At 57.4% G+C, this 457,658-nt stretch carries 452 protein-coding genes, 4 tRNA genes, 2 pseudogenes and 1 riboswitch (2 of these 459 only partly in view); of the genes and pseudogenes, 186 read left to right on the top strand and 272 right to left on the bottom strand.

Going from position 1 to position 457,658, the window contains the following annotated elements; all coding sequences use genetic code 11:
- The 9 genes from RMR21_RS04010 to RMR21_RS03970 form a co-directional block, all read right to left on the bottom strand.
- On the bottom strand, positions 1-777 hold the 5' portion of the coding sequence (locus tag RMR21_RS04010; RefSeq protein ID WP_498669428.1) for an ATP-binding protein. Its footprint begins 624 nt before the window's first position; the window shows 777 of its 1,401 coding nt (coding positions 1-777); it begins with the start codon at positions 775-777; the stop codon falls past the left edge of the window.
- Positions 767-1,438, bottom strand: coding sequence for a response regulator transcription factor (locus tag RMR21_RS04005; protein WP_174152779.1), 672 nt, complete (start codon positions 1,436-1,438; stop codon positions 767-769). The genes RMR21_RS04010 and RMR21_RS04005 overlap by 11 nt, the downstream gene beginning before the upstream one ends.
- 90 nt (positions 1,439-1,528) lie before the next feature.
- Positions 1,529-1,798 carry a hypothetical protein gene (locus tag RMR21_RS04000; protein ID WP_498669426.1) on the bottom strand — a complete coding sequence of 90 codons (270 nt, stop codon included), beginning with the start codon at positions 1,796-1,798 and terminating at the stop codon, positions 1,529-1,531.
- 203 nt (positions 1,799-2,001) lie between these two features.
- Complete coding sequence (locus RMR21_RS03995) at positions 2,002-2,208, bottom strand: hypothetical protein (protein WP_498669425.1); 207 nt, start codon at positions 2,206-2,208, stop codon at positions 2,002-2,004.
- Between the two features lie 41 nt (positions 2,209-2,249).
- Positions 2,250-6,047: a baseplate multidomain protein megatron gene (locus RMR21_RS03990; protein WP_498669424.1), complete on the bottom strand. Its 3,798-nt coding sequence runs from the start codon at positions 6,045-6,047 to the stop codon at positions 2,250-2,252.
- A 3-nt stretch (positions 6,048-6,050) separates the two neighbouring features.
- On the bottom strand, positions 6,051-6,485 hold the full coding sequence (locus tag RMR21_RS03985; RefSeq protein WP_498669423.1) for a C40 family peptidase: 435 nt from the start codon (positions 6,483-6,485) through the stop codon (positions 6,051-6,053).
- Positions 6,482-7,366 carry a phage/gene transfer agent baseplate hub protein gene (locus RMR21_RS03980; protein ID WP_498669422.1) on the bottom strand — a complete coding sequence of 295 codons (885 nt, stop codon included), beginning with the start codon at positions 7,364-7,366 and terminating at the stop codon, positions 6,482-6,484. Before RMR21_RS03980 ends, RMR21_RS03985 begins: the two co-directional genes overlap by 4 nt.
- Positions 7,363-7,995 carry a phage distal tail protein, Rcc01695 family gene (locus RMR21_RS03975; RefSeq protein ID WP_498669421.1) on the bottom strand — a complete coding sequence of 211 codons (633 nt, stop codon included), beginning with the start codon at positions 7,993-7,995 and terminating at the stop codon, positions 7,363-7,365. Before RMR21_RS03975 ends, RMR21_RS03980 begins: the two co-directional genes overlap by 4 nt.
- Positions 7,996-8,239: 244 nt before the next feature.
- Complete coding sequence (locus RMR21_RS03970; protein ID WP_498669420.1) at positions 8,240-8,818, bottom strand: phage tail tape measure protein; 579 nt, start codon at positions 8,816-8,818, stop codon at positions 8,240-8,242.
- A gap of 101 nt (positions 8,819-8,919) precedes the next feature.
- On the opposite strand from RMR21_RS03970, the gene RMR21_RS03965 reads away from it, so the two are divergent.
- Positions 8,920-9,147, top strand: a complete 228-nt coding sequence (locus RMR21_RS03965) for a DUF4160 domain-containing protein (protein WP_498669419.1) — start codon at positions 8,920-8,922, stop codon at positions 9,145-9,147.
- On the top strand, positions 9,140-9,556 hold the full coding sequence (locus tag RMR21_RS03960) for a DUF2442 domain-containing protein (protein WP_498669418.1): 417 nt from the start codon (positions 9,140-9,142) through the stop codon (positions 9,554-9,556). The genes RMR21_RS03965 and RMR21_RS03960 overlap by 8 nt, the downstream gene beginning before the upstream one ends.
- Here RMR21_RS03960 and RMR21_RS03955 read toward each other — a convergent pair whose 3' ends face one another.
- The 14 genes from RMR21_RS03955 to RMR21_RS03890 form a co-directional block, all read right to left on the bottom strand.
- Positions 9,557-9,775 carry a rcc01693 family protein gene (locus RMR21_RS03955; RefSeq protein ID WP_498669417.1) on the bottom strand — a complete coding sequence of 73 codons (219 nt, stop codon included), beginning with the start codon at positions 9,773-9,775 and terminating at the stop codon, positions 9,557-9,559. It lies immediately after the preceding gene.
- Positions 9,775-10,137: a gene transfer agent family protein gene (locus tag RMR21_RS03950; protein ID WP_498669416.1), complete on the bottom strand. Its 363-nt coding sequence runs from the start codon at positions 10,135-10,137 to the stop codon at positions 9,775-9,777. The genes RMR21_RS03955 and RMR21_RS03950 overlap by 1 nt, the downstream gene beginning before the upstream one ends.
- A complete protein-coding gene (locus tag RMR21_RS03945) occupies positions 10,137-10,544 on the bottom strand; it encodes a phage major tail protein, TP901-1 family (protein ID WP_498669415.1) in 408 nt (135 codons plus the stop codon). Before RMR21_RS03945 ends, RMR21_RS03950 begins: the two co-directional genes overlap by 1 nt.
- Before the next feature lie 22 nt (positions 10,545-10,566).
- Positions 10,567-10,968: a DUF3168 domain-containing protein gene (locus RMR21_RS03940; protein ID WP_498669414.1), complete on the bottom strand. Its 402-nt coding sequence runs from the start codon at positions 10,966-10,968 to the stop codon at positions 10,567-10,569.
- A complete protein-coding gene (locus RMR21_RS03935) occupies positions 10,965-11,300 on the bottom strand; it encodes a phage head closure protein (protein WP_498669413.1) in 336 nt (111 codons plus the stop codon). Before RMR21_RS03935 ends, RMR21_RS03940 begins: the two co-directional genes overlap by 4 nt.
- Before the next feature lie 3 nt (positions 11,301-11,303).
- Complete coding sequence (locus RMR21_RS03930) at positions 11,304-11,873, bottom strand: head-tail connector protein (protein ID WP_498669412.1); 570 nt, start codon at positions 11,871-11,873, stop codon at positions 11,304-11,306.
- Positions 11,874-12,202: 329 nt separating this feature from the next.
- Entirely contained in the window at positions 12,203-13,417 is a 1,215-nt protein-coding gene (locus tag RMR21_RS03925; RefSeq protein WP_498669411.1) for a phage major capsid protein, read from the bottom strand.
- A 48-nt stretch (positions 13,418-13,465) separates the two neighbouring features.
- Positions 13,466-14,038, bottom strand: coding sequence for an HK97 family phage prohead protease (locus RMR21_RS03920; protein WP_498669410.1), 573 nt, complete (start codon positions 14,036-14,038; stop codon positions 13,466-13,468).
- Positions 14,039-14,082: 44 nt separating this feature from the next.
- Positions 14,083-14,403, bottom strand: coding sequence for a DUF6107 family protein (locus RMR21_RS03915; protein ID WP_498669409.1), 321 nt, complete (start codon positions 14,401-14,403; stop codon positions 14,083-14,085).
- Between the two features lie 411 nt (positions 14,404-14,814).
- Positions 14,815-15,978, bottom strand: a complete 1,164-nt coding sequence (locus RMR21_RS03910) for a phage portal protein (RefSeq protein WP_498669408.1) — start codon at positions 15,976-15,978, stop codon at positions 14,815-14,817.
- A gap of 72 nt (positions 15,979-16,050) precedes the next feature.
- Positions 16,051-16,359 (bottom strand): Dabb family protein, encoded by a 309-nt coding sequence (locus tag RMR21_RS03905; protein WP_498670066.1) that lies wholly within the window; start codon positions 16,357-16,359, stop codon positions 16,051-16,053.
- Between the two features lie 40 nt (positions 16,360-16,399).
- Positions 16,400-17,038, bottom strand: a complete 639-nt coding sequence (locus RMR21_RS03900; protein ID WP_498670065.1) for a hypothetical protein — start codon at positions 17,036-17,038, stop codon at positions 16,400-16,402.
- A gap of 470 nt (positions 17,039-17,508) precedes the next feature.
- Positions 17,509-18,768 carry a DNA-packaging protein gene (locus tag RMR21_RS03895; protein WP_498670064.1) on the bottom strand — a complete coding sequence of 420 codons (1,260 nt, stop codon included), beginning with the start codon at positions 18,766-18,768 and terminating at the stop codon, positions 17,509-17,511.
- 73 nt (positions 18,769-18,841) lie between these two features.
- Positions 18,842-19,360, bottom strand: a complete 519-nt coding sequence (locus RMR21_RS03890) for a hypothetical protein (RefSeq protein ID WP_498669407.1) — start codon at positions 19,358-19,360, stop codon at positions 18,842-18,844.
- A gap of 262 nt (positions 19,361-19,622) precedes the next feature.
- Between RMR21_RS03890 and RMR21_RS03885 the strand changes: the two genes are divergently transcribed.
- From RMR21_RS03885 to RMR21_RS03875, 3 genes are all read left to right on the top strand, one after another.
- Positions 19,623-21,260, top strand: coding sequence for an alpha/beta hydrolase (locus tag RMR21_RS03885; RefSeq protein WP_498670063.1), 1,638 nt, complete (start codon positions 19,623-19,625; stop codon positions 21,258-21,260).
- 61 nt (positions 21,261-21,321) lie between these two features.
- A complete protein-coding gene (locus RMR21_RS03880; protein ID WP_498669406.1) occupies positions 21,322-21,630 on the top strand; it encodes a type II toxin-antitoxin system MqsR family toxin in 309 nt (102 codons plus the stop codon).
- Entirely contained in the window at positions 21,627-22,028 is a 402-nt protein-coding gene (locus RMR21_RS03875) for a type II toxin-antitoxin system MqsA family antitoxin (protein ID WP_498669405.1), read from the top strand. The genes RMR21_RS03880 and RMR21_RS03875 overlap by 4 nt, the downstream gene beginning before the upstream one ends.
- 13 nt (positions 22,029-22,041) lie before the next feature.
- Here RMR21_RS03875 and RMR21_RS03870 read toward each other — a convergent pair whose 3' ends face one another.
- Positions 22,042-22,473, bottom strand: coding sequence for an Lrp/AsnC family transcriptional regulator (locus tag RMR21_RS03870; protein ID WP_498669404.1), 432 nt, complete (start codon positions 22,471-22,473; stop codon positions 22,042-22,044).
- Positions 22,474-22,595: 122 nt separating this feature from the next.
- Here RMR21_RS03870 and RMR21_RS03865 point away from each other — a divergent pair, with 122 nt between their 5' ends.
- On the top strand, positions 22,596-23,696 hold the full coding sequence (locus RMR21_RS03865) for a saccharopine dehydrogenase family protein (RefSeq protein WP_498669403.1): 1,101 nt from the start codon (positions 22,596-22,598) through the stop codon (positions 23,694-23,696).
- A 237-nt stretch (positions 23,697-23,933) separates the two neighbouring features.
- On the opposite strand, the gene RMR21_RS03860 is transcribed toward RMR21_RS03865, so the two are convergent.
- The 3 genes from RMR21_RS03860 to RMR21_RS03850 form a co-directional block, all read right to left on the bottom strand.
- Positions 23,934-25,394: a protein adenylyltransferase SelO gene (locus RMR21_RS03860; protein ID WP_498670062.1), complete on the bottom strand. Its 1,461-nt coding sequence runs from the start codon at positions 25,392-25,394 to the stop codon at positions 23,934-23,936.
- Between the two features lie 75 nt (positions 25,395-25,469).
- Positions 25,470-26,072, bottom strand: coding sequence for a YcxB family protein (locus tag RMR21_RS03855; RefSeq protein ID WP_498669402.1), 603 nt, complete (start codon positions 26,070-26,072; stop codon positions 25,470-25,472).
- Between the two features lie 2 nt (positions 26,073-26,074).
- On the bottom strand, positions 26,075-26,554 hold the full coding sequence (locus tag RMR21_RS03850; protein ID WP_498669401.1) for a hypothetical protein: 480 nt from the start codon (positions 26,552-26,554) through the stop codon (positions 26,075-26,077).
- 193 nt (positions 26,555-26,747) lie between these two features.
- Between RMR21_RS03850 and RMR21_RS03845 the strand changes: the two genes are divergently transcribed.
- The gene (locus RMR21_RS03845; RefSeq protein ID WP_498669400.1) at positions 26,748-28,463 is read left to right on the top strand and encodes a GH32 C-terminal domain-containing protein; all 1,716 of its coding nucleotides are present in this window, start codon (positions 26,748-26,750) and stop codon (positions 28,461-28,463) included.
- A gap of 91 nt (positions 28,464-28,554) precedes the next feature.
- Here the strand turns inward: RMR21_RS03845 and RMR21_RS03840 are convergent, their stop codons facing one another.
- Entirely contained in the window at positions 28,555-29,955 is a 1,401-nt protein-coding gene (locus RMR21_RS03840) for an MFS transporter (RefSeq protein ID WP_498670061.1), read from the bottom strand.
- 164 nt (positions 29,956-30,119) lie between these two features.
- Here RMR21_RS03840 and RMR21_RS03835 point away from each other — a divergent pair, with 164 nt between their 5' ends.
- Positions 30,120-30,368 (top strand): hypothetical protein, encoded by a 249-nt coding sequence (locus tag RMR21_RS03835; protein ID WP_498669399.1) that lies wholly within the window; start codon positions 30,120-30,122, stop codon positions 30,366-30,368.
- Between the two features lie 3 nt (positions 30,369-30,371).
- Here RMR21_RS03835 and RMR21_RS03830 read toward each other — a convergent pair whose 3' ends face one another.
- From RMR21_RS03830 to RMR21_RS03810, 5 genes are all read right to left on the bottom strand, one after another.
- Complete coding sequence (locus tag RMR21_RS03830) at positions 30,372-30,755, bottom strand: type II toxin-antitoxin system RelE/ParE family toxin (RefSeq protein WP_498669398.1); 384 nt, start codon at positions 30,753-30,755, stop codon at positions 30,372-30,374.
- The gene (locus tag RMR21_RS03825; RefSeq protein ID WP_498669397.1) at positions 30,745-31,014 is read right to left on the bottom strand and encodes a ribbon-helix-helix domain-containing protein; all 270 of its coding nucleotides are present in this window, start codon (positions 31,012-31,014) and stop codon (positions 30,745-30,747) included. Before RMR21_RS03825 ends, RMR21_RS03830 begins: the two co-directional genes overlap by 11 nt.
- A gap of 66 nt (positions 31,015-31,080) precedes the next feature.
- Complete coding sequence (locus RMR21_RS03820; RefSeq protein ID WP_498669396.1) at positions 31,081-31,281, bottom strand: heavy-metal-associated domain-containing protein; 201 nt, start codon at positions 31,279-31,281, stop codon at positions 31,081-31,083.
- 48 nt (positions 31,282-31,329) lie between these two features.
- Positions 31,330-31,719, bottom strand: coding sequence for a Cu(I)-responsive transcriptional regulator (cueR, locus tag RMR21_RS03815; protein WP_498669395.1), 390 nt, complete (start codon positions 31,717-31,719; stop codon positions 31,330-31,332).
- The gene (locus RMR21_RS03810) at positions 31,716-34,196 is read right to left on the bottom strand and encodes a heavy metal translocating P-type ATPase (protein ID WP_498669394.1); all 2,481 of its coding nucleotides are present in this window, start codon (positions 34,194-34,196) and stop codon (positions 31,716-31,718) included. Before RMR21_RS03810 ends, cueR begins: the two co-directional genes overlap by 4 nt.
- A 129-nt stretch (positions 34,197-34,325) precedes the next feature.
- Between RMR21_RS03810 and RMR21_RS03805 the strand changes: the two genes are divergently transcribed.
- Positions 34,326-34,601, top strand: a complete 276-nt coding sequence (locus tag RMR21_RS03805; RefSeq protein ID WP_498669393.1) for a type II toxin-antitoxin system RelB/DinJ family antitoxin — start codon at positions 34,326-34,328, stop codon at positions 34,599-34,601.
- Positions 34,602-34,666: 65 nt separating this feature from the next.
- Complete coding sequence (locus RMR21_RS03800) at positions 34,667-34,918, top strand: type II toxin-antitoxin system YafQ family toxin (protein WP_498669392.1); 252 nt, start codon at positions 34,667-34,669, stop codon at positions 34,916-34,918.
- A 3-nt stretch (positions 34,919-34,921) separates the two neighbouring features.
- On the opposite strand, the gene RMR21_RS03795 is transcribed toward RMR21_RS03800, so the two are convergent.
- Complete coding sequence (locus RMR21_RS03795) at positions 34,922-35,737, bottom strand: penicillin-binding transpeptidase domain-containing protein (protein WP_498669391.1); 816 nt, start codon at positions 35,735-35,737, stop codon at positions 34,922-34,924.
- A 114-nt stretch (positions 35,738-35,851) separates the two neighbouring features.
- The gene (locus RMR21_RS03790) at positions 35,852-36,328 is read right to left on the bottom strand and encodes a YcgN family cysteine cluster protein (RefSeq protein WP_498669390.1); all 477 of its coding nucleotides are present in this window, start codon (positions 36,326-36,328) and stop codon (positions 35,852-35,854) included.
- Between the two features lie 184 nt (positions 36,329-36,512).
- On the opposite strand from RMR21_RS03790, the gene RMR21_RS03785 reads away from it, so the two are divergent.
- The 3 genes from RMR21_RS03785 (at position 36,513) to RMR21_RS03775 (ending at position 40,058) form a co-directional block, all read left to right on the top strand.
- Positions 36,513-38,690, top strand: a complete 2,178-nt coding sequence (locus RMR21_RS03785; protein WP_498669389.1) for a transglycosylase domain-containing protein — start codon at positions 36,513-36,515, stop codon at positions 38,688-38,690.
- 157 nt (positions 38,691-38,847) lie between these two features.
- A complete protein-coding gene (locus tag RMR21_RS03780; RefSeq protein ID WP_498669388.1) occupies positions 38,848-39,717 on the top strand; it encodes an RNase A-like domain-containing protein in 870 nt (289 codons plus the stop codon).
- A gap of 83 nt (positions 39,718-39,800) precedes the next feature.
- A complete protein-coding gene (locus tag RMR21_RS03775; protein ID WP_498669387.1) occupies positions 39,801-40,058 on the top strand; it encodes a hypothetical protein in 258 nt (85 codons plus the stop codon).
- A 244-nt stretch (positions 40,059-40,302) separates the two neighbouring features.
- Here RMR21_RS03775 and RMR21_RS03770 read toward each other — a convergent pair whose 3' ends face one another.
- Both RMR21_RS03770 and RMR21_RS03765 read right to left on the bottom strand, forming a co-directional pair.
- A complete protein-coding gene (locus RMR21_RS03770; RefSeq protein ID WP_498669386.1) occupies positions 40,303-40,788 on the bottom strand; it encodes an SMI1/KNR4 family protein in 486 nt (161 codons plus the stop codon).
- 41 nt (positions 40,789-40,829) lie between these two features.
- Positions 40,830-41,126, bottom strand: a complete 297-nt coding sequence (locus tag RMR21_RS03765) for a hypothetical protein (protein ID WP_498669385.1) — start codon at positions 41,124-41,126, stop codon at positions 40,830-40,832.
- Between the two features lie 204 nt (positions 41,127-41,330).
- Between RMR21_RS03765 and RMR21_RS03760 the strand changes: the two genes are divergently transcribed.
- The 4 genes from RMR21_RS03760 (at position 41,331) to RMR21_RS03745 (ending at position 44,505) form a co-directional block, all read left to right on the top strand.
- A complete protein-coding gene (locus RMR21_RS03760; RefSeq protein WP_498669384.1) occupies positions 41,331-41,762 on the top strand; it encodes a DUF2231 domain-containing protein in 432 nt (143 codons plus the stop codon).
- The gene (locus tag RMR21_RS03755; protein ID WP_498669383.1) at positions 41,762-43,171 is read left to right on the top strand and encodes a PQQ-dependent sugar dehydrogenase; all 1,410 of its coding nucleotides are present in this window, start codon (positions 41,762-41,764) and stop codon (positions 43,169-43,171) included. The genes RMR21_RS03760 and RMR21_RS03755 overlap by 1 nt, the downstream gene beginning before the upstream one ends.
- A gap of 205 nt (positions 43,172-43,376) precedes the next feature.
- Positions 43,377-43,964, top strand: coding sequence for a DUF1214 domain-containing protein (locus RMR21_RS03750; RefSeq protein WP_498669382.1), 588 nt, complete (start codon positions 43,377-43,379; stop codon positions 43,962-43,964).
- Positions 43,957-44,505, top strand: a complete 549-nt coding sequence (locus RMR21_RS03745; RefSeq protein WP_498669381.1) for a DUF1254 domain-containing protein — start codon at positions 43,957-43,959, stop codon at positions 44,503-44,505. The genes RMR21_RS03750 and RMR21_RS03745 overlap by 8 nt, the downstream gene beginning before the upstream one ends.
- A gap of 32 nt (positions 44,506-44,537) precedes the next feature.
- Here RMR21_RS03745 and RMR21_RS03740 read toward each other — a convergent pair whose 3' ends face one another.
- Complete coding sequence (locus tag RMR21_RS03740; RefSeq protein WP_498669379.1) at positions 44,538-44,735, bottom strand: hypothetical protein; 198 nt, start codon at positions 44,733-44,735, stop codon at positions 44,538-44,540.
- A gap of 770 nt (positions 44,736-45,505) precedes the next feature.
- Between RMR21_RS03740 and RMR21_RS03735 the strand changes: the two genes are divergently transcribed.
- Positions 45,506-46,417: a DUF2336 domain-containing protein gene (locus RMR21_RS03735; RefSeq protein WP_498669378.1), complete on the top strand. Its 912-nt coding sequence runs from the start codon at positions 45,506-45,508 to the stop codon at positions 46,415-46,417.
- A 40-nt stretch (positions 46,418-46,457) separates the two neighbouring features.
- On the opposite strand, the gene RMR21_RS03730 is transcribed toward RMR21_RS03735, so the two are convergent.
- The 3 genes from RMR21_RS03730 to RMR21_RS03720 are packed head-to-tail and all read right to left on the bottom strand — an operon-like array spanning position 46,458 to position 49,314.
- The gene (locus RMR21_RS03730) at positions 46,458-46,796 is read right to left on the bottom strand and encodes a DUF1491 family protein (RefSeq protein WP_498669377.1); all 339 of its coding nucleotides are present in this window, start codon (positions 46,794-46,796) and stop codon (positions 46,458-46,460) included.
- A 12-nt stretch (positions 46,797-46,808) separates the two neighbouring features.
- A complete protein-coding gene (locus RMR21_RS03725) occupies positions 46,809-47,759 on the bottom strand; it encodes a peptidoglycan-binding domain-containing protein (RefSeq protein ID WP_498669376.1) in 951 nt (316 codons plus the stop codon).
- Positions 47,731-49,314: a sensor histidine kinase gene (locus RMR21_RS03720; protein ID WP_498670060.1), complete on the bottom strand. Its 1,584-nt coding sequence runs from the start codon at positions 49,312-49,314 to the stop codon at positions 47,731-47,733. Before RMR21_RS03720 ends, RMR21_RS03725 begins: the two co-directional genes overlap by 29 nt.
- 438 nt (positions 49,315-49,752) lie before the next feature.
- On the opposite strand from RMR21_RS03720, the gene RMR21_RS03715 reads away from it, so the two are divergent.
- Both RMR21_RS03715 and RMR21_RS03710 read left to right on the top strand, forming a co-directional pair.
- A complete protein-coding gene (locus RMR21_RS03715; protein WP_498669375.1) occupies positions 49,753-50,190 on the top strand; it encodes a DUF5330 domain-containing protein in 438 nt (145 codons plus the stop codon).
- Between the two features lie 202 nt (positions 50,191-50,392).
- A complete protein-coding gene (locus tag RMR21_RS03710; protein ID WP_498669374.1) occupies positions 50,393-50,809 on the top strand; it encodes a SufE family protein in 417 nt (138 codons plus the stop codon).
- Here RMR21_RS03710 and RMR21_RS03705 read toward each other — a convergent pair.
- The 10 genes from RMR21_RS03705 to RMR21_RS03660 form a co-directional block, all read right to left on the bottom strand.
- On the bottom strand, positions 50,806-51,633 hold the full coding sequence (locus RMR21_RS03705) for a DUF6456 domain-containing protein (protein WP_498669371.1): 828 nt from the start codon (positions 51,631-51,633) through the stop codon (positions 50,806-50,808). The two genes, RMR21_RS03710 and RMR21_RS03705, sit on opposite strands and share 4 nt — an antisense overlap.
- Complete coding sequence (locus RMR21_RS03700) at positions 51,626-52,042, bottom strand: helix-turn-helix domain-containing protein (protein ID WP_498669370.1); 417 nt, start codon at positions 52,040-52,042, stop codon at positions 51,626-51,628. Before RMR21_RS03700 ends, RMR21_RS03705 begins: the two co-directional genes overlap by 8 nt.
- 214 nt (positions 52,043-52,256) lie before the next feature.
- Entirely contained in the window at positions 52,257-52,685 is a 429-nt protein-coding gene (locus RMR21_RS03695) for a Ros/MucR family transcriptional regulator (RefSeq protein ID WP_174152412.1), read from the bottom strand.
- A gap of 411 nt (positions 52,686-53,096) precedes the next feature.
- Positions 53,097-53,438, bottom strand: a complete 342-nt coding sequence (gene mnhG, locus RMR21_RS03690; protein WP_498669369.1) for a monovalent cation/H(+) antiporter subunit G — start codon at positions 53,436-53,438, stop codon at positions 53,097-53,099.
- Entirely contained in the window at positions 53,435-53,824 is a 390-nt protein-coding gene (locus RMR21_RS03685; RefSeq protein WP_498669368.1) for a cation:proton antiporter, read from the bottom strand. Before RMR21_RS03685 ends, mnhG (RMR21_RS03690) begins: the two co-directional genes overlap by 4 nt.
- The gene (locus RMR21_RS03680) at positions 53,821-54,300 is read right to left on the bottom strand and encodes a Na+/H+ antiporter subunit E (RefSeq protein WP_498669367.1); all 480 of its coding nucleotides are present in this window, start codon (positions 54,298-54,300) and stop codon (positions 53,821-53,823) included. The genes RMR21_RS03685 and RMR21_RS03680 overlap by 4 nt, the downstream gene beginning before the upstream one ends.
- Positions 54,297-55,859, bottom strand: a complete 1,563-nt coding sequence (locus RMR21_RS03675) for a Na+/H+ antiporter subunit D (protein ID WP_498669366.1) — start codon at positions 55,857-55,859, stop codon at positions 54,297-54,299. The genes RMR21_RS03680 and RMR21_RS03675 overlap by 4 nt, the downstream gene beginning before the upstream one ends.
- 18 nt (positions 55,860-55,877) lie before the next feature.
- Positions 55,878-56,255 (bottom strand): Na+/H+ antiporter subunit C, encoded by a 378-nt coding sequence (locus RMR21_RS03670; protein ID WP_498669365.1) that lies wholly within the window; start codon positions 56,253-56,255, stop codon positions 55,878-55,880.
- The gene (locus tag RMR21_RS03665) at positions 56,255-56,674 is read right to left on the bottom strand and encodes a Na(+)/H(+) antiporter subunit B (protein ID WP_498669364.1); all 420 of its coding nucleotides are present in this window, start codon (positions 56,672-56,674) and stop codon (positions 56,255-56,257) included. Before RMR21_RS03665 ends, RMR21_RS03670 begins: the two co-directional genes overlap by 1 nt.
- The gene (locus RMR21_RS03660) at positions 56,671-59,022 is read right to left on the bottom strand and encodes a putative monovalent cation/H+ antiporter subunit A (protein WP_498669363.1); all 2,352 of its coding nucleotides are present in this window, start codon (positions 59,020-59,022) and stop codon (positions 56,671-56,673) included. Before RMR21_RS03660 ends, RMR21_RS03665 begins: the two co-directional genes overlap by 4 nt.
- A 189-nt stretch (positions 59,023-59,211) precedes the next feature.
- Here RMR21_RS03660 and msrB point away from each other — a divergent pair, with 189 nt between their 5' ends.
- Positions 59,212-59,622: a peptide-methionine (R)-S-oxide reductase MsrB gene (gene msrB / locus RMR21_RS03655; protein ID WP_498669362.1), complete on the top strand. Its 411-nt coding sequence runs from the start codon at positions 59,212-59,214 to the stop codon at positions 59,620-59,622.
- A 121-nt stretch (positions 59,623-59,743) separates the two neighbouring features.
- Here msrB and RMR21_RS03650 read toward each other — a convergent pair whose 3' ends face one another.
- Positions 59,744-60,247 carry a GNAT family N-acetyltransferase gene (locus tag RMR21_RS03650; protein ID WP_498669361.1) on the bottom strand — a complete coding sequence of 168 codons (504 nt, stop codon included), beginning with the start codon at positions 60,245-60,247 and terminating at the stop codon, positions 59,744-59,746.
- A 70-nt stretch (positions 60,248-60,317) separates the two neighbouring features.
- Complete coding sequence (gene trhA / locus RMR21_RS03645; RefSeq protein ID WP_498669360.1) at positions 60,318-60,986, bottom strand: PAQR family membrane homeostasis protein TrhA; 669 nt, start codon at positions 60,984-60,986, stop codon at positions 60,318-60,320.
- A gap of 286 nt (positions 60,987-61,272) precedes the next feature.
- Here trhA and RMR21_RS03640 point away from each other — a divergent pair, with 286 nt between their 5' ends.
- The 3 genes from RMR21_RS03640 to RMR21_RS03630 all read left to right on the top strand — a co-directional run bounded on the left by RMR21_RS03640 (position 61,273) and on the right by RMR21_RS03630 (position 64,789).
- Entirely contained in the window at positions 61,273-62,532 is a 1,260-nt protein-coding gene (locus tag RMR21_RS03640; protein WP_498669359.1) for a glycosyltransferase, read from the top strand.
- 149 nt (positions 62,533-62,681) lie between these two features.
- Entirely contained in the window at positions 62,682-63,542 is an 861-nt protein-coding gene (locus RMR21_RS03635) for a VOC family protein (protein WP_498669358.1), read from the top strand.
- A gap of 80 nt (positions 63,543-63,622) precedes the next feature.
- Complete coding sequence (locus RMR21_RS03630; RefSeq protein WP_498669357.1) at positions 63,623-64,789, top strand: AI-2E family transporter; 1,167 nt, start codon at positions 63,623-63,625, stop codon at positions 64,787-64,789.
- Here the strand turns inward: RMR21_RS03630 and RMR21_RS03625 are convergent, their stop codons facing one another.
- The 3 genes from RMR21_RS03625 to RMR21_RS03615 form a co-directional block, all read right to left on the bottom strand.
- Positions 64,790-65,515 (bottom strand): polysaccharide deacetylase family protein, encoded by a 726-nt coding sequence (locus RMR21_RS03625; protein ID WP_498669356.1) that lies wholly within the window; start codon positions 65,513-65,515, stop codon positions 64,790-64,792.
- A gap of 57 nt (positions 65,516-65,572) precedes the next feature.
- The gene (locus RMR21_RS03620; RefSeq protein ID WP_498669355.1) at positions 65,573-66,493 is read right to left on the bottom strand and encodes a dihydrodipicolinate synthase family protein; all 921 of its coding nucleotides are present in this window, start codon (positions 66,491-66,493) and stop codon (positions 65,573-65,575) included.
- A gap of 156 nt (positions 66,494-66,649) precedes the next feature.
- Positions 66,650-67,051 (bottom strand): DUF930 domain-containing protein, encoded by a 402-nt coding sequence (locus RMR21_RS03615; RefSeq protein WP_498669354.1) that lies wholly within the window; start codon positions 67,049-67,051, stop codon positions 66,650-66,652.
- 238 nt (positions 67,052-67,289) lie between these two features.
- Between RMR21_RS03615 and RMR21_RS03610 the strand changes: the two genes are divergently transcribed.
- From RMR21_RS03610 to RMR21_RS03590, 5 genes are all read left to right on the top strand, one after another.
- Positions 67,290-69,389: a S9 family peptidase gene (locus RMR21_RS03610; RefSeq protein WP_498669352.1), complete on the top strand. Its 2,100-nt coding sequence runs from the start codon at positions 67,290-67,292 to the stop codon at positions 69,387-69,389.
- A 793-nt stretch (positions 69,390-70,182) separates the two neighbouring features.
- Entirely contained in the window at positions 70,183-71,193 is a 1,011-nt protein-coding gene (locus RMR21_RS03605) for an ABC transporter substrate-binding protein (RefSeq protein WP_498669350.1), read from the top strand.
- Between the two features lie 259 nt (positions 71,194-71,452).
- A complete protein-coding gene (locus RMR21_RS03600; protein WP_498669349.1) occupies positions 71,453-72,361 on the top strand; it encodes an ABC transporter permease in 909 nt (302 codons plus the stop codon).
- Positions 72,354-73,460, top strand: coding sequence for a quaternary amine ABC transporter ATP-binding protein (locus RMR21_RS03595; RefSeq protein WP_498669348.1), 1,107 nt, complete (start codon positions 72,354-72,356; stop codon positions 73,458-73,460). The genes RMR21_RS03600 and RMR21_RS03595 overlap by 8 nt, the downstream gene beginning before the upstream one ends.
- A 218-nt stretch (positions 73,461-73,678) precedes the next feature.
- Complete coding sequence (locus RMR21_RS03590) at positions 73,679-73,960, top strand: hypothetical protein (protein ID WP_498669347.1); 282 nt, start codon at positions 73,679-73,681, stop codon at positions 73,958-73,960.
- 125 nt (positions 73,961-74,085) lie between these two features.
- On the opposite strand, the gene dmeF is transcribed toward RMR21_RS03590, so the two are convergent.
- Entirely contained in the window at positions 74,086-75,090 is a 1,005-nt protein-coding gene (gene dmeF, locus RMR21_RS03585; protein ID WP_498669346.1) for a CDF family Co(II)/Ni(II) efflux transporter DmeF, read from the bottom strand.
- A gap of 9 nt (positions 75,091-75,099) precedes the next feature.
- Positions 75,100-75,372, bottom strand: a complete 273-nt coding sequence (gene dmeR / locus RMR21_RS03580; RefSeq protein ID WP_498669345.1) for a Ni(II)/Co(II)-sensing transcriptional repressor DmeR — start codon at positions 75,370-75,372, stop codon at positions 75,100-75,102.
- A gap of 134 nt (positions 75,373-75,506) precedes the next feature.
- On the opposite strand from dmeR, the gene RMR21_RS03575 reads away from it, so the two are divergent.
- The gene (locus tag RMR21_RS03575; RefSeq protein ID WP_498669344.1) at positions 75,507-75,920 is read left to right on the top strand and encodes a MerR family transcriptional regulator; all 414 of its coding nucleotides are present in this window, start codon (positions 75,507-75,509) and stop codon (positions 75,918-75,920) included.
- Positions 75,921-76,057: 137 nt separating this feature from the next.
- Here the strand turns inward: RMR21_RS03575 and RMR21_RS03570 are convergent, their stop codons facing one another.
- Positions 76,058-76,453, bottom strand: a complete 396-nt coding sequence (locus RMR21_RS03570; RefSeq protein WP_498669343.1) for an Imm8 family immunity protein — start codon at positions 76,451-76,453, stop codon at positions 76,058-76,060.
- 124 nt (positions 76,454-76,577) lie between these two features.
- On the opposite strand from RMR21_RS03570, the gene RMR21_RS03565 reads away from it, so the two are divergent.
- The 3 genes from RMR21_RS03565 (at position 76,578) to RMR21_RS03555 (ending at position 78,526) form a co-directional block, all read left to right on the top strand.
- Positions 76,578-76,973, top strand: coding sequence for a DUF6331 family protein (locus RMR21_RS03565; protein ID WP_498669342.1), 396 nt, complete (start codon positions 76,578-76,580; stop codon positions 76,971-76,973).
- 364 nt (positions 76,974-77,337) lie between these two features.
- Entirely contained in the window at positions 77,338-77,826 is a 489-nt protein-coding gene (locus tag RMR21_RS03560; RefSeq protein WP_498669341.1) for a GNAT family N-acetyltransferase, read from the top strand.
- 409 nt (positions 77,827-78,235) lie between these two features.
- Positions 78,236-78,526 (top strand): hypothetical protein, encoded by a 291-nt coding sequence (locus RMR21_RS03555; protein ID WP_498669340.1) that lies wholly within the window; start codon positions 78,236-78,238, stop codon positions 78,524-78,526.
- A gap of 255 nt (positions 78,527-78,781) precedes the next feature.
- Here the strand turns inward: RMR21_RS03555 and RMR21_RS03550 are convergent, their stop codons facing one another.
- From RMR21_RS03550 to RMR21_RS03525, 6 genes are all read right to left on the bottom strand, one after another.
- The gene (locus tag RMR21_RS03550) at positions 78,782-79,099 is read right to left on the bottom strand and encodes a hypothetical protein (RefSeq protein ID WP_498669339.1); all 318 of its coding nucleotides are present in this window, start codon (positions 79,097-79,099) and stop codon (positions 78,782-78,784) included.
- 1 nt (position 79,100) lies between these two features.
- Positions 79,101-79,814: a CbtA family protein gene (locus RMR21_RS03545; RefSeq protein ID WP_498669338.1), complete on the bottom strand. Its 714-nt coding sequence runs from the start codon at positions 79,812-79,814 to the stop codon at positions 79,101-79,103.
- A 13-nt stretch (positions 79,815-79,827) separates the two neighbouring features.
- Positions 79,828-80,010, bottom strand: a complete 183-nt coding sequence (locus RMR21_RS03540) for a CbtB domain-containing protein (RefSeq protein ID WP_498669337.1) — start codon at positions 80,008-80,010, stop codon at positions 79,828-79,830.
- Between the two features lie 151 nt (positions 80,011-80,161).
- A riboswitch (cobalamin riboswitch) is annotated at positions 80,162-80,419 on the bottom strand.
- Between the two features lie 29 nt (positions 80,420-80,448).
- On the bottom strand, positions 80,449-81,366 hold the full coding sequence (locus RMR21_RS03535; RefSeq protein WP_498669336.1) for a cytochrome c: 918 nt from the start codon (positions 81,364-81,366) through the stop codon (positions 80,449-80,451).
- A gap of 68 nt (positions 81,367-81,434) precedes the next feature.
- A complete protein-coding gene (locus tag RMR21_RS03530) occupies positions 81,435-81,866 on the bottom strand; it encodes a c-type cytochrome (RefSeq protein ID WP_498670238.1) in 432 nt (143 codons plus the stop codon).
- A 177-nt stretch (positions 81,867-82,043) separates the two neighbouring features.
- Entirely contained in the window at positions 82,044-82,679 is a 636-nt protein-coding gene (locus tag RMR21_RS03525; protein ID WP_498669335.1) for a LysE family translocator, read from the bottom strand.
- A gap of 130 nt (positions 82,680-82,809) precedes the next feature.
- Here RMR21_RS03525 and RMR21_RS03520 point away from each other — a divergent pair, with 130 nt between their 5' ends.
- A complete protein-coding gene (locus RMR21_RS03520; RefSeq protein ID WP_498669334.1) occupies positions 82,810-83,508 on the top strand; it encodes a helix-turn-helix transcriptional regulator in 699 nt (232 codons plus the stop codon).
- Here the strand turns inward: RMR21_RS03520 and RMR21_RS03515 are convergent.
- The gene (locus RMR21_RS03515) at positions 83,500-84,345 is read right to left on the bottom strand and encodes a metallophosphoesterase (RefSeq protein WP_498670237.1); all 846 of its coding nucleotides are present in this window, start codon (positions 84,343-84,345) and stop codon (positions 83,500-83,502) included. The genes RMR21_RS03520 and RMR21_RS03515 overlap by 9 nt on opposite strands.
- Before the next feature lie 95 nt (positions 84,346-84,440).
- On the bottom strand, positions 84,441-85,043 hold the full coding sequence (locus tag RMR21_RS03510; protein WP_498669333.1) for a superoxide dismutase: 603 nt from the start codon (positions 85,041-85,043) through the stop codon (positions 84,441-84,443).
- Positions 85,044-85,262: 219 nt separating this feature from the next.
- On the opposite strand from RMR21_RS03510, the gene RMR21_RS03505 reads away from it, so the two are divergent.
- The gene (locus tag RMR21_RS03505) at positions 85,263-85,595 is read left to right on the top strand and encodes a hypothetical protein (protein WP_498669332.1); all 333 of its coding nucleotides are present in this window, start codon (positions 85,263-85,265) and stop codon (positions 85,593-85,595) included.
- A gap of 10 nt (positions 85,596-85,605) precedes the next feature.
- Here RMR21_RS03505 and RMR21_RS03500 read toward each other — a convergent pair whose 3' ends face one another.
- Complete coding sequence (locus tag RMR21_RS03500) at positions 85,606-86,148, bottom strand: GNAT family N-acetyltransferase (RefSeq protein ID WP_498669331.1); 543 nt, start codon at positions 86,146-86,148, stop codon at positions 85,606-85,608.
- A 70-nt stretch (positions 86,149-86,218) separates the two neighbouring features.
- Positions 86,219-86,827 carry a LysE/ArgO family amino acid transporter gene (locus RMR21_RS03495; RefSeq protein WP_498669330.1) on the bottom strand — a complete coding sequence of 203 codons (609 nt, stop codon included), beginning with the start codon at positions 86,825-86,827 and terminating at the stop codon, positions 86,219-86,221.
- 90 nt (positions 86,828-86,917) lie between these two features.
- Here RMR21_RS03495 and RMR21_RS03490 point away from each other — a divergent pair, with 90 nt between their 5' ends.
- Positions 86,918-87,820, top strand: a complete 903-nt coding sequence (locus RMR21_RS03490; protein ID WP_498669329.1) for a LysR family transcriptional regulator ArgP — start codon at positions 86,918-86,920, stop codon at positions 87,818-87,820.
- A 40-nt stretch (positions 87,821-87,860) separates the two neighbouring features.
- Here the strand turns inward: RMR21_RS03490 and RMR21_RS03485 are convergent, their stop codons facing one another.
- Positions 87,861-88,748, bottom strand: a complete 888-nt coding sequence (locus tag RMR21_RS03485) for a branched-chain amino acid aminotransferase (RefSeq protein WP_498669328.1) — start codon at positions 88,746-88,748, stop codon at positions 87,861-87,863.
- Positions 88,749-88,980: 232 nt separating this feature from the next.
- Between RMR21_RS03485 and tam the strand changes: the two genes are divergently transcribed.
- The 4 genes from tam to RMR21_RS03465 all read left to right on the top strand — a co-directional run bounded on the left by tam (position 88,981) and on the right by RMR21_RS03465 (position 93,347).
- A complete protein-coding gene (gene tam, locus RMR21_RS03480; protein WP_498669327.1) occupies positions 88,981-89,751 on the top strand; it encodes a trans-aconitate 2-methyltransferase in 771 nt (256 codons plus the stop codon).
- 231 nt (positions 89,752-89,982) lie between these two features.
- The gene (locus tag RMR21_RS03475; RefSeq protein ID WP_498670236.1) at positions 89,983-91,221 is read left to right on the top strand and encodes a pilus assembly protein TadG-related protein; all 1,239 of its coding nucleotides are present in this window, start codon (positions 89,983-89,985) and stop codon (positions 91,219-91,221) included.
- A gap of 239 nt (positions 91,222-91,460) precedes the next feature.
- Positions 91,461-92,288 carry an aldo/keto reductase gene (locus RMR21_RS03470; protein WP_498669326.1) on the top strand — a complete coding sequence of 276 codons (828 nt, stop codon included), beginning with the start codon at positions 91,461-91,463 and terminating at the stop codon, positions 92,286-92,288.
- Positions 92,289-92,498: 210 nt separating this feature from the next.
- The gene (locus tag RMR21_RS03465) at positions 92,499-93,347 is read left to right on the top strand and encodes an SMI1/KNR4 family protein (protein ID WP_498669325.1); all 849 of its coding nucleotides are present in this window, start codon (positions 92,499-92,501) and stop codon (positions 93,345-93,347) included.
- Between the two features lie 39 nt (positions 93,348-93,386).
- Here the strand turns inward: RMR21_RS03465 and RMR21_RS03460 are convergent, their stop codons facing one another.
- A complete protein-coding gene (locus tag RMR21_RS03460; protein WP_498669323.1) occupies positions 93,387-94,145 on the bottom strand; it encodes an SDR family oxidoreductase in 759 nt (252 codons plus the stop codon).
- A 103-nt stretch (positions 94,146-94,248) separates the two neighbouring features.
- On the opposite strand from RMR21_RS03460, the gene RMR21_RS03455 reads away from it, so the two are divergent.
- The gene (locus RMR21_RS03455) at positions 94,249-94,677 is read left to right on the top strand and encodes a winged helix-turn-helix transcriptional regulator (RefSeq protein ID WP_498669322.1); all 429 of its coding nucleotides are present in this window, start codon (positions 94,249-94,251) and stop codon (positions 94,675-94,677) included.
- On the opposite strand, the gene RMR21_RS03450 is transcribed toward RMR21_RS03455, so the two are convergent.
- Positions 94,678-95,070, bottom strand: a complete 393-nt coding sequence (locus RMR21_RS03450) for a hypothetical protein (RefSeq protein ID WP_498669321.1) — start codon at positions 95,068-95,070, stop codon at positions 94,678-94,680. It lies immediately after the preceding gene.
- Between the two features lie 217 nt (positions 95,071-95,287).
- Between RMR21_RS03450 and RMR21_RS03445 the strand changes: the two genes are divergently transcribed.
- Entirely contained in the window at positions 95,288-96,853 is a 1,566-nt protein-coding gene (locus RMR21_RS03445; RefSeq protein WP_498670235.1) for a helicase HerA-like C-terminal domain-containing protein, read from the top strand.
- 66 nt (positions 96,854-96,919) lie between these two features.
- Here RMR21_RS03445 and RMR21_RS03440 read toward each other — a convergent pair whose 3' ends face one another.
- Together RMR21_RS03440 and RMR21_RS03435 are read right to left on the bottom strand one after the other, a co-directional pair.
- On the bottom strand, positions 96,920-97,228 hold the full coding sequence (locus RMR21_RS03440) for an Atu4866 domain-containing protein (protein WP_498670234.1): 309 nt from the start codon (positions 97,226-97,228) through the stop codon (positions 96,920-96,922).
- 43 nt (positions 97,229-97,271) lie between these two features.
- Positions 97,272-98,003 carry an SDR family oxidoreductase gene (locus tag RMR21_RS03435; protein ID WP_498669320.1) on the bottom strand — a complete coding sequence of 244 codons (732 nt, stop codon included), beginning with the start codon at positions 98,001-98,003 and terminating at the stop codon, positions 97,272-97,274.
- A gap of 127 nt (positions 98,004-98,130) precedes the next feature.
- Here RMR21_RS03435 and RMR21_RS03430 point away from each other — a divergent pair, with 127 nt between their 5' ends.
- Positions 98,131-99,027: a LysR family transcriptional regulator gene (locus tag RMR21_RS03430; protein ID WP_498669319.1), complete on the top strand. Its 897-nt coding sequence runs from the start codon at positions 98,131-98,133 to the stop codon at positions 99,025-99,027.
- Positions 99,028-99,031: 4 nt separating this feature from the next.
- Here the strand turns inward: RMR21_RS03430 and RMR21_RS03425 are convergent, their stop codons facing one another.
- Genes RMR21_RS03425 through RMR21_RS03415 form a run of 3 tightly spaced genes read right to left on the bottom strand, consistent with a single transcriptional unit; the run spans position 99,032 to position 101,063 of the window.
- Positions 99,032-99,811, bottom strand: a complete 780-nt coding sequence (locus RMR21_RS03425; RefSeq protein ID WP_498669318.1) for a VOC family protein — start codon at positions 99,809-99,811, stop codon at positions 99,032-99,034.
- Positions 99,804-100,313: a DUF1579 domain-containing protein gene (locus RMR21_RS03420; RefSeq protein WP_498669317.1), complete on the bottom strand. Its 510-nt coding sequence runs from the start codon at positions 100,311-100,313 to the stop codon at positions 99,804-99,806. The genes RMR21_RS03425 and RMR21_RS03420 overlap by 8 nt, the downstream gene beginning before the upstream one ends.
- Before the next feature lie 21 nt (positions 100,314-100,334).
- Positions 100,335-101,063 (bottom strand): DUF899 domain-containing protein, encoded by a 729-nt coding sequence (locus RMR21_RS03415; protein ID WP_498669316.1) that lies wholly within the window; start codon positions 101,061-101,063, stop codon positions 100,335-100,337.
- 125 nt (positions 101,064-101,188) lie between these two features.
- Here RMR21_RS03415 and RMR21_RS03410 point away from each other — a divergent pair, with 125 nt between their 5' ends.
- Entirely contained in the window at positions 101,189-101,632 is a 444-nt protein-coding gene (locus RMR21_RS03410; protein WP_498669315.1) for a MarR family winged helix-turn-helix transcriptional regulator, read from the top strand.
- On the opposite strand, the gene RMR21_RS03405 is transcribed toward RMR21_RS03410, so the two are convergent.
- The 3 genes from RMR21_RS03405 to RMR21_RS03395 form a co-directional block, all read right to left on the bottom strand.
- Entirely contained in the window at positions 101,629-102,393 is a 765-nt protein-coding gene (locus tag RMR21_RS03405) for an RES family NAD+ phosphorylase (RefSeq protein ID WP_498669314.1), read from the bottom strand. The genes RMR21_RS03410 and RMR21_RS03405 overlap by 4 nt on opposite strands.
- Positions 102,353-102,736: an antitoxin Xre-like helix-turn-helix domain-containing protein gene (locus tag RMR21_RS03400; RefSeq protein WP_498669313.1), complete on the bottom strand. Its 384-nt coding sequence runs from the start codon at positions 102,734-102,736 to the stop codon at positions 102,353-102,355. The genes RMR21_RS03405 and RMR21_RS03400 overlap by 41 nt, the downstream gene beginning before the upstream one ends.
- A 105-nt stretch (positions 102,737-102,841) precedes the next feature.
- The gene (locus tag RMR21_RS03395; protein ID WP_498669312.1) at positions 102,842-103,264 is read right to left on the bottom strand and encodes an organic hydroperoxide resistance protein; all 423 of its coding nucleotides are present in this window, start codon (positions 103,262-103,264) and stop codon (positions 102,842-102,844) included.
- A gap of 196 nt (positions 103,265-103,460) precedes the next feature.
- Here RMR21_RS03395 and RMR21_RS03390 point away from each other — a divergent pair, with 196 nt between their 5' ends.
- Positions 103,461-103,907: a MarR family winged helix-turn-helix transcriptional regulator gene (locus tag RMR21_RS03390; protein WP_498669311.1), complete on the top strand. Its 447-nt coding sequence runs from the start codon at positions 103,461-103,463 to the stop codon at positions 103,905-103,907.
- Positions 103,908-103,947: 40 nt separating this feature from the next.
- Here the strand turns inward: RMR21_RS03390 and RMR21_RS03385 are convergent, their stop codons facing one another.
- The 7 genes from RMR21_RS03385 to RMR21_RS03355 all read right to left on the bottom strand — a co-directional run bounded on the left by RMR21_RS03385 (position 103,948) and on the right by RMR21_RS03355 (position 111,634).
- A complete protein-coding gene (locus RMR21_RS03385) occupies positions 103,948-104,286 on the bottom strand; it encodes an NINE protein (RefSeq protein ID WP_498669310.1) in 339 nt (112 codons plus the stop codon).
- A gap of 144 nt (positions 104,287-104,430) precedes the next feature.
- Positions 104,431-105,168: a L,D-transpeptidase gene (locus tag RMR21_RS03380; RefSeq protein WP_498669309.1), complete on the bottom strand. Its 738-nt coding sequence runs from the start codon at positions 105,166-105,168 to the stop codon at positions 104,431-104,433.
- Between the two features lie 193 nt (positions 105,169-105,361).
- Complete coding sequence (locus tag RMR21_RS03375; protein WP_498669308.1) at positions 105,362-106,252, bottom strand: L,D-transpeptidase; 891 nt, start codon at positions 106,250-106,252, stop codon at positions 105,362-105,364.
- An 88-nt stretch (positions 106,253-106,340) separates the two neighbouring features.
- Positions 106,341-107,288, bottom strand: coding sequence for an alpha/beta hydrolase family protein (locus tag RMR21_RS03370; protein WP_498669307.1), 948 nt, complete (start codon positions 107,286-107,288; stop codon positions 106,341-106,343).
- A 95-nt stretch (positions 107,289-107,383) separates the two neighbouring features.
- A complete protein-coding gene (locus tag RMR21_RS03365) occupies positions 107,384-109,006 on the bottom strand; it encodes a cisplatin damage response ATP-dependent DNA ligase (RefSeq protein ID WP_498669306.1) in 1,623 nt (540 codons plus the stop codon).
- Positions 109,007-109,011: 5 nt separating this feature from the next.
- A complete protein-coding gene (locus tag RMR21_RS03360; protein ID WP_498669305.1) occupies positions 109,012-110,022 on the bottom strand; it encodes a ligase-associated DNA damage response exonuclease in 1,011 nt (336 codons plus the stop codon).
- Positions 110,023-110,107: 85 nt separating this feature from the next.
- Positions 110,108-111,634, bottom strand: a complete 1,527-nt coding sequence (locus RMR21_RS03355; RefSeq protein ID WP_498669304.1) for an MDR family MFS transporter — start codon at positions 111,632-111,634, stop codon at positions 110,108-110,110.
- Between the two features lie 109 nt (positions 111,635-111,743).
- Between RMR21_RS03355 and RMR21_RS03350 the strand changes: the two genes are divergently transcribed.
- Positions 111,744-112,280 carry a MarR family winged helix-turn-helix transcriptional regulator gene (locus tag RMR21_RS03350; RefSeq protein WP_498669303.1) on the top strand — a complete coding sequence of 179 codons (537 nt, stop codon included), beginning with the start codon at positions 111,744-111,746 and terminating at the stop codon, positions 112,278-112,280.
- 14 nt (positions 112,281-112,294) lie between these two features.
- On the opposite strand, the gene RMR21_RS03345 is transcribed toward RMR21_RS03350, so the two are convergent.
- Positions 112,295-113,716: a sensor domain-containing protein gene (locus tag RMR21_RS03345; protein ID WP_498669302.1), complete on the bottom strand. Its 1,422-nt coding sequence runs from the start codon at positions 113,714-113,716 to the stop codon at positions 112,295-112,297.
- A 385-nt stretch (positions 113,717-114,101) separates the two neighbouring features.
- Between RMR21_RS03345 and RMR21_RS03340 the strand changes: the two genes are divergently transcribed.
- Positions 114,102-114,761 (top strand): glutathione S-transferase family protein, encoded by a 660-nt coding sequence (locus RMR21_RS03340; protein ID WP_498669300.1) that lies wholly within the window; start codon positions 114,102-114,104, stop codon positions 114,759-114,761.
- 6 nt (positions 114,762-114,767) lie between these two features.
- On the opposite strand, the gene RMR21_RS03335 is transcribed toward RMR21_RS03340, so the two are convergent.
- Positions 114,768-115,769 (bottom strand): asparaginase, encoded by a 1,002-nt coding sequence (locus RMR21_RS03335; protein ID WP_498669299.1) that lies wholly within the window; start codon positions 115,767-115,769, stop codon positions 114,768-114,770.
- Positions 115,770-115,842: 73 nt separating this feature from the next.
- On the opposite strand from RMR21_RS03335, the gene RMR21_RS03330 reads away from it, so the two are divergent.
- Positions 115,843-116,598, top strand: coding sequence for a DUF3750 domain-containing protein (locus tag RMR21_RS03330; RefSeq protein WP_498669298.1), 756 nt, complete (start codon positions 115,843-115,845; stop codon positions 116,596-116,598).
- On the opposite strand, the gene RMR21_RS03325 is transcribed toward RMR21_RS03330, so the two are convergent.
- Positions 116,583-117,938, bottom strand: coding sequence for a chloride channel protein (locus RMR21_RS03325; protein WP_498669297.1), 1,356 nt, complete (start codon positions 117,936-117,938; stop codon positions 116,583-116,585). The genes RMR21_RS03330 and RMR21_RS03325 overlap by 16 nt on opposite strands.
- A gap of 131 nt (positions 117,939-118,069) precedes the next feature.
- On the opposite strand from RMR21_RS03325, the gene RMR21_RS03320 reads away from it, so the two are divergent.
- On the top strand, positions 118,070-118,351 hold the full coding sequence (locus tag RMR21_RS03320; protein ID WP_498669296.1) for a YlcI/YnfO family protein: 282 nt from the start codon (positions 118,070-118,072) through the stop codon (positions 118,349-118,351).
- On the top strand, positions 118,348-118,647 hold the full coding sequence (locus RMR21_RS03315; RefSeq protein WP_498669295.1) for a type II toxin-antitoxin system RelE/ParE family toxin: 300 nt from the start codon (positions 118,348-118,350) through the stop codon (positions 118,645-118,647). The genes RMR21_RS03320 and RMR21_RS03315 overlap by 4 nt, the downstream gene beginning before the upstream one ends.
- Before the next feature lie 3 nt (positions 118,648-118,650).
- On the opposite strand, the gene betA is transcribed toward RMR21_RS03315, so the two are convergent.
- From betA to betI, 3 genes are read right to left on the bottom strand one after another with little or no spacing between them, the layout of a single operon-like run.
- Entirely contained in the window at positions 118,651-120,303 is a 1,653-nt protein-coding gene (gene betA, locus RMR21_RS03310; RefSeq protein ID WP_498669294.1) for a choline dehydrogenase, read from the bottom strand.
- 58 nt (positions 120,304-120,361) lie between these two features.
- A complete protein-coding gene (gene betB, locus RMR21_RS03305) occupies positions 120,362-121,825 on the bottom strand; it encodes a betaine-aldehyde dehydrogenase (RefSeq protein WP_498670233.1) in 1,464 nt (487 codons plus the stop codon).
- 16 nt (positions 121,826-121,841) lie between these two features.
- Complete coding sequence (betI, locus tag RMR21_RS03300) at positions 121,842-122,468, bottom strand: transcriptional regulator BetI (RefSeq protein ID WP_498669292.1); 627 nt, start codon at positions 122,466-122,468, stop codon at positions 121,842-121,844.
- 452 nt (positions 122,469-122,920) lie between these two features.
- On the opposite strand from betI, the gene RMR21_RS03295 reads away from it, so the two are divergent.
- From RMR21_RS03295 to RMR21_RS03275, 5 genes are all read left to right on the top strand, one after another.
- The gene (locus RMR21_RS03295) at positions 122,921-123,151 is read left to right on the top strand and encodes a ribbon-helix-helix domain-containing protein (RefSeq protein ID WP_498669291.1); all 231 of its coding nucleotides are present in this window, start codon (positions 122,921-122,923) and stop codon (positions 123,149-123,151) included.
- Positions 123,152-123,319: 168 nt separating this feature from the next.
- The gene (locus RMR21_RS03290; RefSeq protein ID WP_498669289.1) at positions 123,320-125,122 is read left to right on the top strand and encodes a GGDEF domain-containing protein; all 1,803 of its coding nucleotides are present in this window, start codon (positions 123,320-123,322) and stop codon (positions 125,120-125,122) included.
- An 89-nt stretch (positions 125,123-125,211) separates the two neighbouring features.
- Positions 125,212-126,210, top strand: coding sequence for an NAD(P)H-quinone oxidoreductase (locus tag RMR21_RS03285; RefSeq protein ID WP_498669288.1), 999 nt, complete (start codon positions 125,212-125,214; stop codon positions 126,208-126,210).
- 78 nt (positions 126,211-126,288) lie between these two features.
- Complete coding sequence (locus tag RMR21_RS03280) at positions 126,289-126,543, top strand: hypothetical protein (RefSeq protein ID WP_498669287.1); 255 nt, start codon at positions 126,289-126,291, stop codon at positions 126,541-126,543.
- Positions 126,540-126,965 (top strand): hypothetical protein, encoded by a 426-nt coding sequence (locus RMR21_RS03275; protein WP_498669286.1) that lies wholly within the window; start codon positions 126,540-126,542, stop codon positions 126,963-126,965. The genes RMR21_RS03280 and RMR21_RS03275 overlap by 4 nt, the downstream gene beginning before the upstream one ends.
- Before the next feature lie 340 nt (positions 126,966-127,305).
- Here RMR21_RS03275 and RMR21_RS03270 read toward each other — a convergent pair whose 3' ends face one another.
- The 4 genes from RMR21_RS03270 to RMR21_RS03255 all read right to left on the bottom strand — a co-directional run bounded on the left by RMR21_RS03270 (position 127,306) and on the right by RMR21_RS03255 (position 131,237).
- The gene (locus RMR21_RS03270; protein WP_498669285.1) at positions 127,306-128,343 is read right to left on the bottom strand and encodes a sulfate/molybdate ABC transporter ATP-binding protein; all 1,038 of its coding nucleotides are present in this window, start codon (positions 128,341-128,343) and stop codon (positions 127,306-127,308) included.
- Between the two features lie 11 nt (positions 128,344-128,354).
- Positions 128,355-129,227 (bottom strand): sulfate ABC transporter permease subunit CysW, encoded by an 873-nt coding sequence (cysW, locus tag RMR21_RS03265; RefSeq protein ID WP_498669284.1) that lies wholly within the window; start codon positions 129,225-129,227, stop codon positions 128,355-128,357.
- Entirely contained in the window at positions 129,220-130,077 is an 858-nt protein-coding gene (gene cysT, locus RMR21_RS03260) for a sulfate ABC transporter permease subunit CysT (protein ID WP_498669283.1), read from the bottom strand. Before cysT ends, cysW begins: the two co-directional genes overlap by 8 nt.
- A 134-nt stretch (positions 130,078-130,211) precedes the next feature.
- Complete coding sequence (locus RMR21_RS03255) at positions 130,212-131,237, bottom strand: sulfate ABC transporter substrate-binding protein (RefSeq protein ID WP_498669282.1); 1,026 nt, start codon at positions 131,235-131,237, stop codon at positions 130,212-130,214.
- A gap of 520 nt (positions 131,238-131,757) precedes the next feature.
- Here RMR21_RS03255 and RMR21_RS03250 point away from each other — a divergent pair.
- The 7 genes from RMR21_RS03250 to mqo all read left to right on the top strand — a co-directional run bounded on the left by RMR21_RS03250 (position 131,758) and on the right by mqo (position 140,189).
- A complete protein-coding gene (locus RMR21_RS03250) occupies positions 131,758-132,528 on the top strand; it encodes a phosphoadenylyl-sulfate reductase (protein WP_498669281.1) in 771 nt (256 codons plus the stop codon).
- A gap of 29 nt (positions 132,529-132,557) precedes the next feature.
- Positions 132,558-133,511, top strand: a complete 954-nt coding sequence (cysD, locus tag RMR21_RS03245; protein WP_498669280.1) for a sulfate adenylyltransferase subunit CysD — start codon at positions 132,558-132,560, stop codon at positions 133,509-133,511.
- Positions 133,511-134,986: a sulfate adenylyltransferase subunit CysN gene (gene cysN / locus RMR21_RS03240; protein ID WP_498669279.1), complete on the top strand. Its 1,476-nt coding sequence runs from the start codon at positions 133,511-133,513 to the stop codon at positions 134,984-134,986. The genes cysD and cysN overlap by 1 nt, the downstream gene beginning before the upstream one ends.
- A 223-nt stretch (positions 134,987-135,209) precedes the next feature.
- Positions 135,210-136,721 (top strand): CDP-glycerol glycerophosphotransferase family protein, encoded by a 1,512-nt coding sequence (locus RMR21_RS03235; protein WP_498669278.1) that lies wholly within the window; start codon positions 135,210-135,212, stop codon positions 136,719-136,721.
- Positions 136,722-136,793: 72 nt separating this feature from the next.
- Positions 136,794-137,189: an FAD synthase family protein gene (locus tag RMR21_RS03230; RefSeq protein WP_498669276.1), complete on the top strand. Its 396-nt coding sequence runs from the start codon at positions 136,794-136,796 to the stop codon at positions 137,187-137,189.
- 451 nt (positions 137,190-137,640) lie between these two features.
- Positions 137,641-138,051 (top strand): cupredoxin domain-containing protein, encoded by a 411-nt coding sequence (locus RMR21_RS03225; protein WP_498669275.1) that lies wholly within the window; start codon positions 137,641-137,643, stop codon positions 138,049-138,051.
- A 527-nt stretch (positions 138,052-138,578) separates the two neighbouring features.
- Entirely contained in the window at positions 138,579-140,189 is a 1,611-nt protein-coding gene (gene mqo, locus RMR21_RS03220) for a malate dehydrogenase (quinone) (protein WP_498670232.1), read from the top strand.
- Between the two features lie 47 nt (positions 140,190-140,236).
- Here the strand turns inward: mqo and RMR21_RS03215 are convergent, their stop codons facing one another.
- Positions 140,237-142,642 (bottom strand): PAS domain S-box protein, encoded by a 2,406-nt coding sequence (locus tag RMR21_RS03215; RefSeq protein WP_498669274.1) that lies wholly within the window; start codon positions 142,640-142,642, stop codon positions 140,237-140,239.
- A 463-nt stretch (positions 142,643-143,105) separates the two neighbouring features.
- Between RMR21_RS03215 and RMR21_RS03210 the strand changes: the two genes are divergently transcribed.
- The gene (locus RMR21_RS03210) at positions 143,106-145,049 is read left to right on the top strand and encodes an AI-2E family transporter (protein WP_498669273.1); all 1,944 of its coding nucleotides are present in this window, start codon (positions 143,106-143,108) and stop codon (positions 145,047-145,049) included.
- Here the strand turns inward: RMR21_RS03210 and RMR21_RS03205 are convergent.
- Positions 145,046-145,723 carry a DUF2161 domain-containing phosphodiesterase gene (locus RMR21_RS03205; protein WP_498669272.1) on the bottom strand — a complete coding sequence of 226 codons (678 nt, stop codon included), beginning with the start codon at positions 145,721-145,723 and terminating at the stop codon, positions 145,046-145,048. The two genes, RMR21_RS03210 and RMR21_RS03205, sit on opposite strands and share 4 nt — an antisense overlap.
- A gap of 58 nt (positions 145,724-145,781) precedes the next feature.
- Positions 145,782-145,855 (bottom strand) — tRNA-Gln (locus tag RMR21_RS03200).
- 171 nt (positions 145,856-146,026) lie between these two features.
- Between RMR21_RS03200 and RMR21_RS03195 the strand changes: the two genes are divergently transcribed.
- From RMR21_RS03195 to RMR21_RS03185, 3 genes are read left to right on the top strand one after another with little or no spacing between them, the layout of a single operon-like run.
- Positions 146,027-146,323, top strand: a complete 297-nt coding sequence (locus RMR21_RS03195) for a cupin domain-containing protein (protein WP_498669271.1) — start codon at positions 146,027-146,029, stop codon at positions 146,321-146,323.
- A gap of 16 nt (positions 146,324-146,339) precedes the next feature.
- Positions 146,340-147,248: an MBL fold metallo-hydrolase gene (locus RMR21_RS03190; RefSeq protein ID WP_498670231.1), complete on the top strand. Its 909-nt coding sequence runs from the start codon at positions 146,340-146,342 to the stop codon at positions 147,246-147,248.
- 10 nt (positions 147,249-147,258) lie between these two features.
- Positions 147,259-147,705, top strand: a complete 447-nt coding sequence (locus RMR21_RS03185) for a thiol-disulfide oxidoreductase DCC family protein (RefSeq protein ID WP_498669270.1) — start codon at positions 147,259-147,261, stop codon at positions 147,703-147,705.
- A gap of 6 nt (positions 147,706-147,711) precedes the next feature.
- Here the strand turns inward: RMR21_RS03185 and RMR21_RS03180 are convergent, their stop codons facing one another.
- Positions 147,712-148,632, bottom strand: coding sequence for a DUF1499 domain-containing protein (locus RMR21_RS03180; protein WP_498669269.1), 921 nt, complete (start codon positions 148,630-148,632; stop codon positions 147,712-147,714).
- A gap of 311 nt (positions 148,633-148,943) precedes the next feature.
- Here RMR21_RS03180 and RMR21_RS03175 point away from each other — a divergent pair, with 311 nt between their 5' ends.
- Complete coding sequence (locus RMR21_RS03175) at positions 148,944-149,213, top strand: hypothetical protein (protein WP_498669268.1); 270 nt, start codon at positions 148,944-148,946, stop codon at positions 149,211-149,213.
- Here RMR21_RS03175 and ppdK read toward each other — a convergent pair.
- The 5 genes from ppdK to RMR21_RS03150 form a co-directional block, all read right to left on the bottom strand.
- Positions 149,210-151,936, bottom strand: coding sequence for a pyruvate, phosphate dikinase (gene ppdK / locus RMR21_RS03170; RefSeq protein WP_498669267.1), 2,727 nt, complete (start codon positions 151,934-151,936; stop codon positions 149,210-149,212). The two genes, RMR21_RS03175 and ppdK, sit on opposite strands and share 4 nt — an antisense overlap.
- Before the next feature lie 200 nt (positions 151,937-152,136).
- Positions 152,137-154,047 carry a HAMP domain-containing methyl-accepting chemotaxis protein gene (locus RMR21_RS03165; protein WP_498670230.1) on the bottom strand — a complete coding sequence of 637 codons (1,911 nt, stop codon included), beginning with the start codon at positions 154,045-154,047 and terminating at the stop codon, positions 152,137-152,139.
- A 353-nt stretch (positions 154,048-154,400) separates the two neighbouring features.
- Positions 154,401-157,865: a chromosome segregation SMC family protein gene (locus RMR21_RS03160; RefSeq protein ID WP_498669266.1), complete on the bottom strand. Its 3,465-nt coding sequence runs from the start codon at positions 157,863-157,865 to the stop codon at positions 154,401-154,403.
- Positions 157,866-157,937: 72 nt separating this feature from the next.
- Positions 157,938-158,618 carry a DsbA family protein gene (locus RMR21_RS03155; RefSeq protein WP_498669265.1) on the bottom strand — a complete coding sequence of 227 codons (681 nt, stop codon included), beginning with the start codon at positions 158,616-158,618 and terminating at the stop codon, positions 157,938-157,940.
- 136 nt (positions 158,619-158,754) lie between these two features.
- Positions 158,755-159,264, bottom strand: a complete 510-nt coding sequence (locus RMR21_RS03150; protein WP_498669264.1) for a DUF721 domain-containing protein — start codon at positions 159,262-159,264, stop codon at positions 158,755-158,757.
- A gap of 98 nt (positions 159,265-159,362) precedes the next feature.
- Between RMR21_RS03150 and mutY the strand changes: the two genes are divergently transcribed.
- Complete coding sequence (gene mutY, locus RMR21_RS03145) at positions 159,363-160,463, top strand: A/G-specific adenine glycosylase (protein ID WP_498669263.1); 1,101 nt, start codon at positions 159,363-159,365, stop codon at positions 160,461-160,463.
- On the top strand, positions 160,463-161,074 hold the full coding sequence (locus tag RMR21_RS03140; RefSeq protein ID WP_498669262.1) for an HAD family hydrolase: 612 nt from the start codon (positions 160,463-160,465) through the stop codon (positions 161,072-161,074). The genes mutY and RMR21_RS03140 overlap by 1 nt, the downstream gene beginning before the upstream one ends.
- Positions 161,075-161,480: 406 nt before the next feature.
- Here the strand turns inward: RMR21_RS03140 and RMR21_RS03135 are convergent, their stop codons facing one another.
- Positions 161,481-162,626, bottom strand: coding sequence for a site-specific DNA-methyltransferase (locus RMR21_RS03135; protein ID WP_498669261.1), 1,146 nt, complete (start codon positions 162,624-162,626; stop codon positions 161,481-161,483).
- 157 nt (positions 162,627-162,783) lie between these two features.
- Positions 162,784-163,245, bottom strand: a complete 462-nt coding sequence (locus RMR21_RS03130; RefSeq protein ID WP_498669260.1) for a DUF5680 domain-containing protein — start codon at positions 163,243-163,245, stop codon at positions 162,784-162,786.
- Positions 163,246-163,438: 193 nt separating this feature from the next.
- Here RMR21_RS03130 and RMR21_RS03125 point away from each other — a divergent pair, with 193 nt between their 5' ends.
- Entirely contained in the window at positions 163,439-164,521 is a 1,083-nt protein-coding gene (locus RMR21_RS03125) for a hypothetical protein (protein ID WP_498669259.1), read from the top strand.
- Here RMR21_RS03125 and RMR21_RS03120 read toward each other — a convergent pair.
- The 3 genes from RMR21_RS03120 to RMR21_RS03110 form a co-directional block, all read right to left on the bottom strand.
- Positions 164,511-164,957, bottom strand: coding sequence for a DUF1284 domain-containing protein (locus RMR21_RS03120; RefSeq protein WP_498669258.1), 447 nt, complete (start codon positions 164,955-164,957; stop codon positions 164,511-164,513). The two genes, RMR21_RS03125 and RMR21_RS03120, sit on opposite strands and share 11 nt — an antisense overlap.
- Positions 164,954-165,532, bottom strand: a complete 579-nt coding sequence (locus tag RMR21_RS03115) for a biotin transporter BioY (protein ID WP_498669257.1) — start codon at positions 165,530-165,532, stop codon at positions 164,954-164,956. The genes RMR21_RS03120 and RMR21_RS03115 overlap by 4 nt, the downstream gene beginning before the upstream one ends.
- 178 nt (positions 165,533-165,710) lie before the next feature.
- Positions 165,711-166,376 (bottom strand): GntR family transcriptional regulator, encoded by a 666-nt coding sequence (locus tag RMR21_RS03110; RefSeq protein ID WP_498669256.1) that lies wholly within the window; start codon positions 166,374-166,376, stop codon positions 165,711-165,713.
- Positions 166,377-166,553: 177 nt separating this feature from the next.
- On the opposite strand from RMR21_RS03110, the gene RMR21_RS03105 reads away from it, so the two are divergent.
- The 3 genes and pseudogenes from RMR21_RS03105 to RMR21_RS03095 all read left to right on the top strand — a co-directional run bounded on the left by RMR21_RS03105 (position 166,554) and on the right by RMR21_RS03095 (position 167,885).
- Positions 166,554-167,243 (top strand): HAD family hydrolase, encoded by a 690-nt coding sequence (locus tag RMR21_RS03105; protein ID WP_498669255.1) that lies wholly within the window; start codon positions 166,554-166,556, stop codon positions 167,241-167,243.
- A gap of 70 nt (positions 167,244-167,313) precedes the next feature.
- Positions 167,314-167,595 (top strand): annotated as a pseudogene (locus RMR21_RS03100) (BrnT family toxin).
- Entirely contained in the window at positions 167,574-167,885 is a 312-nt protein-coding gene (locus RMR21_RS03095; RefSeq protein ID WP_498669254.1) for a BrnA antitoxin family protein, read from the top strand. Before RMR21_RS03100 ends, RMR21_RS03095 begins: the two are co-directional and overlap by 22 nt.
- Positions 167,886-167,908: 23 nt before the next feature.
- On the opposite strand, the gene RMR21_RS03090 is transcribed toward RMR21_RS03095, so the two are convergent.
- Positions 167,909-168,463 (bottom strand): PilZ domain-containing protein, encoded by a 555-nt coding sequence (locus RMR21_RS03090; protein ID WP_498670229.1) that lies wholly within the window; start codon positions 168,461-168,463, stop codon positions 167,909-167,911.
- A gap of 230 nt (positions 168,464-168,693) precedes the next feature.
- On the opposite strand from RMR21_RS03090, the gene thrC reads away from it, so the two are divergent.
- The 4 genes from thrC to RMR21_RS03070 all read left to right on the top strand — a co-directional run bounded on the left by thrC (position 168,694) and on the right by RMR21_RS03070 (position 174,961).
- On the top strand, positions 168,694-170,094 hold the full coding sequence (gene thrC / locus RMR21_RS03085; protein ID WP_498669253.1) for a threonine synthase: 1,401 nt from the start codon (positions 168,694-168,696) through the stop codon (positions 170,092-170,094).
- Positions 170,095-170,110: 16 nt separating this feature from the next.
- Positions 170,111-171,406, top strand: coding sequence for a M16 family metallopeptidase (locus tag RMR21_RS03080; protein WP_498669252.1), 1,296 nt, complete (start codon positions 170,111-170,113; stop codon positions 171,404-171,406).
- A 47-nt stretch (positions 171,407-171,453) separates the two neighbouring features.
- Positions 171,454-172,044: a GNAT family N-acetyltransferase gene (locus RMR21_RS03075; RefSeq protein WP_498669251.1), complete on the top strand. Its 591-nt coding sequence runs from the start codon at positions 171,454-171,456 to the stop codon at positions 172,042-172,044.
- A 73-nt stretch (positions 172,045-172,117) separates the two neighbouring features.
- Positions 172,118-174,961 (top strand): EAL domain-containing protein, encoded by a 2,844-nt coding sequence (locus RMR21_RS03070; RefSeq protein ID WP_498670228.1) that lies wholly within the window; start codon positions 172,118-172,120, stop codon positions 174,959-174,961.
- On the opposite strand, the gene RMR21_RS03065 is transcribed toward RMR21_RS03070, so the two are convergent.
- From RMR21_RS03065 to RMR21_RS03055, 3 genes are all read right to left on the bottom strand, one after another.
- The gene (locus RMR21_RS03065) at positions 174,940-176,085 is read right to left on the bottom strand and encodes a zinc-binding metallopeptidase family protein (protein WP_498669250.1); all 1,146 of its coding nucleotides are present in this window, start codon (positions 176,083-176,085) and stop codon (positions 174,940-174,942) included. The genes RMR21_RS03070 and RMR21_RS03065 overlap by 22 nt on opposite strands.
- 159 nt (positions 176,086-176,244) lie before the next feature.
- Positions 176,245-176,436 carry a CsbD family protein gene (locus RMR21_RS03060; protein ID WP_498669249.1) on the bottom strand — a complete coding sequence of 64 codons (192 nt, stop codon included), beginning with the start codon at positions 176,434-176,436 and terminating at the stop codon, positions 176,245-176,247.
- 95 nt (positions 176,437-176,531) lie between these two features.
- Entirely contained in the window at positions 176,532-177,137 is a 606-nt protein-coding gene (locus RMR21_RS03055; protein WP_174152279.1) for a YqgE/AlgH family protein, read from the bottom strand.
- 160 nt (positions 177,138-177,297) lie between these two features.
- Here RMR21_RS03055 and RMR21_RS03050 point away from each other — a divergent pair, with 160 nt between their 5' ends.
- From RMR21_RS03050 to RMR21_RS03030, 5 genes are all read left to right on the top strand, one after another.
- The gene (locus RMR21_RS03050) at positions 177,298-178,146 is read left to right on the top strand and encodes a protein-disulfide reductase DsbD domain-containing protein (RefSeq protein WP_498669248.1); all 849 of its coding nucleotides are present in this window, start codon (positions 177,298-177,300) and stop codon (positions 178,144-178,146) included.
- Between the two features lie 78 nt (positions 178,147-178,224).
- Positions 178,225-178,710, top strand: coding sequence for a peroxiredoxin (locus RMR21_RS03045; protein ID WP_498669247.1), 486 nt, complete (start codon positions 178,225-178,227; stop codon positions 178,708-178,710).
- A 327-nt stretch (positions 178,711-179,037) separates the two neighbouring features.
- A complete protein-coding gene (locus tag RMR21_RS03040; protein ID WP_498669246.1) occupies positions 179,038-179,781 on the top strand; it encodes a metal ABC transporter ATP-binding protein in 744 nt (247 codons plus the stop codon).
- A complete protein-coding gene (locus RMR21_RS03035; RefSeq protein WP_498669245.1) occupies positions 179,778-180,650 on the top strand; it encodes a metal ABC transporter permease in 873 nt (290 codons plus the stop codon). The genes RMR21_RS03040 and RMR21_RS03035 overlap by 4 nt, the downstream gene beginning before the upstream one ends.
- 19 nt (positions 180,651-180,669) lie before the next feature.
- Positions 180,670-181,569 carry a metal ABC transporter solute-binding protein, Zn/Mn family gene (locus RMR21_RS03030; RefSeq protein WP_498669244.1) on the top strand — a complete coding sequence of 300 codons (900 nt, stop codon included), beginning with the start codon at positions 180,670-180,672 and terminating at the stop codon, positions 181,567-181,569.
- 65 nt (positions 181,570-181,634) lie between these two features.
- Here RMR21_RS03030 and RMR21_RS03025 read toward each other — a convergent pair whose 3' ends face one another.
- The 12 genes from RMR21_RS03025 to coxB form a co-directional block, all read right to left on the bottom strand.
- Positions 181,635-181,943 (bottom strand): Dabb family protein, encoded by a 309-nt coding sequence (locus tag RMR21_RS03025; protein ID WP_498669243.1) that lies wholly within the window; start codon positions 181,941-181,943, stop codon positions 181,635-181,637.
- Between the two features lie 120 nt (positions 181,944-182,063).
- Positions 182,064-182,504, bottom strand: coding sequence for a ribonuclease HI (gene rnhA / locus RMR21_RS03020; protein ID WP_498669242.1), 441 nt, complete (start codon positions 182,502-182,504; stop codon positions 182,064-182,066).
- Positions 182,501-183,469, bottom strand: a complete 969-nt coding sequence (locus RMR21_RS03015; protein WP_498669241.1) for a homoserine kinase — start codon at positions 183,467-183,469, stop codon at positions 182,501-182,503. Before RMR21_RS03015 ends, rnhA begins: the two co-directional genes overlap by 4 nt.
- A gap of 38 nt (positions 183,470-183,507) precedes the next feature.
- Complete coding sequence (gene ispH, locus RMR21_RS03010) at positions 183,508-184,554, bottom strand: 4-hydroxy-3-methylbut-2-enyl diphosphate reductase (protein ID WP_498669240.1); 1,047 nt, start codon at positions 184,552-184,554, stop codon at positions 183,508-183,510.
- A gap of 26 nt (positions 184,555-184,580) precedes the next feature.
- A complete protein-coding gene (locus RMR21_RS03005) occupies positions 184,581-185,357 on the bottom strand; it encodes an SURF1 family protein (protein ID WP_498669239.1) in 777 nt (258 codons plus the stop codon).
- Positions 185,326-185,712, bottom strand: a complete 387-nt coding sequence (locus RMR21_RS03000) for a DUF983 domain-containing protein (RefSeq protein WP_498669238.1) — start codon at positions 185,710-185,712, stop codon at positions 185,326-185,328. The genes RMR21_RS03005 and RMR21_RS03000 overlap by 32 nt, the downstream gene beginning before the upstream one ends.
- A gap of 85 nt (positions 185,713-185,797) precedes the next feature.
- Complete coding sequence (locus RMR21_RS02995) at positions 185,798-186,673, bottom strand: cytochrome c oxidase subunit 3 (protein ID WP_498669237.1); 876 nt, start codon at positions 186,671-186,673, stop codon at positions 185,798-185,800.
- A 105-nt stretch (positions 186,674-186,778) separates the two neighbouring features.
- Positions 186,779-187,381, bottom strand: coding sequence for a cytochrome c oxidase assembly protein (locus tag RMR21_RS02990; protein WP_498669235.1), 603 nt, complete (start codon positions 187,379-187,381; stop codon positions 186,779-186,781).
- Positions 187,382-187,409: 28 nt separating this feature from the next.
- Positions 187,410-187,541, bottom strand: coding sequence for a cytochrome c oxidase system small membrane protein (locus tag RMR21_RS02985; RefSeq protein WP_498669234.1), 132 nt, complete (start codon positions 187,539-187,541; stop codon positions 187,410-187,412).
- Positions 187,541-188,494, bottom strand: coding sequence for a heme o synthase (locus tag RMR21_RS02980; RefSeq protein WP_498670227.1), 954 nt, complete (start codon positions 188,492-188,494; stop codon positions 187,541-187,543). Before RMR21_RS02980 ends, RMR21_RS02985 begins: the two co-directional genes overlap by 1 nt.
- Positions 188,495-188,612: 118 nt before the next feature.
- Complete coding sequence (gene ctaD, locus RMR21_RS02975) at positions 188,613-190,307, bottom strand: cytochrome c oxidase subunit I (RefSeq protein ID WP_498669233.1); 1,695 nt, start codon at positions 190,305-190,307, stop codon at positions 188,613-188,615.
- A 17-nt stretch (positions 190,308-190,324) separates the two neighbouring features.
- Positions 190,325-191,221 (bottom strand): cytochrome c oxidase subunit II, encoded by an 897-nt coding sequence (coxB, locus tag RMR21_RS02970; RefSeq protein ID WP_498669232.1) that lies wholly within the window; start codon positions 191,219-191,221, stop codon positions 190,325-190,327.
- Positions 191,222-191,547: 326 nt separating this feature from the next.
- Between coxB and RMR21_RS02965 the strand changes: the two genes are divergently transcribed.
- The 5 genes from RMR21_RS02965 to RMR21_RS02945 all read left to right on the top strand — a co-directional run bounded on the left by RMR21_RS02965 (position 191,548) and on the right by RMR21_RS02945 (position 195,248).
- Positions 191,548-192,096, top strand: coding sequence for an invasion associated locus B family protein (locus RMR21_RS02965; protein WP_498669231.1), 549 nt, complete (start codon positions 191,548-191,550; stop codon positions 192,094-192,096).
- Positions 192,097-192,161: 65 nt separating this feature from the next.
- Positions 192,162-193,577, top strand: coding sequence for a metalloprotease TldD (gene tldD / locus RMR21_RS02960; RefSeq protein WP_498669230.1), 1,416 nt, complete (start codon positions 192,162-192,164; stop codon positions 193,575-193,577).
- 12 nt (positions 193,578-193,589) lie between these two features.
- Entirely contained in the window at positions 193,590-194,102 is a 513-nt protein-coding gene (locus RMR21_RS02955) for a GrpB family protein (protein WP_498669229.1), read from the top strand.
- 38 nt (positions 194,103-194,140) lie between these two features.
- A complete protein-coding gene (locus tag RMR21_RS02950) occupies positions 194,141-194,578 on the top strand; it encodes a bleomycin resistance protein (protein ID WP_498669228.1) in 438 nt (145 codons plus the stop codon).
- A gap of 4 nt (positions 194,579-194,582) precedes the next feature.
- Complete coding sequence (locus RMR21_RS02945) at positions 194,583-195,248, top strand: HAD family hydrolase (protein WP_498669227.1); 666 nt, start codon at positions 194,583-194,585, stop codon at positions 195,246-195,248.
- 7 nt (positions 195,249-195,255) lie between these two features.
- Here RMR21_RS02945 and RMR21_RS02940 read toward each other — a convergent pair whose 3' ends face one another.
- Complete coding sequence (locus tag RMR21_RS02940; protein ID WP_498669226.1) at positions 195,256-195,561, bottom strand: pyrophosphohydrolase domain-containing protein; 306 nt, start codon at positions 195,559-195,561, stop codon at positions 195,256-195,258.
- 96 nt (positions 195,562-195,657) lie between these two features.
- Positions 195,658-196,278, bottom strand: coding sequence for a pyridoxamine 5'-phosphate oxidase (gene pdxH, locus RMR21_RS02935; RefSeq protein ID WP_498669225.1), 621 nt, complete (start codon positions 196,276-196,278; stop codon positions 195,658-195,660).
- A gap of 147 nt (positions 196,279-196,425) precedes the next feature.
- Between pdxH and RMR21_RS02930 the strand changes: the two genes are divergently transcribed.
- From RMR21_RS02930 to RMR21_RS02915, 4 genes are all read left to right on the top strand, one after another.
- Positions 196,426-196,785, top strand: coding sequence for an RT0821/Lpp0805 family surface protein (locus RMR21_RS02930; protein WP_498669224.1), 360 nt, complete (start codon positions 196,426-196,428; stop codon positions 196,783-196,785).
- 218 nt (positions 196,786-197,003) lie between these two features.
- Positions 197,004-198,101 (top strand): DnaJ domain-containing protein, encoded by a 1,098-nt coding sequence (locus RMR21_RS02925; RefSeq protein ID WP_498669223.1) that lies wholly within the window; start codon positions 197,004-197,006, stop codon positions 198,099-198,101.
- A gap of 224 nt (positions 198,102-198,325) precedes the next feature.
- Entirely contained in the window at positions 198,326-199,144 is an 819-nt protein-coding gene (gene fabI / locus RMR21_RS02920; RefSeq protein WP_174152256.1) for an enoyl-ACP reductase FabI, read from the top strand.
- Between the two features lie 115 nt (positions 199,145-199,259).
- Complete coding sequence (locus tag RMR21_RS02915; RefSeq protein WP_498669222.1) at positions 199,260-199,868, top strand: histidine phosphatase family protein; 609 nt, start codon at positions 199,260-199,262, stop codon at positions 199,866-199,868.
- A gap of 6 nt (positions 199,869-199,874) precedes the next feature.
- On the opposite strand, the gene RMR21_RS02910 is transcribed toward RMR21_RS02915, so the two are convergent.
- A complete protein-coding gene (locus RMR21_RS02910) occupies positions 199,875-200,135 on the bottom strand; it encodes a DUF1344 domain-containing protein (RefSeq protein WP_174152315.1) in 261 nt (86 codons plus the stop codon).
- A 296-nt stretch (positions 200,136-200,431) separates the two neighbouring features.
- Between RMR21_RS02910 and RMR21_RS02905 the strand changes: the two genes are divergently transcribed.
- From RMR21_RS02905 to ribB, 3 genes are all read left to right on the top strand, one after another.
- Positions 200,432-203,554: a bifunctional diguanylate cyclase/phosphodiesterase gene (locus RMR21_RS02905; protein WP_498669221.1), complete on the top strand. Its 3,123-nt coding sequence runs from the start codon at positions 200,432-200,434 to the stop codon at positions 203,552-203,554.
- A gap of 143 nt (positions 203,555-203,697) precedes the next feature.
- Positions 203,698-204,795 carry a chorismate synthase gene (gene aroC, locus RMR21_RS02900; RefSeq protein WP_498669220.1) on the top strand — a complete coding sequence of 366 codons (1,098 nt, stop codon included), beginning with the start codon at positions 203,698-203,700 and terminating at the stop codon, positions 204,793-204,795.
- A gap of 9 nt (positions 204,796-204,804) precedes the next feature.
- Positions 204,805-205,905 (top strand): 3,4-dihydroxy-2-butanone-4-phosphate synthase, encoded by a 1,101-nt coding sequence (ribB, locus tag RMR21_RS02895; protein WP_498669219.1) that lies wholly within the window; start codon positions 204,805-204,807, stop codon positions 205,903-205,905.
- Positions 205,906-205,977: 72 nt separating this feature from the next.
- Here the strand turns inward: ribB and RMR21_RS02890 are convergent, their stop codons facing one another.
- Positions 205,978-207,168 (bottom strand): winged helix-turn-helix domain-containing protein, encoded by a 1,191-nt coding sequence (locus RMR21_RS02890; RefSeq protein ID WP_498669218.1) that lies wholly within the window; start codon positions 207,166-207,168, stop codon positions 205,978-205,980.
- A gap of 112 nt (positions 207,169-207,280) precedes the next feature.
- On the opposite strand from RMR21_RS02890, the gene RMR21_RS02885 reads away from it, so the two are divergent.
- From RMR21_RS02885 to dxs, 7 genes are all read left to right on the top strand, one after another.
- The gene (locus tag RMR21_RS02885; protein ID WP_498669217.1) at positions 207,281-207,961 is read left to right on the top strand and encodes an energy-coupling factor ABC transporter ATP-binding protein; all 681 of its coding nucleotides are present in this window, start codon (positions 207,281-207,283) and stop codon (positions 207,959-207,961) included.
- Positions 207,958-208,590 (top strand): CbiQ family ECF transporter T component, encoded by a 633-nt coding sequence (locus RMR21_RS02880; RefSeq protein WP_498669216.1) that lies wholly within the window; start codon positions 207,958-207,960, stop codon positions 208,588-208,590. The genes RMR21_RS02885 and RMR21_RS02880 overlap by 4 nt, the downstream gene beginning before the upstream one ends.
- Positions 208,587-209,150, top strand: a complete 564-nt coding sequence (locus tag RMR21_RS02875; protein WP_498669215.1) for a biotin transporter BioY — start codon at positions 208,587-208,589, stop codon at positions 209,148-209,150. Before RMR21_RS02880 ends, RMR21_RS02875 begins: the two co-directional genes overlap by 4 nt.
- A 31-nt stretch (positions 209,151-209,181) precedes the next feature.
- Positions 209,182-210,117 carry a histone deacetylase family protein gene (locus RMR21_RS02870; RefSeq protein ID WP_498669214.1) on the top strand — a complete coding sequence of 312 codons (936 nt, stop codon included), beginning with the start codon at positions 209,182-209,184 and terminating at the stop codon, positions 210,115-210,117.
- A 2-nt stretch (positions 210,118-210,119) separates the two neighbouring features.
- Entirely contained in the window at positions 210,120-210,374 is a 255-nt protein-coding gene (locus tag RMR21_RS02865; protein ID WP_498669213.1) for an exodeoxyribonuclease VII small subunit, read from the top strand.
- A 114-nt stretch (positions 210,375-210,488) separates the two neighbouring features.
- Positions 210,489-211,412, top strand: coding sequence for a pirin family protein (locus tag RMR21_RS02860; RefSeq protein WP_498669212.1), 924 nt, complete (start codon positions 210,489-210,491; stop codon positions 211,410-211,412).
- A 92-nt stretch (positions 211,413-211,504) separates the two neighbouring features.
- The gene (dxs, locus tag RMR21_RS02855; RefSeq protein ID WP_498670225.1) at positions 211,505-213,424 is read left to right on the top strand and encodes a 1-deoxy-D-xylulose-5-phosphate synthase; all 1,920 of its coding nucleotides are present in this window, start codon (positions 211,505-211,507) and stop codon (positions 213,422-213,424) included.
- An 81-nt stretch (positions 213,425-213,505) separates the two neighbouring features.
- Here the strand turns inward: dxs and RMR21_RS02850 are convergent, their stop codons facing one another.
- Positions 213,506-215,530, bottom strand: a complete 2,025-nt coding sequence (locus RMR21_RS02850; protein ID WP_498669211.1) for a methyl-accepting chemotaxis protein — start codon at positions 215,528-215,530, stop codon at positions 213,506-213,508.
- A gap of 272 nt (positions 215,531-215,802) precedes the next feature.
- On the opposite strand from RMR21_RS02850, the gene RMR21_RS02845 reads away from it, so the two are divergent.
- Both RMR21_RS02845 and RMR21_RS02840 read left to right on the top strand, forming a co-directional pair.
- Positions 215,803-216,555 carry a TlyA family RNA methyltransferase gene (locus RMR21_RS02845; RefSeq protein ID WP_183894273.1) on the top strand — a complete coding sequence of 251 codons (753 nt, stop codon included), beginning with the start codon at positions 215,803-215,805 and terminating at the stop codon, positions 216,553-216,555.
- The gene (locus RMR21_RS02840) at positions 216,552-217,802 is read left to right on the top strand and encodes a class I SAM-dependent RNA methyltransferase (RefSeq protein WP_498669210.1); all 1,251 of its coding nucleotides are present in this window, start codon (positions 216,552-216,554) and stop codon (positions 217,800-217,802) included. The genes RMR21_RS02845 and RMR21_RS02840 overlap by 4 nt, the downstream gene beginning before the upstream one ends.
- A gap of 3 nt (positions 217,803-217,805) precedes the next feature.
- Here the strand turns inward: RMR21_RS02840 and RMR21_RS02835 are convergent, their stop codons facing one another.
- The 3 genes from RMR21_RS02835 to RMR21_RS02825 form a co-directional block, all read right to left on the bottom strand.
- Entirely contained in the window at positions 217,806-218,129 is a 324-nt protein-coding gene (locus tag RMR21_RS02835; protein ID WP_498669209.1) for a hypothetical protein, read from the bottom strand.
- 95 nt (positions 218,130-218,224) lie between these two features.
- Complete coding sequence (locus RMR21_RS02830; protein ID WP_498669208.1) at positions 218,225-218,983, bottom strand: crotonase/enoyl-CoA hydratase family protein; 759 nt, start codon at positions 218,981-218,983, stop codon at positions 218,225-218,227.
- A 9-nt stretch (positions 218,984-218,992) separates the two neighbouring features.
- On the bottom strand, positions 218,993-220,777 hold the full coding sequence (locus RMR21_RS02825) for an acyl-CoA dehydrogenase family protein (RefSeq protein WP_498669207.1): 1,785 nt from the start codon (positions 220,775-220,777) through the stop codon (positions 218,993-218,995).
- A 252-nt stretch (positions 220,778-221,029) separates the two neighbouring features.
- Here RMR21_RS02825 and RMR21_RS02820 point away from each other — a divergent pair, with 252 nt between their 5' ends.
- On the top strand, positions 221,030-222,025 hold the full coding sequence (locus RMR21_RS02820; RefSeq protein WP_498669206.1) for a transporter: 996 nt from the start codon (positions 221,030-221,032) through the stop codon (positions 222,023-222,025).
- A gap of 59 nt (positions 222,026-222,084) precedes the next feature.
- Here RMR21_RS02820 and RMR21_RS02815 read toward each other — a convergent pair whose 3' ends face one another.
- From RMR21_RS02815 to RMR21_RS02800, 4 genes are all read right to left on the bottom strand, one after another.
- The gene (locus RMR21_RS02815) at positions 222,085-222,579 is read right to left on the bottom strand and encodes a BA14K family protein (RefSeq protein ID WP_498669205.1); all 495 of its coding nucleotides are present in this window, start codon (positions 222,577-222,579) and stop codon (positions 222,085-222,087) included.
- A 225-nt stretch (positions 222,580-222,804) separates the two neighbouring features.
- Positions 222,805-223,293: a BA14K family protein gene (locus RMR21_RS02810; RefSeq protein WP_498669204.1), complete on the bottom strand. Its 489-nt coding sequence runs from the start codon at positions 223,291-223,293 to the stop codon at positions 222,805-222,807.
- A 107-nt stretch (positions 223,294-223,400) separates the two neighbouring features.
- Positions 223,401-224,474, bottom strand: a complete 1,074-nt coding sequence (locus RMR21_RS02805; protein ID WP_498670224.1) for an FAD-binding oxidoreductase — start codon at positions 224,472-224,474, stop codon at positions 223,401-223,403.
- 11 nt (positions 224,475-224,485) lie between these two features.
- Positions 224,486-225,730, bottom strand: a complete 1,245-nt coding sequence (locus RMR21_RS02800; RefSeq protein WP_498669203.1) for an aromatic ring-hydroxylating oxygenase subunit alpha — start codon at positions 225,728-225,730, stop codon at positions 224,486-224,488.
- A 327-nt stretch (positions 225,731-226,057) separates the two neighbouring features.
- Between RMR21_RS02800 and RMR21_RS02795 the strand changes: the two genes are divergently transcribed.
- The 4 genes from RMR21_RS02795 (at position 226,058) to RMR21_RS02780 (ending at position 230,198) form a co-directional block, all read left to right on the top strand.
- Positions 226,058-226,666: a DUF6656 family protein gene (locus tag RMR21_RS02795; protein WP_498669202.1), complete on the top strand. Its 609-nt coding sequence runs from the start codon at positions 226,058-226,060 to the stop codon at positions 226,664-226,666.
- 102 nt (positions 226,667-226,768) lie between these two features.
- Complete coding sequence (locus RMR21_RS02790; protein ID WP_498669201.1) at positions 226,769-227,746, top strand: L-threonylcarbamoyladenylate synthase; 978 nt, start codon at positions 226,769-226,771, stop codon at positions 227,744-227,746.
- A gap of 11 nt (positions 227,747-227,757) precedes the next feature.
- Positions 227,758-229,188 carry an FAD-binding oxidoreductase gene (locus RMR21_RS02785; RefSeq protein WP_498669200.1) on the top strand — a complete coding sequence of 477 codons (1,431 nt, stop codon included), beginning with the start codon at positions 227,758-227,760 and terminating at the stop codon, positions 229,186-229,188.
- Between the two features lie 443 nt (positions 229,189-229,631).
- Positions 229,632-230,198, top strand: a complete 567-nt coding sequence (locus RMR21_RS02780) for a DUF6101 family protein (protein ID WP_498669199.1) — start codon at positions 229,632-229,634, stop codon at positions 230,196-230,198.
- A 65-nt stretch (positions 230,199-230,263) separates the two neighbouring features.
- On the opposite strand, the gene ubiA is transcribed toward RMR21_RS02780, so the two are convergent.
- The 3 genes from ubiA to RMR21_RS02765 all read right to left on the bottom strand — a co-directional run bounded on the left by ubiA (position 230,264) and on the right by RMR21_RS02765 (position 235,009).
- Positions 230,264-231,217 carry a 4-hydroxybenzoate octaprenyltransferase gene (gene ubiA, locus RMR21_RS02775; RefSeq protein WP_498669198.1) on the bottom strand — a complete coding sequence of 318 codons (954 nt, stop codon included), beginning with the start codon at positions 231,215-231,217 and terminating at the stop codon, positions 230,264-230,266.
- Positions 231,218-231,285: 68 nt separating this feature from the next.
- Complete coding sequence (locus tag RMR21_RS02770; protein ID WP_498669197.1) at positions 231,286-232,542, bottom strand: cyclopropane fatty acid synthase; 1,257 nt, start codon at positions 232,540-232,542, stop codon at positions 231,286-231,288.
- 154 nt (positions 232,543-232,696) lie between these two features.
- Positions 232,697-235,009 (bottom strand): Tex family protein, encoded by a 2,313-nt coding sequence (locus tag RMR21_RS02765; RefSeq protein ID WP_498669196.1) that lies wholly within the window; start codon positions 235,007-235,009, stop codon positions 232,697-232,699.
- Between the two features lie 171 nt (positions 235,010-235,180).
- Here RMR21_RS02765 and purD point away from each other — a divergent pair, with 171 nt between their 5' ends.
- The 3 genes from purD (at position 235,181) to RMR21_RS02750 (ending at position 239,116) form a co-directional block, all read left to right on the top strand.
- Positions 235,181-236,455, top strand: a complete 1,275-nt coding sequence (purD, locus tag RMR21_RS02760; protein ID WP_498669195.1) for a phosphoribosylamine--glycine ligase — start codon at positions 235,181-235,183, stop codon at positions 236,453-236,455.
- A 114-nt stretch (positions 236,456-236,569) separates the two neighbouring features.
- Positions 236,570-237,037: a plant virulence effector HPE1-like domain-containing protein gene (locus RMR21_RS02755; RefSeq protein ID WP_498669194.1), complete on the top strand. Its 468-nt coding sequence runs from the start codon at positions 236,570-236,572 to the stop codon at positions 237,035-237,037.
- Between the two features lie 249 nt (positions 237,038-237,286).
- Positions 237,287-239,116, top strand: coding sequence for a methyl-accepting chemotaxis protein (locus RMR21_RS02750; RefSeq protein ID WP_498669193.1), 1,830 nt, complete (start codon positions 237,287-237,289; stop codon positions 239,114-239,116).
- 58 nt (positions 239,117-239,174) lie between these two features.
- Here RMR21_RS02750 and RMR21_RS02745 read toward each other — a convergent pair whose 3' ends face one another.
- Together RMR21_RS02745 and glyS are read right to left on the bottom strand one after the other, a co-directional pair.
- The gene (locus RMR21_RS02745) at positions 239,175-239,678 is read right to left on the bottom strand and encodes a 2-thiouracil desulfurase family protein (RefSeq protein ID WP_498669192.1); all 504 of its coding nucleotides are present in this window, start codon (positions 239,676-239,678) and stop codon (positions 239,175-239,177) included.
- Positions 239,679-239,900: 222 nt separating this feature from the next.
- Positions 239,901-242,231 (bottom strand): glycine--tRNA ligase subunit beta, encoded by a 2,331-nt coding sequence (gene glyS, locus RMR21_RS02740; protein WP_498669190.1) that lies wholly within the window; start codon positions 242,229-242,231, stop codon positions 239,901-239,903.
- Between the two features lie 270 nt (positions 242,232-242,501).
- Between glyS and RMR21_RS02735 the strand changes: the two genes are divergently transcribed.
- From RMR21_RS02735 to RMR21_RS02725, 3 genes are all read left to right on the top strand, one after another.
- The gene (locus RMR21_RS02735; protein ID WP_111840739.1) at positions 242,502-243,458 is read left to right on the top strand and encodes a glycine--tRNA ligase subunit alpha; all 957 of its coding nucleotides are present in this window, start codon (positions 242,502-242,504) and stop codon (positions 243,456-243,458) included.
- A gap of 84 nt (positions 243,459-243,542) precedes the next feature.
- Positions 243,543-244,094: a LemA family protein gene (locus RMR21_RS02730; RefSeq protein ID WP_498669188.1), complete on the top strand. Its 552-nt coding sequence runs from the start codon at positions 243,543-243,545 to the stop codon at positions 244,092-244,094.
- A 42-nt stretch (positions 244,095-244,136) separates the two neighbouring features.
- Positions 244,137-245,399, top strand: a complete 1,263-nt coding sequence (locus tag RMR21_RS02725; protein WP_498669187.1) for a 3-phosphoshikimate 1-carboxyvinyltransferase — start codon at positions 244,137-244,139, stop codon at positions 245,397-245,399.
- Here RMR21_RS02725 and tilS read toward each other — a convergent pair.
- Positions 245,375-245,494, bottom strand: a complete 120-nt coding sequence (gene tilS, locus RMR21_RS02720) for a tRNA lysidine(34) synthetase TilS (protein WP_498670223.1) — start codon at positions 245,492-245,494, stop codon at positions 245,375-245,377. The genes RMR21_RS02725 and tilS overlap by 25 nt on opposite strands.
- On the opposite strand from tilS, the gene RMR21_RS02715 reads away from it, so the two are divergent.
- Positions 245,467-247,338, top strand: a complete 1,872-nt coding sequence (locus tag RMR21_RS02715) for a DUF2207 domain-containing protein (RefSeq protein ID WP_498670222.1) — start codon at positions 245,467-245,469, stop codon at positions 247,336-247,338. The genes tilS and RMR21_RS02715 overlap by 28 nt on opposite strands.
- A gap of 18 nt (positions 247,339-247,356) precedes the next feature.
- On the opposite strand, the gene RMR21_RS02710 is transcribed toward RMR21_RS02715, so the two are convergent.
- The 4 genes from RMR21_RS02710 to RMR21_RS02695 all read right to left on the bottom strand — a co-directional run bounded on the left by RMR21_RS02710 (position 247,357) and on the right by RMR21_RS02695 (position 249,623).
- Positions 247,357-247,551: an NfeD family protein gene (locus RMR21_RS02710; RefSeq protein WP_498669186.1), complete on the bottom strand. Its 195-nt coding sequence runs from the start codon at positions 247,549-247,551 to the stop codon at positions 247,357-247,359.
- Positions 247,552-247,565: 14 nt separating this feature from the next.
- Entirely contained in the window at positions 247,566-248,423 is an 858-nt protein-coding gene (locus RMR21_RS02705) for a S49 family peptidase (protein WP_498669185.1), read from the bottom strand.
- 159 nt (positions 248,424-248,582) lie between these two features.
- A complete protein-coding gene (locus RMR21_RS02700) occupies positions 248,583-249,386 on the bottom strand; it encodes a tRNA1(Val) (adenine(37)-N6)-methyltransferase (protein ID WP_498669184.1) in 804 nt (267 codons plus the stop codon).
- 6 nt (positions 249,387-249,392) lie between these two features.
- The gene (locus tag RMR21_RS02695; protein ID WP_498669182.1) at positions 249,393-249,623 is read right to left on the bottom strand and encodes a putative signal transducing protein; all 231 of its coding nucleotides are present in this window, start codon (positions 249,621-249,623) and stop codon (positions 249,393-249,395) included.
- 116 nt (positions 249,624-249,739) lie between these two features.
- On the opposite strand from RMR21_RS02695, the gene RMR21_RS02690 reads away from it, so the two are divergent.
- The 4 genes from RMR21_RS02690 to moaB all read left to right on the top strand — a co-directional run bounded on the left by RMR21_RS02690 (position 249,740) and on the right by moaB (position 254,298).
- On the top strand, positions 249,740-250,756 hold the full coding sequence (locus RMR21_RS02690; RefSeq protein ID WP_498670221.1) for a polyprenyl synthetase family protein: 1,017 nt from the start codon (positions 249,740-249,742) through the stop codon (positions 250,754-250,756).
- Positions 250,757-251,026: 270 nt separating this feature from the next.
- Positions 251,027-252,865, top strand: coding sequence for a tetratricopeptide repeat protein (locus RMR21_RS02685; RefSeq protein WP_498669181.1), 1,839 nt, complete (start codon positions 251,027-251,029; stop codon positions 252,863-252,865).
- A 6-nt stretch (positions 252,866-252,871) separates the two neighbouring features.
- A complete protein-coding gene (locus RMR21_RS02680) occupies positions 252,872-253,762 on the top strand; it encodes a 4-(cytidine 5'-diphospho)-2-C-methyl-D-erythritol kinase (RefSeq protein ID WP_498669180.1) in 891 nt (296 codons plus the stop codon).
- Entirely contained in the window at positions 253,759-254,298 is a 540-nt protein-coding gene (gene moaB, locus RMR21_RS02675) for a molybdenum cofactor biosynthesis protein B (protein WP_498669179.1), read from the top strand. Before RMR21_RS02680 ends, moaB begins: the two co-directional genes overlap by 4 nt.
- A gap of 6 nt (positions 254,299-254,304) precedes the next feature.
- On the opposite strand, the gene RMR21_RS02670 is transcribed toward moaB, so the two are convergent.
- Positions 254,305-254,823 (bottom strand): glycosyl transferase, encoded by a 519-nt coding sequence (locus RMR21_RS02670; protein ID WP_498669178.1) that lies wholly within the window; start codon positions 254,821-254,823, stop codon positions 254,305-254,307.
- Between the two features lie 202 nt (positions 254,824-255,025).
- Here RMR21_RS02670 and RMR21_RS02665 point away from each other — a divergent pair, with 202 nt between their 5' ends.
- A complete protein-coding gene (locus RMR21_RS02665) occupies positions 255,026-256,183 on the top strand; it encodes a PA0069 family radical SAM protein (RefSeq protein WP_498669177.1) in 1,158 nt (385 codons plus the stop codon).
- Between the two features lie 311 nt (positions 256,184-256,494).
- Entirely contained in the window at positions 256,495-257,148 is a 654-nt protein-coding gene (rnhB, locus tag RMR21_RS02660) for a ribonuclease HII (RefSeq protein WP_498669176.1), read from the top strand.
- A gap of 10 nt (positions 257,149-257,158) precedes the next feature.
- On the opposite strand, the gene RMR21_RS02655 is transcribed toward rnhB, so the two are convergent.
- From RMR21_RS02655 to RMR21_RS02595, 13 genes are all read right to left on the bottom strand, one after another.
- Positions 257,159-258,991 carry a HAMP domain-containing methyl-accepting chemotaxis protein gene (locus RMR21_RS02655; RefSeq protein ID WP_498669175.1) on the bottom strand — a complete coding sequence of 611 codons (1,833 nt, stop codon included), beginning with the start codon at positions 258,989-258,991 and terminating at the stop codon, positions 257,159-257,161.
- A gap of 403 nt (positions 258,992-259,394) precedes the next feature.
- Positions 259,395-259,880, bottom strand: coding sequence for a F0F1 ATP synthase subunit B (locus RMR21_RS02650; protein ID WP_498669174.1), 486 nt, complete (start codon positions 259,878-259,880; stop codon positions 259,395-259,397).
- 1 nt (position 259,881) lies between these two features.
- A complete protein-coding gene (locus RMR21_RS02645; RefSeq protein WP_498669173.1) occupies positions 259,882-260,520 on the bottom strand; it encodes a F0F1 ATP synthase subunit B in 639 nt (212 codons plus the stop codon).
- Between the two features lie 77 nt (positions 260,521-260,597).
- Positions 260,598-260,825: a F0F1 ATP synthase subunit C gene (locus RMR21_RS02640; RefSeq protein ID WP_027673924.1), complete on the bottom strand. Its 228-nt coding sequence runs from the start codon at positions 260,823-260,825 to the stop codon at positions 260,598-260,600.
- 71 nt (positions 260,826-260,896) lie between these two features.
- Positions 260,897-261,646 carry a F0F1 ATP synthase subunit A gene (locus tag RMR21_RS02635; RefSeq protein ID WP_111840962.1) on the bottom strand — a complete coding sequence of 250 codons (750 nt, stop codon included), beginning with the start codon at positions 261,644-261,646 and terminating at the stop codon, positions 260,897-260,899.
- A gap of 63 nt (positions 261,647-261,709) precedes the next feature.
- Positions 261,710-262,075, bottom strand: coding sequence for an AtpZ/AtpI family protein (locus RMR21_RS02630; RefSeq protein ID WP_498669172.1), 366 nt, complete (start codon positions 262,073-262,075; stop codon positions 261,710-261,712).
- 271 nt (positions 262,076-262,346) lie between these two features.
- Positions 262,347-263,516, bottom strand: coding sequence for a cell wall hydrolase (locus RMR21_RS02625; RefSeq protein WP_498669171.1), 1,170 nt, complete (start codon positions 263,514-263,516; stop codon positions 262,347-262,349).
- Between the two features lie 179 nt (positions 263,517-263,695).
- Positions 263,696-265,612: a potassium transporter Kup gene (locus RMR21_RS02620; RefSeq protein WP_498669170.1), complete on the bottom strand. Its 1,917-nt coding sequence runs from the start codon at positions 265,610-265,612 to the stop codon at positions 263,696-263,698.
- Positions 265,613-265,627: 15 nt separating this feature from the next.
- Positions 265,628-266,605 carry a magnesium transporter CorA family protein gene (locus tag RMR21_RS02615; RefSeq protein WP_498669169.1) on the bottom strand — a complete coding sequence of 326 codons (978 nt, stop codon included), beginning with the start codon at positions 266,603-266,605 and terminating at the stop codon, positions 265,628-265,630.
- Between the two features lie 395 nt (positions 266,606-267,000).
- On the bottom strand, positions 267,001-268,122 hold the full coding sequence (gene apbC, locus RMR21_RS02610; protein WP_498669168.1) for an iron-sulfur cluster carrier protein ApbC: 1,122 nt from the start codon (positions 268,120-268,122) through the stop codon (positions 267,001-267,003).
- Between the two features lie 87 nt (positions 268,123-268,209).
- Positions 268,210-269,433, bottom strand: a complete 1,224-nt coding sequence (locus RMR21_RS02605) for a CmpA/NrtA family ABC transporter substrate-binding protein (protein WP_498669167.1) — start codon at positions 269,431-269,433, stop codon at positions 268,210-268,212.
- A 77-nt stretch (positions 269,434-269,510) separates the two neighbouring features.
- Positions 269,511-270,251, bottom strand: a complete 741-nt coding sequence (locus RMR21_RS02600) for a helix-turn-helix transcriptional regulator (protein ID WP_498670220.1) — start codon at positions 270,249-270,251, stop codon at positions 269,511-269,513.
- Between the two features lie 156 nt (positions 270,252-270,407).
- On the bottom strand, positions 270,408-271,208 hold the full coding sequence (locus RMR21_RS02595) for an IclR family transcriptional regulator (protein WP_498669166.1): 801 nt from the start codon (positions 271,206-271,208) through the stop codon (positions 270,408-270,410).
- A 115-nt stretch (positions 271,209-271,323) separates the two neighbouring features.
- On the opposite strand from RMR21_RS02595, the gene RMR21_RS02590 reads away from it, so the two are divergent.
- Genes RMR21_RS02590 through RMR21_RS02575 form a run of 4 tightly spaced genes read left to right on the top strand, consistent with a single transcriptional unit; the run spans position 271,324 to position 274,548 of the window.
- Entirely contained in the window at positions 271,324-272,097 is a 774-nt protein-coding gene (locus RMR21_RS02590) for an SDR family NAD(P)-dependent oxidoreductase (protein ID WP_498669165.1), read from the top strand.
- Positions 272,097-273,014 (top strand): 2-dehydro-3-deoxygalactonokinase, encoded by a 918-nt coding sequence (locus RMR21_RS02585; RefSeq protein WP_498669164.1) that lies wholly within the window; start codon positions 272,097-272,099, stop codon positions 273,012-273,014. Before RMR21_RS02590 ends, RMR21_RS02585 begins: the two co-directional genes overlap by 1 nt.
- A 14-nt stretch (positions 273,015-273,028) precedes the next feature.
- Complete coding sequence (locus RMR21_RS02580; RefSeq protein ID WP_498669162.1) at positions 273,029-273,658, top strand: 2-dehydro-3-deoxy-6-phosphogalactonate aldolase; 630 nt, start codon at positions 273,029-273,031, stop codon at positions 273,656-273,658.
- Between the two features lie 2 nt (positions 273,659-273,660).
- On the top strand, positions 273,661-274,548 hold the full coding sequence (locus RMR21_RS02575) for an SMP-30/gluconolactonase/LRE family protein (RefSeq protein WP_498669161.1): 888 nt from the start codon (positions 273,661-273,663) through the stop codon (positions 274,546-274,548).
- 18 nt (positions 274,549-274,566) lie between these two features.
- On the opposite strand, the gene RMR21_RS02570 is transcribed toward RMR21_RS02575, so the two are convergent.
- Both RMR21_RS02570 and RMR21_RS02565 read right to left on the bottom strand, forming a co-directional pair.
- On the bottom strand, positions 274,567-275,928 hold the full coding sequence (locus RMR21_RS02570; protein ID WP_498669160.1) for a putative bifunctional diguanylate cyclase/phosphodiesterase: 1,362 nt from the start codon (positions 275,926-275,928) through the stop codon (positions 274,567-274,569).
- 139 nt (positions 275,929-276,067) lie between these two features.
- Positions 276,068-277,732, bottom strand: a complete 1,665-nt coding sequence (locus tag RMR21_RS02565) for a response regulator (protein ID WP_498669159.1) — start codon at positions 277,730-277,732, stop codon at positions 276,068-276,070.
- A gap of 339 nt (positions 277,733-278,071) precedes the next feature.
- Here RMR21_RS02565 and mutL point away from each other — a divergent pair, with 339 nt between their 5' ends.
- The 3 genes from mutL (at position 278,072) to RMR21_RS02550 (ending at position 280,828) form a co-directional block, all read left to right on the top strand.
- On the top strand, positions 278,072-279,889 hold the full coding sequence (gene mutL / locus RMR21_RS02560; protein ID WP_498670219.1) for a DNA mismatch repair endonuclease MutL: 1,818 nt from the start codon (positions 278,072-278,074) through the stop codon (positions 279,887-279,889).
- Between the two features lie 75 nt (positions 279,890-279,964).
- On the top strand, positions 279,965-280,201 hold the full coding sequence (locus RMR21_RS02555; protein WP_498669158.1) for a DUF2093 domain-containing protein: 237 nt from the start codon (positions 279,965-279,967) through the stop codon (positions 280,199-280,201).
- A 129-nt stretch (positions 280,202-280,330) separates the two neighbouring features.
- Positions 280,331-280,828 carry a YciE/YciF ferroxidase family protein gene (locus tag RMR21_RS02550; RefSeq protein ID WP_498669156.1) on the top strand — a complete coding sequence of 166 codons (498 nt, stop codon included), beginning with the start codon at positions 280,331-280,333 and terminating at the stop codon, positions 280,826-280,828.
- A gap of 91 nt (positions 280,829-280,919) precedes the next feature.
- Here RMR21_RS02550 and RMR21_RS02545 read toward each other — a convergent pair whose 3' ends face one another.
- From RMR21_RS02545 to RMR21_RS02500, 10 genes are all read right to left on the bottom strand, one after another.
- A complete protein-coding gene (locus RMR21_RS02545; RefSeq protein ID WP_498669155.1) occupies positions 280,920-281,255 on the bottom strand; it encodes a hypothetical protein in 336 nt (111 codons plus the stop codon).
- A gap of 116 nt (positions 281,256-281,371) precedes the next feature.
- Positions 281,372-282,403, bottom strand: coding sequence for a tetraacyldisaccharide 4'-kinase (lpxK, locus tag RMR21_RS02540; RefSeq protein WP_498669154.1), 1,032 nt, complete (start codon positions 282,401-282,403; stop codon positions 281,372-281,374).
- A gap of 153 nt (positions 282,404-282,556) precedes the next feature.
- On the bottom strand, positions 282,557-283,297 hold the full coding sequence (locus RMR21_RS02535) for an HAD family hydrolase (protein WP_498669153.1): 741 nt from the start codon (positions 283,295-283,297) through the stop codon (positions 282,557-282,559).
- 2 nt (positions 283,298-283,299) lie between these two features.
- Positions 283,300-284,616 carry a lipid IV(A) 3-deoxy-D-manno-octulosonic acid transferase gene (gene waaA, locus RMR21_RS02530; protein ID WP_498669152.1) on the bottom strand — a complete coding sequence of 439 codons (1,317 nt, stop codon included), beginning with the start codon at positions 284,614-284,616 and terminating at the stop codon, positions 283,300-283,302.
- Between the two features lie 308 nt (positions 284,617-284,924).
- Entirely contained in the window at positions 284,925-285,161 is a 237-nt protein-coding gene (locus RMR21_RS02525) for a DUF4170 domain-containing protein (protein ID WP_045229720.1), read from the bottom strand.
- Positions 285,162-285,230: 69 nt separating this feature from the next.
- Entirely contained in the window at positions 285,231-286,034 is an 804-nt protein-coding gene (locus RMR21_RS02520; RefSeq protein WP_498669151.1) for a 3'(2'),5'-bisphosphate nucleotidase CysQ, read from the bottom strand.
- Between the two features lie 98 nt (positions 286,035-286,132).
- Positions 286,133-287,479 carry a TldD/PmbA family protein gene (locus tag RMR21_RS02515; RefSeq protein WP_498669150.1) on the bottom strand — a complete coding sequence of 449 codons (1,347 nt, stop codon included), beginning with the start codon at positions 287,477-287,479 and terminating at the stop codon, positions 286,133-286,135.
- 90 nt (positions 287,480-287,569) lie between these two features.
- Positions 287,570-288,400, bottom strand: coding sequence for a patatin-like phospholipase family protein (locus RMR21_RS02510; protein WP_498670218.1), 831 nt, complete (start codon positions 288,398-288,400; stop codon positions 287,570-287,572).
- Between the two features lie 194 nt (positions 288,401-288,594).
- Complete coding sequence (gene rsmD / locus RMR21_RS02505) at positions 288,595-289,164, bottom strand: 16S rRNA (guanine(966)-N(2))-methyltransferase RsmD (RefSeq protein WP_498669149.1); 570 nt, start codon at positions 289,162-289,164, stop codon at positions 288,595-288,597.
- Entirely contained in the window at positions 289,145-291,136 is a 1,992-nt protein-coding gene (locus RMR21_RS02500; RefSeq protein WP_498669148.1) for a pseudouridine synthase, read from the bottom strand. The genes rsmD and RMR21_RS02500 overlap by 20 nt, the downstream gene beginning before the upstream one ends.
- A gap of 72 nt (positions 291,137-291,208) precedes the next feature.
- Here RMR21_RS02500 and RMR21_RS02495 point away from each other — a divergent pair, with 72 nt between their 5' ends.
- A complete protein-coding gene (locus RMR21_RS02495; protein ID WP_498669147.1) occupies positions 291,209-291,667 on the top strand; it encodes a nucleoside deaminase in 459 nt (152 codons plus the stop codon).
- 7 nt (positions 291,668-291,674) lie between these two features.
- Here the strand turns inward: RMR21_RS02495 and RMR21_RS02490 are convergent, their stop codons facing one another.
- The 6 genes from RMR21_RS02490 to chrA all read right to left on the bottom strand — a co-directional run bounded on the left by RMR21_RS02490 (position 291,675) and on the right by chrA (position 299,785).
- Positions 291,675-292,154, bottom strand: coding sequence for a GNAT family N-acetyltransferase (locus RMR21_RS02490; protein ID WP_498669146.1), 480 nt, complete (start codon positions 292,152-292,154; stop codon positions 291,675-291,677).
- 96 nt (positions 292,155-292,250) lie between these two features.
- Positions 292,251-292,877: a hypothetical protein gene (locus RMR21_RS02485; protein WP_498670217.1), complete on the bottom strand. Its 627-nt coding sequence runs from the start codon at positions 292,875-292,877 to the stop codon at positions 292,251-292,253.
- A gap of 227 nt (positions 292,878-293,104) precedes the next feature.
- On the bottom strand, positions 293,105-296,065 hold the full coding sequence (gene ileS, locus RMR21_RS02480; protein ID WP_498669144.1) for an isoleucine--tRNA ligase: 2,961 nt from the start codon (positions 296,063-296,065) through the stop codon (positions 293,105-293,107).
- A gap of 253 nt (positions 296,066-296,318) precedes the next feature.
- A complete protein-coding gene (locus RMR21_RS02475) occupies positions 296,319-297,299 on the bottom strand; it encodes a bifunctional riboflavin kinase/FAD synthetase (protein WP_498669142.1) in 981 nt (326 codons plus the stop codon).
- A 28-nt stretch (positions 297,300-297,327) separates the two neighbouring features.
- Positions 297,328-298,176: a TIGR01459 family HAD-type hydrolase gene (locus RMR21_RS02470; protein ID WP_498669141.1), complete on the bottom strand. Its 849-nt coding sequence runs from the start codon at positions 298,174-298,176 to the stop codon at positions 297,328-297,330.
- Positions 298,177-298,453: 277 nt separating this feature from the next.
- The gene (gene chrA / locus RMR21_RS02465; protein WP_498669140.1) at positions 298,454-299,785 is read right to left on the bottom strand and encodes a chromate efflux transporter; all 1,332 of its coding nucleotides are present in this window, start codon (positions 299,783-299,785) and stop codon (positions 298,454-298,456) included.
- Positions 299,786-299,954: 169 nt separating this feature from the next.
- Between chrA and groES the strand changes: the two genes are divergently transcribed.
- The 4 genes from groES to RMR21_RS02445 all read left to right on the top strand — a co-directional run bounded on the left by groES (position 299,955) and on the right by RMR21_RS02445 (position 303,403).
- Positions 299,955-300,251, top strand: coding sequence for a co-chaperone GroES (groES, locus tag RMR21_RS02460; RefSeq protein ID WP_045229730.1), 297 nt, complete (start codon positions 299,955-299,957; stop codon positions 300,249-300,251).
- A gap of 64 nt (positions 300,252-300,315) precedes the next feature.
- Complete coding sequence (gene groL / locus RMR21_RS02455) at positions 300,316-301,950, top strand: chaperonin GroEL (protein WP_498669139.1); 1,635 nt, start codon at positions 300,316-300,318, stop codon at positions 301,948-301,950.
- A 129-nt stretch (positions 301,951-302,079) separates the two neighbouring features.
- On the top strand, positions 302,080-302,823 hold the full coding sequence (locus tag RMR21_RS02450) for a hypothetical protein (RefSeq protein WP_498669138.1): 744 nt from the start codon (positions 302,080-302,082) through the stop codon (positions 302,821-302,823).
- A 133-nt stretch (positions 302,824-302,956) separates the two neighbouring features.
- Entirely contained in the window at positions 302,957-303,403 is a 447-nt protein-coding gene (locus RMR21_RS02445; protein WP_498669137.1) for a DoxX family protein, read from the top strand.
- A gap of 78 nt (positions 303,404-303,481) precedes the next feature.
- Here RMR21_RS02445 and hisG read toward each other — a convergent pair whose 3' ends face one another.
- The 4 genes from hisG to hisS are packed head-to-tail and all read right to left on the bottom strand — an operon-like array spanning position 303,482 to position 307,279.
- Positions 303,482-304,177 (bottom strand): ATP phosphoribosyltransferase, encoded by a 696-nt coding sequence (hisG, locus tag RMR21_RS02440; protein WP_498669136.1) that lies wholly within the window; start codon positions 304,175-304,177, stop codon positions 303,482-303,484.
- Positions 304,174-305,295: an ATP phosphoribosyltransferase regulatory subunit gene (locus RMR21_RS02435; RefSeq protein ID WP_498669135.1), complete on the bottom strand. Its 1,122-nt coding sequence runs from the start codon at positions 305,293-305,295 to the stop codon at positions 304,174-304,176. Before RMR21_RS02435 ends, hisG begins: the two co-directional genes overlap by 4 nt.
- Positions 305,296-305,301: 6 nt before the next feature.
- Positions 305,302-305,679 (bottom strand): VOC family protein, encoded by a 378-nt coding sequence (locus RMR21_RS02430; protein ID WP_498669134.1) that lies wholly within the window; start codon positions 305,677-305,679, stop codon positions 305,302-305,304.
- Positions 305,680-305,683: 4 nt separating this feature from the next.
- Positions 305,684-307,279, bottom strand: coding sequence for a histidine--tRNA ligase (hisS, locus tag RMR21_RS02425; RefSeq protein ID WP_498669133.1), 1,596 nt, complete (start codon positions 307,277-307,279; stop codon positions 305,684-305,686).
- A gap of 156 nt (positions 307,280-307,435) precedes the next feature.
- Here hisS and relB point away from each other — a divergent pair, with 156 nt between their 5' ends.
- Genes relB through copM form a run of 4 tightly spaced genes read left to right on the top strand, consistent with a single transcriptional unit; the run spans position 307,436 to position 309,105 of the window.
- Positions 307,436-307,663, top strand: coding sequence for a type II toxin-antitoxin system RelB family antitoxin (gene relB / locus RMR21_RS02420; RefSeq protein ID WP_498669132.1), 228 nt, complete (start codon positions 307,436-307,438; stop codon positions 307,661-307,663).
- Complete coding sequence (locus RMR21_RS02415) at positions 307,647-307,916, top strand: type II toxin-antitoxin system RelE family toxin (protein ID WP_498669131.1); 270 nt, start codon at positions 307,647-307,649, stop codon at positions 307,914-307,916. Before relB ends, RMR21_RS02415 begins: the two co-directional genes overlap by 17 nt.
- Before the next feature lie 3 nt (positions 307,917-307,919).
- A complete protein-coding gene (locus RMR21_RS02410) occupies positions 307,920-308,684 on the top strand; it encodes a hypothetical protein (protein ID WP_498669130.1) in 765 nt (254 codons plus the stop codon).
- 46 nt (positions 308,685-308,730) lie between these two features.
- On the top strand, positions 308,731-309,105 hold the full coding sequence (copM, locus tag RMR21_RS02405) for a CopM family metallochaperone (RefSeq protein WP_498669129.1): 375 nt from the start codon (positions 308,731-308,733) through the stop codon (positions 309,103-309,105).
- Between the two features lie 22 nt (positions 309,106-309,127).
- Here the strand turns inward: copM and RMR21_RS02400 are convergent, their stop codons facing one another.
- Positions 309,128-309,571 carry a hypothetical protein gene (locus RMR21_RS02400; protein WP_498669128.1) on the bottom strand — a complete coding sequence of 148 codons (444 nt, stop codon included), beginning with the start codon at positions 309,569-309,571 and terminating at the stop codon, positions 309,128-309,130.
- A complete protein-coding gene (locus RMR21_RS02395) occupies positions 309,568-310,197 on the bottom strand; it encodes a DNA-3-methyladenine glycosylase I (protein ID WP_498670216.1) in 630 nt (209 codons plus the stop codon). The genes RMR21_RS02400 and RMR21_RS02395 overlap by 4 nt, the downstream gene beginning before the upstream one ends.
- 188 nt (positions 310,198-310,385) lie before the next feature.
- Here RMR21_RS02395 and RMR21_RS02390 point away from each other — a divergent pair, with 188 nt between their 5' ends.
- Positions 310,386-311,108 (top strand): L,D-transpeptidase, encoded by a 723-nt coding sequence (locus RMR21_RS02390; RefSeq protein ID WP_498669127.1) that lies wholly within the window; start codon positions 310,386-310,388, stop codon positions 311,106-311,108.
- A 181-nt stretch (positions 311,109-311,289) separates the two neighbouring features.
- Here the strand turns inward: RMR21_RS02390 and glcF are convergent, their stop codons facing one another.
- The 3 genes from glcF to RMR21_RS02375 are packed head-to-tail and all read right to left on the bottom strand — an operon-like array spanning position 311,290 to position 315,241.
- Positions 311,290-312,597, bottom strand: coding sequence for a glycolate oxidase subunit GlcF (gene glcF / locus RMR21_RS02385; protein WP_498669126.1), 1,308 nt, complete (start codon positions 312,595-312,597; stop codon positions 311,290-311,292).
- Positions 312,598-312,599: 2 nt separating this feature from the next.
- The gene (locus tag RMR21_RS02380) at positions 312,600-313,796 is read right to left on the bottom strand and encodes an FAD-binding protein (protein ID WP_498670215.1); all 1,197 of its coding nucleotides are present in this window, start codon (positions 313,794-313,796) and stop codon (positions 312,600-312,602) included.
- Between the two features lie 5 nt (positions 313,797-313,801).
- A complete protein-coding gene (locus RMR21_RS02375) occupies positions 313,802-315,241 on the bottom strand; it encodes an FAD-binding oxidoreductase (protein WP_498669125.1) in 1,440 nt (479 codons plus the stop codon).
- 222 nt (positions 315,242-315,463) lie between these two features.
- Between RMR21_RS02375 and RMR21_RS02370 the strand changes: the two genes are divergently transcribed.
- The 6 genes from RMR21_RS02370 (at position 315,464) to RMR21_RS02345 (ending at position 322,093) form a co-directional block, all read left to right on the top strand.
- A complete protein-coding gene (locus RMR21_RS02370) occupies positions 315,464-316,801 on the top strand; it encodes a glycosyltransferase family 4 protein (RefSeq protein ID WP_498669124.1) in 1,338 nt (445 codons plus the stop codon).
- Positions 316,798-317,538, top strand: coding sequence for an HAD-IIB family hydrolase (locus RMR21_RS02365; protein WP_498669123.1), 741 nt, complete (start codon positions 316,798-316,800; stop codon positions 317,536-317,538). Before RMR21_RS02370 ends, RMR21_RS02365 begins: the two co-directional genes overlap by 4 nt.
- 202 nt (positions 317,539-317,740) lie before the next feature.
- Complete coding sequence (locus RMR21_RS02360; protein ID WP_498669122.1) at positions 317,741-318,250, top strand: NUDIX hydrolase; 510 nt, start codon at positions 317,741-317,743, stop codon at positions 318,248-318,250.
- Between the two features lie 58 nt (positions 318,251-318,308).
- Positions 318,309-319,808, top strand: a complete 1,500-nt coding sequence (locus RMR21_RS02355; protein WP_498669121.1) for an inorganic phosphate transporter — start codon at positions 318,309-318,311, stop codon at positions 319,806-319,808.
- A gap of 36 nt (positions 319,809-319,844) precedes the next feature.
- Positions 319,845-320,582 carry a 16S rRNA (uracil(1498)-N(3))-methyltransferase gene (locus RMR21_RS02350; RefSeq protein ID WP_498669120.1) on the top strand — a complete coding sequence of 246 codons (738 nt, stop codon included), beginning with the start codon at positions 319,845-319,847 and terminating at the stop codon, positions 320,580-320,582.
- A 137-nt stretch (positions 320,583-320,719) separates the two neighbouring features.
- Positions 320,720-322,093, top strand: a complete 1,374-nt coding sequence (locus tag RMR21_RS02345; RefSeq protein WP_498669119.1) for a glutamate--cysteine ligase — start codon at positions 320,720-320,722, stop codon at positions 322,091-322,093.
- 135 nt (positions 322,094-322,228) lie between these two features.
- On the opposite strand, the gene RMR21_RS02340 is transcribed toward RMR21_RS02345, so the two are convergent.
- The gene (locus tag RMR21_RS02340; protein ID WP_498669118.1) at positions 322,229-322,510 is read right to left on the bottom strand and encodes a DUF1127 domain-containing protein; all 282 of its coding nucleotides are present in this window, start codon (positions 322,508-322,510) and stop codon (positions 322,229-322,231) included.
- A gap of 190 nt (positions 322,511-322,700) precedes the next feature.
- On the opposite strand from RMR21_RS02340, the gene RMR21_RS02335 reads away from it, so the two are divergent.
- Entirely contained in the window at positions 322,701-323,651 is a 951-nt protein-coding gene (locus tag RMR21_RS02335; RefSeq protein ID WP_498669117.1) for a LysR substrate-binding domain-containing protein, read from the top strand.
- Positions 323,652-323,655: 4 nt separating this feature from the next.
- Here the strand turns inward: RMR21_RS02335 and RMR21_RS02330 are convergent, their stop codons facing one another.
- The 4 genes from RMR21_RS02330 to RMR21_RS02315 form a co-directional block, all read right to left on the bottom strand.
- Positions 323,656-324,534, bottom strand: a complete 879-nt coding sequence (locus RMR21_RS02330) for a dienelactone hydrolase family protein (protein ID WP_498669116.1) — start codon at positions 324,532-324,534, stop codon at positions 323,656-323,658.
- A 113-nt stretch (positions 324,535-324,647) separates the two neighbouring features.
- The gene (locus RMR21_RS02325) at positions 324,648-325,049 is read right to left on the bottom strand and encodes an MAPEG family protein (protein ID WP_498670214.1); all 402 of its coding nucleotides are present in this window, start codon (positions 325,047-325,049) and stop codon (positions 324,648-324,650) included.
- 108 nt (positions 325,050-325,157) lie between these two features.
- A complete protein-coding gene (gene guaB, locus RMR21_RS02320; protein ID WP_498669115.1) occupies positions 325,158-326,663 on the bottom strand; it encodes an IMP dehydrogenase in 1,506 nt (501 codons plus the stop codon).
- A gap of 175 nt (positions 326,664-326,838) precedes the next feature.
- Entirely contained in the window at positions 326,839-327,840 is a 1,002-nt protein-coding gene (locus RMR21_RS02315; protein WP_498669114.1) for an MBL fold metallo-hydrolase, read from the bottom strand.
- Positions 327,841-328,035: 195 nt separating this feature from the next.
- On the opposite strand from RMR21_RS02315, the gene RMR21_RS02310 reads away from it, so the two are divergent.
- Complete coding sequence (locus RMR21_RS02310; RefSeq protein ID WP_498669113.1) at positions 328,036-329,433, top strand: MDR family MFS transporter; 1,398 nt, start codon at positions 328,036-328,038, stop codon at positions 329,431-329,433.
- 28 nt (positions 329,434-329,461) lie between these two features.
- Here RMR21_RS02310 and RMR21_RS02305 read toward each other — a convergent pair whose 3' ends face one another.
- The 3 genes from RMR21_RS02305 to RMR21_RS02295 all read right to left on the bottom strand — a co-directional run bounded on the left by RMR21_RS02305 (position 329,462) and on the right by RMR21_RS02295 (position 331,991).
- Positions 329,462-330,187, bottom strand: a complete 726-nt coding sequence (locus tag RMR21_RS02305) for an RlmE family RNA methyltransferase (protein ID WP_498669112.1) — start codon at positions 330,185-330,187, stop codon at positions 329,462-329,464.
- A 1-nt stretch (position 330,188) separates the two neighbouring features.
- Positions 330,189-331,730: a Ppx/GppA phosphatase family protein gene (locus RMR21_RS02300; RefSeq protein ID WP_498669111.1), complete on the bottom strand. Its 1,542-nt coding sequence runs from the start codon at positions 331,728-331,730 to the stop codon at positions 330,189-330,191.
- Positions 331,731-331,914: 184 nt separating this feature from the next.
- Positions 331,915-331,991, bottom strand: a tRNA-His gene (locus RMR21_RS02295).
- 397 nt (positions 331,992-332,388) lie between these two features.
- Here RMR21_RS02295 and RMR21_RS02290 point away from each other — a divergent pair.
- The 4 genes from RMR21_RS02290 to RMR21_RS02275 all read left to right on the top strand — a co-directional run bounded on the left by RMR21_RS02290 (position 332,389) and on the right by RMR21_RS02275 (position 339,721).
- Positions 332,389-336,006, top strand: a complete 3,618-nt coding sequence (locus tag RMR21_RS02290; RefSeq protein WP_498669109.1) for an ATP-binding protein — start codon at positions 332,389-332,391, stop codon at positions 336,004-336,006.
- 144 nt (positions 336,007-336,150) lie between these two features.
- Positions 336,151-337,791, top strand: a complete 1,641-nt coding sequence (locus RMR21_RS02285) for an ABC transporter permease (RefSeq protein WP_498669108.1) — start codon at positions 336,151-336,153, stop codon at positions 337,789-337,791.
- 120 nt (positions 337,792-337,911) lie between these two features.
- A complete protein-coding gene (locus RMR21_RS02280; RefSeq protein WP_498669107.1) occupies positions 337,912-339,009 on the top strand; it encodes a GSCFA domain-containing protein in 1,098 nt (365 codons plus the stop codon).
- Complete coding sequence (locus RMR21_RS02275) at positions 339,002-339,721, top strand: hypothetical protein (protein WP_498669106.1); 720 nt, start codon at positions 339,002-339,004, stop codon at positions 339,719-339,721. The genes RMR21_RS02280 and RMR21_RS02275 overlap by 8 nt, the downstream gene beginning before the upstream one ends.
- A 214-nt stretch (positions 339,722-339,935) precedes the next feature.
- Here RMR21_RS02275 and RMR21_RS02270 read toward each other — a convergent pair whose 3' ends face one another.
- The 5 genes from RMR21_RS02270 to RMR21_RS02250 form a co-directional block, all read right to left on the bottom strand.
- Positions 339,936-340,748, bottom strand: a complete 813-nt coding sequence (locus tag RMR21_RS02270; protein WP_498669105.1) for an ABC transporter permease — start codon at positions 340,746-340,748, stop codon at positions 339,936-339,938.
- 4 nt (positions 340,749-340,752) lie between these two features.
- Entirely contained in the window at positions 340,753-341,661 is a 909-nt protein-coding gene (locus RMR21_RS02265; protein WP_498669104.1) for an ABC transporter permease subunit, read from the bottom strand.
- A 13-nt stretch (positions 341,662-341,674) separates the two neighbouring features.
- Positions 341,675-342,832 (bottom strand): ABC transporter ATP-binding protein, encoded by a 1,158-nt coding sequence (locus tag RMR21_RS02260; RefSeq protein ID WP_498669103.1) that lies wholly within the window; start codon positions 342,830-342,832, stop codon positions 341,675-341,677.
- Positions 342,833-342,910: 78 nt separating this feature from the next.
- The gene (locus tag RMR21_RS02255) at positions 342,911-344,008 is read right to left on the bottom strand and encodes a polyamine ABC transporter substrate-binding protein (RefSeq protein WP_498669102.1); all 1,098 of its coding nucleotides are present in this window, start codon (positions 344,006-344,008) and stop codon (positions 342,911-342,913) included.
- Between the two features lie 133 nt (positions 344,009-344,141).
- Positions 344,142-345,557 carry a helix-turn-helix domain-containing protein gene (locus tag RMR21_RS02250; RefSeq protein WP_498669101.1) on the bottom strand — a complete coding sequence of 472 codons (1,416 nt, stop codon included), beginning with the start codon at positions 345,555-345,557 and terminating at the stop codon, positions 344,142-344,144.
- A 243-nt stretch (positions 345,558-345,800) separates the two neighbouring features.
- Here RMR21_RS02250 and aceA point away from each other — a divergent pair, with 243 nt between their 5' ends.
- Positions 345,801-347,090: an isocitrate lyase gene (gene aceA / locus RMR21_RS02245; RefSeq protein WP_498669100.1), complete on the top strand. Its 1,290-nt coding sequence runs from the start codon at positions 345,801-345,803 to the stop codon at positions 347,088-347,090.
- A 36-nt stretch (positions 347,091-347,126) separates the two neighbouring features.
- Positions 347,127-347,372, top strand: a complete 246-nt coding sequence (locus tag RMR21_RS02240; protein ID WP_498669099.1) for an SMc00767 family acetate metabolism repressor — start codon at positions 347,127-347,129, stop codon at positions 347,370-347,372.
- Between the two features lie 7 nt (positions 347,373-347,379).
- Here the strand turns inward: RMR21_RS02240 and RMR21_RS02235 are convergent, their stop codons facing one another.
- The 3 genes from RMR21_RS02235 to RMR21_RS02225 all read right to left on the bottom strand — a co-directional run bounded on the left by RMR21_RS02235 (position 347,380) and on the right by RMR21_RS02225 (position 349,962).
- A complete protein-coding gene (locus RMR21_RS02235) occupies positions 347,380-348,252 on the bottom strand; it encodes a LysR family transcriptional regulator (protein ID WP_498669098.1) in 873 nt (290 codons plus the stop codon).
- A 251-nt stretch (positions 348,253-348,503) separates the two neighbouring features.
- Complete coding sequence (locus RMR21_RS02230; RefSeq protein WP_498669097.1) at positions 348,504-348,635, bottom strand: hypothetical protein; 132 nt, start codon at positions 348,633-348,635, stop codon at positions 348,504-348,506.
- 142 nt (positions 348,636-348,777) lie between these two features.
- Entirely contained in the window at positions 348,778-349,962 is a 1,185-nt protein-coding gene (locus RMR21_RS02225) for a BaiN/RdsA family NAD(P)/FAD-dependent oxidoreductase (protein WP_498669096.1), read from the bottom strand.
- A 128-nt stretch (positions 349,963-350,090) separates the two neighbouring features.
- Here RMR21_RS02225 and RMR21_RS02220 point away from each other — a divergent pair, with 128 nt between their 5' ends.
- The 6 genes from RMR21_RS02220 to RMR21_RS02195 all read left to right on the top strand — a co-directional run bounded on the left by RMR21_RS02220 (position 350,091) and on the right by RMR21_RS02195 (position 357,447).
- Positions 350,091-351,527, top strand: coding sequence for a glutamine synthetase family protein (locus RMR21_RS02220; RefSeq protein ID WP_498669095.1), 1,437 nt, complete (start codon positions 350,091-350,093; stop codon positions 351,525-351,527).
- A 10-nt stretch (positions 351,528-351,537) separates the two neighbouring features.
- Positions 351,538-352,824, top strand: a complete 1,287-nt coding sequence (locus tag RMR21_RS02215) for an NAD(P)/FAD-dependent oxidoreductase (RefSeq protein WP_498669093.1) — start codon at positions 351,538-351,540, stop codon at positions 352,822-352,824.
- 154 nt (positions 352,825-352,978) lie between these two features.
- Positions 352,979-354,454: a glucose-6-phosphate dehydrogenase gene (gene zwf / locus RMR21_RS02210; protein WP_498669092.1), complete on the top strand. Its 1,476-nt coding sequence runs from the start codon at positions 352,979-352,981 to the stop codon at positions 354,452-354,454.
- 12 nt (positions 354,455-354,466) lie between these two features.
- Positions 354,467-355,165 (top strand): 6-phosphogluconolactonase, encoded by a 699-nt coding sequence (pgl, locus tag RMR21_RS02205; protein ID WP_498669091.1) that lies wholly within the window; start codon positions 354,467-354,469, stop codon positions 355,163-355,165.
- Between the two features lie 87 nt (positions 355,166-355,252).
- Entirely contained in the window at positions 355,253-357,073 is a 1,821-nt protein-coding gene (edd, locus tag RMR21_RS02200; protein WP_498669090.1) for a phosphogluconate dehydratase, read from the top strand.
- A gap of 8 nt (positions 357,074-357,081) precedes the next feature.
- Positions 357,082-357,447, top strand: coding sequence for a nuclear transport factor 2 family protein (locus tag RMR21_RS02195; RefSeq protein WP_498669089.1), 366 nt, complete (start codon positions 357,082-357,084; stop codon positions 357,445-357,447).
- A gap of 22 nt (positions 357,448-357,469) precedes the next feature.
- On the opposite strand, the gene RMR21_RS02190 is transcribed toward RMR21_RS02195, so the two are convergent.
- From RMR21_RS02190 to RMR21_RS02165, 6 genes are all read right to left on the bottom strand, one after another.
- Positions 357,470-357,826 (bottom strand): hypothetical protein, encoded by a 357-nt coding sequence (locus RMR21_RS02190; protein ID WP_498670213.1) that lies wholly within the window; start codon positions 357,824-357,826, stop codon positions 357,470-357,472.
- Positions 357,827-358,125: 299 nt separating this feature from the next.
- Positions 358,126-359,214, bottom strand: coding sequence for an ABC transporter ATP-binding protein (locus tag RMR21_RS02185; RefSeq protein WP_498669088.1), 1,089 nt, complete (start codon positions 359,212-359,214; stop codon positions 358,126-358,128).
- A gap of 22 nt (positions 359,215-359,236) precedes the next feature.
- Positions 359,237-360,913: a beta-galactosidase BglA gene (gene bglA, locus RMR21_RS02180; RefSeq protein ID WP_498669087.1), complete on the bottom strand. Its 1,677-nt coding sequence runs from the start codon at positions 360,911-360,913 to the stop codon at positions 359,237-359,239.
- Between the two features lie 6 nt (positions 360,914-360,919).
- On the bottom strand, positions 360,920-362,080 hold the full coding sequence (locus tag RMR21_RS02175; RefSeq protein WP_498669086.1) for a carbohydrate ABC transporter permease: 1,161 nt from the start codon (positions 362,078-362,080) through the stop codon (positions 360,920-360,922).
- Between the two features lies 1 nt (position 362,081).
- Entirely contained in the window at positions 362,082-363,095 is a 1,014-nt protein-coding gene (locus RMR21_RS02170) for a carbohydrate ABC transporter permease (RefSeq protein ID WP_498669085.1), read from the bottom strand.
- Positions 363,096-363,208: 113 nt separating this feature from the next.
- Positions 363,209-364,570, bottom strand: coding sequence for an ABC transporter substrate-binding protein (locus RMR21_RS02165; protein ID WP_498669084.1), 1,362 nt, complete (start codon positions 364,568-364,570; stop codon positions 363,209-363,211).
- Between the two features lie 285 nt (positions 364,571-364,855).
- Here RMR21_RS02165 and RMR21_RS02160 point away from each other — a divergent pair, with 285 nt between their 5' ends.
- Positions 364,856-365,878, top strand: a complete 1,023-nt coding sequence (locus tag RMR21_RS02160) for a substrate-binding domain-containing protein (RefSeq protein ID WP_498669083.1) — start codon at positions 364,856-364,858, stop codon at positions 365,876-365,878.
- Between the two features lie 6 nt (positions 365,879-365,884).
- Here RMR21_RS02160 and folD read toward each other — a convergent pair whose 3' ends face one another.
- A complete protein-coding gene (gene folD, locus RMR21_RS02155; protein ID WP_498669082.1) occupies positions 365,885-366,784 on the bottom strand; it encodes a bifunctional methylenetetrahydrofolate dehydrogenase/methenyltetrahydrofolate cyclohydrolase FolD in 900 nt (299 codons plus the stop codon).
- 82 nt (positions 366,785-366,866) lie between these two features.
- Positions 366,867-368,669: a GumC domain-containing protein gene (locus tag RMR21_RS02150; RefSeq protein ID WP_498669081.1), complete on the bottom strand. Its 1,803-nt coding sequence runs from the start codon at positions 368,667-368,669 to the stop codon at positions 366,867-366,869.
- 253 nt (positions 368,670-368,922) lie between these two features.
- Between RMR21_RS02150 and flgB the strand changes: the two genes are divergently transcribed.
- From flgB to fliP, 10 genes and pseudogenes are all read left to right on the top strand, one after another.
- Entirely contained in the window at positions 368,923-369,312 is a 390-nt protein-coding gene (flgB, locus tag RMR21_RS02145) for a flagellar basal body rod protein FlgB (protein ID WP_498669080.1), read from the top strand.
- A gap of 1 nt (position 369,313) precedes the next feature.
- Entirely contained in the window at positions 369,314-369,730 is a 417-nt protein-coding gene (flgC, locus tag RMR21_RS02140) for a flagellar basal body rod protein FlgC (RefSeq protein ID WP_498669079.1), read from the top strand.
- Positions 369,730-370,077 (top strand): flagellar hook-basal body complex protein FliE, encoded by a 348-nt coding sequence (gene fliE / locus RMR21_RS02135; RefSeq protein WP_498669078.1) that lies wholly within the window; start codon positions 369,730-369,732, stop codon positions 370,075-370,077. The genes flgC and fliE overlap by 1 nt, the downstream gene beginning before the upstream one ends.
- A 17-nt stretch (positions 370,078-370,094) precedes the next feature.
- On the top strand, positions 370,095-370,883 hold the full coding sequence (gene flgG / locus RMR21_RS02130) for a flagellar basal-body rod protein FlgG (RefSeq protein WP_498669077.1): 789 nt from the start codon (positions 370,095-370,097) through the stop codon (positions 370,881-370,883).
- Between the two features lie 16 nt (positions 370,884-370,899).
- The gene (gene flgA, locus RMR21_RS02125) at positions 370,900-371,388 is read left to right on the top strand and encodes a flagellar basal body P-ring formation chaperone FlgA (protein WP_498669075.1); all 489 of its coding nucleotides are present in this window, start codon (positions 370,900-370,902) and stop codon (positions 371,386-371,388) included.
- A gap of 83 nt (positions 371,389-371,471) precedes the next feature.
- Positions 371,472-372,509, top strand: a pseudogene (locus tag RMR21_RS02120) (flagellar basal body P-ring protein FlgI); the annotation flags it as partial.
- On the top strand, positions 372,506-373,036 hold the full coding sequence (locus tag RMR21_RS02115) for a MotE family protein (protein ID WP_498669074.1): 531 nt from the start codon (positions 372,506-372,508) through the stop codon (positions 373,034-373,036). The pseudogene RMR21_RS02120 and the gene RMR21_RS02115, both read left to right, overlap by 4 nt.
- Positions 373,033-373,758: a flagellar basal body L-ring protein FlgH gene (gene flgH, locus RMR21_RS02110; RefSeq protein WP_498669073.1), complete on the top strand. Its 726-nt coding sequence runs from the start codon at positions 373,033-373,035 to the stop codon at positions 373,756-373,758. Before RMR21_RS02115 ends, flgH begins: the two co-directional genes overlap by 4 nt.
- 71 nt (positions 373,759-373,829) lie before the next feature.
- Entirely contained in the window at positions 373,830-374,351 is a 522-nt protein-coding gene (locus tag RMR21_RS02105; protein WP_498669072.1) for a flagellar basal body-associated FliL family protein, read from the top strand.
- A complete protein-coding gene (gene fliP, locus RMR21_RS02100) occupies positions 374,348-375,085 on the top strand; it encodes a flagellar type III secretion system pore protein FliP (protein WP_174152111.1) in 738 nt (245 codons plus the stop codon). Before RMR21_RS02105 ends, fliP begins: the two co-directional genes overlap by 4 nt.
- A gap of 126 nt (positions 375,086-375,211) precedes the next feature.
- Here the strand turns inward: fliP and RMR21_RS02095 are convergent, their stop codons facing one another.
- The 6 genes from RMR21_RS02095 to flhA are packed head-to-tail and all read right to left on the bottom strand — an operon-like array spanning position 375,212 to position 379,984.
- Entirely contained in the window at positions 375,212-375,751 is a 540-nt protein-coding gene (locus RMR21_RS02095; RefSeq protein WP_498669071.1) for a hypothetical protein, read from the bottom strand.
- A complete protein-coding gene (locus RMR21_RS02090; RefSeq protein ID WP_045229795.1) occupies positions 375,748-376,113 on the bottom strand; it encodes a hypothetical protein in 366 nt (121 codons plus the stop codon). Before RMR21_RS02090 ends, RMR21_RS02095 begins: the two co-directional genes overlap by 4 nt.
- Positions 376,114-376,132: 19 nt before the next feature.
- A complete protein-coding gene (locus RMR21_RS02085) occupies positions 376,133-376,687 on the bottom strand; it encodes a rod-binding protein (RefSeq protein WP_498669070.1) in 555 nt (184 codons plus the stop codon).
- A gap of 40 nt (positions 376,688-376,727) precedes the next feature.
- On the bottom strand, positions 376,728-377,138 hold the full coding sequence (locus RMR21_RS02080) for a hypothetical protein (RefSeq protein WP_498669069.1): 411 nt from the start codon (positions 377,136-377,138) through the stop codon (positions 376,728-376,730).
- A gap of 6 nt (positions 377,139-377,144) precedes the next feature.
- Entirely contained in the window at positions 377,145-377,897 is a 753-nt protein-coding gene (gene fliR / locus RMR21_RS02075; protein WP_498669067.1) for a flagellar biosynthetic protein FliR, read from the bottom strand.
- Positions 377,894-379,984: a flagellar biosynthesis protein FlhA gene (gene flhA, locus RMR21_RS02070; RefSeq protein ID WP_498669065.1), complete on the bottom strand. Its 2,091-nt coding sequence runs from the start codon at positions 379,982-379,984 to the stop codon at positions 377,894-377,896. The genes fliR and flhA overlap by 4 nt, the downstream gene beginning before the upstream one ends.
- A 290-nt stretch (positions 379,985-380,274) precedes the next feature.
- On the opposite strand from flhA, the gene RMR21_RS02065 reads away from it, so the two are divergent.
- Complete coding sequence (locus RMR21_RS02065) at positions 380,275-382,455, top strand: DUF1217 domain-containing protein (protein ID WP_498669064.1); 2,181 nt, start codon at positions 380,275-380,277, stop codon at positions 382,453-382,455.
- Positions 382,456-382,545: 90 nt separating this feature from the next.
- Here the strand turns inward: RMR21_RS02065 and yacG are convergent, their stop codons facing one another.
- The 9 genes from yacG to RMR21_RS02020 form a co-directional block, all read right to left on the bottom strand.
- Positions 382,546-382,776 (bottom strand): DNA gyrase inhibitor YacG, encoded by a 231-nt coding sequence (yacG, locus tag RMR21_RS02060; RefSeq protein ID WP_498669063.1) that lies wholly within the window; start codon positions 382,774-382,776, stop codon positions 382,546-382,548.
- A gap of 5 nt (positions 382,777-382,781) precedes the next feature.
- Positions 382,782-383,405, bottom strand: a complete 624-nt coding sequence (locus RMR21_RS02055) for a Maf-like protein (RefSeq protein ID WP_498669062.1) — start codon at positions 383,403-383,405, stop codon at positions 382,782-382,784.
- A 30-nt stretch (positions 383,406-383,435) separates the two neighbouring features.
- Complete coding sequence (gene infA, locus RMR21_RS02050) at positions 383,436-383,654, bottom strand: translation initiation factor IF-1 (protein ID WP_067648657.1); 219 nt, start codon at positions 383,652-383,654, stop codon at positions 383,436-383,438.
- 105 nt (positions 383,655-383,759) lie between these two features.
- Positions 383,760-384,182 carry an arsenate-mycothiol transferase ArsC gene (locus RMR21_RS02045; RefSeq protein WP_498670212.1) on the bottom strand — a complete coding sequence of 141 codons (423 nt, stop codon included), beginning with the start codon at positions 384,180-384,182 and terminating at the stop codon, positions 383,760-383,762.
- Positions 384,183-384,241: 59 nt separating this feature from the next.
- Entirely contained in the window at positions 384,242-384,715 is a 474-nt protein-coding gene (locus RMR21_RS02040; RefSeq protein ID WP_498669061.1) for a UPF0262 family protein, read from the bottom strand.
- Positions 384,716-384,718: 3 nt separating this feature from the next.
- Complete coding sequence (gene hisD / locus RMR21_RS02035; RefSeq protein WP_498669060.1) at positions 384,719-386,017, bottom strand: histidinol dehydrogenase; 1,299 nt, start codon at positions 386,015-386,017, stop codon at positions 384,719-384,721.
- A 138-nt stretch (positions 386,018-386,155) separates the two neighbouring features.
- Positions 386,156-386,593 (bottom strand): DUF2948 family protein, encoded by a 438-nt coding sequence (locus tag RMR21_RS02030; RefSeq protein ID WP_498669059.1) that lies wholly within the window; start codon positions 386,591-386,593, stop codon positions 386,156-386,158.
- A 110-nt stretch (positions 386,594-386,703) separates the two neighbouring features.
- Positions 386,704-387,996, bottom strand: coding sequence for a UDP-N-acetylglucosamine 1-carboxyvinyltransferase (murA, locus tag RMR21_RS02025; RefSeq protein WP_498669058.1), 1,293 nt, complete (start codon positions 387,994-387,996; stop codon positions 386,704-386,706).
- Between the two features lie 183 nt (positions 387,997-388,179).
- The gene (locus RMR21_RS02020) at positions 388,180-388,404 is read right to left on the bottom strand and encodes a hypothetical protein (RefSeq protein ID WP_498669057.1); all 225 of its coding nucleotides are present in this window, start codon (positions 388,402-388,404) and stop codon (positions 388,180-388,182) included.
- Between the two features lie 152 nt (positions 388,405-388,556).
- On the opposite strand from RMR21_RS02020, the gene RMR21_RS02015 reads away from it, so the two are divergent.
- A tRNA-Thr gene (locus RMR21_RS02015) sits at positions 388,557-388,631 on the top strand.
- A 106-nt stretch (positions 388,632-388,737) separates the two neighbouring features.
- On the opposite strand, the gene fliQ is transcribed toward RMR21_RS02015, so the two are convergent.
- The 17 genes from fliQ to RMR21_RS01930 all read right to left on the bottom strand — a co-directional run bounded on the left by fliQ (position 388,738) and on the right by RMR21_RS01930 (position 405,097).
- The gene (gene fliQ, locus RMR21_RS02010) at positions 388,738-389,004 is read right to left on the bottom strand and encodes a flagellar biosynthesis protein FliQ (RefSeq protein ID WP_174152097.1); all 267 of its coding nucleotides are present in this window, start codon (positions 389,002-389,004) and stop codon (positions 388,738-388,740) included.
- Between the two features lie 107 nt (positions 389,005-389,111).
- Positions 389,112-389,537: a flagellar hook assembly protein FlgD gene (flgD, locus tag RMR21_RS02005; protein WP_498669056.1), complete on the bottom strand. Its 426-nt coding sequence runs from the start codon at positions 389,535-389,537 to the stop codon at positions 389,112-389,114.
- Positions 389,531-389,977: a flagellar biosynthesis repressor FlbT gene (gene flbT, locus RMR21_RS02000; protein WP_498669055.1), complete on the bottom strand. Its 447-nt coding sequence runs from the start codon at positions 389,975-389,977 to the stop codon at positions 389,531-389,533. The genes flgD and flbT overlap by 7 nt, the downstream gene beginning before the upstream one ends.
- Entirely contained in the window at positions 389,974-390,321 is a 348-nt protein-coding gene (gene flaF, locus RMR21_RS01995; protein ID WP_174152094.1) for a flagellar biosynthesis regulator FlaF, read from the bottom strand. Before flaF ends, flbT begins: the two co-directional genes overlap by 4 nt.
- Before the next feature lie 54 nt (positions 390,322-390,375).
- Positions 390,376-391,389: a flagellar hook-associated family protein gene (locus tag RMR21_RS01990; protein ID WP_498669054.1), complete on the bottom strand. Its 1,014-nt coding sequence runs from the start codon at positions 391,387-391,389 to the stop codon at positions 390,376-390,378.
- A gap of 1 nt (position 391,390) precedes the next feature.
- Complete coding sequence (flgK, locus tag RMR21_RS01985) at positions 391,391-392,839, bottom strand: flagellar hook-associated protein FlgK (RefSeq protein WP_498669053.1); 1,449 nt, start codon at positions 392,837-392,839, stop codon at positions 391,391-391,393.
- Between the two features lie 18 nt (positions 392,840-392,857).
- Entirely contained in the window at positions 392,858-394,123 is a 1,266-nt protein-coding gene (locus tag RMR21_RS01980) for a flagellar hook protein FlgE (RefSeq protein ID WP_498669052.1), read from the bottom strand.
- Positions 394,124-394,387: 264 nt separating this feature from the next.
- Positions 394,388-395,059 (bottom strand): transcriptional activator Rem, encoded by a 672-nt coding sequence (rem, locus tag RMR21_RS01975; RefSeq protein WP_498669051.1) that lies wholly within the window; start codon positions 395,057-395,059, stop codon positions 394,388-394,390.
- Between the two features lie 278 nt (positions 395,060-395,337).
- A complete protein-coding gene (locus RMR21_RS01970) occupies positions 395,338-395,919 on the bottom strand; it encodes a transglycosylase SLT domain-containing protein (RefSeq protein WP_498669050.1) in 582 nt (193 codons plus the stop codon).
- Positions 395,849-397,303 carry a flagellar hook-length control protein FliK gene (gene fliK, locus RMR21_RS01965; protein ID WP_498669049.1) on the bottom strand — a complete coding sequence of 485 codons (1,455 nt, stop codon included), beginning with the start codon at positions 397,301-397,303 and terminating at the stop codon, positions 395,849-395,851. The genes RMR21_RS01970 and fliK overlap by 71 nt, the downstream gene beginning before the upstream one ends.
- A 1-nt stretch (position 397,304) precedes the next feature.
- Positions 397,305-398,525 carry a chemotaxis protein gene (locus RMR21_RS01960; protein ID WP_498669048.1) on the bottom strand — a complete coding sequence of 407 codons (1,221 nt, stop codon included), beginning with the start codon at positions 398,523-398,525 and terminating at the stop codon, positions 397,305-397,307.
- Between the two features lie 8 nt (positions 398,526-398,533).
- A complete protein-coding gene (locus RMR21_RS01955) occupies positions 398,534-399,808 on the bottom strand; it encodes a MotB family protein (protein ID WP_498669047.1) in 1,275 nt (424 codons plus the stop codon).
- Positions 399,801-400,445 carry a hypothetical protein gene (locus RMR21_RS01950; RefSeq protein ID WP_498669046.1) on the bottom strand — a complete coding sequence of 215 codons (645 nt, stop codon included), beginning with the start codon at positions 400,443-400,445 and terminating at the stop codon, positions 399,801-399,803. Before RMR21_RS01950 ends, RMR21_RS01955 begins: the two co-directional genes overlap by 8 nt.
- Before the next feature lie 190 nt (positions 400,446-400,635).
- Positions 400,636-401,601 carry a flagellin N-terminal helical domain-containing protein gene (locus tag RMR21_RS01945; RefSeq protein ID WP_498669045.1) on the bottom strand — a complete coding sequence of 322 codons (966 nt, stop codon included), beginning with the start codon at positions 401,599-401,601 and terminating at the stop codon, positions 400,636-400,638.
- Between the two features lie 269 nt (positions 401,602-401,870).
- Positions 401,871-402,749 carry a flagellin N-terminal helical domain-containing protein gene (locus RMR21_RS01940; RefSeq protein ID WP_498669044.1) on the bottom strand — a complete coding sequence of 293 codons (879 nt, stop codon included), beginning with the start codon at positions 402,747-402,749 and terminating at the stop codon, positions 401,871-401,873.
- 318 nt (positions 402,750-403,067) lie between these two features.
- Positions 403,068-403,946, bottom strand: a complete 879-nt coding sequence (locus tag RMR21_RS01935) for a flagellin N-terminal helical domain-containing protein (protein WP_498669043.1) — start codon at positions 403,944-403,946, stop codon at positions 403,068-403,070.
- 272 nt (positions 403,947-404,218) lie between these two features.
- Positions 404,219-405,097 (bottom strand): flagellin N-terminal helical domain-containing protein, encoded by an 879-nt coding sequence (locus tag RMR21_RS01930; protein WP_498669041.1) that lies wholly within the window; start codon positions 405,095-405,097, stop codon positions 404,219-404,221.
- 38 nt (positions 405,098-405,135) lie between these two features.
- Here RMR21_RS01930 and RMR21_RS01925 point away from each other — a divergent pair, with 38 nt between their 5' ends.
- Complete coding sequence (locus RMR21_RS01925) at positions 405,136-405,300, top strand: hypothetical protein (protein ID WP_498669040.1); 165 nt, start codon at positions 405,136-405,138, stop codon at positions 405,298-405,300.
- 179 nt (positions 405,301-405,479) lie between these two features.
- Positions 405,480-407,402, top strand: coding sequence for an O-linked N-acetylglucosamine transferase, SPINDLY family protein (locus RMR21_RS01920; RefSeq protein ID WP_498669039.1), 1,923 nt, complete (start codon positions 405,480-405,482; stop codon positions 407,400-407,402).
- Between the two features lie 63 nt (positions 407,403-407,465).
- Here RMR21_RS01920 and visR read toward each other — a convergent pair whose 3' ends face one another.
- The 15 genes from visR to RMR21_RS01845 form a co-directional block, all read right to left on the bottom strand.
- Positions 407,466-408,212 (bottom strand): transcriptional regulator VisR, encoded by a 747-nt coding sequence (gene visR / locus RMR21_RS01915; RefSeq protein ID WP_498669038.1) that lies wholly within the window; start codon positions 408,210-408,212, stop codon positions 407,466-407,468.
- An 11-nt stretch (positions 408,213-408,223) separates the two neighbouring features.
- Positions 408,224-408,955 carry a transcriptional regulator VisN gene (gene visN / locus RMR21_RS01910; RefSeq protein ID WP_498669037.1) on the bottom strand — a complete coding sequence of 244 codons (732 nt, stop codon included), beginning with the start codon at positions 408,953-408,955 and terminating at the stop codon, positions 408,224-408,226.
- A 359-nt stretch (positions 408,956-409,314) separates the two neighbouring features.
- Entirely contained in the window at positions 409,315-411,006 is a 1,692-nt protein-coding gene (gene fliF / locus RMR21_RS01905; RefSeq protein ID WP_498669036.1) for a flagellar basal-body MS-ring/collar protein FliF, read from the bottom strand.
- A gap of 119 nt (positions 411,007-411,125) precedes the next feature.
- Positions 411,126-418,289: a hypothetical protein gene (locus RMR21_RS01900; RefSeq protein ID WP_498669035.1), complete on the bottom strand. Its 7,164-nt coding sequence runs from the start codon at positions 418,287-418,289 to the stop codon at positions 411,126-411,128.
- Between the two features lie 233 nt (positions 418,290-418,522).
- A complete protein-coding gene (gene glf, locus RMR21_RS01895; protein WP_498669034.1) occupies positions 418,523-419,680 on the bottom strand; it encodes a UDP-galactopyranose mutase in 1,158 nt (385 codons plus the stop codon).
- A 110-nt stretch (positions 419,681-419,790) separates the two neighbouring features.
- Positions 419,791-421,842 carry an O-linked N-acetylglucosamine transferase, SPINDLY family protein gene (locus tag RMR21_RS01890; RefSeq protein ID WP_498669033.1) on the bottom strand — a complete coding sequence of 684 codons (2,052 nt, stop codon included), beginning with the start codon at positions 421,840-421,842 and terminating at the stop codon, positions 419,791-419,793.
- Between the two features lie 215 nt (positions 421,843-422,057).
- On the bottom strand, positions 422,058-422,441 hold the full coding sequence (gene cheT / locus RMR21_RS01885; RefSeq protein WP_498669032.1) for a chemotaxis protein CheT: 384 nt from the start codon (positions 422,439-422,441) through the stop codon (positions 422,058-422,060).
- Positions 422,442-422,547: 106 nt separating this feature from the next.
- Positions 422,548-423,093 (bottom strand): chemoreceptor glutamine deamidase CheD, encoded by a 546-nt coding sequence (gene cheD / locus RMR21_RS01880; RefSeq protein ID WP_045229829.1) that lies wholly within the window; start codon positions 423,091-423,093, stop codon positions 422,548-422,550.
- Complete coding sequence (gene cheY2, locus RMR21_RS01875) at positions 423,090-423,479, bottom strand: chemotaxis response regulator CheY2 (RefSeq protein WP_042618009.1); 390 nt, start codon at positions 423,477-423,479, stop codon at positions 423,090-423,092. Before cheY2 ends, cheD begins: the two co-directional genes overlap by 4 nt.
- Positions 423,479-424,534, bottom strand: coding sequence for a protein-glutamate O-methylesterase CheB (cheB, locus tag RMR21_RS01870; protein WP_498669031.1), 1,056 nt, complete (start codon positions 424,532-424,534; stop codon positions 423,479-423,481). The genes cheY2 and cheB overlap by 1 nt, the downstream gene beginning before the upstream one ends.
- Positions 424,531-425,439, bottom strand: coding sequence for a protein-glutamate O-methyltransferase CheR (cheR, locus tag RMR21_RS01865; RefSeq protein ID WP_498669030.1), 909 nt, complete (start codon positions 425,437-425,439; stop codon positions 424,531-424,533). Before cheR ends, cheB begins: the two co-directional genes overlap by 4 nt.
- A 12-nt stretch (positions 425,440-425,451) precedes the next feature.
- Complete coding sequence (locus tag RMR21_RS01860) at positions 425,452-427,698, bottom strand: chemotaxis protein CheA (protein WP_498669029.1); 2,247 nt, start codon at positions 427,696-427,698, stop codon at positions 425,452-425,454.
- Positions 427,699-427,714: 16 nt separating this feature from the next.
- A complete protein-coding gene (gene cheY1, locus RMR21_RS01855) occupies positions 427,715-428,080 on the bottom strand; it encodes a chemotaxis response regulator CheY1 (protein WP_113493831.1) in 366 nt (121 codons plus the stop codon).
- On the bottom strand, positions 428,077-428,376 hold the full coding sequence (locus tag RMR21_RS01850) for an STAS domain-containing protein (protein ID WP_498669028.1): 300 nt from the start codon (positions 428,374-428,376) through the stop codon (positions 428,077-428,079). Before RMR21_RS01850 ends, cheY1 begins: the two co-directional genes overlap by 4 nt.
- Entirely contained in the window at positions 428,376-429,971 is a 1,596-nt protein-coding gene (locus tag RMR21_RS01845; protein ID WP_498669026.1) for a methyl-accepting chemotaxis protein, read from the bottom strand. Before RMR21_RS01845 ends, RMR21_RS01850 begins: the two co-directional genes overlap by 1 nt.
- A 991-nt stretch (positions 429,972-430,962) precedes the next feature.
- Here RMR21_RS01845 and RMR21_RS01840 point away from each other — a divergent pair.
- From RMR21_RS01840 to RMR21_RS01810, 7 genes are all read left to right on the top strand, one after another.
- Complete coding sequence (locus tag RMR21_RS01840) at positions 430,963-433,881, top strand: monovalent cation/H+ antiporter subunit A (protein ID WP_498669025.1); 2,919 nt, start codon at positions 430,963-430,965, stop codon at positions 433,879-433,881.
- Entirely contained in the window at positions 433,881-434,216 is a 336-nt protein-coding gene (locus RMR21_RS01835; protein ID WP_174152066.1) for a Na+/H+ antiporter subunit C, read from the top strand. Before RMR21_RS01840 ends, RMR21_RS01835 begins: the two co-directional genes overlap by 1 nt.
- Complete coding sequence (locus RMR21_RS01830) at positions 434,213-435,859, top strand: monovalent cation/H+ antiporter subunit D (protein ID WP_498669024.1); 1,647 nt, start codon at positions 434,213-434,215, stop codon at positions 435,857-435,859. Before RMR21_RS01835 ends, RMR21_RS01830 begins: the two co-directional genes overlap by 4 nt.
- Positions 435,856-436,344 carry a Na+/H+ antiporter subunit E gene (locus RMR21_RS01825; protein WP_498669023.1) on the top strand — a complete coding sequence of 163 codons (489 nt, stop codon included), beginning with the start codon at positions 435,856-435,858 and terminating at the stop codon, positions 436,342-436,344. Before RMR21_RS01830 ends, RMR21_RS01825 begins: the two co-directional genes overlap by 4 nt.
- On the top strand, positions 436,341-436,622 hold the full coding sequence (locus RMR21_RS01820) for a K+/H+ antiporter subunit F (protein WP_498669022.1): 282 nt from the start codon (positions 436,341-436,343) through the stop codon (positions 436,620-436,622). Before RMR21_RS01825 ends, RMR21_RS01820 begins: the two co-directional genes overlap by 4 nt.
- On the top strand, positions 436,619-436,963 hold the full coding sequence (gene mnhG / locus RMR21_RS01815; RefSeq protein ID WP_174152062.1) for a monovalent cation/H(+) antiporter subunit G: 345 nt from the start codon (positions 436,619-436,621) through the stop codon (positions 436,961-436,963). Before RMR21_RS01820 ends, mnhG (RMR21_RS01815) begins: the two co-directional genes overlap by 4 nt.
- A 253-nt stretch (positions 436,964-437,216) precedes the next feature.
- The gene (locus RMR21_RS01810; RefSeq protein ID WP_498669021.1) at positions 437,217-439,061 is read left to right on the top strand and encodes a methyl-accepting chemotaxis protein; all 1,845 of its coding nucleotides are present in this window, start codon (positions 437,217-437,219) and stop codon (positions 439,059-439,061) included.
- Between the two features lie 62 nt (positions 439,062-439,123).
- Here RMR21_RS01810 and RMR21_RS01805 read toward each other — a convergent pair whose 3' ends face one another.
- The gene (locus RMR21_RS01805; protein WP_498669020.1) at positions 439,124-442,633 is read right to left on the bottom strand and encodes a PAS domain-containing hybrid sensor histidine kinase/response regulator; all 3,510 of its coding nucleotides are present in this window, start codon (positions 442,631-442,633) and stop codon (positions 439,124-439,126) included.
- A 209-nt stretch (positions 442,634-442,842) separates the two neighbouring features.
- Here RMR21_RS01805 and mscL point away from each other — a divergent pair, with 209 nt between their 5' ends.
- Both mscL and RMR21_RS01795 read left to right on the top strand, forming a co-directional pair.
- Positions 442,843-443,286, top strand: coding sequence for a large conductance mechanosensitive channel protein MscL (mscL, locus tag RMR21_RS01800; protein ID WP_498669019.1), 444 nt, complete (start codon positions 442,843-442,845; stop codon positions 443,284-443,286).
- A 94-nt stretch (positions 443,287-443,380) separates the two neighbouring features.
- Positions 443,381-444,544: a pyridoxal phosphate-dependent aminotransferase gene (locus RMR21_RS01795; RefSeq protein WP_498669018.1), complete on the top strand. Its 1,164-nt coding sequence runs from the start codon at positions 443,381-443,383 to the stop codon at positions 444,542-444,544.
- Between the two features lie 93 nt (positions 444,545-444,637).
- On the opposite strand, the gene RMR21_RS01790 is transcribed toward RMR21_RS01795, so the two are convergent.
- The 6 genes from RMR21_RS01790 to motA form a co-directional block, all read right to left on the bottom strand.
- Positions 444,638-445,087 (bottom strand): BspJ family T4SS effector nucleomodulin, encoded by a 450-nt coding sequence (locus RMR21_RS01790; RefSeq protein ID WP_498669017.1) that lies wholly within the window; start codon positions 445,085-445,087, stop codon positions 444,638-444,640.
- A gap of 5 nt (positions 445,088-445,092) precedes the next feature.
- Positions 445,093-446,175: a flagellar biosynthesis protein FlhB gene (gene flhB / locus RMR21_RS01785; RefSeq protein WP_498669016.1), complete on the bottom strand. Its 1,083-nt coding sequence runs from the start codon at positions 446,173-446,175 to the stop codon at positions 445,093-445,095.
- A 124-nt stretch (positions 446,176-446,299) separates the two neighbouring features.
- Positions 446,300-447,343, bottom strand: a complete 1,044-nt coding sequence (gene fliG, locus RMR21_RS01780; protein ID WP_498669015.1) for a flagellar motor switch protein FliG — start codon at positions 447,341-447,343, stop codon at positions 446,300-446,302.
- A gap of 27 nt (positions 447,344-447,370) precedes the next feature.
- On the bottom strand, positions 447,371-447,910 hold the full coding sequence (gene fliN, locus RMR21_RS01775; RefSeq protein WP_498669014.1) for a flagellar motor switch protein FliN: 540 nt from the start codon (positions 447,908-447,910) through the stop codon (positions 447,371-447,373).
- 67 nt (positions 447,911-447,977) lie between these two features.
- On the bottom strand, positions 447,978-448,937 hold the full coding sequence (locus tag RMR21_RS01770; protein ID WP_498669013.1) for a FliM/FliN family flagellar motor switch protein: 960 nt from the start codon (positions 448,935-448,937) through the stop codon (positions 447,978-447,980).
- Positions 448,934-449,806, bottom strand: coding sequence for a flagellar motor stator protein MotA (gene motA / locus RMR21_RS01765; protein WP_045229929.1), 873 nt, complete (start codon positions 449,804-449,806; stop codon positions 448,934-448,936). The genes RMR21_RS01770 and motA overlap by 4 nt, the downstream gene beginning before the upstream one ends.
- A 241-nt stretch (positions 449,807-450,047) precedes the next feature.
- Here motA and flgF point away from each other — a divergent pair, with 241 nt between their 5' ends.
- The 3 genes from flgF (at position 450,048) to RMR21_RS01750 (ending at position 452,801) form a co-directional block, all read left to right on the top strand.
- On the top strand, positions 450,048-450,782 hold the full coding sequence (flgF, locus tag RMR21_RS01760; RefSeq protein WP_498669012.1) for a flagellar basal-body rod protein FlgF: 735 nt from the start codon (positions 450,048-450,050) through the stop codon (positions 450,780-450,782).
- Positions 450,783-450,900: 118 nt separating this feature from the next.
- Positions 450,901-452,238: a flagellar protein export ATPase FliI gene (gene fliI, locus RMR21_RS01755; RefSeq protein ID WP_498670211.1), complete on the top strand. Its 1,338-nt coding sequence runs from the start codon at positions 450,901-450,903 to the stop codon at positions 452,236-452,238.
- Positions 452,239-452,240: 2 nt separating this feature from the next.
- On the top strand, positions 452,241-452,801 hold the full coding sequence (locus RMR21_RS01750) for a flagellar protein (protein WP_498669011.1): 561 nt from the start codon (positions 452,241-452,243) through the stop codon (positions 452,799-452,801).
- A 138-nt stretch (positions 452,802-452,939) separates the two neighbouring features.
- Here the strand turns inward: RMR21_RS01750 and RMR21_RS01745 are convergent.
- Positions 452,940-453,015, bottom strand: a tRNA-Phe gene (locus tag RMR21_RS01745).
- Between the two features lie 297 nt (positions 453,016-453,312).
- Here RMR21_RS01745 and RMR21_RS01740 point away from each other — a divergent pair.
- Positions 453,313-454,086, top strand: a complete 774-nt coding sequence (locus RMR21_RS01740; RefSeq protein WP_498669010.1) for a transporter substrate-binding domain-containing protein — start codon at positions 453,313-453,315, stop codon at positions 454,084-454,086.
- A gap of 56 nt (positions 454,087-454,142) precedes the next feature.
- On the opposite strand, the gene RMR21_RS01735 is transcribed toward RMR21_RS01740, so the two are convergent.
- From RMR21_RS01735 to RMR21_RS01725, 3 genes are all read right to left on the bottom strand, one after another.
- The gene (locus tag RMR21_RS01735; protein WP_498669009.1) at positions 454,143-454,541 is read right to left on the bottom strand and encodes a hypothetical protein; all 399 of its coding nucleotides are present in this window, start codon (positions 454,539-454,541) and stop codon (positions 454,143-454,145) included.
- A gap of 222 nt (positions 454,542-454,763) precedes the next feature.
- Positions 454,764-455,255: a histidine kinase gene (locus tag RMR21_RS01730; protein ID WP_498669008.1), complete on the bottom strand. Its 492-nt coding sequence runs from the start codon at positions 455,253-455,255 to the stop codon at positions 454,764-454,766.
- Between the two features lie 286 nt (positions 455,256-455,541).
- Positions 455,542-457,658: the 3' portion of an FAD-dependent oxidoreductase gene (locus RMR21_RS01725; RefSeq protein WP_498669007.1), read on the bottom strand. It continues 100 nt past the right edge of the window; 2,117 of the gene's 2,217 nt are visible here — the last part of the coding sequence; the start codon falls outside the window, past its right edge — the gene reads right to left on this strand; it ends in the stop codon at positions 455,542-455,544.

Below are 457,658 nucleotides of genomic sequence, written 5' to 3'. Positions count from 1 at the left end.
TGTTTTCAGCGAGTGCGCCAGATTGCCAACCTGCATGCGCGCCCGCTCCACAAGACGCCGGTTGCTTTCGATCAGCGCATTCACTTCTGTCGCCAGAGGCTGGATTTCACGCGGGAATTCCCCCTCCAGACGCTCCGCCTCGCCACCACGGATCTTGCCCAGCGCAACACGTGCCCTGTCCAGCGGTCGTAAACTGTAGAGAATGGCAAGGCCGTTGACGACCAGACTGCCAACACCGAAAACGGCAAGCGCCAGATAGAGGCTGTTGGAAAAGTCGCTGACATCGTCTTCCACGACGTTCAGGTTGCCTGTCACACGAAAGCGCGCTGCCCGTCCTTCGCCGTCCAGAACCACCTCCGTTTCAGCCACCTGCACACGGTTTCCGGCCTCATCCGTGATCACGTAATAGCGCTCGTAGCGATTGTCGAAGGGTACATCGAGAATGCCTGGAACCGACAGCGTCGAAACGCCAAGCGAAGACGAGACGAGCGGGGCTGTCTGGAAATTGCCCAACGGCTCCACCACCCAGTACCAGCCGGTATCAGGCTGCGAAAATCGCAGGTCGCCCAGCTGCGGGCTGCCGGCAAGCGTATTTTCGTTGGAAACGGTAATGGAATTGATGACGTTGTAGAGTTGGGCGCGCAGCAAGTCGGTAAAGCTGCGCTCCACGCCCTGCCGGTAGAGCGTGGAGATCACCACTGCGATTACCACCAGTGCCAGGGCAGACCAAGCCGAGGCCAGCAGCAGAACGCGGGCGGTGAGTGAGTTACTTCGCATCTGCAGGCGCTTGCATCCGGTAGCCAAGACCACGGATGGTCTCGATCAGATCGACACCCAGTTTTTTGCGCAGACGTCCGACGAAAACTTCGATCGTGTTGGAATCACGGTCGAAATCCTGATCGTACATATGCTCGACCAGCTCCGTGCGCGACACCACCTCACCCATGTGGTGCATGAGATAGGATAGCAGCCGGAATTCGTGGGAGGTCAGTTTCAGTGTCACGCCATTGACGGTTGCCTTGGAGGATTTGGTGTCGAGCCGCACCGGGCCGCAGGTAATCTCGGATGACGCATGTCCGGCGGCGCGGCGGATCAGCGCGCGCACACGCGCCAGAATTTCTTCCACATGGAAAGGCTTTGTCACATAGTCGTCGGCACCGGCATCGATACCCGCAACCTTGTCGCTCCAGCGGTCACGCGCGGTCAGGATCAGGACCGGCATGGACTTGCCGCTTGCGCGCCATTTCTCGACAACGGTAATGCCATCCATCTGCGGCAGGCCGATATCGAGCACGATCGCGTCATAGGGCTCGGTATCACCAAGATAATGTCCCTCTTCGCCATCGAAGGCCTGATCGACGACATAACCCGCTTCTTTCAGCGCGTCGGTCAGCTGTCGATTGAGGTTGGTATCGTCCTCGACCACGAGAATGCGCATTATCAGTCCCTTTTCATTCCACACGTCACTTCTGCAGTGTGACGGTCATTCAAATCATGTCTACATCAGAAATTTAGGGATTGCGACGGTCTACATCGGGACGCGCATCGTCACCTTGCGAGGGCGCTCGCCATTGCCCTGCACCAGCACGGTCACGACACAATTCTGGCCGTCATTGGAAGGGTAAACCGAAAGAAGCTGGCCGCCGGTTTCGCGCACCACCCGCGATACGGCCGAGCTGCAGTCGCTTGCAACCTGATGTACGCGTGCCGCCGATGGCGCACCCTGGACATCAGCCTGCGGCGCAGGAAAGCCGGAAAGCCCGGCTGCAAGCGTCGCGATGATGAGAGGTGATGCCATTGCAAAAAACTTCCAAAGAAAACTGGGATGCACGGGAAACGAATTCCTGGCCAAATATGTATCGCAAAGCGTCTGAATGGCAAATGAATGTGGAGTGTGGTGGATTTGCGTGATGTGAGCCACGACGCGCGTGGCTCACATCTGTCCTTCATGACGAAGAGGGCGGGGGCAGCCACGCGCGCTAACCCTTAAAACGTACAATCCTACTGAATCGCACGCGTCGCAGCCAACCGCCCATAGAGCGCAATCAAACCGCCCACACCACCCGCCACCGTCATCAGCCCTTCGGCTAGATCGTTTTCGAACCCCGCCGGCAGGTTCAGGCCAATCACATGCAGCAGTGGTGCCGCCACCGCAACCAAAGCGCCCCAGACGGTTTTGGATTGGTACCAGGCTTTTGTCTCGGTCATACTCTACCCTTTCTCGGTTGACGTTATCGTGATTAAGAAATTCAAAGGCTCAAACTCGCGCTGGCGGCAATGCCCAGTGGCACCGCACGGCCAAGCTGGCGCACCGTGATCGAAAGCGTGGTCTGCGCCGCGCCGAAATCCGCCATCTCATCGTTGACGGCATAGAGGCAGCTGGCGGCGGCGACCTCCATCGTGCGGCGAACCGCACCGTTGGCAAGCACCTCGATACGGTATCGTTCGGACACTTCATCGAGTGGAATATCGGCGGCGTCCCAGCCATCGGCCTCAACCCGCCCGCGCCGTACCCATGTCAACAGCACGCCGTCTGCCCCGCGCTTACCTCGCAAATGCACCGGTGCCAGCGGCGTTTCGGCCCGCATTCCGCCTGCAAAAGTAAATGGCCCGACACTCGCGATTTGCGCGCCTGCCGCCTCGATGATCCAGTTCAGTCGCAGGCCCCTCTCGTCCCCGCGCAGGCCCATCGCAACGACACCCGCATCCAGAATGACGACCTCAGCTCCGTTAACTGCGCCTGATGCCATCGCGTCCTCCGTCCCGACAAGGCCGCGCAGGAGCCGGGTCAAACGCCACCGCTTTGCAGCGATCTCTTCCGCCTTTGCAAAAGCGGCAACCTCCCACGCACCATTGGCACAACGAATGGCAATACGGTTGGCGCCGTTCAGAACGGCAAGGTCGGAGACTGACGCCAGATCGCCATAGGGCAACGTCATCTCGATCGCGTCCGCACTGTTGAACCGCCCGATGACACCCCTTGGCACAGGACCCACCAGCGAACCGATTTTCGCGGGTTGGTCCAACATGGCCCTCGTCTCGTAACCTTCGGGCCCCGCAGACGCAGACAGCACCATTCGCCGCCAAGGCTTGGCAAAGGCCGCAACCCGCGCAAACGCCTGGGCATCGCCAGTTTCGTATCGCGGCATATCCATCAGGACGATATCCGGATCGAACCCGCTCGAAGCGTTACCACCGCCATCGCGCGGCGCCTCGACTGCGCCAGACACCGTGCTGACGGCGATTGAAAACTCCCGCGCCTCGACGCGCCTGACATCGCCATCCTCGATCCGGCTCACCAGAAAGCGACCGGTCGGCCCACCAGCCAACTCCACGCAGTCACCGGCATCGAGGGCGATCTCGCTGGGTCCAATCGAAAAGCTCACCGTGCGGCGCGCCAACCGGTTGTCACGCAGCAACGCTTCCACAGCATTCTGCGCCGTTTCCTGCGCAACGACGGCACCGATATCATACCGCAGCACCCGGTTTCCGGCATTGTCGATGCGGCGGGACCGTACGCTCGCCTGTTCGTAATCCAGCGTCGGATTGAACGCCGTCAGCACTGCTTCGGCTGCAAAATCACTTTCATGCCCACGCGCCTCCGACCAGAGTGCTGTGTCCTCGATATCCGCATAGGCGGAAATCACCCTCGTCTTGGTCGCAGCACGCCCGCGTGAAACGAACCGAAGCTTCGCCCCATCCTCGATCGCATCAACCTGAAACGCGTCCAGCAGCGGCTCGAGCAGACTGCGCGCCGCCGTCACATCGCCCTGCGCATAACCGGCCACATCGCCGGTCACGGCAGAAACGTCGAAATCCGCAAAACCGTGATCGCTCAACACTGCGGCGATGAGATCGGCCAGCGTGGTCGCCCCCAGCCTACCATTCAGCCAATGTCCGGTGCGCCAATTGCTGCCATCGTTCCAAATCGTGGTGTCCTGCGGAAAGGCAGGATACGGTCGCGCATCCCATGTCCAGACGAAAATCCTTGCGGGATCGACCATATCCTGAAGGGCAGAACCGCCTGTCCAATGGTCATGATGCGCCTCCAGAAACCGCCTCTGCTGGCTGTCTGAGCGCATACGGCTAGAAAAATAGGGGTAGGCGCTCTCTGCTGATTTTGGATCGATGAAGGTGTTGGGCCGGTTGGCGCCCTTGTCGATCGCCGGGCAGCCAAGTTCGGTAAACCACAACGGCTTCATGCCCGGAACCCACGCGGTCGGTGCTGTCTTTTCCACCCCGCCCACCCGGTCATAATGCCGGTTGCGCCACCAGCCGACCAGATCCTTATTGCGATAGACCCAGGGCTTGCCCTTCAATCCATCGGAAATGGTGCTGCGCTTGCGGCTCGTCCGGTCAGCGTCACTGGCATAGTACCAAGAAAATCCCTCGCCGCCTTCGATAGCACGGCCAAATCCCGCCGCATCATCGGCGCCGTCAAACCCATCCGGGTTCCCGGTCTGCACATCCTCGTCGCGCCAGTCTGACAGCGGCATATAGTTGTCGATACCGACCGCATCGATCGAAGAGCTTGCCCACAGTGCATCGAGATTGAAGAACACATCGCCTGAGCCGTCTGTCGGATGATATCCGAAATATTCGCTCCAGTCGGCTGCATAGGTCAGCTTCGTCGAAGCTCCCACAACGGCGCGCACATCCGCCGCCAACCGCACCAGTTCTTCCACAAAAGGAAAGGCATTTGCCTGATCGCAAACCCGCGTCAGCCCGCGCAGTTCCGAACCGATCAGGAAAGCGTCCACGCCGCCCGCCTGTTTCGCCAGCGCCGCGTAATGCAGCACCATGCGGCGATATCCATCCGCACGATTGCAGAATGTCGAGATTTGAGCCCGTCCCGCCGCCGTGCCGTCCACGCTTCCAGGCTGCCCCGCCGCCGGATGACAGGTAATCTTGCCGCGCCAGCCATAGGCATCCTGCTGCCTGTTGCCATAGGGGTCCGGCAACCCATTGTCGGCTGGCACGTCCATCATCACGAACGGATAGAGACACACCTTCAACCCACGCGCCTTCAGGTCTGCAATCGCCTGCAACACGCTTGCATCGCTCGGTGTCCCGCCATAGGCCGGACCGCCATCGCGCTGGCTCACAGGCCACGCCTGCCCGCGGTTGACGCCTGCGACAGACCATCGGATGCTCTCACGGTTGCGGGACGCCACCTCCACACCCGGCAAAACGCGGCATTCCCCGGCGCGCATATCGGTCCCGAACCACGTCACCACCAGCGCGACGCTTGTCAGATTGGGGCATAGCGCCTGCAGTTCGTCGAGGGAGGCCTGCCAGTCCGTTGCGGCCGTCAGTGTGTGGCGGTTCATCACCCGGCTTTCGCCCGCGCCCGTCCGCTCGGAGACGGCAACCGTCGCATAGCCATGCTCTGTCGCGCCCGGTATCACCGTCACGGCACGGATCTGGTTTTCCAGCTTGCCGATCGGTCTCACCACTTCGAACTGCAGCAACGGAATGCGATTGCCGAAGCTGTCGAGCGGCAACCGCTCGAACACGACGTAGGACAGGCCGCGATACGCTGGCGCATTGCCCGCCCCTTGTTTTGCTTCGATCAACGGGTCGGGACGCTGCGTGTCGCTTCCAGAGTAGAACCGCATCTCGATGCCGGTCAGGTCCAACTCCTGTCCGTCCGCCCATACACGCCTGACCATCGCGGTTTCGCCTTCGCACAGGCCAACCGCTAGGTTTGCAAAATAGCTGTAGGTTTCGACGGTGGTCGTGCCACTGCTGTTGCTTTTTCCACCCCGCCTTTCCCGCGTCATGTTTTCCTCAAAACGCGTTGCCCAGATCAACGTACCTCCGATGCGCACCGTGCCGTAAGCCCGTGCGATCGCAACCCCTTCGTCTGCCCCGGGAATACGAGCCGTGGAGAGCCGCGCACCCGTTACCGTTCGCGATGATGACAGCAGGGCGCTATCCACCGCGCTACCCGCCAATGCCCCGGCCGCCCTGCCGATGATCGTGCCAACCGGCCCGAAAATACTGCCAAGGGCAGCGCCTGCCGCCTGTAAAACAAGGGTTGCCATCACTCACCTCTGCGGAAATCGGAATATGCCAGCGATACGTTTTCTCCACGAAGGCACCAGGGCCGAGCGCAGCACGGAGGCCCCTTCATAGGCGTGAATGAAGTGGTCGGCATCGGCCAGAATGCCCACATGCTTGGCCGCGAAATCCGGGCGCCAGCGAAACAGCAGCATGTCGCCCGGCAGCGCGTTTGCCATGCTGGCAACCGGGAGAAAATGCCGCAACGCGGCGGCCAACAACCGGTCCTCGCCACCTCGCTCGGCCCAGTCGCGCGCGTAAGGCGGCGGCAATTCCGGCTCATCTCCGTAAAGCTCGCGCCAGAGGCCGCGCACCAGCCCCAGACAATCGCAACCAATACCTTTCAGGCAGGCCTGATGCCGGTACGGCGTGCCGATCCAGCTATCGGCCATCACCAGAACCCGTTCACCGATGTCGCTCATGAAAACAGTGCTCCACCATCGTGCTGGGTGCGGCTCGTCACATAGGAATAGGCGAAATCCGCTCCCGGCATATGCGGAAAGCCACGAAAATTCAGGTGGTTGGCGAATTTCGCCTTGCAGGTTGCAAAGCTCTTGTCGCATCCCGCCACCACGGTGAATGTGTCACCCGCCTGTGCTGACGCCTCCAGCGGTAGCCAGAAACTGAAGCTTGCGACGGCGTCCCGCAGCGTATGGTCATCGAGGTCGAAACTGCGGCCTGCATTCGGGCCGCTTGAAAACGCCAGCTTACCCTGCCTGAAAAACCCTTCTGCAAAACCCGCCAGCCCCGACACCGAAATCCGTCCGGTACCATCGACGGAAATCACCGTGCCCGCAGCCTGAAACGCCGCGACATTGGCTCCACATCTGGCATCACCAAGCGCCGCATCACATCGCCTGCCATAGACGCGACCCTGCGGCTGGCTCAGCCTGTGGGCGAAACTGCGCAACTCCGCCTTGAAGGCGCCGCCTGCCCGCGTTACCTCGCCGATCTCGCGCACCTTCAGCAACACATGCTGCTGCGGCACCTGCCAGTTAACGCGGTAGAGCTCCACGCGCGCGCCGTCATAGCGACCCGCCGCCAGATCAACTTCGCTCACCGCCTCGCTGGAAAACCCGCCCGCGACCTCACCGCTGCTGGCCGCCAAGCCTGTCTCGCTGTCGTTTTCGCCAGCCTGAAAACCGCTTGCGGCCACATAGGTCACTCCATCAAACGTCAGTGCCTCGTCATGTTCGGTAAACCCCAACACAGCGCCGTCGCGAAGGCTGACCTTCCAGCAATGGCACGTCGTCGTCGCCTCGCCCTCCAGATGTGCTGCAAAATCCTCTGGAACTGTCTTCACGGCAAAATCTCCACCAGTGGAATGGAAGGAATGCGCCCGGCCTCGAAGGTTGCAAGGCTCACATCAATGCGATCGATATCAAACCGCACAGGCACATCGAACTCGAAACCCGCCCTGACAGCCGCACCCGCCGCAGGCACGTGGCCTGCCGCAAAGGTCACGATGCCGGTCGCGTGGTCGGTGCTGAAACTCGTCGTCGCAATACCGTTCACCGAAACCACCACGGAGCCCTCAACCGGTTTGGCAATGGTCCGTGTCCAGCCCCCGCCCGCATCGGCATAGGTCTTCACCAAAGGAAACGCCGCCGTCACCCCGTCGCCGGTCCCAATCCGCTGATCCATCGCGCTCGGCACTGTCAGCGGTGGGCAGGACCGGAAATCCACAGGGTCACGAAACCGGAACCCATGAAGTTGCCCGCCCCGCGCTTCGAAAAACGCCAGCACGGCGTAGAGGTCACCCACAGAGCGAACACCGGACCCCGCATCATAAGCCCGCCGTGAATTGCGCCACCTTTGGTTCCGGTTTTCTCGCCCATTGGACAGGTTGACGATATCCGTCCGCCGCACCGGCCCGCCACTGGTTCCCAGTGCCAGCCGCAACGGAAACCGCACCTCATGAAATGCCGTCATGATTTTGATTTTCCTGGATTAAAATGAGATTTTACTCAAGCGCGGCAGCGGGCTTGGCTCACCTCCCTCTGTCCTGCCGGACATCTCCCCCTAAAGGAGGGAGATCGGCTGGGAGCAAACGCCCGCTTTACCAGCAGCGTTCAAGATGGGCGGAAGCTAACCACGAATCGATCTCCCCACCTGTGGGGGAGATGTCCGGCAGGACAGAGGGGGGGTAAGCCACAAACTCAACGCTAAATGACTCTCACAGCCCCCGCTGCCCGCGTCCGACGCTCCGCGCCAGCATTGCGGCAATCTGCCCTTCGCTACGCCGAAAACTCGCCGCATCGCTCGCCGTCACGTTGAACACGATCTGCGTGCCGCTACCCCCACCGGCGGACGCCACGCCCAGCGAACCATCCGCCCCACGCTTCAAGGGCAAAATCGCCTCGCTGCCCGCCTCACCCATCAGCCCCATATCGCCACCCATCGGAAAAAACGTCGGGCTGGACACCACGCCACCCTCGGCAAACGGCGTCACCCGCCCCGGCACGCCGCCATTGGCAAACGCGAAAAGCGATCCCGCACCAGAGGCAAGATTGCTGACGGCGGAGGACAGCATATTCTCCAGCGGCTTCAATCCGGCAGACAGCGCAATATTGGACAGCCGCAGGCCCAGCCCCTGCAAGACGCTGTCCAGCCCCTTGCCGCCGACGGTTGCCGCCTGCAGGGCAGATGTCAGCGCCGAGCCAAACCGCTGCGACCGCCGCTTCAGATCGTCCATCACGGACGCCAAAGCCTCCGCCTCTTCGCGGTTACCCGCAAAATCCGTCTCATCCGCCATCGGCCTTGCCTTTCTGATTCAAGTTTGGAAGGTAGGGGATTGGAATGACGCAACAATTGCCACACAACTTGAAAAACCCAACTTGTTAGGTTAAATAGTGAATGGTTACTGTCCTTCGTCAGCACGGAATGCGTTTCGTCATCTATACCGCAGATCACGAGCCGCCCGACGTACATGTCTACGGTGAAGGCGAAAGCCGTATCGATATCGTCAATCTTGCAGTCATAACGCAGGGTGCCATGTCAGACCGGGATGTGCGGCGTGCAGTGGCTGTCATTGAAGAAAACCAGCGACTTTTTCTCGATATCTGGAGGCAATATCATGGTTGAAATCAGCGATCAGGAACTGGCACAGGCCAAAAAACGCTGGGCAGACGAACGCGCCGAACGCCCTGTGCCAAACGCTGTCCGGTTTGATCAGGCGTCGGAACGGGTCATCGTGGATTTCACCAATGGCGCATCCTTCATTTTTCCAGTCCGGTCCGTCGAAGGCTTGGAACTGGCAACATCCACGCAGCTTGCCGAAGTACAGCTTTTGGGCGAAACCGGCCTGCACTGGGAAAGCCTCGATGTGGATTACACGATCACTGGCCTGATGAGCGGCATATTCGGCAGCAGCGCCTTTATGGAATCGCAACGCCGTGGTGGCCAGAGCCGCTCAGTCGCAAAAGCCGCCGCCAGCCGCGCCAATGGCGCAAAGGGCGGACGTCCGAAGAAGGCCGCCAAGCCTTCGCCGTGACTAATTATCCGGAAACCGCCGCATCAACCCCTCCATACCAACCCGGTCCAGTCCGCCATCTTTGGCCCGCATCCCACCGGTCATGGCAAAAAACTCCACCGGGGTCAGCGCCCAGAACACATCAGGAGAAAGCCGCAGAAGGCTCAGGCCCGCATGGATCACCTGCCCCCAGGGAAAGGGCTGTGTCTCACGCGGTTTATCTGCACCCGCTGCGGCCATCAGGGGGATGGCGTGGCCTGTCCCTCTGCGCCGGTGCCCGCAAAGGTCGCGGTCAAAAGGTCGCCCACGATGGTCGCATAACCCGCAACACCACCTTCGATGCTCATCCCCGCCACATCGTCGTCGGACAGCACGTTGCCCGCGCCGCGTAGGCCAGAGCCGATGACGCGGATCATATCCGCAGATTTCATCCGGCCACTCGCGAACCGTGCTGCTAGGTCGGTCAGATCATCGGCTGCAAAGGCGGTTTCCAGTTCCGCCAGCGCCCCCAGCGTCAGGCACAGAATGCGCCTTTCGCCATCCAGCACCGCTTCCACCTCGCCCCGCCTACGGTTGGCGCGTCCAAAATTCGCCGCTCCCATCACAACGCTCCAAAGGTAATGGCACCGGCCGATTCCAGCGCGATCTCGAACTGAACCTCGCCGTCGTGCCGCCCGGAATATTCCAGCGCCGTCACCTGAAACGGCCCCGTCACCGTGCCGAAATCAGGGATAACAATCTGCCAGCCAGGAATGCTGCCCGCAAAAAACTGCCCGCGCACCAGCGCATCGCTCTGCTGGTCCTTGAATATGCCCGATGCCGTCAACCCTGCCCTCTGAATGCCTGCCCCCGCCAACAATTCCCGCCAGCGCCCGGCACTTTCCGCGTCTGTCACGTCAACGCTTTCGGCGTTGAATGCCAACCGCTTCGTGCGCAGCCCGGCAACGGTCACGAACGCCCCACCATTATCGATTTTCAGCAGCAGGTCTTTCCCCTTCTGCGTCACCATGGTTTTTCCTTTCGAATTGAGGTTACTCCGTCACCGCCCGAAACCGAATCTCCGTCAAAAACTGCTTCGACTTCGCTTGCCGCACCGAGCGGCTGTTGCGAAAGAACAGACTGACCAACGCAATTTCCCCGCCCAGCAAAAGCGGCGCGTCGTCAAGCAGGGCCAGAATGCGCACGGCGATGTCCTGCGCCAGTTTTCGCCCGCCCTCTTCGCTCCAGACTTCGATGGTCAGAAAATGCTCTTCACCGCGCTCGGAGCCTGTTGAATAATCGCGGCTTTCGATTTCGCCAAAGGCCACGCAGGGCAAAACCGCCCTCGGCAACAATCGGTCGATAATGCCGCTACGCCCCACCATCCCCACCAGCTCGGCATCGCGGACAAGCTGCGCATGCACGGCCTGCAACAGCGCATTGCCTGCCCTCATCGGCTTTCCTCCTCGCAGCGGCAGACGATGAAGCGGCCCGTTTCATCCGGGTCAATAACGGATCTTACCGCAAACACCCGTGCCCCTTTTCGAAACCGCATGCCCGCCTGGATATCATCGCGAAATCCGGCCCAGATCCGATGCGTGATCGCCACACCATCGGCGGAGGCCCGTTCGTAAGCGCCCTGCGAAACCGGCTCGATGGCCGCCCATAGAGACCGCAGAACCACCCACCCCGCCGTTACGCCGCCCTGCCCGTCGGGCAGATCGTCAGGCGTTTCAAGCTCCAGCCGCGCGGTCAGTTGGCCGGGGTCGAGAAAGGTCAGGTTCATCACTCAAAGCCCCAGTCTGCAGAATGGTGCGATTAGCCGCTCATATCCGCGCGGCACACCGGCGGGTTGGTCAGCAGGCGAAACCGCGCCGCGAAACGCATACATATGCGCAATGTGAACCAGCATCGCCCGCTTCAGCGTGTCCGGAACATCTGCACCGCTCTCTCCGAAACCAGCGGAAAAATCGATTTCGATGCCGTTCAGCGGCTGCCCCGGCGCAGGCGGCTGGCGTACCCACAACCGTGCGGGACGGCCCTCGACATCCAACAGTTTTTCGATTCCGGTCACATCGGAAGGGTCACCCGCATCATCGAAAACCAGAATCTTTTCGATGGCTTGCACGGGGCCTTTCGCAATCAGAATCACGCTGTTGAGGGGCCAGTCGTCGAGGTAAAGCCGAAAGCTCTGGCGCATCAGGCAAAGCCCGATCTGGCGCTCCAGATAGTCGCGCGCGGTGGCGATCAATGATGTCAGTAGCGCATCCTCATCGTCGCCATCCATCCGCAAATGCGCCTTCACATCGGCAAGCGTCAGCGCCTCCGCCTGTGGCGGAGTGAGTTGTGCATAGGTCATGGTCTCTCCGGGGGATTTGGGTGTCAGCTTCGTTGCAGCAGTACTGTCATCGCGTGTGGCACACCCCCCTCTGTCCTGCCGGACATCTCCCCCACAGGTGGGGAGATCGGCAAGACGCAAGCGCGCCACTCTCTCAGCAGCCTTCAAGAGGGGGCTGACGTCTCAACGAGTCGATCTCCCTCCTTGTGGGGGAGATGTCCGGCAGGACAGAGGGGGGGAAGCCACAAGCGATGACGTTTACGTTCGTCCTCCACCATGCCGGGCTAGCCCCGGCATGGCGAAAGCGCTAAAACCACTCAGCTCACCGCAAACTTCACCAGCTTCACCGCCTAGAAGTTCTGCACCCCGCCACCCACGCGCTTGGTGGTATAAAACAGCACATAGGGCTTGGCGGAATAGGGGTCGCGCAGAATGCGGATGCCGGTGCGGTCCACCACCAGATAACCGGCGCGGAAATCCCCGAACGCGATGGACGTGCTGTTTGCTGCCACATCCGGCATGTCCTCGGCCTCGGCCACCGGAAAGCCCATCAACAGTGCCGCCTGACCAGCGGAAGCTGGCGGTTGCCATATGTAGTTGCCTGTGGTGTCCTTGAAGCGACGCAGCGTGGATTGGGTCTTGCGGTTCATCAGGAAGGCGCCATTCTGACGATGCCCGGCTTTCAGCGAATAGACCGTGTCGATCAGCGTGTCCAGCGGCCCGGCAGAGGCAAAACCACCCGCCACACCCGTCGCCAGATAGCCGATCCTGCCCCAGCTCCAATCGCCGTTGGCCACCGTGTCATAGGCCAAAAGGCCCTTCGGCTTGTTCACGCCATCGCCGGAAATGAAGGCCGTCCCCTCCTGCTCGGCAAAAGCCACATCCACTTCAGAGGCAATCCATGCCTCGATATCGACAGCGGAATCATCCAGCAGCCCCTGCGTCGCCGCCGGCATTGCGTACAGTTCCATCGTCGGAAACGTCATCTCCGAAAGTTGCGGCGTGTTGGTCTGCGGCCGCGCCGCCGTTTCGGAAACCCAGCCGGTCACCATGCCGCTCGGCGCAAACGGCTTTTTCAGCACCGCACCGGAAACCTGCCGCACCGTTGCCAGCGCACGCATGGGCGAAACCACCGCCATGCGCCGGCCGATATCGCTGTCCGTTTCGTTGGGCAGCAAGTAGCCGCCATCCGCACCGCTACTTCCGGAAAACGCCTTGGCCTCCAGATCGCGCAGCGCGCCCTCGTCACCCCGGCGAATATAGGCCTCGAAGGCTGCCTTGTGCTCTTCGGTTTCTGCAGATGCCGCACCACGACGCCCCAGCGCAGGACGCGCCTTTTTCAGCGAAAGCTCATCCATCACCTTTTTGTTGTCGTCCAGCGCCTTGTCGATCCGGTCGAGCTTTTCACGGGTCAGGACATCGGACCCCATCTTTCGCTCGATATCACCGAGACGCTCGTCATTCGTTTCACGAAACGCCTCGAAGGCTTCCATGAAATCGTCGAACGCCGCCGTCATCGTGTCCGGCACGGCCTTGATCTGCGGTGCCACGGATTGTTCTGTCATCTTGTCTTCCTCTGTTGATATTTGTGTGGGAGGGGAGAAAGCGGCGTCTCACCGCCGGAAGCTACGATCCGCCAGGCTCTTCGCCATCAGGCGCATGGCACGCACCAACTCGGTCTCCCGGTCGCGAAAGAACCTGGAATGTTTGACGTTGGAAACGCGGGCCGATGGCAGCATGGGAAAGGTCACGACGGAGATTTCCCAGAGATCGGCCTCCAGAATGCGGCGAATGCCACCGCGCGCAGCCTTGCCCGCCCGCACCGTCTGGAAGCCGATGGAAAGCCCGTCCAGCGCACCCGTCTTCATCAGCGAATGCACCTCTTTCGCCCGCGCCACGCCAGGCGCCAGCACACCCTCCACGAACAGGCCGCGCTCATCCTCGCGAATGGTGCGCCATGCGCCGATCGGCTGGGCGGGGTCGTGCTGGTACAGCATGCGAATGCCAGCGGCTCCACGCTCCTCGATGGAGCGACTGAAAGCCCCCGGCTCGATCACGTCGCGCCCCAGATCCACCTCGCCGAACACGCTGGCATAGCCGGAAAACGTGCCGTCAAAGGCAATGTCGCGCAGTTCCAGATTGGCAAATTTGCGCGTGGCGGGCCGTGGCCCGCGATAAGCGTGCATGAAATTCTCCTGCGATTTTGAGGAATTTGCGCTGACGGATCAGCTCAGAGCTTGGGCCGCGCCGAATAGCGCTCGGCAATCCGCACCATCACGCCCAGCCCCCACCATGCGCAAAGGCTGGCAGCAGCAGAACCGGTCAGCATGATCTCCTGGCTCGAAAGCGCAGCGGAGATACCCAACCTTTGGGCGATCCACAGCCCCACCGGCCCGCCAAAGATCACGCCGCAGGCAAGCCCGGTCAAAAACCGGCTGGCCGCCTCACGGTGGGTCTGCGGCAGCAGATAGATCAAGGACACTCCGGCACCCGCCACGGCCCCGGTCAAGCGGGCAGCCCAGATGCTGCCCTCGTTGGCAAATTCAGACATGGGTAACCATTCCGGGTTAGAGTAGGCAAAGTTGCGCAGCGGATGCCTTGCACCCGCAGTAGAATTTTTTGCAGTTTTCTCGAGTCATCGGAGCAGCTTGCGGGCAAACCTTCGCAGATCGATTCCGGTTGTTGAGACAGTGGTTCAACGGTGGAACCTCGCGCGATCGGGACAAATTCGATAGCGTTGTGTTCTTGGCAGCCCCCTCTGTCCTGCCGGACATCTCCCCCTCAAGGGGGGAGATCAAATCGCGGTTATCTCTCGGTTACATTGAGCGTTTAAAAGAGATTAATGAGTGCGCGCCCAGCCAATCTCCCCACCTGAGGGGGAGATGCCCGGCAGGGCAGAGGGGGGTAAAACCACACCCGCTGCCGTTTAATATGAAGCGACACTCCCGTGAGCCCCCCTCCCTCAATACCCCACAGCCTCCCGCTTCTCCTCATCGCTCAGAAACGCCGCCGCCCCCACCCGCGCCCACAGCGCATCCCGCTCGCTGGACAAGCCCGCAATCCTGTCAAGGTCCGGCTCCAGCCGCAACGCACCGTCGAACAGCGGTGCCAGCCAACTGGAGAGGCTCGCAGCCGTGCGGTTGATCAAAGGCAACACCGTCAGCCTGTAAAACGCCCGGTTGGCCTCCTGATAATTCGCATAGGTGTTGTCGCCGGGAATACCCAGCAGCATCGGCGGCACGCCGAGTGCCAGCGCAATGTCCCGCGCCGCACCATTCTTGGCCTCCATGAAATCCATGTCTTTGGGCGAGAGCCCCATGCTCTTCCAGTCCAGTCCGCCCTCCAGCAGCAGTGGGCGACCCGCATTGACAGCGCCTGCGTAACCCTCCTCCAGCTCCCGTTTCAGCCGCTCATACTGGTCGGTGGAGAGATTGCCGCCTTCTTTCGGTGGATAGACCAGCGCGCCGGAGGGACGGGCGGAGTTTTCCAGCAGCCGCTTGTTCCATATACTGGCGGCATTGTGCAGATCCAGCGCCGCACCCGCCGCCGCCAGTGGCGAAAACCCAGAGTGGTCATCTAGCGGGTTGAACAGCTTCAGATGCAGCAACCCCAGCCGATCACGATCCGCCGCAATCCGCCGCGCGGCGCGACCCTCGGCGCGGTAATCGAAGGCGGCTGGCCAACCATCGGCCCCTTCGATGATGCTGACGCGGTCCGGTCGCAGCAAATGCAGCTCGCGCAGGCGCTGCCCCACCATCAGCGGCTCGATATAGGCATTGCCGGACAGCAGCAGATGACCATAGAGCGCCTCGAAGAAATCCGGCCCGCTCATCTGCCCGTTGGGACGCGAAAGCAACCGCAACAAAGCATGCTCGCCAATCTCGTCGTCACCTTCATACAACAGCCAGCTGACGGACGCTGCAGCCTCCGCCACCATTCTGGCGGCCCGGTGCGCCACAGGGTTCTTCATGAACCCTTCGCGTGACAGCGCGCCATACCCCCGGCCAGACCAATGCGCCCGTCCCGCCTCACCAGAGAGCACCAGAAACCCGCCCGCCGCCTTTTCTTCGCGCACAACCGCACGCTCCACCGGGCGCCGCCACGGCAAAGAACCAAAAAATCGCATGGATATTTCCTTTGAAAGAAAACAAAAAAGCCACCCGTGGGGGTGGCTCAGATGGTGGGGCCAAAAGCTGACTTATCGTATCGGCACCTTCACCGCCCTGTCGCTGTCGAAATCAGCCGCCACACGCGTGTCGCGCAACGGCTTCACCGTATCGGTCGAAAGCGCATAGGCTGGGTCGGCCTTGTAGGCAGCAAGCGCCGCTTCGTTTTCGAATTCGCCGTAGACGATGAAGTCCACCGCATTGCCCCATTGGTCTTTCTTCACGTTCTCACCGATTTCCAGTTTCAGCGCGTGGGAAATGCCGGTCAGGCCGGAAAGCCCCGTGCGCACGGCCTCGCGGTTGGCTTCAGGCACAGTGAAGAAAACGATGTGGCGGATCATGGAAGCACCTGTCATGCAAAATCTCGGGTGGAAATCGCTATCATCCCACCGCTGGCTGTTCAATCAGGCTCGCCGTCAACGCCGCGTGAAACGTCTGGCCGTAACCGGCGATCAGCGCCGCGCGATCCGTGCCGTTGACGATGCCTCTGGCACCTTCCCAGTCGGCGCGCCGGGCATCGAAATATTGCGACAACCGCCTGCCGGTAAAGCTGCCGCGCAACATTCCCTCGACCAGAATGGTCGCGGAGACCTGCGGCTCCATCGCCCGCTCGGGCCGCTCCACGAGGTCGATGCCGGTCACAGCAGACATCGCCTCATAATTTCGCCTATGTGTCAGTTGAACCAGCCCGCGCCCCAGCCAGCTTTTTCCCTCGGCATCGCGCCGCCAATAGGGCGTGCGCACCTGGCCCAGTTGCCCAGCGGCATAGGCCCGGTCGAGAATGCGGATGGCGGCATCGTCGCTGGCAGCCAGCGTCTCGCGCACCGGCTGCATCGTCGCTGCAGTTTCGTGAAAGGCGGTTGCCAGCATGTAGGCCAAGTGACGAGCATCGCCATCGGGTGCTCTGTCGGCGAAGACATCGACGATCAGTTCGGTGCCCCGCACCTGCCCTGCGGTCAATCTCCCGGAAAAAGGAGCCGTGCGAATCATCGCAAAGAAACGCTGGATATCCAACACCATCATCGCCTGTCTCCATCATCGGTCATTAAACCTGAGGTTTTGATTTTTAAATTGCCACACCTAAATCGATTTAAAAAAATCCTAATCGATTTTATTTCTTGCGAACCGTTTTAAGGAAAAAATTTACCTTGAATTGGGGAACCTCTGGCCGCCTACTCTGTTTGACCCCGCGCAATGAACAGCGCCAACCCGCCAAGGAGGAATGCCATGAACGCGACGATCCCCCAGACGACCTATGACCGTCTCGAAAACGAATGGCGTCAGATGCGCGAAGTCAGCGCGCAGACAAAACCTTCGCAGGCTCCCAAGAAGTAATTTGGTCAGGGGCGTCAATCGCCCCGGCACTGGAATTTGAAACCGCTCGTGATAGGCCGTTATCGGCCTTCGCGGGCGCTCCGCGTTTTCGCAAATGCAGGCTTGAAGCGTGTCACGGGTTACCCCTCCCCCAAGGGGAAAGATTGTCGAAGCCCTCACATCCCTCGCACGCGTGGCTCGGCCATCGTGTCCATCGCCAGGGCCGTCAGCGCCCAGACCAGCGCATCCAGCCGGTCGGGTGACTTTTTCGAGGATAGACCGTCCGGGCCGAAATCGGTCATCTGGTCCTCCAGTTTTTCAAACCGGCCTGTATGGCGCACCCGGCCCTGCTCGTAGAGTGCCGCAACCGGTTCGGCGCGGGTAAACTTGCCCCGGCTGGCCCTCACCATGGTCACGGGCAGGTTGGCGTCGATGCTTTTCAGCATGGCACTCACCATCTCGCCGCCCTGGTTGACTTCCGCCACCACCCGGTCGGCCTCGAAACGATGATGCGCGGCCACCACGGCGCGTGCCCAGCCTGCCGGTGTCGCGCCCTCGGCGGAACAATCCGCCAGAACCCAGAACCGACCATCGATACCGATACCCGCCACCACGATGCCGCAGCAGGATCCTTCGCCACTTCCCGCTGGCGGGTCCACCGCCACCACGATCCGTGCCAGAGAATCCGGCCTGTCATCGAAAATCGCTTCGATATCCGCCCGCTTCCATAGCGCATCGTCGCGCTGGGCAATCAACTCGCCGTCCAGTTCCTGCCGCCCCAGCCGCGTCCCGCCATAGCGTTTCATCATGGCATCGATGAAACCGGGCGAAAGATTGGCCGCATTGTCATGGGTGCGCATCCGAACGACATGACTGCCTGGATCGGCCATCAGCGTCTTCAACAGCGGTATCGGCCTCGGCGTCGTGGTTATCAGTTGCTGCGGCCGGTCACCCAGTCGCAGGCCGAATTGCAGCATGTCCCAGGTTTCCTGCGCATACCGCCATTTCGCCAGCTCATCGGCCCAGGCAAAATGAAACTGCGGTCCACGCAGGCTTTCCGGGTCTTCGGAAGAGAAGATTTGCGCCATCGCCCCGTTCGGCCATATCAGCCTGCGACGAGACGCTTCGAAATCCGGCCTCTTTCGTCGGGCGATCCTGCAGATACCGGAAACGCCGTCGATCATCACCTCGCGGGCATCCCCCAGCGTTTCCGCCACCAGTGCAATCCGCAGATCGGAATGGTCGCCGGAGGACGCGATGCGATGCACCCATTCGGCCCCGGCCCGGGTTTTGCCGGAGCCGCGACCGCCAATCAGCAACCAGTTGCGCCAGTCACCGTCGGGCGGCTGCTGCACGAGGCTACCCACCATCCGCCAGTCGTATTTCAGCCGAAACACATGGTTACGCTGATGTCGTTCGGCCAGCAGAGTGTCCATACGCAACCGCATTTCCTCTCTGCGCACAGCGGGATCACCAGCGATGTACCCGCTCAGAACGGCCTTGGCCGCTTCATTTTGCGCTTTCAGCCGTTTGCTCGTTCGCAGGAACACCGGCTGCGACAAGCTTCGCCCGCACTTTTTGCTCGACGAGCTCATCAATCCGCCTTTGGAAAAAGGCGACCGCCTCTTCATAGTCCTGATTTTCCGCATCGCTTTCGGCGGCAACCTCTCGGTCGCGCGCCAATTGCCGTTGCAGCGTGTCGATCTTTTCCAGCGTGCGAACGATCAGCGACATCGCATCCGTCGCAGCCTTCACATCGGCCCGCGCCAATTTGGCCAGAGCCTCGTCAGCCGCACCATCCAGCGCAGGCCCCGCCCCTTCGCGCAATTCGCGAAAGAGCAGAAACTGCTCCCGCATCTCCGTCGTCATCTCATTCAGCAGCCGCCACAAGCCATCCGGCCCGTCAATGGTACCGGATGCGTCGTCAGGCGACTGAGATTTGGTTTCGAGCGTTGCGGTCAACGCATACACAGGTTTTTGTGGCCACTCGCGGTAGAGCGAGAGGTCGTCGTTGATTGTCGATGTCATCTGTTTTGCTTCCCCGGCTTCGGGGCAGTAGGGTGCGGCGGGCTATCTCTCCCGCAGGAAGAGAGGTAAACCGCCACCACCCACACGTCTCCGACTGTACCTAAACACTACCAAACGACCGTCACGCCGTCAAGGACTATTTTCCTATTTCACTGAAATTTATTCCGCAACTTTTCTTCCATACACCGCCGCGCCATATTACAGTGTCCCCGCCAACAACCGTGAAGGAAGCAAAATCTTGAGATGGATCAGTCGCTTGGTCATGCCGCTTTCCAGCACGGGCATCGTCGTCGGCACGGTGTTGCTGTGCGCGTCGCTGACGCCATCGCTGCTTCCCCGCACCTATGTCATGCAGGGGGTTCTGTGCGGCTTTTCCTTTGCCATCGGGTATCTCATCGGCGTTTTTCTGAAGGATGTCGCCATCTATCTCGGCCTGCCGCAGCCCTCGCGGCATGATAAGCGCGGTGTTCTCTTTGTCGTCTCGCTGGCGGCCGTCGTCGCCGCCGTGGGGTTTCTCTGGCAGGCGGCAACCTGGCAGAATTCCATTCGCGTGTTGATGGAGCTCGACCCGCTGGATAGTGCCCATCGGTTCAAAACTGGTGCCATCGCCATCGCCGTCTCTGCGCTTCTCATCGGTTTCGGACGGTTGTTCCAGATCGTGCGACGGCTGTTTTCCCTGCGCAGCCGCCGGTTTCTGCCGCGCCCGCTGGCCAATGTCGTCGGCATCGCAGCCGCCGCCGTCATCGCCGTTTTCTTGCTCAACGGGTTGATCGTGGATGTCGGTCTGCGGCTCATGGATAGTTCGCTCAAACAGGTGGACAGCCTCATCGAACCGGATGTGCCGCGCCCGTCCGATCCCATGAAAACCGGCAGCGACGCCTCGCTCATGTCGTGGGAATCGCTGGGTCGCCGCGGCCGTGAATTCGTCGCAACGGGTCCCCACAACACCGAGATTTCCGCCTTCACGGGCCGCCCGTCGATGGAGCCGATCCGCGTTTATGCCGGGTTGAACTCCGGCCAGACACCGGCAGAGCGCGCCAAGCTGGCATTGGAAGAACTGAAGCGCACCGGCGGCTTCGAGCGTGCGACGATGCTGGTCGTCGTCCCCACCGGTACCGGCTGGATCGATCCCGAAGCCATTGATACGCTTGAATATTTGCACAATGGTGATGTTGCCACAGTTGCCGTGCAATATTCCTACCTCTCAAGCTGGATTGCCTTGATGACGGAGCCGGATTACGGCGTGGAAACCGCCCGCGCGCTGTTTGAAACCATCTACGGCTACTGGACGACGCTGCCCAAGGAGACCCGCCCCAAACTCTACCTGCACGGCCTCAGCCTGGGTGCGCTCAACAGCCAGAAATCCTCGGATCTCTACGATGTGCTGGCCGATCCATTCCAGGGTGCGTTGTGGAGCGGCCCTCCCTTTTCCAGCCCCACATGGCGCATGGCCACATCAGGTCGCAACGAGGGCTCACCCTATTGGCTGCCGACCTTCCGGGATTCCTCCGTTATCCGCTTCGCCGACCAGTACACCAATGCCCACATGCCGGATAAGCCATGGGGGCCGATGCGCATCGTCTATCTGCAATATGCCAGCGACCCCGTAACCTTCTTCGAAGCCGCCTCCCTCTATCGCCGTCCGCAGTGGATGGCGCAGCCACGCGGCCGCGATATCTCCACATCCTTCCACTGGTTCCCGGTCGTCACCTCACTGCAACTGTTGCTGGACGTCGCCGCCGCCACCACCGCGCCCATGGGCTACGGCCATGTGTACGCGCCTGAACATTACATCGACGCCTGGCTGGAAGTCACCCAACCGCAAGGCTGGACACCGGAGGACATCCAGCGGCTGAAGATGGTCTTCAAGGCGAAACGAGGAAGTACGGACCCGGCGTGACGAGCTCGTCGTCTCGCAAAGTTCCGCCTTGCGCAATTACCCTTTAAGGGTAGTGTGAACCATGGAAAAACGGGTCGCCCACTACAATCTTCGAACCATCATCGCCACCGTGAAACGCCAGCGCGCCGCGGTCTTCACAAAGACCGCAATCGATGGTGGACGACGCGTGGACCTGACCGTCGCGGAAATGGTCGATGTCATTTGCAAGCTCGATGCCAAATGCCTCTTCAAATCCATGACAACCCACAGCGACACGGCCGTCTGGCAGGATATCTACCACGCCGATACACCCGGCGGCATGGCGCACATCAAGCTCACGCTTCGTGCAGATGGAGCATTGGTCATACAATTCAAGGAGTTACAGCCATGACTGAACTTTGCATGCGCTGCGATTCCGGCGCCATAATGGAGGTTTTTACCAGCGAAACCCACCGCATCGAACATCGCGAAATCGTCGCCAATGTGGAAGGACTCTCCGGCGTACGGTGTCCCACATGCGGCGAAATCGAATATGATGCACCAAGTGCCGAACGCTACGCCGCAGCCAGTGATGCATTGGCGCTGGAAGCGCGCCGCGCCACGGCAGACGAATTGCGCCGTATCCGCAAGAAACTGAAGATCAATCAGGCCGAGGCATCAAGACTGACCGGCGGTGGCCACAACGCCTTTTCGCGTTACGAAACCGGTAAGGTCGCCCCCACGCCCGCCGTCATCAACCTCTTCCGCCTGCTGGACAGGCACCCGGAAGACGTCAAAGAATTAAAGTAGGCATAAGGCCCTCTCACCGCGAAATCCGCGTCGACAAGATCACCGAAGACAATGTCCGCTCCACCCCGTCCAGCCCACCGATCCCGTCTATCAACCGGTCGAGATCGGCAATCGAAGGGGCCGTGAGAATGGCGATCAGATCGAAGCTGCCGCTGACGGAGTGCAGCGTTGTCACCTCCTTGATGGCTGCCAGTGCCGCCGTTACGCCTGCCAGCACCTTGGGTGCGATGGTAATCAGCACATGCGCCCGCACCAGCCCGGAAAGGTAGGCGTCTGACAGTTTGATGCCGTAACCTGAAATCACCCCGTCCGCCTCCAGTCGCTCGATTCGCGCCTGCACGGTGGTGCGGGAAAGGCCAAGCTTGCGCGCCAGTTCCGCCACCGGCATCCGGGCATTGTCTGCCAGCAAGGAGAGCAGCGCACGGTCCTTTTCACTGATAGGCATTCTGCATAATCCTATTGTCGATATGCATAATTTTAAACGTCTTTCCGCGCAATGTGAAGCTACGAATCGTCTCTCAAATGCGGCATTCTGTTACCTCAATTGCATTTCTCATGGGGGACATCATGAAACACATCGTCATCATCGGCGCAGGCAATATCGGTTCGGCCATCGCATGGATGCTGGCTGTGACTGGCGATTATCGCGTCACCGTCGCAGACCGGTCCGCAGACCAGCTTGCCAATGTTCCCACCCATGAACGGGTCGATACGGAAATCGTCGATATCACTGATCGCCTCGGCCTGCAGGCGCTGTTAAAGGACAAGTTCGCGGTCCTTTCCGCCGCCCCGTTCCATCTTACCGCAGGCATTGCAGAGGCCGCAGTCGCCGTCGGCACCCACTATCTCGACCTCACCGAAGACGTCGAATCCACCCGCAAGGTCAAGAAACTCGCCGAAACATCCGAGAGCGCCCTCATTCCGCAATGCGGCCTTGCGCCCGGCTTCATCTCGATCGTCGCCGCCGATCTCGCCTCGCGGTTTGACAAGCTGGACAGCGTGCGCATGCGCGTCGGCGCTTTGCCGCAATATCCTTCCAACGCCTTGAATTATAACCTCACCTGGAGCACGGACGGCCTGATCAACGAATATATCGAGCCGTGCGAAGCCATCGTCGAGGGACGCCTCACCGCCGTTCCTGCGCTGGAAGAACGTGAAGAATTTTCGCTGGATGGTATGACCTATGAGGCCTTCAACACCTCCGGCGGCCTCGGCACCCTGGCCGCCACGCTGGAAGGCAAGGTGCGCACCATGAACTACCGCACCATCCGCTACCCCGGTCACGCCGCCATCATGAAGGCGCTGCTCAACGATCTCAACCTGCGCAACCGTCGCGATGTGTTAAAAGACCTGTTCGAAAACGCCCTGCCCGCCACCATGCAGGATGTCGTCATCGTTTTCGTCACCGTCTGCGGCACGAAAAACGGTCGTTTCATGCAGGAGACCTACGCTCACAAAGTCTACGCCGGCCCTATCTCAGGCCGCATGATGAGCGCCATCCAGATCACCACCGCCGCCGGTATCACCACGGTTCTGGATCTTCTGAAAGACGGCAAGCTGCCGCAGAAAGGCTTTGTGAAACAGGAAGATATCGCGCTGGCAGATTTTCTGGCCAACCGATTCGGACAGTATTACGCGCCGCGTGAGGGCTTGGCGAAGGTGGGGTAGTGCCTACGTCCACAGGTTAGCCATAGCGTGCGCGGCTCACCCCCTCTGCCTTGCCAGGCATCTCCCCTCAAGGGGGGAGATCAGCTAGACGCTCTAACGCTGCTCAATCTCAACGTAAAGGAAGATCGAGAGAAAGGCGCGAGTCTATCTCCCCACCTGATGGGGAGATGTCCGGCAGGACAGAGGGGGGTAAGCCACACCCACCGCGCTCGCTGTTCCATCGCTAACCACTACCACTCACGTCCCGCAGAACGTCCGAAACACCCGTTCATGCCCCATCGGGGCCTGCATATAAACCGCAAATTCCGGCACTTCCTCATAAGGCCGCGCCGTCGCCTTCAGCATCGCATGAAACGGCTCGAAATCGCCATCCTCGACAGCCGCTGCAATCACCTCTTCGATGCGGTGGTTGCGCGGAATGACGGCTGGGTTCACCGCCCGCATCGCCGTAGCGCGGTCGCTTTCCGTCGCGCTTTCCTTCCACGCACGCTGACGCCAGCGAGCCAGCCATTCGTCCGCGCCTGCCAGATCGGTGAACATGCCGCGAAACGCTTCCGCACTGCCATCCGCCGCATCGCAAAGCCTGCGGAACGTCAAGGTGAAATCCACCTCGTTACGCTGCATCAGCGCCAGCAGATCCTGCACCAGTTGCTCGTCCGCATCGTCCTGCGTGCTCAGACCCAGCTTCCTGCGCATGCCGGAAAGCCAGCGCTTGGGAAACGCCGCAGCAAATTCTGCCAGCACGCCATTGGCCAACTCCACTGCCGTGTCAGCATCCTCATCCAGCAGCGGCAATAGGCATTCGGCCAGCCGCGCAATGTTCCACTGGGCGATGCCGGGCTGGCTGTTATAGGCGTATCGACCCTGCGCATCGATGGACGAGAACACCTTGTTAGGATTATATTCATCCAGAAAGGCGCAGGGCCCGAAATCGATCGTCTCGCCAGAGATCGCAACATTATCGGTATTCATCACACCGTGGATGAAACCCACCATCATCCAGCGACAAACCAACTCGCGCTGACGCTCCGCAATCGCTTGCAGCAAGGCAAAATAAGGACTCTCTGCTTGCTTGGCGCCGGGATAATGCCGCTCGATCACGTAATCCGCCAGCGTCCTGATCGCCTCGTTGTCCTCGCGTGCCGCGAAATACTGGAACGTACCCACCCTGATATGGCTGGCCGCCACCCGCGTCACCACGCCACCGGGCAGACCCGTTTCCCGCTGCACCCGCTCGCCGGTCGCGACAGCCGCAAGCGCGCGGGTGGCGGGAATACCGAGCGCAAACATGGCTTCGGACATGATATATTCGCGCAGGACCGGACCCAGCGCCGCCCGCCCGTCACCCCGGCGCGAGAACTGCGTCGGCCCGGCACCCTTCAGCTGGATATCCCGCCGTTTTCCATTGATATCAATTACTTCACCAAGAAGAATGGCACGCCCATCCCCCAGCTTCGGCACGAAGTTGCCGAACTGATGCCCCGCATAGGCCATCGCCAACGGCTCCGCTCCCTGCGGCACGGCATTGCCTGAAAACACCGCCGCCAACCGCGGATCATCTATGCCGTCGAGATCAAGCCCAAGCTCTTGCGCCAATGGCTTGTTGAACGCGATCAACTGCGGCGCACTGACAGGCGTCGGCAAAGCCGCCGCCGTAAAATGCTCCGGCAGACGCGCATAGGAATTATCAAAATGGATCACGGGTTTTCTCCCTGTTTCAGGGCTTATATGGGCTGGCTTAGCCTAACATTCCAGCCGCCAACCCCGATGCCATCATTTCGCATCGCCACTCTTTAGATCGATAATGCGCAGTCCTTCGTGCCTGACAAACGGCGCGGACGGTTTGAGGCTCGCGCCAATAAGGCGTAATCCCTCGGCATAATCGGCAGCGGATGCGAAGCCCCGGCGCGGCAAGATTAAAGCCTCGCGTTTGGACAAGGCCAGAAACAGATGCGTCTTGGTCTCGATCGCCTTCACGATACCACCCCAGGAAATGGCGCTGTTGATGTCTGCAGAACGAGCCGTAACGCCATCGTGAGAGAGCGTCACAACGATTTCCTGATTGGCCGCGGCCCTTGTTTTGAAAACCGTTGCCGCCATCAAAGCAGCAAGATGACTGCTGAAAACAGTCAATAAAAGCGGGAGAAACCAGAAGGGCCAGTAACGGAAATAGATTTCGGCATACCACGGCGGCACACCTTCTTTGCCCGGCCACAACCACGCCATGACGAAGAGATTTCCAGCGATGATCACTAACAAGGCGAGTTTCAAGGCAGTCTGCCAGAAGGGTCTGCGGATCAGTGCTCGCGTGACCGCAATGAAGTCAGACCGCGTACAAATATAGCGTATCTCCAGAACTCTCTCTTTGGGGTCCACGGTTAAATCTCCTCTTTGCCCAGAGCTTGCCATTGCCCGTGAACGATGCGGCTTGCATAGGGCGGTGCGGTCTCTCCGCCGCTGACGTAGATATAGAGAAATAGCTCCGTCACCCTTTCGAAGAAAGTCTTCGGCATCATGAGTTTTGGCTCTCCGTCTTTAATTTCCGTCTCCCCCCTATCCGCTTCAATCAAGAGATTGATCGCCGCCTGGGCTTGTCTTCCAGGCACAAAAACACCGGCGCCGCCGATGGCGCTTGTGTAGTGTTGCAAATTATTGATGAGGTGAACCGACGTCGCAACAACAACGATGCCGTAAGCTTGGAGATAAGAAGACGTCACTGCAAAATCGGAAGCGGTGAAAACGGTCGCCACGCGAATGATACGGTCTTCAAATTCGCCCATGAGCCAACCCTTGTTGATACCAGCCGTAGCGAAAATCAAATTGAAGAAAATGGCCGTGAAGTCAATAAATACAACCAAGGGTCAACGTCGAAAAGTGCTTGAAGGATAGACTGCGGAGATAACGATATGCATCGCAATCTTTGAAAATGTCTCTTGCACTGTTTGCCCTTGCGGCACACGGGTCCTTCCTCATGGAGTAGTAGCGCGATGAACTTTAACCTGCCACTTTCGTTCCTATGCTGTGTAGCCACAGAGACGAAAGGATAGTGGAATGAATGACATCGCATTGCCCGTAGAGATCGAAAGCGCCGTTCGCACCATACAAACCGATCTTCCGGTCAACGCCACGATCCATGTCTGGCTGAAGGCGAAAAAAGCAGATGAGCCGGGGGCGGTGTCCTTTTCGAACCACAACGGCAAATTTGCCGAAGTTTCCTCGACAAACGTCGATGAATATAATTTCCGCATCTACCAGGTGTTCGGCGGCGGGCGGGTCGAACTCAGCTACGATACGGTGACCACTGCGGTCTCCGTTATTTACTGGTTCATCGCCTCCGATGTGCTGGAAACCGGCATCACCGTTGTTCACACGAAGCCTGACAATGCCGCACCCGATCTGCCGGATAGCTACCACTTCCGCCCGCCCTTCGGCTGGATGAACGACCCCAACGGCTTTGGCCGTTTCGAAGGCCGTCCGCATCTGTTTTATCAGCATTACTCCCACGGGCTGCGCTGGAACACCATGCATTGGGGCCACGCGGTGTCCTCCGATTATCTGCGCTGGCGGCATTTGCCGATCTTCCTGTTCCCGTCCGAAGATTTGACGACGCGGCCCGACAAGCGCGGCGGTGCCTATTCCGGCTCTACCATTCCGCTGGTGGAAGGCACGGGCATCCGCGTGTTCTTTACCGAGCAGGTGCAGGACCGCGTGCCGGAACAGCAGATCCAGCTCACCGCCACCTCGTCGGATCTCATCATGGCCGGTCAGGCGGACGTCATTCTCGGCCATCGCCCGGATGGTCAGGGGCTGACGACCGATTTTCGCGACCCTTACGTTTTCCGTGGGCCGGATGGCCTGTGGAAGATGTTGTTGGGCAGCCAGAGCGATGGCGGCGGCGTTATTCTTCTCTATGAAACGCAGGACCCGACAGCCGCATCCGGCTGGACATATGTGGGCAAGTTGTGGGTGGAGACGCGCTACAAGACGACGGCGGTGGAGTGCCCCTGCCTGCTGCCACTGGATGGTCCTGCCAATGCCCGCTCCACCCGCTGGGTGCTGGTCTACGGCCTCATGCATTCGGAAGATGCAGCAACCGGTCGCAAGAACCTTGCCATGGCCGATGTCGGCTGGTTCGACGGCAAGACCTTCGTCAAGGAGTTCGGACAGGAGTTGGATTTCGGCACGGATAACTATGCCTTCCAGGCGTTTCTGGATGGCGATACCATCGTTGGTATCGGCTGGCTGGCCAACTGGGCGGATGCGACGCCGGAAATCGATTTCCCCACCGCCATGACCTTGCCACGCCGCATGATCTTTTCCACCGGTGCGTTGCTGACGCCACCCATCGGTGCCGCGGAAAGCCTGCGCCATCGCATTTTGGACCGGACCCGTCTTGCCGCAGGCGAAGCAGTGGAGTTTCCCAACGGTGCGGTCGAAATCCTGTTCGAGCTGGAAAAACCCGGCCTTCCGTTCGAGCTTGAACTGGCACACCCCACCGTTAAACTCGGCGTAGTCTGCGACGAAACCGGCCTTTGGATACGTTATGAAGACGGGCGCGACGGTCCGTCACCGCGCTACATTTCGGAAGGCGCGCGGCCGTTCCGCCTGCGCATCTTCATCGATTACGGCTCAATCGAAGTCTTCGCCGACCATGGCCGCTATGTCGGCACGAAACGTATCGACAGCTTCGAGCCGGTGCGCTCCGCACAGTTGAAAAGCACCCATGGCGCGGTATCCCACGCTACGACGTGGATGCTTAAACAGTAAGAGCCTAGGAACATTCGTGCGCTCCCCTGTAGTCTTTTGGACAATACCGAGGCAGCGGGCGGGACATGGCAGCATGACCGCGAGCACCCCGTCACAACGGGGAAGGCGCGGCGCGCTTGGTTACACGGCGGCCGAACCATATGGCAGCAATCGATACGACGGCTGCCGTTCCATAGATCGCAGATAGCGAGGGCGATAAGTCGCCGCGCTCAAGAGCGGGTACGAGCGCGGTGGCGGCAGCGATTGTCCCGCTCGCCCCTGCGCCAGCCGCAGCGCCCAAAGTGGCGACTGTCGGCAGCAACGCACCCGTCATTTTCCGTTCGTGCTCGGGGGCCGCTTCCATGGCGTTCTGGTTGATACCGGCCCATGACATGCCAAAGGTTGCACCAATGAGCGCTTGGCCTGCCAGCATTTCCAGCCAGCTTCCCATCAAAAGTCCATGGCCCAACAGAAGACATCCGGGCGCCATCAGCCACGGCCCGTAATGCAGGCTCGCATCCCGCAGCCGTGCAGAACGCAGACTGCCGACGATGACAGCGACGGTGCTCCACGACAAAGGCATGGCCACGACGATAAAGCCTGCAAATGTCGGCTCATATCCCCACCGCTCGACGGACACCAGCGCCAGATAGACGCTGGTCAGCGCCTGCGCGTAGGACATCAAGAACAGCATCCAGAAACCGTTTCCTACCACAGTGCCCGGTCGAAACGCATCTTTCGGGAACAATCCAGCTTCCGGTCGTATGCCTGTTATCAGCGACATCAGCAGCAACACCAGACCCAGCACGAGGCTTGCCATGCGCATGCCCAGCCCCTCGAACGCAGCGGGCGCGGAAAAGGCGAGCGCTCCCGTCAGGCAGAGAACGAGCGGCCACGTGACCTTGCGCGATGATGGACCAGGCTTTTCCGGTGAGACGGACATCCACGTATAGATGACCAGCAGCAGGACCAACGGTACGGGCAACAGATAGGTCACGCGCCATGACAGGTGTTCGGTGGCAAACCCGCCCAGAAGCGGGCCTGCGACAGAGGCCGCCGCCCACACGCCCGCCTCCACCGCAAAAACCTTCGGCAGCAGATCGGAGCGGAAGCCTGCCGGGATGAGGCTGTAGCACACGGCAACAATCAGGCCATCGGCGATACCCTGCAATCCGCGTCCCAGGATCATCAGCGGGAAATTGCCGGCACCTGCGCAGATCAGCATGCCGACGGAGAAAAACAACGCCGATACGACGAGCGCGGCCCGTGCGCCAATCCGCTCACGCAGAAGAATGGCCGTCACACCACCTGCCACCGAACCGACGAAATAGATGCTGTAGGCCCAGCTGTAGATCAGCGCGCCGCCGATATCCGCGACTGCAACCGGCAGGGCCGCGACGATGGCAAACTGGTTGAACGCATGCAGCCCTATGCCTGCGGAAATCGCCATCAGCAGCGCCAGGTTTTTCCCCCGCAACAGCTCTACCCAGCTGTTTTTCTCCACCACATTCATCACTGCCGTCTCCATCCTGTTTTGAGGGTCGGCCCGACAGATACGACCTCAACCAAGGTTGAGGTCAAGGGCCGCTGGAGGTTTTGTTTTGGTGGATGACCGGAACCCCGCGCTTGCCCGCCCGTTTACCTCCAGATCAAAACAAAGCACCCAGGGAGGCCCTCATGGACCCGCGAACACCACTGACAGAAAACGAAGACGCACTCGATCAGGACATCGTGGATCTCGAGGTAGATCATCTCCCCGAGGGCGGTGAACTCTCACAGCAGATCGAACAGGAACTGCGCGAAGAGGAAGCGGAAACCGACGACGATCCCTATCAGGAAAGCGACGAGGCATTGCCAGACGACTATGAGGAAAAGGTCCTGGACCGCAATCCATCGCTTGAGGGTGGAGCCTTCGACGAGGTTTGAACGTCAAAGGGTGATCCTTCGATCACCCTTTTGATTTTGCCCATGTCCCAGAAGACGTTTTAACATATGCCTCTGGTGGTCTTGAGCACCAAAAAATACGGCAAGGAGTCTGACTTGCCGGGCATCTTCAAAAACTTTGAAATAAAATATGGCCTGATGTTTTGTGACACTTCTCAGCGCCGGCAGAATATGCGGCATCAACGTGCCCTGGAAGGGTGCGCTAGCCAGCGCCTCTATATCATTCTCGATCGACTTTAGTCTGGAATCGGCTCGCTTGAAGGCCTCGACAAATTCTTCCCGAAAGACCAGATAGGATTGCACGAGATGATCGAAGATCATTTCCAGATCGCGTTCGACATCTTTCGAGCGAAGGATTTCATAGACCATATTCAGTCTTTTTCGCTGCAATCATCGCCGCAGTGCGCCTCTTTCCCTCTTCGTTTGAGACAAACACACCTTTGCTGCGCTCATCCAGCAATGTTTTGAGAGCCCCCACTTCGGCTTCATGCAACTCGGTTTCCTGACGCAGGAGTTCGATCCCATGTTGGACAACAGCGCTCAGACTCGAAAACCGTCCGTCTTCGACCAGTTTTCGGGCAAAGCTATCCTGTTGATCGGAAATAGAAACCGATGCTTTGACTGACATGACTCATCTCCAGCGGGATCGACTAATACTACTCAGTAGCATATTCGCACATTCTTTTCCAACCCTTCACTCGGCTCTTTCAGGGTTATACCCAGCCTCGCGCATCGCCGCCTCTGCCGTTGCGGCATCTCCGGCAACCGTGACGCTTTTCCGGGACAGGTCGATATCGACGTCCGCACCCGGCAGAACCTCTGCCAGCGCGCCGCGAATGGTTTTCTCGCAGTGGCCGCACGTCATGTCGGATACGGTGAAGGTCGTGGCTTCCATGGTGAATTCCTCAATTTTTGCTATGATTGCCCTTCGCCTGACGAAAGCTTATACCCCCGCCAGATCGTCCAGAATCGGGCAATCCGGCCGGTGGTCTCCGCCGCAACAATGGGCAAGATGCGAGAGCGTTTTGACCATGCTTTTCATCTCGGCAATCTTGCGCTCCAGATCGGCGATGTGAGCAGTGGCGATATCCTTGACCGCAGAACTTTCGCGGGTCTTGTCCTGCCACAGTTTCAGCAGCGTTTCCGTTTCTTCCAGCGAAAAACCCAGCGTTCTGGACCGCTTGATGAAACGCAGATTGTGCACGTCCTGCTCCGCGTAAACCCGGTAATTGTTGCCCGTGCGGGCGGCGGGCGTGATGAGGCCGATCTGCTCGTAATAGCGGATCATCTTGGCCGATATGCCTGAAGCTTCCGAAGCCTGACCGATGTTCATGATGCCACCTTTACTGTTTTAAGCCGCAATGCATTGCCGAGCACAAACACGGAGGAGAGCGCCATGGCCCCGGCCCCGACCATGGGCGATAGCATGATGCCGAAGGCCGGATAAAGCGCGCCTGCGGCCACAGGTATCAGCGCCGCATTGTATCCGAAGGCCCAGAACAGATTCTGGCGGATGTTGCGCATGGTGGCGCGGCTCATCTCGATGGCGTGAACCACGCCCATGAGATCACCACCCACCAGCACCACATCGGCGCTTTCAATGGCGACATCCGTGCCGGTGCCGATAGCGATGCCGATATCGGCCTCAGCCAGCGCAGGCGCGTCGTTGATGCCATCTCCCACGAAGGCCAGCACCTTGCCGCCTTGGCGCAAATCATGGATCGTCTGCACCTTGCCTTCCGGCAAAACCTCGGCCACCACCTTTTCGATGCCGACCTGATGGGCGATGGCCCTGGCTGTGCGGACATTGTCGCCCGTCACCATAGCCACCTCGATGCCCATTCGTTTCAAGGCTTTGATGGCATCGATACTGGATGGTTTCAACGGATCGGCCACCGCGATGATAGCCGCCAGTTGACCATCGACGGCCGCATAAAGCGGGGTTTTGCCTTCATCGCCAAGCCTTGCCGCGCTCTTTGCGAAGGATTGAACGGAGATGCCAAGCTTTGCCATGAACCTGTCAGCACCGACCTCGACTTTGCGGCCCTCGACCATGGCGGAGATGCCGTAGCCGGTGATGCTTTCGAAGGCCCATACTGTTGGAAGTTCAATCGACGCAGCCCGTACAATGGCCTCCGCAATCGGATGCTCCGACATGCTTTCAACCGTCGCAACAAGTCTCAACACCTCACGTCGCTCGAACCCGTCCGCCACCAGAAAATCCGTCAGTTCAGGCTTGCCCTTGGTCACCGTGCCGGTCTTGTCCACCACCACGATTTGCGCAGAACGCAGGGCTTGCAACGCCGCGCCCTTGCGGAACAGCACACCGAGTTCAGCTGCTCTTCCCGTGCCGACCATGATCGAAGTCGGTGTTGCCAGACCCATGGCACAGGGGCAGGCGATGATGAGGACGGCAACGGCATTGATCAGCGCGAAGGTATAGGCGGGTTCCGGCCCGAAGATCGCCCAGACGATAAAGGTCAGCACGGCAACTGCGATGACCACCGGCACGAACAGCGCGGTGACGCGATCCACCAGAAGCTGGATCGGCAGCTTGGCGCCCTGGGCCTGCTCCACCAGCCGAATAATCTGAGCCAGCATCGTGTCTGCGCCGACCTTGGTGGCCCGGAATTTCAGCGCGCCGTTCTTGTTGATGGTGCCACCTGTGACAGGGCTAGCCACCACCTTTTCCACCGGTACCGGCTCGCCTGATATCATCGATTCATCGACATAGGAAGCGCCCTCGACAACCTCGCCATCCACCGGAAAACGCTCCCCGGGGCGGATGACGATCATATCGCCCACCACCACTTCGTCCGTCGCGATATCCAGTGTCTGGCCGTCGCGCTCCACCCGCGCCGTCTTGGCCTGAAGGCCTGCCAGCTTGCGGATCGCATCGCCGGTTTTGCCGCTTGCGCGGGCTTCCAGAAGCCGTCCGATCAAAATCAGCGTCACGATAACGGTTGCCGCTTCGTAATACACATGCCGGGCATTGGCCGGCAGCAGGCCGGGCGCGAAGGTGGTGACGAGCGAATAGAGGTAGGCAGTACTTACCCCCAGCGCGACCAGCGAATTCATCTCTGGCGCACCATGGGCAAGTGCGGGAAAACCCGATTTCAAAAACCGCCATCCCGGCCCGAAAATCACCACCGTCGCCATCGCAAAATAGACGTAATAGAGGATCTGCTGCTCGATGACGCCCATCAGCCAGTGGTGCATCGGCGTATAGAGATGCCCGCCCATTTCCAGTAGGAACAACGGCACTGTGAGAATGGCCGCGATGGTGACATCGCGCCTCAGCTTCGTCTCGTCACTCGCATGATGCCTATGACCTTGCACCTGCACTTCGTGATCATGCGCAGCGCCAGCCGGAGTTTTTAACGTAAAACCAGCCAGTCTTGCGGTTTCGATCAGCATTTCGCGCTGACGTCCGCCGCCGACGGTCTCGATGGTCACGACGCCGCTTTGCGGGTTCACCTCTGCGCTGACTGTCGTGGCGATGGCCTCCAGAACGGTCTTCAACCGCTCAGCATCAACAGCCCCCTTCAGCCTCTGGACCGTCAATTCGATCGTCTGTGGGGCAACCTCGTATCCGATCTTCTTGACCGCAGCGACCAACGTCTTTGCCGAAAAGCCCACGGTCGGCTCAACGGTCAGCTTCTTCGTTGCGAAATTCACCGAACTCGTCGCCACCCCCGGCACCTTACCCGCCGCTATCTCCACGCGCCGCACACAGGACGCACAGGTCATACCATCGACAAATACGGAAATCGGCTCTGGCGCGGTCAAAGTCTTGATGGTCTCGTTCATGGGATTTCCCCTTTCGAGACTGCATGTAATGCTTCCCATCATGGGAAGGTCAAGGGCTCACAGCAGCATTTGTCACGAGTTGAAATCGATGCTCATTTGGGCTACACTGTCGTAAACAGGAGTATGATCATGACAGCGAATGCTTATGTCAGGGCTCGCATCGACCAAGACTTGAAGGACGATGCAACCGCCGTGCTGGACAGCCTTGGGCTGACCGTCTCGGACGTGATGCGCATGATGTTGACCCGCATAGCCAGAGAAAAGGCACTCCCCATAGAGTTGACACGTCCCAACGCAGAAACGATAGCCGCCATCGAAGAAGCGCGAAAAATTTCGGATGAAAATCGCGTCCGCTTCAAATCACGGGAAGAACTCTTCAAAGCACTGGATAGCGATAAGCCGTGAAAGGCCCAAAAGCTGTATCAAAGCGAACGACTCTGCCGCGTCGCTGCGATTTTACGAAGCAGTTTATGAAAGACTGGAAACGGCTGAATGATTCCGGCCGTTACGACATGGTGAAGCTCAAGGAGGTCATGCTTCTCCTCATCGCCAACGATGCTTCACTACCGGCACAGTTCCGTGATCATGAATTGACCGGGGAGTGGCGCGATCATCGGGAATGTCACATCGGCGGAGACTTTCTGCTGATCTACAGGCTCGACGAGACCGATGATCTTGTCGTCTTCACACGCGCTGGAACGCATTCCGACCTGTTCAGATAACCCTCACCTACGCACGGAAACCCGCGCAATATCCCGCAGAAACTCCTCCCGCACCACCTCCCCCATGGGGCGCTCAGACGCTTTGTCGTTGACCCGCAGGCGGGCGAAGACAATGTGCTGGCCTTCGCGTTCGGCCCAGCCAACGAACCAGCCGAAGGGGCGCGTCGGGTCGGGTTTGCCGTCATCGCCCTTCAGGTTGCCCACACCCGCCGTGCCGTGCACGCTCCACGCCTCCGCCGCATCGAAAACGGGCATGATGGCACGGGTCTTGGTTTGCGCATCGCGTGCAAAGGGCAGATTGTTGGACATCAGACGGCGCAGAAAACCCACCTGCTCGACGGGTGAAATCTGCAAAGCGTTGGCAAGCCAATCGCTCATGCCCTTCGGCGTCGTTCCCGGGGCGGTTGCCGAACTGGTATTGCCGAAACCCAGCCGCTTCACATAGCTGGAGAATTTTTCAGGTCCCAGGCGATTGGCGATGTCGACACCATACCAGCGCACATCGTTCTTTTGCCATCCGCTAGGATCGACCCTCCGTCGATCCGGCGGAGTGCTGTCCATGCCCTCTTGCCAGTCCCACACCGGGTTGAATTCGTCCAACAACAGGCCGGAATCATAACCGATCAGCGCCAACGGAGTATTGAACGTCGCGCCCGGCGATGCACGCTTGTCGCAAGCGCCCTGCTGAGTAATGACAGCGCCGGTTTCCACCGATGTCACGAAGGTGCATTCGAAAGGCTGCTCGGCCCGGGCAAGAATGGGACACAGGCCCACAACGGCGAAACTGACGGCTGAAAGGACGGCGAACCGGGGCAGCATGCATTTTCCTTGTATGTCCGGCCATTGTCACGGCCAGCAATCAACGGAGAGATAAGGTGGTGTCGGGTCTTAAAAGACAGTTGGGGCAGGAATAGGACGGGCGCGCCGCGCACTCTACCGACGCTGCGCCTTCGGCTGCTCGCCGACCGTCAGCGGCCAGTCCACCACGTAGTTTTCAAAGTCATCCACCTCGACCTGCTTTTCGTTGATGGTGCGCCCGCGCGCAGAAATACCAGCCATATGCACGGTCTCGGCATCACCGGAGACGAGGTGGTGCCACCAGTAGAGGTCCTCGCCATCGCGCACCAGCGCATAGGCGCAGGTCGGTGGCAGCCAGCCGATTTCGTTGACGAGCTTCAGATTGAGCTGAATGCAATCCGGCACGGTATCGAACCGGTTGGGGTAATCCGAGCACTGACAGCTGTCGCCATCCAGCAACTGGCAGGCAACGGAGGTAAACACCACCTCGCCCGTGTCCCAGTCTTCCAGCTTGTTGAGACAGCACAGACCGCAGCCATCGCACAGGCTTTCCCATTCGGTGTTACTCATTTGCGCCAGTGATTTCGTTTTCCAGAATGGCGCGTCACTCATCGTTAACATTTCCGTTCCATTTTGCATCAGAGGGCGGCAACATGGCCCGGCCCGTCTGTGGTGTCGCAATCTGCCGGATTATCCGTTAATCCTTAAATCCGGCGGAGTCATGATGTGGGAATGACCCGCACAAGGTTGCTGCGTCAAGCAGACGCTGGAAATATCGAACAGGAATTCGTTTTACGTGCAGGAAGATAACAACAAGAAACAGGCGCGCCGTAAACGCCATATTCTGCTGCGCATCGATTCATGGATCGATTCCGGCCTGTGGACCTCTGCATCGCGCATTTTCGACTTCTGGGAAGACGTGACCATCGCATCGCGCAAACTGCATGTGCGCGGCTGGAAGAAATTTCTGATCAACATTGCCGACGACGCCCTGACGGTGGGCACCGCCGGCACGGTACTGATGCTGGCACTGGCGCTTCCCGCCTTCGAGGAGACCAAGAAGGACTGGCGCTATCGCGGTGATTTCGCCGTCACGTTTCTGGATCGTTACGGCAACACCATCGGCCATCGCGGCATTATTCACGAAGATTCCGTGCCGATCGACCAGATGCCGGATCATTTCATCAAGGCGGTGCTGGCGACGGAAGACCGACGTTTCTTCGAGCATTTCGGCATCGATTTCATCGGCCTTGCCCGCGCCATGAGCGAAAACGCACGCGCAGGCGGCGTTGTACAGGGCGGCTCCACGCTGACACAGCAACTGGCCAAGAACCTGTTTCTGACCAATGAGCGGTCGCTGGAACGCAAGGTCAAGGAAGCCTTTCTGGCACTGTGGCTGGAAGCCAACATGTCCAAGAAGGAAATCTTGAGCCTCTATCTCGACCGCGCCTATATGGGCGGCGGCACCTTCGGGGCGGCAGCGGCGGCGCAATTTTATTTCGGCAAGAACCTGACAGATGTGACGCTGGCGGAATCCGCCATTCTCGCCGGTCTGTTCAAGGCACCGGCGAAATACGCGCCGCATGTCAATCTTCCCGCAGCGCGTGCACGCGCCAACACCGTGCTGTCAAACCTTGTGCAGGGCGGGTTGATGACCGAGGGACAGGTCGTCGGCGCACGCCGCAACCCGGCCACCGTGATCGACCGCGAAGACGTCAAGGCACCGGACTATTTTCTCGACTGGGCCTTTGACGAGGTGCAGAAACTGGCCAAGGAAGGCAAGATCAAGGACCACACCGTCGTCGTTCGCACCACCATCGACACCGGCCTTCAGCAGGCGGCTGAACAGGCGATGGAAGGCAGCCTTCGCGAATTTGGCGAAGGCTACCGGGTCAAGCAGGGCGCGATGGTGATGATCGAAAATGGCGGCGGCATTCGCGCCATGGTCGGCGGGCGCGATTATGGCGAAAGCCAGTTCAACCGCGCAACCGCGGCGCTGCGCCAGCCGGGTTCTTCCTTCAAGGTCTATACCTATTCCGCTGCCATGGAGAAGGGTTACAAGCCGGAAACGCTGATTTCCGACGCACCCGTGACATGGCGCGGCTGGTCGCCGCAGAACTATGGCCGCTCCTATGCGGGGAAGGTGACGTTGCAGACCGCTCTCGCCAAATCCTATAACACCGTACCGGTGCGCCTTGCCAAGGATGTGCTGGGCACGCAGATCATTGTCGATACGGCGAAAGCCATGGGCGTGGCGACGCCGCTTCGCAGCGACAAGACCATTCCGCTCGGCACCTCCGAAGTCACCGTGCTGGACCAGGCCACGGGTTACGCCGTCTTCCCGGCAGACGGCATGCAGTCTCGTCGCCACGGCATCGCGCAGGTGCTGGATTACGAAGGCAAGGTTCTCTACGATTTCGACCGTGACGAGCCCCCTGCTAAGCGCGTTCTAACGGAAGAGGCCAATTCCAAGATGAACCGCATGCTGGTGACCATTCCCGTCGAGGGCACGGCAAAGCGTGGCGCACTGGATAACGGCATCGTCTCCGGCGGCAAGACCGGAACCTCACAATCCTACCGCGACGCCTGGTATGTGGGCTTTACCGGTAATTACACGACCGCGGTGTGGTTCGGAAACGACGACTTCACCTCCATGAACAACATGACCGGCGGCGCGCTGCCCGCCATGACGTTTAAGCGGTTGATGGACTATGCCCACCAGGGCATGGAACTGCGCGCCATCCCAGGCATTCAGAACCCGCTGCCGAATGGTACGCACCCCAAACCCGCCAACGGCGCAGCAATCGCCTCGGCAGACGCCAACGCCATGCCAGCCCTCACCCGCCCCCGCTCGCTTTCCGCCGAAGCCACCCGCGTCATCCGCTCCATCGGCAAGAAGCTGAAAGAAGCGTCGGCACCATCGTTGACGGTGCAGAAGGTGGCGGATGTCGGGAGTGATGGGGTGAAGCGGTAGTCGAAACCCGTCTTGTGGAATTCAGAGTTGGCGATGCGCACCCCTGCGCTGGGGTTGGCAATCACTGCCCGCCTTCGAAAAGCCATATATATTTCAAAAATTATCCATTCTTGGTTGTGCGCCGATAACGTAACGTGTCGTCACGGGAATGTAGTCAATGGCTTTAGAAGATCAGAGTGCATACGCTTCCGAAGAAGGCGTGGTCATCGCCCTCTCGGCCGTCCAACTTGCTGCAGTGCTGGAAGGCGAGACTGTCGAGCAGAGCGGTACGGTTGGAAATCGCGTAATTGGCGCGTTGCGGCTTCTAGGATGCGCCGCAGAAGGTGTTACCGCTGGGGCATTGCTGGTTACTCCAGAACCGACGACACTGACGAAGATCGGTGGTGGAGCACTGGCGCTTCACGCTGCCGACCAGTGCACGACCGGTGGGCGCCAACTCTGGACGGGGCGTGACGAACGGTCCATCACGGAAAGAACCACGTCCAAACTGGCCAGAAGTCTGGGCGCAAGTCCGGCAACCGCAGACAACCTTGGCATGGCCATGGATTTTGTAGTGCCGATTGGCGGCGCCATGATGGCAGGTGCGGTGCGAGCCGCCGCCATCCGTTCCGGCCGCATCTCACTGATGCAGCACGAGGCGCAGGCGGGCAGTCGTTTAGGAGGACATACGATTGCCAGGCACGTCGGCAAAGACGAGGCGTTTCTGCGGCAACGGATCGCGGACACGGCTGCTGGGCGCAGACCACCGGCGGCGATCTCATCTTTCAGCAATCTTCGCGTGGCAGAAGACCAAATCTCTCGAGCCCTTCGCGTCAATCAAGCGCGGATTGCACAATGGTCGAAATCTGCTGCCCCGGGAACAACGATCAGACCGCCCCTCGATTTCGAGGCCGGGCAAATTATCGGACATGGCGTCGTCAGGTCGTCGGGAGACCTGATGCAAATGACGAGAATGCGTGTACTTCTGAAAAAAGAGACCTACAACGGAATGACCCATTACATTCTAACCGCCTTCCCCATTCCCTGACCATAAAGCAAATGACGATAAGCAAAGAAGATTTTCCCGCTCTTTCCGGCCTTATCACTGGCTGTCTCCATCAAGACATGGACATGGAATACGACACGGTACCGCAAGCGCTCGCAGGATATGCCCGCTTTACCGAAGCTGATGAAAAACAAAAGCTGTTTGATGACATGAAGACCTTCCTCGAACGATATCACAACGATCTCGAAGGCGAGTTTTCCAGACGGTATTGGTTTGATTTTACACCCGACATTATAGGCCAGACCGTGCCGGAATTTTTTGACATGCTCAGAACGATCTTGAATGATCCAGAGAGTTACGTGCGTTTCGAACCAAGCAATTAATTCCGAAAATCTGCGCGCGTTCTGGCAGACCGCGGTCGCAATGCTGAGCTCACCCAAACGATTTGCTGCGGCTCGCCTTTCGCCGCTGATCCTGCCTGCATTTGGCCTCGCAGCTCTCTAAGCAAGATTACGTCTATGAGCATAATCGCATGAGATGCCAATTGCCACAAACATTCTCATGGATTGAAAACTCATCGTCGTGTGATAGCAAAGGAGTTGCATTGTCGTTCTGGCAGGAAGACCTTCAGTCATCCTCTACGCTGAGATCAGCGACGAATTGGGTGAAGCTTGCAGAATACTGCTTAATGAGGCCATATTCCTCCGCTTCTTCAAGGGGCTCCGGTTCTCCCTCGTAAGCGACCATTTCGTGGTCCAGCATGAAGATTTGACCAAATCTTTCCTTCGTCAGGGACAACATGATGGAGTTTCCACCACTGTCATTGCCTATGCAAAGAAGGCCTGCTGGCAGAGGATAAGCACTGGGCTTGGCGAATTCCGCCTCGACTTCCCTCAGAGAGTTCATATGCCGCAGGAGCAAGTCGCGTTCTTTCGCGTCGAGATAGGATACTGGCGGTTCGAAGATCAAGCCGCCACCGGACATGCCGAGGAACGAGCGATAGTCCTCAGGCAATTTCGTGCGCAGTTTCTCCTCAAACGCCAGCAGTTTCTCCTCCGTCGCTCTCTCATCGCCCTTGTTTTCGATGACTGCGGCAAACTCGGCAGGTGTCATGATTTTTTCCTTCCTATTCTACGGCTTGGGCATCTGCGGTTCTAAACCGGGGGACCCGCCCGCTGCGCTATGGCCCCGAGGATGCCCATCAGCGCCAGTGTGAATGCGATGTAGTTCAGTTTGGTGGCGGAGAAGGATTTCAGTTTTTCTCGGCCGCGAATGGCGCGGATTGCATAGTAGATGATAACATGCGCGATGAAGAAAAATGCGAGCGGGCCGAAAGCGATCTCGCCCAATGCTTCGCCCCAGTTTCCAACGCCAGCCATTTGCGCGGCATGGGATGCATTGAGCACAGCTGAAACGGTCAGCAGCAGAACGATACATATGGTCAGATGCATGAAATATCTCTCCAAATCTAGGAAACATCAACTCAAGGGTGTCTTAATTGTCGCATAATTGGATGGTCGCCGTCACCTTTGTCACAATCCCGCTGCAACCAAATCACCGCACCAACCGTTCAGCCTCGTACAAAAACGTCCTCGCGACCAAAGCACCTCTGTGAGGAACAGGACGTCCATATCGACACAGGTTGGAGACAGTTTATGAGCGATGTGACTGGCAGAGAGGCCTCTGCTTATCCCTTTCAATCTCTTTTCGTGCCGTTTCCGTTCGTCTGTTTCTCAATGGTGCTGGGGACTGACATCGCCTATTGGCAGACCGCCAATTTGTTGTGGCTGAATTTCTCGGCTTGGTTGCTGTTTGGCGGGCTGGTGTTCGGTGGGCTGGCTTTGCTGGCCGGGTTTATCGATCTGTTCCGGGTGCGCACGCGGCCGATGCGGCCTTCCCTGTTTTCGATCGTGCTTTTTATCGGCATGCTGGTACTGGCACTGCTGAACAGTCTCGTGCATGCCGGTGACGGCTGGACGGCGGTGGTACCTTACGGGCTGCTGATCTCGACCATTACATTCGTCGTGGCGCTGACGACCGTGGCTGCGTCTTCCCGCAAATATGCACGACTGGCCTGGAGAGTATGATGATCGCGCGCCGCCTCATTCACACGGCTGCCCTGATGGGCAGTGTCGCCGTTCTCCTGTCCGCCTGCAACGAGCAAGACCGGAACTTCGATCTGTCTCAACAGATTGGAGCAGATCCGGTCCTTCCGGTACCATCGACCAACCTTCTGCCTGACCTCAAGGTGGCAGAAGTCGTCGGTTGGAAGGACGGCGAGACGCCGACGGTGCCGGAGGGTCTGAAAGTGACCCTTTACCAGAAGGACCTCGCCAACCCACGTACCGTGCACACGCTGCCGAATGGCGACGTACTGGTCGTACAGTCCCGAGGACCGAAAGGACAATCCCCGTCGCGTCCCAAGGATATCATCCGTGGCTGGATCATGGCCATTTCCCATGGCGACACGCGTCCGCAGAAGGAAAGCAATCTCATCACGTTGCTGCGCGATACCAACCGCGACGGTACCGTTGATGAACGCCATGATCTGCTGACGAAGCTGGATTCGCCCTTCGGCGTCGCCTTTGCCGACAATACGCTCTACGTCGCCACCGCGAGCGACATCCTCGCCTATCCCTACCAGCTTGGGCAGAACGAAATCACCGCCGAACCGAAGCTGCTGACGCCGCTTCCCGGCGGGCCAATCAACCACCACTGGACAAAGGATCTGGCACTGAGCCCGGACGGCAAGTTCCTGTATGCCTCCGTCGGCTCCAATTCCAACATCGTTGAAAATGGCCTGGAGGCGGAAAAGAACCGCGCGGCGATCTTGCAGGTCGACCGGCAGACAGGTGCGTTCAAGCTATTTGCATCCGGCCTTCGCAATCCCAACGGCCTTGCCTTCAACCCCGAGAGCAAGGAGCTGTGGGCCGTCATCAACGAACGCGACGAGCTGGGACCGAACCTCGTTCCCGACTATATGACATCGGTCAAGGAAAACGGGTTCTACGGCTGGCCGTGGAGCTATTATGGCAACCATGTGGATGCCCGTGTCTACCCGCCCCGCCCTGATATCGTCGCGACCGCCATCAAGCCGGACTACGCACTTTCAAGTCATGTGGCGGCACTCGGCCTCACCTTCACGCTCAACTCCGCCATGCCTGCGGCCTATGCAAACGGCGCCTTTATCGGCGAGCATGGCAGCTGGAACCGCAACGCCTTCAACGGCTACCGGGTGACCTATGTGCCGTTTGAGAACGGCAAGCCATCGGGCAAGACGCAGGACGTCGTGACCGGCTTCATTCAGGGAGACAACGCCAGAGGCCGTCCCGTCGGCGTCGGCATCGATGGCACCGGTGCTTTGCTGGTGGCGGATGATGCGGGCAATTCGGTCTGGCGTGTGGCGGCAGCCGATGGTTCGGTGACACCCGCCCCGATTGCCACCGACGATGTATCAGGCGGCAGTGCGCAAGCGATGGCAACACCTGCCAACTAAGATGCGGCAATGGCCAGCTCAAACGTCGCTGGCCATTGCCTTTTACTTCAGTTCAGGCGGAATTTTTTAAAAAACACGTGAATGTGCCAACGTCCATCGCGCATCACCAACATCCTCAAGAGAAAAGCAGAACTGCTTCCTTCTCCCCATTTCCCCAAACCGGAATCAGTGCTAACCCTCAGCTGTTCCAAAACGGGAAAACAGCGTGTTCCGAGTTCCATTTCTTGTTGCAATCTCGCTTCTGGTCGCCTTCGGGGGCGGAATTTTATCCACACTTGCGGCGCTGGAAGCCACAGACGGTTTCGGCTCCATCAAGATCGGAGCGTGGGATGCCTTTCCCGAAGCGCAGACGATCGAGGCCGATCCTTACGCCAAGTCGCATAGGTCCGATGCGGGCAAGCTGCTGTACGGAACCGCCGAAGGTCTGAGCTTTACCGCCGCCACTGATAGCGATGGCCAGCGCCTGACCGGTCAGTGCCGGTATCGTTTGACCGGCAACGTGCCCCCTTCCCGCTTCTGGACGCTCTATGCAGCCGACCAGCAGGGCAATCTTCTGGATGACGGTTCAGGTCGGCCTTTCGCCCTCAATTCCCGCACGCTTCTGCATGGGCCGGATGGCGGCATGGACATCAGCGTGGCCGCCAGCGCCCAGACCTACAATTGGCTTTCGGTGCCCCAGGGCAGCAATTTCAAGCTGGTTCTGACGTTGCTCGATACGCCGGTGGCGGGCAGCACCGGGCTCATCGACATCAAGATGCCGGATATCCGCAAGGCAGGATGCGGCAATGCTTAAGGTTATCTTCGCTGTTTTCGTCGGGCTTGTGGGTGCAGCCGTCCTGCACTTGATCATTTTGCTGTCGACACCGCATTTTTCCAACCGCGATGCCTATACACGTGCGGTTGCCGAAGGGGCGTCCAATCTGTTTCATCTGCTGGATGACAGCCGTGAGAAGACGGAGCTTGGCAGCGGCGATCCCTTCATGCGGGTGGCCGTCTGCACCTTCGACATCACGGACAAACCCATGCGTCTTGAGGCGTTCGGGGCTGTGCCCTTCTGGTCTGTGGCTATTTTCGATAGCGCGTCCAATGAAATCTTCAGCATGAATGATCGCACGTCTGCCGATGGCGAGCTGGATATTCTGGTCGCCAATCAGGTGCAGCTGGCCGCCATTCGCAAGTCACAGCCTGCAGCTCTGTCGCAGTCCATTCTGGTGGAAGCAGCCCAGAGCAAGGGCTATGCGGTGCTGCGCACCATGGTGCCGCAGCAAAGCTTCGTGGAAGAGGCGACGCGGTTTCTGAGCGAGGCAAAGTGCGCCGCAGCGCCCTGGCAGTAGACCGCCTTCACGCTGCACGATCTTTGAGAAGCCTATCGGGCATCCTTGATGGCGACAACCTTGCGTTTGCGCGGTTTCTTCTGCGCATCCATCTTGATGTCGATGATGGGGCGCTCATAGCGCACGCCGGTAAAGAACAGAAGTTGCGCAGGTCCGCCTGCGGTGCTCTCCGGTAGCGGCGGTCGGCTCAGTCGGCGCGTGGCCGCATAAAACGAGATAATGTCTGCCATAATCTTCTCCCTTCAGGGGCATGACGATTGATTTTGATTAGAGTGCGCGGATCTTGCGAACGCGCGGGAATGCCATCACCACAAACATTGTGCATATCCAGTCCACAGACTGGCATGGGAGACGTATGCGTGAGAACGGGGCTTATGCCTGCCGCCTCACCTGCCAGATATCGCACCCTATGGAATGCGCCGAATCTCTGGCCGCTTCAGGCATTAAAAACACGCAAAGATTAACCGATCGTTAATCCTAATATTCTCAGGCCGGCACAGAATTCATTACAATTTGATCTGTTGCATAAACCATTCATTGAGACTGCGTTCACAGTCCTGTGAACACAGTTCTCGATCTGTCCTTAAAAGCATTTGAAAAAATTGACGAATTTCAAGCCTTCAGGAAATTACGGGTTAATTTTCCACCATGCCGTGTTTGACGCATGTCGTTGGCGTCATGTCTAACGCGCTGAGCCGCCATGATGTCGGTCAGGGGCTCGTCGTTCCATGTCACACACAGCGGCGACGAGTTCCCGCTAGCGCGTCTCAACGCGATATCCCGGCATTGCCTTGTTTCTCATTTCAAAAACAAATTCTTAAAATTCGTTGTGAATAAGCCCAAAAAACCGCTTTGCCCGCTGGCTGGTTAACAGGGCGTCAACACGTTTGATCTAATTTGATCATAGTGTTTTGTTTTGCGTCTGTTGGGTATTGCGTTGACCGACCGGTTTCGAGAATTAGAAAGGCCAAGGGCCGAGAGGAAGAAAGACGTGGTGCTGATGGCCACTGTATCGAGTTTTGAAGGTCTTTCTCATCCATCCAGGTCAGAACTCCGCCAGTTTGCGGAACTGTTTCTGCCGCTGTTTTCCGCCTCCACACCGGAGGCGAAGCGGGAGGCGATTGCGGCCCTGTCTCAAAACCCGAACGTGCCGTCGGCCGTCGCCTTCTTCATCGCCAGCCAGCCGATTGCGCTATCTGCGCCATTCCTTGTCTCGTCCAAATGTCTGGACGACGATACGCTGATTACCATTGCCCGCACGCAAGGCGGCGCCCATGCGCGCACCATCGTGCGTCGCGACGACCTATCCCCTACCGTCATCGACGCGCTGGTCGGCCTTCGGCATTCGCGCCCGCCAGTTCGCGCTGGCGTGGATGATGCGGAGATGGCAACACCGGACCTGTCTCTGTTCACCCAAAAGACGATTGCCGACCGCGAAGAGGATTTGCGCCGCCAGTTGCGCACCATGGCACGACAGCTCAGCCGTCCGCTCGGTGACAATCTGGGACGTCGCCGCCTGACCGATGTGCAGGAAGCCCTGCTTATTCGCTTCGCCCGCGCCCGCGATGCCCGCCAGTTCTCCCGTGCCCTGTCAGACTCGCTCGCAGCCAGCCACTGGTTGTCAGAACGGCTGATCCTCGATATTTCCGGCCAGCAATTGGCAACAACGATGGTCGGCCTCGGCATGGAATTCGTCGATGCAGCCTTTGTGCTGGAAAGCTTCTACCCGCACCTGAAGGTTCGCGATGGCGATATGACGCGCGCGGAAGTGATGATTGACAGCCTCGATGCCGCCCAGTGCGAAGACCGCATCGAACGCTGGCGTCGTGCGGATAGTTATGCGGCCGAACCCAACAGGGAGAGCGTGGACATGCACGACGATGCACGCGAGCGGCTGGTGGTGAAACGGTAGTGTTCAAAGGCTGACGGAAGTTCGAACGGGACAGCCCTGATCAGACAATCTCCAGCAGCCCCTCCACACTCTCGGTCTCCAGTTCCAGAACCCAGAGATCGCTGTCGAAACGGCGTTCCTTCTCCAGCAATGCCTCGACGTCCTGTGCCTCGGCGCCCGATAATCGTTGTTCGAAGCGGCGTTGCGACCCTGCCTCTTCGTCATCGGAAAAGCTTTGGGGTGCGGGAGCGTAGAGGTTTTCCAGACCGCTGCGAAGACGCTGGCGGATGAAGATGGCCCCGGCGGCGTCTGCCCCCTTGCGTTCCACGGCCGCAAAATCCCCTGCCGAAAAGACACGGCGAATGAGGGCGGAAACGAACATCTCGGATTTAAGGCGCATGCTCACTCGATATCACAGCGCGCCGATGGATTTCAGCTTTTTCAGCACCGCCTCGCTGGGCTCCCCGGTTTCGGGCAGACGGTAGTGCTTTTCAAAGTTCCTGATAGCCGTGCGGGTCTGTTCGCCCGGAAGGCCATCCACCTTCACATCCGCATAGGCGATGTTGACCAGGCCCTGCTGGATTTTCGCCACCAGATCCTTTTGCGCGGGCTTGGGCGTATTGACTGAGGTCAGCGATACGGACTGCGGCTTTGGCTGTTGAGACTCGGCGTTGCGAATGGCGGCGGCGACCGGATCGATGGCAACGCCGCCGGAATTCGGCTCTGCCGGGCGATCCTTCGGCAGGGCCTTGGGAATGGCGGCAACGGTGGTTGCGCTGTCGATCTTCATGGCCGAGAGAACACGGCTCGTGGGTTCGCCCGTCGGCTCCATGCCGACGGTTTCCTCGAAGAAGAGAATGGCCGCTGTCGTGCGTGGACCCGGCATACCGTCTGCCGGGCCTTCATACAGGCCGCGGCGGGCAAGTTCGCGCTGGATTTCGGCCACGAGTTCCGATGGCTGGTGCGGGGTGGCTTGCGGCTCCGACTGTGTGATGACCGATGCCACGTCGGCAGGTTGGGTGGCCGGAGCGGATGGCGCCTGCGGCGCATCGCCCGGTCGCTCTATGCGGAATGTTGTGACATTGCCGTTTTCGCCAAGTCCCGAGGCGACGCGGTAACCGGGGATGCCATTGGGATTTTCCTCATCGCGCGTCCGCAGGAAGGGCGATGGATGATTACCCGGTTGGTACCACAGCGCATTCGCGGCCACAAAGCCGAACACCACCAGAAAGGCGGCGCTGCCGCCCACCAGTCTGGGATGCCGCAGGATTTGTTGCCCCACGGCGAGTGCTGCCACAGAAACGAAACCGGGCTCTTTGCGAGCCGGTGTTTTCCTAGGCGATTTTCGCTTTGGCGCGGCCATCCGCAACGTCCTCCTTCATCATCTTGCTCGTGCCCGCAACCTGTGGCTTGAGACGTGGCGGAAACTCCACCGGACCACTGGTATCGTCACGGTCCGAACCTTCGACGTAGCCCGAGCCATCGGCTGGCAGAAGGATCGTGACCACGGTGCCTTCACCGGCACGGCTGGAAATCGCAAAGCTGCCACCGTGCAGCTCCACCAGCCCCTTGACCAAAGCCAGACCCAGACCCGTCCCCTCATAGCGGCGGGTAAATTCATTCTGCACCTGCATGAAGGGCTGACCCAGAAACTCGATCTTGTCGGCAGCGATGCCGATGCCCGTATCGCTGACGGTGAGCTTCAAGGTGCGGCCTTCCAGCGATGCATCCATGGAGACCACACCACCCGATTCGGTAAACTTGATGGCATTGTTCGCGAGATTGATCAGAACCTGCTGGATGGCGCGTTGGTCGGCGACCACCTCACCGATGTCGCGCTGGACACGACTGGTCAGCGTCAGGCCCTTCTGCTTGGCCTGAAGACCCAGCATGCCTTCACACGTGGCGATGGCGTCGGTAATGCGGAATGGCTCCATGATGAGCTCGTAGCGACCCGCCTCCAGCTTGCTCATATCCAGCATGGTGTTGACCACCGACAGGAGGTGCGCGCCGGACTGACGGATCAGCGACACATATTCGCGCTGACGATCATTTTCCAGCTTGCCGAAATATTCGCCAGCCAGAATATCGGAAAAACCAAGCACGGCATTGAGCGGCGTGCGCAGTTCGTGGCTGACAGCAGCCAGAAACCGCGACTTGGCGTCGTTGGCCTGTTCGGCCTCGGTCGCCTTGCGCACCACTTCCTTGCGCAGAATTTCCTTTTCGGTGATATCGCGCATCTGACCGACAACGCCGATCAGCCTGCCATTGCGATCCCGCTCCGCGGTCATGTCGATGCGGGCGTAAAGAAACTGGCTCTGGCGAACGCCAATGGCATTTTCGAAGCGCAGATCGGCAACCGCGTTCTCCTGACCCTGGCGCAGCGTATCGAAAGCCTGCATCAGCCCGATGCGATCCGACACATGCACCAGTTCGGCGAAGACATGGCCGGTGCAGTTCTGGAAATGGGCCGGAAATTGCCTGAGATCGCGACCCGAGACACCTTTGACGATGGCGTGCTCATCGAAGAACACCATCAGGCCGGGCATATGTGTGGTCGACACCATGTTCTTGCCTGCGGGTGCGACAACGACCTCTTTCATCTGCGGCCTGCGAAGCGCAAGCACGCATGCGGCGGCGGCAAGGAAGATGGCGACGACTGTCGCCACGCCCAGAGGCAGCGCGACGGAAACAGGGACGGCAAAGCAGAAAACCAGCGGGACGACGAAGAGCGCGGCAAGGCCCGAGGCCACCAGCCTGCGCAAGGCATGCACCGTCGCGCCCCGCACGCTTGCATCTTCTTCCATGCGCGAAAGCCACATGCCGGTGGCATGATCGATCAACGCAATCGCTTTTTCCGTTATGTTACGCAATACCTGAACACCGAATTCCAAATGGGCGAAAGAGCCCTTAACCATGGCTGACAATAGAGGGGCGCGGCTTAAGGAAAGGCTAAAAGGGACCCCTTCTCCCCCGCTTAAAGCCCTGGGGAATCCCATTTCGGCGCATTTGCGCAAGACTTTGCGTTTCATGGTTAATGGCAGGTAAGCGAAGGATTTCGTTATATTTTTCGAATTATGTTAATCTTTGTGGCACGCACTCGGCACCCGATCCCCTGTATTTGTTGGCGCCCGCCGCAATTATGCTTAACATGAGACGTTAAAACTTGAACGAAATGCGCGATGTCGTTCAGCGACGGAACAAATAGCTACAATTTGAATTAAATCCCGACGTTTTTCGCAAATGGCTGTTGGTCTGTTGGGGATAGGGTGTTTGCAAGCCCGAAACGAAGCAAACGGAACAGGGCAAATACGGATGACCCGAAAAGGGCGGCGTTTTAACAGGGTAGTTTCGCTATGTGGTTTTTGATCAAGTCGTCGATCTTCTTTTCGCTGGTTCTGGTGGCGCTGTCCTATTTTGGCGGTTCCAACGACAGCACTTCGCAGACCTCGCAAATGAATGTCGCCGGCGCCGTATCGGCTGCCAGCGAAGCCTACCGCTATGTCAGCGCCATCTGCATCGAAAAGCCCGACGTCTGCGTCAAGGGCGCTGAAACATTCCACGTCCTGGGTGAAAGAGCCCGCGAAGGCGCAAAGGTTGCCTATCAGCTGATCGACGCCCAGCTTGCCGACAACGAGCCTGCAACCAAAATTGCCGACGCCGCACCCGTCAAACCCGCAGTGACCATGCCTGCCGAGACAATCAACGTGGCCCAGCAAAGCGACGACATCAAAACCGGCACCATCAAATCGCAGCCTTACGTGCCCCTGCCCCAGCGCCGCCCGGCACCTTGAGCCGCAACGACAGCATCACACATTCGCGATACATCACTATCGCAAACCCGCTTGCGGCCCATCTTTGGGCCGCCTGACTGCCCGACTTGCCAAGCCCTGCGCGAATTTGCTTCGTCGCAGGGCTTTTTTTCGTGCCGATAGCGGTTCAATTCGACCGAGGTTTCACCTATATGCTGGCTTAGACACAATGGATGACGGATCAATGGCTTCTCTCGACAAGATCATGGACGACTTTGAGTTCCTCGACGATTGGGAGGATCGCTACCGCTATGTGATCGAACTCGGCAAGGCACTGCCCGATCTGGCAGACGAGAAGAAGACAGCCGACAACAAGGTGCAAGGCTGCGCCAGCCAGGTCTGGCTCGTCAGCCACAGCGATGGTGCGGCCGATCCGGTGTTGACCTTCGAAGGCGATTCCGACGCACACATCGTGCGCGGCCTGGTCGCCATCGTCATGGCCGTCTATTCCGGCAAAAAAGCATCGGATATCGCCAAGCTCGACGCCATAGACGTCTTTGGCAAGATCGGTCTTGTCGAACACCTCTCCTCCCAGCGCGCCAACGGCCTACGCTCGATGATCAACCGCATCCGTGCCGAGGCGCAGGTGCTGGCGGCTTAATCGCAAACAACCGGTCGATATCCATCTGCACCCCAGTGGTGACTGTCCCGTTTGCGAGCGGATGGCTGGGGTGGGGCGTAGTGGCGGGACAGGGCGAGCAAGGCTGTTCGCAGCATGAGTTTGGCCGAACGGACCGGCCATTGGCGTTCGCGCTCCACCAGTTCCAGGCCCTTTTCGAAACAGCAGACATCGATGGCGACGCCGGAGAGTTCCGGGCCCATGGCGTCTGCGGCTTTTGAGACGCGCAGGCGCGCGGCCATGGCCGTGTCGCTGAGATCCTGTGCGCCGTTGGTTTGTCCTTTGACGCGCTTTGCCAGACGCGGCTCCCATGATGCGGTGATGCGCGGGCTCAAATGGCCGCGATGGAAATCTCTCGCCAGCCTTTCGCCTGCGTCGAGCGCCTCTGCGGCAAAGAAGGCCTGTCCGTCACGGTCCTTCAGACGCGCCAGCGCCATGAGGGGTGCGGACAATTCGTTTCGTCGCACGCTCTGCCGGGCGCCATCAACCTCCACCGAGACGACTTCCGACTGGCGATGCTGCTCTTGAAAAATCTCGTCGCGTTCCTTGACCATGGCGCGCTTGAGATAGGCGCTGGCGGTGCTTTCGCAGGTGAGGTTTCCGTCCTGCCAGCGCAACAACCCCATCGAAACGGCCTTGTCGAGCGCAGAACCTGCAATCATCAAAGGCTGCGGCGCAGTGTCGATGGCAATATCGAAGACACCGTTGACGTCAGTCACGCGGGCGGTGCTGCGACCGATGAATTTCAGCAGCCGGACAATAGCTTGATCCGGTTTGTTCTGCGCTTTACTCGCTTTCTCAGTCATGGGCATCTGCCTCCAACAGGGCGACGAGGGATTTACACCTCTCCTCAACAGCCGTCACGAATGCGTCGAAGCCGGGATCGTCGCGGCGATCTTCCACATGCTGGCATGTGAGGCCGACTGTGGAGCGATCGCGCCCGAAGCACACAGCTACTTCCGGCAGCGGCAGGGAGAGAACGACATGGCAGACATAGATCGATATTTGCCGGATATGCGACATGGCATGCCTGCGGTCCCGCCGAACAGTGTCGCGTTCGACAATCTCGGCAAACATATTGCAGGTGATCTGGCGCACCTGTTGGCAGGCCTGACGTTGTGCTGCGGTTACGCTTGGCAATGGCAGGTTTTGCATAATGGTCGGGCGATAAGGGCCTGAAGGCTCGGGCCGATGGGGCAATGCTGTCAGTGACATGATGCAACTCCTCACAAAATAGGAATTAATTCATACATCATGAAAAACAAGCTTACAATCGTGGAAATAAACGCTGTGCCATAAGCGTTTGAAATCAATCGCAACTATTTCAGCTCACATAGAAAAAGGACTATTTTCTTATGTCTTGCTGCGCTCCACGCACAAAAAAGCCGGCCACTCGGACCGGCTTTTCATATTTTCTAAATTGCAGGTATCAACGTGCGGACTTGCGACGCTGGCCAAGGCCCATTTCCTTGGCGAGGCGCGAACGCGCTTCTGCATAGGCCGGAGCCACCATCGGGTAATCCATCGGCAAGTCCCACTTTTCGCGGTATTCTTCCGGGGTGATGCTATGATGAGTCGTCAAATGCCGCTTGAGCGACTTGAACGAACCGCCACATTCCAGGCAGATGATCTGATCATCCTGAACCGATTTGCGCACAGACACCGCAGGCTTCTGCTTTTCGACGTTGACCGCGGCCACGACCGGGGTCGAGGTGCCACTGAGGGCTGTATGTACGTCTGAAATGAGGCCTGGAAGCTCCGTGACCGGAACGACGTGGTGGCTAACATAGGCAGCAACGATATCTGCCGTCAGTTCGACAAGCAAATCCTGAGCGCCGCCATATGTAGTTTCCGTCATCTATATCTCTCCTATTCGTGTCTTCAAAGGCAAAGGCTCATCGGCCTTTCGCCCTTCAAGTGAAGTTAACCCCGGACGGTCGATTTGCGTTCGAAGGGAGCCTCCTGGCAAGCTTTCCAAGCCGGACAAGACTTCTTTCAGCAACTGCAAAAATCGAAATAAATATCCGGATATTCTCCAGCGGAGATAGTTTAGCCATCAATAAAATGTCTAACCGGACTAACGATATCGCAGGACGCAAATCAACATCATCTACTTTACCTACCGTGGATAACACCAAACCAAAAAAAGTCCAATTATTATTTTGGACTATTTCAGAAGAAATCGCACTTGTTTCATCTACTAGAAATCATAGATGATAAAGTTAAAATATGCTCAAAACTCGAATACGACAATAGTCTAGCAAACAGATCAACTCAACTTAAGGTCTGCTTTACGCTGATCTATTACGGTTGTAGAAGACAGTCGATAACCAACCTGATGCGCAGCTTTGGCAAGCAAATGTGCGGATACTGGGGCAGTCAGAACAACAAAGAGAAACCCGGCGAGGCAGCGGGCAAAAACAGCAACCTCCAGTGAATTGATGCCAACGCCAAGAAGAAGAAGTCCAGAGCCGACAGTACCGGCCTTGGAGGCAGCATGCATGCGAGTATAGAGGTCTGGAAGACGGTTGATACCGATGGCCGCGATGAGGGAAAACGTTGCTCCGCACAGCAAAAGCAGACTGACGAGGGTGGCGAGGAACCAGCTCATTTTTTTGCTCCTTTCACGTTTTTCCGCTTGGGTTTTCTGGGCGTACCTGAAGATGATGCGGGCAACACATCCGTTCCATCCAGGATCTGTTTCGCCCTTTGGCCCTCTTCCGGTCGGCGCGACAGAATGAAACGCGCGAATGCAACCGTTGCAAGAAAGCCGACAAGACACAGGGCGATGGCGATATCAACATAAAGGTCGAAGCCAGTGCGAATGGCGATGACCGCGATAAAGCCGATGGCGATACCGACCAGCGTATCCAGCGCGATGATTCTGTCCGGCAGGGTCGGCCCCACCACCACCCGGTAGACCGCCAGAAGAAAGGCCAAGGACAGAATGATGGAAGCACCAAGGGTGGAGAGGGATATCAGGGCGTCAGGGGTCATTTGCGAAACGCCTCGATGATCTTGCGCTCGAAACCATCGGCAATCGACTTTTTCGTGGCCTCCACGTCGCTACAATCCAGCGCATGGATGTAGAGAATAGAACGGTCGTCCGAGACATCGACGGAGAGCGTGCCGGGGGTGAGCGTGATGAGATTGGCGAGAAGCGTGATCTCGAAATCGCTCTTCACCGCCAATGGATAGGCAAATATTCCGGGCGTCAGCACCAGCTTCGGTTTGGCGACCGTTTTCGCCACCGTCCAGGCCGACAGTGCCAGTTCCTTCAGAAACAAGAGAACCAGCGACAGGATCGTAGGGATGCGTGCCCAATGGGTTTCGCTTGCACTGAGCTGGTGGCGAACGATGCCGATGGACAGGGCGGCGATCCCCATGCCGAACAGAAGATTGGGGACCGTATAGCTGCCGGACATAGCCAGCCAGACGAGGGTGAACAGCAGACCCAGAACGACATGTCTCATCTTGCGGCTCCCTGTGGAAAGACGGAGCGAATATAGGCGGTCGGATCGGCAAGACCGTCTGCTGCCTGCTGGCTGAGTTTCATTACCTGTTCGGGAAACAGACCGACGCCGATGACGAGCAGGGTCAGCGCCACAACGGGTCCGAGGCTGGGCGGATTGGCAACGGTTGCGACCGTCTTCATGCCGGGCGGTGACGGACGCCAGAAGCACACAAGGAAGATGCGAGCAAAAGTGATGGTGCACAGAAAGCCTGACACGAGAATGGATGCTGCCAGCCACCACGCGCCGATATCGATGGCGGATTTGGTCAGCATGGCCTTGGGCCAGAAGCCGGAGAAGGGCGGCAGTCCGGAGCCTGCGAAAAACAGCGCCAGTGCCATGCCCGAAAACCAGGGCGCTCTGGTGTAGAGGCCGCTGAGATCCGACATCGTCCAGGCACCGCCGATGCGAGCCGCATGGCCGATGGTCAGATACAGTGCGGTCATGACGACGACGGAATTCAGCGCATAAAAGACGACGCCTCCCACCGCAGAGGGTGAGCCGATGGCAACGCCCGCGAGCATGGTGCCGATACCGGAAACGACGATATAGCCCATCATGCGTCTCAGATCATTCTGCGCCAGCGCGCCCATGGCGCCGAGGATCATGGTTAGAGCCGCCACGATGGCGATAACCAAGCTCAGTTCATCCCGTTGCACCGGAAACAGCATGATCATAACGCGCAGCAGTGCGTAGATGCCGACCTTGGTCAGCAGTCCCCCGAACAGTGCCGACACGACGATCTTGGGCGTATGATAGGATGCAGGCAGCCAGAAATTGACCGGAAAGGCCGCAGCCTTCATGGCGAAAGCCAGGGTGAACAGCGCCGCCAGCGTCATCAAGGGCGCTTCGCTGCCCGCCGTCGTCACACGCGTGGCGATATCGGCCATGTTGAGCGTGCCGAAGATGGCGTAGAGATAGCCGACAGCGATCAGAAACAGCGTTGTGCCGATAAGATTGAGCACCGCATATTTCAGCGCGCCATCGATCTGTTCCTTCGTCGAGCCCAGGACGATCAGGCCGAAGGAGGAGACGAGAAGAACTTCGAACCAGACATAGAGATTGAAGATATCGCCGGTCAGGAATGCGCCACTGACACCTGCCATGAGCAGCATGAGAAACGGGTAGAAGCCGTAGCGGCGTCCAGCCTCGTCCATATCCGCATTGGCATGGACGGCGCAGGCAAGGGCTGCGATGGCACCCGCCAATGCGAGGGACGCGCCCGTCACATCGGCGGTGAAGGCAATGCCGAAAGGCGGCAGCCAACGACCCATGACCATGGTGAAGGGACCATCCACCACCACCTTCCACAGCAGCGCAGCGTCGATCACCACCAGCAGGAACAGGCCTGAAATGGCGATTGAAGCGTGAAGGCGCGTGGCGTGGCGCACCATCATCAGGATGGCACCGACACTGATGCACAGCGCCACGGGCAGGATAATCAGCCAGTCGGCAAGCGGTGTTGCCTGCATGACGAGGGCTGTGGACAAATCGATGGGGGGAGAACCGGAAGCGGCCATGTGTGTCTTGTCCGTTTCTCAATAGCCGAGCGGCGGAAGGGGTTCACGCGCCGGTTCTGCAGCACGCATTTCATTGGTGTCGTCGGTCTTCAACGCCTGAAACGCCCGCCAGACCAGTACGGCCAGAAAGCAGAAAAAGCAGAAGGAGATGACGATGGCCGTGAGGATGAGCGCTTGCGGCAACGGGTTTGCCGTCGTAGCCGCCAGCACATCCTCGCCCGCCCCGATGATGGGGGGCACCTCGCGTGTCAGCCTGCCTGCGGTAAACAGCAGGAGATTGACGGCATTGCCGAGGATGGCGATGCCAAGCAGCAGGCGCACACTGTGGCGCGACAACATGAGGTAGATCGCGGCGGAAAAGAAAATGCCGACGAGACCGGAAAAGATTGCTTCCATCAGTCACGCTCCCTTTCTTCCAAGGCCAGTGCTATCGCCGTGAAGCCGCCGACCACGACGAGATACACGCCGATATCAAAGGAGATGACGGTGGCGAGCGGCACTTCCACGCCCGCAAGGCTGGGATAGATCCACAGTCCGGTCATGAAGGGAACGCCAACAAAGACCGACACCATGCCCGACAGCGTGGCGAGCAACAGACCGAAACCGGCAATCGACAGCGGGTGAAAGACGATGGCGCGACGCACGGTTTCCACGCCGAAAGCGATGCCATAGACCGCAAGCGCCGACACGGCGATCAACCCACCAATAAAGCCGCCACCCGGTTCGTTGTGGCCGCGCAGCAGCACGAAGATGGAAAACAGCAGCATGAGGCTGGTGATGACAGGCGCGACGGTACGGAAGATCAATGTGTTCATGCCCTGCCCGCCTTATCTGCACCCGTCGTCGGCTTAGATCGGATACGGATGAGTGCCAGAATGGCAAGACCGGTGATCATGACAACGGCGATTTCACCCAGCGTATCGGTACCTCGAAAATCCACGATGATGACGTTCACCACGTTGTTTCCGTGGGCGATGACCTTGGAATAGGCACCGAAGAATTCGCTGAGGCTGGCATTGAATGGCTGTTGCGTTGCCTTGAGCAACATGAGCGCAAAGCCCGTGCCGCAGGCCAGCGCGATCGTGCCATCCAGCACTTTCTGGCCTTTGCCACGGTGATCGGATGGCCAAAGGCGCAACCGGGTCATGACCAGCGTGAAGATCACGACCGACAGCGTTTCCACCATGAACTGCGTGAACGACAGATCCGGCGCACCGAACAGCAGAAACAGCACAGCGACAGCAAAGCCCTGAATGCCGAGCGCGACGATGGCCGTCAGGCGGCTGGCCGCCGTCAGCACCGCGATCAGGCCGATCATGGCGATGGCGATGAAGGTGAGTTCGTGAAACTGGATATCGGACGGCCAGGCGGGCATGGACGGCAACTCGCCATAGGCGAAGATAGGCACCAGCAAAACGAGCGCGATCATGGCGAAGGTGGCGGTGACGTAAAATTCCAGTCTGCCCGGCTGGACCATGCGCGTGACGAAGAAGGACAGCTTGACCACCCCGGACATGACGCGATCAAACGCTCTGTCTGGCCCCGGGCCGGCCGCATCGAATGCACGGACCATCAGCCCGCGTGCCAGCGTCAATTTCGTATAGATCATGACGCCAAGCGCCACTGTGAACAAAGAAAGCGCCAGCGGTACACCGACATGCGGCAACAGCGACATTTCCACCGGGCGCGCCTCGCCTGCGATGGCCGTCGCCATGGGCGTCGAAACAACGGCGTGAAACGCACTTGAAAACACGGCTGCCAAAAGTCCGCAGAGCGCCAGAACGGTTGGACCAAGCCACAGCAGGATCGGGCCCTCATGGGCATGTTTCGGCGTGCTCTTTGGCTTGCCGACAAAGGGTTTAAGCGCCACCGCGAAAGCGACGGCCAGCATCAGCGCATTTCCAATGATGGCGATGCCCGTGAAAAGAATGGCACGGGGATTGGCTTGCGCCAGCGCGTAATAGATTTCTTCCTTGGCCAGAAAACCGATGAACGGCGGCAGGCCTGCCATGGAAACGGCCGCTGCCAGGGCGGCGATAAAGGTGATGGGCATGGCTTTGCGCAAACCGCCAAGCTTCGTCACGTCCCGCGTTCCCGCTTCATGATCGATAATGCCTGCGACCATGAACAGCGCGCCCTTGAACAGCGAATGCGCCACAAGATACAACACCGCTGCCTCGATGGCGTGCTCCGTTCCAAAACCCGTCAGCATGACCAGAAGGCCGAGCGATGACACGGTGGTATAGGCCAGCATCAGCTTTAGATCGGTCTGGCGGGTGGCGAGAAATGCGCCTGTTAGCATCGTCAGCCCGCCGAAGAAGGGCAAGAGGATCTCCCAGGCCGCCGTGTCGCCCATGACGGGGTTAAGCCGCATCAAGAGATAGACGCCCGCCTTGACCATGGTGGCGGAGTGCAGATAGGCCGAAACCGGCGTGGGCGCTTCCATGGCGTTGGGTAGCCAGAAGTGAAACGGAAACTGCGCCGACTTGGTGAAGGCGCCACCCAGAACCAACAGCAGTGTGGCGAAATAAAACGGGCTCTGACGCAACACGTCGTCGCCGTGCACCAGCAAGGAAAGCTGCGTCGTGCCGCTGATGTTCCAGATGAAGATAATGCCTGCCAGAAGGGCGAGCCCGCCACCCCCGGTGACCACCAGCGCCTGCAAGGCTGCGCGCCGGGATGCCTCGCGGCGGTGATCGAAGCCGATCAGCAGGAAGGAAGTGATCGAGGTGAGTTCCCAATAGACGAACAGCATCATCAAGCTATCCGACACCACCACGCCCAGCATCGCGCCCATGAACAGCAGAAGAAAGGCCAGGAACCGACCCTGCTGCGGATCGCCTTTCATATAACCGCCCGCATAGAGCACGATGAGCGTGCCGATGCCGGTGATGAGAAGGGCAAAGGTGAGCGACAGACCGTCGATGAACCAGGAAAAGCTGAGATTGAAGCTCGGCACCCAGACATAACCGCCGGTAACGATCTCGCCCGCTGCGACTTCCGGAATGAAACCAAGGAAATGGACGAAGGCCGCTGCGGGCGCGAGCGCCAGGAGCCAGACGGCATTATGGCCCAACCTGCGAACGACAAACGGCGCGCACAATGCCACGATGAAAGGCAAGAAAAGCACGGCGAATGTCAGCAGCGGGATATGTCCAATCATTTCGTCTCCCCAGCCCTGCCGATGTCTCCGGCCCCGTTTTGTTATCTCTCAATTAGGGCATGGCGACATGCGCCTCAACTGTTTTCGGTCGCGGAGGGGGTCACAACGTCTTTATCCCCGGTTAAAGCCGTCTCCTCTTTTAACCTTCGCACCGACGCACTATCTTGGGACAAACGAAAGGATCTCCTCATGAGCGATCTCACATCACCCAAAATCACCAAATCGGACGCCCAGTGGCGTGAAGAGCTGACGGCGGACCAGTACCGTATCCTGCGCGAACACGGCACGGAGCGTCCCTTCACCGGACCCTACTGGAACAGCACCGAAAAAGGCCTCTACCGCTGCGCCGCCTGCGACGAGCCGCTGTTTGTCTCCGACACGAAATTCGATGCGGGCTGCGGCTGGCCCAGCTATTTCGAACCGGTCAAACCGGATGCCGTCATCGAACTGCGCGACACGGCCTTCGGCATGGTGCGCACGGAAATCCGCTGTGCCAACTGCGACGGACACCTGGGCCACGTCTTCCCGGACGGGCCCCCCCCAACCGGCCTACGCTACTGCATCAACGGCCACTCGATGGTCTTCGAACCACAGGATTGAACGGGATTTCTATGACGAGAAAGGCCACGTTGCTTTTTGGGTAACGTGGCCTTTTGCTATCAAACTTCGTGTTATTCGACCACGCCCGCAGCATACCGCGCGCGTTTCGGCGCCAAAGACGCTACGCCTCTGGAAGCTTGAGTTCCATGCAGGTCAGGTCCAGCCAGCGACCGAATTTGGTGCCGACCTCGGAAAATCTGCCTGCAACGCGGAAGCCGAGCGCTTCGTGGAGGCGGATGGAGGCGGTGTTTTCGGCTTCGATGGCACCGATGAGCACGTGGACGTCGTTGGCTTTGGCGTGGTCGATCAAGCCCTGCATCAAGAGTTTGCCGATGCCGGAGCCGCGCGCGTCCTTATGGACATAGACCGAATGCTCGCGGGTGTGGCGGTAGCCATCGAATGCCCGCCAGTCGCCGTAGGATGCGTAACCCGCAACCGCGCCGTCCTTGATGGCGACGATCACAGGAAAGCCACGGTCCTTGCGGGCCTTGAACCATTCCTGGCGGTTTTCAAGATCGACCAGAATGTCGTTCCAGATCGCGGTCGTGTTCACGACCGCGTCATTGTAAATATCCATGATGGCGGGGAGGTCGTCGAGGGTGGCGTCGCGTAGGTCTGTGGTCATGCTGAATATATCCGCTGCAAATCACTGTTTGCGGACACCATAAAGCAAGAGTTGAAACGGTGAAGCGATTTTACGTGGCGACGGGGGCCAGACTGAAACTTGTCATGACAGCCGTGTAATGCACCGCTGCGGCGACCACGACGAAGCCGTGCCAGATGGCGTTCTGGAACCGCAGGCGCTCCCACACGTGGAAAATCACGCCCATGGAATAGATGATGCCGCCGATGACGATCAGCCAGAGGCTGAGCGGCGGCAGATGGTAGGACAGGCGATCGGCGACCATCACGCCGCTCCAGCCCATACCGAGGTAGAGAAGGATCGTCAGCTTGTCGAACCGACCGGGGAAAAAGCATTTCAGCAGGATGCCGGAAATGGCGGCTGCCCAGATACCGGCAAGCGTCAATGCGATCAACGGATCTTCGATGCCGCGCTGAAGGATCGGCGTGTAGGTCGCGGCGATCAGAATGAAAATGCCGGAATGATCCAGCCTTCGCAGATACCATTTCACGTTGGAATGCGGCCAGATGTTATAGGTGAACGAAATGGACAGGCACAAAACGAGCCCCAGCGCATAGATCCAGACGGCTGCGATAGCACTGAGGCTATCCCATAACGTGACATAGAAAATCAGCGCCGTTGCACCAATCAGCGCAAACACAATGCCGACACCATGCACGATGCCATCTGCAACGATTTCGTGGAGGTCGTAGCGGCGTCCAAAGCGCCAAGTCTCACTCATGGTTCTTTCCCGTAAAGTCCTGCATCCAACCATGCAGACAATATGCGACGGGAACAAGACCAGCGGCCAAAAACACGATCACTTTGCATTCCGCAGCGCCGAAAATGTTGAGATCTTCCCGTACCGCGCTCCGCATGAGAGGGCGTGCACGGCGAAAATCTGCCTCTTTTGCGCGCAGATCCGCCACGGTCGTCGGGGTAACTGAAAGGGTGATTTTCTGGGATTGTGCTTCCTCCAATCCTGTTTTCTTATGACGACTTAAAACATTTTTTTAAAAGGTCATTTCATGCGGATCGTTATTTTCACTGTTGGAACAGAGGGGGACGTGCGCCCTCTCGTGGCACTGGGTGCCGGGCTGAAACAGGCTGGCCATGATGTCCGCATCGCCTCCGATCCCTCCTGCGCCAGCCTGATCACTGCTCATGGGTTGGAATATGCACCGCTTTCGGGGGATTTTCTGGAGTGGATGCGCAAGAACGAGGGTCTACAACGGAAAGGCCTCGGCACATTTGCCATGGTGAAGGCCTTCAAGACCAAGCTTCGAGATATTGCAACCTTCTGGCCCGAGCAGGGCCTGGCAGCCGCAGACGGGGCCGATCTGCTGATCGGCAACGGCATCGTCTATCTGCTGGCCGAGGCGCTCGGGCAGAAACTTCAGCTGCCGGTCGTCGAAACGCAGTTGGTTCCGACGCTTCCCTCGCACAACCCGCCTTTGATGCCTCTGCCGAACTGGGCCTATGATTTGCCCCCGGCCGTCAATCATCTGCTTGGGCGCTTCATGCGCAAAACGGTATGGAGCGTGTACAGGCCTGCCTATAACGAGGTGGTGAGGCCGAAACTTGGCCTTCAACCTTATGGCCGACGCGGACCCTATCATGGGCCGCAGACGAAGCGATTGAGCCTTTTCGGCTTCAGCCCGATGATGGTGGAGCCTAGCCGCAACTGGCCCGAAACGGTGAAGGTGACAGGCCCCTGGTCTCTGGAAGAGGCGCAATCCTTCACACCTTCGGAAGAACTCTCCGCTTTTCTGGACGCAGGTCCGCCGCCGGTCTATGTCGGCTTCGGCAGCATGTTCAACCACGATGCACAAGCCTTCACCGCGCTCGTTCGCCAAGCGGTAAAGACGTCGGGAAAGCGTCTTCTGCTGGCCAGCGGATGGGGCGGCCTGCAGGAAGAGGCCGGTGGGCAGGACGATGTCATGACAATCGATCGCGCACCGCACGACTGGCTTTTCCCGCGCATGGCGCTTGCGGTTCACCACGGCGGCGCAGGCACGACCAATGCCGCTTGCCGCGCTGGCATTCCCTCCGTCGTCATCCCGGTCTTCGGCGATCAGCCCTTCTGGGCATCGCGCCTTCGCAAGCTCGGCGTTGCGGGCCACACGCCACCGCGCGAAGCGCTGACCGCACAGGCCTTGAGCCACGCCATTCTGGAAGCCGACAGCCCCGAACGGCACCAGGCTGCAAAGGCGCTGGGGGAAAAGCTGCGTGCGGAAAACGGGGTAGCCAACGCCATCAGCGCCTTGGAACAGGCAAGGCTGATCTGATGCGCGCCGAGAAAGATGATGGACGGGTTCCATCGTCAACAAATATTGCACACTCATTCGCCGAATACGCATCTTTTCTGAACGACTGAGATCGCGCACATTCACACCAACAGCCGCTGCGCGGCGCACAAGATTGGAGTGCATGAAACATGACGCGTGAAAAACAATTTGCCCTGACACGGCCCGCCTATGTCGGCCAAGCCCATCTCGGGGTCCTCGATCTGGACAAGGTATCCGATTTCTACCAGAAGATCATCGGTCTCTCGGTCATCGAGCAGAGCCCCAGCGGACATGTCCTGGGTGTGAACGGTCAGCCATTGCTGACATTGACGACCTCTAAAGGCGCTACACAGGCACCCGGCAACGCGGCTGGCCTTTTTCACACCGCATTTCTGCTGCCGAGCCGCAGCGATCTGGCCCTGTGGCTGACGCATGTCGCACACAGCAATGTCCAGCTTCAGGGCGCTTCCGACCATCTGGTCAGCGAGGCGATCTATCTAGCCGACCCCGAGGGCAACGGCATCGAGGTTTACCGCGACCGTGCACCGGACGAATGGGACTACAAACCCGATGGCACCGTTGCCATGGCGACGGAGCGGCTGGACCTGCAGGCGCTTTACGACAGCGCGCCAAAAGCAACATTTGCCAAGGCGGCAGAGGGCACGGCCATCGGCCACATCCACCTGCAGGTGGGCGATATTCCGCAAGCCGACGCGTTCTATCAGGATGTGCTGGGACTGAAGATCATGGCCCGCTACCCCGGTGCGAGCTTCTTCGGCTCCGGTGCCTACCATCATCATGTCGCGGCCAATATCTGGAACAGCCGTGGCGCACAGGCCAGGACCGAAACCATGACGGGCCTCTCCGGCTATTCGCTGAAATTCAACGAAAAGGCATCGCTCGATCGTGCGATTGCCGCCCTCGACCGAATGGAGATTGCGACCGAACGTCAGAGCGATGGCATTGCTCTCAGAGACCCCTGGGGTATCGGCCTTAAGCTGTCTGCCTAATCTGATGCAACCTTAAATCTTGCCCCTGCGGGAACTGCAATATAAGCAATGCGTTATAGGGTTTGGCAGGGGCATGAAAAATGAATGATCAGGCGACGAACAATCGCAAAAAGGCTGCGAGAATTAGCGAGCGTAACGATCATCGCGACCCGCTGACGCAGACTGCGTTGGCAACAGCCCATGAAGAAGAGCGCAGCCAGCAGCCCCTGGGCCGAGAAGCGCTCGATGTGGCGGTCGCATGGTCCACCGTCGGCCTCTTTCTTATCGTTCTGATGGGTGTCATCCACTCGCTGTCGATCATCCTCATTCCCATCGTCATGGCCATCGTGGTGGGCATGATCCTCGGGGTTGCCGCCAGCAAGTTGAGCGCTTACGGCATCCCAGGCTTTGCGGTTGCTGTCATCCTGTCGTCAGCCGTTGCACTGGTGGTGTTTCTCGTCATCAATTCGCTGATCGACCCGCTGTCGACGCTGGCGCGCGAAGGCCCCGGCATTGCCGAAAAGGCCATCGACCGCATCGTGCCGTATCTGCAAGGCGTGCGGTGGCTGAATTTTTCCGCCGCAACATTCAGTCTCAACTCCATCTCGATGGAATCGCTCATTTCGCGCAGCGGCGACATCATCGCCGTGATCGGCACCAACATCACGCCAGCCATCGTGCAGGGTCTGATCTTCTTCGCAGCCCTGCTGCTGTTTCTCTACAGCCGCATCCGCCTGCGCAAGGCCATGATCATGGCGTTCCCCCAGCGTCACCAACGCCTGCGCACCATCCGCACCATCGCCTCCATCGAAAATGTTTTGAGTTCCTATTTCGCGACGGCATCGATGATGTATGCCGGGCTGGGCACAACCATGGTCGTCATCGCCTATGTCGGCGGTCTTGCCATGCCGTTTTTGTGGGGATTGTTCGCGTTTCTCTCCAGCTTCGTGCCATTCCTCGGCATCACTGCGATGACGCTGGCGCTGACGATCGCGGGTATCCTCACACATGACAGCCTGTTTCTGGCGCTGATGCCGGCCATCATCTTCTTCACCATTCACCTTTTGATGGAGAATCTCGCCTTCCCGGCCGTGATCGGCAACAACATGGAAATCAACCCTTTCCTCGTCTTCGTCGCCATCATCTTCTGGACATGGATGTGGGGTGCAGCAGGCGCCATGCTCGCCCTGCCCCTCTCGCTTATCGGCATGACAGTCGCCCGCGAGCTTTTCCCATCCCGCCGGGTCGTGCCGAATTTGCCGTCCTGATCAATTCGACGGCGCGTTAAACGCTGGATCGTCCAGGCGCGTGAAGATGACGCCGCGGGCTTTGAGCGCCAGCAGGCCTTTGACCACGCCCTCTCCTGCTTCGTGGGTGGGCTGGTTGATGTGGGAGATGACGACATCGCCATCTTTGGCGGAAGCAATGTGTTTGGCTGTGGTGCTGGCTCCCAGCAGCGAACCGCCATCGCCATTGATGGAAAAGCCTGCGACGCGCTCTCCGAGCTGGTTGATCGTGGCCATGGAAGAGTTGGTGTATTTCGCAGTGGCACCCCGAAACCAGTGCGGCTGATGGCCGGTGGCTGAGGCAACCGCGAGACTTCCGCCTTCAACTTCCTGTTCCACCGCCGCTGTCGAGCCTGCGGCTGCGATGCCGTAGATCGAGACAGGCGTGTCAACCGCCGGAATGTGATTTTCGCCGTGGTTCTCAAGCTCGAACAGGTCGGGATGCGACATCATGATTGCGAGTGCTTCGGGGTTGTGCTTCAACCAGCGCGCGGTAACGAAGATGGTGGCGGGTATTTTCTCGTTGACGAGCGTATCGAGAATACGAAAATCCGTTTTGCCCATGCAGGCATCGAGCGTGATGGCAACGCGTTTTGCATGGGCTTTGCCGGGCTGCATTTTCAGTGTCGGCTCAAGCAGGCCGTTTCCGGCAAAAACGGACGATGCGCAGGCGGCGATCGCTGCGGCAAAAGCAAGTGTCTTCAGCATGTCTTATGCCTTCTTCGATCAGGAGCCCAAGGCCATTCTGCCTGTAAAGTGCCGGAATTATGGCGTGGCGGCCGGCAGACCATCGAGCTCCGACAGCGTCGCCAATGCGTCTTCAACGCGCGCACAATCGCTGACGCTGAGCGGCATCACCGGCAAGGGCGGCTGGTGATGGGTGAGCGACAGAAGGTTTGCTGCCGCATAGACCACACGATAGCTGCCGAATTCCTTGAAGAGCGCCCACATCGGCTGGAAGTATTCCTCGATCCGCTGCACCTCTGCCTCGTCTCCGGCTTTGGCTGCCCGCAGCAGGCGAAGGCTCGGCACCGGCAGCAGACCACCGATGACGCTGTACCAGCAATCCGCGCCTTGCAGAACCGCCTGCGACGCGCCCCAATCGCCGCTGTAGCCGATGGCGAAACCCTCACCCAGCCGTGGGCGTAAACGTTCCAGTTCATCCCTGAAGGCCATGTCGGAGAGCAGCGGCATCTTGGCGGCGCGGATATGCGGAATATAGGCCAGCCGCACCAGGAGTTCGTCACCGAAGACAAACTGGGTCGTGGACGGATTGTTGTAGATACAGAGCGGCAGGCTGGTCGAACCGGCGACGGCTGCGAAATGGTGATAGGCCTCTTCCTGGGTCAGCGGCGCGTAGGATATGGGTGCCAGAAGCAAGGCATCGGCACCGGCTTTCTCCGCATCCTTCGCGAGCGCAACGGAATCGCTGGTGCGAAGAGCGCCGACACCGACGATCAGCGGCCCCTTGCCTTTGACGCATTCCGCAGCGGCTTGAACGGCCCGAAGGCGCTCAGATCGCGACAGATAGGCATAGCTTCCGGTGCTTCCCAGAAGCCCGATGCTATCGACCTCCACGGCATCCAGCCGCTCGATCAAACGCGATAATGCCTCGACATCGACCACGCCGTCTTCATCCGCCGGTGTCAGCGGAAACGCCGAAAGCCCGTGAAACCTCACATCCATAGACATATCCCCAAAACCCTCTGGCAAAAGGATTAAGCGGCAAATCAACGGGCGGCAATGTCAATATGAAATCAGTTAGATATCGTTGCCGAATGGCAACTCTATCTTAGACCGAGGTGGAGAATGTGGCCACCGAAGTTTCCAAGCGGCGCTACCTCAATCATACAAATAATGCTTCGCCCACTGCGCCTCAGGCACTTTGTCTCCGACCTTGTAGTCGAAGTCCTTGATGCCGAGTGTCGATGGTGTGATCTGACATTTGTAGCGCAGCCGGTACCACTCACCCGCGCTTCTGAACACCGCACCCGACGCCTTGATGCTATCGGAGGTGACGTCCGGGTCACCGAAAGCGTAAGCGATGACCTTGTCGGGCTTCATGCCCTTCTGGTCCTTGGCGATGCGCTCCATGGCTTCGATGTCGCAACGCTGCTCAAGGCGTTCTTCCGGGGCAAGGACGTTCAACTGTTTGAGAACATTGGCGTCGATGGCCAAAGCAGGCAGCGCCATGGGCAAAGAGATCAGGGTTGCGAGAAGTGCAACGGGCGTAAGCTTGTGCATGGGATCCTGTCGGGCTTTTCGTTTCTTGTTTTTGTGATTCGCAGGGCAAATCCACCTGTGACCACCATCGGTACGGATGTGTCAGATTTGCGATCTAGTCGGAAAATGTGATCGAAAGCTGACCAAATTGTGCCGAGCGCATCTTCTCCCGAATAAGTTTTCCTCCTTGATCGACCCGTGCCCGCGCTCTACATCTTCGTGCACACGCAGACCGATTTCCCATGAAAGCGAGTAGCTCTTGTCCATTTTCAAAAACCTGCCTGCAGCGCCCGTTGCAGAGAAGAAGCCGGTAACCGACACCCATCACGGCGTGACCCGCACGGATGATTATGCGTGGTTCCGGGCGGATAACTGGCAGGCGATGTTCAAGGACCCGACGCTTCTGGACCCGGCCATTCGCACCCATCTGGAAGCGGAAAACGCCTATATGGAAGCGGCTATGGCCGATACCAAGCCACTGCAGGAAAAGCTGTTCGAGGAAATGAAGGGCCGCATCAAGCAGGATGATTCCTCGGTGCCGGTCAATGACGGTGCTTACGCCTACGGCACGCTGTTCGTGACGGGTGGCGAGCAGCCGCATTATTTCCGCACGCCACGCGGCGGCGGCGAGAAGCATGTGCTGCTGGATGGCGACAAGGAAGCCGAAGGCAAGGGTTATTTCCGCCTTGCCGGTCTCGACCAGACGTCCGATCACAGTCGCGGCATCTGGGGGTATGACGACAAAGGGTCGGAATATTACACGCTGCGGATTCGCGAGCTGGAAAGCGGCGTCGATCTCCCAGACGTGATCGAAAACACCGCTGGCGGCGGTGCATGGGCACCGGATGGCAAGAGCTTCTTCTATTCGCTACAGGACGAAAACCACCGCCCTTCCAAGGTCTTCCACCATATTATCGGGCAGCCGCAATCCTCCGACCGCCTGGTCTATGAGGAAAGGGACCCCGGCTTCTTCATGGGCGTCGGCGCGTCCGTGCTGGATGATTTCATTTTCATCGATATTCACGACCACGAAACCAGCGAATACCGCCTGCTCTCCACCAAGGACCTGACCGCCGAGCCGCAGGTCGTGGCGGAGCGCGAGGAAGGCATCGAATATTCGCTGTGCGAAGGCGGCGACGTCTTCTACATCCTCACCAATGACGGCGACGCCAAGGATTTCCGCATCTGCCAGACGCCGGTCACGGCACCGGGCAAGGAAAACTGGACGGAGGTCGTGCCGCACGAACCGGGCCGTCTTATTCTGGATATCGATGCCTATGCCCGCCACCTGATCTGGCTGGAGCGCCGCGATGGCCTGCCGCGCATCGTCATCCGTGACCGCGTCAGCGGCGAGGAGCACAGCGTTGCCTTTGACGAGGAAGCCTATTCGCTGGGTCTGCATGGTGCCGCCGAATACGACACCAACGTCATCCGCTTCAGCTACTCGTCGATGACCACGCCGAGCCAGCTGTTCGATTACGACATGGTCACGCGCGAGCGCACGCTGCTGAAGACGCAGGAAGTGCCATCCGGCCACAACCCGGATGATTACGTCACCCGCCGCATCATGGCCCCTTCGCATGATGGCGCGCTGGTGCCGGTGTCCCTGCTCTATCGCAAGGATACACCGCTGGATGGTTCGGCCCCGTGCCTGCTTTACGGCTATGGCGCTTACGGCATTTCCATTCCGGCATCCTTCAGCACCAACAATCTGTCGCTGGCCGATCGCGGCTTCGTCTATGCCGTGGCCCATATCAGAGGCGGCAAGGACAAGGGTTTCGAGTGGTATGAAACCGGCAAGATGGAGCACAAGCAGAACACCTTCAAGGACTTCATTGCCGCAGCGGACCATCTGGTGAAGGAGGGCTTCACCTCCTATTCCGGCATCATCGCCGAAGGTGGTTCCGCCGGTGGCATGCTGATGGGTGCGGTCGCCAATATGGCACCGGAGAAGTTCGCAGGCATCATTGCCGCCGTTCCCTTCGTGGACGTGCTGACGACCATGCTCGACGACACCCTGCCGCTGACCCCGCCGGAATGGCCGGAATGGGGCAACCCGCTGGAGTCCGAAGAGGAATACCAGTGGATCGCGGCCTACTCGCCTTATGACAATGTGGCCGCCAAGCCCTACCCGCCGCTGCTGGCCATTTCCGGCCTGACCGACCCACGCGTGACCTATTGGGAGCCGACCAAGTGGGTGGCGAAACTACGCGAGCACACCACCGGTGAGGCACCGATTATGCTCAAGACAAATATGGCGGCTGGCCATGGTGGCAAGTCGGGGCGGTTCCAGCGGCTGGAGGAGATCGCGTTTGAATATGCGTTCGCTTTGAAGGTGGCGGGCAAGGCTGCGGTTTGAGGCCGTGTGTATAAGGCCAGGCGGTCTGACGAAGTGCGGATAGTGGTGATAGGCTGACCTTTGAGGTTCGCGCGTCACCCCACCCTCATTCCTGTGCTTGTCACAGGAATCCAGTCGTCGCGCGTCTGCGCGGCGGGGAGAGCCCTTTCAGCCCAAGGACTTGGGCTGGCTGGATTCCTGTGACAAGCACAGGAATGAGGGGAGTGTGGGTATTGGCCCGAACCCACGCAGATCCCTCATCCCCACGGATGACGAATCGTTCGCAATTCGGAGAAAAATACTTTCCAAAATCATTTTTTTGAGATTTTTTTCCACAAAAATCATAATTAAGAGTTGTTTGAATATATATTTGACGTTAATCGAATTTTAATTTTTAATGCAGTCAAGCCGTTCATATTGCCAGTAAGAAACGACATTTCGCAAAGTATTACATAAAATCAAAAATAGTTCCACAGCACCGCGCATGGCTGCGATGCGGCATTTTGCGTTGCAATATCATCCTTTCGCCGTATTATAGAAAGTGTTGACATATTTATGCGCTTTTCCGCCGCTGTGATCGCGGCTCTCTTCGTCGCTTCTTAGCGGCTTTTCTTTGACGGCCTCTCGCTCGTCTTTCCGCGTATGTCATTCGACATGGAGCCATCGCAAGCTAGCGCTCGCGATATCCACGCTCCATGGCTTCAGCTCTGCGCTCTGGCAGCGATATTGTCGCGCCAACGCTTTGGCAGGCCGGGCTTTGCAGTGCCCCGGTATGCCTCACATAAACACTGCATTAGACTTGGGGGTCTTACACATGAAGAAACTCCTCGCCTCGACCATTCTTGTCACGGGCTTCACCCTTGCCGCCGCTGCTGCAAGCTCCGCCAACGCCGCAGAAACATGCGGGAATATCTCCATCGCTGAAATGAACTGGGCATCCGCCGGTGTTGCGGCATATGTCGACAAGTTCATCATGGAAAACGGTTATGATTGCACGGTCGATATCGTGACCGGCGACACCACGCCGACCTTCACCTCCATGAACGAAAAAGGCCAGCCGGATATGGCGCCTGAAATGTGGGTGAACACACTGGGCACACCGTATGAAGAAGCCGTCAAATCCGGCAACCTCATTCAGGACGTCAAAATTCTGAGCGATGGCGGCATCGAAGGCTGGTGGATACCCAAATATCTCGCCGATGCACATCCTGATATCAAGACGGTTGAAGATGCGTTGAAGCATCCTGAGCTGTTCCCGGCCCCGGAAGATGCGAGCAAGGGTGCCGTCTTCGGTTGCCCACCAGGCTGGGGCTGCCAGCCGACCACCGCCAATCTCTTCAAGGCGCGAAAGGCGAGTGAAAAGGGCTTCACACTGGTCGATACCGGCTCCGCCGCTGGCCTTGATGGCTCCATTTCCAACGCCTATGAGAAGAAGCAGGGCTGGCTTGGCTATTACTGGGCGCCAACCGCGATCATGGGTAAATACGACATGGTCAAGCTGGATGACGGCGTGCCGCTCGACCGCGAAGCCTACGACAATTGCATCGCCAAGGCCGATTGCGCCGATCCCAAGCCGAACGCCTACCCCGTCGCTGACGTCTTTACCGTCGTGACCAAGGAGTTTGCCGAAAAGGCTGGGCCATCTGGCGAATACGTCAAGAAGCGCCAGTGGGACAATGAAACCCTGGCCAAGATTCTGGCCTGGATGGACGAAAACCAGGGCACCAATGAAGATGGTGCAGCCTATTTCCTCGAAAACCATGAGGATATCTGGACCAAGTGGGTTTCGCCCGAGGTGGCTGAAAAGATCAAGGCCTCGATCTGATGTGAGTGAAGGTGGCCATGACCCTTTGCGGTCTTGGCTTCCCCCCTCTGCCCTGCCGGGCATCTCCCCCTCAAGGGGGGAGATCGACTCGCGGCGACCTACCGCCCACCTTAAATGTCGCGACTTTGGCGATGTTTGATCGTCTTGCGGATCTCCCCCCTTGAGGGGGAGATGTCCGGCAGGACAGAGGGGGGGATGCCGCGAACTCGGCCTTATCCGGCAAGCACCGTCTCAAAATCAACAAGGGAAAAAAACAATAATGGCCCTCTGTAATCTTCTGCCGGATATGCTGTGCAAGTTTCCGGCCATTGGCAACAGCACCATGCGCGTGGCGCGCAAGACAATCGATGAAGGGTTTCGCGATATCGTTCGCAGCTACGGCGATGTCATCGACACGGTCGTGCACCCGCTGCAGCTGTTTTTGAATTCGTCCGAACGCTTTTTCACGCAGACACCGTGGATCATTATCTTTCTCGGCCTGCTGGCCATGGTCCATCTGGCCGGACGCAGTTTCCGCATCACACTCGGTACCGCCGTTTCGCTGTGCCTGATCGGCGCGGTCGGCCTGTGGCGTGACGCCATGACGACGCTTTCCATTGTGGCAATCGCCACGCTGATCGCAGTCGCCATCGGCCTGCCGCTGGGCATTCTCATGGCACGGTCTGAACGGCTTCAGCGCTTCATCAACCCCGGTCTCGACGTGATGCAGACGATGCCGAGCTTCGTCTATCTCATCCCCGTCGTCGTCATCTTCGGCATCGGCAAGGTGCCGGGCCTGATCGCGGTCGTCATCTACGCGATACCGCCGATGATCCGTCTGACCAATCTGGGCATTCGCATGGTGGACCGGGAAACGCTGGAGGCGGCGGATGCCTTCGGCTCTTCCAACACCCAGAAGCTGTTCAATGTGCAACTGCCATTGGCGTTGCCCACCATCATGACCGGCATCAACCAGACCATCATGATGTCGCTCGCCATGGTCGTGGTCGCCTCCATGGTCGGCGTCGGCGGCTTGGGCAAGAACGTGCTTCAGGCCATCAACAACCAGTTCTTCACAATCGGCTTTCTGAACGGCTTCGCGCTGGTGGCCATCGCCATCATGTTCGACCGTGCCAGCCAGGCCTTCGGCAAGCGTTTGCAGAAATATCGCGAGGTGCAACATGGCTAAGGACATCGAAATCCGAAATCTTTACAAGATCTTCGGCAAGCACCCTGAGAGGCACCTCGACGCCGTTAAGAACGGCTTGAGCAAGACCGAGCTGAACGAGAAGCACAACCATGTTCTCGGTCTCAACGACATCAACATCACCATGCCCGGCGGCAAGATCACCGTGGTCATGGGGCTTTCGGGTTCTGGCAAGTCCACCCTCATTCGCCACATCAACCGGCTGATCGAGCCGAGCGCTGGCGAAGTGCTCTATGACGGGCAGGACATCTGCTCCATGAGCAGTTCCAGCCTGCGCGATTTCCGTCGCCACAAGACGGCAATGGTGTTCCAGAAGTTCGGTCTGCTGCCGCACCGGACCGTGCTGGAAAACAGCGTCTACGGTCTCGATATTCAGGGCGTGGCGCGCAAGGACAGCCTCGAAAAGGGTCGTTACTGGTTGAACCGGGTGGGCCTCGATGGTTACGAGGACAACTACCCCAACCAGCTGTCCGGCGGCATGCAGCAGCGTGTCGGCCTTGCCCGCGCACTGACCAACGATGCCGACATTCTGTTGATGGACGAGGCCTACTCCGCGCTCGACCCCCTGATCCGTGTCGATATGCAGACGATGCTGCTCGATCTTCAGCAGGAATTGCAGAAGACTGTCGTCTTCATCACGCACGATCTGGACGAGGCACTACGGCTGGGCGACCATATCGCAATCCTGAAAGACGGCGAGATGGTGCAGCAGGGCGATGGGCAGAGCATCATCCAGCATCCGGCCAATGAATATGTCAGCGACTTCGTACGGGACGTGAACCGCGGACGTGTGCTTCAGGCAACGACCGTGATGGAACCGGCCATCACTGCGGAGGAAACCATTTCGGTTCTGGAGACGGACACTCTGGAAAACATCGCCCGCGATATGACCGACGCCAACGAGACCACCGCGCAGGTGGTGGACGAGGACGGCAAGACGGTGGGCAGCATCGGCATCGAGACGCTGATGGCCGCCATGGTGACACCAGCCACGCAGGATGACGAGGCAACGGCTGAGGCAGCGCCGCCGCCAGCGGTGGCGACCGAGCCTGCCCCGCAGCCGGAAAAGCGCATCGCGTGATTCTCCCTGCCCTTCGCGACTGACGTTGCGGAGGGCCTCCTACTCTGGAGAATCGCTAAAAGCTGGCCTTTTCCCATTTTGCAAGTCCCAAAAATGCAAAAACGAAGCACCACTTTCAGACCTGTCAAGCGGTCAACACACGCCTGAGTGCGACGACGCAAGCCTCGCGCAAGCTTCAGCCATTAATACTTCGTTAATCAGGCAGAGAGAGGCTTGCTATGAATATCGATAACAATATCGGCGGATCGGCGCATCATCCCCGGTCGCAGCACATTGAGAAGCGATCGACCGAGACCGTTGCGCCAGAACAGCAGCAGGCAACGCTCAGCGGCAGCAAGATATCCTTCGTCAACGCGCTGGAGGCGACATCGCTTGCCAACGTTTTATGGACTGTGAACAACGAAGCCGCAGCCAACGATGCCGCCTCCCAGGGCAGCGCCACTCAGCCTATGTCCCAGGTCGAATCCGTGTGGCTTCGTCAGGCCTATACCGAACACTGAAGATACATCACGCCTTTTTACAGGGCGTGGTCAGATGACAGGTTTATCGTTAACATCGGATTAACGAGCGGCGCAGTCCATATTATCAGGGCTTGATTCTTCAGAACGCACCCGCCCCTCTTGCTTCATCCCGGATGAGCAGCGTTGATTTCCACCGTGATATGCGACAATTCCCCGATCGCTTCCAGCTTCTGTCGATAGAAGGATGGCGCTTGTGGAGAGTGTGATTTGATGGCGACAATGGCCGCATGATGACCCGGCCCCACCTGCCAGACATGGAGATCGGTAATCCGCTCTTCCGCCGTTTCCAGCCTGCTGCGAATTTCCGTCGACAGATCCCGAGCGCGCGGAACCGCATCCACCAGCACCGCCCCCGTGGATCGCAACAGCCCCCAGGACCAGCGCGCAATGACGATGCCGCCGACGATGCCCATGGCCGGATCGAGAAACGTCCAGCCGTTCCATTTGCCCAACAGCAGCGCGACAATGGCGAGAACCGATGTCAGGGCATCCGCCAGCACATGCAGATAGGCTGAGCGCAGATTGTTGTCCCTGCCGCCATGGCTTTCATGGTGAGCGTGATGGCCATGATGGGCGTGACTTCCATGCGCATGGCCATGACCGTGGTCATGATGATGGCCGTCATCCTTGAGCAGCCATGCGCTGACGATATTGACGACAAGACCGATGGCTGCGACGGCAATCGCCTGATTGAAATCGATGTCCACCGGCGCAAAAAACCGCAGCAGGCTTTCCCAGGCAATCATCAATGCGGCGACACCCAGCACGACGGCGCTGGCGAAACCCGCGAGATCACCGAACTTGCCGGTGCCGAACGTGAAGCGGGCATTCTTGATCTGGCGACTGGCATAGAGATAGGCGAGCGCCGAAATCAGCATCGCACCGGCATGGGTTGCCATATGCCAGCCATCCGCCGTCAGAGCCATGGAGCCGAACCAGCTTCCCGCCGCGATTTCCGCCACCATCATCGCCGTCGTCAGCGCGATGACCGCCCAGACCCGGCGCTCGTTGCGCTCATGGTCCTGGCCCAGAAAGACGTGACTGTGCGTGCCATGTGCATGGGGATGAGGATGAGGATGAGGATGAGAGTGATCTGTCGTTGCCGTCATGGCGCACCTCTATCGAATGTAGGTTTTCAGAACCTGCGCCAACTCTTCCGTGGCACGGGCACGCTCTTCGTCGTTTTGCGCATGCAGCACATGCTCATGCAGATGCTCCAGCATCACTTCGCCTGTCAGGCCGGACAGCGCACCGCGCACGGATGCCAGCAATTGCAGCACCTCTCCGCAAGGCTTGCCGCCGTCGAGCGCCCGCTCCACCGCCTCCATCTGCCCTTTCAGGCGACGAATGCGCGCAACGAGCTTGTCCTTGTTCTCGGTCGTGTGTGACATCGCGTTCTTTCAATATAATATAGGGGGGTATGCTATATGGATCTGATGATCTGCGCAAGCGCGCTCACACGCCGCCTTGTCACCCTTGCTCAACTTAGCTATATCTCTAGAAACTAGAGATATAGGGAGAGATCATGTATTCGATTGGCGATCTGTCGCGAAACACCGGCGTCAAGGTGCCGACCATTCGCTATTACGAGCAGATGGGGCTGCTGCGCGCGGCAGAACGCTCGGAAGGCAACCAGCGCCGCTACGAAAAATCCGATCTGGAACGCCTCGCCTTCGTGCGACACGCGCGCGACCTCGGCCTCAACATCGATGCCATCCGTGAGTTGATCGCGCTCAGCCAGCACCGCGAAATGCCGTGCGCCGGCGCAGACCGCATCGCCGCCGACCACCTGACAACCGTCCGCGAAAAGATCGCCAAGCTGAAAAAGCTCGAACACGAACTGGAGCGCATCGTCTCCCATTGCGACGGTCATTCGATCGAGGATTGCTATGTTATTCGGGCACTGTCGAACCATGCGTTGTGTGAGCATGAGCATTGAGGGAAGAGATTGAATGTGGCGAGACCTATGACAACGATGCAAAACCATCACGGCAATCCTAACCGGATGGCGCGGCCTTGATGAGCTTTTCGCATATCGGTCCCGTGATTGGTCTTGCCCCTTATCGAATCATATTGTCATTCTTTAAATTCAACGTAGTCCTCAAACTCCCATGCAAGGTCTCTGCTTAAAAGCAGCGCAAGACCGTTCCAGTCATCCGCAGTTTGATCTGCAATAAAACTTTCGATTGCAGCACGGATAGCGCGCTCGTTGAAAGATTTCACAAATAGATGGTGTCGACCAAAACGAGGACGTGAATGTCTTTCATGGGTTTCGTGCATTGGCCTGGGGTTTAAAATGTTATCTGCAAACCATAATGGAGTGCAGACGATAGCAGAGAAATTGTCTCCGCCTTTGCTGTCGAAAGGGCCTATTTTCAAGTCCAGTAATGCGCCGAAATATTCGGTATCGTCTGGAAAAAAACATTCACCATCCCATCCCACCACATCGAAATTTTTGAGTTCTGCTCTCATGTCCTGCGATCCAGTCTTCTCGACTTCATGATGCAGCGCTCCCTTCCACAATTGGCGTGCTCCTGCCGAGGTAGCAGGTGCCTGACTGTTCACTTGCAATATATTGTGCTATATACAATCCATAATGGAAATTACCTTCCCTCCAAACGTTTCGGCCCTCTGCAAAACCTGCGAAACCATATGTGAGCAGGAATGCTGCGGAATCCTCGCATTCAATTTTTCCGCCTTCAACATCATCTATCATCTGACTAAGATTAATGCGCGCATCTTTGATAGAGATGTCGCTGAGATAAGGTCGGAACTGGATGATATTGCGAAGAAAATCAGCACTCTTGATCGACACGCTGACAAGGTGACCATCATCGAGTTAAATGCCATCCTTACCGCCGAGCAGGTGATTTCTCTACTCGACTTTATTGACTCCGCTATTTCTGACGCCTGTGCAATATACGCAGTCTACAAGAACCAGATCGAGCTAAACGATCAGGATTTTTCAAACATCGTCAAGGCACCCAAATAACTGTTTTAGGCGCTAAGAGACCTCGTTCTATCATGTCGACAATATACAAACCAAAACGAATTTCAGAGCTCCACTACCTTACTACAACCTATATCGCATCCTTTCGGTTCGTCTTTCCTGCGACTTTAACTACCAACCCGCCTGTACCCAGAACTCACATCCCAAATCGCTCTTGACAGCCTTCCCATTCCAGCGCATCAATCCTGCCATGATCAACGCACGCGCACCCATCTCCTGCACGTATTTTTGGGCCTTCCTTTAAGGGCGGCTCGACAGATCAGTTTGTCAACAAGCCGCCGTCAGGCGGCTTTGTTGTTTTCAAGCGTCCTGACGGCACTCCACCCAGAACCCGAAGGACGAGACAATGACCGAAGACAGCCTTCTGACACTGCCCAGACCGCCCGTCGTGACCATTCGTGGTGCACGCAAGGCCGATCTGCCTGAACTCAACGAGATGATCACGCTGCTGGCCAGCCATCATGGCGATGCGGCGGCGATTACGGCTGCGAAGCTGGAGCGCGATCTGTTCGGCCAGATCCCCTGGATCACCGCGCTGGTAGCCGAGGCCGAAGGTGAGCTGATCGGTTACGCCATTCTCTTGCCGCTCTACCGAGCGCAGGAAGGCCGTCGCGGTATGGAACTGCACCATCTTTTCGTGCGCGACGGACACCGGGGCCACGGCACCGGCCAGCATCTGGTATCGCGCGCCCGTGATGTCGCCAAGCGCTGCGGCTGCGATTTCCTGTCCGTCGGCGCTGCCACCGGCAATTTCGCCGCGCATAAATTCTACGAGAACATGGACTTCGTCCCCCGCCCCGTCACTGGCATGCGCTTCATGCAGGCGCTGGCGTAAATCCGAAAGCCTGTTCGGCCCCGCTGCGGGTGGCATGCCGCATGCTAAATCTAGCTATTTCCCAACCGTATAACTTTCGCTAAGGTTGCAGTGGGACCAGACGTAACGGACTGGTCTTGGGGCATAGAAACCCCTCAAGTGACGGTCGGTGTCGACCGTGATGACACCCCTCAGCCATATAATTATGGCTGAGGCGGTCCATTGTGACTATATATAGCTCCTCTGCCTACGGCCGGGGAGGCTCTGGCGTATGTTCAAGGCGCAAGCCTAAAGGTCAGGGTGGTCGTTCACTTGCGGCTTTCTAACTCCCCGGCCACCAGAGGTTTCCCCTCCGGTGGTCGCTTCCGTTTCAACAGGATGGCGGCGTGCTGCGCGTCTTCGTGCGGACCCTTGCCGATGGGGAAATGCGATGGAAACATACAGCGTCTGGGCCGATCTTCTGCACACCTTCCGCATGATGTCCGACGAGGTCAAAGTGCTGCTGATCTATATGCCCTGCGTCTTTGCGCTCGGGTTCGCAGCGCTCTATCTTTACCATCTACGCAGGCTCAATCCGCCCGTGAGGAAAGAGCCGCAGCCTTATACGCTGCTGCCGCCGGACAGGCACTTTGGGCAGACGCTTCCCAGCCTTGAGCGACTGCGCAGACTGGATGACGATATGGCCGAGAGGAAGGTCGAGCGCGATGTGAAGCGGTCGTAGGGTGGAATGATACGGCAGCGTTTGTGGCTCACCCCCCTCTGTCCTGCCGGACATCTCCCCCTCAAGGGGGGGAGATCGACTCGTGGATTGCTCTCGGTCATCTTGAACCCTGAGGATGGAGTGAAGAGAGAGCGTCTTGCTGTTCTCCCCCCTTGAGGGGGAGATGCCTGACAAGGCAGAGGGGGGTGAGCCACAAACGCTGCCGTGTCCTCTGATCCTCTGCCACGTCACATTCCATCGACGCAGAGGAGATTCTTAGCGGAGCCGATCCAGCACGCCACAAGCGCGGGCCGTTCCACCGAGTGGGTCTCCCGTCATGGCACGCCTGACATCGCGGCTGTTGATGTGCAGGCTTCGGTCGAAGGATAATGAAAGGCGCGTCACCTTGGCCAAGGCGGCGGCCAGAAACGCATCGCTGTTTTCCGCAAAGAACGACAGGCAGGCTTCCCTCCCCGGTTCTGCTTTCAGCAGCGCCTTGAAGGCCAGCCGATGCATGGCGCAATACGCGCCATGACCGGGAACGGAAAAACGCAGGGCGTCGAGTTCATCGCTCCATTCCACCGCGTTTTTCATCTTATCGGGCAGTTTCGAAACGCTTGAAAAACAGGCCGCTGAGCGAGCCGAGGATCAGCCAGAACACAAAGCTGGTCACGGAGGCGAGAACCACGAAACGACGCTCCAGCGGCAGGGGTGCCAGTGCATGTTCGCCCGCCGGTGGAAGCGGCGCACCGATAAGATGGGGCGCTACAATCAACGCCACGGCCAGAATGGCCGCCCATGGCTCCGCGCGTTTGAACACGAGCAGCGCCAGTCCGCCCGCCGTCGCGACAACAGTTGCGACCCACCATATCTGGCGTGCGCCCAGGGCAGCGGCGGGGGTTCCCGGCAGTTCCGGCGGCAGGCCGATCATGGGGGCAAGCATCACGGCCGCAAAGCCTGCAAGACCCCAGAACAGACCTTCACGCCAGCCGCCTTCGGAACCACGCAACGATATCAACGCCGTCAGCACCAGCGCGTAACCGATGGCGGTCAGCACATTGGCGGCAATGGTATAGGCGTTGCGCTCGAAACCGTCGGCTGGCGTCCAGGCTTCAGCGTCATGGTGATGATCCGCAGGTGTTGCGGCATTGTGGCTGTGGGCAGGCGCGGCCTCGTCACCGGCATTTTCGAAGGTTTCGGCCTGAAGGATGAGCGGCGTCGTGCCGATGGCCTGCATGGCGCTGACAGCAAGACCTGCAATCAACCCCACCAGAACGGCCGTGAAAACGATATTGCGGAAAAATGGCATGGTTTGGCTCCCCTCAATGGCACGGGAAGGCATTGGCGTGGCGCGTATCATGCGCCGCATTGTGCATGGCCTCGACATGCGAGAAGCCCACGAAACCGACGATGAACAGGCCGAGAGCGGCGGCTGTCAACGACTGTGCGATCTTCGATGTTTTTGACGATACGGCTGATGTAGCCGTGTTCTGCTGGATAGACATGGTGACCCTTTCCTGTGCGGGTGGGCGCATTGCTGATCAAAAGCCGCACGACCGCATTCAACATTCACCACGGGGAAAAGAGACACATGGTTTTAAGGGCCGGACGAACCGACCTGCCAACCGTGCTTACCCGGACACCCCGCCGGTATTGACGACACTTCACGCAATGGCAGGTCTCCTGGCTCACGGGTCGTAACCTTGAAAACACCTTCCCGATCCGTCTGTATCTGCATCATACGTTCCGAAATCGAAGGCGATTTCGCGTCGATGCGCCAGATCAGTGGCTTTTCGTTTTCAGGCTATCCGCTCACAGTTGCGGGGGCAGCCACGAATCGAAGCTGGTGCCTCTATCGTGTTCCCTTTTCACTTTCCGGGCGAACCCGGAAAGACCATTACACAACCGTTATCCGGCGCGTGGACGTTCAAGTCAATGGGCAATTACCGCGACGGGACGGCCTTGAGATAGGCGGCGATGGCATTGCGATCTTCGGCTGTCAGGCGCGCCATGTTTTGCTGCACCTTGACCATGGAGCCACCGGCACTGTCGAAATCCGGCGTGAAACCCGTTTCCAGATAGCTGGCGATATCGGCCTGCGTCCATGCGCCTATGGTCTGTGAACCGGGGGTAATATTGGGAATGCGCCCTTCGCCTTCGGGGTTGGGGCCACCCGCCAGCCATTGATCTTTCACAAACCCGCCCAGCGCATCGCGCGGGGTGTGGCACTCGCCGCAGTGGCCGGGGCCTTCCACCAGATATTGGCCGCGCACAACGTCCGCATCCGCATTGGCAAGCTCGACCCGTGGCTGGCCCTTGTCGAAATAGAGGAACTTCCAGCCGCCGAGGCTGAGACGGATGTTGAAGGGGAACGGCAGATCATGGCCCGGGGCGTCATTGCTGCTGGCAGGCAGGGTCTTGAGATACGCGAAGAGGTCGTTGATATCTGGCGGCGTCATCCGCGCATAGGACGCATAGGGGAAGGATGGATAGAGATGTTCGCCGTTCCTGCCGACGCCGCGCGTCATGGCATCACCGAACTGCGCGACGGTCCAGCTACCTATGCCATGCTGCGGATCGGGGGAGATATTGGGCATATGGAAGGTGCCGAAGGGGCTTGGCAGCGCCTGGCCGCCGGACAGCGTCTTCAGCGCATCGCCCGTGGCATTTGGCGCGGCGTGACAGCTTGCGCAACCGCCCGCCCAAAACAGCGTCTCACCATTGGCAAGATTGGGCTCGCCCAGATTGGCCCAGTGGCTCGGCGACTGGCGCTCCGGCGCGGTGACCCACAGGAAAATGCCAAACCCTGCGGCCCCGGCGACAACAGCACCGCCCGCCAGCTTTGCCCAGATGGACGCCATTGCCGTCTCCATTCATGGAATGATCGCAAGAAAAGGCCCGCCAGACGACCGGCGGACCACTGCATAGTTTACTTCTTGAGGCGGTAGGCCTGGTGACAGCTGCTGCAATCGGCACCCAGCGTCTTCATCGCTGCACCCACGCTGGCCTGATCGGTCGGCAGTTGCGCCAGAACCGTGTCGGCATCCGTGCCGAGCTTTTCGGACTTCGCCTTGAAGTCTGCGAAGTTCTGCCAGATCGCAGGAGACGCCGCGCCGCCTTCAGAACCGGCCGGGAACTGATCCGGGAAAGCCTTGGCGTTGGCGCTGATGGTTGTCACAGCGGTTTTGACGGTGGCCGCGTCATAGGGCTTTTCACCCTTGGCGATGGCACCCAGGGCACCCATGGCACCGCCGATGCCCTTCATCAGGCCTTCGCGCTTTTCGACTTCGCCGGCTGCGGAAACCGCACCGGCGCAAAGACAGCCTATCATTATGGAAGCGGCAATGGTTCTAAGCTTCATCATCTCTCTCCTGGGTCCGCGCACCGGCGGGGTGTATGCTTCGTGTCGTCACCTGATCCTTATCGCAAAACAGGACACACTTTTGCGACACGTTTGACGAACGAAAAGAAGATGCATGCTCCACATGGCAAAAAGAAGTCACATTCCAGTGATTTCCAAAGCGAAATCAGGCGCATATCAGTGCCGTGCGATGCCCGCCCAGAGCGTGAAACCGGCCACGAGAACGAGCAGCAAACCCGCAGCCCGACCGATAAAAATCGTCATGTTCGGAGAAGACACCAGCAAATCCCGGCTCTTGCCAGCCGTCAGGGCCAGAGTGCCGTAAACGGCAAGTTGTGTGCCCGCCGTCATCAAACCCATGACGACGCCCTGAATCCAGATCGGGCCATAGGTTGGCTTGAGGAACTGCGGGTACACCGCCATCATGAAAAGATAGGCTTTCGGATTGCTGAGGCAGGTGACCATGCCGCGCCGGAACGCACGCCAGACCGATGCGCTGGCACGCACCTCGTCGCCCTCGATGACGATGGAACTGCGCATCAGGCCGATGCCGATCCAGATCATATAGGCCGCACCAAAGATCAGAAGCGGCGTGAAAAGCACCGGAATGAGGCTTGCCAGCAGGCCGATACCGACTACACCGTAAAGCGAATGCACGGCACCGCCCGCCACGATGCCGGATGTGGCGGCGAAGCCGACCCGCCTGCCGCCCGTCAAGGAGCTTGCCAGGACGAACAGCATATCGATACCCGGCAAGATGATGATGCCGAACAGCAAGGTGAAATAAAGCCAGAGATTTTCGGTATATGTCATGTCAGGACGTCCTGCGGGGAGAAATGGGTGAACGATGATTTCGCTTGTTTTTCAGCGGTGTTTTCGCACTTATAGATAACGGCTACTGACAACGTTCTGTCAGTAGCGTCCATCGTCCCGAAAGAAAAACATGCGTAAGGCATCTCGCCTTTTCGAGATTATCCAGATCCTGCGACAGGCGAGAAAGCCCGTCACGGCGCAGCAGATTGCCGTGCAACTGGAGGTGACGGTTCGCTCTGTTTACCGCGATATCGTCGTGCTTCAAGGCATGCGGGTGCCGATAGAGGGTGAACGCGGGATCGGGTATATCCTTCGACCCGGCTTCGATATGCCGCCGTTGATGTTTTCGATTGAAGAAACCGAAGCCATCGTTCTGGCACTGGCGATGGTGGAGCGGACGGGCGACCGGGAACTGGCGCAGGCGGCCAAGCGCGTCAGCGGCAAAATTGCCGCCTCGCTGCCGCAACCTCTCGCCCGCATACTCTCCACCACGGCGCTGCATGCCTGGGGTTTTTCCGCAATGTCCACGGCAGTCGATCTGGGACTGGTACGCCGCGCGGTGCGTGACGAGGAAAAGTTGAAGCTGAGCTACCGCGATGAAAGCGGCATGACGACAACGCGTGTCATACGGCCCATCGCGTTGATCTATTATTCCGAAGCGGCAAACATCGTGGCCTGGTGCGAGCTGCGCCAGGCGATCCGCAACTTCCGTGGCGACCGAATCCTGACCTTCGAGACCACAGGGGAGCGCTTTCAGGGCGACGGCGAAAGGCTGCGGCGATTGTGGATGGCGGGTTGGCAGACCGACCAGCCCTCGCGCTCACAATGACAGGATGCGGCTTTCTTCCCGACCGAACCCTTTGATATCGATGCGATCCTGATAGAGATTGGCAATGGCGAAGGTGTTTTGGCTTTGCGTATCCACCATTCCCTTGAAGGTGAGGAAATGCGTGTGACCCAGCATGGCATAATTGCCCTTGTGATTGTGGCCGCAAAACCAGGCTTTCGCGCTCGGGTGCGCTATCAGCAGGTCCAGGATTTCCGGGGCATCCCACATGTTATGGGAATTCTGCGGATGGAGCGGATAGTGGCAAAACAGGATGGCCCGTTCGCCCGCCGCATCGGTGGCATCCAGGGTTTTTGCAAGCCACGCCAGTTGCCCGTCGCTGAAAGACGCGTTCCATCCGTGGGCGTTGATGGCACCGGCCTCTTGCAAAGCGGCCAGTCTCTTCTCGGCCAGATCGCGACGAGGATCGCCGGCCGGTGGGGCAAACAGGCTGACATCATTGCCATCCAGCACCACGAAACGGAATTTGTCGATGGCGAAATCGTACCAGGGAGACGGCATCCCGAGCCGTCGATGGATTGTGGTCAGATGCTCGGGCGCCACTGCGAAATCATGATTTCCGGGCAGAAGAATCGAGCGATGCCTGAGCCTGTCATAACAGCTTAAGATCGCGTCGAAGTTTTCCCAGCCATGGTCGATGATATCGCCCAGAGTGACGACAAAAGCGAGGTCATGGGCGTTGAATACGTCGATCGCTTCGGCCAGCTTGCCTGGGCTTTGCGCATAGTAGCGATACATGTCCGGGCGCGGCGCAACGTCGGCATATTGCGGATCGGCGACGATGCCGAAGGAGAAAAGGGGTGCGGATATGTCTGTCATGATGACCGCATAGGCCGGGCGAATGACACCCATATGACAGAACGAAAACACCCGGCGCATGGCCGGGTGTGTCCTTATTCTTCAGACCGTGACGCTTACTTGGAAGCGGCTTCGTAGCGCTCCAGAACGTAATCCCAGTTGATGAGATTATCGACGAAGGCTTCGAGGTACTTCGGACGCAGGTTGCGGTAGTCGATGTAGTAGGAGTGTTCCCACACGTCGACGCCGAGAATCGGGTCTGCACCGTGAACCAGCGGATTTTCGCCGTTCGGTGTCTTGGAAATCTCAAGCTTGCCGTCCTTGACCGACAGCCATGCCCAGCCGGAGCCGAACTGCGTGGTGCCAGCGGCAATGAAGTCGGCCTTGAACTTGTCGTAGCCGCCGAGGTCAGACGCAAATGCCTGCTCCAGCTTGCCCGGCAGCTTGTTCCCGCCGCCGTCTTTTTTCATCCACTTCCAGAAATGGACGTGGTTGTAATGCTGTGCAGCATTGTTGAAGAGGCCAGCATGGGTGCCGAAGGACTTCTTGACCACGTCTTCCAGCGAAAGGTCCGAAAGACCAGCTTCGGCAGCGAGCTTGTTGCCGTTGTCGACATAGGCCTTATGGTGCTTGTCGTGGTGAAACTCGAGCGTTTCGCGCGACATGTAAGGCGCCAGCGCATCGTAATCGTAAGGCAGTGCGGGAAGTTCGAAGGCCATGGTGTTACTCCTTGTTGCAGCGGCGTGACCGCTCCTAGAAACCTGGTGCGCGGACCATAAGAGCGGACGTCATCGGAGGCAACCTGTGAAATATCAAAATGTTCCGGCAAAAGAGAAAATTCCTCTCATGCCCCGCGAAAAACACTTTTCAGCCCAAGGTTGGCGTACCAATTCAGAAAAATCCGTTCGCTTCGGCGATCATAGATCAGGAATATTGCCATGAGACGACAGTTGCTCGCCGCCTCTTTCGCCTGCCTCACGGCCCTGCCCGCCGCCGCATCCTCGGGCGATGCCTGGCAGGAATTTGCAGCCGACGTTCAGGCCAAGTGCCTTGCCGCAGCGAAGGACACGATCGACGACGCGAAGGCCCTGGTTGATCCCACGGGCAGCGAACATTACGGCCTCGCCATCATGACCGGGAAAGCCAGGGGCACGAAGACGACCGTCAGCCATATCTGCGTTTACGACAAGAAGACCAAGACGGTTGAACTCGGCAGCGAATTGTCATCCGATACGGTCAAGATCGAACTCCCCGGCTCTACCACGCCCTGACCGCATCCGGTCAAAAACGCGGCGTCGTCTCCGCCTCACCCAACGGGCGTTGCATCAAAACGATATCCAGCCAGCGCCCATGCTTCCAGCCGACAGACTTCAGGGCACCAACCATCTCGAAACCGGCGGTGCGGTGAACGCCAATGGAAGCAGCATTGTCGGCGTCTCCCACCACCGCGACCATCTGGCGAAACCCGCGCGCCGTCGCCTCCTCGATCAGTGTCAACAACAGCGTCTTGCCGATGCCGAGGCCCTTGCGCTCGGGATCGACATAGATGGAATCCTCGACGGTTGCGCCATAGGCAGGCCGTGCGCGGTGGGGGCCGGCATAGGCGTAGCCCGCAACGGCGCCTTCCACCTCCGCCACCACATAGGGGAAACCGCCCGCCATCAATGTGCGCATACGTTCGATCATGGTCTCGACGGAGGGCGGCTCGATTTCGAAGCTGGCCGTCCCGTGCAGCACCGCGTGGCGGTAGATTTCGGTAATGGCGGCGATATCGCCCTCTGCGCACGGGCGAATGATAACGGCTGGTTTGGGCTGGGAATGCATGTCTATGTCCTGAATATTGTCGCAGATACTGTGCACGCTGCGCGCACCATTTCAAATCGAAATCAACGCCTCATGCGTCCGTCAACAGCTTGATGGCGATAAGCCACATGGTCAGCGCGATGGCGCCTTCCAGCACACGCCACGCCTTGGGATTGGCAAAGACCGGACGCAGCCAGCGCGCGCCGTAACCCAGGCAAAAGAAGAACAGGAAGGACGCGGTGACCGCACCGGCCCAAAACGATGTTTCCGAGCCAGGAAACTGCGTGGATATGGTGCCGAGCAGGACGACCGTGTCCAGATAGACATGCGGATTGAGCCATGTCAGCGCAAGGCAGGTGGCAAGTATCGATCCGAGCGAGGCGGCCGTGCCGGATGCCGCGACAAGAGCATTGGCAGGGCCAAGCGCCGATTTCAGGCTTTTTGCACCGTACCAGAACAGAAAGGCCGCACCGGCGTAGCGCATGGCCGGTTCCAGCGCGGGCAGGATGGCAGCGATCTGGCGGAAGGCCGTCACGCCGACGGTGATCAGAACCGCATCGGATATGGCGCAGGTCAGCACGACGGCAGCCACATGTTCGCCCCGCAGCCCCTGCCGCAGGACGAAAGCGTTCTGCGCGCCGATGGCAACGATCAGCGTCAGCCCCATCGTCAAGCCCGTCACATATGTCGAAAAATCCATAAACCTGCCCTTGTTTCAGGCTTTGAATAAGATGCCTTCATGGTTTAATCCAGTTAATGATTCTTACGTCGATTAAGGTGGGCTAACTTCATGCTTGATTACGCGGCACTTCGCGCTGTTTCTCTTGTTGTCCAGACCGGCAGCTTCGAAAAGGCGGCTCTTGCCCTGCATGTGACGCCCTCCGCGATCTCTCAACGGGTCAAACAGCTGGAAGAACGGCTGGGTGTAGTGCTGATCCTGCGTGGCAATCCATGTACCGCAACCGAAAAGGGAGAGTGGGTCTGCCGACACATGGAGCATGTGGGCATGCTCGAAACCGAACTGTTCGGGCAGTTACCTGCCCTCATTGCGCCAGACGAGCCGGGGCAGAGGGTCACGCTTCACGTCGCCACCAATGCAGACAGCCTCGGCACGTGGTTTCTGAAGGCCATATCGAGCTTTGCCACCGACCGGGATTATCTGCTGAACATTGCCGTTGACGATCAGGACCATACGGCGGAATGGCTCCAGCGTGGACGGGTTCTGGCAGCCGTTACCAGTCTGGACAAGCCGGTGCAGGGATGCCGCGTCACACCACTCGGGTCGTTGCGATACCGTGCCACGGCCAGCCAGCCGTTCATGACCCGCTATTTTGCTGGTGGTGTAACCGAAGCGCGACTGTCGCAAGCGCCTGCCCTCACCTTCAACCAGAAGGACAGGCTGCAGCATGTCTGGGCCTCAAAAGTGTTCGGTGCACCCGTCGTGCACCCCACCCACTGGCTTCCCTCCACGCAAAGTTTTGTGGATGCGGCCGTGTTGGGCATGGGTTGGGGCATGAACCCCGACCTCTTGGTGCGGGACCACCTGGCATCGGGGGATCTGGTGGAACTGGTGGCGGGAACGCCGTTGGATATCCCGCTGTTTTGGCAGGTGAACCGGCTTGCGGCCGACAGGCTCAAGCCGTTGACGCAAGCGGTGGTGGATGCGGCACGGGGCGTGTTGGTGCAAGGTTAAAAGGTTAAGCCGCAAACGCAACGTCTGCGGCTTGGCTTCCTTACTCCGCCTCAACGTTCGCAGAGGCCGACCATTCCATATACAGGTCCAGCGCCTTGCGTGCGACGGGACCGGCCTGCAATTCCCGGTCATCCAGCTTGGTGACTGGAGAAACCTTGGAATAGTTGCCCGAGCAAAAAATCTCGTCGGCCTCGCGGAAATCCTGCACCGACAGCGTGGCTTCGCGCACGTCGAAACCGGCCTGGCGCAGAAGGCCCATGACGCGGGATCGGGTGATGCCGGCGAGGAACGTGCGGTTGGGGACGGGCGTAAAGACGACGCCATCCTTGACCATGAAGACATTGGCCGATGATGTTTCAGCGACATTGCCGTTCATATCCAGCATCAGCGCACCACCAAAGCCGCGCGAACGGGCTTCCAGAATGGCGCGTCCGCTGTTGGGATAAAGGCTACCGGCCTTGGCATCGGTCATGGCCGTTTCCGGCGACGGGCGGCGAAGGGACGAAACGGTGAGTGTGACGGGGGTGCCCGCATCCATCGGCGCTTCGAACAGGCACAGCGCAAAGCGGGTGGAGGCGGCGTCCGGTGCCACGATGCTGCCGGGCATGCCGTGTTCGGCCCAGTACATCGGCTTGATGTAGATCGCGACTTTGCCATCGAATTTCGTCACGCCTTCCAGTGCGAGCTTTTCGATCTCTTCCGGGGTCATGGTGGGTTTCATGCCCATGCTGACGGCCGAGCGATTGACGCGCTGGCAGTGCTGATCCAAATCCGGCGCGAGCCCGTTGAACCAGCGCGCACCATCGAACACCGTGGATGCCAGCCACATGGCGTGCGATGTTGGCCCGATGAGCGGAGGGTTGCCGGGAAGCCACTGACCATCGACATAGGTCCAGGTGGGGGAGCGGGGTGCTGTATCAACGGACATGACATTCTCCTTATGCAATCGCCGGAATGAATGCTGCCGCGCCTTTGACGTCAAGACCAAAATCCGTCCATTCCCGGTTTTGATGGAAAGTTACGAAAAACCAGCCATTTCCAAGGATTTTATTGCGCGATGCGCCAACGGCGTCGATGGATGCATCACGTTTTTTGATGGTTGACCGTCTGGATGGCGGCTGGTCGTCATGCGATATTCGCCCCTGACAAAGGAGTGCGATATGGTCTGGTCCGCGCAGCAATATCTGAAATTCGAAGACGAACGAACCCGCCCTGCCCGCGATCTGCTGGCGCAGGTGCCGCTGGAGCGTTTGACGGCGGGTTACGATCTGGGTTGCGGACCCGGTAATTCCACCGAGCTTCTGGCGGAGCGCTATGGCGTCAACGTCATCACCGGCATCGACAGCGATACCGACATGCTGGAAAAGGCGCGCTTACGGCTGCCCAACACCCAGTTCCAGCAGGCTGATCTGGCCACGTGGCTACCGAAACAAAAGGCTGATCTTTTCTATGCCAACGCGGTTTTTCAGTGGTTACCCAACCATATCGACATCCTGGAAGCGCTGATGGATCACCTCAAGCCGGGTGGGGTGCTGGCCGTGCAGATGCCGGACAATCTGGACGAACCGACGCATCTGGCGATGGAAGAGACTGGCGCTGCCGGACCGTGGAAAAGCGCATTCGAAGGCAGCAAACTGCGCCGCCAGATTCTGCCGTCACCGCCCACCTATTTCGACCGACTTTCCCCGAAATCGGCCCGCTTGGATGTTTGGCACAGCATCTACAACCACCCCATGAAAAACGCTGAAGCGATTGTCGAGTGGGTCAAGGGCACAGGTCTTCGCCCGTACCTGAACGCGGCGGGCGAGGAACATCGTACGGCCTTTCTGGCCGACTATCTGACCCGTATCGACGCCGCCTATCCGCCGATGGCAGACGGACAGCGTCTGCTGCGTTTTCCAAGGTTGTTCGTTGTGGCTGTCAAACGCTAGAAATGGATGCCTGCAGGTCATCCTTCGCGCGTTCCAGCACGACATGAACGACGGCGTATATCCTATCGTTTCCAAGAGATTGACGGAATAACTTCACCTGATATTAGTTATCTGTCGAAACCAGATTTCAATCTTGCCCCTGTATATTTTAAGGCAATTCTATTGCTGGGGTAAGACGTGCGACATTTTTGGCGAGAAAAATCGGGTAATTTCGGCATTTTGACGGCACTCATGGTGGTTCCGATTTTCGGGACGGCGGGTGTTGCGCTCGATATCAACCAGGCGATGGCGGTAAAGGCAGACCTGCAGAACGCGGCCGACGCCGCGGCGCTGGCGTCCGTGGCCAAAGCATCGAAGGAAGTCGAGGCAGCCCGCAAAATGGCAGGCAACGGCAGAATCGAAATCGCCAATGCCGATGCTCTCAGCTTTTTCAGAAGCGATGCCGTCGGTCGTGATGATTTCGACGTGGAATCCGTCGAAGTCTATGTCGAGAAGGTCGGCAACAGCGTCCAGGCGGCTGTGAGCTTCAAAGCCACCGTTCAGACATCGCTGACCCGCATCCTCGGCAAGGACTTCGTGACCGTTTCCGGCAAGGCGACGGCAAAGTACGAGACCGAAACCTATAGCGATTTCTATCTGCTGCTGGATAACACGCCCTCCATGGGCGTTGGCGCGACACCGGCAGACGTGAAGACGATGATGGACAACACCAAGGACAAATGCGCCTTTGCCTGTCACGTGGTCAGCGCAGATGGTGTCGATGACCAGAACAGCTATTACCACCTCGCCAGGAAACTCGGCGTGACCACCCGCATCAATGTGGTGGCACAGGCCACCGCCGCGCTGATGGACACGGCGACGTCGCTGCGCAAGACAAGCGATCAATATCGCATGGCGGTCTATACATTCGGTGAAAAGGCACAGGACGCCAAGCTGACTGAAGTCGTGCCGCTGACAAGCAATCTGGCAAATGCCAAGAAGAAGGCTGCGACCATTGACCTGATGTCAGCCCTTTCCAAGAAGAACGCCGAAAGTCAGTTGACAGACTTCGACAAGACATTGACCGAACTTGGCAACAGTATGGGAACCGTCGGCAACGGCACAAGCTCTGCTTCGCCGGACAAGGTCGTGTTCTTCGTATCCGACGGTGTGGGTGACAGCAACAAGCCCGCCAGTTGCACCAAGAAGGTCAATAATGGGCGCTGCCAAGAGCCTATCGACGTCAGGTTTTGCACGGCTTTGAAAGAAAAAGGTTACAGGATCGCGGTGCTCTACACCACCTATCTGCCCCTGCCGGAGGACACTTGGTACAACGACTGGATCAGCCCCTTCCAGTCGCAGATCAGCACCAGAATGCAGGACTGCGCAACGCCTGGTCTCTATTTCGAAGTCAGCCCGACGGAAGGCATCAGCGACGCCATGGCGGCTCTGTTCAAACGCATCATCACCTCGCCGCGTTTGACGAGTTGAGAACAGCACAGCTGGTTTGACCGGCAAACATTTAATGGAAACAACGATGCGGGCCTCGGGGCCCGCATTTTTCGTCGGTTAGATGATCGTCTTTGCGCCCCGCGCTTGAGGCCGTGGAATCGACTGTCGTTTGAGGAATGTTGCGGTTGCGCCTTGAACAAATCTGCAGCCAACACACTTATCCCCATGACATTCCTGTCCGCATCCCTGCGGGCCCACTCCCACAACGGAGAAAAACCATGCACACAGTGAACGCCAATGGTGCGAACATTCCGGCTCTCGGCTTCGGTACATTTCGCATGCCGGACGACGATATCAACCGCATCCTTCCGCAAGCTCTCAAACTCGGCTTCCGCCATGTCGATACGGCGCAGATCTACAAGAATGAAGCATCCGTGGGCGAGGTCATCGCCAATTCCGGTATTGCGCGCGGCGACATTTTTCTCACCACCAAGGTCTGGGTCGATCAGTACAAACACGACGATTTCGTCAAATCCGTCGATGAAAGCTTGAAAAAGCTGAAGACCGACTATGTCGATCTTCTATTGCTGCACTGGCCAAAGAGCGATGTGCCACTGGCAGAGCGTATCGGCGCGTTGAACGAGGTGCACAAAGCCGGGAAGGTCCGCAATATCGGAATTTCCAACTTCAACGTGGCGCTGACAGAAGAAGCCGTGACGCTTTCCGACGCGCCCATCGCCAACAACCAGATCGAATACCACCCCTATCTCGACCAGACGAAGGTCATCGAAGCCGCCCGCAAACACGGTCTTTCCGTCACAGCCTATTATCTGATGGCGGATGGCAAGGTGCCGGGTGACGCAGTGTTGAAAGACATCGGCGCAAAACACGGCAAGACCGCCGCGCAGGTGGCGTTGCGCTGGGCCGTCCAGCAGCCGGATATCATCGCACTTTCCAAGACGGCGACAGAAAGCCGGTTGAAGGAAAATTACGACATCTTCGATTTCGAGCTGTCCAGCGACGAAATGCAGGCGATTTTCGCGCTGGCGAAAAAAGATGGCCGGATCGTCAACCCGGGGCATCTGGCACCGGAATGGGATGATTGATCATAGAGATCACCACTCAAGGAGCCCGGCCAAAAGCCGGGCTTTTCTTTTGGAAGGTGGACTTGCAGCGATAGAGAGGCGTCGATAAGCTCCTCAACTCTGGATTTCAACTCGGGTAAGGTGATGCCAGGTTTTATTGGACGACGCGGCTTTATGGCTGGGATGTCGGCGCTTGGATTTTCGGGCACAAGTGCGGCAAGGGCTCAGACTATGCCTTCGCAGTGGGACAGGATCGTCGAACAGACCCGCCTGTGCCAACTTGCGTCCCTGAAGTTGAACTTCACAGGCGACTGGCGCTTCTACAAGCCACCGCGTTTCAAGATAAAGCCTCCCGCTGAAGAAAGTCGTATCGTTCGCGTGGAACAGCAGATCGGCCGGCCGCTGCCCAAGACGTTGCGGCATTTCTTCAAGGAGTGCAGCAGCGGGATCGACACGCACTGGCTTTTGCCGGGACATATGTCGGATACTGATGGACCCATCGACCTCAAATACGCGCTCGTGCCGCCCAAGCCATTTTCAGATGAAAAGAACGAGCCGCTGATCAACAGCGGCGGTCTGCGGATAGACCTCGATGAGATCGCGGGCCTCTGGGCGGCGCGACAGGACTGGATTGCAAGCTTCAGGGAAGCAGCTGCCGAAGCGCAGGACGAAGGCGGCAAGGCGCATTACACCGTTTTTGCCAATATGATGGAGCGCGGGTTTCCGATCACGACCAATGGCGGCGGCGATATCGTCGCTATTGATATGGAGTCCACCGGCGAAGAACTCTTCATGAGCTTCCATGACGGGGCCGACGAGCCCGCATGGCTTTTCGGGCAAAACCTCCTCGATCACCTCGAACAGCAAAGTCGGCTCAACTTCATAGGCTTCGAAATATACATCCTCGACATCTTCGCAAACGAAGAAAGCGGCAGGGCGGCCTTCGACAGGTTCAATGCGGGATACAAGGACCGGGAGACGGTTGAGACATACGAGCTGGCTGCCATGAGCGGGTGCGTGATCGATTGGACGACGGAAAACGGCAAGGCGTGGCGGGCATGGCTGGGCCTGACGGCGTAGCACCGCACGCCTGTGAGGCGTGCGGCTTTTGCAAAGCGCTCAGGCGTGCATCCCGTTCACCATGCCGAACACCTGATCGAAATTGCCGTTTTGCGCCGCGAACCTCAGTGGCTTGCAGCGTTCGACGACGATTTCGGCCGCGTCCGGCTGGTTGGTCATGATGTCCATCACCTCGGCAATATAGGCGTCGAGCGGCATGGCGCGCTCGTCGGTTGCCTGATGATCGCCCTGCAACGTCGTCTGAACGTAAGGCGGGATGATTTCAATGACATCGACCGAAGTGCCCTTGAGCTGTTCGCGGATCGCCATCGAGTAGCCGTGGATGGCGAATTTCGTGGCGCTGTAGGTGGGTGTCGCCACCATCGGCACAAAGGCGAGGCCGGATGAGACCGTCAGCACTGTCGCCTTCGGCTTCGTGAGAAAATGCGGGAGCAGAGCGGCCGTAAGGCGGATAGGTGCCAGAAGGTTGGTGGTGATCGTTTCTTCGGCGATGTCGAGATAGTCGGGTGCCGCCTTGATATCCTCGTTCTTCATGATGCCGGCATTGTTGATGACGGCGTTGAGATCGGGGTGGTCGCCAATGAGCTTATCGGCAAACGCACGAATACCCTGCGCATCCGCCGCATCCATCGTGGCCCAGGCCATGCCCGGATTGGCCGTGGCGACCTCCTGCAATAGCTCCGCACGGCGACCGGAGATGATGACCTGATTGCCCAGCGCGTGAAACGCTTCCGCCAGCGCACGACCAATGCCCGAACCGCCGCCTGTTATGAGAATGGTGTTGCCTGTGACGTTCATGGGAGGACCCTTCCTTGTTGCTGAGCCAAAACGTAAGTAGGATGTCTCCCAAAGGGTAGTAGGCACCCGAAAGATTTATACTGACCGAACGGAGAGTGTCTGGATGAAAAGGCATCTGGCCGATAGCACCATCGAAGAACAACGCAAGTACCCGCCACCGGAAGAGACCGACCCGGTTATCGAGGCGCTGGTGCGCGACATCATCGCCAAGGTTGCGGACAAGTGGACGATGCTCATTCTGGAACTTCTGGAAGAAAAGGGCACGCTGCGCTTCACGCAGATCGGCCATCATGTCGGCGGTATCAGCCAGAAGATGCTGACGAAAACCTTACGCCAGATGGAATGCGACGGGCTGGTGAAGCGTGTCGTCCATCCCGTCATACCACCGCATGTGGATTACTGCCTGACGGCACTGGGAAACAGTCTCGGTAGCGCCTTTTGCGGCGTGTGGATCTGGGCCGAGACCCACCATGCGGATATAGAAAAGGCGCGGAAAGCGTTCAACGAACACACACCGCGCCCTCAAGTGTAATCAGGCGAACTGGCTCAGACCCGGAACGGATGCGATGACCTGATCTACGGTCTCGTCGCCTGCGTGCTGACGGGCGATAGCGATGGTTTCCTTGGCCAAGGCGGAGATTTCGCTCATGCCGAGGCCCTGGCTCATCAGTTGCTGGCCGAGACCCATGATGCCGCCGCCGCCGATGGCGCTCATCAGACCGCCGAGCAGACCCCCGCCGCCCTGGCCTTCGCCGTTGAAGCGGGCAACCAGATCAGGCGCGCCAGGAATGGCTTCGATCATCTTGGCAACAGGCGCATCATCGGCTTCGCGCTGAAGAAAGCCCAGCATCATGCCCAGCGCCTTTTCGGCCTTGTCGTGTTCGATACCAACCTTGTCGGCAATCTGGGTAACGATTTCGCTCATAGTTTTCCTCCTGAAAACGAATAAATGACGTTAACGTCAACGTAAAACAACTGAAGTTTGGACACAAGGTGGGAAATCGCGGCGCGACCAAGTTTGGCGGGCCTGCTTCAACAACCTTATCAAACAGTTGTTGAGCGCGCAGCCAGTTCCTATAAGACTATTGCAAATATTAGACAAAGGGCATCGCATGCCCGTTTGACCCGGAGGAACTGGCGTGATGTTGCAGGACGGAAAGCTCTATATCGGCACAAGCCGCAACGCCGACGACAGCCTGAACAAGGGCGAGTATCTCGATCTGAAATTCGGCAACCGCCACGGCCTCATCACAGGCGCCACCGGCACCGGCAAGACCGTGTCGCTTCAGGTGTTGGCCGAAGGCTTTGCCAAGGCAGGCGTGCCCGTTTTCTGCGCCGACGTGAAGGGAGACCTGTCCGGCATAGCAGCCAAGGGCGAAGCCAAGGACTGGGTCACGAAGCGCGCCGAGCAGATCGGCTTCACCGACCTGTCCTTCGAACAGTTTCCTGTCATCTTCTGGGACCTCTACGGCGAAAAGGGCCACCGCGTTCGCGCCACCATCGCTGAAATGGGCCCGCTTTTGCTGGCGCGCCTGATGGATGCGTCGGAAGCGCAGGAAGGCGTACTCAACATCGCCTTCAAGATTGCCGATCAGGGCGGATTACCGCTTCTGGATCTCAAGGACTTGCAGGCGTTGCTCAATTATATGGGCGAACATGCATCGGAGCTTTCCAACCAGTTCGGCCTGATTTCCAAATCCTCTGTCGGCTCGCTACAGCGCGGCCTTCTGGTGCTGGAGCAGCAGGGGGCTGAACATTTCTTCGGTGAACCGGCGCTGAAGATTTCTGATATCATGCGGATCACGCCTGACGGACGCGGCACGATCTCCGTTCTGGCCGCCGACAAATTGATGATGAACCCACGCCTTTACGGCACATTCCTGCTGTGGATGCTGTCGGAACTGTTCGAGGAGTTGCCGGAAATCGGCGATCCCGCCAAGCCGAAACTCGTCTTCTTCTTCGACGAGGCGCATCTGCTGTTCAACGATGCGCCGCGCGTGCTGGTCGAGCGCGTCGAGCAGGTCGTTCGCCTCATTCGCTCCAAGGGCGTGGGCGTTTATTTCGTGACGCAGAACCCGCTGGACGTGCCGGAAACCGTTCTGGCGCAGCTTGGCAACCGCGTGCAGCATGCGCTGCGCGCCTATACGCCGCGTGAGCAGAAGGCGGTCAAGACCGCCGCCGACACCTTCCGTCAAAACCCGGCCTTCAGCACGGCAGATGCCATCACCACGCTCGGCACCGGCGAAGCACTGGTTTCGACACTCGGCGACAAGGGCGCGCCCTCCATCGTGGAACGCACCCTGGTTCGCCCGCCCTCGGGCCGCGTTGGTCCCGTTACCGATGACGAACGACGCAGCATCATGAGCACCAGCCCGGTCGCTGGACTTTACGACACGGACCTCGATCGCGAATCGGCCTTCGAACTGCTGGCCGCCCGCGCCCAGAAGGCTGCCGATGCCGAAGCGGCCAAACGGGCAGCCGAAGAACAGGCAAGCCAGCCATCCGAGACCGCGTCCAGCCGTTGGAAGCTGCCTGGCTTTGGTGACGAAGAACCGAAACCGGCCTCCACCACCGGTGGCACACGCAAGACGAGCGGCTACCAGCGCGAAACGGTGATCGAGGCTGCGATGAAGAGTGCGGCGCGCACTGTGGCAAGTTCGGTAGGACGTGCCTTGGTACGGGGCATCCTGGGGAGTTTGCGCCGGTAGGGTGTATCCTTCTTCCCGTCATCCCTCATCCAACTCCGGGATGACGAGGGAGCATTGACGTTTTCCTCACGTCTCCCGGTAAAACACCATTCCTCCGTGATAGAGCACGTCGTCCCTGAACTCGCCATCGGCTGTAAAGCCGGTGTCGTCCCAGTAATCGATGTGGTTGTCCTTCACTGCGTAACGTCCCTGATAGGCGCTTTGGCGTGCCCCCCGGGCTTCATCGTAGCGCCCATTGGGCAAGAGTTCCTGGCGAATGCGACCGTCGCCGGTTACCCACATACCGAGATAAGGATGGTTTTGAGTTTGCGCGGTATCGCTGACGGTCATGGCAAAAGGCGCCTTTCGTAGATCGGTTTCGGTACTGACGGTCATCGCGGCGGCGATGACAAGTGAGGTCGCTAAGAGTGCTTCCAATTCAGCCTCCATGGTTTGCCGTTGGGCGAACAACGATTTCGTTGATGTCGACATCGGCAGGTTGCTCGATGGCGAAGCGGACGGCGCGACCGATGGCATCGGGTTTTAGCGCGACCGAGCGATAGCCTTTCATCAGCTCTGCAGCGGCGCTATCGGTGATCGTTCCAGCCAGCTCGCTTTCGACCACACCGGGGTGGATGCAGGTCACGCGGATGTCCTTGTTTTCCTGACGCAACCCGTCCGAAATCGCACGCACCGCGAACTTCGTTGCGCAGTAGACGGCAGCCGTGGGCGATACTGCAAGCGCTCCGATCGAGGCGATATTGATGATCTGGCCGGATTTACGGCGGCTCATCTCCGGCAACACGGCGGCGACGCCGTACAACACACCCTTGATGTTGACGTCGATCATACGGTCCCATTGGTCAACCTTGAGCGATGACATCAGCGACAGCGGCATGATACCCGCATTGTTGACGATGACGTCGATCTGGCCGAACGCTGTGCGGCCGGCCTCTGCAAAGGCTGCGACGCTTTCCCTGTTCGTTACGTCGAGCGGATGCGCGATGACGTCTGCGCCTGTCTGACGAAGCTCATCGGCCAAGGCCTTCAGACGGTCCGTGCGGCGAGCGCCGATGACGAGTTTTGCGCCCGCCGCTGCAAGTTCACGTGCGATGCCTTCGCCGATACCGCTGGATGCACCGGTGATGAGAACGACTTTATTCAATGCCATGACTAGATCTCCTTGATGTTACGACCCGTCGAATTTTATCCGCGGCGCCGTTGCAACAGAGATAGAGCTTTGACATTGTCGTGAAAACTGCCTCCTTTTTCACTTCAATGGATAGAAATCCTAACCAATGAACATCGATCTCAACGCTCTCTCGATTTTCTGCATGGTGGCAGAAGAGCGCAATTTCCGTGCTACCGCCGACCGCCTCGGCGTCACGCGCTCTGCCGTCAGCCAGACGATCCGCAAACTTGAAGAGAGCATGGGTATAGCACTGCTGCGCCGCACCACCCGCAGCGTCAGCCTGACCGAAGCGGGGCAGCAGCTTTACGCCGACGTATCACCGTCCATTGCCAATCTGGCGCAGGCAACGCTTGCGGCATCGTCACTTTCGACAACCGTGCGCGGGCAATTGCGGTTGGCGGTGTCCTCCATCGCCGAGCGCCTCCTCTCCGGTCCGTTGATCGCACGTTTTACCGAGGCCTACCCCGAGGTCCAGTTGGATATCACCGTCACGGACGAGGAGTTCGATATCGTTGCGGAGCACTATGACGCAGGCGTGCGTCTGGGTGAATTGATCGAACAGGATATGATCGCCGTGCCCGTCTCCGCCGAACAAAGGCAGCTTCCCGTTTGCGCGCCGGCATATCGAGACCGCCACGGCCTGCCATCGCACCCCTTGGAGTTGATCGATCATCGGTGTATCGGCTGGCGCCCCCGCCCCGGCATTGCCCCTTATCGTTGGGAGTTCATGGAGAACGGACGTGAATTTGCGGTCGCCGTTCAACCTGATATCACCACCAACGACATGCAACTGATGATCAAGCTTGCCTGCGCCGGTGCTGGCATCACCTTTGGCATGGAAGAAACATTCCGCCCTTATATCGAGCGCGGACAGTTGCTGCCCATGCTGGAAGACTACTGCCCCGGCTTTGCAGGCTTCTATCTCTACTACCCCAGCCGCCGTAATCTCGCACCGAAGCTGCGGGCCTTTATTGATCATGTGCGGTTACCGAGGGGAAGCTGACCTGCTATTTCTGCGAAGAAACCAGCGAGAAATAGGCTCCATCCGGGTCCTGGCAATTGACGATCCAGCTGCCGCCCGGAACTTCCATCGGGCCGTGGACAACCTTTCCGCCACCGGCGCTGACGCGGGTGATGGCGGCTTCGATGCCATCGACATTGAAGTAGTAGGCCCAGTGGCAAACGGGAACCTGTGGCGGGCGTTTCATGATGCCGCCGATAGCTTTGCCGTTGTGAGCGAAGATACGGTACGGACCCATGTCGCCCATGTCCATGTCGTGGTCCTTGGTCCAGCCGAAGACATCGCCGTAGAATACCATGGCGGTATCGACGTCATCGGTGAAAAGCTCGTTCCAGCCGACATGGCCTCTCAATGTGTGGGTGTCTTCGGGAAAGCCGCCACTCTCCATCGGTAACGGGGTCATGATACACAGGACCGCGCCCGATGGGTCCGTCACCACGGCGAAACGACCGACTTCCGGGATGTCCTGCGGCGGACGCATGATCTTGCCGCCTTTTTCCTCGAACAGTTTTGCCGTGGCATCCACATCATCGACAGCGACATAGCGCGTCCAGTTCGGCGGAATGCCCTCGCCTTTGTGCTGGTCCGTTAGTTCCATCATGCCGCCGACGCCTAACCCATCGGCCTCGAAAACCTTGTAGCCCATCTCCGGCGCGCCGAAATCCTTGAGGTCCCAACCGACGACGTGACTGTAGAATTGGCCCGCGCTATACTTGTCCGACGTCATCAATTCGGACCAGATGAATTTTCCATGGGTATCAGACATCGCTTTTCTCCCTCAATTGCGTGCGGCGGAATTTTGAAGACATGAATTGCTTGAAGCTTCCGTCCGGCTGCAAAACGCTGCCGGAAAAGGTGCGGTTGTTATCGTCGTGCAATGTTACGACATCATGATAGGTGGCGATCTCACCGCTCCCGTCGAACTTCGGCCCTTGCGCTTCCAAGACCAGCGTCTTGCCATCGGCCTCCAGCCAACCCTTGTAAACCCAGAATGTCGTCATCATCGAACCGATCCATGAGCCGACATAATGGCCCTTGATGGGGTCGAAGCCGAGGGTGATGATGGCTGCCATGGGCGAACCATCCGGCATCTTCCCCTTGCCATCGCTGACGATCCACAGCCCGCCGACCGAGCGGACGGTCTCGGTAAAACGCTGCTCGGGATCATCAGGATCGTAACCATCATACCCCGTGCTGGACACCATTTCCCAGTCGCCTACCATGCGCTCCAGAAACGCATGTTCCTTCTGCGGCCTTGCGCTTTCCATCGGTCTCTCCTCCCTCGCAATTTAGTGGCAGCAGCTGGCGACTTTTGGCGCATCCTCATATTGGTCGTGACGACGCACCCAGTTCATGGTGCCCTCCTCATTGCGCCCCTTGGGTACGAGGTCGAGCAGCATCAGTGTCGTCAGCGTCTGTTCCGCACCTCGGGCGTAGGTGGAATAGGTGTGGTAAGTCCTGCCATCCTCGCCTTTGACAAAAACACTGGTGCCGTGCAGGTCCTTCAGATCGCCCATGGCGGGCATAGCGGTGTAGTTATAGGTGATGGTGCCTGAGGCGACGTCTGCATCGCGGAACGAGGCCTGATAATCATAGTTGAAATCACTGGCCTGCGATGAGACCCAAGGGAATTTCCAGCCCATACGGACCTTGTAAGCCTCGATGTTTTCCAGCGGCGCGCGGGACACGGCGACGAAGGCGGCATCGCCCGCTTTCAAATGCGCCATTGCGCCATCGACGTGGTCGGCGAAGAAGGAGCAGCCGACGCAGCCCTCTTCCCAATCCGGCGCCAGCATGAAGTGGTAGACGATGAGCTGGCTGCAAGTGCCGAACAGCTCACCCAGCGATTTAGGGCCAGATGGCGTCTCGAAAATGTAGTCCTGCGTCACCGGCTCCCACGGCAGTGCGCGACGCGCCTCGTTCAACCTGTCACGGGCGCGGGTCAGTTCCTTCTCCTGAACCAGAAGCGCCTTTCGGGCCTCCAGCCATTCCTCCCTGGAAACGACAGCATGCGGCATGATCTCATCCTCCTTCGATCTGTCAGCTATGGTCGATGGACGCGACAGGGCTTCGGTCTGACCGGCAGCCTCATCTTACGCGGATTTTACTTGACTGTTTATGTTGATATCAACATATATTACTCATGTCAAATATGATGATTCCCTTTTCGACAACACTTCTGGTGCGTGACACCTGCCTTTGTCTGCACGCGCAGCGCGCCGCCCGCGCCCTGGCACGCCGTTTCGACACGGCTTTGAAGCCGGTCGGGCTGACGAATGGGCAATTCTCACTGCTGATGTCGTTGAACCGTCCCGAGCCGCCACCCATGGGGCCGGTAGCCAGCCTGCTGGCCATGGACCGCACAACCCTGACCGCGGCGTTGAAGCCTCTGGAAAAACGCGGCCTGCTCTCTATCGACAGTGACCCTAAAGATAAGCGTGGCAAGCGGTTAAGACTGACAGATCGGGGCCTGGCACTGCTGGCCTCTGCCCTGCCGATCTGGACGCAAACCCATGCGGAGGTCGAAGCGCAGATCAAAAGCGGTGATGCAGAGCGTCTACGGCAGGATTTGGTCAGCCTGGGTTAGGCGCTCAACATTTTTGCGATCCGCGGATCTCCGGAAAAATCCTCCACGGCAAAACCGATACGCCGCATCGGGAATTCGCATAGCGCCTGTATGCCGGTTTTTGCCAAGCGTATCCGCCAGCTGACGCGGTCCGATGGCTGCTTCTTTTTGAATGCCCATGGTGCGAGAAGCGCGATATTCAGCCCTGCCTCCGGGTCGCGCACGGATTGGTAGAGGATCGCATCGACATTGGCCGCCCGCGCCGTGTCGCTCAACGCCTGGCATGGCCCGTAATCCATTGGGTCCGTCCACATAGCCTTGTCGTGCGACAGATGCGGCTTCGTCAAATCGATGGCAGAGGGCGTAGCGATCTCGGCCGAAAAGGCGGTGTATTCGGCCGCGTTTGCGGGCAGTGGCGTGGCAGGCGATTCGGCATAGAACAGCAGGCGGTAGAACGCCATTTCGGCCAGCGCCGTTTCCACTCTGGCCGACGCGTAATAGACGCCCTTGGTCCATCCTGCCCGACGAAAACGTGAACCGTAGGGATAAGCGGCATCGTAGCGAAAGGGTGTCGCCAGCAGGTAATCGAGGCCCGCGCACTCGGGTGGAAAGCGGCGTTTGCTGTCTTCCAGAATATCTTCCAGCAGCGACTGCTCATCCACGGTATCGACGAGCTTCATCGTGGAGACCTGATGCTGCGCCTCCACGAGCCGCCACCAATGGCCTGATATATCGCGCTTTTCAGATTGGAGCGCGTCTGGCGTCCAAATAGGCAAGGACATCGAGCAATCCAGTGATGGTTGTGAGTTTTTCAGCAGGTCTCGCGGCGAGAACCTCATTGTAGTTTCGCAACCACGTGCGCGCCACCATCTCGTCTCCGCCCGCAATCGCGTCGAGTGAACGAAAGACACGGATCAAGAGAACCGCCAGTTCAAACGCTTTGCTGCCGGGTTCCAGGATGAAGTCGAGCCGTTTCATACGCGAAACCGTCGGGGCTGAAACCCCGAGAACATCGGCCACGCGGGCCGCGTTCAGGCCCAGCCGGTCTGCGGCAGAGACCACAGCCTTCGTCACGACCCGACCCTGCTCAGCCGTGTCGACGGATGGTTTGATCTGGATATTCATCCTCATATCCTTTCTTTGGAAAGAATATAGCAAATTTCTTTCTGAAAGCAACAAGGGCTGGCGATGAAGCCAGCCCTTGCCATGTCGCACATCGTGGGGACGAGATTATGCGGCAGAAACAGGCACTTCAGTGGAGGTCCGCATCGCATGCGAGTAAGGGCAAACGATATGCGCCTTCTTGATCAGGTCGTCAGCGACGTCCTTATCGAGACCGGGGATATTGACCTTCAGCGAAACTTCGATGCCAAAGCCTGTGCCATCGTCGCGCGGGCCGATGCCAACGGTAGCGGTGACCTTGGTATCTTCCGGAATCTTGACCTTTTCCTTGCCAGCAACGTTCTTCAACGCGCCGAGGAAGCAGGCAGAGTAGCCGGCGGCAAACAGCTGTTCAGGGTTTGTGCCGGTTGCGCCGTCGCCGCCGAGTTCCTTTGGAACTGTCAGAGTGACGTCGAGAACGCCGTCCTCGGACTTGGCGTTGCCTGCACGGCCGCCCGTTGCGGATGCCTGTGTCGTATAGAGAATAGCCATGTCATTCACTTCCTTCGGTTGATGTTGACGGTCATATAGCTCACAATAAAATTGCGCGCAATATAATTTTGCACATTGAGATATTTTTCGATCTCTGACATAACAATTTGGAAGATTGCGTTGCCTTTTGCATGTGGCAGGAACCGAGTGACGGGATAAATTGTTCCCTCTCCAGCCGCATATTTGGAGCCCACACATGGACGACGGAACGATGGAAAGCCTTCTGAGGCTGGACCTGCAAATATGTTTTGCGCTGTATGGCGCGTCACATGCGTTCAACCGTGCTTATAAACCCCTGCTCGAGCCGCTGGGCCTCACCTATCCGCAATATCTCGTCATGATGGCGCTGTGGGAAAAAGAAACTGCCACCGTCAAAACGCTGGGGGAAATGCTCGGCCTGGATTCCGGTACCCTCTCCCCCCTTCTCAAAAGGCTGGAACAGGCAGGGCTGATTACCCGCAAACGCGGCACGGTGGACGAGCGTCAGGTAATGATCGCGCTGACGGGCGAAGGGGCGGAGTTGAAGAAGAAGGCGACGGATGTCATGCGCTCGATTGGAGAGGCCACGGGGTGTACGCTCGATGAATTGGGGCAGTTGCGTGATCGATTGAACGCGTTGAAAGAGAATTTGGTGAAAGAGTAAAAAAGCAAGAGCGATCGGCAGGCCGCCAATCACCGCGCGTTCAAGCATTCCCTCTCCTGTTGGCAGCACGAACCATCAGAGGAATGAGAAAGAGATCGACCAGTACCCATCCCGCAGCGATCATCCCCATGAAGTAGGTTAAATCGAACAGGTTCAGTACCGCTGGAAGCAGAAAAGCACAGATCCCAAGTAACAGCTGCAACACGGCAGATCGCGTATAACCAAGGTAAAATCGATGGAGTCCCAGAATTCCCCCGCCGCCCATGATCGCCATCACATAGGCGACCCAAATGATCTTGCGGTCGACCACCTTTATGATCGGCTGCACTTGACCGGATCCCGCAGTGACACCACCGGAAATTTTCGGGATATTGACCAATCTCTGAACCCTCAAGCTGCAACAGCGAAAGGGTTACCGTCTAAAGACAGAAAAAATCAATCAAAAATTGAATCTATGACAAAAAAGAGAAAGCCGCAGACATCATGCTGTCTGCGGCTCCGTATTTCACGCCCTGGGATCGGCTTATTGCCAAACCACAACCCGCGCCTTGTTCGGCACGCGGTCGTAAAGGTCGATCACATCCTGGTTCATCAGGCGTACGCAGCCGGATGACACGGCCTTGCCGATGGAGCTCCACTCCGGCGACCCGTGCAGACGGTAGAGCGTGTCTTTCCCGTTCTGGAAGATATAGAGAGCGCGGGCACCAAGCGGATTTTTCAAGCCAGGTGGCATACCGCCGTTCTTGGAGGAGAACTTGGTCAGTTCCGGCTGGCGGGCAACCATTTCATCCGGCGGAGTCCACTTCGGCCACTTCTGACGCCACTGGATGACACCTTCGCCCGACCATGCGAAACCTTCGCGGCCGATGCCGACGCCATAGCGCATGGCGGAACCACCGGGCTCGACGACGTAGAGGAAGCGCGAGCGCGTATCGACGACAACGGTGCCTGCGGGCTCGCCGGTGGGATCAACCACGCGCTGACGGTAATAACGACGGTCGATTTTCTGATAGGGAATGGCGGGGATGACGTAGCCGCCATCTTCCACCGTCCCGTACATCACGGCAAGCTCGGCATCGGAAATGCCACCTGCAAACATCGAGCGGAAATCGCCTGCGATATTGCCTGCAAGGCTGCCCGGCTCCACGCTGCTATAGGGGCGGACGCCGGAAGAGGCGCAGCCCGCCAGAAGCGATGCAGAGGAAAGGCCAAGGAGGGAAAGGAAGGTACGTCTGGAAAGATCTGTGTCGGTGCTCATCATAAGGCCGTTTTTTTCTCACATCGAAGCGACTGGGGCGGATGTTGCGCGGGGCTGCGGAACCATCCTACAATCTCGCTGTACATCGTTTGTTCCACGATTAATCAGGTATGAGCATAGTAGTTAATACATCCCTAAAGACCAGTTTCCCGAAGGCAACATGGCCCATTTAGGAAAGCATTCTTGGCTTGCGTGATCAGATAACCACAATCGGCGCGCCCTGCGGGACGCGGTCGTAGAGATCGATGACGTCCTGATTGAGCATGCGCACACAACCGGATGATGTCGCCTTGCCCACAGACTGCCAGTCCGGCGTGCCATGGACGCGATAAAGCGTGTCCTTGCCGTCCTTGAAAATATAAAGCGCCCGGGCACCGAGCGGATTGTTGAGACCGGGAATCATACCGCCATTGGCCGCCGAGATCGACGCCAACTCCGGTTGTCGCTGCACCATCTCGTCCGGCGGCGTCCAGCGTGGCCATTTGGCCTTCCACTGTATCTTGCCACGACCGGCCCAAGCATAACCATCACGCCCCAGACCGACGCCATAGCGAACCGCCTTGCCGCCGGGCTGAACGAGATAGAGGAAATGCTGTTTGGTATCGACCACGATCGTACCCGGCGCTTCCGCCGTCTGATAGTTCACATCCTGACGCAGAAAGCGAGAATCGACGCGCGAATAGGGAATGGCCGGCAACGTGTGACCTTCGTCGCTGATCTGACTGTAGATGACGCGATGCAGTGGGTTGGACACCGGCAGGCCATAACTGCGTGTCTGGTCGCCGTAAGCGGGCGACAGGCCGGAGCCCGTAGGCCTGGCCGTGGATGGCGGCCCATACAGCTGCTGGAACTGCGAACGGAACAGATCAGGCGGACGGCTGTTGATCGAGCCGGGCGTGGGCGGCAGCGGAGGACGCGGAATGGAGCCGACATTGTTGTAATTGAAGACCGGGGCCGTTTCCTGCACGAACACATCCGGATTCATGCGGCTGGTATCCGTCACAAACAGGCAGCCGCTCAACAGCGGCATCAGCGCGAGCACCGCAAAGGACACAAGGCGACGGCAGGTTTTCAAGGGTACTGTCATGGAACCGCTTCAAGAGGAGGCATCGTTTTAGCGACAATGCCCTGCCCGGCTGGCGCGAAGCTGGAGCCAAATCCAATTATGAAGCGTATCAGGCGAACTGATTGAAGAAACGAATGCTTTCCACCACCGCACCTGGCACGACGCCATTATGGTTTCCGGGCAACAGCATATTGTCGATCTTCATACCCGCAAACCGCGCCCGCTCCATCAGCAGCTTGTGGTCAGCATCGAACGGACGCTCCTCCGTGCCGCGCAGCAACAAGGTCGGGCATTTGAGGCTCGGTCCGAAACACACAGAAGAGCGCATGACGAACTCCTGCTCGTCGCTGCCATCAAAACAGATCTCGTCGGCGTAACGGTTGAAATACCGCCACGAATTGACGCCAGCCGAAATCGGCACGGACGCGCGGAATTTGCGCGTCATCGATGCCAGCAGCGACAGCGTGCCGCCATTGGAATGACCTGCGAGAAACAGGCGATCCTGATCGATCCCCGGCAGGTTTTCGAGGTAGGAGGCCGCAGCCAGTGCATCGGATGTTTCGTCGTAAAAGCCGGAATAATTTCCCTGTTGGCCGTTTTCACCACGGAAAGACGGGAGCAACACCACAAAGCCCGCTTCCCAATAGGGCTTCATCAGCGCCCAGTGCCCGTCGCCTGTGGCGTTGCCACCGTGGAGGAACAGGACCGCAGGCTTCAGCTTGGTGCTCGGCTCATACTGCGAAAGCCACGCCACCAATTCAATGGATCCGTGCGGTCCACCCGGATAGGTCACGCGGGTCGCACCCGGCGGGGTACCCAACGGCGTGGACTTCTCGGGCGCGGCGATCTTCTTCAGCAGATGTGTTTGAAACTGCTGGCGTGCATTGGCATAGTCTTCCGTCGCCAGAGGCAGAACCTCCGGCATGACGAGGTTGGCACGTCCGTGAGACGGTAGCAAAGCTGCAGCAGAAAGCCCCGCCGCCCCAGCCAGTAAAGTGCGCCGGGTCAGGTTTTGTTGGGAGACAGTACCGAAAAAAGACAAATGTTTTTCTGCCATTTGCGAGGACCCGAAATTTCATGAAGCGCAGGTTAATTTCATCACTACAAGATTGAATTGTCCACTCACTGTTTTGAGAAAACCGACGAAACCTGTCAGGACTTCGCGTCGATCATCGCCATCAGCGTCGATAGGCGATCCGCCTCCGATGGCAATTTGTCGGCGCGCAATCTGGCGATGCGAGGAAACCGCATGGCGACGCCGGATTTATGGCGGTTGGAGCGGTTGATGCCTTCAAACGCCACCTCCAGCACGAAACCGAATTGCGGCGTGGCACGCACTGCACGGACGGGGCCGAAGCGCTCAACGGTGTTGTCGCGCACGAACTTGTCCAGCACCTCCAGCTCCGCATCGGTAAAGCCGAAATAGGCCTTGCCCACCGGCACCAGCTGCTCGCCGTCTTCGTTTTCCGACCAGACGCCGAAGGTGAAATCGGAATAATAGCTGGAGCGTTTGCCGTGGCCGCGCTGGGCGTACATCATCACGGCATCGATATTGAAGGGGTCACGCTTCCACTTGAACCACGGACCTTTGGCACGACCCGCCTGATAGATGCTGTCCTTGCGCTTGATCATCACGCCTTCGATGACAGGATCGGGCGGTGCTTTCCGCAAGGTTTCCAGCTCATCCCAGCTGGAAAACGGGACGAGTGGCGACAGATCGAAACGGTCGTGCGGCGCCTCTTCGATCATGCGCGTCAGCTTTTCCCGACGTTTCAGAAAGACTTCGCCACGAATGTCGTCCTCGCCTTCGAACAAAAGGTCGTAGGCGCGGATAAAGGCCGGGTATTCCTCCAGCATCTTGCCGGTCACCGTCTTGCGGTTCAGGCGTTGCTGGAGATCGGAAAAGGTGCGGGTGGCGATGTTGGAGCGGGCGGTGCCACCGATCAACAGCTCGCCATCGACGACGCCTTCGAAATTGATGCGTTCGAGAATATCGGGAAAAGCGCCGGAGATATCGTCGCCGGATCGCGAATAGAGCTTCCGGGTCTCGCCGGATCGGGACAGCTGTACGCGGATGCCGTCCCATTTCCATTCCGCCACGAAATCCTGCGGATCGAGATTTTTCAGGTCATTATCGCCCACCGGGGTGGAGAGCATGACAGAGTGGAAAATCGCGGGTGTGGCGAGGACCGGACGCTCGGATTTGCCTTCCAGCCATGCGAACAACGGCTCATAGGGTGGCTCCAGACCATGCCACAGCGTTTCGATTTCGGTGATGTCACGCCCACCGAAATCCGCCAGTGCCTGCCGCGCAAGCCGTGCCGACACGCCGATGCGCAGACCACCAGTGACGAGCTTGAGGAAGGCGAAGCGAGATGAGGTTTCAAGTCTGTCGAGGAGATCGCGCACCGCAGAGCGCACCTCCGTTCGCCCCAGCGAATTCATGAGATTGACGATTTCGCCAAGGCCCGGATCTTCTACGTCAGGCGGATTATCAGTCTGGCTTGTATCCCAGACAAGCGAGATGGTCTCGGCCAGGTCGCCGACATAGTCATAGGAATAGCGAAACAGAATATCGTCCATTCGCTCTAGCGCCAGTTCGCGCAGCATGGCGGGCTTGACGCTTTTCAGGTCCAGCGTGCCTGCAATCGCCGCCAGACCATAGCCCCTGTCAGGGTCGGGCGTATCTCGGAAATAATCGCTCAGCAGTTTGAGCTTGCCGTTGCGCGAAGGCGTGAGGACGAGGCGGTCGAGGAGAGTTGCGAAGGCTTTCACAGAAATCAGTCCCCCTCGTCTTCGTAGCCCACCAGATGCAGTGGCCGGGCCGGAATGCCCTGCAATTCGCACCAGCGCACCAGTGCTTCTTCGCGGCCATGCGTCACCCAGACCTCAGATGGTGCCACTTCCTTGATGGTCTCCAGCAGTTCGGGCCAATCGCAATGATCGGAGATAACCAGCGGCAGTTCGACACCGCCCTGCTTGGCGCGCTGGCGCACCATCATCCAACCCGATGCGAAGGAAATCAGCGGTTCGTTGAAACGGCGGGCCCATTTCTCCTGAAAGGCCGAGGGCGGGCCGACGACGATGGCGCCTTTGAATTGCTCGGGATTGCTTTTTTCCAACGTTGCAGGGCGCAGGTCTCCGAGGTCGATGCCCTGCGAGATGTAATAATCGCACAGCTTGGCGAGAGCGCCGTGGATATAGACCGGCTCTCGGTAGCCATTGTCGCGCAGCAGCCGCAGCACCCGCTGCGCCTTGCCCAGCGAATAGGCGCCGACGAGATGGGTGCGCTCGGGAAATTGCCTGATCGAGGTCAGAAGTTTCGCGATTTCGTGGGCAGGTTTCGGGTGGTGGAATACGGGCAGACCGAACGTCGCCTCTGTAATGAAGACATCGCACGGCACAGGCTCGAAAGGCGCGCAGGTGGGATCGATACCACGCTTGTAATCACCCGATGCCACGATCCTGATGCCGCCATGTTCGATGGAAATCTGCGCCGAACCCAGCACGTGGCCTGCCGGGTGGAAGCCGACGGTGACGCCATTGATCTCCACTGTTTCACCGAACCCAACAGCCTGCTCGCTTCCGGTGAAATCCTCCCCATAGCGAATGCGCATGATATCGAGGGTTTGGCGGGTCGCCAGAACCTTCTCGTGGCCCGCACGGGCATGGTCGGAATGGCCGTGGGTGATCAGCGCCCGTGGCACTGGCCTGACGGGGTCGACGTAAAAATCGCCAACGGGGCAATAAAGCCCTTTTGGCGTGGGGCTCAGCAATTTCTCTGGCTTCATGTGCACTATCGGCTGCGTCGTGGACTGGAAGAACGCGTGGAACCCGCAACCCGTTCCTCAAACCGCACCAATTTCAGCCACCGCCTTACTCCACAGCAGTGGCTGGCTTTTCGACGGCTGCTGCCGGAAGCTTGACGTTTTTCAACGCCAGAGCGGCAACGAGACCGATGGCGGCCGTGGCGGCCGCGGCATAAAACAGCGGCGTGAAGGCACCCGCATAAAGGTTGGCGACTGCGCTCTGGGAAGCGGCGGGAAGCTCGGACAGCATTTTCGGCGTCAGTTCCTGTATCTTGCCGACACCGGGGATGTCGACCGAGACACCCTTCAAATAGGAAGACACGATTGCGCCGTAAATCGAAATGGCGATGGCCGCGCCACCCATGCGGGTCAGCGACACCGCACCGCTCGCCGCACCGATATCGGCCTTCGGCGCGGAGTTCTGTACGGCGATGATGGGTGCCTGCTGGCCGAGGCCAACGCCGAGACCCTGCCCGAACATGATGATGGCGATGATGAACAAGGGCGTGCCCGCATGGACCTGGGAAAAGGCCAACATCGCAATCACGGCGATGCTGAGACTGACGACAGAAAATATCTTGTAGCTGCCCGTCGCCGAGATCAGACGACCCGCCGTCAAAGACCCCATGACAATCCCGCTTGTTACGGCAATGAAGAACAGTCCGGCTGACGATGGTGACAGGCCGGTCGTCGTTTGCAGAAACAGAGCGTAATAATTGACCATGCCGATGCCCAGACCACCGCTGACCAGCGAGATAACCATGAACAGAGGGAATGTGCTGTCCTTGAACAACCGCAAAGGCACGATGGGCTCCGGGGCGCGACGCTCCACCTGTACCCATAAATATGCGGTAATAGCCGCGAATAGAACGATGCAAAGGCTTTGCCAGGCGAAGATGGAGCCAAAAAGCTGCGAACTATCTGCCCACAAGACAACACTGGAAATCGTCATCGCGAGAAGCACGGCGCCGAGATAATCGATCTTCGGCGACCGTTCCGGGCGACGATAGGGCAACATGAAGGCGAGACCAGCCAGAACAACGATGCCGATGGGCAGGTTGATTAGGAAGATCGAGCGCCAGCCGAACAGATCGCTCATCGTGCCGCCGAGGATCGGCCCGACGCTGCCCGACGCCATGATGACGAGGCTGGAATAGCTTTGGTAACGCGCCCTCTCCCGCGCCTCGAACAGATCCGCATTCACGGAAAAAATCGAGACCATGATGCCGCCGCCACCGAGACCTTGCAGCACACGGGCGGCGATCAGCGAATCCATCGACCAGGCCAGACCACAGGCCAGCGACCCCATCGTGAAGATGACGATGGCGGCCATCATGACGTATTTACGCCCGAACAGATCGCCCAGCTTGCCGTAGACCGGCATCACGGCGCTCGTGGCCAGCAGATAGGCGGACCCGATCCAGCCGAAGCGTTCCAGCGCACCGAACTCACCGACGATGGTCGGCAGCGCGGTGGAGACGATCTGGTTATCGAGCGTTGCCATGAACATGGCAAACATCAGAAAGAAAAAGACGACGAGCCTGCGACGGCGATCCGGGACAAGGGAGGTCACAGGCTTAACAGACATATCCATGGGAAATCTCGCATTGGGTCGCTGATTTATGTGACTTTCGCACATATATGTCAATGACACATTTCAGTGGGTCTGCTACAAGACGTCGAAATTTCGGGGAATTGGGTTCATGAGCGAACGGGTATCATTTTCGACGCCGGACGGGAAAACTGCCAGCGACGAGGTTCTGAGCATCAGCCTGACGATGACGCGGATGCGGCTGATGATCGGGCGGCGCGTGATTGGCCGCATGGCCATTGCCAAGCTGGCGCCGGGATTGGAGCTGTCACATATCGATGTGCTGGATATTGTCCACCGAGCGGAAAATGCTGCAACCGTCGGCGCAATTGCGGACGCCATGCGCCTAGACCCCTCGCGCGGCAGCCGTGTGGTGGCGGAAATGGTGGGCCGTGGCCTGTTGAAACGCGAGGCGTCGCAAGAGGACGGGCGACGCAGCGTTATCGATATCACGCCGCTGGGTCAGAGCATTTTGGAGGAAATGCGCAGCGCCAAGATCAGCATCATCGGCGAGGTCGTGGGTGACTGGCCCGAGCAGGACGTCGCAGATTTCGCCCGTCTGTTCGACCGTTTCATCGGACGCTTCGAAAAGCGTCTATTGTCTGAGGCCCATGCGCCACTTGCGGTCAAGGCCTGCAAAGACGGCTAAAGCATCACCGCCTGTCAGATACCGCTGCCCCAATACTGCTCCGAAACCCCACTGATATCGCGGCTTTTCTTCTTGGCCTCGTACATGGCCGCATCAGCCTTGGCCAGAAGCGCTTCCGGCGTGTCGCCATCGTTGGGGTAAAACGCCGTTCCGGATGAACAGGTGATGCTGATCGAGCCGTTTTCGAGCATCATCGGCTCGGATGCGCGCTCCATGATCGTTTCGAGGCGGCGCATGATGCCCAGCGCGTCATGTCTGGGATTGCTGAAGATGATGGCGAACTCATCACCGCCCAACCGAACTGCGATGTCGGACGCCCTGATACTGGACATGATGCGCTCCGCCAGACAGCGCAGTACCTCGTCACCCACGGCGTGTCCATGCAGATCGTTGATCTGCTTGAAGTGGTTCAGGTCGATGTAACTGATGGCGACAAGGCGCTCTTCGCGTTTTGCCTCATGAATTGCACGGCGGAACTGGGTCCAGAACAGGTTGCGGTTGGACAGCCCCGTCAGTGGATCGTGATGCGCCATGAAATGCACACGCTCTTCGGCGCGGCGGCGGTCAATCGCGATACCGGCGATGTTGGTCGCCATGTCGATGATCTCACGCTCCAGCGAAGATGGCATTCTGACCGTGCCGGAATACAGCGCGAAGGTGCCCAAGAGCACGTCGTTGTTGCCCATGATTGGCGTCGACCAACAGGAGCGCAGATTGTGACGCATGACGATTTCGACAAAATTGCCCCAAAGCGGATCCTGAAATGTATCGCTGACATAGACCGCCTCGCGCCGCCATGCAGCCGTCCCGCAGGAGCCGACATTGGGGCCAATCGAAATGCCGTCGATCAGCGAGGTATAGCTGTCGGGCAAAGACGGTGCCGCACCGTGCCACAACCTGCCTTCCTTCTCATCCAGAAGCAGGATGGAGCCGCTCACATTTTCCAGAAGTCCCTCGACAGTGTTGATGACGGCTTCGAGAATAACGGGAAGCGGCTGGCCGTGGACGATCATCTCCAGAAGGGCGGCGTGGCTTCGGCGTAGCGTTTCCTGGCGTTTCGTATCCGTGATATCCCTGGAAATACCCGCCAGCCCGACGATCTTGCCATCCTCGTCACGGATGGGAACGCGTGTTCCGGAATACCACCGGACCTGGCCGTCCTTGGTCGTCAGACGCTCTTCGAAATCATACATTGCTTCGCCGGTTGAAAGAATGCGGCGATCGATGGCGTCGATCTTGCGGGCGACATCGGGCGCAAACACGTCGAACACGGTCGGTCGGGTTTTCGCAAGACTCGTGAGGTCAGACCCCAGCCACGTCAGACCGGCCGCATTCATGTAGGTGTAAACACCCTCGGCATCCTTCAGAAATACAACTTCTGATATATTATTGATAAGATAGGACAACCTTTCATCGGTCGGACCGACTGTCAGCAAATCCCTTGTCCATGATTGCACGTTGAATGCAAGAGAACCATTATCGTCCCGCATCGTCGAAAGACCTCTACCTATCTATTAATACGCGTCTGCCGTCGCCCTTACAACCAGAAACCACATTTCATTTATACAAGTCAGCCAATCGACCATGTCGTAAAACTACTTATGTGCAATTAAAATAAGATATAATAGTCTCTACATCATGCATTTATATTCGCTACTTTTTATATCAGCACAATATAAGCGTTACTGTCGATACAATAATTTCATACAATTTAAAAGTGTTAAAAACAACTCCAGAATCCTGATACGGACGCACGGATTTTGCTTTCGTTTTACCAACAGCAGCAATAGGTTGCCGTGACGCAATCGATGGGGATTTGGAATGCTGACGATTTATGGAGTTTACCGCTCTCGCGCCACGCGCACCCTGTGGCTGGCTGGAGAACTGGGACTAGAGTTTACGCATGTGCCTGTCATCCAGGCCAGACGCCTGCCCGACCCACTGGCTGCCGATGCACCGATCAACACGTTGACGCCGTCCTACCTTGCCATCAACCCGATGGGCACCATTCCCTGCATCGATGACGATGGCATCGTGCTTTACGAATCCATGGCAATCAACCTTTATCTGGCGCGCAAGCACGGCACATCGCTTGCCCCTGCGGATCTGGTCGAAGACGCCCAGATGATGCAGTGGTCTTTCTTTGCAGCGACCGAGATCGAGTCCCATGCGCTGAAGATCTCATCGACCGTTGCAGAAGGACTGGCGGGGACCGAAACCGGTCAGGCCGTGATCGAGGTCGCAGCCCGCATGCTGCGCCGCCCGTTCAAGGTCCTCGACCAACATCTGTCCGGCAACGACTATCTGGTTGGAAACCGTTTCAGCGTTGCCGATATCAATGTTGCCGAGGTGGTGCGGTATGCTCAGGCGCATGCTCCCTTGTTCGACGCAAACCCATCGATAAAGGCATGGCTGGAGCGCTGCCAGTCCCGCCCGGCGTTCAAGGCCATGTGGGACGCCCGTACCAACGAAGCCGCCTGAGCCGTTTTAGAGCCGGGTGGTCACCCTGATGTCCCCGACATGGATGCCGTTCCAGTTTTTCATGGAGCGGTTTGCCATGCCCAGAAGCGTCTGTTGTTCCGGGCTCTCGTCTTCGAAGTATCGCGCCAGAAGAGCCGCGATCATGGCTTCCGCCGCACGCGTTGTGCCGTCTTCGCACTTGACGGCCATGGCAATGCCCTGCCCTGGCAAGGCCGCAACGAACACGCCCTCCACGCCGGTCTTGGCGAAAATCTGGCCGGGAGCAATCTCCATCAGTCTCGTGCAGGTGCGGCCGGTTCCTGCAACGTAAAAGGGCTCGGCCATACAGGCGTCGATCAGGCGGCGCGAGGCTTTCGCCCGCTCCGTCTCCAGGCCCTGCCCTGTCGCCATCTTGGCAAAGCCGTGCGCCAGACCTTTCAACGGAATGGCGTAGTTCGGAATGGAGCAGCCGTCCGTGCCGCAATTGTCGTGGCCGAGGGCCGTACCCGTCAGGCTTTCCATCGTGGCGCGTATCTCGGCCTGGAGGGGATGGTCGTAACCGACATAGCCTGCTGTTTCCATGCCTGTGTGAACGCAGGTGCAGACGAAGCCGGAATGCTTGCCGGAGCAATTGTTGTGCAGGGCCGTCGGCTTTTCCAGCGTGCGGGCCTGATGGATAATGGTTTTCTGATCCGAAGACCAGTGCGCGCCGCATTCCAGCGTCTCCATGTCCTTACCGGCTTTTGCCAGCATGCTGGCCGCCAACTGCGCGTGGGCATCCTCGCCCGAATGGGAGGCGCAAGCGAATGCCAGTTCGCGGTTGCCAAAACCATAGGCATCCGCCGCCCCGCTCTCCACCAGTGGCAAAGCCTGCATGGCCTTGCAGGCAGACCGGGGAAACACACCGCCTTCGATATCACCTGCGGAAAACAGAATGCCGCCGTCACCATCTACGACCACGGCCATGCCGCGATGGCGGCTTTCGACGAGATTGCCTCTGGTGACTTCGACGGTAACGGGGTTGTGCATGGCTTTGGCCTCAAAAAATACGAAATTGATGTCGTTCTATCCAACTTCTCTGATTGATGCACGAGGCCCATCGTTGAAAGTTGCCAAACGTTTGCTGCTTGCCATTCTCATCATCTACCTCTTGCCAGCCCTTGCCTCTGCCGGGCTGTGGGCGATGAAGGAGCACCCGACAGGCTACCGCAATGCGCGCTGGTCTTCCGCTGGCATTTTGCCGGAAGCACCTGCCGATAAGCCAGCTGCCATCTACGTCTATTCCGCCATGACGGGGGGCCTCAAAGGTTCGATTGCCAGCCACGCCTGGATCGTTGTCAAACGGGAAGGTGCGACCAGCTATGAACGTTATGACAAGGTCGGCTGGGGCACGCCCATCCGCCGCAACGCCTACGCGCCGGATGCCTACTGGTATTCCAACATGCCGCGCCGTGTGGTGGAATTGCATGGGGAAGATGCTGCACGACTGATCCCGAAAATCGAGCAGGCCATTGCCGATTATCCCTATGGAAAACCGGGCGGTTACACCATCTATCCGGGTCCAAACTCCAACACCTTCGTCGCGCATGTGTTGCGCCTAGTGCCGGAACTGGGTGTCGTTTTGCCGCCCGATGCAGTCGGACGCGACTATCTTCCCAACGGGGAATTCATCCACGTTGCCGATGACTGGAAAGACGTGAGTCTCTCGCTTGGCGGTTATTTCGGCGTATCGGCAGGCGTCAGAAGCGGCCTGGAGGTCAATTTCCTCGGTCTTGTGGCCGGTATCGATCTGCAGCATCCTGGCGTCAAAATTCCGGGGTTGGGCTATTTCGGTACGCGTTCTCAGCTCGGCGTGTGATCTTCTGCTGCGCGGTTGGCACGTTTGGCACGAATGCCCTGCGCGATGAAGACCCGTGACAGGCCGTGATAAAGAGGCTCTGCCGAGATCATACGTGATGTCAGATATCCCAGCATCGACGCCGCCATGATGGGAATGACGGCCTCGTGGTTGCCCGTCATCTCCAGAATGATGACGAAAGCGGTCATCGGCGCCTGAACGACGCCTGCGAAATATCCGGCCATGCCGAGAATGGCTCCGAGACCAACGCTGGTGCCGAGAACGGATGCTACAGTGCTGCCGAAACCGGCACCGACCGATAACGAGGGCGCAAAAATGCCCCCGGGAATGCCGGACATCATGGCAAGAAAGGTGGATGCCAGCTTTTCGAGAAAAAAGAATGGCGGGGCTGCCTGGCCCTCAATTGCGGAACGCGCCTGCTCATAACCCGTGCCGAAAGTAGCACCACCCGTTGCCACACCGATGACAGCGGAGGCAAGGCCGCAACCGGCGGCCACGATCAGCATCCGCTTCAATGGCACGCTGTGGCTCCAGCGACGAATGCGTTGCGATACCTTGAGCGCACCGGCGCTGAACAACGCCCCGAACACACCCCCACCGATACCGCAGACCAGAACCAGTCCCCAATCTGCTGCCGTTTGGGCCACGACCGTGCTCGTGCCGAAATAGGTATAGGTTCCGACCAGACCTAGCGACGCCAGACCCGACAGAATGACGGCGGTCAGCACCAGCCCGTTGGAGCGCGCCTCGTAGGTCCGGCTCATTTCCTCTATGGCAAAAACGATACCGGCCAGCGGCGTATTGAAGGCGGCGGCGATACCTGCGGCAGAACCGGCAAGGATCAATCCCCGCGCCTGCGCCATGCCGCCGATCCGTGCCGCTTGCAGCATGATCGATGCGCCCACCTGCACCGTGGGTCCCTCGCGGCCGATGGACGCGCCGGACAGCAGACCCGCTATCGTCAGCACGATTTTGCCGACAGCCAGTTTTAGAGACAGGAGCCGCACACGATCCTCATCATCATGAAAGTGCCGTGCCGCAATCGCCTGCGGAATGCCGCTTCCGCCGGAATTGGGAAACACGGTGATGGCCAGCCACGCGCAAAGCGCAAAGCCGAGCGGGGTGATGATGAGCGGCAGAAGAAAGGCCCACTCTCCCGACGACGTGACGGAGACGAACAGATGCTGCGCCCAGTCCGCCATTTTCGCAAACGCAACGCTGATGACACCGACAGCCAGAGCACCGGTCCAGAAAACGGCGCGCGGTTTCCATATCCGCCACGAACCCCACATGACGCGGGAGCGGCGAAACATCTTCATTTTCTTGTATTTGGCAGGCATGGCAACTTTTCTGTCGTCCGGGAGAAGCTCCCTTATCGGACTCACAGACGACGATTGCAACCTCGTCTTTGACAATTGCCGGGGAATGGCGCAGGATCGCGCATCGCAATTGCAACGCATAGGGCTAAATCATGAAAACCGCAACGATACCGTCATTAAGGGTAACCTCGGATTTTCGCGAAGCTGCCGAAAGTGTTTTGAAGGAGGGTGAGACGCTCTCGTCATTCGTGGAAGATTCGGTACGACGTCAGGTCGAAATACGGAAATCGCAGGCGGAGTTCATTGCGCGCGGGCTTGCGTCATTGGAAGAATCTGAACGAACAGGCGTTTATTATACGACTGACGACGTCCTATCAATGATGAAGCGAAAGCTTGATGCTGCCAAGGCGGCGCAAACCAAAAAAATGGGATGAGTTACGCGCTCCGCTTCACCACAAATGCGTTGGCAGATTTTGACAGGATTTACGACGTTCTTGTCTTCTACGATGTCAATCTTGCCGAAAGGGCGGTCCTCGCCGTGAAAACGGGTTTGCAAACTTTGACCGAGTTTCCTTTCAGTTGCCGAAAGGTCGAAGGCGGCAACGGTGTCGTACGTGAACTTCTCGTACCGTTCGGATCGTCGGGATATATCGTATTGTTCCGTATCGACAGCCCCGAGATAGTAACCGTCGCAGCCGTACGCCACCAGCGCGAAGACGATTACCACTGATCCCTACCGATCGCTCACCTCTGCACGCGGGTTGACCCATGGCTCCTGATTGGAGCGCGGCAGCGGTTGTCTCCCTAGAATATGATCCGACGCCTTCTCTCCCGTCATGATCGAGGGGCCGTTGAGATTGCCATAGGTAACGTGCGGGAAGATCGAGCTGTCGGCCACGCGCAGGCCATCCACGCCGATGACCCGGCATTCGGGATCGACGACCGCCATCGGGTCGTTTCGGTCGCCCATTTTGCAGGTGCCGCAGGGGTGGTAGGCGCTTTCCAGATGCTCACGCAGGAACGCGTCGATGTCTTCGTCGGATTGCACCGCCTCGCCAGGCTGGATTTCGGGTCCGCGATAATCATCGAATGCCTTCTGGCTGAAGATATCCCGTGTCAGGCGCACGCAATGGCGGAATTTCTCCCAGTCCTCGGCGTGGCTCATATAGTTGAAACGGATGACCGGATCATCCTTCGGATCGGACGAGCGCAACGTCACATTGCCGCGTGATTTCGACAGGTTGAAGCCGACATGGACCTGGAAACCATGGCTCTTTGCCGCTGCCTTGCCATCATAGGAGATGGCGACAGGAAGGAAGTGGAACTGGATATCCGGCTGCTTCAGACCCGGCTCGGAGCGCAGGAAGGCACAGGCCTCGAACTGGTTGGAAGCACCAAGCCCACCCTTCGTCACCAGCCATTGCGCACCTGCCACCCCTTGCCAGAACCATGGCAGCCATGAGTAGAGCGAGACGGGCTTGGTGGAGACCTGCTGAAAGTAGAACTCCATGTGGTCCTGAAGATTGGCCCCGACGCCGGGGCGGTCAGCGATCACCTCAATGCCCATATCCTGCAAGTGCTGGGCAGGGCCAATACCGGAGAGCATCAACAGCTTTGGCGAATTGAAGGATGACGCCGAAACGATGACCTCACGGTTGGCGCTGATGGTTTCCACCTTACCGCGACGCTCGATTTCGACACCGGTGGCACGACCGTTTTCGATGACGATCTTGCGGGCAAAGCCATGCACCAGCGTAACATTCCCGCGTTTCAGAGCCGGTCGCAGATAGGCATTGGCGGCAGACCAGCGACGACCATTGTGGATGGTCTGCTCCATCAGGCCAAAGCCTTCCTGCTTGGAGCCGTTATAGTCGTCTGTCAGCTCGAAACCGGCCTGCGAACCGGCTTTGACGAAGGCGTGGAACAGCGGATTGGTAACCGGCCCGCGCTGCACATGCAGCGGCCCGTCGGTCCCGCGCCAGCCTTCCTCGCCGCCGTGGCTGGTTTCCATGCGTTTGTAATAGGGCAGCACATCTGCATAGGACCACCCTTGAGCGCCGAGCTCTTCCCAGCGGTTGAAATCCTCCGCATGGCCGCGAACATAGACGAGCCCATTGATGGATGACGACCCGCCGATGACCTTGCCACGCGGCGCAGTGATGCGGCGATTGTTAAGGTTCGGCTCTGGCTCGGAATAGTAACCCCAATTGTAGCGCTTCATGCTCATCGGCCAGGCCAGCGCTGCGGGCATCTGGATGAACGGTCCGAAATCCGAACCGCCCGCCTCGATCACGATGACGGAATATTTGCCGTCCTCCGACAGACGATAGGCCATGGCAGAGCCTGCGGAACCGGAACCGACTATGACGAAATCTGCGTTTTGCATGGTGGTTTCTTTCCAGGATTTAACGTCGACGCTGGCGGCTTCCCCTCCGCCACTTCAATCAGTAGGGCGCCTCGACCTTGCCCGTCGCCACATAAACCGTCTTCAATTCACTATAATGACTGAGCGCCGCCGCAGAATTCTCACGCCCGAACCCCGACTGCTTCGAGCCCCCGAACGGCATCTCTACCGGGCAGAGATTGTAGGTATTGATCCACAATGTGCCCGCCTCCAGCTGGTCCACCACGCGGTGCGCACGGGTGATGTCTGCGGTGAAGACGCCGCCTGCGAGGCCGAATTCGGTGGCGTTGGCGCGGGCAATGACTTCGTCTTCGTCATCGAAATCCAAAACGCACATGACAGGCCCGAAGATTTCTTCGCGGGCGATGGTCATACCATCGGTCACATCGGCAAACACGGTTGGCTGCACGTATGCGCCCTCGCCCGCGACATGGTTGGGAATGCCACCACCGGTGATCAGCGTGGCACCCTCGGCCTTGCCCTTCTCGATATAGGCCAGCACCTTTTCCTGCTGCGCCTTGGAGACGAGTGGGCCGATCTGGGTGGCTTCATCCATGGGATCGCCAATCACCATCGCGTCGGTGCGGCTTTTCAGGTTTTCGAGGAAGCGCTGCTTGGCGCCGCGCTGAACGAAAACGCGGGTACCGTTGGAGCAAACCTGACCGGAGGAATAGAAGTTGCCGAGCATGGCGCCGCCAACGGCACTTTCGATATCGGCATCGTCAAACACGATGAGCGGCGATTTGCCGCCCAGTTCCATGGTGACGTGCTTGAGATGACCGGCAGCGGCAGCGGCGACCTTACGGCCCGTTGGCACGGAGCCTGTAAGCGACACCTTGGCGACGTCAGCGTGATTGACCAGAAGCGGGCCGGTGTCTCTGTCACCCTGAATGACGTTGAAAATCCCCTTGGGGAGACCAGCCTCGATGAGAATTTCTGCGATCTTCAAAGCACCCAGCGGCGTGTTCTCGGACGGTTTGAAAACCATGGCGTTACCCGCCACAAGAGCAGGCGCCGCCTTCCAGCAGGCGATCTGCTGTGGGTAATTCCACGCACCGATACCGACGCAGACGCCGAGCGGCACGCGTTTGGTATAAGCGAAATCACCACCGAGCGGGATGTAATCGCCGTTGAGGGCCGAGGGTGCGATGCCGCCGAAGAACTCGAAAGCGTCCGCGCCGGAGGTCGAATCCGCCACGATGGTTTCCTGAATGGGCTTGCCCGTATCCAGCGTCTCAAGCTCCGACAAGGCGCGGTTGCGCTCGCGGATGATGTCGGCTGCACGACGCAAGATACGCCCACGGGCGGTGGGACTCATCGCCGCCCATTCCTTCTGTGCTTTCTTCGCGGATGCCACTGCACGCTCGACAATGGCGGGCGTGGCGGCATGCAACCTTGCGACAACTTCACCCGTTGCCGGATAAATGCTTTCGAAGATCGTGCCTTCAGTGTCTTCGACGTAATCACCATCGATGAAATGCGATGCTTTGGGCTGGGCTTTCAATGTCATATGAAACTCCTCACAGAATGCGGATAGACGGCTTGCCCTCAAGAGGCGGCGCGTCGGAAAATGGTTTGAGCTGGGTATCGAAATAGTTTTCGACCAGCGCAGGTGCAGCGGAAAGGCCGAGCGGGGCAGCCTGAAGGCTGTGTCTGATATAGAGCCCGTCGATGAGTGCTGCGGCGCCCTCCGCAATCCGCGCTGCATCGTCCGGCGGGCAGAGGCGGTTGAGGCTGTCCATGATGTTGGAACGCAGGCGGCGTGTGTAAACGATCAGCAGGCGGCGCATGTCTTCGGAACGCTGCGCCTCCACATAAAAGGCAAGCCAGGCAGCAACGGTGTCGTTGGTGAACTGGTCGCTCTGGAACGAGACACGGACGATCGCGCTCAGCCGCGCACGCGGGCCGGACGCCTGACCGAGGGCTGCAATGGCATCCTGACGAAGAGCGCGCAAAAGACTGCGGATCGTCTCCAGAAGAAGCTGTTGCTTGCTGCCGAAATAATGATGCGCAAGAGCTGCCGACACGCCCGCCTCACGGGCGATGTCCGACATGGTGACATTCAGCGAACCGTTCTGACCGATGGCCCGCAGAGCGGCATCCATCAGCGCTTTCTTGCGCAGCGGCTCCATTCCAAGCTTTGGCATTCGCAGTCTCCTTTCGCACCAATTTATTATTGATTGATTGATCAATCAATAATAAATGCGACACGCAAACGTGTCAGTTGCGGCACCTAGAACACTTTGCCGTCCAGCCCTGATTTTGGTAGGGTGCTGCGATCAGCAAATGAGAGGTCGCAGCCATGACCGAGTGCATTCGCTTGCAAAACCAAGAGCAGCGCCTGAGCAGGAGGCACGTGGCCGCTTGGCAAGCCGGCATCGTGGTTTTCCCAATCTGCCTCGATTTGCTGAAAAGATATTTCCTTTGGACCCAACAGCCTCGACGGACGTTTCTTCGCGGGCACGTTGCGTTTATGCTAATATAGTGTCGACTCAAGTCCGTTCACGACTGGCCGGTGACGGATGCATAAAATGGCCAGGAGCGATTGAGTTCGGTGTGTTTGTCCGAAGTTAAACGGTCAAAAAAGGGAGAGAAGACTATGCCGATGGTAACCGTATCCATTTCCCCAGAGCAGGCAGCCAAAATGCGTGAAGCGGTGGACAGCGGAGATTATGGCTCCGGCAGCGAGGTTGTGCGCGCTGCGCTTCGGCTCTGGCTCGAAACCGAAGCGCGCAGTGGCACCTCGAAAAGCAAGCGGCCTGTCAGTGACGAATATTTGAATGTCGCAGAACTTTACGAGGCGCACTCCACGCGCAGACGACATGCCTAAGCTCATGGCGTTGTTGCGCTAAAGCTGCTTTAGAGAATGGTGCTGCAGTCACAAAAACTTCAAAAAAGCTTCATCAACCGGAAAGTTTTTGTTGAGGAGTTTGCAGCATCGTCGCCACCGAAACACGCCCTCACGATTCCGTGTGCGGCGTGATGGTGGAGAGCATTCATGCAGTCGACGGCGATCGACCCGGACGTCATCAGGCGGTTTGCCAGCGGGCAAATGGCCTCCATGGCTAAACTCGTTCTTGAAACTGCATTCCAGCCCATCGTTGAAGCCACCACCGGCACGGTATTCGGCTACGAGTCGCTGATGCGCGGCTTTGATCGCATCGGCTTTTCCGATCCTCTGGCACTTCTGGACCATGTCGCGGCAGACGGGCAACTTGTTGCCGTGGAGCAGATGCTGGCGGGCCGTGCCCTTGCGAAGTTTTCCACGCTGCCTGAGTTTCAATCGGCCACGCTTTTTCTCAATCTGGATGTGCGGCTCATTCCGCATGGCGATGTTATTCTGGACAAGCTGTTGGAGCACATGGCCAAAGCCTCCATACCGCCGTCCTCCGTCTGCTTCGAACTGTCCGAGCGCTTCGACAATACCAGCGTGCCGGAGTTCAGCGCGCTCATCGCCCGAATGCGCAAGGAAGGCTTCAAGCTGGCCATCGATGATTTCGGCGTCGGTCATGGCGAGATGAAATTACTGTGTGAATTTCCTGTCGATTATCTGAAGATCGACCGCTACTTCATCGACGGCGTGGATCGCAATCCGCGCAAGCGTCATCTGGTGAAGAACATCGTCAACATTGCCCACGTACTGGGTGTGCGAGTGATTGCCGAGGGCATCGAGACCGAGGCCGAGTTTCTGGCCTGCCGCGACCATGGCGTGGATCTGGTGCAAGGCTGGTTCATTTCCCGACCCACCACATTCGTCAGCGAGTTGCAGGGCGCCTTTCCACATCTCCAGCATCTGGGTGAAACGCGGCGCAGCAGCCAGACTCTGGATGAAATCCTCATCCGTCGCCAGATCGAGCGCCTGCCTACCGTTTTCGAAAACGACAGTATCGACAGCGTGTTCGAGCTTTTCCGTCGCAACCCGGCGCAAGCCTTTTTTCCCGTCCTCAATGCCAATGGCGAACCACGCGGCGTGATCAACGAACATCATCTGAAGGAATATATCTACCAGCCATTCGGCCGAGATCTGCTCAAAAACAAGGTCTATGAGCGGACGATATCGCATTTCGTCGATGGCGCGCCCATCGTCGGTCTGGATGCGGATGCCGACCAGTTGATGAATGTCTTTGCCAATACCGGTGGCAGCGCCTGCGTTATCCTGACCGAAAACATGCGCTACATCGGCGTCGTCTCCGCAGCATCGCTGATCAAGGTCATCAATGAAAAGCAGTTGAAACTGGCGCAGGAGCAGAACCCTTTAACTGCTCTGCCCGGAAACCGCGCCATCAGCAGCTTCATCGAAGACAGTTGCGGCGACAGCGACGATAACCGCTTCTTCTGCTATTGCGATTTCGACAACTTCAAACCCTTCAACGACAAATACGGTTTCCACATCGGCGACCACGCCATCACGCTGTTTTCGGCGCTGATGAAACGCTATTTCTTTTCTGGCGACTGCTTCCTCGGCCATATCGGCGGCGACGATTTCTTCATCGGCGTGCGCGACTGGACCAGGGACGAGATCACGGAAATCCTCGAAAGGCTGTTGAGCGATTTCCACGACGATGTCGTGGAACTATATTCCGACGAGGACCGGATGGCAGGCCAGATCAAGGGCCATGACCGGTTTGGAAACGAGCGTGACTTCGCACTGCTGCGGTGCTCCATTGCCGTCCTGAAACTGCCGAAGGGGTTGATTATCGCCAATCCCGAGCGCATCGGTAGCGATATCGCAGCGATCAAGAAGGCGGCCAAGGAAAGCGCATCAGGTCTCGTCATTCGTGGCTTCGGAGAGCCGGACTAAGCGTTCAGACATCGCGGCAAAACGCCTTCTTCCATCTCGCCGTCATCTCGCCTAAGTTCCCGGCCGATGAAACATGATGGAGGCCGACCATGACTTTGCCCGAAACGATGCGATTTGTTGACCTGCCCAGCTTTGGCGGGCCAGAGGTAATGGCTTTTTCGACAGGTCCGTTGCCCTCCCCCAAATCAGGCGAAGTTCTCGTGCGCGTCCAGGCCGCCGGTATCAACCGCCCGGATGTCGCGCAGCGCCAGGGTTCCTACCCCGCCCCGAAAGATGCGAGCCCCGTGCTGGGGTTGGAAATCGCCGGTGAAATCGTGGCACTCGGCGAAGGGGTGAGCGAGTTCAAGATCGGTGACGCCATCTGTGCGCTGGCCAATGGCGGCGGTTACGCGGAATATTGCGTGGTGCCAGCGGGCCAGGCTCTGCCCTTCCCAAAAGGATATGATGCGGTGAAAGCGGCCGCGTTGCCGGAAACCTTCTTCACGGTCTGGGCCAACCTGTTTCAGATGGCAGGGCTGACCGAAGGCGAAAGCGTGCTGATCCACGGCGGCAGCAGTGGTATCGGCACAACGGCGATCCAACTCGCCAAGGCTTTTGGTGCAGAGGTTTACACCACCGCAGGCTCCAAAGAAAAATGCGATGCCTGCGAAAAGCTCGGCGCAAAGCGGGCGATCAACTACCGCGACGAGGATTTCGTTGAGATCGTCAAGGCACAGACCAATGGCAAGGGCGTCGATGTTATCCTCGACATGATCGGCGCCTCCTATTTCGAGAAGAATCTGGCATCGCTGGCCAAGGACGGATGTCTCTCGATCATCGCATTTCTGGGCGGCAACATTGCCGAAAAGGTCGATCTGCGCCCGATCATGGTCAAGCGTCTGACGGTAACAGGCTCCACCATGCGTCCCCGCACAGGGGATGAAAAACGCGCCATCCGCGATGAATTGGTGGCACAGGTCTGGCCGCTTCTGGAAGCCGGCACGATCGGTCCCGTCATTCATGACGTCATCGATTTCGACCATGTCTCGGACGGCCACCGGTTGATGGAGTCGAGCAGCCATATCGGCAAGATCATGATGAGACTGTAACGCGAACATCCTCGCCCACTCATCCGCTTGACAAAATGTGTAAAATTCGTATTTTACACAAAAAGGAGATTGTCGGCCATGGCTCAAACTTTGCGCGTTCCAGCAACTGAGTTTGCTCGTAAGTTTACGACATTCCGGGAACAGGTGCAATCTGAAGGCGTGATTGAAGTTACGGCCCACAACCGTACGATTGGAGCGTTTTTGTCTGCTTCCGAACTCCTTCACTATCAAGACTTGAAAAGACGCGAACGTCAGGTGATCCGGGTAAGCGAATTGGATGATGAAACCATGACGCTGATCATGAACGCCGAGTATGGCAAAGCATCAGAGTGAGTTACCCAATTCCCGTCCCGGGCCTTGTCGTCCGTTACAACTATTTGTGGGATAAGGAAAAAAGCCAGGGCCTGTCTACCGGAAGCAAGGACAGGCCCTGCGCCATTATCCTGTACCATTCCACGAACAACGACACGATTGTCGTGCCAATTACACATGCTCCTCCCGAGATTGGCGAGGAGGATCTATCAATCGAAGTTCCTGTCGAACTTTGCGACAAGCTTGGCCTGGATGAGCAAACCAACTGGATTCGCTTGAGCGAAGTCAACAGATTTGAGTGGCCAGGAAACCATCTCAGGCCGCTTCCCTCCAATCCTAGCCGTTATGATTACGGCATGATTCCTCCAGAGTTTTTCCAAACAATCAAAACCAAGCTTCGCGAAACCATGATGAAGGGAAGAGTGGCTCTGGCCAAACGCTAGAGCGCTTCCTTGTTAAACGGAAACGCTCTAGGGAGCGAAACATACACCTGTTTTATCCAGTCATTCGATATGTTTCAGAAAAGCCCGTGTTGGCTACCCCCTTGCAATCTCGACGAATCGTATTACCTTCTTGTCATGTTCAACGTAGTGAAAGGAAGGTGATCCAATGTCTAATGAGATTTCGGTCTTCGTAGCGGGCAATGGAAAGGATTTGATTTTGACGAGGCAGCCCTCGGCTTGATCCGCCTTCCAGCGAAACGTTGATAAACGTTTCAGGTCTGAAACAAGACCAAACTCATGGAAGGGCCGCCACAAGCGGCCCTTTTCCTATTTCTGGGTCTTACTTGCGGAACACTTTCCAGCGGGTTGGCCGGAAACGGACTTCACTGCCCACAGCCACCGTTGCATCCAGCGGGACTTCGATTTCGAGATGGTGCGGCTCATGCCCATTGTTCGCAATATCTATTTCCGCGATCCGCGTTCCCGCCAGGCGGCGGCAGATGGTGACTTTGCCGTAGAGCGCGTCGCGGTCGTCCGTCAGCACAACGTCCTCAGGTCGGAAGAACAGATCGCCATCCCCTTCGCAGGCATCGCGGATCCCGATATTTTCTCCCTGAAACAGCATGTGCCCATCGCGGATCGTCACCGGCAGGTTGGACGATTCTCCGATGAACGAGAAGACGAAGGGCGAGTTGGGGGTGTCGTAGACATCGTCCGCCGTACCGACCTGCTCTATTCTGCCCTGGCTCATGACGACGACGCGGTCGGCCAGTTCCAGCGCTTCTTCCTGATCATGGGTTACGAACACGGTGGTGTGGCCGGTACGGTCGTGAAACTCGCGCAGCCAGCGGCGCAGTTCCTTGCGAACCTTGGCATCCAGCGCACCGAAGGGTTCATCCAAGAGCAGAACCTTCGGTTCGATGGCAACGGCGCGAGCAAGAGCCACACGCTGGCGCTGACCGCCGGACAATTGGTTGGGATAGCGGTTTTCAAGACCGGAAAGATGCACCATATCCAGCAGCTCCGAAACACGCTTGCGAATGGCGGATTTTGCCGGGCGTGTCGAGGATGGGCGAACTTTGAGACCGAAGCCGATGTTATCGGCCACCGTCATGTGTCGGAACAAGGCGTAGTGCTGAAAGACGAAGCCGACATTGCGCTCCTGCACCGAGCGGTGGGAGGCGTCTTCGTCGCCAAAGAATATCTGGCCATCCGTGGGCTGTTCCAGACCGGCGATCAGTCGCAGAAGCGTTGTTTTGCCTGAGCCGGAAGGGCCAAGCAGCGCAATCAGTTCCCCTGAACGAATATCGAGCGAGACGTTGTCCAATGCGGGAAAGCGGTCGAACTGCTTGGTAATGTTGGTGACTTTGACGTCCATGGACATGCCCTTCAATGCTTGCCGGCGGCGTTGCCCGCGCCAAAGCGTATTTCAAGAATGGTTTTGAGAACAAGGGTAACAAGCGCCAGGCCTGCGAGCAAAGTCGCGACGGCGAAGGCAGCGCCAATATTGTACTCGTTATATAGAATTTCGACATGCAGCGGCATGGTGTTGGTTTCGCCCCTGATGTGGCCCGACACCACAGAGACGGCACCGAACTCGCCCATAGCACGGGCGTTGCACAGCAGAACGCCGTAAAGCAGACCCCATTTGATGTTGGGCAGCGTCACAAACCAGAAGGTCTGCCAGCCGGAAGCGCCCAAAGAAAGCGCTGCCTCTTCATCGCCCGTGCCCTGGTCCTGCATCAGCGGAATGAGTTCACGCGCGACGAAGGGAAACGTGACGAAGATGGTCGCCAGCACGATGCCCGGCACGGCAAACAGAATTTCGATGCCATAGCTTTTCAGGAACGGCCCGAGCACGCTGTGGGAGGAAAACAGGATGACGTAGACGAGGCCTGAGATAACCGGCGAAATGGAAAATGGCAGATCGATCAGCGTGATCAGAAACGCCTTGCCCTTGAACTCGAATTTCGCGATGGCCCAGGCCGCAGCGACGCCGAAGATGACATTGAGCGGCACCGAGATGGCGGCGACCAGAAGCGTGAGACGGATGGCCGACAGCGCATCCGGCTCGACAATCGATTCCCAGAAATATTCGCCGCCCTTGCGGAAAGCCTCCACGAAGACGGCGACCAGCGGCAGCACGAGAAAAAGCGCCAGGAAAACAAAGGCAAGGCCGATCAGCACCAGCTTTGCCGGCACGCCTTCGCTCGTCGGGTCACGGAAGGGTCTGGATGAAATGATGGGCGTTTGATCAGGCATAACCGTACCTCTTGCGGCTCCACGCCTGAATGAGATTGATGACGAACAGCATGGAGAAGGAGATGATCAGCATGATGGTGGCAATGCCAGTGGCGGCTGGGTAATTGAACTCCTCCAACCGTATGACAATGAGAAGAGGTGCGATTTCAGAGACATAGGGAATGTTACCAGCGATGAAGATGACCGAGCCATATTCCCCCACGCCGCGCGCGAAGGCGAGCGCAAAGCCGGTGAGAATGGCGGGCGTGAGGCCCGGCAGGAGAATACGGGTAATGGTCTGAAAACGATTTGCGCCAAGGGTTGCCGCCACTTCCTCCACCTGCCGGTCGATCTCCTCCATCACCGGCTGCACGGTGCGCACGACAAAGGGCAGGCCAATGAAGATCAGCGCGATGACGATGCCGGTCGGCGTGAAAGCGATCTTGATACCGAAGGGCTCGAACATCTGCCCCACCCAGCCACGGTTGGCGTAAAGCGCCGTCAGCGCAATGCCGGCGACGGCCGTGGGAAGCGCAAATGGCAGATCCACGATGGCATCGACGAAGCGACGCCCGGGAAAGCGGTAGCGGACCAGCACCCATGCGATGAGGACGCCGAACACGGCGTTGACGAGCGCCGCCAAAAACGCCGTGGTAAAGCTGATGCGCAGCGCATTCAGCGTTCTGCTGTCGGTCGCGATTGCGAAGAATTCACCGGGGCCAAGCTTCGCCGTGGACCAGACGAGGCCAGCGAGCGGGATGAGAATGATCAGAAACAGATAGGTGATGGTGTAGCCGAGCGTCAGTCCGAATCCCGGCAAAACGCTGGATTGGCGCCACTTCCACTTCGTTGGCGATGGGGTATTGCTCATCAAGGCTCCGGGTAAAACGGGGGGCCATCGTCAGCCTCCCTTCATGCGCCAACGACCGGCCTCAGGGCCGGTCGATCTTGTCTCCGATCCGAACGGACGCAGATGCGACCCATTCGGTGTGCGCCATCATCGGCTTACTTTGCGGGCTTGTAAATCTGGTCGAAGATGCCGCCATCACCGAAATGTTCCGGCTGTGCCTTTGCCCATCCCCCGAACTGCGGATCATCGATGGTCACAAGCTTGATTTCCGGCAATTGCTTGAGCAAATCCTTGGAGACGACCGACGGGTTGGATGGGCGGTAGAAATGCTTGGCCGCAATATTCTGCCCTTCGTCGGAATAGAGATATTGCAGGTAAGCTTCGGCTGCTTTGCGTGTGCCCTTCTCATCGACATTCTTATCGACAACCGCGACCGGCGGTTCCGCGAGGATGGAAATGGGCGGAACAACGATCTCGAATTCATCCTTGCCGAACTCCTCGCCCGCCAGATAGGCCTCGTTCTCCCAGGCCAATAGCACATCACCGATCTGGCGCTGTGCAAATGTCACGGTCGAGCCGCGTGCGCCGGTGTCGAGCACAGGAGCGCGCTTGTAGAGTTCGCCGACATAGGCCTTGATCTTGGCCTGATCACCCTTGTACTCCTCATTGGCCCATGCCCAGGCTGCGAGATAGTTCCAGCGCGCGCCGCCAGAGGTTTTCGGGTTGGGCGTCACGATCTGGATGTCACCCTTGACCAGATCACCCCAGTTGTGGATGCCCTTGGGATTGCCCTTGCGAACCAGGAAGACGATGGTGGAGGTGTAAGGCGATGAATTGTGCGGAAGGCGCGTGCGCCAGTCGGCATTGATCTTGCCGCTGTTCTTGACGATGGCGTCAATATCGCTCTGAAGCGCCAGCGTTACAACATCTGCCTCCAGACCGTCGATAACCGAACGGGCCTGCTTGCCCGATCCACCGTGCGACTGCTGGATGGTGACATCCTCGCCCGTGTCGGCTTTCCACTTCTTGGCGAAAGCCTCGTTGAAATCCTTGTAGAGTTCGCGGGTCGGATCATAAGACACATTCAGCAGCTTGGTGTCTGCAGAGGCCGTTCCGACAGCACCCAGAGCAACGGACAGGCCAAGCGCAACGGCGCTGAGGCCAGAAAGAAGTTTCGACATCGGTATCCCTCCTAGATGCAGTGCGCCTAAGACTACTTGTAAAGGCCACAGGGTCAATCAGGTGCGATACAATCGCAAAAGTGTTTCCATTCCAGTGAGTTGAACGGCAACAAATACGCCGTGGCAACAGCGAACGGCGCAACGCCCCGCGTGTAAAACCCGCGCTGAACGCAAAATCCGTCCGCATTTTTACCGTATTTCCACCGTCGTCACGCCGAAATTTTCCGTGGTCGGAATGTTTTTCTGTCCAGCACTGGACTTTTAAAAACGCGTCCAAGATCACAAAATAGAAATCTATAAAAATTAGCGAATATATCGCAAATTGGTCTTGCTTTTTGACGTAAAACCGATTTCATACAGTTGCCGATACGCCACGACACTGCGTTCGTGGGCGGCTTTTGCGCATATTGTGCGCCTGCGAGAGATATTTGCTCTCCGATGAACAAGACAAGCATAGCCATTCCTGTCAAAACACGATGAATTCGCGGATATTTGGGACAGTAATGTTCGGAACCGTGAAATGACCATCAATCAGTCTGCGCAGCCATTCTCTCCTCACAATGTCGCATCGCTCAACGACCGACTTGCCAGTCTCGATCTGGCTGAGCGTCTGGCATTCGTGGCCGGGCTTGGCGGGCGCTCGGTGTTTACGACGAGCCTCGGCATCGAAGATCAGGTCATAACAGCCGCCATCGGCACGCATCGGCTGCCCATCGAGGTTGCGACACTGGAGACAGGACGCCTGTTTGCAGAGACGCTCAATCTGATTGATGAGACGGAAACGCGTTACGACATCGACATTATGCGGTTTTATCCCGCCAAGGACGATATAGACGCCTATACCTCCAAATATGGGCTCAATGGTTTTTACGACAGCGTCGAAGCCCGCCACGCCTGTTGCCATGTGCGCAAGCTGGTGCCGCTGGCACGGGCGCTGGAAGGAGCAAGCTTCTGGATTACCGGCCTTCGCCGGGGCCAGTCGGGCAACAGGGCGACCACGCCTTTTGCCGAATTCGATGCCGAGCGCAATCTGATCAAGATCAATCCACTCGCGGATTGGGATATCGATGTGATCAAGGCGCATGTTTCATCGGAAAACATTCCCGTCAATCCGCTCCATGCCCGTGGATATCCATCCATCGGTTGCGAGCCCTGTACCCGCGCCATCAAGCCCGGCGAGCCAGAGCGCGCCGGTCGATGGTGGTGGGAAAATGACGAGAAGCGCGAATGCGGCCTGCACGTGGCCGAGGCATCCCAAGCCTCTCCCCTGCCCGCCGCCTCACAACGATAATTGAAATCAACAGATTGCCGGAGTTTACAATGTCCCATGCAGTTCCGGAAACGGAAGGCAGCAATGTCACCACCCCAAAGCAGCCCCTTGACCCCCATCTGAAGGCGCTCGAAAACGAAGCCATCCATATTTTCCGTGAAGTTGCGGCCGAATTCGAAAATCCGGTCATGCTTTATTCCATCGGCAAGGATTCGTCCGTGCTGCTGCATTTGGCCCGCAAGGCGTTCTTTCCGGGTCGGATCCCCTTCCCACTGCTTCACGTCAACACTGGCTGGAAATTCAAGGAGATGATCGCGTTCCGTGACAACATCGTCAAGGAATATGATCTCGACCTCATCTCCTACACCAATCCGCGTGGTGCGAGCGAAAACGTGACACCGTTTACGCATGGTTCAGCGCTCTACACAGACATCATGAAGACCGAAGCACTGCGTCAGGCACTGGACGCTGGCAAGTTCGATGCCGCGTTCGGTGGTGCCCGCCGGGATGAGGAAGCCAGCCGCGCAAAGGAGCGCATCTACTCGTTCCGCACGCCCGACCATAAATGGGACCCGCGGAACCAGCGCCCGGAACTGTGGAACATCTACAACGGTATGGTTCGCCAAGGTGAGAGCGTGCGCGCCTTCCCGATGTCCAACTGGACCGAGGTCGATGTCTGGCGCTACATTCAAGCCGAGGGCATTCCTCTGGTGCCGCTCTATTACGCCGCAGAGCGCCCTTATGTCGAACGTGATGGCATGATGATCCTGGCCGAAGATGAACGTCTTGAACTGCTGCCCGGCGAAAACATCCAGCACGGCATGATCCGTTTCCGCACGCTGGGGTGTTTTCCGCTGACGGGTGCGATCAACTCTGAAGCCAAGACGCTGGACGAGGTGATTTCCGAGCTTGAAATCGCCACCGTTTCCGAACGGCAGGGACGCGCGATCGACCGCGACCAGTCCGGCTCCATGGAAAAGAAAAAGCGCGAGGGCTATTTCTGATGACCCAGAACACGACAGCCCAATCCGCCACCATTCTGCCGTTCGTAGAACCCGCAAAATTCGTCAGAGACACACGTCCGCTGCGGCTCATCACCTGCGGTAGCGTCGATGACGGAAAATCCACACTGATCGGCCGCCTGCTGTGGGACACAAAGGCGGTGAAGGAAGATCAGGCAGCCTCGCTTCACCGCGACAGCGGCAAGCAGAACGATCTCGGCCTGCCCGACTTCGCGCTGCTGCTGGACGGTCTCCAGGCCGAGCGCGAACAGGGCATCACCATCGATGTCGCCTATCGCTATTTCGCCACCGACAAGCGCGCCTTTATCGTTGCCGACACACCCGGCCATGAGCAATATACCCGCAACATGGCGACGGGCGCGTCTACCGCCGATCTGGCCGTGCTGCTGGTGGATGCCCGCACGGGCATTCTCGAACAAACGCGCCGTCATGCCACCATCGCGGCACTGATGGGCATTCGCCAGTTCGTGCTGGCCGTCAACAAGATCGACCTCACCAACTACGACAAGGCCGGTTTCGAGCTCATTGCTCATGACTTCCGTGAGTTTGCACAATCGCTCGGAATCAAGCAGATCACCTCCATCCCCATGTCGGCGTTGAAAGGCGAGAACGTGGTTCTCTCCGGCAAGCCGTCCATGCCATGGTATGAGGGCCCGACACTGGCCGAAACGCTGGAACTGGCAACGGCGCGCTCCACCCAGACCGGCGGTTTCCGCCTGCCGGTGCAGCGTGTATCACGCCCCGGCGAAAGCTTTCGTGGCTATCAGGGCACGGTCGCCGGTGGCGCCGTCAAGCCAGGTGATTCCGTCGTTATTCTGCCATCGGGCATGGTGGCCAACGTCAAGCAGATCGTCACCTTCGATCTGGTGCGCAACGCTGCCGTTTCCGGCGATGCGATCACGCTTGTTCTCGACAGGCAGGTGGATGTTTCGCGCGGCGACATGATCGTGTCCATCGAGGCACAGCCGCAAACAGGCCACGCCTTCGATGCGCAAATCGTGGCGCTTCAACCCGGCGGCATCGAGCCCGGAAAACGCTACTGGCTGAAAAGCGGTAGCCGCCGCCAGCGGGTGACGGTTCAACCGCAAACGCAACTCGACCTGAAAAATGGTCAATGGCTTACCCATACCGATACGCTTGCCATGAACGCCATCGGAAAGGTGCGCCTCGCCTTTGATGAACTGGCGATTTTCGATCCTTATGAACAGAACCGTTCCACCGGCTCCTTCATCCTGATCGATCCCGATACCAACAACACCGTTGCCGGTGGCATGATTATCGGCAGACGTGCCGACACCGGCAAGGTTTCCCAGGGCGAACGCGTCATCATCTCGCTGCCAGCCGATCTGGCCGAAGCGCTGCTGGCAAGCGAACAGTTGTCCAGCCGAAGAGACGAGATCGAAGTCCGGCGGACGAGCTCGGCAACAGCGTCTCGACTACTGGACAATCTGAACTGAGAAAACGTCTGCTATCGATAATGAAAGGCGCCGGAAACCCGGCGCCTTTTGCGTTTTGAGGAGGTTCATGCGGCTTTATATGTCGCTTTTATCGACCAGCGCCGCTGCGTAAGCCCCACTACAGTTCAGCAGGGTATTTCCGTGTTTAATTTATTCACTGTTCGAATCCCCGTACGCGCCGATTTCGACGCCGGAATTCGCAGTTAAACGCGGAACAGATTATATGGACGCTTCCATTTCCCTGCAATTGGCTGACCGCCTCGACTCTGTCGTCGCAAAAATCGATGAAATGGGCATGCGACTGGATGCCTTGATGCAAAGCACCGAAACCCACGGTGAGATTCAGATCGAAGTGGTGAAGCTGCTGCAACATATGCAGCATGTCCAACAGGATCTGGACAGCAAAGTCGAAGAACTCTCCAATGCTGTTACGACCACCGCCGACGGAAGTATTCGCAGCGACCTGTCGAAAATCGGCCTCGCCTTCATCCATGACAGCCGGCAGAAGACGGTGGATATCGCCTCGATCAAACAAAGCGCGAATATGGCTCTGCGAGAGGCGACGCGGGGGATTTTCCCGATCCGGACCGTTTTCCTGATCCAATCCATACCGATGTGGGATGCACTATCGGACGTCTATGACGCCATGGTGGAAGATGAAAGGTTCGACCCGATCGTTATCTCCATTCATGTGGGAACGTTGGGGCGGGGCGTTTACGAGGGTGAGGACAAGGTTAGCAGCGCGTTTGCCGCAATGGGCATACCCCATCTACGCTTCAACATGGACGATTCCTACGCCGCTCTGGACATTCTCAAGGCATTGAAGCCAGCCGTTATCTTCCGCCAACAACAATGGGATATGGGTGTGCAGCCTGCATTCCGAACCCAGGAATTGACGTTCAGCCGACTTTGTCTGGTTCCTTACGCGCTCAATCTGGCAGCGTCCCTGGGCGATCCAGTGGTGACGGATGTTTCGGCGTTCGGTTTCGACCAAGCCTATCATCGTGCAGCGTGGCGCATTTTTTGTGAGACCCCCATCACTCAAAGCTACTTTCGCTCCTTCGACCACTCCGATCCGAAAAAATTCGTTCTCAGCGGATATCCGAAATTTGATCGATTGCTGAAGGAGAGCAGCGCAGCCGCCTGGCCTGTTTCGCATCAGGGTCACAGAAATTTCAGGATTGTATGGGCGCCACACTATTCGTTGGGGAAAGGTGGCGGTCTGGGTTTCGGTGTATTTGATCGCATCTGGGAGGCGATGTTGTCCTGGGCGAGACAAAGCCCCGATATCGATTTCGTCTTGAAACCGCATCCGGCTCTGTTCGGTGCCATTTTGACGCCCGAAGCGCAGGCGATGTTCAGAAAGGCTTGGACGGAGCTGCCCAACTGCGCGTTTTCCGAAGAGCAGTATGGTCCGCTTTTTGCCGCGTCAGACCTTATGATATCCGACGGCCTGTCTTTTCTTGCCGAATATCCCCTCTTCAACAAGCCTCTGATCTTCTTTGATTCGGGCAATCACGTCGAGTTCAACGAGTTGGGGAAGCTGGCCGAAGCCGCCTCGCGGCGTGTTACCAGTTTCGATCAACTCAAACAGGCCGCTCTCGAATACAAGAGCGGCAAGCCATGGGAATTTGAGGAAGAGCGAAACACACTGCTGCAAAACATCCTTCCCAATCGCGGGAAGGCAGCGGCCAGTATTCTCGAAGCGATCGCGCAGGGCATCCATGAACCTTGACGTTTCGGATGTGCCTCGGAGCGCGTCGAGCGAGACCGGCGCAACCAACCTATTTTTCGTGGTGGGACCAAGATGAAGAAAATCATAACATTTGGCACTTTTGACGTGCTGCATATCGGCCATATTCGAATTCTTCAAAGAGCACGGGCATTGGGTGATTATCTTGTCGTCGGCGTTTCCACTGACGCTCTGAATTTTTCGAAGAAACAGAAAAGCCCCATTTACAACGAGAATGAACGACTCGAAATCATCAGTGCAATCATCGGCGTCGATGAAGTGTTTCTCGAACACTCACTGGAATTGAAAGAGCACTATATTCGCGAGCATGGCGCGGATGTTCTGGTCATGGGCGATGATTGGGCAGGACGCTTCGACTATCTCAATCACGTCTGTGAGGTCGTATACTTACCGCGAACCGACGGAATATCGACGACATCGACACTTGAGGAAATACGGCGCTACGTGTGAGCGGTATTTGCCGCGCGTGTCGCTGAAGGGCAGAGACACAAAAAGCGCCAGTCGAAACCGGCGCCTTTTAAAAGTATTCCGCATCGTCAAGAGATTAAAAAAAGAACATCCAAAGCAGCACGACGACGACTAACGGGACACCCATTGCCCACAAAACCACAGCTTTAAACATCACATTTCTCCCGTTAAACACGAGGAAGCAACGTCCTGTCGTTGCCAAAGGTTCCTTTGCGCGCAGTCCTCAGGACATTGAAGCGTGCATGTCATTGTTACCGGTGCCCTTTGGAACGGGCGATCCGACGCCTGCGCACCCTCCAATCGTTACAAAAAAGCAATTGTGGCGGAAAATATTCGTCAAAGCGCACGGGGTGCCTGTTGCGTAGCGTTAAATCTGCTAGGGGATCATGATCTCCCGCAAAAACCGGAAACGGCTCAACAAGGATATTTCGACATGCGTTTTCGCAGCGTAACATTGGCAGGGCTGGCCATTGCCCTTTCCGCTTGCACCACCACCACTCCCTCGCTTGCTCCTAAAAGCGCTGTTGAAACACGTTGGGTCGGCCAATCGGCTGGCATTTTCTTCGCCAAATTCGGTCCGCCACTGAGCGATATAGACAACGGCAGCAGCACCACCTTCACATGGCGCGGCGGTTACAAGACCACGACTGTTCCTGCGAAGTTTGACGAGGGCAAAGATGGCAAACGTGGCCGTCAAACGTCGTCTGCACGCAAGGTCTACCTGTCTTGCACCGTCCAACTGATGGTAGGTTCGGACTACACGATCCGCTCCATTCGCACCGTATCGGACCGTCCAGGCGTGAACGGGCCAAGCTATTGCGCGGAATTCCTCGCAGCGAATTGATAGCAGACACATTCCGACAACATCGCCCGTCGAAGATTACTTCGGCGGGCTTTTTTGGCTCCTCAGAGCGATCTGATGCCGGCAGCTCTTCGCTGTTGCGACGGAAATGAGCCGCGCACATCTGTTATGCGCTTGGCGCATGTCGTGATATTCTAGAATTGCATTGCTCGCAAAGGCGGGTGACGCCTTCATTGTGCGAGCTGGCACTCTGGACCTTATGGTACGGAAAAATAAGGCAAAATGCCTCGGTCGCCGTTTTTGCGCCTGCTTTTCGACACCCTCGTCGCCCGCTTCCCTCAAAAATCGACCAGACCAAGTGGCGGTACGCGGTCGCTTGGCAAGAGTTGTCTTACAGGATCGATTGCTTTATTGCGCCGCACAAAATGAAAATCATCAAGAGCTTAGGAAAAGACGTGACCGTAAAAGACAAGGGCAATAGCCTGACTGCCGGATTTTCTCGCGACAACCTCGCCCTGAACCGCCGCCAGGTGCTGGGTACGGCATTGGCTGGTCTTGCCGCCGCGGCGATGCCGGGTGCCACGGCGGTGGCGCAGACTGCGGACAGACAAGTCGATGTTCTACTGGTCGGCGGCGGCATCATGAGCGCCACGCTCGGCGTCTGGCTGCATGAGCTGGAGCCCAACTGGTCCATCGAAATGCTGGAGCGGCTCGATGCGGTCGCGCTGGAAAGCTCCAACGGCTGGAACAATGCCGGTACCGGTCACTCGGCTCTGGCGGAACTGAACTACACGCCGGAAACCGCCAATGGCGGCATCGACATTTCCAAGGCGATCGAGATCAACGAATCCTTCCAGATTTCCCGCCAGTTCTGGGCATGGCAGGTGCGCAATGGCGTGCTGAAAAACCCGCGCTCCTTCATCAACCACACGCCGCATATGAGCTTCGTGTGGGGAGATGAAAACATTTCCTATCTGGAAAAGCGTTATGAGGCGTTGAAGGCCAGCCCTCTGTTTGCCGGTATGCAGTATTCCAGCGACCCTGAAAAGATCAAGACATGGGTTCCGCTAATGATGGAAGGCCGCGATCCCGGCCAGAAGATCGGCGCAACGTGGTCTCCGCTCGGCACCGACATGGAATTCGGTGAGATCACTCGCCAGTTCGTCGGTTATCTGAAGAGCCAAGAGAATTTCAATCTCCAGGTTTCCAGCGAAGTCGATGGCATCGAGCGCAATGCCGATGGCACCTGGCGCGTCAGCTACAGCAACACGAAGGATGGCACGGCCCACACGGTGGACGCCAAGTTCCTGTTCGTTGGCGCCGGTGGGGGTGCGTTGCATCTGCTGCAGATGTCCGGCATTCCCGAAGGTGAGGATTACGCGGGCTTCCCGGTCGGCGGCTCCTTCCTCGTCAATGAAAATCCCGATGTGACGATGCTGCATCTGGCCAAGGCTTACGGCAAGGCATCCGTCGGCTCTCCGCCCATGTCCGTGCCACATCTCGACACGCGCGTCATCGGCGGCAAGCGCGTCATTCTGTTTGGACCCTTTGCGACATTCTCCACGAAATTCCTCAAGGAAGGCTCGTATTTCGATCTGCTGACATCGACCACCATGAGCAATGCATGGCCGATGATGAGCGTGGGCATGGATGAATATCCACTGGTAGAATATCTGGCCGGACAGTTGATGCTGTCCGACGACGACCGCTTCGCAGCGTTGCAGGAATATTTCCCCGGTGCAAAACAGGGCGAATGGCGTTTGTGGCAGGCGGGACAGCGCGTACAGATCATCAAGCGCGACGCAGACAAGGGCGGGGTTCTGAAGTTAGGCACTGAAATCGTCAGCGCCAAGGATGGCAGCATCGCAGCATTGCTCGGTGCTTCGCCGGGTGCTTCCACCGCCGCTCCCATCATGCTCCAGGTTCTGGAAAAGGTCTTTGCCGAAAAGGTCGCGAGCCCGGAATGGCAGTCCAAGATCCGTCAGATCGTTCCAAGCTATGGTACGAAGCTGAACGGCGACCCAGACAAGGTCATGCAGGAATGGGCTTACACAAGCGAACACCTGCAGCTGCCAACACCGCCACAGATCGACATGGCATCACTGGCGCCGGCGGCGTCTGCCACGCCTCCAGCACCGGACACTGTGTCTGTACAGCCTGTGGGTGATCTGGCACCTTGAAATCGCCGATACTTCAGGTGGTTATGATCGCCACCTGAAGCATTATCCTACGAGCGGCGTCCGATCAGATCGTTCACCTTGCGGGCAAAAAGGTCTGTCTGGAACGGCTTTGTCATGACATGCATGCCGTTTTCCAGGTGGCCGTAGTTGAGGACGGCGTTTTCGGCGTACCCTGTTATGAACAGCACGCCCAGATCGGGCCGAGACAGTCTGGCGGCTTCGGCCAGTTGTCGACCGTTCATGCCATTGGGCAATCCAACATCGGTGACGAGCAGGTTGATCGGGCGCTCGGAGTTGAGAATTGCCAGCGCGGATGGTCCGTCGTCGGCTTCCAGAACCGTGTAGCCAAGATCTTCCAGCTGCTCGACTGCGAACATCCGCACCAGGGGTTCGTCATCGACAACAAGGATCGTTTCATTGCCACTTGATTGTGGTGCAGGCGACTGTTGCTCTGCTCCGGGCGTTTCGACATATGTGTCGGTGCCGTAGCGTGGCAGGTAAATGCAAATCGTCGTTCCGTCGCCGATCTTGGAATCGATGCGCACAGCGCCATCGGACTGCCCGGCAAAGCCATGCACCATGGAGAGGCCAAGGCCCGTCCCCTGCCCTATCGGCTTTGTCGTGTAGAACGGGTCGAATGCGCGGGACATGACCTCGTCCGACATGCCCGTGCCCGTATCGCTGACGCACAGGGAGACGTATTGGCCTGGTTTGAGGCCCTGCTCCCTTGCGGCGCGCTCATCCAGCCGATGGTTTCCAGTCTCGATGGTAATCTTGCCGCCTTCAGGCATGGCGTCACGGGCATTGATGCAAAGGTTCAGCAACGCATTTTCCAGCTGACCGGCGTCGACGAAAGTCGTCCACAAATCCTGCGCTGCCGCCGTCTCGACTTCGATGCTCGGGCCGATGCTGCGATAGATCAGTTCAAGCATGCCGATGACGAGGCTGTTCAGATCGGTGGGCTTCGGGTCCAGCGTTTGCCGACGGGAGAAGGCGAGCAGGCGCTGTGTCAATGCAGCCGCGCGTTTGGTGGCGGCGGTCGCACCGACCAGATAGCGGTCCAACTCACCAACACGCCCCTGCGCCAGACGCGTCGTCATCATCTCGAGACTTCCGCCGATCCCGGCAAGGATATTGTTGAAGTCATGCGCCAGTCCACCCGTAAGCTGGCCGATCGCCTCGATCTTCTGGGCCTGGCGCAACTGCTCCTGAGCCTCTTCGAGTTCCGCTTCCCGAGCCTTGTAGTCAGACAGGTCTCGACCAACCGCGATGAAGTTGACATTGTCGGCCTCCGGCGACACGGTCCAGTCGATGGGGGTCCAGACCCCGGTCTTGGTCAAGATGCGATTCTCGAATCTTGTCGGGTGACCGGTCTTTGCCATCTCCACCAGAGCCGCCGTCGTTCTTGGCACGTCCTGCGGATGAATGATATCGGCATAGGGATTGGTCAGAAGCTCTTGCTCGCTCCAACCAAGAACCGCGCTCCAGGCAGGATTGACCGCCAACATTTCGCCAGCATAATTGGCGCGCGCCAGCATGTCCTGCGAAAGCCGCCACAACTGATCACGTTCGGCACGTGTGGTTTTCTCGTCGGTCACGTCACGGACGATGCAGTAGATCTTGCCGTTATCAGGGACACAGATCCAGGAAACCCACCTGTAAGCACCATCTTTCGTCCGATACCGGTTTTCGGCGCCAATCACCGCTTCTCCAGACATCAGGGGAGCCAATGCGGCCTTCGCCTCGGGAATATCGTCAGGGTGCAAAAGGTCGGTATAGATAAGGCCGCGCATGTCTTGCGCATTATACCCCAGCGTCTTGCCCCATGCCGGGTTGGTGGCGAGAAAGCGGCCTTCCATGCTGACAACGGCCAGCATGTCGGGATTTATGTTCCAGGTCGTGCCCTGCTCCAGAACCCGTTCCAGCACTTGACGCTCAAGGTCTTCGTTCAGAGCCTCCAGCTGTCTTGCGGCCTTTACACGCTCGGACGTGTCCCTGAGGACGGCCAAGACACCGACGGTGACGCCTGCGTCATCGACAATGGGGGAGTAGTCGAGATCCAGCCAGACAGTTTCGGGAGCACCGTTTCTGAAAAGCGTAAATTCCTGATCCTTATAGGACAGCGTTTTGCCGGCCATCCCGGTTTTCATGACATTGCCGTTGAAGTCGGATGCTTCGGGCCAGCCTTCGCGTACCTTCGAGCCCAGCAGACCAGGATGTCTTTTACCTGCAATCTCCACATAGGCATCGTTATAGATCATCACGCCGTCATCACCCCAAAGCGTGGCGATGGCGACGGGCGAACGCAGCATCATCCCGACAGCAGTGCGAACAGTGGAGCTCCAAAATTCGATGGGTCCCAGCGCGGTCGCAGACCAATCGAACTGATGGATAAGGTCGGCTGTCTCGCCAGTGGCAGGCAAATAGGACGGCCGGGAAGAACCTGCAGGCATTCAGAACTCCACACGCGAAAACACACCATGGCTTTTAAAGGAGTTTTCGTTGGTCTCGCAACGTATGTTTCTTGTAAACAGAGGCAGCCTCCGCGGATTTTCGGTGTTTTTCTTCGGTTGGATACGACGCTCCGATACCGGCCACCGAAGAATTCCCGATTTTCAATGACGCGCCGGGATGACGGTCAAGCAAGCAAGTAAACTGCCACCTGGAAAATCCGCACTGTCTGGTCAACTCTGGATATGGCGACCATCAAGCCACAGATATGAGCGCTTGTGATCGCGTCATCGCTTATATAAGGAACCGCACAACAAGACGTGCGTTCACCGCTTTGCACCCGGCACGATGCCGATTGCACCTCACCGCGTTCGACCAGCCTGCCAAAGCCATCGCACATCCACTGGTGCTCTTTGTCGTATTGGTCCACAAGGTGAACCGAATGGGCATAGGGCGGGAAAGAACATGGACCTTTCAAAGACGATCAAGTCGGTAACCGCAGGCCCGACCTACCCGAAAACCGATGCTGCCTCGACGAACATGTTGTCAGGAAAAACGGTGGTGATCCTTATCGGAGTGGCCATCGTGTTGCGCGTTGGCGAGGAAATCTTCATTCCGCTTGCGCTTTCGCTCCTTCTTTCGTTTACGCTTGCCCCCATCGTCTCTTTTCTTCGCAAACGATCAGTGCCGAAGATCCTGGCAGTCATTCTCGCCGTCATATCGGCCTTCAGCGCCATTGCTGTTTTCAGCTTCATCGTCGCGACGCAGGTGGCAAACCTTGCCGAAAACATTCCAACCTATCAGCGCAATATCGTCAGCAAGGTCCAGGTTCTGGCGCAGGCCGGCGCAGGCAACGGCCTGCTCGATCATCTCAGCAAGGTGGTGGAGAAGGTGGGGGCGGAAATTCAGGTTCGGGCCGTCGAAAGCCAGGACACAGCGGCTCCTGAAACTCCGCAGCGCGAGCCCATGCCGGTCGAAATCGTATCGCGCACCAATCCGCTTCAGACGCTGGGAAACCTTATACTGCCTTTGATCAGCCCGTTTGCGACGGCAGGTCTCGTCATCGTTCTCGTTGTTTTCATGCTTTTGGAACGGGAGGATTTGCGGGATCGCTTCATCCGGCTGGTGGGCCTCAGTGACCTTCACAGAACGACAGCCGCCTTGCAGGATGCGGGCAAGCGCGTCGGCAAATATCTTCTGATGCAGTTGGTGGTGAATGCGCTGTACGCGCTACCGATCACCATTGGGCTTTGGATTCTGGGAATACCCAATGCGATCCTTTGGGGCTTGCTCACGCTCGTCTTGCGGTTCGTACCTTATATCGGACCCGTCATCGGGATGATCCTGCCGCTGTTTCTCGCTCTCGCCATCGCACCCGGCTGGTCGCTGGTTGCCTGGGTTGCCGCCTTGTTCATAACGACGGAGCTGATCAGCAACAATGTCATCGAGCCTTGGCTCTACGGCTCCCATACCGGCCTCTCTCCGCTGGCGATCATCGTGTCCGCCATATTCTGGTCCTGGCTCTGGGGGCCTATCGGCCTGATGTTATCGACACCGCTAACGGTCTGCCTCGTCGTGCTGGGACGCTACGTTCCGCAATTTGGTTTCCTCGACGTTCTGCTCGGCAACGAACCCGTTCTGGAACTCCACGAAAAGCTTTATCAAAGACTGCTGGCCGGTGATCCGAACGAGGCGATCGACAATGCCGAGGAATATCTGAAGGAAGAATATCTCGTTGATTACTACGACAAGGTCGGACTTCCCGCTCTTCTTCTGGGGGAAATGGACAGGCAGCGTGGCGTGATGTCGGATGCGCAGGTCTCGCTGTTTTCATCCAGTTCGCTCACGCTTGTGGAGAACCTTTCCGATATCGCCGAGGAAGAGGAAAACGAGGAAGAAGCAACCAACCCGTCCGAAACCTTGGCCGATCCCACCGCGTTGCCGGACGGTCGGGAGCAGACGGTGCTGTGTCTGGGCGGCCGAGGCGCGATCGACGACGCGGCATCCGCCATGCTGTCGCAAGCTATCGAGATTCAGGGTGCTGAGGTGTCTTCCGCAAGCTATATCGGCCTTGCCGGACGCGGCTTGCAGAAACTTGCGCTGGATGGTGTCGATACGGTTGTCGTCTCGTTCCTCAACGGCAACTCAAAATCCCATGCCCGCCAGATCGTTCGCCGCCTGAAGCGGGCGAAACCATCCATCCGCGTCGGCATTCTCATTCCCACCGCCAATGGTCAGCATTTTTCGCAGATCCAGGCAACGGAAATCAGCGCCGATTTCATCGCGACATCACTGAACGAGGCCGTGAAACTTGCCCTGACGAAGACCACGCCGACAGAGCTTGTGGTGATTGCGCGCAAGATCGGGCGGCCTAGACTGCGGGCTGTAAAAGCGACTGAGGCCGCCTAAAGCGTTTCCGCTTCGGGATCAACAGAGGGCTGCGGCCAGCGGATCAAGGCCTCGCGGCCAGCGCCCGTGAGGCCGTAAATGCCCCTGTCCAGTCGCTCGAACCACCCATAGACGTTGGATTGCAAAATCTTGCCAGCTTCGGGTACGCGGTCGCGAACATCGCGAAGGCGCATCGGCTCTGCGGCCAAGGCCGCCGCGCAGCCAAGCGCCTGCTGTCGGTAGGCCGTCAGCATGGGCGTGCGCGTGCTGCCACCAACGACAGGATCGCCGCGTCTTTTCTGATGCTCGCGCACCAGCCTGGATCGTCGCTTCGGGTTGGTGCGCGGCATGGGCGAGACGGACGCGACGATGACACTCACATCGCCACGATCCGAGACGCCGAGCATGCCGATGCCGAGACGGCGACATAGATCGCGGTAACGCTTGTCCGCCTCCCGCCCCCTGCCCTTGGCCGAAATTCTGGCGGCAATCCAGACCTCGTCCGAGATCGCGGCCCTGTCGACCGCCTGAAGGATGAGCTCCAGATTGAAGGTCAGCTTCAACTCACACACCACAATGATGGGTGGATCATCCGCATTGATTCCAACCAGATCACACCCGCCGATCTCCCCTTTGACCGAATAACCGGCGGCCTCCAGAAATGTTTTGACGGGAAGATAGAGGGAGGTTTCCATGCAAGCTGACGATCAAAGAGGATGGGGCTTCAAGCCCTGCTGGCTCAGAGAAAACATATGGCTGGGGCGCCAGGATTCGAACCTGGGATGCCGGTACCAAAAACCGGTGCCTTACCGCTTGGCGACGCCCCAACAGGACAGATGGCTACGCGCAACTGCCTGAACCGGGCCTGATTATCAAAGCCGAATGGCAGCGGCAATCATTAAGTTGAGGCGTGGACAATATTTCTTGTGTGTCCACACAGGCTTCATGTTACGTCAGAAGAGAACCTGCCATTCCACACGCTTCCGGTGAACCGTCTCATGAGCAAGTATTCCGCCAGACCACCCGCCATTCCCACCACGCTGCTGGACGACGCCGTGGTGCGAATCATCCGTTGGGATTTCGAGCCGGGCGCCGATACCGGCCACCACACCCACGGGCTGGGTTATGTGGTGGTGCCGATGACGGATTGTCATTTCCTGATCGAAGACGAGGATGGCAGTCGCAGGGTCGATACGGCAAAGGGCATGCCCTACCGGCGTGAGGCTGGCATTTCGCACAATGTGGTCAATGCAGGCAGCGAACCGATGTCCTTCATCGAGATCGAATACAAGTAGAGCGTTGACTGACACGATGGCCGACCCGGAATTCAACCGTGACTTCGATCCCGCCTATGGCATTGTCGTGCCAGTGGCCCACGGCGTTCAGCGCGTCACGGTCAACAATCCCTCGGCTTTTACCTTCCATGGCACCAACAGCTACATCGTCGGTGACAAATCCGTTGCCGTCATCGATCCCGGACCTGACGATGAAGCGCATTTTCAAGCCTTGCTGACAGCGCTTGCGGGGCGGGAAGTCACGCATATTTTCGTCAGCCACACCCACCGCGATCACTCACCTCTAGCTGCACGGCTTTCCCAGGCCACCGGCGCGCTGACCGTGGCCGAAGGGCCGCATCGTGCCGCACGACCGTTGCATGAAGGTGAACGCAACCCGTTTGCCGAAAGCTCCGACACCGCGTTCGTGCCTGACATCGCACTTGGTGATGGACAGGCTGTTTCGGGTGATGGCTGGACATTGACCGCGCTGCACACGCCGGGGCACACGGCCAACCATTCGGCCTTTTCGCTTAACGATACCGGCATCGTCTTTTCGGCGGATCATGTGATGGCTTGGGCCACGACCATCGTCGCGCCACCGGACGGGTCGATGAGCGAGTATATGGCGTCGCTGGCAAAGCTTCTGAAACGCGACGATCGTTTGTTTCTGCCCGGCCATGGCGGGCCGGTCAACGAGCCCACGGCCTTCATGCGCGGCCTTCGTGCCCACCGGCGCATGCGCGAAAAGGCGGTGCTGGCACGCATCAAAGCGGGCGACCGGACGATACCGGAGATGGTGAAAATCATTTACCGCAGCACCGACCTGCGCCTGCACGGCGCTGCCGCGCTGTCTGTTCTCGCCCACATCGAAGACCTGATCGAAAAAGGCGAGATCGAGACGGACGGTCCGCCTTCGCTGGGTGGAATTTATTGTCCGGCATAGGAGTGAGACGATGACGACTGCCTATAGCTACCGCGATGATCCATCAGTTCCAGATTTTCCCGACGACAAGCCGCTGATCGTCTTCGATGACGAGTGCGGTTTTTGCTCTCGGGATATCAATTTCGTCTTGCGCCATGATCAGAAACAGCTGTTTCGCTTCACACCGGCGCAGTTCGAACTCGGCACGGCATTGATGCGCCATTACGGCTATCGGACAGATGACTATGAAACGAGCCTTTTGATCGAGAACGGCGTCGCCTATCCCCGTTCGGACGGTGTGCTACGCGTGCTCCGGCATATGGGCGGTCTTTTCGGTTTCGTGTCGCTTCTTCGCTTCGTGCCGCGCAGAATTCGAGACGGGGTTTACGATCTGGTCGCCCGCAACCGTATGAAGATCGCCGGGCGGCGTCAGGCCTGTCGGATACCGACGCCCGAGGAGCGCGATCGTTTTATCTAAGTGCGCTCAATTGTCGTTAAGGCCCTGCATTTCCGCGTCCAGCGCATCGAGATAGGCGTCCGCGATTTCCGCACCCATGCCCAGATCGTGCGGGCCGAAGCGGGAGGCGACCCGGACATCGACGAGGGTGGTTTCCGTGTCTTCGCGCAAGCGAATGACGACATCGAAGCGCAGTCCCCAGATGAGGGTGCGCGTTTCGCCCTGTATCGTCACCACGCCGCTACCATTGAAGAAAGTCGGGGCTGGCGCCTCTGCGGGCCGCGCCAAGGGCACCGGAACATTGGTCGGCAGTTCATCAATTGGCGTGTCGGTGACACTTTCATTCTGGTCCTGCTGCGGTACGCCAGGCTGGACATCCGGCAGCGAGCCAATGAGACCATCGGTATGGGCGATGCGAATGCGCTGCGCTTTCGCTACCTTGCGGGCGGCGGTGTAGACGCGGTCAATAGCACCTTCGTAACGGTGGCCCGCAAGGCTTGGATAGGCTGCGGCCTGTGCATCGCGGTCAGCCTTGGACACGATTGACGGGCGCGGTAGCCATTGCTGGTTTGCGGTGGGAATGGACAGCCAGTTCGGAGCGTCGACAATATCGGTCGAGACATCATAGATTTCAGGTTTTTGCCAGTACAAAAGCCCTGCAAATGCCACGACGCCAAGCGGAACGGCGGCCAGCAGAATGGCTTGGAGCGACCAAAGCCCGCCCTTTGCGCCAGCAGACCAAAGTCGTTGCAGACCGAAAATGGCAAGCAGCAGCGCCACCGCTGCGATGGCTGCAGAGATGAGCGTGAGCGAAATGAAATCCGGCAGGGTCAGCGGACCGAAGCGATGAAGAGGTGCCGCAATCAGAAAAAGAACGAGCGCCGACAGCCCGAGATACCGGGACAGATATGCCGCATAGGACACGGGCCGAACGAAACGCACAGTCATAAAGCGGCACCCGATGCGCATGTCTCTGCCGCAAACCGCTGAACTGATTTGCACGAGATGGCGAAGTATTTCAACGAGGGCGCTTCACGCGAAGTTCAGTTCGCAAGGAATCGCCGGTACACCACGTCATAATGGGTTTTAGCGGCGAATGGAATCGGTCCGTCGCTCCATCGCGCCGTACCAAACACTTTTCCGCGACGTGTTTTCCAAAGGCAACCTTTGCCGCGCGGCGGACTTTTCTGCGGGCGCAAACAATCCTATGAGTCATGCGCAAAAGCAGCCGCAGTCGCTGCGATCAGGGAGTGACCATCATGCGTGTTTCCATCGTCCTGAGCGCACTTGCCGCGACCTTGGCCCTTTCGGCGTGCCAGACCTTGAGCCCGGAGGAACGGCGTGCACGTGACGATACCACCTGCCGGGGCTACGGCTTCCGCCCCAACACCGATCAAATGGCCGGTTGCCTGCTGGATCTGGACCTCGACCGTCGGGCCGATGCGCGTGCATGGCAGGCGCAATCCAGCCGCGACATGTTCTATCGCCCCGTCGTCGTGGAACGCCGCATTATCGTACAGAACCGCTAGACTTTCGCTGGGATTGCCCGGAAAGCCACGACCTTCGAAACGGTATCGATCTCATTCTTTTGAGCCATAGCAAGCGTAGCCTGTGCCGCAGACAGTCGCGCGATCGGCACACGGAATGGCGAGCAGGACACGTAGTCGAGACCTGCATCCTCACAGAAATGGATCGACGCCGGATCGCCACCGTGCTCGCCGCAAATGCCAAGCTTGAGTTCGGGCCGCGTCTGTCGGCCACGATCTGCCGCGATGCGAATCAACTCGCCGACGCCGTCGAAATCCAAGGAGACGAACGGGTCGCGCTCAATAATGCCCTTGCGTTGATAGGTTTCGATGAAGCGGGCGGCATCGTCACGAGAAATGCCGAATGTCGTCTGCGTCAGGTCGTTGGTGCCGAAGGAGAAGAACTCGGCAGCCTCGGCAATGACGTGGGCGCGGAGCGCTGCGCGGGGCAACTCGATCATCGTGCCGGTCAGATATTCGAGCGTCATGCCGGTTTCCTGCGCCACGGCTGCGGCCACGCGGTCGATGACGGCGCGGACATAATCCAGCTCGGAGCGTAGGCCGACCAGCGGCACCATGATTTCCGGCACAACCGGCGCACCGGTCTGGCGAGCCGCTTCCACCGCCGCCTCAAAAATGGCGCGCGCCTGCATTTCGGCAATTTCGGGATAGGAAATAGCCAGACGGCAACCACGATGGCCAAGCATCGGATTGAACTCGTGCAGTGCATCCAACCGCTGGCGGAACAGTGTCTGCGACATGCCCATGGCCGCCGCGACTTCCACGATTTCACCGTCGGTCTTGGGCAGGAATTCGTGCAAGGGCGGGTCGAGAAGGCGGATCGTCACCGGCAGGCCGTGCATGATGGAAAACAGGTCGGTGAAATCCTGCCGCTGCATGGGCAGCAGCTGATCGAGCGCGGCGCGCCTGCCCTCTTCATGCTCGGCGAGGATCATTTCGCGCATCACGTGAATGCGTTCGCCTTCGAAGAACATATGTTCGGTGCGGCAAAGGCCGATGCCTTCCGCGCCGAAGGCACGGGCGGCGCGGGCGTCTGCCGGCGTATCGGCATTGGTGCGCACCGTCATGCGGCGGGTGCCGTCAGCCCACTCCATCAGCCTGGCGAAATCACCTGACAGTTCCGGCTGAGTCATGGGCACTTCGCCCTTCATCACGCGGCCGGACGATCCGTCAATGGTGATGACGTCGCCTCTTTTCAGCATGCAGCCAACACCAATCAGGACGTTGTTGCGCACATCCACGCGCATGGAGCCAGCACCCGACACGCAGGGGATACCCATGCCACGCGCCACGACCGCCGCATGGCTGGTCATACCGCCGCGGGTGGTCAAAATGCCTTCAGCGGCATGCATGCCATGGATGTCTTCCGGGCTGGTTTCCATGCGCACCAGAATGACGCGTCGACCCTCGGCCTTCGCGGCCACCGCCTCGTCCGAGGTGAAGACGATTTCGCCGGATGCAGCACCCGGTGAGGCCGGAAGGCCCGAACCGATAATGGGGCGCTCAATGGCGGGATCGATGGTCGGGTGCAGCAACTGGTCGAGCGACGATGGCTCGATACGACAGATCGCCTCATCGGTGGTGATGAGCCCTTCCTCGACCATATCGACGGCAATCTTCATCGCCGCCTTGGTGGTGCGCTTGCCGGAACGGGTCTGCAACATCCACAATTTGCCGCGCTCTATGGTGAATTCCATGTCCTGCATATCGCGGTAGTGGCTTTCCAGCCGTCCGCAAATCGCCAGAAACTCTGCGAATGCCTCCGGCATCACCTTTTCCATCGACGGCTTGTCGGAGCCTGAGCAGATGCGCGCATCTTCGGTGATGGATTGGGGCGTGCGAATGCCCGCGACGACATCCTCGCCCTGTGCATTGACGAGAAATTCGCCGTACAGCTCTTTTTCGCCGGTGGAGGGATTGCGGGTAAAGGCAACGCCTGTAGCCGAGGACGAGCCGAGATTGCCGAAGACCATGGCCTGAACGTTGACCGCCGTGCCCCAATCCCCGGGAATGTTGTGCAGTTGGCGGTAGGTGACGGCGCGCGCGTTCATCCAGCTGGCGAAGACCGCCCCGATGGCGCCCCACAATTGCACCTGCGTATCCTGAGGAAAGGGATCGCCGAGTTCTTCCTCGATCAGGCTTTTATAAAGCGAGACGATGTGCTGCCACTCATCAGCAGAAAGTTCGGTGTCGTATTCGTAACCGAGGCGACCTTTTTCATCTTCAAGAATTTCCTCGAAGATTTCGTGATCGAGACCCATCACCACATCGGCATACATCTGGATGAAGCGGCGGTAACTATCCCAAGCAAAGCGGGCGTCACCCGAATCGCTTGCCAAGGCCTGCACCGTCTCGTCGTTGAGGCCGAGGTTGAGAACGGTATCCATCATGCCTGGCATCGAGGCGCGCGCGCCGGAGCGAATGGACAGGAGAAGCGGCTGAGAGCCCGAGCCGAAGGTGCGACCGGTGATGGCTTCCATGCCGGAAATGCCACAATTCACCTGCATTTTCAGGTCTTCGGGCAAACTGCGACCACCTTGATGATAGCGCGCGCAGGCTTCGCTGATAATGGTCAAGCCGGGGGGAACAGGCAGGCCGAGGCTCGCCATTTCGGCAAGGTTTGCACCCTTGCCGCCCAATATGGCGATATCGCTCGCGCGTCCTTCGGCGGCACCGTCGCCAAAGGTATAGACCCACTTTTTCATTCTACGCTCTCCACCCAGAAGCGTTCTTGTTTTTCAACCCTTTACAGCATTGTCACAGTGTTGGAAACGGCCTCTGTTATAGACGTGCCACCGCAGTGCAGCATAAATGCGGCGCACATGCTGATAAATCAAAACCGCCCGCGACAAGCGCGGGCGGTTTTGATCTTCACGTTATCATCGGGTCGTTCAAGCCATCAGGCTCAAAACTCTTCCCAATCCGATTTCACAGCGGCATTGCCGTTGAAGGCAGACGCCACCTTGCGGCCCAGCGCACGCGCCGGAGACTGGACGGGACGTTCTGCCTGCGTGGCCTGGCGCACCGGTGCTTCGTAACCACCGCCCAGCTTGAACTGGCCCAGCAGATGGTTGAGCGAGGCGGCTTCGCGGGCCAGCGTATGGCTGGCTGCCGTCTGCTCTTCCACCATGGCGGCGTTCTTCTGCGTGTCCTGGTCCATCTGGTTCACAGCCGTGTTGATCTGCTGGAGACCGGAGGACTGTTCCTGCGCGCCGTCCACGATCGCCACGACGTGACGGTTGATTTCCTGGACTTCGGCAACGATGGTTTCCAGCGCACGACCCGTTTCACCGACCAGCTGCACGCCCTGCTGGACCTGGCCGTTCGATGTCGTGATCAGCGCCTTGATGTCCTTGGCAGCGTTTGCTGAACGCTGAGCCAGTTCGCGCACTTCCTGTGCAACGACCGCAAAGCCCTTGCCCGCTTCACCGGCACGTGCCGCTTCCACACCGGCATTGAGCGCCAGAAGGTTGGTCTGGAAGGCGATCTCGTCGATCACGCTGATGATGTTGGAAATCTCCGACGACGACTTTTCGATCTGCTCCATGGCAATCACGGCCTTGCGGACCACATCGCCGGACTGTTCGGCACCGGTGCGGGCCCTGGACACCAGCTGACCGGCTTCCTGGGCGCGCTTGGTGCTGTCCTTGACCGTCGTGGTGATCTGCTCGAGCGCGGCGGCGGTTTCTTCCACCGATGCGGCCTGCTGTTCGGTGCGCTTGGCCAGGTCGTCGGCGGCAGCACGGATTTCGTTGGCACCGGCGTCGATGCCACGGGCATTGTCGGCCACGCGGTTCAGGGCAGACTGCAGCTTTTCGGCAGACGAGTTGAAGTTGGCGCGAACCACGTCCAGGTGCTGAACGAAAGGCTGGCTGATGCGATAGGAGACATCGCCATCGGCCAGGCGCGACAGCGCATCGGCCAGATTATCGACGGCAAAGCTGGTGTCTGCGGCTTCCCTGGCCTTCTGCTCTTCGCGAGCGATCCGTTCCCTCTCCGACAGGCTGCGGTTGGCATCGGCTTCCTGCTCCAAACGGATGCGCTCGAGAGCGTTGTTGCGGAAAATGACGACGTTCTGCGCCATCTGTCCAATTTCGTCCTTGCGGTCTGCGCCGGGTATTTCCAGATCGACATTGCCGGATGCGAGCGATGACATCGATCCGGTCATGAGCTGAATGGGCTTGATGACGCCGCGGATGACGATGAAGACGCAAACGGTTGCCAGTGCCAAAGCAATGGCGCCGAGGACAGCGAGAGTATGGAGGATGAATGTTTTGAGGTCTTCACCTGTCGCCATGCCGTCTTTGGCCGCCGTCAATTGAATCTCGATGAGTTTTGAAACGGACTCACCGAGAGGATCGATGATCTGATAGAGCTGACCATCGGCAAACTTGCCGATCTCCTCCAGATTACCCGCCTGCAGAAGCGTGATGATTCCCTGGATCTTCTGATCAGCCGACTGGCGCATGGTTTGGAATTCATCGGCAAGGCGCTTCTCGTCCACGGTGAGATAGGTCGCCGTGTAATCACGCCAGGATGTGTCGATACTTTGCATGGCGCTGCGAATATTCTGGATGCCCTGCTCAGTGCTCAGCGAGCCGCCACTGACCTTGTGGACGGTATCGACAATCTTGACCGCGTAATCATCGGAGATGGATTTGAGCTGCGCCATCGGCACGACACGGTCGGCAACAATGCTGCGCAAAAGCCGTGACTCTTCATTCAGCGCATAAAGAGAGAACAGAGACGTCACAGCCAGAATGGCGACGAGAAAAAATATGCACGACAGAAGTTTGGACCGAATAGACATGGAAATCCTCTTGAGCGAAACATCTCCGCGTAGATCGGGTGGGTCCGAATACTGTCCGGCGAGATAAAAATCGCCACCGAAGGGTGATCGATAAGCATTAATGAGACATGAAAAACTGCATTTATGCCAATAATTTAGGCAAATTGCGCGTTACTTGATCGCTCATGAAATAATTGCCAGAAAACACACATCAGAAGCTGCGTAATAATTTATCTCTGCTTTTCAGAAGCCAACCGCTGAGAGAATCTATAAGGCAACACTTCGTTCTAATAGAGAAATACAAGAACCTACCCTTACGGAAGCTTTGGACGCATTCGCATTTATTTTTACGAAACCGTGAAAAATCGACCGTGGAAAGATCAAACAGTCTCGATCAACCGCTCCGCCATCTGCAAATCGACGGACACGAGCTGCGACACACCCTGTTCGGCCATGGTCACGCCGAACAGGCGGTCCATGCGGGCCATGGTGATGGGGTTGTGGGTGATGATGACGAAGCGGGTTTCGGTGGAGGCCACCATCTCGTCCATCAGGTTGCAGTAACGCTCGACATTGTGGTCGTCGAGCGGCGCATCCACCTCGTCCAGCACGCAGATCGGTGCCGGGTTGGTGAGGAAGACGGCAAAGATCAGCGCCATGGCCGTCAGGGCCTGCTCGCCGCCTGAGAGAAGCGTCATGGTCTGCGGCTTCTTGCCCGGTGGGCGGGCGAGGATTTCCAGGCCCGCCTCCAGCGGGTCGTCGGATTCGATCAATTGCAGTTCCGCCGTACCGCCACCGAAGAGGTGCGTGAACAGCCGCTGGAACTGGGTGTTGACGATATCGAAAGCGGCAACCAGACGTTCGCGGCCTTCGCGGTTGAGATTGTGAATGCCTGCGCGCAGCTTCCGCACCGCATCGATGATGTCGTCACGTTCCTTGATCAGTGCTGCCAGCTTTTCCGATAGTTCCGCCTGCTCTTCATCGGCGCGAAGGTTGACTGCGCCCAATCGCTCACGCTCGATCTTCAGCCGGTCCAGATCACGCTCGACATCGCGTATTTCGGGCATTGGTGCATCAACCCCAAGTCCCGTCAGTCGGAATGCCATATGAGGCTCGACATTCAGCGCTTCGCGAATGCGGTATTCGCTTTCCTGACGTTTTTCACGGGCGGAAACGAGCCGCTCCTCGGCCCGTCCGCGCTTTTCACGCGCCTCCGCCAATGCTGACAGGGCAATGGTGGCCGCACGGTCAGCCTCTCGTTGCAGATTTTCCGCCTCGACCAGGCGATCAGCCGCTTCACGTCGCGCAGCCTCGGTATTTTGCAATTGCGTCAGAAGATCACGGCGCTTCTCATCGAATTCTTCCGGCGCGATATCGAGTTCGGCAAGCTCGTCGCGGGCTTCGTCCTCGCGTTCGCGCAGCGTCGCGATATGGCCGCTGGCGCTTGCCGCGCGCGCCTGCCAGGTGGTGCGCTCCTGAGCAATGGCGTTGATGCGGCGCTGGCGGGCCTCCGCTTCCCGGTTCAACCCTTCATGCCGGGCGCGCGCTTCAGCTAGAAGGCTGCGGTCGGTCGCGACGTCCAGTTGGCTCTCGCGCAGGCGCAAATCGAGATCGGACAGGTCGGCTGCGTCCTCCAGTTCGATGCGGGCGTTTTCTTCCTGAGCGGCGATGTCCTCGATCTGGCCGCTGATCTGGCTGATGGCTTCAGACACGACATCGCGGCGGCGCAGGAGATCGCCGGAGGCGCGTTCGGCCATCGAAAGGGCATCGCGTGCTTCAACCAGTTGGCGTGAGGCAAGACGGCTTCGTTCCCTTGCGTCCGCAAGCTGACTTTCCACCACACGAACGCCGTCTGCGCTGGCGGCAAGCTGATCTTCGGCTTCCTCCAGCGCATAGCGCGCCTCGTCCACTTCACCTTCCAGCTCGCTCAGACGGTTTTTCTGGGCAAGCCTGAGTGCTGCATTGCCGGGAGCGTCGGCGCTGGTGATGTGGCCATCCCAGCGGAACAGTGCGCCATCTTTCGTAACGAGGCGCTGACCGGGTTTCAGCGCTGGCATCAGGCGCTTGGCTTCATCGACGCTTGCGACAAGACCTGCCTGGCGAAGCGTGCGTTTCAGTGCATCCGGACCTGCGACATGCGCAAGCAGCGATACAATGTTTTCCGGCAGGGACGGGTCGGCTACGCCGTCGCCATTGACGGTCCAATAGGCTGGAGCGGCCGCATCGAGTGGGCTTTCGAGGTCATCACCCAAGGCAGCGCCGAGAGCCGCCTCGAAACCGCGATCCACCGTCAACTCTTCCGCCACCGGCGTAAACGAGCCCGATACCGCACCGGCATCCAGCATTTTGGCAATGGTGCGCGCTTCGGTTTCCAGCGCGTTGAGGCGACTGCGTGCCGCATCGACCGGGCCACGCGCCATAGCTTCCACAGAGCGCGCCTCCGCTACGGCCGATTCCGCCTCTTCCACCACGATCAGCGCGTCTTCGACAGCGATCTCGGCGGCTTCCACGGTTTCCCGTTTTTCGGATGGATCGGGCAGATCGGAGAGCTTCTCATCGATGGTATCGATTTCTGCAGCGGCCTCCCCTGCCTGACGCTCCGCGCGCGCCTTGCGGTCAGCGAGATCGCGAATGGTGCGCTCCAACTGCGTGCGGGAGGCGGCGGCCTCCGCACGCTCTGCCGTCAGTGCTGCAAAAACGCGTTCGCTCTCGGTCAGTTTCGACGTGGCTTGCTCGAAAGCCTCACGCGTTTCCTCGGACTGACGACCCGAATCAGCCAGAATATCGAGGATTTCGGCTTCCTCCGCATCCAGCCGCGCGAGGATGTCGGAGTTGTCGGAAACAATGCGCTCTTCGCGCTCGATATCCTCACCCAATTGCGTCAGGCGCCGAGCAAGCTCGTCGCGGCGGCGCAGGATGCGGTTGGTTTCTTCGTCCAGTTGCGTGCGAGCGATTTGCAGGCGCTGTAGGGCTGCGGCGACCTTCGCTTCGTTTTCGCGCAGTTCCGGCAGCTTGAAGCTGGCAAGCCCTTGCGTCTTGGCCGCTTCCATCTGGCTCTGCGCCTTTTCAGCGACCACATTCGTCGCCTGATTGAGCGCGCTTTCGGCCTCGCCCTCGGCCAGCTTGGCCTCTACCCAGCGGATGTGCAGCAATGTCGCTTCGCGAGCGCGAATGTCGGCCGACAGCATCTTGAAGCGGTTGGCCTGACGCGCCTGTCGTTTCAGGCTTTCGATCTGGCTTTCCAGTTGCGCCGTCACATCCTCCAGCCGCTCCAGATTGGTTTCGGCCGCGCGCAGGCGCAGTTCCGCCTCATGGCGGCGGGAATGCAGTCCGGAAATGCCAGCCGCCTCTTCCAGCAACTGCCGACGGGCCTGCGGCTTGGCGTTGATGAGTTCCCCGATACGCCCCTGCCCTACCATGGAGGGCGAGCGTGCGCCGGTGGAGGCATCGGCAAACAGAAGCTGAACATCCTTGGCGCGGGCTTCCTTGCCGTTGATGCGGTAGACCGAACCATTTTCGCGCTCGATACGGCGCGTGACCTGAATTTCATCGGCATCGTTGAAGGCGGCAGGCGCGGTGCGGTCTGAATTGTCGAGATAGAGGCCGACTTCGGCAGTATTGCGGGCGGGGCGATTTCCCGAGCCGGAGAAAATGACATCATCCATGCCGGATGCGCGCATGTTCTTATAGGAGTTTTCGCCCATCACCCAGCGAAGCGCCTCGACAAGATTGGACTTGCCGCAACCATTGGGTCCGACGACGCCGGTCAGGCCCGGCTCGATGATGAATTCGGACGGCTCCACGAAGGATTTGAAGCCGAGCAGGCGCAGCTTGTTGAACTTCATGCTGCTGCCTCAAGAACAAAAAAAACGGGCGCACGGAAGTGTCCGTCGCCCGTTTTTGTGCGGTAACGTCTTTTAGAGAAGGCTGTCGACGAGAGCCGACATATTTTCCACAGACATGTCTCCAGCGTAGCGCTTTCCGTTGATGATGAAGGTCGGGGTCGAATTGACGCCGAATTCCGTCGCACCGCGTTGCATCGTTGCGTTCACATCATCCAGAAGCTTCTGGTTCGTCAAGCAGGCCTCGAATGTCTCCTGTGAAAAACCTGCCAGTTTCGACATTTGCAGCAATGCCGCGCGGGCATCCTGCGCCGTTGCCCAGCTTTGCTGCTGCTTGAACAGCATGGAGACGAACGGGTAATACTGCTGTTCCGGTGCGCAACGGGCCAGCATGAAGGCAGCGGCCGCACGCGGATCGAACGGGAATTCGCGGATGACGAAGTAGACCTTGCCTGTATCGATGTACTTCTTTTTGATCTCATCAAACGTCTTGTTGTGGAAATTCGCGCAGTGTGGGCACGTCATCGACATGTATTCGACGATCTTTACCTTCGCATTCGGGTCACCGACGCCACGATCCGGCAGCGGGCCGGGCTTCATGACCGCATCCATATCCACATCACCGGTAGACTGAGGCAAATCCTGCGCAAACGCGGAACCTGATGTCAGCGCGAATGGCAGGGCTGCGGCCACTGCGGCGAGAGCAACACCGCCCAGAAGGCTGCGGCGAGAAAGAGTGACGTCTGGAAAATGCATCTAGCACCTGTTTGTGAAAGACTGAAATTGTCTGCAATTGCGATATAGCGACCGCATGTAGAGAACAAGCGGCCATTTCTTTCCTTCTTGTCAAAGAATTGTGACCAGTCAAGGACAGTCTTGCCGAAAGACTGCGTCAAATCGTGCCACGCCGTACGCGCTTTTGTAAAACAGCGGTTCCAAGGCGCTCGACGGCCTTGCGCAGAGCCTCGCTCTCGATGCCCTCCATCATGCCTTCCAGCCTTTTGGCCGCATCACCGCGCAATGGTTGTGGCTTGGGGCGGCGATTGAGCGTCTGAGAGACCGGCTTCTGGACGATCCTGATTTGCCGCACCGCCGGAAAACCGAAGAAGCCATTGATGCGCGCGATCAACTCCCCTTGCGCATGGGTGAGGAACAGGGCGCGCGCGCCTTCGCACGCAATCGTCAGCACGCCTGCCTGATAGCCGCCACGATCCGGCCCCTCATCACGTCGCGGCCATGTGATCTTTTCCGGGCGGGTGCAATCGGCAAAGTCAGCACCTGCAATTTCGTCCCATGAGCCGAGCAGCGACGTGCTGATTCCCGCGCGTTTTGCCAAAACCGGATCAATGATGCCGTTTGCGATTTCGGCAATCTGGATAACGCCTTTGCTGGGCTTTTTCATAGTTTACTCGTGAACTCTTTTTTGCCCGGACGTGATGGGCTTGATCGACGCAAGCGGATGAACCAAGTATAGGCGCAATATGAGGGCCACAGCAAACCATGCTTCAGAAAATTGAAAACCCGCCTTATGCGGAGATGCTGCTGGCCTGGTACGACAGACACCACCGCGATCTACCGTGGCGCACCTCGCCGCCGATGACGGCAAAAGGTTTGCGGGCCAATCCATATCACGTCTGGCTTTCCGAGGTGATGCTGCAACAGACCACCGTTCAGGCGGTAAAGCCTTACTTTGCCAAGTTTCTGGCACTGTGGCCACGGGTCGAGGATCTGGCCGCCGCATCCAGCGAAGACGTGATGGCCGCCTGGGCGGGGCTTGGCTATTATGCGCGCGCGCGCAATCTGAAAAAATGCGCCGAAGCGGTTGCGAACGCGCATGGCGGCGTGTTTCCCGATACCGAAGAGGGATTGAAAGCCCTGCCCGGCATCGGCGACTATACGGCAGCAGCGATTGCCGCAATCGCCTTCAACCGTCAGGCAGCGGTGCTGGATGGCAATGTTGAGCGCGTGATTTCCCGCCTGTTTTGCATCGACGCGCCCCTGCCCGGCTCCAAGGGTGCTATGCGGGCGAAGGTGGCCGAGATAACCCCCGCTACCCGTCCGGGCGATTTCGCGCAAGCGATGATGGACCTCGGAGCAACGATCTGCACGCCGAAGCGTCCGGCCTGCGCGCTCTGTCCTTACAACAGCCATTGTCAGGCGCTGGCCCACGATGAACCGGAACGTTTTCCGGTGAAGGCTGCCAAGAAGGAGAAGCCGGTGCGCGTGGGGGCGGCCTTCGTTGCGGTGAATGACAAGGGTGAGATTCTGTTGCGCCGCCGCATCGAAACTGGCCTGCTGGGCGGCATGACGGAAGTACCGACGACGGCGTGGACAGCGCGGATCGATGGCGGTACCGGTGCCGAGCACGCGCCGTTTGAGGCGGACTGGGAGGCAGCCGGCACAATCGTGCACGTCTTTACCCACTTCGAGCTTCGACTTTCCATTTTCCATGCCAGAATTTCCGGCAGTACACAGCCCGGTGCCAATGACGAATGGTGGGAGCCGGTGACAAACCTCGATGCGCAAGCGCTGCCGACCGTGATGAAAAAAGCGATCGCGCAGGCTATTCCGTTTGCCTTCGATAAAAGCAGGAAGAATTGATGACCAAAATCAACCATATCGTTTTTGATATCGGCAAAGTTCTGATCCACTACGATCCGAACATTCCCTACAGCCGCCTCATTCCAGATGAGCAGGAACGCTCGTGGTTCTTCGAAAATGTCTGCACGCATGACTGGAATATCGAGCAGGACCGGGGCCGCACATGGGAAGAAGCCGAAGCTCTGCTTTTGCAGGACTATCCCGACCACGAAGAAACGATCCGCGCCTTTCGTCTGCACTGGCACGAAATGGTGTCGCACGCATATGATGATTCGGTTGCCATTCTGAAAGGCCTGATCGATAGCGGGTACGACGTGACGATGCTCACCAACTTCGCCTCGGATACGTTCCGTGAAGCGCAGAAGATGTATCCTTTCTTGACGTGGTCACGCGGCGTGACGGTGTCGGGCGATGTCGGACTGATCAAGCCAGATGTGGCGATTTACGAATTGCACGCAAGGACTTTTGGCCTCGACCCCGCCAGCAGCCTTTTCATCGACGATTCGCTTCCCAATGTGGAAGGCGCGAAAGCCGCCGGATGGCAGGCCGTGCATTTTACCGGTGCTGAGAAATTGAAAGCAGATTTGGCCGAGTATGGCGTCAGTTTCTGAAATGAGAATGTCTGGTGCAGGCGAAAATGGCGGTCTTCTACCTGCACCAGTCCGACCGCGAACGGCCAGATTTGTAAATCTCACAATCGGGAAAGTTGCTGCCTTGTTTTTCTGGACCTTGCCTTTCGGACATCATCTCTGACATCCAGGCAGATCCGCTGGCGGCTTGCTCGTGGCTCCCTTGGACACACTAGCTAGAGAGCCATACTTGCTCCAGGCTTGCCATGCAATTGATATATTTAAGAAAATTCTGTTATGATTAATAGCGAATACACAGACGTCCGGCGCTCAGGGAACGCCGGACGTCTGTTGCTCCTCACCCGGGACTGAAGGTACTAAAACCGGATGAAGTATCCTCGGCGATAAAAATCGCCAGCGATTGACAAGGGCAAAGCGGTGGATCGCTTTATCCGGCCTTTGCCATTTCATTGCGGATCAGAGTTCTCAGATCATCGATCGGCTTGAGAGCCTCACCCTCTTCGAAGTGCCAGAAGGTCCAGCCGTTGCAGGCATCCAGCCCCTGCACCTTGGCGCCGAGGCGATGAATGGAGCCAGCGGTGCCACCGGATGCAACCGTTCCATCGGCACGGATGATGGCGCTGTAGCGGCGTTTCGCGTCCGTCAAAACCTGACCGGGACGAACCAGACCGCTTTCGAGGAGCACGTTGAACGCAACGCGCGGCTCGGATTTCTTTCCGGTCATAACCGTGAGTTCAGCCTTGCCGAGAGGCTCGACGGCGGCGATACGTGCAGAGGCCGCATCGATATAGTCCTGCTCGCGCTCGATGCCGACGAAATGGCGACCCAGACGCTTTGCGACCGCACCCGTGGTACCGGAGCCGAAGAAGGGGTCCAGCACGACATCACCCGGCTTGGTAGACGCCATGATGATGCGTGCCAGCAGGGCTTCCGGCTTCTGGGTGGGGTGAACCTTCTTGCCGTCATCGCCCTTCAACCGCTCGCCGCCGCTGCAGATCGGGAACAGCCAGTCGGAACGCATCTGCACATCGTCATTGGATGCTTTCAGCGCTTCGTAATTGAAGGTGTAGCTTTTTGCCTTGGCATCGCGGCTGGCCCAGATCATCGTTTCATGCGCGTTCTGGAACCGGCGACCCTTGAAGTTCGGCATCGGGTTTGTCTTGCGCCAGACGATATCGTTCAAAATCCAGAAATTCATGTCCTGAAGAATGGAGCCGACGCGGTAGATATTGTGATACGAGCCGATGACCCAGATCGTGCCGTTTGGCTTAAGCACACGTCGGCAGGCCAGAAGCCAGGCGCGGGTGAACGCGTCATAGGCCTCGAAGGATGCGAACTGGTCCCAATCATTATCGACGGCATCGACCAGCGACTGGTCCGGGCGGTGAAGCGTGCCACCGAGCTGAAGATTATACGGCGGATCAGCGAAAATCGCATCGACCGACTGGCTGGGGAGTGCCTCGAGCGCGGCAACGCAGTCACCCTTGATGATGCTGTCTTTCCAGGCATCGCTGTCACCTGCAAGATCAAAACCGGCACGCCGAAAATCGGCCAGCGGAAACACTGATGCCATAGGTACTCGCTCCATACGCTTACTCAACTCAACTGATGCTTATGGTTACCGAAGTTGGTTATCAAAGGCTGAACGAGGTACGCAAAATCGTGCTAAGTGCGTAAAAAAATACGATTACTGGGTGAAATCAAAGACCCGTTACAGTTAAGCAGCCTAACTAAGGCTTGATAAGGCCGCCAAAATAATCGAGCACGTAAGCGATTTCATTCTCTACGAGAATGGCTTCTCTGCCATGAAAGTGGGTTAGGTCGCCGTCGCTGCTATCCCGATATGTACCGAATTCTCCGGCCCATTCGAACCCGCCCAGAAAACGGCCCTGCGCATACATAGCCGAGAGCGCAGCCTTGATGGTGCTACCTGCCCGCGCCGCGTCAATCAGATCGTGACGCAAAATGTAACCGTAATAATTCATGGCCCAGACAGGCGTCTCATCACACCAAACTGTTTCCTGACCAAGAAAGTCAGAACCGCCAAAATAGCTATCGCGATAGAACCACCTGCCCTCGGACCAGGTGAGGTCGTGAGACCCAAGCCTGCTGATAGAAACGCTCTGACCGCCGCCGACATAACAAGCTGCTTTTGCACGGACCACGACGTTATGTAGCTCGATGTTATCCATCCCATGCCCTCCAACATGAACATAAGATGAACAAAGAAGAATAAATAGTCAAGTCAAAGGAGCGTTTGCCAAGCGTTCGAGATTCAATAGTGAGCAATGGAACCAAACGTCACTTTTAACGTTGTGATTTCGGAATTTTGCGCGCCATCTATATGATGGAGCCAGGGTTAAGGGTTGCAGGGGTAATTTCAGAATGCGCGTTTCCATCATTATCGTTTCCACACTTTTTGCCAGTACGGCCTTTGCGCAGAGCGCAACGACACCGGCTCCAAAACCACAGATCAACGTCAAGACGGATGCGATGCTCGTCACCGGCGGGCCATCGCTTGGCAATAGCGACAAGGTGCGGTGGGATTTCTACAAGGCCGACAGCACCGGCGGTGCGAGCGAAGAAAATGTCGGCGGCGCCTATGACGCGACATTCGAGGAGAAAATCCCGGTCGGGAAATATGTGGCTGTGGCAAGCCTTGGCAACATCACTCGCAACATTCCCGTCGAGATCAAGAACGGAGCGGTCGCGCAAGTGAATGTCGTGTTCGACGCCGCGCAATTGACCGTTGTCCCCAAGCGCAGCCAGGACAGCAAGGAAGCGGAGCCGCAAGCCCGCGTCGACATCAAGCAAGGAACGTTCAGCGACAGCATCTATGGCGCGAAAGAAATATTCGTTCCGGCCGGCGAGCTTAAGCTTGAAGGTCGTATCGGCCCCGCGAAGGCTGAAGGTACGGTAATCGTGAAAGCGGGCGAGACGATCAGCCACGACCTCATCATTCCCAGCGGCGTCGTGATTGCGAACGCTGTCTACAAGGATGGCGGGCGCGCCGTTGAAACCGACAATATCCGCTTCGAGACGGTATCCACGGACGAAACCATTGATGGCACCCGCGAAACCATGACTGGCACTTATGGTCCCGGCAAATTGATGCAGATGCCTGCCGGCTCCTTTGTCATGCGCGCGCGTCTCGGCAAGGTTGTGGTGGAAACACCGTTCAGCGTGACTGCGGGCCAGCGGACCACTGTGACCGTCAACCTCGATGCTGGGGTGCTGGCGGTGAAAGCCAAGGATGCGCAGCGCATTGACATCGTGGAAACAACGAAAGATCTGCAAGGCACGCAGAAGGAAATCTCCGGCCGTTATGGCACCACGCATCAGGAAACTCTGCGTCCGGGAAATTATTCCGTGAAGGTGACCTATGACGACAAAACCAAGCGCGAACCGAAAGAAGTGAGCGCGACGGTCAAAGCCGCCGAGCGCACGGAAATCAACATCACCGACTGACCCCAGCGGTCGTCTGCGGCGCGATCTTCACGCCGCAGAAATTCGATGCGGAAACGCGGTCGCAAAGACCCGTCCATTCGCAGCCAGAGCATGCGGAACGCAGGGGCTCACGTTTAAAACCGATGCGAAGCTTTTCGATAAAAGCTTCATCCGGGACGACCCGGCTTCCGATCTGTAGTGTCAAGCCCAGCCATTCCGTCACTGACATGAGAGCTTTTGTGTCCCGTTCACTCACCCCTTTTTTGAAGCAGTGCGCGGTCTCGTCACCCAGCAGAGGTGCGCAGATATCATCAGGACCTGATACGATTTCGATCTCTTCCCCGCCATTGAGCCGCCTGGCAACACGGTCGTAATTGACCGTGAAGCCAGGCGTATAGCCTTTACCCACATAGGTCAGCATGCAGAGCAGATGATGCGCCCTGAGACGAACCGTCAACGGGCAACCTCTTTGTGCGGAGCCAGAAGCTTTAGGACCGTAGCGGCAAGAGCGGATTTCAGCACGGCACCGAAAATGAACGGGGCGACGCCTGCGATCCAGGCTTTTTCAGCACCCAACAGACCTGCCAGCCAGGCCCAGCCGATGGCCAGGCCCAAGGCATTTGCGCATAAGTGGAGCAGGAAGCTGGCGAACGGGCGATGACCGTTGATAGCTTTTTCCGTCAGGAAGCCGACAAGCGCCGCCATGATTGGAAAAGAAACGAGGTAGCCCGCAGTTGGTCCGACAAAGGGCATAAGGCCGGACGATCCCCCCGCCAGAACCGGAAGTCCGAGCAAGGCTTCTCCCAACCAGGCAAGCACAGTCAATGTACCGAGACGCCAGCCGTAGAGCGCACCGATCATCGTGACCGCAAACGTCTGCATGGTGATCGGCACAGGCACCATCGGCACAGCGATTTTAGAGGCCAGCGCCAGCACCATTGTTCCAGCAACGATGAACAAAGCCTGCTGGACGACGGATTTTGACGAAAAATCGAGAAAGCCTGGAGAGGCGTTGCGAATTTGTGTTGTCATGATGTCCTCTTCTCAAATTATAGATAATTTTGAACGACGACATCATTGATACTCTAAAACGCTTCCCGATCCAGATGATAACTTCAATATTCGCTTGTCGATGATCGCCTCATGTGGAAAAACTCCACATAAATATTGCAAAATCAAAATGATAAGGTAATTTTAAATTATCTATAATTTATCCGACAATCGCAAAGGCGTCACGGGTCGAACCCGTTGGCGTGCGGATTGCCGTTCGGCCGATCCACTGAGCGTGCCCGTCCAGAATGCGAATTGCCTCTTCCGTCCGGCTGCCGCGCAGGGCGTCAATAATGGCGCGGTGATCCGTGTCGGTCCGTCGCTCCCACCCTGCCCGCCAAGCGGAAAACAGAAAGCGGGCGCTAGCGGCGTGGAGCCCATCGATGGTTTCCATCAATCTTGGCATATTGCACGGCGCTGTGATCAGCCTGTGGAAACGTCTGTTGGCCTCCTCCCATTGCCGGACATCCATCGCCCTGTCGCCAGCAAGCGTCGCCGCCTCTGCTTCATCCAGGATGGCGGCTGTCAGGTTGGGAACGGCATGGCGAAGCGCCAGCACTTCCAGTGCGGCCCGCATCTCGGCCACCTCCTGAACATCCGCCAAACCGAAATCCGCAACCCTAACACCACGGCGAGGAACACTGACGGCAAGCCCTTGCGATTCCAGACGACGAAACGCCTCTCGGACCGGCACATGCGAGGCACCGAATTCCTCGGCGATGTGATCCTGCCGCAACCGCTCTCCCGGCGCCAGCTCGCCGCGCACGATCCGATCTGCCAATGCGCGGCTGATTTTGGCAGCGATGGTGTCTTCGGGTTTCTTCATCGGAGTTTTGGCCATGACTTGACATAAAGTGCCGCTTGAGACTTGTCGAGCAAGGCACAGTGCATGCAAAGCTCGTTTGCAGTGGCATCGGTTGAGCTTAAGAGCCATTTGGTCTAAAAGCGCCCCAACATTCCGATAACGATCTTTTCCCTCATATCCAATCGCTAAGGAGAGCCCATGAGCGGCTTTGACCTCATCATTTTCGACTGTGACGGCGTTCTCGTCGATTCCGAAATCATCGCGGCGCAGGTCGAATCGCGCCTGTTGACCGACGCGGGGTACCCCATCTCGACCGAGGAAATGGGTGAACGCTTTTCCGGCATGACGTGGAAGAACATTCTTCTGGAAGTGGAACGCGAAGCCAGCATTCCTCTATCCGCCTCGCTTCTGGAAAAGTCCGAGAAGCTTCTGGATGCACGGCTCGAACGCGACGTGAAGGTCATCGAAGGCGTGAAGACAGCACTTTCGCGCCTGACGCTGCCACGCTGCATCTGCTCCAATTCGTCGAGCGCCCGGCTTGAGATGATGCTGACCAAGGTCGGCCTCAAGCCATATTTCGAAGGTCACATCTATTCCGCCAAGGATCTGGGTGCCGATCGCGTCAAGCCGAAGCCCGACATCTTCCTGCATGGCGCACAGCAGTTCAACATCTCGCCGGACCGCGTGGTCGTGGTGGAAGACTCCGTGCATGGCATCACCGGAGCAAGAGCGGCCGGCATGCGCGTCATCGGCTTCACCGGCGCATCTCACAGCTATCCAAGCCATGCAGATCGACTGACGGATGCCGGTGCAGAGACCGTGATCGCCCGTATGCAAGACCTGCCTGCGACGATCGAAGCGCTTTCTGAATGGGCTGGCGTGGCGTAAGCCACTTTCGCAGATCTCCCTCATCTGAATAGCTGCATTGCTTTATCAATAAATGTAGTTACATTATCTGATGAAGATCATCTGGGATGAGCGGAAACGGATCGCCAATATCGAGAAACATGGTCTCGATTTCTCAGATATTGGCGACTTCGATTGGGAGAACTCTCTTATCGAAAAAAGCCACGAGCGAGATTTGGGGCCACGGCGTTTCTAGGCCTTGGGATATTTCCACAACGGAACTGCCGCTGTCATCTTCGCAACTTTGGGATCAGAAGCGATATCCGTTATCAGCTTTAGACGGGCCAGCGACAAGGAAAGAAGGAGGTTGCCATGGCCAAGACTTCAAAAGTGACATTTCGGGATGGGCGCGGTTATAGCGAAACTGACTGGCATTCGGTAGACTTTCCCGAAATGACCGAGCAGGAACTGAGACGCCTCCGGCCCGCAGCCGAGGTTTTGTCGCCTGAATTCTTTAAAGCTATAGGCGAGCATCGTGCGACCCGAGGACGCCTTGCGCTTGAAAATCCAAAACGACAGATAACGTTACGGCTTGACGAAGACGTCATTGCGCGCTTTCGCCAGAGCGGAAAAGGCTGGCAGAGTCGCATGAACGAAGCCCTGCGTAAGGCCGCAGGGCTGTAAACAGGCGAGCTAGCCCGGAAAACTTACCCGCGACGACCTTTTTTCGAACCTGCCTGTGCACCACCGTCATCGAACGAGATGAACACATTCGTCTGGCGGGATGCGCCGCCCGGGGCGTTGGGAATGGCGACGTTCGGGTTGTTGAAGATGAATTGGGTGCCAGCCTCACCGGCTGGAACGTCGACCGGGAAGTTGGTGACCTGCGAAAAGATTTCGCCGTCGCCGTCCTTCACCGTTACGCGGATAGGGAGCGTGATGCGGCCGGGCTTGGAGAGCGGGCCGGGCACGAGGCGGCCCTGGGCGAGCACGTTGACCGTCAGCGTTGCGTCACTCATGCTGCAAGAGCGGGTCGTGTCGGAAAGCGAGGCTTGGTAGACGAGCTTGGATGCATCGTCCTTTGCGCCACCTGCGTAGACGCGGCGAACGGCGGTGCCGTCGAGAATGGTGATGGACGGGCAATTGGCCTGTACGACCGGTGCCACGGCTTGAGCTGCGGGTGGATTCACCGCCATCGAATCCGATGGATTGGAAGAGTTGCAACCTGCAAGCACTGTCAGCAGCGATAGCGTGGCGGACAAACGCAAAATATTCCCTGTCACTCTGTTCAACCCTTCAAAAACTATCCCGATACAGGACCAGAGAACCCATTTATTGGCCTTTCATGCCTGTCGGCGATGGTCTATAGCAGCGGCGCTGGAAAAAATCGATTGGTTGCGGTCGGATTTGCTGGAATTTTGCAAATTGCTTTTGCAACCCTCCAAATGTCGTGTTTCCAACGGATAGGCTGCTGACGACAAGGGACACTCTCGTGGAATATGTATCGACCAGGGGCAGCGCCCCATCGCTGGGTTTTTCCGACGCGCTACTGGCGGGTCTGGCGCGTGATGGCGGATTGTACGTTCCCCGCAAATGGCCGACCATGTCGAAAAAGGAAATCCGGGCGCTTCGCGGAAAATCCTACCAAGAGGTCGCCTTCGAGGTTCTATACCGTTTCACCGGTGGCGAAATTCCGGCTGATACGTTCCGTTCGATGATCGACGATGCCTACGCCACCTTCCGGCATCCTGCCGTCGTGCCCCTTGTGCAGACCGGGCCGAACTCCTTCATTCTTGAGCTCTTTCACGGCACGACGCTCGCCTTCAAAGACGTGGCGATGCAGCTCATCGCCCGGCTGATGGATTACACGCTGACGGAGCGCAACGAGCGCGCGACCATTGTCGGCGCGACATCGGGTGATACAGGCGGTGCCGCCATCGACGCTTTTGCGGGTCGCGAGCGCACCGACATCTTCATCCTCTTCCCCCATGGCAAGGTCTCGCCGGTGCAGCAGCGCCAGATGACCAGTTCAACGGCGTCCAACGTGCATGCCATTGCCGTCCACGGCAATTTCGATGATTGCCAGAACCTCGTCAAAGACATGTTCAATGATGGAAAGTTCCGCGATAGCGTCAAGCTCTCGGGCGTGAACTCCATCAACTGGGCGCGCATCATGGCACAGGTGGTCTATTACTTTACCGCATCGCTTTCGCTGGGCGGGCCGGACCGCAAGGTATCGTTCACGGTTCCGACCGGCAATTTCGGCGATATTTTCGCGGGCTACGTCGCCAAGCAGATGGGCCTTCCGATCGACAAGCTGGTGATTGCGACCAATGACAACGACATTCTAGCGCGCACCCTGAAGACTGGCCGCTATGAGATGCGCGGCGTGCACGCAACGACATCGCCTTCGATGGACATTCAGATTTCGTCCAACTTCGAACGCCTGTTGTTTGAAGCCTATGACCGCGATGCTGGCGCCGTGAAACGCTCGATGGACGGCTTGAAGCAATCGGGCGCATTCGAGATTTCAGACAAGGCGATGAAGATGATCAAGCGCGATTTCCGGGCGGGTCGCGCCACGGAAAAGCAGGTTGCTGCGACGATCAGAGACACGCTGGCGGAGACCGGTTACCTGTTGGACCCGCACACGGCATCCGCTGTCTTCGTTGCTAAAAAGCACGAAAAATCAAACACTCCGATGGTCACATTGGCCACGGCGCATCCAGCGAAATTTCCGGCAGCTGTAAAATCTGCTTGCGAAATCGATCCTGCCCTTCCAGTATGGCTTGCTGATCTGATGAACCGGGAGGAGCGTTTCGACATTCTGGATGCTGAGCTGAACGCGGTGGAAACTTTCATCGGCAAGCACGCTCGTGCCAAGAGTGAGTGACGCGGAAAGACGTGATATGAGTGTAAATGTAACCCGGCTTTCGTCCGGGTTGACCGTTGTTACGGAAAAAATGCCGCATCTCGAAAGCGTTGCGCTCGGAGTGTGGATCAAATCCGGCTCCCGGAACGAGACCGATGACGAGCACGGCATCGCGCATCTTCTTGAGCATATGGCGTTCAAGGGGACGGCGCGCCGGACAGCCAGGCAGATTGCTGAGCAGATCGAGAATGTCGGTGGCGAGGTCAATGCTGCGACGTCGACAGAGACGACATCCTACTACGCCCGCGTTCTGAAAGACCATGTTCCGCTCGCGGTCGATATCCTTGCCGATATCCTCACGGAATCGGCTTTCGATGAGGCGGAGCTGGAACGGGAAAAAAACGTTATTCTGCAGGAAATCGGGGCTGCAACAGATACCCCCGACGACGTGCTGTTCGACAATTTCTCCGGCGTCGCGTACCGCGACCAAACCATTGGCCGCCCTATTCTGGGCACACCTGATACCGTGCAGTCCTTCACGACTGGTCAGATTCGCCATTATCTCGCGCGCAATTATACGACTGACCGCATCTTCGTGGTCGCTGCGGGTGCGGTGGATCATGATAGCTTCGTCAAGCAGGTCGAGGAGCGTTTTGCTGGCCTGCCGCAGATGCCAGCGGCAACGCCGGTCATGGAACAAGCTATCTATACCGGCGGTGAAATCCGCGAGACCCGCGATCTGATGGATGCCCAGGTGCTTCTCGGTTTCGAGGGCAAGGCCTACCACGCACGTGACTTCTACTGTTCGCAGATCCTTGCCAATATTCTGGGCGGCGGCATGTCATCTCGCCTGTTTCAGGAAGTGCGGGAATATCGCGGTCTTTGCTATTCGGTCTATGCCTTCCATTGGGGCTTTTCCGACACCGGCATCTTCGGCATTCACGCCGCAACCGGCAGCAGCGATTTGCCGGAACTGGTTCCTGTGATTATTGACGAACTTCGCAAGTCGTCGCAAACCATCCATCAGGAAGAAATCGACCGCGCTCGTGCACAGATCCGCGCGCAATTGTTGATGGGGCAGGAAAGCCCTGCGGCGCGCGCCGGACAGATCGCCCGGCAGATGATGCTTTACGGCAGGCCTATTCCCAATGACGAAATGATGCAGCGTCTGGGGGATATTACGACCGGACGATTGACCGATCTTGCAGGACGTCTGTTTTTCGATACAGTTCCGACGTTATCTGCCATCGGCCCATTGGAAAACCTCTTGCCGCTTTCGGATATCACGGCAGAGCTTTCCGCAACGCCGTCCGTCAAAATGGCAAACGGCTAACGCCCAGCGGCAAGTATCCGTGGCAAGTGGATGAGGTCTGACCTTATATGCTGCGTTTCCTTTCCCGTAACAGCGATACGCCTGAACTGCGCAATGCTGATTATCTGCTCAGATTGCCGCGCTATTCTGATTATCGACAATGGTACCAACTGCGTTCGGAAAGCCGACAGTTCCTGCAACCATGGGAGCCGACATGGCGTAGCGACGAGCTGACAGAAAGCTCCTACCGGGTGCGTGTGACGCGCAATTCCCAGGAATTTTCCTCGGGAATGGCGGCGTCTCTTCTCCTCTTCAATAACCAGCAAGTGCTTCTAGGCGGCATCACCATCGGTCATATCCGGCGGGGTGCGGCGCAAAGCTGCATGATCGGATACTGGATGGGGCAGCCATATGCTGCCCAAGGCCATATGTCTGCCGCATTAAAGCTGGTAATACCCTACATCTTTAACGGACTTCAGTTGCACCGTATTGAGGCAGCCTGTATTCCAGAGAACTTCAAAAGCATACGGCTGCTTGAAAACGCCGGATTTCAGCAAGAAGGTCTCTTGCGGGAATATCTGAAAATAAACGGCGAGTGGCGGGACCACCTCATGTTCTCCCTCATCACCGACAAGCAAAATCCCGGCGGGACGCAGTAGATAGATGAGATATATTAGCCTTGCGTCGCGCCTCGTTGGACGTTTTGTGGCCGCAGCGCGCTTTTTGCCCTTGATGCTTGTCTGCGTGTTTTTCGCCGCACAAGCCCAAGCCTTCGAGCCCGTTAAGATCTCCCGCGACGACACCGCACTGGACCTGACGGCGACGACCGATATCCATGCCAATCAGGGAGAGGCCTTCCAGGTCTCCACCGCTCCCGGTCCAGACGGCATTCGACGGCGCATCGAGGTTCGGGCCTCCTCGCCCACGCATCAGGGCGATTGGGCGGTCTTTGCACTTGCCAATGTGTCCGAAGAGCAGTTGGAGCGCGTGATTGTCGCGCCGCATTTCCGTCTGGTGAATTCCAAGCTTTTCTGGCCCGATCTCGGTTCGCAACGCATCATCGCGATTACGCCCAGCGAAGGTTTTGCGCTGGACCGACAGCCGAGCCCCGACGCCGATGTGTTCCGCATCACACTGAACCCCGGCGCCGTCATCACCTTCGTCGCGGAACTTTCCACCCCGCAACTGCCGCAAATCTATCTGTGGGAACCGGAAGCCTACAAGGACACGATCAACGCCTTCACGCTGTATCGCGGCATCGTTCTCGGTATTGCCGGTCTTCTCGCCGTGCTCCTCACCATTCTCTTCGTCGTCAGAGGCACCTCCGTTCTGCCCGCATCGGCAGCACTGTCCTGGGCGGTTCTTGCTTATATCTGCGTGGATTTCGGATTTCTGGAAAAGCTGATTACCGTCACGTCCAGCGACCAGCGAATATGGCGCGCGGGTGCCGAAGTGGCGCTCGCTTCCAGTTTTGTGGTCTTCCTGTTTACCTATCTGAACCTGAACCGGTGGCACGCGCATCTGGGTTATGCGACATTTGCGTGGATCATCGGGCTTGGTACGCTGTTTGGCGTCGCCATTTATGACCCTTCCATCGCGTCGGGCATTGCGCGGCTTTCCTTTGCACTGACAGCGACTGCGGGGCTGTTACTGATCATCTATCTCGGCTTCAACCGGTACGACCGCGCCATTTTGCTGGTGCCGTCCTGGGCCCTCATTCTGGTCTGGCTCTTTGGAAGCTGGTTGACGGTCACTGGGCAACTGGACAACGATATCGTACAACCAGCCCTCGGCGGTGGATTGGTTCTGATCGTGCTCTTGATCGGTTTTACCGTCATCCAGCATGCCTTCGCAGGCAGCGCCTATCAGCAAGGCTTGTTTTCAGATCTCGAGCGACAGTCTCTGGCGCTGACCGGCAGCGGCGATACCGTGTGGGACTGGGATGTAACGCGCGACCGCATCGTCACAACGCCTGACGTTTCGGTCAAACTCGGGCTGAACCCCGGCACCATGCATGGTGCTGCGAGAAACTGGATCCCGCGTCTGCATCCCGATGACCGCGACCGCTTCAAGGCGACGCTCGACGTGCTGCTTGATCATCGCAAGGGACGCCTCAACCACGAATTCCGCATCAGAGCCGAAGACGGACATTTCCACTGGCTGCAAATTCGTGCGCGCCCCGTACTGGGCTCAAATGGCGAAATCATCCGCTGCGTCGGTACCATCACCGATATTACCGAACAGAAGAACTCCGTCGAGCGGCTGTTGCAGGATGCGTTGAGCGACAATCTGACCGGTCTTCCGAACCGTCAGGTCTTTCTCGACCGCCTGCAATCGGTCCTTAACCTCGCACCGGAGGGCGAAACCGTGCGCCCCACGGTGATGGCAATCGATATCGACCGTTACAAGCTGGTCAACGACACGCTGGGCATCGCCGCTGGTGACAATATTCTGATCGCTTTGACCCGCCGTCTGCGACGTCTGCTGAAACCACAAGACACGCTCGCCCGCCTTTCCGGCGATGAGTTCGGTCTCATTCTCGTGTCGGAGCGCGACCCGCAGCGTGTTGCTGATTTTGCCGAGGCGGTGAACAAGGCCATCATGGTGCCGATCAACTTCGCCAATCGCGAAATCGTCCTGACGGCGTCCATCGGTCTCGTGTCATGGATCGACCAGCAGGAGAATGCCGCCGGTCTTTTGAGCGACGCCGAACTTGCCATGTACCGGGCCAAGCGCGCAGGCGGCAACCGTGTCGAGCCGTTCCGCCCTGCTTTCCGCACGTCCGGGACAGACCGCTTGCAGATGGAGAGCGATCTGCGCCGTGCGATCGAACGAAAGGAACTGTCGCTCGCCTATCAGCCGATCATCAAGCTCGACAATGGCGATCTGGCCGGTTTCGAGGCGCTGATGCGCTGGGAGCATCCGAAGCGCGGCGCCATACCGCCAAGCGAATTCATCCCAATAGCCGAGGCTTCGGGGCTTATCGAACCTCTGGGTATGTTTGCGCTGGAGCGCGCGGCGAATGATCTGATGGACTGGCAGCATGCCATAGACAAGCTGCCGATCTTCATCTCGGTAAATATTTCCAGCGCCCAGCTTTTGAACAACGAGCTCTACAATGATGTGCGCAGCATGTTGCAGCGGACCCGTTGCAACCCCAAACAGCTGAAGCTGGAGCTGACCGAATCCATCGTTATGGAGAACCCGGAACAGGCGCGGCTGGTTCTGGCGAAGCTGAAGGAAACTGGCCTTAGCCTCGCTCTTGATGATTTCGGCACGGGTTACTCGTCGCTTGCCTATCTCACGCGCTTTCCGTTCGACACGATCAAGCTGGACAAGGCGTTGGTCGCCAACACCAGCGACAAGCGAAATGTACTATTGCGCTCCATTATCGCGATGGCGCGCGCTCTGGACATGCAGGTGGTTGCCGAGGGGATAGAAACGCCCGAGGATGCCGCAGAGCTTGCCCGCATGAATTGTCATTACGGGCAAAGCTTCCTGTTCGGCACGCCGGATACGCCGGATGCGGCGCTTCGGCTTCTGAAAGAACGCTATCAGGTTGTGAAAAGAGCCTGATTTTGCTCAGTTGGCTGCTGTGGCGGCTGTGCTTGTGAGTGTATCTCGTTCTGCTGCTGCGCCGGGATCTGTCCGTGCAGAAGCTGGTGCATGAATTCGAGTTTATCGACCACCGCTGGCGCCAGCACAAACGGGTACAAATCCGCCTCTCCCATGCTGCGCTGCATGGAATTGAGGGCAACGCTCAATGGTATCCAGGCGCTGACCAGTTGTTTGGCACTGCGGGCACGATAGGGGTCAAAGCTGACATCGGCCTCCAGTTCTTGATGCCCTTCCGGCTCGATGGCAATACCGAAGGCATGCGCTGTCTCCAGCGTGTCGACGATATGCAGATAATGCGCAAAGCATTCCGCAAAATCTTCCCAGGGATGAACCGAAGCATAGGAACTGATGAAGCTTTGCTGCCAGCCAAGCTGCGGGCCTTGATCATAGTTGCGCTTCAGGGCTTCGCCATAATCGGCGCGGTCATCTCCAAAGACCGCGCGGCACGCATCCAGCCTGTTGGCGTCACGGACCAATTTGTTCCAGATGAAGTGGCCGACCTCATGGCGGAAATGGCCGAGCATGGTGCGGTATGGCTCGTTCATATTGCTTTTGATCTGCTCACGCGTCGCGTCGTCCGATTCTGCGGCGCGAATGGCGATCAATCCCTCGTCGTGGCCGGTCATGGCCGGAATGATCGAGCCGTCAGCCGCGACCTCATCCACGAGAAAGTCGAAGACGAGACCGCCTTGCGGATCGACGTCGCGGTTGGGATGCGGCAGGCCGAGACGGAGAATGGAATAAAACAGATGGCGTTGCGCCTGGCTCAACCGACGCCACTGCTCCACGCCCTCTTCTTTCGAGACGTCCGGCACCAGCCTGTTATGGCTGCAAGCGGGACAGAAATTGCTGTTGCTTTCCGCAGGCACGGACCAATTGCAGATGTCGTTCACCTCATTGGCACAAAATCGGATCTGGCGCGCCGGGTTTGCGACCAATGACCAGTTCGGATCGCCAGCAGGCTCGATCGCCTCCATTGTGAGTGTCTGGGGTACGAAGACCAGACGATGCCCGCAATTGACGCAGGACCGGTTGTCAAAATGGACAAGCTGCCCACAGGCCGCGCATGAGAATAGCTGCATTTCCGGCTCCTAAAAAACACCGAACCGGAAGCCTCCCAATTGAGGTCACAGGACGGTTCGGTGTTGAGAACGGTTTGATAGAGATGAAAAAGCGCACGTGTCGACAACAACACATGCGCTTAAAATTTCATGGCCGACAATACGTCAACCGTTAATTCATTAGATGCGGTCAACCGCGCCCTTTACGGCGTCCTTGGCTTTACCGGTCGTGGACTGAATCTTGCCCTTGGTTTCCTGCGCTGCACCTTCGGCTTCCAGACGATCGTTGTCTGTTGCGGAGCCAATGCCCTGCTTTACCTTGCCAGCGATTTCATTGGCCTTGCCAGCGACTTTATCAGACATGCTACCCATGATGCTTCTCCCTAGTTTTTAAACCAGACTTGGTGCTGGCAACCGGTGTAAAAACGTCATCAGTCAAATTTTAGTTCCGCTAAATTTTAAATTCCTCAAGCATGACCCGCTTGCGCCGACAGCATTCTGGGATCGACGCCCAGAAGCCCCAATGCGCGTTCGTATTTGTTGTCCAGCGTTCGATCAAAGATGAGCTCTTCGGACGCCGGGCAGTTCAGCCAGCCATTGCTGGCCATTTCGTTTTCCAGCTGGCCAGCACCCCAACCTGCGTAGCCCAACAGCATGGTGGCCCGGTCCGGCCCCTGCCCGCTGGAAATCGCGCGCACGATATCCAGCGTCGATGTCAAAGAGATATCATCGCTGACGGGAATACTGGATTCGCTGCTGTAGTCATCCGAGTGCAGGACAAAGCCACGACCTGCTTCCACCGGCCCGCCGCATTGAACGGGAAAATCGCGGGTCTGGGTGGGTAGCATGATGGCGTCGGTCTGGTTCATCATCTTCAAGTGCAGAAGCAGGTCGGTGAAGGTGATCTGCTGGCTACGATTGATGATGAAGCCCATGGCACCCGCATCAGAATGCGCGCAGATATAGACAACGGAACGCTCGAAAGCCCCACCCTCCAGCCCCGGCATGGCGATGAGAAAATGGCCATCCAGGAAGCCTCTTTCTCTCTTGTTCAAAAGGGTCGAAAACGTCACCAGGGCCTCCGGTCTGCGGTACTCTGGCGCGACACCGGTACGGCATAATGGTTGGTCATGGTGTCAGGATGCGGCATGAAGGACAATCAATCAACCGAAAATGATGAACGGGTGAAAATCGTAACTTGGCCCCCGGCGCGGGTTAGGTTAGACCGAAAACATGAACGCCAAAGACTTTTTTATCACGCGCGCATCGTTGCCCGTATTTGCTCTCATGGTGGCAGCCGCCTTCATTCCCAGACTGGCGCATGCCGATACGACGGAGTGGGCGCAAAGCGAGGGCGGACGCATGCGCGTTATCAGTCTGCCTGCCGATGCCAATGGCCGCATTGATGCGGTCTTGCAGATCGACCTGAAACCCGGTTGGATCACCTATTGGCGTGAGCCTGGCGAATCGGGCATCCCACCGACGATCACGCTCGACAAGACGAGCGAAGCAAGCTTGGCATCCTTGTCGTTCCCTGTGCCAAAGCTGATCAAGAACGACGAAATTGAAGATATCGGTTACGATGCTTCCGTGTCGCTGCCGTTCGTGCTGCAGTCCCAACCCGGCTCAAACAGCGAAAAGGCACGACTGACAGCCTTTATCGGCGTGTGCCTCAATATCTGCATTCCGTTTGAGGCCGCTTTCGAAATCGACAAGGGCGCGGAAAAGACGGCGACGCAGCCAGAGATGGATGCCATCGCTGCGGCAAAAGCAACCTTGCCCTCACCGCCAACGGATGATTTCAGGGTTGAGAATTTTCACATCACGCCTGACAAGACGTTGCTTGGCGTGAACCTGCGCTTGCCGGAAAATTCGCCCAAGGAAACCGACATTTTTGTCGCCGGACCATCGGGCTACGCCTATTTCGAACCACAGAACATGGTGCGTGACAAGCGCAAGCTATCCTTTTACATGAACATCAAAGGTCTACCGAAATCCTATAATCCGCGGGGGCAGCGCTGGATGATTCTGGTCAAATCCGGGGATCAGGTCATGGAAGCATCACTGGAATTTCCGCAGTGAGAAACGCCAAAAATCGTTGGCGACTTTGTAAAATCATCCTTTATAGTCGCGCCGGATCATTGCCACAGGAGCGATATTATGACCATCAAGATCGGCGACAAACTCCCCTCTGCGACATTTAAGGAAAAGACGGCCGACGGCCCTGTCGATACCACCACGGACGCCCTTTTCGGCGGCAAGAAGGTTGTTGTCTTCGCCGTTCCAGGCGCGTTTACTCCCACCTGCTCTCTCAACCACCTGCCCGGCTATCTCGAAAACCGTGATGCCATTCTGGCCCGGGGCGTAGACGATATCGCCGTTATCGCCGTCAACGACTGGCACGTCATGGGCGCTTGGGCTCAATCTTCGGGCGGACAGGGCAAAATTCACTTCCTGGCGGATTGGGATGCCGCCTTCACCAAGGCACTTGGACTTGATGCTGACCTGTCTGCGGGCAGCCTTGGCGTGCGCTCCAAGCGCTATTCCATGCTGGTGGAAGACGGCGTTGTAAAATCTCTCAACGTGGAAGAAAACCCCGGCCAGGCAACCGTTTCATCTGCCGCAACGATGATCGAACAGCTTTAATCCGATTTTCATTTGTATCCTCGGGCTTGGCCCGAGGATTTTCTTATTGCCCTGGGGCGTCCCAGGCAGTTGATGCTCGCCGATCGGCATGGCGGCATCGGCAAAAATCCCCCACACAGTCCCATCCATGCCATTCAAAACCAGGCCTTTCTTCCGCCGCAATTGTTATATCATTACAGTAATTATATAACATTATTGTGAGCATCCGATGCTGCATCATTTCTCCCTCTACCGGCTACTGCACCAATCCGTTCCTACCCGCCTTTTCATCGTTGCTATCGTTATCATCCCTTTATGGCTAGCCATTCGATGGGCGGTGCTTGTGTCATGAGTGATGCCGCCGTGCTGACAATCGACAACCTGACAGTCGCCTATGATCGTCATCCCGCCGTCCATCACGTATCGGGCAGCTTCAACGCAGGAAGCCTCACAGCCATTGCGGGGCCAAATGGCGCGGGAAAATCTACGCTGCTGAAGGCGATCATGGGTGATATCAAGGCTTCCCAGGGCAGCATTGTCCATGCCCTGAAACGGGCTGAGTTCGGATACCTTCCGCAGGCCGCGGACATCAACAGACGATTTCCCATCTCGGTACTGGAAACAGTGGTGCTGGGCGCTTGGAAAACCGCTGGAGCCTTTGGCAGCATCGGTAGATATGAGGAAAGGCGGGCGCATGAGGCGCTGGCATCCGTTGGGTTGGCGGGTTTCGAAAACCGCTCCATCGGGGCGCTTTCTGCCGGCCAGTTTCAGCGCGTTCTCTTCGCAAGGCTGCTGCTGCAAGATGCGAGCGTCATTCTTCTGGACGAACCCTTCACTGCCATCGATGCGCGTACGACCCGCGACCTCCTGGGCATTGTTACCCGCTGGCACGGCGAAGGTCGCACCGTCGTTGCCGTGCTGCATGATTTCGAACAGGTTCGCGCGCATTTTCCCGAAACGCTTCTGATCGCGCGCGAATTGATCGCGTGGGGTCCGACACAGCAGGTCATGTCACCAATCAACCTTGTGCGCGCCCGCACCATGGCCGAGCGGTGGGACGACACCAGCGATGTCTGCGAGCCCGCAGCATGACGGCTTACGATATCTTCCTTGCGCCATTTCAGGATTACGGCTTCATGCGCCGGGCGTTGATCGCCTGCTTTTGCCTTGCCGCCGGTGCCAGCCCCATTGGCGTTTTCCTGATGTTGCGGCGGATGAGCCTCATGGGCGATGCACTCAGCCACGCCATTTTGCCGGGAGCGGCCATCGGCTATCTGATTGCCGGATCGCTCTCCTTGACCGCCATGGGCCTCGGCGGACTGGTTGCGGGACTGTCGGTCGCGCTTCTATCCGGCATCGTCAGCCGCATCACGCCGCTACAGGAAGATGCGAGTTTTGCGAGTTTTTATCTGGCATCGCTGGCACTGGGCGTTCTGATTGTTTCCCTGCACGGATCGAATGTCGACCTTCTGCACGTGCTGTTCGGAACGATCCTCGCGATAGATGCTGCGGCCCTCTATCAGATCGGCGCCATCACGTCGCTGACGCTGATCGTCCTCGCCGTCATCTACCGCCCTTTGGTTACAGAATGTTTTGACCCCGGCTTTCTCAGAGCCGTTGGCGGGCGCGGGCCGATATACCACGTCGTGTTTCTGGTGCTGGTCGTCATCAATCTGGTGGCGAGCTTTCAGGCACTCGGCACGCTGATGGCCGTGGGGCTGATGATGCTGCCGGCAGCCATCGCGCAATTATGGACACGTAGCCTGCCCGCCATGTTGATCCTTGCCACGGTGAGTGCCGCCGTCTCGGGCTATGTCGGTCTCGTCGTATCCTACCATTTCGAGCTTGCCTCCGGGCCGACCATCATCATGGCTGCAACATGCCTCTACGGGCTGTCCATTCTGGCAGCACCGGCTGGTGTCGCAGGCCGCTATTTCACCCGCCCGCACTTAAAGGGCTAACCCTAGGAGACCTCCTACCATGCTGTGCCGCACATATCTTCTGACTGCCGCTGCCCTACCCGCCATTTTGGCCTTCTCCGCGCCCGTCTCCGCTGCCGAACTGAAGGCCGTCGCCTCCTTCACCGTGCTGGCCGATGTGGTGAAACAGGTGGGCGGCAAACACGTGACGGTGACGAGCCTCGTCAAGCCGGATGGCGATCCGCATGAATTCGAACCATCGCCATCAGACGCGAAAAGCCTGAAGGCCGCAGACGTTGTTTTCGTCAGCGGCCTTGGACTTGAAGGATGGATGGACCGCCTGATTTCCGCATCCGGCACCAAGAGCATACCGGTAACGGTATCGGACGGTATCGAAACAAGCAGCATGGAAGAGGACGGCAAAACCATCACCGATCCTCACGTCTGGAACAGCCCTATCAACGTAAAGACATGGGTGAAGAACATCGAAACGACGCTTGCTGCCGCTGATCCTGCCGATGCCCGGGACTTCAAGACCAACGCCGACGCCTATATCAAGACGCTGGATGAGCTCGACGCCTTTGCCCACGCCAAGTTCGATCCCATCCCAGCAGATCGCCGCAAGGTACTGACCAGCCACGATGCCTTCGGTTACTTCGGGCGCGAATACAAGGTGACGTTCCTGTCGCCATTGGGGGTCTCGACCGAAACGGAAGCGTCTGCCGGAGACGTCGCCAAGCTGATCGAGCAGATCAAGGCGGAGAATGTGAAGACATACTTTTTCGAAAGCTCCAATGACCCGCGTCTGGTCAAGCAGGTGGCCAAGGCAACCGGTGCCAAGCCGGGTGGCGAGCTTTATGTGGAAGCGCTCTCGAAAGCCAATGGCCCTGCCCCGACCTATGAGAAGATGTTCCGCTACAATGTCGAACAACTGGCCTCGGCCATCAACAAATCCAGCTAAGGCCTGAATCAAAAAGAGGTGCAGAACCGTTCTGCACCTCTTCGTATCTCACAGTCGGCCTCTGCTCAGGCCGCCATATCGAACACCAGAAGACCGGCTGCGCCGCCATCCACAAGGCCCATCAACCGTTCGCCAACATCCATATGTTTGGGATGTGCCAGATATTCGTCGCGCGCTTCGATGCTGTCCAGCGTCACGATGAAGCCATCCATGAAGCCGCCGTTCAGGCCTTCGGATGAGACATTCTGGCCGTACTGAACATCTGCAATGCCCGGAATGACGTCTTTTAGTGCAGTGATAGCCTCGAAGATACCCTGTTTTTCGCCTGTCGTCGTTGCCGACTTGAAGCGTATGAATACGCAATGCATGATCATGAAGTGTCCCTCGCCTGTTTTGTATTTTGCCAGCAAGATAGGTTCCGACGCGTGATGCGCAACCCCAAATGCATGTGAGTACGCAAGCTCGCGAAGACGGGAGGTCTTGCGCTCCTTGGTCTATCGGCGTTTGAACGGCTCCATACCCTTACGCGCAAGTTCGTCGGCGCGTTCATTCTCAGGGTGTCCGGCATGGCCTTTGACCCAGTGCAGAGTGACCTTGTGGCGCTCCCTTGCGAGTTCCAGCGCCTGCCAGAGCTCGACATTTTTCACCGGCTTGTTGTCGGCGGTCTTCCAACCTTTTTTCTTCCAGCCGAAAATCCACTTGGTAATGCCGTCCTTCACGTAAGCGCTGTCAGTGTAGAGATCGACCTCGCAGGGCGACTTCAAGGCATTCAGCGATGAAATGGCCGCCATCAGCTCCATGCGATTGTTGGTGGTATCAGCCTCGCCGCCGCAGAGTTCCTTTTCAGTCTCACCGTAGCGGAGCACAGCGCCCCAACCGCCCGGCCCCGGATTGCCGGAGCAGGCACCATCGGTAAAAATATCGACATGCTTCATGGTGCAGCCAACCCATACTCGGCCACATTGCCAACGGCGCGGTGGAAGCGCAGTTTGCGCAGATATTCCAGGGGGTCTTTCTTGACGACGAGTGCGCCTTCCGGCGTGGTCAGCCAATCATAAAGACGGGTCAGGAAGAACCGGAGCGCAGAACCGCGCGCCAGAAGCGGCAACGCATCGAGTTCAGCCTGGCTCATAGGCCGCACGGATTGGTAACCCTCCAGCAGTGCCTTGCCCTTGGTGACATTGTAGGAACCATCCTTCTCAAAACACCATGCATTGAGGCAGATCGACACGTCATAGGCCAGGAAATCATTGCAGGCGAAATAGAAGTCGATCAGGCCGGATAGTTCGTCGCCGAGGAAAAACACATTGTCTTGGAACAGGTCGGCGTGGATGACGCCTGTGGGCAGATCCTTCGGCCAGTGTTCCGCAAGGAACGCAAGATCAGTGCTGATTTCCTGCTGCAGGCCATTTTCGACCTCGTCGGCGCGGGCTTGCGATTTCTCCCAGAGGAGCTTCCAGCCTTCGACCGAAAGTGCGTTGGGCCGCTTGAGATCGAATCCTTCACCGGCCAGATGCATGGCGGCGAGTGCCTTGCCGACTTCTCGGCAATGGCGCGCTTCCGGCTTGCGCAGCCACATGCCTTCCAGAAACGAAATGAGAGCCGCAGGTCGCCCCGACAACTCGCCCAGCAATTCACCATCGTGACGTGGTAGCGGCAGGGGACAGGACAGACCCTTTGCGAAAAGATGCTGCTTCAGGCCCAGAAAAAACGGCAGATCGGATTTCTCGACGCGCTTTTCATAGAGCGTGAGGATCAGCGGATCCTTGGTGGTATGAAGCAGGAAGTTGGTATTTTCGACACCTTCAGCGATGCCCTTGTAGGAGGTCAATTCGCCGACATCATATTGCGTCAGAAAATGCTTCAGATCGTCTTCGCTAATATCGGTATAGACTGCCAATTGATGATCTCTTATGCGGGAAACAGGTTGTTAAAGGATCAAACCGCTGGCTTGGGTCTGGACGGCAAAGCGTCGCTTGCCGTTCCATTCACGAAAGCCATATCCTGCGTGGTCAACTCGATATCGCGCAGCTCGCGGTTGACCAGAAAATGCTCGGTCTCCTCAACCGTGACGGCCAGATCGAGCGTGGTGTCATAACGCGCCTTGAAGGCCTGAATGATCTCGTCAACGATGACTTCTGGCGCCGACGCACCCGCAGACAGACCGACAGTCTGTACATCGCCAATGTCGTCCCAATCGATCTCAGCAGCGCGCTGCACCAGCACGGAGCGCTTGGCGCCAGCGCGCAAAGCCACTTCCACCAGCCGCTTGGAGTTGGAGGAGTTCGGCGCACCAACGACGATGAACAAATCGCAACCCGGTGCTGCCTGCTTCACCGCGTCCTGACGGTTGGTGGTGGCGTAACAAATGCTGTCTGCCGCAGGCGCCTGCATGGCCGGAAACCGTTCCTGAAGCTTGGCGATAACGCCTGCTGTATCGTCTACGGAAAGGGTTGTCTGCGTCACGAAGCCCAGATTTTCCGTATCGACCGGCTGGTAACGGGCCGCGTCTTCCACAGTATCGACCAGCGATACAGCGCCCTCAGGAAGTTGTCCCATCGTGCCGATCACTTCCGGGTGGCCCGCATGGCCGATAAGAACGACATGCCGACCGAGGCGCTGGTGGCGCATGGCCTGCTTGTGAACTTTGGACACCAGTGGGCAGGTCGCATCAAGATAAAACAGGTTTCTGGCTTGCGCGTCTTCCGGCACTGATTTCGGCACGCCATGGGCCGAAAAGACAACGGGCTGCTGACGATGCTCAGGCGGGATTTCGTTCAATTCTTCAACGAAGATCGCACCTTTGGCTTCTAGCCCCTCCACGACGTAGCGGTTGTGGACGATCTCATGGCGGACATAGACAGGCGCGCCATAGGCCTTCAACGCCAAAACCACGATCTGGATCGCGCGGTCTACACCGGCGCAAAATCCGCGCGGTCCGCAAAGCCTGATCGTCAGAGGCGGCTTGGAAACGATAACGTTCATTCCTTCTCCTTCAGCCTCCCGGTCTTTCATCCACGTGAATTTCGTCTACCCCGGACATAGGCAAAACCGACCACGATGACAAGGGCGAGCGCCAATCCGTACCAAGTAATCGCATATTGGAGGTGACTATTTGGCAGATCGATCAGCGTCACGCCACCCTTGGGCCAGCCGCCGGGATTAGGCGTGGTATCGGCATCCACGAAAAACGGCACGACCTGACCGATTGGCAGACCGGCACTCCTGACCATGGCTGACAGGTCCTTCCAGTAATAGATATTTTTGACCATATCATTTTCAGGAAGCAGGCTTGACGGTTTCGCATCAAGCCGTGCGCGCGCCAAGCCTTGAACGGTCACGACGCCGGGCACCTGACCGGCGGCACGCTTGGCTGGCTCTTTCATGTCATAGAGCACGAAACCGCGATTGACGAAGATCGACCGTCCATCCGGCAGACGAAGCGGCGTGTAGATGTAATAACCGGTCTGCCCTCGAAAGGTCGCGAAGAAATGCTGCTCCTTGGCATGATCGAAGGTGCCGGAAACTGTTACGGTCCGATATTCGATGTCGCCACCGGATGCGGCCGTCGACTCGATCTGCGCAAGCGGCACGGCAGGGGCCTGTGTGCGCTGCTGGATATCGGCAAGCAGCGCTTCCTTCCAGTACATGCGTTTGACCTGCCACGTGCCCAGTGCGAGGAGGAGCACGAGCGCCAGCAGCACAAGCGGGGCAGCAAACCAGATGCGGCGATGACTGGGCTTGATTGTCTTGCTATCAGTCACGATCAATCCGACCCTCGCTGGCATTGTGGCGATATTGCAAAGCGATCATGATGCCTTTCATCTTGCGCAGCAGGACAAGAGACAGAATTATCGCAAAGGGTATCCAGATCAACGCATGCAGCCAGACGGGAGGCGCAAAGCGCGCATCAAACCAGAGCGCCATACCGATAACGAAAAAACCGACGATAAGCATGACGAAGACGGCGGGCCCCTCACCCGCATCGGCAAAGGCGTAATCGAGGCCGCACGCGCTGCACTTTGGCTTCAGCGTCAAGAAGCCTTTGAACAATTTGCCATGCCCGCACCGCGGGCAGCAACCACGCAAACCAGTTTTGACCGGGTCCACCGGTGGATAGGACGCTTCGTCATCCTGCGTCATCGTATCCCTCCTCCTCAAGATCGTTCAATCCGCAGAAAAACAAAGGGCGGCCCGCGCCGCCCTTTGTTTCATCGATGAATTGGCTTCAACCTGCCAAAGGCGCGCCCCAGCCACCCCAGACGTAGATGGCGAAGAAGAGAAACAACCAGACCACGTCCACGAAGTGCCAGTACCATGCGGCAGCCTCGAAGGCGAAGTGACGTTCGGGTGAGAAATCACCCTTCATGGCGCGCAGCAGGCAAATGAGCAGGAACACCGTGCCCACAAAGACGTGGAAGCCGTGGAAGCCTGTCGCCATGAAGAACGTAGCGCCGTAGATCGAGTTCTTGAAGTCGAATGGCGCGTGCATGTATTCGTAGACCTGCACGAAGGAGAAAAATGCGCCGAGCGCGACCGTCAGCGCCAATCCGTTGACGAGACCCTTGCGATCATTGTGCAACAGCGCATGGTGCGCCCAGGTCACGCAGGTGCCGGATAGCAGAAGAATGACCGTATTATAGAGCGGCAGATGCCAGGGATCGAGAACTTCTATACCCTTGGGCGGCCATTGCCCGCCGGTAAAGGCCAGACGCGACGCCTGGATGGCCTCGTGCGGATAGAGGCTGGCATCGAAATAGGCCCAGAACCACGCCACGAAGAACATGACTTCAGAGGCTATGAACATGATCATGCCGTAACGCAGATGCAGTGAGACGACAGGCGTGTGATGCCCCTCGTGTCCTTCTTTCACCGTATCGGCCCACCACGCGTACATGACGTAGAGAACCATGGCCACGCCGATATAAAACAGCCAAGGGTTGGCAAGCTCCATTCCGAACAGCTTGAACGACCCGCCATTCAGATAGCGGATGTAACAGACACCGCCAAAGGCAAGAAAAAACGCACCAACCGAAGCCATAAGCGGCCAAGGGCTGGGGTCTATGATGTGATAGTCGTGTTTCTTTTGATGTGCGTCTGCCATGTAATCGATCCCCGCAGGCTCTTCCCTGGTCTCACTCGATGCTGTGACCTTTTTTAAAAAAATCACTGAATGCAGCACGACCGATAACGGTCGCACCTCCCTCTCTCAAAGTTTCGTCTCGCCAAGTTCCGTCTTTGCAGGCAAGGACGCAACCGGTTTTTCCGTCTTGGCCGGATAGAATGTATAGGACAGTGTCAACGTATGGATGCCCTTGGTTTCCCGGGCATTCACGATTTCCGGATCGATGAAGAACACCACCGGCATGTCGAGCGTCTCACCCGGCTGCAAGGTCGTTTCGGTGAAGCAGAAGCACTGGACCTTGTTGAAATAGGCGCCGGCCTCCATCGGTGTGACGTTGAAGACGGCGCTGCCCGTGGTAGCGACAGGCGAACGATTGGTGGCCCTGAACATCACCTGCACGGTTTCGCCGATCCTCGGCTCCACTATTTTGTCAACGGGGCGGAAATCCCAGTTCAAGCCGTTGGAGGTGTTGGAGTCAAACGTCACCTTCATCGTCTTGTCGAGAATGACATCCGAATATTGCTCGACGCGCTGTGTGGTGCCGTTATAGCCGGTGACCTGGCAGAACAGCCGGTAGAGCGGAACGGATGCATAGGCCATGCCGACCATGCCGCACACGAAGACCAGACAAAGCACGAGGATCGAGCCATTGCTCGTTGATTTTGCGGTTGTTTGCGTCACTGTCAAATCTCCTCCCTCTCCTGCCGCTCGACGGTCAGAAACCGCCGATTTTTATGATGGTTATAATGTAGAAGAGGACGACGAGAGCAGCCAGGACGATCCCGAGTGCGATATTGCGACCGCGTCTGGATTTCCTCTGTGCGTCGTTCAGCTTGATCGTTTCCATTATGCCGAACCTCCGAGCAACGTCAGGAATGACGGGGCGAGATGATCGGCCAGCAGGCCGGAAAAAATCGCAAACAGATAAAAGACGGAATAGGCAAACATCTTCTTCGCCTGAACCATCCGTTCATCGGCATCAGGCATGCGCCGTACCGAGATGGAGCAGTAGATGAAGATGGCGCTGAGAATAGCGGCGAAGACGCCATAGCCTGCACCCGCAAGACCCGTGAAATAAGGCGCAACCGCAGCGACTGCTGTCAGCACCGCATAGCCGATCATCTGATTCTTGGTGGAACGTTCGCCGGCGACATTCGGCATCATCGGAATGCCGACAGAGCCGTAATCGCGCATCTTGAAGAGAGCCAACGCCCAGAAATGCGCAGGTGTCCACAGGAAGATGATCAGGAACAGGATGGTGCTGTCGAGCGAAACCCCACCGGTGACGCAGGCCCAGCCGAGCATGGGAGGAAAAGCGCCCGCAGCACCACCGATGACGATGTTTTGCGGTGTCGATCGCTTCAGCCACATCGTATAAACGACAGCGTAGAAGAAAATCGTAAAGGCCAGAAGGCCTGCGGCAAACCAGTTGACGGCAAGACCAAGGATTGCGACGGAAAAAACCGAGAGAGTCAGGCCGAAAGCCAGCGCTTCCGTCGGCGCAATACGACCAGACGGAATAGGGCGTTTTGCGGTCCGTGTCATGACCGCATCAATATCGGCATCGTACCACATGTTCAGCGCGCCGGACGCACCAGCGCCCACCGCAATGCACAAGATGGCGACAACGGCCAAGACTGGATGGATGCTGCCTGGAGCCAGAACCAGCCCGGCAAAACCGGTGAACACCACCAGCGACATGACGCGGGGCTTCAACAGTTCGAAATAATCGCGCGCGCTCGCTTCGGAAAGCCTGATGCTATCCATCTCCAGCGTGTCGCGATTGTCGATAACGGTCATATTACCTGCTTTCATAGGAAACGCCGCGCATCGATGCGGCGCTCCTTTGTATCTCTCGTCCGAGCGTGAAACCGACATGTATCATGAACGGTTAAAGCGCACGCTTGGACAAAATGCCTCAGCGGATACGGGGGAGCTGTTCCCACTGGTGATACGGCGGAGGAGATGACAACTGCCATTCGAGCGTCGTCGCACCTTCACCCCATGGGTTGTCACCCGCCACGCGCTTCTTGGCGAAGGCTTCCCAGACGCCGCCGAGAAAGATGAGAACCGCCACAGCCGAGATATAGGAGCCATAGGACGATACCGCGTTCCAACCTGCGTAGGCATCCGGGTAGTCGATGTAACGACGCGGCATGCCAGCAAGACCGAGGAAGTGCTGTGGGAAGAAGATGAGGTTGACGCCGATGAACATGACCCAGAAATGCAGGTTGCCGATCTTCTGGCTGTACATGTAACCGGTGATCTTTGGGAACCAGTAGTACCAGCCCGCGAATATCGCGAACACGGCGCCCAGCGACAGCACGTAATGGAAGTGCGCAACGACATAATAGGTGTCATGCAGTGAGCGGTCGAGACCGGCATTGGCGAGCTGAACGCCTGTCACACCACCCACCGTAAAGAGGAAGATGAAGCCGATGGCCCAGATCATGGGCGTCGAGAACGTCAGAGACCCGCCCCACATCGTTGCGATCCAGGAAAATATCTTGATCCCCGTGGGAACCGCGATGACCATGGTTGCGAAGACGAAGTAGCGCTGCGCTTCGAGCGACAGGCCGACCGTGTACATGTGGTGCGCCCACACGATGAAGCCGACGGCGCCGATGGCGACCATGGCGTACGCCATACCGAGGTAACCGAAGATCGGCTTCTTGGAGAAGGTCGACACGATGTGGCTGATGATGCCGAAGCCGGGCAGGATCAGAATATAAACTTCAGGGTGACCGAAGAACCAGAACAGGTGCTGGTAAAGGATCGGATCACCACCGCCCTCCGGCGAGAAGAACGCGGTGCCGAAGTTGCGGTCTGTCAGCAGCATGGTGATGCCACCGGCCAGAACCGGAAGAGACAGAAGCAGAAGAAACGCAGTGACAAGGACCGACCACGCAAACAGCGGCATCTTGTGCAGGGTCATGCCCGGCGCGCGCATGTTCAAGATGGTGGTGATGAAGTTGATCGCACCCAGGATCGATGACACACCGGCGATGTGGAGCGAAAAAATCGCCAAGTCCACTGCAGGCCCCGGCATCCCGCTCGTCGAGAGCGGCGGATACATGGTCCACCCACCACCGACACCATAAGCGCCTGCAGGTCCCTCCACAAAAAGCGAAAGAAGCAGAAGAATGAAGGCAGGAACAATCAGCCAGAAGGAGATGTTGTTGAGGCGCGGAAACGCCATGTCCGGTGCGCCGATCATGATGGGCACCATCCAGTTGGCGAACCCACCAATCATGGCGGGCATGACCATGAAGAAGATCATGATCAACGCATGCGCTGTGGTGAACACATTGTACATGTGCTTACCGCCATCGATCGCGGCATCGCCTTCAAAACCATAAACCATGGCTGCTAGACCGTGGAAAATCTGAATGCCAGGTTCCTGCAACTCCATGCGCATCACAACCGACAGGCCACCGCCAATGATACCGGCAATGATCGCGAAGATCAGATAGAGCGTGCCGATGTCCTTGTGGTTGGTGGAAAACAACCAGCGCTGAGCAAAGGTCGGCTTGTGCGCATGGTGCGCGTGGTCATCATGAAGAACGTCATGGGCGTGAGAGTGGTGATCGTCGTGTGCGGATGGTCCAGCCATTGTCCTCACTCCTTACCTTACTTGGTTTCGTTTTTGGCAACTTGAACGGCACTTGGCGCACCGTCCATCGAAGCCATGAGCGCCCGGTTCGCACCGCTCAGATCTGAGGCGGCAGCGGTATGCCAGGTGTTATATTGCTCTTCGGAAACCACACGTATGGCGATCGGCATAAAGGCGTGATCCTTGCCGCAAAGCTCGGAACATTGGCCATAATAAAGGCCTTCCTTCTCCGGCTTGAACCATGTTTCATTCAAACGACCCGGCACGGCGTCGATCTTGACGCCGAAGGCCGGCATGGCGAAGGCGTGAATGACATCGGTCGGCGCAGATGTGACCAGCAGGCGCACGGTCTTGCCCACTGGAACGACCATTTCATTGTCCACGGCAAGCAGGCGCGGATAGCGCGCAATATCGCTCTTGCCAGCGGCCGAACGATCGGCGTCTTTCAGCAGGTAGCTGTCGAAAGCGAGTGGCTCGGCACCTTCAGCTGCGGTGTATTCATAATTCCACTGCCACTGGGTGGCGGTTGCCTTCAACGTCAGATCCGGGTTTTCCGGCTGCGTCAGTTGCGCATTGAGCAGGTTGAACGACGGGAACGCCAGGAACATCAGGATGAGGACCGGCGCAAGCGTCCAGACGATTTCGATGGCAGTGTTGTGACTGGTCTTGGATGGAACCGGATTTTTCGATGCACGGAACTTGACCGCAACGACAATCAACAATGCGAGCACGAACAGCGTGACCGGAACGATAAACCAAAGCGTATATTGTTCGAACCAGCGAATTTCATGCATGATGGGCGTTGCCGCCTCCTGCAAACCCATCTGCCACTCTTTCGGCTGATCGGCGCTGACGCCGCCAGCCGCGAGCAGACGGATACTGCCCACCAAGCTTGCGTAAATTCTGTTAGTCACGGTACCTCTCCCTCACGCGCTTGATCAAGATCAATCTCAAACGCAGAATCCATGCATATAGACTAGACTTCAAATCATAGTTTGCCTTTCGCCGCAATATCGCCTTGGTTTGCAAGCGAGGCATTTTTACCTCTCTCCTCCTCCATTTGACGCGTTTAAACTGCCCAGACGGAGCTCGCATGATATCCTGCATCCCATAAACTGTGTGGGGATCGAGCGGCAAAGTCCTATTTTGGCCGCACTCCCTTGGAATTGAGGACGGCGGCTCTTTCCTTTCCGGTTCGGGAGGTCAAAATAGCCGCACTGATTCGAATCCTGAGGTATCCATGCGTCTGTCCCCGATTGCGCGCGCTTTTTTTATCGCCGCCGGTCTTTCCATCACCCTTCCGGCAGCAGGTTCTGCCCAGCAGCAGCAACAGCCAGCACCGGGTCAGCCGCAGCAACCGGGAACGCCGAAATCGACGCATGGTGCATGGTCCGTCATCTGCGACAAGCCTGCAGGCGCGTCTGAGGATCAGTGTGCTCTGATGCAGAACGTGATTGCTGACGACCGGCCCGAGGTTGGGCTGTCCGTCGTCATCTTGAAAACCGCAGACCGCAAATCCCGTATCCTGCGCATTCTGGCGCCGCTTGGCGTCTTGCTGAAGGACGGGATGGAACTCTATATCGACAACAACAATATCGGCCGCGCCTATTTCACACGCTGCTTCTCGGAAGGCTGCTATGTGGAAGTCGATATCGACGATGAACTGCTGAAGGTGCTGCGCGCCGGCAAGAATGCGGTCTTTGCGCTGCGCGAATCCGTTGATCAGGACCGTGTCGGCATTCCCATCGAGCTTCGCGGCTTTGCGGAAGGCTACGACACGCTTCCTTGACCAATCTTGCGCCCCGAGGGTTCAGCACTTAAATGCGCTCTCAACAGCAACGACTGGAGCCTGCGATGACCCAAGATCTTTTGACCCTTTTCGATTGCGATGAGGGGCAGTTGCGCGCCAAGGTCGCCGATGCACTGGCGGGTTCCGACGACGGCGAGTTGTTTGTGGAGCACGCGCAGGCGGAATCGCTGACCTTCGACAATGGTCGCCTGAAGGGCGGCAGCTTCAACACCGACCAGGGTTTTGGACTTCGCGCCGTGGCGGGCGAAACGGTGGGCTATGCCCATGCGGGCGAGCTTTCGCTTTCGGCCCTTGGGCGTGCATCCGACGCCGTTGGCGCGGTGACTCGCGGTTATTCAGGCTCTTACGCGGCCGCTCCGCAGCGCACCAACAAGAAACTCTACGGTGACGAAAATCCGATCGGCACTCCGAGCTTCGAAGAAAAGGTCAAGCTTCTTACAGAAATCGACGCCTACCTGCGCGACAAGGACCCGAAGGTTCGGCAGGTCACTGCAAGCGTTGCCGCAAGCTGGCAGGTGGTGGACATCCTGCGTGCCGACGGACACCGCGTTAGCGATATCAGGCCTATGACCCGGATCAATATCTCGGTGATTGCTGGCGAAGGCGACCGTCAGGAAAGTGGTTCCTACGGCATTGGCGGGCGCGTCGGATTTGGCGATTTCATCACAACGGAAAACTGGCAGCGCGGCGCAGATGAGGCTTTGCGGCAGGCGCTCGTCAACCTCACTGCGGTCGATGCGCCTGCGGGTACGATGGACGTGGTGCTGGGTGCCGGTTGGCCGGGCGTTATGCTGCACGAAGCTGTCGGCCACGGTCTGGAAGGCGACTTCAACCGCAAGAAAACGTCAGCTTTCGCAGGCCTGCTGGGTGAGATGGTGGCGGCCCCCGGCGTAACCGTCGTGGATGATGGCACCATCGACAACCGCCGCGGCTCAATCACGGTCGATGACGAAGGTACGCCTTCCGCCTACAATGTCCTGATCGAGGATGGCAGACTGGTCGGCTACATGCAGGACCGGCAGAATGCGCGCCTTATGGGCTTGAAGGCGACCGGCAATGGCCGTCGCCAAGGCTACTCGCATGTGCCGATGCCACGCATGACCAATACCTACATGCTGGGCGGCGACAAGACGCCGGAAGAAATCATCGCCTCGGTGAAGAAGGGTATCTACGCTGTCTCCTTCGGTGGCGGTCAGGTGGACATCACCTCAGGCAAATTCGTCTTCGGCTGCACGGAAGCCTATCTTATCGAAAACGGCAAAATCGGCGCGCCGGTCAAGGGTGCCATGCTGATCGGCAACGGGCCTGACGCGATGAAGCGCGTGACGATGATCGGCAACGACATGAAGCTCGACACAGGCATCGGCAATTGCGGCAAGGCGGGGCAATGGGTGCCTGTCGGCGTGGGCCAACCGCATCTGCGGATGGACCAGATTACCGTCGGTGGAACGAAGGCATAGAGGAAACTCAAAATGGGAGCCGTTGTGGAAATTGTTCCCTATGACCCATCATGGCCGCAGATTTATCGCGACGTGGAAAAAAGTCTGCACGCATTATTAAAAGACGCAGTCAAAAGCATCGATCATGTCGGGAGCACCTCCGTTCCCGGCTTGGCTTCAAAACCCTATATCGACGTCGATGTGGTGTTAAGCGACATGGCTAATCTGCACGAGTGCCGAATACTGATGGAGGGCTTTGGTTACGAGCCCCGCGGCAGTCGATATGGCGATGGTGTCTGGGCGTTTATGATACGCGATCCATTGCCCGGGCGACGAGTTTACCTCTGCCCCAGTGATAGCGGAACTCACTTTAAACGCATGCGTTTCCGGGACATTCTTCGCGCTAATGCAGGTGTTGCGGGAAAATATGGTGAACTAAAACAAAATTTGGCGCACATATATCGGGAAGATGGCGATGGCTACACTCGTGCTAAAGCAGATTTCATCGAGAATGCTTTGAAAAACAATTACCTAAAAGAATTTTGACATTCAGGTCACGCTCCACTTCAGCAATCAAGGACATCATGACTTTTACAGCAAATGCCCTCGTCCCCGAACTTGCCGTCAGCGACTGGCCGAAAAGCCGTTCTTTCTACTGCGATCTCATTGGTTTTCACGTGGTATACGAGCGCCCGGAAGAGGGTTTCACCTATCTTGCGCTGGGCGACGCACAATTGATGATCGATCAGCTGGGTGCGGGGCGCACATTTGAAAACGGGAAAGTGCCGATCAACTACCCCTTCGGACGTGGCATGAACCTGCAGATTGTCGTCCCATCGCTGGAAGCCATTCTGGAGCGGATCGAGCGCGCAGGTATCGAGCTTTATCTGCCGCTTGAAGAGAAGTGGTATCGACGCGGCGAGACCGAAGTCGGCAACCGGCAATTCATCATTGCGGATCCCGACGGCTACCTTATCCGTCCGTTCGAAAGTCTGGGCGAGCGCCCCTTCCGGTTTGGTTGATCGAATGGGGCAATTGTTGCGCAGACCCAAAGCCGTCATCTTCGATATGGATGGCGTTCTTATCGAAAGCGAAAAGCATTATCGTGACTCGTTTCTGGCCGCCTCTGATGAAGGCGGGCACAGCATGTCGGTGGAGGTGTATCAACGGGTCTGCGGTAGCCCCTGGGATACGATCACAACCACCATCCGGACGGAATACGGGGATGATTTCCCGATGAGCGACTTCCGCGATGCGTGGCTTCGGCATCTAGCGATCCAGATGGCCGATGGGGTGGCTTTGAAAGCGGGTGTTGTCGAAATACTGGATTTACTGGATACACTTGGGCTGCCTCGAGCTATTGCCACCTCATCCGGCCACGACTCCGTCAACCGCCACCTTGGTCCTTTCGACATCCTGAAACGGTTCGATCATATTGTGGCGCGCGGCGATTATGCCGAACCCAAGCCTTCGCCACTCCCCTATCTCACCGCAGCGGCACGTCTGGGCGTAGCACCAGAAGATTGCCTTACGGTAGAAGATTCCTACCACGGCGTCCAATCGGCCTGGAGCGCCGGTACACAGACGGTCATGGTGCCCGATGTGGCACCGGCAACAAACGCGATGCGAGAGAAATGCGTAGCGATCTGCGACAGTCTTTTCGATGTCGCAACACTGTTAAAGTCCGTATAGTTTGCTGTCAGACGCTCGGATCGAATAGCCATTTGCGCTTAATCGACGCGTCAAGGTCGAGCCCGCTGTGATGGGCGAGCAACAGCACATGTCCCAACAAATCGGCGGTCTCGTCCGAAAGATCCCGACGCATTTCCTCTTGCGTCTTGCCTTTGCTGCGCCCGCGACCACTCAACCTGTTCCACGCCTGGGTCACCTCTCCCACTTCTTCCTGAAGCTTGAGAAGATACCAGTCCGGATCCCGCTCGATACCATTGGCTTTTGCGTATGTCTGCGAGGCCTGCTCAAATTGCTGCATGAGTTTGGACAACATATGTTCATCCTTTGTTCGAATGAACCTCAACATGATTCCGTTCGTCGTGTCGAGATGAAACATGCGGTGGCTGTAAAAGGCACCGCATGTGAGCGGTCAAGGATACATCCGCACCTTGGACCATTCGCCTTCCGGCATATCGCGGCGGAATTCGACGCGGTCATGAAGGCGGAACTTGCCGTCCTGCCAGAACTCGATGGTCAGCGGCTGAATGCGGAAACCCGACCAGTGGGGCGGGCGTGGAATCTCGCCGATCGCGTATTTTGCGGTATAGGTGGCAACGGCTTTTTCGAGCGCAAAGCGGCTTTCAAGCGGGCGCGATTGCTTGGACGCCCACGCCCCGATGCGGCTGCCGCGGGCGCGCGATGCGTAATACTCGTCCGCATCCCGATCGCTGACGACCTCGACCGAGCCTCGGATACGAACCTGCCTGCGCAGGCTCTTCCAGTGGAAGCACATGGCACCTTTTTGCTGTCCCAGCAGCTCTATGCCCTTGCGGCTTTCGAAATTTGTGTAGAAAACAAAGCCGCGTTCATCGGCATGTTTCAGCAAAACCATACGCACGCTGGGCATGCCATCTTCGTCCACCGAGGCAAGCGCCACGGCGTTTGGATCATTGATTTCCGAGGCCGTTGCATCTCGCAGCCAGTTCGCGAAAAGTGCAAAAGGTTCATTTTCCTCAGTAAAGTCACTGGATGTTAACTGACTTTCCGACATATTGAATAAAATGCTCCTGAGCTGATTTTCACACCAGAGATGGATTCTGGCCTTAAGATGGTGATCGTCATAGCAAAGTCGAACAGTCGAACAAAGAGCTTCTTAGCCTCAGTCGTGGATGTTTCCGCGACTGTCTGCATGCTTGTCATGTTGACCAGTTGCGTCAGCCTCGATCTGTTTGGCGGAGAGAAGGTCGACAAATCCCTGTCCACCGCTTCCGTACCCCATCAGCAGACAACGCAGACAGTGTCTGATGATGCGACAATCCGCAATGCCGTTACCTCTGCCGATCTTGCCAAAGTCTCGGACGCGCCTCTTCCCTGGGCCAACGCAGCAACCGGCAGCGCCGGGGTCGTCACTGCCATCCGCGAGGACCGAAGCACCGGTTTCGTCTGCCGCAACTTCGATACCACCCGCCATTCCTTCGAGGGCGTTGCCAGCTATAGCGGGCAAGCATGTCTTTCCGAGACGGGCGACTGGTTAATGACCCGGTTCAGCCAGAAATAAAGCGTTTACCTTATCTGGCTGTTTCAGCAGCGCGGCATGTCCGGTTGCTGGCCCGTAAAGGTCTGATTAGCAACTTCTTGCGACAGTGAAACCCAATTTCAAAAGAGCGATGCAACGCAAAACACTGCGTGAACGTTCATGGCGGGTGTAATTCGTGTTGAAGGCTTTTCATGACGAAAAAATACCGCCTCAACACACAAGCATGACGGGTGGTGCGGATGCGTGATCCCTACTCTATTCTCGGCGTTCAAAAGGATGCCGGATCGGATGAGATAAAGGCGGCCTGGCGGTCGCAGGCCAAAGCCGTTCACCCGGATCACAACCGTGACGATCCCGATGCAACCGCACGCTTTGCGGAAATTGGTCAGGCCTATGATCTGTTGAAGGATCCCCAAAAACGTGGGCTCTACGATCAGTCACGCCGCGCTGCCGAAACCAAAAAACGCGATCAAACCATCATGCAGCAGCGCGCCGCCGCCCGAGAAGCCGTACAGCGAGCAAAAGCGGCCGAAAAACTCATGGAAGAGCTCGCGAAGGCGCAGGCTCGAAACGCCGAAGCGCAGGCACAGTCCACCGACGAGAGCGCCAAGCCCGAGACGGCCGAGGACATGCTGGAGCGGATTTTTGGAGCAGATGCCAAAGCCAAGGCCGCAGCCGCCGGTCAGTCGACAGGCGCTGAAGCAGCCCAAGCCTCTGCCGACGACAGCACCAAGACCCAGAAGGAAAAAGACGACGCGCGCGCCGAGCAGGCAACCAGCTTCTTTGCTGCCCTGATGCGCCGTATCCGCGGCGCAGCTCCGTCAGCGGAAAAAGCGCCCGATATCACGGCGGAAGCCATCATTACCGTAACCGACCTGATCGAGCAGAAGTGGCTCACGATCAACATGCCGGAGGACCGGGAAGTTCGCTTCCCGCTGGAGCCCGGCATGACGGATGGTTATGTGGTGCGGTTGAAAGGCCAGGGCCTGAAACTGCCCGACACGAACAGAGGCGACCTTGTCGTGACCCTGCTCGCATCGCGCGAAGGTCCTTACACGATCAACAATTTCGACATACACACGACGCTTCAGGTTTCCTTGGCAGATGCGGTTCTCGGTTGCGAAGCGACCGTTCAATCCCCACACGGAGAGCTGAAGGTGGATGTCCCGCCATGGTCCGGCTCTGACCGCTCCATCCGGGTAGAAGGCAAAGGTCTGCGTGATGCGTCCGGCGGTTACGGCGACTTCGTGGTCGAGGTCCGCATCGTCCTTCTGGATACGCCCGACGCCAAGGTGATGGACCTCATGCGCCACATGCGTGAGGGCCTGTACCTTTAAATCGTACCCATCGTGATTTCCCGGATTTGATGGGTAAGGACATTGCTAGAAGCACCATTCGCCCGCAGGGCGCTTGGTCGTGGCCTTTCCAGACCCGTTCCAATGAAAGGGGTGCACAACCCACCCTTTGTTACATTCCCTAACATGAGATGATCTCGGGCCTGCTTGAACCCGCGTTCGGGCTATGCCATAGGCAGGTTCGATTTACGTATAGGGAGCATCCAATGGCTCAGACATCCGGCCTGATGGCTGGCAAGCGCGGCCTCATCATGGGCGTCGCAAACAATCGCTCGATCGCCTGGGGGATTGCAAAGGCCTGTGCCGATGCAGGTGCTGAACTCGCATTCACCTGGCAGGGTGACGCCCTGAAGAAGCGTGTCGAACCCCTCGCGCAGGAACTTGGCGCGTTTATGGCAGGCCATTGCGACGTGACCGATCTCAGCACGATCGATACGGTTTTTGCAAACATCGAAGCGCATTGGGGCAAGATCGATTTCGTCGTTCACGCTATCGCATTTTCTGACAAGGACGAGCTTACCGGTCGTTATCTCGACACCAGCCGCGACAATTTCAATCGTACCATGGATATCTCTGTCTACTCGCTGGCCGCTGTTGCCAAGCGCGCAGACCCTGTCATGAACGATGGCGGCTCGCTGCTGACGCTCACCTACTACGGCGCGGAAAAGGTAATGCCGAACTACAACGTCATGGGCGTTGCAAAGGCTGCTCTTGAAGCCAGCGTACGCTATCTGGCGGTCGATCTGGGTGGCCGTGGCATTCGCGTGAACGCTGTTTCGGCTGGCCCGATCAAGACGCTCGCTGCCTCCGGCATCGGTGATTTCCGCTATATTCTCAAATGGAACGAGTACAATGCTCCCCTCAAGCGTACCGTATCCATCGAGGAGGTCGGCAAATCTGCGCTCTATCTTCTGTCGGATCTGTCGACGGGCGTGACAGGTGAAATTCACCACGTCGATTCCGGTTACCACACGATCGGCATGAAAGCGGTGGACGCACCAGACATCTCTGTCGTAAAGGACTGAAGGGTCACCTGTCGCGCGAATGTGTAAGGCATATTTGCGCGACATATGCGATCAAATTCGAAACGCGTCATCAACGATTCGTTTGTGAAGCATCATATCAGACAGGAGTGCCGCTTTGCTGGTCTATGTTATCCGCCACGGACAGACAGACTGGAATGCGATACGCAGGCTTCAAGGCCAAAAAGATATTCCCCTCAATGACTTCGGCCGCTCGCAAGCTGTTGCTAACGGCAAAGCCCTGTCCGAGATCCTCGGCACGTCAGCCAATGATTTCGACTATGTCGCAAGCCCTCTTGGCCGCACCCGTGAAACGATGGAACTGTTGCGCGGCGCCATGGGGCTGGAGCCTGATGCCTATCGCACGGACGCACGTCTTGTAGAGGTTTCGTTTGGCGATTGGGAAGGCTATACCATACCGGAGTTGAAGCTGGCCCACCCTGACAAGGTGAAAGCGCGCAAGGCCGCGAAGTGGGACTTCATTCCACCCGGCGATCATGCCGAAAGCTACGAAATCCTATCCTGGCGGATTGGCGCCTGGCTATCATCGGTCGAGCGCCAGACCGTGTGTGTATGCCATGGCGGCGTCATCCGCTCCATCTTCCGCCTCGTCACCAGTATGGATAAGGAAGAAGCTGCGGATATACCTATCCCGCAGGACCAGATTTTGAGAATTGAAACAGATCATCGACAGGCCGAATGGGTCGATACAATCTCTCAAGCGTAACGGTGGTTACTGGATGACCTCGAGATCATCCACTACCCTCTTGCCATCGACCTCAGTGTAGAAGACCACGACCTTCACACCAGCCTGCAGTCCGTCGAAGTTGAACTCTTCCGGCACCTTGTAGCTTTTGCCGTCCGCAAGGGTGATTGTCAGTCCCTTCACATCAACTTTGCTGATGGTCGATTCGACGTCAACGCTTTGCGCGAATGCGTTGAACGGAGCAAACAGACCTGCCGTGGCCAAAAGTGCGGCAATCATCAAACGCATCGCAATTGCTTTCTTGAAGCTGCTGAGGAAATTCATCTGCACCAAGATTTGCCTCCCGAATGTGGCGGAATTCGCCCGCAAACATGACATTTTAAATCCAATTGATGAATGAATTTTAACCTTTGATCAAGGCTTTAGGCGGGTTTCCTGTCAGCATATAAGATCATGCTGCGGTTAGGTTTACCCTGTTCATTCGATATCATTTAAATCGACGCTGCCATTTACAGATTCAGACTATATTCGGTTTTAAGCTGTATAGAAGTGATATTTCGAAGATTACCGAAGGATAAGACCGGGTGAGTGTTTGGGCCAATATTGGGGACAGCCTCAACCAAATTATCAAAAAGCGAGCAATTGCGGCCCTTCTGGCGGTCGCCATCGCAGGCGTCACGCTCAGTGTCTTTCACATCATCGAAACCCGAGAAGAGACCGCCCACCGCAATGCGATGACAAACGATCTCAAGCGTGCCGTTGCCCTTTTGCATGACAGGCTGGTCATGCGCATTCGTCAGGACGTTACCACGCTGACGGCGCTGGCTCATTTCACGACCATAAACCCGGCAGCCACCCCGCAGGATTTCAGTGCAATGGCTGGTCACCACCTTGCGCAGAACCCGCATTTCGTGGGTATCGGCTTTGCACCCAATCTCAAGCTTCAACAGTTTTATCCCGCCCCATCACCGACCAGCCTCCCACAAGAGGCCTTGAGTGCCATCTTGAGCGAACGACTGGCCCGACTTGAGGCTGTGTCCGAGACGAAGAATGATTGGCAACCGATCATCGAGGCGGGACCCAACGGCACGCTGTTGTTGTTGATCGTTCCCGTCAATTCGGGCGGGCAGGTATCGGGTGCAGTCCCCGGCCTCATCGATTGGCGCAGACTGCTGGATGGCATCGGATACGCATCCGGTGCATCCGGCGACATACGATTCGAAATCCGAGACAAGCTGACCAATACCACGGTGGCGGGCGATGTTGGCCCGGTGGGCGAAGACCCTTTCGTCAAGGCTGTTGATCTGGATGGGACCCATTGGGAGATACGTGCAACACCTGCGTCGGGATGGGGAGCGGCACCGAAGACCGGTCAATCCTTGCACGCCACGCTTGTCATCGCCGTTGCATCCATGCTGCTGCCCATCATCGTCGCCACATTGCTGCTGTCGGAACGCAACCGCAACATCAAGACGCTGCGTCTTCGTGAGGCAAAACTGGTGGAGCTTTCCCAACGTTTCAAACTGGCGATGGATTCGTCCAATATCGGAATCTGGGAAATCGAAAACGACACGTCCAGTTGCTATCTCGATGAGCGCGCCGCAAGTCTGCACGGTTTTCACATGGTGGAAAAACGTGTGTTACTAACGGAATGGCTGACCGCACTGGTGGTTGAAGACCGGTCCAAGGCTGCGCGGTTCTTCTTCACATGTTCCAAAGGACAGCAAACCTCTTCCGAGGTCTACAGAATTCCCGTGGCTGACGGTACGGTGCGATATCTGCGATCGGCTGGTTCCAGCTACATCAAACCCGACGGATCGCACCAGACCACCGGTATCATCTGGGACGTGACCGCAGACATGGTGATGGCGCTGAAACTGCGCGAATCGCGAGATACCAGCGACATCAAGAATGCTGAACTGGAGCTAGCCCTACAGGAACTATCCAACCGCGAGCACGAACTGGAAGAATTGTCGGGGCGTTTGACCCTTGCGCTCGAATCCTACAATTGCGGGATATGGGAGGCTACCCACGACTATTCTCTGGCGATCTGGAACGAGCGCATGTGCGAGCTGTATGGCTTACCTCCGCAGCCGGAACGTCGCGTGACACAGCAGGATTTCATCAATTGCCTAGCCCTGGAAGAGCGTGAAGGCCTTTTCGACGACAACCTGATCAGTGAAGCCGACCCCTACCGCGCCGTCGTTCATCGGGTCGTCCTGCCGGATGGAAGCCTGCGCTATGTGAAGGCAGTTGGTCGCCTCCACGTTCACCGCGATGGTCGCAAGAAAATCGTCGGTATCGCTTTCGACGTGACAGCGGACGTGCTGATTTCCGATCAGCTTCAGTCTGCGAAAAACGATGCGGAAGCGAAAAATGCCGAGTTGGAGCAGACAAAGACACGCATCGAGCATAACGCGCTTCACGATCCGCTCACCGGCCTCGCAAACCGTCGCAAGTTCGATCAGGATCTGGATGCCTTGTCTTTGCAGACGAATGACGAACCCAAGCCCTACGCAATTCTGCATCTGGATCTCGACCGCTTCAAGCAGATCAACGACACGCTGGGTCATGCCGCAGGCGATGCCGTGCTGGCCCATGCCGCCAGCATTCTGAAGAGCATCGTACCAGAAAACGATACGGTGGCGCGCATCGGCGGCGACGAATTCGTCATTCTCATCCAGAACCTAGGCGACACGGATCACATCACCTCCATCGCGACGAAGATTATCGCCGCTTTCAGCCAGCCCTTCGAGTTCAATGGTTTCACCTGTCGCTACGGCGTATCCATCGGTATCGCTTTTGGAGACGGAAAAACGACGAATGCGCGGGCAACCCTCATCAATGCCGATCTCGCGCTCTACCGCGCCAAGGCCACGGGCCGAAACCGCTACGAGTTCTTCACCCAAAACCTCCAAGAAGAAATCATCAACCACAAGAAAATCGCAGACGAGATTCTGGCCGGTCTGGAAAACGGCGAGTTTGAAGCCTGGTATCAGCCGCAGTTCTGCGCGAAGTCGCTAGACATGACCGGCGTTGAGGCCCTCGTGCGCTGGCGGCATCCGATCAGAGGCATCTTGACGCCCGACAAATTCCTGAAGATCGCAGAGGAATTGAATGTCGTTTCCAAGATCGACCACATTGTCTTGCAGCAAACACTCCATGACAAAGAGATTTGGCGCCTGAAAGGCTTGGACGTGCCGAGGGTCTCCGTCAACGTGTCTGTACGACGCCTGCATGACGATCAACTGATCGAAAGTCTCAGCACCCTCCCGATCGAGCCAGGCGAAATCACCTTCGAACTGGTGGAGGCGATCTTCCTTGACGAGCACGAGGATGTCGCCACCGGTAATATCGACCGTATCAAGGCGTTGGGTATCGAGATTGAAATCGACGATTTCGGCACCGGCCACACATCCATCATCAGCCTTTTGCGCCTGAAGCCCAAGCGACTGAAGATAGACCGGCAACTCGTCATGCCCATTCTCACCTCGCCACAGGAGCGGTCTCTCGTGAGCTCGATCATCGACATCGCCCATTCGCTGGGCGTCGAGACGGTGGCCGAAGGTGTCGAAACACAGGAGCACGCGGTTTTGCTGAAGCAATTGGGCTGTGACATTTTGCAAGGCTACGCCTTTGCCCAGCCACTCGCGCCACAGGATTTCTCGGCATTCGCCAGCGCACAGGAGTGGCGCCAGGTTTCCTGAGGAACACACCTTGCGCGCTTCGATGCGAACCGAATTGGAGAAATAAAGGCTTTCGTCCTTGCCATCTTTTACACTATGACAAACCCGCTTCTTTTTAAAAAACGTATTCCGTGTATGGAATGCTGCTGGTTCGGTCTGGTCCTATGTCACATAATACATTCGGTACTCTCTTTCGTGTGTCCACCTGGGGCGAGAGCCACGGCCCGGCGCTTGGCTGCGTTATCGATGGTTGCCCTCCTGGCATTCGCTTTACGCTCTCGGAAGTCCAGACATGGATGGACAAGCGCAAGCCCGGCCAGAACCGCTTTGTCACCCAGCGGCGTGAAGACGATATCGTCAAGGTGCTCTCCGGCGTCATGATGGATGCAGACGGTGAGACGATGATCACCACCGGCACGCCGGTATCCATGATGATCGAGAACACCGACCAGCGTTCCAAGGACTACGGCGAGATCGCCAAGAGCTTCCGTCCCGGCCACGCCGACTTCACCTACGATCTGAAATACGGCATTCGCGACTATCGCGGCGGCGGGCGCTCGTCTGCGCGTGAAACGGCCGCACGTGTTGCAGCCGGTGCGCTGGCCCGCAAGGTGGTGCCGAGCCTTAACGTTCGGGGTGCGCTGGTGCAGATCGGCAAGCACAAGATCAACCGCGCCAACTGGAATTGGAACCAGGTCGATCAGAACCCTTTCTTCTGCCCCGATGCGGAGATGGTGCCTGTGTGGGAAGAGTATCTGGATGGCATTCGCAAGGCAGGCTCCTCTATCGGCGCCGTCATCGAAGTGGTGGCAGAAGGCGTGCCTGCCGGTATCGGCGCACCGATCTACGCGAAACTCGATCAGGATATTGCCTCCAATCTGATGTCCATCAATGCCGTTAAAGGCGTGGAGATTGGCGAAGGGTTCGCCTCTGCCGAACTGACAGGCGAGGAAAATGCCGATGAAATGCGGATGGGCAATGACGGCAAGCCGCTTTTCCTGTCCAACCATGCTGGCGGCATTCTGGGCGGCATCGCGACGGGCCAGCCCATCGTCGCACGCTTTGCGATCAAGCCGACCTCTTCCATTTTGACCGAACGGCAGTCCATCGATGCCGATGGCAACAATGTCGACGTGCGCACAAAGGGTCGTCATGACCCATGTGTGGGCATCCGCGCCGTGCCGATCGGTGAAGCGATGGTAGCCTGCACGGTTGCCGATCATTATCTCAGAGACCGCGGCCAGACCGGGCGTTTGAAGTAGGAATTTAGCATGGCATATGATCAGAAGCGTGTTGTTGAAGCTATCCGAGCCTTCGAGGCTGGCGAAATCGTCGTGGTCATGGATGATGACGACCGCGAAAACGAAGGCGACCTGATTGTTGCCGCCGTGCATTGCACGCCGGAAAAAATGGCCTTCATCGTGCGCCATACCTCCGGCATCGTCTGTGCGCCCATGCCGCGGGAAGAGGCAAAACGCCTCAACCTCAACGCCATGGTCGCCGAGAACGATAGCGCGCATACGACTGCCTTTACGGTTTCGGTGGACTTCAAGCACGGCACCACGACGGGTATTTCTGCCAGCGACCGCAATGTGACGGTTCGCAACCTGGCAAACCCCAATGCGGGTGCGGCCGATTTTACCCGCCCTGGCCACATCTTCCCGCTGATTTCGCGAGAAGGCGGGGTCTTGATGCGCTCCGGCCATACGGAAGCAGCTGTCGATCTGTGCAAGCTGGCCGGCCTGCCACTGATCGGTGTGATCAGCGAACTCGTCAATGACGACGGCACCGTCATGCGCGGCCCGCAGGTTTCCGCCTTTGCCGACACCCATGGTATGAAGCAGGTTTCGGTTGCCGATCTCATCGCCTATCGCCAGCGCAAGGAAACGCTGGTCGAAAAGGAAAGCGAGTTCACGCTCGATACGCCGTTTGGCCCTGCAAAGGCGCAGACCTACTCCCTGCCGTGGGATCCGATGGAGCATATGGCTGTCATTTTTGGCGATATTCGCGATGGCGTCGATATTCCTGTGCGTCTGCACCCCGAAAACGTGGCCGACGACATCTTCGGCAAGAAGCAGCCGGTTCAACACTACATGGAAAAGATCGCAGCCGAAGGCCGCGGCGTCATCATCTATTTGCGTGAAGGTTCGGTCGGGGTCGGACAGGTCGCGGGACGCCGCAAATCCCGCGATCCTGATGAAGCCCATGTGCAGGCCCGGTCGCGCGATGACGAATGGCTAGAAATCGGCCTTGGTGCACAAATCCTGAAAGAACTCGGCATCAGTTCCATCAAGCTTCTGACCTCCCGCGAGCGCCACTATGTCGGCCTCGAAGGTTTTGGCATCAAGATCAGCTCGACCGATATCGGATGATTTGCCGCGCATCTACGTCACCCCGGCCTTGAGCCGGGGTAGACGAGATCAGGTCATACGCTGCAGATTGCTCTACCCCAGCCAGCCATCCAGATACCGAACGGTTTCCACACCCGTGAACTTGGCGAGACGGTTCAACTCGGCATCCAGCTTTGCCAGACGTCCCGACGTTGCGCGCACGCCCTTTTCAAGCCAAAGGCGCTTCACATCCAGCGTTCCACCCTTGCGGTCCGCCTTCATATCGATGCGGCCGATGAGGCGATCCGCTTCCAGAAGCGGAAAGACGTAGTAGCCATATTCCCGTTTCGGCTCCGGCACGAAAACCTCGATGCGGTAGTAGAAGCCGAACAGACGCTCAGTGCGGGCGCGGTTGCGTAGCAGGGGATCGAAGGGGCTGAGCACCCGGATGCGGTTGGGAGGCTCGATGTTGGCGTCCACCTCGCTGGTAAATCCTTCGAAGGCATAGGAGACGCGCTCCTTTGCCCCGTCGGAGGAAGCGAGTGAGACCTCGCAGAGTTCGTCGCGATGATCTGTCACCCATTGCCTGGCTTCCTGCGGCGTGACGATATCGAAAAAGGCGGCAAGCTCGCCCGGCGTGGCAAAACCGAGGCGCCGCAGCGCTCCACGGCAGGCCCAGTCCACGAATTCGTGGTGAGGCACTTCAAGGTCGTGATGCTCAGTTGGGATGACCCGTTCCGCGAGATCATAGACCTTCTGGAAATTGACGCGGCCCGCCACGGCCAGCTTGCCGGTGTGCCACAGATATTCCAGTGCGGTTTTCGACGGATGCCAGTTCCACCAGCCACCGGATTGATGCCCCTCCGCCTTCATATCACGCGACATGGTGGCACCGTTTTCGGCGATGCGGCGATAGGTTTCCTCAAAGGCCGAATCGAAACCCTCCCCGTGCCAGTTACGCCAGCGTTCCTGAATAATCGGCTCACGGCGGCGGAAGCGGTGTTTCCAGTACGGGTAGAATTGTACCGGCAGGATCGAGGCGTCGTGTGTCCAGTGTTCGAACAACGACCGGTCTTTCTCCAGCAGTTCCGTCAGATGGTGGCGCTTATAAGTCTGATTGCGGGAAAGGATGATCTGGTGATGCGCCCGCTCCACGGTGGCGATGCTGTCGAGCTGCACAAAGCCGAGGTCGGTGATGAGCTTCAGCAGATCGTCCTTGTCCATGGCGCGGCTGGGCGATGCGGACAGCCCCTGTCGCGCCAGAAAAATACGTCGTGCTGCTTCGTTCGAAATCTTGATCGCCATGGCAAAAGCCTATGGTTACGTCACTTAAAAATCAATGTTCTTTTTTTGTTCCTCGTTTCGTTTGCCCTCCCATCCGTTTATAGAAACTGGGACATATTTCGGGGACCACCAGTTGGATATTCGTTTTGACGAAGCAGGCGTAGCCTTCGAGGGCAGAGCGGCGGTGGAGCCGCTGACGCTTGCGCTGAACGAGAGGCGCATCGGCGTGATCGGCCTCAATGGGTCCGGCAAGACGACCTTTGCGCGGATGATCAACGGGCTGACGAAGCCGACCAGCGGCCGTGTCATCGTCAACGGGCTGGATACGGTCAAGGACGCATCCGAAGTCTTGAAGGACGTTGGCTTCATCTTCCAGAACCCGCAGAACCAGATCATCCTGCCGATGATTCGTGACGACATCGCTTTTGGATTGAAAAACAAGGGACTGAACGGATCGGCCATCGATAAGGCGGTCGATACCATATTGCAGCGTTTCGATATCCAGCATCTCGCCAAACGCCGCGCACACGAACTATCCGGTGGAGAATTGCAGCTCTCCGCTTTGGCGGCGTTGACCATCACCAGTCCGAAAATCCTCATCATGGACGAGCCGACGAACCAGCTTGATCTGAAGAACCGCGCGCTGGTTGAGCGGACGATGGCGGGACTGGAACAAGGTCTGATCGTCATCACGCACGACCTTCCGCTATTGGAGAGTTTCGACCGCGTTCTTCTGTTTCATCAAAACAGGCTGCACGCCGATACCTCTCCCGCCGACGCCATTCAGCTTTACCGGAAGCTGGCGCTCACATGAAAAGTCTCCATGTCGAAGGAACCGGTTGGCTTTACCGGCTCTCGTCACGCATCAAGCTCACGGGCCTTGCGCTCTTCAGCATTGGCCTGTTTCTGACGCGCGATCCGGTTATCCTCTCCGCTGCCGTTCTACTGGCGGGGGTCATGCTGTGGCAGGCGCATTTGGGGCTTCAGGAAACCGTGGCGCGGTTGCGGCCCGTTTTGCTGACGATTGCCGTGATCGCGCTGTTCAGTTTCCTGTTCATGTCGGCGCTGGATGCAGCGATCGCCCTCCTGCGGTTGACGGCGCTGACGCTACTGGCAACGGCGATAACCGCGAGCGTGAGCATCTCGCAGTTCATGGATGAGATCACGTTTGCCCTTCGTCCGCTTGAAAAAATCGGCCTTGCCAATGCTGCCGATGTGGGTTTGGCGGTTGGGCTCGTCGTGCGTTTTGTGCCGGAGGTCATCAATCGTTACGAGACGCTGAGCGATGCCCATCTCGCGCGCGGAATGAAGGTCAGGCTGCATACGATTCTGGTCCCGCTCATCATTATGACGTTGAAGGACGCCGATGCCATCGCGGATGCCATTGACGCGCGCGGTTTCAGAGGCCAAACCTCGAACGACATAAAAGGGAGAGTTCCATGAAGACGCGTGACCTTGTTCTGATTTCGCTGTTTTCGGCCATCATCATCGCGCTTGGCCTGCTGCCGCCCATCCCGCTTGGTTTCATTCCCGTTCCCATCACCGCGCAATCGCTCGGCGTCATGCTGGCCGGTGTGGTGCTGGGCGCGAAACGGGGGGCATTTGCGGTGCTGCTCACCATTCTCATCGCCGCCATCGGCCTGCCGGTGCTGTCAGGCGGTCGTGGTGGTCTTTCCATTTTCTACACGCCCACCACCGGCTTCCTGATCGGCTGGATCGCTGCTGCCTTCACGACAGGATATCTGTCAGAGCGTTTGGTGAACCGTGATCAATCGGGCCTCGCACAGGGCGTCGGATTCTTTCTGGCCAGTGTCGCCGGTGGCGTGATCGTTCTTTACGCTTTCGGCATCACCTATCTCGGTTTTGCAGCAGGTATCGGCTTTACCAAGGCTTTCATCGGCTCCATGGCGTTCATTCCAGGTGATGTCGTCAAGGCCGTCCTCGCTGCGCTGGCTGGTCGTGCCGTCATGGCCGGGTACCCCCTACTGCCGCAGCGCGCCTAATTCCGCACCCAAACGTTCAGGAGTTACCGCCATGGCCACACGGCTTTACGAGCACCCGATATTCCTGGAACACATAACGCCTGCGGGCCACCCTGAGCGCCCTGACCGGCTGCGTTCGCTCAATATTGCGCTGGAGCATCCGAATTTCGAGCGGTTGGACCGGAAGGAAGCGCCACAGGCAAATGAGGATGCCGTGCTTCTGGCGCACCCGGAAAGCCATCTCATCTCGGTCATGCGACAAATCCCGGAAGAGGACGGCGAGATCAATCGCATCGAGGCCGATACCTACGCTTCGCCCAAAAGCCTTCAGGCGGCGCTGACCGGCATCGGCGCTGCGATGGCGGCGGTGGACGATGTGTTTAGCGGCGCAGCCGATAACGTCTTCGTTGCCAGCCGGCCACCCGGCCACCATGCCGAGACGGAAAAAGCCATGGGCTTTTGCCTGTTCAACAATGCCGCCATTGCAGCGCGCCATGCGCAGAAGACCTACGGCGCGGAACGTGTCGCCATCGTCGACTGGGATGTCCACCACGGCAATGGCACGCAGGATATTTTCTGGAACGACACGTCGGTTCTCTTCTGTTCCACACACCAGATGCCGCTCTATCCTTGGAGCGGTGACAAACGCGAGACAGGCATCAAGAACAACGTGGTCAACGCACCGCTTTCGCCCAATACCGGCAGCGACCATTTCCGGGAAGCATTCAAATCCCGCGTTCTACCGGCGCTTGCCGATTTCTCCCCCGATCTCATCATCATCTCGGCGGGTTTCGATGCGCATCACCGCGATCCGCTGGCGCAGATCAATCTCGTGGGTGAGGATTTCGACTGGGCGACGGGGCGAATTCTGGAGATGGCCGACAAATTTGCCGCCAACCGGGTCGTCAGCCTGCTTGAAGGTGGTTATGATCTGGAAGGGCTGGCGGAATCGGCAGCCATGCATATTTTGAGAATGATGAAGGGTTGAACATGACGGAAAATGCCAACACAGCCGATGTCAGCGGTTATTCTTTCGAAAAGGCTGTCGCCGAGCTGGAAAGCATTGTCGCCCGTCTGGAACGCGGCGATGTGGCACTGGACGAGTCCATCGCCATTTACGAACGTGGCGAAGCCCTGAAGAAACATTGCGAAACCCTGCTGACCGCCGCTGAAAAGCGTATCGAGAAAATCCGCCTGGATCGCGCCGGAAAGCCACAGGGCGTGGAGCCCCTAGACGGCGAATAGGATTAAAATCTGCGTTTAGCCCGTCCGCCCAGCACTAGAAGATACCGCTGATTATTGCTCGCTCACGAATACTGCGGACCGTGGTAACCTACCGGCTTGTCGCAGGAGATGACGATGTCGTTTTTTCCGGGAAGAGACCCTGTTGCGGGCGATGCCTTCGCCTGCGATGCTATCGAGAACCTGATCATTCCACGCTCCAGCGATATCGGCGGATTTGCCGTGCGACGCGCCTTGCCGACACGCGACCGGCGACTGGTCGGTCCGTTCATCTTTTTCGATCGTATGGGACCGGCTATTTTAAAGGCCGGTGAAGCGCTGGATGTGAAGCCGCATCCACATATCGGACTTTCGACCGTGACCTACCTCTTCGATGGCGAGATCAAGCATCGCGATAGTCTCGGGACCGAACTCACCATTCGTCCTGGCGACATCAACCTCATGACGGCCGGGCGTGGCATCGTGCATTCGGAACGGACACCGGAAAATCTGCGTGGTCATCCGCAATCCATGTCCGGCTTGCAAACATGGCTTGCCCTCCCGGACGACAGAGAAGAAATCGAGCCGGATTTTTCCCACACCGGACGGGACGCCATGCCTGCTATCGATATCAAAGGTGCATCGGGCCGTGTCGTCATTGGCTCGTTTGCGGGGGCGTCTTCGCCGGTCAAGACGCTCACGGATACGCTCTATGTCGATCTGACGCTGGGCGCGGGTATCAAGTTTCCCTTTGCCGCAGATCATGAAGAGCGCGCAATTTACATTCTCTCTGGGTGCCTGGAGGTGGCGGGTGACGTTTTTGCAGCCGATCAATTGATCGTGTTTCGAGCAGGCGACGATATTACGTTGAAGGGCGGCATCGCAGGCTGCCATATCATGATCTTCGGCGGCGCGGCCATGAATTCCAAGCGTTATATCTGGTGGAATTTCGTATCGTCATCAAAAGAACGCATAGAAAAAGCCAAGGAAGAGTGGAGAACCGGGCGCTTCGACATCGTACCGGGGGATGAGGAAGAGTTTGTCCCTTTGCCGCAGGGTTGAAATTCGTTAAAACGAATTAAATCTTGCCCAAGCCTGCATTGCACACCATCTGGTGGCAGCAGTTTGAACCGATAAATACGAAGGCCGAACGATTGACCGGAATGCCAGAGACACCATTGCTTGACCGGGTGAAATTCCCATCCGATCTCAAGTCGATCGAAGATCGCGATCTGCCGCAATTGGCCAGAGAATTGCGCGACGAGATGATCGATGCTGTCTCAACGACCGGCGGACATCTGGGTGCAGGTCTGGGCGTGGTAGAACTGACCATTGCCATCCACAAGGTGTTCAACACACCGGACGACCGGCTGATTTTCGATGTGGGCCATCAATGTTATCCACACAAGATCCTGACAGGTCGCCGTGACCGCATCCGCACCTTGCGGCAGGAGGGTGGTCTCTCCGGCTTCACCCGCCGCGCGGAAAGCGAATATGACGATTTCGGCGCAGGCCATTCCTCCACCTCCATCTCTGCCGGGCTCGGCATGGCAGTGGCTGCCGAACTGGATGGAAGCAACCGCAAGGTCATTTCCGTCATCGGCGATGGCTCCATGTCAGCAGGTATGGCGTTCGAGGCACTGAACAATGCCGGTGCGCTGGATGCCCGCCTCATCGTCATTCTCAATGACAACGACATGTCGATTGCGCCGCCGACAGGTGCGATGAGCGCCTATCTCGCGCGTCTCGCCTCCGGGCGCACCTATATGGGCTTTCGCGATTTTGGCAAAAAGCTGACCGCCTATCTTGGCAAGACCATCGACCGGGCGATTACGCGTGCCGTGACCCATGCGCGGGGCTACGTCACCGGTGGCACCCTGTTCGAAGAACTCGGCTTCTACCACATCGGCCCTATCGACGGTCACTCCTTCGAGCACCTTTTGCCCGTTCTGCGCAATGTACGTGACAACCAGAAAGGCCCCGTGCTCATTCATGTGGTGACGCAAAAGGGCAAGGGTTATGCACCTGCCGAAGCCGCTGCCGACAAGTATCACGGCGTCAACAAATTCGATGTGATCACCGGTGCGCAGGCCAAGGCCAAGCCGAATGCACCCAGCTATACCAGCGTGTTTGCGGAAGCGCTTATTCAGGAAGCCACGCTGGATGACAAGATCGTCGGCGTCAGCGCTGCCATGCCCAATGGGACGGGTCTGGATAAACTGGCCGAACTGTTCCCGAAACGCAGCTTCGATGTGGGCATTGCCGAACAGCATGCTGTCACCTTCGCGGCGGGCCTTGCTGCCGATGGCTACAAGCCGTTTTGTGCTCTCTACTCCACCTTCCTGCAACGTGGTTACGACCAGTTGGTGCATGATGTGGCCATTCAGAGCCTTCCGGTGCGCTTTCCGATAGATCGCGCCGGGTTTGTCGGAGCTGACGGCCCCACCCACTCGGGCTCCTTCGACACCACTTTCCTCGCTACCCTGCCTGGCATGGTGGTTATGGCGGCGTCGGACGAAGCAGAGCTGAAACACATGGTGCGTACGGCTGCAGCCTATGACGAGGGTCCGATCTCTTTCCGCTATCCGCGCGGCGAAGGCGTCGGCATCGAAATGCCTGCTCGTGGCGAAATTCTCGAAATCGGCAAGGGTCGCGTCATCAAGGAGGGCACGAAGATCGCGCTGCTTTCCTTCGGCACGCGTCTTGCAGAATGCCTGACTGCGGCAGAGGATCTCGATGCGGCGGGCCTTTCCACCACCGTTGCCGATGCGCGCTTTGCAAAGCCGTTGGACCTCGATCTCATTCGTCAGCTCGCCAGCCATCACGAAGTGCTTATCACCATTGAAGAGGGCTCGGCGGGCGGCTTTGGTGCGCATGTCCTGCACTTCATGGCCAGTGCCGGTCTCCTCGACACGGGTTTGAAGGTTCGCACGTTGACCTTGCCGGACCAGTGGGTCGAGCAGGCCAAGCCCGAAATCATGTATGCCAATGCAGGGCTTGATCGCGCAGGTATCGTTTCCACGGTCTTCAATGCGCTGGGCCAAAAGCAGGCCGGTCTTGGTGTCGCTGGATAATCCGGCTTCCCATTCCAAACGACAATAGAAAAACCCGCCGGATCTCTCCGGCGGGTTTTTCATTTCACGTTATGGTTTGTCTCAGAATTCTTCCCAATCCTGTGCCACCGGCTTGGCGGATGTTTCGGCCTTCGGCGAGAAGGCTTTCGCCAGGCTCTGGCCAAGTGCGCGCGCTGGAGACGAAACCGGACGCGCCGTTGGCTGAGCAATCTTTGCCGCAGGGCGTGGAGCCTGCGAATAGACCGGCTTCGGCGCCGACGCAGAGAAGGAACGCGGCGCACTGTGCTGTGCTGGTGCAAAGGCTGTGGCGGCACGGGTGCCATTGCCGAGGTTGAACTGGCCGATGAGGTCGTTCAGTGCTTCGGCTTCGCGGGCAAGGGCGTGGCTCGCAGCGGTCTGCTGTTCCACCATCGCTGCGTTCTGCTGCGTGCCCTGATCCATGGTGTTGACGGCCGTGTTGATTTCCTGAAGACCGGTTGCCTGTTCGCGGGCAGCCGTGACGATGGTGCTGACGTGGGTGTTGATCTCCTCGACTTCAGCGATGATCAGTTCCAGTGCCTTGCCGGTTTCGCCGACGAGGTTCACGCCGTTTTCGACCTGCTGGGTAGAGGCGCTGATCAGTGTCTTGATCTCCTTTGCAGCGTTTGCAGAACGCTGCGCCAGTTCACGCACTTCCTGCGCGACAACCGCAAAGCCCTTGCCCGCTTCACCGGCACGCGCCGCTTCGACGCCGGCGTTCAAAGCCAGGAGATTGGTCTGGAACGCGATGTCGTCGATAACACCGATAATATTGGTGATTTCGCCCGAAGACTTTTCAATGGCCTGCATGGCAGATACGGCGCTACGGACAACGGTACCTGATTTTTCAGCGCCGGAGCGTGCACGCTGAACCAGAGCGCTTGCCTCTTCCGCACCCTTGGCGCTGTCACGCACGGTGGTCGTGACTTCCTCAAGCGCTGCGGCCGTTTCTTCGATAGAAGCCGCCTGCTGCTCGGTACGGCGCGACAGGTCATCTGCAGACGACAGCATCTCGGAAGCACCGGCATTGATGGCGGAGGCATTTTCGCCGACCGTGCGCATGGCTTCCTGAAGCTTGTCCAGAGAGTTGTTGAAGTTGACGCGCAAGGGTTCGATAAACTCAGCAAACGGCGTATCGATCCGGTAGACCAGATTGCCGTCGGCCAGAGCCTGCAGACCTTTGGCCAGCTCATCACGAGCAAAAGTCTGTTCGGCTTCGGTGCGGGCTTTTTCGGCTTCGTTGCGGCGACGATCTGCCTCTGTCGAGGAGCGCATGCGGTCGCTTTCGTCCGAAAGGCGGGACTTTTCGATGCCGGCTTCCTTGAAGACCAGAACGGCTTGCGCCATCTTGCCAACCTCGTCGCCACGGTCCAGTGCAGGAACATCGACTGTCGTATCACCACCGGCAAGGCGGCTCATCGCATCCGTCATACCGACAATCGGCGAGACGATGGCACGCGATAGCGCCCAGATCAGCACAATTGCAACGAGGCCGGCGGCGGCACCGCCACCGAGAAGAGCAAACTCCAGATTGGTATGCGCGGCAGCTTGTGCAGCGACCTGGATTTCGGAAGCGGCTGCCAGCTCAGTCTTGATCTTGGCGGCAGCAGCACGGAAATTATCCAGCTGGCCCTTGGCCTGATTGCGTCCAATTTCGATGACCTCGGAAATCGGTGCCTCCGTGTTCTTGCGAGCTGCCATCTGGGGCTGAGCCAACTGCGTGTAGAACACGGTCGCCGTTGCCTGCATGTCATCGATGGATTTCAGGATTTCCGACTGACCGACGGCGAGGCTGCGGGCCTCATCCAGTTTCTTCAACATCAGGTCACGTTGGGCAAACACATCATTATATGTGCTATCGCTGCGAAACAGCAGGAAGCCGCGCTGGTTGACCGCTTGCTCCAGCATCGCCGCTTTCGCGTCGTCAATATTTGACATGATCTTGGCGGTGTTCGTCTGACGTTCAGAAACACGCTTGGCTTCAATCGTTTGCATGAAGACAACCGCCGACGCGATCAGGCAAACAGCCATCAGGGCAACGAACGTGACGACCAGCTTCAGGTTGATAGGTAGATTTTTCAAAGACATCGACGACTCTTTCGACACGCTTCTGGTGTGACAGCAGGCGAGCAGCCTGGACACCACGTAATCTCTTTCGGGGAGGCCCGCCTTCATGGCGGAAATGTTGGGTCTAAACTCAGCTTTGCGACACAGTGCCACCAAGCCGTTTATTTTCGCTTAAACGCTGGGGATGGCCACAGGTGCTGCACCCGTGTGGAAATTGAGTTTTGCGCTCCGCTCAGTGCTTTGCCACTACAAAACGCTTGCTTTCCGGGCTTTTGGCAGTCATTGACACGACCATGTCTCATTCATCTGAAAATCACCGGCTGGACCAGCTTCTGGTATCGCGCGGCCTGTTCGCCAGCCGCTCCCGTGCACGCGACGCGGTTGCGCGCGGCACCGTACGCGTCAACGGCAAGGTCGTCACCAAACCAAGCCTGACATTTCCTGGAAATGTCGTCTTCGAGATCAGCGATCCGGCGCAGGATTACGTATCGCGCGCGGCATTGAAACTGGTTGCAGCACTCGACTACTTCGAGCTGGACCCACGCAATCTGGAATGTCTTGACGTTGGCGCCTCCACCGGTGGCTTTACCGAGGTGTTGCTGAAACGCGGCGCGTCCCACGTGACCTCTATCGATGTCGGCCACGGCCAAATCCATCCCCGCATCGAAAACGACCGTCGTGTCACCAGCATCGAAGGTTTCAACGCACGCTTCCTGACAAGCGATGATATCGATAACCGGCCGATCCGGTTTATCGTGTCGGATGTGTCGTTCATATCGTTGAAGCTGGCGCTGGCGCCTGCCCTTGAATTGGTCGAGTCCGGTGCGCTGGCCATTTTGCTCGTGAAGCCGCAATTCGAAGCAGGACGCGATGCGATCAGCAAGGCAGGCCTGCTGAAAGAGCCTGAGACGGCACCGGCTGTTGCCGCAGAACTTGAGCGCTGGCTGGTGGAAGACATGGGCTGGATCAGCCTTGGCCTCATCCCCTCCCCCATCGCCGGTGGTGATGGGACCGAGGAGTTTCTTCTCGGAGGCCGCAAGCCATGACCGCGCAGACCGTGAAAATACAAGGCCTCGGCGCGCAGGGCGATGGCATCGTGCACGAAGCAGATGGTCCGATCTTCGTCCCTTTCGCACTGCCTGGAGAGACCGTTGCGATTGCCCGTATCAAGGACCAGGGCACCATCATGTCGATCACCGAGGCGGCACCCGAGCGGCGCGAGCCTGCCTGTCGCCATTTCGGACCCGATGGAAAAAGCGGCACGTGTGGGAGCTGCTCGTTGCAACACCTTGCCGACGAGCCATACCACGTTTTCAAGCGCAGCCTCGTCGTCTCCGCACTGAAGTCGAAGGGATTGGACGTCGAGGTCGGTGCGCTGGTGCAATGTCGCCCCGCCGAAAGACGCCGTGTGGTCTTCACGGCCCGCAAAACCGAAAAGGGGTTGCTGCTCGGCTTTAGTCAGGCCAACAGCCACCATATCGTCGCCATCGAAGAATGTCCCGTCACGACCGATGGTATCGTATCGCGTCTCGATGCGATCCGAGCCATCGGTGCGCCGCTTGCATCGACCGCCGAACCGTTCCGCATCACCGTGATGGAAACGCTTTCGGGACTTGATATTTGCTTCGAGGGTATCAAGACGGCCAGTGACAAGCAGCGCCGTACCGTAACTGAAATCGTGCTGTCGATGCGCGGTATTGCCCGTGTTTCGCTCTCGGGTGAAATCCTGATCGAACCGCTGAGGCCTGTCATTCAATTCGACGGCGTCAAGATCACGCCGCCCGCCGGTGGTTTTGCGCAGGCCACCAAGCAGGCGGAAGATGCCATGGCCGAACTGGTTCTGGCCCATGTGGGCAAATCGAAACGCATCGCCGACCTGTTCAGCGGCTCCGGCACCTTCGCCCTGCGGTTGGCGCGTCTGGGTAAGGTTCACGCGGTGGAGGCCGAAGACAAGGCGCTCAAGGCGCTCGATCTTGCGGCCCGCAATACGCAAGGCCTGAAACCCGTAACAATTGAAAAGCGCGACCTGTTTCGCCATGCGCTGACCGTCAAGGAACTGAAGAACTACGATGCCGTAGTCTTCGATCCGCCACGCGCAGGAGCGGAAGCGCAATGCAAGGAACTGGCCCGCAGCGGCGTGAAAAAGATCGTTGCCGTCAGCTGCAATCCGCTGTCGCTTGCGCGTGACCTCGCTATTCTGGTCGAGGGCGGCTACCGCATTACCAAGGTGACGCCCATCGACCAGTTTTTATGGTCGCCGCATGTGGAAGCGGTCGCAACGCTGGAAAAGTAACGCCTACCAGGCGGTATCGATATTGCCGTTGCCAACGACACCGCTGCAACGGCAGCGTCCACCAACTCGTCCTTGCTGAACAGGGCAGACATAGGGTCGCGAGCGGTTGGCGCTGTCAGGTGGCGTGACGACGCAGACGAAGCGCTGGTGGCGGCGGTCATAACCGTTGTTTCGGTTGGACGAACCGGCCTGACTGTTGAAATTTTGCACTTCAATGATATCGCTTTGGGCCGACTGCGACATCGAGGGTGGCTGGAGGCTGGCCGCACCTGCGACACTGGATAGCGACATGACGAGGGCAAGCGTTGCGAAAAGGAGGGGGCGCATGGATGGGCTTCCTTGAAGACGGACGTTGTTTCCTCAAAGACTAAACAGCCTTCATCGGCAATTCCATAAGACCCGCCCATTTTCATCAGCCACGCTTAACGGCGCATGAATGCCTCGAACGCGGCTCTGGCTTCCGCACTCTGCAGCTGGGCAGCGAAATGCACAATTTCTGCGTCGATCCGTGCCCGAATGTCAGCGCCATCTCCGCGCAGCAGGTCACGGGCGATTTTGAGCGCTTGCGGTGGCTTTGCTGCAAGCGACGATGCAATTTTCAGCGTTTCACTCTCGACGTCGGCTTCGGGCACGACTTTCCATATCAAACCAGCCTGAAGTGCCTGATCTGCCGAAAAGCCTTCACCCGCGGCCAGCAGCGCGAAGGCACGCTGGTGGCCCATGACGCGCGGCACGAGCAGGCTGGAAGCCGCTTCCGGCACCAAAGCCAAATCCACGAAAGGCGTCTTGAACAGACTGCGGGCGGAGGCAACCGTCAGGTCGCAATGCAGGTTGAGCGTGGTGCCGATGCCGATGGCGAGACCGTCCACACCTGATACGATGGGTTTTTGAACGCCGACCAGCGCATGCAGGAAATCCCCCGCCGCCAGCCGACCCTTGCCACCGGACATGGCAAAGGCCATGAAATCAGCCATGTCATTACCCGCCGAAAAGCAGCCGTTTGAGCCGAGAAATGCGATGACGCGAATATCAGCATCGGCATCCGCCGTCTGCAAGGCATCGATCATGGTGCGATACATGGCGTCCGTGATGGCGTTTTTCTTGTCCGGTCGGTTGAAACGAATGACCAGCACGCCGGGTGTCGCGTGCGGACGTTCAATAAGGATATGATCGGCAGACATGAGAACTCCTTAAGCCAGAACGGCGCGGGCGGCTTCAAGGCTCGCGGCTCCGGATATCACACGATCCTTCAAGGCAGACGTTTCAGCAAGAAGGTTTTCGGCGGTGAAACGGCAAAGAGCGATCCGGTTGGAGCCCTGCCCATCATCAACCGACGCCAAAGCACCCTTGGCGAGATAAGCACCCGTCAAGGCAAGCCCGAACAAACGCTGATACGGTGTGGCACCGGCAAGTGCAGCAGTAGTTTCACCGTTTGCCAAGGCGCCCAGCAGCCAATCGGTCGCCTCCTCCAGATCGGAAATGCTCCGGTCAAGATAGCGGGCGGTTTCGCCAAGCTCCGGTGTGTTGGACGCGTGCACCGCCTGCGCCTGCTCTTTCAGTTCGGCGATGAACCCACGCACCTGCGCGCCCTCGGAGAGCGGCAATTTGCGCATGACGAGGTCAATGGCCTGAATACCGTTGGTGCCTTCGTAGATCGGCGCGATCCGTGCATCGCGCAGATAGCGAGCCGCTCCCGTTTCCTCGATAAAGCCCATACCGCCGTGAACCTGAATGCCGAGCGAGGCCACGTCTACTCCGGCATCGGTTGAAAAGGACTTGGCGATAGGTGTTAAAAGGGCCGCCCGTTCCTGCCAGAACTTGCGCTCCGCTGCATCGGTTTTCGCGTGGCTCATATCGATGGCATGAGCGCAGGAGAAGGAAATGGCGCGGGAGCCTTGTGTCAGCGCCTTCATGGTCAGAAGCGTTCTGGCGATATCAGGATGCTCGATGATCGGGCTCATGCCCGTCGCTTTGGTACCGGGCGCTTTGCCCTGCGTACGCTCCTTGGCATAGGCGATCGCCTTTTGCGTTGCCGCTTCGCAGATCGCCACACCCTGCATGCCGACGGCCAGACGCGCGTTGTTCATCATGGTGAACATGCAGGCCAATCCCTTGTTTTCCTCACCGACGATCCAGCCGAGTGCACCTTTTTCGGAGCCATAGCGACCATCCCCAAAAATCATCGTGCAGGTGGGAGAACCATGAATACCGAGCTTGTGCTCCAGCGCGTGGCAGAAGAGATCGTTGCGGTCACCGGGATTGCCTGCCTCATCGGGCAGGAATTTCGGGACGAGAAAGAGCGAGATACCGCGTGTACCGCCGGGCGCATCCGGCAGGCGCGCCAGCACCAGATGGATGATGTTGTCGGCTGCGTCGTGCTCACCCCAGGTGATGTAGATTTTCTGGCCGAAGATCCGGTAGCTGCCATCGCCGACGCGCTCCGCCCGGCTTTTCAAGGCAGCAAGATCCGATCCGGCCTGCGGTTCCGTCAGGTTCATGGTTCCGGTCCAGACGCCGGACACCAGTTTTTCCAGATAGGTGGCTTTGAGCTCGTCGCTTCCATGGGTGGCGATGGCTTCCACCGCACCCATTGTCAGCGTCGGGCAAAGGGCGAAAGCCATGGAGCCGGAGTTCCACATCTCGAGAGCCGCCACATTCAACAGATGCGGCAGGGCCTGCCCGCCGAATTCTTCCGGCGCGGTCAGTCCGTTCCAGCCGCCTTCTGCCCAACGGCGGTAGAGATCGGCCCAGCCATCCGGCGTCCGCACGACACCATCCACGATCTTGGAGCCTTGGCGGTCACCGATCTCTGCCAGAGGTGCAACCTCTTCGGTGGCGAAACGACCGGCCTCATGGAGAATGGCATCGACGGTATCTTCATCGAGATCACCGAACGCGCCTTCTTCCAGCGCGACCTTGAGGCCTGCCACGTGTTTCAGCGTAAAAGCGATATCGTCTACCGGTGCGAGATACATTCTGCCTCCTCCCGAAGCGTCAACGTTGCAAAGCGATAGCCTTCGGGGCTAATTGATTTTTACGTAAACGTCAATTTGAAATATCCCCGATGTGTTCAACTTAAAGCGTGCGGCGGTTTGCGTTCGAAACCGACCTGCGGCAATCGGCATGACCGTAATCAAACTGTCACAAAACTCTGATCAGCATGATCTTGTCGCATAAGCGGAATTGTCTTCCGCTCCTCGCCGCGACCATGTTTCAGGATCAAGCGCATGGACATTCCTCACCCAGCCATCCCCGGCCTCGTCTGGGCCTACCGCTTTCGTCCGGGAATCGAGCCCTGCGTCCGATTGGGGGCGGACGTAACACTTGCCGACCTCCAGACCGAAGACGGCTTTTTCTGGCTACACTTAAACCTCGCAGACTCACGCGTTGCGGGCTTTCTGGAGAACGTTCCTGCACTCGACGACAGCATCAAGGCGAACCTCACGACGCATGAAACGCACCCATCCATCGTCGTCGATGACGGCGCGCTGTATGGAACGCTGATCGATTTCCAGAGGGAGTTCGATCAGGAAACGCGCGATATCGGTTGGCTGCATTTTGCGTTGGGGGAACGTTACATCATCACCACCCGCTTGCAACCACTTCGGTCTATCGACCGCCTGCGCGCCGCAATCGACAAGAACCCCAAGCGCTTTTCCACACCCTCGCATGTTTTCGAGGGCCTCGTCGCGGAATTCCAGCGCAGCCTGATCGCACTGGTCATGGAAACGACCGAAGAGCTGAACGCCATCGAGGATTTCGTTTATGACGCCACGCCCCGCGACGAACGCCGCAGGCTGGCACCCGTACGCCGTACCGTAGTGCGCCTCCACCGGCATCTGCGCACGGTGCTGACATTGATGCGCAGAGCGTCAGCGGCGGATGACGAGGAAATGCCATTCGGCTTCGAAGAGATCGCGGCCCGGCTGACCGGACGCCTTGAATCCATTGATCACGATGTCTACGCGCTTCAGGAGCGTGCACGGCTGCTGCATGAAGAGGTCGATTCGAAGCTTTCCTCTGAAACCAATCGGCACCTCTACATCCTATCGCTGATGACGGCCTTTCTTTTGCCTCCGACGCTGGTCACCGGCTTTTTCGGCATGAACACCGGCGCCCTCCCCTTTACGGAAGGAACCAGCGGCACGATCTATGCCGCCAGCTTCATCATTGCGTCGATTCTGTTTGCCTGGGTCATCCTGCGCCGTGTCGGCATTCTCTAAATGCAAAACGCCGCCCGGATGGAGCCGGACGGCGTTTCTCACTTTGAAATATATGTCGATCAGCCGTAAGGCGAATAGCAGGTCTGACGTGGGCCGTTATAAGGCTGGAACGTGTTGCTATAGGCATCATACGAACGGTAACGACCAGAGCACCAGTTCACGTGGCTCTGGGTGACACCGGCACGCGGAGCAGCACGATAGACCGGGCGCGGACGATATTCCGGCACGGGACGGTAGACCTCGCGAGGCTGCGACAGGGCTCCGCCAATGATCGCACCAGCACCGAATGCAGCCAGCGGGAACCAGTAGCCATTGTGATTACGATACCCCGGACGGTAGTCGCGATAGCCACGGTGACCGCGGTAATAACCGCCGCCATAGTCGCGTCTGTAACCACGGTCGCGCCAGTATTGGACGTTCACCACACCAGTATCGGCCTTTTCGACCGCTGGTGGAGCAACGGAGATCGGCATTGCCTGCGCCGGCACGACAGAGCCAGCGGCGATCAACGCCGAGAACCCGGTAGCCCAAAGGGTTTTCATATAGTTTTGCATCTGATTTCCTCCATTCACCGCCGGGTACACTGCCGGCGCATTGTGAATAACGATGTTCTTCTGTTGGTATTCTGTCCACGAAATGTGGGTCTATTTATATGTTTCTTAGATTATAAATAGCTAGCTGAACCCAGCATTAACAGTGTGTTCACAGTCACTTGATGGCTTCCGAGTACACACAATAGGAAAAGCCCGACGCATGCCGGGCCCTTCCAAGATCATCATTTAATTGGTGACGCACTGTCTGCGTGGGCCATTGTTTGGCTGATACGTGTTGTCAGACGCGCGGTACGAGCGGTAACGGCTTGCGCATGCCTGCTGGTGGCTACTGCCGTAGGATGGACGACCCTGCGATACTGCACCGCCGATGATTGCACCTGTCGCAAATGCTGCCAACGGGAACCACATGCCATTGTGCTGACGATAGCCCGGACGGCGATCGCGGTAGCCACGGTGGCCATTATAATACCCCTGGCGGTAGGATGGACGACGATAATCGCGGTCGCGGCTACGAAAATCCCGATTGCGGAAATTGCGGTCGCGGTAGATGCGACGTCCGTCATACTGTACCTGTACGACATTGTCTGTCGTTGTGGTCGTTGACTGGACTGGTTTCGGCATTGGAACCGGGGCCTGGAATGCCTGAGACGGCGTAAAGCTCGTCAAAAGCATGATGAACGCTGTCGCAACACTGGTCTTGCGCAAATTCAGCATGAGTTTCCTCCGTTTTATGGGACTACGCGTTGAGACCGCGCTTTGATGACCAACTAACGGGAAAATTCGATATTGGTTCCATTGTGCAAAATGGAACCCAAGTATAATCAAGCCTCTACCTGAACATCCGTCAATGGGCGTGAGCAGCAGGCAAGGATATATCCCTCCTCGATATCTTCATCGAGAATGCCGCCATTGTGGTTCATCTCCACCTCGCCGGAGAGCTTCAGAACGCGGCATGTTCCGCATATGCCGGATTCGCAGGCAGCGCCGATGCGCACACCCGCCGCACGTGCGGTCATCAGGATCGTTTGGCCCGGCTGGCAAGGAACGTCCTTGCCGGAAAGCGTAAAACCGATCTTCGCCAGGACCTCGCCATCTTCAAGTGCCGCACTCGGACCCACGGCAACCGGCGTTGCGGGAGCAAAGCTTTCCTGATGGTAGCGGGCCATATCGAAGCCGGACGCTTCCAGCATGGAATGGATGGCCGCCATAAACGGCTCAGGCCCGCAGCAAAACACTGTGCGGTCCATAAAATCATGCGAGAGCAACGCGATCTTGGCCTTGTCCACCATACCCTTCAGCCCCGACCACAGATCGGTACGCCCGCAATTTTCGACGATGAAACCAAGCGAAAGATTGGGCATGAAGCGGGCGAGATATTCGAGTTCGTGCCGGAAGACGATATCGGACGGAGAACGCGAGCAGTTGATGAAATGAATGTCGCTCAGCGGTGCGCGGTCGCTCATGTCCCGCACCATCGACATCATCGGCGTCACACCGGAACCTGCCGAGATGAACAGGTATTTGTCGCCGGGATGGCGCACATAGGAGAAATCCCCCAGCGGGCCCAACGCGCGAATGCGCATGCCGGGCTTGAGGTTATCGAACATCCAGCGTGTGCCGATACTGCTTGCTTGCGCCTTGACCGTAACGGCCAGCGCATAGGGGCGTGATGGGCTGGAAGACAGCGTGTAGGTGCGAAAAAGTGGGTCCGGCCCCACCGGCAGTTCCAGCGTCACGAACTGACCCGGCAGATAACGGAACCAGTTCGGACCGTCGGATCGAAACAGGAATGTCATCACGTCAGGCGTCTCGGGCGTGACAGAAATGCATTCCAGCATGTGAAGCTTATCGCTCCACGGCTTCATCTCATCGATATGCTTGTAGGTGGTCGCCATGTTCACCAAGGTCATGCGACGGCCGAGAGTTTTTGTGTGTCGCCAGACAGACGGTCGATCATGAAATCGGCATACCAGTTCACGAACTGCATGACGCCGCCTTCGTCTTCCATCGAATAGGGCCCCGGTTCATACGCAGGCGAACGGATGCCGAAAGCATTTTCCTCGACGATGCGGCGGTCCTGATCATTGGTCTCGTTCCAGACATGCGTCAGGTCCTCGAGATTGTAATCGACACCTTCCACGGCGTCCTTGTGGACCAGCCATTTCGTCGTGACCTGTGTTTCCTGTGGCCCAAGCGGCAGCACACGGAAGGAAATCAGATGGTCGCCGAGGAAGTGGTTCCACGTCGTCGGGTAGTGGAACAGAAGCAGCGCACCGATATGGTCGATGGTCACGTCATCGGACAACGGGCGGCGAACGGCACGCTTGCCCGACATCGTATAGCTTTCTGCTTCTCCGATCAGCGGCATGCGAGCCACACGGAATTGCCCCTTGGGGTCTATCTTGAAGCGGCTCGGCAGGCCGGCGGCCTCGCAGCGCGCCCAATGACCGCCGATTTCCGGATCGCTGGCACCGCCATCGGTGCCTGTCACGCTCGGATTTTCCGGGTAGGTGCGGCACAGCTCCGGGTGGTTGGCGGCGCAGTGATAGCACTCACGATTGTTTTCCCAGACGAGCTTCCAGTTGCCCTTTTCGATGATGGTGCTCTCATGGGCGACCTTCGCCTCCCAGATTCGGTGCGGCGCCATGTAGGCTTCGACTTCGGCACGCACCGGAGCGAAATCCATCGGCTGCTCTGCCAGACAGATGAAGACGTAGCCAGCCACGGCTTCACAGGCAATCGGCTTCAGGCCGAAATCACCCTTGTTGAAATCGTCTCCCATATGCCGGGCAAACAAAAGCTTGCCATCCAGATCATAGGTCCACTGGTGATAAGGACAGACCAGACGTGCCGACTGGCCCTTTTGGCTGGTGCAGACACGCGAACCACGGTGGCGACAGGAGTTGTGAAAAGCGCGGATCACGCCATCCTTGCCGCGCACGATAACGACCGAGTAATCGCCGATCTGCACGGTCAGATAGGTGCCGGTTTTGGGCACTTCGCAATCATGAGCTACGAAAAGCCAGTCGCGGTACCAGATGTTTTCCATATCCAGCTGGAAATAGTCCTGATCCACGTAGAAGGGCTGCTCCAACGTGAAGCCTTCACGACGGTTTTTCAGTTGGCGCAATACGGTTTCACGCAAATCCATGGCCATGTCCTCGAAAAGTCGCGGCTCGCTTCCAAAGCATCATTTCCGCGTTTAGCTGAAATGATCTAACCATTCGCGCAGATATTCAGCACCACATACAGCGACATCGGCTTCCGCATTGGCGACAAATTGCGACATGCCTCATAAATACTGCCCGACCCGATTATACTTTTAAAACAGCGTGTTAATAAGCTATTTCTGGAAAATTTCGTCGCAATATGACACAAACACCTGCTGCATATTCCTTAACGTCGATTCCATCGCAACAAGAAAATCTTAACCTACTCCTCGTAAAAACAAGGAGATAGGCAAACAGGAGTTCTTCCGATGGAGAAGGGAACGCAAATCCGCTACTTCGATGCGAACGCTCGCACAACGGCACCTGCACGTACGAAGACGGCTCACTCGGATTTTTTGCGTACCGGAAAAATTGCCCGTTATGAGCAAAAGTGGATACCCCGCGAACCGCGTTATCTGACGCATGATCAGGTCGCCGAAATCACCGGCCGCAAGCTCCAGACTGCTGGTGAAATGACCCATTCCCGGCTGAACTCCTTTCATGATTCGATCCGTTTTCCGCAAATGGTATTCCATCGCACCATCGAAGAAAGCCCGCACCTCGGCTACTGCCACGTGACGGCATCCCGGACCAGCTTCGATGCGCGGACGCCGGTGCTTTTTTCTTTCTATTTCGCCAACTTCTTCTCCGAACTGTGTGGCGACGAGCAGTTCTTCGAGAATATCGACCCGCGCCAGTCGCGCATGTATTTCGCCGTCGCCATGGATATGGCCGGTGACAAGACAGTCAAGATCAACAAGGCCATTCATCGCGATGGCCTGTTGTTTCGCACAAGCGACCCGAAAATCGCGCTTAAGAACGTGCTGATGCTGGGTACCCGCTCCAGCGAGATGCGCAAGTTCATCCGCACGCTCTGACACCATCCCACAGACGGCTTTTCAACTGGGCTGAAAACCTCTAAAGGATGCCGCGCGAAAGTGTGGCGCCTCAGGCGGCACGCCTGAAAGGCTCAAGCATCCATGGCGCGTCATATTCATATCGACCATAACAGGGAAACGGCGCTTCGCGACGCTGTCGATATCCTGTCATCCGGTCATCCCGTCGCCATTCCCACCGAGACGGTTTACGGTCTTGCGGCAGATGCCACGAACTCTGCCGCCATTGCCCGCATTTATGAAACCAAGGGGCGCCCGCAGTTCAATCCGCTGATCTGCCATATGGCAAGCATCGAGATGGCGGAAGCGTATGCGATCTTCGATCCGATCTCGCGCAAACTCGCGAACGCATTCTGGCCGGGACCACTGACCCTTATCCTGCCTTTGAAGCCCGGCAGCCAGATCCACGCGCTGGCGACGGCGGGTCTTGATACCGTCGGCATCCGCATTCCCACGGGTTTTGCCAGTGACCTGATCGCTGCTTTCGGCAAGCCGCTCGCAGCCCCCAGTGCCAACAGTTCCGGCAAGATCAGCTCTACCAGCGCCGCTCATGTGGAGGCGGATCTGGGTGATAAGGTCAGCCTTATTCTGGATGGCGGCGCAGCACTGGTCGGCGTGGAATCCACGATCCTCAAGGTCGAAACGGATGGCACCGTTCGCCTCCTGCGTCCCGGCGGGCTCGTCGCAGAAGAAATTGAGCGTATCCTGGGTCTAACGCTTGTCCGGTCGGCAAAAGCATCCGCTGCCATTGAAGCGCCTGGAATGCTGGCCTCTCATTACGCGCCCGGGGCATCCGTGCGATTGAATGCCGTCACCGTCGAGAGAGGCGAGGCCCTGATCCGTTTTGGTGGCGGCGCGATAGCCGGTGAAGCACATGCCGTGACCGTGCTCGATCTCAGCCCTACCGGCAATCTGGCGGAAGCCGCGACGAACCTGTTTCACCACCTCAAAACCGCAGATGCCAGCGGAGCGCGCAGCATCGCCATTACCCCCATTCCCGACACCGGCCTTGGCGAAGCCATCAACGACCGGCTGGCGCGTGCCGCTGCACCACGCCCCTGAACGAGGACATCATGACGACAACCGCCCTGCCCGATGATCTACTCCACCGTTTCGTGACCATCGTCGGTGAGAAGAACGCCGTACGCGATCAGGCTGATCTTGCGCCTCACCTGGTGGAAAATCGCGGACTTTATAAGGGCGCCTCGCCGCTTCTGTTGAAACCGGCCTCGACGGAGGAGGTCGCTGCCATCATGAAGCTCGCCAGCGAAACCGGCACGGCCATTGTCCCGCAAACGGGCAACACAGGCCTCGTGGGTGGACAGACGCCGCGCAGCGATGCCAGCGACGTCATTCTGTCTCTGGAACGCATGAGCCGCGTTCGCGACATCGATCCCGTTGCCAATGTCATCGTCGTGGATGGTGGCTGCATCCTGGATCACGTTCATCAGGCGGCCGAGAAGGTGGAACGCATGTTTCCCCTGTCACTGGGTTCGCAAGGGTCCTGCCGCATCGGCGGCAACCTTGCCACCAATGCCGGCGGCACCGCCGTTCTGGCTTATGGCAATATGCGGCAGCTTTGCCTGGGGCTCGAAGTCGTTCTACCGACCGGCGAGATCTGGAATGGTCTTCGCCGCCTCAAGAAGGACAATACCGGTTACGATCTGCGCGATCTCTTCATCGGCTCCGAGGGCACGCTCGGCATCATCACCGGTGCGGTGCTGAAACTCTTCCCTAAGCCTAAAGGGCATCAGGTCGGCTTTGCGGGGCTCAATTCGCCGGAAGAAGCGCTGAAACTGTTTGACCGCGCCTCGACCTTGTGCGGAGCGGCGCTCACCGGCTTCGAGTTGATGCCACGCATCGGGATCGAGTTTACAGCCAAACACATTCCCGGCGTCCGCGACCCCTTGGAGACAGCGCATCCATGGTATGCGCTCATCGATATCTCGACCTCCGACAAGGCAGAGACGGCGCAGACCATGATGGAAACCCTGCTTGAACAGGGTTTTGAGGCTGGTATCGTGCAGGACGCCGTCATTGCCACATCGGAGGCGCAGCGTCAGGCTCTGTGGCACATGCGCGAAAGCATGTCGGATGCGCAAAAGCCGGAGGGCGGCTCCATCAAGCACGACGTGTCGGTGCCGATCTCGAAAATCCCCGAATTCATGGCGGAAGCGGCGGCTGGCGTTCTCAACGCCATTCCGGGTGCGCGCATCTGCGCCTTCGGTCATCTCGGCGATGGCAATATCCATTACAATATTTCCCAGCCCGTTGGTGCCGACAAGGCGGAGTTCATTGCCCGCTGGCGCGAGATCAACCACATTGTCCACGGTATCGTTCTGTCGCATGGTGGATCGATTTCTGCGGAACACGGCATCGGCCAGTTAAAACGTGACGAACTTGCCGACATCCGCCCAGGTATCGAAATGGAGCTAATGCGCCGAATCAAGACAGCGTTTGATCCGGCCGGCGTCATGAACCCGGGCAAGGTCGTTCGCATCTAGCGCGCATCTTTATCGCTTCCGTCTAAGAATAGAGCACTCCGCCCACAGCCCGGGCTCCCGTGGTGACGCCCTTTTTTGGGCGTCACGCACGTCATCCCCATCCATTTTTGGCTTTCGCACCTTCGGCAATTGCCGAGAGCACTTAGCCCTGCGCTACCTGTTTCTCAGGGCGATGCGCGCAGGGACGGCAGACGCGTTTTCCCTGTCTACATGAACTGGAAATCCGATCTCGGCACAGACGTCTCCCCACAGGCTGCCGTGCCAATTCAGGAATTCGAAACCCTATCGATCTGCGTTTTGCTAACCATTTGGGAATGCAAAGTTTTCTTAACCTCGATTTTTAAGCTGTCTCGAAGAAGCGGTCGCTATCTTCTCCCTATCAGAGGACGAAAAGTCCCGGACGAGACCATGAAACGGCTCTCAGGTAAAACAAGGATAGCATGATGACCAACACTGTTCTGAAGCCCGAATGGGCAGGCGCGACACTCCGGCTCGACCCTACGCGGTTCCCGCAGCAGATCACCTACGGCAAGGACAAGGGTTCAGCCGATATCGCTATCACGCTCGACGAGCGCGGCGCAGTTCTTCGCAAGGTTCTCGAGTCCAGCGGTCTTCCGTTGTCCTTTGCGCTTCCGGCCCGCGCCTTCAAGGGTGTCGCTGCACGCGCCATCGACCATGGTGACGGACAGGTCACCGTGACGCTTGAACTTCACCACGACGACCCGGACCTCTGCATTCCGCTGCTGGTGGCGCACGACCTGTGCGACATCGCTGCCGACTGGCGCAGCTGGTCTGAGGCCTACCGCATTCCCATGCTGATGGTGGAAGCCGATGGCGTTGCCCGCCCGCTGGAAGATCATCTCGGCCATGTCCGTACCAAGACCACCAGCCCGCGCCGCCGCCATTCCTACTTCGCGGACCGCCGCCCGCGCTTCCTCGTGCGCCGCAGCACCGGTTCGCTGGGTATGAGCATGCGCATCCAAGGCAAGGAAATCATCGCCCGCAGCTGATCCTCCGCATCTGCGGACAAAACGAAAAACCCGGAGCGTCGAAAGACGTCGCCGGGTTTTTCGTATCAACCGAAAACCAGCGGCAAAAGCAGACCGGCGAAAATCAGAAGACCGACGCGGTTGTTGGATTTGAACAGAGCCAGACATTGTTCGACATTGTCGATATCGAGCGCCCTTACCTGGCCAAACAGGAGAAAGGCGGAGATGACAAGGCCAAGATAGCCTGTCCAGGGAACACCCGCCGCCACGAATGCAAGAAAGATGAAGACCAAGGCTGCCCCATAAAGACCGATCAGCCAGCTATGCGTCTTATCTACAAACAACAGCGCGGTCGAACCGATACCGGCAGCGGTATCGTCTTCCCGGTCCTGATGCGCATAGATCGTATCGTAACCGATCGTCCAGGCAATCGCGCCAGCGTAAAGCAGGAAAGCCGAGATCGATAGCGATCCGAATTGACCCGCCCAGCCCATGAGAGCACCCCACGAGAAGGCAAGTCCGAGGAAAAACTGCGGCCAGTTGGTGAAGCGCTTGGCGAAAGGATAGATCGCCACGAATATGAGCGACGAGAAGCCAACGACAATGGCAAAACCGTTGAAGCACAACAACACCGCCAGTCCAGCCAGCGCCTGAATGACGATGAAAATTTTCGCCTGTTTGCGACTGACCCGGCCCGATGGGAGGGGTCGAGAGCGGGTGCGCGCCACCGCCATATCGATCTTGTGGTCGACCAGATCATTATAGGTGCAGCCCGCGCCGCGCATGGCGACCGAACCGGCGAAAAACAGAAAGAGATGAAAAAGCAGAAGACCCCAGGAAAATGTGCCGAGATGCTGCGCTGTGTTGGCCGCCATCGCTGCGGACCAGAAACAGGGCCACATCAGCAATTCCCAACCGATGGGACGGTCCCAACGCGCCAGCTGCGCATAGGGCCATAGCGTCCTCGGCAATATCCGATAGACCCAATTGTTGGATGGCGCGTCAGAAACGCGGCCGGAAAGATCGCCTTGGTCAACCATGCCAAGCGTTCTACGCTCGGCCTTTACGAAGCGTCAAGCAAAACACCCCGGCAACCCGCGCTGCGCCGTCAAAATAGGACTTTTTCCAGCGGTGGTCGCGTCTTTTCGAATTCGCGCAGTCTCTCTTCCGTGGCGGCGATATAATCCCGATTGTCAGGCACGACGTCTCCACGCTTTGCCAGTTGAATCTGGAAAATATGGAAGCTTTCGTGCGTGAACGCCATCTCGGAACCCGCCAGATAAAATTCCCACATTCGAAAGAAACGCGCATCGTAAATGGCAATGGCTTCAGCCTTGTTGGCTACGAAACGCTCGCGCCATTTGCGCAAGGTGTGAGCGTAATGCATCGGCAATATTTCGATGTCGCGCACCAGCAGGCCGGATTTTTCGACGGCAGGCAGAACCTCCGACAAGGAGGGAATATACCCGCCGGGGAAAATATACTTTTCGATGAAGGGATTTGTGGCAAGTGCCGGATAGGGTTGGCCGATGGAATGCATTACCATCACGCCGCTACCATCCAGCAACTCCGCGGCTTTGGTGAAATATTCGCGGTAATGCGTCGGCCCGACATGCTCGAACATTCCGACCGAGACGATACGGTCATATTTGCTGGAGGCGGACAGATGACGATAGTCCTGCAAGTCGAAACGCAGCTTGTCCGCCAGCCCGCGCTTGTGCGCGCGGTCGCGCGAGACCCGCAACTGCTCTTCGCTGAGCGTAATGCCGGTAACATCAACACCTGAACTTTCAGCCAGATACATCGCCATGCCACCCCAGCCGGAGCCGATTTCGAGCACCCGCTGGCCGGGCTCCAGCATGAGCTTTGCCGCGATGTGACGTTTCTTGGCGAGCTGCGCCTCATAGAGGCTGATGCCGGGCGGATTGAAGTAGGCGCAGGAATATTGCCAGTCCTCGTCCAGAAACAGATCGAACAGTTTGGCGCTCAAGTCGTAGTGGTGGGCGACATTGTCCCTGTTGTGGTTGACGGGCAGATGCATCTTGATGCGCGATGCAATGATGCGTGCCATGCCGCGCCAGACCATGCCGAACGTAAGCGCTTGGCTCAGCGTGTTGCCTTTGATCAGTGCCAGAAAATCATAGATGTCGCCTTCGACGACAGCCATGCGGCCTTCCATATAGATTTCAGCAAGTTTGAGGGCGGGATCTCCCGCAATCTCATCCATCGCCGCATCATCGGTGAAGTTGAGAGCAACTTTTTTCCCGGTCCCGTCTCCATAGACATGCAGCCCGCTGGGCGCGGTTACCACGAGATTGCCGGTCTTGACTATTTTTCCAAGCAAAGCATGCAGAGACGAGGCCATTTTACCCCCAATAAGCTAAGTCTCACTTATCAATTGGGGTAAAGCTATCGCTTTCATTCAAACTTTCAAGCGGGTCTACTTTCAAATAAATTGAATAATTTCATGCCGTAAAAGCGGCTTCCTTTGAATGGAAACCGCTCTTTTCAACCTTGGATCAACGTTTCTTCATGGCTTCGGCCATCGCCGCGGCCAATGCACCGCCGGGTTGCGCCGTCTCTGTGCGCGGCTGCGGCTTGGCGCTGGCATGGCGCATGACATTTGCGGTGCCTTTTTCGCGCATCGGCTGAGGTGCCGCCTCACCTCCGTCCTTGCGCATGGTCAGCGCAATGCGCTTCCGTTTCACGTCCACCTCCACCACGCGAACCTTCACCACATCGCCAGCTTTCACGACCTCATGCGGGTCCTTGATGAAGCGGTCGGCAAGCTGGGAAACGTGAACCAGACCATCCTGGTGAACGCCGATATCCACGAAAGCGCCGAAGGCGGCCACGTTAGTCACCGTTCCCTCCAGCAGCATTCCCGGTTTCAGATCGGTGATTTCATCGACGCCATCGGCAAAGGTTGCGGTCTTGAAGCTCGGGCGTGGATCGCGGCCGGGCTTTTCCAGTTCGGCAATGATATCTTTGACGGTGGGTAGACCGAACTGCTCATCGATAAACTGTTTCGGGTCCAGAGATTTCAATGCCGCGCTGTCGCCCATCACAGAGCGCAGGTCGCGACCGCAGGCGGCGACGATCTTCTTGGCAACGCCGTACGCTTCCGGGTGCACGGAAGACGAATCCAGTGGCTCCTTACCATTGGGAATCCGTAGAAATCCGGCGCATTGTTCGAATGTGCGTTGGCCGAGCCTTGGGACTTTCAGCAATTCCTTGCGGCTGGCAAACGGCCCGGTCTGGTCACGGTGCAGAACGATGGCATCGGCAATCGAGCTACCCAGGCCCGAAACGCGAGACAGGAGTGGTGCCGATGCCGTATTGAGATCGACACCCACCGCATTCACCGCATCTTCGACAACAGCATCCAGCGAGCGCGACAGCTTGCCCTGATCCACGTCATGCTGGTACTGGCCGACGCCGATGGACTTCGGCTCGATCTTCACCAGTTCTGCCAGCGGGTCTTGCAGACGGCGGGCAATGGAAACAGCACCACGGATGGACACGTCCAGATTGGGGAATTCGGCAGCGGCACTGGCCGAGGCCGAATAGATCGATGCGCCAGCTTCTGAAACGATGACCTTGGTGGGTTTGGGCCCGGCAATCTGGGTCAGCATATCCGCCACCAGCCGCTCCGTTTCACGGCTGCCGGTACCGTTGCCGATGGAAATCAGCTCGACATTGTGCTTGCGCACCAGGCTTGCCATCTCCGTCTGCGCCCCGCGAATGTCGTTCCTCGGCGGGAACGGATAAACCGTCGTCGTGTCCAGCAGCTTGCCTGTGCCATCGATGATGGCGACCTTGACGCCGGTGCGAATGCCGGGATCTAGGCCCATGGTGGGGCGCGAACCGGCAGGCGCCGCCAACAGCAGAGCATTCAGGTTACGGGCAAAGACGTGGATGGCCTCTTCTTCCGAACGCTCTCGCAACTCGCGCATCAAATCCAGCGAAAGCGACATGGAAAGCTTGACGCGCCACGTCCAGCCGGCAACCTCCATCAGCCAAGCATCGGCGGGACCGGCACCGCGAATATCGAACGCGCTGGCGATGCTGCGCTGCGCGGGCTTGACCGGCGATGGATCATCCGCATCCACATCGATGGTCAGCGTCAGCACTTCTTCGTTCCAGCCGCGCAGCATGGCCAGCGCACGGTGGCCGGGAACGGTCGCCCATTTTTCGGAATGGTCGAAATAATCGGAGAACTTTTCGCCCGTCGCCTGCTTGCCGTCCACCACCTTGGCTCGGAAGGTGGCGTTGCGGCGCATATAATCACGCAGACGGCCGAGCAGATCAGCATTTTCGGTCATGGTTTCGGCAACGATGTCGCGGGCACCCTCAAGCGCCGCCTTCACATCCGCGACCTCTCCCTGCACATAGGCCTGTGCCAAAACAGAGGGGTCCGAACTGCGATTGTCCCATATGGCCTGCGCCAACGGGCCCAGTCCACGCTCACGGGCAATCTCGGCGCGGGTACGGCGCTTGGGTTTGTAGGGAAGGTAGAGGTCTTCGAGTTCGGCCTTGGTCGCGGCAGACACGATCTTGACCATCAGTTCATCGCTCATCTTTCCCTGACCGCTGATGGAATCAACGATCGAAGCGCGCCTTGCGTTGAGTTCTCGCAGATAGGACAGCCGTTCCGCCAATGTGCGGAGTTGGGTATCATCGAGCCCGCCGGTCACTTCCTTACGATAGCGGGCGATGAAGGGCACGGTCGCTCCCTCATCCAGCAGCGCAATCGCTGCCTTCACCTGTTCGGCGCGGGCGTTGATCTCGGAAGCGATGGTTGGTGCAAGGCGGGCATTATCTGCGGACATATGGTTCTCTGAACTGTTTTAAATTTGCCAGAACATAGATACTGAATGTGGCATGACAACAAGAAGCTTGCGCGATTCCACAGAAAAGCATGGGCTGAGCTTGACCTTTCAGCCCTTGGCCCTTAACGCCCCAACAACACGATTAAAGGCGAGATGACAGGGGTGTCGACCATGAAAGTTCTGTTGATCGGTTCCGGCGGACGCGAACATGCGCTGGCATGGAAAATCGCCCAGTCCCCCCTTCTCCAACACCTTTACGCCGCCCCCGGCAATCCCGGCATTGCCGAACACGCCACGCTGGTCTCGCTCGATGTCGAAGACCATGCTGCCGTCATTTCCTTTAGCAAAGACAAGGATATCGACTTCGTCGTCGTCGGCCCGGAAGCACCGCTGGTTGCTGGTCTGGCGGATGATCTGCGCGCCGCAGGCATTGCCACCTTCGGCCCATCGAAGGCAGCGGCTCAGCTTGAGGGCTCCAAGGGTTTCACCAAGGATCTTTGCGCCCGTTACGATATCCCGACAGGCGCCTACCAGCGCTTCCATTCTGCAGAACCGGCGAAGGCCTATGTTCGTGAACAGGGCGCGCCGATCGTCATCAAGGCCGATGGTCTGGCAGCGGGTAAAGGCGTGACAGTCGCGATGAGTGAGGCGGAAGCGCTGGCCGCCATCGATGATTGTTTTGATGGAGCCTTTGGTGCTGCTGGCGCTGAAGTCGTGGTGGAAGCCTTCCTCGATGGCGAGGAAGCCAGCTTCTTTTGCCTTTCCGATGGCAAGACGGCTCTCGCGCTGGCCACCGCGCAGGACCACAAGCGCGTCGGCGATGGAGACACCGGCCCCAATACTGGTGGCATGGGCGCCTATTCGCCAGCGCCGGTGATGACGCCCGCGATGGTCGAGCGGACCATGAAGGACATCATCGAGCCGACGATTAAGGGCATGGCGAAGGATGGCAACCCTTTCTCCGGCGTTTTCTTCGCAGGCCTGATGATCACGAAAAAAGGCCCGGAGCTGATCGAATACAATGTCCGTTTCGGCGATCCCGAGTGCCAGGTGCTCATGATGCGCCTGAAAAGCGATCTGCTGCCCATTCTCTACGCCACGGCCACCGGGACGCTTGACCAGGTGACGGCAGAGTGGAGCGACGATGCGGCGCTGACCGTCGTTCTGGCCTCCAAGGGCTATCCCGCATCCTACGATAAGAACACGCCGATTGCCCATATTCCCGATGCACGCGAAGATGCGAAGGTGTTTCATGCCGGGACAGCGCTCAAAGACGGACAATTGGTCGCTACCGGCGGACGCGTGCTGAACGTCACGGCACTCGGCAAAACCGTAACGGAAGCACAAGCACGCGCCTATGCCCTGGCAAAAGACGTGAGATGGGACAATGGGTTCAGCCGCAGCGACATCGGCTGGCAGGCCGTGGCTCGCGAGAAAGCGACGTAAAACAACCCCGGATTTCGTTCAATATTTACCAAAATTCCTGACCGGATGGAAAGGAAGTCTCGGTAAAATTGTCCCGGTCAAGCGGCAGAACGGCTGCGGGAAACGGGGGCTCTTATGCGCAAGACTTTGCTGACGGTCGCAATCGTGCTGACAAGCGGCTCTGCCATGGCGTCTTCCATCGACGTCATCCATGGCAACCGCACAGGCAACGGCAGCGTGGTCTTCGTAACCTGCGAGGGTTGCCCGACTGTGGCGGTCAAGACCAAACCCGCAGATGCAGCCCCGACACTTTCCCCCGGCATGCAGGATATTTCCATCCGCGATGTGGATGGCCAAAAGCAGATTGTGCGTAGAGAAGCATGGCTTGGCGGTTCGCCCGTGACCTATGTCAGCAAAAATCCGGCCTGGCTTCCGGTGGACAATACGGCAACAGCACTCGCCGAGACCGCTCCGACGATCGATACGCTGGTGAAGACATCCGCGGTGGACACCGTCATCGGCAACGACGTTGTCGTTCCTATCGCCGCAAACGCTTCCACGCCCCTGGCCTTTGATAATTTGGTGTTGCGACAATCGCAGTAGCATCGGCCATCTCGAGTCAGTCTCGAGTATCAAAAGCAACTAACGATAGAAAAACGGCTTCTGACTTTCGATAAATTGCGGCTTACTATCGTTCTCGATTAAAACTTAAATATTTATTCAGCGTTATAGTGCTTCATCTTCTGCCAGAAGGTGCGATGAGCGCACCGGTATCGCGCATCAGGCGCTTATCCAAAACATACACCAGATCGTCGCGTTATCGTTGAACGCGCCGCAGCCCCGTGAGCGCTCATGAAAAACCTGCCGATTTCCCGACAATTGATCCTGCTTGTGGTCGCCCTGATGGCGGCCTTTGCCTTGACGACCTATTTTCAGATCAAGTCGTCCGTCAATGCCATTTATGAAGAACGCTACGGCATGCTGCGCACGCAGGTGCAGTCGTCCATTTCGATTTTGCAGTCGTTCTACGATAAGGAAAAGGCTGGGACGCTGACCCGTGAACAGGCCATGGCACAAGCCTTCGCAATCGTCACATCCATGAAATATGTGCCGGATGGCTATATGTTCGGATACGACTACGATGTGAAGATGCTGTTTCATCCCGACCCCAAGCGCGTCGGGCAAAGCTTCAAGGGCAAGCCGGACAGCCAGGGCTTCAACTACCGTGACGAGTTGGTTCGCCTCGGGCGCGCCGGTGGTGGCGAGACCAGTTTTTACGGCCCTAAACCGGGCGTGGAAGGCGATACCTATCTGAAAAGCTCCTACGCCATGGCGTTCGAGCCTTGGCAAATCGTGGTCGTGACAGGCGTTTATGTCGATGACCTCCAGGCGCAGGTTCGTTCCACCATCATCAATGCCATCTCCTTCGGCGTCGGCGTGTTTCTGCTGGGCCTTCTGGCCGCCTATGTCGTCATCCGTGGTATTTCCAAGCCTCTCGACGATATTCACAAGGCGCTAGGCGAAGTCGCCAACGAGAATGTCGATCTGGCCATTCCGCACACAGGCATGAAAAACGAAATCGGTCTGATGGCCAAGGCCACCGAAGCGCTGCAGCACAAGGTGCGCGACCGCCACACAATGCAGCGCCGCCAGGAAGAGCAGCAGGACCAGCTGGACACGGAGCGCCAGAACAATCTGGACATGCAGCGTGACGAGGCCGATCTTCAGGCGCGTGTCGTTACCACCATCGGTGATGCGCTGGCGCAGCTGGCCCGGGGCGATCTCACCGTTCGCTGCCGCGACCTCGGCTCCCGCTATGCGGACCTGCGCGACAATTTCAACGAGGCACTGTCGCAGCTGGATGCGGCGATGGAAAAGGTCAATATCAAGAGCATCGATATCGGTGGTTCCAAGGACGAAATTCGCAAGGCCTCCAACGAGCTTTCGCAGCGCACCGAACGTCAGGCCGCAAGCCTGGAGGAAACCTCCGCCGCTTTGGACGAGCTGACGGTTGCGGTTCGCCAGACGGCGGATGGTGCAACGGAAGCGGCAAAGCGGGTCAACTCCATCAGCACCGATGCCAACCGCAGCGACAAGATCGTCGAGCAGGCCATCGGCGCCATGAGCGGCATCGAGCAATCGTCGGAAGAAATTTCCAAGATCATCGGCGTCATCGATGGCATCGCCTTCCAGACCAACCTTCTGGCACTCAACGCTGGCGTCGAAGCCGCGCGGGCTGGCGAAGCAGGCAAGGGCTTTGCCGTGGTCGCGCAGGAAGTGCGTGAGCTTGCGCAGAAATCCGCAGCAGCAGCCAAGGAAATCAAGGAACAGATTGCCCGCTCCTCCACGCAGGTGGAAAACGGCGTGCGGCTTGTTGGCGAGGCAGGCGATGCGCTGAAGCGGATTTCCGACCAGATCAAGTCTTCCAGCGACATCGTCAGCAAGATTGCCCATTCGGCAGCCGAGCAGGACACGACGTTGCGCTCCATCTCCTCTTCGCTCAACCAGCTGGATGCGGCGACCCAGCACAATGCTGCGATGGCCGAGGAAACGACCGCATCGGCCGAAGCGCTGGCCGCCGACACCGAAGAGTTGCTGAACCTCATTCGCACCTTCCGCGTCTCGCAGTCCTCGACATCCTCTCTGCATGACGTGGGTCAGCAGATGCGGATGGCAGGCTGACCAGCTTTAACGCGATATACCGCAAATGATGAAACGCCGGGGAGATATCTCCGGCGTTTTATTGTGTCAGCTGATCCAGCGCATCGATCTCGGCAGGCGAAAAGACGACGATGCCCGCCTCCTTCAGTAAGGCGGCAGTAACACCGTGACCAGACTGCTTGCGGCCGGAAAACGAGCCGTCGTAGATGGCGACCGAGCCACAGGACGGGCTGCCATCGATCAGCAGCGCATAGGCGCAATCATTGTCTTTCGCGAAGGCCAGCGCCCTCTGCGCCCCGGCGATGAATTGCGCCGTGACATCGCCACCGGTGATTTCGAGAACCCGCGCGCTGCCCTCCAGAACGTCGAGCCCCGAAGCCCCATTCTCGATTTCCGCAGGCGGACGCGGAACCGGCATGCCACCCGCCATTTCAGGACAGATCGTCACCAGCCTGCCTTCGCTTTTCCAACGCTCGATGGCGGGATGCGAGAACGCCTTGCCCTTGCCGTCGTAGCGAACGGCATGGCCGAGCAGGCAAGCACTGATGAGGATTTTGGAGGGCTTGTCGTTGTACGTATTCATGCGCGGCTCACCCCCCTCTGCCCTGCCGGGCATCTCCCCCTCAGGTGGGGAGATCGACCCACGGATCGCATTCGACCACCTTGGACGTTGCGAACGCGGTCCATGATGACAGTGCGGATGAACCAGCGAGCCTGCGCCCTGCTGATCTCCCCACCTGAGGGGGAGATGTCCGGCAGGACAGAGGGGGGGGTGAGCCACATATGCGACGGCAACCCGACCAACTCACCCACTGATCCTCGAGAAATCAGCAACTGTTCCTGTGGCTTCACGAATGGCCTTCAACAGCGCCAGACGGTTGGCGCGGATGGCCGCGTCTTCGTCGTTGACCAGCACATCCTCGAAGAATGTATCCACCGGTGCGCGCAGCGTGGACAGCGCCTGCATGGCCGAACGGAAATCTTCCGCCTCGACAGCCTTTGCCGCATCGGCAGACGCCGTCTTGATGGCCGCATAAAGCGCCTTTTCGGCGTCGAGTTTCAACAGGTCTTCCGAAACACTGTCGGCAACCACAGTGCCCTTCTTCTCTTCCGCCGCCAGAAGCTGCGTGGCGCGCTTGGTGCCAGCTAGAAGGTTGATGCCCTCCTGATCGGTCACGAAAGCGGTCAGCGCTTCGACGCGACGGGCGACCATAAGGAGATCGTCGGTTTCAGGCGTCAGCACAGCTTCGATGAGATCGTAGCGCGCGCCCAGATCGCGGAGGTAGACTTTCAGGCGGTCGTGGAAGAAAGAGAGGAGGTCCAAAACGTCACGATAAACCCACTTACCTTGCTTTTCCGCAACTTGACCAAAGGAACTAAGAGCTGGAGCGTTTCTAATATCCTCAGCTCCCTGAACTCCCAGCTGAATAAGTTCCTCAGCCAATTCCTGCTGCTTCTTTGATTCAAATCGAACTTTTTGAAGTAGCAATTGCTGCTTAACAACCTGGCACGGGTCGATAATGTTGAGCCGAAGATTCCGCTCCAAAATCATCCGGACCACACCAAGCGCCGCACGGCGCAACGCAAACGGGTCTTTCGAACCGGTGGGCTTTTCATCGATGGCCCAGAAGCCGACGAGGGTGTCGAGCTTGTCGGCGAGTGCTACTGTCAAACCAACCTTATCTTCCGGTAGACGGTCAGAAGGGCCATTGGGCTTCCAGTGATCTTCTATCGCGGCGGCGACTGATGATTGTTCACCCTGCAAAGTCGCATATTTGCGGCCCATCAGGCCTTGCAATTCGGGGAATTCACCGACTGCCTCGGTGCGCAGGTCGGCCTTGGCGAGAACAACGGCACGGTCCACCAATGCGGCATCGGCACCGACGATCGGCGCGAGCGCTTTCGCCAGTTCGCGAATGCGCGCCACGCGCTCACCCTGCGTGCCGAGCTTGGCGTGGAAGGTAACATCAAGCGCATCCAGCTTGGCCATGCGCTGGTCCAGCGGCTTTTTCAGGTCCAGACCGAACTTGGCGGCAGATGCATTTAGCGTTTCCAAATCCGGCAGGTCGCCCTGATCGCGAGTCCAGAAGTGCTTGGCGTCCGACAGGCGGGCGCGGACGACCTTGCCGTTGCCGTGGATGATTTCCTTGCCGCCGTCCTTGGCTTCAATGTTGGAGACCAGAATGAAGCGGTTGGAGAGGCCTTCCGCAGCGCCTTGCGGGCGGGTGACGAAGCACTTCTGGTTTGTCTTGATCGTCAGGCGGATGATTTCGGCGGGAATTTCGAGGTAATCTTCCTCGAAGGTGCCGATCAGCACCTGCGGCCATTCCACAAGGCCGGAGACTTCTTCCAGCAGGCCTTCGTCTTCCACGAGGTCCAGACCGTTGGCGAAGGCCAGATCCTTGGCATCGTGCAGGATGATATCCTTGCGGCGCTCTGCATCGAGAATGACCTTGGCTTTTTCCAGATTGGCGGAATAATCCTCGAAACGGCGCACGGTGATGGCATCCGGTGCGTGGAAACGGTGGCCATAGGTGATGTTGGATGCAACGATGCCATCGATTTCGAAGGGAATGACCTGCGTTTCATCATGCTCCGGGCCGAACATGCAGACGATGGATTGCAGCGGGCGCACCCAAGTCAGGCTTTCCGAACCCTTGCCTTCGATGCCGCCGTAGCTGGAGCCCTTCGGCATGGAGGCCGGTCCGGAGCGCATCGAAACGGGCCATGGAAACTTACGGATGATGCCGGGCATGACTTCGGCAATGATCTCTTCCGCTGCACGACCGGGCTTGTTGACGATGGCGATATAGAAATCACCCTTCTTGGGATCGGACACGACCTGCGCCTGCGAAACATCAGTAAGACCAGCGCCGCGCAGAAAGCCTTCGATGGCCTTTTCGTTTGCATCGGTGCGCGGGCCTTTCTTCTCTTCACGCACATCGGCGGAGCGCGCATTGAGGCCGCGAATGTCCAGCGTCAGACGGCGCGGCGTCCAGTATTCCCGCGCACCGTCATAGGTCAGCCCTTTTTCCACCAGCGCATCGGTGACAAGCTTCTTCAGATCGCCAGCCGCCTTCCGCTGCATACGCGCAGGAATTTCCTCGGAGCGGAGTTCAAGCAGAAGATCAGGCATATCGCGTTTCCGGTATCATGGATTTTCAGTTGGCCTCTGCTAGCAAAATTTGAGGTGGAAGCACAATGGTAATATCGGGTGGAGTTCTGCAGTTGGCGTCGAGTATGCCGCTTACCCCCCTCTGCCCTGCCGGGCAGAGGGGGTGAGCCACAAGCTCTACGCCAACGACCCCACAGAAGTTCTTGACCCACAACCCTTCCCCGTGGCACCTGTCCGCATCCAAAGTAAGTAGCCACTTACTGACAACACTCGATGGCCGTGATGACTGCAATGACCGACGTTCCAGACCATATGAACCCGAAGCGTTCCTTTCAGGCGCTGATCCTGACGCTGCACAATTACTGGGCCGACAAGGGCTGCGCGGTGTTGCAGCCTTACGATATGGAAGTGGGCGCGGGCACGTTTCACCCGGCGACCACGCTGCGGGCGCTTGGCCCCAAGCCGTGGAAGGCCGCTTATGTGCAGCCATCGCGTCGTCCATCCGATGGTCGTTACGGTGAAAACCCCAACCGTTTGCAGCATTATTACCAGTATCAGGTCATTCTGAAGCCGAACCCATCCAACCTACAGGAGCTTTATCTCGGCTCGCTGAAGGCCATCGGTCTCGATCCGTTGCTGCATGATGTGCGCTTCGTGGAAGACGATTGGGAAAGCCCGACGCTGGGTGCCTGGGGTCTGGGCTGGGAATGCTGGTGCGATGGCATGGAAGTGTCGCAGTTCACCTACTTTCAGCAGGTGTGCGGCATCGAATGTTCACCCGTTGCGGGTGAGCTGACCTATGGTCTCGAACGTCTGGCCATGTATGTGCAGGGCGTGGACAATGTCTACGACCTGAACTTCAATGGCCGCGAAGGCGAAGAGAAGATTTCCTACGGCGACGTGTTTTTGCAGGCCGAACAGGAATATTCCCGCCACAACTTCGAATATGCCGACACGGCCATGCTGCACCGCCACTTCATCGACGCCGAGAAGGAATGCAAGGCGCTTCTGGATGCCGGCGCTCCCGGTGATAACGCTAACCAGATGCTGCATAAATGCGTATTTCCGGCCTATGACCAGTGCATCAAAGCCAGCCACGTTTTCAACCTGCTGGATGCGCGCGGCGTGATTTCCGTGACGGAACGGCAGAGCTACATCCTGCGGGTTCGCACGCTTTCCAAGGCGTGCGGCGAGGCCTTCCTGATGACGGATGCGGGCGGCGCGAACTGGAACAAGGACGCGGCCTGACGACTGGCTTTAAGGCGATGACATGGGAGGCCGGAACCATTATCGTCCGGCCAGACCATAAGGTTTCATGAGGGGGACTGGGACATGTATATCGCACTGGCAATCATCGCGGCAATCGCGGTCTATGTCGTCTTCATCTATAACGGCCTCGTTACGGCGCGGCAGATGAAGGAAGAGGCGTGGTCCGGTATCGACGTGCAGTTGAAGCGCCGCGCCGATCTCATTCCCAACCTCATCGAAACCGTGAAGGGCTATGCCGCTCACGAGAAAAGCACCTTCGAGGAAGTGGTCGCCATGCGCAACCGCGCTCAAGCCGTGCCTGCTGGTGATGTCGAAGGACGTGCGCAGGCGGAAGGTCTGCTGTCTCAGGCGCTCGGCAAACTGTTTGCATTGGCAGAAGCTTACCCCGATCTCAAGGCCAATCAGGGCTTTCTGGAATTGCAGAAATCGCTTGAGACCATCGAAGGCGAAATCCAGATGTCACGGCGCTATTACAATGGTTCGGCACGCGACCTGAACGTGAAAGTGGAGAGCTTCCCGTCTAACCTCGTTGCCCGCAATTTCGGCTTTGCCAAAGCGCCCTATTTCGAAATCACCAACGAGGCGGACCGCGCCGTTCCTTCCGTGAAATTCTGATATTGAGAACCGGCATGTGGCTGGTTGAGAAACGATAAAGCCATGATCGAACTGACCATCACCCCGCCCGACCACGCGCTTTCCGGCAAGGTGGAGCCGCCCGGCTCCAAATCCATCACCAATCGCGTTTTGCTTCTGGCGGGTCTTGCCAAGGGCAAGAGCCTGCTGACCGGCGCGCTGAAAAGCGATGATACGCTGTTTATGGCTGAAGCGCTGCGCGCCATGGGCGTTAAGGTTACGGAGCCGGATGCGACGAGTTTCGTGGTGGAAAGCGAGGGCGTGCTGACCGCTCCCGACAAGCCGCTTTTCCTCGGCAATGCTGGCACAGCAACGCGGTTTTTAACGGCAGCGGTCGCCTCGGTGAATGGTACCGTTGTGGTGGATGGCGATGAGCATATGCGCAAACGCCCGATCAAGCCGCTGGTGGATGCGTTGATCGCGCTCGGCATCGAAGCTGAGGCACCAACCGGTTGCCCACCGGTGATGGTGAAAGGCAATGGACACGGCTTCACCAGGGACAGCGTCACCATCGACGCCAATCTTTCCAGCCAGTACGTTTCGGCACTTTTGATGGCCGCGCCTTGCGGGGCGAAGCCGCTGAACATTATTCTGGCGGGCGAGGATATCGGCGCCAAGGGTTATATCGATCTGACCGTTTCAGCCATGGAGGCCTTCGGGGCGAAGGTGGAGCGGGTGAGCAACGCGATCTGGCGGGTGCATCCGACCGGCTATACGGCCACCGATTTCCACATTGAGCCGGACGCCTCCGCCGCCACCTATCTCTGGGGCGCGGAACTGCTGACCGGCGGAAAGATCGATATCGGCACACCCGCCGACGCCTTCACCCAGCCGGATGCCAAGGCATATGCCGTCATGGCGCAGTTCCCCAATCTGCCTGCCGAAATCGATGGGTCCCAGATGCAGGACGCCATTCCGACGATTGCTGTGCTGGCAGCCTACAACAATACGCCGGTGCGTTTCATTGGCATTGCCAACCTGCGGGTGAAGGAATGCGACCGCATTCGTGCGCTGTCTCTGGGCCTCAACGGCATCCGCATAGGGCTGGCCGAAGAAGATGGCGATGATCTGATCGTGCATGCGGACCCGGCGCTGGCTGGCCAGACCGTGTCTGCCTCCATCGATACGTTCCACGATCACCGCATTGCCATGAGCTTTGCGCTGGCGGGACTAAAAACCGGCGGTATCGCCATTCAGAACCCTGTTTGCGTCGGAAAGACCTATCCCGGATACTGGAAGGCGCTGGCTTCGCTGGGTGTGAGCTACAGCGAAACCGGACAGGACTGACACACAGAAAGGGCCGCCCGTGAAGACCATTGTTGCCAGATGTCTCGCACTTTTCGTCTTCCTTTACGTGGCCCTTCCCGCCGCGGCCGAAGAATTTATCAGTTCCTACCACTCTGTGGTCGATGTGGCTAAAAGCGGTCAGTTGACGGTCACGGAAACCATCACGGCGCGTTCCGAAGGTGACCGTATCAAACGCGGCATTTTTCGTGATTTCCCGCTTTATGCGCTGGATAAAAACGGCAACCGGACAAAGGTCGGTTTCAACGTTCAATCTGTGGAGCGGGACGGTTCACCTGAGGATTGGCGCACGGAAACCATAGATGGCGGCATCCGCATCTACACCGGCAACGCCGAACGCTTTCTATCCACCGGTGACCATATTTTCCAGATAACCTACACCACCGACCGGCAAATCCGCTATTTCGATGATTATGATGAGTTAACCTGGAACGTGACCGGCAATGGCTGGCAGTTTGCCATGCGCGACATCTCGGCGACCGTCTCCCTGCCGCAAGGCGTGCAGCCGACCGACACCGCCGTCTTCACCGGAACTCTTGGTTCGAAGGGCAAGGACGCACGCGTTATGACCGAGGGCAACGAAGTGTTCTTCGCCTCGACACGTCCCTTCTATCAGGGCGAAGGCATGACGATTGCAGTGAAACTACCCAAGGGCGCGATAGATGCGCCAACGGCTGCGCAGGAGCGGAGCTGGTGGTTGCAGGACCATCTGGGTTCGGTTCTGGGTATTTCCGGCTTCATTCTCATCCTGATTTATTATTACAGGGCATGGTCCGCCGTGGGCCGCGATCCCGCCAAAGGCATCATCGTGCCGCGCTGGGATGCCCCAGAGGGATTGTCGCCGGCGCTCGTCAACTATGTCGATCATCACGGGTTCTCCGATAGTGGCTGGACGGCTTTTTCCGCCGCGTCGTTGAACCTTGCGGTAAAGGGTTACGTGGTGCTGGAGGATTTGAAGAATTCTGTCGTCATTCGCCGTACCGAGAAGCCGATCGAGGGCAAGTTACAGGCGGGTGAGGCAGCGATCCTCAACACGGTCGATGAGCCGGGCATGTCATTTGAGATTAACAAAAAAAATGGTTCACGGGTCGTATCCCTCGGCAATGCTTTCCGCAAAGCGATCGAGACAGAACATAGCGGCAAATATTACCATGCGAATGCCGGTTTTATTGCGCTGGGCGTTGCACTGTCCATCATCTCCGTCTTCGCCGTTGTCGTGTTCGGCAATTTCGAACCTGAAGCCCTTGTTGCGATGTTCGTTATCGGCATCATGTCCTTTGTCGGAACGATTTTTGCACTTCTTTTCGGGAAATCGTTAACGCGTGGCGGCTCTCTGCTTAAGCGCATAGGGATGATCGTTGTTCTGGCGCTGGTGGGATCGATGCTGATCTCCGGTGTTGGTGGTGCGATCAGTATCATCTCCCTGGAAACGCTCGAAGCGCTGCATTTACCGGCGATCATGTCCGTCGCGGGTATCATTGCCACCAACCTTGTATTCCTGATGCTGATGGGTGCTCCGACACCGCTGGGCCGCAAGCTGATGGACGGTATCGAGGGATTGCGGCTCTATCTGACGGTCGCCGAAAAAGACCGCATGAACATGCAGGGCGCGCCGCAGATGTCTCCGCAGCATTTCGAAACGCTGTTGCCATACGCTGTGGCGCTGGGCGTGGAGAAGCCTTGGAGCGACGCGTTCGAGACGTGGCTGGCAGATGCTAATTCGGGAGAATATTCGCCTGGATGGTACAGCGGTAACTACAGCAATTTCGGAACCCGCATCGGCGGCTTCTCCTCCACCATGGCGTCGACTATTGCGTCCACCATTCCGCAGCAGACAAGTTCGTCTTCATCCTCCAGCTTCTCAAGCGGTGGCGGTTCGTCCGGATCTGGCGGTGGTGGTGGCGGAGGGGGCGGCTGGTAGCCGCCTCTGCGACGGGGGTTAAACCTCGTCTTCCTTTTTCACCCGGTATTCTCCGGTGGTGGGGTCTTTAATCAGCGTGCCGGTTGCACCGGTCTCGCGCTCTTTTTCCTGCCGTTTGGTTTTCTCAGACAGTTTTTTGGCATCGCCGACGAAACGTCTGTAAAGAATGATCGCCCCGAACATAAGCAGGGCGAGCGTGATCAATTGGGCCATCTATCGTTTGTCCATCAGAATCCGTAACGCGCCCACATTGCCTTTTCTTCCGCCACTTCCGCAAGCCCCGAGGCGGCGGATGCGGCGATTGACTGGGCGCGAAGATCCACGCCCGGCAGTTTCTTGCCGAAGAAGTTACGGGCACCGCTGACCAACTGCAGCTTGACCTTGTCTCCATAACGTCGGCGCAGCACATCGCGCATATCGCCCAGACCGTCGATGAGACCGAGGTCGAGGCCACGCATTCCGGTCCAGAACAGGCCGGAAAAGATCGCCGGATCGTCCTTCAACTTCGAACCGCGACGCAGCTTGACCATGTCGATGAAAACATTATGGATTTCGAGCTGAAGCGATTTCAGATATTCGATATCGCCTTCTTTTTCGGGCTGGAACGGGTCAAGGATCGCCTTGTTCTGACCTGCCGTATAGACTCGCCGCTCGACGCCGATCTTCTTCAGCATTTCAGGGAAGCCGAAGCCGCCGGAAACGACACCGATGGAACCGACGATAGAGGTGGGGTCGGCGATAATCTCATCGCCTGCCAAAGCGATCATGTAACCGCCGGATGCTGCGACGTCCTCCACGAAGATCAGAACTTTCTTGTTCTTTTCCTCAGCCAACTGGCGGATGCGATTGTAGATCATCCGCGACTGAACTGGCGAGCCGCCAGGGGAATTCAGCGTGATCGCAACAACCGGCGCCTCTTTCATCCCAAATGCCTTGTCCAGAAGCGGTGCATAAGAGGCCAGATTGAGCGCCGGACGAAACTGACTGCCGCCTGCCATGATAGCGCCGTGCATGCGCACCACAGGAATGACCAGTTCCGTCTTGCGAAACCGCTTCGGCACCAGTCGCTTCAAAAATCCAGCCATTTTGTCCTCATCATCATTCCTATGGGAACCGATGTGGGTATGGCGGGGGCAAAGACAATGGCGAGTGCACTGATAATTTGGTGAGGGGCGGCTGGGGTCTGCCCTTGCAATAGCTCTTGTCGGCCCCCGTCTGTCGAGGCTTCGCCTTGGCCCTCAGGGTCACTGCCTTTTATCTGGTGTGGTTCCATCCTTGCGCCGATACCCAATCCGCCCGTTGCTCAAATCATCCACCAGCGGCAAAAATGCGTGGCTATCGTTTTCGTGCATCGTCAGCGGCGCTCGGAAGGTCAGGCGGGCTTTGGATCCTTTGATCGCGGTGACGAGCATCCGCACCGCGTCTTCGCCTGCACGCGGATGGATGAGGGTTATTTCCAGGCCGCCGAAGCGACGACCGCAAGCCGCGATGATCTCGGATATCGGTTGAGGGCGGGCGATGAGAGACAGTTGGCCGCTGGGAATCATAATGGCGGCGGCGGTTCTCAGCCAATGTTCGAAGAGATCATCCGTCATGGCATGGGCGGCGGCTTTCAACGCGTCTGGCGTCTTTCGGTCGCCAGCGTCGTTATAGGGCGGGTTCATGATGACGTGATGGAAATGATTGTCCGCCAAACCGGCCTCTCGTCGGGCATCGGCACGCAAGGTGACATCCGCCTGTCTTACGCAAATACGTTTCTCCAAGGCGGCATTCGCTGGAAGTTGCAGGCTGCGTCGCGCAAAATCCACCATTTCTGGAGATCGCTCGAAGAGTGTCACGTCAACCTTGTCCAGACGCGATGCCACCGCCATGCCTGCGGCACCGGCACCGGCACCGAGATCGGCGACGCGACATGCCCTATCGTCAGCCACCAAAGAGGCGAGCAGCATGGCATCCATGCCGGCCCTGTGGCCCCTGCCCTTTGGCTGCAATATTTGAAAGCGACCGCGATGAAACGCATCGACTGTTTCTGAAACGTTAGCTGCCATTGGGTTTCAGACCGTGTCTTCGCGAAGCTCGTCTGCCAGCCCGGCATCGATCAGGATACGACGCGCCTCGTCTCCCCGTTCCTCCTCCACCAGGAAACGACGCGGCAAAAGCCCGAGAGAGCCTTCGAGAATACTCATTCCCTGATCGGCAATAAGGCTGTGAATGCCCGCATCCTTCATCAGGCTCTGTGCAAAGGACAGGAGAACGGCGTCGTTTGTACGGATCAGTTCACGCATAGGTCAGTTTCCACCCCAAATACCATCTTTTTGAACGGTGTGAGACAATTCGCCCCTTGCCGCCTGCACTGCCGCTTTCTATTGTCGGCGCCAATATCGAACAGGAGTCCGGTCCGTTGGGCGTCGTCATACCGCTTGAAGAAAGCAAAAACAAACTCGCATCCGTCAAGCCGCTTGTCGACCTGACACGGCCAGACATGGAAAGGGTCAACCAGCTTATCCTCTCCAAAGCGGGTTCCGATGTCCAGATGATACCTGAGGTGGCCAACCATCTGATCTCGTCGGGCGGAAAGCGCCTTCGGCCGATGCTGACGCTCGCCTCTGCCGCCATGTTCAACTATCAGGGCGACCACCACATCAAACTGGCGACCAGCGTGGAATTCATGCACACAGCCACGCTTTTGCATGACGACGTTGTAGATGAGAGCGATCTGCGCCGTGGTAAATCCACCGCCCGCACCATCTGGGGCAATCAGGCCAGCGTGCTGGTCGGTGATTTCCTTCTCGGCCAGGCTTTCCGCATGATGGTCGATGTCGGCTCGCTGGATGCTCTGGACGTGCTGTCGACCGCCGCTTCGGTCATTGCAGAGGGCGAGGTTCTTCAGCTTTCCGTTGCCAAGAATATGGAAACGACCGAGGACGATTACCTTCAGGTCATCCGTGCCAAGACAGCAGCACTTTTCGCCGCCGCAGCGGAAGTGGGCCCGATCGTTGCCAAGACCGACAAGGCGACCCGCAGCGCGCTGAAGTCCTATGGCATGAACCTTGGCCTCGCCTTCCAGCTGGTGGACGACGTGCTGGATTATGGCGGCAAAGCCGCCGATCTCGGCAAGAATACTGGGGACGATTTCCGCGAAGGCAAGATTACGCTACCGGTCATTCTGTCCTATCGCCGCGGCACGGCAGAGGAGCGCGAATTCTGGAAACGCGCGATCGAGCAGGGCGAAAGCACGGATGAAAATCTGGAGAAGGCGCTCGGCCTGATCAAGAAATACAATGGTCTGGCCGACACCATCACCCGCGCCAACCACTATGGCACCATTGCGCGCGATGCGCTGGCGCCGCTGCCGCAAAGCCCGTGGAAGAAAGCCCTGATGGAAGTTATCGACTTTTGCATCGAGCGCGTGAACTGAGACGGTTTTTGGAGCATTGCGGACCCTCTCCGTTGCTGTTCGGCGATTCAGACATGTCACGAAACCGAAATCACGGGCGGAATTTCTTGCAGGCTTGCTCCAAAAAAGCCATTCTATCGTGACGTGATATGTGATTGCGGGAATCGTTTCCGATTCACGCGTTCTAGCTCAATTCAAGCATTACAGCGTTCTGGTGCAACGGATTTGCCCCGAACTGTAAGGCGGGAAACTGATTTTTCGGTGCATATGCACAAAAGCAAAGGTTCCTTCATGCGGCGCAAACCAGCATTTCGTCTTCTCTGCGGCGCGGCGTTCATTGCCGTCATTTCTCTTGGTGCAGGCTCTACCGCTTTTGCCGAGACGACGCCAGCAGGCAAGGCTGCCGAGACCGTTACGTTCGATCCTGCGAAGGTCAACACGTTCTCCGGCGCGTTTCTGGCAGCTCGCACAGCCGATGTGGATCAGGATTATGCCACAGCCATCACGCTTTACCAGAAAGCCCTGGATTTCGACACAGCCAACGTTGAAATCCGCCAGCGCCTGATGATTGCGCAGCTGCTCAGTGGTGATTTCGAGGCGGGTGCGAAAATTGCCGACAGCCTGAAGGACGATTCGTCCGTCGAGCGTGTAACCACCATCATTCGCGCGCTTGCCGCCATCAAGCACAAGGAATTTTCCAGCGCGGAAAAGATTCTGAAATACACCGGCCCCAACGATCTGGACCGCATGGTCAACACGCTGTTGACCGCCTGGGCCCGCGCCGGTGCCGGCAAGGGCAAGGAAGCGCTGGCTCTGGTCAATGGTATGAAGGGTCCAGGCTGGATCTCGATCTTCCAGAAATACCATGCCGGTGCGATCGCGCTGGCCACCGGCAACACCGACGCGGCCCGCAAGAGCCTGAACGACGCCGTGACCGACCGTGAAGGCGGAGCAACCGCCACCGACACCTATATGCGCGCCGTGATGGCGCTCGCCCGGCTGGAAGCCAATGCCGGCAACAAGCAGAAGGCTCTTGACACGATCTCTGTCGGCGACACGTTCGCGCCGAACTATGCGCCGCTGAAGGCCTTGCGCCAGAGCATCGAAAAGGGTGAGAAGCCCGAACAACAGGTGCAGACGCCCGTCGAGGGTGCGGCGGCCGTCATGTTCTCCATCGCCGGTGCGTTGAACCGCGAGGGCGCGGAAGAAATCGTCACGCTTTACCTTCAGACATCACGTGCGCTCGACCCGAAAAGTGCCGATACGCTGATTCTTCTGGGCGGGCTCGCAGAAGCGCAAAAGCAGCCGGACCGTGCAATTGCGTTCTATCGCGAGGTTCCAGCCGATTCGCCGATGCACCGCATATCGGAACTGCAGCTGGGCCTGACGCTGGCGCAGACGGACAAGGTGGAAGAGGCGCGCAAGCATCTCAAATCCCTTTTGGAATCCGATCCGTCCGACATCCGTTCCTACCTAGCCTATGGCTCTGTTCTGTCCGATGCCAAGGATTATGCGGCGATGGCGGCCAATTACGACAAGGCTGTCGAGGTCATCGGTGCTGTTCCAAAGAAGACCGACTGGACGATCTTCTTCCAGCGCGCCATTGCCTATGAGCGCCTGAAGCAGTGGGACAAGGCAGAACCAGACTTCAAGCGTGCGCTGGAACTGAACCCGGAACAACCCCAGGTTCTGAACTATTTGGGCTATTCCTGGGTGGACAAGAATATGAATCTCGATCAAGGGATCGACATGATCCGCCGTGCGGTCGAGCTGCGACCGAATGACGGCTACATCGTCGACTCGCTCGGCTGGGCGCATTTCCGCCTAGGCGCCTTTGATGAGGCGGTGACGGAACTGGAACGCGCCATCGAGCTGCGCGCCGGTGACCCCACCATCAACGACCATCTGGGCGATGCCTATTGGCGCGTCGGCCGCAAGATCGAGGCCGTCTACCAGTGGAACCGCGCGCTGATTGGTGAAAGCGACGATGTCGATAAGGCCAAGGTGAAGGAAAAGATCGCAAACGGCCTGCCAGCTCTGGAAAAGGATGCGCAGAACACCGCCAAGAAGGATCAGCCAATGCCGCAGCCACCTGTCGCACCAGCCCCTGCCCCGGACAAGAAGTCCTGATGCGCCATGCTTTCGCATGAGCCTATGGGAGCGGTCGAAACAACGGAAGCCGCTCCCGCCAAGATCAATCTTGCCCTGCACGTGACGGGCCAGCGGGCAGATGGATATCACCTGCTGGATACGCTGGTGACTTTTACCGAGGCAGGTGACGTCATTCGTATTCAAGATGCGCTGGAAGATGGATTTTCGATCTCAGGACCATTCGCTGATGTTCTTTTGCACGGGAATGCGGGAGACAATCTTGTGTTACGAGCGCGGGATTTGCTACGTAAAGCAGCGGGTCCGGACACGTCGTCGGTCGCCATCCATCTTGAGAAAAATCTCCCTGTGTCTTCCGGTATCGGCGGTGGCTCCGCCGACGCAGCAGCTACGATACGGGGGCTTTCCCGCCACTGGAGCGTAGACCTATCGGACGTCAAGCTCGCAGACATTGCTCTGAAACTTGGGGCAGACGTGCCGATGTGCCTGGCCAGCAGACCGCTGATGGCGCGCGGAATCGGTGAGGACATCACCATCATCGATGACATGCCTGTGTTGCCGCTCGTTCTCGTCAATCCGCTGAAGGGTGTCTCGACGCCCGAGATTTTCAAACGTTTGACGGATAAGAGCAATCCCCCGCTTGGAGCGCGCGGTGACGGGACGTGGATAAATTTCATCGGGAAAAGCCGCAATGATCTCGAGCCGCCTGCGCGGGTCGTTTTACCGGATATCTCCTTGGCATCAGATCTGTTGGCGAATGCGGGTGCCGCCATCGTGCGGATGTCCGGTTCCGGTGCGACTTGCTTCGGGATTTTTGCGACAATCGAAGACGCCGAAACGGCAACCACATGTCTTCGCCAGCAACGGCCAGACTGGTATGTTCAGGCAACGAAAACCATAGGCGGATTTGCGAGATGACTGTTGAACGAGCGTTTATTCCCGTCGGTATCGCGGTTCTGACCGTGTCCGATACCCGTACACTTGCCGACGACAAATCAGGCGATACGCTGGTTGCCCGCATTGCCGAGGCTGGGCATGCACTTGTGGACCGCGCTATCGTCGCGGATGACAAAGTGGCTATAGAAGCGCAGGTGCGACGCTGGACGCTATCCGATGAGATCGACGTGGTCATTACCACTGGCGGCACAGGCTTTACCGGACGCGACGTGACGCCCGACGCACTGGAGCCCATGTTTGAAAAGCGGATGGATGGCTTTTCAGCGGTGTTTCACCGTATTTCCTATGACAAGATCAACACATCCACCATCCAATCGCGCGCGACGGCGGGATTGGCGAATTCTACCTTCATCTTCGTGCTACCCGGCTCTCCCGGTGCGTGCAAGGATGCGTGGGATGGGATTTTGAAAGCGCAGCTGGATTACCGCCACATGCCCTGCAATTTCGTGGAAATCATGCCGCGTCTGGACGAACATCTGAAGCGCGGTCAGGCTTAGGGCCGACTAGCGGGCTGAGCGCAGCACCCATGATGGAATCAGTTCGGCGCTGAGGCGACGGGTTTTCTGCGATTTCGGGAAATGGTCGAGCCTCATGCCGGACTTGGCAATCGACAGCGCTTCGGGCTTCCCTAACAACAGACCATATTCCAGTGGCGGTCTGCGCTGGACGAACCGCGATAAAAACGATGGGCGATAGTGACGCGAAGGTGCAAAGCGCGCAGGAAGCTTGCTCAGCGCCATGTATTCGCTGATATCCGCGATCCAGCCGCTTTGCGGACGGCTACCCGGTTCCATCATCAATATCCACTCGCCGCGCGCCGAGGCGATGATATCCTTGATGTCCCATTCCGTATGAAAGCGGCAGCCCGCGGCCTCGGCCACACGCGACGATCCGTCGCTGGAGGCATGATCGAGTACGATGACGTCACTGATCAACCCCTCCACCGCGCCCGAGACGAGCGTAGCGAGAGTATGAGCAAGCTCCGGCTCCTGATCCCGGCATTCCATGATGATTGTCAACATATGTCTATCAGTGTGTGATCCCTGGAGAGCAATAAAACAGAAAAACCTGCGCCGCTACCATAATTCATCGATGAGATTCCTACCGCAATGCAAAAGAAATAGCTATCACGCGTTTCCGCATTTTGTTCTTGTATTGTTCTCATGATTGATCTAAGAATCATGACATCCACAAAGCTGGTTCAGGCCGGTCAGGAGCATCCAGATGAGACAACACGTGCTTTCCGGGCAGGCTGCATTCCAGCCGGGCCATACGCCAGATATTGCCAATGCGCTGGCCGATGCATCCGGTCTTCGGATCGAGATCGATCGCCGTCGCGGGCGTGGTGCGGGCATCAATCCCGGTGGGCGTTTCGAAGCCCTTCAGCATGAAGCCGTTGATGATGGCTGGCAGATCATAGAGGAGCTCCCTGAGTTTCGCACCGAGGTGCAGGTGGAAAAACCGCGCACGATCATTACGCGCAACGATTCGCCAGACATTCCCTTTGACCGGTCCATCAATCCTTATCGAGGATGCGAGCATGGCTGCATCTATTGTTTTGCGAGACCCAGTCACAGCTATATGGGCCTATCCGCCGGACTGGATTTCGAGGCCAAGCTGTTTGCCAAACCGGATGCCGCAAAGCTGCTGGAACGGGAACTTGGCAAGCCGGGATACAAGGCAAGGGTGATTGCCATCGGGACCAACACCGATCCTTACCAGCCGATCGAGCGGGAATGGCGCATCATGCGGCAGATCCTCGAGGTGTTGGCAAAAGCAGAACACCCCGTCGCCATCGTCACCAAATCAGGGCTGATTACCCGCGATATCGATATCCTCGCCCCCATGGCCGCGAAAGGGCTTGTGAAGGTCGGTATTTCGGTGACGACGCTGGACCGGAAGCTTGCCCGCAGCATGGAGCCTCGTGCCTCCACGCCCACCAAGCGGCTGGAAGCGATCAAGACGCTGACAGATGCGGGAATACCCACCGCCGTCATGATGGCGCCTGTCATTCCAGCGCTGAACGATCACGAAATCGAACGGGTGCTGGAAGCCGGAAAAGCGGCGGGAGCAACGGAAGCGTCCTACGTGCTGCTGCGACTGCCGCTGGAGGTCAGCCCCCTGTTTCGCGAATGGCTGCTGCGCAACTATCCGCATCGCTACCAGCATGTCATGTCGCTGGTGCGCTCCATGCGCGATGGCAAGGACTACGACGCCGAATTCGGCAAGCGGATGAAGGGCGCCGGTCCCTACGCATGGCAGATCGGTCGCCGTTTCGAAATGACGACAAAGAGGCTTGGGCTCATCCGCCGTGGCCTTCATCTTCGCGACGATCTGTTTATCGCGCCCGGAGGTGCAGGCGTGCAATTGTCACTGCTTTGATAGTCGAGGCCAATATGTTGGTTGAAATCTCGGCGGGCGTTACGAAATTGCGCTTGCCGCCCAATCGGAAAAGCCTGAAATCGGAGATCGGTTCTGGCTGATATTCAAGAATACCCCTAGCGTCTATGCCCTGCGCTACGGGTTGTATGCCCCCGGTGATCTGCCGCCTCGCATGGGTTTGCTCTTTCCGCCCCGATGGAAGAGCTTGGAGGTCATGAGACCTCAGCCAGCACCCCTCCGCCCCGTGGGTTGCTGCACACCCTGCGACCGGGGGCTTGCAGGAGATCGGTTGCCTGTGTCAGTTTCCGCCAATGAAACGACGCACAGCATCCGATTCTCCTGCCCTCTTTGACTTTGCAAACACCGGCCCGGATTTCAGTCTGGAGCTTGAAGCGAAACAGCGTGGTGAGTGGCCGGTGGCCGGAACGGATGAAGCCGGGCGCGGCCCGCTGGCCGGACCCGTCGTTGCCGCCGCCGTCATTCTCGATCCCGACAACATTCCCGATGGGCTAAACGATTCAAAAAAGCTGTCCAAGGCGCGTCGTGCGTTTCTGTTTGAGAAGATTCTGGAAACATCCATCGTTTCCATCGCCTCATCCGGACCTCTGCTTATCGACCGCATGAACATTCTGAAGGCCAGCCTGGATGCCATGCGCCGGGCAGTGCTTGGACTTCAGACTGCGCCCGCTCTGGTGCTGGCCGATGGGCGTGATATTCCGCCCGGCATTTCCTGCCTCGGCAAAGCGGTCATCAAGGGCGATGCGCGGTCGGTTTCGATTGCCGCCGCCTCCATCGTCGCGAAGGTGACGCGGGACAGGATGATGGAAAAGGCCGGATCAATCTATCCGGCCTATGGTTTTGAAGCGCATGCGGGATACGGCACACCGGCACATCTGCGCGCGATCGAGACCAATGGCGCATGCCCGCTTCACCGCATGAGTTTCCGTCCCATGCGGATGGAGTGAGCGCGGTCTATCAGCCAGCGCGCCTCATCTCGTAAACACCATGATCGCGACCCTGCGATCCCAGTTGGGCCAGCTGGAATTGCTGCAGAAGCGTCCGCAACTTTTCGCTTTCGCTTGCCAGCGCCGATGTCGCGGAGGTCGTCTCTTCCACCATCGCAGCATTCTGCTGGGTGGTCTGGTCCATCTGATTGACGGCTGTGTTGAGCTCCGCCAAACCCGTTGCCTGCTCTTGAGCGGAGGAGGCAATTGCGCCCATGTGTTCGTTCATGACGGTCACATGGCTTTCGATGGTTTTCAACGCATCACCAGTCTGTCGTACGAGATTGACGCCGTTCTCGACTTCGATCGACGACTTGCCGATCAATTCCTTGATTTCCTTGGCAGCTTTGGCAGACCGTTGTGCGAGTTCACGCACCTCCTGGGCCACGACCGCAAAGCCCTTGCCTGCTTCGCCTGCACGAGCGGCCTCAACACCAGCGTTGAGCGCCAGAAGATTGGTCTGGAACGCGATCTCGTCGATAACGACGATGATGTTGGAGATTTGGCCTGACGATTGTTCTATCCGGTGCATCGCATCGACAGCGGTCGCGACAACATCACCCGACACTTTGGCTGCGCGGTTTGCTTCTGTTGCTGCACCGCGTGCTTCGTGCACACGTTTGGTGGAGTTACTAACATTGACGGTGATCTGATCGAGAGCGGCAGCGGTTTCCTCCAGCGTCGCGGCCTGTTGTTCCGTCCGTTTCGACAGGTCAACCGATCCATCCGCAATTTCGCGTGTACCGTTGTTCATGGCGTCAATGGAATGGGCGATTTCCGACATGGTGGCGCCCAATTGCTTGAGCGATCGGTTGAAGTCTTGACGCAACGGTTCAAAATCCGGCGCGAAGACGTCATTGATCTGGAAGGCGAGATCGCCGGATGCCAAGCGTCGCAGGCCATCCGCCAGTCCAGATGTGGCAATCCGCAGTCTTTCCTCTGCGTCAGCTTCGGCTTTCTGCTGGGTGGCAAGACGCTCGATCTCAGCTTGCTGGCGGTTTGTTTCCGTCTGCGCTTCCAGACGTTTGTTCTCGATAGCGCCCTGACGGAAGACCTCGACAGCTCCCGCCATCGAACCGATCTCGTCTTTTCTGCCACTTCCAGGAATGGTGATATCCGTGTCACCATCCGAAAGACGCCGCATCACACCAGTCATCCGCACCAGCGGTCTGGCGAGATGGAAATTTCCGAAGAGAGCAGCGCCGACGCCGATGGCAAGCGCAATACCGAGTGAGATGTAGTTGATCGTGATGGCGGATTCGACAGTCTGCTTTGTGAATTCACCCTCACCCTGGACATCTTTTTCCATATCATCCACTGCGGCCTGCAACACGCTCTTTGCGTCACTAAACGCCGCTAGTTCATCACCGACAAAACTTGACCGCGCTTCCTCAGTCTTTCCATCTGTCAGCAGGGCCTTGACGTTGTCCCAGCGCGCTTCTGACAGTTTCCATTTCTCATCGAATGAGGCGAAATACTTTTTGTCCGCCTCGTCAACGAGATAACTCTTATACGTACGCAAATCCGCATCTAGCGCCGTACGTGATGCCTGCAATTCTCCTTCAAATCGTGGCCAGCCATCGGGTGTAGACGTTAAGATCGAGCCTTGCGCATTGCGAACATCGCCGAGTTCACCTTTAATCTTGCCCAACAAAATAAAGGATGGAACGCGGCTATCCACGATGGTGTCGATGCCGCCCCTGATCTGGTTGAAGGAGGAAATCGAGGCCATTCCCTCCACACCTGCAACCAACAACATGACACCTGAGAGACCAGCAAGAACAACACCAATGGATAGTTTCATAATAGTCCCTCAAAGTGGATATCTGACGATGCAAAGGCAGTATTTCTTCATCCAAGACTTGCTAGTGGACGAAGGCTGGAATTCGCCGAACATTGCTATAAATACAATCCGCGCCCTGAATGCGTAAATATATTGCTTTTTAATTATTGATATTTCATTAAATTTCATTTTATTAATATAGTGGATCCTTCTTCCTCTGCTGCAACTTCACATACGAAGCAACACCGAATAGTCAGCCCCGAGCCACTTATGAACTTCTTGGGCAAGGGATAGCACAGAGTATCTGCGATCAATTCTCACCGCTATCAACGCGCAATACACAAATGAAAAACCCCGCCGATTGCTCAGCGGGGCTAAAGATCTTCGAAACGGGTGCGGCTCTAACGCCGCCGACCGTATGTTCTTAATTCAAGCGCGTCTTGACTTCGCTCACCGCAGTGCTGAAAAGCTTGGCCTTTGCAGCAGCGTTGGTCTTTTCAGCAAGAATCTTCTCAGACGCGGCAATCGCAAGATCGACGGCGGCGGAACGGACGGCGCCAATCGCGTCTGTTTCCGCCTGTTTGATCTTCTGTTCCGACAGAGCGTTGCGACGGGCGACAAACTCTTCCGTCTTCACCTTGGCTTCGGCGGTCAGGGCAGCCGCTTCGCGTTCTGCAGCCGCAATGATATTGGCTGCATCGGCTTCGGCTTCCTTGCGCTTGCGCTGATATTCGGCCAGCAGATGCTGAGCCTCTTCACGCAGGCGCTTGGCTTCAGCGAGTTCTTCCTTGATGTTGCCAGCCCGCTCATCAAGCGAGCTTGCCAGCATGCCTGGCACCTTGAGATAGGCAATCAGAACGAAGAAAAGGATAAGACCGACGAGGGCAAAAAATGTTGCATCGAACGCCATATCAAGCTCCCTTCACAACGGATACGGCGGCCACTGCGGCCTTCGCATCCGTATCCTTGACCTTGAGGCCGATCAGCTGATCGACGATCGCGGTCGCGGTTTCCTCGGCAATGGTGCCGACGTCGGCAAAGGCCTGCTGCTTGATCGTTTCAATGCGCGCTTCCGCCGCTGCGACCTTTTGGGAAAGGTCAGCTTCGATTGCGGCGCGATCTGCATCTGCCTTGACTTTCGCGGCGTCGCGGGCGGCAGCGGCAATGGAACCGGCCTTGGCGCGCGCCGCGCTCAATTCTTTTTCGTAGGTTTCGATGGCAGCGTCTGCCTCGGCTTTGAGCCGGGATGCTTCATCGAGGTCCTGTGCGATACGGCCGTGACGGTCTTCGAGAATTCCGCCAACGCGCGGCACGATGACCTTCTTCATGAGCACGTAGAAAAGGCCGAACGTAATGGCCAGCCACAAAAGCTGGGATGCGTAAGTGGACTGATCGAACGGTGGAAACACAGGCGACCCGTGACCGGCATCCTGTGCCACTCCGGTTTCCGTGTGTGTTACTTCCGGGGCGGTCTGACCGATAGCCGGAGTTCCGGTATTCGTTTCACTTGTCGCCGGTGCTGACTGGGCCAAAGCCTCGGTCACGAACATGCTCACCTCCAGGGGTAGTGCAAATGCGAAGGATCACGGCACGCGGTGCGAGCCGTGATCCATACCTGATGCCGATATTAGACAGCGAACAGGAGAAGGAGAGCGACGAGCAACGAGAAGATGCCCAAAGCTTCCGTAACGGCAAAGCCGAATACCAGACGGCCGAACTGGCTGTCAGCGGCAGACGGGTTGCGCAGTGCGCCCGACAAGAAATCGCCGAAGATACGGCCGAGAGCGAGGGACGTACCAGCCATGCCGAGGCATGCGAGACCTGCGCCGATGTACTTTGCTGCTTCCGCTTCCATGTTAAGCTCCTTAGAATGGGTTGTTGCGGCTATTTTTGACACCCGGTTTCCGGGGCCAGCGACTTTACTTCTCAGTGACCGCCATGCACGGCGTCGTTCAGGTACATGCAAGTCAGTACCGCGAAGACGTATGCCTGCAGGAAGGCGACGAGAAATTCCAGACCGGTCATTGCGACCGTCATGATGAGTGGCAGGATTGCGCCACCGATACCAAGCGCGCCCAAGGCACCCATGGAAGCGACGAAGCCCGAGAAGACCTTCAGCGTGATGTGACCGGCCAGCATGTTCGCAAAGAGACGAACGGAAAGGCTGATCGGACGCGACAGGAAGGAGATGATTTCGATCGACGACACAAGCGGCAGAAGAACCGCTGGAACACCCTGCGGCGCGAAGATGCCGAGGAAATGCAGGCCGTGCTTATAGAAACCGTAAACGACGACAGTTCCGATGACGAGGCACGACAGTGCAAAGGTCACGATGATCTGGCTGGTGACGGTGAAGAAGTATGGGAACATGCCCAGAAGGTTTGCCGTCAGAACGAACATGAACAGCGAGAAGACGAATGGGAAGAAGACCATTCCCTTCTTGCCAGCACCTTCGCGCAACATGGAGGCGATGAATTCGTAGGACATTTCAGCAACGGACTGCATACGGCCAGGAATCAGACCGCGGTTGGACGTTGCGAAATACAGAAAACCGGAAGCGGCAGCGACAGTGGCAACCATGAACAGAGACGCGTTGGTGAACGAAAAATCCACGCCACCGATCTCAATCGGGATGATCGGCTGTACAATGAACTGATGCGTCGGATCGTTTGCCACCGGCTGCCCTCTTTACCTGTTGCCGCGCATGACGGCACTTAACTGTCTATGGAAAGGAGCGAATTAGTCGCCCTGCTCTCCACCCTTGTCTTTTCCCAGTCCACCTTCGAGAAGCGGCGGCTTGGCCACCACTCCAGCGGAACGCAAAACATTCAGCACCCCTGCACAGAAACCCAGAAGAAGAAGAACGATCATCCCCCACGGTGACGTGCCCGCAAAATGGTCCAGAAGATAACCCAGCATCGCGCCGACGATGACTGCGGAAATGAACTCGGAGGAAAGCTTGATCGCCATTGCGAAACCCTTGCGGGTCTCCGCTGCGTTCTGCTCCGTCCGCGCTTCCGCGTCGTCCTCCGCCTTCACCTTTGCCAACTCATTGGCAAGGCGCTTGCGGCGCTCATCCAGACTATCGTTACGGTTGCCGGTCATGGCCAAATCCCCACCCTTTGTCTCCATACTGGCATTGCCAGAACTCTTTGGAGTTGTAAACGGCAGGGCTTCAAGCCTGTTCCAGCCCGCTCTGAAGTCGCGCGCAACATAGTTTTAGGGACTTCTCTAGTCAAGGCACCGGAGGCGCTTCACGGAATACAAATTTATCCAGTCAAAACAGAGACTTGCTTTAGATTTTAGAATTTAAGGCCGCAATGGCGTTCGGAATCGGCAATTTTCGTGACGTTATCCCGGTAAAAACCCTGTAATATCAGCTCCAACCACCGCCATAGGTGCGATAGAAGACGTGAAGACCAATTCTGCCGACCTTTTTCATGGATTTGCCCCATGCCGGACGGACGTAGACGGCGTGATAATGGGTCGCGGACCCAACTTCTGTCAGCCAGATCTTGCCCGCAGAGGTCGCCATGGCCACTTCGCGTGCCATCTTCCAATGACGTTCGGAGTTGATCCGGTCCTTGATATTGTCGCAGGCAAAGGAAAACTGGCAACGATTGCGCCAATCCTTGTTCTGATAGACCACGCCGCAGATGGTTTTCGGATAGGACGGATTGCGGACGCGGTTGAGGATAACCTGCGCCACGGCCGCCTGTCCCTTAACCGATTCGCCACGCGCTTCGAAATAGATGCCGGAGGCGAGGCACTGCTGCTCGGCGGCGGAAAAGACCTCTGCCGGAAGCGGCGTTGCCGCCCAGGCGTGGTCATCGGACGCGATCTTTGGAATAAAACGGCCTGCCTCAGGCTTCTTCAAAATAGCGTCGAAAGGCGAATCGCGCGCGAAATCCGGCTCGGCGGGTGCATAGGCGGTGGCCAGAACATCAGCGGTGCGGTTGGTGATCAACTCGGCAACCATGGGCGAGACGTTCTTTTCGACCTTCTTGTCGTCACGGCGGAAGTAGAAGGAGGCAAGCTCGATGTCCTTGCTCTTCTTCCACTTCACGAATGCGGTACGATCGGTCCCCTGCAAGGGCTTGGTGTCCAGCATGCTGGTGCGGTTGAGAACGGAGCCTGCGGTAAAGGCTTTCGGTGGCTGCATGATTTCGGTGGAGACGACACGGCCCTTTTTGGCAGCACGATTGACGCGGTCGCTATCGGGGCTGGTCTCCTTGCCGTTCTTACCGGTGACAAAGGCCACCTTCCGACCGTCTGCCGTGATCATCCCGGAGCCGCTCAGGGCAGGTGCAGCATCGGCATTGTTGAAGGCGAGCGAAGCGTTATGGACGGAACCCGCTGGCGAGTTGGTCAAGACCATGCGCCATTGTTCGCTTCCGGCATCGAGACCTGCCAGCATTGATGCAAGATCGGCGCGCGCAGCGAGAGAGGGAAAGGCCAGCCATGCGGCGAGACCGAAGATGACAGGCGATGTCCATTTTTCAAACGAAAAGAAGAACCCGCGACGCGATACATTTTTCGAACGCAAAACCCGCACTCCGGCACACAGACTCAAACAGTTGGTATGACCGGATAATCTCTCATTAACCTTGATGCTTGGTTAACGGTACTCGATCGTGACGTTTCACGTTAACGTGTGACCTTACGAAAAACGCCACCCTTCTCTCGAAGAATGGCGCTCGATAGCTGTCAAAATAACAGGATGGATCAGATCACGACGTGAGATCCGAGTTCGACCACGCGGTTTGCTGGCAGGCGGAAGTAGTCGGACGGGTCTGCCGCCGTTTCAGCCAGCCCGATGAACAAACGGTTCTGCCATCCCGGCATACCTGACTTCGGATCGGGAACGAGCTTTCGTCTGCCCAGATAGAACGATGTCGACATGATATCGAACTTGTAGCCCGTGCGGCGCAGATAACCCAATGCCTGCGTGACGTTCTGGGTTTCCATGAAGCCGAAATGCAGTTCGACGACGACGAAGCGCTCGCTGATCTTGGTGATCGTATAGCGCTTGTCCGGGTGAATACGCGGCGTATCCTCGGTGCGGATCGTCAGGATGACGTTCTTGTCGTGCAGGACGTGGTTGTGTTTCAGATTGTGTAGCAAAGCCGCAGGCGCTGTTTCCGGATCGCCGGTCAGGAAGATCGCCGTACCAGGAATGCGAACGGGAGCATGCGAACTTTCCTTTTCGACCGAAGCCACGAACGCCTTCAATGGCACATCCGTGCGGCGGGTCTTGGCAAAGAGGATCTTCGATCCACGCTGCCACGTCGTCATGATGATGGTGAAGGCGATGGCCAGCAACACCGGCACGTAACCGCCGTCATGAATTTTCAGCAGGTTTGCGCCAAGGAAGATCATTTCGAGCGAAATGAACGGGAAGATGACCAAGGCTGCAACCAGTGGAGACCACTTCCAGTGGCTACGCGCAAACTGGAAGAACAGCAGGCTGGTAACGACCATCGCACCGGTGACCGAGATACCATAGGCCGTTGCCAGCGCATCCGAGCTCTTGAAGGTCAACACCAGCGCAACGACGCCGAACAACAGAATCGTGTTGACCGACGGAAGGTAGATTTGCCCGGTGTTGGTTTCCGACGTGAAGAGGATTTCCATGCGCGGCAGATAGCCAAGGTTGATCGCCTGACGCACGAGCGAGAACGCGCCAGTGATGACCGCCTGGCTCGCAATGATGGTGGCCGCCGTTGCCAGAATAACGGCTGGCAGCAAGGCCCATTGCGGGAACATCAGGTAGAACGGGTTGGACATGGCCGCGGGGTCTTTCAGAACCAGTGCGCCTTGGCCAAGGTAATTGAGGGTCAAAGCTGGAAAAACCAGAACGAACCATGCCCACTGAATAGGTTTGCGACCGAAATGCCCCAAATCCGCATAAAGGGCTTCTGCACCTGTGATCGTCAGGAACACGGCACCAAGAACGACGATGCCGTAGAAGCCTTCGGCCAGCAGGAATTCGACCGCATGCCACGGGTTGAACGAATACAGAATGCTGTAATCGTCCGAAATATGGATCAGTCCGACGAAGCCCATGACCAGAAACCACACGGCGGTGATTGGGCCGAAGAACTTGGCGACGAATTCCGTACCGTGAGACTGGATGGCGAAGAGGCCGACGAGAATGCCGACCGAGATGGGAATGATGAACTCATCCATCTGCGGCGTGACGAGTTTCAAGCCCTCGACAGCCGATAGCACGGAGAGTGCCGGCGTGATCATGGCATCGCCGAGGAACAGCGCCGCGCCAATCAAACCCAGCATGATGAGCACACCGCGTTTTTTACCGGCTTTTTTCATCAAAAGCGCCAGAAGCGACAGCGTGCCGCCTTCTCCACCATTGTCCGCGCGTAGCAGAAAACAGATGTATTTGATGGTGACGATAATGGTGAGTGACCAGATCATCAGTGAGATGAGGCCGATGACCTCCGCTTCGGTCAGACCGTCCCGGGAGATAGGCTTCAGCGCTTCGCGAAAGGCGTAGAGAGGGCTCGTTCCGATGTCGCCGTAGACGACGCCGATCGAACCCAGCATGGCAGCAAGAAAGCCTTTCCGACTGTGATCGTCGGGGCCGGGCTTTTCGATGCATTCCTTGTCCATGGCATGAGACATTGTGATTCTGACCGGTTAAAGCCAGCCCTTCCAGCGGAAAAAGATGAACGGAATGATAGCCGAGATGAGCATGATGAAGACCGCGAGTGGATACCCATAGGTCCACTGCAACTCCGGCATGAGAGTAAAGTTCATTCCATAAATGGATGCCACGAGCGTCGGGGGTAGAAAAACGACCGACGCGATGGAGAAAATCTTGATGATGGCGTTCTGTTCGACGTTGATAATGCCCAGCGACGCATCCAGCAGGAAGGTGAGGTTGCCTGAAATAAACGAGGCGTGCTCCGACAGGGACTGGATATCGCGCCCGATGGAGCGGCCCATTTCCTTGGCTTCCTTGTCCTGCTGGACATTGGGTGTTGCCTGCAAAAAGGACTGAAGGCGCGCAAGCGACGCCAGGCTATCGCGCACCTTCGATATCAGCCGGTGATAGGCGGAGATATCGGCCAGCTTGTCTTCCAGATATCGCGGCGCCTTGCGTTTGCTGCGCGCCTTGTCCCCAAAAATGCCTGCCGCGACATCGTCGATGCGAACAACGGAATTTTCGAGAATTTCGGCGGTGCGATCCACGATGGTTTCGAGAAGCTTCAGCAACAGGGCGGTCCCGCTGCGCATATCGTGCGGCACGCGGGTGATGGCTGCGATGAAGAGATTGAAGGATTTCGGTTCGGCATAGCGGATGGTCACGAGCCTTTTGCCAGCCAGGATGAAAGCGACATCGGTCAGGCGCGGATCTTTCGAATCCGCATTCCAGACCAGCGAACCGGTCATGAAAACGTTACCCTCTTCCATAAAAAGGCGGCTCGAAGGCTCGATGTCCTTCAAATCCTCGCGCGTGGGAAGCTCGACACCCAGCAGCTTTTCGACCTTGATTTCTTCATCCCGGGTGGGGTTCACAAGATCGACCCAGACAATATCATCCGAAATCTGCGTGACCTTCTGGTCCGCCGACAGGCTGATTGCCTCGCAATTCGAGCGATAGGCTTTGATCAATCAGTTTCTCCGGTCAGCACACCGACATGGGTCGATACGCTGCTCTAACACATCATGTGTGGCTTCCGCAAACGCCCGGGATGGGCGAGGGATCAAACGGCGCAGGGCTATGCTCTCAATGGCCTCAATAATCAAGGGGTAAAATTTGGGCACGGCCGATCCGTCACGAGACTGAGGCGAAGTTATGATGACTTGAAAGGGGATCAAATGCTTAGGCACGGAACGAAATCCACCAATAAAATTTATCAACTTCAACAGCTTAACGATTAAACTGTTAAAGAGCTGACGCCAACGGTGGTTAAAATACGGGAAATTTCTTCGCTTTCTCTACGCAGGCGCGAACTGTCAAGCGATGCGAAAGCCCGAGTGCTATGCACCCGGCGCATCGATAAATCCTAATCGAATACGATTTTCGGTGCAGTTTTTTGCTTCCCAGCACCGATTTCCGCCCAGACTTTCTGCGCAATATCCCTGTAGATTTGAGCCTGCGGGCCCTCCGGCTCCGCCATCACAACAGGTGTTCCGGCATCCGATAATTCACGGATGGAGATCGTCAGCGGCACCTCACCCAGAAACGGGACGCCGATACGGTCTGCTTCTGCGCGCGCGCCGCCGTGACCGAAAATATCGTAGCGGGTGCCGGTATCGGGCGCGATGAAATAGCTCATGTTCTCGATCACACCCAGAAGCGGCACCTCGACCTTGCGGAACATGGTGATGCCCTTGCGCGCGTCGATCAGCGCAAGATCCTGCGGCGTTGAGACGATGACCGCACCTGCCAACGGAACCTGCTGGGCGATGGTCAATTGCGCGTCGCCCGTACCGGGTGGCATATCCAGCACTAAAATGTCCAGATCGCCCCAGGCGACTTCCCGCAGCATCTGCATCAGGGCGGATTGCACCATCGGCCCGCGCCAGATCATGGCGGCTTCCTCATCCACCAAAAACCCCATGGACATGACCTTGAGGCCATAATTCTCCATCGGCATGATGATACGCCCCTCGCCCTGCTGTGGGCGACCAGATATCTTCAGCAAGCGTGGAATGGATGGCCCATAGATATCGGCATCCAGAATGCCGACACGCAGCCCCAGCGCCTGGAGACCGAGCGCCAGATTGACAGCCGTCGTGGACTTGCCCACACCACCTTTTCCGGATGCGACAGCGATGATCGCGCCAATGCCCGGCACGCCTGTCTTGGTGCGCGGCTGCGGAGCTGCATTCGGCCGAGCCGACGCCGGCTGTGGTGAAGGGTTTGCGCCGGGTTTGCGATCTGCTGTGAGGGTCACCATCGCCGCCTTGATGCCGGAGACACCGACCGCTGCCTTTTCCGCAGCAAGCCGTAAGGGTTCCATCGCATCGGCCTGATCAGCCGGAACCGTGATGGAAAAATACGCCTTGGCGTCCGCAATGAATATTTCCGACACCATACCAAGCGCAACGATGCTTTTATCCCCACCCGGATACGCGACGCTTTCCAGTGCCTGCGCGATCTGCTTCTTGTCGACCTGTGTCATGTCACTATCCATTGTCCCATACGCCGGTCTTCCATAACCAAGCAGATGGGTTTCGCCAACGATAAAGCGTGACCATACGGCCAATCGTCAGTTTTCGTCGCCGGTATAGAGTTTTTCAGGATCGAAGATGCTGCCATCGAAGAAAGCATCTGGCCCGAGAACAAGGCCTGACCGGGACGCTCCGACATGCACCGGCGCTTTCAATGTTCCCTCGACTTTCAAATTGGCTGCCGGAACAGGGGCAAAGATCGGCCGCATGGCCTTGCGGAAAATATCGGGGCGAAAGGCTTGGCTTGCCGCCTCGTAGATTTCCGCGTCGTCGGCAAACTCCGGTGGGCAATCCTTCCATCGCAACATCTGGCTGAAGAACCACAACGCCTGGCTTTGCCAGGGAAAGTTCGCAGCTTTTCCGCTGGTGGAAAAGAAGCTGCTGCATTCCAGCATCCGGGAGGGTGAATGCGAGATATAGCCGGTCAGTGCCGGCAATATGAGATCGCGATCCATGTCGAGATAATCCGGTGCTGAGAGAATACCGGAAAGCTCCTCGTAATTGGCGCTGCTGGCGCACCATTCGCCCGCTCGATACAGCGCCCGCAGAAGCGACTCCAGCGTTGCAGGATAAGCCTCTGACCAATCTTGCGAGACGGCCAAAACCTTTTCAGGCGCATTCTGCCAGATGTGCGATTTTGTGGTCACGATACGAGCCGCGCCCTGCAAGACCGCAGCGCTACCGTAAGGCTCTACAACGTAAAAGCCATCAATCTGTCCCGTCTCCAGCAAATCCGGCATGTTGGCCGGGAAAGTCGCCGTAAAGCTGATCTCGCAATTGCTGGGAAGGCGTGCGCTCGCCAGCAGATAGCGCAGCTCGAATGCCGATACGGACAAATGATGCTCGACGGCAAATACCAGGCGGGAAAGACCGGCGGTCTGGCGGGACAGAGCGACACGGGCCAGCGCCCGTGCGACCGTTGCGGGATCAGGTATTTTCATACCCTGCTCGACCAGATCTTTGTGCAAAGACTGAGATACGACCAAGGTTGCCCCGCCAGTGGCCAAAACGAATGGCGCGATGAGGTCAGCGGGAAGTGCAGGAAGACCGAGAGCGGACGCGACGGGTAAGGATGCCGACAGATGAAGACCGTGAAGGACGCCTCTGTTCCACTCGACCAGGAGCTCGGCAGTGCCGTTTTTTTTCACCAGTTCGAGCGCTACGCCTTCGTCGGCCGCAAACCCTTTTTCAACAGCAACAACAAGTGCCGCACAATCAACTGTCGGAGAAAATCCAGCTTTGAAGCTCTTCGACGCCGACAAACGAATCTCCTCTGCCGCAAGCAAACCGAGAATTGCTTACGTAGCGGAAGATAACAATCGAAAAATGGAAAAAATGACTACTTTATCAAACCAACACGTAACGCCTTGGCGACCGCCTGGGTGCGATTGACCGTATTGAGCTTCTTGGTTGCACGGTTCAGATAATGGTTGACGGTATGCTCTGATAACGTGAGGATTTCGGCGATCTCCACACTTGTCTTTCCCGCCGCCGTCCAGTTCAGGCAGTCGATCTCACGGTCCGTCAATGTATCGGGAATACGTGCATCAAGGCTTCGCACATAAGCGAGGCGGCTGAAAACATGGGCGGAGATGAAAGCGATCTCGGCCATCTCTGTTGGTGAAAAAGCTGATCTGTTTCCGCTAAAGGATATGGCTCCGCGCTGACCCGTTGCATCTTGAACAGGACACCATATGGAATTGATCATTTCAAAGCGATCAAAGAGTTCGATGATGGTCTTGATGGATGCTTCATCGTGGCCGCGCAGCACGAATTCCCTATTGACCCAGAACGGAACACTGGAATGCTTCAAATTGCGTAATACATTGCTGCGCGTGAGCAACCCTTCATGGTCGTATTGATGCAAAAGCTCCGCAGGCCAGTTTGTTATAATGGTATAATCCGACAATTCCAACGACGTGTTGGTGGGCAGATTAACGACCATGAAGGCTCTCATCGAAAAGGATTCCGTGACCCTCTTCAGAAACCGAAAGATATCGAATTGGGTTTTGAGTTCCGCCACTTCCTGAGCACACTCCGCCACCAAGGGTGCAGGACTGGAAAATTCTGGCTTGGACATCATCCATATTTCTTTGCAATTTAGGCTTCGATCAGAGTGTATACATGCAATTCCAGCACCAATAAATAACCATTTAATTTTTTTGCACACAAAAGTTGCCTTTTCGCGATCATTCAGATCATGACCGACATCCAACCTTCGACTGAGGAAAGCGATTTAGGAACGGGCGGGCGACAGTCGCACCGACAGATCGCTGGAAATATTCTTTGCCGCCTCTCGAATGAGGTCCGCCCACCCCTCCAGACGCTGCTGTGTGAGTCGGTAGGCCGGCCCGGTGACCGAAATTGCAGCGTGATTTTTTGTGCCAGCCGCATGAACCGGCACCGCGATGCACTGAATGCCGGTCTCATGTTCCTCAAGGTCAAAGCCAAAGCCACGATGTTGGATTTCAGCAACCTGTTTTTTCAACTCGAAAGCGGTCTTGACGGTGCTGGATGTGAAAGCCCGAAAGACGATGGTATCGATGATATCATCCAGCTCTTGTTTCGACAAAAGTGAAAGAGCAGCTTTTCCAACACCCGTACAATAGACCGGAGAGACGCGTCCGATCTGCGAGTACATCCGCACCGCATGCTTTCCATCGATCTTGTCGAGATAGACGATTTCCGCACCTCGCAGAACGCCAAGATGTACGGATTCCTGCGTTCTCTCATGCAGAAGGCGGAGATGGGGCGCCGCGACGGATCGGAGATCGTTTGTGTTCCAGGCCTGCGCGGCAAAGGTGAGGAGACGCACGCCTGCGCTATATGTCTGATCCTCATTCTGCTCCAGCAAGCCTTCCTCCAGCAAATGCATCAACTGACGATGGAGCGTGCCGCGTGGTTGGCCGGAAAGGTCGAGAATATCGGTAAAACGAAGCGGACGAGACGACATGACCACCATGTCGAGAAGCGATATGGCTTTGCCAAGCGTCCCCGTCCTGCTGTCGCTTGTCTTGATCCTGTCATGGGAGGCCATGCTCTTCTCCACGCGCACATTGGTCACACTTGACTTTGAGATGAGGTCAGGGGCAATATTCCGTTAAATGAAACATAGTTCCAAATAATGGAACTTGCAATCCGTATCGGGCGTCATGGCGACAGAGATTCTGGCACAGCTTTCCGAATTTCAGGATCAGGGCGTGCTGATAACCGGTGGCGGCTCGGGCATTGGCGCTTGCCTTGTCGCAGCCTTTGCCGCGCGCGGTGCAAAAGTCGCCTTTATCGATATTGATCGGGCAGCGAGCGAGGCGCTTATCGAAAGACTGTCGGCGACGAGCCTTCATTCCGTCACCTTCGTCAAAGCAGACCTTCGTGACCAGTCACAATGGGCGCAGGCGGTGGAAACCGCGGCCAAAGCGACGGGTGGCATCAGGGTGCTGATCAACAATGCCGCCCGTGACGACCGGCACGATATCGACACCGTTACCAGCGACTATTGGGATGCCAATCACGCGGTCAATCTGAAGCCGGTCTTCTTCGTCACGCAGGCGGCGCTTCCCTACCTGCGCGTTGCGGAGGGTGCGTCAATCATCAACTTTTCGTCCATTTCCTATCTGCTGAACATGGGTGAACTGCCCGCTTACGCGAGCGCCAAAGCTGGAATTATCGGTCTGACGAAGAGCCTTGCTGGCAGGCTGGGACCTGAAAATATTCGCGTCAACGCGATTTTGCCTGGCATGATCGTGACTGAGCGGCAAAGGGATCTGTGGCTGACGGACGCCTCTATTTCGCAGACCGTCGCGCGCCAGTGCCTCAAGCGTGCTTTGACCGCCGATGATCTCGTCGGCCCATGTCTATTTTTGGCCTCATCGGCATCTGCTGCCATGACGGCCCAAACAATGATTATCGATGGAGGTCTTCTATAATGGCTGATGCCGCATTTGTCGCCGTGGACTGGGGAACAACCAGCTTCCGGCTCTGGCTTATGAGCAAATCCGGTGAGATACTGGGCGAGCGGCGCAGTGGCGAAGGCATGACCACTGCCATGCGGACCGGCTTTCCCGACGTTCTGGCTTCACACCTTTCTACCCTTTCCGCATCGTCTGACCTGCCCGTCGTTATCTGTGGCATGGCGGGTGCTCGCCAGGGCTGGGTCGAGGCAGGTTATGTGGACGTGCCAGCTGATCTGGCCGATGTGCTGAAAGGTGCGGTTCGCGTGCCGGGCGAGGCTGCCGACATCCGCATCCTTCCGGGGCTGGCGCAACGGTCGCAGGACACGCCCGACGTGATGCGTGGCGAAGAGACCCAGCTTCTCGGTGCGCTATCAGCTGATTACGCTACCGGCGAGCAGCTTGTTTGCATGCCCGGCACCCATTCGAAATGGGTCAGCGTCAGCAATCTGAAGGTCACCGGCTTTTCCACCTACATGACCGGTGAATTGTTCGACGTGATCTCGAAACATTCCATCCTGTCGCACGCGGTGGAGGGTGCGGAAACCGTCACTGGTGATCTTCCCGCATTCCAGAGCGCCGTCGCTGAAAGTTACGGGAACCCGCAAATGGCAACGAACCGTCTGTTTACGGTCCGATCCGGGCAGCTTCTGCACGGACTTTCCGCAACAGATGCGAAGGCGAAACTGTCCGGCACAATGATCGGCCTTGAGATTGCGGGCGCTCGTTCGAGTGCGCGCAACGATGCCAACGTCATCCTGATCGCATCCGGTGCGCTGGGAGAACTCTACAAGGCGGCTTTTGCCGCATTATCTATAGACTCTGTAACCATCGACGCCGATGACGCCGTTCGCCGCGGGCTTGTGGCAGCTGCCAACGCCATTTGGCAATGAGGAGAATACCTGAAATGCGCATTCCATTCCCAGATATGAAGTACCCACTCATCGCCATCCTTCGCGGCATCCGCCCGGAAGAAGCGGAAGCTGTCGTCTCCGGCCTCCTGGAGAGCGGCCTGCGGGCCATCGAAATTCCACTCAATTCGCCGGATGCCTTTCGCTCGATCGAAATCGCGGCCAAGCTTGCGCCATCAGATGCCCTCATCGGCGCTGGCACTGTTTTAACCGTGGACCAGGTTGCCAATCTCGATGCGGCGGGCGGCAAACTCATGGTGAGCCCCAACGTGGACGTCGAGGTCATCACCGCTGCGCGTGAAAAAGGCATGGTAACCATGCCGGGCGTGCTGACACCAACCGAGGCGCTTCTGGCTCTGAAGGCGGGGGCGACGGGCCTGAAATTCTTCCCAGCCAGCGTTCTCGGTCCATCGGGCATCAATGCCATTCGCGCCATATTGCCAAAAGACACTCTGGTAGCAGCGGTCGGCGGCGTTTCCGACAAGAATTTCAGCGAGTACACCAGCATCGGCGTCACCGCATTCGGCCTGGGCACCAGTCTCTACAAACCCGGCATGACGGCCGCAGAGGTACAGGAACGTGCCGTCCTGACCATCAAGGCTTACGACATTGCGATGGGAGCATAGACATGGCTGACATTCATCCCTTTATGGGGACGGTGCTGGATCATACCCAGATGCTGCTGGGTGAAGGCCCAAGCTTCGACCCGATCACAAACACACTCTGCTGGCTCAACATTCTTGGCAAAGAATTGCACGAATACGACCCGCAAACCGATACCAAAACGGTTCACTCCCTGCCGTTCATGGCAAGTGTAGTCGCGCGGATCGACGAGAAGCGGCAGTTGCTGGCAACGGAAGAAGGGCTTTTCATTCGTGACCGGGCAACCGGCGACCTTTTTCTTCATGCCGATTTCGAACCCGGCAAGCCGGGCAACCGCTCCAATGACGGCCGCGTGCACCAGAGCGGTGCATTGTGGATCGGCACCATGGGCAAGAAGGCGGAAGACAAGGCTGGAAGCATATACCACGTTGCCAAGGGCGTGGTGACGACGCTGTTTGCCGACATCAGCATTTCCAATTCCATCTGCTTTTCACCGGACGGTGCCACCGGATATTATGTCGACACACGGGTCAATCAGCTCATGTCTGTGCCGCTTGATCCTGCAACGGGACTTCCCACGGGCGCAAGCACGGTATTGATAGACCGGGCTGGCCAGAAGGGCGGCAGTGACGGCTCCGTCTGCGATGCAGACGGCAACATCTGGAACGCCTGCTGGGGAATGGGTGCGGTGGATCGCTACTCGCCCCAGGGGTTACATCTGGACCGCTATGAAGTGCCGGCTGCCCAAAGCACCTGCCCCGCCTTTTTTGGCGCATCCGCGAACCGCCTGGCCGTGACATCGGCCTGCGAAGGTTTAGACGCAGAAACGATCAAGGCCAATCCGCTTTATGGGACCACTGTCGACCTGGGAATAGAGGTAAAGGGCGTTTTCGATCACGCTTATAAAGTCTGATCACAACCGCCTCCAGGACTATCCGAAATCGCGGCTCGGCGGAGACAATTCGCGATAGTTCTCCTGAAGATAGCGGTGGGTGGCTGCGGCATCCACCGGGCGGCCATAGAAATAGCCCTGCCCCATTGCACAACCCAGACTGCGAAGTTTCTCTGCCTCGCTTCTATCTTCTATACCCTCTGCGACGACCTCAAGATCAAGCCCGTCACACATGGCGACGATGGCCTTTATGATATGCTCTGAAGGACGATCCGTGCTGATGCGCGACACAAAGGCGCGGTCGATCTTGACCTTGTCGAAGGAGAAGTCACGCAACCTTCCCAGACTGGACTGACCCGTTCCGAAATCGTCGAGCGAAATACGCACCCCCTCCTGCTTGAGGTCGCTAATGATACGTTGGGCGGTTTCAGCGGACGTCATCACCGCCGTTTCGGTAATTTCCAGTTCCAACCGCCGAGGATCAAGCCCCACGCGTCGCAAAATGGCCAGAATGTTTTCCGCTGTGCCCGGGTCCATCAATTGAGCAGACGATAGATTGAAGGAGAGGAACAGTTCGCGCGGCCATGACAGCGCCGCTTCCGCCGCCTTGCGCAGCAGCGTTTCCGAGAGAGCATCGATAAAGCCGCGCTCTTCGGCCAAGGGCACGAAGGTAGCTGGAGAGACGAAGCCGAGATCCGGGTCGTTCCAGCGTGCCAAAGCCTCGAACCCCACAGCAATTCCATCGCTCAAACGCACGATAGGCTGGAAGTGCACGTCGACCGAATCGGTGATAATGGCATTTCTAAGCGCCTGTTCCAGTTGCGTGGCACGCTTCATTTCCTGCGCGATCTCGCGCGAATAGACGGTGATCTGACCGCGCCCCCGCCGTTTGGAGCGGTAAAGCGCCGTCTCGGCGCTTTTCAACAAATCCTCGAAATCCTCGCCTGCGAAAGGATAGACGGCAAAGCCGAAGGACGACGACAGTCGAACATTGCGGTCGCCCAGATCATAAGGCGCTGATAGTACGTCCTTGATCATCTGTCCCACGCGCTCAGCGCCGACCCGTTCGAATACCAGCGGCAACACGAATGCAAACTCGTCGCCCTCGTGGCGAGTGACGATGGCACCATCCGGCACACAGGCCTTGAGGCGGTGGGCGACCTGACAGAGGATTTCGTCGCCGGCAGCCACGCCAAAAAGATCGTTGATGGGTTTGAAGCCGTCAATGTTGGCGACACCGATGGTAAAAGGTGCGGGATCACTGGAGCGTTCAGCAGCAAGCATGCGAACCCTGTCACGCAACCGGTAACGGTTTCCCAGACCCGTCAGAGGATCGCTGTAAGCCATGGCCTGCAATTCGTGCTGGCTGACCTGCGGCGCATTGGGGTCTGGCGATTTCATTCGCGCATCCTGAACGATAGATTGTGGGGGAGTACGAATTTTAAGAACAGTGGTTCGTCCAGAATCACTATCGCTGAAGTTCTACAAATAGCCACTGATTTTAGCGTTAGTTGATTTTGCAAATGCTTATTTATCAGTATCAACTCACCATTCCAGAGACTTGCTGAGGCAAATAGCGCTTGAACAAGGCTTCCACCATGTCTGGGCTGACGGGTTTCAGCAACATATCGTCCATGCCCGAATCGATACATGCCTGACGATCCCCATCGAAGGCCAACGATACGACACCGATGATCGGTATGTGGGTACGCTCTGTTGCTGTCATCTTGCGCAGTCTTCGCGTTGCTTCAAAGCCATCGAAGTCGGGCAGCGTCGTATCCATCAAAACAAAGGACGGTCTTTCCTGATCAAAAGCGCGAATGGCGTCCCTGCCAGTGGCGGCAATCTTGTAGCTCAGGCCCAGACCCTCAAGGATCTGCGAAAAGACGATCTGGTTGATATTGTTGTCTTCGACCACGAGGACATCAAGCCCGGCTTTTCTGGCGATCACAGGCGTCGGGGCAGATGTAATTTCCCAATTGCCATCCGTCGGCGCTGCAGTGGCGACCTGACCGCGCATACGGAAATGGCGGGTCATCTGGTCGATGAGCGAGCTTCCCAGCTGGAAATCATCGATCGTCATCGTATCGACACCATAGGCCTGCGCCAAATCAAGGCAGGCCATCTCCAGTTGCACATCGACAATCACAAGGTCGATGCGGACATTCGCCAAGGCGGCGAACTCCATGAAGGCTTTTTGCTCCGCCTGGCTCGATGCAACCGCACAATCGACCCCGAGCGCAGCAATTTTCTTGTGAGCAACCTCACCGAGCTGGGTGTTGGGCGTCACCAGAAGAACGGCACGGCCTTTCAATATTTTCGATGCCTGATGAAACTCGTCGTCCATATAGGAAGATGGCGTGAAGGTCATATGCTCCAGGCCGGGGATAACTCGGCTGCCATCCACGCCGGCTGTTGCAAAGGTCGTCACGTCATCCATGGTGGTGACGAGGAAGTACCGGCCCGGGTTCCCCACCCTTTGCTTGCGGGTGATGACAAGGACTTCCTCACCGCTCAGGCGGGTGACGCGCTCCGGTAGGATACCGGGCAAACCCGTTTCAAGAACATGGCGATCCATCGCGTCGATGCGGGAGGCCAGCGGATCGGAGTGGATATCAGACACCGTTCGCCCCAGGATGAGGTCAGCCGATGTCTCCAGCAGCGTGCAACCAGCCTTGTTAACGGCGACATAGGTGGTGTTGAGATCCTTGACGAAGATCGAAAGGGGCAGCGTATCCAGAATTTCTTCGGTCAACTGCACCCGTTCGATATCGTAACGCCACTGATCCTCTCTCTTCTTCTGCTCAGAAATGTCGGAGATGACGCAGATACCCATACCAGACGGCATGCGTCGTTTCATGAAACGCAGCCAACGGTCACCGGCGGCCTGCTCTAAGCACTCCGACCGCTCCTTCCAGTGAGATGCCAATCTGTCGGCGATCCAGTCTTCCCGCTCGGCATATTGGGGCGACGATTGCGCATCTGAGACCTTCTGGCAATCATATAGAGAAGCCAGAAAATCACGAAGGCGGGTTCCGACCGCGACCTTGGTTTCGCACAGCGCAAAATAACTCAGAATTCTTCGACTGGCAAAAATGATCTGGTCGTCGCGATCGTAAATGATGAGGGCAGACGAAATCGCGTCGCAGATCGCGTCGAGCATGGCAGCGTGATTGTCTGCGTGAACAGACGCCACCCCACTCATCGTAAAACCTCACACGCACGTCTCAAGGCGAATTATACTTTCAAACACGGACCGGGGCGCGGCACCGAAATGGCTGAAGATATGGGACATGCGGGCTGGTGGCTTGAAGCAGATTTCCTGGCTATGCGGACGGGACCCTGCTTTCCGTCGCATACCCTTCGAACAGGCCGAAGGGACTTGGTTCTGCACTCATTTCAAGTTGATCCGACTTTAGAAGTTTTACCTTAAGACCCGCTTAACGCTGTGTGCTGCGAAAAAATAGGCGGGACAATGGACACATCTGATTATCGTGCACCGATTTTCCTTTCACAAACGGTGCGAATCCATGAAAATGGCGCCATGTCCATCAAGCAGTTGTCCGAAACACTCATCAACCAGATTGCAGCAGGCGAGGTTATCGAACGTCCGTCCAGCGCTGCAAAGGAACTGATCGAAAACGCCATCGACGCCGGGGCCACGCGCATAGAGATCGCAACGGCAGGCGGTGGAAAGGGCCTTGTCCGCATTTCCGACAATGGCTGCGGCATGTCGCCCTCCGATCTGGAACTGGCGATCCGCAGGCACTGCACTTCCAAGATCTCAGCCACCCTGGACGACATTCGCACGCTCGGCTTCCGTGGTGAGGCGCTGCCGTCGATTGGCTCGGTCGCCAAACTGACCATTACCAGCCGCCAGCAGGGCGCAGCGGAGGGCGCCATCATCTCCGTTGCGGGAGGCAAACTGTCGCGTGTGCGGCCCGCCCCCTCCAACACCGGCACAATCGTTGAAGTCCGTGACCTGTTTTTTGCAACGCCAGCACGGTTGAAATTCTTGAAGAGCGAGAAGGCTGAAGCGGGTGCGATTACGGAAATCGTCAAGCGCATGGCCATCGCCTTTCCCCATATCCGCTTCGTGTTATCGGGCACCGACCGTTCGACGCTGGAATTTCCAACGACCGGCGACGACCATCTGGCACGCATGGCACAAATCCTCGGAGCCGATTTCAAGGACAACGCCATTGAGATCGATGCCGAACGGGAGGGCGTGACGCTTTCGGGATTTGCAGGCGTACCCACCTTCAACCGTGGCAATTCGGCCCATCAATATATGTTCGTGAACGGGCGCCCTGTTCAGGACAAGCTGCTGCTGTCTGCCATCCGCGGCGCCTATGCCGAAACCATACCGCATGGCCGCTATCCAATTGCGGTTCTGTCTTTGCAGCTCGACCCGGCTTTTGTCGACGTCAACGTCCATCCGGCCAAGTCCGATGTTCGTTTTCGCGACCCCGGCCTCGTCCGTGGACTGATCGTCGGCGCTGTGCGCCAGGCGCTGAGCCGAGAGGGCGATCGTGCGTCCACCACCGGTGCGGCGCAGATGATGAATGCCTTTCGTCCCGGCTACAGCCCATCAAATATTCGACCGTTTGCCTCGCAGGCATGGTCACCAGCCACGTCGCCCTCCCGACCGCTTGCCACGCAAGGCGGCATGGCGCTGCAGGAAACGGACCAGTCCCGCTTTACTGATATCACCATGCCGACCGCGCGGGCGGATCGCTATGACGCACCGGAAAATGCAACGCACGTGTCGGAGCCCGCGCGCTATCCGCTGGGCGCTGCGCGCGCGCAGGTTCACGCCAACTACATCGTGGCGCAAACCGAAGACGGCCTCGTCATCGTCGATCAGCATGCAGCGCATGAGCGTCTGGTCTTCGAAGAAATTCGCAAAGCCCTGCATTCCAAGCGGCCCGCTTCGCAAGTCCTGCTCATTCCCGAAATTATCGATCTGCCGGAGGAAGACTGCGACCGGTTGATGGACCATGCGAGCGAGTTCGACAGCATGGGACTGTCCATCGAGCGATTTGGGCCCGGTGCGGTTGCCGTGCGCGAAACCCCTGCCATGCTGGGTGAGGTCAATGTGCAGGGTCTGGTGCGGCAACTGGCCGACGAGATTGCAGAATGGCACACGGCAGGCAGTCTGGCCAACAAGCTCGAATATGTCGCCGCGACCATGGCCTGCCATGGCTCGGTGCGCGCGGGTCGGCGCATGCGGCCAGAAGAAATGAACGCCCTGCTCCGGCAAATGGAAAACACCCCGGGATCCGGCCAATGCAACCACGGACGTCCAACCTATATCGAACTGAAGCTTGCGGATATCGAAAAGCTTTTTGGTAGAAGTTGAAATTATCGTCATCATGCAGACTGGCATTCTGTCAAAGGCATCGCTAAAAAGGCTGCCACCACGGAGACATGGCGAATGAACAGATTTGAAGGCGGGAGCCATCGCGAAGCGAAGGTCGAATATCTCGATGGCGATATGCGCATCGTGCAAACCGGCTCTCATGTCGTCTGCGCCATGACCGGCAAACTCATTCCACTGGATGAACTGCGCTACTGGAGCGTTGCGCGCCAGGAAGCCTATGCCGATGCCGCTGCATCCTTTGAGGCGGAGAAGCGCGCCGGCGCCCTGCCCAACCAACGGCGAAACACCTGATTTTACGATAATAAAATATATTCCTAAAATATAATTAACATTGCGCGCAACCCATCAGGAACTATGCGTATCCCTCCCTGTTAAAGACCCGTGCATAATCAATCGCACGTTTTTCAATGGGAGCTGACAATGGCCGAGAAGACACTCGACGACCTTTTCTATGACACACTGAAAGACATCTATTATGCCGAGCGGCAGGTGCTGAAAGCACTGCCGAAAATGGCACGCGCTGCAACCGACCAGAAACTGAAGGCGGCTTTCGAAAAGCACAAAGAAGAAACTCAGGGGCAGATCGAACGCCTTCAGGACGTTTTTGAGCTGATCGGAAAACGTGCGCAAGGCAAGACCTGCGAAGCGATTCAGGGTATTCTTGCCGAAGGCGAAGAAATCATCGAAGACTACAAGGGTACCCAGGCGCTCGACGCAGGCCTGATCTCGTCTGCGCAGGCGGTGGAACATTACGAGATCGCCCGTTACGGAACGCTGAAAGCATGGGCTCAGAAGCTTGGCTATGACAAGGTTGTTCCGCTTCTGGACGCGACGCTACAGGAAGAGTCCAAGACAGACGAAGCGCTGACCACGCTTGCCGGCAAGTCCGTCAACGCAGCTGCGCAGAAAGCTGCTTGAGGTGTTGAAGATGACATGAGCCCGGCATCATGCCCGGCTCATGCCAGCAAGACGTAAAAAACCGGGCGATGCCCGGTTTTTTATTTCCATTTTATGGTGCGGGCTGAACTGGTCGGGCTGGCTGGCCGGGATTGGGGTTGCTGTCAGTTCCACCTGTTGCCGGTGCTGCGCCGGATGGCGTGTTGTTATCGAACGATCCGGCGCCTCGTGCGCCGGGATCGGCAGGGGCATTCGGCGTGGACGGGCCAGGCGCTGGCTGCGTCTCAGTGGTCGCTGGCGCCGTCGTCTCGCCCCAGGTCTCGGCGATGATCCAGACCGCGCCCGCTAGCACGAGGCTGATGACCAGAATTATCAGCACCGGGCTTCCCTTCAAACCTTGACGGCTTTCCTGTGGGGTAAAAACCTTTTTTTCTGAACCCTGCGGCATAAATTCCTCCTCAAATCTCTGGCGAACACTCTTTATGCTCATGTTCTTATGAAAGCTCGCCAAGCGTCGGATTGTTCCGTGGGACGCGCGAGATTCATCGATTGAGGATTGTGGAGCTAGATTTTCTGTAGCCGTCTGCGGCGGCAATTCGCAATGGCGGCATCGATCATTGCAGGTGCAGCATTGGGATCGTCAAAGACCATGTCGATTTCGATGACGAGGGTGCTGGAGAGCAATTCGGATGCGACGCCGTGGTGGCCGTTCAGGCGAACGGCATCCTTGGCAGTGGTCACAAGCAACAGATTGCTCTTGCTGGCCACCTCCAGCAGATCACGCATTTCCTCCTCGCTGAAATGGTGATGATCCGGGAACGCCCTTTTCACACCAATCTCAGCGCCCAACGCTTCGACCGTCCGGTAGAATTTGCCGGGATCGGCGATGCCCGCATAGGCCAGAACGCGTTTGCCCGTAAAATTGGGCTGGGGCCTGGGCCGGATAGACGAGACGAAAACGGGTTTGCCTGCGCGCGCTGCTGTGCGAACGATAGCATCCGCCGCCTGTCCGTCACCGACTTTCAAAATGGCCGAGAGCTGGCGCATCTGCTCATCCAGCGGTGCGCGCACGGGGCCGCCTGGAACGAGGTGGCCGTTACCGATACCGCGCTGGGTATCTATAACGACAAGAGCGTAATCCAGTGTCAATCGAGCGCTCTGAAAGCCATCATCCATGATGATAAGGTCGACACCCTCTGCAACCAGGCGCTTTGCGCCGTCGACACGTTTTCTGGAAATGACGGTGGTTGCCTCGCGTGCCAGCAACAGCGGCTCATCACCCACGGCGGCGGAACGATGGTGGTTGGCGTCAACCAGTGTGGTCACATCGATCGTGCCGCCATAACCACGGCTGAGAAAGCCGGGCGTCAGCCCCTTGGCCACCGCTGCTTTGGCGATGGCAATTGCGGTGGGTGTTTTGCCCGCGCCTCCGACGGTGAAATTGCCGATGCAAATAACGGGAACGGCGACGGACGCCCGCTTCGCCTTCTTCATCGTGCGGCCAGCTACCTTGCCGTAAACGAACGAAAACGGCGCCAGTGCCCACGCCTGCCAACCGGATTTTTCCCACCAGAATGGCGGCGCTTCCGAAACCATGAGCCTAAAAACCCCGCAATCCCCTCGTCGTTCAAAGCAGGTATCTGCCAGAAAGGTAAGGATTTTGCAAAGGACGCCGGTTTCAGCGGAATGATATCTTTGTCATCTTCGCGTTCTGCCTATCGACAAGGGACAAGCCTTATCGCTCACAGCTCAAGATGCAGCACTTTGAGGCAGCAGATCTTCCAAGCCGGTAATGTCGTCGAAACAATAATCGCAATCCGCCGACAGGCTTTGTTTCGAACCGGTGCCAGTGAGGACACCGATACGCAAACCAGCACCTGCATGTCTGCCCATGTGCAAATCGTGATTGTTATCACCCACCACAGCCACGCGCTCCGGAGCTAGGCCAATGGTTTGGCAGAAGCCTAGGACCATGCCCGGCTGCGGTTTGGTGCCGTGGCCGCTGTCGTAACCTGCGACGAAATCGAGTTCCGCTTCAAAGCCAAAGCGTCTTGCAAGTTTGAGAATGGAAGCTTCATTGTCGCTGGAGGCGATGCCCAGCTTGAAGCCCCTGCCCTTCAATCGCGCGAAGAAGGCTTTGAGGTCTGTCACGGCAACCGATTTTCCGGCGGCGTCGGTAAACAGCTGGTCAAGGCGTTTTGTGAGTTCAGTCACGTCGCAAGGTGAGCCGGCGGCAACCAGACCTTCAGCGATTTGAGCAGTGTTGCCAGCGGCAAGCAGACTGTCTGGCATGACATGGCCAGTCAAAGGGTTCATGCCGCAAGCGGATAAAAGCCTGTCCGCCAGTTCCGCATCACCTTGGGAGGCAATCGCTGCCAGTTCGCGGTTAACAGGCCCCCAACTCGCATCGTAACCAATGAGTGTTCCGTCCTTGTCGAAAAGGACGGCGGCAATTGCTGCAGCCGACCTCGGAGTTTCAGCCGCACCCACGATCAGCCGACCGCACTGCGCGGCTGGAGCTTAGCGGTCACCGTCAACGGATTTATGTAGGGCTCCAAAGCCTTGACTGTCGAAGACAGGGCGCCACGCATATCCTGAATGACCTTACCGCCCGCATCGATCATCTTGTAGCGCTCATTGTCGTTTACGAGGAGGTAATGCACGGCTTTTGCCAGCATTTCCACATCGCGAATAATACGACCTCCACCAGAGCGTAGCAGCTTCTGATAAGCTTCGCGAAAATTCTGAACATGAGCGCCGGACAAGACCGCGCAACCAAGCATGGCTGGCTCCAGAGGGTTTTGCCCCCCTTCCGCCATCAGCGAACGCCCGACAAAGGCAAGCTCCGTGAGCCGAAGGTAAAGACCCATTTCGCCGATGCTATCACCAAGGAAAATATCCGTCTGCGGCGTAATGACATCATTCCGGCTGCGGCGCGCGACCGTCAGGTTCATACCTTTCAGCATGGTTTCGATCTCGTCTGCCCGTTCGGGGTGACGCGGGACGATGATGGTGAGTTGCCCGTTGCGCGACTTGATAGCCGTATGGACGGTCGCTGCAGCCTTCTCCTCGCCATCGAATGTCGAAATGGCAGCCCAGGTCTTGCGATTGCCGATCTGACGGCGACAGGTTTCAAGGGCAGTCGCATCACACGGCGGCGGGTCCGTGTCGCCTTTCAGGTTGCCGGAGACGACGACAGGCCATGAGCCGAGATCGCGAAAGCGTTCAGCATCGACATCCGACTGCGCGACGACCAAGGCCAGTTTGCTGAACAGCGCCTCGGCGAACTCTGACCGGCTGTGCCACCGCCCGAAGGACCGGTCAGACAGCCGTGCGTTGACACGGATTTGCGGGACGTGACGGCGCTCCAGCTCCATCATCGTCACAGGCCATATCTCGGACTCGGCGGTAACAGCAGCATCCGGCGACCAGTATGTCAGAAAACGGGAGACGGAGAATTTGACATCGAGTGGCACGTATTGATGGATCACATCATCGCCCAGGCGCGTTTGGCTGAGCTCTGCAGAGGTGACGGTGCCAGTGGTCAAAAGAACGTGAATGTCACGTTTTCTAATCTCGCGGATGAGCGGAACGAGCGCCAGCGTCTCTCCCACGCTTGCGGCGTGAAACCAGATCAGAGGGCCACGCGGGCGCTCCTTGCTGGGATAACCGAAACGCTCCATGCGGCGGTATTTGTCTTCCTTGCCCTTGGCAGAGCGATACATGAGATAGGGGCGGGCGAACGGATAGGCCGCGGCCCCTGCAATTCTATAACCCGAAAGGGCGAAACGTACGATTCGGCTGTTCATGACATGCTGCCTTCGATCATTTCGCGCAAAGCTTTCCCCTGTGATCTCCGCTAAGGCCTCGCGTTCAAGAAACGCAAGACGTCAACGTGTTCAGTGTTCATGGTTCGGCATCGTCGCTTCCAAGCAGCCTGAGACTTTCAGGTTGATGCCTCGAAACGGTTTGTTACAAAAATGCGTCTTTTTTGTTTCAGAGCAGACACGGGTCAGCGAAAATTCCGATGCACCCTGGAGCCCGCCATCTCTGCCAAAGAGACTCGCTTACATCAACGTCTGTCCGATATAGTACAAACACAGTCGAGACGCAGTGATTATTTGCTCTGTGGGTCAAGGAGGCGGTGCATATGCACTATAAAATAACGCATATGGGCGTTATCAACAGTCTGCTGTGCCTTTGATTTCCAGGCGGTCAGCGCCGTTGCATAGTCTGGATAGATGCCGACGATGTCCAGCGCCTTCAAATCGCGAAACTGTACGTCCTGAAGATTTTCAAGTTCGCCGCCGAATACGAGATGCAGAAGCTGTTTCTGGTTGCCCGCTACAGTCATTTTTCTTCTCTTCTTTCTAATAGTCTATTGCCCGCAGAGGTTCTCATCTGCGCGATTTCGTCGTGAAAATCAACCTCTGGCCGACAGGTTCAGAGACGCCAATAATTCCGGCAAGATATGATTTGCAGCGGCGCACAGTTCGGGGTGACGGACACTGGCTCGATTATAGATGAGGGGATTTCCCGCCAGATCAACGAGTTTTCCGCCAGCCTGTTCGAGGATGAGGTCGGCCGCAGCCAAATCCCAATCATGGGCATTGGCCATGACCAACGTACCGTCTATACGGCCGTCCGACACCATGGCAAGCCGGTAAGCCAGAGATGGTACATGCGGGATGCGATGAATGCACGACTTCACATTCTGCGGCAGCCGCGCGATCACAACGTCCGGCGCAGCCAACTGTATTTGCCCTACAATGGATGACGAGGTCGACAGAACTTTGCCGTTCTTGATGGAAGGCGCATCCAGTGATGCCGTGAACTCCTCATCGAATGCGGGTGCCACGAGAACGGCCGCCACCGGGCGTCCGTGGTGGACGACGGCCACGCTGACGCACCATGTGTCCTTGCCATTGATGAAAGCGCGTGTGCCATCGATCGGATCAACCACGAAAAGGGTTTCCTTGGACAGCCGGTTTTCGTTGTCGTCGGTTTCCTCCGAAAGCCAGCCGTAATCCGGGCGCGCCTTTTGGAGTATCGTGGCCAGCACCTCGTTGGCGGCATAGTCAGCAGCGCTGACGGGCGAATGACCACTTTTCCACCAGACTTCCGGGTCTTTACGAAAAAACTTCAGCGCAACGCGGCCCGCTTGCCGGGCGGCATCCACAATCAGGTCGAGATCGGAGCGCCAGTCTGCCCCTGTTGTATCGCTCATTATATCGTCGTTCATTTCGCGGGCCTCGAATGAGGCCGGTTTTCAGTCCCCGAACATGCGCATGGTGCGAGCACCAAAGCAACCGTTGATTGACGGCATCAGCGTCCCGCTATGGTCATGCCTTCTATCGCAATCGTCGGGGCGGCCACGCCATATTTGCGGTCTATGTCGTTTGCAGGTGTAACGCGCATGAACATATCCTTGAGATTGGAGGCGATGGTCACTTCCGAAACCGGAAAGGCTTTTTCGCCATTTTCGATCCAGAAACCACTTGCGCCGCAGCTATACTCACCTGTCAGCAGATTTGCGCCATGGCCAATCAGCTCCGTGACGTAAAAGCCGGTGCCGACCTGGGCGATCAGATCCTGTGGCGAGATATCGCCCGGTTCCAGCGCCAGATTGGTGGAGGCCGGAGACACGGATGTTCCGCCACGCACACCACGGCCATTGGTTTCAAGTCCGATTTCTCGGGCGGTCGATGTCGACAGAAACCAATGCTTCAGAACGCCGTCCTCGATCATCACAAGCTTTTCGCCACGAATGCCCTCGCCATCGAAGGGGCGTGATGACGGGCCGCGCATGATCTGTGGATCGTCCGTAATCGACAGCCCCTTCTTCAGCACCTGCTGGCCCATCTTGTCGCGCAGGAAGCTGGTCTTGCGCGCAACGGACGCGCCGTTGATGGCACCGGCAATGCCGCCGACAAAGCCACGAGCGATGCGCGGATCGAACACGACCGTGATATTGCTTCCGGTATCGACCTGGCGAGGGTTGATGCGCTTGACGGCTTTTTCCCCGGCACGACGACCGATGTCTTCGGGCTTGTCGAGATCGGCAAAATAGAGACGGCTGTCATATTCGTAGTCACGCTCCATCTTGGTGCCTTCACCGGCAATGACGCTGACGGAGCGGCCGAAGCGGCTGCCCATGTAACTGCCGGAAAAGCCATGGGACGTCACCAGCACAAGACCACCCATGCCGCTGGAGGCACCGGCGCCCGAGGAATTGCTGACGCCTTGAACAGCCAACGCCGCCTCTTCTGCCGCCAGCGCTGCTTCGCGCAGTTCGTCAGCGGAGACTTCGGTGGGATCGAACAATTGCAGGTCGTCGTAGGAATTTGCGAGCCGATTGCTATCCGCGAGGCAAGCATAAGGGTCTTCTGGGGAAACCTTGGCCATGGCAACCGCACGTTCGGCCAATGTCTTCAGGTCGAAGCCGGGGTTGGCCGAAACGCTAGCGACCCGCTTGCCGACGAAAACGCGGAGAGAGAAATCATCGCTCTCGGAGGATTCCGTGCTTTCAACCTTGCCAAGCCGCACGCCGACAGATTGCGAGCGGGACCGCACGATGACGGCATCCGCCTCATCGGCTCCAGCACGCCGGGCCATATCGACCAATTCGCTGGCGCGTTCGAGTAGCTTTGAGGAATCGATATCTGAGGACATGAGGTGGGCCTTTCGTTGACCTTCATTTATTGCGGCGCACCTGCCGCATCAAGGCCAAAGCGGCATTTCACCGGTATTTGAGCAAAATGCCTAGACATCCACGCCGTGGCCGCGATGATAAAGCTCCACCTGAAGCTCAATCTGCCGCTTCAGATCGTCCTTCGACACCTCAGACTCCGCCAAGACCTCATGCGCCTTGCGGAAGTCCAGGACCTTGAAACGATTGACCGGTGGACGCAGAAAAATATGCGGCGGATGCATGCGAAGCTTCAGCGAGATCACCGATTGCATCATCAACTGGCTGGCGCCGAACAGGCTCTCGAAGCGGCTGGGCATCGTCGTGCCGTCGCCCTCGGGACCGCCGACAACGTCCACCGCGATCACGATATCCGCCTTATCCAGCAGATGATCGTAGGGGACAGGATTGAAGATACCGCCATCGATCATGATGCGATCATTCATGCGGATCGGCATGAACAGAGCAGGAATGGCGGAGGAGGCTGCCAGCGCCTGACGCAGATCGCCGCTTTCGACGATGACCTCCGACTGCGCATAATAATCTGTCGCTGTCACTTTCAACGGGATTTTCAGCCCTTCGAAGGTCTTTGGCATGGCGGACGGCAGAAGAGCATCGAGAACGAGCTCGAGATTGAACTGCCCCAGACGAAAGCCGGAGACGGCGTGGCGCATCGATGCAGGACCAAGGCTCCAGAGCCTGTTGGCGACGCTGCCCTTTTTGCCCATCAACTCCAGAGTATATTCTCTGATATCGCGGCCGCTCATCCCTGCTGCCATACCGGCACCGATGATGGAACCGATGGACGAGCCTGCTATGGCTGTTGGGCGAATACCAAGCTCATCCAGGGCTTCGACGATATTGATGTGGCAGATGCCGCGAGCGCCACCGCCACCCAGGGCCAGTGCAAATGTCGGATCGCGAACTTCTGGTACTGCGTTCTCTCTTGCCGCCTCTTCGCGTTTCCGCTTTTTGCCAGAGAGTTTCTTTTTCTTTGCAGCCACGGGTGCGGCCTCTCCTTCATGTCATGTGCTGTCCCGCTCTATGACACAAAGACGACAGGAGAGTGACGCGCGCTCAAGGCCGCGCGTCATTGTCGTCAAACAGCCGCTTCAGGCTCGTAGCGATAAAAATGCATGACAGAATCACCGAAGGTCCGGCTTTCCAGCAGCTTGAAAGCGGGATCGACGGTTACAAGCACATCGGCGCGCTCTTCGAGAATGGCAAGCGCACCCGGTACCAGCCAGCCGCCCAGATGTGCGGCCAGCATGGATTTCTCTCCATGACCGTAGCCATAGGGCGGGTCGGCAAACAGGACATCGAAGGGTTCGATATTATTGACGCTGCCTAGCTTGGTGGCATCGCGGCGCAAAATACGCGCGCGACCATGCAGGCCCAGAGCATCGATGTTTTCCCACAACAGGCCCCTGCCCTCAACACCGTTCTCAACGAACAAAGCCACGCGGCAACCGCGCGACAGAGCCTCAAGCCCGACTGCGCCAGTACCCGCGAAGACATCGAGAATACGCGTACCCTCAAGACTTTCCGGGTAGGCGTGGCTCAGGATATTGAAAAGGCTTTCTCGCGTACGGTCGATCGTGGGCCTGATTGTATTCGATTTCGGAGCGGCAAGCGACCTGCCGCGAAACTCACCGCCTACGATCCGCATTACGCGTCATTCCCTTGCCTCCAGAAGGTTTTCCACCCGGCCCTTTGCCGCCAGGACCATTTCCAGGTCCTTTGCGATCCGGGCCTTTGCCGCTTCCGGCACCTTTGCCCGAAAAACCACCATCGGAACGTTCGCCGCGAGGCTTGCCGAAAGCCGGCTTGCCACCGAAACCACCGGGCTTGCCGCCAGAAGGCCTGCCTTCGCGCGGCTTGTCACCAAAAGGTTTTGCGCCACGCGGCTTATCGCCGAACGGGCGTTCACCCCGGGGGCGATCTCCCTCTTCGCGCGGCTTGCGGTCGCTGAAGGGACGCTCACTACGGGCGGGACGGTCACCAAATGGTCGTTCCGTACGGGCTGGACGATCCCCGAAGGAACGTTCGCCGCGTGGACGGTCACCGCGTTCAGCGCCATCGCGCGGCTTGCGGTCGCCATAAGGGCGCTCGCTACGTTCACCACTGCGGGCCGGGCGATCGCCACGATCCGGACGAGCGCTGAAGGGCCTGTCGCCACGGGGGCGATCACCACGATCGCCTGCGTCACGGGGTTTGCGATCTCCGAAGGATTTCTCGCCGCGCTCACCGCCACGGGATGGGCGGTCACCAAACGACTTTTCGCCCCGCTCACCTCTGCCGCGACCACGGCTTTCATCCTGCGCAGGCTTGTCAGCGCGGATCCACTCGCCGTCACCATCTCTGTGTCTGACGATAGCGCGTCGAGCATCGGCCTCGGCGGAAGGCTTGAAGACGCTTTCGGCTTCCGCACGTACAGATTTCCGTTCCTTGCCGTCACGCGTTGGCTTGGCACCCGGCGCCATCCAAACATTGGCGGTGCGGTTGCTGCCCATCGGTGGACGCTTGGGGCGATCGTCGGCGCGATCGTCTTCGCGGTCCTTGGCGAAAGGCTTGCCGGGACGTTTCGCGTCCGGCTTGCCCTGTGCGCGGTCGCGCGGGTTGTCGCGCTTTTCAGCGAAATTGCCGCCGCGCGGGTTTTGCTCCGCATCACCGCGCTTGGTCCATTCGGACCTTACGGGACGCTGGACGGGGACGTCATCTTCTTCGGTAATGGCATCATAAATCGGCGCATCGAAATTGGCTCCGGCGGCTTCGATGAGGCGTGGCCCAAGCTGATCACGCAGCATGCGCCCGCGCACTTCCACCACCTGGCTTTCCGGCAGGTCACCCAGCTGGAACGGACCATAGGAAATGCGGATCAGGCGGTTAACTTCGAGACCGATTGCGCCCAGCACGTTCTTGATCTCGCGGTTCTTGCCCTCGCGAATGCCCATGGTGATCCAGACATTGTGGCCCTGCGTGCGGTCGAGCGTCGCTTCGATGGCACCATAGAGAACACCATCGACGGCAATGCCATCCTTCAGCTTATCGAGTGCGGCCTGATCGACCTCACCATAGGCACGAACGCGGTAACGACGCAGCCAGCCGGTGGTCGGCAATTCCAGAACGCGGGACAGGCCGCCATCATTGGTCAGCAGCAGCAGGCCTTCGGTGTTGATATCCAGACGTCCGATGGACAGAACGCGTGGAAGTTCCTTGGGCAGATTGTCGAAGACGGTCGGGCGCCCTTCGGGATCGGAATTGGTCGTCACAAGGCCGGATGGCTTGTGATAGAGCCAAAGCCGCGTGCGTTCGGCGCCACGGATCGGTTCGCCATCGACCTCGATCTTGTCATCGAGGGTGGCGTTGACCGCAGGGCTTTCAAGCTTGACGCCATTCAGCGAAACGCGGCCTTCCATGATCATGCGCTCTACATCGCGGCGCGAAGCCACGCCGGCACGCGCCATGATCTTGGAGATGCGCTCGGGTTTCGTCGCCGCCGTTTCCGTCGCCACGGTCTCGGTCTTTGCGACAAATGGCTTCTTTTCGCGCGCCGCATCAGGCTTTGCCGACGATGTCGGCTTCCTGTCGCGGTCGAATGTTTTGCCGCCAGCGCGCTTCGGCTTGTCTTTGAATGTCATTTGTTGTTTGCCTGTTGTTTGCCGTGTCCTATCAGGTCGCGCGGCACTGGTTAAGAGGAAATTGCAAGAACGATGGCGGAAACGACGCATTTCATGGACCTTGCGCTGGAAGAAGCGCAGGCTGCGGCCTCCAGAAACGAGGTACCGATAGGTGCAGTGCTGGTGCTGCACGGCCGCGTGATTGCGCGTTCAGGCAACCGGACACGCGAACTCAACGACGTGACCGCCCATGCCGAAATCGCCGTCATTCGCATGGCGTGTGAAGAACTGGGGCAGGAACGGCTTACCGGAGCAGACCTTTATGTCACGCTTGAGCCCTGCACCATGTGTGCAGCCGCCATATCCTTTGCCCGCATCCGCAGATTATATTACGGCGCACAGGATACCAAAGGCGGCGCCGTGGAAAGTGGTGTGCGGTTTTTCAACCAACCAACCTGCCATCACGCGCCGGAGGTCTATTCCGGGTTCAGCGAAACACAGGCGCGGGATATATTGCAGACCTTCTTCCAGCAGCGACGGGCCGAGCCATGACCGCTCCTCAGCCAGCTGCGAAGGTCTCAAGTGCATCTCCGGACAGACGAAAACGCGTCCAATCATCCATGGCCTCCGCGCCAATGGCCTTGTAGACACGGATGGCCGGTTCGTTCCAGTCCAGCACGCTCCACTCGAAACGGCCGCAGCCTTTTTCAACTGCAATTGTGGCCAACCGTCGTAACAGCGCTTTGCCGGCACCTGAACCACGCCCTTCCGGTGTGACGTAAAGGTCTTCGAGATAAAGCCCGTTTTTGGCAAGCCACGTAGAGTAGCTGAGGAACCAGACGGCGAAGCCTATGGCCCGACCGTCCTTTTCACAGATCAGCGCCGACGTGACCGAATCTGCACCAAACAGGGACGATCTGATGTTATCAACCGTAGCCCGCAACTCGTGTTCCGCCTTCTCATAGATCGCCAATTCGCGAATGAAGCGGAGAATGGTGTCGGCGTCTTCTGGTAAGGCGTCCCGAATTACGAATGTCATACTGTTGTCGCCTGTGAAAATTGGTCCTGATATCCAAAACGAAAAACGCGGCACTCTCAAGCACCGCGTTCGAAACATGTCTATGAAAGCATAGCCTTACTGGAACGGGTTCCACCAGCTCTTGCCGGTTCCCGCCATGGCGGCGTTCTTCTTGCGCTCTTTTTCTTTTTTGGCTTCCGGCTCGCCGAGATCGGCCAGCTGATCCTGGGGCAAATTGCGATATTCTACCGGCGGATCGGTGAGGAACTTGCGCTGGTTGTTGTTGACGACCGTGCCGCCCTGCGCATCGGCCTTGGCCTTGCGGAAGGCTTCCCACTTCTGGCTTTCGGTCATCTGGCCGTTGGTGCCGTTACCGGCGAGCAATGGCGAGCGGTAATTCGGGTTATCGCGGTTTTCATCCGCTTCCTTGCGCAGGCGCTCGCGGGCTTCTTCCGGTGTCTCAGGCCATTGTGGGTTCGTCTCGCGGTTGGCGAGGCTCTGTTGTGGCTGGGCCAGCTGGCCAGCGCGCGCCTGGGCGGGAACGACGAGGCCGGGACGCGGATTGTATTTCAGGCTCCGTTTGCTCTGGTCGCCGGTGATGGACGTTGCATTGCCCAGATCATCCACCAGCTGTTCGGCAGAGGTTTTACCCGTGCCGTAAGTCGGGCTCGTGCAGGCACTGAGCGCAAGGCTAACGGAAACCGCACCAAAAATCGTGCCGTAGATGCGAAATCTCTGCGTCATGCTCATGGAAACCCTTCCGCCCCAAAGCGCCATGCGCCCATACGGGCGCTCACAGAGCGCTCTTTATATTAATTCAACGCATCATGCATTCCGAAAATCGATGTCGATTTTCGCGCTGATGCTGTCACCGTCCCGCGACCGGTAGCTTGCATTGATGCTAAAATCCGGCCAATTTCAGGCAGGTTTACCGGATGAACGCCCAAAGTGCAATTCACCCGGTACTTTTCTTAAACAGCGATACCCAATTCGTGGAGTGCCGCAGCATCGCGCGCCGAGACATCCGGGAAAGCCGGATCGGAGCCGACATCGGTGGTGATACGCCAGGAACGGGCACATTTGCGCCCTTCCGCCAGCTTCTGCTCGACCGACACCTTCTGCACTTCACCCAGACGGAACGCATCTGCCGTACCATCGCCCGAGACCACTGAAATGGCCGAGGTGATGCAGATTTCCGCGAAGTCCTGACCTTCGAGTGCGGCCAGCAACTCGCCATCGGCAATATGCACGACGGGAGCCGCTTCCAGAGACGAACCGATGCGCTTTTCTCGGCGCTCGACTTCCAGAGCGCCGGTGACAACCGTGCGGACCTTGCGAATCTTGTCCCACTTTGCGTCTAGTGCAGCGTTCTTCCATTCCGCAGGAACCTCCGGGAACTGGACGAGATGCACGGACTCGGCATCAGGGTAACGCGAAAGCCATGCTTCTTCCGTCGTGAACGGCAGCATGGGTGCGAGCCATGTGACGAGGCAATCGAACAGCTTTGCGATGACCGACAGCGATGCGCGGCGCCTTAGCGAAGACGGGGCATCGCAATAGAGCGCATCCTTGCGGATATCGAAATAGAAGGCCGAAAGCTCGACATTGGCAAAGTCGATCAGGGCGCGGGTGATCTTCTTGAAGTCGAAGGCGTCATAGCCCTCGCGCACCACCTGATCCAGCTCCGCCAAGCGGTGCAGCATTAGCTGTTCCAGTTCGGGCAGGTCGGCATAGGCAATGTCTTCGCCCTTGTCATGCGCCAGCGTGCCCAGCATCCAGCGCACCGTGTTGCGCAGCTTGCGGTAGGCATCGATATTGGTCTGGATGATGGCCTTGCCCAGACGCTGGTCTTCCCAGTAATCCGTGGTCATGACCCACAGACGCAGGATATCCGCACCGGACTCCTTCATCACATCCTGCGGTGCCACCACATTGCCGAGAGACTTGGACTGTTTTCGGCCCTGCTCGTCCATGGTGAAACCATGGGTGACGACGGCATTGTACGGCGCACGGCCACGCGTCGCGCAGCTTTCCAGCAGCGACGAGTGGAACCAGCCGCGATGCTGATCGGAGCCTTCCAGATAGACGTCCGCAGGCCATTTCAGGTCCGGGCGGTCTTCCAGCGTGAAGGTGTGCGTGCAGCCACTGTCAAACCAGACGTCGAGGATATCCCTCACCTGCAACCAAGGCTCACCGGCACGTTCGCCGAGGAACCGCTCACGCGCACCTTCGGCAAACCAGGCATCGGCGCCTTCCACTTCGAAAGCCTCCAGAATACGGGCGTTGACGGCCTCATCGATCAGCACTTCGCCATGCTCATCGGCAAACACGGCGATGGGCACGCCCCAGGCGCGTTGACGCGAGAGCACCCAGTCCGGACGGTTCTCGATCATGGCGCGCAGACGGTTCTGGCCAGCGGCTGGCACGAAACGGGTATCGTCAATGGCAGAGAGCGACCGCGAGCGCAGCGTGGTGCCGTCGCCCAGTTCCTTGTCCATATAGACAAACCATTGCGGCGTGTTGCGGAAGATGACCGGCTTCTTGGAGCGCCAGCTGTGCGGATAGCTGTGCTTCAAGCGACCACGGGCAAACAGGTTGTTCGCCGCGATCAGCGCCTTGATAACGCGCTCGTTAGCATCACCCTTCTTGCCATTATCGTCCATGACACGCGCTGCACCACCTTCGGCGGATGGGCCGAAACCGGGGGCATCCTCGGTGTAGAAGCCATCATCGGCAACCGGGAACGGTATCTTGGACGAGATGCCGCGTGCTTCGATCTCACGAACCTTGGAGGTCCACGCATCAAAGTCTTCGCGACCGTGGCTTGGAGCAGTGTGCACGAAGCCGGTACCGGCATCGTCTGTGACGTGATCGCCATCGAGGAGTGGGACGGCGAAATCGTAACCGAGGTCGACCAGCGGATGGGCGCAGGTGATCGCGCCGAGCTCTTCAGCCGTGACGGGACGAACCAACTTGAATGTCAGCTTCGCTTTCTTCGCGGCTTCGTCGGCCAGCTTTGTCGCGAAGATCAGCTTTTCGCCGGGCTGTGGACCGAAGTCGTTTTCAGCCGTTTCCACTTCGAACAAGCCGTAAGGGAAGCGCGAGGAGAAGGAGATCGCACGGTTGCCAGGGATGGTCCAAGGTGTCGTGGTCCAGATGACGACGGATGCATGGGCCAACTCCTTGAAGGATTCCGGAACAGCTCCAGGCCTGTTCGTTGCTTTGTCTTGCCACATAAACTTAGAGTCGTGCGGCTGAACGGGGAACTTCACCCAGATCATGTCGCTCTCGACATCCGCATACTCGACCTCGGCCTCGGCCAAAGCCGTGCGCTCGACAACCGACCACATGACCGGCTTCGATCCGCGATACATCTGGCCGCTCTTGGCGATCTTCAGCAGCTCGCCAGCGATGCGGGCTTCCGCGTGGAAGTTCATGGTCGTGTAGGGCTGGTCGAAATCGCCCTCGATGCCAAGGCGCTTGAACTCCGCCGACTGCTTCTCGATCCATCCGGCAGCGAACTCACGGCACTCCTGGCGAAATTCGTTGATTGGAACTTCGTCCTTGTTCTTGCCCTTGGCGCGGTAGGCCTCCTCGATCTTCCACTCGATAGGAAGGCCGTGGCAATCCCAACCGGGCACGTAATTTGCGTCGAAGCCGCGCATCTGAAACGAGCGGGTGATGACGTCTTTCAGGATCTTGTTCAGCGCATGGCCGATATGGATGTTGCCGTTGGCATAGGGAGGACCATCATGCAGCACGAATTTTTCGCGACCGGCGGCAGAAGCGCGCAGGCGTTTGTAAAGACCCATCTGCTGCCAGCGGGCAACCGTTTCAGGCTCTTTTTGCGGCAAACCGGCGCGCATCGGAAAATCCGTTTGCGGCAGGTACAGCGTTTTGGAATAGTCGATGGTCTGTGCGGTGTCGTTCATGATCATACCGTTATGCGGCGCACACGCATTCAAAAATCTGAAAGGTCGCGCCGTCTTGAGTGCAAGAGGGCTAAAGCGGAGGGCGCTCAAGGAAAGCGCCGAAATCCCGGACCTTTTGGCTGCTTACTGCGCGCAAAAGGCCGGGCCAATAATTCGGGAAATGAACGTCAGCCGAAATTGGTACATGGGCGACTGTTTATGTGTTTTTGCCGCGTTTGAAAAGAGAATAGATGCCACACAAACGCCCACGCTTTCAAAAAGCGATCCGTGCATCCAGTTCGCCCAGAGGTTTGACACCGGACAGGAGCGCCCTCGCTTCGTCCTCATCGTGTTTGATCTGCGCCACCAGTGTCTCAAGACCATCGAATTTCAGCTCGTCGCGCAGATGACCAAAAAAGGAAACGGAGCAAATTTCCCCGTACAGATCGCCGGAAAAATCGAAGATGAAGGTTTCGAGAAGGGCAGCACCATCGACCGTTACGGTCGGGCGATAGCCGAAACTGGCAACGCCATCATGGAGCGAGCCATCCGCGCGACGGAAACGCACGGCATAAATGCCGGGCTTCAATTCCGTTTCCGGCGGCAACGCCATGTTGGCGGTGGGGTAGCCGAGTGTGCGGCCGAGTTTCTGCCCGCCGATTACTTCCGCTTCGACCGTGTAGCGATAACCCAGCAGACCGGCGGCACCGGCGACATCCCCTTGCGCCAGCAATTCCCGGATGCGGCTTGAGGAGACGACTTCCGCACCTTCATCGCGGAACGAATCGATCAGAACGACATCGAAACCGTGTTTCTTGCCCGCTGCCATCAGATAGGCCGGGCCACCTTCACGTCCCTTGCCAAAGTGGAAATCCACGCCGGTGACGACTGCGCTGGCACCCAGCCAGTCCACCAGAATGGATTTGACGAAATCTTCCGCAGATCGCTGCGAAAAATCCCGATCGAAGGGATATTCGATCACAGAATGAAAGCCTTCGGCTTCCAGAACACGCGCCTTGACGGACGCAGGCGTCAGCCGGAAAACCGGTGTTTCAGGCCGAAAGACGGTGCGTGGATGCGGCTCAAACGTCAACGCCAAAGCGGGAAGATTACGCGACGCGGCAAGCTCCAGCGCACGGTCCAGCACGGCACGGTGACCGCGATGCACGCCGTCGAAATTGCCAATGGCGATGACGCCGCCCTTCAGGTTTTCGGGCAGCAGTTCCTTCTTTTCATTGCGATGAAAAACGGTCATGGGCAAACTCTATGCTGGTGCCATACGGTTAGGCAAGACGCGGCATCCACCAGCCGGGGGCTGCGTTCTGGCCTGTCAGATAGGCATTCATCAACGCTTCGTCCGTTTCGCCATTCAGCGTATATTCGGCCGCATGAATGCCGCCACTGATATAGAGAAGCTGGAGGCCTGCATTGATGGCACCCTTCACATCCGTCGGCATGCCATCGCCGATAGCCAGCACACGATCTCCAGCAAAGTCACCGCGGACCTCTTTGGCCGCAGCAAGACAAGCCTCGTAGATCGGCGAATGTGGCTTACCGGCAATGCGAACCTCACCGCCAAGCTGCTCGTAATACGCGGCCAGGGCACCGGCGCAGGGAATGATGCGTTCGCCGCGCTCCACCACCAGATCGGGGTTGGCACAGATCATCGGTACCGCGCGGGCGATGAAGCCCTTCAGCATATCCGTATAATCTTCCGGCGTTTCGGTTTCATCATCGAAAAACCCGGTGCAGACGATGGCTGTCGCCTCTGTCTCCGGCACCACGTCGATATCGAGACCTTCGAGCAACGGCATGTCACGCTCTGGGCCCAACAGGAAGACGTCTCGCGGGCCTTGTGAAATCAGTTCGCGCGTGACGTCGCCCGAGGTGATGATGCGATCATAGGCCGTGTCGGGAATACCGAGCGCCCGCAGCTGCGTGATGACCCCGGGGCCCGGGCGCGGGGAATTGGTGATCAGCACCACGGTCTTGCCCGCCTTGCGCGCCGCTTCCAGCGCAATCGACGCATCGGGGAAGGCGCTGACGCCATTGTGCAGCACACCCCAGACATCTGAAAGAACGACGTCGAACCGATCTGTGATTTCGCCAAGGGTGGAGATGCGGTGGGCCATGAGGTGCTTCCAGACTTTCAAAGATGCCAGATTTTCACAAATAATGCATGGGCGTGACATGACAAACCGGCACGCTGATTACAAGAGAAAAGGTTTCTTCTCGAACAAAGCGCAGACACGAAAACCCATCTTTTGCACGGCGGCATACCACGATGACACGCCTCACGTGTTTGAAAGCATTACGGCTGGCCTCCGCAACCAGGCGCCTTCGATGAAGAGAATTCACAAGGTTGAGGGCAAACAATCCAATGGTGGCATCGTGTCGTGCGCCAACGCATCAGATCAGCCAGAGGCGCAAAACACCACCTGCAATGCCAAGTGCAAGCACCGGCATCACGCCGACTTTCCAGCGCATCAACATCAGGAGCGATAGACCCAGAAGGCCGGTCGCGAAGGGATCGAGCGTACTCCAGACCGGCCAGGACATGCCGGGACCGAAGCTCGGTACGATGGCGATGCGTTCCACCTGCGCAAACAGCACGTGCAAGCCAAACCAGATGGAAAGGTTGAGAATGACCCCAACGACAGCCGCTGTGACAGCCGACAAGGCCGCCGACAGAATTGCATTGTTGCGCATCTTTTCAACATAGGGCGCGCCGAGAAAAATGAAGATGAAGCTGGGCACAAACGTCGCCCAGGCCGTGACCATCGCGCCGAAAATGCCCGCGACCATCGGGTCCAACCACTCGGAATGGCGGAACCCGGCGAGAAACCCGATATAGGGCAGAACCAGCACCAGCGGACCGGGCGTCGCTTCGGCCAGCGCGAGACCATCCAGCATTTCGCCTGCTGTCAGCCAGCCATGGGTTTCCACCGCCACCTGCGCGACATAGGCCAGCACCGCATAGGCGCCGCCGAAGGTCACCACCGCCATGCGCGAGAAGAAGCTTTGCAGGGTCGCCAGTGTTGCCGGCGCTGAAAAGAGATAGATCAAGACCAGCGGGATCTGCCAGATCATCAGACCCAGAACGAGCCCCCTCACCCTCGACAGAAACGTCACGGGCGCGGCATCATTTTCGGCGTCAGTGTGTGCCTGGTCGGTCTGGTCACCAAGCCGCGCGCTCAGAAAGCCGAGCAGGCCGGCGGTAAGGATGACGAGTGGAAACGGCAGGCCAAAGACGAAGAGCGCTATGAATGCGGCGGCACCGATGGCGGCCAGAAAGCGGCTGACCAAGGCGCGTTTCGCCACCCGGATCAAGGCCTCGATAACGATGGCCAGCACGCAGGCCTTCAGGCCGAACAAAAGACCGGGCAGCCAGTGCGTATCCTGATAAAGGCAATAGGCAGCGGCAAGGGCCACGATGGCGACGAAGCCGGGCAGGATGAACAGCGTACCGGCAATGATGCCACCGCGCACGCCGTGCAACAGCCAGCCGATATAGGTGGCGAGTTGCTGGGCCTCCGGGCCCGGCAGAAGCATGCAGTAGTTGAGGGCGTGCATGAAGCGGGCGTCCGATACCCAGCGTCTTTCATCCACCAGAACGCGGTGCATCATGCCGATCTGGCCTGCTGGTCCGCCGAAGCTCAGAAAGCCAATACGGGCAAAGACCGAGGTGAGTTCTTTCAGGGTCGGTTTGGCAGTTGGTGGCGGGCTTACAAAATCTGTCATGAACCGCTGATAACCATTTTACATGAAATATTTCCGACAGGGCGTTCTTGACTCACCCAGAAGACACCCCTATCTCTGCCTCGCTAGCACTCTCCAATGAGGAGTGCTAACACTTATCAAGCGGACCTTTGAGTGGTCCGTACAGGTCATTTGATCGAGGGATTAGACAATGACAAGCACAACTTTCCGTCCGCTGCATGACCGCGTCGTCGTACGTCGCGTTGAGTCTGAAGCAAAGACCAAGGGCGGCATCATCATTCCTGATACCGCCAAGGAAAAGCCGCAGGAAGGCGAAATCGTCGCTGTTGGCACCGGCGCTCGCGACGATAGCGGCAAGCTCGTTCCTCTTGATGTCAAGGCTGGCGACCGCGTTCTGTTCGGCAAGTGGTCCGGCACTGAAGTCAAGCTCGACGGCGAAGACCTTCTGATCATGAAGGAATCCGACATCATGGGCGTTATCGGCTGATTGAGCCGGTTCTTCTCACTTTTCCATGACAACCAATGGGCCATGAGCCCGGGAGTTTGCTACAATGGCAGCTAAAGAAATTAAATTCGGCCGCACAGCGCGCGAAAAGATGCTCCGTGGCGTCGACATTCTCGCAGACGCAGTGAAGGTAACGCTCGGTCCTAAGGGCCGTAACGTCATCATCGACAAGTCCTTCGGCGCTCCGCGCATTACCAAGGACGGCGTTTCCGTCGCCAAGGAAATCGAACTGGAAGACAAGTTCGAAAACATGGGCGCACAGATGGTCCGCGAAGTTGCTTCGAAGACCAACGACATCGCTGGTGACGGCACCACGACTGCGACCGTTCTTGCACAGGCCATCGTTCGCGAAGGCAACAAGGCTGTTGCAGCCGGCATGAACCCAATGGACCTCAAGCGCGGTATCGACCTCGCAGTGTCCGAAGTCGTGAAGGACCTTCAGGCCAAGGCCAAGAAGATCTCCACGTCTGAAGAAGTTGCACAGGTCGGCACGATCTCTGCAAACGGCGACACGCAGGTTGGCAAGGACATTGCTGAAGCCATGCAGAAGGTCGGCAACGAAGGTGTTATCACCGTCGAAGAAGCCAAGACCGCAGAAACCGAACTTGAAGTCGTTGAAGGCATGCAGTTCGACCGCGGTTACCTGTCGCCTTACTTCGTCACCAACCCTGAAAAGATGGTTGCTGACCTTGAAGACGCTTACATTCTTCTCCACGAAAAGAAGCTTTCGAACCTTCAGGCCATGCTGCCTGTTCTCGAAGCTGTCGTTCAGACTGGCAAGCCACTCGTCATCATCGCTGAAGACGTTGAAGGCGAAGCTCTTGCAACGCTCGTCGTCAACAAGCTGCGTGGCGGCCTGAAGATTGCTGCTGTCAAGGCTCCTGGCTTCGGCGATCGCCGCAAGGCCATGCTTGAAGACATCGCGATCCTGACCGGCGGTACCGTTATCTCCGAAGATATCGGCATCAAGCTTGAAAACGTCACGCTCGACATGCTCGGCAAGGCGAAGAAAGTTTCGATCACCAAGGAAAACACAACGATCGTCGACGGTTCGGGCCAGAAGTCCGACATCGAAGGCCGCGTTGCGCAGATCAAGGCTCAGATCGAAGAAACATCTTCCGATTATGACCGCGAAAAGCTGCAGGAACGTCTTGCCAAGCTCGCTGGCGGCGTTGCCGTCATCCGCGTTGGCGGCTCCACGGAAATCGAAGTGAAGGAACGCAAGGACCGCATCGACGACGCTCTCAACGCGACGCGCGCTGCTGTTCAGGAAGGTATCGTCCCAGGCGGCGGTACAGCTCTTCTGCGCTCTTCCACGAAGATCACCGTCAAGGGTGTGAACGACGACCAGGAAGCTGGCATCAACATCGTTCGCCGCGCTCTTCAGTCGCTGGTTCGCCAGATTGCTGAAAACGCAGGTGACGAAGCCTCCATCGTTGTTGGCAAGATCCTCGAGAAGAACGAAGAGAACTGGGGCTACAACGCCCAGACCTCCGAATATGGCGACATGATTGCCATGGGTATCGTTGACCCGGTCAAGGTTGTTCGTACAGCTCTGCAGAACGCAGCTTCGGTTGCTTCCCTGCTGATCACGACGGAAGCCATGATTGCCGAACTTCCCAAGAAGGAATCGGCAATGCCACAGATGCCAGGCGGCGGAATGGGCGGTATGGACTTCTAAGAAGTCCTACCCTTTGGAATACGAAAGGCGGTCCTCACGGGCCGCCTTTTTTGTTGTGGCTATCGCACTGGCAAAGTATCGTTCAGCGAGTTTAGGGGCGCTAAATGCAACCCTTGGATCGGAGATTAGGTGTCTGAAGCAGAGCAAATAACAAAGAGCACACCCACTTCGTTGTCGTTTGCCCGCAGACGATGTCTCTTAGTGTTAGCTGCGCCCTTAATGTTTGCGGTTGGATCAACTGTCTACAGCATCATTAGTGTGCCCGCACCCGTTCCATCAAACTACGTCAGGCTACTCTTCACTCTGCTGTGGGCCGAGCTTTTCAGCTTACAGTCGGTAGTCGTGTGCAATGTAATACTCTATTTCGGTCGGATATTTGAGGCTCCGCCGGTCGATCTTGAACAGCGGCGGTGGGACTTTCCACGCTGGATATTTGAGCAGCCGTTTTTTGGCATCACTCTCGGCCTGTCTTTATTCTGTTCTCCTCTGCTCATCGTTATAGGGCTAAGCGGCATAATTTACCTTCTCGCTGCGGGAGTTGTTCTCTATTTAACGCCGCGACTTTTGGCCCAAGGGGCTATCGGTTACGGTATTTTTATCGTCCTGTGTCTCGTTGGCGGATGCATGCTGTCTATGCTCCTCCCCCATAAAAACAACGCTAGTGCATGCGAGGCCGATAAGGCTGTGCCGCTTCGCTCTGGTGCGACAGTGGCATGTGACGAGTACGCCTTCATCGAAAAAGCGGAGGGACTGATCATCAAACACGGCCAATCATCTACCTTTGTGCCACTGAAGGACCTCGCGCCATACAAAATCGAGGCGCTGGGGCCAGGGAATTGGGTAATCCGAGGCAAGATCAGGCCATATGACTGAGCCAACACAGCACCGCACTGTCTTCAAATAGTGAACAAATAGTCTTCACTTGTTCATCTGTTCGGAAGCGACAATTTGGCGCATATGGTGTGCATCAATTCATGCCCTTGGGCACCATACTTGGAGACACCCAATGTCCAGCAGCCAGAACGCACTCGTGCTCATTGCACGTATTCTTCTTTCCTTCATCTTCATCCTGTCGGGCTTCGGCAAGCTGACGGATCCTGCCGGTACGGCTGGCATGATCACCGGCGCTGGCCTTCCTGCCGCGACGGCGCTGGCTTATATCGCGGGTGCGTTCGAACTGGTTGCCGGTCTTGCCATTCTGGTCGGCTTCCAGACGAAGGTCGCCGCCTGGGCGCTCGCCGTATTCTGCGTGTTTACCGGCCTCGTCTTCCACAGCGGTACCGTTGCCGTTCCCGGCTGGCCTGATGCGGCTCTTGGCTGGATCAACACGCTGAACGGCATCATGCTGATGAAGAACATCACGCTGGCTGGCGCTTACATCCTTCTCGCAACTTTCGGTGCTGGTGCCTATTCGCTGGACGCCCGCCGTGGCCTCAGCCTCGCCCGCGCATAAGCTGATCGTCCATTCATAAAAAAGGCCGCTGGATTGCTCCGGCGGCTTTTTTGTATCTGTCATATCCGATGTCGTTTTCTACAGGGCAGACGTTAGTCGTGAAACGATATCGCTGACGACAGGATCGCCCTCGTGCTCCGGCTTGCGGGCCCGCACGAAGCAGGCTTGCGAGCGCAGAATGACGCCATCCGTCAGAACCTTGAGATGGTTTGCCGTCAGTGTCGAGCCGGTGGAGGTGATGTCTACGATGATATCCGCCTGCCCTGCCGCCGGGGCCCCTTCGGTCGCGCCCAGACTTTCGACGATCCGGTAAAGCTGGATGCCGTGCTGTCGCGAGAAAAACTGCTGCGTCAGCCGCCAGTATTTGGTGGCTATGGCGAGGCGGCGTCCGTGGCGGGCGCGAAACTCAGAGGCGACGTCGCCGAGATCGGCCATACTGTCCACATCCAGCCATATCTCCGGCACCGCAACCACGACATCGGCATGACCGAAACCCAGACGGGCACAGAACTCGACGCGCTTATCCACATCAACAAGATCCTCGCGCACGAGGTCCTCGCCGGTCACGCCGAAATCCACCGTGCCATTGCCGATTTCACGCGCAATTTCGGATGCCGAGAGATAGGCGATTTCGATATCGTCGCGTCCCTCGACCCTGCCGCGATAGGAGCGGTCGTTGCCGATGGCGATAATTTTGAGCCCGGCGCGCTCAAGAATGGCGGAAGCGTCTTCCTTCATGCGGCCCTTGGAGGGCAAGGCGATGGTGATGGTCATGGCTTGGCCCTCACGGCTTCGATTCGATCCAGCCACAGCGAGAAACCCACAGCCGGTATCTTGTCTTTTGCGCCGAGCAGCGTCATCAGCCGGTCGAACCGACCGCCACCGGCCAACACCGCCCCCTCACCGTCCACGACGACCTCGAAGACAAGGCCGGTGTAATAGTCCAGCGGACGTCCGAAGGCGGCACGATAGGCGATGCTATCCAGATCGATGCCGCCATTGGCCAGTGCGGCAACGCGGGCATCAAAGGCAGACAGCGCGCCGTCCAGTCTCAGCTTTGCCTTGTCGGCAAATTCGGCAAGCGTCTGCGATGCCTGCGACAGCGGTGCTTGCAGGGAAAGGAACTGTTTCAACAGTTCAAAGCTCTCATCCGGCAGGCGCGTGGCGGCCAGCGCCAGTTTCTCGCGCAGACGGCGGGCGATTTCCTGCGGGGAGCGGCTGGCATTGGTGGAATAGCCGGTGTCTTCCATGACGCTGTCGATATAGTCGACCAAAACCTTTTCCTCACCCGTTGCCAGCAGGCCTGCAACGCGGGCATCGAGCCCTGTCATCGGCTTGGGGTTGACGAGGCTTTGCAGCAGCGCTTCCAGTTGCACCGTGTCCCCGAACGCATGAACCAGACGTTTCTGCCAGCCGAGCGGCAAGCCGAGTGCCGCAACAACCGCCTCGAACACCTGCTGGTCACCCAGCGTGACGATCAGTCTGCGACCCGGCAAAAGGCGCTTCAAAATGCCGGTCGCGTCGCTGATCGCACGGGCATCGGCGGCGGCAATATTGGTATCGCCGAGATCCTCGATACCGGCCTGATAAAACTCGCTCGCCCCATCCCGCCGCTGGCGAAAGACTTCACCCAGATAGGAGTAGCGCTTGGGCGTACCGGTCGCGGTTTCGATGTGGCGAAGACAAACCGGAATGGTGAATTCCGGGCGCAGACACAGGCTCGCACCCGTTTCGCTTTCCGTCATGAAAATCCGTCGCCGCAGGTCTTCCCCCGCCATATCCAGAAAGGGTTCGGCTGGCTGGATCACAGGCGTGCTCACGCGGCTGGTGCGGCGCGCATCGAATTCATCCAGGATGTCACCGGCAAAATCCGGCATGTCGATCAGGGGCATGAAATGCTACTTTTCATCACGTAGGAGCGGCTGCATCAGTTCGATGCGATTTCCAAAAGGGTCATAGACGTAGAAGCGGTCATAACCTTCCAACGGCTCATCCTCAACCACGCGGTGGCCTGCCAGCTCGAATGTTTTCCGAAAACGGGCCAAATTCTCGACCTGAAAAGCCGGATGCGCTTTCGCCGCAGGCCTGAAATCTACGTCGACACCGAGATGAACGCGCACCGCGCCGCTTCCAAACCAGCATCCACCCCGCTTGGCCAGATTGGCGAGCTTAGCCAGCTCCGGCAATCCAAGAAGGCCAGCGTAGAAATTCCGCGCATCGTCCTCACGACCCTCAGGCATGGCAAGTTGAACGTGATCGAGGGCGACGAGGCTCATCCGGTCATTTGCTTTCGGCTTCGCGTTGACGGTCCTCGGCCTGGGTTGCCAGAATTTCCTTCACCTTAGCCACCAGTTCCGCTTCCGGCACGATAACCTGCGCCACACGGGCTTCGCGCCACGTGGCGTTGTCCTCGATTTCGCCGGACAGGCGCTTGCCTTCGATCAGGTCCTTGATCTGCACCACGCCTTCGGCCCGCTCATCACCCCCCTGAATGATGGCGATGGGTGCGCCCATGCGGTCGGCATATTTCAGCTGGTTTCCGAATTTCTTCCAGTTGCCCTGATACATCTCGGCACGAATGCCTTCCTTGCGCAGCGCCTGCGTGAAACGCTGGTAACGCCCCATGCTCTCCACATCGCCATCCATGACGGTGACGAGAACGGGCGCGAGCGGCTTTGTCTGCCCCAGCTTGCCAAGATTTTTCAACGCCGTCATCAGGCGTGAAACACCGATGGAGAAACCGGTTGCCGGAACCGGCTGACCCATGAAGCGGGACACCAGACCATCGTAACGACCGCCGCCGCCGACAGAGCCGAAGACGACCTTTTCGCCTTTTTCGTTGGTCACATCGAAGGTGAGTTCGGCTTCGTAGACGGGGCCGGTGTAGTATTCGAGGCCTCGAATACAAGATGGATCGAACTTTATCCGATCAATTCCGTACCCTGCTGCGCGGCAAAGGTCTGAAATAAAACGCAGCTCCTTAATGCCTTCTGCACAAGTCGCGTTACCACCAAACTCACTTTCCAAAGCTTGGAATACTGTTTCATCGAGAACAGAGATGACCTCTACCGATTTGTAATCTCTCAGCCCCGAATCCCTAATCATTTGATTGGCGACATCATCTATCAGAGATAACACTTTTAAAATCTTCGTTGATTGCTCTTCAGCAAGTCCCGCGCCCTTAGTGAAATCGCCGGATTCATCCTTCCGACCAGCACCAAGCAAAAGTTTCACACCTTCAACACCGAACTTATCCAACTTGTCGATGGCGCGCAGCACGTTCAGACGACGCGCCGCATTCTCCTCACCACCAAGCCCGATGGCTTCCATCACACCGTCCAGAACCTTGCGGTTGTTCACCCGGATCACGTAATCGCCGCGCTTGATGCCCAAAGCTTCCAGCGTGTCCGCCATCATCATGCACATTTCCGCATCGGCCTGAACGCCGGGTGCGCCAACGCTATCGGCGTCGAACTGCATGAACTGGCGGAAGCGGCCGGGGCCAGGCTTTTCGTTGCGGAAGACATAACCGGCGCGGTAGGTGCGGAAGGGTAACTGTATCTCGTTGAAATTTTCGGCGACATGGCGAGCAAGCGGTGCGGTAAGATCGTAGCGCAGGCTCATCCACTGGTCGTCATCGTCCGTCAGCGAAAACACGCCTTCATTGGGGCGGTCGCTATCGGGCAGGAACTTGCCGAGTGCATCTGTATATTCGAACAGCGGCGTCTCGATGGGGTCGAAACCGTAGAGTTCGTAAACGCCACGGATTTTCTCGATCATCTCATGGGTGGCATGAATATCGGCGCTCGAGCGATCCACGAAGCCGCGCGGCAGGCGGGCTTTCAGTTTCTGAGGCTTTTTTGCTTTTTCGCTCATGATGCCGGTCCAACTGTCTCTTGAAATCAAGCCGGTCTATTAGAGGATGAAGCCCTGTGCGGCAAGGCCGCAGGGGCGCGGTTTTGCTGGCGTGATGGCGGAAATCGTGCTAATTGGGATACATGCATCCCAATCGCTTCCAGGGACAAGAGCACCATGAGCAAACAGACCGCCATCCGCCTGCCTGACGAGACCTATGAGCGTCTGAAGGCGCTGTCCGAGCGCACCGGCCGCACATCGGCTTTCTACATTCGCGAGGCCATTGAAAAGCATATCGAGGATATGGAAGATTTGTATTTGGCCGAAGAGGCCACGCGGCGCATTCAGCGCGGTGAATCAAAGGTTGTAGGCGCCGAGGATTTCTGGCGTGATCTGGACAATTGAGTACGATATTCTTGTTCAGAAACAGATCAAGAAACTTGATCCGCAAACCCGTGATCGTATCCGTTCATTCCTTCATGAGCGACTGGCGCAACTCGATAATCCCCGCAAGATAGGTGAAGCTCTGAAAGGCTCCGAACTCGGCAACTACTGGCGTTACCGAACGGGCGACTACCGTATTCTGTGTGATATTCAGGACGAGAGACTTGTCGTTCTCGTCATCGAAATCGGCCATCGCCGGGAAGTCTACCGTTAGATCATGATCCTCGAAGCGCTCAATTACGCCGCGACATACCGCAAGACGCCGCCGGAATTTCGCCCTCATATCCGCTATTCCGTCAATCTCTGGGCGCGCGCCAACCGTTGCAGGCAGGCATGGGCCGAGCATGAGGACAACAGCAAGCGCTTCATTGTGTCTTCTGCGGCCAAGCTGAAACAGCGCCGCACGGCTGTCGTGCTCGGCTCCGGCCTCTTGCGGGATGTGCCGTTGCAACAGCTGGCTGCGGCCTTCGACACCGTGGTTCTGGTGGATCTCGTCCATTTGGCCAGCGTTCGTGCGAGGCTTTATGCACGACATAGCAGAACCGTGGTTCTGAATCACCGCGATCTCTCCGGCTATGGCGATCTGGAAGCGGGAAAACCGGTGGAGCCGCTGAGCTTTCTGCGACTGGTGCCCTATCTCGACTTCGTCGTGTCCGCCAATCTGCTGTCGCAAATCGGCACCGGCATTCGCAACCGGCTGGAAAAACAACCGGGCAACACGATGCCACAGGATGCCGTGCGTCAGCTCCTTCAGGCGCATCTGGATGGCCTGTCAGGTCTTCCCTGCAAGGCATGCCTCATCACCGATACCGCTTTCGACGTCATCGATAAAAACGGCGCGCCGCATCAGCACGAGGACCTGTTGCATGGCGTGACTGTTCCCAAAATCGCGCGTGAGTGGAATTGGCCGGTCGTGCCGTTTGGCGAAGAAAGCCGCGATTATCAGATCATCCACAAGGTCGTTGCCAGCGAACTGACATAATGGTCATGTCCATTGGGGTTTCTGCCAGACACAGGAAGGATCATGCATGCGCCTAAAGACCATTTCCCTCGCCACCGCGCTGGTCGCAGCTTTCATCTTACCCGCCTATGCTCAAGAGAGCGGCGGCCATGCGGGCCATGATATGTCGAAGGCTGCCGCCACCGAGAGTGCTTCCTCCAAAGCCTTCATGGACGCCAGCAAGAAGATGCATGGCGATATGTCCATGGACTATACCGGCAATGCCGATGTGGATTTCGTGCGCGGCATGATCCCACACCATCAGGGCGCGATCGATATGGCGAAGGTTCAGTTGCAGTATGGCAAAGACCCGGAAATCCGCAAACTCGCGCAAGAGGTCATCACCGCGCAGGAAGCGGAGATCGCGATGATGCAGCAGTGGCTTAAATCCAGAGGCTACTAAACGGCGCCCAAGACAGGCGACGTTACGGCTGTTTTTCCACCGTAATCGTGTAATTCGCACCAAGGCCACGACGGGATGAGCTGAGCACGAGGATCGGGCGGACCAGCCATTCCGTATCCGCATTCGGCGTCAGTACGGCGGTGTTCTTTCCGGCCTCGCTGAAGAAGATCGCGTCGTCTTCCGGCTTGGCGAAATCGAAAATCGCCATCACCACGAATTCGCTGCGGCTGGTGAGTGTGACCTTCAGGGTCTCGCCAGCCTTGACCTTGAGGCGGTAGACATCACCCCTGCCCTGCCGTGTCCAGCCGTTCAGCACCAGCGGACCGGTTGCCGGCATGGTAGCGGGTTTCAGGTTCTCACCATCATCGAGCCAGATGCCATCGACATTGCGGCCTTCCGCGTGAACGGAAGTCACGATCGACAGGGCGAGGAGAGACGCAAGCAGAATGTGGGGAAATCGGGTCACAGGCGTGAAAACTCCAGCCTTTGCGTTTCGATACGCGGGCGGCAATGGCAACCTTCGATGTGGTCGTTGACCATGCCCATGGCCTGCATGAAGGCGTAAATCGTGGTGGGGCCGACAAAGGTCCAGCCGCGCTTTTTCAGATCTTTCGACAGGCGCGTGGAGGCGGGTGTGATGGGGTTAGCGCGCAGCGTCGCGTAATCCAAAACCGGTGGGCGCTCCTCCGGCTTGGGTTCAAACGACCAGAAATAGCGCGCCAGTGAGCCGAACTCGTCGCGCATCTCGATGGCACGGCGGGCATTGTTGATGGTGGAAACGATCTTGCCACGATGACGAATGATCCCCTTGTCGGCTACGCAACGCTCGATATCCGCCTCTTCGAACTGCGCAACCTTTTCGAAATCGAACCCGCAGAACGCAGCGCGAAAAGCCTCCCGCTTTCTCAGCACCGTCAACCAGGAGAGGCCGGACTGAAACCCCTCCAGGCAGATCTTCTCGAACAGGCGCGTGTCGTCCTTGACCGGACGTCCCCACTCTTCATCGTGATACAGCGCATAATCCGCCAACCCCTGTTGCCAGAAGCAACGGATCTTGCCGTCTTCGCCCGTCAAAAGTCCGGTTTCACTCATGGCTACCATGCTCGTTTCGTCGTCTGCCGGTGATTACCATTGATTTACTGTGTTTCAAAACCGTCCGCTAACCTTATTAAAAGGTTTCGACCAAATCGCGGCTTTTCATCAAGCGCCGTTTACCATTCGCTGTCGCCGGGGTGGCAACGTGACGATTATGTTCCGGTGTCATATAGAGAGTTCACCCGATGTCGATGAAATCCGTTCTTCTGGCGCTGAGCCTCGTCTCCGCCTTTTCGCTGCCAGCTCTTGCCAATGATCGTTATCGGGAACGCCCACCGGTCGTCGTCAGCCCAGACCTGACAGCACCGTGGGTGATGCAGCTTGGCGGCGCTCAGGTGCGCCCTGTCGTTTATCCGCAGCGCCCCGTACGCCCATCGCTGTTCCAGCGGCCAGTCGCTCAGCCGCGCGCGCAGGCCGTGGCCGCACGAACAGGGGATCCGCGTCTGCGTATCGCGCCGCAGTTTTTGCCGCAAATGGTGCAGTATCAGGGCAAGGAAGCCCCGGGCACCATCGTCATCGATACGCCAAACCGGTTTCTCTATCTCGTGATGGCAGATGGAAAAGCGCGGCGTTATGGCGTTGGCGTTGGCAAACCCGGATTCGAATGGGCCGGTACGCACAAGATTACCCGCAAGAATGAATGGCCAAGCTGGACACCACCGCAGGAAATGATCACCCGCGAGGCCGCAAAGGGCCATTATCTTCCTGCCTTCATGGAGGGCGGACCGCAAAACCCGATGGGCGCGCGCGCCATGTATCTCGGATCCACCCTTTACCGTATTCATGGCACCAACCAGCCATGGACCATCGGCAGCAACAATTCCTCCGGTTGCATTCGTATGCGCAATGAAGATGTGACCGATCTCTATGAGCGCGTGACTGTCGGCACCCGTGTGATTGTGATCTGATAGCAACGCTAATATAAATCTTCACGCCGAAGAGTTGAAACCAGACGTGAACGTGCTTGCCGGGACGGATGAATGGGCTAAAGGTGCCAGCATATTCTTTTGGCGGGGGACGCCAGGGGGCGGCAGGCACGTCACACGTGCTAACCGATGAGAAACGGGCGGTGATCAGACCGCCCGTTTTTTATGGCACCATCGCGATTTTCTTTGGCTTTTTGCCGCCATAAGCCCAATCCAGCAATTCGATCGTGTGGAGAATTGGTACTGCCGTGCCACTGGCGATCTGCGTGATGCAGCCGAGATTGCCCGTGGCGATGATATCGGCTTTTGTGGCTTCGATATTCTTGACCTTGCGCGCCTTCAACTCCGCCGAAAATTCCGGTTGGAGAATGTTGTAGGTTCCGGCCGAGCCGCAACAGAGATGTCCCTCTGCCGGATCGCGCACGGTATAACCCGCCGCCTTCAGCAACAGTTTCGGCACAGCCGTGATCTTCTGACCATGCTGCATGGAACAGGCCGAATGATAGGCCACCGTGAGGCCATTGCGCTCAAGAGACGGCAGATCAAGCCCACCCAGATATTCGGTGATATCCCTTGCCAGCCCGGAAACGATCTTCGCTTTTTCGGCGTAAGCGGCATCCAGCCGCAGCATATGGCCATAATCCTTGATGGTCGTGCCGCAGCCAGATGCGGTGATGATAATGGCATCCAGACCGCCGCGTTCCACTTCGCGCATCCACACATCGACATTGCGCCGCGCAGATGAGAGCGCCTGCTCTTCCCGGCCCATATGATGCACCAGAGCACCGCAACAGCCCTCCCCTTGCGGCACCACAACCTCGATGCCGAGCCGGGTCAAAAGCCGGATGGTCGCGTCATTGATATGAGGATCAAGCACCTGCTGGGCGCAGCCGGACAGAAGTGCGACACGTCCACGTTTTTCGGCTTTTGGTGCATGAACACCCGGATTTGCGAAGGCCGACGCTGCAGGTTCTGATTTCGGGGCCAAATCGAGCATCGATGCAAGTGGCCTCAGCCCTTTGCTATTGCGCAAAAGCCCTGCGAAGGGTTGGCCAAGGCGCGCCAACTTCAGAACGGTGCGGAACCGGCCTGGATAGGGCAGCACGAAGGCGAGCAGATTGCGGATCAGCCGATCCATCAGCGGCCGCTTGTAGGTCTTTTCGATATGGACGCGGGCGTGATCGACAAGATGCATATAGTCCACGCCCGAGGGACAGGTGGTCACGCACGCAAGGCAGGACAGACAGCGGTCGATGTGCGTTACGACCTGAGCGTCCGCAGGGCGGTCGTTCTCCAACATATCCTTGATGAGATAGATGCGTCCCCGCGGGCTATCCAGTTCGTTGCCGAGCGTCACATAGGTCGGACAGGTCGCGGTGCAGAAACCGCAATGCACGCATTTGCGCAGGATTTTCTCGGATTCAGCGACATGGGGATCGGCGAGTTGTTGCGGGGTGAACGAGGTTTGCATGTCTAAATCCCCATTTTACCCGGATTGAAAATTCCCGCAGGATCAAGCTTTGCCTTGATGCGACGGGACAGTTCGTGTTCAGCAGCGGTCAGCGGCTCGAAGGCTGCGATGCCGTGGCGTTCTATGTGCAGAGCGCGGATCAAGGTAGAATGGCCGCCACCCAGCGTTCTGATATGTCGGCTGAGGAGGTCAGCTTCGATACCGGCCTCCATCTGCATCCAGACGAGGCCACCCTGCCAATCGTAAAACGCATCGATGCCCGCTTCCAATCGCAGTGCTGCCACCAGCTTGTGACCTTGCGAGGGAGCGACCGAGACGCGCCAGAGCGGCTTTTTGAGATCGGCTGCGAACGGCGTCACATCGCGGATTTCGTGCCATAGGACTTTGCTTTCTTCGCTATCCTGCAAAGTGGAAGGCCCGAATGCAGACAGGGTTGTTTGCAATTTTTGCACCCGTGCCTGGACCGAAGCCTCAAGGCCTTCGACCCGCAAAACGGTTGCCGCGCCATCGGGTAGCGAACCCCTCAAAAAACGCGACTTTACGCTTTCCGGCAGATGCGCGGCACCGGAAACCTCGGTGCTGGTCGCCATGGCGGCGGCCATGACATGGGTTGCGGCTTCGTCTTCAAGGCCGGATATGAGCAGAGTGGTCTGAGCAGGCGGGATAGGCAAAATGCGAAAAGTAACTTCTGTCAAGAAACCCAGTGTTCCGTAAGAGCCTGCCAGAAGCTTCACCAGATCAAGCCCGGTGACATTCTTCATCACCCGCCCGCCTGCCTTGATCGCTTCACCCTTGCCATTGATGAAGCGAATGCCGAGCAGACTATCGCGCGCGGCACCCGCCACAAACCGGCGCGGACCGGACACGTTGGCGGCGAAGATGCCGCCGATGGTCGGTTCGCCTGCGGTGCCCATGACGGGGCGGTGATCCATCGGTTCGAACACCATCATCTGGTTGGCGGATATCAGTGCTGCCTCTACCTCCGCCACCGGCGTTCCGGCCTTCACCGTCATCACCATTTCAGCGGGATTATAGGCCACGATGCCGCTAATGTTGCGTGAGGAAAGACACACTTCGGCCTCGACGCGATTGCCGAAACCGGCGCGCGTGTTGCCACCGATGATCGCCAGCGCACGGCCAGACTGCGCGTGTTCGCAAATGATATCCGCCGCCTCGGCTTCGGTTGCAGGCAGAAGTATTTCACTCATGAAGCAGGCCGCCCGTCCAGCGGGAAGACCTTGGAGGGGTTGAGAAGCCAGCCCTCATCGAAGGCAAATCGTACCGCCATCTGCTGCGTCAGGTCAGCGTCTGAATATTGGTGGCGCATGAGGTCGCGCTTTTCGATGCCAACGCCGTGCTCTCCCGTCAGGCAACCGCCCGCATCGACACAGAGCCTCAGGATTTGATTGCCCGCTTCTTCTGCTTTTGCGGCCTCGTCGGGGTCATTGGCGTTGAACAGAATGAGCGGATGCATGTTGCCGTCACCTGCGTGGAAGACATTGGCCACGCGCAAGCCGAGGCTATCGACGATTTCGCCTGTTCTTTGCAGCACATAGGACAGTTGGCTGAGCGGCACCGTGCCGTCCATGCAGATGTAATCAGAAATCCGGCCAGTTGCACCGAACGCAGATTTGCGGCCTTTCCAGATAGCAGCGGCTTCCATGGCGGATTGACATTCGCGGACGGTTTTAACGCCATGTCTGCGGGCGATAGCAACGATATCGGCCAGCATCGCATCCATCTCGTCTTCGGACCCCTCCACCTCGACAATCAGCAGCGCACCGACATCGAGCGGATACCCCGCCTTGGCAAAGGCCTCGCAGATTTCGATGGCGGGTTTGTCCATGAATTCGATGGCGACGGGAATGATGCCTGCGCCGATAATATTGGCCACGCAAGAGCCCGCCTCTTCCGAGGTTTCGAAACCGAACAGAACCGGCCGCGTGCCTTCTGGCTTGGCGATGAGCCTAACGGTGGCTTCTGTCACGATGCCCAGTTGGCCTTCCGAGCCGCAGACGAGGCCGAGCAGATCGTAGCCGCTGGCATCCAGATGCTTGCCACCCAGCTCCAGCACCGTACCATCGACCAGAACCATCTTGACGCCGAGCAGGTTGTTGGTCGTCACCCCGTATTTCAGGCAATGCGCACCGCCGGAATTCATGCCGATATTGCCGCCGATGGTACAGGCGAGTTGCGAGCTGGGGTCGGGCGCATAGAAGAAGCCCTGCAGGCCTGCGACATCTGAAATCGACAGATTGGTGACGCCTGCGTGCACGGTAGCCGTACGGTTGAACAAATCCATTTCGAGAATCTGGGTCATCTTTGAAAGACCGATCACCACGGCATCTTCCTGCGGAATGGCACCGCCGGAGAGCGACGTGCCGGCTCCGCGTGGTACGATGGGAATGCCGTAGCGATGGCAGTATTTCATGACGGCAGCAACTTGCGCGGTCGTCTTCGGCAAAGCGACCGCCAACGGCAGTTTGCGATAAGAAACGAAGGCGTCGGTCTCAAACGGCACAAGCTCTCGCGGCTCCTGCACCAGACATTCGGGCGGAAGCAGATCGGCCAAGTCGGCGACGATCCTGGCGCGGTTGTCGAGCACAGAGGTTCGCGGCTTCAAGAACTCAATGGTTTGCGACATCGTTGCTCACAGGCCTCCCCACCCCAAGCGACAGATGAGACGATGTTACGGGAATTTGTTGTCGCGATGCAAGGTGCCGGAATTACATCAATCGCCGTAACGCTGACACCAGCGCCCTACTGATACCATAATTCAGAATTTTTATCGTCTTTTGATGGAACTTTTCCTGCTCCACCTGCTTTTGAAGGTGTTAACTGGAAATTTTTACTACGATGGGACGCTATGATCACCTTGAGCGAAACTGAACGCTATCCCCGGATAGCACTCATATCGACACATGGCTACGTAGCCGCACACCCGCCACTAGGCGCAGCAGATACCGGCGGACAGGTCGTATACGTCCTCGAACTCGCCAAAAAACTTGGTCAGCTTGGATATACCGTCGACCTTTACACCCGCCAGTTTGAAGACCAGCCGGAGATTGATGAAGTCGATGAGCGTGTTCGGGTGGTTCGCGTTCCCTGCGGCGGCAAGGACTTCATTCCGAAGGAATATCTTCACCGCCATATGATGGAATGGTGCGAGAATGCGCTTCGTTTCATCAAGAAAAACGGGCTGACTTACTCCTTTATCAACAGCCATTACTGGGATGCCGGTGTCGCCGGTCAGCGCCTGTCCGAAGCACTGAAAGTTCCCCATCTTCATACGCCTCATTCCATCGGCATCTGGAAAAAGCGCCAGATGGAAACCGATTATCCCGAAAAGGCGGATACGTTCGAGCTGGAGTTCAACTTCAAGGAACGCATTCAGCACGAGCTCATCATCTATCGCAGTTGCGATATGGTCATCGCGACGACGCCCGTGCAGCTAGACGTGTTGATCGAAGATTACGGCCTGAAACGCAAGCACATCCATATGATACCGCCCGGATACGACGACAACCGCTTCTTCCCGGTGTCGGAAGGATCGCGGCAGATGCTGCGTCAGCGCTTCGGGTTCGAAGGCAAGACCGTTCTTGCCTTGGGACGTCTCGCCACCAACAAAGGATATGATCTGCTGATCGATGGCTTTTCGGTTCTGGCTGAACGGGAGCCGGAAGCGCGACTGCATCTGGCTGTCGGCGGTGAAAATATGGACGAGCAGGAAACGACGATCCTCAACCAGTTGAAGGAGCGCGTGAGTTCCCTGAACCTTCAGGACAAGGTTATCTTCTCCGGCTACGTTGCCGACGAGGATTTGCCGGATATCTACCGCGCCGCCGACATGTTCGTGCTTTCCAGTCGTTATGAGCCCTTCGGCATGACGGCGATCGAAGCCATGGCAAGCGGCACGCCGACCGTTGTTACCATCCATGGCGGTCTCTTCCGTGCCGTCAGCTATGGGCGGCACGCGCTGTTTGCCGATCCTTTCGACAAGGAGGATCTCGGCATCACCATGATGAAACCGTTCAAACATGAACGTCTATACGGGCGGTTGTCCCGCATGGGAGCGCACAAGGCCCGAAGCCTGTTTACGTGGACAGGCATCGCACAGCAGCTTCTGGCCGTCGTTGAAGGACGTCCGATGATGCCTGTTCTGGAAGAGTCCGATTGGGCCGAACCATGGAATGATGGCGATTGAAACCGGTTCGCATTTTCTCGACTGATCTCGACGGAACCGTCGTCGGCGACAATGCCGCAACGGCCCGTTTCCGTGACTTCTGGCAGTCGTTGCCGGAAGCCACTAGGCCCCTGCTGGTTTTCAACAGCGGGCGCCTTTTGGATGACCAGGTGGAACTCATGGGCCATGTGCCCTTGCCCTCGCCGGACTATGTCATCGGCGGGGTCGGCACCATGATGTCATGCCGCGCTCAACCCTCGTTGCGACAGGCTTATACAGCGTTTCTTGGTGAGGCGTTCGACACAGATAAAATTGTGTCTCTCGTCTCGGACATTCCGGGAATTCGCATGCAGCCTGAACGTTATCAGCACGGACTGAAATCCAGCTGGTATCTCCATGACGCTGGTGAAGCGGATATCGCCCGGATTGAACAGCACCTCCACGACAACGGGATCGACGGACGCATCGTCTACTCCAGCAATCGCGATCTCGATATTCTGCCGCGCGCGGCTGACAAGGGCGCGGCGATTTCATGGCTGTGTGACCATCTAGAAATCGGTCTGGACGAAGTTGTCGTTGCAGGAGATACCGGCAATGATAGAGCGATGTTCGAGTTGCCCGGCATACGTGGCATAGCCGTTGCAAACGCCTTACCCGAGCTGAAAACGCTTGCTGTCCAAAAGCGGACTATCTTTGCTGCCCTTGAAAACGAGGCCGATGGCGTTATATCCGGACTTAAGCACTGGATGTCCCTCTAGGGGCGATACTCTGATAACATCAAATATGTGTCCAACATCAAATATGCTTGAGCGCGGCCTCAAGCCGCATTGACCTTGGCCCGGCAGGGCCGGACAATCAGGCGAATCGTTTCACATCCAATGTTGCGGCAGGTCTGAACTGATCTGGTGATATCTTTACATTCGATATATATTAGAAAAACCGATAAAAGGACGTTATGAATTGAATCTGTTGACACGACTGGCAAATGACGTCTGCTTGATTTTGCGTCGCCCTCCGCGACAGCAATACGCAGCGCTATGCTATCGTCGTGCAAAAAAGACCGGTGATGTTGAAGTGCTTTTGCTGACCAGCCGCGACACGGGCCGCTGGGTTATACCCAAGGGTTGGCCTATGGAGGGCAAGAAGGCCCATGCCGTTGCCGAACGCGAGGCGTTTGAGGAAGCCGGTGTCCGTGGCCGCGTCGAGAAGAACCATTTCGGATTTTTTGATTATGACAAGAAGCTGCGCAATGGCGTGCAGGTCCTTTGTCGCGTGCAGGTCCATCTGCTCGAGGTCGTGGATCTGGTTAAGAATTTCCCTGAGCGCGCAAGCCGGACGCTGGAATGGGTAACGCCGCAGGAAGCTTCGCGCCGTGTCAACGAACCGGAGTTGAAGGAACTTTTCCTTTCCTTCGACAAGCAAATGGCGCAAACGCAACAGCAACCGCCGCAGAAAATCGTAAACCTATAAATTCAGACCAGCCGCTTGCGCCTGCACATGCGGTCATGCCGCATTCGAAAGCAAACAGATGGCGCAACCACCCCACAATCGTATGAAGCCAACTCTGGATAAGGATCTGGATAAGCTTTCGCTTGTCGAGGAGGCCAGCTATCACCTCAGCCGTGGTATGACGGCACCGGGGCTTGGGCTGCTGTTCCTCATCATTTCGGCATTGGTTGCCAGCATTTTCGTCATCGGTCAGCCTGGCGGCATGATTGTCTTTGCAGCGGTCGTCATCGGCGCCTACATGGCGATGAACATCGGCGCAAAGGATGTCGCCAACAATGTCGGCCCGGCCGTCGGTGCCAAAGCGATGCCGATCGCAGCGGCGCTCATCATCGGCGCCATCTGCGAAGTCATGGGAGCGGTGATCACCGGTGGCAATGTCGTGGAAACGATCTCCAGCGGCATCATCAACATCAAAACCATCCCCGACAGCTCGATCTTCGCATGGGCGATGCTGTCGGCATTGATCACGGCTGCTTTGCTCGTCAATCTTTCGAATTATCTCAGGGCCCCGATTTCGACAACGCACACTGTCGTCGGCGGAGTCGCGGGCGCGGGCACCGCTGCCTATGGCTTTGGCGCGGTCGACTGGCTGTCCTTGGGCGGTATTGCCATGACCTGGGTCGCAACGCCTTTCATCAGTGCGTTTTTTGCCATTCTTCTGCTTGCCTTCATCAAGAAATTCATCATCTATCGCGACGACAAGATTTCCGCTGCTCAGATCTGGGTACCGGTGCTGATCGGCATCATGAGCGGCGTCTTCACCGCCTATCTCATCTGGGTGGGCTTCCATCAAGTGGTCACCATCTCGTTTGGAACCGCCGCACTGTCTGGCCTCGCCGTCGGCCTTTTGAGCTGGCGCCTGTCCATCCCCCTCATCGCTCGGCAATCACAGGGCCTTGAGAACCGCAATCAGTCGCTGCGCAAACTGTTTCAGTGGCCGCTCATCCTGGCTGCTGCCTTGATGTCCTTTGCTCATGGCGCAAATGATGTGTCGAATGCCATCGGCCCGGTTGTGGCCATTGTGCGTGCCACCCAGGGCGTCATCGTTGGTGAAACCGCGCGTGCTCCGCAATGGGTGATGCTAATCGGCGCGTTTGGCCTCTCCTGCGGCATCCTTCTGTTCGGTCCACGCCTGATCCGGCTGGTCGGAGAGCAGATCACCAAGCTCAACCCGATGCGTGCATTTTGCGTATCGGTATCCACAGCTTTGACTGTCCTCGTCGCATCCCGATTCGGCATGCCCGTCAGCACAACGCACACGGCAATCGGCGCCGTCTTCGGTGTCGGCTTTTTTCGTGAGTGGTACACGCAACATGCCCGGCACCAACTGGAACCAGACAATCGACAGAACAAAAGCGGTGAAGGCGATGAAAATACCTCCGAGCTCCGTCGTCGGTATCTGGTTCGGCGCTCGCACTTCATGACGATTGTCGCCGCCTGGATCATTACAGTTCCCGCCAGCGCTGCATTGTCTGCAGGATGTTATGGAATCATGTATATTCTTTTCATCAGGCTCTAGCTGCGGCGATTTTCAGCCGTAAATTCAAAGAGAAACATGCGCGCCAATTTCCGAATGCAACGGCTTTTCGTCAGCCAGTCCCTCAATGCCGGCGGGGCGTTCGAGACAACCAGTGACCAGTTCAATTATCTGGCCAATGTCCTACGCATGGCGGATGGCGCCGAAATCCTTCTGTTCAATGGTCGTGATGGAGAGTGGAAGGCCGAACTTTCCTATCCCACACGCAAAAAGATACACCTGACGGCCACCCAGCAGACACGGCCGCAACCGGCCGCATCAGACCTTCACTATCTCTTCGCCCCGCTGAAAACAGGCCGTATGGACTATGTGGTGCAAAAGGCAGTGGAGATGGGGGCCGGAGTTCTTCAACCTGTCTTGACGCAACATGTTCAAGGCAAGATCAACAATCTCGACAAGCTGCGTGCGAATGTCGTGGAAGCGGCGGAACAATGCGGCATCCTGGCCGTGCCGCAGGTCGAAGAGCCTGTCAGGCTGAAAGATCTTATGGAAACATGGCCCGCAACCCGTCGGATCATTTATTGCGATGAAGGCGACGAAGGGCAAAATCCGTTGCCCGTTCTCAACCGTATTGAGGAGCAGCATATCGCCTTGCTGGTTGGGCCAGAGGGTGGATTTTCGGATGAGGAGCAGTCCTTGCTGCGTAACCACCCATTTGTCACACCCATTCCGCTTGGCCCCCGCATCCTGCGGGCTGATACGGCAGGGGTTGCAGCGCTTGCGGTCATTCAGGCGACGCTGGGTGACTGGAAATAGTGGACCAAGAGGCACGGTTAGGGCGCAAACAAACGCGCTCAAACCATGCTTGAAAGAAATTCATTTGCGTGCGGCGATGCGGCACCCTATCAGCGAATTCAAAGCCTCACAGGCAACATCGACCATAAGGTAATTTCATGGCCCGCGACACGACCGACCAGACACCCATTTCCTCGGCACAGGAATTGATCGACTATCTGGCGGAAGGTTGCAAGCCCGTCGAGAAATTTCGCATCGGCACAGAGCATGAGAAATTCGCCTTCTTCAGGGACGGCAACAAGCCGGTGCCCTATTTCGGCGACGCCAGCATCTCCGCTTTGCTGAAAGGTATGCAGGCTAAATTGGGCTGGGAACCCATCATTGATGAGGGCAACGTCATCGGTCTTAGCGAACCCTCTGGCATGGGCGCGATTTCCATCGAACCCGGTGGTCAGTTCGAACTATCCGGCGCACCCTTGGAAAACCTGCATGAGACCTGCAAAGAATCCAACCGACACCTTGCCACGGTACGCGAGATCGCCGAGCCCATGGGCATCCGCTTCCTCGGCATTGGTGGAAGCCCTCTGTGGACCTATGACGAAACACCGCAAATGCCGAAATCCCGCTATGCTATCATGACTCGCTACATGCCGAAGGTCGGCACGCAGGGTCTTGATATGATGTACCGCACCTGTACGATCCAGGTGAATCTCGATTTCTCGTCGGAAGCAGATATGCGTCGCAAGATGCGCGTTTCGATGAAATTGCAGTCCGTTGCGACTGCGCTGTTTGCATCCTCGCCTTTTACGGAAGGCAAGCCGAACGGGCTGCTTTCCTGGCGCGGGGACATCTGGCGCGACACGGACAATCGCCGCTCTGGCGTTCTGCCTTTCACGTTCAACGAGGATTTCGGCTTCCGGCATTATGTCGAATGGGCGCTGGATGTACCCATGTATTTCATCGTGCGCGATGGCCGATATCGCGACTGTACGGACATGACCTTCCGCCAGTTCATGAATGGCGCGCTGAAGGGTCAGATTTCCGAGTGGCAACCCAATCTGGGCGATTGGACCAATCACCTGTCGACGCTGTTCCCGGATGTTCGTCTCAAGCGCTTCCTCGAAATGCGGGGAGCAGACGGCGGCCTATGGCGTCGCATCTGTGCCCTGCCCGCCTATTGGGTCGGCCTGCTTTATGATGACAGCGCGCTGACCGCTGCCGACGAATTGACAAAGGACTGGACCGTCGAAGACGTTATCGCCATGCGCGACACCGTGCCGGTTCAAGGTTTGAAGGCGACTGTCGCAGGTCTTTCCTTGATGGATGTCGCGCGCGAAACCGTTTCGATCTCACGCGATGGCCTGCGCAACCGCAAGCGTCTCAACGAAGACGGACAGGACGAAAGCGTATTCCTGAACCCGCTGGACGAAGTTCTGGCCAAGAAAGCGACAATGGCTGAAGACCTGTTGACCGCTTACAATGGTCGCTGGAACAAGTCGGTGCTGCCGGTGTTCGACGAGTACCAATACTAGAGCGCTTCCCTGTTCAATGAAAACGCTCTAAAATCCGACACTATAAAAAACCCGGTGCAGCTCGAGGGCAGACACCGGGCAAAGGCAGGGCGTATTGGCAAATCACCCTGCGGGGGAAACTGAATGGGCCGAAGCTTACAAAGCTTTTGCAGCCGCCATTCTGGCACAGCGCGCAAGCCGCGTTGTCGGATCGTCCATGAGACCGGTGTCAAGCGCCTTTTTGAGATCGCCCCGTGTCAAACCGATATCGGCCAGTTGATGGTCATCCATCTCAAGCAGGCTATTGGCGGCGATACGGTTGGCAATGCGGCGCAGAACCATCAGGGACCACTTGCCAGCACCTGCCACGACCTGTTCAAAGGTCGCCGTGCGTGGTGCGATCAAACCCAGTTCCATCTTCCGTTCTGCCGTGCGCATGACACTCTTCCTTTAATGAGGCACGATGAGGCACTGCCTATACACCCACGTGTAAGGCCGCCGGTTCGGTCATCGGCGGATGACCAATTGGTTGTCGGTGTTTATGGCGTCAAAATGTCGCAAGACCATTGATCAGTCCAACGAATGTTTCTAATGTCAGTCATCAATCATTCTTATGGATCGCAAAGCCATGTCCTCACCCCTCGATATTGATCAGCTGCACACCTTCATTGCCATCATCGATTCCGGCAGCTTCACCAAAGCGGCAGACAGGGTGTTCAAGACGCAATCGGCGGTTTCGATGCAGATGCGGCGTTTGGAAGAACGATTGGGCAAACAGCTATTTGCGAAAGACGGGCGTGGAAACAGGCTGACGGCAGAAGGCGAAAAGCTGATGCATTATGCTCGCCGTATCATCCGGCTTAACAACGAGGCCGTCGCCGCTTTCGATGACAACCGGCTGGAAGGCACGTTGCGTATTGGCACACCGGATGATTATGCCGACCGCTACATGCCCGAAATCATCGGGCGTTTTGCCAAGACGCATCCCAATGTCGAGCTTTATATCGTGTGTGAACCATCTGTCAGCCTCGCGGAGAAGATGGCGCGTGGCGAGCTGGATATTGCGCTGGTTACTCATAACCCGCGCACTCGCGCATCGGATATCGTCCGCACCGAGCCGCTCTGCTGGGTAGCATCCGCAAATCATCCCTTGCGCGATGACGTTCCGGTCCCGCTCGCCGTTGGGCGGCGTGATTGCCAGTGGAGACAATTGGCTGCCTCCGCACTGGATGCAGATGGCCGTGATTATCAGGTCCTGTTCACAAGCTGGTCGTCTACCGTCATCGCCGCAGCCGTTCTCGCTGGTATGGCCGTCTCAGTCCTACCGGAATCAACGCTTCGAACAGGTATGAAAGTGTTGACGGCAGCGGACGGCTTTCCACCTTTGCCGCCTGTACAGATAGGCCTGATGAAGCGCCCTGGCCTTTCGCCATCGCTCATCAATGCGATTACCGACCATATCACCGCCTGCCTCGACAACATATCGCTCGCCTCCGCTCCTGACGAGCTGGATGAGGATATGAAGGCGTTTCCGAAACTCGCCCGTGCACGCACCGGCCAGTTGGCTCCGGGCTGGTGAAGGGTCAACTCAGATTTTTGCGGAAAAAGTCGATCGTTCGGCCCCAAGCCATATCCGCAGCTTTCTTGTCATAGCGCGCGCTTGACGTATCGTTGTTAAAGGCGTGATTGACGCCGTCATAGACGAAGATTTCGAACGTCTTTCCATTCGTTTCCAGTGCCTTGCGATAGGCGTCGATACCCGCATTGATGCGCTCATCAAGGCCGCCATAGTGGAGAAGTAATGGTGCCTTAATGGCGGGAACGTCAGCCACCGGGGGCTGCGCACCATAATAGGCAACGCCTGCGTTCAGACTTCCTGATTTTGTCGCGAGACGGTTGACGAGACCACCGCCCCAGCAAAAGCCGACGGCACCGACCTTGCCATTTGCGCCATCGCGCTTGGAAAGCCATGCACGTGTCGCTTCCGCATCGGCAACGGTTGCAGCCATATCGAGACTGCTGAACATTTCGCGAGCCTTGTCTTCGTCTGCAGGCGTACCGCCCTGCCCGGACAGAAAATCCGGTGCGAGCGCCACAAAACCCTCGAGAGCCACCCGACGCGCAACATCGCGGATGTGCGCGTTGAGGCCACGGTTCTCGTGAATGACGATGACCGAACCGAGCGACGCAGATGCGTTCTTAGGGGTAGCGAGATAGCCCCTCATGTCACCGTTTGCGCCGGGATAGGTGATATCTTGGGCTGTTAGACGTTCATCCGCTTCAGGAACGATAGCTGCCTGTGCGCCGCTTGCGCCCAACAGAGGCGCAATTGTCGCGGCAGCCGCACCGGAACCTGCCAACAGCGTCAGCTTTTCCATGAATTTACGGCGATCCAGGCTGAGATGTGTGTAGTCGTCATAGGCATCGATCATGGCCTGGGTGATCTTCGGCTCGTCCGTCATCTTGCTCTCCCGCGTAAACCGTTGTGCACGACAGTAACGCAAAGTCGGAAAAAGCGATGCAACTCGGGGATTTCAGTGAAACAACTTTTCGCGATCATCCCAGGCTTGCGAAACTACTCGAGTGCCAGCCAGACTGCCAGCCAGCCCCACATGAGGACCAGCGCTACGAAGCTAACGACAAAGGATGGCCCGCGATATCGCAGGCGGTTGCTGGTGACATGCACATAGGAATGCGCGTAACGCCCGGCAACAAAAATCCATGCGAAGAGGATAGTCGCTATGTTGTCGGCATCCGTGATGTAGAGCAGCAGGCACACCGCATGAAACAACATGGGCATTTCGAACTGGTTGGCAATGTTCTTGTTCACCAACCGGCTTTGCAGCGCCTCTTCGCCCGCATCGCGAAAACGCTTGAAAGCATCCTTGTCGGTAAAAGTATATTTTTTTCGGCGAATGAAAAGAAGCACATAGAGACCGAAGACCAGAAAGGCGTGAGCGATCATGGGCCAGAACATTGCGGTCGTCGGGGACATTTTCTTGCTTCCTTTTCAGCAAAAAACGCTCCCCGAACAAGCATTCGGAGAGCGTCGATTTATTGGCATATCATATCGCTGGACGATAGATCAAACTGCGCCTGGATAGTTCGGGCTCTCGCGAGTAATGGTCACGTCATGGGCGTGGCTCTCGCGTAGGCCCGCACCGGAAATACGCACGAAGGTGGCGCGCTCCTGGAAGTCCTTGATGGTGCCACCGCCGACATATCCCATGGCAGCTTTCAGGCCACCAGCCAGTTGGTGCAGTACACCGGATACCGGGCCCTTGTATGGCACCTGACCTTCGATACCCTCCGGCACCAGCTTCAGCGTATCGCGCACTTCCGCCTGGAAGTACCGGTCTGCCGAGCCGCGTGCCATGGCGCCAACGGAACCCATGCCGCGATAGGCCTTGAACGAACGGCCCTGATACAGGAACACTTCGCCCGGGCTTTCATCGGTGCCAGCCAATAGCGAGCCGATCATGACGGCGGATGCACCGGCCGCAATGGCCTTTGCAAAATCGCCGGAGAATTTGATGCCACCGTCGGCGATGACGGGGATATCGGCTTCACGTGCGGCCTCAACCGCAGACATGATGGCCGCGAGTTGCGGAACGCCGACACCGGCGACGATGCGTGTGGTGCAGATCGATCCTGGCCCGATGCCGACCTTGACGCCATCGGCGCCTGCATCGATCAGGGCCTTGGTGCCGTCAGCGGTTGCGACGTTTCCGGCGAGAATGCGAACAGAATTCGACATCTTCTTGACCTGCGTGACGGCATCCAGAACGCGCTGCGAGTGACCATGCGCGGTGTCCACCACCAGAAGGTCAACACCGGCGGCAATCAGACGCTCGGCGCGCTCAATCGCATCGGCACCAACGCTGATGGCAGCGGCGGCACGCAGGCGGCCCTGCGCATCTTTTGTGGCGTTGGGGTTGAGCTGTGACTTTTCGATATCCTTGACAGTGATGAGGCCGACACAATTGCCAGCGCTGTCAACGACCAGCAGCTTTTCGATGCGGTGCTTGTGCAAAAGGCGACGGGCTTCCTGCTGATCGACGCTGCTTTCCTTGACGGTGATCAGGTTTTCCCGCGTCATCAATTCATAGATTTTCTGGCCGGGATCAGATGCAAAACGTACATCGCGGTTGGTCAGGATGCCGACGAGGCGGCCTGTCTTGTGGCCACCGGAGCCACCATTTTCGACAACCGGAATACCGGAGATGCTGTATGTCTTCATCAACGCCTGCGCTTCGGCAAGCGTGGCATCGGGGCCAATCGTCACAGGGTTGACGACCATGCCGCTTTCGAACTTCTTGACCTGACGAACCTGCTCGGCCTGTTCGACAGGAGACAGGTTGCGGTGGATGACGCCGATACCGCCAGCCTGCGCCATAGCGATGGCAAGACGCCCTTCCGTGACCGTATCCATGGCGGACGACAAAATCGGCAGGTTGAGCTCGATGTCCCGGGCGATGCGGGTCGAGATATTCGTCTGGCCGGGCATGACTTCGGAATGACCCGGCTGAAGCAGTACGTCATCAAACGTCAGAGCATCGAGACCGGTGGGTGTTTCAATAATGCGAGCCATGGCCAAATTCCTAATTTGAAAATGCAAGCCGTTCCGGAGGGAAAAGTCCACCGGCGGCCCTGCAAAGGATTGCTTGGAAGTTGGCGAGGGCTGGTAACACGTTCATGACAGGAAGGGAATAGAAAAAACCCGGAAACACGTTCCGGGTCTTGCTGTTGCCGCGCTGCCGCAGATGTCAGATGTCGAACTGGTACGACTTCGGCACGAAGCGGTAGCCCACATCCTGACGTTCGGCATAACCGACGGATGGGAACGGCATGTGATAGCCCAAGAACGGCAACCGGTCAGTGGAGACCATGTCGAACACCTTCTTGCGGCTGGTGGCGGCGGCGGCCTTGTCCATGTCGAAACGCACTTCCCAGTCCGGACGTTGAAGCGACAGCACGAAGTGGTTCGCCGTATCGGCCGTCAGCACCAGATGCTTTCCTTCAGACTCGATATGAAAAATCATATGGCCGGGCGAATGGCCGAATGCCGCAGAGCTGGTGATACCGGAGACAACCGTTGCCCCATCGCCGATGAAGGTTGCTTTTTCAGCCAGTGGCTTGACGTTTGCCAGCACTGCTTTCTGTCCCCCCTCAGCAGGTGTTCCGACACGCTTCGGGTCCGTCCAGAAATCATATTCGACCTGACCCATGACGTACCTCGCATTCGCAAAGGCGGGAGCGCCTTTTTCCATGAGACCGCCGATATGGTCTCCGTGCATGTGCGTCAGCACGACCACGGTTACGTCTTCAGGCTTGTAACCTGCGGCAGTCAGACCTTCCAGCAAGCGGCCATTGCCCGCTTCCCGACCGCTCTCGCCGAAGCCGGTGTCGAACAGGACGAGATCAGAGCCGGTGTTGATCAGCGCTGGCGAAAAGCCATTAACGAATTGCTCCGTCGGCAAAAAGTTTTCCTGCAAAAGCGCGTCGATGGTTTCGGCGTTCTGATTGGTGCCGAAGGTCTCGCCCGGCTTGCCCGAAGGGCGCGAGCCATCCTTGACGACGAGAACTTCGAAATTTCCGAGTTTGAAGCGATTTGTTTCGGGTGGCATAGCGTGATCGACTTTCATGGATGTTTGCGGTTGGGTGGCCTGCGCGAATGCTGTTCCACGCAGCACGAAGGGTGCAGCCAGAGCGCCAAGCCCTGCGGTGGCAAACAAATTGCGCCTGCTCATCGTCAATAAATTCTTCATGAAATCCTCCGGTATTATTCGCCTCTGCTCGACAGCATTAGCACTGGTGAACGCCGAGATTGTGCAGAAAGATCCATCTCACACAGACGTGATGGAAATCTCTAAATTGCCGAATGTTTAGTTGGCAAACCGCACGCACAGGCGTAGGTAGCAGTCAACGACTTTATCAGGATGCGGTCCTCCCGCAATCATCCCATGAACCGCGTCATTCCGCTTATACTTGCCGTTGCTCTTTTCATGGAGCAGATGGATTCCACCGTCATCGCGACATCCCTGGCGGCGATTGCTGCCGATTTGCATGTCGGACCGATTACGCTGAAGCTGGCGTTGACCTCCTACATGGTGGCGCTGGCGATCTTCATTCCCATCAGCGGGTGGATGGCAGACAAATTCGGCGCCAAGAAAATCTTCCGCATCGCGATCGCCATTTTCGTCATTGGCTCGATCTGCTGCGCGGTTTCATCGTCCGTCGTTGAATTCGTCGTCTCCCGCTTTCTCCAGGGCATGGGCGGCGCGATGATGACCCCGGTCGGGCGTCTGGTTCTTTTGCGCACCACGAAACGCTCCGAACTCGTCTCCGCCATGGCGCTGCTAACGATCCCCGGCCTCGTTGGGCCGCTCACCGGCCCACCCATCGGGGGCTTCATTACGACCTATTTCTCATGGCACTGGATATTCCTCATCAACGTGCCCATCGGGGTGCTGGGAATATGGCTGGCGACGATATATTTGCCGGAAATCGAAACGACCAATCCCCCGCCAATGGACACAAAAGGCTTCATCCTGTCAGGCATTGCCGCATCAGGCGTCGTCTTCGGCGTTTCAGTGGTCAGCCTGCCGGCGCTACCGCCCTATGTCGGGATATTGACAACCATTATCGGTTTTATGTGCGGGTATTGGTATATACGGCACGCCAGAGCTCACCCCGCGCCGATCCTCGATTTCAAGATCTTTCGCAATCCCACGTTCCGTGCAGCCTCGGTGAGTGGAACCGTCTTTCGCATTTCGACCGGCGCCATTCCCTTCCTCATGCCGCTAATGCTGCAGATCGGATTTGGGCTCAACCCGTTCCAGTCGGGCATGATCACCTTTGCCGGCGCTATTGGCGCTATCACCACCAAGTTCATGGCCCGGCGCGTGTTCGCAGCGACTGGCTTTAGAACCATTTTGATCGGGGCTGGCATTGTTGGGGCCTTTACCACCGCCGCCAACGCATTCTTTACGCCGGATACGCCCTACCCGCTGATCATGATCTTTCTGGTGACGGCAGGCTTTGCACGGTCGTTCTTCTTCACAGGCACGAACGCGCTTGGCTATTCCGATATCGACGATTCGCAGGCAAGCCAGGCGACTTCTATGGCGTCCGTGTTGCAGCAGATCAGCCTCGCGCTCGGTGTGGCTTTTGCCGCCACCATTCTCGAAGTCAGCAGCTACATCTCCGGAGAACACCTGCAGCTTGCGGACTTCCACACAGCCTTCACGGTCGTCGCCATCGTGTCACTGCTTGCCATCCTGCCGCTGATTGCGATGGACCGGAGTGCAGGCGCCGCCGTGTCTGGACATCGCGACAAGTCCTCACAGCCAGCGGAATAAGATGTGGCGAGTGGCGTCTATTCCGTTTCTAGTCGTCACCCTGCGCGGCCGGCTCGGCTGGCTTGCGGCCTTTAAAGTGCTTGGCCAGCAGGAACATTTCTACGGATTCGGAGCGCGATGAAGCCGGCTTGATGTGGATGACCTGCTTGAAATTCTGCTTCAACATATCCAGCAGCGTTTTCTCAGTCCCGCCCTGGAAGGTCTTGGCCAGGAAGTGACCGCCCTCGGCCAACACCTGCACCGCAAAATCCGCCGCAACTTCGCACAGATGCATCGTCCTGATGTGGTCGGTCTTCTGGTGACCCGTCGTGGGCGCAGCCATGTCCGACAGAACGAGATCCGGCGTTCCACCGACGGATTCGATCAAAAGGTCCGGTGCGCTGGGGTCGAGGAAGTCGAGATGCAGGATCTTGACGCCGGGGATAGGGTCGAGTTCCAGGAAGTCGATCGCAGCGACGCGGATATCGTCTTCCGTCGAATCGGTGACCTTGGCGGCAATCTGCGACCAGCTTCCCGGTGCCGCACCCAGATCGATGATGCGGCGTGCATCTTTCAAAATCTGGTGCTTGTCGTTGATCTCAAGCAGCTTGAAAGCTGCACGTGCGCGGTAGCCCTCGAGCTTTGCACGCTGGACATAGGGATCGTTGATGTGACGCTCGATCCAGCGGCGGGAAGACGGCTTCAGCTTTGCCTTCTTCACCTTCTGGCCGATCTTGCGTCCGGTACGGTTGGTACTCGTGGGCGCCTTGCTCATATCAAACTTTCCGTTCCGCTGTGCCTTGCATCTGTGCCCGGCGAATTCGTGTACGGCGCCAGGCGCCATCATCTGCCATCATATCCGTCAAAAGCCCCTCGCGAAGCCCCCTGTCGGCAACCCGCATGCGCCTGGAAGGCCAGCGCTTGCGAATAGCCTCCAGAATGGCGCAACCTGCGAGAACCAGATCCGCACGATCAGGCCCGATACAGGCATTGGCAGCGCGACCGGCGAAATCCCAGGCCAGCAACTTGTCCTGCATCGCGGTAACCTCATCATCCGACAGCCAGAGGCCGTCCACCTTGCGGCGATCATAGCGCGGCAGATCGAGGTGCACACCGGCAAGGGTGGTGACTGTGCCCGACGTTCCGATGAGATGGAAATCCTCGTGCGCGATTTCGCCCAATGGCGGGCAATCGAACGCATCCAGCAAGCCCTCGACCTCGCCGACCATGGCAGCAAAGACCTCTGGGGTTACATCGCGCCCACCATGGCGTTCCGATAACGTGACGACGCCAACCGGCAGCGAGGTCCAATGCGTGATATGGTTGGCCAGCCGGTTGGAGCGGTTTTCGCCCACACGGATAACCGCGATTTCTGACGATCCACCGCCGATGTCAAACAACACAACAGAGCGCGCTTCACGACCCACAAGCGATGCACAGCCAGACACGGCCAGCCGCGCTTCCGTTTCACGGCTGATGATTTCCAGTTGCAAACCTGTCTCGCGCGTCACCCGAGCCAAAAAGTCTTCACCGTTTGCCGCCGCACGGCAAGCTTCGGTCGCGATCAAGCGCATGCGACGGATGGAGCGCCCTGCGAGCTTGGATGCGCACACGCGCAAAGCTTCGACAGCGCGATCCATCGCATCATCGGACAAGCGTCCCGTGGATATCAGGCCCTCACCCAGTCGCACAATCCGCGAAAAGGCATCCACGACGCGGAATTGTCCAGGGCGTGTCGGCTGGGCAATCAGGAGGCGGCAATTGTTGGTACCAAGATCGAGCGCGGCATACATATCCGCGCCACCGTCGAAACCAGTATCGCGATAGTTTGTCTGCGCACGCGCATGGGGACGGCCATGGTCAACCAGTGACGGCGCATGACTGGCAGAAGCTGAGCCATTTTGCCGAACACAGGCTTTTGGGGCGTGAGTTGGCACAAGTGGTCTGCCTTGCGGCCCGCGATGATTGCGTTTTCCGTTGCGGGCTTTGCGCTTGCCCTGAGCATTTGGCGTCTGGGAGACCTGTTCGCTACCGGCCGTGGCAACGACGGCCTCTTGCGGCGGCTTAGCGCCACCCTGCCCGCGTCTACGACGCTTGCGCTTCTTTGGCTCCGAGTCTCGCTCTTGAGCGCCGTGTGATGGGGAATCCACTTGAGACTCGGCACCGTGAAGCTGCGGAGAAGACCCAGCGTTACGGGCCTTGCCGTTACGCCTGCTTTTGCCACGACGGGAACGCTTCGCATTCCCTTTTTCCACCGCCGACTCCCCTGATTCCGACGGCTTTGGGCCGTTGCCGGGGTCGATCACTGTCTTGTCCATTCCGCCGCGCGAAAGCTTGAAGCGATGCTGCTGGCGTCCATTAGGTTACGTTGACGCAATCATACCAGCGCGCGCCATTTTAGCCAACCGATTTTTGAAAGGGGATGAAGCGTGAAGATATTGAGGTCACGGCGAGAAACGCTGAACACGCGTAAAATCCACCGTCAGTAACGAGAGAAAAAAATGGTACGGTTGGGTGGGGTCGAACCACCGGCCTCAGGAACCACAAACCTGCGCTCTAACCAACTGAGCTACAACCGCATATGAAACGCCGCGGCGGCGTCACTTCGGCTCACATACGGCAAGTTTTGAACCTTTGCAAGTCCTTCGACAATTTTTGCCGAAAATCCGCGGAAAAGGAAACCGCTCTTCATCCCGTCATTCGTCGCTCGATAAAAAGCTCGGGATTGCTGCCCAACATTGATGAAGGACAGTTGCAAAACACTGTCGTAGACCGCACATTCGAGGGGATCTGATAAGTATCCAGATGGTCGGCGCATTAACTGTGTTTGGCAATTCCCACAGCTTATGATGGACCGATCCACGCTGGGAAGTTATTTAAGATTCTGTTAACATCAAGCCGATGCAGGCTGTATGATGCCTTATGACGAGGTCGTGCGGTTGCGTGAGGTCAGGTCGTGCCAGAATAGGTTTCCACATGCCCGCCGTTCAATACCCATTTATCGACATTGCAGTTCATGAGCGTGTGCGCGAACATTTTGGCCGCGGTGAGGCCATGGCTCTGTTTTCGATGGACTTGCAAAACACACTGTGGGCCAATGGACGTGGTGCTGCCCTGTTTGGCACCCCGATGATCTATGATTTTCTGGAGCGCGGACCAAAACCGCAGGATGTCACCTACCGCCAGCTGGCAGCAACAGTTGCCCGACTGACGCAGACCGGAGACAGTCAGCAGTTCAACATCCGCGTCCATTCCGGCTTCAAAAGTGTATCGACCGTTGCCACTGCCGAAATCATCGAGGCGGAAGCCGGGCAACAGGCTATCCTGTTTTCCGCGCCGATCGATCAGGCGACGCTGTCGCTGGAGGAGCGTGCACGTCGGATGATCGAAGGCTTCGACGATCCGGATGTTCACATGGCCGTGCTGGACGCAGACAGCAAAATCATCGCGGGATCGCCAGGGTTTTCAGCGCTGGGTATCACGGCTGGAACGACCCGCACGCTTATTTCGATGGCGTCGGTGCAAGCCGGCAAGCTGGTCAAACGACCGGTGCCAGCAGGAAAAGGCTATCTGCCAGCGGCGGTCGGCCAGCTGTCGAGAGAGCCTGAACTCAACCTTCTGTTTGTCGTCGAAACCGTCATCGGAACACTCGATCCTTCGAGCGAATTCACCGAAGCCAAACTGGACCTGCATGAAAGCTTGCCAATCATCGATGCCGCGCCGGTGGTCGAAGAGGTTCAGGAGCAGGGACCCCAAGACGTAACGGACGTTCCAGTGCCCTTGGAACAGATCGAAGGGAGCACCGAGCCACAAGACGAAAGCGACGATATCGAGACCGCTGTCGATCCGGATGCGGACGAAGAGGAGCCCGCTGAATTCGAAGCTCACGCTGAGGCAGAGCCTGTTACCCTTGCCCATCCAGACGAAGAGCTGGATGTTGTGGACCACGTTTCTCCGCTCGCAGATGCCGACGAACCCGAGTTTCCGATGGTTGCCCAGGAGGTCATGGAGGTGTCCGCGCAGGACGCAGCCGTGCCCGTTTCTCCCGAGCCTCCGGTCGCCGAAGAGCCTTTGGCAAAAGAACAGGACACCCGCGAAAACAACACCTTCGTCTTCGAACCCAACCGACGCGCGTCACGATTCGTCTGGAAGATCGATGCTGCGGGTCATTTCACCTCGATTTCGCATGAATTTGCCGATGCTGTCGGCCCAAATGCGGCAAACGTCGAAGGCATGAGTTTTGCCGACCTTGCGGCCCTGTTCAATCTCGATCCCGACGGCAAAATTGCCGACCTCCTGAACCGGCGCGATACGTGGTCTGGAAAGACCATTTACTGGCCGGTGGAGGGTACGTCGCTGACCGTGCCGATCGATCTGGCGGCACTGCCGACCTATACACGCGCGCGCGGATTCGATGGCTTCCGAGGCTTCGGCATCGTGCGCTTGGCAGATGCGGTCGAGGATACCAGTGCTGTGGGTTTGACCCTGGTCAACGATGCGCGCTCGGACGCCGACGTTTTCGATGTGGCGCGAGACCGTGCAGTTGACGAGACTACGGTGTTTTCTCTCCCGGAGAACAATGAGGATGTCGCGACATTTCTGAGCGAAGACGGGCATGCTGAACGGGAAGACGCGACAGAGGAGCAAGACGAAGCGCCGCGTCGCTACGAGCCGCCAGAAAACGAAGTTCCAGCGCTGAAAATAACCGAAACGCCGAACCGACGCTTTTCCGACAAGATCGTTCGTCTCGAAGAGCGCCGTAGCAAGGGCCTGGACGAACTGAGCGCCAGCGAGCAGGCAGCGTTTCAGGAGATTGCCCGCACACTGAAGCCCGTCGCCACGGAAACCTTAGACTTCGTGTCGACTGACGAACAGGAACAGGACGTGATCGATATTGTGAAGGCTCCTGAGCCCGCCACACCTCCCGATCACGGGCCGGTGTCTTCGCCATCTGATGACGACGATTTTGCCGATTACACCCGTGGCGATGAACCGGTCATCTTTTTGGCACCGCAAGTGCCGCCACGCGTCGCAAACGAGGAGGATGATGAAACGGCGGCGGAACCATTCGCGCCGCTTCGAACCGGCTCCTCTCTGACAGCAGAAGCCGTGGACCAGATGCCTATTGCACTCTTGATCCACAGCGGCGATCGACTGATCCATGCCAACCCCGAATTCCTGCGCCTCACCGGCTATCGCAATACCACCGAGCTGGCAGACGTCGGCGGTCTCGATGCTCTGCTTCAGCGTGATGAGCTTGACGCGATGGCGGACCATGCTGGCGGGATGATGGCGGTCAGTGTCGACAATGATCTGATCCCGGTCAGGGCACGCCTGCAATCGGTACGTTGGGAAGACGCCAGCGCCTTGATGCTCTCCCTGATCCCGACGGAGGAGAAGAGTGCGGCGCCCCTGCCCGCCAATGAAAACCGGTTGGCAGATGACGCAGACGCAGGCATTGAGCTGGTCGAGTTGAAAGGGCAGATCGAGGAGCTGCATTCCATCTTGGAAACCGCGACCGATGGCGTTGTTCTGCTGGATGAGGACGGTAACATTCGGTCGCTGAACCGATCCGCCAGTGCACTTTTCAATTATGATAATGGTGAGGTGGCCGCCAAGCCTTTCGTGACGCTGTTTGCCCATGAAAGCCAGCGCGCTGTGCTGGATTACCTATCAGGTCTCGCCAATAATGGCGTCGCAAGCGTGCTGAACGATGGCCGTGAAGTGATTGGTCGCGAGGCGTCCGGTGGTTTTCTGCCATTGTTCATGACCATCGGCAGGCTCAAATCGTCCAACGGTTATTGCGCCGTCATTCGCGACATTACCCAATGGAAGCGGACCGAAGAAGATTTGCGCAACGCCAAGCGTGCGGCAGAAACTGCAAACGGCCACAAAACTGACTTTCTGGCGCGCGTCAGCCATGAAATTCGCACACCTTTGAATGCCATCATCGGTTTTGCCGACTTGATGGCAACGGAGCGTTTTGGACCGGTCGGCAACCCTCGCTACATAGAATATTCCAACGACATCGTGCGGTCCGGCCGCCATGTTCTGGATATCGTCAATGATCTTCTAGATATATCAAAGATCGAGGCAGGCCAGATGGATGTGGAGTTCAAGGCTGTGGCCCTGAATGACACCATTGCAGAAGCCGTGTCGATCGTGCAGCCACAGGCAAACAATCAGCGCGTTATCATTCGCACAGCCTTGTCGCCCTCGTTGCCACAGATCGTTGCCGATCTTCGCTCCATAAAGCAAATCATGCTCAACATTTTATCGAACGCCATCAAGTTCACCCCGTCAGGTGGGCAGATCGTGGTTGCAACGGCCTATGAAACCAATGGCAGTGTGGTCTTGCGTATCAGGGATACCGGCATCGGCATGACCCGCTCGGAGCTGGAGCATGCCATGAAACCCTTCCGTCAGGTGTCTGCATCCAGCAGCCGCGTGCGCGGGGACGGGACTGGCTTGGGCCTGCCGCTGACCAAGGCGATGGTGGATGCCAACAGGGCCAATTTTTCGATTACGTCTACGCCGAACGAGGGAACGCTGGTGGAAATCAGCTTTCCTTCGCAGCGCGTGCTTGCGAACTGAGGTAATAGGAGACTAGCAATGGTGTGAAGCGTCATCGCGCGCCACACCATTGATGTCTCCGCACCGGTGAACACCGGTGACGCAAGGATAAGATAATTGCCGCTGGCTTCACATTCGTCTGTCGTTTTGCGATCCAGAGAACATATGGCGTCGGGATTATCGCTCGGCACCGTGTTGCTCGCGCTGATCATTGCCATGCCTCTGATTGCGGTATTCTGTATAGCTGCTACCGGCGGAACAGATGGGTGGCGTCATTTGCTGGTGAATGTGTTGCCGCACGCAGGCGGGCAAACGCTGATGCTGCTGGTCCTCACCGGCGCGACAACTGCCTTTTTCGGTATCATCTCTGCATGGCTTGTCAGCACTTTTCAGTTTCCGTTCCGCCGCCTGCTTTCTCTGGCACTGGTGTTGCCGCTGGCGATTCCCTCCTATCTCGCAGCCTATGCCTTTGGTGAGTTCCTGGATTTTACCGGGCCGGTGCAAAGTGTCGTCCGCATGCTCTTCGGATTTCAAACCATCAGAGACTACTGGTTTCCCGATATCCGTTCGCTTGGCGGAGCGGTCCTGGTACTAAGCTCGGTACTTTACCCTTATGTCTATCTGTCGGTCAGAGCAGCCTTCGGCTTGCAGGGACGGTTTGCAGCGGAAGCAGCGAGAACGCTGGGCGCAAGCCCCATGCGAATCTTTCTGTCGGTGCAATTGCCAATGGCACGCCCAGCCATCATCATCGGCCTTGCACTGGTTTTGATGGAAACGCTCAACGACATCGGCGCGGTGGAGTATCTCGGCATTCGCACACTGACCTTCGCCATCTATGAGACATGGCTCAACCGTGGCAATCTTGGCGGTGCAACCCAGATCGCCTCGATCCTCATCATCATCGTTGCCACACTCATTATCGTTGAGCGGAAAGCGCGCAGCCGACAGCGTTTTTCCAGCGCCAAATCCACTGCAATGACGCAGCGTTCCGGGTTGAAGACACTCGCTGCCGGTCGCGGATGGGCGGCAACAGGATTTTGCGTTCTGCCTATTCTTTGTGGCTTTGCAATCCCCGTCCTTGTCCTAGGTGGCTATGCCATCAAACGGCTTGGCGCTCTGTCAGACCCCAAGCTTTTAAAGGCGCTGGCGCACAGTGTGGAGGTTTCGGCATCTGCAGCGCTCATCACGCTCGTCTGCGGCTTCGCCTTTGCCTATGTCCAACGCGTCAATACGTCGCCGATTGCGCGTTCGGCCAGCCGCTTAGGCTCGCTTGGTTACGGTATTCCCGGCACGGTCCTTGCCATCGGCGTTCTGTTGCCGCTGGCTGCATTGGATAATGCCATGGATGGTTTTTTGCGCTCGCATCTCAACTACTCCACGGGACTTCTGTTATCGGGAACAGCCTTTGCAATTATTTATGCGCACAGCGTCAGGTTCATGACGCTGGCAGAAGGCAATATCGACGCGGGCTTGCAGAAGCTTTCACCGCATGTGGACATGGCCGCCCGGACACTGGGGCGCACCCGCTTTCAAACACTCATCCATGTGCTTTTACCCAACATTCGCCCGGCGGCCATAACAGCTACATTGCTGGTTTTCATCGAATCCTTGAAAGAATTGCCCGCGACCATCATGTTGCGTCCCTTCAATTTCAACACGCTGGCCACGCTGGTCTATGAGGATGCATCACGTTCGCGCGTTCAGGACGCCGCCCTCCCCGCTTTGATCATCATCGCTGCCGGTCTCATTCCGGTGCTTCTCGTCTCGCGGTCTCTCGACGACAGGCACGGAGCGATTGGACACTAGAGCGCTTCCGTCAGCCTGAAGAAAGCTCCACCACCTATTGTTCAGCAGAAAGTCAAAGCAGTTCAGTTCTATCATCCTGCCGTTCCGCTCTGACATGCAGATGAGGCCTGGAGGTTGAAGATGGGTGCAGAGACCACAAAGAACGGCGCGGCGGAAACGCGCGGCGACAGCCACCCCTACTGCGCTCTGCCCGAGCGCGCGATTTGGCGCAAAGCCGTTGCAGAAACCCATGCAATGCAACTGGACGATCTCTACCGTAGGAAGTTCGATATCTCGGTGGATATGGCGATTTCCACGGCTGGAAGTTGCTTTGCCCAGCACATTTCCACGTCCCTGACGAAAAACGGCTTCGGCTTCCGAGATTTTGAACCAGCCCCACCACTTTTTCCACGGGCGATGGCGAAGGCCTATAATTACGGCGTCTATTCCGCCCGTTATTGCAACATTTACAGCGCACGTCAGTTGGTCCAAACCTTCGATAGGGCATTCGGCCGGTTCGTTCCGGAAGAACCCGCCTGGATCAAAGGTGACGGTGTGGTCGACCCGTTCCGTCCGCTTCTGGAGCCTGAACCTTTTGGCAGCCAGGCAGAAATGGAGCGCGCGCGCCACTCGCATCTGGCGGCAACCCGCATGCTTTTCGAAAAGACGGACGTCTTTGTCTTCACTCTGGGCCTGACGGAGGCGTGGGTTTCGAAGCGCGATGGTGCCGTGCTACCGCTTTGCCCCGGCACTGTTGCCGGTCGGTTTGAGGACAGCGAATACGCGTTCAAGAACTTCAACTACTTTGAAATTTTTGAGGACCTTGTGGGCTTCATCACCCGGCTACGCGAGATCAATGCCGATGTAAAATTCGTGTTCACCGTATCGCCGGTTCCCCTTACGGCCACGAAAAGTGACCACCATGTCCTTGCTGCCTCGCTTTATTCCAAATCCGTTCTGCGTGCTGTGGCCGGCCACATCGCTGACGAGGCTGGATTTGTGGATTATTTCCCCTCCTACGAGATCATTGCGGCACCCTCCATGCGCGGCATGTTCTACGATCCGAATCTGCGAACCGTGACAGCTGCCGGTGTGGACTATGTCATGTCGCATTTCTTCAGGGAACATCACGGAAGCGAAGGTCCGACAGGCCCCACCGTGAACAAGCCCAGAGCCATGGGAGACCATGAAGCGGTCTGCGAGGAAATGATGCAGGCGCAGGAACTCGGTTATGCTTGAGATCGTCGGAGATTCACACGTCATCGCACTTGCTGATGCCATGCGGCTGGGTTCCTGTGTCAGCTCTCACGGACCGGTTACGCTTGCCCAAATGGGTCACGGCTACAATTTTCTGGAACCGTTTTTTGCGTTTGACGGAGAGACGGTATCCTTTACGCAGCCCCCGGCAATAGCGGTGTTCGAGAAGATCAATCCGGATGCGCCTTCCGTCATCGTCAGACACGATCCGCGGCGGTTCATATTCATGTTCGGCCTTTATCCCAGCTTTGGTTTCGACGCCAAAAACTGGATGACCCACACCGTGGCAGCATGGTCACGGGATCGCCACTTCGTGTCGACACGCGCTTTCGATCTGATCATCGACGAAACGCTGAAAGAACCCATGGCGTTCTTTCAGGCGCTTGTCGGCCTGAATGTCCGCTTCTCCGTGGCATCCTGCAGCCCAGTGCCCGCAAGCTATCAAAGGCTGGCTGGAAAAACCAATTTCGCGGATGGCGAAGTTGCCTTCATCTACAACCGTTTTCGCGACCACGCCGTGGCGCAGTTGGCAGCGATGGGTGTCATGTGCCATCTCCCACCAGCAGAGGTTTATGACGAGAACGGTGCGATGCACGATATCTTTGCCAAAAGTCCCGGTGACTACCACGCCAATCCAACCTATGGCCGTCTGATGCTGGACAAATTACTCGGTGAGCTGGAAGCCGTCTCATAAGAGCAAAGAAAAGGCAGCCGAGGCTGCCTTGAGAGTTGTGCTTGTAACGAGAGCAGGAATAAAAACGGACGTCATGTCTTTTGGGCCACCGGCCCGCTCACCCTCTCATCGAGTGCACCCACGTTAGGCCTTATGTGCAGCAACTCCATTTAACAAATTGTTAAAACACGGACCGCCTGTTTCATAGACGAGAATTCCTAAACCACCGAAAGAGTTAGCCTTTTACAGCGTCATGTTCATCGCGCATGCGCTGCAGCTCAGAGCGCTTCGAGGCGATGGAAGCGCAGATCACGCCGACGGTGACAAGCGCAATCAAAATCGTGCAGATGGCGTTGATCTCAGGTGTCACGCCAAGGCGCACCTGCGAGTAGATCTTGATCGGCAGCGTCGTTGCTCCCGGCCCCGTGGTAAAACTCGCAATGACCAGATCGTCCAGCGACAGGGAAAACGCCAGCATCCAACCGGCCACCACGGCGGGGAGAATGAGCGGCAGCGTAATACGGAAGAACGTCTTCACTGGCGGGCAGCCGAGATCGAGCGCGGCTTCCTCCAAACTACGATCAAAGGTCAGCAAGCGCGATTGCACGACAATGGCGACGTAGCACATGGTGAAAGTCGTATGCGCGATAACCACCGTCCAGAACCCGCGATCCACACCGATGGACACGAAAAGCAGCAGGAGCGACAGGCCAGTGATGACTTCCGGCATCACCAGAGGCGCATAGATCATACCCGAAAAGAGCATACGACCCGGAAAGCGGGTAAAGCGCGTGAGCGACAGGGCTGCGAGGGTGCCGAGAACCGTGCCGATGGTAGCGCTGAGCAGCGCGACGCGCACCGTGATCCAGGCGGCATCCATCAGCCCCTCGTTGGACCACATGGAACTGTACCAGTGCAGCGAAAAACCGCCCCAGACCGTGACCAGCTTGGACGCGTTGAAGGAATAGACCACCAGAATGATGATCGGGATGTAGAGAAAGGCAAAGCAGAGGGTGAGAATGGTGGTGTCGAACTTGCCGCGCTTCATGAGCTTACACCACCTTCTTCTGTTGATTCTGGAAGATGGCGATCGGCACGACGAGCACGAGCAGCAACAGAACGGCAACGGCAGATGCCAGAGGCCAGTCGCGGTTGCCGAAGAATTCCGTCCACAAGGTCTTGCCGATCATCAGTGTTTCCGCCCCGCCCAGCAGATCGGGGATGACGAACTCGCCGGTGATGGGAATGAAGCAGATCATCGATCCGGCGATCACGCCCGGCAAGGACAGCGGGAAGGTGATTTTCCAGAACGCTTTCCAAGGCGGGCAACCCAGATCGTTGGCGGCTTCCAGAAGCGTATTGTCCAGCTTTTCCAACGCCGCATAGAGCGGCAGCACCATGAATGGCAGGTAAGAGTAGACCATGCCGATGAAGACTGCCGTATCGGTCCGAAAGATATTAACCTGTTGATCAGGCCCCAGAATGCCGATCGTCTGAAACAGGACCGTCAACAGGCCCTCCGGCTTCAAGATCCCGATCCAGGCGTAGACGCGAATGAGAAACGACGTCCAGAACGGAAGAACGACAAGCATGACCAGCGTCGGGCGAATGGCGCTGGGCGCGCGCGCCATGGCCAGCGCCATGGGATAACCGATCAACAGAAGGAGACCGGTGGAAATGAGCGCGATGCGCAACGAAGACAAATAGGCTTCCACATAGAGCGGATCTTGCGTGAGGAAGAGGTAGTTTTCGAAATCGAGTTGCGCGAAAAAGTCGCCGATCTGGGCAAAGCCATCGAACACCGGCACATAGGGCGGCATGGCGATGGCTGTATCGGAAAGCGAAATCTTGACGATGATGAGGAAGGGGGCGACAAAAAACAGCACAAGCCAAAGATATGGAACGGCAATGACCAGCCAGCGCATGGGGCTCTGTCGGTTATCCGGAGACGAAATCGCCATGTTCAACCCTCCCTCAGCGCGTGAGAACCAGACCGGAATCGGATTTCCAGCTCAACCAGACCATGTCACCGAAGGTAATGGGACGGTCGACGAGGCGCGAGATATTGGCCTGTGCGGCGCGCATGATGCGACCATCGTCCAGCTTGACGATGAAGACGGAGAAGTCGCCGAGATAACCGATATCCCAGACTTCGCCATGTGCAAGGTTGGCACCCTGCTCCGTTGGTGCATCGAGCGAAATGCGAACTTTCTCCGGTCGGACGGCGAAGGCGACCTTATCGCCGATGGCGGCAGCACAATCCTGGTCGACCACCACGTCGAGCCCGTCGCAATCCAATTGCACGGATGAAGCCTTGCCATCGACAGGCGTCTTGGCCTTGATGGTGGCATCGAAAATATTGATGTCGCCGATGAAATCGGCAACGTAGCGGCTGTTGGGCGCTTCGTAGATTTCGGCGGGCGTCGCCACCTGCGCTACGATACCCTTGTCCATGACGGCAATGCGATCAGACACCGTCATCGCCTCCTCCTGGTCATGGGTGACAATGAGGAAGGTCGTGCCAAGGGTTTGCTGCAGGTCCATCAGTTCGAATTGCGTTTCCTCGCGCAGCTTCTTGTCCAGTGCGCCGAGCGGCTCATCCAGCAGCAACACCTTGGGTCGCTTGGCGAGCGAACGCGCGAGCGCCACCCGCTGGCGCTGGCCACCCGACAACTGGCTTGGCTTGCGTTTGGCAAATTCAGTCAACTTGACGAGACGCAGCATTTCTTCGACGCGGGTCTTGATATCGGCCTTGGATAAATTGTCCTGTTCCAGACCGAAAGCGATGTTCTTTTCCACCGTCATATGGGGAAAAAGGGCGTAGGACTGGAACATCATGTTGGTCGGGCGTTTATAGGGCGGCACGCCGGAGATATCTTTGCCCTGCAACAGAATACGACCTTCAGTCGGTTCCTCGAAACCGGCCAGCATGCGCATCAGAGTGGTCTTGCCGCAGCCGGATGGCCCTAGCAGCGAGAAGAACTCGCGCTCGTAAATATCCAGCGTCAGATTGTCGACGGCAACGAAATCACCGAAGCGTTTGGTGATGTTTTCGAACCGGATGAAGGGGACAGCGGCGGGGTCTTCCCACGGTGAGAATTTGCGTTTTACCGGACCGAGAGATTTCGCCATGAACTGTCCCATTTGCTGTATGAAGAGGCCGAACGAGAAAGGGGCAGGAGTTTCCACCTGCCCCTTTTTGAAACCCGGTCAGCTACCGGTTTTTATCTGGGTCCAGACGCGGTTGAGAACGCGCTGTTCTTTGGGTCCATAGGGCGAAATGGTGAAGAGCTTCTTCATCGTCTCGGCATCGGGATAAACGCCAGGGTTCTTGGCCACGGTTTCATCCATCAACGCCTGCGAAGCCAGATTGCCGTTGGCATATTGCACATAATCGGATGCCTTGGCGGCGACATCAGGCTTCATCATGAAGTTGATAAAGGCGTGTGCAGCATCCACGTTCTTGGCATCTGCTGGAATGGCAAAGGAATCCATCCAGATATATGTGCCTTCCTTGGGGATGACGTAGTTGACCTCAACGCCGTTCTTGGCTTCTTCGGCGCGCGTCTTGGCCTGGAGAATATCGCCCGACCAGCCGATGGTGATGCAGCTATCGCCATTGGCAAGCTCATCGATATAGGCAGAGGAGTTAAACGTCTTAACCGAAGGACGGATCGCCTTGTAGACGTCACCACCGGCTTCCAGATCAGCCGTATCCTTGCTGTCCGGGTTCTTGCCGATGTAGTTCATGGCAATGGCGAAGGTCTCGTCGGACGCATCGAGAATGTTGATGCCACAGGATTTCAGCTTGGCTGCATTTTCCGGTTTGAAGATAATATCCCAGCTATCGACCTTCACATCGCCGAGAGCAGCCTTGACCTTGGCCACGTTGTAACCGATGCCGGTCGTGCCCCACATGTAGTTGACGGCATATTCGTTGCCGGGATCATACTGCGACAGCCGTGTGGTGATTTCCGGCCACATGTTTTTCAGGTTCGGCAGCTTGGACTTGTCCAGCTTCTGGTAGACGCCAGCCTTGATCTGACGCGCCAGAAACGGCGATGTCGGAGCCACCACATCATAACCGGAATTACCCGCAAGCAGCTTGGTTTCCAGCACTTCGTTGCCGTCATACACGTCGTAAACGACCTTGATGCCGGTTTCCTTAGTGAATTCCTCTAGCAGAACGGGATCGATATAGTCGGACCAGTTATAAACGTGGACGACCTTTTCCTGCGCAAAGGCTGTGCCAGCGGCCAGCGCCGCAGCCACAACGGCCAGGCTGAAACGAAGCGAACGATGTTTCATGGTAACTCCTGTTTGGACGCACCCTTGGGAAAGACGCGTGATCCCCTTGTTTTGTCAGAGACTAGAAAGGAAAACTTGTATCGGCAAGCGGGAAATGTGCAGCGCGGTAATTTCGAACAACTGTGTGAAGTCCTTACTGAAAATCGAAAACGCTGAGGCCCGTCACCATTTCATCCAGCCCGAGCGGACGCGTTAGCGGCGCCTCGGCACGCGAAAGACAGCCCTGCCTCTCGCACAGCCGACAGGATGGGCCGACGGCAATGCTGCCTGCCTTGATGCCGACCACATCGCCATAGACGGTGTCTTTCGCCAGCGCGGCATCGCAGGCAACCATGATAGCCGTGCGACGAATGCGTTCTCCGAACCCCGCCTGCGGGCCATCCAGAGACCGCGCGACGGTGAGATAGGCACTGCCATCCGGCATCTCCACCTGTTCGGCAAGAACCTGCCCCGGTTGGGAAAAGGCAGCGTGCACATTCAGCTTGACGCACAGCCCGCCGAAACGCGCCTGCGGAAAGCCTTGCGCGCCCGCCTTGCGAAAGCGGTTTCCAGCGCTGTCGATTTCCATCAGGAAGAACGGAATGCCTGCGGCACCGGGCCGGACCAGCGTGACGAGGCGGTTGGCTGCCTGCTCGAAGGACACGTTGAAGCGACCACGCAAAATATCGATGTCATAGCGCGCGCGCTGGGCAGCGGCCAGAAACGCGCCATAGGGCATCATCAGCGCATGCGCGGCATAGCGGGCCAGCTCGAACCTGGCGATGCGCCTGGCCTCTTCACCGGATACGGCCAGCGCTTGCAACTCCGTGCCGATCTCGTCCGTCAGCGCCAGAAGACAGGCCTCCATGGCAAGCTCCCGCAACTGATCCTGAGGTGACAGGCGCTCGGATAGAAACAGCCGCATGGAATGCCGGTCGTAACGTCTGCGCAGGTTCGGCATGGCATGAACAGGCATGGAACGGACCACGACGCCGTGGTTTTTCTGGAGCCAGCCCTTAAGGGCGGTTGCCAGATCATCGCCCGGTGAAAGCGAGGCATGGAAATGTTCTGCGGCGGCATCCAGCTCTACGAAATGCGCAGCGCGGCGCTCGAATATCTCTCGGACCTCGTCGATCGGCAGGCGGGTGGCTAAGAGCGTTGTCTGGTGCCCCTCCCGCGCCAAAAGGTCCGAGAGATCAGTGAGGCGCTGCGCCTGCTCTTTATAGGCACGGTAAAGCTTGGTGATACCGCTGGCCGCATTGGGTGCCGCTTCCGCCACCTCGACAAGCTCCTGGCCCGATGGCACTTCGCCTGCCAGCAGCGGATCGGCGAAAACTTCCCGCAACTGGCTGGCAATGCCGCCGCTTTCGCCCTGCAGGTCATCAAGATCGACCTTATACACGGAGCTGAGTTTGAGCAGCAGTTGCACCGTCAATGGGCGCTGGTTGCGCTCGATGAGGTTGAGGTAGGAGGGGGAGATCGACAAGGCCTCCGCCATGGCGGTCTGCGTCAGCCCCAACCCGTTGCGTACACGCCGAACACGCGGCCCTGCAAAAATCTTGGCTTCCATGGATCTCCTCCTGCGCCTTTACAAAATCCATACAAACGACGAGCCGCCAATATTTTACAAAATTTACAATTTTACAAAGCGGCCTGTCAAAGACGATACAGCATGACCTCTTTCAAGTCACTGATTTTCCTTTTTATATAGCGCCAAACTCATGGAAATTGTAAATTCAGTCACATCGTACCGCGCCTTTCAGAGGAGTGAAATGAGGCGGATCGTTTGACAGTTCTGACAAGGGAGAGAAAGATGACTGATTTTTACAAGCTGGTTCCCAATGCGCCACAGGGTCGTTTCAACGGTATCGAGCGCACCTACACGGCAGCGGATGTGGAGAAGCTGCGCGGTTCTGTGCAAATCCGCCACTCGCTGGCGGAAATGGGTGCCAACCGGCTGTGGCAGCTCATCAACGAGGAAAGCTACATCAATGCGCTCGGCGCGCTCTCCGGCAATCAGGCCATGCAGATGGTTCGCGCCGGTTTGAAGGCGATCTATCTTTCCGGCTGGCAGGTTGCGGCTGACGCCAACACCGCATCCTCCATGTACCCGGACCAGTCGCTTTACCCCGCCAATGCCGCACCGGAACTGGCAAAGCGCATCAACAAGACGTTGCAGCGCGCCGATCAGATCGAGACAGCCGAGGGCAAGGGCCTGTCCGTCGACACGTGGTTTGCGCCGATCGTTGCCGATGCGGAAGCCGGGTTCGGCGGACCGTTGAACGCCTTTGAAATCATGAAGGCCTTTATCGAGGCGGGTGCTGCTGGTGTTCACTATGAAGACCAGTTGGCATCGGAAAAGAAGTGCGGCCATCTGGGCGGCAAGGTGCTGATCCCGACAGCGGCTCACATCCGCAACCTGACGGCAGCGCGCCTGGCAGCCGATGTCCTGGGGACGCCGACACTCGTCATCGCCCGCACGGATGCGGAGGCCGCCAAGCTTTTGACATCGGACATCGATGAACGCGACCAGCCCTTCGTGGACTACGATGCAGGCCGCACGGTCGAAGGTTTCTATCAGGTCAAGAACGGCCTGGAGCCGTGTATTGCCCGCGCCAATGCCTATGCGCCCTATTGCGATCTGATTTGGTGCGAAACGTCCAAGCCGGATCTGGAGCAGGCCAAGCGCTTTGCCGAAGGTGTCCACAAGGTTCATCCGGGCAAAAAGCTGGCATACAATTGCTCGCCGTCCTTCAACTGGAAGAAGCACTTGGATGATGCGACGATTGCCAAATTCCAGCGCGAATTGGGCGCTATGGGCTACAAGTTCCAGTTCATCACCCTTGCCGGGTTTCACCAACTCAACTACGGCATGTTCGAACTGGCACGCGGCTACAAGGACCGGCAGATGGCAGCCTATTCGGAGCTTCAGGAAGCGGAATTCGCGGCCGAAATCAACGGCTACACCGCTACCAAGCATCAGCGTGAAGTCGGCACCGGATATTTCGATGCTGTTTCCGTGGCCATATCCGGCGGCACATCATCCACCACCGCCATGAAAGAATCGACCGAACACGACCAGTTCCGCCCCGCTGCGGAATAAGACAACACTTCAAGCCCATTGAACGGAGGAAAACCAATGGCTTCCATTTCGAGAGTAAAAGAACGCAGCGAGGAGCAATCTTCATCCATGAGCCAGGATCAGCAAAGCGCCATCCGCACGCTGGCCAACGACCTGCATCGCCTCAACCAGGCGGTCATGAATGCGGTCGAGGCGGGTGTCTCGGTCGAACTCGTCCGCTCCGCCCGTCACCACGGCGGTGATGGTAACTGGGGCGACCTGATGATCCCGGTCATCGTTGCGCAGGGCAAGGCAGCGGCGTAATGGATTCTCAAGCCGGGCGGTTATGCCGTCCGGCGTAGAGATCGGAGTGATCCTTGATCAGCTTCACCATCCGATCTGCCACCGTCCGGATATCGCGACGGTGGCGATCTTCGTTGTTCATGACGATCCATTGGCGGTGGCGCAGCTCTTCAATCTCACCTCCCTCCCGCAGCAGGCGCGGGTCTCCATCCCCGATGAAACACGGCAGCACCGCGACACCCGCCCCTGCCAGAGCAAGGTCCAGCAGCGCAGTCGGGCGATTGACGGTCACGACGATGCCATCGCTTCGGTTTTTATGCGGCCAACGCAAATAGGCTGAAATCGCGCTTTCCTTTGCGACGGCAACCCATCTGTCTCCGATCGACGCTGGCGCGTTGCGTAAGCGATAGGACGCATAGGCAACGTTCCCAGTTTTGATGGCGGCAAGATTGCGCTCTTCCGGCTCGAATGCGCGGATGCCGATATCGTTTTCGCGGTGTGCGAGGCTCGCCCGTTGTTCCGCCACGAACAGATCGACCCGGAAATCATCCCGCTCGCTGCAAATCGCCGAGAAGTTGGTGGTCAGCAGATGGGCGTTCCATGTGCCCGCCGCGATGCGGACCAGCGATGAACCGGCACCGGATTTGCGCCAGCCATCGATGTCGCGTGCGGCACCTTCCATGGTCTGAAGCTGGTCGAGAAGTGCCCTGCCATCGGCGGTCAGCACGTAACCGGTCTGGCTTCGGATGAACAGGGACTTGCCGAGCGACTGCTCCAACTCCAACATCCGCCGCCCAATGGTCGCAGCGCTGAGGCCCGACGTTGCCGTTGCACCGGTCAGTCCGCCACTGCGTGCAACATCGAGGAAGATCTGAAATGCATCCCAGCCAAGGTTTTTCATAGGTGAAAAACATAGGGCATTATCAGCTGCATATAAATCGGAAAATATCGCTCATGCTGGAGCCTCAGAACATGGAGGCGTCTATGCAAGAGCTTTATTCGGCCCTGGCTTTACTAAAGATCACCCATCCCGACAGGCCGCGAAACGCGAGAGAAGAAGAGGAGAGGTTTTATGCTGAGGCTGCACATGCATCGGCACCTTGGCGACTGGCCGGGGCCGTGATTATTCGTTGCCGATGTGCGATGAAAAACCTAATGCAGCAGCACGAGAAACGCAGCAATCGCGCCAGCCGAAATCAGGCTAAGGCGGAAGGCATAAACGGCTTTATCATTGGCGGTTCGAGCAATTGCGATGGCGCGGGCAGGTTTTCTGGACATCATCATGAGCGGCTTCCTGAACGAGAAACATAACCGATCGATGCCGGGTTCCGGCGTCCAGCGGGACATCATGTATCAACTTGCGTTGTGCTGGCATTCGATCAGCATGACTCCACGTCTCTTAATAAGGCCTTAAGATGTCAGCGGCTCAAACAGATTCTCCGGCGGCGTGGCCGGATGCCCATGCCCACTGGAAATTATAGCCGCCGAGCCAGCCTGTGACATCGACGCATTCACCGATGAAATAGAGGCCCGGCACATTTTTCGCCTGCATGGATTTGGAGTCGAGATTCGTCGTGTTGACGCCGCCGAGTGTGACTTCGGCGGTGCGATAACCTTCCGAACCTGATGGTTTGATGGTCCATTCCTGAACGGCTGCGGTAAGTGCAGCCAAGGCCTTGTCGGACATATCGCCCAGATTGCCGGTAATGCCTGCCCGCTCCGCTACATGCTGCGCCAGTCTTTTCGGCAGAATGTCACCAAGCGCCGTCTGGGCAGACTGACGACCATTGGCTTTTTTCGCCGTCTTCAAGTGGCCGATAATATCCAGATCAGGCTCCATTTTCAACCGGATCTCATCGCCTTCACGCCAATAGGACGAGATTTGCAGGACGGACGGACCGCTCAAGCCGCGATGGGTGAACAGGAGCGCTTCCTTGAACCCGGTCTTTCCGTGGGAAATTTCGGCTGGAACGGCGATGCCTGAGAGAGCCGAGAGCTTTTCCAATTGTGTTGGTTCCAGCGTCAGCGGTACGAGGCCGGGGCGCGTCTCGATGAGATCGAGGCCGAATTGCTCGGCAATACGATAGGCAAAGCCGGTCGCACCCATTTTTGGAATGGATTTTCCACCGGTGGCTAGAACCAGACTTTCCGTTTCAATGACACCCGCTGAGGTGAAAACGCGAAAACCGCCGGTTGGGATCTGCTCCACCGAGGCGGTCTCCGTTTGCAATTTCAGCTTCGCACCCACGGCCTGCATTTCGGTCAGCAGCATGCGGATGATATCCTTGGCACTGTCGTCGCAAAAAAGCTGACCCAGTGCCTTTTCGTGGAATGCAATGCGATGCTTTTCGACAAGGGCGATGAAATCGCGCGGCGTGTACCGCGCCAGGGCCGATTTGGCGAAATGGGGATTGGTCGAGAGATAGTTTTTCGGCCCCGCGTGGATATTGGTGAAGTTGCAGCGCCCGCCGCCGGAAATGCGGATTTTCTCGCCCGGCGCCTTGGCGTGATCGAGGATGATGACGGAACGGCCACGCTGACCGGCGCGGATGGCGCACATCATGCCAGCCGCCCCTGCGCCCAATATCAGCACGTTACATTTTTCCGTCATGGAGTTTCCCTAGTTTCAGTGTACTTCCTCTTTTAGAAGTCAGGCTTGTTGTCAATGGCGCTCCCCCTTTTGCCAAATGACAAAGTCTGGCTATGATAGTGCCAATCGAAACACAAAGCCGGTGATTTATGCCCCCCAAGAAAACCATGCTCCGTCCGAAAAAACCGGCAAACATGGCAAAGAAAATACCTGTCGATGTCTCTCCGACACGCGGTTGCTCCACATGGCGTGAAGCCGCGCAGTGGCTGAAAGCCCGCGGGATCGAGGATATCGAGTGCATCACGCCGGACCTTGCGGGCGTGCCGCGCGGCAAGATGATGCCGACATCCAAATTCACCGGCGACACCTCACTTGCGCTTCCGTCTGCCCTCTATCGCCACACGATATCAGGCGAATATCCGGATGAAACGGCGAACTTCCGCTATGAACCGCGCGATAGCGACCTGAAGCTTGTTCCCGATCTTTCCACGCTCTGCGTTGTGCCATGGGAAAGCGATCCCACTGCGCAGGTCATCTGCGATGTGGTGGATCAGGAAGGCGCATTCGTTCCCTACACACCGCGCAACGTGTTGCGGAACGTGCTCGACCTCTACAAGGAAAAGGGCTGGAAGCCGGTCGTTGCGCCAGAAATCGAATTCTATCTCGTTGCCATGAATGACGACCCTGATTACCCGCTGCACCCGCCAAAGGGCCGCTCCGGTCGCTCCATCGTCGGCGGGCAGAGCTATTCGATTGCCGGTATCAATGAATTCGACGAGCTGATCGACGACATCTACCATTTCTCGGAAAAGCAGGGTCTGGAGATCGATACGCTGATCCATGAGGAAGGTCCGGCGCAGCTGGAAATCAACCTGCGCCACGGCGACCCCATCGAGCTGGCCGATCAGGTTTTCCTGTTCAAGCGCACCATTCGCGAGGCAGCGCTGAAACACGGCATCTATGCCACCTTCATGGCGAAGCCCATGCAGGGCATGCCCGGCTCGGCCATGCACATTCACCAGTCGGTTGTCGATATCGAGACCGGTGACAACGTGTTTTCCAATAGGGATGGCAGCCCTTCCAAGGAGTTCTTCTCCTTTGTGGGCGGCATGCAGCGTTATGTGCCGAATGCGCTGGTTATGCTGGCGCCCTACGTCAACTCCTATCGCCGCCTGACGCCCGACATGGCCTGCCCGGTCAACAATGCCTGGGGCTACGACAACCGCACGACCGCGTTCCGAGTGCCGATTTCCGGTCCTTCGGCACGGCGTGTGGAAAATCGTCTGCCGAGTTCCGATGCCAACCCGTATCTCGCCATTGCTGCATCGCTGGCTTGTGGCTGGCTCGGGATCATGAACAATATCGAGCCGACCGAACCGACCTACGAGACGGCAAACGAAGGTTCCATCGAATTGCCACGGGGTCTTTTGGAAGCGGTAGCGCTTCTGGAAGGCGAACCGCAGCTGGAGCGTGTCTTCGGGCATGAATTCGTCGGCCTTTATGCCGGTCTGAAGCGCGGCGAGTTCGAGACCTTCATGCAGGTGATCAGCCCGTGGGAGCGGGAATTCCTGCTGTTGAACGTATGAGGGCCCGCACATGACATGGCAAAGCCCTATTGCACCCGGCATGTCCTGGTATCAGGACAGTTCGGGCGAGCGACCCGAATATGCGGCGATGGACGGCTCGCGCGCAGTGGATGTCGCCGTCATCGGCGGTGGCTTCACCGGCTTGCAGGCAGCCTATAATCTGGCAAAGGCTGGCGTTTCTGTTGCGCTTGTCGAAGGCTATCGTTTTGGCGATGGCGCGTCCGGTCGCAATGGCGGGCAGTTCGGCACTGGCCAGCGTGCATGGCCAGATGATCTGGAAAAAGACATCGGCTTCGAACGTTCCAAGGCGCTGCTCGACATTGCGGAAAACGCAAAGCACTATGTGCTGGATTTTTCCCGTGAGCACGACATCGACATGGATTTTCTGCCCGGCCAATTGAATGTCCTGCATAAGGCATCTTATGAAAAGGCCTATCGCAAAAGCGTGGACGCCATGACCAGCCGCTACGGTTACAGCCATGTCTCCTTCATGGAGAAAGCTGAAACGGCTGAAAGACTTGGCTCCGGTCATTACCATTTCGGCGTTCGCGATACCGGTACAGGGCACATCCACCCGCTAAAGCTGATCATCGGTCTGGCCAAGGCGGCGCAGGCCGCAGGGGCGCAAATCTTCGAGATGACGCCTGCCAAATCCATCAAGCAGACTGGCGGCAAGACGCTCATCGAAACGCCGTCTGGCACCATCACGGCCGACCGTGTTCTGGTCGCTACCAATGCCTATATCGGCAATCTGGAGCCGGTAACGTCAGCGCATGTCATGCCGATCCGTTCCTTCATCGGCGCAACCGTGCCGCTGGATGACTTCCCGACTATTATTCCCGGAAAAGAGGCGGTTGCCGATAGCCGTTTCGTGGTGCGCTATTTCCGCAAGACACCGGACAATCGCCTGCTGTTTGGCGGGCGTGAGGCCTACACGGCGGATTCACCGCGCGACATTTCCAAACACATCCGCAAGCAGATTGCCGAAATCTATCCTGCGCTCAGCAATGTCGGGATGACACATGCCTGGGGCGGGTCTGTTGGCATCACACTCAACCGCCAGCCTTTCGTGCGCGAAGTCATGCCGGGCGTGATGTCCATCGGCGGCTATTCCGGCCATGGCGTGATGCTATCCAATTATTGCGGCAAGCTCTATGCGGATATGGTCGTTGCCAAGGACAAGGCGTTGGATCAGTTCGCTTCGCTGGATGTGCCGTCTTTTCCGGGCGGCACGACGTTGCGGGCACCTCTGCTGTTTCTGGCGCTTTCATGGTACGCCTTGCGCGACAGGTTTTAATCGAGCGTTTGGAGCAGGTGTTCGTGAGACGACCTCATCGTGAACAGAAACAACGGCTTGCACGCAAAATTCATAAATTCTTACAACACGTCTGGCATTTTTAAATCGATTAGATTATGGATGCCCTCAACACGGAAAGATCGAGAGAATCGGTATGAGCAGTCAAATCATTCCAGTCGAGCCCTTCGATTGCGTCGTCTTCGGCGGCACTGGCGATCTGGCCGAGCGCAAGCTTCTGCCAGCCCTTTACCACCGTCAGGTGGAAAACCAGCTGTCTGAACCGACACGCATCATCGGCGCTTCCCGTTCGGTCATGACGCATGAAGAATACCGTAAATTCGCGCAGGACGCTCTTAAAGAGCATCTGAAGAAGGGCGAATATGACGACGCTCAGGTCGAAAAATTCTGCGCGCGCCTGTTCTATATTCCCGTCGATGCGAAATCCGATGGCGGCTGGGACAAGCTGAAGAGGCTGTTGGATGAGGGCAAGGACCGCATTCGCGCCTTCTATCTCGCTGTTGCGCCTGGGATTTTCGGCGATATCGCTTTCAAGATCCGCGATCACAAGCTGATCACCAAATCCACCCGCATCGTTGTGGAAAAGCCGATTGGCCGCGATCTGGCATCCGCGCTGGAACTCAATGACACGCTGGGCAATGTCTTCAAGGAAGAGCAGATCTTCCGTATCGACCATTACCTCGGCAAGGAAACCGTGCAGAACCTGATGGTGCTGCGCTTTGCCAATGCGCTTTATGAGCCACTGTGGAACTCCGCCCATATCGACCACGTGCAGATCACGGTTGCCGAATCCGTTGGCCTTGAAGGCCGCGCCGGATATTACGACAAGGCTGGCGCGCTGCGCGACATGGTGCAGAACCATATTCTGCAGCTACTATGCCTCGTTGCGATGGAGCCCCCCTCTTCCATGAACGCCGAAGCCGTGCGTGACGAAAAGGTCAAGGTTCTGCGCTCGCTGAAAATGATCGATGAATCCAATGTCGAAAAGCTCACAGTCCGCGGCCAGTACCGCGCCGGCGCTTCCGCCGGTGGCCCGGTCAAGGGTTATCTGGAAGAACTGGAAGGCGGCGTTTCCAACACCGAGACCTTCGTTGCCATCAAGGCCGAAATCGCCAACTGGCGCTGGGCTGGCGTGCCGTTCTACATCCGCACCGGCAAGCGTCTTGCAACCCGCGTGTCCGAGATCGTCGTTACCTTCAAGCAAATCCCACATTCGATCTTCGATGATGCGGCTGGCAAGGTGGAGGCCAACAAGCTGGTCATTCGCCTGCAACCGGATGAAGGCGTCAAGCAGTCGCTGCTCATCAAGGACCCAGGTCCAGGCGGCATGCGCCTGCGTCAGGTTTCGCTGGATATGAGCTTTGCCCAGGCCTTTAATGTGCGCAGCCCGGATGCCTATGAGCGCCTGTTGATGGACACGATCCGCTCCAATCAGGCCCTGTTCATGCGTCGCGACGAAGTGGAAGCGGCGTGGAAGTGGGTCGATCCCATTCTGAAAAGCTGGGAATCCGTGAGCCAAGGCGTACAGGGTTACACATCCGGGACCTGGGGACCAAGCGGCTCCATCGCTTTGATCGAACGCGATGGCCGCACATGGCACGAAGCCGATTAGGGGGATATGCAAATGATTAGACAAGAGCATATCTTTGCAAACGGCGCTGAGTTGGCGGAAACGCTGGCAAAGGACGTTGCAGAACGCCTTGAGCGAGGACTTTCGGAGCGTGGAACGGCAAGCATTGCCGTTTCTGGCGGCTCCACGCCAAAGCTTTTTTTCAATGCACTTTCCAAACATGAACTGGACTGGAAAAACATCAGCGTGACGCTGGTGGACGAGCGTTTCGTGCCGCCGGAAAGCGACCGATCCAACCACAAGCTGGTGGCTGACAATCTGTTGCAGAACGCGGCCACCTACGCCTATTTCGTGCCGCTCTATCAGTTCTTTGCAACGCCTGACGATGCGGCAACGCTTGCGACCGTCAAGACAGAAGCGATCTGCGATCCTTTCGACGTCGTCATTCTTGGCATGGGCACCGACGGGCATACCGCCTCGTTCTTCCCCGGCGGCGATAATCTCGAAGAAGCGCTAGATTTGGACGAAGAGCGCGCGGTGCTGCCGATGGCTGCCGAAACCGCTGGGGAAGAACGGCTGACGTTCAATCTCTCCGCTCTTCACGACGCCCGCTTCCTGGTTTTGCATATCGAAGGCGCTGCCAAGAAGGAAACGCTCGACAAGGCGAAATCCGATCTGGATGAGGAAGACATGCCCGTTCGGGCCGTTCTCAACCGCGCGGAATCGCCCGTACATATCTATTGGGCACCATAAGCCCGACGCTTGAAACAGCAACATGATGACCGGCCGAGATGCCCAAGCGTCTGGCCGATGATCAACAGAAGGACAGGATGAACGCCCATGGCTGCCGACCCTCGTATTCAGGCTATCACGGCCCGTATCGTCGAGCGCTCGAAACCTTACCGCGAGATCTATCTCGAAAGGCTTCGGCTTCAGGTCACCAAGGGCGTACATCGGTCCGTTCTGTCTTGCGCCAATCTCGCGCACGGGTTTGCGGTCTGTTCCCCCGCCGACAAGGACATCCTTGCCGGCGACCGGGTTGGCAATCTCGGCATCATCACCGCTTACAACGACATGCTCTCGGCACACCAGCCCTTCGAGACCTACCCAAACCTGATCCGCGAAGCAGCCAAGGAAGCGGGCGGCATCGCGCAGGTGGCAGGTGCGGTTCCAGCCATGTGCGATGGCGTGACGCAGGGACAGCCGGGCATGGAGCTGTCGCTGTTTTCGCGCGATGCGATTGCCATGGCAGCAGGCATCGGCCTTTCCCATAACATGTTCGATGCGGCCGTATTCCTCGGCGTCTGCGACAAGATCGTGCCGGGTCTGGTGATTGCCGCTCTGTCCTTCGGCCACCTGCCATCAATCTTCATTCCGGCAGGGCCGATGACATCGGGTCTGCCGAATGACGAGAAGTCGCGCATTCGCCAGCTTTATGCCGAGGGCAAGGTGGGCCGCGCCGAACTGCTGGAAGCCGAATCCAAATCCTATCACGGTCCCGGCACCTGCACCTTCTACGGCACCGCCAATTCCAACCAGATGCTGATGGAAATCATGGGCTTCCACATGCCCGGATCGTCGTTCATCAACCCCAACACGCCGCTTCGCGATGCAATGACGCGTGAAGCGACCAAGCGGGCCTTGGCGATCACGGCGCAGGGCAACGAGTTTACGCCTGCGGGCGAGATGATCGATGAGCGTTCCGTTGTCAACGGCGTCGTCGGCCTGCACGCCACAGGTGGCTCCACCAACCACACGCTTCACCTCATCGCCATGGCGCGCGCGGCTGGTATCGTGCTGACATGGCAGGATATTTCCGATCTGTCGGACGTAGTGCCCCTGCTGGCGCGCGTTTATCCGAACGGCTTGGCGGATGTGAACCATTTCCATGCCGCCGGTGGCATGGGCTTCCTCATCAAGCAGCTTCTGAAACAGGGCTTCGTGCATGATGACGTGCGCACCGTGTTTGGTCATGGGCTCGAGGCCTATACCATCGAGCCGACACTGGATGAAAACGGTGCAGTAGCCCGCACATCCTCGCCAGAGGTCAGCCACGATCCAAAGGTTCTGGCCAGCGCCGAAACGCCATTCCAGCCGACCGGTGGGCTGAAGATGCTGACCGGCAACCTCGGCAAGGCCGTCATCAAGATTTCTGCGGTCAAGCCGGAGCGTCATGTCATCGAGGCACCGGCCATGATCTTCCACGATCAGCAGAGCCTTCAGACCGCCTTCAAGGAAGGCAAGCTGAACCGCGATTTCGTGGCGGTCGTTCGTTTCCAGGGACCGAAGGCCAACGGCATGCCGGAACTGCACCAGTTGACGCCGCCGCTCGGCGTGTTGCAGGACCGCGGCTTCAAGGTGGCGCTGGTGACCGATGGGCGCATGTCCGGCGCATCCGGCAAGGTGCCCGCCGCCATCCACATGACGCCGGAAGCGGTCGATTGCGGCCCGATTTCTCTTATTCGCGATGGCGACATGATCCGGCTTGATGCCGTTACCGGCACCATCGAAGTTCTGGTTTCATCTGCCGAACTTTCAGCCCGCGAACCGGCAACAGCCGACCTGTCGGCCAACGAATGGGGTATGGGCCGCGAGCTGTTCGCACCCTTCCGTCGCAATGTCGGGGCTGCCGATCATGGTGCCAGCGTTTTCTCGAATTGAGATTAGATATGAACCCGACAGACCCGGCCTACCCCGTGCAGATGCAGCTGGAGGCCTATAATGCGCGCGACATCGACACGTTCATGCCGTGGTGGGCGGATGACTGCCAATATTACGTCTTCCCGGATCAGCTCGTCGCCGGGACTGCCAAGGAAATTCGCGAGAGGCATGTCGAACGATTCAAGGAGCCGAACCTCCACGGCACGTTGTTGCATCGTCTTGTAATGGGCAACACCGTCATCGACCATGAAACGGTGATCCGGACCTTTCCAGAAGGTCCCGGAGAGCTGGATGTCATCTGCATCTATGAAATCATCGGCGGCAAGATCGCAAAGGCCTGGTTCAAGATCGGCGACAAAAGAGTTTACGCCTAGCCGATCACAAACCCGGGGGGCACTACCAGGCGCGAATATCGAGCTTGCGGTCGCGGTGCGCCGGGTGCGTGCTGAAGACGAAAATCCGGTCCATATCCTTCTTGCTTAGAAGGTGCAGGAAGCGAACGTGGATCGTGTTGTTGGGATTGACCTTCAACAGCACGCAACCAATCTTCGTAATACGGGCATCGGGAATGTCGAGGTAAAACTGCCGGGGTAGATTATACTGCGTCATTAGCGCGAGAACGGCCTCGGACTTCGAAATCTTGATGACGTCACACCGGCGCGACGCCATATTCATAACGGCTTTCTCGGTGTATTCGATACGCGCGGCATTCATCGTATCTTCCATTTTGAAACGACCTTCGCGGTCGTACATGAAAGATTCTTCCTTGCTGAGATAGGTGGGTTTGCCGATATCTGCCCGGGCGTTCACTGCCGAATTCCTTTTGTTACGTTCCAAGGAAAAGACTAGCCAGAACTCCTTAAGAATTCCTGTCGCCGTTTCGATATGGAACACATGCTGGAACGGACTGTGGATATCTTTGGAGCCATATCGGCGGGCAGTCACTGTTCGAACCAACCACCTGATCTCGCAGCGTTTTATTGATTATGGAATATATATTCCAAACCGGAACGGCTTCATATCATGGTTAAAAAGCCGTTCCAAACGCCCTTTTACCGGCGATATGTCTGGCCTTCCGCATCAAACAGATGCAGCTTTTGAGACGGTGCGGAGAAGCGCAAAACCTGACCTTTTTTGGCTTCCGCAATGCCGGGGATTTTGACGATGATCGGCTCCTGTCCGGCCGGCGCTTCCAGGTAGAGCAAGGTGACCTCTCCCAGCGCTTCGACGATGGAAACTTTGCCCTCGAAAAGATAGTCGTCACCGGTGACGATGGACAGATCTTCCGGGCGTACCCCGAAGGATGCAGCCTTGCCTTCTTCTCCAGACAGGGTCGCAATATCGACGGAGAGCGTCTTGCCACCGACCAGTTCGATCGCAGTCTTCGCGCCTGTTTCCCTGATCGTCGCGGCAATGATGTTCATGGCGGGGGAGCCAATGAACTTGGCAACAAAGAGATTGCCGGGGTTTTCGTAAAGCTCCAGCGGCGCGCCAACCTGTTCGACACGACCGCCATTCAGCACGACGATCCGGTCAGCCAGCGTCATCGCCTCGACCTGGTCGTGCGTGACATAGATCATCGTCGTATCCGCCATCTGTTCACCGAGCTTGGCGATCTCGATGCGGGTGGCGACGCGAAGGGCTGCATCGAGGTTCGATAATGGCTCATCGAACAGGAAGACCTTCGGGTTGCGGCAGATGGCGCGACCAATGGCAACACGCTGGCGCTGACCGCCGGAGAGCGCCTTCGGCAACCGCTCCAGATATTGCGTCAATTGCAGAATATCGGCAGCGGCGCGCACGCGACGGTCGATTTCCTGTTTGTTTTCCTTGGCGATCTTCATGCCGAAAGCCATGTTGTCATAAACCGTCATATGCGGGTAGAGCGCGTAGGACTGGAACACCATGGCGATGCCACGCCGCGAGGGCGGGATTTCGTTGACCAGTTGGCCATCGATATACATCTCCCCGCCAGTGATCTCCTCAAGACCGGCAATCATGCGCAAAAGCGTGGATTTACCGCAGCCAGAGGGACCGACGAAGACGATGAACTCGCCTTGCTTGATGTCCAGGTCGATACCGTGCAGGACTTTCACCTGCCCGTAGGATTTGCGGATGTCCTTCAGAATAACGCCCGTCATGTGGTGTTCCTCCCTCAAATCTTCAGGCGTGACGGGCGAAGAATGCGCCCCATGCCGGTAATGTAACCTCGTTGCCGCTTTGCTCTGCGGAAAAGCCGTGGCCGTCCAGAACCTCCCAATTGCCGTCCGGCAAGGTCACCATTGAAGGCTCAGCGGAGAGGTTGAAGAGGCACAGCACTGTTTCGTTCCCCAAAGTGCGGGTGTAGCTCGACACCGTGCCGACCACCGGCTGAAACTCGATCTTGCCCTTGGCAAAGGCCGGATGCAGCTTGCGGAATGCGAGGAAGCGGCGGTAATGCTCCAGAACCGATGCTTCATCGCCCTGCTGGGCGCTGACGGCGCGCTGCTTGTGCTCGGGCGGAATGGGAAGCCAGCCCTTCTCGGCTGTCGAGAAGCCTGCCAGCGCATGGCCTGCGTCCCAGACCATCGGCGTGCGGCAACCGTCACGGCCCTTGAATTCCGGCCAGAACTGAATGCCGTAAGGGTCCTGCAAATCGTCGAACGCGATATCGGCTTCGGTCAGGCCAAGCTCTTCGCCCTCATAGATGCAGACCGAACCGCGCTGCGTCATCAAAAGCGCCGAGAGGACCTTCGCAAAGGCGTCCTTGTCTTCGACCACATCACCCCAGCGGCTGACATGCCTGACAACATCGTGGTTGGAAAAAGCCCAGCAGGCCCATCCTTCGGGTGCCGCGCGCGCAAAATCCGCCTGCACATCGGCCACGCGCTGCGGTGTCAGGGCATCCGGTGCCAGAAACTCGAAGGCGTAGCACATCTGCATCTTGTCATCGCCAGAGGTATATTCGCCAACAATTTCAAGGCCGCGCTGGCTGTCGCCCACCTCACCCACGGCTGCAATATCCGGGAACTCATCCAGCACCGCGCGGAAACGCTTCAGGAAGGCGATATTCTCAGGGCGGTTCTTGTCGTAGATGTGTTCCTGGAAATTATAGGGGTTCACGGCAGGCGCGGTGGAGGCGTTGCGGCGCTCCGGTGCCAAGGCCGGGTTATCGCGCAGTTCCTTGTCGTGGAAATAGAAATTGATGGTATCCAGACGGAAGCCATCGACGCCGCGTTCGAGCCAGAAGCGGGTGATGTTCAACAGCTCCTGCTGCACCTCTTCATTGTGCAGGTTCAGGTCCGGCTGCGAGGTGAGGAAGTTGTGCATGAAATATTGCATGCGGGTCGGGTCCCACTGCCAGCCGGAACCGCCGAAGATGGACAGCCAGTTGTTGGGCGGTGTGCCATCCGGCTTGCCATCGCTCCATACATACCAGTCCGCCTTGGGGTTCTGGCGGCTTGAACGGCTTTGCACGAACCACGGATGTTGATCGGATGTGTGCGACAGCACGAGATCGATCATGACGCGGACGCCGAGGCGGTGGGCCTCGGCAATCAGCCCATCGAAATCCGCCAGCGTGCCGAACATCGGATCGACATCGACATAGTTGGACACGTCGTAGCCGAAATCCTTCATCGGTGAGGTGAAGAAGGGTGAAATCCAGATCGCGTCTGCGCCGAGCTTGGAAATATGCTCCAGACGCGAGGTGATGCCCTTCAAGTCGCCAATGCCATCACCGTTTGAATCCTGATAGGAGCGTGGGTAAATCTGGTAGATCACGGCACCGCGCCACCAATCCTTGTCGCGCACGAGAGCAGAAGACGTCATTGCAGTATCCTGTGTGGTATGGGCATTCATGGAATATCAGCCTCCCTTGACGGAGCCGGTCAACAGGCCACGCACAAGGTAACGTTGGAGAGCGAAGAAAACGCAGAGCGGCACGACGATGGTGACGAAGGCCGACGCGGTGAGGATTTCCCAGTTGCCGCCGCGCGAACCGAGCAGCGCATTCAGCGCCCCCGTCAGCACCAGTTCATCCTTCTGCGTGCCGAGGAAGACCATCGCGACCAGCAGGTCGTTCCATGTCCACAGGAACTGAAAGATCGAGAAGGACGCCAGCGCCGGGAAGGATAGCGGCAGGACGATCTTGACGAAGATTTCGAAATCGCTGGCGCCATCGACACGGGCGCTTTCGATGATCTCTTTTGGCAGCCCGGCAATGTAGTTGCGCAGCAGATAGATGGCGAGCGGCAGACCGAACGCCGTATGCGCCAACCAAATGCCCGCATAGGTCTTGGACGGCACCCCGAAGACATTGCCGATCCAGTTATAGAGCTGCAACAGCGGAATGAGCGACATCTGCAAGGGTACGACGATGAGGCCGACGACCATGGCGATGATGAGGGACCGCCCGGTAAACTTCATCCATGACAGCGCGTAGGCCGCAAAGGCTGCGATGAGGATCGGAATGACCGTGGCAGGAATGGCGACCGTCAGCGAGTTGACGAAGGATTGGCCGATGCCTTCCGACTTAAGGACGGTGCGGTAATTGTCGAGTGTAAAGATCGGCGGTGTGCCAACGGCGAGATAGACGCGCTTGGCGCGCGAGCCTTCGAAGCTGGCATTCTTGCTGTACTGGTAAGTGCCATCCTCATTGACGAGCAGCGTTTCGCCATCGCCCAGATCGGCGACCTTGCCAGCTTCGAACGCCGAGGGTTCCTGCACCTTCACGCCGAAAGCGGACACTTTGCCCCCGGCACCGTTTTCAAAGACGTTACCGGCGATGACGAAGCGATCACCTTCCTGTTTTTGCGTAGCGAGATCGGCAAGACGAACCGCCTGCGTCTGGCTGGAGCTTGAAAAGGCTGTCCACCAGCCGGACACGACGAGCTGGTCCTTGTCTCGCAGCGAGGAGACGAGAATGCCAAGCGTCGGCAGGAGCCACAGCAGGACTACGAACAGGACGCTGATGTGAACGATCAGGCGAGGCAGGCCGATGCGGCGAATACGCGTTGCGATGCTCATATCAACGGCCCTCCATCTCGCGGTTTGCCTGACGTATGTTCCAGATCATGATGGGCGTCACAGCCGCCATGATGACGAGCGCGATGACGGCACTTCGTCCGCTATCCCCGCCGCCGCGGAACATCCAGTCGAACATGAGGTTGGCAAGAACCATGGTGTTCCACTGGCCGTTGGTCATGGTCAGAACGATATCGAAAACCTTGAGGACGAGAATGGTGATGGTCGTCCAGACCACAGCGATGGTGCCCCATATTTGCGGCACGAGGATTTTCCAGAAAATTTGCCAGCCATTGGCGCCATCGATGACGGCAGCCTCCACGGTTTCTTCAGGAATACCGCGAAGAGCAGCCGACAGGATGACCATGGCAAAACCGGTCTGGATCCAGATGAGAATGATCATCAGGAAGAAGTTGTTCCAGAAGGGCATGGAAATCCAGACCTCCGGGCTGCCGCCGAAATATTCGACGATGGCGTTCAGCAGGCCAATCTGAACCTGGCCCTCCCCGCGATATTCATAGACAAACTTCCAGATGACCGATGCGCCGACGAAGGAGATGGCCATGGGCATGAAGACGATGGACTTGGCGATATTGCCCCACCAGATGCGGTCGGTCATGACGGCGATGACGAGACCGAAGAAGGTGCAGGCGGCAGGCACGACGGCAAGCCAAAGAATATTGTTGAAAATGGATTGGCGGAAACCGGCATCGAAAAAGGCCCAACGGTAATTGTTGAGGCCGACGAAGTTGGCACCGGTGCGATCATAGAAGGAGAGGATGAAGGTCGCAACAACCGGATAGACGAGATAGACGACCAGAAGCAGCAGCGCCGGACCGACGAAGAGCCACGGACGGATCGCCGCGCGCCGGTTCAAATTGCGCGACGCGTGGATCACATCTCCGTCTTTGACCGGGAAAATGAGCTGTAGCGCCTTGTCAGACAGCCAGTAATAGGCGGCGCAGGCGAAGACGCCGACGATCATCACGCCGAGCGCCGAAACGATCTGGGTCATCACATTCCCTCCCCGTTATCCGTTTTATACCCAGCCAGACAGTGTCATTCTGTGATGGCAGAGATTTTTAGAGAAACGGCCCGGCAATGACTGGCACTGCCGGGCGGAGTTTTTGATTATTTCAGGCCGTCCCAAGCCTTCTGGATATCGTCGCCAACCTGCTGCGCAGACTTGCCGCCGACGAAATCGACCATGCCGGTCCAGAATGCGCCAGCGCCGATCTTGCCGGGCATCAGGTCAGAGCCATCGAAACCAAAGCTGGTGGCAGTGGTGAGGATTTGCCCCTGACGTTTGGTCTGCTCGCTGGCGTAAGCGTCGAGGTTGACGCCCTTGTAAGGCGTCAGGAAGCCTGACTGTGCCATCCAGACCTCATGCGCAATCGGCGTCTTGAGGAATTCGACCAGCGCGCGGGCCGCCTTGGAATCCTTGGTGATGGTGAACAGCGTTCCGGCACCGAGAACCGGCTTGCCGAGTTCAGGCTTGGACGCAAATGTCGGCATGTAGAAGAAGTCGACATCCGTTCCAACCTTCGTACCTTCAGGGAAGAAGGATGGAATGAAGGACGCCTGACGGTGCAGGTAGCACTTCGGCGGAATGTCGAAGAGACCCTTCGGACTATCGCGGAAGTCCGTGGAGGCAACGGCCGCTGCGCCACCCGAAACATATTTGTCGTTCTTGGCAAACTTGCCGAATTCCTCGATGGCTGCAACGACGCGTGGGTCGTTGAACTTCACCTCGTTCGTCGTCCACTTCAGGTAGACATCCAGTGGCTGCGTGCGCAGCATGAAGTCTTCGACCCAGTCGGTGCCCGGCCAGCCGGTTGCGCCGCCGGAACCAAGACCGATGCACCACGGCGTGCCGCCATCGGCGACGATCTGATCGGAAAGCTTCACAAGGTCTTCCACGCTTTCGGGAACCTTGTAGCCTGCTTCTTCGAAGTTTTCAGGCACGTACCAGACCAGCGACTTCAGGTCGGCCTTGAACGGAAAGGCGAAATAGGCCTTCTGGCCGTCCTTGCCGGGATACATGCCCAGATCCACCCAGGACTGGCCTGCGCCGTAATTGTCCTTGACCCATTTTGCCGTGTCGTCACCCAGCGGCGTCAGCAAACCCTTGGCCGCAAGGTCGGCAAGCAGGCCGGGCTGCGGCAGAATGGCGACATTAGGAGGAGAACCAGCCTGCGTATCGATGACGATCTGCTGCTCGTAGTTTTCCGATGAGGAATAACGGACATTCACGCCCGTCGCATCGGCGAAATATGACAGCACGGACTGAAACAGCGCCTCGTCCTCACCGCGCCAAGGGCCGAAGATCGTCAACGTTTCGCCCTTGAGGCTGGCATTGGCGGTTTTGAAGTCTTCGTAGCTCTTCCAGTTGAATTTCGTGTCTTCACCGGGCTTGAACTTCAGATCTGCCGCAAGGGACATACCCGAAAACAACGTGGCTATGGCCACGGTCGTCCAGAAAGTCTTTTTCATGTGATCTACCTCCCATCACATTCGCAGGCGTTCCGCCCACAAAGATACTCAAAGCGCTTTGGCTACCTATTCATCTCATTGAGATGGAAGCCGAGTCAAGGGCCGCATTAAACTTTAGCGCTTTGGTCAGTATGTTGCGGCGCACCATGCAAACTATGCGGGAGAAACATTGGACTTTTTCAATTGTCCACTCTGATAACACTTGCTATTATCCAAAGCGGTTTGGACGCATGGAGGAGCATCGTCCACATCCGAGCACGACTGGTTGGAGGAGCTCTGCACACGATGAACCTGAAACAATTGTCGAAGTTGCTGGGCATTTCGCAAACAACGATCAGCCGTGCCCTGAATGGATATCCCGAGGTCAACGCAGAGACGCGGCGCAAAATCATCGAGGCGGCGCAACAAACCGGGTATCGGCCGAATGCCGCCGCCCAGCGCTTGGCCACCGGCAAGATGGGTTCCATCGGCCTCGTGATGCCAACGGGGCCTGACCACGCATCCGATGTGCATTTCGGCGAGTTTTTAAGCGGGCTGGGCGAGGCTTCCGCTCGCAACGGCTTCCATCTCGTCATCATGCCGACCGACCCTTCCAATGAAGAAAACGCCTTGCGGGAACTGGCAGCGAGTGGCGGCGTGGACGGCATCTACCTCGCCTATATGAAAAAGAATGACAGCCGGATCGAGATGGTAAAAAGCCTGTCGATCCCCTTCATGGTCCATGGCCGATCCTGGGGCGTCGATACCGACTACCCCTATCTCGACGTCGACAATGAGATGGCCTTTCGCGATGCGACATCGCTTCTGTTGCAACTCGGTCATCGCAATATCGCGCTGTTGAACGGGCCTGAGGGCTACGACTTCACCTTCCGCCGTCATCGGGGCGTGAAGGCGGCTCTTGCCGAGCATGGTCATGAGCTGGCACAGGACAATGTCAGCCACAGCATCATGAACGACGAGGCCGGTTACCTGAAGATGGAAGAGCTTCTGTCTCGCCCCGATATACCGACAGCGGTCATCTGTGCCTCCACCGCGCTGGCATTGGGCGCAGTGCGGGCCCTCAATCAACGAGGGCTAAAGCCGGGAAAAGACATATCGCTCATTGCCCATGACGACGTTTTACCTTTGCTCAAACCCGTCAATTTTTCCGTGCCGCTGACCACGACACGATCTTCGCTACGGGCAGCGGGCTTGCGGATTGCCGAGCGTTTAATCAACCACATCAAGACAGGGGAAACCGACAGTCTTCAGGAACTGTGGAAGGCCGAGCTTGTGGTGCGCGGATCGACCGGTCCAGCCCAGGGATGACGCCGGTCAGAATTTTGGCGCGGTTTTTCCAAGAGCACGATGCGCGGCAATCACGGTGTTGGCCATCAACATGGCAATGGTCATCGGGCCGACCCCACCTGGAACCGGCGTAATGGCGCTGGCAACGGCGCTTGCCTCATCATAGGCCACATCGCCTACCAGTCTGGACTTACCCTCGCCCTTTTCCGGCGCCGGAATGCGATTGATGCCGACATCGATGACAGTCGCACCGGGCTTGATCCAATCCGCCTTGACCATCTGCGCGCGACCGACTGCAGCCACCAGAATATCGGCAGTCCTGCAGACCGCGGCCAAGTCCTTCGTGCGTGAATGCGCCATGGTTACGGTGGCATTCGCATTGAGCAACAATTGCCCCATCGGCTTACCGAACAGGTTGGAGCGACCGATGACGACCGCGCTGAGGCCGGAAAGGTCATCGCCATGAATGCTGCGGACCAGCAACATGGAGCCTGCGGGTGTGCACGAGATCAGACCTGTCTCCAGATCACCCGTGGCAAGCTTGCCAGCATTGAGAACGCTCAGGCCATCCACATCCTTTTCCGGTAAAATCGACTGGATGACGGGATCGGCGTTCAGGTGCTTCGGCAGCGGCAGTTGCACCAAAATACCATGGATGGAGACGTCTGCGTTCAAGGTTGCGACCAAAGCTTCCAGCTCCGCCTGCGTCGTCTCTTCGGGCAATGTGTGCTGAACGGAGTTGAAGCCGCAGTGCTTGGCCGTCTTGCTCTTGGAATTGACATAGGCATGGCTGGCGGGATCGTTGCCGATGATCACGACTGCGAGCCCAGGCTTGACGCCGGTCTGCTGCTCCAGCAGTTCTGCCGCTTCACGCACAGCGTCTGTTACGAATGCTGCCTTTGCCTTGCCGTCGATTACCACTGCCATCTGCCTGCCTCCTGAAATCCAGATAGCTATCTAGCGCCGGAATGCTGCGTGGCATAGTGCATTTTGATGGAAAATCGGCGCTTCAGGCCTTATTGCTCTTATCGTCCTGACGGGCAGCGTGTTCGGACAAACGCTCGCGCAGCATCACCAATTCCTGCCGCAGAGCGCGCAGCTCTTCCGTTTCCGCCTGCGCGTGGTCGGCTTTTCCGGCAAGGGCTGCGGCCAGCAATGGCGGGAGCTTGAATGTCGGGATTTCACGCTCAGTTTGGGTATCTTGGACGGCATTGCTGACCAAAACCTGGCGCACGCGCTCATCGAGCGGAATATCGTTGGCAGGCTCATCATGCAGAGGTTCAAGCGCGGCTTCCTCTGCGCCTTCTGCTTCTGGACTATCCTCCAGCAGTGTTTCAATCGGCTTGGCTGCCTCTACAGGCTCTGCCTCGCCGGTCTCGTCGGTCTCGGCGATTTCAGTGGAATATTGTGTGGGCTCCAGATCTTCGAAAATGCCGGGCTCTATCTCTACGATCTCTGCCGCTGGCGTTTGCTCCGGGGCTATGCCGACTGCTGGTTCCTCGGGCTCGGCCGAGTGCGCGTCGGGAAGAACGGCCTGTTCCTCTTCGATTTCCGACCGCTTGAAGCTCAGCGCGAAGAGAGACAGCAACAACCCGGCAGCAGCACCTGCGAGTGCCATGGCCATGGCCGTAAAGGCATCATAGTTGGCGACCCCTTCCTCCGCTTGCTTAACGAGCTTTGCGCTGACACGTGGCGTGGACGAGAACGTTCCTGCGGCTTCGCTGGAGAGGATATAATCCGTGCGCGCCTTCTCAAGTGCAGTTTCCAGACGCGCGAGATCTGCAGGTGCCTGACCCATGGCCTGTAACTGACTGTCGAGGTCGGCACGCCCGCTTGTCTGGGTCTCGAGTGCGGCGGTAACCGTTGCCTGCTCGCGCTTCAAGGTTTCCAAAATCCGGCGCATGGTCGGCATGGCAGTGGCGCGTGCTGCGTCCAGCGTTGCCTGTGCCGCAATGGCTTTCGGATGCTTGGGGCCGTAATCGACGCTGATTTCTGCCATTGCAAGCTTTGCCGCAGCATAGCTGTCGCGGATGGGCTCCAACGGTGAAAACATGCTCATTGCAGGCAGCGTTGTATTCAACACATCGTCTCCCTTCATGGCGGAGGCGGTCGAAATGGCGTCTGCCAGTTCTGTGCTCTTGCTTTGAAGATCGGTAGCCAGAGCATCGTCTTCACGTATTTTCTGCTGCAGGCTCTGTATGCGCGAGACCGCGTCATTGCCATGGCGCATCTGAAAGCCGGTCAAGGCCGCCTCGGCACTGTCGAGCGCAACCCGTGCCCTTTCGACTGCCTGAAGTTCGGGTGCCTGCTCTTCCACCCCGATCTGCTTGATGACGAGGGTCGCAATATGGTCGGTGATTTTCCGGGCAGCCTGCGGCGTGGCTGCGGTGACCGTCACGTCGATCTCAGCGTCCGATGGTGCAGAGCTGATGGAAACCGCATTCTTCAAGGCTGTCTCGGTTGCCCCAACCAGCGCCTCGCCACTCTTGCCGCCGCCGAGCAAATCCATCAGCACGGAGAAATGGCTTTGTGTTTCAACGCCGGTCAGATCTTCAGGCCGAAGCTTCAGTTCCGAGACGGTCAACCCAAGCAACACCGGCGACATGAGGTTGTCGCGAACCTGCGAAGCGATGCGCTGGACGCTGGCAGCGTTGGTGCGTGGATCGGAAACCTTCACGCTTGCTTGTGAGACGTATCCCTTCAAGCCGGGTTCGAGAAGCAACCCGGGCAAAAAATACCCACAGGTGGTCAGAGACAGGATAACGCCAGCGGACACCATGTGGCGCTTCCACAAGAGAATACGACTACCCACGGGTAACACGCCGTCATCTGGCAACACTTGATCATCGTTCTCTAAAACCATCGCAAACCCATAGGGTTAGATCGAATTCCACGTTTGGAAATATGAACGAAGCCTAAACCGATAAGGCAAACAAATGGTTAATAACAGCCTATGATCACCTGTCTGCGAGACTCTTGCGCGTTTCCGCAGAAAGCCATCGACCGCAAGTCCCGCGCAAGATTGTCGACCTAGAACAAAGTCAAGTTAAACACGGAGAATTGTCATGCAGCCGATTCAGCTGTTTGCGTTGGCATCCCGGCAGGCCGAATGGCTTTCTGTCCGTCAAGAAGTCGTCGCCACCAACATTGCCAATGCCAATACGCCTAAGTTCCAGGCGAAGGACGTCGTGTCCTTCGATTCCGAACTGCAGTCGGCTGGCATGCAGATGGCCCGCACGAACCCGGCTCACATGGAGCTGGCAATGGCAGGCGGCGGCAAGATCGGCATGCAGAATGCAGAACTGGCCAATGAAATCGGCATTCAGGAATCCGGCAACACAGTGTCGCTCTCCAAGGAAATGGCCAAGACAGGCGAGATCAAGGGGCAGTTCGAACTGAACGCGCAACTCGTTCGCTCTTTTCACAGCATGATGTTGACAGCGGTGGGCAAGTAATATGGACCCTTTAAAGTCCTCGATGAAAATTGCGGGAAATGGGATGGAGGCGCAGGCCACCCGTCTGCGTATCGTTTCGGAAAATATCGCGAACTCTCGCACGACGGGCGATACCCCGGGCGCCGACCCTTATCGCCGCAAGACCATCACCTTTGCTAACGAGATGGACCGCGCATCCCAGACAAATCTGGTCGAAGTCAAGAAACTGGGTGTCGATCGCTCCGACTTCACGCAGGAATATGATCCCGACAGCCCCGCCGCCGACGCAAAGGGGATGGTCAAGCTTCCGAACGTCAACATGCTTATCGAGATGGCCGACCTTCGCGAAGCAAACCGCGGATATGACGCCAACCTTCAAGTTATCAAACAGACACGCGACATGGTTGCCTCAACCATAGACTTATTGAAAGGTCAGTGATGATCGACGCCATTAGCAGCCTGAAATCATTGACCAACTCGTCTGCACTCGACAGCGTCAAGGACGTCACCTCCAGCCTGACATCGCTTGCCGGAAGCGCCGTTTCAACGGCTGCAACCGCCGCCGGTGGCCCAACCTTCGGCAGCGTGCTGGGTAGCGTCGCTTCGGACGCGGTTGAATCCCTGAAGAAGGGTGAAGCCATGTCCTTTGCCGGCATTCAGGGCAAGGCCAACACGCGTGAGGTTGTGGATGCCGTCATGCAGGCCGACCAGACACTCAAGACCGCCGTGGCTCTGCGCGACAAGATCGTCTCGGCCTATCTCGACATCGTGAAAATGCAGATCTGACGCTTAAGGACAAAAAGATGAGAGCACTAGCCATTGCAGCGACGGGCATGGATGCCCAGCAGACAAACCTTGAGGTCATCGCGAACAACATCGCGAACATCAACACGACCGCGTTCAAGCGCGGCCGCGCCGAGTTTACAGACCTTCTCTATCAGACAGAACGCGCTCAGGGCGTGATGAACCGCGCCAACCAGACCATGGTCCCGGAAGGCGCCAACATCGGTCTCGGCGTGCAGACGTCTGCCGTGCGCAAGCTGCACGTTCAGGGTGAAATCAGCCAGACCGGTAACGACCTTGACGTCGCCATCGTCGGCAAGGGCTGGCTGCAGGTCGAAGGTCCCGACAACAACACACTTTATACCCGTGCAGGCGCGCTCAACCGCGATTCCACGGGCCGACTGGTGACGGTCGACGGTCTGCCTGTCCTGCCAGCCATCACCATTCCCATCGACGCGACGGAAGTCACGATCAGCACAGATGGCAACGTCTCGGCGCGCATCGGCACAGCCACGAACCTGACGCAGCTTGGCCAGTTGAACATGAGCAACTTTGCCAACGAAGCGGGCCTGAAGCCTTTGGGCGACAATCTGTTCCAGCAGACGGAAGCGTCCGGCAATGCGGTCGATGCGACGCCGCAATCGATCGGCTTCGGCTATATCAAGCAGCATTACCTGGAAAGCTCGAACGTCGATTCCGTCAAGGAAATCACCGACCTGATTTCAGCGCAGCGTGCGTATGAAATGAACTCCAAGGTCATCACAACCGCAGACGAGATGGCGACGATCGTCAGTCAAAACCTGAAGTAACCGAAGGTAGGGTAACATGAAGTTTCGCCCGAAAATCGTGCCTGGCAGTTTCTGCACAATGGCGCTGGCGCTCACGGCAAGCCTGGTGGTGTTTTCACCCCAGGCGGCTTTTTCGCAGCAAAAACACGCCGTTGTTCCAACAGGCACCATCTTTCCTGGCGAAACCATTACCCGCGAGCGGGTGACGGAAGTTCTCGTCACAAATCCCAACCTTGCACCCGGTTATGCGGATAGTACCAGCATCGTGCTCGGCAAGGTTTCCAAGCGCACCCTGGTCGCAGGACGCACCATAACGGTCGCTGATCTTCGCGATCCGTTCGCGGTCCAGCGCGGTGCAGCCATCAGGATCACATATTCCATGGGCGGCATGAACCTCTCTGCCTCCGGCACTGCCATCGAGGATGCGATGGCGGGCGAAGTCGTCCGGGTACGCAACCGCGACACCGGCGTGACCATCTCCGGCACGGCCATGGAAAACGGGACCGTGGAGGTTTTTGAGAAATGAATGTCCGCCGGAGCCTGATAACCGCTGCATTGGCCATCGCCACGCTTTTTGTGACGACGCCCGTTGCCTATTCCCAATTCAATGCCCGTGTCAAAGACATCGCTTCCCTCCAGGCCGGGCGTGAAAACCAGTTGATCGGTTATGGTCTGGTCGTCGGCCTTCAGGGGTCTGGCGACAGCATGCGTTCTTCGCCGTTTACCGAACAGTCGATGCGCGCCATGTTGCAGAACCTCGGCATTTCCATGCAGGGGAACCAGAGCGGCTCGAAAAATGTCGCCGCGGTCATGGTCACAGCCAATCTTCCGCCTTTCGCAAGCCCCGGCAGCCGGCTCGACGTCAATGTCAGCTCGCTGGGTGATGCTTCGTCGCTGCGTGGCGGGACGCTGATCATGACATCCATGTCCGGTGCCGATGGTCAGATCTATGCTGTTGCTCAGGGATCGGTCATTGTTTCCGGCTTCAACGCGGAGGGCCAAGCGGCCCAGTTGACACAGGGTGTGACCACTGCCGGACGTGTTCCCAGCGGCGCCATCATCGAGCGCGAGTTGCCATCGCAGTTCAAGGATTCGGTCAATCTCGTTCTGCAACTGCGCAATCCCGACTTTTCGACATCGACACGCATCGCAGACGCCATCAACAATTACGCGAAAACGGCATTCGGAGAACCGATTGCCGAAGCCCGCGACAGCCAGGTCGTCTTTATCCAGAAGCCCAGAACGGCAGATCTGACGCGACTGATGGCCAATATCGAGAACCTGTCAGTCGAGACCGATACGCCCGCCAAAGTCGTCATCAACGAGCGGACCGGCACCATCGTGATCGGCGCCGATGTTCGCATCTCGCAGGTCGCTGTCAGCTACGGCACCTTGACGGTGCAGGTCACGGAAACGCCGCAGGTCATTCAGCCTGAACCCTTCTCACGTGGACAAACGGCCGTTCAGCCGCAGACAGACATTGCCGCCCAGGCGACCGGGGGTCCGGTTGCCATCCTCAACGGGCCGAATTTGCGCTCGCTGGTGGCTGGTCTCAACAATATCGGCGTGAAGCCGGACGGCATCATCGCCATTCTCCAAGGCATCAAATCAGCCGGCGCGCTGCAAGCAGAACTGGTGCTACAATGATGGCAAAAGTGTTTGATATGTTCACGCCCCGCCGGGCACTCCTCGCCGTGTTCGTCCTGACCGCGTCTCTTCCCTCTGCAAAGGCGCAAGAGCAGGTGCGCATCACCACCGGTGAGACGAGCGGACAGGAAATTCAGCAATATTGCACCAATATCGTCGATCAGGCCCGTGACCAGCGCTATCTCTTGCAGAAGCAGGACCTTGAAAAGCTGCAAGCCGATGTCGACAACCGCATCGCCGTCATGGAAGCCCGCAAGGCCGAATATGAAGACTGGTTGAAGCGCCGCAATGAGTTCATGCAACGCGCCGAAGTCAATCTGGTCAACGTCTACAAGACGATGAAGCCGGATGCCGCGGCACCGCAGCTGGAACAGGTCGACGCCGGGCTTGCCGCGGCCATCATCATGAAACTTCCTCCCCGCCAGTCGAGCCTGATCCTTGCCGAAATGGATGCCAAGAAGGCAGCCACGGTTGCGTCGATCATGTCCAGCGCGACGGACAAAACCACATCAAGAGACCCGTCATGAACAAAGCGCTTATTCTCGCTCTCGCCGCATCGTGTGTTCTGACTGGCTGCTCCAGCGTGACGCAGAACCAGACGCTGAAAGAAATCGGCAACGCACCCGCGATGAGCCCCATCGGCAGCGGCCTTCAGTTCAGCCAGGCGCCACAGCTCGCATCCTATCCCAAGCAACCCCTCCACAATGCTAGCGGCTACTCGCTGTGGAGCGACAGCAAGGCGGCGCTGTTCAAGGACGCACGTGCGCTCAACATCGGCGACATTTTGACGGTCAATATCCAGATCAACGACAAGGCAACCTTCGACAACGAAACCGACCGGACGCGGAAAAACAACCGTGATACGGGCTGGAAAGCAAATGCCGAAATTCTCGGTTGGAAGCCGCAGGCAGATTCATCGCTGAGCTTCGACAATACCAGCGAATCCAATGGCAAGGGCTCCATCAGCCGCGCCGAAAAGCTGACGCTGCTGGTCGCCGCCGTCGTGACTGGAATTCTGGAAAACGGCAACCTGCTGATCAGCGGTTCGCAGGAGGTTCGCGTCAACCACGAAATCCGTATTCTGAACGTCGCCGGCATCGTGCGTCCGCAGGACGTCAATTCCGAAAATACGATCTCGTACGACAAAATCGCCGAGGCACGCATTTCCTACGGTGGCCGTGGCCGCATCACCGAAATTCAGCAGCCGCCGGTGGGTCAGCAGGTTGTCGACCTGTTCTCGCCGATCTGACCGCTTGAACAGCTATTCGGCCCTTCGCATTGTGCATGGGCTGCTCTCCGGAACAGACGTTAGAAACGATCATGAGCCTCACGACCATTGAACCTGCTGCACCGAAGAAGCCATCGATCATCGTGACTGCCGGCGCTATCGCAGTGTTATCTCTTCTAGGCATTGGTGGCGGATGGTTCGTGGGCCAGGCATTGCTTGTGCCTTCCATGCCGAGCGTAACTCCGCCGCCTGTACACGTGCCGGAAGCTGCGGCTGGTGAAAATAAAGCTGCGGCAGCGCCTGCGGGTGAGCATGGCGCGGCCGGTGCTGCACCCAGCTTGCTCGCCCTGGACCCGATCGTCACCAACCTCGGCTACCCCAATGAAAACTGGATCAGGCTCGAATTGGCTCTCCAATTCACCGGCCCCGGCGACACGGCGCTGGCTCAGGATCTGCATCAGGAAATCCTCACATATCTGCGAACGGTTTCCCTGCAGCAGCTCCAAGGCCCGCGCGGCTTTCAATATCTTAGGGATGACCTGAGAGAAATCGTTGACCTCAGATCAAAAGGGCGCGTATCCAAGGTTCTCTTCAGAACCTTTGTGATCGAATGATTCGAAAAATTGTCCTGCTGCTTGCGATCGCCCTAACCCCAGGGTTTGCTTTCGCCCAACAAACCCCGGCAGATTTGCTCAATCTGCCGCTGGATGGGTCTGCGGCTTCGTGGATCATCCGCACCTTCGGGCTTCTGACGGTTCTGTCGATCGCGCCGGGCATTCTGATCATGGTGACCAGCTTTCCACGGTTCATCATCGCATTTTCCATTTTGCGCTCCGGCATGGGCTTGGGGACCACACCCTCCACGATGATCCTCACCAGTATGGCGATGTTCATGACCTTCTACGTCATGGCACCGACGTTCGAGCGATCCTGGCAGGATGGCATCCAACCGCTGTTGCAGACCCAGATCACCGAGGCGCAAGCCGTTGAGCGAGCCGCCGAGCCATTCCGCACATTTATGGTGGCCAACACGCGCCCCAAGGATCTTGCGCTCTTTGTCGATCTGGCCATTGAGCGGAATCAGGAAACGATGAACGGCACTGTTCCGCAGTACAGGGTCCTCATTCCAGCCTTCATGCTGTCTGAAATCCGTCGCGGATTCGAAATCGGCTTTCTCATCATCCTGCCTTTTCTCGTCATCGATATGGTGGTCGCCACCATCACGATGGCCATGGGCATGATGATGCTGCCACCGACCTCCATCTCCCTGCCCTTCAAGATCCTCTTCTTCGTCCTCATCGACGGTTGGAACTTGCTGGTCGGCTCGCTGGTCAGATCGTTCTACTGATCGACTGTCCGACCATCCCCGCTTTCCCAAATGCCGATGGATGTAAAAAAACCTCCCGAACCGGTATCACCGAATTCGAGAGGTTAAAGGACATGTCTGGCGTCGATCAGACTGACGGCTCAGCGATCAATGGCCCGAACTGGCCGCAGCTGCCGCTGGTACCGCCGGCGGGGCGTCCGTGTTGACGAGAATTTTCTGAGGCTTTTTGTTGGGGTCTCTGGCTTCGATGTCTTCCTTGGAAATGAAATCCATCTGCTCGATGAGAATATCTTTGACCAAGGGTTTTTCGAGGCGCGTGTTCAGACCGTCCTTTATTCTGGTCTTCAAGCCGACCACGTCGAACTTGCCCGCATCCTTGATATCGACCAGCTTTTCCCCAACCAGCAGGGTGTAGAGTTCGTCGGTCAGAAACGCAGGAACCGGGACCGTTACCTCCTTCAGCGCGTCTTCGTCAACCTGAAGACTGGCGCGGATGAGGAAATAACCGGAAACCTTGCCGTTTGCCACTACAGGCAACGTCACAGTTTCACTGCTCACGAAATGCGGTGGTGGAACGACTTCCCCATTTTGATCCGTGGCACCGTTCCCTCCAAAGGTAACGGCGGCGTAGACGCCACCCAATGTCACCACAAGAACCCAGACGCCTGTCGCGATCAGCTTGATCATTGCGCCTCGCGTGCGAACTGTTCCAGCGAATAAGTGCCATCGTCTTCAGCCCGCTTGGCGGCATTCTTCAACAGATCGACAACGGCCTTCACGGCGTTGAGGTTGGCTTCGACGCGCCGGGTGTTGATGGCCAGCTTGGACTTGATATCCAGGATCTGGCGCTTGTGGGCCGCGGCGATCTGCGCTCCGTCCACGTCGCGCAGGAGCATGCTGAGTTCATACAGGCAGCGGCTCTTGTGGGCGTTCGACAGCTTGAAATCGAAATCGGGATCTTTGCCGATACGCTGGTTCTCGTTGTCGATCACCGTTTCAAGGCGACCGAGAATGGCCTGTGTTCTGTAGTCGTTGTTTACAATTTCCATATTTTCAGCACTCCGCGGCTTAACTTTCAGTCTTGTTGGATTCGGCTACGGAAAACGTGCGCCGCTGGAAGTCCGTCACCATGCTGACTGCAAGGCTCTTGTCGTCTTCATTCATCTTTGTAGGCGCTTCAGCATTGCGCATCTTTTGCATGGCCTGAGAATAGGCCTGCTCGGCAATACCGATACCGCCGCGCTTGGAAACTGCATCCGCCATCTGCTCGGCCATCATGCTTTTCCAGAAGTCACCAGCCGAACCTTTGCCGTAAACCTCTTCGCTTTCCTTCGGCATCATGTTCTGGAGCATGGTCGACAGAACGCTGGCCTCGAACTTGCGATAGGTCTCGGGGATTTTTTCGTCGGTTTTAATGTGATGGATGTTGCCAACACCAGCCTTCCCGGCCGCCGTATCGATGCTGTTGATGGCAGATGCAAAACCTGCATTGCTTGCCGTCAGGACCGACGCTTCGTTGGCTGCGCTCACCGAGCGCAGTTTCTCTCTTGCCGCCATGACCTGTGTCGGGTCAGCCGCATTCACAACATCAAGCACAAGATCGCTTGGAGGAGAAATTGCCACGTCGTCATCCTTTCCGTTTGAATCGGATGACGATACCAACCTAACCTTGCTGGAGGCTGGTGTCTTTCATGCTCATCTGAAGATCGATCAGCTCATAAACACTGTTGTCTTCCTGCACGCGCAGTTCGTCTGCACGCGCCGCATCCCGCTTTTCTTCGAGACGCTCGCCCTTTTTCGTTTCCTTGACGACCTGTTGCTCCTGGCCTTTTTCGATGGCTTCCAGTCGCACATCACGAGAGAGCAACCTGCCGTGTCGCATGGCATAATGTTTCAGCATCTGCTGGTGCAATGGGTCCAGCGACGTCACATAGCCACTCAGGGTTTCGATCTTCTCGGCCAGTTCGTTGCGTTCACGCGTCGTGATCGCAAGCTCGTTTTCGGCCATCTGCTTGAGATGCCCTTGAACCTTCACCAATCTGGAGAGCTTTTTAGATTTGAGTGGGTCCATCATGAGGCCTCATATATTCGCGAAGACACGGAAGAAGCCACCCACGAACTGGCTGACCAGCGCCGCCATTCCAAAATAGAGCAGCAGCAGCCCACCGGCCAGAGCATAGGGTGTCGAGATGAAGTAGACCGGTATCTGCGGCGCTAGCTTGTTGATCAATCCCACGGCAACGTGGAACAGAAAGCCGTACAAAATAAAGGGGCTTGCGACACGCAAAGCAACGCTCATGGACGCGACCAACGTATCTGTCAGCGTAATCAGCATTCTTTGCATGCTCATCCCGCCACCCATAGGAATTGTCGAATAGGAATCCACAAGCGCGCGGAAAATGACGTGGTGGAAGTCGAGAATGAAGAGCAGCAACAGGACACCATAACTCAACATGCTCGAAAGCTGACTTTCAGAGGTGTCTTCCAGTACGTCCTGGCCGGGCGGGCCGGTCAAGGCAATCGCCGTGCCGATGGCCGTTGCCGCAAACTGCATTCCCAACACATAGAGGTGGGCAATCATGCCGAACATGGCACCGATGACCGATTCAAAGAACATCAGCTTGAGAAAATTGGCGTTGTCGGTCTTCGCCAATGGGTAGATCACGTCCCACATCAACGGCAGAATGGCCATCGAAAGTGCCAGAGCGAGGAGCAAACGAATCTGCATCGGCAATCTGGCGGACGAAAACCCAGGCATCACCATCAAGCAGGCACCGATCCGGCAAAATGCCAGAAACAGTGCCATTATGGTTCCCTGGGGATCTGACATCATGAGATGGCGCCGAGTATCTTTATTTCCGTGCCCTTGGCCAATTCGACATGCGACAGCACCGGCAGCGTGCTGAAAAGGCGTTCCGTAATCATGCGGACATATGAACGGGTTTCGGGCAAAGTAACAAGCACGAAAGGCAATCCGACATCCATATATTCACGGATTACTTTGCTCGCTTCGTTGGAGAACTCCTCCACCTGACGCGGATCGATATCGAATTCGATGACATCACCCTTCGGATCGCGCTTGATCGCCTGCTGGAACACAACGTCCCACTTCGTGCCGAGACGCAGGACGCGCAACACACCATTGTCGGAGAGATCACCGCAAATCTGCTGGGCCATACGAATACGGACATGCTCGACGATCTGTTCGGTGCGGCGAAGATGCGGAGCGAGCTCTGCAACGGCTTCCAAAATGAGGTGAAGGTTGCGGATGGAGACACGCTCGGCCAGCAGCAATTTGAGGATGGCCTGCAAGCCCGAATAGGACATATGCGATGAGCAGATTTCATCCGCGAGTTTTTTGTATTCCGGATCAAGCCGGTCGATGAGAACCTTTACGTCCTTGTAGGACAGGAGCATCGGCAGGTTGTTGCGAATGACTTCGCTGACATGCGTCAGAAGCGCCGAAATATTGTCGATCGGGTGGAAGCCTTCGCGTTTGAGGTCTTCCACGAAGTTTTCCAGAACGGAAACGGCAGGCATGCCGAAAGCGGGTTCGCGCACATCGTCACCCGGAACGGATGGGCGACGACCCTTGCCGGTGATGACGAGGACTTCGCCCACGCGCAGCGTGCTGGCTGCAACCGTCGTGCCATGAATTCGGATCTGATACGACTTGTCGGGAATGGCGATATCGTCCGTGACCTTGATTTCGGGCACCACGAAACCGTATTGAGACGCGAACTTCTTGCGCATTTTTCCAACGCGGAAACCAAGCTCCTGGTGAGCGCCCAGCAATCTTGGGGAGACCTGCTTGCCCAGGGCAAGCTCGATTTCGGTCGTCCGAAGCGAGTTCTTGACCGTGTCTTTTTCGGCTTCCTGCGTCTTGCTGGTCTGCTGCTCTTCCGCAACGCGTTCGGCGGCTTTTTCCTGAGCGAGTTGACGAGGAATATACCATGCACCAAAAGCGAGGAAACCGCCCAGTAACATGAAGGGCACAAGAGGCAAGCCCGGAATGACCGCAAGAACGAACATCAGGCCAGCGGCGACACCCAGAGCCTTGGGATATCCGCTAAGCTGGTTGATGACGGCGGTGTCAGTAGAGCCCTGCGCGCCACCACGGGTAATGATGAGGCCCGCGGCGAGCGAAACGATCAGCGCTGGTACCTGGGAAACGATGCCGTCACCGACGGACAGTTTGACGAACACGTCCGCGGCTTCGCCGATCGGCATGCCGTGGCGGAAAACACCGATGATGATGCCGCCGCAAATGTTAATGGCGGTGATGAGAAGGCCTGCGACCGCGTCACCACGCACGAATTTGGAGGCACCGTCCATGGCACCGTAGAAGGCGCTTTCTTCTTCCAGCTCGCGACGGCGAAGCTGGGCTTCTTTTTCATTGATGATACCGGCAGACAAGTCGGCATCGATCGACATCTGCTTGCCGGGAATGGCATCAAGTGTGAAGCGGGCGCCGACTTCCGCGATACGCGTTGCGCCCTTGGTGATGACGATGAAGTTCACCACGATAAGAATGAGGAAGACGATCAGGCCGATGACGAAGTCGCCCGACATGACGAGGCTCGAGAAGCCAGCGATGACCCCACCCGCCGCACTGTGCCCTTCGTTGCCGTGAGACAGGATGACGCGCGTGGTGGCGATGTTCAGCGCAAGGCGGATCATCGTGGAGATCAGAAGGATCGTCGGGAAGGACGAGAAGTCCAACGGGCGCTGAATCCATAGCGACACCATCAGAATAAGAACCGAGAACGCGATGGAAAACGCCAGCCCCATATCGATCATGAAGACTGGAATAGGCAGGAACAGGATGCAGAGAATGGAGACGATGCCCACGGCAAACCCGATGTCGCGACCGCGTGCGGCGACTTTGGGAAGGGGCAATATGCTCGAAGGCGCAGCCATTCTAACTCCATCTCTTCATGAGAACGTGTACAAACGTCGCGGATTTTCCGTCATGGAAAAGCCCAGCCGACCGATTGGACGCAGATCGACACCCGAGGCTTAGTCTCCCAAGCTTGCGCGAGCGTGGATGAAAGTCCGTGTTGCCCTGCCTGACAGATGCATCGATATGCGAGTGAAATATTAGGCTTTGGTTCAGATAGAACTTGTAATATGCTGGTTGGGTTATTCGCGCGATGATGGCGTGTACGCTGGCCATGTCTTTCCAGGGGCCACACTATGCAAGGCTATCCATGGCGATTTCTACCTACACAAGCTATCTCACGGTCAACCGCGATATAAAATCGTCGATGTCGACAGTCGCCAGTCAGACGTCGGTTGCGAAAGATACTGCCTATTACAAGGCAAAAATCGGTGACGTGAAAACGGTCGATGAGTTCCTGGGAGATTACCGCCTCTATTCCTACGCCATGAAATCCTATGGTCTTGAAGACATGACCTATGGCAAGGCGTTCATGCGAAAGGTGCTGGAAAGCGACCTCTCCGATAGTGCAAGCTTCGCCAACTCATTGACGGACAAGCGATACCTGCAGTTTGCTGAAGCCTTCAACTTCGAAGGCGACAAGAAGACAGCGCAAAACACCGCCCAGGCCACAAGCGTAACCGATGCCTACAAGGCGTCCTTCACCGCTGAAGAAACGTCCATCAAAGCGGAGAATACATATTTTGCGGCTCAGATCGGCAAAGTCACCGATATCGACAGCCTCGTCAACAATACCCGGCTTCGCACCTATATGCTGGACGCCGTGGGTCTTGATTCCTCCTACACATCCAAAAGCTACCTGAAGCAGGTCCTGACGAGCGATCTCAGCGATCCCAACAGCGTCGCCAACCAAGCCAAGGATCCAGGCTGGAAGAAACTGACCGCAGCTTTCAATTTCAATGCTGACGGCACCGTGAACGGCAGCATGCAGACCACCAGCCAGACCGAAGACCTCAATCTCGATTACGTCTACAATCAATCCACGTTTCCTTCGACCTTGCTGGCGGACTCCAACAAGCGCTACTGGGAAAAGAACATCGTCGGTGTTACCAGCGCCACGGATCTTGTCTCGGACAGCCGGATGCTCGACTATGTGAAAAAAGCATTCGACCTCAACCCGATCATTATGCCGAGTAGCGTTGCGAGCCTGATGTCGAGCGAGAATTTCGCGACCACCTATGGCAACACGAAATTGCTGGACTATTTCAATTTCGAAACTGATGGCACGCTGGCGAGTGGAAACACTGCCCAGACCGCGACGCAGACGACCGATGTCAACAGGCTCTACAAAACGGCATTTTCCGAGGATCAGGCGACAGCTGTCGACGAAGCTGTGGCAAACTACGAAAAACGGATCACCGGCTTCACCAGCCTCGATGATTTTTTCGTTTCCAATAAAAAGGATGACGACAAGAAAAACGACGGCGTTACCGAAGTCTGGGATGTGGCGCTCAGGGCTTTCGGCATCGATCCCGACGAAGTCAGTCAATCAGAACTGAAACGCGTTCTCACGAGCGATTTGAATGACAAGAAGAGTTACGTCAATTCCCTCAAGGATGACCGCTTCATTGCGTTGAACAAGGCTTTCAACTTCACCTCCGATGGCAAATTGGAGGCACCGCTGCTGGCACAATCTGAAAGTGTCACAAACAATTATGCGGCAGATTACGAAAGTAACAAAGTCAGATCGCTCAGCGGTGCCGCAAAAGACGCAGCGACCAAGAAAGCCGACACCGAAGTCGAGTATTACAAATCCAAGATGGGGGCCATCACCACCACCAAGGAACTTCTGGCCGACACGCGTGTGACGAATTTCGTACTTGAAGCCAATGGCATTGACCCGAAAAGTGTCGCCCCTGCCGACCTCAAGAAAATGTTCGACTCCGACTTGTCGGACCCGAAGAGCTACGTCAACACGCTGGAAAACAACAAGTTTGCCCAGATCGTTGCTTCCTTCAACTTCGATGCGAAAGGCAATCTCACCGCAGATGCCGAGCGCGGCGGCCAGCAACGTGGCGCAGTTTTGGAAACGACCGATCAATTCGTTCGCCAAACTCTGGAGGAACAACAGGGCGAGGGCAATGCCGGCGTGCGTTTGGCCTTGTATTTCGAGCGCATGGCACCAACGATTTCAAGTGCCTACGGCTTCTTGAGCGATGACGCGCTTTTCCAGTTTTTCAAGACCAGCTTCAACCTGCCAACCTCGATTGCCAATATGGACGTGACCAAGCAGGCGGAACTGGTCACATCCTATATCGACATCCCCAAACTTCAAGATCCGGAATATGTCAGCAAAATGTTGAAGCGCTTTACCGCGCTTTACGACGTGCAGAACAATGTCTCGCAATCGCCTACCCTGTCGATCCTGAATGGAAGCACGTCCATTAGCGCGGATACACTTCTGGCGGTTGCTCAGTTGAAGTCCGGCTGACCGTGATATCGATCTGCATCTGCCGAACGAAACAGGCCTGAAAATCGATGTGATTTTCAGGCCTGTTTTTGGTTACGCAAACCGTTTCGCTCAATATTCGCTGTCGTCTGCGCGCTTTGCAACGCCTTCTTCGTCGGCATTGCTCTCATCGTCGGCAACGGGAATGGCGTAGGCGCCCGTCAGCCAGCGTGAGAGATCGGCTGTGCGGCAACGATCCGAACAGAATGGGTAATCCTCACGCGTGGATGGGCGTTTGCATTCCGGGCATGGCTGCGCCTTGCGCAACGGTGTGACGGTGGATTTGTTGGATGCGTCTGTCATGGAGATCAACCTTCCTGCCAGGCCGATGCCACCTCAAAGCCCTCGCCAGCCAGAAGCGACACTGTTTCATAGAGCGGTAGCCCGACGACATTGGTGTAGGAACCGGTCAGTTTCTGGACAAAACAGCTGGCAATTCCCTGAATGCCGTATGCTCCCGCTTTGCCACGCCATTGACCAGAGGCGATGTAGCTTTCGATTTCATGTTGCGACAGGCGCTTGAAACGAACCTTGGTCTCGACCACCTTCTGGCGCACCTTGCCGCTCGGTGTCACGAGACAGACGCCCGTATAGACCCAATGGCTGCGACCCGACAGAAGGTGAAGCGCTGCAGACGCTTCCTCGATATATTCGGCCTTACCGACAATACGGCGACCGACGGCGACGACCGTGTCAGAGCCGAGCACATAGGCACCCTTCCAGGCAAGCTCGCCTTTCACAGCCTTGTAAGCGGCTTCCGCCTTTTGCAAGGACAGGCGACGGCAAAGCGTGCGCGGGTGCTCGAGGCGTGCGGGCGTCTCGTCGATATCCATCGGCATCAGACGTGCGGGCTCGATGCCGACTTGATGCAGAAGCTCAAGACGGCGTGGCGACCCGGAAGCCAGAATCAGCTTTTGTTTTGCGTCTGTCATGCTCTGCCAGTCGTCCGATCTGCCGGGCGCTTACTTGAAACGATAGGTGATGCGACCCTTGGTCAGGTCGTAAGGCGTCATTTCAACCAGCACCTTGTCGCCTGCCAGAACGCGGATACGGTTCTTGCGCATGCGGCCAGCGGTGTGAGCGATAATTTCGTGTTCGTTTTCCAGCTTTACGCGGAACGTAGCATTCGGCAAAAGTTCGATAACGACGCCCGGAAACTCAAGGACTTCTTCTTTGGTCATATAGTGTTTTTCTTCCTGTTGATAATGCCGGACTGAACAGTCCGGGAAAATTGCGCGGAAACTACACAATCGCCGCACATTTGTGAACCTAAATTGTCATTCGTATTAAAGTGTCTCGGAAAAGGGCCTCGGCCGTTGCGGCAGGCGCTCCGAAATCAGCTTTTTCAGGTGTTCGCGGACCTCACGATAGGCCTCAAGAATATGGTCTCTCGTGCCTGTCGCCACCGTTGGGTCCATGGTCGGCCAGTAGACGACATCGAGCGCGTTCGATCTGGTTAATTCGAGAGCTGCATGATGCGCCTCGGGCGTCAGGGTGATGATGAGATCAAAGAAATCATCCTCGATTTCATCCAGCGTCCGGGGCTTGTGTTTTCCAAGCGTCAGTCCCGCCTCATCCAGCACCGCATCCACGAACGGATCCCGCTCACCAGCGCGAACGCCCGCCGATTGAATATAGATGCCGGGAGCAACCAATTGTTTGGCGATGACCTCAGCCATGGGCGAACGAATAGAATTCATGCCACACATGAACAATATGGCGCGCGGTGCCTTTTCTTTCAAGTCGACACCGACAGGGTCTTGCACGCCTAACCCCGCCAATACAGCACACAGACAAGCGTAAACAGGCGACGCGCCGTATCGAAATCGACCTTTATCTTACCGGATAGCCGGTCCATCAACGTCTGCGAACCATCATTGTGGATGCCGCGACGCCCCATGTCGATAGCTTCGATCTGGCTTGGCGTAGAAGACCGGATCGCTTCGTAATAGCTTTCGCAGATCATGAAGTAGTCCTTGATGATGCGGCGAAGCGGTGTGAGCGACAGGATATGCGTGGCGACAGCCTGCTCGTCTTCAGTTCTGATCGTAAAGACCAGCTTGGTATCAACGAGCGCAATATTCAGCTTGTAAGGACCGCCTGCGTGGCCGAAAGGTTCAAAGCTGTTCTCCTCGATGAGGTCGAAGATGGCGACGGCACGTTCATGCTCCACGTCAGGTGTGGACCGGCCGATGCTCTCGTCCAGAACCACATCGCAGAGCCTGAAAGTGCCTGGCTCCATCTTTCACCCTTCCAGATTGAGACGGATGGCAACGGAGCGCGCATGCGCATCCAGCCCTTCGGAGTGGGCGAGCGTAATGGCCGCCGGTGCGAGCTGGCGCAATTGATCCGGCCCCAGACGCAGGATCGACGTGCGCTTTACGAAATCCAAAACAGAAAGGCCGGACGAGAAGCGCGCCGAGCGTGCCGTCGGCAGAACGTGGTTGGAGCCGCCGACGTAATCGCCAATCACTTCAGGCGTATGGCGACCGACGAAGATCGCACCCGCATTCCTGATGCCAGCCATCAGAGCGTCTGGATCGTCCACCGCCAGTTCCAGATGCTCTGCCGCGATGCGGTTGGCAAGCGAAACGGAAATGGCGAGGTCTTTGACCAGTATGATCGCACCGAAATCCCGCCAGCTGGCGGTTGCCGTCTTTTCACGCGACAGCAGCGTCAACTGACGCTTCACGGCCTGCTCCACCGCTCTTCCGAGTTCCGCATCGTCGGTGATCAGGATCGACTGCGCACCCTCATCGTGCTCGGCCTGCGCCAGGAGGTCGGCTGCCAGCCATTCGGGATTGTTGTTCTTGTCGGCAATGACAAGCACTTCCGATGGCCCGGCAATCATGTCGATGCCGACAGTCCCGAAAACGTGCCGCTTGGCTGCCGCCACATAGGCGTTGCCAGGACCGACGATCTTGGCAACAGGCGCAATGGTCTGCGTACCGTAAGCGAGCGCTGCGACGGCCTGCGCTCCGCCGATGCGGTAAATTTCTTCGACACCGGCAATACGTGCTGCTGCCAGCACGGCCGGATTGATAACGCCGCCATTGGCCGGCACGACCATGACGACACGCTCCACGCCAGCCACCTTCGCCGGAACAGCGTTCATCAGCACCGAGCTCGGATAGCTTGCCGTGCCGCCAGGCACATAAAGACCGACCGCCTCGATGGCCGTCCAACGGGAGCCGAGGCCAACGCCGATGTCGTCCTCGTAGATATCGTCTTTCGGCATCTGTCGTGCATGATGCTTTTCGATACGCGCTGCAGCGAATTTCAGAGCGTCAAGAACGGCAGGATCTACCTGTGCGACAGCCGCATCGATTTCCGCTGCCGTGACGCGCATGGAGGTCTTGGTGAAATCCAGGCCATCGAATTTCAGGGAATAATGGGCCAGTGCGTCATCGCCACGCTTGCGGACATCATCGATAATATCGCGCACGACGACGTTGACGTCTTCCGACACTTCTCTTTTCGTCGTCAGGAACGCTGCGAACGCCTGTTCGAAATCGTCAGACGCCTGTTCCAGCCAGATTGCCACGTCACTTACCCTCTTGCTACACCGCCTTTCGAGACGGTGCGGAATGCCTGCCTGCACGCTGTCGCATGCGCTCTTGGGTATGTGGCATAAATTAAAACAGACGGGCAAGGCAATTCCCTGTCCACCTGTTTTATAAGATCAGTCTTGTGGGTGCTTTGGTTTTGATGCTGTTTCCCAGCCACCGCTGACATCGGCCAGTTGCGCCTCGATGCATTCCACATCCATCGCTATGGCGCCGCCGCCCGAAAGGGTGAGTTCGACCGTCCCATCAGGCCCCTCACCATTTTGAGTGAACTGCACGGCAAGCAGGGACAGGACCTGTTCCTTGTTATCACGATCAAAGCCGGAAGAGCGGACGTTTCCCACACGCTTCAGCGCCAGAACGCTTCGGCAACGCTCCTGCGGCTGGCCCTTTTTACTACCGTTTTCCCAGACGAAACGGTTGGCCGAGACAAGAAACTGGCCGGTTTTGCGATCAAATGACGCATCTTTCAGTTTGAAGACGCTGTCCTGCATGTGTGTCGAGATGATGGAGAGGTCTTCCCCATCCAGCGCCATCAATTTAAGGCCGCTCATCGTGTGTATGCCCTCCTTGTGCGGACAAGGCCGCGTATATCCAATTGTGACTTGGAGATAAGCAGTCGAGGCCCGCTGTACAACCAGCGCGCCTCGATGAGAGCACAGTATTAGTCGCTGACGCGCTCGACCTGCGCACCGCAACGGTTGAGCTTTTCTTCCAGGCGCTCGAAACCGCGATCCAGATGATAGACGCGTGACACCACGGTCTCACCTTCGGCAACGAGACCGGCGATGACCAAAGATACCGATGCGCGAAGATCCGTCGCCATGACAGGCGCCCCCTTGAGGCGAGACACACCTTCGATGCGTGCCATCTGGCCGGAGAGCGAGATTTTCGCGCCGAGACGCGCCAGTTCCTGAACGTGCATGAAACGGTTTTCGAAGATGGTTTCGGTGATGTGCGAGACGCCCTGTGCGCGCGTCATCAGCGCCATAAACTGCGCCTGAAGATCCGTCGGGAATCCCGGGAAAGGTTCCGTCACGACGTCCACTGGCTGGATACCATTTCCGTTGCGAACGACGCGCAGGCCGGTTTCCGTTTCCGTGATCGTCGCGCCGGCGAGTTTCAGCGTGTCCAGCGCGTTGTCGAGCAGCGACGCGCGTGTGCCTTCCAGCAGAACATCGCCACCCGTCATGGCAACAGCCATCGCGTAAGTGCCGGTTTCGATGCGGTCCGGAAGCACGCGATGGCGCGCGCCGTGCAGCGACGTCACGCCTTCAATGGTGATGGTAGAGGTGCCCGCACCCTCGATTTTCGCACCCATAGCAATCAGGCACTGCGCAAGGTCTACAACTTCAGGCTCGCGAGCCGCGTTGTGAATGACCGTCGTGCCACGTGCCAGCGATGCGGCCATCAACATGACATGCGTTGCACCAACCGAAACTTTCGGGAACGTATAGGTCGCGCCGATCAAACCACCGGAAGGCGCCGTTGCGTTGATGTAACCGCTGTCGATTTCCATATTGGCGCCCAGTGCCTTCAGACCTTCGATGAACAGGTCAACGGGACGTGTGCCGATGGCGCAACCGCCCGGCAGGGACACACGCGCTTTGCCGTCACGCGCCAGAAGAGGCCCGATGACCCAGAAGCTTGCGCGCATCTTCGATACGAGTTCATAGGGAGCCGTCGTATCGACAATGGTCCGGCAGGTGAAATGTACGGTGCGGGAATAGCCCTCATCCTGGCTTTCACGACGTCCGTTGACCGCGACATCGACACCATGATTGCCCAAAATACGGACGAGCTGTTCGACGTCTGCCAGGTGGGGAACGTTTTCAAGCGTCAGCGTATCGCTTGTCAGCAGCGAGGCGATCATCAACGGCAAAGCTGCATTCTTTGCGCCTGAGATCGGTATGATGCCGTTGAGTTCGTTGCCACCAATGATTCTGATGCGATCCATGCGTCCCTACGAGCTTAACGCCCGCCTTTCCTGAGTGCTTGTAACGGATAGGCCTCTCCTGCCCGTCCGTTCTTTGATATCCGGTCTAAAATCAACCTAGCGAGCGGCCGTGCCGCGTTGTCCGTTAGGCTACGCAGTAAAGGAAATCCGGCGCCAGTTCAATTTTCTGATGAATGTTTCTTGTCAGCACGATTCGTCCGTTTTTGCGGCGGGCAGACCATTTGTTTCGTCCGCCTCTCCCGCGCGTCGTGCTCGGGCCTGCTGCTTGCGGCGAGCCAGGTTTTCACGCAACTTGTTCGCCGCCCGCGCCTTACGCACGGCCTCTTGCCGTTTGGCCTCATTGCCAGGCCCATTTTGCCCGGAGGCAGGCTCTGCTTTATCGGCCAGATTGTCGTGATGATCGTTCATGAGCGCATCCATAGCGGAATTCGCAACTTTTCAACAGCCCCCACCGGTTTTTACCGCGTGGAATGACCAAGTCTCATATTGCGGCTTGCACTCGTCATAAACCTATGGCAATAGGCCCCAACTTGATGTGAAGCACTGCTTCGGCATCGGATGCTGCGGTAGCTCAGTGGTAGAGCACTCCCTTGGTAAGGGAGAGGTCGAGAGTTCAATCCTCTTTCGCAGCACCACTTTCCCATGAAAATTGTTGCCGTGATTGGTTATCAAGTGATGCTTGATAAGGTCATCGATTTTTCTGTGAAAAGCCGGGTCGGAGCGATGTGGCTTAAAACAGCGCTAGAACCCCGACTGGACGCGAGAGAAGACCATGGTCGTGAACATGGAGATTTGGGCGCCGACAAAAGGTGCGGAGACGCCGATCGCGAGCATGACCGCGATGATCTTCGGAACGAATGTCAGGGTCATTTCCTGGATCTGGGTCAGCGCCTGAATGAAGGCAATGACGATACCAACGACCATGGCGGCCAGAACAGCCGGACCCGATGCCACAAGAATGGTCCAGATGGCATTTTGCATAATGTCGAGAGCGTCGGCCTCGTTCATCTCAGTCCGCTCGATCTAATCGGCGTCACGAAGCCGAGTGGAAGACATCTAATTTCAGTGACGCCGTTTCCGTCTATCATAAGCAGTATATGATTCGAGACGGATGGTTAAGCCGGAGTGTTGGCGATTTTGATGCCTTGTGTAATCGCAATCGTCGCGCCGGATGTGGTGGTCGCGCTGATGCCTTCGGCGGTTACCTTCACAGCAGATACGACACCCGTGGTTTGCTCGTCTGCACTGGTCACCGTTTTCCCGATATAGGAAGATGCGCTCGACAGCGAATTGGCCGAAAGAAGGCTTTCAAGATTGGTGTTGGTCTTGATGGTCTGCTCGACCTGCGAGAAGGTGGCAAGCTGTGCCACCTGTTCGCTGGCATCCATCGGATCGGTCGGATCCTGGTTCTTCATCTGCGTGATCAACAGCTGAAGGAAATTGTCGTAATCCAGCGACGCCTTTTTCGCGTCGGTTTTGGACGCAGACGTCGCAGCAGACGTGCTCGTCGTAGAAGTGCTACCTGTGACAGCGTCTACCATGGTGCAATTTCCCTTCTCAGTTCATTCACCGCCGCAGGCGTAATTTCATGACTGTTGAGAATGACTTCTTCCTTGGCGTAAAGACCACGAATGGTCTTGAGCGCATCGAAAGGACGACCAGACGATACGGTCGCGTCGATCCGCTTCAGTTCAGAACGAATATCTTCGTTCTTGAACGTGGTCAGAAGCATCGTGATCGACTTGCGGAACAGCGAAAGGGACTGCTCCTTGCCCTCAGGGTTGATCAGCATCATCTGGACGATGAAATAGAGCTGCCGCAAGGGTGTCGTGGTGTCTTCAAGTTGCAGGACGTGGTTTTCGAGAAGGAAGGTCACGTCGTTCAGAAATTCCAGCGAGACTTTTCTGTCAACGCGCAAGACAGCGCCATTGATGAAGATTTTTTCCCCGGATTTCAAAGAAATGCGCAGCGTACTTTTCATTTTAATCCATCCTTGATGATGGTTGTAACGTCAATGATGCCCTGATAATTCTTCGATTTACGTTTGCGGATTTGTTCGCATTCTCTCAGAATCCAGATAGCGATGGATATCAGGTTGGCTTTCAGTTCAACAGGAAGCTCGTTTTCGGCCTGCTTGAGGTCGTCGATAAGCCTGGTCCAAACGCGTCTTGTGTAAAAGATCGCCTCGATTCCGTCCTTGCCGTAATGGTCGTGCTGTTTGGCTGCGGCAAGAAGTTCGATCGATCGTTCTAGAACCTGTCTTTCTCTATCGCGGGCGATATTGGGGTCATCCTCCATTATCTCCGCATATGAAAACTGGAACATTCATTTTTCCTTATGGTCTTAAATGCCACCTGTCATAGGCGTTATCTGTTTTCGCTAGAGAAAGTTCACAAGGCTGAGGCCCTGTATCTTCGAGGTGATGGAGTATGACGTCTCGACCTGATTGAGCAGGGTCGTCAGGCGTGTGGACGCCTCATAGGTATCCACACCGATAAGGTTGGTGAGCTGTGTGTCGATGATCGTTTTTTGCGAACTCATGTAGGTATTCGCCTTTTCCACTCGTTCCTGGGACAGGCCGATTTTTGCCCGCTGTGTATCGATGCCAGAAATTGCGGCTCCAGCCAGACTCGTGGTTGTGTCATTGACGACAGCGAGCGCATTCGAGTTCAGACCGGAGTTTACAAGCTGCGACGATATCACACTCGCTAGCACAAGGCTTTTGAAACCATCCGAGTTCGCAGTGGTGGATGTGGACACGGTTTCCGAAGTGCTAATACGGCTACTCATGGTTGTTTCAGAAGCACTCGTCCAGGATGGCCAGTCGAGATTGTCCTGATAGTCCGACAGAAACGTTTTCATCTCATCGGCAGTAACAGACGAAGGGTCGGGGAACTGCGTGTCGAATGCTGTTTTGAAGTCCGAGCTGATATCGTCGATGAACGTGTCGCTCAGAGTTTGCGCATCGGTGTTGATACCTGAGAAAAGATATTCCCCGTTAACAGCCGTGTTCGAATAGCTGACGAAATTCTCGAGGGTCGACTTGGCCGTGGTCTGGGCAACGCTCAAGCTGCTGGCGTCGGTATTACCGCTGAGCGCGATGACCGAGTTGAGCAGGCTTTGGGCCGACGAAGACATGTTCTCCATGGCCAGCTGAGACGCATCCATGCGCTGTTCTGCCAAAGCATTGGCGTCCATGATGGACTGGAGACGTCCGCTTTCGCGCGTGTAATCCAGGCTGGTGGACGTGCGGGTGCCAAGTTCCAGACCAACATCCGAGTAGGTGCCAGTCACGGCCTCTTTTTGCAACTTGGTGATTTCCGTCTGCGCGTTCGAAACGGTCAGTTGCATGGCAGTGCTGATGGAGAGAGAAGAAATCGGTGTCGTTTTCATATCAGTTCGCGGCCTCCATCAGTGTCTTCAATAGATCGTCTATGGTCGACATGAGTTTCGCGGCAGCCTTGTAGGACTGCTCAATGTCCAGCATCTGGATGAGTTCTTCGTCCAGATTGACGCCGGTCGAATTGGAGTAGGCTTCTTTCGACTTGTTCAGCATGGCAGAGGTGCTTTCCGCGGCCGATGTGGCGTTGGAGCGATACTCTTCCACGAAGCCTGCGGAATCGGTTGCAAAGCTCAGGAGGCTGACATTGGTCGAGATGCCGGCAGCGGGATCGAAATCCATCTGGGCGTTGAGACCAGCGGCGTATTTGTAGAGCAGGTCGGAATAGCCGCTGGAATTTTCGGTGTTTGGTGTCTCGCCCGCAATGGAGCCATCGCGAAGTTTCACAGGCGTTGCCGTTGCGTCAGGTGATACCGTGACCAAGCCTGCCAGACCTGGAATGGCTGTTGGCGGGTCCGCATCGAAATCAACGACAGAACCATCGCGTGTCGTAAACAGGCCAGTAACGGAATTGCCGCCGGCATCGGTTTCGGCAAACGTCTTCATCACCGAACGCGCGATCTCGTCGAGCTGGGTCTGGTATGTTGGGTAAACCTCGTCGCGAAGCTGCAACAGTGCGGGGAGGCTGCCCTTCGAATTTGTGTTGCTGCCTGCACCGGTCTTGATAGCAACGCCATCGATGTAGATGCTTCCACCGGTCGTGTTGGCATCATAGGCGGCGAGAGAATTGAACGAAACCTGTCTCGGTCTTGTTTCAAACAGCGTCGTACCATCGCTCGTGTAGATGGCCATATCGTTGTCGGACCGAACAGATGTCGAGATACCGACGATCCCGGAGATCTGCTTGAGAAGTCCTTCACGCTGATCGAGAGCATTGTTCGGATCAGTGCCAGCGGCTGTTGCCGAGCGTACCGCACTGTTTGCCTGTTCGAAATCGGACAGGAGCTGGTTGAGCTTTGCGACTGTCGTTGAAATTTCACTGTCGGCATCGGTGCGCAGCTGCTGAACAGCCTGCGTCGAGGTATTCAGCGCGCTTGCGACATCGCTTGAGGCGCTGACGGCGGCGGAGGCCAGTGTTACATCGCTTGGTGATGCTGCGGCAGTCTGCAAAGCCTTCTGCAAGGCAGCAAGGTAGGTTGCAGGCGCCGCGGTATATTCTTCACCGCCGAGAACGACGCTGAGCGAATTCATACCATCAAGGAATGCTTGCTTTCCAGCGTCATCGGACGTCGCTGCCAGCGTCTGCTTGAGGAGCGCGGTATCTTCGGTGCGCTCAATCTTGACTACGATTGCGCCGGTGGACATGTTCGTGGTCGTGATCGCTGTGCGGCGATTGTAGTCCGCAGAGCTGGCATTCGAAATGTTGGTCGAAACGACACCACTCTGGAGCGCTGTATTGCTCAGAGTTGACTTGGTCGTATTAAGTGCCGAAGCAAGCGACATTCACCCGTCCTCTAAAAACTATCGTACCAGATTGATGAGAACGTCCATCAGATCGGAACCTGTCTGGAAGACCTTGGAATTTGCAGTGTAGCTGCGCTGTGCCTGGATCATTTCGGTCAATTCCGTCGCGATATCGACGTTGGAAGACTCGAGCTGTTTCGAGGAAATCTTGCCGAACCCGGTCTGACCTGCGAAACCGAGCGTCACGACGCCGGAGTCTGCGCTTGTCTGGAAGACGTTGCCCGAGAGAACACTGAGATTGTCCGGGCTTGCGACATCTGCCAAAGGGATCTGGAAGAGCGCACGCGCAGCGGATTTTGCGTAGGTTGCGTAGACGGTGCCGTCAGCCGTGATAGAGATGGATTGCACCTCTTCAGCCGGGTTACCGTTGACGCCGCCCTTGGCGATCGTCGACTTGTCAGCACCAAGCTGCGTCATACCGGACAGGTCGACCGTGATGCTGGTATTGTTGTTGGTGTCGTCGATCAGGATCGTCTTGGGATCGTTCAGCATCTTGCCGAGATCGTCATAGCTCAACGTCATTTGGCTGATAGCGCCTTCGGAGTACGGGAAGCCACCAGGCGGCGTCGCATTTGCTGCGTCATAAACCGAAACTTCCCACTCGCCCTGATCCGTCTTTGCGAAGTAGAAGTCATATTTGATTTCGTTGCCGAGTGGATCGTAGCCGGTCACAGAGGTCTTCAGGACGCTGATCTGGTCGACGACGACAGAAGCACTGTTATCACCAGGAAGATTGGCGGCAACGGGCGCAGAGTCGCTGAGGTTACCGGTCAGGGATCCTGTCGTGGAAGGAGTTGCCGTCATGCCGTTGGCAGAGACATTGACCGGGACCAGACCATCGTAGCTGTTGATGACTGTCGTTGGCGTTGTGCCTGTGTACTGGTAGCCAAGAAGCGTAAAGCCAGCGTCGTTGACCAGGAAGCCTTCGTCATTGGGCGTGAACGAACCGGAGCGTGTCAGGAAGACGTTGCCGGCCGTATCCTGAACGACGAAGAAGCCATCACCGTCGATGGCCAAATCGGTCGAAGACTGCGTGGACTGCAAAGCGCCCTGCTGCGAAATCGAATAGTTGACGTTTGTCATGACGCCGCCGGAGTTGTAGCTGCCGCCGCTCGATGACAAGACGAGTGAGGAAAAGGCGGTCGATGCACTTTTATAGCCAGTCGTGCTGGCATTGGCGATGTTGTCGCCGACCGTTCCCAGCTTGTTTGCCTGAGCGCCCATGCCTGATACGGCCGTCTTCATCGTTCCAAAAAGGCTCATTCCGAATCCTCTGTTCCTGTCTGTACCAAAGTTAGGATGCGGGCCTTGCGTGAGGCTGTCTGTTTTCACTCTGGTTAGGAAAAAAGAAAAAAAGGAACCGTTGATGGAACCAATCGTATTTCACCACGTTTTCGGTGCGGAATCAGAAAGCCGCCGCAACTGGTTCCAGAAATGAAAAACGCCGAGGGCCTTGGGAGCCGACGGCGCAGAACATGAAAATTCGGAGGCACGTGACCAGGACCAGATGCGGTCCGGGGCGGATGTTTAGCTCCAGTCGATGCAATAGCCCAAAAACCGCTTTGAATCGATCGGATCAAAACCGAGTTTCTTGCGCAGCTTCTTGCGAAGCTTGCTGATGTGGCTTTCGACAACGTTTTCTTCGACTTCTTCGTCAAAGATGCCGTAAATTGCATTGAAAATCTGTGATTTCGAAACACGACGGCTGCGATTTGCGATTAAGTATTCGAGAATACGGCGCTCGCGGCGCGGCAAGGCAAAGACTTCACCATTGACCTCGGGATCGCGACCATCCGAAAACACCCGGATTGGACCCGCGTCGGTGAAATTCGTCAGCACCGAAAGCCGACGGCGAATTGCCGCCGCACGTGCGAGAATTTCTCTCGGGTGGACTGGCTTGCGAACGACATCGTCCACGCCACAGTCAAAGAGTGCCAACGTCGCATCCAAAGAATGATGATCGCTGACCGCAATCACAGGCGCCTGAGAGCGATCCCGGATTGTGCGTGGCAACTCGTGAGTTGTGTCCGACTGACCAATCAGGAATGCCTCGATCGCCGCAATATCAGAGTCCGCCGCCGTTGTTACCCATTCGCCAAATTCTACTGGATCGAATCCAGTCGAGGGAATTCCCTCTCGCCCAAATAGGGCTGTATACCCGTCCTTAACAAGCTTCCGCTCATCAACTACCACGATCATTCGTCCGCCTCCGAATCAGTGTAGCCAATCTACAGTCCGGGTGTACGAATCGTGGGAATCTCTCACAACTACAAAAAACCACAGGTATTTATTAATAATTGATTAACAAAATTGTTCCGATTTGATCTACATATAGTATGCCGTTAAAATTTTAAGGATATTTTTTTGGTGGAAAAGTGCCCGTCAAGTCAGTTAAGACTTGCGTTGCCATTTTTGACTGAATCTCGCCTTATTTTTTTGTAGCCTCACAAAGGCCTTGAGGGACAACCATAGATTGGTCAGGTTGCGCAGAAATTTCTCGCGTTGACGGTCCATTGTCCGTAGCCGGTGGCGACCAGATTACTGATGACCCGGCAAACATACCGCTGTTGAGCAGGATCGTTGTTGGGTCCTGCATGGTACCTGGCTACCGCCATCGTCCAGGTTTCATGTTTGGCATGAAGACGGCTGAGAAATTGAGCGGCGTAAGACACGTTCTTGGCGGGGTCAAACATCTCCGCCAGCGACTTGAATTCAGCGCCATGGAAGTAAACGTTGATCTGCATGCAGCCGATATCGATCAGCTTGGCACCGCTGCGTTTTGCATTTTCCACGAGTTGATAGGCTTCTGGAAAGCTGCTCGGGAAAAAAGCTTTCCCTTCTATGTTGATTGCGTAGGGGCTCAAAGAGCCCTTTCGACCCGTCTCCGTCAGCCCAACCGAATAGAGAATACCTTCCGGTATGCCGTACTGTCCGGCCGCTGCCTGGATTTGGCGTTCGCAGTCAACCCGCGTTGCGGTCTGTGAAGCCTCACAGGTAAACGAGGTCAGGGCGAGCGCTGGAAGCGCGAACAGAAGTTTCAGCCGTTGAAGTGCTTTCATGGACGATGGCCTCCTGGCGGGCGTCGCCACTTGCTTGCCTATATGATTGTTGTTGTTGAGGCTTTTCTTCCTGGCCACGCTGGTTGTGCTGCGCGCTCTGCTGGCCGCCATCGGAAGGCTGTCGGTTGTTGGTGCCATTGTCCTGTCGGTCTGCGCCACTTGCCAGGCTAACCGTCACCTGCTCGACACTGAACCCTTGAGACTTGAGAGCATCGAGGATGCTTGAGCTGTCTTTCTGAAGTTCACTATAGCCCTTGAGCGTATGTGCCGTCAGCTGAACGCTCAGGTCATCACCAACGAGTTTCAAAGCCGCGGTGACATGACCCAAGTCAACAGGTGCCATCTGGATCTTCAGCACATGAACAACCTGCCCCGTACTCGCGATCATTGGCCCGCTGTTTGTCTGGCCAGCCATGCTGCTCGCCCAATCGGGGTCGGATGACATGGCGCTGGTTATGGCCGCAGCATTCGTTGCCGGCGCAAGTCCAACAAACCGTCTGCTTTCAACCACCTGCACCACATCGGCAGCGTCACCAGCCGCCTTTGCCACGTCCACTTGCGTCGAGCCGTCTTCGTCCGTTTCAAAATGGAAATCGATGCCCGGAGTATCCTGCTTTTGCAGTCTTACCACAGAGGTCGTCGTTGGACCGCCATCAACCAGTGGAGCCGTGCCGATGTTGCCGGATACCGCACCCAACGTCTGGTTCGCGTTCTGCGCCGGAGCAACGTTTTGTCCTTGCGGCTGATCGGGCTGGGTCGGCATTGCAGTCGATGCCAGCAGCGCCAAAAGATCAACATTCTCGTTTACGGCGCCAACCGGGGCAGCGTCTGCGTCAATAATTTCGTCGGTGGCATCGCCTTTGCTGGCGCCTTCGGTCTTGGACGTCGCAGGTGCGGACACAGTTTTGGTAAGGGCCGTCACCAGTTTTGCGAGGTCGGTCATTACCGGTGCGAGTGCGTTATCGTTGCTGATATCTTGCCTGGGTACGGTTGCGACTGGCAATTGCTCTACAATTGGCGCTTCCGTCGTCAAATCGGCGTTGACCAGCGGCAGAACCGTATTTTCAGGTGTGGTGGTGGCGACAGCTTTCACGACGACTGGGAAAACTGGAGGCGGGACGATTGGCTTGCTCGTGCTCGGCTGTGGCGTGGTGAGCGGTGCCGCGTCCACCGCGGTATCCTCTGCCACCGCTTGCGGCTGCGCATCATCCTTGGCGGCGTTCGCATCCCCGCGCGGGCTCTGCCTGGACGGAGCAGCCTTGTCGAAAGAACCGAGCGTTTCGGAAAAACCGGAGCCTTTGCCCTTTGAGGTGTCCCTGCCCTGTCGGCTTGCCTGGGCCGTGGCGTCGGAATTTGCGGACGCAATCGTCGTTAACACGTTCATCCTATTTCTCCTCCTGCTTCAACAAAGTGTCGATCTCGCTTAAGCGAGTCCGGCCCTTGTCGACGAATTCCTGCACAGGCGCGCTCGCAGCCGCCTGTTGGGTCTGTTCCTGCTTTACCGGGTCGCCACCGTTTTGCGGTGCCGCAGCAACGCCACCATCTTGCGATACCGGGGTGGCTATGGGTGCCCGTACGATTTGCTCGGCAACGGCCTGGGCCGCGTCGCGCAGTGCAAGATCGCGCGGGGACAGTTCGTCGCTGGGTATGCTCGAAAGCGCCTCGCTGGCACTATGAACGGCATCGCTCGATACGCTCGCCAATCCAGAATACAGTTTCGACAACGGGGCGCGTGCGCCGTCACCGGTTTCCGGCAGCAGAATGTTGGCCTGCTCCGTTGCAAAACGCGCCAGCTCCACCTGCCCGCGCAACGAAGCCTGCCGCGCGATCCGCAGATAGATTTCCTCTGCCCTCTCATCATCCATCAGCTGTGCAATTTCACCGATATTCTCTTTGGAAACTGCGCCATTGCTATCGACTACGAAGGTTACGAAGAGATCGGCGAATTGAGAAGCATAAGGAGAATGTAGAAATCTGACCGCATATTTCCTGACATAGGCGAACGTCTTTTCGGGCTGCTTAGCCTGGATCATGGCGATGATCGAGCGGCGCAAAGCAGCCTCTTCGATGATCGTGCCAGGTGCCGTCAAACGTGCATCATCGAAGTAGACCAGGGCCGCCGTGGGATCTCTCGTTACCGTGATGTTGCCTGCAATCAGCATGAGATAAGGGCCAAGTACGCCGTTGCGATACTCCGGCAAGATATCGGATATGACCTTTTCGGCTTGGCTACCTCTTCCGTTGAAATATTTCTGCAAAACATTGATCACCCGCGTGTCGAAATGGCCCTGAACGTCACGGGCAACGAGGTAATCGAGGGTTTGCGGATTACCGCCACTCATGATGTAGGCAAGCGCAGCGTCTGCATTTTCGGAATCTTCGAAAATCGACGGGTCGGCGGTCCGCAAAGCGGTATCAATGGTTTCGAGAAGGTATTTTTGCATATCCCGCGCGGAATGATCGCCCATGACCACGGAGTCCTGCACGAACTGAAGCGAGCGCAATATTTTGGAAGGCGGCAGATTGCTTTGTGCGTATCCGTGGCTGGCGCTAGCCAACCAGGGAATGCACAGGGACAAGACAGCTATGCGGGTCGCTTTCATCATCCGCTGCCTCAACCATCCTCAAGCAAGATTTCGATACGGCGGTTCGCGCCGTTCATAGGATCATCGACGTTTTGCAGGCGACGATCGGCAAAGCCGGAAAGCTGCTTGATCCGTGTTTGGTCCAGACCGCCGCGCGACAGCATGTAAAATGCCGAATGGGCGCGATCCATGGAAAGGGTCCAATTATCTTTGCCGCCGACGCTATAGGGACGCGCATCAGTATGACCGCGAATGACGACGGCACCGGGTTGCTTGCTCAGAACCGCGCCGATTTTTTCCATCGCCAGCACAAGCGTTTTCTGGGGCACAGCGGAACCGACGTCGAACATGGACGTGTTGGCTTTTTCCGAAATGGTAATCAAAGTGCCGCCCTCGGCAGGGGTGACCACGATACCTTCTGCCAGCTTACCCGCAACACCAGCAACCTGCTGAGAGATTTCGTCGCGCAATTTGTCAGCGGTTTTTTTCTCCGCTTCCGTAACATCTGCTGCTTCATCAGGCATCTGATTTTTTTCGACGGATGCGATCTCGGTCTTCGGGTTCTTCTGTGCACTGGGGGCCACGTTCTGAACAGGCGTCGCAGGTTCGCTGTCGCTGATGACATCGGTCAAGTCCTGCTTGGCGACCGCAGCCTTGGCGTCGGCCGTCTTCTGGTCTTTCTTTGGCAGAGCCGTATCCTGCACCGCAACACTTGCCGGCTGCGCGGGCACATCCACCTGCTTGCTCCAAAAATCCGGATCGAACGGATCGCGGTAGGCTTCTCCACCAGAAGCACCGGTCGATGGGCCGGAGTTGCTTGCACCGCCCTCGCCCTTGGCACTGACATTGGCCTGTTGGCCAACTTCCTGGGCAATCTCCGCCAGAACCGCATAAGGGTTCTCGAAGAACGCCGCTTCGGAATAGGCGGTCTTGTCGCCTGATGATGACGTCATATCCTCACCGCTCGCAGCGGCTGCGGCATCTTCCGGCTTTTCAGATTTGGTGTCGGAGGTCTGCTGGGTCTGCTCGCCCTTGGCCGTTTTGGCAGGCTGCTTCATACCCTTGTCGGCAGGCTTCTCATCGGTGAGCTTGATCGGGTTGAAATAGCTGGCAACGGAAGCCTTTGTTTCCTCATTCGACGCGTTGACCAGCCACATCACGAGAAAGAACGCCATCATGGCCGTCATGAAGTCCGCATAAGCGATTTTCCACGCGCCACCATGAGCCCCATCGTGGCCGCCCTTGTGGCGCTTGACGATAATGATCTCGTTTTTGCCGTGATGGTGATTTTCGCCTTCACTCATCCGCCAAACCCCTTACGCTCTGGAAAAACTCGGATAGTCTTGTCATCAGCACCGAGTTTTCCATCTGAACCTTCACGTCGATATCGGTCGACACATCGTAGTCGACCTGGTTGTCGACATCACCCAAGGCTTCCCGAACACGCGACACGATAAGATCAGGACCTGTGATCTTGATCGTCCCGGCATGACCGCCCTCAATCTCTTTGATGATCTGGGTCGCGACATCTGTGGCCGCCTTTTCAGCGAAGTCGCGTTCCATCAACATCCCGAACAGGCGAAAACAGACCTGCTCCACATCCGCGGCAATCGTCTGCTTCATGGAAATGACCGACATCGCAAGATGTGTGGCAATTTCTTCTTCATAACGCGTCCGCATTGCCTCGATTTCCTGGGCATGCGACGTACGTAGCGCTTCAAGCTCTTTTTCGTGCGTGTCTTTTGCCTGTTGGGTCGCGGCTACTTCGCCTTCGGCAAACGCTTTGCGTTTCTCTTCGTCCAGATCAACGATGATTTCCGGCTCTGCGAAAACGTCATTTTCAAAAGCGGAAACAGGCGTGTCGACGTAGAAGTGGCTCGGCGTCTCAGGCGGCACGAACTGGCTGAAGTCCTTGAGATATTTGGCAAGCGCTCCGCTCATAGATGCTCTCCACCCAACATCGCGCTTGTCTTTTCTTCAGATGAGAACGTCATGAAATAATCCGCAAGGCATTCAGCTACAGCCGACAAAATGGCTTTACGCACTCCCCAGGAGTGCGCAAAGACGAGGCAGCAATTCAGTGTCTCAAACTAGAGGGTCAAACTTGTGCGAGGATGAACCCTGCCGCAGATCACGCAAACAGGTTGGCTAGGCTTTTGCGATGGTTGTTGGCAAGCGACACCACTTGAACCGCCAGATCGCGCTGCGTCTCCTGCGCTTTCAATCGTGTGGACTCTTCTTCCATGTTGGCATCCACCAGCCGGCTGACACTTTTGCCCATGGAATCTTTCAATGCGCCAACAAAGGTCGTCTGCTGATCAATTCTGCTGGACATGGTGCCGATCGAGCCAGCCAACTGGTTCAACTTGGTCGATAACTGCCCGACCACATAGACCATATCATCGAGTTCGTCGTTGGTCGTACTTTTCGAAACGCCGATTTCACTCCCCGTTTGGCCCGTCGGGGACCCAACGTCCAGCAGGTAGTAATTGCGCTCCGTGGAACTTGTATCAGGGTTACGTTTACTTGCGTCAACGCCTGCGGTCAGCAGCCCACGGCTCGCATCGCTGCCGTCGACAAGCGTCGTTTGCGCCGTATTGACGGTCAGATACTGCAACGTGATGGAGCCGGATGTATCCTTCTGGAACGAAAACGGGACACGCTTTTCAGGCTGAAGCTGCTCGCTGGTGTTATAGAGCCAATTATCGCCTGAAAAGCTTGCCGCCTGCGAGACCGATTGCAGATTGTTCTTGAGCGCGTCGATGGCACCGTTGATTTTGCTTCGGTCTGCACCAGGCTCGTACGCCGTGGTCAGTTGCGTCATGATCTGATCGACAACATCGATAATCGCGGTCACGGCCTCATAGGCCGTGTCCGCCTTGGACGCACCAAGGTTAAGCGCATCTCCAACACTGGTCAGAACATTGCCGTCAGAGCGCAGATTGGTTGCCGTGGACCAATATCCAGAGTCGTCGGCTGCCGAAGCAATTTTCAAACCCGAGGTCACCCTCGCTTGTGTCTTCGTCAGCGTATCATCGCTGAACAACAGGGTTTGGAGCGCGCTTTGCACGTAGCCAGAGGAGAGAATTTTGGTCATCGGTACCTACATCGGCAATGAGTGTCAGAAACATGCCAATCAATCTGGCGAAGATCGCACTCTCATCATGAAGAGGCGTGGGAGCCAATCTCGAAGCTGCTAGATCGTCAGCGGTTGGAAATTGCAATCCTGGAGCAGGCCTTATATCAAGCCAAGCTATGCCGAAGCTTGTGTGACTGGCACCAGTATCAGTCTCCTTCGGTGTCGCGATAAAAAAAAACCGCACCATCCTTTCGGATCGTGCGGCTTTTTTATGTGATATCTGATACTTAACGCTGGAACAGCGTCATAATATTCTGGGCCGAAGAGTTCGCAATCGAGAGTGACTGGATGGCCAGCTGCTGTTGCGTCTGGAGCGCGGAAAGCTTGGCGGATTCCTCTTCCATGTCTGCATCTACAAGCCGGCTTACGCCAGCTTCCATCGCATCCGACAGTTTAGCGGAGTAGTTGTCCTGCAAGTCGATACGGGTCTGGAGCGCACCGATAGCGGCAGCTGAGTCCGTCAGGCCACTCATCGCGTTTTCAACGATGTTCATGAAAGTGTCGATCTCGCCTTGCGTGGATACGCTGGTTAGAGCAACGCTCATAATGCTGCCGAGAATACCGCCCGAGCCAACGCCGCCGTTGATCGATTGGAACATGGCGTAAGAACCGATATTGAATTTCGCTGTCGTAACGCTGACGCCGCCGCTTGCCGTACGAATAAAGCCATCAACAACGCTGGCCTCAGTCGCAGAGCCGTAAACCATCCAGTTTTCACCGGAGAACGAAGCGCCCTGTGCGATTGCGGAAAGCTGCTCCTGAAGTTTGCCGATTTCAAGCTGGATCTGGCTCTTGTCAGTGGACTGCTCGCTGGCGGTGACGAGCTTTGCTTTGATTTCGTCAACAGCGCTGATCGCGCTTTCCATTGCCGCATAGGCAGTGTCAACCTTGGCAGCACCCACACCCAGAGCGTCCGACGCAGCGTTCAGCGCCTTATTGTCGGAGTTCATGGTGGTGGAGATGGACCAATAGGCAACGTTGTCTTTCGCCTGACCAACGCGGTAACCGGAGGAAACGCGGTCCTGGGTGTCGGAGAGATCTACGTTGATGTGGCGCAGCGTCTGAAGGGCAGACATTGCAGAGGTGTTTGTCAAAATACTCGTCATCTTCAGGTCGCCCCTTTGGCAAATCTTTTAGAAGGGACATTCCGGTCCAGCCGGGAAACGCAGCAGGCAGCTTCATGCTTCCCGACCTTGAAGTGGCCGGTGCGCTGTTTCGATGACCACAGAAAACAACTTTATGGTTAACAAAACTTTAAACGAAGGAAATCTTTTACCTTCATGAACGAAGCCTTAAAGCCAGTCGCTACCGTTAACAAAGAATAACATACTGTTAAATAAAGATAATTTTGAATATCTAGACGTTAATTTTTATTAAAAAAAAGCCGCGCAATGCGCGGCTTTTTCGCTTCAAATGGGAAGAGATTAGCCTCTGAAGAGAGACATGATGTTCTGCGAAGAAGAGTTGGCAATCGACAGCGACTGAACTGCGAGCTGCTGCTGGGTCTGCAAGGCCGAAAGGCGCGCAGATTCTTCTTCCATGTCGGCGTCAACCAGACGGCTTACGCCGGCTTCGATCGCGTCGCTCAGCTTGGCAGAGTAGTCGTCCTGCATGTCGATACGCGAAGACAGAGCACCGAGAGCAGCTGCACCATCGGTGAGTTTGTCGAGTGCGCCCTGAACAGTTGTCAGGAACGCATCAATTTCGCCCTGCGTCGAGTTGCTTTCCAGCTTGACGGACATCAGAGAACCGAGAACACCACCGGTACCAACGCCGCTGGAAATGGCAGAGAACATGGCGTATGTGCCAGCATCGAACGTCGCTGTCGTTACCTTGACGGCGCCTGCAGAGTCACGAATGAAGCCATCGACCACAGTCGTTGTCGATCCGCTGCCCTGTACAGCCCAGTTTTCGCCGTTGAAAGAAGCGGCCTGACCGATTGCTGTCAACTGTTCCTGCAGCTTGGTAATTTCAAGCTGAACCTGGTCCTTGTCGACGGATGTTTCGCTGGCAGTCGTCAGCTTTGCCTTGATTTCGTTAACAACGTCGATCGCGCTGTCCATAGCAGCATAAGCGGTGTCGACCTTGGCTGCGCCGACGCCCAGAGCGTCCGTTGCTGCGCCGAGTGCCTTGTTGTCGGAATTCATTGTCGTGGAAATCGACCAGTAAGCGACGTTATCGGCAGCTTTGCCGACCTTTTCACCAGACGAAACGCGGTCCTGCGTTGTTGCAAGATTCATATTGATAGTGCGCAGAGTCTGAAGTGCAGACATTGCAGATGGGTTAGTCAGGATACTGGTCATAGTATTATTTGCCCCTTTGGCAAGAATAATTGAAGGGACATTCCGGCTTTACCGGTAAACGACGATCAGCGTCATGCCTGCCGAACAGTATAGTAAATTTTCGGCCGTCGTTTTGGTAACCCGATCTAACATTATTAAGGTTAAGGACTTCCAAATATTCAGTAAAAAATGAGTTAATTTTGAAAATAATTTGTTAATACTATTTTAATGAACTAAGAACGCAAAAAGGCCGAACCTTTCGGTCCGGCCAATTTTCAAGTCTGCTAGTTCTATTAACGGAACAGCGTGAGGATGTTCTGCGAAGAAGAGTTGGCAATCGACAAGGACTGGATCGCCAGCTGCTGCTGTGTTTGCAGAGCGGACAGTCTGGCCGATTCCTCTTCCATGTCTGCATCAACCAGACGGCTAACACCGGCATCCATCGCATCGCTGAGCTTGCTGGAATACTGATCCTGAAGATCGATACGCGTGGACAGTGCACCGAGAGCTGCGGCGCCCTTCGTCATTTTTCCGAGTGCTGTTTCGACGGTCGAAAGGAACGCGTCGACCTGACCCTGTGTGGATACGGATGTCAAAGCGATTGTCATGACCGCAGCAAGAACACCGCCTGTACCGACGCCAGCCGTCGAGATGGCGGAGAACATCGCGTAGGAACCTGCATCGAAGGTCGCTGTCGTGACCTTGACGGTACCGTCAGTGTTGCGGATGAAGCCATCGACAACAGTCGTGGACGAACCGCTTGCCTTGACGGCCCAGTTTTCACCGTTGAACGAAGCGGCCTGACCGATAGAGGACAGCTGCTCCTGAAGCTTGGTGATTTCGAGCTGAACCTGCTCCTTGTCGACAGACGATTCGCTGGCAGTTGTTAGCTTTGCCTTGATTTCGTTGACAACGTCGATTGCGCTATCCATAGCGGCATAAGCGGTGTCGACCTTGGCCGCACCAACGCCCAGTGCGTCAGTTGCTGCACCGAGTGCCTTGTTGTCGGACTTCATCGTGGTTGCGATGGACCAGTAGGCAGCACCATCGGACGCACTGCCGATCTTCATCCCGGTCGAAACGCGTTCCTGCGTCTTGCCAAGATTGCTGTTGATCGTGCGCAGTGTCTGAAGTGCGGAATTGGCGCTGGAGTTGTAGTTAATGCTAGACATAATAGTGCCCCTTTAGAACGCGGTACAAGATGAGGGACATGCCGGATTACAAGTACCGGCGCGAACGGTTCGGCATCATGCCACTCGGTTCCGATTTTCTTATGGACAACCAAACCCGTCACGCAGGGATCAAAATGCGCGGCAACGATTTCCAAGTCCTTAATTTTGAAGGTAGCGGCCAGTCTGTTGGTTTTGTTGGTTAATATCGCGCAAAGACCCGACAGCCAGCATTAACCAAACTGGGACACCGGTCACGAACGCAAGACCTGTTTCAAGCAAGGTTCGCAGGATAGGGTTATGTGGATATTCAAAGTCTACGATACCTGCGCGCGTCATGGCGACTGTCTGGGCAAGGGACGGCAAGAGGATAGAACGGGACCCAATGCTAAACGAAATCAGCTACTCAGCCGCGTCGAAGCACTTCAAGACCGGTCAATACACACAAGCCTTGACGACGCTGAACAAGCTGATCGATACCAATCGCGATGCGCGAACGTACGCGCTCCTAGCGAAGACATGTTTGCGGATCAACATGCCGGAACAGGCAGCCACCTCTTACGAGCTCGCATACCAGCAGGGCGGTTTGGATGCTGAAAGTTATCTCGTCGAGAGCATCAAGCTCCATTACGACTGCGGACAAAAAGACAAGGCGCTTTCGCTCGCCAACAAGCTCATCCATAAATTCCACAAGTATCCTGAGATATGCTACATCGTCGGCACAATCCTGCTGGAACGGGGCGAGCCCAGAATTGCGCGGGCGCTGAAAAATGTCCTGATGAAGAGCGAGACGCTTGAGCACGTGAAGCTGGGTGCTCGCATAGCGATTACGACTTGGGATCTGTTCGATCCGAAAGACATTGAGACAGCGCGAATCCTTCTTGCGAAATTGCCACGCCAACAGGCCGTGCGTTTGATGTATCTGACGTTTTGCCGCGAACACAGCAAGTTCGACGCCGTGGAAAAGCACCTGCCGATCATCGAAAGCGCGATTGCCTCCGGAGAAACGGCTTTCATCGAGCTGGATGGTACGTTCTTCAATCTGCATTGGAGCGGCGACGAGCACATCAACCAGATGGCCCGCAGCAACACCCCGGTTTTTTCGCCAGAGATGAGCAGCAAACGCCGCAAGATGCCTCACGAGTGGGCACAAAAGATCAGAGTCGGCTACCTCTCCTCCGACTTTTTCGACAAACATGCGACCATGAAGCTCATCCGCCGTGTCCTGGAGCTGCACGATCGGGACCGTTTCGAAGTCACCTTGTTTTGCCACTCGGAACCCGACCTTCTTCAGACGAACCAGGCCGATCGCGCCTTGTGGGGACACGTCGTCACCATCAGAGACATGACCAACGATGAAGCGCTCGCCGAGATCAAGGCGCGGGGCATCGATATTCTTGTTGACCTGAAAGGCCACACGGCCGGCAACCGGACATCCATTCTCAACATGGGGGCAGCACCGATCCAGGTCGCCTGGATCGGCTTTCCGGGCTCGACCGTTAACGTCGACCTCGATTACGTCATTGGCGACCACTACGTGCTTCGCGACAGCTCCAAACCACACTACTACGAAAAATTCGCGCGGTTGCCGGAGACCTATCAGCCAAACGACCCGGTCAACCGTCCTTTGGCCAAGACGATCACCAGGGCGCAGGTCGGGCTTCCGGAAGACGCATTCGTTTTCGCGTCCTTCAACGCCAACCGCAAGATCACACCGCGCGCGATGGAGCTATGGGCAGACATCCTTAAACGCGCACCGAAAAGCGTCATCTGGATTTTGCACAACAGTCAGGACAGCAAAACCAATATTCTCACCAAGCTCATGGCGACGGGAATATCCGCAAAGCGGGTGTTCTTCATGGAAAAACTGGAGTTCGAGCTCCACCTCAACCGTATCACTGTCGCTGACCTTGGTCTCGACACTTTTCCGGTTAACGGGCACACGACAACCTCGGAGCAACTCTGGTCTGGCTTGCCGGTTCTCACAACGCAGGGCACAAACTTCGCATCACGTGTGAGCGAAAGTCTGCTTCACGCCATTGGCGCTCCCGAATTGATCGCGGAAAGCGAGGCCGCTTATGTCGATCAGGCCGTCGCCTACGCTCTGGATCCCGCGCCGCTGAATGATATCCGCGCACGCATCGATGCCAACCGTTTCACCATGCCCCTCTTCGATGCCGAGCGTTTCTGCCGTCACCTTGAGAGCGCATATGAAAAAATGTGGGAGAAAGCAAAGGCCGGAGACGAGCCTGATCACTTCGATGTGCAAGCTCTTCCAGCGCGTACCGCACCGTTCGAGGTCCGATAAAGCACGGTATGGCTGGCCTGAAGACCACCGTGGTTTTCACGCCAGCATCGGGTACCGATCATTTCAGTGGATGTAACCCATGCGAATGGCTTTTGCGATCGCCTGAATGCGATTGACGGAATCCAGCTTGATGGTGGCCGAACCCAGATAGGCGTTGACGGTGTGAACCGACAGTCCGAGCTTGACCGCAATTTCTTCGCTGATGCGGCCATCGCCGGCCAGTTGCAAGCAGGCGACTTCGCGCTCGCTTAAGGACTCGGCAGGCGTCACGCGACGCTCATCAAGCGCAAGCAGATCGACCATGACTTCAGTGCATTTTATATGCTGCTCAAGAACCAGCTCGTTATCGAGCAGCAGTCCACCGCCACAAAAAATCACATAGCCGTTGCCAATGCTGCCGAGGCGAACCGGAAGCGCCAGCCCGGGATAGGACAATTCGTCATTGCCAAGCCTCAGCATGAGGGCTGCGACATCCGGAATATCGGAAAACCCAGCACCGTTTTCACTCTTCCAGGTAACGGGGATCAGCGAGCGCTCCAGATGGTCGAGCAGGGCTTCGCCCATGACGCGGACTAGTTTTGCGCTTTGTTCACCGGCGCTCATACCCCAGTTTTCCAGTTCGCAGGACAGCTTGCGCTTATTGGGAAAGCCTGATGCAACAGCTCTTAAAACAACAAAGTTCTTGGCGCCCAGCAGACGCTGAATGGCGACGAGCTTTGGAAAAAGATCGGAACGACTGGTGGAGGTGCCTGTCCTTGCAGGAAAACCCTGCCCTGGGTTGGCACTCTCAGCTTCCTTGTAATACCCCATTCCGGTCGCCTTCAAACGAGATTGTTGCGAACCGCATAGGCAATGGCCTCGGAGCGGGTCTTTGTTGCCGTCTTGCGCATGACGCTGGTGATGTAGTTGTTGATCGTGTTGCGCGATATGCCCAAAATGGTCGCCATTTCATCGCTGGTCTTACCCTCGGCAATCCAGAAAAGGCATTCGAGTTCACGCTCGGTGAGATCGATATCGCGCTCCATACGGGATTCGGCAACGATCCCGGAGCTTGCGAAATAACCCGCCAGCATGGCCGCCTCCTGTAGCCGGTCGTCCACCGGAGCGCTGTCTTCGGCAAACAGCATCAGCAGCGAAAAGCGGATACGGCCGACGCAGAAGGTGACCGAGCAATACTTGCGATCCACCCCTTCCGGGATCACCGCATCGTCCGGCAAAAACAACATGCGAGGCTTGAGCAGCGCCAGGCATTTTTCCATCTCGCTGACACGGTTCTGATTGTTGGTCAGCTCTGCGCCCAGCTTGCGAACCAAATCGAACGGCCAGTCCGATGTTAGGATGAAATTGAGGCCCGCTTCCTGCAAAAGATCTTCGCGTGCCAACAGGTAGTGCGAGGCACCGGCATAGGACGCGATCATCTCTACGGCAGCTGTAACGTTGCTGTCCCCAGCCGCGATGGAAATATTTCGCATGAGCTGGTCGCGCGGCAACGCTTTCACCGATCTGTCGAACGGCGTTGCAGAGAGCCTGCGAACATCAACATCCACCTTCAATAGCCTAGGCCCTCTTATTCTCCAGAAACGGAGATTTCTTAACCGGGACGGAAATCATTTCCATTCAGAAACGCAACCAAAATAAGGAACTGCGTCGCTGACGACCGAATCATTGCATTTTAGGAGACGCTACGGCAAACGCCATAACCAGTCCAAGGCATTCCACTTATTTCGTCTCTTTGTCACGACAAAGGGAGCATATTGATGTTCTCAATGTCGCACAGGGTTGATTTCATTATTCCAAGGTAAATTATCGGCTTGATGAACAAATGATAAATTCTGTCCCAAAAAAGAACACGCGCTTCGATTGGATGCAAGGGTAAAACGAAAAACGACCGGTAGAAAACCGGCCGTTTGAATCACGCTGCTTTTTCGATTGCCCATTTGCGCAGTATCTTGGCCGCACGTTCCTCGCTGATTTCCACCATGCGAGACAGGCGGCGCTCGGGTCCTTCGCGAACACGGCGAGTGAAATCGCCACCGCCATCGTCGCCGGACAGGAGATCGTCGGTGCTGTCGAAGCCGAAGTCCGCGCCGAAGCCGTCCATGAGACCTCCGCCGGCGCTTGCTCCGCCCATGGCAGGCGAGAAGTCTGGGAGTTCGAGACCCGCGGCTTCCTGGCCGATTTCTGCAGGAGACGATGCGTTGCCACCCGACATGGAGCGTACGATAGGGCGTACGCCGAGCCAGACCACGAGGAAGGCGACCAGAACGAAGGCCAGTGAGTTGATAATACCTGCCGAATTGCGGCTCAAGACTTCCGTAAAGCCTGGACCAGCAACCGCCTGATCGAGCAACTGTGTCTCGAGGAAGTCCATGGCAGTGATGGTTACGATATCGCCCCGATCAGTCGAAATACCCGCAGCTGATGCAACGATTTTCTGCATTTCGGCAAGATAGGCGTCGATCTTAGCCTGATCGGCATTCTCGCCGATCATCTTTGCCAGACGACCTTTGTTGACGACAACGGCGATGGAAATCTTGTCGACGGTGTAGCCATTGCGAACCGTGGCTGTCGTCTTCGAATTGATTTCGTAGTTTGTCTGCTCTTCTTTTTTCGCAGTCTCATCTGAAGATTTAGGGCCGCCACCACCGCCCTGAGGGGCTGCTTGCGGTACGTTCTGCTCAACGGTTGCAGCCGAGTCAGGTGTTGTTTCCTGAGACTTCTGGTCTTCCTTGGTGGTGCGCACGGACCGTTCTACGCGCGATTCAGGATCGAAAACCGTTTCCTGGATCTGCTGAGTGTCGGTGTTCAGCTCGGCCGTAACGGTGGAGCGAAAATTGTCCATGCCAAGAAAGGGCGCGAGCGCCTTGTCGATCTTGGTTTCGAGCTCCTGCTGGACATTCTGGGAAAGTGTCAGCGAGCGGTTCAACGCGCCGTTGCCGACATCGTCGCCGGAGGCCAGAAGCTGGCCAGTGGAATCGAGAAGCGTCACATCGTCAACCTCAAGGCCGGGAACAGCCGAAGCGACGAGATGACGAATGGACGATGCGGCCTTGCGGCCAGCAGATGCGCTTGCGCGGATCATGACAGATGCGGTCGGCTTTTGCTCGCCACGACGGAAATTTCCGACATCGGGCATGACGATATGAACGCGGGCAGCGGCAATCCCATCGATTTGCTGGATGGAGCGTCCAATTTCACCCTCAAGGGCGCGAACACGGGTGACTTCCTGCATGAAGGAGGTGAGGCCGAGAGAACCGACATTGTCGAACAGTTCGTAACCGGCATTGGCGCTGTCGGGCAAACCGCGCTCGGCAAGCAGTAGACGCGCCTTGCTTGTCATGCCCACTGGAACCTGAAGACTCGTACCGTCAGACCCGATCTGAAAATCGACATTCGCTTCTGCAAGCGCGATGCTGATCTTGTTCAGATCCATCGTTTCGAGGCCGACATAGAGCGTTTCGTAGGCAGGTTTGTTCACATAAAGCGCAGCAGCGAGAATGATTGCCATGGACAATACGCCCACACCACCCAGCATCAAAAGCCGCGTCTGGCCGAGAGCCGCGAAATTTTTTAAAACCTGAGGGAATTGATTTAACAGATTCATTCTGTTCCGCACCGTCATTCAATGAGTCCGAGACCTTCTGGTCCCATTGGCACACTATGCGGCGAAGCTTGCGCGAGCGTTTCCCCTATCCGTTTCCCTTGTCTAAATTACGCATCCCGTCAGGAAACGTAATTTGAGATAATGGCAGACACCTGATTGGGCGTCAGCGACCCCATATGGGTGTTGAGGATCGTATCGATCTGCTGGCTGGACAGGCTCACCAGCGTGTCAGTGGACAGTCCGGTGACACCAGTCGGGCTGAAGGCTGCGATATCGGAGGTGGAGAATTTCGCGATATTCTCCTTGGAGAGAGCCGCCACCTGGGCCGATGTCAGCGCGCCGACCTGCGCCGGTGTCAACGCCTCGCTCTGAGCAGTCGTCAAAGCACCGATCACGCTGGTTGCCAGACCGGAAATCGCGCCGGTGGAAAAGGCCAGGATGTCGTCAGTTGAAAACAGCGCGATATCTTCTGTTCCCAGCGCCGCCGCCTGGATGGCGTTCAACGCGTTGATCTGCGTTGTCGTCAACGCATCGACCTGCGTCGTCGTCAGTGCGACGATCTGATTATAGCCCAACGCGCCAACCTGGCCCGCACTCAAAGCGCCGATCTCGCTGGTCGTCAATGCCGCGACGATGGCAGTCGACAAACCCCGGATGGAGCCTGAGGCAATAGCTGCAATATCTGCCGTCGAAAATGTCGACATGCCCTGTGTGGTCAGGCCTGCCAAGCCATCTGCGCTGAGTGCTGCAATCTGCGCGGTCGAGAAGGATTCGACCTGATCCTTGCCAAGCGCTGCGACCTGCTTGCTGGTCAGCCCGGCGATACCGGCCGTTCCCAAGGCCGCCAGTTCGCCCGTAGACATGGCCGCTATGAAGTCAGTCGGCAATCCGCCAATGGCCGACGAGTTGATGGCAGCGATCTGGGCCGAGTTGAGCGTTTGCAACTCTTCCGCTGTCAGCCCCGCCACTGCCTTTGAAGTGAGGTTGTTGACCTGTGTGGTGGACAGCACATGCAATTGTTCCAGACTGAGAGCCGCGACCTGATCGCTGGAGAGACCGGTGATACCGCCCGTGCTGATCGATACAATCTGACCTGTCGAGAGAGCCGCGATGTCAACCAATTCCAATGCTGCGATCTGCTGCGAGCTGAACGCAGCGACCTGGCCTGTGGACAGGACGCTGATCTGATCGACAGTGAGGGCGGCGATCTGGGCCGTGGAAAGGCCCGAAACGCCCGCCGTGCTGAAAGAATGGACGACTTCGGTGGATAGCGAAGCCAGCGTCGCCGTCGAAAGGCCGCTGATGGCGGCGGCACTGATGGCCGCAAGATCAGCCGTCGAGAAGGTCAACAGATCGTCCGTGCCGAGGGCAGCCAGCTGTTTCGACCCCAGGGCCGCCACCTGAACGGGCGTGAAAGCTTCCACCTGATCGGGGCTAAGGGCTGCGATCTGGCCCGTTGTGAGCCCGGAAATACCGGCCGTACCAAGGGCCGCAATTCTTTCCGTCGGCATGGCGGCAAGCGCCGAGGTGGATAGGCCTTGGATCACGTGCGCTGGCAACGCCGCCAGATCATCGGTAGACAGTACAGCGATATCGTCCACATCGAAGGCGGAAAGCTGCATTGAGGTAAGAGCGGCAACCTGTGCAGGCGTCAGCGCCTCCACCTGCTCGGTCGAAAATGCCTTGATCTGGCCGCTCGATAAGCCTGCAATGGCGGCCGTACTCAGAGCCATGATCTGCGCCGACGACAAGAGCGCCGCGTCCTCGCTCTTCAGCACGGCAACTTGCTTGGAGCCGAGAGCTGCCACTTGTGCCGTCGTCAAGGCTTCCAGCTGCGCTGGTTTCAAAGCCGCAATCTGCGCGGTCGAGAGACCAGCAATGCTGGCTGTTCCAAGAACAGCGATGCGCTCGGTTGGAAGTCCGGCAAGTGTCGTGGTCGTGAGACCAGCGATCGCACCCGAAGGCAGAGCCGCAAGCTCGGCAGTCGAAAACGCGCCGAAGTCGTCCGCGCCCAAGGCACCAACCTGCGCCGAGGTCAGCACGGCAACCTGCGTCGTGTTGAAGGCCTCGATCTGACCCGTCGATAGAGCCGCGATCTGGTCTGTGGTGAGACCGGCTATGCCAGCGGTGCTCAAGGCCGCGATCTGGCCTGTGGATAGCGCGCTTGCGCCGGCCGTGCCCAAGGCTGCGATCTGCTTGGAACCGAGCGATGCAACCTGCGCCGTCGTCAACGCACCGATCTGCACGCTCGTCAGGGATCCGATTTGTCCCGTGGACAGGCCAGGAATACTGCCAGCTCCAAGCACGGCGATGCGCTCGGGAGAAAGACCGGCAAGCGTCGCGGAGGATAGTCCAAGAATAGCGCTTGAGCTCAAGACCGCGAGTTCAGCGGTCGAAAACACGCCAATGTCGGCGGCATCAAGCGCTGCGACTTGCGACGAGGTGAGGACGGCGACCTGCGCTGTGTTCAGCGCCTCGATCTGAGCTGTGGAGAGTGCTCCAACCTGTGCTGCGGAAAGCCCGGGTACACCGATCGTACTGAGCGCAGCGATCTGGGCCGTGGACAGCGCACCGACACCGACCGTTCCAAGGGCTGCAATCTGCTTTGAACCGAGCGCACCAATCTGCGACGTGGTCAGCGCTCCGAACTGTGTCAATGTCAACGATGCTATCTGGGCTGTGGAGAGACCCGTCATCGCCGATGAGGATAAAGCCGCAATGGTTTCAGCAGGCAGCAAAGGCAGCATGTCGGTGGACAGGCCCGCGACCGCGCCGCTGGAAAGCGACAGAATATCTCTGATCGAAAAGACCTTCAGATCGTCTAAGTCAAACGCTCCTACCTGCGCAGAGCTTAGGACAGCAACCTGGCCGGTTGTGAGCGCTTCCGCCTGAGCCGTGGTCAACGTGGCGATCTGCGTGGTCGAAAGACCCGTGATGCCGTCTGAACTCAAGGCCGGTATCTGATGCGTGGTCAACGCTTTGATCTGATCGGAGTTGAGGGACGCCACCTGCCTTGAAGACAAGGCTGAAACCTGCGTGCTCGACAGCAAGCCGACTTGGTCCGTACCCAAAGCTGCGACCTGTTTGGTCGTCAAGCCTGATATACCAGCCGTGCTGATGGCGCCCAGTTGGAAGGTCGTCAATGCTGCAACCGTCTCAGTCGACAATCCGGAAATTGCAGCGGAGCTGATCGATGCGATGGATGCTGTGGACATCGACGTCAGATGGTCGCTGCTCAGCGCCCCGATTTGCTGTGACGTCAGTGCCGAAATCTGTTTCGTCGACAACGCAACGATCTGCCCAGTGCTCAAAGCGCCTATCTGACCGGTCGTCAGGCTTGCAACAGCGCTGCTGCTCAAAGATGCAAGCTGAATCGGCGTCAGACCCTTGATGGTATCTGTCGGCAGGGTCGCAATAATGGCCGGATTGATGGCGCCAATATCAGCGTTCGAGAATTGCGCTATGCCATCTTTTCCCAAAGCGCCGATCTGTGCAGACGATAAAGCCCCTACCTGGAACGCGGTCAACGCTTCAGCCTGCAGCGTTGTAAACTTTGCAAGCTGGGCCGGGGTCAGCCCCGAAACGCCAACGGTGCTCAAAGCCGCAATCTGCGCTGTCGTGAATTTTGCGACGTCGTCAGGGTTGAGAACGGCAATCTGGCCGGCGGTCAGCGACGAGACCTGTTTGGTGGTCAAGGCGGGAATTTGCGTGCTGTCGAGCACGGCGACCTGACGGGTCGTCAGCGCCGGGACGCTAGAGGGATTCAGTGCCGCAATTTGCGCTGTCGTCAAGGACGCCAGAACGGCCGTCGACAGCCCGGAAATGGCATCGGGTTTGATGGCAGCTATATCGTCTGTCGAAAATGTCTTGATCGCGGCCGTCCCGAACGCATCGATCTGATCGCCGACCATTACTGATATTTGTATGGTCGTCAGTGCTTGCGCCTGCAATGGCGTCAGCGCCGCAATCTGCTTGCTGGACAGGCCAGAAATACCGGCAGTGCCGATGGCGGCTATCTTCTCGGGAGTCAGCGCCGCAATCTTGTCCGTGCTCAAGGCGGCGATCTGGGTGGCGCCCAGTTCACGCACCTGGGCTGTGGAAAGGCTGCCGATCTGGAGGGTTGTCAACGCAGCCACTTGAGCGTCGGTCAGATTTTTAATCGTAGCGGGTTGAAGGGCTGCAAGTTTATCGGTGGTCAGCGATTGCAGATTTGCCGTATCGAGCGCAGCAATCTGGGTGGAACTGAGCGCCCCGATCTGCGCCGTCGTCAGCGCCCCGAACTGGGCCGTATCTAGAATATCGATCTGGTCAGCCGTCAAACTTGCGACGGCGGACGTCGACAATGCCTCGACCTGCACTGCTGTCAGTGCTTTTATGACAGTCGTGCTGAATCCGGAAATAGCCCTTGCTGTAAAAGCGGCGATGTCTGCTGTTGAAAATGTCGCAATATCCTCAGACCCAAATCCCGCAGTCTGTGCTGATTTCATCGCAGCGAGCTGACGTGTGGTAAAGGCATCCACCTGTAAGGTCGAGAGCGCCGAAATCTGATCTGACGTCATCGATCCAACGGAGCCAACGCTCAACGCAGCAATCTGGTCCGCCGAGAGTGCCTCGATCAGGTCTTTCGATAATCCGCTAATACCGCTTGCGCTCAGGGCTGCAATAGCCGCCGTCGAAAGTGCCTTGATGTCTTCGGCCTCAAGACCTTTTATCTGGTTCGATGTCAGCGCGGCCACTTGCGACGACGACAAGGCTTTCATTTGCTCACTCGAAAGAGCCGTTATCTGCTCCGCAGTCAACGCGGCCAACGTCTTTGGCAACATAGTAGATATTTGCGCTGTGCTCAACGCAGCAAGAGACGTTGACGGAAGGGCTGAAACTTGCGTGGTACTGAGGGCTCTGGTCTGGCCTGTCGTCATTGCTGCGACCTGAGTGGCCGTTAAGGCGACGATCTGATCCTTCGTCAATTTCGAGACGGCATTGGCGCTCAAGGCCGCAATTTCTGTAGGCTTTAACGAGGCAAGAACCGCCGTTGAAAGGCCCGAAATGGCCGTCCCGCTTAAAGACGGGATGGAAATTTTCGCGAGATCAGAGGCATCCAGCACACCAAGCTGCGCAGACGTGAGCGCACCGACCTGGATGTTTGAAAAATGCGTGAACATGTCCGCTGGTAGAGCATCAATCTGATCTGTGGTCAGCGCGGCCACGGAAACCGTGCTCAACGCAGCCACTTGCACGGATGTCAGCGCAGCGACGACGGCCGTGCTCAAGCCCTGAATGGCCTTGGAGCCGATTGCGGCGATATCCGCTGTCGAAAACGTGGCGATTTGTTCTGTCTCAAGCGCGCCGAGTTGCGATGAACTCAAAGCTTTAACTTGGGTCGGGGACAAGGCTTCGACCTGAGCCGTCGTCATTGCGGCGATCTGCGCCGTCGACAAGCCGGCAATCGCTGCGGTGTTCAGAGCTGCGATACCCTCATTCGCAAGTGAGGCAACTGTTTCTGCGGACAGCAATTTGATTTGCGCCGGTATGAGCGCGCTCAGTTGGGTTACCGTCAATTTACCCAGCTGGAGGCCCGTGAACGCGCCAAACTGTTCCGTGGACAAGGCAGCAATAGCAGCTGAACTGAAGGCTGCAACCTGCGCTTCCGTCAGGCCCTTCAATGCGTCGGCGCTCAAGCCCGCAATGCTTTTGGTCGAGAGGGCGGCGATATCATCCGTCGAGAATGTCTTGATCTCATCGGCGCCGAGAGCCGCGATCTGGGATGAAGTCAGAACTTTGACCTGCGCCGCAGTCAGTGCCTCGACCTGATCGGCAGAAAGCGCGGCAACCTGCGTTGTGGTCAGTTTGGCAATAGCACCTGTCGACAGCGCGGCGATCTGATTGGCCGTGAACTCGGCAAGGACGGACGCATCGAGTCCGGGAACCGCTTTGCTGGACAAGGCTGCGAGCGCTGAAGGAGCAAACTTGTCAATGTCATCCTTAGACAGAACTGCCGCCTGAATGGATGTCAGTGCAGCCAGTTGGGTCGCTGTCAAAGCGCCCGGCTGGCTCGATGTCAGCGCCGATATCTGATCGGTCGTGAGCTTTGCGAACGTGCTGGCACTGATTGCCGCCACCTGCTGTGAACTCAAAGAAACAACAATCTCCGTCTTCAAGCCCAGAGCAGCTGCACTCGTGATCGCAGCTATATCGCCCGTTGAAAACGTCGCGATCTGATCCTTATCGAGCGTTGCGACCTGGGTCGAACTGAGTGCCTTGACCTGAGCCGGGGTGAAGGCCTCCACCTGCGCGGTGGAAAGCGCACCGATTTGCTCTGTGGTCAGGCCCGTGATTGTTTTTGTCGAAAGCGCTGCGATCTGCGTCGGTGTCAAAGCCTTGATGTCAACGGTCGTAACGGCTGCCACTTGAGACGACGTCAGCGCACCGATCTGGCGGACGTTCAAGCTAGCAAGCTGCGTTGAGGACAATTCCGCGATCTGGCTGCTCGAAAGGCTAGCGATTACAGCCGTGCTGAATGCGCCGACAGCCGCTGCCGTTAAGTTGGAGACATCTCCTTGCTCGAGTGCGGAAATCTGGTTGGCCTTCAGGGCAGACGCCTGATCGGGCGTAAAATATGTGAAGTCGACGGAGACGAGGCTTGTGAGTTGTTCGCTCGTCAGTTTCCCGATTGCTTGGCTATTGATAGCAGAAAGTTGCAGATCGGAAAAAGCACTGAGTGCTTCCGTTGTCATGGCGGGCATGGCAGTTGCCGTGATTGAAGCGATCTGAGCCGTGCTTAAAAACGGAACGACTTGGTAGCTCAATCCCGGCATGGCTTTGCTGGAAATCGCGGCCATATCTGCGGTGGAGAATTCTTTGAAGTCTTCCGGGTCGATTGCTGCCAGTTGCTCAGAGCTGAGAGCTGCGATCTGCGATGGCGTGAGTGCTTCGATGGTAACATTGTTCATGTCGGCCAGCTGCTGGGTGGTCAACGCTGCGACCTGCCCTTGGCTGAAGCTTTCGATCGAGGCCTTGTTGAGAACCGCAAGCTGATCAAGCGTCAGCCCTACCATTCCGCTTGTCGAGATGCCACTCAGCTGTATCCGCGACATCGTTTGCAGATCTTCTGTCTCGATCGCCGATATCTGTATGGATGAAAATGCGCTGATCTGCCGCGAAGACATGGCAGACACCTGATCGGTCGTGAGGGAGGCGACGTCTTCCGTGGACCAGCTTGCAACTGTGGCCGTCGATAGCTTCGAGATCAGGCTGGGTGTTAAAGTAGGAATGATCGACGTCATGTGCAGGCCTTGATCGCGAGTTCAAATATCGAAGACAGTTCGGAAGCTACAAAGTCTCCGGACGAATGCCTGAACAGCACGAAGAAAATAACCCTGCCCAGCCCCTGTCATGCAGAACGTTGCCTGAGCCAACGGCCAAGGCATAAATCCAGCTGTAACAATCCTAGGTTTGGTTGCTTGCGCGAGGCTGTCAGATTTCTCGATCTAAAAATCGCAGCTAGCGCCCAGTCAGCTTAAAGCGGAGGATTGAGGAAGGCAGGCATGGGCTCGCCCGCCTGGTCATTCGACAGGAAGAGAGCAGCCGTATCCAGCGCCTCACGAATGGTGACGTCCATATCCAGATACCGATAGGTTCCCAGCCGTCCGACGAAGGTCACGGCTTTCTCCGCAGTCGCCAGAGCTGCATATTGCGCCAGTTGCTCTTTTTCCTCGACAAGCCGAATGGGATAATAGGGCACATCGTCGGGGCCGCATTCGCGCGAAAATTCACGGTAGCAGACCGAGCCCTGATGCTTTTCCCACGGCGAGAAATGCTTGTGTTCCGTAATGCGCGTATAGGGAACCGAGACCTCCCCGTAATTCATGACCGCGCAGCCTTGGTAATCGCCATCATAGGTGAAGCGTTCGAAATCGAGCGTGCGATAGCCGAGCCGACCATTGGCATAATCGAAATAGCCATCGAGAGAACCGGAGTAGAACGTGTGGTCATAGCCATCAGTTTCGCTGCGCTCAAAATTGCTGTTGAGATGAACCCTGATGCCAGGATGGTCCAAGATACGCTCGACCATCGGGGTGTAGCCGGTTTCCGGCATGCCCTGATATTTGTGGAAGAAGTAGTCATCATCGTAATTGAAGCGCACGGGTAGGCGTTTGAGGATCGACGCAGGCAAGGCGGTTGGCGAGCAGCCCCATTGTTTTTGCGTGTATCCTTGGAAAAACGCCTCATAAAGATCTCGCCCGACGAAGCGTAGGGCCTGCTCTTCGAACGTCTGCGGGTCCTTGATCGTCTTGTCGGCCTGATCTTCGATAAATGCCTTCGCCTCATCCGGCCGAAACGTCTTGTCGAAGAACTGGTTGATGGTGTGAAGGTTGACGGGAAGTGAAAACACCTCGCCACGGCTCGTCGTTTTCACACGGTTCTTGTAGGGCATGAAGGTCTGGAAGCGGTTGACGTAATCCCACACGTTCGCATCGTCGGTGTGAAAAATATGCGGGCCATAAACATGCACCATCACGCCCGTTTCAGCGTCGCGCTCGGTGTGGCAGTTGCCTGCGATGTGGCCGCGTCTGTCAAATATATCGACCTGGTGGCCAGCTTGCGCAAGCTCGCGACCAATCACGGCGCCGGAGAGACCCGCACCGACGATAGCAATCTTTTTCGACTGGGACACGCTCGACCTGCCTTATTGAATGTATCGATCGCGAGCGCGCAACAAACGAAACAGCGCACGGATCGAAAGATGTTGGGGACGTTGCCGGGGAACCGGTTTGATCGGAACGCCTATGCGTCGTTGCTTCCGTCACTGGTCCACAGCCTGATGTCATGGGGAATGGCAGCAAAGGCATTCCACTCCCTCAACTTTTCCAGATATCGGTTGCGGTAGGTCTGCTCATCAACGAATTCCAGATTTTCCAAAACAAGTTCGGTACCGATTTCGTAGTAAACATCAAGGTTTCGCAAATCGGGAACTGGCGCTTCGCCCCGCTCCGCTTCGCCTTGCATCTGCCAAAACAGCTCCTCCAGACGACGAGCCAATCCGGGAATGTCGCGCAGAGCACTCGTTTCACGATTGGCTTGCAGCTTGTCTCTCACCTGCTTCAAGGTCGTGGGTTCTTTGGCGTAGGCAATCGCTTTGTCGACATAGTCTTCTGGGCCCGTGCAGATCAGTTCCGGCACGCCGGTTGCAGCCACAACGCTGCTGCAAAAGCGTGCGGCGAAGCTCTTGCCCGGGAACGTCAGCACGGGAAGGCCGACCGTCAATGCGTCACCGGCCGTCGAATGCGCACCGTAAGGGAAAGTGTCGAGAAACAAATCAGCCACGGCAATGCGCGCCAGATGCTGTGCATTGCCGGCCTTGGGCGCGAAAATGATCCGCTCAGACGCGATACCCGCAGCCTGCGCCAAGTCTCGTAGTCGCTGATCGGCCTTTTCGTTGCCGCTCAGCAGCCACAAGATGCTGTCAGGCGTGGCTGTCAAAATCTTCATCCACTGGTCAAACGTGCCGGAGGTGATCTTCTGCATGCCGTTGAAGCAGGCAAATACGAAGGCATCTTCCGGCAGCCCTACGCTCGCCCGCGTCGGCTTCTCGGCGATTGTGCGCTTGCGATCGATCGGTTGATTGCAGGCAATGCGCAGAACCTTCTCAGAGTAGTAGATCTCGCTTTCCACCGGCACGATTTGCGCGTCTGCAATCATATACTGGTGGAACGGACTGCCCATCGAGCCGGGATAACCGCAGAAATTGACGATGACAGGTGCGGGACGATAAGCGAAAATTTTCGTGCGGGCATGTTTCGTGTAACCGTTGACGTCGATCAGGATGTCGATCTCGTCCTTGGCGATCTGTCGCGCGGCAGCTTCATCTGTCAGCGTGCCGATGTCATGCCAGCTGTCGACGGCTGCCTTCATGCGCGTCTGTGTTTCGTCGTTGGCAACTGGATCGCCACAGTAATAGGCGTGGATTTCGACACTTGTCTTGTCGTGAAATTCCAATACCTCGCGCAAAGCAAAGCCGACGGCATGGTCGCGAAGGTCGGACGAGACGTAACCGATGCGCAGGCGTTGCCCTGTCCCGGTCTTCTGTTTGACCCTACCACGCGGAAAATCCTTGATATCAAGGCGGCCGACGAAACCATTGTTGTAGACGTAGGCACGGGCCAACTGGAACATCGGGTCGTCGGAATAGCAGCCCAATGTCAGCGGCGACATGGCATCCACCATCTGGCGCATGGTGATATGGTTCGACGGTATGAGGATTGGCCATTTGCACTGGCGCTGGCGAATGGCACTCCAGTGTTGGCCGGTTTCTGGCTTGTCCGGCCGCAATTCCATGGCCTGCCACATCACAGCCTCGGCATCGTCTAGCAAACCGGCATTTTCCATCACACGGCCAATGTGCTGCAACGCCATGAACCGGTAGGACATACGGTCGGCGGTGCTTTCGTCCGTGCTCTCCACAAAACTCTTCCACTGCTGGATGGCCTGTGGAGCTGCACCGGCGTCTTCATAGGCCCGCCCCAGGTTGATGTGGGCAGGACCAAACATGGGGTCGACTTTCAGGGCGGCACGCATGGCGTTGATCGAGCCTGGCAGGTCGTTGAGTTGGCGAAGGGTGACAGAATAGTTGAAGTAAACCATCTGTTGTCCAGGCTGGGACTCGTTGAAGGCAAGCCAGGTCTTGTAAAGCTCGACCGCCTCGGCTCGCCTACCTTCTGCACTGAAGGCTTCGGCAAATTTAAAAAGGTCCATCAGAGACAGACGCTGGGTCTTCGCAAGCTCAAGCACATTCGGGAAAAGCGAACTGGAGAAATTGCCGTTTGTTACACTATTCATCAATCTGAACCCCGAATGTGGCATGCCGTTCGCCACATGTACCATTATCTATGGAAATCGGATTGCAGATTAATACGTCGAAGCTTGTGCCGCGCTTTACGTGCACAAAAATGATGCTTCATTGCCTTATAAATAGTAGGAAATTATTTTTTCAATGGTCGATAACTGGCGACGATACGCAGTTGCATCGCCGCCTTGAGCTTCAAAAACTGATTCTAGAACAGATCGCAATCACCGGAGACCTTATCGAGCGGTTGCGAATGGCCGTGACGCAAGCCTGCACCGAGCGCCTTTTGCATTTCGGCCAGCTTGACGAGGCTGAGCGCTGTCGAGACATCGACGGCCCAATCGAGCGGGATGGAGCCCGTAATCGTATCGATGAATTCGGCGAGACCGCGGGTCTTTTGAACGGCGAGATCGATACCCTGCAAAAGGCGCATGCCTTCCACCGTGACGGCACCGTCGGTTGCTTCGAGCAATTGTGGTTCTATTCTCTCGATGAGGTATGCTACATCGTGAAGTTCCGAAACGACCCGCATCAAGACATCGGGAAGTGCTTCTTCGAATGTGGACAACTGCACTTGCTCGGCGATCTGCATAAATGACTCCGTGACCAGAGCGCCGGATCGATGTGGCCAAGCTGGCGTCGACCCGATGCTGAAACAATATGAAGAACGACTGGGCAAACCCGCTTTTGCTGTCGTTCTAGAAAAACTCGATATCGTTGGCGACTGGCTTTGGAGCCGGTGCTGGACGCTTTTCGAGAGCAACCGTAGACTGCGTTTCGGCACCGCTGAGTGGATGCTGGCGCGCGCGACCCGACACCGGCCAGAACTCCACTTTCCTGCCCGAGTCTCCCCCGGTCGACTGTCCGAGAAGACGAATGCCTTCATCTTTTAAAAATTGCACCGCGAATGCGGCGTTCTGTTCGCCGACATTCGAGAAGCTGGCAATGGTCTTCGCCCCGCCGAAAATCTTTGCCTCGAGCCGATCACGGCGCGCGCCCTGCTTGAGCAGACCGTTGATCAGCAATTCCATGAGATGCACCCCATAGCGGGTTGCATCTCCGCCCCCGGTGCCCCCCGTTCCCGGCAGCAGAAAGTGGTTCATGCCGCCGACGCCCGCAACGGGGTCTCTCAGACATGCAGCCACGCACGAGCCGAGAATGGTCGTTAAAACCACATCGGGATCGTTGGCGATTTTATACTCGCCTTGGATAATATGTACGCGCTTGGCTGCGGTTTCGATCATTTCAACGATCCAAATACGGCTTCGATTGCCGCCTTCATTTTGTCGATGGAGAACGGCTTTGCCAGAACGTTGTTGGCGCCCAGCTGCGCTGCCTTCTGAACCAGCGCGCGGTCACCCTGCGCGGTCAAGATGATGAAGGCTGCCTTCTTGGTCGTCGGGTTCGTGCGAACCGCCTGCAAGAAGCCAAGACCATCCATCTTCGGCATGTTGAAGTCGGAAATGACGAGATGATGGGGCTGCTGCTCCATGATCTTCATTCCCTGTTCGCCGTCACCAGCAGAGGTGATCTGCTTGAAACCGAGCTGCGTCAGTGCATCACTGAGGAGCAGGCGGCTGGTAACCTGATCGTCAACGATCAGAACTTTGATTTTTTCTGCAAGAGACATTAGTCGGAACCTTCTTTTCGGGCGGCAGTAAGTTTTAGAATTTCTTCGCCTATGGCGTTCAGCGGAAGTTGTTGTTCGACAGCCCCAAGCTCATGGGCAACCCTTGGCATGCCGTAAACGACGCAGGTCTTTTCGTTCTGGCCAACCGTGCGAGCCCCGGCATGGCGCATCTTCAGCAACCCGGCAGCACCATCACGACCCATACCTGTGAGGATGACACCAACGGCGTTGCGTCCGGCGAGTTCGGCCACGGAATCGAACAGAACATCCACGGATGGACGATGCCCATTAACAGGTTCTTTTTCCAAAAGCCTGCAACTTGGTGCGGAATGATTAACGACCTGCAAATGGCGCTCTCCGCCCGGTGCAAGATATATTTTCCCGGTCTGGAGGCGCGCTCCATCGGTCGCTTCTTCCACCACGGGTGCGCACAGACGATTGAGACGTTCCGCGAAGCTTTTCGTAAACGTCGACGGCATGTGCTGGGTGATGACGGTGGGCGGGCAATTGGCCGGGAACTTCTGCAAGACGGCGATCAATGCTTCCACACCACCGGTCGATGAACCGATTGCCACGATCTTTCGTCCAACGCGATAATCGCTGACGGCCATCGGCTGAGGAACCGGAGATCTTTCAACGGCAATGTTGCGATAGGACTGATGCTGCGAGCGTGCGGCAGCCTTGACCTTTTCAGCCAGATCGCCAAACGGCCTGCTATCGCCTGGCGCAGGCTTTCCAACGCAATCAAACGCACCGATTTCAAGCGCCGCCAGGGAAGCGCCTGCACCGCGATGTGTCAGCGTCGAAACCATGATGACCGGCATAGGCCGAAGCCGCATGATCTTTTCCAGAAACTCGAGGCCGTTCATCTCCGGCATCTCGATATCCAGTGTCACCACATCCGGATTGAGTTCTTTGATGGCCGCACGTGCTTCCATGGCGTTGCCCGCCTGGCCAACCACGTGAACATCGGGGTCAGCTTTCAGGACAGCCGAAATCAGGCCGCGCATCGTCGGTGAGTCGTCAACGACAAGAACTCTGGCGGGTGCCGTCATGCTTTTCTCCCGCCTGGTTTGCCGATGTAGCGATAGGTCGTGATGCCGGTGTTGTCGAACAGTGCTTTCGGATCACCGGAGACACGCTCGGAGTGGCCGATATAGAGATGTCCGCCTTCCGGCAGAAGGCCTGCAAAGCGCGACCAGATTTTCACCTGTGTCGGCTCATCGAAATAGATCACCACGTTGCGACAGAAAATCACGTCGAAGCCGCCCTTGAAGGGCCACTGTGTCATCAGGTTCAGTTCGTTGAACGTGATCAGGCGTTTAACCTTGTCGCTGATCTGGTGCTTACGGCGACCACCGACATCGACAGTCTCGAACCATTGCTTGCGCATGGCCGGCGTGACGGTTTCAAGTGCATTTTCATCGTAGACCCCGGCTTTGGCCTGCGCCAAAATCTTCGGGTCGATATCCGTCGCCAGAATACGGAAGTCGTATTCTGCAGCATTCGGGAACATGCCCAAGACCGTCAGTGCAATTGAATATGGCTCCTGCCCGTCGGAACAGGCGGCAGACCAGATACGCACACGGCCACCGGCTTTTGCACGGTTGATAAGCCCTGGAAGAACTTCATCGCGCAAATTCTCGAAGTGGTGGTTTTCGCGGAAGAAGCGCGTGAAGTTCGTTGTCAGATGCGACAGCATCTCACGACGAGCATGAGCGCCCTCCTGCGAGGAAACGAGCGTGCAATACTCCCGGAAACCGGAAATACCCAGATTACGGATGTGCTTGGACAGTCGCGAATAAACGAGCGACGCCTTTGTGTCGTTCAGATAGATGCCGGCATCGGCATAGATCATCGCGGCGATTTCGGACAGGTCGCGACGTGTCAGCGGATATTCTCCGCTGGCAAGCACTTCATCCGGGGATAGGCGTGTATCGTTAAACTTGAGCGCTGTCATTCATCACTACTTTCAACCCGCTACCGCAAGAGACATCTCTTGCTTGAGCGACTGGCCACGAGACGCGCCGACAACGGCATCCACATCGAGAATGAGCGCAACGCGGCCATCACCAAGGATGGTTGCGGCGGCAATGCCCGGAACGTGGGTGTAGTTGGCCTCCAGCGACTTGATCACGACCTGACGCTGGCCCTGGATGGCATCGACCATCAGAGCGCGCTGGCCGCCACCTTCCGATTCCACCAGCAGTGCAACGCCGTCGACCGGGTTTGCCTGAGTGTTGCGGAAGTTGAGGATACGACCGACGTCCACCAGCGGGCAGAAGGAGTTGCGGATGGAGATCAGGCGCTGGTTGGAGCCGAAGGAGTGAATGTTCACGGCTTCCGGCTGCAAGGTTTCGACGATCGCCGTCAAAGGCACGACGAGCGTCTGGCCGGCAACGGTCACCACCATGCCGTCGAGAACGGCAAGTGTCAGTGGCAGGCTCATGGTGAAGGTAGAACCGAGACCCGGACGCGAGGTGATGCTGATACGACCGCCCAGTGCCTGGATCGACCGCTTGACCACGTCCATACCCACGCCACGACCCGAAATATCAGAAATCTTGTCGGCGGTGGAGAAGCCCGGTGCGAAGATCAGGTTGTCGATTTCCTCGTCCGTCAGGTTGGCGTCGGCAGCGATCAGATCGTTGTCGATGGCCTTCTGGCGAACGCGCTCGCGGTTGATACCGGCGCCATCGTCTGCAAGTTCGATGAGAATACGGCCCGAGCGGTGCTTTGCCGTCAGCTTGACGGTGCCTTCCGGGTTCTTTCCGGCAGCTTCGCGCTTTTCAGGTGTTTCGATGCCGTGGTCGACGGCATTACGGATCATGTGCGTCAGCGGCTCGGCCAGCTTGTCGATGACCGTCTTGTCCACTTCGGTGTTTTCACCCTCTGTGATCAGGCGGATCTGCTTGCCGATCATATCGGCGACTTCGCGAACGATACGAGACATGCGCTGGAACACAGGCTTCACCGGCTGCGCACGGATAGCCATAACGCTATCCTGAATTTCGCGCGTCAGCTGCTGAAGTTCTTCAAGGCCCATATTGACGGCAGATGTGCCGGTGGTGTCGTTCTCGATCACGCTCTGCGACAACATTGCCTGGTTGATGACGAGTTCGCCAACGAGGTTGATGAGGCGATCGACGCGGTCTAGGTCGACACGGATCGTCTGGCCAGCGCTTGCGTTGGCCGCATTGGCGGCAGCGGCAGCCGGTGCTTCCTTCTTTTCCGCAGCCGCAGAGACGGCGCGCGTCACCTCGGTGGCGGCGACGGCGGTGGAGACTGTCTTTGAAGCGACTGTTTCTTCAGCAGGAGCCGCCTGGATAGCGGGCTCGTCGGCAGCTTCGTCGAGAACCGAAAGATCGAACGGCACCGGTATCATCGGCAGTTCTTCTTCGGCTGGCGTCTCGGCCACGATTTCCGTGATCTCCAGGTCGCAATCCCACTCGGCGAATTCAAAGACAGTACGGATGCCTCCGGCGCCCTTGTCCGTCTTGATGGAAATCTTCCAGAAGAAGTAGGCCGCTTCAGGCTCGATGTTTTCCAGCGAAGGCAAAGCGCTCATGTCGCAGTTGATGCTCATCTCGCCGATGCGGGAAAGATCGCGCAGCAACAGAGCTGATTCATTGCCCTTGGTATAGAGCGATGTCTGCGGTTTGAAAACGACGTTGAAAGACGGCGTTTCCATCATCGGGACAGTGTCATCCTCGAACTCGCCGAAAGAAAAGGCAACGGGCTGGAAGCCGCTGTCGTCGGTTGGCACAGGTGCAGCAGCAACCGGCGCTGCGGCCTTCTGTGCTGCCGGTTCGGAGGATGCGCCCGACGAAGGCTTTTCGCCGTTGGCGAGTGCTTCCAATTCCTTCACCAGACCGCGTGTGCGGCCATCTTCCACGCTGCTGCCATCACGAGCGGCATTGGTCAAATCGGCCAGAACGTCAGCCGATTTCAGCATGACCTTCAAGACGTCCTGATCGGGTTCGAGCTTGTTCGAGCGTACGCAGTCCAGTGTCGTTTCGAAAACGTGAGCAAACGCCACGAGATCGTCGAGACCGAACGCGCCTGCTCCACCCTTGATGGAATGAACGGCACGAAACACAGCATTTACGGTTTCCGGATCACGGTCACCGTCATTCAATTTCAGAAGACCCGATTCCAGTTCAGCGAGTTGCTCCTCGCACTCCTGGAAGAAGATTTCTTTGATTTCGTTCATATCCATCGTGAGTAGTCCCGTATCAAGCAGTTACGCGTTCAATGGCATCGATCAGCTTTACAGGATCGAACGGCTTGACAATCCAGCCGGTTGCACCTGCCTGGCGGGCACGATTTTTCTTCTCGGCATCGCTTTCCGTCGTCAGCACAAGGATAGGGATCGCACGATATTTCTCATTGCGACGAACACCCTCGATAAAGCCGAAACCATCGAGACGCGGCATGTTGATGTCGGTGACGATAACGTCGGGCTCGCAGCCTTCGAGCACTTCGAGGCCTTCGATGCCGTCTTCAGCCTGGATCGTTTCGAAACCGGCATTGTTCAACGTCAAAAGCAGCATATTGCGGATCGTCCTGGAATCGTCGACCGTCAGAACCTTCTTCTTCATTTCTGCATCTCCTTCGGGAGCATATGATCGATGTCCACGCCGATCAGTTTAAGGGTTTTGTCAAAGACGTCGGATGCCTTTGCAAAGGTGAATGACTTGCCATCGGCTTCCCAAGCCTTGATTCCAGCCATCAAGACCTGGGCGCATTGCACGCCTACGCGCTCGACCTCGGAGGCATCCACCGCAAGTGGGGCACCCCTCAATTCCATCAGCTTTCCGTGCAGTACGGATGCCTGATTGAGGTCCAGCACCGGTGACAATTTTAATGCCGGTTGCGCTGCTTTCCTGCCTGCCATCAAATCACTCCTTGGCGTCTGAATTGTTGGTGCACGTAGCCATAGTCCACGCGATCATCGCGCGTGGTTGCCACGTTGTCTTGTGTGTGTCTGATGATCGGCTCCGCGGCCGACTGCATCTGGCGCGCGATGCGGAACTCCCGCACGGTACGACCCAGCTCCAGAATGACCGTGTGCAAATCGTCGGCCTCATCGGCTGCCGATGTCAAACGGATGGCGGAACGCTCAGTGTCAGAACCGATGGAACCGAGTTCAGTCGCAACGGTCTGCAAGCTGGTAACGTTTTCGTCGGTCCGGCGTGCAACATCGCCGATCATGTCGCTGACCCCGGAAACCTGACGGACAACACCGTCAATGGCTTCCTGCGTGCGATTGACCATGCGAACGCCTGCATCCACCTGCGTCTTGGTGCCGTTGACGAGATTTTTGATTTCACGCGCGGCATCTGCCGAACGCTGTGCCAAAGCACGAACTTCCTGAGCAACGACGGCAAAGCCGCGACCGCTTTCGCCCGCACGTGCGGCCTCGATGCCAGCATTCAGCGCTAGTAAATTCGTCTGGAATGCAATTTCATCGATCGAGCCGATGATGCGACCGATTTGTTCCGCCGATTGTTCGATACCGGCCATGGCGTTGATCGCCTCACCAACAGCCGTTCCGCTTTCCGTCGCGGCGTTGCGGGCCTGGGAGACCGCCGTGTCGGCAGCAGCAATACGCTCGCTGCTGGTGCGAACGTCGCCCATGACCGCACCCAAAGTGTCGGATGCGTTGGTCAATCTTAGCGCCTGCTGAGACGATGCAGACGCCATCGTCCGGCCCTCGCCAGCCAACCGCTCGGTTGCTGTATGTGCCTTATGGATCCCAGCCTGAGCCGATGCCATCGACGCTTCGATCTTCTCCAGCGCCCCGTTGAAGGCATCGACAAGATCGCGATAATTGTCTGGAATATCGCCGCTGATCCGTGCTGTCAGATCGCCAGCGGCAAAGGAGGCCAACGCATCACCGAGCAGACGCTTGGTATCGGCCTGATCCTCTTCGCGCTGCTTGGCCAGTTCCTGGGTGTGGCGCAGGCGCAATTCGTTGAAGCGCAACGATACCGCGATTTCAGTATCGACCATGACCAGCCGTACGACGGCCTTGACGGCTTCAGCCAATTCGCGTTGACGCTTGCGGTTGCCGGGCAAAAATGTGCGAGGCGCATGATCGGCGATCAAACCGCCGAGAAGATTTTCCAGCACCACGGCATGACCGGCGACGTGCCAGCGCGGGTCTAGCCCCATACGGCTTTCGGTATCGGACAGGACCTTGATGCGTTCCGCATAGACCGCGTCGAACCGGGCGTCCGTCATCACGCTCCAATGAGCAGTCTGGAGGTCGTGCAGCCGGTCGAGCTGGTTTTCACTTTCAAAGGATGGGGAACAGTCGGGCATGGACTGGAAGCGGACCATCAGGTCGCGAAGGCCAGCCTTCACATGTGGTTCCAGCATGGTGCGGTAGCGGCGCAGCAGATCGCACTGGTCCTGGTCAAGGCCAGCAAAACGCAACCGGCCTGCAAGGCTTCCGCCTGTGGCCTTTCGCGTATGATCTGTTGGCAAGTCCTGCCCCAAGCGACGTCCCCGATAGCTACGCCGGTGGTGACCGGCCCATGACCGATTGAGAATGTCAGTATCCGAGAGGATATTTCACGGATCCGCGCACGAGGAGTCGTGGCAAGATGACGTTGCTGAGCCTTCTGCAATCAAAGAGAATACCGGATCGACCCGGTACGGCAGCGCGGCGTCATGCCTGGAAGGAAATTTTGTAAATCTCCGTTCCGCCGTGAAATACGTCCAATCTTTATGGTTAATTCCTTGCCCGAAAGTTAAGAACCAATACATAAACCAACAATTACTAAAATTTGCTGTATAATTTAGCCTCGCGGCGTTTTTTCCTTGCGGTGACCACTCTCAGACATCACGTTTTTTTGGAAAGATATCTTTATTTTAGGCTGTCCACGCTGGACAATGGCAATACCATTCCCCTAAAAACAGACACAATATCCACTTTCACGGTGATGTTTTAACGAAACGCTGACGACGATCGAGGAGACACGATTTTGCCATGGACGGGGAAAAACCACTGCACCCCTCGTTATTCCAGAAGGCTGATCAGTGTTTTTGCGGCTGGCGTGCTTGTCTTCATGGGGATTCAGGCGAGTGCCAGCGTTACTCTTGCAGCAAAACTCCATCGACTTGAATCGTCTCAACGACCTCAAGCAGCCGCATGGCTGGAGCAAGACGCAACCATTGCACAGCGCGATGGCGTAGCACGCTGGACGTCTTACGATCGATCAGTTGATCACGATTTTGTTTATCCATTTTTACCGAGCCCGGCACTGGTATCGGGCGACATGAAGGACCAAATCGGGGCAGAAGACATGCAATTCCATGCGCATGGTTTTCATCTCACCCGGACAGTCTCGTCTCGCGGACCACCCCGAAGGATCTCATAACCGTCGTGGCCAATTGTTTTCGTCCTTGACGGAATTGGCGAAGCTGACGGGCACAAAAACTGTCATATCTTAACGCCAGAAAATTGCCATCCTATATGAGTCTTGACGTTCTCCTTCCCATTCTGATTGCCCTCCCCTTTATCGGCAGCATCGTGACTGCGATGATGCCGAGAGATGGCGCGGCCCGTGCGCCTGCGCTGGTTGCAGGCGGCATCGCTCTCTTCAGCCTCGTCACGGCCATTTTGCTGTACAGCAGCGTCAAAGGCGGTGCGGTTCTCAAATACGATGTAGAGTGGCTTCCACAGCTTGGTCTGAATTTTACGCTCCGGCTGGACGCATTCGCCTGGATGTTCACCGTATTGATCACCGGCATCGGATTTCTGGTGGTTCTTTACGCACGCTATTACATGTCTGCAGACGATCCCATTCCACGCTTTTTCGCGTTCTTTCTGTCCTTCATGGGCTCGATGCTGGGCATTGTTCTCTCGGGAAACGTGATCTTGCTGTCAATCTTCTGGGAAATGACAAGCATCTTCTCATTCCTGCTGATCGGATATTGGCACCACAATGCCACGGCCCGCGATGGCGCACGTATGGCGCTCACCGTCACCGGTATCGGCGGTTTCTGCCTTCTCGCAGGGCTTTTGATCCTCGGTCATATGGCGGGCAGCTACGATCTCGACGACATCATCGCCAAGGGAGCCGATATCAGAGCGCACTCGCTCTATGTTCCCGCACTTGTTCTCATCCTCATCGGCGCACTGACCAAGAGCGCGCAGTTCCCGTTCCACTTCTGGCTTCCCAATGCGATGGCGGCGCCAACACCGGTTTCCGCCTATCTGCACTCCGCCACCATGGTGAAAGCTGGCGTGTTTCTACTGGCAAGGCTATGGCCGGTTCTGGCGGGAACACCGGAGTGGTTCTGGCTGCTCGGTTTCTGCGGTATCATCACCCTGCTGCTCGGCGCTTACTTCGCCATGTTCCAGCAGGATCTGAAGGGGCTGCTCGCATACTCCACGATCAGCCACCTCGGCCTCATCACCACGCTTTTGAGCCTTGGAAGCCCTCTGGCTGCAGTTGCCGCCATCTTCCACATGATGAACCATGCCACCTTCAAGGCATCTCTTTTCATGGCGGCCGGGATTATCGACCATGAGACCGGCACGCGGGACATGCGGCGATTGAGCGGGCTTTATCGATTTCTACCCGCGACAGCCACACTTGCCATGGCAGCCAGTGCGGCGATGGCAGGGGTTCCTTTGTTCAACGGCTTCCTGTCGAAGGAAATGTTCTTTGCGGAATCCGTCGAAACCCACGCGGATTCTCTGCTGGACAAGGCGCTTCCCTATGTCGCAACGCTTTCTGGCGCCTTTGCTGTCGCCTATTCGCTGCGCTTCATCCACACGGTCTTCTTCGGACCGCCCCCACATGATATTCCGAACCCCAAGCCCCACGAACCGCCGCGCTGGATGCGTTTTCCCATCGAGTTTCTGGTGCTGGCCTGCCTGATCGTCGGCGTGGTCCCCAGCCTATCTATTGGTCCTTTCCTGCATTCGGCGGTGCTGTCGGTGCTTGGACCTCAGACCCCGGTCTATAGCCTGTCGATCTGGCACGGTTTCAACCTTCCACTAATCATGAGCTTCGTGGCGTTCGCTGGTGGCGTTGCGATCTACGCTTTGCTGGGTGGTTATTTCGCCCGCTGCGATGATGGTCCACCGTTCTTCCGTCATCTGCGCGGGCAGCGTATTTTCGAGCGCGTCATGGTGACCGTTTCCTGGAAATGGGCGCGCTGGGCTGAAAGCAGGCTGGGTACACGCCGGTTGCAACCACAACTGCGAATGCTGATATTGGTGGCGCTGGTTGCCGGTTTCTCACCGCTCGCATCGTCCAATTTCTCGCTGACACTTCCAGCTGTGACGACTTTTGATCCGATTTTCGCGATTCTGTGGGGCATCGGGATGATTGCCGCCATGGGTGCCGCATGGCAGGCGAAATATCACCGGCTGGCTGCGCTCGTCATGCTGGGCGTCTCCGGTCTCGTTACCTGCCTTACCTTCGTGTGGCTTTCGGCACCCGATCTGGCCATCACGCAGTTGTTGGTCGAAATCGTCACACTCGTTCTCATTCTGCTGGGCCTACGCTGGCTGCCCAAACGTATGGTCAAGGTCGACAACAACAACGAACTACCGTCGCAGCTTCGTCGCGGGCGCGATTTTCTGCTTGCCGTCTTCTGCGGAATCGGCATGAGCATCATTGCTTTTGCCGTCATGACGCTGCCCGTGCCAAACACCATCGCCAACTACTTCCTCGATAAAGCCTATAGCGAGGGTGGTGGAAGGAATGTCGTCAACGTCATTCTGGTCGATTTCCGTGGGTTCGACACCATGGGTGAAATTGCGGTTCTCGCCATCGTCGGTCTCACCGTCTTCTCGCTGCTGCGTCGTTTCCGTCCTGCTCAGGAAAGCATCGGTCTGCCGGAACAACAGCTCATTCAAAATGCGTTCGATGCCGACAGCCCGGAACGCAGCAAGGGTGACACGGTTCGCGATTACCTGCTGGTCCCTTCGGTTATCATGCAGTGGATGTTCCCTGTCATCGTGACCTTCTCGATCTACCTGTTCATAAGAGGCCATGATCTTCCGGGCGGTGGCTTCTCGGCAGGCATCACCATGGCTGTCGCATTTCTTCTGCAATATCTGGCCGGTGGCACCCGCTGGGCGGAAGACCGCATCCGCATTCTGCCGTTGCGCTGGATGGGGTTCGGTCTGTTGATGTCGGCAGCAACGGGCATGGGGTCGTGGTTCCTTGGATACCCTTTTCTCACATCCTATTTCCAATACACTGACATCCCCTATATCGGTAAAATGCCGACTGCGACGGCGCTGCTGTTCGACCTCGGCGTTTTTGCCCTCGTCGTCGGTGCGACGGTCCTTATCCTGATAGCATTGGCGCACCAATCGCTGCGTAACTACAAAATACGTGTGCCTGACACCTCAAAAGCGGAGGAGGCGTAATGGAACTCATTCTTGCCCTGGGGATCGGTGTGATGACCGGATCTGGTGTCTGGCTCATCCTGCGTCCGCGCACCTATCAGGTCATCATCGGCCTTTCGCTTTTGTCCTATGCCGTCAACCTCTTCATCTTCGGCGTGGGCGGCATCAAGACCAATGCACCGCCATTGCTGCTTGAGGGTGTCATCACATCGACACTGGCGGATCCCGTCCCACAAGCACTTGTGCTGACAGCCATCGTCATCGGCTTTGCAACGACCGCACTCTTTCTCGTCGTGCTCTTGGCGGCACGCGGACTGACCGGCACCGACCATGTCGACGGGAGGGAAACGAAGTGAATTTCTTCCCCGCTCATATCGTCGTCGCACCGATATTGGTGCCGCTGATGACTGGCGCCATCCTGCTGTTCATCGACGAGCGCAAGCGCTCCACGAAAGCCGCTGTCAGCCTTATCTCGACCTTCATTCTGCTGGCAGTTGCTATCACCCTGTTCATCGAGGTCAATTCGACGATCAACACGGAAGTTGCTGCCGTCATTTCGACCGGCGTCTATCTTCTCGGCAACTGGCCTGCGCCCTTCGGTATCGTTCTGGTCGCGGACCGGCTTTCCGGACTTATGGTTCTGCTGATGGCGCTGCTCGCCATTCCCTCCCTTATCTATTCGTTGGCGAAGTGGCACAAAGCAGGTGCGCATTTCCATTCGCTTTTTCATCTGATGCTGATGGGCGTGAACGGCGCATTTCTGACGGGCGATCTGTTCAATCTGTTTGTCTTCTTCGAGGTTATGCTGGCAGCCTCATATGGCCTCCTGTTGCACGGCTCGGGGCCGTTGCGCGTCAAGGCCGGTCTGCATTACATCGCCATAAACCTTGTTGCTGCCCTGTTTTTCCTGATCGGCGTCAGCCTCATCTATGGCGTCACCGGCACCCTCAACATGGGTGATCTGGCCCAGCGTATCGCCGGTCTCAACCCGGACCAGCGCATGCTGCTGGAGACCGGCGCTGCCGTGCTTGGCGTAGCCTTCCTGGTCAAGGCCGGCATGTGGCCTTTGAATTTTTGGCTACCCACGGCCTACACCGCTGCATCGGCACCTGTTGCCGCCATTTTCGCCATCATGAGCAAGGTCGGAATCTACATCATTGCGCGCCTGTCCTTCCTCCTGTTCGGAGAGACGGCGGGCGCTTCGGCGGGTTTCGGTCATGATGCGCTTCTGGTCGGCGGTATCGCCACCATCGTGTTCGGCACCATAGGGGTGCTGGCCTCACAGGCCTTGGGCCGCCTTGCCGGCTTTTCTGTTCTCGTGTCTTCGGGAACGCTTCTGGCTGCGATGGGGACGGGCAATCCCCTCGTGGCTTCCGGTGCGCTTTATTACCTTATCAGTTCGACGCTGACGATCAGCGCCTTTTTCATGCTGATCGAGCTCGTCGAGCGCGGGCAGGACGCTGGTGCCAACGTTTTGGCTGTGACGATGGAAGCTTACGGCGAAGGTGAAGAGGACGAAGAAGAAGACGAGGTCGGCGTTACCATGCCCGGCACCATGGCAGTGCTCGGCGTCTGTTTCGCAGCCTGTGGCATTCTTCTGGCCGGCCTGCCGCCTCTATCTGGTTTCATCGCCAAGTTTTCGATGCTGTCTGCCATACTCAATCCATCAGGATTGGGCGCCAACGATACGGTCTCGACGCTCTCCTGGTGGCTCGTCTTCCTCATCGTCTTCTCGGGCCTCGCCGCGCTGATTTCCATGACGCGCGCCGGTATTCGTACTTTCTGGGGGTCACTTGAAGGCACTGTACCGCGTGTTCTCGTCATTGAAATCGCGCCGGTCCTGATGCTTTTGGCCTTAACGTTGGCAATGACCATCGCAGCCGGTCCGGTCATGAAGTACCTGCAGGAAACGGCACGTATCGGCAGCCTTCCCGAAAGTTATATTCAAGGCGTGATGTCTGCTCCACGGGCCGACAACGGTCAGGGGACAGCGCCATGATCACCCGTATCCTGCCCTATCCGCTGCTGACACTTTCGCTCATCTTCTTCTGGCTGACGATCAATGGCTTCTCGACCGGTCATCTGTTGCTGGGTACGATCGTCGCCATCCTGGCATCCTGGGCCATGGCATCCCTGCGCCCACCGAAGCCGCGCATTCGAAACTGGCATCTGCTGGTGAAGCTGATGTTTATCGTCCTTTACGATATCATCCGCTCCAACATCACGGTTGCATCGATCATCCTGTTCCGGCGCGATCGAAAGATACGCTCAGGCTTTCTGACGCTGCCTCTTGAACTCCGAGACCCGATGGGGCTTTCGATTCTGGCTGTCGTGCTGACAGCAGCACCGGGAAGCGCCTGGCTTGAGTATAATTCGTCTCAAGGCACGCTTCTGATCCACGTGTTGGACGAAATGAATGAGGCCTATTGGCATAACCTTATCAAAGGCCGTTATGAAAAATTGCTGATGGAGATATTCGAATGAGTTCGGTTATCCTTTTCTGGTCGTTTTCGATCGCCCAGTTATTTCTCGCAAGCGCCATGGCGCTATCCGTCTATCGCATCGCCATCGGCCCGCGCGCGCAGGACCGGGTACTGGGCGTCGATACGCTTTATGTCAGCGCCATGCTGCTGGTTCTGCTGTTTGGGCTTCGCACCGGCAACGACGTCTATTTCACCGCCGCCCTGCTGATCGCTATTCTAGGATTTGTCTCGACCGTGGCGCTTTCGAAATTCATGATGCGTGGAGAAGTGATTGAATGAACAGCGCTGCCGAATTCCCCCTTTGGGCCGCCATCCTCGTCGCCTTTTTCGTTCTGCTTGGTTCATCCCTCACGCTCATAGGAACGATCGGCTTTGCCAAGTTGCAGAGCTTCTATGAACGTCTGCATGCCCCAACCCTTGGCACGAGCTGGGGAACAGGCGGCATCGTCATCGCATCGGTCATCTATTTTTCGGTGTCAGGCGAACGCCCGGTCTTTCAAGAAATCTTCATCGGTATTTTCATGACCGTTACCACGCCTGTTTCTCTGATGCTATTGGGCCGTGCCGCTCTCTATCGCGACCGTGCCGAGCAGGACCCGAACAGTCGTCAAAGCCTTTGAGCCTTGCAGGCAAATGCAAAATGAAGACGTTGCTCTGATTTGACAGGATGAAATGGGCGTTTCGGACGGGCTGAAATGTCAGCTTTTGAAGACGCAAGAAATCACATGACAATACAATCATTTCAATATTTGGTGCTGAAGAAGTCAATTCTAAAACGCAATGATACCGCATGTTGACTTAGAAAAACGTTCCCTGAATTTTAACTTTTTTTCTGCATTGTGGCAAAATTCAGTATTTCTCGGGGACATATGTATGACGAGTTTCTTTTCGAGATCGATAGTTGTTCAGATGGTTTGTCTGACTATCGCGCTTATTTTTCTTGGCATTTTTGCCGTTGGTACTTCGACCTACATCCGTCTGAAGCAAGACGTGATGGAGAGCGCACTCATGGACACGCGTCGTGCTGTCAGAAGCATGGCTATTCTCTATGAGATGAAAGTCGGTGGAGCAACGGTTGCTATCGAAAACGGCGATTTGAAATCCGTCAGCCGACCCAGCATCGGAACCCTGCTTGATTTCGACCTCGTGGATCGTACGGGTACCGCCAACGGTGGTGTTGCCACCGTCTTCCAGACCCAGGGTACAGATTACACGCGTATCTCGACCAACGTGAAAAATGAAAAAGGCGAACGGGCTGTCGGCACCAAACTTGCCCTTGATCATCCTGCCTATGCCAAAATGGCAAAGGGCGAGTCCTACTTTGGGGAAGCCAAGCTTTTTGGCACCGACTACATGACCGGCTATCTTCCCGTACTCAACAAGTCCGGCAGCACAGTCGGCATTCTCTTTGTCGGCGTCCCGATGGCGGTCTACCAGTCACATGTCGACGGATTGCGTGACATCGTCCTGTGGTGCGGCGTTGGCGTTATGCTCGTGTTCGGTCTGCTCGGCTACTTTGCCATCAACCGTTCGCTCCGCCCACTCGGCCTGCTGACGAATGCGGTCAAGTCGCTGTCGGAAGGCAAGCTCGACACCAATATTCCATACACCGAACGCAAAAACGAATTCGGCAACATCGCACGTGCACTGGAAGTCTTCCGCGACAACGCGCACGAAAAGCTCGTCATGGAAGGACGCAGTGTCGAGGAACGGGCCGAGGCGGAGGCTGAACGTAACCGCAACGATAGCGAAAAACGCGAAACGGACCGTCAGATCGACTATGCGGTCAACCAGCTTGCTGGTGGTCTTGCCCGTCTTTCTCAGGGTGACCTGACGCAGACGATCGATACGCCGTTCTCCGGTCGCCTGGAACAGTTGCGCTCGGACTTCAACAACTCGCTTGCCAATCTGAAAGACGTTCTGGTGCAAATCCGTGATAGGACGCTCGTCATCCAGACCAATGGCATGGAGATGCGCGAGTCTTCCAACGACCTGTCGCGGCGCACGGAATCACAGGCTGCTTCACTGGAACAGACTGCAGCCGCCGTCGAAGAGATCACTGTTACCGTAAAATCTTCTGCCGAACGTGCTCGTGAAGCAAATCAGGCTGTTCGTATCACGCAAAAGAGCGCCGACAGTTCTGGCCCCGTCGTCAAGAACGCCATCGACGCGATGGGCCGTATCGAAGATGCTTCCAAGAAAATCGAGCAGATCATCGAGGTCATCGACGACATCGCCTTCCAGACCAACCTTCTGGCGTTGAATGCCGGTATCGAGGCTGCGCGTGCCGGTGAAGCCGGCAAGGGCTTTGCGGTTGTGGCGCAGGAAGTTCGCGAGCTTGCCCAGCGTTCGGCCGATGCCGCCCGCGAAATCAAAACGCTGATCAACCAGTCCACCAACGAAGTCGGCACAGGCGCTCATCTGGTCCAGGAGGCCGGGCAGGTTCTGTCCGACATCAGCCAGCAGATCGTCGTCGTCAGCAAGCACGTTGAAACCATCGCGACGGCAACGGCCGACCAGTCGTCCGCGCTTCAGGAAGTCAACAGCTCCGTCAATCAGATGGACCAGATGACCCAGCAGAACGCCGCCATGGCGGAAGAGTCCAGCGCGGCAACCCAGATGCTATCGGAAGAAGTCGAAGCCCTGCTGGGTCTCGTCCAACGCTTCCAGATCGGCCAGCCAAACCAGCAGCAGGCTCGCTACAACCGCGCTGCATAAGCCACTCGCTGATTTCCCAATGGACTTGAAAGGCCGCCCAATAACGGGCGGCCTTTTCCGTTTTACTCCGCCGCTGCCCGCGTCACGCTGAACACCTGATTGATATAGGCGCGAAGAGCTGCGGGCCGGACAGGTTTATGCTGCACAGCAATCCCCTCTTTTTCCGCCTGCGCACGGACGTCAGGGGTGCGGTCAGCTGTGATGAGCAACGCAGGAATATCTCTCTGATACAGGCGTCGGAGCCGAAGCACCGCATCTACGCCATCGCCATCGTCAAGATGATAATCGGCGATGATCATATCCGGAGGCTCGATCTGATGCCCCATCCTCTCGTAGATGGAGGCAAGCGAGGCTGCCTGTTGCACCTCGCACCCCCAACCGGACATCAACAGGGCCATGCCTTCCAATATCTTCGGTTCATTGTCGATGCACAGGATGCGAAAGCCTTTCATTTGCTGGGCAATCGCTCGCGGTGCATTGCGCTCCACGGCTTTTGATTGACGACCATGGGTCAGTTCGCGGGGAAGGTGAACTCGAAACGTCGTTCCCCTGCCCTGAATGGACGACAGGTGGACGGGGTGGTGCAGGATGCGTGACAGCCGGTCCACAATCGACAAGCCCAAGCCGAGCCCCGCCGCCGTCTTTGCCCCTTCGTCAAGCCGCGCGAACTCCTTGAAGATGGTGCGGAACTTGGAGGACGGAATGCCGATGCCGGAATCCGACACCTGAATGACCGCCTCCTTACCCCGACGGCGGACGCCGACAACGACCTTGCCGGTCACTGTATATTTGATGGCATTGGATACGAGGTTCTGAACGAGCCGTCGCAGCAGATTGATATCGGATTTCACCGTCAAAGTTGTAGGCATGACGATAAGTTCGAGGTTTCTTTCCCGCGCCATCGGCGCAAAATCCGTTTCGATGCGTTTGAACAGATCGTTTAGCGGCACAGAGGCCACGCGCGGCTTCATCGAGCCGGTATCAAGACGGGATATGTCGAGAACCGCACCGAGAATGGTTTCCACCGATTCCAGTGCCGAGTCGATATTCTGGACGAGAGACCCGTTTTCCGACGCTCCCACCCGCTCGACAAGCGCCGACGAGTACAGACGGGCAGCATTCAATGGCTGGAGAATGTCGTGGCCTGCTGCGGCAAAAAAGCGGGTCTTGCCGATATTGGCCTCATCAGCCGCCGCACGCGCTTCGGCCAATTCGTGGTTCACGCGGGTCAATTCGCCGGTCCGTTCCTCCACACGTTGCTCCAGCGTTTCATTAGCCTGCTTGAGCGCCTGATCACTCGCCACACGCTGGGTGATATCGGTGAAGGTTGCGACAATACCCTTGTCCGGCATCGCGTTCGAGCGCACTTCGATGATGCGTGCACCACCCGCGAACACAAGCGAAAACGGCATGTCCATCGTCAGAAACAGATCGATGGTGTGCGCCTGCTGACCCGCCGCGATATCACCACGCTCCTCCAGCATGGCCACGATCTCGTTGAGCGGCAGCCCTACCCTCCCGAACTGCTCCGGCAGATCCAGCAGCGTGCGGAAGCGCCGGTTCCAGATGGTCAGTTGCTGGGAACTGTCGAAAACGGCAATACCCTGATCCATCTGGGCCAGCGCTGTTTGAAGCATGTCCTGATTATATTGCAGCGCTTCGCTGGCCTGATCCAGCAGCCAGACCGTATCGGCGCTGGTATCTTCTGCCTTTTGCAAGATCAGCGACAACACCAACCGCGCAGAGGACGAGCCGATCGCACTGCCCAGCAACTGTTCCGAAAAATGGATGAGCGCCATGTCCGCCGGTTGATCGTCCTCCAACTTGCGCCCCGCTGTCTTTTCGTAAGCCGACAGCGAGCGCAACATCCTTTCTTCGCCGAGATAGCGCGCAACCGCCGTCTTCAGATCGCCCACACTGACGCGCGTTTTCCAGCCACGGGTCGCGAATTGTGACTTGGAATGGCGCTTTACAAAGATGCCAGATTGAATCCGCTCGACCGGGCGTGGGTTACGCGACAGAGATCCGAGTACGAATGCGGCGCAATTGATCAACAGGCTGAGCGTGACGGCATTGACAAGCGGATCGGCGCCTGGACCGTTGAACAGTGTCGTTCCGGGGAACAGGAAGCTCAAGACAGTTGCTGCAATATGGGAGTTATCGGGCCCGCCGAGGCTTGGAAGAAAGAGTAGATAGCCCCAGATGAGGAAGCCTGAGCTCAAGCCCGCTATTGCGCCACGCGCATTGGCGCGACGCCATATGAGCCCTCCCAACAGCGATGGTGCCATTTGCGCGATGGCTGCAAAGGCCAATAGGCCTATCGATGCAAGACCAGACGCACTGTCTGCCGCGCGATAATAGGCATAGCCAAGCAACAGAACCGCAAAAATTGCAGTGCGGCGTATATTGAGCAGGGTCTTGGCAAAATCATCGCGATGCGACGAGCGATGTAACAATTTCTGTCGCAGGAAAATCGGCATCACAATGTCGTTCGACACCATGATGGACAATGCCACAGAGGCAACGATGACCATGGCCGTCGCCGCCGAAAAGCCGCCGATGAAAGTGATAAGCGACACCACGGGCATCTGGTTGACCAAAGGTAATTGCAGCACATAAAGGTCGGCGTCACCGCTACCACCCAGCGTCAGCAGACCGGCAATGGCAATTGGCAATACGAAGATGTTGATGGCGATGAGGTAGAGCGGAAACAGCAGGCCCGCCATGCGCAACTCGTTCGGCGTACGGTTCTCCACCACTGTTACATGGAACTGGCGCGGCAAAAGGATGATGGCGAAAGCCGAGAGCAGCGTCAGCACGATCCAACGGCTGATCGGCGTCTGGTAGGACATGGCCTGCATGACCTGGCTGTTCTCGGACGCCAATCGCCAGAGCTGCGTTGGACCATCGAACAGGAAGAAGACGACATAGACGCCCGCCGTGCAGATCGCCACCAGCTTCACCACCGATTCCATCGAGATGGCGAGGATCAGCCCGTCCTGATGCTCCGTCGCATCGGTGTGGCGCGTTCCGAAAATGACGGCAAACCCGGCCATCACGACCGTAACCAGCAGGGGCAGATCAAGAAAATAGAGGTTGCCGCTACCGATGCCATAATCGCTCGGGTCCACCATGGCCGCGACAGAGTTGGACACGGATTTTAGCTGCAAGGCGATATAGGGGATGGCTCCCACCAGCGCGATGATCGATACCAGCGTGGCGACCGTTGGATTCTTGCCATAACGGGCGGCGATGAAGTCGGCAACAGATGTCAGCTTCTCGGCTTTCGCCAGTTCCACGATGCGCCGAAGGATGGGCATCCCTAGCGTGAAGGCGAGGATCGGGCCGGTGTAGATGCCGAGAAACTCTAGCCCGCGTTCGGATGCCAGCCCAACGCCTCCAAAGTAAGTCCATGAGGTGCAGTAGATCGCAAGGCTCAGCGCATAGACGACGGGCCTGCCCTTCTTGGAGGCTGACTTCTGACGGCTCTTGGCATCGCCATAACTCGCTACCGCAAACAATAGCAGAATATAGGCAAATGCAGATACGAATATGACCCAGCCCGGAAGCACTTGACGGTTCTCTCCCTCATCCTCGCCACCTTAAGCATAGGACAGTTCCGGGAAAATGAGAATTGGCAGAGACTTGTTATAAAGTTTAAGACGATGAAACCTCAGGTTTTTTACAGCGTATATCTGCACATTCGAAAATTGAATGGTATTGTGTACCGGCCGTGCAATGCGTACTGGCCAACAGAGGGCTTGAAAGAGGGACATCTGAAATGCTCAACGAATTTAAAACCTTTATCGCCCGTGGCAATGTCATGGACCTGGCCGTGGGTGTCATCATCGGTGCGGCCTTCAGCAAGATCGTCGAGTCGGTGGTCAACGATTTGATCATGCCGGTTGTCGGCGCTGTCTTCGGCGGGTTCGATTTCGCCAATTACTTTCTGCCACTCAGCTCAAAAGTAACAGCCGCGTCGCTTGCCGCTGCACGCGAGCAGGGTGCGGTTTTTGCGTATGGTAACTTCCTCACCGTCGTCATCAACTTCGTCATCCTCGCCTGGATCATCTTCCTTATGGTCAAGGGCGTGAACAAACTCCGCTCGTCGGTCGAGCGGCAGAAGATCGAGGAAAAGAAAGAACCAGCACCGCCACCGGAAGACGTCCGGCTTCTCATGGAAATCCGCGATCTCCTGAAAACAGCTGATAACAACCGCGCCTGATCCATCAGAAAAATCCGTTATCTCTTCACGGAATATCATGCACGACAGGCGTCTCATGCGCTAAGAAGGCACTCACACTGGAGTGCCTTTTTTCATGTCGATTCTGAAAAGTCTGAGTGCCCGCTCGCTGGCTGCGCCTGAAAGCGGTATCGTCGAGGTCAAGAAATACGCTCATGCGCGCGAAAATCTTTTGCCGCTCTGGGTTGGCGAAGGAGATCTGCCAACGCCCGCGTTTATCGCACAGGCCGCCGCAGACGCGCTGACGGGTGGCGAGACGTTCTACACGTGGCAGCGCGGCATTCCTGAACTGCGCGACGCTCTCAGCCGCTATTACCAGCGCCATTTTGCAGCCAAACTCTCATCCGACCATTTTTATGTCACCGGCTCCGGCATGCAGGCGATCGTGCTCGCCGTGCAGGCGCTGACCTCGCCGGGTAATGAGATGATCTATCTGACCCCGACATGGCCGAACATCGTCGCGGCAATCGGCGTGGCTGGTGCCAGAGCTGTTCCCGTCGGCATCGATTTCACCAATGGCAAATGGGATATCGACATCAGCAAGCTGGAACAGGCGATTACACCAAAGACGAAGGCACTGTTCATCAACACGCCATCGAACCCAACCGGCTGGACAGCCACGCTCGACAATTTGCGTGATATTCTCACTCTCGCGCGCAAGCATAATCTCTGGATCATCGCTGACGAGATTTACGCGCTTTACCACTATGTCGGAGGTCGAGCGCCCTCGTTCCTGGATATCAAGGAAGAGGACGACCGCATCATCTTTGCCAATTCGTTTTCCAAGAATTGGTCGATGACAGGCTGGCGCGTCGGTTGGCTGGCGGCGCCGACGGAGATCGGTCAGGTCATCGAAAATCTGATCCAGTATTCCACATCGGGCGTGGCCCAGTTCATGCAGCGTGGCGCTATTGCGGCGCTCGATCATGGGGACGAGTTCATCAAACAGAACTTTGCCCGCGCCGCCAGATCGCGTGACATCTTGTGCGATGCATTGATTGCCACAAATCGCGTCGAAACCCTGAAACCCGATGGTGCGCTCTACGCGTTTCTGAAGATCGATGGTGTTACCGATAGCCGCGCCGCTGCCTTCGACATCGTCGACAAGGTCGGCGTGGGTCTGGCTCCCGGCACTGCCTTTGGTGCGGGTGGCGAACTCTTCCTGCGCGCCTGCTTCCTGCGCGATCCGGCACAGATCGAGGACGCGGCAGACCGGTTGTCAGGTTATATTTTGGGCTAGCCCTTTTGACATAGGGGAATGGCTACCACCGAGAACCGGTTGCGATCCTCGGTGGCAGCTTATTGATGGGCTCATCGTGGAAGGCCAGAGCGCCTAATGCGTGATGGTCGCGGCGGGAACGTCGGTTGTTCGGTAGAAGGTCGCGTGTCGCAGACTATCGGCCAGAAACGCCGTATTTTCGTTCGGATCGTTGGACGGGTTCTGGAAATTGATGTGATTGATATTCACACAAGCCTGGTCCTTGCCCAGCATCAACTGCGCATAGATGGTCACGCCTTTCGGCTTGATTTCCAGATCCAGCGTGATTTCGGGATAGGTGTCCCAATCGAGCGAATAATCGCCGCCAATTCCAAAATAGACGGTACCCGGGTGGAAATAAAGCTCCGCAGCCGAATCCACGAGATCGGACAGGCTGCTGTAATACTCAAACTTCAACAGGGAGATCAGATCTCCCGCATCGATTAAACGAAGCTCGGCGGCCACTGGGCTAATCGCGCGAGCCAATATTTCTTCTCTCTCAGCCGAATATGAGCACTTTTTCATACTGATCAGTTTACCCGTCTTTTGCTTTGGCGCGTGGCGTAAACCTTATGAATAAGTTCCGCGACTGCCTTATAAAATACTGACGGTATGACACTATCTACCGAGACTTGCGCAAACATGGAGCGGGCAAGTGGCGGGTCCTCAAAAATCGGAATTCCATTCTCAGTGGCGATCTCTCGGATTCTGAGCGCGATCAGATCCTGACCCTTTGCAACGACAATGGGCGCGTCGCTTTCTTCCTTCACGTAGCGCAGGGCAACCGCATAGTGAGTCGGGTTGGTGATGATCAGAGTAGCACGCGGGACACCATCCATCATGCGACGACGAGCCCTGTCACGTGCGATAGAACGCTGACGCGCCTTCACGACCGGATCACCCTGGGATTGCTTGTGTTCGTCCTTGATTTCCTGCTTGGTCATGCGCAGGTCGCTGTGCCATTTATAATTGGTCCAGAAATAGTCAACCACGGCCAGAATGCCCGTGGAAAACAGAACAACGATCACCATTTTTTTCAGGATTTCATAGCCTGTCGTCATGATGCTATGCGGGTCTACCATCAGGGCGTTGAGAAGATTGTAGTAATCGCTCTTCAAAACCATGACCATGATGATCGCAACGACAACCACCTTGAACAGCGACTTGCCGAAATTGACCATGCCATTGACGCTGTAGATGCGCTGAAAGCCTTTAACGACGGATATCCGTGACGCCTGAGGGGTGATCCGGTCCAGAACGAATTGCGGCAGATTCTGTGCGAAAGATTGCCCCAGACCGAAGATGATAAGCATGATCGCGGCGGGCATCAGAAGCGCGCTGGCTTCCTTGGCAAGGTGCAGCCCCAGAGACACCATGTCGGCGGCGGTGTTCATGCGCCATTGTTCGGGTCGTTCTATGATGTCTTTTAACGTTTCGCTCAGTCTCTTGATGCCGTCGGGAACGAAGAAAACGAGATAGATATAAAAAGCGAGCGTCGAAGCGAAGAGAGACGCTTCGTGCGATGAGGGGACATTGCCCTTCTCCAACGCATCGGTCATCTTCTTTTCTGTGGGTTCTTCTGTTTTACTGTCTTTGTCTTCGCCGTCTGACAAGACACGTCCCCTGCACAAAAAAGGCCCGCCGGAATCGGCAGGCCGTCATCGACAGGTTACAGAGGCCAACCTTTGCCCGCAACCCACCCGTCGCTACCACACAGGGTTATCAACCGGCGAGGGATCAGGCCGCTGCGGCTTGCTCCGCCGCCACGGCTTCCTTGAGCAATATCTGGCCCGAATTGGCCAGACGGATCGCTTCCTGAGCAACCGCGCGGCGAGCAATCGCCACTTCGCGGGTGTTGAGCGATGCCGTAGGCACGGCCAGATCGGATTCGATCATGCGACGCTGACGCGGGCTGATGCACGACAACACACATTCCTTGATTTCCATCGTGGCGCCGCGAAGCGCCATGGTGAGAATGTCGGCGGAGACGTCGTTGAGCAGAAGAACGCGGCTGCGCTGCGGCATGTAGAGAAGGTCTTCGAACAGGAAGATCTTCGGCTTGACCTTGTTGGCAGCTTCCTTGCTGAGCGTCTCGAGAGAGCTGAGCAGGGTATCGACCTGTGGCTTGTCGAGTTCGTTCATGAGGTCGGCAACCTTCGTCGAACCGGCTGCGTTGCGCTCTGCATCGAGTTCCACGATCAGGTTCAACACACGCTTTTCAATAATCTGGGTCGCAGCGGGGCTGACTTCCTTCATGTTGACCGTACGGTTCATGATGTCGGCGCGCTGCTCGTCGGGAATGATCAGAAGAACCTTTGCACCGAAAGACGATGGCAGCATCGACAGGATATAGGCAATGGTCTGTGGATGTTCGCGCATCAGGAACTTGCCGATGATCAGCGGGTCTGCATCCTGCAGCTGGTCCCAAATCGATGCCTCGTAGGACTGGAATGCCGCGCGGCGACCGAGAAGACCGTCGACCTCTTCCGGTGTCAATCCTTCTTCGAGAATGCTCTCGATGGCCTTGGCATTGTCCATGAGGCCAGTGCCTTCGGTAAACAGGTCTTCGAATTCGGCCACGATCACTGCGAGTTCATCGGGAGGAATGACCCGCAGCGTCTGGGCTGAATTGATGATGGTCTGCAACTCGGCCTGCGTGAAAAACTTGAGGAGTTTCCCGGCCACGCCTTTTCCCATCGCCAGAAGTACGGCGGCGGCCTTATCGGCCTGAGACAACGGTTTCCCTGCTAAAGGGTTACCGAAATCTTCAAAGTCCATCATGGTCTTTCCTCTCCGTCCCCACAGGGATTAGGCTTTCTTCGTACTCAAAACTTCGATCAGCTTCACGCCGAACCGTGTATCATCGTCTTCCAGAACGGTGATTTCGCCACGTGCGATGCACCGGCCATTCACCATGATTTCAACAGGCTCGCCGATTCTGCGCTCAAGAGCGATCGTCGCACCTTCTTCCAGTCCCATCAATCCGGAAACCAGCATGCGGCTGGTGCCCAGAACGATCTGCACATCGATGGGGATGTCCATGATCAGATCGAGATTGTCGGACAGGCCGCTGCCCAGAGGCGATGGCGATCCCATGACCGGTTCGGCAGAGCCGAACTCGGACATTCCGAATGTATCCATGCCACCGCCGAAAGCAGCAAGATCGTTGCTTTCCGGTTCGGCAGCAGGTGAGCCGAAGTCGCCAAAATCGCCGAAGTCAGACAGCGATCCTTCCGAATCACTTTTCAGCACACCGCGCAGATCGCCGATCGCTTGGTCCAGATCGGCTGGATCATTGAGCGACGCCATCAAATCGTCTTCGGGTTTTGGTGTCTTTTTCGTAGCCATGCGCTAATTATTCCCTTTGAAACTTGCGTCAAGCTGCCCATGCCTCGTGGAGAGGCACGTTCAGGATTCAACCCATCAAATGCCTGAGAATTTCGTCATCCGTGGAGACGTTATTCTTTACCCGAACGGTGTATCGGTCGCCTGCGCGACCGAATTCGCAATTGTACATATTCGCGCCATTGGCGCTGACTTCGACGCAGATGTCATCCTGGCGGATGTCACGGAACGGAATGACGTCACCTGCCACCAGCCGCGAGATCGTTTTCAGGGTCAGGCTCTGCAGCCGTATCTTAGCTTCGAGCGTGACCTGCGAGCGTTTGACCTGCTCGGAAATCATCTCTACCCATTCTTCCTGTTTCCTCATCGCCTGCGCCGATGGTTTCGGCGCGACGATCGCCGTCTTCAACAGCGTACGCTGAGGAATGACCAGTACGAACTCGCTGGCGACCTTGCCGATCTCCACCTTCAGGCGAACGAGCATGCCGAATTGTGCGGCCATGGCCTCTTCGAAAGCGCTTTTGCCATTGCCATTGAAGGGCGCATTGACCGTTGTCTCGAACCCGCCTTGCGCGTTGACGCCAGAGCGCAGCACATCACCAATGCGTCCCATGACAAGCGCGGCAAGATCGAGCTCGATCTGCGACAGCGCCCGCACTTCAGCCTCAATGACCGTATCAGAGGCAGCCCCCAGCATCCGTTCCATCAATGCCATGATGAAGGACGTGCTGGTTGCCATCATGAAATTGGGGCACCAGTTGCGCAGCGAGCAGTCTGCCACTGCAAAATCCTTGCCGAGCTTGCGAACAAGATCGGTCATCAGGCCCGATTCGCAACCCACATAATCAACCTCGATTGCAATGCCCGTTTCGCTATGGAAGATGTCGGGCAAAAAATTGCTGTACAGATGACCGATATCAGCACCGATCTTGGCGACTTTCTTGCTGTCGCCGAGGCCACCCGTCAACTTCGCGAGAAGTGCCGGTTCCATGGTCGTGACATTGGTCTGGGCAACATTTGCCATCATCAAGCCGCCTTCTGGTCGCCACCGGGGTTCATCATTTCCTGCTCCACGGCATCGATAGACGGACGCTCATAGTTGGAAATGGTCTTGCGTCCATATTCCAGCGCAACCTGCGGAACCGAGCCGTTCATGTAGGCCAGCAAGGTCTGCTTCACGATGATGTAGAGACGGTGCTGCTTGGTGCGCACGATCTTGATCTGCGCCGACAGAGGATTACAGATGGAATAGGACAGGATGATGCCAAGCATGGTGCCGACGAGTGCAGCACCGATGAGGCCGCCCAGAACCGCAGGCGATTCGTTGATCTTGCCCATGGCTTTGATAACGCCGAGAACCGCGGCCACGATACCGATGGCGGGGAAGGAATCGCCCATCGCAGTAATGGCGTGATAGGGCTTCATCTTATCATGCAAAATGGTTTCGATTTCTTCGTCCATCAGCGCTTCGATCTCATGGCTGCGCGCATTGCCGATGATGATGAGGCGAACATAGTCGCAGATGAAGGACGTCAATTCCTTGTTCTTCAAGACCGATGGTGCGGTCTGGAAAATCGAGGATTCCTCCGGATTGTCGATATGGGCTTCGATTTCGTTGCGCGATTTCGTCCGCAGATCGCGCATCAGCGAATAAAGGACACCCAGAACATCCAGATAGTTTCGCTCTTTGGGGACGGCGAACTTGAATGCTTCGCCAAGTGCCTTACCGCTGTCCTTCACCACTTTCATGGGGTTGGCCATGATGAAGCCGCCGATGCCCGCACCGCCGATGATGACAAGCTCGAATGGCTGGAACAGCACGTTCAAGTGGCCGCCCATGGCCATGTAACCGCCGATAATACAGCCGAAGGTAATCACTAATCCGATAAGAATGTTCATCTGAAGCTCGCGTCTGATGCCAATTTCGCATTTCAGGGATAGGTGACATGCCTTGTGCGAGGCTGGCTATCGACCGCTGGTTACGAGCCCGTATTCCAAACAATGCCAGCTCAGACCAGACGCCTCATCCCATGGTCGCGACCAAAAGCCTCGCACAAGCCAGCGCTTCTAGTTTCTGGGCAGATACGAGGTTGCTGTGAAGCAGTGCGCCTTTTCTTCATTGTCCGAACAGGAGAGCACCATGCAATCAGGAATTTACGTCGGCATTTCCTCCCAGATTGCCTTGGAACGCCGCCTCACAACCATTGCCGACAATATCGCCAATATGAACACGGTCGGTTTTCGCGGTACGGAAGTGAAATTCGACCAGGTCATGAGCCAGACGCGCAACGATCTGAAGGCAGACATTTCCTTCGTGACGCAGGGAAGCGATTATCTTTCGACCCGTAACGGCGAAATGATCAAGACCGGCAACCCGCTGGATTTTGCCGTCAAGGGCGATGGATGGTTCGGCATCAACACGCCCGCCGGCCAGGTGATGACGCGGGACGGTCGTTTCTCCATGTCGGTCACCGGCGAACTGGTATCGACACAAGGCTATCCGGTTATCGATGCTGGTGGCGCGCCCATACAACTCAACCCCGCCGGTGGCACGCCAACCGTCGGTGCGGATGGCCGCATCGTTCAAAATGGCACCACGGTTGCCCAGCTCGGCCTGTTTTCTGCCAATGCGAACAAGGGTTTCGTGCGTTATGAAAACAGCGGCGTCATCTTCTCCGAAGCGCCGCAGCCGGTTGTCGACAATTCGGCTGTCGGTGTTTTGCAGGGCTATGTCGAACAATCCAACGTCAACGCCATCAGCCAGATGACCCAGCTTGTTCAGGTCAACCGCGCTTTCGACGGCATTTCCTCGCTGATGAAGTCGACGGAAGATTCTTTTGCGCAGGCCATCCGCACCCTTGGTGGCGGACAGTAACGGGCGATTGACGTAGATGGACACGCAAGTCGAGATCGACACTGATACGGATTCGGATCTACTGGTCGCGCCACCGGCACGGCAGAACATCTTTCCGAAACTGGAAGCACTTGCGCAAATGATGGAGGCGCAGGTCGCCGCTGGCATGCCGATGTCCCGCGGCGGCAAGGTCAGAACCATCGCTGCGGGCCATTATACGGTCAGCGGTCTTTCGGAACACGTGAGGCTGGGCGAATTCGTCGTCCACAAGAGCGCCACAGGATTACATCTGGGCGAAGTGGTTCGTGTCGAACCGGACCTGATCTATGTTTGCCCCATCGAACCTGGTGACCCGATCGGCGTCAACGATGTGGTCTTGCGCGAAGGCGAATTTCGCGTTCAGCCTGACGACAGCTGGTGTGGGCGCACCATCAACTCGCTGTGCAAACCCATCGACAACAAAGGCCCTCTTCTGAAGGGACCTAAAAAACGTTCGGTCATGGCACTGCCGCCACCGTCGATGACGCGCAGCCGCGTCATTTCGGGCTTCCGGACCGGCGTCAAAGCCATCGACATCTTCACACCGCTTTGCTTCGGTCAACGTCTGGGCATCTTCGCCGGCTCGGGCGTCGGTAAATCCACTTTGCTTTCCATGCTTGCCCGCGCCGATGCGTTCGACAAGGTCGTCATTGCGCTTGTCGGCGAGCGTGGTCGCGAAGTTCGTGAATTCATCGAGGACACGCTCGGCGACAACATGCAGAAATCCATCGCCATCGTCGCGACCAGCGACGAGAGCCCTATGCTGCGCAAAATGGCGCCGCTGGTGGCCATGACGATTGCCGAGCACTTTCGTGACAAGGGTGAAAACGTCCTCTTCATCGCAGACAGCATCACGCGATTTGCCCATGCCATTCGCGAAGTGGCCATTGCCGCGGGAGAGCCCCCTATTGCACGTGGCTATCCAGCCTCTGTTTTCACCGAATTGCCCCGTTTGCTGGAGCGCGCCGGACCCGGCCCGGAAGGCACGGGCACCGTCACCGCGATCATCTCCATTCTGGTGGATGGAGACAATCACAACGACCCCATCGCCGACTCGACCCGTGGTATTCTCGACGGACACATCGTGCTGGACCGCGCTCTGGCCGATGAGGGCCGCTATCCGCCGATCAACCCGCTCGCCTCTATTTCGCGCCTGTCGCACAAGGCCTGGACCCCCGACCAGCAAAAGCTGGTCTCGCGGTTAAAATCACTCATCCACAATTATGAGGAAACCAAGGACTTACGCCTGATCGGCGGCTATCGCCCCGGCGTGGACGCCGAACTCGATATGGCCGTCAAACAGGTTCCGTTCGTCTACGATGTGCTTAAGCAATCGCCGGGCGACCGCACCGTTATCGACGCCTATGCCGAGCTTGCAAATGCCTTGCGCAACGCACCCGTCAACAACCAGCCAGCGCCTTTACAGCGGCGGGGATGACCATGAATCTGATCCATTCGAAAATTAACGAAAATCTGGCCCGCGATGCACGCCAAAGACGGTCTATCCGGGATTTCGACCGATATCTGACCGGCGGACTCCTCGTGATTGCAGCCACAGCTGCTGCGCTGCCGTGGTACGTGTTCTTCAACCCGGAGAAATTCGGCATCAGCGGCAATGGTTGGGAAGCGCTCAAGCACGTGCCGCAACGCCAAGGCGGCGGAGTGACCGCTGTTGTGCCACACTTCGATAAAGACACGCCCCCCGACAACAAAGCCGACACAGCTGCATTGCAGCTCGATCCGATGACAACCGCAACTCTTCCAACGAGCGGGACTGGCGAAAGCCAAACCGACAGCGGACCTTCCCAGCCCTTCCCCGGCGGTACGCGCTTCAAGCTCCTGCACGTCTCGAACGGCCGCGCACTCATCGAAGACAAATCCGGCATGTTCCTCGTCCAGATCGGTTCGATCCTCCCTGACGACAGCCGCCTGCTCTCGATGAACAGCGTGGATGGCAAATGGCAGATCATCACGTCATCGGGTGAGGTTTATTCCGAGTAGGAATGCCAAGCCGATTGATTCGTACCTGATGGCACCACGCTCTTCGCACATATCCCTCTGGGACAGCCGCGACGACATACGTCGATGCCAGCAAGACGCCGCAAGCCCAACTTCAGATATTTCAATGACAGTAAAAAATGGTGCCCGAAGGCGGATTTGAACCACCGACACGCGGATTTTCAATCCGCTGCTCTACCAACTGAGCTATTCGGGCACTCTAGGCTCAATCAGAACCTTCGCTTTTGGTCAGCGCCGGAGAAGCTTGCCGCCCCGGAAGTGAGCGGGGTTATAGCATCTTGTTCGGCCATGGCAAGCGCTTGACGAAACTTTTTTGACAGTTTTTTCGTCGTTGCTAGCCATGTTCAGATCATCGCAAAAAGAGGAAACTCTTTGACGAAACACACAATTGGCTTGCGCCCCATTTTTCGTTGAACAAGAAATGAGGATGGCCTCCGATCGCCCACACGGAACGGCCCGTATTGATTATGACACAGCACAGGGGAACACATTAATGAAGAAAACGTCATTGCTCGCACTCATCATTGCAACCTTTATGACCACGGCCTCTGCTCATGCGGAAGATAGCGCACTTGCCCTCATCCAGCAGGCAGGTGTTTTGAAAATTGGAACGACCGGCGACTACAAACCCTTCAGCTACAGAAGCCCGAACGGTGAACTGACGGGTGCCGATATCTCCATGGCACAGGAACTGGCGGTATCTTTGGGTGTCAAGCCGGAGTTCGTGCCAACCACGTGGAAGACATTGCTAGAAGACTTCAAGACCAACAAATTCGACATTTTGGTGGGCGGCATCACCGTCAACCCGGCGCGCGCGGAGGTCGGCGATTTTTCGGTGTCCAACGTCAAAGATGGTAAGCGACCGATCGCCCGGTGCGAAGATCAGACCAAGTATTCAAGCATCGATGCCATCAACCAGCCGTCCACACGCGTCATCGTCAATCCGGGCGGTACGAACGACAAATTTGCCCATGAACATTTCACTAATGCCAAGATCGAGGTCTTTCCGGACAACCGTGTGATTTTCGATGAGATTGCTGCCAACAGAGCAGATGTAATGGTGACCGACGGCGTAGAGGTCGATCTTCAATCCAAGCTTCACCCCGGTGTACTGTGCCCCGCGAAAGTCGCAGAGCCTTTCACACACTTCGAAAACGCGTATCTCGTGCGAAAAGACCCCGCGCTGAAAGCTGCAGTCGATGATTTCGTCCGCAAGCAACTGGACGATGGCGGCTGGAAAGCAAAACTGGATGCTGCAATGAAATAAAACAAACGCCCTGTCGAGAGCCGACAGGGCCTTTGTTTTTTAAACGATGTCTGCGGTTACTTCGATCCGGCAGATAGCCCCAAGGCAAAAGGCACTGCAGCGACAAGTAGCGCCATAGCCGGCGAGGACGCGAAGATGCGGCCGGCGATCGACGTGATCGCAACCGAACGGACGACAGGTAGCCAGTTTGCCATATCGGCGCTGTGACTGGACGAGCGCTTCTGGTGCGAGCGCGCCGATTGGAGCGTCTCGACCTCTTTGCGCAGGGCATCGACGTCACGGCGCAGTGCGCTCAATTCCTCTTTCAAATCGGCACCGCCCGGTGCTGTCTCGGGTGGCTTGGCGCGCATGGCGGGCTTTCTGGGTGTTGTGCTCATATCATCGTCCAGTTCAGAAAGTTCGTCTTCAAGGTCTGATGGTTTGTCGAAACCATGGGAACGTACCGGCGCCCTCATTCACTTTTCCTCTCGCACTCTTGCTTTGCGCCGTCGCAACATAACGGCGTGACGGCAGATGGTTAGCAAACGCGGAAATTAGAAAAAGGATGCAGCCTTTCATCCAATCACCACAGCAAGTTCCGAAGCCAGTCGGCATGCCGGACGGACCTTTGACCTGACGCAGAGAATTTCAGTCGAGACAGTGATATAGGCGTGGCATGTGCCGAAGGACAGGACGGTTCACTTGACGGGTTTTAGGGACTGCAAAATGCCGACCAATTCCGCGTGATGCGCATCCTGCGTGGCCTTTGTACCCCAATAGGTCACAACCAGCATTTTTCCGTCTCTTGGAGAGGCGAAGCCGAGCGACACTTCAACGGGACCGTCCTCGTCCTTACCGTCGAACTCGATGCTGCCGAACTTCATGCCGTTAATATCGACGTCGCCGGAATCAGACTTGGAATTGGCATCGATCTCTACGCCATTATCCGTGAGAAACTTGATGGCATCGTCAATGACCTTGTCCATGGTCTTGTCGCTGGCAACGTCGATCGAGAAGTAGATCGCTGCATCGGGCGATGTGGCGTCAATGCCGGACTCGGTTTCTTTGGGCTCCCAGTCATTGGGAATTTTGACTGATGCGATGGGCGCTTCGCTGGGAAACTTGAGTGTTTCGGCTTGGGCAAAAAAGGGCGCCAGCACAAAGGCGGCCGCCAACATGGTTCTCTTCATGGAAAAATCCTCTGGGATCGAGGCGCGTAACATAGGGTTCGCAATGGTGCCCCAGCCGTTGCTAAAAATGGATATAAAGGAAAATTCGTTATTATGTCATCAGAATAATATCAAGTAATGGAGAATGTTACGACCAGAGTTAACGCGTCGTAGTCTGGTTATTCCCTGTAACGATCCTCTATAATTTTCACATTATACACTGGCACGCAATTACAGATTGCTATCGGGAGAGACCGACAAAGAAACAGGCCCAGACGGGCCTGCTGATGGTTGCGTGACTTTGGCCTTAAGCGGCTTTTGCGGCATCGCCATAGGGGTCGAATCTGCCGTAGAAGGTGTCGCCCTTGATGGCCATGTCTTGCAGCAGCGGTGTCGGTTGGAAATGCGGACCGTAGGTGTGCGCCAGCTTTTCTGCCAGTTCCACGAATGTCTTCACACCCATACCGTCGATGTAAGACAGCGCACCGCCGGTGTATGGCGCAAAGCCAAAGCCGAGGATGGAGCCGACATCTGCCTCACGGGGATCGGTGACAATGCCTTCTTCAACCGTGCGGGCCGCTTCCAGTGCAATTGTGACGAGGAAACGCTGTTTCAACACGTACATGTCGACATCCTCAGGCTTCTGCTGCGGGTAGAGGTCTTTCAGGCCGGGCCAGAGCGACTTCTTGGCGGGCTTTGCCGGATAGTCATAGAAACCCTTGGCGTTCTTGCGACCGAAGCGGCCCTCGCCTTCCACCAGCTTTTTCACCAGTTCCATATGCCTCGGATCGACTGCCTTTTCGCCCAGATCGGCGGCGGTGGCTTTGAGGATTTTGTAGGAAAGGTCGATGGCGACTTCATCGTTCAGCGCCAGCGGACCGACCGGCATGCCAGCGAATTTCGCGGCATTTTCGATCATGGCTGCGGGAACGCCTTCGATTAGCATGTCATAGCTTTCGGCCATGTAGCGCAGCACGCAGCGATTGACGAAGAATCCGCGTGTGTCGTTGACGACAATCGGCGTCTTCTTGATTTTTGCAACGTAATCGAGTGCAACGGCCAAAGCCTTATCGCCGGTTTCCTTGCCGATGATAACTTCGGTCAGCATCATCTTTTCAACCGGTGAGAAGAAATGAACGCCGATGAAATCGGTCGGACGCTTTGAGTTCTGCGCCAGACCGGTGATGGGCAGGGTGGAGGTATTGGAGGCAAAGATTGCGCCTTCCGGCAGCACAGCTTCCACCGCTTCGATCACGGCTTTCTTCACATCGCGGTCTTCGAACACGGCCTCGATAACCAGGTTTGCGGTCTTGAGCGACGCGTAATCGGCGCTTGGCGTGATGCGGGCGAGGATGGCGGCACCCTCTTCCTGCGTCATGCGGCCTTTGCCGACGCTGTCTTTCACCAGACCTTCGCAGGTGGTTTTGCCCTTTGCGGCGGCTTCGTCATCGCGGTCGATCAATGTCACATCAAGACCGGCAACGGCCGTAACGTAAGCGATGGATGCACCCATGAAGCCCGCACCGACGACGCCGATGTGCTTCAGATCGCTCTTCGGCTGACCGGCTGGACGGCGAGCGCCCTTGCCCAGTTCTTGCATGGAGATGAACAGCGAGCGGATCATCGCGAAGGCTTCTTTTGACCGAAGGATTTCCGTGAAGTAGCGCTGCTCGACTTTCAAAGCCGTATCGAAAGGCAATTGCAGGCCTTCGTAAACGCATTTGAGAATGGCAAGCGCGGCGGGGTAGTTGCCAGCGCTTTCGCGGCGCAGGATGGCAGGTGCTGCTGGCCAAAGCTGGGCGGCAGCTGGCGTCCAGATGCCCCCACCGGGGGCTTTGAAGCCTTTTTCATCCCATGGGGCAACCGGCTTCAGGCCATCCTTGATCATCTGTTTGGAGGCGGGGATCAGTTGATCCGGCTCGACCACCTGATGCACGAGGTTCATGGATTTCGCGCGGCTCGCCGTCAGCGACTGGCCGGTCGTCATCATCTGGAGCGCAGACTGCGCATCAGTGAGGCGCGATACGCGCTGCGTACCACCGGCACCGGGGAAAATGCCGACCTTGATTTCCGGCAGAGCGATTTTGACGCTTTTCGCATTCGAGGCAACGCGGCCATGGCAAGCCAACGACAATTCGAATGCGCCGCCCATGCAGGTGCCGTTGATGGCGGATACCCAGGGCTTGCCGTTGGTTTCGATCTTGCGAAACAGGCCGTTCATCTTGCCAACCAGATCGAACAGTTTCTTGGCTGCCTCATCCGGGTTCTTCGCTTTTTCCTCGTGGTAGAAGGAGAACATGGATTTGATCATCGACAGATCAGCGCCGCCAGAAAACGTGCTCTTGCCGGACGTGAAGACAACGCCTTTAACGGCAGCATCGGCCACGGTTGCCTCAACGATGGCGTTCAGCTCTTCCATGACAT

Origin of the sequence: Agrobacterium sp. rho-8.1, from assembly GCF_033957725.1 — a bacterium.
Lineage (GTDB): Bacteria > Pseudomonadota > Alphaproteobacteria > Rhizobiales > Rhizobiaceae > Agrobacterium.
Note: the sequence above shows the minus strand (reverse complement) of the source record. Positions and strands in the feature narration are given on the sequence as shown.

Bases quoted from the DNA above. Each gene is read 5' to 3' on its own strand.
- RMR21_RS04005 (WP_174152779.1), bottom strand. From the start codon at position 1,438: ATGCGCATTCTCGTGGTCGAGGACGATACCAACCTCAATCGACAGCTG.
- RMR21_RS04000 (WP_498669426.1), bottom strand. From the start codon at position 1,798: ATGGCATCACCTCTCATCATCGCGACGCTTGCAGCCGGGCTTTCCGGC.
- RMR21_RS03995 (WP_498669425.1), bottom strand. From the start codon at position 2,208: ATGACCGAGACAAAAGCCTGGTACCAATCCAAAACCGTCTGGGGCGCT.
- RMR21_RS03990 (WP_498669424.1), bottom strand. From the start codon at position 6,047: ATGGCAACCCTTGTTTTACAGGCGGCAGGCGCTGCCCTTGGCAGTATT.
- RMR21_RS03985 (WP_498669423.1), bottom strand. From the start codon at position 6,485: ATGAGCGACATCGGTGAACGGGTTCTGGTGATGGCCGATAGCTGGATC.
- RMR21_RS03975 (WP_498669421.1), bottom strand. From the start codon at position 7,995: ATGACGGCATTTCATGAGGTGCGGTTTCCGTTGCGGCTGGCACTGGGA.
- RMR21_RS03970 (WP_498669420.1), bottom strand. From the start codon at position 8,818: ATGGCGGATGAGACGGATTTTGCGGGTAACCGCGAAGAGGCGGAGGCT.
- RMR21_RS03965 (WP_498669419.1), top strand. From the start codon at position 8,920: ATGGTTACTGTCCTTCGTCAGCACGGAATGCGTTTCGTCATCTATACC.
- RMR21_RS03960 (WP_498669418.1), top strand. From the start codon at position 9,140: ATGGTTGAAATCAGCGATCAGGAACTGGCACAGGCCAAAAAACGCTGG.
- RMR21_RS03955 (WP_498669417.1), bottom strand. From the start codon at position 9,775: ATGGCCGCAGCGGGTGCAGATAAACCGCGTGAGACACAGCCCTTTCCC.
- RMR21_RS03950 (WP_498669416.1), bottom strand. From the start codon at position 10,137: ATGGGAGCGGCGAATTTTGGACGCGCCAACCGTAGGCGGGGCGAGGTG.
- RMR21_RS03945 (WP_498669415.1), bottom strand. From the start codon at position 10,544: ATGGTGACGCAGAAGGGGAAAGACCTGCTGCTGAAAATCGATAATGGT.
- RMR21_RS03940 (WP_498669414.1), bottom strand. From the start codon at position 10,968: ATGAGGGCAGGCAATGCGCTGTTGCAGGCCGTGCATGCGCAGCTTGTC.
- RMR21_RS03935 (WP_498669413.1), bottom strand. From the start codon at position 11,300: ATGAACCTGACCTTTCTCGACCCCGGCCAACTGACCGCGCGGCTGGAG.
- RMR21_RS03930 (WP_498669412.1), bottom strand. From the start codon at position 11,873: ATGACCTATGCACAACTCACTCCGCCACAGGCGGAGGCGCTGACGCTT.
- RMR21_RS03925 (WP_498669411.1), bottom strand. From the start codon at position 13,417: ATGACAGAACAATCCGTGGCACCGCAGATCAAGGCCGTGCCGGACACG.
- RMR21_RS03920 (WP_498669410.1), bottom strand. From the start codon at position 14,038: ATGCACGCTTATCGCGGGCCACGGCCCGCCACGCGCAAATTTGCCAAT.
- RMR21_RS03915 (WP_498669409.1), bottom strand. From the start codon at position 14,403: ATGTCTGAATTTGCCAACGAGGGCAGCATCTGGGCTGCCCGCTTGACC.
- RMR21_RS03910 (WP_498669408.1), bottom strand. From the start codon at position 15,978: ATGCGATTTTTTGGTTCTTTGCCGTGGCGGCGCCCGGTGGAGCGTGCG.
- RMR21_RS03905 (WP_498670066.1), bottom strand. From the start codon at position 16,359: ATGATCCGCCACATCGTTTTCTTCACTGTGCCTGAAGCCAACCGCGAG.
- RMR21_RS03900 (WP_498670065.1), bottom strand. From the start codon at position 17,038: ATGGTGTTGGATATCCAGCGTTTCTTTGCGATGATTCGCACGGCTCCT.
- RMR21_RS03895 (WP_498670064.1), bottom strand. From the start codon at position 18,768: ATGGACACTCTGCTGGCCGAACGACATCAGCGTAACCATGTGTTTCGG.
- RMR21_RS03890 (WP_498669407.1), bottom strand. From the start codon at position 19,360: ATGACATCGACAATCAACGACGACCTCTCGCTCTACCGCGAGTGGCCA.
- RMR21_RS03885 (WP_498670063.1), top strand. From the start codon at position 19,623: ATGCCGCTTTCCAGCACGGGCATCGTCGTCGGCACGGTGTTGCTGTGC.
- RMR21_RS03880 (WP_498669406.1), top strand. From the start codon at position 21,322: ATGGAAAAACGGGTCGCCCACTACAATCTTCGAACCATCATCGCCACC.
- RMR21_RS03875 (WP_498669405.1), top strand. From the start codon at position 21,627: ATGACTGAACTTTGCATGCGCTGCGATTCCGGCGCCATAATGGAGGTT.
- RMR21_RS03870 (WP_498669404.1), bottom strand. From the start codon at position 22,473: ATGCCTATCAGTGAAAAGGACCGTGCGCTGCTCTCCTTGCTGGCAGAC.
- RMR21_RS03865 (WP_498669403.1), top strand. From the start codon at position 22,596: ATGAAACACATCGTCATCATCGGCGCAGGCAATATCGGTTCGGCCATC.
- RMR21_RS03845 (WP_498669400.1), top strand. From the start codon at position 26,748: ATGAATGACATCGCATTGCCCGTAGAGATCGAAAGCGCCGTTCGCACC.
- RMR21_RS03840 (WP_498670061.1), bottom strand. From the start codon at position 29,955: ATGAATGTGGTGGAGAAAAACAGCTGGGTAGAGCTGTTGCGGGGGAAA.
- RMR21_RS03835 (WP_498669399.1), top strand. From the start codon at position 30,120: ATGGACCCGCGAACACCACTGACAGAAAACGAAGACGCACTCGATCAG.
- RMR21_RS03830 (WP_498669398.1), bottom strand. From the start codon at position 30,755: ATGGTCTATGAAATCCTTCGCTCGAAAGATGTCGAACGCGATCTGGAA.
- RMR21_RS03825 (WP_498669397.1), bottom strand. From the start codon at position 31,014: ATGTCAGTCAAAGCATCGGTTTCTATTTCCGATCAACAGGATAGCTTT.
- RMR21_RS03820 (WP_498669396.1), bottom strand. From the start codon at position 31,281: ATGGAAGCCACGACCTTCACCGTATCCGACATGACGTGCGGCCACTGC.
- cueR (WP_498669395.1), bottom strand. From the start codon at position 31,719: ATGAACATCGGTCAGGCTTCGGAAGCTTCAGGCATATCGGCCAAGATG.
- RMR21_RS03810 (WP_498669394.1), bottom strand. From the start codon at position 34,196: ATGAACGAGACCATCAAGACTTTGACCGCGCCAGAGCCGATTTCCGTA.
- RMR21_RS03805 (WP_498669393.1), top strand. From the start codon at position 34,326: ATGACAGCGAATGCTTATGTCAGGGCTCGCATCGACCAAGACTTGAAG.
- RMR21_RS03800 (WP_498669392.1), top strand. From the start codon at position 34,667: ATGAAAGACTGGAAACGGCTGAATGATTCCGGCCGTTACGACATGGTG.
- RMR21_RS03795 (WP_498669391.1), bottom strand. From the start codon at position 35,737: ATGCTGCCCCGGTTCGCCGTCCTTTCAGCCGTCAGTTTCGCCGTTGTG.
- RMR21_RS03790 (WP_498669390.1), bottom strand. From the start codon at position 36,328: ATGAGTGACGCGCCATTCTGGAAAACGAAATCACTGGCGCAAATGAGT.
- RMR21_RS03780 (WP_498669388.1), top strand. From the start codon at position 38,848: ATGGCTTTAGAAGATCAGAGTGCATACGCTTCCGAAGAAGGCGTGGTC.
- RMR21_RS03775 (WP_498669387.1), top strand. From the start codon at position 39,801: ATGGAATACGACACGGTACCGCAAGCGCTCGCAGGATATGCCCGCTTT.
- RMR21_RS03770 (WP_498669386.1), bottom strand. From the start codon at position 40,788: ATGACACCTGCCGAGTTTGCCGCAGTCATCGAAAACAAGGGCGATGAG.
- RMR21_RS03765 (WP_498669385.1), bottom strand. From the start codon at position 41,126: ATGCATCTGACCATATGTATCGTTCTGCTGCTGACCGTTTCAGCTGTG.
- RMR21_RS03760 (WP_498669384.1), top strand. From the start codon at position 41,331: ATGAGCGATGTGACTGGCAGAGAGGCCTCTGCTTATCCCTTTCAATCT.
- RMR21_RS03755 (WP_498669383.1), top strand. From the start codon at position 41,762: ATGATCGCGCGCCGCCTCATTCACACGGCTGCCCTGATGGGCAGTGTC.
- RMR21_RS03745 (WP_498669381.1), top strand. From the start codon at position 43,957: ATGCTTAAGGTTATCTTCGCTGTTTTCGTCGGGCTTGTGGGTGCAGCC.
- RMR21_RS03740 (WP_498669379.1), bottom strand. From the start codon at position 44,735: ATGGCAGACATTATCTCGTTTTATGCGGCCACGCGCCGACTGAGCCGA.
- RMR21_RS03735 (WP_498669378.1), top strand. From the start codon at position 45,506: ATGGCCACTGTATCGAGTTTTGAAGGTCTTTCTCATCCATCCAGGTCA.
- RMR21_RS03730 (WP_498669377.1), bottom strand. From the start codon at position 46,796: ATGCGCCTTAAATCCGAGATGTTCGTTTCCGCCCTCATTCGCCGTGTC.
- RMR21_RS03725 (WP_498669376.1), bottom strand. From the start codon at position 47,759: ATGGCCGCGCCAAAGCGAAAATCGCCTAGGAAAACACCGGCTCGCAAA.
- RMR21_RS03720 (WP_498670060.1), bottom strand. From the start codon at position 49,314: ATGGTTAAGGGCTCTTTCGCCCATTTGGAATTCGGTGTTCAGGTATTG.
- RMR21_RS03715 (WP_498669375.1), top strand. From the start codon at position 49,753: ATGTGGTTTTTGATCAAGTCGTCGATCTTCTTTTCGCTGGTTCTGGTG.
- RMR21_RS03710 (WP_498669374.1), top strand. From the start codon at position 50,393: ATGGCTTCTCTCGACAAGATCATGGACGACTTTGAGTTCCTCGACGAT.
- RMR21_RS03705 (WP_498669371.1), bottom strand. From the start codon at position 51,633: ATGACTGAGAAAGCGAGTAAAGCGCAGAACAAACCGGATCAAGCTATT.
- RMR21_RS03700 (WP_498669370.1), bottom strand. From the start codon at position 52,042: ATGTCACTGACAGCATTGCCCCATCGGCCCGAGCCTTCAGGCCCTTAT.
- RMR21_RS03695 (WP_174152412.1), bottom strand. From the start codon at position 52,685: ATGACGGAAACTACATATGGCGGCGCTCAGGATTTGCTTGTCGAACTG.
- mnhG (WP_498669369.1), bottom strand. From the start codon at position 53,438: ATGAGCTGGTTCCTCGCCACCCTCGTCAGTCTGCTTTTGCTGTGCGGA.
- RMR21_RS03685 (WP_498669368.1), bottom strand. From the start codon at position 53,824: ATGACCCCTGACGCCCTGATATCCCTCTCCACCCTTGGTGCTTCCATC.
- RMR21_RS03680 (WP_498669367.1), bottom strand. From the start codon at position 54,300: ATGAGACATGTCGTTCTGGGTCTGCTGTTCACCCTCGTCTGGCTGGCT.
- RMR21_RS03675 (WP_498669366.1), bottom strand. From the start codon at position 55,859: ATGGCCGCTTCCGGTTCTCCCCCCATCGATTTGTCCACAGCCCTCGTC.
- RMR21_RS03670 (WP_498669365.1), bottom strand. From the start codon at position 56,255: ATGGAAGCAATCTTTTCCGGTCTCGTCGGCATTTTCTTTTCCGCCGCG.
- RMR21_RS03665 (WP_498669364.1), bottom strand. From the start codon at position 56,674: ATGAACACATTGATCTTCCGTACCGTCGCGCCTGTCATCACCAGCCTC.
- RMR21_RS03660 (WP_498669363.1), bottom strand. From the start codon at position 59,022: ATGATTGGACATATCCCGCTGCTGACATTCGCCGTGCTTTTCTTGCCT.
- msrB (WP_498669362.1), top strand. From the start codon at position 59,212: ATGAGCGATCTCACATCACCCAAAATCACCAAATCGGACGCCCAGTGG.
- RMR21_RS03650 (WP_498669361.1), bottom strand. From the start codon at position 60,247: ATGACCACAGACCTACGCGACGCCACCCTCGACGACCTCCCCGCCATC.
- trhA (WP_498669360.1), bottom strand. From the start codon at position 60,986: ATGAGTGAGACTTGGCGCTTTGGACGCCGCTACGACCTCCACGAAATC.
- RMR21_RS03640 (WP_498669359.1), top strand. From the start codon at position 61,273: ATGCGGATCGTTATTTTCACTGTTGGAACAGAGGGGGACGTGCGCCCT.
- RMR21_RS03635 (WP_498669358.1), top strand. From the start codon at position 62,682: ATGACGCGTGAAAAACAATTTGCCCTGACACGGCCCGCCTATGTCGGC.
- RMR21_RS03630 (WP_498669357.1), top strand. From the start codon at position 63,623: ATGAATGATCAGGCGACGAACAATCGCAAAAAGGCTGCGAGAATTAGC.
- RMR21_RS03625 (WP_498669356.1), bottom strand. From the start codon at position 65,515: ATGCTGAAGACACTTGCTTTTGCCGCAGCGATCGCCGCCTGCGCATCG.
- RMR21_RS03620 (WP_498669355.1), bottom strand. From the start codon at position 66,493: ATGGATGTGAGGTTTCACGGGCTTTCGGCGTTTCCGCTGACACCGGCG.
- RMR21_RS03615 (WP_498669354.1), bottom strand. From the start codon at position 67,051: ATGCACAAGCTTACGCCCGTTGCACTTCTCGCAACCCTGATCTCTTTG.
- RMR21_RS03605 (WP_498669350.1), top strand. From the start codon at position 70,183: ATGAAGAAACTCCTCGCCTCGACCATTCTTGTCACGGGCTTCACCCTT.
- RMR21_RS03600 (WP_498669349.1), top strand. From the start codon at position 71,453: ATGGCCCTCTGTAATCTTCTGCCGGATATGCTGTGCAAGTTTCCGGCC.
- RMR21_RS03595 (WP_498669348.1), top strand. From the start codon at position 72,354: ATGGCTAAGGACATCGAAATCCGAAATCTTTACAAGATCTTCGGCAAG.
- RMR21_RS03590 (WP_498669347.1), top strand. From the start codon at position 73,679: ATGAATATCGATAACAATATCGGCGGATCGGCGCATCATCCCCGGTCG.
- dmeF (WP_498669346.1), bottom strand. From the start codon at position 75,090: ATGACGGCAACGACAGATCACTCTCATCCTCATCCTCATCCTCATCCC.
- dmeR (WP_498669345.1), bottom strand. From the start codon at position 75,372: ATGTCACACACGACCGAGAACAAGGACAAGCTCGTTGCGCGCATTCGT.
- RMR21_RS03575 (WP_498669344.1), top strand. From the start codon at position 75,507: ATGTATTCGATTGGCGATCTGTCGCGAAACACCGGCGTCAAGGTGCCG.
- RMR21_RS03570 (WP_498669343.1), bottom strand. From the start codon at position 76,453: ATGAGAGCAGAACTCAAAAATTTCGATGTGGTGGGATGGGATGGTGAA.
- RMR21_RS03565 (WP_498669342.1), top strand. From the start codon at position 76,578: ATGGAAATTACCTTCCCTCCAAACGTTTCGGCCCTCTGCAAAACCTGC.
- RMR21_RS03560 (WP_498669341.1), top strand. From the start codon at position 77,338: ATGACCGAAGACAGCCTTCTGACACTGCCCAGACCGCCCGTCGTGACC.
- RMR21_RS03555 (WP_498669340.1), top strand. From the start codon at position 78,236: ATGGAAACATACAGCGTCTGGGCCGATCTTCTGCACACCTTCCGCATG.
- RMR21_RS03550 (WP_498669339.1), bottom strand. From the start codon at position 79,099: ATGAAAAACGCGGTGGAATGGAGCGATGAACTCGACGCCCTGCGTTTT.
- RMR21_RS03545 (WP_498669338.1), bottom strand. From the start codon at position 79,814: ATGCCATTTTTCCGCAATATCGTTTTCACGGCCGTTCTGGTGGGGTTG.
- RMR21_RS03540 (WP_498669337.1), bottom strand. From the start codon at position 80,010: ATGTCTATCCAGCAGAACACGGCTACATCAGCCGTATCGTCAAAAACA.
- RMR21_RS03535 (WP_498669336.1), bottom strand. From the start codon at position 81,366: ATGGCGTCCATCTGGGCAAAGCTGGCGGGCGGTGCTGTTGTCGCCGGG.
- RMR21_RS03530 (WP_498670238.1), bottom strand. From the start codon at position 81,866: ATGAAGCTTAGAACCATTGCCGCTTCCATAATGATAGGCTGTCTTTGC.
- RMR21_RS03525 (WP_498669335.1), bottom strand. From the start codon at position 82,679: ATGACATATACCGAAAATCTCTGGCTTTATTTCACCTTGCTGTTCGGC.
- RMR21_RS03520 (WP_498669334.1), top strand. From the start codon at position 82,810: ATGCGTAAGGCATCTCGCCTTTTCGAGATTATCCAGATCCTGCGACAG.
- RMR21_RS03515 (WP_498670237.1), bottom strand. From the start codon at position 84,345: ATGACAGACATATCCGCACCCCTTTTCTCCTTCGGCATCGTCGCCGAT.
- RMR21_RS03510 (WP_498669333.1), bottom strand. From the start codon at position 85,043: ATGGCCTTCGAACTTCCCGCACTGCCTTACGATTACGATGCGCTGGCG.
- RMR21_RS03505 (WP_498669332.1), top strand. From the start codon at position 85,263: ATGAGACGACAGTTGCTCGCCGCCTCTTTCGCCTGCCTCACGGCCCTG.
- RMR21_RS03500 (WP_498669331.1), bottom strand. From the start codon at position 86,148: ATGCATTCCCAGCCCAAACCAGCCGTTATCATTCGCCCGTGCGCAGAG.
- RMR21_RS03495 (WP_498669330.1), bottom strand. From the start codon at position 86,827: ATGGATTTTTCGACATATGTGACGGGCTTGACGATGGGGCTGACGCTG.
- RMR21_RS03490 (WP_498669329.1), top strand. From the start codon at position 86,918: ATGCTTGATTACGCGGCACTTCGCGCTGTTTCTCTTGTTGTCCAGACC.
- RMR21_RS03485 (WP_498669328.1), bottom strand. From the start codon at position 88,748: ATGTCCGTTGATACAGCACCCCGCTCCCCCACCTGGACCTATGTCGAT.
- tam (WP_498669327.1), top strand. From the start codon at position 88,981: ATGGTCTGGTCCGCGCAGCAATATCTGAAATTCGAAGACGAACGAACC.
- RMR21_RS03475 (WP_498670236.1), top strand. From the start codon at position 89,983: ATGGTGGTTCCGATTTTCGGGACGGCGGGTGTTGCGCTCGATATCAAC.
- RMR21_RS03470 (WP_498669326.1), top strand. From the start codon at position 91,461: ATGCACACAGTGAACGCCAATGGTGCGAACATTCCGGCTCTCGGCTTC.
- RMR21_RS03465 (WP_498669325.1), top strand. From the start codon at position 92,499: ATGCCTTCGCAGTGGGACAGGATCGTCGAACAGACCCGCCTGTGCCAA.
- RMR21_RS03460 (WP_498669323.1), bottom strand. From the start codon at position 94,145: ATGAACGTCACAGGCAACACCATTCTCATAACAGGCGGCGGTTCGGGC.
- RMR21_RS03455 (WP_498669322.1), top strand. From the start codon at position 94,249: ATGAAAAGGCATCTGGCCGATAGCACCATCGAAGAACAACGCAAGTAC.
- RMR21_RS03450 (WP_498669321.1), bottom strand. From the start codon at position 95,070: ATGAGCGAAATCGTTACCCAGATTGCCGACAAGGTTGGTATCGAACAC.
- RMR21_RS03445 (WP_498670235.1), top strand. From the start codon at position 95,288: ATGTTGCAGGACGGAAAGCTCTATATCGGCACAAGCCGCAACGCCGAC.
- RMR21_RS03440 (WP_498670234.1), bottom strand. From the start codon at position 97,228: ATGACCGTCAGTACCGAAACCGATCTACGAAAGGCGCCTTTTGCCATG.
- RMR21_RS03435 (WP_498669320.1), bottom strand. From the start codon at position 98,003: ATGGCATTGAATAAAGTCGTTCTCATCACCGGTGCATCCAGCGGTATC.
- RMR21_RS03430 (WP_498669319.1), top strand. From the start codon at position 98,131: ATGAACATCGATCTCAACGCTCTCTCGATTTTCTGCATGGTGGCAGAA.
- RMR21_RS03425 (WP_498669318.1), bottom strand. From the start codon at position 99,811: ATGTCTGATACCCATGGAAAATTCATCTGGTCCGAATTGATGACGTCG.
- RMR21_RS03420 (WP_498669317.1), bottom strand. From the start codon at position 100,313: ATGGAAAGCGCAAGGCCGCAGAAGGAACATGCGTTTCTGGAGCGCATG.
- RMR21_RS03415 (WP_498669316.1), bottom strand. From the start codon at position 101,063: ATGCCGCATGCTGTCGTTTCCAGGGAGGAATGGCTGGAGGCCCGAAAG.
- RMR21_RS03410 (WP_498669315.1), top strand. From the start codon at position 101,189: ATGTCAAATATGATGATTCCCTTTTCGACAACACTTCTGGTGCGTGAC.
- RMR21_RS03405 (WP_498669314.1), bottom strand. From the start codon at position 102,393: ATGTCCTTGCCTATTTGGACGCCAGACGCGCTCCAATCTGAAAAGCGC.
- RMR21_RS03400 (WP_498669313.1), bottom strand. From the start codon at position 102,736: ATGAATATCCAGATCAAACCATCCGTCGACACGGCTGAGCAGGGTCGG.
- RMR21_RS03395 (WP_498669312.1), bottom strand. From the start codon at position 103,264: ATGGCTATTCTCTATACGACACAGGCATCCGCAACGGGCGGCCGTGCA.
- RMR21_RS03390 (WP_498669311.1), top strand. From the start codon at position 103,461: ATGGACGACGGAACGATGGAAAGCCTTCTGAGGCTGGACCTGCAAATA.
- RMR21_RS03380 (WP_498669309.1), bottom strand. From the start codon at position 105,168: ATGATGAGCACCGACACAGATCTTTCCAGACGTACCTTCCTTTCCCTC.
- RMR21_RS03375 (WP_498669308.1), bottom strand. From the start codon at position 106,252: ATGACAGTACCCTTGAAAACCTGCCGTCGCCTTGTGTCCTTTGCGGTG.
- RMR21_RS03370 (WP_498669307.1), bottom strand. From the start codon at position 107,288: ATGGCAGAAAAACATTTGTCTTTTTTCGGTACTGTCTCCCAACAAAAC.
- RMR21_RS03360 (WP_498669305.1), bottom strand. From the start codon at position 110,022: ATGAAGCCAGAGAAATTGCTGAGCCCCACGCCAAAAGGGCTTTATTGC.
- RMR21_RS03355 (WP_498669304.1), bottom strand. From the start codon at position 111,634: ATGGATATGTCTGTTAAGCCTGTGACCTCCCTTGTCCCGGATCGCCGT.
- RMR21_RS03350 (WP_498669303.1), top strand. From the start codon at position 111,744: ATGAGCGAACGGGTATCATTTTCGACGCCGGACGGGAAAACTGCCAGC.
- RMR21_RS03340 (WP_498669300.1), top strand. From the start codon at position 114,102: ATGCTGACGATTTATGGAGTTTACCGCTCTCGCGCCACGCGCACCCTG.
- RMR21_RS03335 (WP_498669299.1), bottom strand. From the start codon at position 115,769: ATGCACAACCCCGTTACCGTCGAAGTCACCAGAGGCAATCTCGTCGAA.
- RMR21_RS03325 (WP_498669297.1), bottom strand. From the start codon at position 117,938: ATGCCTGCCAAATACAAGAAAATGAAGATGTTTCGCCGCTCCCGCGTC.
- RMR21_RS03320 (WP_498669296.1), top strand. From the start codon at position 118,070: ATGAAAACCGCAACGATACCGTCATTAAGGGTAACCTCGGATTTTCGC.
- RMR21_RS03315 (WP_498669295.1), top strand. From the start codon at position 118,348: ATGAGTTACGCGCTCCGCTTCACCACAAATGCGTTGGCAGATTTTGAC.
- betA (WP_498669294.1), bottom strand. From the start codon at position 120,303: ATGCAAAACGCAGATTTCGTCATAGTCGGTTCCGGTTCCGCAGGCTCT.
- betI (WP_498669292.1), bottom strand. From the start codon at position 122,468: ATGCCAAAGCTTGGAATGGAGCCGCTGCGCAAGAAAGCGCTGATGGAT.
- RMR21_RS03295 (WP_498669291.1), top strand. From the start codon at position 122,921: ATGCCGATGGTAACCGTATCCATTTCCCCAGAGCAGGCAGCCAAAATG.
- RMR21_RS03290 (WP_498669289.1), top strand. From the start codon at position 123,320: ATGCAGTCGACGGCGATCGACCCGGACGTCATCAGGCGGTTTGCCAGC.
- RMR21_RS03285 (WP_498669288.1), top strand. From the start codon at position 125,212: ATGACTTTGCCCGAAACGATGCGATTTGTTGACCTGCCCAGCTTTGGC.
- RMR21_RS03280 (WP_498669287.1), top strand. From the start codon at position 126,289: ATGGCTCAAACTTTGCGCGTTCCAGCAACTGAGTTTGCTCGTAAGTTT.
- RMR21_RS03270 (WP_498669285.1), bottom strand. From the start codon at position 128,343: ATGGACGTCAAAGTCACCAACATTACCAAGCAGTTCGACCGCTTTCCC.
- cysW (WP_498669284.1), bottom strand. From the start codon at position 129,227: ATGCCTGATCAAACGCCCATCATTTCATCCAGACCCTTCCGTGACCCG.
- cysT (WP_498669283.1), bottom strand. From the start codon at position 130,077: ATGAGCAATACCCCATCGCCAACGAAGTGGAAGTGGCGCCAATCCAGC.
- RMR21_RS03255 (WP_498669282.1), bottom strand. From the start codon at position 131,237: ATGTCGAAACTTCTTTCTGGCCTCAGCGCCGTTGCGCTTGGCCTGTCC.
- RMR21_RS03250 (WP_498669281.1), top strand. From the start codon at position 131,758: ATGACCATCAATCAGTCTGCGCAGCCATTCTCTCCTCACAATGTCGCA.
- cysD (WP_498669280.1), top strand. From the start codon at position 132,558: ATGTCCCATGCAGTTCCGGAAACGGAAGGCAGCAATGTCACCACCCCA.
- cysN (WP_498669279.1), top strand. From the start codon at position 133,511: ATGACCCAGAACACGACAGCCCAATCCGCCACCATTCTGCCGTTCGTA.
- RMR21_RS03235 (WP_498669278.1), top strand. From the start codon at position 135,210: ATGGACGCTTCCATTTCCCTGCAATTGGCTGACCGCCTCGACTCTGTC.
- RMR21_RS03230 (WP_498669276.1), top strand. From the start codon at position 136,794: ATGAAGAAAATCATAACATTTGGCACTTTTGACGTGCTGCATATCGGC.
- RMR21_RS03225 (WP_498669275.1), top strand. From the start codon at position 137,641: ATGCGTTTTCGCAGCGTAACATTGGCAGGGCTGGCCATTGCCCTTTCC.
- mqo (WP_498670232.1), top strand. From the start codon at position 138,579: ATGCCGGGTGCCACGGCGGTGGCGCAGACTGCGGACAGACAAGTCGAT.
- RMR21_RS03215 (WP_498669274.1), bottom strand. From the start codon at position 142,642: ATGCCTGCAGGTTCTTCCCGGCCGTCCTATTTGCCTGCCACTGGCGAG.
- RMR21_RS03210 (WP_498669273.1), top strand. From the start codon at position 143,106: ATGGACCTTTCAAAGACGATCAAGTCGGTAACCGCAGGCCCGACCTAC.
- RMR21_RS03205 (WP_498669272.1), bottom strand. From the start codon at position 145,723: ATGGAAACCTCCCTCTATCTTCCCGTCAAAACATTTCTGGAGGCCGCC.
- RMR21_RS03195 (WP_498669271.1), top strand. From the start codon at position 146,027: ATGAGCAAGTATTCCGCCAGACCACCCGCCATTCCCACCACGCTGCTG.
- RMR21_RS03190 (WP_498670231.1), top strand. From the start codon at position 146,340: ATGGCCGACCCGGAATTCAACCGTGACTTCGATCCCGCCTATGGCATT.
- RMR21_RS03185 (WP_498669270.1), top strand. From the start codon at position 147,259: ATGACGACTGCCTATAGCTACCGCGATGATCCATCAGTTCCAGATTTT.
- RMR21_RS03180 (WP_498669269.1), bottom strand. From the start codon at position 148,632: ATGACTGTGCGTTTCGTTCGGCCCGTGTCCTATGCGGCATATCTGTCC.
- RMR21_RS03175 (WP_498669268.1), top strand. From the start codon at position 148,944: ATGCGTGTTTCCATCGTCCTGAGCGCACTTGCCGCGACCTTGGCCCTT.
- ppdK (WP_498669267.1), bottom strand. From the start codon at position 151,936: ATGAAAAAGTGGGTCTATACCTTTGGCGACGGTGCCGCCGAAGGACGC.
- RMR21_RS03160 (WP_498669266.1), bottom strand. From the start codon at position 157,865: ATGAAGTTCAACAAGCTGCGCCTGCTCGGCTTCAAATCCTTCGTGGAG.
- RMR21_RS03155 (WP_498669265.1), bottom strand. From the start codon at position 158,618: ATGCATTTTCCAGACGTCACTCTTTCTCGCCGCAGCCTTCTGGGCGGT.
- RMR21_RS03150 (WP_498669264.1), bottom strand. From the start codon at position 159,264: ATGAAAAAGCCCAGCAAAGGCGTTATCCAGATTGCCGAAATCGCAAAC.
- mutY (WP_498669263.1), top strand. From the start codon at position 159,363: ATGCTTCAGAAAATTGAAAACCCGCCTTATGCGGAGATGCTGCTGGCC.
- RMR21_RS03140 (WP_498669262.1), top strand. From the start codon at position 160,463: ATGACCAAAATCAACCATATCGTTTTTGATATCGGCAAAGTTCTGATC.
- RMR21_RS03135 (WP_498669261.1), bottom strand. From the start codon at position 162,626: ATGGCATCAGTGTTTCCGCTGGCCGATTTTCGGCGTGCCGGTTTTGAT.
- RMR21_RS03130 (WP_498669260.1), bottom strand. From the start codon at position 163,245: ATGGATAACATCGAGCTACATAACGTCGTGGTCCGTGCAAAAGCAGCT.
- RMR21_RS03125 (WP_498669259.1), top strand. From the start codon at position 163,439: ATGCGCGTTTCCATCATTATCGTTTCCACACTTTTTGCCAGTACGGCC.
- RMR21_RS03115 (WP_498669257.1), bottom strand. From the start codon at position 165,532: ATGACAACACAAATTCGCAACGCCTCTCCAGGCTTTCTCGATTTTTCG.
- RMR21_RS03110 (WP_498669256.1), bottom strand. From the start codon at position 166,376: ATGAAGAAACCCGAAGACACCATCGCTGCCAAAATCAGCCGCGCATTG.
- RMR21_RS03105 (WP_498669255.1), top strand. From the start codon at position 166,554: ATGAGCGGCTTTGACCTCATCATTTTCGACTGTGACGGCGTTCTCGTC.
- RMR21_RS03095 (WP_498669254.1), top strand. From the start codon at position 167,574: ATGGCCAAGACTTCAAAAGTGACATTTCGGGATGGGCGCGGTTATAGC.
- RMR21_RS03080 (WP_498669252.1), top strand. From the start codon at position 170,111: ATGAGTGTAAATGTAACCCGGCTTTCGTCCGGGTTGACCGTTGTTACG.
- RMR21_RS03075 (WP_498669251.1), top strand. From the start codon at position 171,454: ATGCTGCGTTTCCTTTCCCGTAACAGCGATACGCCTGAACTGCGCAAT.
- RMR21_RS03070 (WP_498670228.1), top strand. From the start codon at position 172,118: ATGCTTGTCTGCGTGTTTTTCGCCGCACAAGCCCAAGCCTTCGAGCCC.
- RMR21_RS03065 (WP_498669250.1), bottom strand. From the start codon at position 176,085: ATGCAGCTATTCTCATGCGCGGCCTGTGGGCAGCTTGTCCATTTTGAC.
- RMR21_RS03060 (WP_498669249.1), bottom strand. From the start codon at position 176,436: ATGGGTAGCATGTCTGATAAAGTCGCTGGCAAGGCCAATGAAATCGCT.
- RMR21_RS03050 (WP_498669248.1), top strand. From the start codon at position 177,298: ATGAACGCCAAAGACTTTTTTATCACGCGCGCATCGTTGCCCGTATTT.
- RMR21_RS03045 (WP_498669247.1), top strand. From the start codon at position 178,225: ATGACCATCAAGATCGGCGACAAACTCCCCTCTGCGACATTTAAGGAA.
- RMR21_RS03040 (WP_498669246.1), top strand. From the start codon at position 179,038: ATGAGTGATGCCGCCGTGCTGACAATCGACAACCTGACAGTCGCCTAT.
- RMR21_RS03035 (WP_498669245.1), top strand. From the start codon at position 179,778: ATGACGGCTTACGATATCTTCCTTGCGCCATTTCAGGATTACGGCTTC.
- RMR21_RS03030 (WP_498669244.1), top strand. From the start codon at position 180,670: ATGCTGTGCCGCACATATCTTCTGACTGCCGCTGCCCTACCCGCCATT.
- RMR21_RS03025 (WP_498669243.1), bottom strand. From the start codon at position 181,943: ATGATCATGCATTGCGTATTCATACGCTTCAAGTCGGCAACGACGACA.
- rnhA (WP_498669242.1), bottom strand. From the start codon at position 182,504: ATGAAGCATGTCGATATTTTTACCGATGGTGCCTGCTCCGGCAATCCG.
- ispH (WP_498669240.1), bottom strand. From the start codon at position 184,554: ATGAACGTTATCGTTTCCAAGCCGCCTCTGACGATCAGGCTTTGCGGA.
- RMR21_RS03005 (WP_498669239.1), bottom strand. From the start codon at position 185,357: ATGCCAGCGAGGGTCGGATTGATCGTGACTGATAGCAAGACAATCAAG.
- RMR21_RS03000 (WP_498669238.1), bottom strand. From the start codon at position 185,712: ATGACGCAGGATGACGAAGCGTCCTATCCACCGGTGGACCCGGTCAAA.
- RMR21_RS02995 (WP_498669237.1), bottom strand. From the start codon at position 186,673: ATGGCAGACGCACATCAAAAGAAACACGACTATCACATCATAGACCCC.
- RMR21_RS02985 (WP_498669234.1), bottom strand. From the start codon at position 187,541: ATGGAAACGATCAAGCTGAACGACGCACAGAGGAAATCCAGACGCGGT.
- RMR21_RS02980 (WP_498670227.1), bottom strand. From the start codon at position 188,494: ATGACCGTTATCGACAATCGCGACACGCTGGAGATGGATAGCATCAGG.
- ctaD (WP_498669233.1), bottom strand. From the start codon at position 190,307: ATGGCTGGACCATCCGCACACGACGATCACCACTCTCACGCCCATGAC.
- RMR21_RS02965 (WP_498669231.1), top strand. From the start codon at position 191,548: ATGCGTCTGTCCCCGATTGCGCGCGCTTTTTTTATCGCCGCCGGTCTT.
- tldD (WP_498669230.1), top strand. From the start codon at position 192,162: ATGACCCAAGATCTTTTGACCCTTTTCGATTGCGATGAGGGGCAGTTG.
- RMR21_RS02955 (WP_498669229.1), top strand. From the start codon at position 193,590: ATGGGAGCCGTTGTGGAAATTGTTCCCTATGACCCATCATGGCCGCAG.
- RMR21_RS02950 (WP_498669228.1), top strand. From the start codon at position 194,141: ATGACTTTTACAGCAAATGCCCTCGTCCCCGAACTTGCCGTCAGCGAC.
- RMR21_RS02945 (WP_498669227.1), top strand. From the start codon at position 194,583: ATGGGGCAATTGTTGCGCAGACCCAAAGCCGTCATCTTCGATATGGAT.
- RMR21_RS02940 (WP_498669226.1), bottom strand. From the start codon at position 195,561: ATGTTGTCCAAACTCATGCAGCAATTTGAGCAGGCCTCGCAGACATAC.
- pdxH (WP_498669225.1), bottom strand. From the start codon at position 196,278: ATGTCGGAAAGTCAGTTAACATCCAGTGACTTTACTGAGGAAAATGAA.
- RMR21_RS02930 (WP_498669224.1), top strand. From the start codon at position 196,426: ATGTTGACCAGTTGCGTCAGCCTCGATCTGTTTGGCGGAGAGAAGGTC.
- RMR21_RS02925 (WP_498669223.1), top strand. From the start codon at position 197,004: ATGCGTGATCCCTACTCTATTCTCGGCGTTCAAAAGGATGCCGGATCG.
- fabI (WP_174152256.1), top strand. From the start codon at position 198,326: ATGGCTCAGACATCCGGCCTGATGGCTGGCAAGCGCGGCCTCATCATG.
- RMR21_RS02910 (WP_174152315.1), bottom strand. From the start codon at position 200,135: ATGCGTTTGATGATTGCCGCACTTTTGGCCACGGCAGGTCTGTTTGCT.
- aroC (WP_498669220.1), top strand. From the start codon at position 203,698: ATGTCACATAATACATTCGGTACTCTCTTTCGTGTGTCCACCTGGGGC.
- ribB (WP_498669219.1), top strand. From the start codon at position 204,805: ATGGCATATGATCAGAAGCGTGTTGTTGAAGCTATCCGAGCCTTCGAG.
- RMR21_RS02890 (WP_498669218.1), bottom strand. From the start codon at position 207,168: ATGGCGATCAAGATTTCGAACGAAGCAGCACGACGTATTTTTCTGGCG.
- RMR21_RS02880 (WP_498669216.1), top strand. From the start codon at position 207,958: ATGAAAAGTCTCCATGTCGAAGGAACCGGTTGGCTTTACCGGCTCTCG.
- RMR21_RS02875 (WP_498669215.1), top strand. From the start codon at position 208,587: ATGAAGACGCGTGACCTTGTTCTGATTTCGCTGTTTTCGGCCATCATC.
- RMR21_RS02870 (WP_498669214.1), top strand. From the start codon at position 209,182: ATGGCCACACGGCTTTACGAGCACCCGATATTCCTGGAACACATAACG.
- RMR21_RS02865 (WP_498669213.1), top strand. From the start codon at position 210,120: ATGACGGAAAATGCCAACACAGCCGATGTCAGCGGTTATTCTTTCGAA.
- RMR21_RS02860 (WP_498669212.1), top strand. From the start codon at position 210,489: ATGTCGTTTTTTCCGGGAAGAGACCCTGTTGCGGGCGATGCCTTCGCC.
- RMR21_RS02850 (WP_498669211.1), bottom strand. From the start codon at position 215,530: ATGTCTTTGAAAAATCTACCTATCAACCTGAAGCTGGTCGTCACGTTC.
- RMR21_RS02845 (WP_183894273.1), top strand. From the start codon at position 215,803: ATGTCTCATTCATCTGAAAATCACCGGCTGGACCAGCTTCTGGTATCG.
- RMR21_RS02840 (WP_498669210.1), top strand. From the start codon at position 216,552: ATGACCGCGCAGACCGTGAAAATACAAGGCCTCGGCGCGCAGGGCGAT.
- RMR21_RS02835 (WP_498669209.1), bottom strand. From the start codon at position 218,129: ATGCGCCCCCTCCTTTTCGCAACGCTTGCCCTCGTCATGTCGCTATCC.
- RMR21_RS02830 (WP_498669208.1), bottom strand. From the start codon at position 218,983: ATGTCTGCCGATCATATCCTTATTGAACGTCCGCACGCGACACCCGGC.
- RMR21_RS02825 (WP_498669207.1), bottom strand. From the start codon at position 220,777: ATGTATCTCGCACCGGTAGACGATATCGCTTTTACGCTGAAACACGTG.
- RMR21_RS02820 (WP_498669206.1), top strand. From the start codon at position 221,030: ATGGACATTCCTCACCCAGCCATCCCCGGCCTCGTCTGGGCCTACCGC.
- RMR21_RS02815 (WP_498669205.1), bottom strand. From the start codon at position 222,579: ATGCAAAACTATATGAAAACCCTTTGGGCTACCGGGTTCTCGGCGTTG.
- RMR21_RS02810 (WP_498669204.1), bottom strand. From the start codon at position 223,293: ATGCTGAATTTGCGCAAGACCAGTGTTGCGACAGCGTTCATCATGCTT.
- RMR21_RS02805 (WP_498670224.1), bottom strand. From the start codon at position 224,474: ATGGCGACCACCTACAAGCATATCGATGAGATGAAGCCGTGGAGCGAT.
- RMR21_RS02800 (WP_498669203.1), bottom strand. From the start codon at position 225,730: ATGGATTTGCGTGAAACCGTATTGCGCCAACTGAAAAACCGTCGTGAA.
- RMR21_RS02795 (WP_498669202.1), top strand. From the start codon at position 226,058: ATGGAGAAGGGAACGCAAATCCGCTACTTCGATGCGAACGCTCGCACA.
- RMR21_RS02790 (WP_498669201.1), top strand. From the start codon at position 226,769: ATGGCGCGTCATATTCATATCGACCATAACAGGGAAACGGCGCTTCGC.
- RMR21_RS02785 (WP_498669200.1), top strand. From the start codon at position 227,758: ATGACGACAACCGCCCTGCCCGATGATCTACTCCACCGTTTCGTGACC.
- RMR21_RS02780 (WP_498669199.1), top strand. From the start codon at position 229,632: ATGACCAACACTGTTCTGAAGCCCGAATGGGCAGGCGCGACACTCCGG.
- ubiA (WP_498669198.1), bottom strand. From the start codon at position 231,217: ATGGTTGACCAAGGCGATCTTTCCGGCCGCGTTTCTGACGCGCCATCC.
- RMR21_RS02770 (WP_498669197.1), bottom strand. From the start codon at position 232,542: ATGGCCTCGTCTCTGCATGCTTTGCTTGGAAAAATAGTCAAGACCGGC.
- RMR21_RS02765 (WP_498669196.1), bottom strand. From the start codon at position 235,009: ATGTCCGCAGATAATGCCCGCCTTGCACCAACCATCGCTTCCGAGATC.
- purD (WP_498669195.1), top strand. From the start codon at position 235,181: ATGAAAGTTCTGTTGATCGGTTCCGGCGGACGCGAACATGCGCTGGCA.
- RMR21_RS02755 (WP_498669194.1), top strand. From the start codon at position 236,570: ATGCGCAAGACTTTGCTGACGGTCGCAATCGTGCTGACAAGCGGCTCT.
- RMR21_RS02750 (WP_498669193.1), top strand. From the start codon at position 237,287: ATGAAAAACCTGCCGATTTCCCGACAATTGATCCTGCTTGTGGTCGCC.
- RMR21_RS02745 (WP_498669192.1), bottom strand. From the start codon at position 239,678: ATGAATACGTACAACGACAAGCCCTCCAAAATCCTCATCAGTGCTTGC.
- glyS (WP_498669190.1), bottom strand. From the start codon at position 242,231: ATGCCTGATCTTCTGCTTGAACTCCGCTCCGAGGAAATTCCTGCGCGT.
- RMR21_RS02735 (WP_111840739.1), top strand. From the start codon at position 242,502: ATGACCGACGTTCCAGACCATATGAACCCGAAGCGTTCCTTTCAGGCG.
- RMR21_RS02730 (WP_498669188.1), top strand. From the start codon at position 243,543: ATGTATATCGCACTGGCAATCATCGCGGCAATCGCGGTCTATGTCGTC.
- RMR21_RS02725 (WP_498669187.1), top strand. From the start codon at position 244,137: ATGATCGAACTGACCATCACCCCGCCCGACCACGCGCTTTCCGGCAAG.
- RMR21_RS02710 (WP_498669186.1), bottom strand. From the start codon at position 247,551: ATGGCCCAATTGATCACGCTCGCCCTGCTTATGTTCGGGGCGATCATT.
- RMR21_RS02705 (WP_498669185.1), bottom strand. From the start codon at position 248,423: ATGGCTGGATTTTTGAAGCGACTGGTGCCGAAGCGGTTTCGCAAGACG.
- RMR21_RS02700 (WP_498669184.1), bottom strand. From the start codon at position 249,386: ATGGCAGCTAACGTTTCAGAAACAGTCGATGCGTTTCATCGCGGTCGC.
- RMR21_RS02695 (WP_498669182.1), bottom strand. From the start codon at position 249,623: ATGCGTGAACTGATCCGTACAAACGACGCCGTTCTCCTGTCCTTTGCA.
- RMR21_RS02685 (WP_498669181.1), top strand. From the start codon at position 251,027: ATGCGGCGCAAACCAGCATTTCGTCTTCTCTGCGGCGCGGCGTTCATT.
- RMR21_RS02680 (WP_498669180.1), top strand. From the start codon at position 252,872: ATGCTTTCGCATGAGCCTATGGGAGCGGTCGAAACAACGGAAGCCGCT.
- moaB (WP_498669179.1), top strand. From the start codon at position 253,759: ATGACTGTTGAACGAGCGTTTATTCCCGTCGGTATCGCGGTTCTGACC.
- RMR21_RS02670 (WP_498669178.1), bottom strand. From the start codon at position 254,823: ATGTTGACAATCATCATGGAATGCCGGGATCAGGAGCCGGAGCTTGCT.
- RMR21_RS02665 (WP_498669177.1), top strand. From the start codon at position 255,026: ATGAGACAACACGTGCTTTCCGGGCAGGCTGCATTCCAGCCGGGCCAT.
- rnhB (WP_498669176.1), top strand. From the start codon at position 256,495: ATGAAACGACGCACAGCATCCGATTCTCCTGCCCTCTTTGACTTTGCA.
- RMR21_RS02655 (WP_498669175.1), bottom strand. From the start codon at position 258,991: ATGAAACTATCCATTGGTGTTGTTCTTGCTGGTCTCTCAGGTGTCATG.
- RMR21_RS02650 (WP_498669174.1), bottom strand. From the start codon at position 259,880: ATGGCGTTCGATGCAACATTTTTTGCCCTCGTCGGTCTTATCCTTTTC.
- RMR21_RS02645 (WP_498669173.1), bottom strand. From the start codon at position 260,520: ATGTTCGTGACCGAGGCTTTGGCCCAGTCAGCACCGGCGACAAGTGAA.
- RMR21_RS02640 (WP_027673924.1), bottom strand. From the start codon at position 260,825: ATGGAAGCGGAAGCAGCAAAGTACATCGGCGCAGGTCTCGCATGCCTC.
- RMR21_RS02630 (WP_498669172.1), bottom strand. From the start codon at position 262,075: ATGACCGGCAACCGTAACGATAGTCTGGATGAGCGCCGCAAGCGCCTT.
- RMR21_RS02620 (WP_498669170.1), bottom strand. From the start codon at position 265,612: ATGTCTCATGCCATGGACAAGGAATGCATCGAAAAGCCCGGCCCCGAC.
- apbC (WP_498669168.1), bottom strand. From the start codon at position 268,122: ATGACACAGGTCGACAAGAAGCAGATCGCGCAGGCACTGGAAAGCGTC.
- RMR21_RS02600 (WP_498670220.1), bottom strand. From the start codon at position 270,251: ATGTCCAAGCCAGAATTTTCCAGTCCTGCACCCTTGGTGGCGGAGTGT.
- RMR21_RS02595 (WP_498669166.1), bottom strand. From the start codon at position 271,208: ATGGCCTCCCATGACAGGATCAAGACAAGCGACAGCAGGACGGGGACG.
- RMR21_RS02590 (WP_498669165.1), top strand. From the start codon at position 271,324: ATGGCGACAGAGATTCTGGCACAGCTTTCCGAATTTCAGGATCAGGGC.
- RMR21_RS02585 (WP_498669164.1), top strand. From the start codon at position 272,097: ATGGCTGATGCCGCATTTGTCGCCGTGGACTGGGGAACAACCAGCTTC.
- RMR21_RS02580 (WP_498669162.1), top strand. From the start codon at position 273,029: ATGCGCATTCCATTCCCAGATATGAAGTACCCACTCATCGCCATCCTT.
- RMR21_RS02575 (WP_498669161.1), top strand. From the start codon at position 273,661: ATGGCTGACATTCATCCCTTTATGGGGACGGTGCTGGATCATACCCAG.
- RMR21_RS02570 (WP_498669160.1), bottom strand. From the start codon at position 275,928: ATGAAATCGCCAGACCCCAATGCGCCGCAGGTCAGCCAGCACGAATTG.
- RMR21_RS02565 (WP_498669159.1), bottom strand. From the start codon at position 277,732: ATGAGTGGGGTGGCGTCTGTTCACGCAGACAATCACGCTGCCATGCTC.
- mutL (WP_498670219.1), top strand. From the start codon at position 278,072: ATGTCCATCAAGCAGTTGTCCGAAACACTCATCAACCAGATTGCAGCA.
- RMR21_RS02555 (WP_498669158.1), top strand. From the start codon at position 279,965: ATGAACAGATTTGAAGGCGGGAGCCATCGCGAAGCGAAGGTCGAATAT.
- RMR21_RS02550 (WP_498669156.1), top strand. From the start codon at position 280,331: ATGGCCGAGAAGACACTCGACGACCTTTTCTATGACACACTGAAAGAC.
- RMR21_RS02545 (WP_498669155.1), bottom strand. From the start codon at position 281,255: ATGCCGCAGGGTTCAGAAAAAAAGGTTTTTACCCCACAGGAAAGCCGT.
- lpxK (WP_498669154.1), bottom strand. From the start codon at position 282,403: ATGGTTTCGGAAGCGCCGCCATTCTGGTGGGAAAAATCCGGTTGGCAG.
- waaA (WP_498669152.1), bottom strand. From the start codon at position 284,616: ATGAACAGCCGAATCGTACGTTTCGCCCTTTCGGGTTATAGAATTGCA.
- RMR21_RS02525 (WP_045229720.1), bottom strand. From the start codon at position 285,161: ATGACTGTAGCGGGCAACCAGAAACAGCTTCTGCATCTCGTATTCGGC.
- RMR21_RS02520 (WP_498669151.1), bottom strand. From the start codon at position 286,034: ATGAGCGATACAACAGGGGCAGACTGGCGCTCCGATCTCGACCTGATT.
- RMR21_RS02515 (WP_498669150.1), bottom strand. From the start codon at position 287,479: ATGTCCTCAGATATCGATTCCTCAAAGCTACTCGAACGCGCCAGCGAA.
- rsmD (WP_498669149.1), bottom strand. From the start codon at position 289,164: ATGCGGATCGTAGGCGGTGAGTTTCGCGGCAGGTCGCTTGCCGCTCCG.
- RMR21_RS02500 (WP_498669148.1), bottom strand. From the start codon at position 291,136: ATGACATTCAAAGACAAGCCGAAGCGCGCTGGCGGCAAAACATTCGAC.
- RMR21_RS02495 (WP_498669147.1), top strand. From the start codon at position 291,209: ATGGCGGAAACGACGCATTTCATGGACCTTGCGCTGGAAGAAGCGCAG.
- RMR21_RS02490 (WP_498669146.1), bottom strand. From the start codon at position 292,154: ATGACATTCGTAATTCGGGACGCCTTACCAGAAGACGCCGACACCATT.
- RMR21_RS02485 (WP_498670217.1), bottom strand. From the start codon at position 292,877: ATGACGCAGAGATTTCGCATCTACGGCACGATTTTTGGTGCGGTTTCC.
- ileS (WP_498669144.1), bottom strand. From the start codon at position 296,065: ATGAACGACACCGCACAGACCATCGACTATTCCAAAACGCTGTACCTG.
- RMR21_RS02475 (WP_498669142.1), bottom strand. From the start codon at position 297,299: ATGACCGTTTTTCATCGCAATGAAAAGAAGGAACTGCTGCCCGAAAAC.
- RMR21_RS02470 (WP_498669141.1), bottom strand. From the start codon at position 298,176: ATGGCCCACCGCATCTCCACCCTTGGCGAAATCACAGATCGGTTCGAC.
- chrA (WP_498669140.1), bottom strand. From the start codon at position 299,785: ATGACAGATTTTGTAAGCCCGCCACCAACTGCCAAACCGACCCTGAAA.
- groES (WP_045229730.1), top strand. From the start codon at position 299,955: ATGACAAGCACAACTTTCCGTCCGCTGCATGACCGCGTCGTCGTACGT.
- groL (WP_498669139.1), top strand. From the start codon at position 300,316: ATGGCAGCTAAAGAAATTAAATTCGGCCGCACAGCGCGCGAAAAGATG.
- RMR21_RS02445 (WP_498669137.1), top strand. From the start codon at position 302,957: ATGTCCAGCAGCCAGAACGCACTCGTGCTCATTGCACGTATTCTTCTT.
- hisG (WP_498669136.1), bottom strand. From the start codon at position 304,177: ATGACCATCACCATCGCCTTGCCCTCCAAGGGCCGCATGAAGGAAGAC.
- RMR21_RS02435 (WP_498669135.1), bottom strand. From the start codon at position 305,295: ATGCCCCTGATCGACATGCCGGATTTTGCCGGTGACATCCTGGATGAA.
- RMR21_RS02430 (WP_498669134.1), bottom strand. From the start codon at position 305,679: ATGAGCCTCGTCGCCCTCGATCACGTTCAACTTGCCATGCCTGAGGGT.
- hisS (WP_498669133.1), bottom strand. From the start codon at position 307,279: ATGAGCGAAAAAGCAAAAAAGCCTCAGAAACTGAAAGCCCGCCTGCCG.
- relB (WP_498669132.1), top strand. From the start codon at position 307,436: ATGAGCAAACAGACCGCCATCCGCCTGCCTGACGAGACCTATGAGCGT.
- RMR21_RS02410 (WP_498669130.1), top strand. From the start codon at position 307,920: ATGATCCTCGAAGCGCTCAATTACGCCGCGACATACCGCAAGACGCCG.
- copM (WP_498669129.1), top strand. From the start codon at position 308,731: ATGCGCCTAAAGACCATTTCCCTCGCCACCGCGCTGGTCGCAGCTTTC.
- RMR21_RS02395 (WP_498670216.1), bottom strand. From the start codon at position 310,197: ATGAGTGAAACCGGACTTTTGACGGGCGAAGACGGCAAGATCCGTTGC.
- RMR21_RS02390 (WP_498669127.1), top strand. From the start codon at position 310,386: ATGTCGATGAAATCCGTTCTTCTGGCGCTGAGCCTCGTCTCCGCCTTT.
- glcF (WP_498669126.1), bottom strand. From the start codon at position 312,597: ATGCAAACCTCGTTCACCCCGCAACAACTCGCCGATCCCCATGTCGCT.
- RMR21_RS02375 (WP_498669125.1), bottom strand. From the start codon at position 315,241: ATGTCGCAAACCATTGAGTTCTTGAAGCCGCGAACCTCTGTGCTCGAC.
- RMR21_RS02370 (WP_498669124.1), top strand. From the start codon at position 315,464: ATGATCACCTTGAGCGAAACTGAACGCTATCCCCGGATAGCACTCATA.
- RMR21_RS02355 (WP_498669121.1), top strand. From the start codon at position 318,309: ATGGCGCAACCACCCCACAATCGTATGAAGCCAACTCTGGATAAGGAT.
- RMR21_RS02350 (WP_498669120.1), top strand. From the start codon at position 319,845: ATGCGCGCCAATTTCCGAATGCAACGGCTTTTCGTCAGCCAGTCCCTC.
- RMR21_RS02345 (WP_498669119.1), top strand. From the start codon at position 320,720: ATGGCCCGCGACACGACCGACCAGACACCCATTTCCTCGGCACAGGAA.
- RMR21_RS02340 (WP_498669118.1), bottom strand. From the start codon at position 322,510: ATGCGCACGGCAGAACGGAAGATGGAACTGGGTTTGATCGCACCACGC.
- RMR21_RS02335 (WP_498669117.1), top strand. From the start codon at position 322,701: ATGTCCTCACCCCTCGATATTGATCAGCTGCACACCTTCATTGCCATC.
- RMR21_RS02330 (WP_498669116.1), bottom strand. From the start codon at position 324,534: ATGACGGACGAGCCGAAGATCACCCAGGCCATGATCGATGCCTATGAC.
- RMR21_RS02325 (WP_498670214.1), bottom strand. From the start codon at position 325,049: ATGTTCTGGCCCATGATCGCTCACGCCTTTCTGGTCTTCGGTCTCTAT.
- guaB (WP_498669115.1), bottom strand. From the start codon at position 326,663: ATGGCTCGCATTATTGAAACACCCACCGGTCTCGATGCTCTGACGTTT.
- RMR21_RS02315 (WP_498669114.1), bottom strand. From the start codon at position 327,840: ATGAAGAATTTATTGACGATGAGCAGGCGCAATTTGTTTGCCACCGCA.
- RMR21_RS02310 (WP_498669113.1), top strand. From the start codon at position 328,036: ATGAACCGCGTCATTCCGCTTATACTTGCCGTTGCTCTTTTCATGGAG.
- RMR21_RS02305 (WP_498669112.1), bottom strand. From the start codon at position 330,187: ATGAGCAAGGCGCCCACGAGTACCAACCGTACCGGACGCAAGATCGGC.
- RMR21_RS02300 (WP_498669111.1), bottom strand. From the start codon at position 331,730: ATGGACAAGACAGTGATCGACCCCGGCAACGGCCCAAAGCCGTCGGAA.
- RMR21_RS02290 (WP_498669109.1), top strand. From the start codon at position 332,389: ATGCCCGCCGTTCAATACCCATTTATCGACATTGCAGTTCATGAGCGT.
- RMR21_RS02285 (WP_498669108.1), top strand. From the start codon at position 336,151: ATGGCGTCGGGATTATCGCTCGGCACCGTGTTGCTCGCGCTGATCATT.
- RMR21_RS02280 (WP_498669107.1), top strand. From the start codon at position 337,912: ATGGGTGCAGAGACCACAAAGAACGGCGCGGCGGAAACGCGCGGCGAC.
- RMR21_RS02275 (WP_498669106.1), top strand. From the start codon at position 339,002: ATGCTTGAGATCGTCGGAGATTCACACGTCATCGCACTTGCTGATGCC.
- RMR21_RS02270 (WP_498669105.1), bottom strand. From the start codon at position 340,748: ATGAAGCGCGGCAAGTTCGACACCACCATTCTCACCCTCTGCTTTGCC.
- RMR21_RS02265 (WP_498669104.1), bottom strand. From the start codon at position 341,661: ATGGCGATTTCGTCTCCGGATAACCGACAGAGCCCCATGCGCTGGCTG.
- RMR21_RS02260 (WP_498669103.1), bottom strand. From the start codon at position 342,832: ATGGCGAAATCTCTCGGTCCGGTAAAACGCAAATTCTCACCGTGGGAA.
- RMR21_RS02255 (WP_498669102.1), bottom strand. From the start codon at position 344,008: ATGAAACATCGTTCGCTTCGTTTCAGCCTGGCCGTTGTGGCTGCGGCG.
- RMR21_RS02250 (WP_498669101.1), bottom strand. From the start codon at position 345,557: ATGGAAGCCAAGATTTTTGCAGGGCCGCGTGTTCGGCGTGTACGCAAC.
- aceA (WP_498669100.1), top strand. From the start codon at position 345,801: ATGACTGATTTTTACAAGCTGGTTCCCAATGCGCCACAGGGTCGTTTC.
- RMR21_RS02240 (WP_498669099.1), top strand. From the start codon at position 347,127: ATGGCTTCCATTTCGAGAGTAAAAGAACGCAGCGAGGAGCAATCTTCA.
- RMR21_RS02235 (WP_498669098.1), bottom strand. From the start codon at position 348,252: ATGAAAAACCTTGGCTGGGATGCATTTCAGATCTTCCTCGATGTTGCA.
- RMR21_RS02230 (WP_498669097.1), bottom strand. From the start codon at position 348,635: ATGATGATGTCCAGAAAACCTGCCCGCGCCATCGCAATTGCTCGAACC.
- RMR21_RS02225 (WP_498669096.1), bottom strand. From the start codon at position 349,962: ATGACGGAAAAATGTAACGTGCTGATATTGGGCGCAGGGGCGGCTGGC.
- RMR21_RS02220 (WP_498669095.1), top strand. From the start codon at position 350,091: ATGCCCCCCAAGAAAACCATGCTCCGTCCGAAAAAACCGGCAAACATG.
- RMR21_RS02215 (WP_498669093.1), top strand. From the start codon at position 351,538: ATGACATGGCAAAGCCCTATTGCACCCGGCATGTCCTGGTATCAGGAC.
- zwf (WP_498669092.1), top strand. From the start codon at position 352,979: ATGAGCAGTCAAATCATTCCAGTCGAGCCCTTCGATTGCGTCGTCTTC.
- pgl (WP_498669091.1), top strand. From the start codon at position 354,467: ATGATTAGACAAGAGCATATCTTTGCAAACGGCGCTGAGTTGGCGGAA.
- edd (WP_498669090.1), top strand. From the start codon at position 355,253: ATGGCTGCCGACCCTCGTATTCAGGCTATCACGGCCCGTATCGTCGAG.
- RMR21_RS02195 (WP_498669089.1), top strand. From the start codon at position 357,082: ATGAACCCGACAGACCCGGCCTACCCCGTGCAGATGCAGCTGGAGGCC.
- RMR21_RS02190 (WP_498670213.1), bottom strand. From the start codon at position 357,826: ATGTACGACCGCGAAGGTCGTTTCAAAATGGAAGATACGATGAATGCC.
- RMR21_RS02185 (WP_498669088.1), bottom strand. From the start codon at position 359,214: ATGACGGGCGTTATTCTGAAGGACATCCGCAAATCCTACGGGCAGGTG.
- bglA (WP_498669087.1), bottom strand. From the start codon at position 360,913: ATGAATGCCCATACCACACAGGATACTGCAATGACGTCTTCTGCTCTC.
- RMR21_RS02175 (WP_498669086.1), bottom strand. From the start codon at position 362,080: ATGAGCATCGCAACGCGTATTCGCCGCATCGGCCTGCCTCGCCTGATC.
- RMR21_RS02165 (WP_498669084.1), bottom strand. From the start codon at position 364,570: ATGAAAAAGACTTTCTGGACGACCGTGGCCATAGCCACGTTGTTTTCG.
- RMR21_RS02160 (WP_498669083.1), top strand. From the start codon at position 364,856: ATGAACCTGAAACAATTGTCGAAGTTGCTGGGCATTTCGCAAACAACG.
- folD (WP_498669082.1), bottom strand. From the start codon at position 366,784: ATGGCAGTGGTAATCGACGGCAAGGCAAAGGCAGCATTCGTAACAGAC.
- flgB (WP_498669080.1), top strand. From the start codon at position 368,923: ATGCAGCCGATTCAGCTGTTTGCGTTGGCATCCCGGCAGGCCGAATGG.
- flgC (WP_498669079.1), top strand. From the start codon at position 369,314: ATGGACCCTTTAAAGTCCTCGATGAAAATTGCGGGAAATGGGATGGAG.
- fliE (WP_498669078.1), top strand. From the start codon at position 369,730: ATGATCGACGCCATTAGCAGCCTGAAATCATTGACCAACTCGTCTGCA.
- flgG (WP_498669077.1), top strand. From the start codon at position 370,095: ATGAGAGCACTAGCCATTGCAGCGACGGGCATGGATGCCCAGCAGACA.
- flgA (WP_498669075.1), top strand. From the start codon at position 370,900: ATGAAGTTTCGCCCGAAAATCGTGCCTGGCAGTTTCTGCACAATGGCG.
- RMR21_RS02115 (WP_498669074.1), top strand. From the start codon at position 372,506: ATGATGGCAAAAGTGTTTGATATGTTCACGCCCCGCCGGGCACTCCTC.
- flgH (WP_498669073.1), top strand. From the start codon at position 373,033: ATGAACAAAGCGCTTATTCTCGCTCTCGCCGCATCGTGTGTTCTGACT.
- RMR21_RS02105 (WP_498669072.1), top strand. From the start codon at position 373,830: ATGAGCCTCACGACCATTGAACCTGCTGCACCGAAGAAGCCATCGATC.
- fliP (WP_174152111.1), top strand. From the start codon at position 374,348: ATGATTCGAAAAATTGTCCTGCTGCTTGCGATCGCCCTAACCCCAGGG.
- RMR21_RS02095 (WP_498669071.1), bottom strand. From the start codon at position 375,751: ATGATCAAGCTGATCGCGACAGGCGTCTGGGTTCTTGTGGTGACATTG.
- RMR21_RS02090 (WP_045229795.1), bottom strand. From the start codon at position 376,113: ATGGAAATTGTAAACAACGACTACAGAACACAGGCCATTCTCGGTCGC.
- RMR21_RS02080 (WP_498669069.1), bottom strand. From the start codon at position 377,138: ATGATGGACCCACTCAAATCTAAAAAGCTCTCCAGATTGGTGAAGGTT.
- fliR (WP_498669067.1), bottom strand. From the start codon at position 377,897: ATGATGTCAGATCCCCAGGGAACCATAATGGCACTGTTTCTGGCATTT.
- flhA (WP_498669065.1), bottom strand. From the start codon at position 379,984: ATGGCTGCGCCTTCGAGCATATTGCCCCTTCCCAAAGTCGCCGCACGC.
- RMR21_RS02065 (WP_498669064.1), top strand. From the start codon at position 380,275: ATGGCGATTTCTACCTACACAAGCTATCTCACGGTCAACCGCGATATA.
- yacG (WP_498669063.1), bottom strand. From the start codon at position 382,776: ATGACAGACGCATCCAACAAATCCACCGTCACACCGTTGCGCAAGGCG.
- RMR21_RS02055 (WP_498669062.1), bottom strand. From the start codon at position 383,405: ATGACAGACGCAAAACAAAAGCTGATTCTGGCTTCCGGGTCGCCACGC.
- infA (WP_067648657.1), bottom strand. From the start codon at position 383,654: ATGACCAAAGAAGAAGTCCTTGAGTTTCCGGGCGTCGTTATCGAACTT.
- RMR21_RS02045 (WP_498670212.1), bottom strand. From the start codon at position 384,182: ATGTGTGGCATGAATTCTATTCGTTCGCCCATGGCTGAGGTCATCGCC.
- RMR21_RS02040 (WP_498669061.1), bottom strand. From the start codon at position 384,715: ATGGAGCCAGGCACTTTCAGGCTCTGCGATGTGGTTCTGGACGAGAGC.
- RMR21_RS02030 (WP_498669059.1), bottom strand. From the start codon at position 386,593: ATGAGCGGCCTTAAATTGATGGCGCTGGATGGGGAAGACCTCTCCATC.
- murA (WP_498669058.1), bottom strand. From the start codon at position 387,996: ATGGATCGCATCAGAATCATTGGTGGCAACGAACTCAACGGCATCATA.
- RMR21_RS02020 (WP_498669057.1), bottom strand. From the start codon at position 388,404: ATGAACGATCATCACGACAATCTGGCCGATAAAGCAGAGCCTGCCTCC.
- fliQ (WP_174152097.1), bottom strand. From the start codon at position 389,004: ATGAACGAGGCCGACGCTCTCGACATTATGCAAAATGCCATCTGGACC.
- flgD (WP_498669056.1), bottom strand. From the start codon at position 389,537: ATGGTAGACGCTGTCACAGGTAGCACTTCTACGACGAGCACGTCTGCT.
- flbT (WP_498669055.1), bottom strand. From the start codon at position 389,977: ATGAAAAGTACGCTGCGCATTTCTTTGAAATCCGGGGAAAAAATCTTC.
- flaF (WP_174152094.1), bottom strand. From the start codon at position 390,321: ATGTTCCAGTTTTCATATGCGGAGATAATGGAGGATGACCCCAATATC.
- RMR21_RS01990 (WP_498669054.1), bottom strand. From the start codon at position 391,389: ATGAAAACGACACCGATTTCTTCTCTCTCCATCAGCACTGCCATGCAA.
- flgK (WP_498669053.1), bottom strand. From the start codon at position 392,839: ATGTCGCTTGCTTCGGCACTTAATACGACCAAGTCAACTCTGAGCAAT.
- RMR21_RS01980 (WP_498669052.1), bottom strand. From the start codon at position 394,123: ATGAGCCTTTTTGGAACGATGAAGACGGCCGTATCAGGCATGGGCGCT.
- rem (WP_498669051.1), bottom strand. From the start codon at position 395,059: ATGATCGTGGTAGTTGATGAGCGGAAGCTTGTTAAGGACGGGTATACA.
- RMR21_RS01970 (WP_498669050.1), bottom strand. From the start codon at position 395,919: ATGAAAGCACTTCAACGGCTGAAACTTCTGTTCGCGCTTCCAGCGCTC.
- fliK (WP_498669049.1), bottom strand. From the start codon at position 397,303: ATGAACGTGTTAACGACGATTGCGTCCGCAAATTCCGACGCCACGGCC.
- RMR21_RS01960 (WP_498669048.1), bottom strand. From the start codon at position 398,525: ATGATGAAAGCGACCCGCATAGCTGTCTTGTCCCTGTGCATTCCCTGG.
- RMR21_RS01955 (WP_498669047.1), bottom strand. From the start codon at position 399,808: ATGAGTGAAGGCGAAAATCACCATCACGGCAAAAACGAGATCATTATC.
- RMR21_RS01950 (WP_498669046.1), bottom strand. From the start codon at position 400,445: ATGAGCGGAGCGCTTGCCAAATATCTCAAGGACTTCAGCCAGTTCGTG.
- RMR21_RS01945 (WP_498669045.1), bottom strand. From the start codon at position 401,601: ATGACCAAAATTCTCTCCTCTGGCTACGTGCAAAGCGCGCTCCAAACC.
- RMR21_RS01940 (WP_498669044.1), bottom strand. From the start codon at position 402,749: ATGACGAGTATTTTGACAAACACCTCTGCAATGTCTGCCCTTCAGACG.
- RMR21_RS01935 (WP_498669043.1), bottom strand. From the start codon at position 403,946: ATGACCAGTATCCTGACTAACCCATCTGCAATGTCTGCACTTCAGACT.
- RMR21_RS01930 (WP_498669041.1), bottom strand. From the start codon at position 405,097: ATGTCTAGCATTAACTACAACTCCAGCGCCAATTCCGCACTTCAGACA.
- RMR21_RS01925 (WP_498669040.1), top strand. From the start codon at position 405,136: ATGCCGGATTACAAGTACCGGCGCGAACGGTTCGGCATCATGCCACTC.
- RMR21_RS01920 (WP_498669039.1), top strand. From the start codon at position 405,480: ATGCTAAACGAAATCAGCTACTCAGCCGCGTCGAAGCACTTCAAGACC.
- visR (WP_498669038.1), bottom strand. From the start codon at position 408,212: ATGGGGTATTACAAGGAAGCTGAGAGTGCCAACCCAGGGCAGGGTTTT.
- fliF (WP_498669036.1), bottom strand. From the start codon at position 411,006: ATGAATCTGTTAAATCAATTCCCTCAGGTTTTAAAAAATTTCGCGGCT.
- RMR21_RS01900 (WP_498669035.1), bottom strand. From the start codon at position 418,289: ATGACGTCGATCATTCCTACTTTAACACCCAGCCTGATCTCGAAGCTA.
- RMR21_RS01890 (WP_498669033.1), bottom strand. From the start codon at position 421,842: ATGAATAGTGTAACAAACGGCAATTTCTCCAGTTCGCTTTTCCCGAAT.
- cheT (WP_498669032.1), bottom strand. From the start codon at position 422,441: ATGCAGATCGCCGAGCAAGTGCAGTTGTCCACATTCGAAGAAGCACTT.
- cheD (WP_045229829.1), bottom strand. From the start codon at position 423,093: ATGATCGAAACCGCAGCCAAGCGCGTACATATTATCCAAGGCGAGTAT.
- cheY2 (WP_042618009.1), bottom strand. From the start codon at position 423,479: ATGTCTCTTGCAGAAAAAATCAAAGTTCTGATCGTTGACGATCAGGTT.
- cheB (WP_498669031.1), bottom strand. From the start codon at position 424,534: ATGACGGCACCCGCCAGAGTTCTTGTCGTTGACGACTCACCGACGATG.
- cheR (WP_498669030.1), bottom strand. From the start codon at position 425,439: ATGACAGCGCTCAAGTTTAACGATACACGCCTATCCCCGGATGAAGTG.
- RMR21_RS01860 (WP_498669029.1), bottom strand. From the start codon at position 427,698: ATGGATATGAACGAAATCAAAGAAATCTTCTTCCAGGAGTGCGAGGAG.
- cheY1 (WP_113493831.1), bottom strand. From the start codon at position 428,080: ATGAAGAAGAAGGTTCTGACGGTCGACGATTCCAGGACGATCCGCAAT.
- RMR21_RS01850 (WP_498669028.1), bottom strand. From the start codon at position 428,376: ATGGCAGGCAGGAAAGCAGCGCAACCGGCATTAAAATTGTCACCGGTG.
- RMR21_RS01840 (WP_498669025.1), top strand. From the start codon at position 430,963: ATGAGTCTTGACGTTCTCCTTCCCATTCTGATTGCCCTCCCCTTTATC.
- RMR21_RS01835 (WP_174152066.1), top strand. From the start codon at position 433,881: ATGGAACTCATTCTTGCCCTGGGGATCGGTGTGATGACCGGATCTGGT.
- RMR21_RS01825 (WP_498669023.1), top strand. From the start codon at position 435,856: ATGATCACCCGTATCCTGCCCTATCCGCTGCTGACACTTTCGCTCATC.
- RMR21_RS01820 (WP_498669022.1), top strand. From the start codon at position 436,341: ATGAGTTCGGTTATCCTTTTCTGGTCGTTTTCGATCGCCCAGTTATTT.
- mnhG (WP_174152062.1), top strand. From the start codon at position 436,619: ATGAACAGCGCTGCCGAATTCCCCCTTTGGGCCGCCATCCTCGTCGCC.
- RMR21_RS01810 (WP_498669021.1), top strand. From the start codon at position 437,217: ATGACGAGTTTCTTTTCGAGATCGATAGTTGTTCAGATGGTTTGTCTG.
- mscL (WP_498669019.1), top strand. From the start codon at position 442,843: ATGCTCAACGAATTTAAAACCTTTATCGCCCGTGGCAATGTCATGGAC.
- RMR21_RS01795 (WP_498669018.1), top strand. From the start codon at position 443,381: ATGTCGATTCTGAAAAGTCTGAGTGCCCGCTCGCTGGCTGCGCCTGAA.
- RMR21_RS01790 (WP_498669017.1), bottom strand. From the start codon at position 445,087: ATGAAAAAGTGCTCATATTCGGCTGAGAGAGAAGAAATATTGGCTCGC.
- fliG (WP_498669015.1), bottom strand. From the start codon at position 447,343: ATGATGGACTTTGAAGATTTCGGTAACCCTTTAGCAGGGAAACCGTTG.
- fliN (WP_498669014.1), bottom strand. From the start codon at position 447,910: ATGGCTACGAAAAAGACACCAAAACCCGAAGACGATTTGATGGCGTCG.
- motA (WP_045229929.1), bottom strand. From the start codon at position 449,806: ATGAACATTCTTATCGGATTAGTGATTACCTTCGGCTGTATTATCGGC.
- flgF (WP_498669012.1), top strand. From the start codon at position 450,048: ATGCAATCAGGAATTTACGTCGGCATTTCCTCCCAGATTGCCTTGGAA.
- fliI (WP_498670211.1), top strand. From the start codon at position 450,901: ATGATGGAGGCGCAGGTCGCCGCTGGCATGCCGATGTCCCGCGGCGGC.
- RMR21_RS01750 (WP_498669011.1), top strand. From the start codon at position 452,241: ATGAATCTGATCCATTCGAAAATTAACGAAAATCTGGCCCGCGATGCA.
- RMR21_RS01740 (WP_498669010.1), top strand. From the start codon at position 453,313: ATGAAGAAAACGTCATTGCTCGCACTCATCATTGCAACCTTTATGACC.
- RMR21_RS01735 (WP_498669009.1), bottom strand. From the start codon at position 454,541: ATGAGGGCGCCGGTACGTTCCCATGGTTTCGACAAACCATCAGACCTT.
- RMR21_RS01730 (WP_498669008.1), bottom strand. From the start codon at position 455,255: ATGAAGAGAACCATGTTGGCGGCCGCCTTTGTGCTGGCGCCCTTTTTT.